At 56.3% G+C, this 455,428-nt stretch carries 432 protein-coding genes, 4 tRNA genes, 2 other RNA genes, 6 pseudogenes and 2 riboswitches; of the genes and pseudogenes, 194 read left to right on the top strand and 250 right to left on the bottom strand.

Annotated elements, in window-relative coordinates; translation table 11 throughout:
* Positions 1-911: 911 nt before the first annotated feature.
* From AB8818_RS05420 to AB8818_RS05430, 3 genes are read right to left on the bottom strand one after another with little or no spacing between them, the layout of a single operon-like run.
* Complete coding sequence (locus tag AB8818_RS05420; protein ID WP_371199834.1) at positions 912-1,454, bottom strand: hypothetical protein; 543 nt, start codon at positions 1,452-1,454, stop codon at positions 912-914.
* Positions 1,451-1,987, bottom strand: coding sequence for a lysozyme (locus AB8818_RS05425; RefSeq protein ID WP_371199835.1), 537 nt, complete (start codon positions 1,985-1,987; stop codon positions 1,451-1,453). The genes AB8818_RS05420 and AB8818_RS05425 overlap by 4 nt, the downstream gene beginning before the upstream one ends.
* The gene (locus AB8818_RS05430; protein ID WP_069598411.1) at positions 1,987-2,289 is read right to left on the bottom strand and encodes a hypothetical protein; all 303 of its coding nucleotides are present in this window, start codon (positions 2,287-2,289) and stop codon (positions 1,987-1,989) included. The genes AB8818_RS05425 and AB8818_RS05430 overlap by 1 nt, the downstream gene beginning before the upstream one ends.
* A gap of 965 nt (positions 2,290-3,254) precedes the next feature.
* On the opposite strand from AB8818_RS05430, the gene AB8818_RS05435 reads away from it, so the two are divergent.
* Positions 3,255-4,139 (top strand): DUF6731 family protein, encoded by an 885-nt coding sequence (locus tag AB8818_RS05435; protein ID WP_371199836.1) that lies wholly within the window; start codon positions 3,255-3,257, stop codon positions 4,137-4,139.
* A 430-nt stretch (positions 4,140-4,569) separates the two neighbouring features.
* Here AB8818_RS05435 and AB8818_RS05440 read toward each other — a convergent pair whose 3' ends face one another.
* From AB8818_RS05440 to AB8818_RS05495, 12 genes and pseudogenes are all read right to left on the bottom strand, one after another.
* Positions 4,570-4,920, bottom strand: coding sequence for an antiterminator Q family protein (locus AB8818_RS05440; RefSeq protein ID WP_371199837.1), 351 nt, complete (start codon positions 4,918-4,920; stop codon positions 4,570-4,572).
* A complete protein-coding gene (locus tag AB8818_RS05445) occupies positions 4,913-5,281 on the bottom strand; it encodes a RusA family crossover junction endodeoxyribonuclease (protein ID WP_333079758.1) in 369 nt (122 codons plus the stop codon). Before AB8818_RS05445 ends, AB8818_RS05440 begins: the two co-directional genes overlap by 8 nt.
* Positions 5,274-5,567, bottom strand: a complete 294-nt coding sequence (locus tag AB8818_RS05450; RefSeq protein ID WP_039261958.1) for a Ref family recombination enhancement nuclease — start codon at positions 5,565-5,567, stop codon at positions 5,274-5,276. Before AB8818_RS05450 ends, AB8818_RS05445 begins: the two co-directional genes overlap by 8 nt.
* 144 nt (positions 5,568-5,711) lie before the next feature.
* The gene (locus AB8818_RS05455) at positions 5,712-5,930 is read right to left on the bottom strand and encodes a hypothetical protein (protein WP_047747802.1); all 219 of its coding nucleotides are present in this window, start codon (positions 5,928-5,930) and stop codon (positions 5,712-5,714) included.
* A 173-nt stretch (positions 5,931-6,103) separates the two neighbouring features.
* Positions 6,104-6,427, bottom strand: a complete 324-nt coding sequence (locus AB8818_RS05460; protein WP_371199838.1) for a hypothetical protein — start codon at positions 6,425-6,427, stop codon at positions 6,104-6,106.
* A gap of 634 nt (positions 6,428-7,061) precedes the next feature.
* The gene (locus AB8818_RS05465) at positions 7,062-7,844 is read right to left on the bottom strand and encodes a hypothetical protein (protein WP_371199839.1); all 783 of its coding nucleotides are present in this window, start codon (positions 7,842-7,844) and stop codon (positions 7,062-7,064) included.
* A gap of 419 nt (positions 7,845-8,263) precedes the next feature.
* Complete coding sequence (locus AB8818_RS05470) at positions 8,264-8,596, bottom strand: DUF1627 domain-containing protein (RefSeq protein ID WP_371199840.1); 333 nt, start codon at positions 8,594-8,596, stop codon at positions 8,264-8,266.
* 38 nt (positions 8,597-8,634) lie between these two features.
* Positions 8,635-8,919 (bottom strand): annotated as a pseudogene (locus AB8818_RS05475) (hypothetical protein); the annotation flags it as partial.
* A gap of 29 nt (positions 8,920-8,948) precedes the next feature.
* Complete coding sequence (locus AB8818_RS05480) at positions 8,949-9,902, bottom strand: helix-turn-helix domain-containing protein (RefSeq protein WP_371199841.1); 954 nt, start codon at positions 9,900-9,902, stop codon at positions 8,949-8,951.
* Positions 9,899-10,156, bottom strand: a complete 258-nt coding sequence (locus tag AB8818_RS05485; protein WP_371199842.1) for a DUF4222 domain-containing protein — start codon at positions 10,154-10,156, stop codon at positions 9,899-9,901. The genes AB8818_RS05480 and AB8818_RS05485 overlap by 4 nt, the downstream gene beginning before the upstream one ends.
* A 16-nt stretch (positions 10,157-10,172) precedes the next feature.
* Positions 10,173-10,622 carry a hypothetical protein gene (locus AB8818_RS05490; RefSeq protein WP_333079750.1) on the bottom strand — a complete coding sequence of 150 codons (450 nt, stop codon included), beginning with the start codon at positions 10,620-10,622 and terminating at the stop codon, positions 10,173-10,175.
* Entirely contained in the window at positions 10,622-10,879 is a 258-nt protein-coding gene (locus AB8818_RS05495; protein ID WP_047747799.1) for a YdaS family helix-turn-helix protein, read from the bottom strand. The genes AB8818_RS05490 and AB8818_RS05495 overlap by 1 nt, the downstream gene beginning before the upstream one ends.
* A gap of 94 nt (positions 10,880-10,973) precedes the next feature.
* Between AB8818_RS05495 and AB8818_RS05500 the strand changes: the two genes are divergently transcribed.
* The 9 genes from AB8818_RS05500 (at position 10,974) to AB8818_RS05540 (ending at position 19,818) form a co-directional block, all read left to right on the top strand.
* Positions 10,974-11,369 (top strand): hypothetical protein, encoded by a 396-nt coding sequence (locus tag AB8818_RS05500; RefSeq protein WP_371199843.1) that lies wholly within the window; start codon positions 10,974-10,976, stop codon positions 11,367-11,369.
* Positions 11,370-12,224: 855 nt separating this feature from the next.
* The gene (locus AB8818_RS05505; protein WP_371199844.1) at positions 12,225-12,497 is read left to right on the top strand and encodes a hypothetical protein; all 273 of its coding nucleotides are present in this window, start codon (positions 12,225-12,227) and stop codon (positions 12,495-12,497) included.
* 223 nt (positions 12,498-12,720) lie between these two features.
* Positions 12,721-14,607 (top strand): exodeoxyribonuclease VIII, encoded by a 1,887-nt coding sequence (locus AB8818_RS05510; RefSeq protein ID WP_371199845.1) that lies wholly within the window; start codon positions 12,721-12,723, stop codon positions 14,605-14,607.
* A complete protein-coding gene (locus AB8818_RS05515) occupies positions 14,594-14,833 on the top strand; it encodes a DUF4060 family protein (protein WP_010429806.1) in 240 nt (79 codons plus the stop codon). The genes AB8818_RS05510 and AB8818_RS05515 overlap by 14 nt, the downstream gene beginning before the upstream one ends.
* A gap of 61 nt (positions 14,834-14,894) precedes the next feature.
* A complete protein-coding gene (gene xisR / locus AB8818_RS05520; RefSeq protein WP_370972564.1) occupies positions 14,895-15,110 on the top strand; it encodes an excisionase family protein in 216 nt (71 codons plus the stop codon).
* Entirely contained in the window at positions 15,110-16,396 is a 1,287-nt protein-coding gene (locus AB8818_RS05525) for an Arm DNA-binding domain-containing protein (RefSeq protein ID WP_371199869.1), read from the top strand. The genes xisR and AB8818_RS05525 overlap by 1 nt, the downstream gene beginning before the upstream one ends.
* Before the next feature lie 73 nt (positions 16,397-16,469).
* The gene (phoP, locus tag AB8818_RS05530; RefSeq protein ID WP_116341160.1) at positions 16,470-17,141 is read left to right on the top strand and encodes a two-component system response regulator PhoP; all 672 of its coding nucleotides are present in this window, start codon (positions 16,470-16,472) and stop codon (positions 17,139-17,141) included.
* Positions 17,142-18,605 (top strand): two-component system sensor histidine kinase PhoQ, encoded by a 1,464-nt coding sequence (gene phoQ, locus AB8818_RS05535; protein ID WP_116340611.1) that lies wholly within the window; start codon positions 17,142-17,144, stop codon positions 18,603-18,605.
* A 91-nt stretch (positions 18,606-18,696) separates the two neighbouring features.
* On the top strand, positions 18,697-19,818 hold the full coding sequence (locus AB8818_RS05540; protein WP_116340613.1) for a cupin domain-containing protein: 1,122 nt from the start codon (positions 18,697-18,699) through the stop codon (positions 19,816-19,818).
* An 85-nt stretch (positions 19,819-19,903) separates the two neighbouring features.
* Here AB8818_RS05540 and AB8818_RS05545 read toward each other — a convergent pair whose 3' ends face one another.
* Together AB8818_RS05545 and pepT are read right to left on the bottom strand one after the other, a co-directional pair.
* Positions 19,904-20,395, bottom strand: a complete 492-nt coding sequence (locus tag AB8818_RS05545; RefSeq protein ID WP_192981669.1) for a transposase — start codon at positions 20,393-20,395, stop codon at positions 19,904-19,906.
* A 95-nt stretch (positions 20,396-20,490) separates the two neighbouring features.
* Positions 20,491-21,714 (bottom strand): peptidase T, encoded by a 1,224-nt coding sequence (gene pepT / locus AB8818_RS05550; RefSeq protein ID WP_116340617.1) that lies wholly within the window; start codon positions 21,712-21,714, stop codon positions 20,491-20,493.
* A gap of 237 nt (positions 21,715-21,951) precedes the next feature.
* Here pepT and potA point away from each other — a divergent pair, with 237 nt between their 5' ends.
* Genes potA through potD form a run of 4 tightly spaced genes read left to right on the top strand, consistent with a single transcriptional unit; the run spans position 21,952 to position 25,760 of the window.
* Positions 21,952-23,100, top strand: a complete 1,149-nt coding sequence (gene potA / locus AB8818_RS05555; RefSeq protein ID WP_166712684.1) for a spermidine/putrescine ABC transporter ATP-binding protein PotA — start codon at positions 21,952-21,954, stop codon at positions 23,098-23,100.
* Positions 23,084-23,941, top strand: coding sequence for a spermidine/putrescine ABC transporter permease PotB (potB, locus tag AB8818_RS05560; protein WP_163328779.1), 858 nt, complete (start codon positions 23,084-23,086; stop codon positions 23,939-23,941). The genes potA and potB overlap by 17 nt, the downstream gene beginning before the upstream one ends.
* Positions 23,938-24,729: a spermidine/putrescine ABC transporter permease PotC gene (gene potC / locus AB8818_RS05565; protein ID WP_163328777.1), complete on the top strand. Its 792-nt coding sequence runs from the start codon at positions 23,938-23,940 to the stop codon at positions 24,727-24,729. The genes potB and potC overlap by 4 nt, the downstream gene beginning before the upstream one ends.
* A complete protein-coding gene (potD, locus tag AB8818_RS05570; protein ID WP_163328775.1) occupies positions 24,726-25,760 on the top strand; it encodes a spermidine/putrescine ABC transporter substrate-binding protein PotD in 1,035 nt (344 codons plus the stop codon). Before potC ends, potD begins: the two co-directional genes overlap by 4 nt.
* 39 nt (positions 25,761-25,799) lie before the next feature.
* Here potD and cobB read toward each other — a convergent pair whose 3' ends face one another.
* From cobB to lolC, 5 genes are read right to left on the bottom strand one after another with little or no spacing between them, the layout of a single operon-like run.
* Positions 25,800-26,621 carry a Sir2 family NAD+-dependent deacetylase gene (gene cobB, locus AB8818_RS05575; RefSeq protein WP_041910499.1) on the bottom strand — a complete coding sequence of 274 codons (822 nt, stop codon included), beginning with the start codon at positions 26,619-26,621 and terminating at the stop codon, positions 25,800-25,802.
* A gap of 14 nt (positions 26,622-26,635) precedes the next feature.
* Positions 26,636-27,547, bottom strand: a complete 912-nt coding sequence (gene nagK / locus AB8818_RS05580; RefSeq protein WP_116340627.1) for an N-acetylglucosamine kinase — start codon at positions 27,545-27,547, stop codon at positions 26,636-26,638.
* Positions 27,548-27,601: 54 nt separating this feature from the next.
* On the bottom strand, positions 27,602-28,846 hold the full coding sequence (gene lolE / locus AB8818_RS05585) for a lipoprotein-releasing ABC transporter permease subunit LolE (protein WP_116340629.1): 1,245 nt from the start codon (positions 28,844-28,846) through the stop codon (positions 27,602-27,604).
* Positions 28,846-29,547 (bottom strand): lipoprotein-releasing ABC transporter ATP-binding protein LolD, encoded by a 702-nt coding sequence (gene lolD / locus AB8818_RS05590; protein ID WP_112781858.1) that lies wholly within the window; start codon positions 29,545-29,547, stop codon positions 28,846-28,848. Before lolD ends, lolE begins: the two co-directional genes overlap by 1 nt.
* On the bottom strand, positions 29,540-30,739 hold the full coding sequence (gene lolC / locus AB8818_RS05595; protein WP_116340631.1) for a lipoprotein-releasing ABC transporter permease subunit LolC: 1,200 nt from the start codon (positions 30,737-30,739) through the stop codon (positions 29,540-29,542). The genes lolD and lolC overlap by 8 nt, the downstream gene beginning before the upstream one ends.
* A 256-nt stretch (positions 30,740-30,995) precedes the next feature.
* On the opposite strand from lolC, the gene AB8818_RS05600 reads away from it, so the two are divergent.
* The 3 genes from AB8818_RS05600 to AB8818_RS05610 all read left to right on the top strand — a co-directional run bounded on the left by AB8818_RS05600 (position 30,996) and on the right by AB8818_RS05610 (position 36,780).
* Entirely contained in the window at positions 30,996-32,069 is a 1,074-nt protein-coding gene (locus AB8818_RS05600) for an acyltransferase family protein (protein WP_163328773.1), read from the top strand.
* Positions 32,070-32,217: 148 nt separating this feature from the next.
* Complete coding sequence (gene mfd / locus AB8818_RS05605; RefSeq protein WP_192981672.1) at positions 32,218-35,664, top strand: transcription-repair coupling factor; 3,447 nt, start codon at positions 32,218-32,220, stop codon at positions 35,662-35,664.
* Between the two features lie 150 nt (positions 35,665-35,814).
* Complete coding sequence (locus AB8818_RS05610; protein WP_163328769.1) at positions 35,815-36,780, top strand: L,D-transpeptidase family protein; 966 nt, start codon at positions 35,815-35,817, stop codon at positions 36,778-36,780.
* A gap of 74 nt (positions 36,781-36,854) precedes the next feature.
* Here the strand turns inward: AB8818_RS05610 and bhsA are convergent, their stop codons facing one another.
* Complete coding sequence (gene bhsA, locus AB8818_RS05615; protein WP_023332711.1) at positions 36,855-37,112, bottom strand: multiple stress resistance protein BhsA; 258 nt, start codon at positions 37,110-37,112, stop codon at positions 36,855-36,857.
* Positions 37,113-37,356: 244 nt separating this feature from the next.
* On the opposite strand from bhsA, the gene AB8818_RS05620 reads away from it, so the two are divergent.
* Entirely contained in the window at positions 37,357-37,992 is a 636-nt protein-coding gene (locus AB8818_RS05620) for a TetR/AcrR family transcriptional regulator (RefSeq protein WP_116340641.1), read from the top strand.
* Between the two features lie 55 nt (positions 37,993-38,047).
* On the opposite strand, the gene AB8818_RS05625 is transcribed toward AB8818_RS05620, so the two are convergent.
* From AB8818_RS05625 to hinT, 8 genes are all read right to left on the bottom strand, one after another.
* A complete protein-coding gene (locus tag AB8818_RS05625) occupies positions 38,048-38,587 on the bottom strand; it encodes a glycine zipper 2TM domain-containing protein (RefSeq protein ID WP_028012731.1) in 540 nt (179 codons plus the stop codon).
* Between the two features lie 193 nt (positions 38,588-38,780).
* The gene (locus tag AB8818_RS05630; protein ID WP_116340643.1) at positions 38,781-40,085 is read right to left on the bottom strand and encodes an NAD(P)/FAD-dependent oxidoreductase; all 1,305 of its coding nucleotides are present in this window, start codon (positions 40,083-40,085) and stop codon (positions 38,781-38,783) included.
* 237 nt (positions 40,086-40,322) lie between these two features.
* A complete protein-coding gene (gene ycfP / locus AB8818_RS05635; RefSeq protein WP_008500781.1) occupies positions 40,323-40,865 on the bottom strand; it encodes an alpha/beta hydrolase YcfP in 543 nt (180 codons plus the stop codon).
* A 34-nt stretch (positions 40,866-40,899) separates the two neighbouring features.
* Entirely contained in the window at positions 40,900-41,925 is a 1,026-nt protein-coding gene (nagZ, locus tag AB8818_RS05640; RefSeq protein ID WP_163329602.1) for a beta-N-acetylhexosaminidase, read from the bottom strand.
* 11 nt (positions 41,926-41,936) lie between these two features.
* Entirely contained in the window at positions 41,937-42,761 is an 825-nt protein-coding gene (gene thiK, locus AB8818_RS05645) for a thiamine kinase (protein WP_192981675.1), read from the bottom strand.
* Positions 42,742-43,386, bottom strand: coding sequence for a penicillin-binding protein activator LpoB (gene lpoB / locus AB8818_RS05650; protein WP_116341164.1), 645 nt, complete (start codon positions 43,384-43,386; stop codon positions 42,742-42,744). The genes thiK and lpoB overlap by 20 nt, the downstream gene beginning before the upstream one ends.
* A gap of 13 nt (positions 43,387-43,399) precedes the next feature.
* Positions 43,400-43,774, bottom strand: a complete 375-nt coding sequence (locus AB8818_RS05655) for a YcfL family protein (protein WP_371199846.1) — start codon at positions 43,772-43,774, stop codon at positions 43,400-43,402.
* Between the two features lies 1 nt (position 43,775).
* On the bottom strand, positions 43,776-44,135 hold the full coding sequence (hinT, locus tag AB8818_RS05660) for a purine nucleoside phosphoramidase (protein ID WP_006809243.1): 360 nt from the start codon (positions 44,133-44,135) through the stop codon (positions 43,776-43,778).
* Between the two features lie 351 nt (positions 44,136-44,486).
* Between hinT and fhuE the strand changes: the two genes are divergently transcribed.
* Positions 44,487-46,676 (top strand): ferric-rhodotorulic acid/ferric-coprogen receptor FhuE, encoded by a 2,190-nt coding sequence (gene fhuE / locus AB8818_RS05665; protein WP_192981678.1) that lies wholly within the window; start codon positions 44,487-44,489, stop codon positions 46,674-46,676.
* A gap of 83 nt (positions 46,677-46,759) precedes the next feature.
* Here the strand turns inward: fhuE and ptsG are convergent, their stop codons facing one another.
* From ptsG to yceD, 14 genes are all read right to left on the bottom strand, one after another.
* Positions 46,760-48,193 carry a PTS glucose transporter subunit IIBC gene (gene ptsG, locus AB8818_RS05670; protein ID WP_028012724.1) on the bottom strand — a complete coding sequence of 478 codons (1,434 nt, stop codon included), beginning with the start codon at positions 48,191-48,193 and terminating at the stop codon, positions 46,760-46,762.
* Between the two features lie 297 nt (positions 48,194-48,490).
* Complete coding sequence (locus AB8818_RS05675) at positions 48,491-49,285, bottom strand: metal-dependent hydrolase (RefSeq protein WP_116340654.1); 795 nt, start codon at positions 49,283-49,285, stop codon at positions 48,491-48,493.
* 10 nt (positions 49,286-49,295) lie between these two features.
* Positions 49,296-50,300 carry a DNA polymerase III subunit delta' gene (gene holB / locus AB8818_RS05680; protein WP_192981682.1) on the bottom strand — a complete coding sequence of 335 codons (1,005 nt, stop codon included), beginning with the start codon at positions 50,298-50,300 and terminating at the stop codon, positions 49,296-49,298.
* The gene (tmk, locus tag AB8818_RS05685) at positions 50,297-50,938 is read right to left on the bottom strand and encodes a dTMP kinase (protein WP_163328757.1); all 642 of its coding nucleotides are present in this window, start codon (positions 50,936-50,938) and stop codon (positions 50,297-50,299) included. The genes holB and tmk overlap by 4 nt, the downstream gene beginning before the upstream one ends.
* A complete protein-coding gene (gene yceG / locus AB8818_RS05690; protein ID WP_371199848.1) occupies positions 50,928-51,950 on the bottom strand; it encodes a cell division protein YceG in 1,023 nt (340 codons plus the stop codon). The genes tmk and yceG overlap by 11 nt, the downstream gene beginning before the upstream one ends.
* A gap of 2 nt (positions 51,951-51,952) precedes the next feature.
* The gene (gene pabC / locus AB8818_RS05695; RefSeq protein WP_371199849.1) at positions 51,953-52,762 is read right to left on the bottom strand and encodes an aminodeoxychorismate lyase; all 810 of its coding nucleotides are present in this window, start codon (positions 52,760-52,762) and stop codon (positions 51,953-51,955) included.
* Between the two features lie 121 nt (positions 52,763-52,883).
* Positions 52,884-54,125: a beta-ketoacyl-ACP synthase II gene (gene fabF / locus AB8818_RS05700; protein ID WP_045630098.1), complete on the bottom strand. Its 1,242-nt coding sequence runs from the start codon at positions 54,123-54,125 to the stop codon at positions 52,884-52,886.
* A gap of 91 nt (positions 54,126-54,216) precedes the next feature.
* Positions 54,217-54,453, bottom strand: coding sequence for an acyl carrier protein (gene acpP / locus AB8818_RS05705; RefSeq protein ID WP_003857954.1), 237 nt, complete (start codon positions 54,451-54,453; stop codon positions 54,217-54,219).
* Between the two features lie 154 nt (positions 54,454-54,607).
* Positions 54,608-55,342, bottom strand: coding sequence for a 3-oxoacyl-ACP reductase FabG (gene fabG / locus AB8818_RS05710; RefSeq protein WP_080327518.1), 735 nt, complete (start codon positions 55,340-55,342; stop codon positions 54,608-54,610).
* Positions 55,343-55,354: 12 nt separating this feature from the next.
* Entirely contained in the window at positions 55,355-56,284 is a 930-nt protein-coding gene (gene fabD, locus AB8818_RS05715; RefSeq protein WP_028012717.1) for an ACP S-malonyltransferase, read from the bottom strand.
* A gap of 15 nt (positions 56,285-56,299) precedes the next feature.
* Positions 56,300-57,253, bottom strand: coding sequence for a beta-ketoacyl-ACP synthase III (locus AB8818_RS05720; protein ID WP_116340666.1), 954 nt, complete (start codon positions 57,251-57,253; stop codon positions 56,300-56,302).
* A gap of 6 nt (positions 57,254-57,259) precedes the next feature.
* Positions 57,260-58,294 (bottom strand): phosphate acyltransferase PlsX, encoded by a 1,035-nt coding sequence (gene plsX / locus AB8818_RS05725; RefSeq protein ID WP_116340668.1) that lies wholly within the window; start codon positions 58,292-58,294, stop codon positions 57,260-57,262.
* An 80-nt stretch (positions 58,295-58,374) separates the two neighbouring features.
* On the bottom strand, positions 58,375-58,548 hold the full coding sequence (gene rpmF, locus AB8818_RS05730; RefSeq protein WP_003857964.1) for a 50S ribosomal protein L32: 174 nt from the start codon (positions 58,546-58,548) through the stop codon (positions 58,375-58,377).
* A gap of 16 nt (positions 58,549-58,564) precedes the next feature.
* Positions 58,565-59,086 carry a 23S rRNA accumulation protein YceD gene (gene yceD / locus AB8818_RS05735; protein WP_371199850.1) on the bottom strand — a complete coding sequence of 174 codons (522 nt, stop codon included), beginning with the start codon at positions 59,084-59,086 and terminating at the stop codon, positions 58,565-58,567.
* Positions 59,087-59,246: 160 nt separating this feature from the next.
* Here yceD and AB8818_RS05740 point away from each other — a divergent pair, with 160 nt between their 5' ends.
* Positions 59,247-59,831, top strand: coding sequence for a nucleoside triphosphate pyrophosphatase (locus AB8818_RS05740; protein WP_163328748.1), 585 nt, complete (start codon positions 59,247-59,249; stop codon positions 59,829-59,831).
* Positions 59,832-59,897: 66 nt separating this feature from the next.
* Here AB8818_RS05740 and rluC read toward each other — a convergent pair whose 3' ends face one another.
* A complete protein-coding gene (gene rluC / locus AB8818_RS05745; RefSeq protein ID WP_048999989.1) occupies positions 59,898-60,845 on the bottom strand; it encodes a 23S rRNA pseudouridine(955/2504/2580) synthase RluC in 948 nt (315 codons plus the stop codon).
* A 572-nt stretch (positions 60,846-61,417) separates the two neighbouring features.
* On the opposite strand from rluC, the gene rne reads away from it, so the two are divergent.
* Complete coding sequence (rne, locus tag AB8818_RS05750) at positions 61,418-64,525, top strand: ribonuclease E (RefSeq protein ID WP_192981694.1); 3,108 nt, start codon at positions 61,418-61,420, stop codon at positions 64,523-64,525.
* Between the two features lie 40 nt (positions 64,526-64,565).
* On the opposite strand, the gene AB8818_RS05755 is transcribed toward rne, so the two are convergent.
* Positions 64,566-65,468: a LysR family transcriptional regulator gene (locus tag AB8818_RS05755; RefSeq protein WP_371199851.1), complete on the bottom strand. Its 903-nt coding sequence runs from the start codon at positions 65,466-65,468 to the stop codon at positions 64,566-64,568.
* A 145-nt stretch (positions 65,469-65,613) separates the two neighbouring features.
* Here AB8818_RS05755 and AB8818_RS05760 point away from each other — a divergent pair, with 145 nt between their 5' ends.
* Positions 65,614-66,828 carry an MFS transporter gene (locus tag AB8818_RS05760; protein ID WP_192981696.1) on the top strand — a complete coding sequence of 405 codons (1,215 nt, stop codon included), beginning with the start codon at positions 65,614-65,616 and terminating at the stop codon, positions 66,826-66,828.
* Between the two features lie 74 nt (positions 66,829-66,902).
* On the opposite strand, the gene flgL is transcribed toward AB8818_RS05760, so the two are convergent.
* From flgL to flgB, 11 genes are all read right to left on the bottom strand, one after another.
* Entirely contained in the window at positions 66,903-67,856 is a 954-nt protein-coding gene (gene flgL / locus AB8818_RS05765) for a flagellar hook-associated protein FlgL (RefSeq protein WP_192981698.1), read from the bottom strand.
* A gap of 14 nt (positions 67,857-67,870) precedes the next feature.
* A complete protein-coding gene (gene flgK, locus AB8818_RS05770; protein WP_116340680.1) occupies positions 67,871-69,511 on the bottom strand; it encodes a flagellar hook-associated protein FlgK in 1,641 nt (546 codons plus the stop codon).
* A gap of 75 nt (positions 69,512-69,586) precedes the next feature.
* Positions 69,587-70,540: a flagellar assembly peptidoglycan hydrolase FlgJ gene (gene flgJ / locus AB8818_RS05775; protein ID WP_045406628.1), complete on the bottom strand. Its 954-nt coding sequence runs from the start codon at positions 70,538-70,540 to the stop codon at positions 69,587-69,589.
* Positions 70,540-71,631 (bottom strand): flagellar basal body P-ring protein FlgI, encoded by a 1,092-nt coding sequence (locus AB8818_RS05780; protein WP_045406630.1) that lies wholly within the window; start codon positions 71,629-71,631, stop codon positions 70,540-70,542. Before AB8818_RS05780 ends, flgJ begins: the two co-directional genes overlap by 1 nt.
* A gap of 12 nt (positions 71,632-71,643) precedes the next feature.
* Positions 71,644-72,342, bottom strand: a complete 699-nt coding sequence (flgH, locus tag AB8818_RS05785) for a flagellar basal body L-ring protein FlgH (RefSeq protein WP_023311139.1) — start codon at positions 72,340-72,342, stop codon at positions 71,644-71,646.
* Between the two features lie 57 nt (positions 72,343-72,399).
* Positions 72,400-73,182, bottom strand: a complete 783-nt coding sequence (gene flgG / locus AB8818_RS05790) for a flagellar basal-body rod protein FlgG (protein ID WP_192981700.1) — start codon at positions 73,180-73,182, stop codon at positions 72,400-72,402.
* An 11-nt stretch (positions 73,183-73,193) separates the two neighbouring features.
* Positions 73,194-73,949, bottom strand: coding sequence for a flagellar basal body rod protein FlgF (locus AB8818_RS05795; protein WP_116340682.1), 756 nt, complete (start codon positions 73,947-73,949; stop codon positions 73,194-73,196).
* 20 nt (positions 73,950-73,969) lie between these two features.
* Positions 73,970-75,178 (bottom strand): flagellar hook protein FlgE, encoded by a 1,209-nt coding sequence (flgE, locus tag AB8818_RS05800; RefSeq protein ID WP_061098580.1) that lies wholly within the window; start codon positions 75,176-75,178, stop codon positions 73,970-73,972.
* A gap of 26 nt (positions 75,179-75,204) precedes the next feature.
* On the bottom strand, positions 75,205-75,915 hold the full coding sequence (flgD, locus tag AB8818_RS05805; protein ID WP_045406631.1) for a flagellar hook assembly protein FlgD: 711 nt from the start codon (positions 75,913-75,915) through the stop codon (positions 75,205-75,207).
* 11 nt (positions 75,916-75,926) lie between these two features.
* Complete coding sequence (gene flgC, locus AB8818_RS05810) at positions 75,927-76,331, bottom strand: flagellar basal body rod protein FlgC (protein ID WP_013097138.1); 405 nt, start codon at positions 76,329-76,331, stop codon at positions 75,927-75,929.
* Positions 76,332-76,334: 3 nt separating this feature from the next.
* Positions 76,335-76,751 (bottom strand): flagellar basal body rod protein FlgB, encoded by a 417-nt coding sequence (gene flgB, locus AB8818_RS05815; protein WP_008500815.1) that lies wholly within the window; start codon positions 76,749-76,751, stop codon positions 76,335-76,337.
* A 157-nt stretch (positions 76,752-76,908) separates the two neighbouring features.
* Here flgB and flgA point away from each other — a divergent pair, with 157 nt between their 5' ends.
* From flgA to flgN, 3 genes are all read left to right on the top strand, one after another.
* Positions 76,909-77,568: a flagellar basal body P-ring formation chaperone FlgA gene (flgA, locus tag AB8818_RS05820; RefSeq protein WP_192981702.1), complete on the top strand. Its 660-nt coding sequence runs from the start codon at positions 76,909-76,911 to the stop codon at positions 77,566-77,568.
* A gap of 93 nt (positions 77,569-77,661) precedes the next feature.
* Positions 77,662-77,955, top strand: a complete 294-nt coding sequence (gene flgM, locus AB8818_RS05825) for a flagellar biosynthesis anti-sigma factor FlgM (RefSeq protein ID WP_014883360.1) — start codon at positions 77,662-77,664, stop codon at positions 77,953-77,955.
* Positions 77,956-77,959: 4 nt separating this feature from the next.
* Positions 77,960-78,385 (top strand): flagella biosynthesis chaperone FlgN, encoded by a 426-nt coding sequence (flgN, locus tag AB8818_RS05830; RefSeq protein ID WP_025755834.1) that lies wholly within the window; start codon positions 77,960-77,962, stop codon positions 78,383-78,385.
* Positions 78,386-78,444: 59 nt separating this feature from the next.
* On the opposite strand, the gene murJ is transcribed toward flgN, so the two are convergent.
* The 4 genes from murJ to rimJ all read right to left on the bottom strand — a co-directional run bounded on the left by murJ (position 78,445) and on the right by rimJ (position 82,277).
* Positions 78,445-79,980: a murein biosynthesis integral membrane protein MurJ gene (gene murJ / locus AB8818_RS05835; RefSeq protein WP_192981704.1), complete on the bottom strand. Its 1,536-nt coding sequence runs from the start codon at positions 79,978-79,980 to the stop codon at positions 78,445-78,447.
* Positions 79,981-80,109: 129 nt separating this feature from the next.
* Positions 80,110-81,033 carry a Gfo/Idh/MocA family protein gene (locus tag AB8818_RS05840; RefSeq protein ID WP_192981706.1) on the bottom strand — a complete coding sequence of 308 codons (924 nt, stop codon included), beginning with the start codon at positions 81,031-81,033 and terminating at the stop codon, positions 80,110-80,112.
* A gap of 2 nt (positions 81,034-81,035) precedes the next feature.
* The gene (locus tag AB8818_RS05845) at positions 81,036-81,683 is read right to left on the bottom strand and encodes a YceH family protein (protein ID WP_192981709.1); all 648 of its coding nucleotides are present in this window, start codon (positions 81,681-81,683) and stop codon (positions 81,036-81,038) included.
* Between the two features lie 9 nt (positions 81,684-81,692).
* Positions 81,693-82,277 carry a ribosomal protein S5-alanine N-acetyltransferase gene (gene rimJ / locus AB8818_RS05850; RefSeq protein WP_163328734.1) on the bottom strand — a complete coding sequence of 195 codons (585 nt, stop codon included), beginning with the start codon at positions 82,275-82,277 and terminating at the stop codon, positions 81,693-81,695.
* Positions 82,278-82,513: 236 nt separating this feature from the next.
* On the opposite strand from rimJ, the gene mdtH reads away from it, so the two are divergent.
* The 9 genes from mdtH to AB8818_RS05895 all read left to right on the top strand — a co-directional run bounded on the left by mdtH (position 82,514) and on the right by AB8818_RS05895 (position 89,202).
* Entirely contained in the window at positions 82,514-83,722 is a 1,209-nt protein-coding gene (mdtH, locus tag AB8818_RS05855; protein WP_192981712.1) for a multidrug efflux MFS transporter MdtH, read from the top strand.
* 124 nt (positions 83,723-83,846) lie between these two features.
* Entirely contained in the window at positions 83,847-84,407 is a 561-nt protein-coding gene (locus tag AB8818_RS05860) for a lipoprotein (protein WP_116340694.1), read from the top strand.
* A 126-nt stretch (positions 84,408-84,533) separates the two neighbouring features.
* Positions 84,534-85,580: a dihydroorotase gene (gene pyrC / locus AB8818_RS05865; RefSeq protein ID WP_163328730.1), complete on the top strand. Its 1,047-nt coding sequence runs from the start codon at positions 84,534-84,536 to the stop codon at positions 85,578-85,580.
* Between the two features lie 74 nt (positions 85,581-85,654).
* Positions 85,655-85,900, top strand: coding sequence for a DNA damage-inducible protein I (gene dinI / locus AB8818_RS05870; RefSeq protein WP_028012694.1), 246 nt, complete (start codon positions 85,655-85,657; stop codon positions 85,898-85,900).
* 273 nt (positions 85,901-86,173) lie between these two features.
* Positions 86,174-86,428, top strand: a complete 255-nt coding sequence (bssS, locus tag AB8818_RS05875; protein WP_023299782.1) for a biofilm formation regulator BssS — start codon at positions 86,174-86,176, stop codon at positions 86,426-86,428.
* A 116-nt stretch (positions 86,429-86,544) separates the two neighbouring features.
* Positions 86,545-87,663: an N-methyl-L-tryptophan oxidase gene (gene solA / locus AB8818_RS05880; RefSeq protein ID WP_116340699.1), complete on the top strand. Its 1,119-nt coding sequence runs from the start codon at positions 86,545-86,547 to the stop codon at positions 87,661-87,663.
* A 60-nt stretch (positions 87,664-87,723) separates the two neighbouring features.
* On the top strand, positions 87,724-87,837 hold the full coding sequence (locus AB8818_RS05885) for a YceO family protein (protein WP_116340701.1): 114 nt from the start codon (positions 87,724-87,726) through the stop codon (positions 87,835-87,837).
* Between the two features lie 218 nt (positions 87,838-88,055).
* A complete protein-coding gene (locus AB8818_RS05890) occupies positions 88,056-88,622 on the top strand; it encodes a cytochrome b (protein WP_192981715.1) in 567 nt (188 codons plus the stop codon).
* A gap of 1 nt (position 88,623) precedes the next feature.
* Positions 88,624-89,202 carry a YceI family protein gene (locus AB8818_RS05895; RefSeq protein ID WP_163328728.1) on the top strand — a complete coding sequence of 193 codons (579 nt, stop codon included), beginning with the start codon at positions 88,624-88,626 and terminating at the stop codon, positions 89,200-89,202.
* A gap of 41 nt (positions 89,203-89,243) precedes the next feature.
* On the opposite strand, the gene AB8818_RS05900 is transcribed toward AB8818_RS05895, so the two are convergent.
* Positions 89,244-90,293 (bottom strand): rhodanese-related sulfurtransferase, encoded by a 1,050-nt coding sequence (locus AB8818_RS05900; RefSeq protein WP_116340707.1) that lies wholly within the window; start codon positions 90,291-90,293, stop codon positions 89,244-89,246.
* A gap of 222 nt (positions 90,294-90,515) precedes the next feature.
* Here AB8818_RS05900 and AB8818_RS05905 point away from each other — a divergent pair, with 222 nt between their 5' ends.
* From AB8818_RS05905 to AB8818_RS05915, 3 genes are all read left to right on the top strand, one after another.
* A complete protein-coding gene (locus AB8818_RS05905) occupies positions 90,516-91,442 on the top strand; it encodes a Kdo(2)-lipid IV(A) acyltransferase (protein ID WP_116340709.1) in 927 nt (308 codons plus the stop codon).
* Between the two features lie 141 nt (positions 91,443-91,583).
* The gene (mdtG, locus tag AB8818_RS05910; RefSeq protein WP_192981717.1) at positions 91,584-92,801 is read left to right on the top strand and encodes a multidrug efflux MFS transporter MdtG; all 1,218 of its coding nucleotides are present in this window, start codon (positions 91,584-91,586) and stop codon (positions 92,799-92,801) included.
* Positions 92,802-92,898: 97 nt separating this feature from the next.
* On the top strand, positions 92,899-93,273 hold the full coding sequence (locus tag AB8818_RS05915) for a MysB family protein (protein WP_028012687.1): 375 nt from the start codon (positions 92,899-92,901) through the stop codon (positions 93,271-93,273).
* 6 nt (positions 93,274-93,279) lie between these two features.
* Here the strand turns inward: AB8818_RS05915 and AB8818_RS05920 are convergent, their stop codons facing one another.
* The 3 genes from AB8818_RS05920 to mdoG form a co-directional block, all read right to left on the bottom strand.
* Positions 93,280-93,507, bottom strand: coding sequence for a YceK/YidQ family lipoprotein (locus AB8818_RS05920; protein ID WP_116340712.1), 228 nt, complete (start codon positions 93,505-93,507; stop codon positions 93,280-93,282).
* Positions 93,508-93,591: 84 nt separating this feature from the next.
* The gene (gene mdoH / locus AB8818_RS05925; protein WP_116340714.1) at positions 93,592-96,120 is read right to left on the bottom strand and encodes a glucans biosynthesis glucosyltransferase MdoH; all 2,529 of its coding nucleotides are present in this window, start codon (positions 96,118-96,120) and stop codon (positions 93,592-93,594) included.
* Entirely contained in the window at positions 96,113-97,666 is a 1,554-nt protein-coding gene (gene mdoG / locus AB8818_RS05930) for a glucans biosynthesis protein MdoG (RefSeq protein WP_116340716.1), read from the bottom strand. Before mdoG ends, mdoH begins: the two co-directional genes overlap by 8 nt.
* 254 nt (positions 97,667-97,920) lie before the next feature.
* Here mdoG and mdoC point away from each other — a divergent pair, with 254 nt between their 5' ends.
* A complete protein-coding gene (gene mdoC, locus AB8818_RS05935; RefSeq protein ID WP_192981719.1) occupies positions 97,921-99,060 on the top strand; it encodes a glucans biosynthesis protein MdoC in 1,140 nt (379 codons plus the stop codon).
* 33 nt (positions 99,061-99,093) lie between these two features.
* Here mdoC and ymdB read toward each other — a convergent pair whose 3' ends face one another.
* From ymdB to AB8818_RS05965, 6 genes are all read right to left on the bottom strand, one after another.
* A complete protein-coding gene (ymdB, locus tag AB8818_RS05940) occupies positions 99,094-99,636 on the bottom strand; it encodes an O-acetyl-ADP-ribose deacetylase (protein WP_192981721.1) in 543 nt (180 codons plus the stop codon).
* Between the two features lie 102 nt (positions 99,637-99,738).
* Complete coding sequence (locus AB8818_RS05945; RefSeq protein WP_163328720.1) at positions 99,739-100,059, bottom strand: type 1 fimbrial protein; 321 nt, start codon at positions 100,057-100,059, stop codon at positions 99,739-99,741.
* 150 nt (positions 100,060-100,209) lie between these two features.
* Positions 100,210-100,542 carry a curli assembly chaperone CsgC gene (csgC, locus tag AB8818_RS05950; protein ID WP_192981722.1) on the bottom strand — a complete coding sequence of 111 codons (333 nt, stop codon included), beginning with the start codon at positions 100,540-100,542 and terminating at the stop codon, positions 100,210-100,212.
* Between the two features lie 61 nt (positions 100,543-100,603).
* A complete protein-coding gene (gene csgA / locus AB8818_RS05955; protein WP_192981723.1) occupies positions 100,604-101,062 on the bottom strand; it encodes a curli major subunit CsgA in 459 nt (152 codons plus the stop codon).
* A 41-nt stretch (positions 101,063-101,103) separates the two neighbouring features.
* Entirely contained in the window at positions 101,104-101,559 is a 456-nt protein-coding gene (gene csgB / locus AB8818_RS05960) for a curli minor subunit CsgB (protein ID WP_116340726.1), read from the bottom strand.
* Positions 101,560-101,705: 146 nt separating this feature from the next.
* On the bottom strand, positions 101,706-101,879 hold the full coding sequence (locus AB8818_RS05965; RefSeq protein WP_163328716.1) for a hypothetical protein: 174 nt from the start codon (positions 101,877-101,879) through the stop codon (positions 101,706-101,708).
* Between the two features lie 435 nt (positions 101,880-102,314).
* Between AB8818_RS05965 and csgD the strand changes: the two genes are divergently transcribed.
* From csgD to csgG, 4 genes are read left to right on the top strand one after another with little or no spacing between them, the layout of a single operon-like run.
* A complete protein-coding gene (gene csgD, locus AB8818_RS05970; protein WP_028012677.1) occupies positions 102,315-102,965 on the top strand; it encodes a biofilm master transcriptional regulator CsgD in 651 nt (216 codons plus the stop codon).
* Positions 102,966-102,969: 4 nt separating this feature from the next.
* Positions 102,970-103,359: a curli production assembly/transport protein CsgE gene (gene csgE / locus AB8818_RS05975; protein WP_048998812.1), complete on the top strand. Its 390-nt coding sequence runs from the start codon at positions 102,970-102,972 to the stop codon at positions 103,357-103,359.
* Between the two features lie 23 nt (positions 103,360-103,382).
* A complete protein-coding gene (gene csgF, locus AB8818_RS05980) occupies positions 103,383-103,796 on the top strand; it encodes a curli production assembly/transport protein CsgF (RefSeq protein ID WP_116340728.1) in 414 nt (137 codons plus the stop codon).
* A 26-nt stretch (positions 103,797-103,822) separates the two neighbouring features.
* On the top strand, positions 103,823-104,656 hold the full coding sequence (gene csgG, locus AB8818_RS05985; RefSeq protein WP_028012674.1) for a curli production assembly/transport protein CsgG: 834 nt from the start codon (positions 103,823-103,825) through the stop codon (positions 104,654-104,656).
* A 43-nt stretch (positions 104,657-104,699) separates the two neighbouring features.
* On the opposite strand, the gene AB8818_RS05990 is transcribed toward csgG, so the two are convergent.
* The 4 genes from AB8818_RS05990 to ghrA all read right to left on the bottom strand — a co-directional run bounded on the left by AB8818_RS05990 (position 104,700) and on the right by ghrA (position 107,614).
* Positions 104,700-105,182, bottom strand: a complete 483-nt coding sequence (locus AB8818_RS05990) for a DUF1097 domain-containing protein (protein ID WP_162874951.1) — start codon at positions 105,180-105,182, stop codon at positions 104,700-104,702.
* 96 nt (positions 105,183-105,278) lie between these two features.
* On the bottom strand, positions 105,279-105,833 hold the full coding sequence (locus AB8818_RS05995) for a molecular chaperone (RefSeq protein WP_116340732.1): 555 nt from the start codon (positions 105,831-105,833) through the stop codon (positions 105,279-105,281).
* 20 nt (positions 105,834-105,853) lie between these two features.
* Positions 105,854-106,591: a phosphatase gene (locus tag AB8818_RS06000; RefSeq protein WP_192983081.1), complete on the bottom strand. Its 738-nt coding sequence runs from the start codon at positions 106,589-106,591 to the stop codon at positions 105,854-105,856.
* An 84-nt stretch (positions 106,592-106,675) separates the two neighbouring features.
* Positions 106,676-107,614: a glyoxylate/hydroxypyruvate reductase GhrA gene (ghrA, locus tag AB8818_RS06005; RefSeq protein WP_116340734.1), complete on the bottom strand. Its 939-nt coding sequence runs from the start codon at positions 107,612-107,614 to the stop codon at positions 106,676-106,678.
* 232 nt (positions 107,615-107,846) lie between these two features.
* Here ghrA and AB8818_RS06010 point away from each other — a divergent pair.
* The 3 genes from AB8818_RS06010 (at position 107,847) to AB8818_RS06020 (ending at position 108,296) form a co-directional block, all read left to right on the top strand.
* Positions 107,847-107,934 (top strand) — tRNA-Ser (locus tag AB8818_RS06010).
* A gap of 45 nt (positions 107,935-107,979) precedes the next feature.
* Positions 107,980-108,115: non-coding RNA, RtT sRNA (locus AB8818_RS06015), on the top strand.
* Positions 108,116-108,159: 44 nt separating this feature from the next.
* Positions 108,160-108,296: non-coding RNA, RtT sRNA (locus tag AB8818_RS06020), on the top strand.
* Between the two features lie 117 nt (positions 108,297-108,413).
* Here the strand turns inward: AB8818_RS06020 and AB8818_RS06025 are convergent.
* Complete coding sequence (locus AB8818_RS06025; protein ID WP_116340736.1) at positions 108,414-109,319, bottom strand: LysR family transcriptional regulator; 906 nt, start codon at positions 109,317-109,319, stop codon at positions 108,414-108,416.
* Positions 109,320-109,428: 109 nt separating this feature from the next.
* On the opposite strand from AB8818_RS06025, the gene AB8818_RS06030 reads away from it, so the two are divergent.
* The 3 genes from AB8818_RS06030 (at position 109,429) to AB8818_RS06040 (ending at position 111,222) form a co-directional block, all read left to right on the top strand.
* The gene (locus AB8818_RS06030; RefSeq protein WP_192983079.1) at positions 109,429-110,289 is read left to right on the top strand and encodes a pirin family protein; all 861 of its coding nucleotides are present in this window, start codon (positions 109,429-109,431) and stop codon (positions 110,287-110,289) included.
* Positions 110,290-110,309: 20 nt separating this feature from the next.
* The gene (locus tag AB8818_RS06035) at positions 110,310-110,987 is read left to right on the top strand and encodes an isochorismatase family protein (protein WP_025755865.1); all 678 of its coding nucleotides are present in this window, start codon (positions 110,310-110,312) and stop codon (positions 110,985-110,987) included.
* A 147-nt stretch (positions 110,988-111,134) separates the two neighbouring features.
* Positions 111,135-111,222, top strand: a tRNA-Ser gene (locus AB8818_RS06040).
* A gap of 246 nt (positions 111,223-111,468) precedes the next feature.
* Here AB8818_RS06040 and AB8818_RS06045 read toward each other — a convergent pair.
* From AB8818_RS06045 to efeU, 5 genes are all read right to left on the bottom strand, one after another.
* Positions 111,469-112,974 carry a sodium:alanine symporter family protein gene (locus tag AB8818_RS06045; protein ID WP_116340740.1) on the bottom strand — a complete coding sequence of 502 codons (1,506 nt, stop codon included), beginning with the start codon at positions 112,972-112,974 and terminating at the stop codon, positions 111,469-111,471.
* Between the two features lie 382 nt (positions 112,975-113,356).
* A complete protein-coding gene (phoH, locus tag AB8818_RS06050; protein ID WP_192983073.1) occupies positions 113,357-114,148 on the bottom strand; it encodes a phosphate starvation-inducible protein PhoH in 792 nt (263 codons plus the stop codon).
* A gap of 499 nt (positions 114,149-114,647) precedes the next feature.
* Entirely contained in the window at positions 114,648-115,931 is a 1,284-nt protein-coding gene (gene efeB / locus AB8818_RS06055; RefSeq protein WP_192983070.1) for an iron uptake transporter deferrochelatase/peroxidase subunit, read from the bottom strand.
* Between the two features lie 5 nt (positions 115,932-115,936).
* On the bottom strand, positions 115,937-117,064 hold the full coding sequence (efeO, locus tag AB8818_RS06060) for an iron uptake system protein EfeO (RefSeq protein WP_116340747.1): 1,128 nt from the start codon (positions 117,062-117,064) through the stop codon (positions 115,937-115,939).
* 40 nt (positions 117,065-117,104) lie between these two features.
* Positions 117,105-117,938 carry an iron uptake transporter permease EfeU gene (gene efeU, locus AB8818_RS06065; RefSeq protein ID WP_192983067.1) on the bottom strand — a complete coding sequence of 278 codons (834 nt, stop codon included), beginning with the start codon at positions 117,936-117,938 and terminating at the stop codon, positions 117,105-117,107.
* A 251-nt stretch (positions 117,939-118,189) separates the two neighbouring features.
* Between efeU and AB8818_RS06070 the strand changes: the two genes are divergently transcribed.
* The gene (locus AB8818_RS06070; protein ID WP_047368266.1) at positions 118,190-119,374 is read left to right on the top strand and encodes a NupC/NupG family nucleoside CNT transporter; all 1,185 of its coding nucleotides are present in this window, start codon (positions 118,190-118,192) and stop codon (positions 119,372-119,374) included.
* Positions 119,375-119,422: 48 nt separating this feature from the next.
* Here AB8818_RS06070 and AB8818_RS06075 read toward each other — a convergent pair whose 3' ends face one another.
* Together AB8818_RS06075 and putP are read right to left on the bottom strand one after the other, a co-directional pair.
* Positions 119,423-119,842: a DUF3574 domain-containing protein gene (locus AB8818_RS06075; RefSeq protein ID WP_192983061.1), complete on the bottom strand. Its 420-nt coding sequence runs from the start codon at positions 119,840-119,842 to the stop codon at positions 119,423-119,425.
* Between the two features lie 113 nt (positions 119,843-119,955).
* The gene (gene putP / locus AB8818_RS06080) at positions 119,956-121,464 is read right to left on the bottom strand and encodes a sodium/proline symporter PutP (protein ID WP_192983058.1); all 1,509 of its coding nucleotides are present in this window, start codon (positions 121,462-121,464) and stop codon (positions 119,956-119,958) included.
* A 422-nt stretch (positions 121,465-121,886) separates the two neighbouring features.
* On the opposite strand from putP, the gene putA reads away from it, so the two are divergent.
* Together putA and AB8818_RS06090 are read left to right on the top strand one after the other, a co-directional pair.
* Positions 121,887-125,849 carry a trifunctional transcriptional regulator/proline dehydrogenase/L-glutamate gamma-semialdehyde dehydrogenase gene (gene putA / locus AB8818_RS06085; RefSeq protein WP_192983055.1) on the top strand — a complete coding sequence of 1,321 codons (3,963 nt, stop codon included), beginning with the start codon at positions 121,887-121,889 and terminating at the stop codon, positions 125,847-125,849.
* 51 nt (positions 125,850-125,900) lie between these two features.
* On the top strand, positions 125,901-126,302 hold the full coding sequence (locus AB8818_RS06090) for a lysozyme inhibitor LprI family protein (protein WP_163328702.1): 402 nt from the start codon (positions 125,901-125,903) through the stop codon (positions 126,300-126,302).
* Positions 126,303-126,421: 119 nt separating this feature from the next.
* Here the strand turns inward: AB8818_RS06090 and rutR are convergent, their stop codons facing one another.
* Entirely contained in the window at positions 126,422-127,060 is a 639-nt protein-coding gene (gene rutR / locus AB8818_RS06095; protein WP_116340759.1) for an HTH-type transcriptional regulator RutR, read from the bottom strand.
* Between the two features lie 245 nt (positions 127,061-127,305).
* Here rutR and rutA point away from each other — a divergent pair, with 245 nt between their 5' ends.
* From rutA to rutG, 7 genes are read left to right on the top strand one after another with little or no spacing between them, the layout of a single operon-like run.
* Entirely contained in the window at positions 127,306-128,397 is a 1,092-nt protein-coding gene (rutA, locus tag AB8818_RS06100) for a pyrimidine utilization protein A (RefSeq protein WP_116340761.1), read from the top strand.
* On the top strand, positions 128,397-129,086 hold the full coding sequence (gene rutB / locus AB8818_RS06105; protein WP_192983052.1) for a pyrimidine utilization protein B: 690 nt from the start codon (positions 128,397-128,399) through the stop codon (positions 129,084-129,086). Before rutA ends, rutB begins: the two co-directional genes overlap by 1 nt.
* Positions 129,087-129,097: 11 nt before the next feature.
* Complete coding sequence (gene rutC / locus AB8818_RS06110) at positions 129,098-129,484, top strand: pyrimidine utilization protein C (protein WP_100170497.1); 387 nt, start codon at positions 129,098-129,100, stop codon at positions 129,482-129,484.
* 7 nt (positions 129,485-129,491) lie between these two features.
* Positions 129,492-130,292, top strand: a complete 801-nt coding sequence (gene rutD / locus AB8818_RS06115; protein WP_163328698.1) for a pyrimidine utilization protein D — start codon at positions 129,492-129,494, stop codon at positions 130,290-130,292.
* 9 nt (positions 130,293-130,301) lie between these two features.
* The gene (locus AB8818_RS06120) at positions 130,302-130,892 is read left to right on the top strand and encodes a malonic semialdehyde reductase (protein ID WP_163328696.1); all 591 of its coding nucleotides are present in this window, start codon (positions 130,302-130,304) and stop codon (positions 130,890-130,892) included.
* 12 nt (positions 130,893-130,904) lie between these two features.
* On the top strand, positions 130,905-131,396 hold the full coding sequence (rutF, locus tag AB8818_RS06125; protein WP_226857587.1) for an NADH-dependent FMN reductase RutF: 492 nt from the start codon (positions 130,905-130,907) through the stop codon (positions 131,394-131,396).
* Between the two features lie 21 nt (positions 131,397-131,417).
* Positions 131,418-132,740 carry a pyrimidine utilization transport protein G gene (gene rutG, locus AB8818_RS06130; RefSeq protein WP_192983046.1) on the top strand — a complete coding sequence of 441 codons (1,323 nt, stop codon included), beginning with the start codon at positions 131,418-131,420 and terminating at the stop codon, positions 132,738-132,740.
* Here the strand turns inward: rutG and AB8818_RS06135 are convergent.
* The gene (locus tag AB8818_RS06135) at positions 132,728-133,651 is read right to left on the bottom strand and encodes a DMT family transporter (protein ID WP_116340772.1); all 924 of its coding nucleotides are present in this window, start codon (positions 133,649-133,651) and stop codon (positions 132,728-132,730) included. The two genes, rutG and AB8818_RS06135, sit on opposite strands and share 13 nt — an antisense overlap.
* A gap of 118 nt (positions 133,652-133,769) precedes the next feature.
* A complete protein-coding gene (locus tag AB8818_RS06140) occupies positions 133,770-133,940 on the bottom strand; it encodes a general stress protein (RefSeq protein WP_023311077.1) in 171 nt (56 codons plus the stop codon).
* A gap of 390 nt (positions 133,941-134,330) precedes the next feature.
* Between AB8818_RS06140 and wrbA the strand changes: the two genes are divergently transcribed.
* Together wrbA and AB8818_RS06150 are read left to right on the top strand one after the other, a co-directional pair.
* Positions 134,331-134,927, top strand: a complete 597-nt coding sequence (gene wrbA / locus AB8818_RS06145; protein WP_041910554.1) for an NAD(P)H:quinone oxidoreductase — start codon at positions 134,331-134,333, stop codon at positions 134,925-134,927.
* A 20-nt stretch (positions 134,928-134,947) separates the two neighbouring features.
* The gene (locus AB8818_RS06150; RefSeq protein ID WP_014883300.1) at positions 134,948-135,175 is read left to right on the top strand and encodes a YccJ family protein; all 228 of its coding nucleotides are present in this window, start codon (positions 134,948-134,950) and stop codon (positions 135,173-135,175) included.
* Between the two features lie 33 nt (positions 135,176-135,208).
* Here AB8818_RS06150 and agp read toward each other — a convergent pair whose 3' ends face one another.
* On the bottom strand, positions 135,209-136,450 hold the full coding sequence (gene agp, locus AB8818_RS06155) for a bifunctional glucose-1-phosphatase/inositol phosphatase (RefSeq protein ID WP_166710713.1): 1,242 nt from the start codon (positions 136,448-136,450) through the stop codon (positions 135,209-135,211).
* A gap of 152 nt (positions 136,451-136,602) precedes the next feature.
* On the opposite strand from agp, the gene AB8818_RS06160 reads away from it, so the two are divergent.
* Both AB8818_RS06160 and AB8818_RS06165 read left to right on the top strand, forming a co-directional pair.
* Complete coding sequence (locus tag AB8818_RS06160) at positions 136,603-137,046, top strand: winged helix-turn-helix transcriptional regulator (RefSeq protein ID WP_371199853.1); 444 nt, start codon at positions 136,603-136,605, stop codon at positions 137,044-137,046.
* Positions 137,047-137,171: 125 nt separating this feature from the next.
* Positions 137,172-137,966 carry an SDR family oxidoreductase gene (locus AB8818_RS06165; RefSeq protein WP_192983043.1) on the top strand — a complete coding sequence of 265 codons (795 nt, stop codon included), beginning with the start codon at positions 137,172-137,174 and terminating at the stop codon, positions 137,964-137,966.
* Position 137,967: 1 nt separating this feature from the next.
* Here the strand turns inward: AB8818_RS06165 and AB8818_RS06170 are convergent, their stop codons facing one another.
* A complete protein-coding gene (locus tag AB8818_RS06170; protein ID WP_116340796.1) occupies positions 137,968-138,327 on the bottom strand; it encodes a helix-turn-helix domain-containing protein in 360 nt (119 codons plus the stop codon).
* Between the two features lie 100 nt (positions 138,328-138,427).
* Between AB8818_RS06170 and AB8818_RS06175 the strand changes: the two genes are divergently transcribed.
* Positions 138,428-139,177: an SDR family oxidoreductase gene (locus AB8818_RS06175; RefSeq protein ID WP_163328684.1), complete on the top strand. Its 750-nt coding sequence runs from the start codon at positions 138,428-138,430 to the stop codon at positions 139,175-139,177.
* A 1-nt stretch (position 139,178) separates the two neighbouring features.
* On the opposite strand, the gene AB8818_RS06180 is transcribed toward AB8818_RS06175, so the two are convergent.
* Positions 139,179-139,682, bottom strand: a complete 504-nt coding sequence (locus tag AB8818_RS06180) for a DedA family protein (RefSeq protein WP_163328682.1) — start codon at positions 139,680-139,682, stop codon at positions 139,179-139,181.
* A gap of 159 nt (positions 139,683-139,841) precedes the next feature.
* Positions 139,842-140,011, top strand: a riboswitch (M-box (ykoK) riboswitch).
* A 60-nt stretch (positions 140,012-140,071) separates the two neighbouring features.
* Between AB8818_RS06180 and AB8818_RS06185 the strand changes: the two genes are divergently transcribed.
* Positions 140,072-141,073, top strand: coding sequence for a magnesium transporter (locus AB8818_RS06185; RefSeq protein WP_116340802.1), 1,002 nt, complete (start codon positions 140,072-140,074; stop codon positions 141,071-141,073).
* Here the strand turns inward: AB8818_RS06185 and hpxK are convergent.
* From hpxK to hpxU, 7 genes are all read right to left on the bottom strand, one after another.
* Positions 141,039-142,301 carry an allantoate amidohydrolase gene (hpxK, locus tag AB8818_RS06190; RefSeq protein WP_192983041.1) on the bottom strand — a complete coding sequence of 421 codons (1,263 nt, stop codon included), beginning with the start codon at positions 142,299-142,301 and terminating at the stop codon, positions 141,039-141,041. The two genes, AB8818_RS06185 and hpxK, sit on opposite strands and share 35 nt — an antisense overlap.
* Positions 142,298-143,539 (bottom strand): alanine--glyoxylate aminotransferase family protein, encoded by a 1,242-nt coding sequence (locus tag AB8818_RS06195; protein ID WP_166710699.1) that lies wholly within the window; start codon positions 143,537-143,539, stop codon positions 142,298-142,300. The genes hpxK and AB8818_RS06195 overlap by 4 nt, the downstream gene beginning before the upstream one ends.
* 13 nt (positions 143,540-143,552) lie before the next feature.
* Positions 143,553-144,290, bottom strand: a complete 738-nt coding sequence (locus AB8818_RS06200; protein WP_008499843.1) for an amino acid ABC transporter ATP-binding protein — start codon at positions 144,288-144,290, stop codon at positions 143,553-143,555.
* Entirely contained in the window at positions 144,271-144,927 is a 657-nt protein-coding gene (locus AB8818_RS06205; protein ID WP_014883296.1) for an amino acid ABC transporter permease, read from the bottom strand. Before AB8818_RS06205 ends, AB8818_RS06200 begins: the two co-directional genes overlap by 20 nt.
* Positions 144,927-145,592 (bottom strand): amino acid ABC transporter permease, encoded by a 666-nt coding sequence (locus AB8818_RS06210; RefSeq protein WP_166710697.1) that lies wholly within the window; start codon positions 145,590-145,592, stop codon positions 144,927-144,929. Before AB8818_RS06210 ends, AB8818_RS06205 begins: the two co-directional genes overlap by 1 nt.
* Before the next feature lie 4 nt (positions 145,593-145,596).
* Entirely contained in the window at positions 145,597-146,379 is a 783-nt protein-coding gene (locus tag AB8818_RS06215; protein ID WP_041910577.1) for a transporter substrate-binding domain-containing protein, read from the bottom strand.
* 192 nt (positions 146,380-146,571) lie between these two features.
* Positions 146,572-147,411, bottom strand: a complete 840-nt coding sequence (gene hpxU, locus AB8818_RS06220; RefSeq protein ID WP_192983039.1) for a MurR/RpiR family transcriptional regulator HpxU — start codon at positions 147,409-147,411, stop codon at positions 146,572-146,574.
* Positions 147,412-147,553: 142 nt separating this feature from the next.
* On the opposite strand from hpxU, the gene hpxW reads away from it, so the two are divergent.
* The 4 genes from hpxW to hpxZ are packed head-to-tail and all read left to right on the top strand — an operon-like array spanning position 147,554 to position 151,113.
* The gene (gene hpxW / locus AB8818_RS06225; RefSeq protein WP_192983037.1) at positions 147,554-149,137 is read left to right on the top strand and encodes an oxamate amidohydrolase; all 1,584 of its coding nucleotides are present in this window, start codon (positions 147,554-147,556) and stop codon (positions 149,135-149,137) included.
* A gap of 10 nt (positions 149,138-149,147) precedes the next feature.
* Positions 149,148-149,336 carry an oxalurate catabolism protein HpxX gene (hpxX, locus tag AB8818_RS06230; protein ID WP_192983035.1) on the top strand — a complete coding sequence of 63 codons (189 nt, stop codon included), beginning with the start codon at positions 149,148-149,150 and terminating at the stop codon, positions 149,334-149,336.
* Complete coding sequence (locus tag AB8818_RS06235; protein WP_192983033.1) at positions 149,333-150,730, top strand: AtzE family amidohydrolase; 1,398 nt, start codon at positions 149,333-149,335, stop codon at positions 150,728-150,730. Before hpxX ends, AB8818_RS06235 begins: the two co-directional genes overlap by 4 nt.
* Entirely contained in the window at positions 150,727-151,113 is a 387-nt protein-coding gene (gene hpxZ, locus AB8818_RS06240; RefSeq protein ID WP_116340818.1) for an oxalurate catabolism protein HpxZ, read from the top strand. Before AB8818_RS06235 ends, hpxZ begins: the two co-directional genes overlap by 4 nt.
* Before the next feature lie 69 nt (positions 151,114-151,182).
* Here hpxZ and puuE read toward each other — a convergent pair whose 3' ends face one another.
* From puuE to AB8818_RS06255, 3 genes and pseudogenes are all read right to left on the bottom strand, one after another.
* On the bottom strand, positions 151,183-152,082 hold the full coding sequence (puuE, locus tag AB8818_RS06245) for an allantoinase PuuE (RefSeq protein ID WP_226857586.1): 900 nt from the start codon (positions 152,080-152,082) through the stop codon (positions 151,183-151,185).
* Positions 152,000-152,874, bottom strand: a pseudogene (gene hpxA, locus AB8818_RS06250) (allantoin racemase). The gene puuE and the pseudogene hpxA overlap by 83 nt, the downstream one beginning before the upstream one ends.
* Complete coding sequence (locus tag AB8818_RS06255) at positions 152,874-153,590, bottom strand: GntR family transcriptional regulator (protein WP_192983027.1); 717 nt, start codon at positions 153,588-153,590, stop codon at positions 152,874-152,876. Before AB8818_RS06255 ends, hpxA begins: the two are co-directional and overlap by 1 nt.
* Before the next feature lie 144 nt (positions 153,591-153,734).
* Here AB8818_RS06255 and AB8818_RS06260 point away from each other — a divergent pair, with 144 nt between their 5' ends.
* A complete protein-coding gene (locus AB8818_RS06260; protein ID WP_192983024.1) occupies positions 153,735-155,231 on the top strand; it encodes an NCS1 family nucleobase:cation symporter-1 in 1,497 nt (498 codons plus the stop codon).
* 98 nt (positions 155,232-155,329) lie between these two features.
* Positions 155,330-156,649, top strand: a complete 1,320-nt coding sequence (guaD, locus tag AB8818_RS06265; RefSeq protein WP_192983023.1) for a guanine deaminase — start codon at positions 155,330-155,332, stop codon at positions 156,647-156,649.
* Here guaD and uraH read toward each other — a convergent pair.
* Both uraH and uraD read right to left on the bottom strand, forming a co-directional pair.
* Positions 156,629-156,952 (bottom strand): hydroxyisourate hydrolase, encoded by a 324-nt coding sequence (uraH, locus tag AB8818_RS06270; RefSeq protein WP_192983020.1) that lies wholly within the window; start codon positions 156,950-156,952, stop codon positions 156,629-156,631. The genes guaD and uraH overlap by 21 nt on opposite strands.
* Complete coding sequence (gene uraD / locus AB8818_RS06275; protein ID WP_192983017.1) at positions 156,949-157,449, bottom strand: 2-oxo-4-hydroxy-4-carboxy-5-ureidoimidazoline decarboxylase; 501 nt, start codon at positions 157,447-157,449, stop codon at positions 156,949-156,951. Before uraD ends, uraH begins: the two co-directional genes overlap by 4 nt.
* Before the next feature lie 239 nt (positions 157,450-157,688).
* Here uraD and hpxO point away from each other — a divergent pair, with 239 nt between their 5' ends.
* The 3 genes from hpxO to AB8818_RS06290 are packed head-to-tail and all read left to right on the top strand — an operon-like array spanning position 157,689 to position 160,842.
* On the top strand, positions 157,689-158,843 hold the full coding sequence (gene hpxO, locus AB8818_RS06280; RefSeq protein WP_192983014.1) for an FAD-dependent urate hydroxylase HpxO: 1,155 nt from the start codon (positions 157,689-157,691) through the stop codon (positions 158,841-158,843).
* 17 nt (positions 158,844-158,860) lie between these two features.
* Positions 158,861-159,895: a molybdenum cofactor-independent xanthine hydroxylase subunit HpxD gene (gene hpxD, locus AB8818_RS06285; protein ID WP_192983011.1), complete on the top strand. Its 1,035-nt coding sequence runs from the start codon at positions 158,861-158,863 to the stop codon at positions 159,893-159,895.
* A gap of 11 nt (positions 159,896-159,906) precedes the next feature.
* Positions 159,907-160,842 carry a PDR/VanB family oxidoreductase gene (locus tag AB8818_RS06290; RefSeq protein ID WP_192983008.1) on the top strand — a complete coding sequence of 312 codons (936 nt, stop codon included), beginning with the start codon at positions 159,907-159,909 and terminating at the stop codon, positions 160,840-160,842.
* A gap of 63 nt (positions 160,843-160,905) precedes the next feature.
* On the opposite strand, the gene AB8818_RS06295 is transcribed toward AB8818_RS06290, so the two are convergent.
* The 4 genes from AB8818_RS06295 to AB8818_RS06310 are packed head-to-tail and all read right to left on the bottom strand — an operon-like array spanning position 160,906 to position 165,820.
* Positions 160,906-161,478 carry a DJ-1 family glyoxalase III gene (locus AB8818_RS06295; protein WP_166710673.1) on the bottom strand — a complete coding sequence of 191 codons (573 nt, stop codon included), beginning with the start codon at positions 161,476-161,478 and terminating at the stop codon, positions 160,906-160,908.
* Between the two features lie 22 nt (positions 161,479-161,500).
* Positions 161,501-162,691 (bottom strand): glycoside hydrolase family 88 protein, encoded by a 1,191-nt coding sequence (locus AB8818_RS06300; protein ID WP_192983006.1) that lies wholly within the window; start codon positions 162,689-162,691, stop codon positions 161,501-161,503.
* A 13-nt stretch (positions 162,692-162,704) separates the two neighbouring features.
* Positions 162,705-163,985: an oligosaccharide MFS transporter gene (locus AB8818_RS06305; protein WP_192983003.1), complete on the bottom strand. Its 1,281-nt coding sequence runs from the start codon at positions 163,983-163,985 to the stop codon at positions 162,705-162,707.
* Positions 163,982-165,820 carry a DUF2264 domain-containing protein gene (locus AB8818_RS06310; protein WP_192983000.1) on the bottom strand — a complete coding sequence of 613 codons (1,839 nt, stop codon included), beginning with the start codon at positions 165,818-165,820 and terminating at the stop codon, positions 163,982-163,984. Before AB8818_RS06310 ends, AB8818_RS06305 begins: the two co-directional genes overlap by 4 nt.
* Positions 165,821-166,048: 228 nt before the next feature.
* On the opposite strand from AB8818_RS06310, the gene AB8818_RS06315 reads away from it, so the two are divergent.
* Positions 166,049-166,906, top strand: coding sequence for an AraC family transcriptional regulator (locus tag AB8818_RS06315; protein WP_192982997.1), 858 nt, complete (start codon positions 166,049-166,051; stop codon positions 166,904-166,906).
* 132 nt (positions 166,907-167,038) lie between these two features.
* Here AB8818_RS06315 and AB8818_RS06320 read toward each other — a convergent pair.
* A tRNA-Ser gene (locus tag AB8818_RS06320) sits at positions 167,039-167,126 on the bottom strand.
* Positions 167,127-167,404: 278 nt separating this feature from the next.
* Here AB8818_RS06320 and AB8818_RS06325 point away from each other — a divergent pair.
* The 5 genes from AB8818_RS06325 to AB8818_RS06345 all read left to right on the top strand — a co-directional run bounded on the left by AB8818_RS06325 (position 167,405) and on the right by AB8818_RS06345 (position 172,515).
* Entirely contained in the window at positions 167,405-168,541 is a 1,137-nt protein-coding gene (locus AB8818_RS06325; protein WP_116340850.1) for a D-alanyl-lipoteichoic acid biosynthesis protein DltD, read from the top strand.
* A 128-nt stretch (positions 168,542-168,669) separates the two neighbouring features.
* Complete coding sequence (locus tag AB8818_RS06330) at positions 168,670-169,788, top strand: MBOAT family O-acyltransferase (protein ID WP_163329601.1); 1,119 nt, start codon at positions 168,670-168,672, stop codon at positions 169,786-169,788.
* A complete protein-coding gene (locus tag AB8818_RS06335; protein WP_192982994.1) occupies positions 169,785-171,218 on the top strand; it encodes an AMP-binding protein in 1,434 nt (477 codons plus the stop codon). Before AB8818_RS06330 ends, AB8818_RS06335 begins: the two co-directional genes overlap by 4 nt.
* Positions 171,219-171,235: 17 nt before the next feature.
* Positions 171,236-171,454, top strand: a complete 219-nt coding sequence (locus AB8818_RS06340; protein ID WP_116340856.1) for an acyl carrier protein — start codon at positions 171,236-171,238, stop codon at positions 171,452-171,454.
* A 224-nt stretch (positions 171,455-171,678) separates the two neighbouring features.
* Positions 171,679-172,515 (top strand): alpha/beta fold hydrolase, encoded by an 837-nt coding sequence (locus AB8818_RS06345; protein WP_116340858.1) that lies wholly within the window; start codon positions 171,679-171,681, stop codon positions 172,513-172,515.
* Positions 172,516-172,581: 66 nt separating this feature from the next.
* On the opposite strand, the gene AB8818_RS06350 is transcribed toward AB8818_RS06345, so the two are convergent.
* Positions 172,582-172,669, bottom strand: a tRNA-Ser gene (locus AB8818_RS06350).
* 144 nt (positions 172,670-172,813) lie between these two features.
* Entirely contained in the window at positions 172,814-174,442 is a 1,629-nt protein-coding gene (locus AB8818_RS06355; RefSeq protein WP_163328643.1) for an ABC transporter substrate-binding protein, read from the bottom strand.
* Between the two features lie 269 nt (positions 174,443-174,711).
* Between AB8818_RS06355 and yccA the strand changes: the two genes are divergently transcribed.
* The gene (gene yccA / locus AB8818_RS06360; RefSeq protein ID WP_013097244.1) at positions 174,712-175,371 is read left to right on the top strand and encodes an FtsH protease modulator YccA; all 660 of its coding nucleotides are present in this window, start codon (positions 174,712-174,714) and stop codon (positions 175,369-175,371) included.
* Positions 175,372-175,458: 87 nt separating this feature from the next.
* On the top strand, positions 175,459-175,788 hold the full coding sequence (gene tusE / locus AB8818_RS06365) for a sulfurtransferase TusE (protein ID WP_163329600.1): 330 nt from the start codon (positions 175,459-175,461) through the stop codon (positions 175,786-175,788).
* On the opposite strand, the gene yccX is transcribed toward tusE, so the two are convergent.
* The 3 genes from yccX to AB8818_RS06380 are packed head-to-tail and all read right to left on the bottom strand — an operon-like array spanning position 175,785 to position 177,434.
* Complete coding sequence (yccX, locus tag AB8818_RS06370; protein WP_163328641.1) at positions 175,785-176,066, bottom strand: acylphosphatase; 282 nt, start codon at positions 176,064-176,066, stop codon at positions 175,785-175,787. The two genes, tusE and yccX, sit on opposite strands and share 4 nt — an antisense overlap.
* A gap of 11 nt (positions 176,067-176,077) precedes the next feature.
* Positions 176,078-176,866, bottom strand: coding sequence for an AraC family transcriptional regulator (locus AB8818_RS06375; RefSeq protein ID WP_163328639.1), 789 nt, complete (start codon positions 176,864-176,866; stop codon positions 176,078-176,080).
* Positions 176,867-176,876: 10 nt separating this feature from the next.
* On the bottom strand, positions 176,877-177,434 hold the full coding sequence (locus tag AB8818_RS06380) for a kinase inhibitor (protein WP_163328637.1): 558 nt from the start codon (positions 177,432-177,434) through the stop codon (positions 176,877-176,879).
* Between the two features lie 174 nt (positions 177,435-177,608).
* Here AB8818_RS06380 and rlmI point away from each other — a divergent pair, with 174 nt between their 5' ends.
* Together rlmI and hspQ are read left to right on the top strand one after the other, a co-directional pair.
* Positions 177,609-178,799 carry a 23S rRNA (cytosine(1962)-C(5))-methyltransferase RlmI gene (gene rlmI, locus AB8818_RS06385; protein ID WP_032658151.1) on the top strand — a complete coding sequence of 397 codons (1,191 nt, stop codon included), beginning with the start codon at positions 177,609-177,611 and terminating at the stop codon, positions 178,797-178,799.
* A 60-nt stretch (positions 178,800-178,859) separates the two neighbouring features.
* Positions 178,860-179,177, top strand: coding sequence for a heat shock protein HspQ (gene hspQ, locus AB8818_RS06390; protein ID WP_008499919.1), 318 nt, complete (start codon positions 178,860-178,862; stop codon positions 179,175-179,177).
* A 36-nt stretch (positions 179,178-179,213) separates the two neighbouring features.
* Here hspQ and AB8818_RS06395 read toward each other — a convergent pair whose 3' ends face one another.
* The gene (locus AB8818_RS06395; protein WP_028012609.1) at positions 179,214-179,627 is read right to left on the bottom strand and encodes a CoA-binding protein; all 414 of its coding nucleotides are present in this window, start codon (positions 179,625-179,627) and stop codon (positions 179,214-179,216) included.
* A 173-nt stretch (positions 179,628-179,800) separates the two neighbouring features.
* On the opposite strand from AB8818_RS06395, the gene AB8818_RS06400 reads away from it, so the two are divergent.
* Both AB8818_RS06400 and mgsA read left to right on the top strand, forming a co-directional pair.
* Positions 179,801-180,463 carry a DUF2057 family protein gene (locus AB8818_RS06400; protein ID WP_116340894.1) on the top strand — a complete coding sequence of 221 codons (663 nt, stop codon included), beginning with the start codon at positions 179,801-179,803 and terminating at the stop codon, positions 180,461-180,463.
* 80 nt (positions 180,464-180,543) lie between these two features.
* A complete protein-coding gene (gene mgsA, locus AB8818_RS06405) occupies positions 180,544-181,002 on the top strand; it encodes a methylglyoxal synthase (RefSeq protein WP_116340896.1) in 459 nt (152 codons plus the stop codon).
* 58 nt (positions 181,003-181,060) lie between these two features.
* Here mgsA and helD read toward each other — a convergent pair whose 3' ends face one another.
* The gene (helD, locus tag AB8818_RS06410; protein WP_163328632.1) at positions 181,061-183,115 is read right to left on the bottom strand and encodes a DNA helicase IV; all 2,055 of its coding nucleotides are present in this window, start codon (positions 183,113-183,115) and stop codon (positions 181,061-181,063) included.
* Positions 183,116-183,238: 123 nt separating this feature from the next.
* Between helD and AB8818_RS06415 the strand changes: the two genes are divergently transcribed.
* On the top strand, positions 183,239-183,685 hold the full coding sequence (locus AB8818_RS06415; protein ID WP_041910601.1) for a YccF domain-containing protein: 447 nt from the start codon (positions 183,239-183,241) through the stop codon (positions 183,683-183,685).
* A 19-nt stretch (positions 183,686-183,704) separates the two neighbouring features.
* Positions 183,705-185,867 (top strand): YccS family putative transporter, encoded by a 2,163-nt coding sequence (yccS, locus tag AB8818_RS06420; protein WP_192982992.1) that lies wholly within the window; start codon positions 183,705-183,707, stop codon positions 185,865-185,867.
* On the opposite strand, the gene AB8818_RS06425 is transcribed toward yccS, so the two are convergent.
* The gene (locus AB8818_RS06425) at positions 185,824-186,450 is read right to left on the bottom strand and encodes a TfoX/Sxy family DNA transformation protein (protein WP_163328629.1); all 627 of its coding nucleotides are present in this window, start codon (positions 186,448-186,450) and stop codon (positions 185,824-185,826) included. The two genes, yccS and AB8818_RS06425, sit on opposite strands and share 44 nt — an antisense overlap.
* A gap of 217 nt (positions 186,451-186,667) precedes the next feature.
* On the opposite strand from AB8818_RS06425, the gene sulA reads away from it, so the two are divergent.
* Complete coding sequence (gene sulA, locus AB8818_RS06430) at positions 186,668-187,177, top strand: SOS-induced cell division inhibitor SulA (protein WP_116340904.1); 510 nt, start codon at positions 186,668-186,670, stop codon at positions 187,175-187,177.
* Between the two features lie 354 nt (positions 187,178-187,531).
* Complete coding sequence (ompA, locus tag AB8818_RS06435; protein WP_108780329.1) at positions 187,532-188,587, top strand: porin OmpA; 1,056 nt, start codon at positions 187,532-187,534, stop codon at positions 188,585-188,587.
* Positions 188,588-188,649: 62 nt separating this feature from the next.
* On the opposite strand, the gene matP is transcribed toward ompA, so the two are convergent.
* Complete coding sequence (matP, locus tag AB8818_RS06440) at positions 188,650-189,102, bottom strand: macrodomain Ter protein MatP (protein ID WP_023332611.1); 453 nt, start codon at positions 189,100-189,102, stop codon at positions 188,650-188,652.
* A gap of 186 nt (positions 189,103-189,288) precedes the next feature.
* Between matP and AB8818_RS06445 the strand changes: the two genes are divergently transcribed.
* Positions 189,289-191,049: a Lon protease family protein gene (locus AB8818_RS06445; protein ID WP_116340905.1), complete on the top strand. Its 1,761-nt coding sequence runs from the start codon at positions 189,289-189,291 to the stop codon at positions 191,047-191,049.
* A 68-nt stretch (positions 191,050-191,117) separates the two neighbouring features.
* Positions 191,118-191,636, top strand: coding sequence for a bifunctional 3-hydroxydecanoyl-ACP dehydratase/trans-2-decenoyl-ACP isomerase (gene fabA / locus AB8818_RS06450; RefSeq protein WP_000227926.1), 519 nt, complete (start codon positions 191,118-191,120; stop codon positions 191,634-191,636).
* Positions 191,637-191,709: 73 nt separating this feature from the next.
* Here fabA and rmf read toward each other — a convergent pair whose 3' ends face one another.
* The 6 genes from rmf to rlmKL all read right to left on the bottom strand — a co-directional run bounded on the left by rmf (position 191,710) and on the right by rlmKL (position 199,636).
* Positions 191,710-191,877, bottom strand: a complete 168-nt coding sequence (gene rmf, locus AB8818_RS06455) for a ribosome modulation factor (RefSeq protein ID WP_013097261.1) — start codon at positions 191,875-191,877, stop codon at positions 191,710-191,712.
* 256 nt (positions 191,878-192,133) lie between these two features.
* Positions 192,134-192,700, bottom strand: a complete 567-nt coding sequence (gene pqiC / locus AB8818_RS06460) for a membrane integrity-associated transporter subunit PqiC (protein ID WP_116340906.1) — start codon at positions 192,698-192,700, stop codon at positions 192,134-192,136.
* Positions 192,697-194,337 (bottom strand): intermembrane transport protein PqiB, encoded by a 1,641-nt coding sequence (pqiB, locus tag AB8818_RS06465; RefSeq protein WP_116340907.1) that lies wholly within the window; start codon positions 194,335-194,337, stop codon positions 192,697-192,699. Before pqiB ends, pqiC begins: the two co-directional genes overlap by 4 nt.
* 4 nt (positions 194,338-194,341) lie before the next feature.
* Entirely contained in the window at positions 194,342-195,595 is a 1,254-nt protein-coding gene (gene pqiA, locus AB8818_RS06470) for a membrane integrity-associated transporter subunit PqiA (protein ID WP_192982989.1), read from the bottom strand.
* A gap of 13 nt (positions 195,596-195,608) precedes the next feature.
* Complete coding sequence (locus tag AB8818_RS06475; protein WP_116340910.1) at positions 195,609-197,516, bottom strand: ABC transporter ATP-binding protein; 1,908 nt, start codon at positions 197,514-197,516, stop codon at positions 195,609-195,611.
* Between the two features lie 11 nt (positions 197,517-197,527).
* On the bottom strand, positions 197,528-199,636 hold the full coding sequence (rlmKL, locus tag AB8818_RS06480; RefSeq protein ID WP_192982986.1) for a bifunctional 23S rRNA (guanine(2069)-N(7))-methyltransferase RlmK/23S rRNA (guanine(2445)-N(2))-methyltransferase RlmL: 2,109 nt from the start codon (positions 199,634-199,636) through the stop codon (positions 197,528-197,530).
* Between the two features lie 98 nt (positions 199,637-199,734).
* Between rlmKL and AB8818_RS06485 the strand changes: the two genes are divergently transcribed.
* Complete coding sequence (locus tag AB8818_RS06485) at positions 199,735-200,844, top strand: YcbX family protein (RefSeq protein WP_192982984.1); 1,110 nt, start codon at positions 199,735-199,737, stop codon at positions 200,842-200,844.
* On the opposite strand, the gene zapC is transcribed toward AB8818_RS06485, so the two are convergent.
* On the bottom strand, positions 200,841-201,383 hold the full coding sequence (zapC, locus tag AB8818_RS06490; RefSeq protein WP_163328621.1) for a cell division protein ZapC: 543 nt from the start codon (positions 201,381-201,383) through the stop codon (positions 200,841-200,843). The two genes, AB8818_RS06485 and zapC, sit on opposite strands and share 4 nt — an antisense overlap.
* A 165-nt stretch (positions 201,384-201,548) precedes the next feature.
* Complete coding sequence (gene pyrD / locus AB8818_RS06495; RefSeq protein WP_032638810.1) at positions 201,549-202,559, bottom strand: quinone-dependent dihydroorotate dehydrogenase; 1,011 nt, start codon at positions 202,557-202,559, stop codon at positions 201,549-201,551.
* 248 nt (positions 202,560-202,807) lie between these two features.
* Here pyrD and ssuE point away from each other — a divergent pair, with 248 nt between their 5' ends.
* Genes ssuE through ssuB form a run of 5 tightly spaced genes read left to right on the top strand, consistent with a single transcriptional unit; the run spans position 202,808 to position 207,048 of the window.
* Complete coding sequence (ssuE, locus tag AB8818_RS06500) at positions 202,808-203,383, top strand: NADPH-dependent FMN reductase (protein WP_116340916.1); 576 nt, start codon at positions 202,808-202,810, stop codon at positions 203,381-203,383.
* Positions 203,376-204,338 carry a sulfonate ABC transporter substrate-binding protein gene (locus AB8818_RS06505; RefSeq protein ID WP_116340918.1) on the top strand — a complete coding sequence of 321 codons (963 nt, stop codon included), beginning with the start codon at positions 203,376-203,378 and terminating at the stop codon, positions 204,336-204,338. The genes ssuE and AB8818_RS06505 overlap by 8 nt, the downstream gene beginning before the upstream one ends.
* Positions 204,335-205,480, top strand: a complete 1,146-nt coding sequence (gene ssuD, locus AB8818_RS06510) for an FMNH2-dependent alkanesulfonate monooxygenase (protein ID WP_116340920.1) — start codon at positions 204,335-204,337, stop codon at positions 205,478-205,480. The genes AB8818_RS06505 and ssuD overlap by 4 nt, the downstream gene beginning before the upstream one ends.
* Positions 205,481-205,489: 9 nt before the next feature.
* Complete coding sequence (ssuC, locus tag AB8818_RS06515; protein WP_116340922.1) at positions 205,490-206,281, top strand: aliphatic sulfonate ABC transporter permease SsuC; 792 nt, start codon at positions 205,490-205,492, stop codon at positions 206,279-206,281.
* Entirely contained in the window at positions 206,278-207,048 is a 771-nt protein-coding gene (gene ssuB, locus AB8818_RS06520; RefSeq protein ID WP_116340924.1) for an aliphatic sulfonates ABC transporter ATP-binding protein, read from the top strand. The genes ssuC and ssuB overlap by 4 nt, the downstream gene beginning before the upstream one ends.
* An 88-nt stretch (positions 207,049-207,136) precedes the next feature.
* Here ssuB and pepN read toward each other — a convergent pair whose 3' ends face one another.
* On the bottom strand, positions 207,137-209,749 hold the full coding sequence (gene pepN, locus AB8818_RS06525) for an aminopeptidase N (RefSeq protein WP_192982981.1): 2,613 nt from the start codon (positions 209,747-209,749) through the stop codon (positions 207,137-207,139).
* Between the two features lie 254 nt (positions 209,750-210,003).
* On the opposite strand from pepN, the gene pncB reads away from it, so the two are divergent.
* The 4 genes from pncB (at position 210,004) to AB8818_RS06545 (ending at position 215,859) form a co-directional block, all read left to right on the top strand.
* The gene (gene pncB / locus AB8818_RS06530) at positions 210,004-211,206 is read left to right on the top strand and encodes a nicotinate phosphoribosyltransferase (protein ID WP_163328611.1); all 1,203 of its coding nucleotides are present in this window, start codon (positions 210,004-210,006) and stop codon (positions 211,204-211,206) included.
* Between the two features lie 165 nt (positions 211,207-211,371).
* On the top strand, positions 211,372-212,772 hold the full coding sequence (gene asnS, locus AB8818_RS06535; RefSeq protein WP_048960458.1) for an asparagine--tRNA ligase: 1,401 nt from the start codon (positions 211,372-211,374) through the stop codon (positions 212,770-212,772).
* Positions 212,773-213,377: 605 nt separating this feature from the next.
* Positions 213,378-214,484 carry a porin gene (locus AB8818_RS06540; protein WP_116340930.1) on the top strand — a complete coding sequence of 369 codons (1,107 nt, stop codon included), beginning with the start codon at positions 213,378-213,380 and terminating at the stop codon, positions 214,482-214,484.
* 184 nt (positions 214,485-214,668) lie between these two features.
* Positions 214,669-215,859 (top strand): amino acid aminotransferase, encoded by a 1,191-nt coding sequence (locus tag AB8818_RS06545; RefSeq protein WP_116340932.1) that lies wholly within the window; start codon positions 214,669-214,671, stop codon positions 215,857-215,859.
* Positions 215,860-215,907: 48 nt separating this feature from the next.
* Here AB8818_RS06545 and AB8818_RS06550 read toward each other — a convergent pair whose 3' ends face one another.
* The 7 genes from AB8818_RS06550 to cmoM form a co-directional block, all read right to left on the bottom strand.
* Positions 215,908-216,555, bottom strand: a complete 648-nt coding sequence (locus AB8818_RS06550; protein WP_116340934.1) for an MBL fold metallo-hydrolase — start codon at positions 216,553-216,555, stop codon at positions 215,908-215,910.
* Positions 216,556-216,575: 20 nt separating this feature from the next.
* Positions 216,576-217,127, bottom strand: a complete 552-nt coding sequence (locus AB8818_RS06555; RefSeq protein WP_028012580.1) for a YcbK family protein — start codon at positions 217,125-217,127, stop codon at positions 216,576-216,578.
* 174 nt (positions 217,128-217,301) lie between these two features.
* Entirely contained in the window at positions 217,302-219,125 is a 1,824-nt protein-coding gene (gene ldtD / locus AB8818_RS06560) for a L,D-transpeptidase (RefSeq protein WP_116340936.1), read from the bottom strand.
* A 178-nt stretch (positions 219,126-219,303) separates the two neighbouring features.
* Positions 219,304-223,755: a chromosome partition protein MukB gene (mukB, locus tag AB8818_RS06565; protein ID WP_192982979.1), complete on the bottom strand. Its 4,452-nt coding sequence runs from the start codon at positions 223,753-223,755 to the stop codon at positions 219,304-219,306.
* The gene (gene mukE, locus AB8818_RS06570) at positions 223,755-224,459 is read right to left on the bottom strand and encodes a chromosome partition protein MukE (RefSeq protein WP_008499954.1); all 705 of its coding nucleotides are present in this window, start codon (positions 224,457-224,459) and stop codon (positions 223,755-223,757) included. The genes mukB and mukE overlap by 1 nt, the downstream gene beginning before the upstream one ends.
* Positions 224,440-225,762 carry a chromosome partition protein MukF gene (mukF, locus tag AB8818_RS06575; protein WP_041910621.1) on the bottom strand — a complete coding sequence of 441 codons (1,323 nt, stop codon included), beginning with the start codon at positions 225,760-225,762 and terminating at the stop codon, positions 224,440-224,442. Before mukF ends, mukE begins: the two co-directional genes overlap by 20 nt.
* A gap of 3 nt (positions 225,763-225,765) precedes the next feature.
* Positions 225,766-226,545, bottom strand: coding sequence for a tRNA uridine 5-oxyacetic acid(34) methyltransferase CmoM (cmoM, locus tag AB8818_RS06580; protein WP_116340942.1), 780 nt, complete (start codon positions 226,543-226,545; stop codon positions 225,766-225,768).
* Between the two features lie 124 nt (positions 226,546-226,669).
* Between cmoM and elyC the strand changes: the two genes are divergently transcribed.
* Complete coding sequence (gene elyC, locus AB8818_RS06585) at positions 226,670-227,449, top strand: envelope biogenesis factor ElyC (RefSeq protein WP_116340944.1); 780 nt, start codon at positions 226,670-226,672, stop codon at positions 227,447-227,449.
* Here the strand turns inward: elyC and AB8818_RS06590 are convergent.
* The 13 genes from AB8818_RS06590 to AB8818_RS06650 form a co-directional block, all read right to left on the bottom strand.
* Positions 227,426-228,319 carry a YcbJ family phosphotransferase gene (locus AB8818_RS06590; protein ID WP_116340946.1) on the bottom strand — a complete coding sequence of 298 codons (894 nt, stop codon included), beginning with the start codon at positions 228,317-228,319 and terminating at the stop codon, positions 227,426-227,428. The two genes, elyC and AB8818_RS06590, sit on opposite strands and share 24 nt — an antisense overlap.
* Before the next feature lie 141 nt (positions 228,320-228,460).
* A complete protein-coding gene (kdsB, locus tag AB8818_RS06595) occupies positions 228,461-229,207 on the bottom strand; it encodes a 3-deoxy-manno-octulosonate cytidylyltransferase (protein ID WP_116340948.1) in 747 nt (248 codons plus the stop codon).
* Positions 229,204-229,386: a protein YcaR gene (ycaR, locus tag AB8818_RS06600; protein ID WP_006174474.1), complete on the bottom strand. Its 183-nt coding sequence runs from the start codon at positions 229,384-229,386 to the stop codon at positions 229,204-229,206. Before ycaR ends, kdsB begins: the two co-directional genes overlap by 4 nt.
* A gap of 45 nt (positions 229,387-229,431) precedes the next feature.
* Positions 229,432-230,661, bottom strand: coding sequence for a winged helix-turn-helix domain-containing protein (locus AB8818_RS06605; RefSeq protein WP_116340950.1), 1,230 nt, complete (start codon positions 230,659-230,661; stop codon positions 229,432-229,434).
* Positions 230,662-230,705: 44 nt separating this feature from the next.
* Positions 230,706-231,683, bottom strand: a complete 978-nt coding sequence (gene lpxK / locus AB8818_RS06610) for a tetraacyldisaccharide 4'-kinase (protein WP_163328599.1) — start codon at positions 231,681-231,683, stop codon at positions 230,706-230,708.
* Entirely contained in the window at positions 231,680-233,428 is a 1,749-nt protein-coding gene (gene msbA / locus AB8818_RS06615) for a lipid A ABC transporter ATP-binding protein/permease MsbA (RefSeq protein WP_166710643.1), read from the bottom strand. Before msbA ends, lpxK begins: the two co-directional genes overlap by 4 nt.
* Positions 233,429-233,464: 36 nt before the next feature.
* A complete protein-coding gene (locus tag AB8818_RS06620) occupies positions 233,465-235,729 on the bottom strand; it encodes a ComEC family protein (protein WP_192982976.1) in 2,265 nt (754 codons plus the stop codon).
* Positions 235,730-235,943: 214 nt separating this feature from the next.
* Positions 235,944-236,231 (bottom strand): integration host factor subunit beta, encoded by a 288-nt coding sequence (ihfB, locus tag AB8818_RS06625; protein WP_008499965.1) that lies wholly within the window; start codon positions 236,229-236,231, stop codon positions 235,944-235,946.
* A 170-nt stretch (positions 236,232-236,401) separates the two neighbouring features.
* A complete protein-coding gene (gene rpsA / locus AB8818_RS06630; RefSeq protein ID WP_008499966.1) occupies positions 236,402-238,075 on the bottom strand; it encodes a 30S ribosomal protein S1 in 1,674 nt (557 codons plus the stop codon).
* Between the two features lie 111 nt (positions 238,076-238,186).
* Positions 238,187-238,870: a (d)CMP kinase gene (gene cmk / locus AB8818_RS06635; protein WP_024907794.1), complete on the bottom strand. Its 684-nt coding sequence runs from the start codon at positions 238,868-238,870 to the stop codon at positions 238,187-238,189.
* Between the two features lie 185 nt (positions 238,871-239,055).
* Complete coding sequence (gene aroA, locus AB8818_RS06640; RefSeq protein ID WP_192982974.1) at positions 239,056-240,339, bottom strand: 3-phosphoshikimate 1-carboxyvinyltransferase; 1,284 nt, start codon at positions 240,337-240,339, stop codon at positions 239,056-239,058.
* 69 nt (positions 240,340-240,408) lie between these two features.
* Positions 240,409-241,497 carry a 3-phosphoserine/phosphohydroxythreonine transaminase gene (gene serC, locus AB8818_RS06645; protein ID WP_116340960.1) on the bottom strand — a complete coding sequence of 363 codons (1,089 nt, stop codon included), beginning with the start codon at positions 241,495-241,497 and terminating at the stop codon, positions 240,409-240,411.
* Between the two features lie 162 nt (positions 241,498-241,659).
* Positions 241,660-242,352, bottom strand: a complete 693-nt coding sequence (locus AB8818_RS06650; RefSeq protein WP_163328589.1) for a DUF421 domain-containing protein — start codon at positions 242,350-242,352, stop codon at positions 241,660-241,662.
* Between the two features lie 127 nt (positions 242,353-242,479).
* Between AB8818_RS06650 and ycaO the strand changes: the two genes are divergently transcribed.
* The 4 genes from ycaO to pflA all read left to right on the top strand — a co-directional run bounded on the left by ycaO (position 242,480) and on the right by pflA (position 248,782).
* Positions 242,480-244,240 carry a 30S ribosomal protein S12 methylthiotransferase accessory factor YcaO gene (gene ycaO, locus AB8818_RS06655; protein ID WP_162874956.1) on the top strand — a complete coding sequence of 587 codons (1,761 nt, stop codon included), beginning with the start codon at positions 242,480-242,482 and terminating at the stop codon, positions 244,238-244,240.
* Positions 244,241-244,646: 406 nt separating this feature from the next.
* Entirely contained in the window at positions 244,647-245,504 is an 858-nt protein-coding gene (gene focA / locus AB8818_RS06660) for a formate transporter FocA (RefSeq protein WP_162874957.1), read from the top strand.
* A gap of 51 nt (positions 245,505-245,555) precedes the next feature.
* The gene (gene pflB / locus AB8818_RS06665; protein ID WP_023338210.1) at positions 245,556-247,838 is read left to right on the top strand and encodes a formate C-acetyltransferase; all 2,283 of its coding nucleotides are present in this window, start codon (positions 245,556-245,558) and stop codon (positions 247,836-247,838) included.
* A gap of 203 nt (positions 247,839-248,041) precedes the next feature.
* On the top strand, positions 248,042-248,782 hold the full coding sequence (gene pflA / locus AB8818_RS06670) for a pyruvate formate lyase 1-activating protein (RefSeq protein WP_014883212.1): 741 nt from the start codon (positions 248,042-248,044) through the stop codon (positions 248,780-248,782).
* Between the two features lie 36 nt (positions 248,783-248,818).
* Here pflA and AB8818_RS06675 read toward each other — a convergent pair whose 3' ends face one another.
* The 10 genes from AB8818_RS06675 to lrp form a co-directional block, all read right to left on the bottom strand.
* Positions 248,819-249,349 (bottom strand): anti-virulence regulator CigR family protein, encoded by a 531-nt coding sequence (locus AB8818_RS06675; RefSeq protein WP_061098704.1) that lies wholly within the window; start codon positions 249,347-249,349, stop codon positions 248,819-248,821.
* A gap of 123 nt (positions 249,350-249,472) precedes the next feature.
* A complete protein-coding gene (locus AB8818_RS06680) occupies positions 249,473-250,621 on the bottom strand; it encodes an MFS transporter (protein WP_049136505.1) in 1,149 nt (382 codons plus the stop codon).
* Positions 250,622-250,896: 275 nt separating this feature from the next.
* The gene (locus AB8818_RS06685; protein WP_116340968.1) at positions 250,897-251,760 is read right to left on the bottom strand and encodes a dimethyl sulfoxide reductase anchor subunit family protein; all 864 of its coding nucleotides are present in this window, start codon (positions 251,758-251,760) and stop codon (positions 250,897-250,899) included.
* A 1-nt stretch (position 251,761) separates the two neighbouring features.
* Complete coding sequence (locus AB8818_RS06690; protein ID WP_192982972.1) at positions 251,762-252,379, bottom strand: DMSO/selenate family reductase complex B subunit; 618 nt, start codon at positions 252,377-252,379, stop codon at positions 251,762-251,764.
* Between the two features lie 10 nt (positions 252,380-252,389).
* Entirely contained in the window at positions 252,390-254,834 is a 2,445-nt protein-coding gene (dmsA, locus tag AB8818_RS06695) for a dimethylsulfoxide reductase subunit A (protein ID WP_166710631.1), read from the bottom strand.
* 211 nt (positions 254,835-255,045) lie between these two features.
* On the bottom strand, positions 255,046-256,338 hold the full coding sequence (gene serS, locus AB8818_RS06700; RefSeq protein WP_008499983.1) for a serine--tRNA ligase: 1,293 nt from the start codon (positions 256,336-256,338) through the stop codon (positions 255,046-255,048).
* A gap of 92 nt (positions 256,339-256,430) precedes the next feature.
* A complete protein-coding gene (gene rarA, locus AB8818_RS06705; RefSeq protein WP_163328579.1) occupies positions 256,431-257,774 on the bottom strand; it encodes a replication-associated recombination protein RarA in 1,344 nt (447 codons plus the stop codon).
* Between the two features lie 9 nt (positions 257,775-257,783).
* Positions 257,784-258,398, bottom strand: a complete 615-nt coding sequence (lolA, locus tag AB8818_RS06710; RefSeq protein WP_116340976.1) for an outer membrane lipoprotein chaperone LolA — start codon at positions 258,396-258,398, stop codon at positions 257,784-257,786.
* A gap of 128 nt (positions 258,399-258,526) precedes the next feature.
* Positions 258,527-262,222, bottom strand: coding sequence for a DNA translocase FtsK 4TM domain-containing protein (locus AB8818_RS06715; protein WP_192982969.1), 3,696 nt, complete (start codon positions 262,220-262,222; stop codon positions 258,527-258,529).
* A 135-nt stretch (positions 262,223-262,357) separates the two neighbouring features.
* Complete coding sequence (lrp, locus tag AB8818_RS06720) at positions 262,358-262,852, bottom strand: leucine-responsive transcriptional regulator Lrp (RefSeq protein WP_000228469.1); 495 nt, start codon at positions 262,850-262,852, stop codon at positions 262,358-262,360.
* Positions 262,853-263,396: 544 nt separating this feature from the next.
* Here lrp and trxB point away from each other — a divergent pair.
* The 6 genes and pseudogenes from trxB (at position 263,397) to infA (ending at position 269,220) form a co-directional block, all read left to right on the top strand.
* Positions 263,397-264,365 carry a thioredoxin-disulfide reductase gene (gene trxB / locus AB8818_RS06725; RefSeq protein ID WP_371199855.1) on the top strand — a complete coding sequence of 323 codons (969 nt, stop codon included), beginning with the start codon at positions 263,397-263,399 and terminating at the stop codon, positions 264,363-264,365.
* 114 nt (positions 264,366-264,479) lie between these two features.
* Positions 264,480-266,246 carry a cysteine/glutathione ABC transporter permease/ATP-binding protein CydD gene (cydD, locus tag AB8818_RS06730; RefSeq protein ID WP_192982967.1) on the top strand — a complete coding sequence of 589 codons (1,767 nt, stop codon included), beginning with the start codon at positions 264,480-264,482 and terminating at the stop codon, positions 266,244-266,246.
* Positions 266,246-267,967: a cysteine/glutathione ABC transporter ATP-binding protein/permease CydC gene (gene cydC / locus AB8818_RS06735; RefSeq protein ID WP_166710623.1), complete on the top strand. Its 1,722-nt coding sequence runs from the start codon at positions 266,246-266,248 to the stop codon at positions 267,965-267,967. Before cydD ends, cydC begins: the two co-directional genes overlap by 1 nt.
* 45 nt (positions 267,968-268,012) lie before the next feature.
* Entirely contained in the window at positions 268,013-268,717 is a 705-nt protein-coding gene (gene aat, locus AB8818_RS06740) for a leucyl/phenylalanyl-tRNA--protein transferase (protein WP_061098712.1), read from the top strand.
* Between the two features lie 183 nt (positions 268,718-268,900).
* Positions 268,901-269,074 (top strand): annotated as a pseudogene (locus tag AB8818_RS06745) (hypothetical protein); the annotation flags it as partial.
* Positions 269,002-269,220 (top strand): translation initiation factor IF-1, encoded by a 219-nt coding sequence (gene infA, locus AB8818_RS06750; protein ID WP_002211347.1) that lies wholly within the window; start codon positions 269,002-269,004, stop codon positions 269,218-269,220. The pseudogene AB8818_RS06745 and the gene infA, both read left to right, overlap by 73 nt.
* A gap of 71 nt (positions 269,221-269,291) precedes the next feature.
* Here infA and AB8818_RS06755 read toward each other — a convergent pair.
* The 3 genes and pseudogenes from AB8818_RS06755 to clpS all read right to left on the bottom strand — a co-directional run bounded on the left by AB8818_RS06755 (position 269,292) and on the right by clpS (position 272,682).
* A pseudogene (locus AB8818_RS06755) lies at positions 269,292-269,741 on the bottom strand (hypothetical protein).
* A 313-nt stretch (positions 269,742-270,054) separates the two neighbouring features.
* Positions 270,055-272,334: an ATP-dependent Clp protease ATP-binding subunit ClpA gene (gene clpA, locus AB8818_RS06760; protein ID WP_008499992.1), complete on the bottom strand. Its 2,280-nt coding sequence runs from the start codon at positions 272,332-272,334 to the stop codon at positions 270,055-270,057.
* Between the two features lie 27 nt (positions 272,335-272,361).
* Positions 272,362-272,682, bottom strand: coding sequence for an ATP-dependent Clp protease adapter ClpS (gene clpS, locus AB8818_RS06765; RefSeq protein ID WP_006174393.1), 321 nt, complete (start codon positions 272,680-272,682; stop codon positions 272,362-272,364).
* A 267-nt stretch (positions 272,683-272,949) separates the two neighbouring features.
* Here clpS and cspD point away from each other — a divergent pair, with 267 nt between their 5' ends.
* Positions 272,950-273,171 (top strand): cold shock-like protein CspD, encoded by a 222-nt coding sequence (gene cspD / locus AB8818_RS06770; protein WP_006809408.1) that lies wholly within the window; start codon positions 272,950-272,952, stop codon positions 273,169-273,171.
* A 70-nt stretch (positions 273,172-273,241) separates the two neighbouring features.
* On the opposite strand, the gene macB is transcribed toward cspD, so the two are convergent.
* Both macB and macA read right to left on the bottom strand, forming a co-directional pair.
* Complete coding sequence (macB, locus tag AB8818_RS06775) at positions 273,242-275,182, bottom strand: macrolide ABC transporter ATP-binding protein/permease MacB (protein WP_116340990.1); 1,941 nt, start codon at positions 275,180-275,182, stop codon at positions 273,242-273,244.
* Positions 275,179-276,294 carry a macrolide transporter subunit MacA gene (gene macA, locus AB8818_RS06780; protein WP_061098716.1) on the bottom strand — a complete coding sequence of 372 codons (1,116 nt, stop codon included), beginning with the start codon at positions 276,292-276,294 and terminating at the stop codon, positions 275,179-275,181. The genes macB and macA overlap by 4 nt, the downstream gene beginning before the upstream one ends.
* Before the next feature lie 159 nt (positions 276,295-276,453).
* Between macA and AB8818_RS06785 the strand changes: the two genes are divergently transcribed.
* Positions 276,454-277,410 (top strand): VirK/YbjX family protein, encoded by a 957-nt coding sequence (locus AB8818_RS06785; RefSeq protein WP_192982965.1) that lies wholly within the window; start codon positions 276,454-276,456, stop codon positions 277,408-277,410.
* On the opposite strand, the gene AB8818_RS06790 is transcribed toward AB8818_RS06785, so the two are convergent.
* Positions 277,407-279,065: an ATP-dependent endonuclease gene (locus tag AB8818_RS06790; RefSeq protein ID WP_192982963.1), complete on the bottom strand. Its 1,659-nt coding sequence runs from the start codon at positions 279,063-279,065 to the stop codon at positions 277,407-277,409. The genes AB8818_RS06785 and AB8818_RS06790 overlap by 4 nt on opposite strands.
* 291 nt (positions 279,066-279,356) lie before the next feature.
* Here AB8818_RS06790 and aqpZ point away from each other — a divergent pair, with 291 nt between their 5' ends.
* The 4 genes from aqpZ to hcr all read left to right on the top strand — a co-directional run bounded on the left by aqpZ (position 279,357) and on the right by hcr (position 283,898).
* Positions 279,357-280,052 (top strand): aquaporin Z, encoded by a 696-nt coding sequence (gene aqpZ / locus AB8818_RS06795; protein ID WP_014831264.1) that lies wholly within the window; start codon positions 279,357-279,359, stop codon positions 280,050-280,052.
* A gap of 170 nt (positions 280,053-280,222) precedes the next feature.
* Positions 280,223-281,122, top strand: a complete 900-nt coding sequence (locus AB8818_RS06800) for a lysine exporter LysO family protein (RefSeq protein ID WP_163328567.1) — start codon at positions 280,223-280,225, stop codon at positions 281,120-281,122.
* Positions 281,123-281,266: 144 nt separating this feature from the next.
* On the top strand, positions 281,267-282,919 hold the full coding sequence (hcp, locus tag AB8818_RS06805; RefSeq protein ID WP_163328565.1) for a hydroxylamine reductase: 1,653 nt from the start codon (positions 281,267-281,269) through the stop codon (positions 282,917-282,919).
* A 10-nt stretch (positions 282,920-282,929) separates the two neighbouring features.
* Positions 282,930-283,898: an NADH oxidoreductase gene (gene hcr / locus AB8818_RS06810; RefSeq protein WP_192982962.1), complete on the top strand. Its 969-nt coding sequence runs from the start codon at positions 282,930-282,932 to the stop codon at positions 283,896-283,898.
* Between the two features lie 115 nt (positions 283,899-284,013).
* Here the strand turns inward: hcr and AB8818_RS06815 are convergent, their stop codons facing one another.
* Positions 284,014-284,448, bottom strand: a complete 435-nt coding sequence (locus tag AB8818_RS06815) for a DoxX family protein (RefSeq protein WP_163328561.1) — start codon at positions 284,446-284,448, stop codon at positions 284,014-284,016.
* 152 nt (positions 284,449-284,600) lie between these two features.
* Here AB8818_RS06815 and poxB point away from each other — a divergent pair, with 152 nt between their 5' ends.
* The 4 genes from poxB to AB8818_RS06835 all read left to right on the top strand — a co-directional run bounded on the left by poxB (position 284,601) and on the right by AB8818_RS06835 (position 289,911).
* Positions 284,601-286,319 carry a ubiquinone-dependent pyruvate dehydrogenase gene (gene poxB / locus AB8818_RS06820; RefSeq protein ID WP_116341004.1) on the top strand — a complete coding sequence of 573 codons (1,719 nt, stop codon included), beginning with the start codon at positions 284,601-284,603 and terminating at the stop codon, positions 286,317-286,319.
* Between the two features lie 38 nt (positions 286,320-286,357).
* On the top strand, positions 286,358-287,359 hold the full coding sequence (gene ltaE / locus AB8818_RS06825; RefSeq protein WP_163328559.1) for a low-specificity L-threonine aldolase: 1,002 nt from the start codon (positions 286,358-286,360) through the stop codon (positions 287,357-287,359).
* Between the two features lie 10 nt (positions 287,360-287,369).
* Positions 287,370-288,809, top strand: a complete 1,440-nt coding sequence (locus tag AB8818_RS06830) for an SDR family oxidoreductase (protein ID WP_163328557.1) — start codon at positions 287,370-287,372, stop codon at positions 288,807-288,809.
* 88 nt (positions 288,810-288,897) lie between these two features.
* Positions 288,898-289,911: an NAD(P)-dependent oxidoreductase gene (locus tag AB8818_RS06835; protein WP_116341168.1), complete on the top strand. Its 1,014-nt coding sequence runs from the start codon at positions 288,898-288,900 to the stop codon at positions 289,909-289,911.
* 115 nt (positions 289,912-290,026) lie between these two features.
* Here the strand turns inward: AB8818_RS06835 and AB8818_RS06840 are convergent, their stop codons facing one another.
* The 15 genes from AB8818_RS06840 to gspC form a co-directional block, all read right to left on the bottom strand.
* The gene (locus AB8818_RS06840; RefSeq protein ID WP_192982960.1) at positions 290,027-291,847 is read right to left on the bottom strand and encodes a glycoside hydrolase family 19 protein; all 1,821 of its coding nucleotides are present in this window, start codon (positions 291,845-291,847) and stop codon (positions 290,027-290,029) included.
* Between the two features lie 131 nt (positions 291,848-291,978).
* Positions 291,979-292,419 (bottom strand): type III secretion system invasion protein IagB, encoded by a 441-nt coding sequence (iagB, locus tag AB8818_RS06845; protein ID WP_116341012.1) that lies wholly within the window; start codon positions 292,417-292,419, stop codon positions 291,979-291,981.
* A gap of 108 nt (positions 292,420-292,527) precedes the next feature.
* On the bottom strand, positions 292,528-295,242 hold the full coding sequence (locus tag AB8818_RS06850; RefSeq protein WP_163328553.1) for a glycosyl hydrolase family 18 protein: 2,715 nt from the start codon (positions 295,240-295,242) through the stop codon (positions 292,528-292,530).
* 255 nt (positions 295,243-295,497) lie between these two features.
* Entirely contained in the window at positions 295,498-296,295 is a 798-nt protein-coding gene (locus AB8818_RS06855; protein WP_192982958.1) for an A24 family peptidase, read from the bottom strand.
* Positions 296,292-296,777 (bottom strand): type II secretion system protein GspM, encoded by a 486-nt coding sequence (gene gspM, locus AB8818_RS06860; RefSeq protein ID WP_192982956.1) that lies wholly within the window; start codon positions 296,775-296,777, stop codon positions 296,292-296,294. Before gspM ends, AB8818_RS06855 begins: the two co-directional genes overlap by 4 nt.
* Entirely contained in the window at positions 296,774-297,907 is a 1,134-nt protein-coding gene (gspL, locus tag AB8818_RS06865) for a type II secretion system protein GspL (RefSeq protein ID WP_192982954.1), read from the bottom strand. The genes gspM and gspL overlap by 4 nt, the downstream gene beginning before the upstream one ends.
* Before the next feature lie 15 nt (positions 297,908-297,922).
* Positions 297,923-298,933: a type II secretion system minor pseudopilin GspK gene (gspK, locus tag AB8818_RS06870; protein WP_192982952.1), complete on the bottom strand. Its 1,011-nt coding sequence runs from the start codon at positions 298,931-298,933 to the stop codon at positions 297,923-297,925.
* Positions 298,930-299,565, bottom strand: coding sequence for a type II secretion system minor pseudopilin GspJ (gene gspJ, locus AB8818_RS06875; protein ID WP_192982950.1), 636 nt, complete (start codon positions 299,563-299,565; stop codon positions 298,930-298,932). The genes gspK and gspJ overlap by 4 nt, the downstream gene beginning before the upstream one ends.
* Positions 299,562-299,942 (bottom strand): type II secretion system minor pseudopilin GspI, encoded by a 381-nt coding sequence (gene gspI, locus AB8818_RS06880; RefSeq protein ID WP_116341024.1) that lies wholly within the window; start codon positions 299,940-299,942, stop codon positions 299,562-299,564. Before gspI ends, gspJ begins: the two co-directional genes overlap by 4 nt.
* Positions 299,935-300,420: a type II secretion system minor pseudopilin GspH gene (gspH, locus tag AB8818_RS06885; RefSeq protein ID WP_116341026.1), complete on the bottom strand. Its 486-nt coding sequence runs from the start codon at positions 300,418-300,420 to the stop codon at positions 299,935-299,937. Before gspH ends, gspI begins: the two co-directional genes overlap by 8 nt.
* Positions 300,420-300,869: a type II secretion system major pseudopilin GspG gene (gspG, locus tag AB8818_RS06890; protein WP_192982947.1), complete on the bottom strand. Its 450-nt coding sequence runs from the start codon at positions 300,867-300,869 to the stop codon at positions 300,420-300,422. The genes gspH and gspG overlap by 1 nt, the downstream gene beginning before the upstream one ends.
* Positions 300,870-300,872: 3 nt before the next feature.
* Entirely contained in the window at positions 300,873-302,081 is a 1,209-nt protein-coding gene (gene gspF, locus AB8818_RS06895; RefSeq protein ID WP_371199856.1) for a type II secretion system inner membrane protein GspF, read from the bottom strand.
* Complete coding sequence (gene gspE / locus AB8818_RS06900) at positions 302,081-303,559, bottom strand: type II secretion system ATPase GspE (RefSeq protein ID WP_006809432.1); 1,479 nt, start codon at positions 303,557-303,559, stop codon at positions 302,081-302,083. The genes gspF and gspE overlap by 1 nt, the downstream gene beginning before the upstream one ends.
* 14 nt (positions 303,560-303,573) lie before the next feature.
* Positions 303,574-305,502: a type II secretion system secretin GspD gene (gene gspD, locus AB8818_RS06905; protein ID WP_166710587.1), complete on the bottom strand. Its 1,929-nt coding sequence runs from the start codon at positions 305,500-305,502 to the stop codon at positions 303,574-303,576.
* 13 nt (positions 305,503-305,515) lie between these two features.
* Complete coding sequence (gspC, locus tag AB8818_RS06910) at positions 305,516-306,247, bottom strand: type II secretion system protein GspC (protein ID WP_116341034.1); 732 nt, start codon at positions 306,245-306,247, stop codon at positions 305,516-305,518.
* 300 nt (positions 306,248-306,547) lie between these two features.
* Here gspC and AB8818_RS06915 point away from each other — a divergent pair, with 300 nt between their 5' ends.
* Together AB8818_RS06915 and AB8818_RS06920 are read left to right on the top strand one after the other, a co-directional pair.
* Entirely contained in the window at positions 306,548-308,104 is a 1,557-nt protein-coding gene (locus AB8818_RS06915) for a peptidoglycan-binding protein (RefSeq protein WP_371199857.1), read from the top strand.
* Positions 308,104-308,730 carry a hypothetical protein gene (locus AB8818_RS06920; protein ID WP_116341038.1) on the top strand — a complete coding sequence of 209 codons (627 nt, stop codon included), beginning with the start codon at positions 308,104-308,106 and terminating at the stop codon, positions 308,728-308,730. Before AB8818_RS06915 ends, AB8818_RS06920 begins: the two co-directional genes overlap by 1 nt.
* Here AB8818_RS06920 and AB8818_RS06925 read toward each other — a convergent pair whose 3' ends face one another.
* The 3 genes from AB8818_RS06925 to AB8818_RS06935 all read right to left on the bottom strand — a co-directional run bounded on the left by AB8818_RS06925 (position 308,731) and on the right by AB8818_RS06935 (position 310,777).
* Positions 308,731-309,354: a helix-turn-helix domain-containing protein gene (locus AB8818_RS06925; protein WP_371199858.1), complete on the bottom strand. Its 624-nt coding sequence runs from the start codon at positions 309,352-309,354 to the stop codon at positions 308,731-308,733.
* Between the two features lie 272 nt (positions 309,355-309,626).
* The gene (locus AB8818_RS06930; RefSeq protein ID WP_371199859.1) at positions 309,627-310,457 is read right to left on the bottom strand and encodes an N-acetylmuramoyl-L-alanine amidase; all 831 of its coding nucleotides are present in this window, start codon (positions 310,455-310,457) and stop codon (positions 309,627-309,629) included.
* Complete coding sequence (locus AB8818_RS06935; RefSeq protein ID WP_028012516.1) at positions 310,454-310,777, bottom strand: heavy metal-binding domain-containing protein; 324 nt, start codon at positions 310,775-310,777, stop codon at positions 310,454-310,456. Before AB8818_RS06935 ends, AB8818_RS06930 begins: the two co-directional genes overlap by 4 nt.
* A 96-nt stretch (positions 310,778-310,873) precedes the next feature.
* On the opposite strand from AB8818_RS06935, the gene AB8818_RS06940 reads away from it, so the two are divergent.
* The 6 genes from AB8818_RS06940 (at position 310,874) to artJ (ending at position 315,394) form a co-directional block, all read left to right on the top strand.
* Entirely contained in the window at positions 310,874-311,392 is a 519-nt protein-coding gene (locus AB8818_RS06940; RefSeq protein ID WP_116341044.1) for a lipoprotein, read from the top strand.
* 226 nt (positions 311,393-311,618) lie between these two features.
* Positions 311,619-312,347 carry an arginine ABC transporter ATP-binding protein ArtP gene (artP, locus tag AB8818_RS06945; RefSeq protein ID WP_116341046.1) on the top strand — a complete coding sequence of 243 codons (729 nt, stop codon included), beginning with the start codon at positions 311,619-311,621 and terminating at the stop codon, positions 312,345-312,347.
* Between the two features lie 19 nt (positions 312,348-312,366).
* Positions 312,367-313,098, top strand: coding sequence for an arginine ABC transporter substrate-binding protein ArtI (artI, locus tag AB8818_RS06950; RefSeq protein WP_008500032.1), 732 nt, complete (start codon positions 312,367-312,369; stop codon positions 313,096-313,098).
* A gap of 6 nt (positions 313,099-313,104) precedes the next feature.
* Positions 313,105-313,821, top strand: coding sequence for an arginine ABC transporter permease ArtQ (gene artQ / locus AB8818_RS06955; protein ID WP_192982936.1), 717 nt, complete (start codon positions 313,105-313,107; stop codon positions 313,819-313,821).
* On the top strand, positions 313,821-314,489 hold the full coding sequence (artM, locus tag AB8818_RS06960) for an arginine ABC transporter permease ArtM (protein ID WP_163330820.1): 669 nt from the start codon (positions 313,821-313,823) through the stop codon (positions 314,487-314,489). The genes artQ and artM overlap by 1 nt, the downstream gene beginning before the upstream one ends.
* 173 nt (positions 314,490-314,662) lie before the next feature.
* Positions 314,663-315,394 carry an arginine ABC transporter substrate-binding protein ArtJ gene (artJ, locus tag AB8818_RS06965; RefSeq protein ID WP_028019301.1) on the top strand — a complete coding sequence of 244 codons (732 nt, stop codon included), beginning with the start codon at positions 314,663-314,665 and terminating at the stop codon, positions 315,392-315,394.
* A gap of 42 nt (positions 315,395-315,436) precedes the next feature.
* Here artJ and AB8818_RS06970 read toward each other — a convergent pair whose 3' ends face one another.
* From AB8818_RS06970 to nfsA, 11 genes are all read right to left on the bottom strand, one after another.
* The gene (locus AB8818_RS06970; RefSeq protein ID WP_116341170.1) at positions 315,437-316,906 is read right to left on the bottom strand and encodes an ATP-binding protein; all 1,470 of its coding nucleotides are present in this window, start codon (positions 316,904-316,906) and stop codon (positions 315,437-315,439) included.
* The gene (locus AB8818_RS06975) at positions 316,890-317,597 is read right to left on the bottom strand and encodes a response regulator transcription factor (RefSeq protein ID WP_116341052.1); all 708 of its coding nucleotides are present in this window, start codon (positions 317,595-317,597) and stop codon (positions 316,890-316,892) included. Before AB8818_RS06975 ends, AB8818_RS06970 begins: the two co-directional genes overlap by 17 nt.
* A 72-nt stretch (positions 317,598-317,669) precedes the next feature.
* A complete protein-coding gene (gene rlmC / locus AB8818_RS06980) occupies positions 317,670-318,797 on the bottom strand; it encodes a 23S rRNA (uracil(747)-C(5))-methyltransferase RlmC (RefSeq protein WP_163330818.1) in 1,128 nt (375 codons plus the stop codon).
* A gap of 40 nt (positions 318,798-318,837) precedes the next feature.
* Positions 318,838-319,311 carry a YbjO family protein gene (locus AB8818_RS06985; protein WP_116341056.1) on the bottom strand — a complete coding sequence of 158 codons (474 nt, stop codon included), beginning with the start codon at positions 319,309-319,311 and terminating at the stop codon, positions 318,838-318,840.
* A gap of 65 nt (positions 319,312-319,376) precedes the next feature.
* Positions 319,377-320,222, bottom strand: coding sequence for a putrescine ABC transporter permease PotI (gene potI, locus AB8818_RS06990; protein WP_061098748.1), 846 nt, complete (start codon positions 320,220-320,222; stop codon positions 319,377-319,379).
* Positions 320,219-321,172: a putrescine ABC transporter permease PotH gene (potH, locus tag AB8818_RS06995; protein ID WP_163330816.1), complete on the bottom strand. Its 954-nt coding sequence runs from the start codon at positions 321,170-321,172 to the stop codon at positions 320,219-320,221. The genes potI and potH overlap by 4 nt, the downstream gene beginning before the upstream one ends.
* Positions 321,173-321,181: 9 nt before the next feature.
* On the bottom strand, positions 321,182-322,315 hold the full coding sequence (gene potG / locus AB8818_RS07000; protein WP_045630953.1) for a putrescine ABC transporter ATP-binding subunit PotG: 1,134 nt from the start codon (positions 322,313-322,315) through the stop codon (positions 321,182-321,184).
* A 102-nt stretch (positions 322,316-322,417) separates the two neighbouring features.
* Positions 322,418-323,530 (bottom strand): spermidine/putrescine ABC transporter substrate-binding protein PotF, encoded by a 1,113-nt coding sequence (gene potF / locus AB8818_RS07005; RefSeq protein WP_163330815.1) that lies wholly within the window; start codon positions 323,528-323,530, stop codon positions 322,418-322,420.
* A 351-nt stretch (positions 323,531-323,881) separates the two neighbouring features.
* Positions 323,882-324,358 (bottom strand): YbjN domain-containing protein, encoded by a 477-nt coding sequence (locus AB8818_RS07010; protein ID WP_003858385.1) that lies wholly within the window; start codon positions 324,356-324,358, stop codon positions 323,882-323,884.
* A gap of 63 nt (positions 324,359-324,421) precedes the next feature.
* The gene (gene rimK / locus AB8818_RS07015; RefSeq protein WP_029739445.1) at positions 324,422-325,324 is read right to left on the bottom strand and encodes a 30S ribosomal protein S6--L-glutamate ligase; all 903 of its coding nucleotides are present in this window, start codon (positions 325,322-325,324) and stop codon (positions 324,422-324,424) included.
* A gap of 69 nt (positions 325,325-325,393) precedes the next feature.
* Positions 325,394-326,116 carry a nitroreductase NfsA gene (gene nfsA, locus AB8818_RS07020; protein ID WP_116341060.1) on the bottom strand — a complete coding sequence of 241 codons (723 nt, stop codon included), beginning with the start codon at positions 326,114-326,116 and terminating at the stop codon, positions 325,394-325,396.
* 184 nt (positions 326,117-326,300) lie between these two features.
* On the opposite strand from nfsA, the gene AB8818_RS07025 reads away from it, so the two are divergent.
* Complete coding sequence (locus AB8818_RS07025; RefSeq protein WP_006809455.1) at positions 326,301-326,570, top strand: GrxA family glutaredoxin; 270 nt, start codon at positions 326,301-326,303, stop codon at positions 326,568-326,570.
* 30 nt (positions 326,571-326,600) lie between these two features.
* On the opposite strand, the gene AB8818_RS07030 is transcribed toward AB8818_RS07025, so the two are convergent.
* Positions 326,601-326,969 (bottom strand): inner membrane protein YbjM, encoded by a 369-nt coding sequence (locus tag AB8818_RS07030; RefSeq protein WP_116341062.1) that lies wholly within the window; start codon positions 326,967-326,969, stop codon positions 326,601-326,603.
* A 279-nt stretch (positions 326,970-327,248) separates the two neighbouring features.
* Here AB8818_RS07030 and AB8818_RS07035 point away from each other — a divergent pair, with 279 nt between their 5' ends.
* From AB8818_RS07035 to arsC, 4 genes are all read left to right on the top strand, one after another.
* Entirely contained in the window at positions 327,249-328,934 is a 1,686-nt protein-coding gene (locus AB8818_RS07035) for an aspartate:alanine antiporter (protein ID WP_014169303.1), read from the top strand.
* A gap of 253 nt (positions 328,935-329,187) precedes the next feature.
* Positions 329,188-329,508, top strand: coding sequence for a metalloregulator ArsR/SmtB family transcription factor (locus AB8818_RS07040; protein WP_163330814.1), 321 nt, complete (start codon positions 329,188-329,190; stop codon positions 329,506-329,508).
* A 40-nt stretch (positions 329,509-329,548) separates the two neighbouring features.
* A complete protein-coding gene (locus AB8818_RS07045) occupies positions 329,549-330,838 on the top strand; it encodes an arsenic transporter (RefSeq protein ID WP_192982933.1) in 1,290 nt (429 codons plus the stop codon).
* Between the two features lie 12 nt (positions 330,839-330,850).
* A complete protein-coding gene (gene arsC / locus AB8818_RS07050) occupies positions 330,851-331,282 on the top strand; it encodes a glutaredoxin-dependent arsenate reductase (RefSeq protein WP_116341070.1) in 432 nt (143 codons plus the stop codon).
* Between the two features lie 21 nt (positions 331,283-331,303).
* On the opposite strand, the gene AB8818_RS07055 is transcribed toward arsC, so the two are convergent.
* Complete coding sequence (locus tag AB8818_RS07055; protein ID WP_116341072.1) at positions 331,304-331,855, bottom strand: TetR/AcrR family transcriptional regulator; 552 nt, start codon at positions 331,853-331,855, stop codon at positions 331,304-331,306.
* An 80-nt stretch (positions 331,856-331,935) separates the two neighbouring features.
* Between AB8818_RS07055 and AB8818_RS07060 the strand changes: the two genes are divergently transcribed.
* Together AB8818_RS07060 and AB8818_RS07065 are read left to right on the top strand one after the other, a co-directional pair.
* A complete protein-coding gene (locus AB8818_RS07060; protein WP_192982931.1) occupies positions 331,936-333,150 on the top strand; it encodes an MFS transporter in 1,215 nt (404 codons plus the stop codon).
* A complete protein-coding gene (locus tag AB8818_RS07065; RefSeq protein WP_192982928.1) occupies positions 333,140-333,952 on the top strand; it encodes a Cof-type HAD-IIB family hydrolase in 813 nt (270 codons plus the stop codon). The genes AB8818_RS07060 and AB8818_RS07065 overlap by 11 nt, the downstream gene beginning before the upstream one ends.
* 89 nt (positions 333,953-334,041) lie before the next feature.
* On the opposite strand, the gene AB8818_RS07070 is transcribed toward AB8818_RS07065, so the two are convergent.
* Positions 334,042-335,274: an MFS transporter gene (locus tag AB8818_RS07070; protein WP_163330810.1), complete on the bottom strand. Its 1,233-nt coding sequence runs from the start codon at positions 335,272-335,274 to the stop codon at positions 334,042-334,044.
* A 168-nt stretch (positions 335,275-335,442) separates the two neighbouring features.
* Between AB8818_RS07070 and AB8818_RS07075 the strand changes: the two genes are divergently transcribed.
* The 3 genes from AB8818_RS07075 (at position 335,443) to deoR (ending at position 337,614) form a co-directional block, all read left to right on the top strand.
* Positions 335,443-336,171 (top strand): phosphatase PAP2 family protein, encoded by a 729-nt coding sequence (locus AB8818_RS07075; RefSeq protein ID WP_163330809.1) that lies wholly within the window; start codon positions 335,443-335,445, stop codon positions 336,169-336,171.
* 7 nt (positions 336,172-336,178) lie between these two features.
* Positions 336,179-336,787, top strand: coding sequence for an undecaprenyl-diphosphate phosphatase (ybjG, locus tag AB8818_RS07080; protein WP_163330808.1), 609 nt, complete (start codon positions 336,179-336,181; stop codon positions 336,785-336,787).
* A 68-nt stretch (positions 336,788-336,855) separates the two neighbouring features.
* On the top strand, positions 336,856-337,614 hold the full coding sequence (gene deoR / locus AB8818_RS07085) for a DNA-binding transcriptional repressor DeoR (protein ID WP_163330807.1): 759 nt from the start codon (positions 336,856-336,858) through the stop codon (positions 337,612-337,614).
* A gap of 67 nt (positions 337,615-337,681) precedes the next feature.
* Here the strand turns inward: deoR and dacC are convergent, their stop codons facing one another.
* Positions 337,682-338,887 (bottom strand): serine-type D-Ala-D-Ala carboxypeptidase, encoded by a 1,206-nt coding sequence (dacC, locus tag AB8818_RS07090; RefSeq protein ID WP_116343419.1) that lies wholly within the window; start codon positions 338,885-338,887, stop codon positions 337,682-337,684.
* Positions 338,888-339,128: 241 nt separating this feature from the next.
* Here dacC and AB8818_RS07095 point away from each other — a divergent pair, with 241 nt between their 5' ends.
* A complete protein-coding gene (locus tag AB8818_RS07095) occupies positions 339,129-339,755 on the top strand; it encodes a glutathione S-transferase family protein (protein ID WP_192982926.1) in 627 nt (208 codons plus the stop codon).
* On the opposite strand, the gene AB8818_RS07100 is transcribed toward AB8818_RS07095, so the two are convergent.
* On the bottom strand, positions 339,756-340,874 hold the full coding sequence (locus tag AB8818_RS07100) for a PQQ-dependent sugar dehydrogenase (protein ID WP_163330805.1): 1,119 nt from the start codon (positions 340,872-340,874) through the stop codon (positions 339,756-339,758).
* Positions 340,875-340,982: 108 nt separating this feature from the next.
* Positions 340,983-341,366 (bottom strand): biofilm formation regulator BssR, encoded by a 384-nt coding sequence (gene bssR, locus AB8818_RS07105; protein WP_116343416.1) that lies wholly within the window; start codon positions 341,364-341,366, stop codon positions 340,983-340,985.
* A 216-nt stretch (positions 341,367-341,582) separates the two neighbouring features.
* On the opposite strand from bssR, the gene rimO reads away from it, so the two are divergent.
* Positions 341,583-342,908: a 30S ribosomal protein S12 methylthiotransferase RimO gene (gene rimO, locus AB8818_RS07110; RefSeq protein WP_032639113.1), complete on the top strand. Its 1,326-nt coding sequence runs from the start codon at positions 341,583-341,585 to the stop codon at positions 342,906-342,908.
* A gap of 114 nt (positions 342,909-343,022) precedes the next feature.
* On the opposite strand, the gene gsiD is transcribed toward rimO, so the two are convergent.
* Genes gsiD through iaaA form a run of 5 tightly spaced genes read right to left on the bottom strand, consistent with a single transcriptional unit; the run spans position 343,023 to position 349,245 of the window.
* Positions 343,023-343,934, bottom strand: coding sequence for a glutathione ABC transporter permease GsiD (gsiD, locus tag AB8818_RS07115; RefSeq protein WP_163330804.1), 912 nt, complete (start codon positions 343,932-343,934; stop codon positions 343,023-343,025).
* A 1-nt stretch (position 343,935) separates the two neighbouring features.
* Positions 343,936-344,856 carry a glutathione ABC transporter permease GsiC gene (gene gsiC / locus AB8818_RS07120; RefSeq protein WP_116343413.1) on the bottom strand — a complete coding sequence of 307 codons (921 nt, stop codon included), beginning with the start codon at positions 344,854-344,856 and terminating at the stop codon, positions 343,936-343,938.
* A 5-nt stretch (positions 344,857-344,861) separates the two neighbouring features.
* Positions 344,862-346,400, bottom strand: a complete 1,539-nt coding sequence (gsiB, locus tag AB8818_RS07125) for a glutathione ABC transporter substrate-binding protein GsiB (protein ID WP_192982923.1) — start codon at positions 346,398-346,400, stop codon at positions 344,862-344,864.
* A 23-nt stretch (positions 346,401-346,423) separates the two neighbouring features.
* Positions 346,424-348,295, bottom strand: coding sequence for a glutathione ABC transporter ATP-binding protein GsiA (gene gsiA, locus AB8818_RS07130; protein WP_192982920.1), 1,872 nt, complete (start codon positions 348,293-348,295; stop codon positions 346,424-346,426).
* An 11-nt stretch (positions 348,296-348,306) separates the two neighbouring features.
* On the bottom strand, positions 348,307-349,245 hold the full coding sequence (gene iaaA / locus AB8818_RS07135) for a beta-aspartyl-peptidase (RefSeq protein ID WP_163330833.1): 939 nt from the start codon (positions 349,243-349,245) through the stop codon (positions 348,307-348,309).
* A 188-nt stretch (positions 349,246-349,433) separates the two neighbouring features.
* Between iaaA and moeA the strand changes: the two genes are divergently transcribed.
* Complete coding sequence (moeA, locus tag AB8818_RS07140) at positions 349,434-350,666, top strand: molybdopterin molybdotransferase MoeA (protein ID WP_192982917.1); 1,233 nt, start codon at positions 349,434-349,436, stop codon at positions 350,664-350,666.
* 1 nt (position 350,667) lies between these two features.
* Positions 350,668-351,420 (top strand): molybdopterin-synthase adenylyltransferase MoeB, encoded by a 753-nt coding sequence (gene moeB, locus AB8818_RS07145; protein WP_163330800.1) that lies wholly within the window; start codon positions 350,668-350,670, stop codon positions 351,418-351,420.
* A gap of 86 nt (positions 351,421-351,506) precedes the next feature.
* Here moeB and fsa read toward each other — a convergent pair whose 3' ends face one another.
* A complete protein-coding gene (gene fsa / locus AB8818_RS07150) occupies positions 351,507-352,169 on the bottom strand; it encodes a fructose-6-phosphate aldolase (protein ID WP_192982915.1) in 663 nt (220 codons plus the stop codon).
* A gap of 128 nt (positions 352,170-352,297) precedes the next feature.
* Here fsa and AB8818_RS07155 point away from each other — a divergent pair, with 128 nt between their 5' ends.
* The 4 genes from AB8818_RS07155 to AB8818_RS07170 all read left to right on the top strand — a co-directional run bounded on the left by AB8818_RS07155 (position 352,298) and on the right by AB8818_RS07170 (position 358,049).
* Positions 352,298-353,197: a glycyl-radical enzyme activating protein gene (locus AB8818_RS07155; RefSeq protein ID WP_192982912.1), complete on the top strand. Its 900-nt coding sequence runs from the start codon at positions 352,298-352,300 to the stop codon at positions 353,195-353,197.
* 4 nt (positions 353,198-353,201) lie between these two features.
* On the top strand, positions 353,202-355,634 hold the full coding sequence (locus AB8818_RS07160) for a formate C-acetyltransferase/glycerol dehydratase family glycyl radical enzyme (protein WP_192982909.1): 2,433 nt from the start codon (positions 353,202-353,204) through the stop codon (positions 355,632-355,634).
* A 193-nt stretch (positions 355,635-355,827) separates the two neighbouring features.
* Positions 355,828-356,643, top strand: coding sequence for a Cof-type HAD-IIB family hydrolase (locus AB8818_RS07165; protein WP_116343405.1), 816 nt, complete (start codon positions 355,828-355,830; stop codon positions 356,641-356,643).
* Positions 356,644-356,792: 149 nt separating this feature from the next.
* Complete coding sequence (locus AB8818_RS07170) at positions 356,793-358,049, top strand: DUF1479 domain-containing protein (protein WP_166710546.1); 1,257 nt, start codon at positions 356,793-356,795, stop codon at positions 358,047-358,049.
* Here the strand turns inward: AB8818_RS07170 and AB8818_RS07175 are convergent.
* The gene (locus AB8818_RS07175) at positions 358,046-359,119 is read right to left on the bottom strand and encodes a LacI family DNA-binding transcriptional regulator (protein WP_163330795.1); all 1,074 of its coding nucleotides are present in this window, start codon (positions 359,117-359,119) and stop codon (positions 358,046-358,048) included. The genes AB8818_RS07170 and AB8818_RS07175 overlap by 4 nt on opposite strands.
* 288 nt (positions 359,120-359,407) lie before the next feature.
* Between AB8818_RS07175 and AB8818_RS07180 the strand changes: the two genes are divergently transcribed.
* Both AB8818_RS07180 and AB8818_RS07185 read left to right on the top strand, forming a co-directional pair.
* A complete protein-coding gene (locus AB8818_RS07180) occupies positions 359,408-360,709 on the top strand; it encodes an MFS transporter (protein ID WP_116343402.1) in 1,302 nt (433 codons plus the stop codon).
* 17 nt (positions 360,710-360,726) lie between these two features.
* On the top strand, positions 360,727-363,090 hold the full coding sequence (locus tag AB8818_RS07185) for a glycoside hydrolase family 31 protein (RefSeq protein ID WP_162874994.1): 2,364 nt from the start codon (positions 360,727-360,729) through the stop codon (positions 363,088-363,090).
* An 88-nt stretch (positions 363,091-363,178) separates the two neighbouring features.
* On the opposite strand, the gene AB8818_RS07190 is transcribed toward AB8818_RS07185, so the two are convergent.
* Positions 363,179-364,774, bottom strand: coding sequence for an ABC-F family ATPase (locus AB8818_RS07190; protein WP_047073790.1), 1,596 nt, complete (start codon positions 364,772-364,774; stop codon positions 363,179-363,181).
* A 222-nt stretch (positions 364,775-364,996) separates the two neighbouring features.
* On the opposite strand from AB8818_RS07190, the gene ldtB reads away from it, so the two are divergent.
* The gene (ldtB, locus tag AB8818_RS07195; protein ID WP_008501186.1) at positions 364,997-365,917 is read left to right on the top strand and encodes a L,D-transpeptidase; all 921 of its coding nucleotides are present in this window, start codon (positions 364,997-364,999) and stop codon (positions 365,915-365,917) included.
* A 42-nt stretch (positions 365,918-365,959) separates the two neighbouring features.
* Here ldtB and AB8818_RS07200 read toward each other — a convergent pair whose 3' ends face one another.
* From AB8818_RS07200 to mntR, 9 genes are all read right to left on the bottom strand, one after another.
* Positions 365,960-366,676, bottom strand: a complete 717-nt coding sequence (locus tag AB8818_RS07200; RefSeq protein WP_116343400.1) for a GntR family transcriptional regulator — start codon at positions 366,674-366,676, stop codon at positions 365,960-365,962.
* Between the two features lie 15 nt (positions 366,677-366,691).
* Entirely contained in the window at positions 366,692-368,014 is a 1,323-nt protein-coding gene (locus tag AB8818_RS07205; RefSeq protein WP_163330791.1) for a PTS sugar transporter subunit IIC, read from the bottom strand.
* Positions 368,015-368,065: 51 nt separating this feature from the next.
* Positions 368,066-369,442 carry a glycoside hydrolase family 1 protein gene (locus AB8818_RS07210; RefSeq protein WP_163330790.1) on the bottom strand — a complete coding sequence of 459 codons (1,377 nt, stop codon included), beginning with the start codon at positions 369,440-369,442 and terminating at the stop codon, positions 368,066-368,068.
* Between the two features lie 150 nt (positions 369,443-369,592).
* Complete coding sequence (locus AB8818_RS07215) at positions 369,593-370,633, bottom strand: aldo/keto reductase (protein ID WP_163330789.1); 1,041 nt, start codon at positions 370,631-370,633, stop codon at positions 369,593-369,595.
* 102 nt (positions 370,634-370,735) lie between these two features.
* Positions 370,736-372,259, bottom strand: a complete 1,524-nt coding sequence (locus AB8818_RS07220) for an efflux transporter outer membrane subunit (RefSeq protein WP_163330788.1) — start codon at positions 372,257-372,259, stop codon at positions 370,736-370,738.
* Positions 372,259-373,830 carry a DHA2 family efflux MFS transporter permease subunit gene (locus AB8818_RS07225; RefSeq protein WP_028012453.1) on the bottom strand — a complete coding sequence of 524 codons (1,572 nt, stop codon included), beginning with the start codon at positions 373,828-373,830 and terminating at the stop codon, positions 372,259-372,261. The genes AB8818_RS07220 and AB8818_RS07225 overlap by 1 nt, the downstream gene beginning before the upstream one ends.
* Positions 373,827-374,921, bottom strand: coding sequence for an HlyD family secretion protein (locus AB8818_RS07230; protein ID WP_163330787.1), 1,095 nt, complete (start codon positions 374,919-374,921; stop codon positions 373,827-373,829). Before AB8818_RS07230 ends, AB8818_RS07225 begins: the two co-directional genes overlap by 4 nt.
* A gap of 101 nt (positions 374,922-375,022) precedes the next feature.
* Positions 375,023-376,132: an anion transporter gene (locus AB8818_RS07235; protein ID WP_163330786.1), complete on the bottom strand. Its 1,110-nt coding sequence runs from the start codon at positions 376,130-376,132 to the stop codon at positions 375,023-375,025.
* Complete coding sequence (mntR, locus tag AB8818_RS07240) at positions 376,129-376,602, bottom strand: manganese-binding transcriptional regulator MntR (RefSeq protein ID WP_163330785.1); 474 nt, start codon at positions 376,600-376,602, stop codon at positions 376,129-376,131. The genes AB8818_RS07235 and mntR overlap by 4 nt, the downstream gene beginning before the upstream one ends.
* A gap of 183 nt (positions 376,603-376,785) precedes the next feature.
* Here mntR and mntS point away from each other — a divergent pair, with 183 nt between their 5' ends.
* A complete protein-coding gene (gene mntS, locus AB8818_RS07245; RefSeq protein ID WP_014831181.1) occupies positions 376,786-376,914 on the top strand; it encodes a manganase accumulation protein MntS in 129 nt (42 codons plus the stop codon).
* Positions 376,915-377,183: 269 nt separating this feature from the next.
* Positions 377,184-378,767, top strand: coding sequence for a phosphoethanolamine transferase (locus tag AB8818_RS07250; RefSeq protein ID WP_116343393.1), 1,584 nt, complete (start codon positions 377,184-377,186; stop codon positions 378,765-378,767).
* Between the two features lie 117 nt (positions 378,768-378,884).
* Here the strand turns inward: AB8818_RS07250 and ompX are convergent, their stop codons facing one another.
* Positions 378,885-379,403: an outer membrane protein OmpX gene (ompX, locus tag AB8818_RS07255; protein WP_014883110.1), complete on the bottom strand. Its 519-nt coding sequence runs from the start codon at positions 379,401-379,403 to the stop codon at positions 378,885-378,887.
* Positions 379,404-379,758: 355 nt separating this feature from the next.
* On the opposite strand from ompX, the gene rhtA reads away from it, so the two are divergent.
* The 6 genes from rhtA (at position 379,759) to ybiO (ending at position 386,355) form a co-directional block, all read left to right on the top strand.
* A complete protein-coding gene (gene rhtA, locus AB8818_RS07260; RefSeq protein ID WP_116343392.1) occupies positions 379,759-380,646 on the top strand; it encodes a threonine/homoserine exporter RhtA in 888 nt (295 codons plus the stop codon).
* 299 nt (positions 380,647-380,945) lie between these two features.
* Positions 380,946-381,449 carry a DNA starvation/stationary phase protection protein Dps gene (dps, locus tag AB8818_RS07265; RefSeq protein ID WP_008501171.1) on the top strand — a complete coding sequence of 168 codons (504 nt, stop codon included), beginning with the start codon at positions 380,946-380,948 and terminating at the stop codon, positions 381,447-381,449.
* Between the two features lie 361 nt (positions 381,450-381,810).
* Positions 381,811-382,554 (top strand): glutamine ABC transporter substrate-binding protein GlnH, encoded by a 744-nt coding sequence (glnH, locus tag AB8818_RS07270; RefSeq protein WP_014831177.1) that lies wholly within the window; start codon positions 381,811-381,813, stop codon positions 382,552-382,554.
* 84 nt (positions 382,555-382,638) lie between these two features.
* Complete coding sequence (glnP, locus tag AB8818_RS07275) at positions 382,639-383,298, top strand: glutamine ABC transporter permease GlnP (RefSeq protein ID WP_003858462.1); 660 nt, start codon at positions 382,639-382,641, stop codon at positions 383,296-383,298.
* A complete protein-coding gene (glnQ, locus tag AB8818_RS07280) occupies positions 383,295-384,017 on the top strand; it encodes a glutamine ABC transporter ATP-binding protein GlnQ (RefSeq protein WP_116343390.1) in 723 nt (240 codons plus the stop codon). Before glnP ends, glnQ begins: the two co-directional genes overlap by 4 nt.
* A gap of 124 nt (positions 384,018-384,141) precedes the next feature.
* Positions 384,142-386,355, top strand: a complete 2,214-nt coding sequence (ybiO, locus tag AB8818_RS07285) for a mechanosensitive channel protein (protein ID WP_192982907.1) — start codon at positions 384,142-384,144, stop codon at positions 386,353-386,355.
* A 43-nt stretch (positions 386,356-386,398) separates the two neighbouring features.
* Here ybiO and rlmF read toward each other — a convergent pair whose 3' ends face one another.
* Entirely contained in the window at positions 386,399-387,310 is a 912-nt protein-coding gene (gene rlmF, locus AB8818_RS07290; RefSeq protein ID WP_163330783.1) for a 23S rRNA (adenine(1618)-N(6))-methyltransferase RlmF, read from the bottom strand.
* Between the two features lie 243 nt (positions 387,311-387,553).
* Between rlmF and mcbA the strand changes: the two genes are divergently transcribed.
* From mcbA to ybiJ, 3 genes are all read left to right on the top strand, one after another.
* Positions 387,554-387,820: a DUF1471 family periplasmic protein McbA gene (gene mcbA, locus AB8818_RS07295; protein ID WP_192982904.1), complete on the top strand. Its 267-nt coding sequence runs from the start codon at positions 387,554-387,556 to the stop codon at positions 387,818-387,820.
* 120 nt (positions 387,821-387,940) lie between these two features.
* Positions 387,941-388,207, top strand: coding sequence for a DksA/TraR family C4-type zinc finger protein (locus AB8818_RS07300; protein WP_116343387.1), 267 nt, complete (start codon positions 387,941-387,943; stop codon positions 388,205-388,207).
* A 286-nt stretch (positions 388,208-388,493) separates the two neighbouring features.
* Positions 388,494-388,754 (top strand): DUF1471 family protein YbiJ, encoded by a 261-nt coding sequence (gene ybiJ / locus AB8818_RS07305; RefSeq protein ID WP_014883102.1) that lies wholly within the window; start codon positions 388,494-388,496, stop codon positions 388,752-388,754.
* 114 nt (positions 388,755-388,868) lie between these two features.
* Here the strand turns inward: ybiJ and ybiB are convergent, their stop codons facing one another.
* On the bottom strand, positions 388,869-389,831 hold the full coding sequence (gene ybiB, locus AB8818_RS07310; protein WP_116343386.1) for a DNA-binding protein YbiB: 963 nt from the start codon (positions 389,829-389,831) through the stop codon (positions 388,869-388,871).
* A gap of 256 nt (positions 389,832-390,087) precedes the next feature.
* Between ybiB and AB8818_RS07315 the strand changes: the two genes are divergently transcribed.
* The 5 genes from AB8818_RS07315 (at position 390,088) to AB8818_RS07335 (ending at position 395,457) form a co-directional block, all read left to right on the top strand.
* Positions 390,088-390,624 carry a fimbrial protein gene (locus tag AB8818_RS07315; protein WP_061098798.1) on the top strand — a complete coding sequence of 179 codons (537 nt, stop codon included), beginning with the start codon at positions 390,088-390,090 and terminating at the stop codon, positions 390,622-390,624.
* Between the two features lie 69 nt (positions 390,625-390,693).
* Positions 390,694-391,368 (top strand): molecular chaperone, encoded by a 675-nt coding sequence (locus tag AB8818_RS07320; RefSeq protein ID WP_192982901.1) that lies wholly within the window; start codon positions 390,694-390,696, stop codon positions 391,366-391,368.
* A gap of 24 nt (positions 391,369-391,392) precedes the next feature.
* Positions 391,393-393,936: a fimbria/pilus outer membrane usher protein gene (locus AB8818_RS07325; protein ID WP_166710525.1), complete on the top strand. Its 2,544-nt coding sequence runs from the start codon at positions 391,393-391,395 to the stop codon at positions 393,934-393,936.
* Positions 393,937-393,958: 22 nt separating this feature from the next.
* Positions 393,959-394,948 carry a fimbrial protein gene (locus AB8818_RS07330; protein WP_163330779.1) on the top strand — a complete coding sequence of 330 codons (990 nt, stop codon included), beginning with the start codon at positions 393,959-393,961 and terminating at the stop codon, positions 394,946-394,948.
* 5 nt (positions 394,949-394,953) lie between these two features.
* Positions 394,954-395,457 (top strand): fimbrial protein, encoded by a 504-nt coding sequence (locus AB8818_RS07335; RefSeq protein ID WP_116343424.1) that lies wholly within the window; start codon positions 394,954-394,956, stop codon positions 395,455-395,457.
* On the opposite strand, the gene dinG is transcribed toward AB8818_RS07335, so the two are convergent.
* The gene (dinG, locus tag AB8818_RS07340; RefSeq protein WP_192982899.1) at positions 395,444-397,621 is read right to left on the bottom strand and encodes an ATP-dependent DNA helicase DinG; all 2,178 of its coding nucleotides are present in this window, start codon (positions 397,619-397,621) and stop codon (positions 395,444-395,446) included. The two genes, AB8818_RS07335 and dinG, sit on opposite strands and share 14 nt — an antisense overlap.
* Before the next feature lie 97 nt (positions 397,622-397,718).
* Positions 397,719-399,080, bottom strand: coding sequence for an ATP-dependent RNA helicase RhlE (rhlE, locus tag AB8818_RS07345; protein ID WP_192982896.1), 1,362 nt, complete (start codon positions 399,078-399,080; stop codon positions 397,719-397,721).
* Between the two features lie 205 nt (positions 399,081-399,285).
* On the opposite strand from rhlE, the gene cecR reads away from it, so the two are divergent.
* From cecR to AB8818_RS07370, 5 genes are read left to right on the top strand one after another with little or no spacing between them, the layout of a single operon-like run.
* The gene (gene cecR / locus AB8818_RS07350) at positions 399,286-399,963 is read left to right on the top strand and encodes a transcriptional regulator CecR (protein ID WP_192982894.1); all 678 of its coding nucleotides are present in this window, start codon (positions 399,286-399,288) and stop codon (positions 399,961-399,963) included.
* A complete protein-coding gene (gene hlyD, locus AB8818_RS07355) occupies positions 399,960-400,955 on the top strand; it encodes a secretion protein HlyD (RefSeq protein ID WP_116343380.1) in 996 nt (331 codons plus the stop codon). The genes cecR and hlyD overlap by 4 nt, the downstream gene beginning before the upstream one ends.
* Entirely contained in the window at positions 400,948-402,687 is a 1,740-nt protein-coding gene (locus tag AB8818_RS07360; RefSeq protein WP_163330774.1) for an ATP-binding cassette domain-containing protein, read from the top strand. The genes hlyD and AB8818_RS07360 overlap by 8 nt, the downstream gene beginning before the upstream one ends.
* Positions 402,677-403,810, top strand: coding sequence for an ABC transporter permease (locus tag AB8818_RS07365; RefSeq protein WP_163330773.1), 1,134 nt, complete (start codon positions 402,677-402,679; stop codon positions 403,808-403,810). The genes AB8818_RS07360 and AB8818_RS07365 overlap by 11 nt, the downstream gene beginning before the upstream one ends.
* Positions 403,811-403,819: 9 nt before the next feature.
* Positions 403,820-404,926 carry an ABC transporter permease gene (locus tag AB8818_RS07370; protein WP_116343377.1) on the top strand — a complete coding sequence of 369 codons (1,107 nt, stop codon included), beginning with the start codon at positions 403,820-403,822 and terminating at the stop codon, positions 404,924-404,926.
* Here the strand turns inward: AB8818_RS07370 and AB8818_RS07375 are convergent.
* A complete protein-coding gene (locus tag AB8818_RS07375; protein WP_192982891.1) occupies positions 404,888-405,298 on the bottom strand; it encodes a YbhQ family protein in 411 nt (136 codons plus the stop codon). The two genes, AB8818_RS07370 and AB8818_RS07375, sit on opposite strands and share 39 nt — an antisense overlap.
* A 133-nt stretch (positions 405,299-405,431) precedes the next feature.
* Between AB8818_RS07375 and AB8818_RS07380 the strand changes: the two genes are divergently transcribed.
* The 3 genes from AB8818_RS07380 to AB8818_RS07390 are packed head-to-tail and all read left to right on the top strand — an operon-like array spanning position 405,432 to position 408,390.
* Positions 405,432-406,193, top strand: coding sequence for an endonuclease/exonuclease/phosphatase family protein (locus AB8818_RS07380; RefSeq protein ID WP_116343376.1), 762 nt, complete (start codon positions 405,432-405,434; stop codon positions 406,191-406,193).
* Positions 406,190-407,428: a cardiolipin synthase ClsB gene (gene clsB / locus AB8818_RS07385; RefSeq protein ID WP_116343375.1), complete on the top strand. Its 1,239-nt coding sequence runs from the start codon at positions 406,190-406,192 to the stop codon at positions 407,426-407,428. Before AB8818_RS07380 ends, clsB begins: the two co-directional genes overlap by 4 nt.
* Positions 407,428-408,390: a YbhN family protein gene (locus AB8818_RS07390; RefSeq protein WP_192982888.1), complete on the top strand. Its 963-nt coding sequence runs from the start codon at positions 407,428-407,430 to the stop codon at positions 408,388-408,390. Before clsB ends, AB8818_RS07390 begins: the two co-directional genes overlap by 1 nt.
* Before the next feature lie 105 nt (positions 408,391-408,495).
* On the opposite strand, the gene AB8818_RS07395 is transcribed toward AB8818_RS07390, so the two are convergent.
* From AB8818_RS07395 to moaA, 6 genes are all read right to left on the bottom strand, one after another.
* Positions 408,496-409,203 (bottom strand): Bax inhibitor-1/YccA family protein, encoded by a 708-nt coding sequence (locus tag AB8818_RS07395; RefSeq protein ID WP_010428846.1) that lies wholly within the window; start codon positions 409,201-409,203, stop codon positions 408,496-408,498.
* A 64-nt stretch (positions 409,204-409,267) separates the two neighbouring features.
* Positions 409,268-409,720, bottom strand: coding sequence for a molybdopterin synthase catalytic subunit MoaE (gene moaE, locus AB8818_RS07400; protein ID WP_116343373.1), 453 nt, complete (start codon positions 409,718-409,720; stop codon positions 409,268-409,270).
* Between the two features lies 1 nt (position 409,721).
* Positions 409,722-409,967, bottom strand: a complete 246-nt coding sequence (moaD, locus tag AB8818_RS07405) for a molybdopterin synthase sulfur carrier subunit (protein WP_116343372.1) — start codon at positions 409,965-409,967, stop codon at positions 409,722-409,724.
* Complete coding sequence (moaC, locus tag AB8818_RS07410) at positions 409,960-410,445, bottom strand: cyclic pyranopterin monophosphate synthase MoaC (RefSeq protein ID WP_049008689.1); 486 nt, start codon at positions 410,443-410,445, stop codon at positions 409,960-409,962. The genes moaD and moaC overlap by 8 nt, the downstream gene beginning before the upstream one ends.
* 3 nt (positions 410,446-410,448) lie before the next feature.
* Positions 410,449-410,961, bottom strand: a complete 513-nt coding sequence (gene moaB, locus AB8818_RS07415) for a molybdenum cofactor biosynthesis protein B (RefSeq protein WP_163330769.1) — start codon at positions 410,959-410,961, stop codon at positions 410,449-410,451.
* 24 nt (positions 410,962-410,985) lie between these two features.
* On the bottom strand, positions 410,986-411,975 hold the full coding sequence (moaA, locus tag AB8818_RS07420; RefSeq protein WP_192982886.1) for a GTP 3',8-cyclase MoaA: 990 nt from the start codon (positions 411,973-411,975) through the stop codon (positions 410,986-410,988).
* Positions 411,963-412,097: riboswitch (molybdenum cofactor riboswitch) on the bottom strand. (Overlaps the previous gene by 13 nt.)
* Before the next feature lie 225 nt (positions 412,098-412,322).
* Here moaA and yvcK point away from each other — a divergent pair.
* Positions 412,323-413,231 (top strand): uridine diphosphate-N-acetylglucosamine-binding protein YvcK, encoded by a 909-nt coding sequence (gene yvcK, locus AB8818_RS07425; RefSeq protein ID WP_116343368.1) that lies wholly within the window; start codon positions 412,323-412,325, stop codon positions 413,229-413,231.
* Between the two features lie 71 nt (positions 413,232-413,302).
* Here the strand turns inward: yvcK and uvrB are convergent, their stop codons facing one another.
* Positions 413,303-415,318 carry an excinuclease ABC subunit UvrB gene (gene uvrB, locus AB8818_RS07430; protein WP_192982884.1) on the bottom strand — a complete coding sequence of 672 codons (2,016 nt, stop codon included), beginning with the start codon at positions 415,316-415,318 and terminating at the stop codon, positions 413,303-413,305.
* A gap of 751 nt (positions 415,319-416,069) precedes the next feature.
* On the opposite strand from uvrB, the gene AB8818_RS07435 reads away from it, so the two are divergent.
* Entirely contained in the window at positions 416,070-416,792 is a 723-nt protein-coding gene (locus AB8818_RS07435; RefSeq protein WP_192982881.1) for an ABC transporter ATP-binding protein, read from the top strand.
* Here AB8818_RS07435 and bioD read toward each other — a convergent pair.
* The 4 genes from bioD to bioB are packed head-to-tail and all read right to left on the bottom strand — an operon-like array spanning position 416,755 to position 420,382.
* Complete coding sequence (gene bioD / locus AB8818_RS07440) at positions 416,755-417,456, bottom strand: dethiobiotin synthase (protein ID WP_192982878.1); 702 nt, start codon at positions 417,454-417,456, stop codon at positions 416,755-416,757. The genes AB8818_RS07435 and bioD overlap by 38 nt on opposite strands.
* The gene (bioC, locus tag AB8818_RS07445) at positions 417,449-418,204 is read right to left on the bottom strand and encodes a malonyl-ACP O-methyltransferase BioC (protein WP_192982874.1); all 756 of its coding nucleotides are present in this window, start codon (positions 418,202-418,204) and stop codon (positions 417,449-417,451) included. The genes bioD and bioC overlap by 8 nt, the downstream gene beginning before the upstream one ends.
* Entirely contained in the window at positions 418,188-419,345 is a 1,158-nt protein-coding gene (bioF, locus tag AB8818_RS07450; protein WP_192982871.1) for an 8-amino-7-oxononanoate synthase, read from the bottom strand. Before bioF ends, bioC begins: the two co-directional genes overlap by 17 nt.
* Positions 419,342-420,382, bottom strand: a complete 1,041-nt coding sequence (gene bioB, locus AB8818_RS07455) for a biotin synthase BioB (RefSeq protein WP_116343363.1) — start codon at positions 420,380-420,382, stop codon at positions 419,342-419,344. The genes bioF and bioB overlap by 4 nt, the downstream gene beginning before the upstream one ends.
* A gap of 68 nt (positions 420,383-420,450) precedes the next feature.
* On the opposite strand from bioB, the gene bioA reads away from it, so the two are divergent.
* Together bioA and AB8818_RS07465 are read left to right on the top strand one after the other, a co-directional pair.
* Positions 420,451-421,758 (top strand): adenosylmethionine--8-amino-7-oxononanoate transaminase, encoded by a 1,308-nt coding sequence (gene bioA, locus AB8818_RS07460; RefSeq protein WP_192982868.1) that lies wholly within the window; start codon positions 420,451-420,453, stop codon positions 421,756-421,758.
* A gap of 48 nt (positions 421,759-421,806) precedes the next feature.
* A complete protein-coding gene (locus AB8818_RS07465) occupies positions 421,807-422,283 on the top strand; it encodes a kinase inhibitor (RefSeq protein ID WP_116343361.1) in 477 nt (158 codons plus the stop codon).
* A gap of 84 nt (positions 422,284-422,367) precedes the next feature.
* Here the strand turns inward: AB8818_RS07465 and hutH are convergent, their stop codons facing one another.
* From hutH to hutI, 5 genes are all read right to left on the bottom strand, one after another.
* The gene (hutH, locus tag AB8818_RS07470) at positions 422,368-423,888 is read right to left on the bottom strand and encodes a histidine ammonia-lyase (RefSeq protein WP_192982865.1); all 1,521 of its coding nucleotides are present in this window, start codon (positions 423,886-423,888) and stop codon (positions 422,368-422,370) included.
* Positions 423,885-425,573 (bottom strand): urocanate hydratase, encoded by a 1,689-nt coding sequence (gene hutU / locus AB8818_RS07475; RefSeq protein ID WP_163330761.1) that lies wholly within the window; start codon positions 425,571-425,573, stop codon positions 423,885-423,887. The genes hutH and hutU overlap by 4 nt, the downstream gene beginning before the upstream one ends.
* Before the next feature lie 127 nt (positions 425,574-425,700).
* Positions 425,701-426,435 carry a histidine utilization repressor gene (locus AB8818_RS07480; RefSeq protein WP_192983087.1) on the bottom strand — a complete coding sequence of 245 codons (735 nt, stop codon included), beginning with the start codon at positions 426,433-426,435 and terminating at the stop codon, positions 425,701-425,703.
* Positions 426,436-426,454: 19 nt separating this feature from the next.
* The gene (gene hutG / locus AB8818_RS07485) at positions 426,455-427,393 is read right to left on the bottom strand and encodes a formimidoylglutamase (RefSeq protein WP_192982863.1); all 939 of its coding nucleotides are present in this window, start codon (positions 427,391-427,393) and stop codon (positions 426,455-426,457) included.
* Positions 427,390-428,610, bottom strand: coding sequence for an imidazolonepropionase (gene hutI, locus AB8818_RS07490; protein WP_116343356.1), 1,221 nt, complete (start codon positions 428,608-428,610; stop codon positions 427,390-427,392). The genes hutG and hutI overlap by 4 nt, the downstream gene beginning before the upstream one ends.
* 224 nt (positions 428,611-428,834) lie before the next feature.
* Between hutI and AB8818_RS07495 the strand changes: the two genes are divergently transcribed.
* On the top strand, positions 428,835-430,118 hold the full coding sequence (locus AB8818_RS07495) for a putative acyl-CoA thioester hydrolase (RefSeq protein ID WP_192982858.1): 1,284 nt from the start codon (positions 428,835-428,837) through the stop codon (positions 430,116-430,118).
* A 52-nt stretch (positions 430,119-430,170) separates the two neighbouring features.
* Here AB8818_RS07495 and tisB read toward each other — a convergent pair whose 3' ends face one another.
* A complete protein-coding gene (gene tisB / locus AB8818_RS07500; protein ID WP_023332440.1) occupies positions 430,171-430,260 on the bottom strand; it encodes a type I toxin-antitoxin system toxin TisB in 90 nt (29 codons plus the stop codon).
* A gap of 442 nt (positions 430,261-430,702) precedes the next feature.
* Complete coding sequence (pgl, locus tag AB8818_RS07505) at positions 430,703-431,698, bottom strand: 6-phosphogluconolactonase (protein WP_116343354.1); 996 nt, start codon at positions 431,696-431,698, stop codon at positions 430,703-430,705.
* A 140-nt stretch (positions 431,699-431,838) separates the two neighbouring features.
* Here pgl and AB8818_RS07510 point away from each other — a divergent pair, with 140 nt between their 5' ends.
* From AB8818_RS07510 to AB8818_RS07525, 4 genes are all read left to right on the top strand, one after another.
* Positions 431,839-432,150 carry an HAD-IIB family hydrolase gene (locus tag AB8818_RS07510; protein WP_226857749.1) on the top strand — a complete coding sequence of 104 codons (312 nt, stop codon included), beginning with the start codon at positions 431,839-431,841 and terminating at the stop codon, positions 432,148-432,150.
* Positions 432,151-432,349: 199 nt separating this feature from the next.
* The gene (locus AB8818_RS07515; RefSeq protein ID WP_166710487.1) at positions 432,350-433,180 is read left to right on the top strand and encodes a pyridoxal phosphatase; all 831 of its coding nucleotides are present in this window, start codon (positions 432,350-432,352) and stop codon (positions 433,178-433,180) included.
* A gap of 84 nt (positions 433,181-433,264) precedes the next feature.
* Positions 433,265-433,474, top strand: a complete 210-nt coding sequence (locus AB8818_RS07520) for a hypothetical protein (RefSeq protein WP_166710485.1) — start codon at positions 433,265-433,267, stop codon at positions 433,472-433,474.
* Positions 433,475-433,610: 136 nt separating this feature from the next.
* Positions 433,611-434,852 (top strand): P-loop NTPase fold protein, encoded by a 1,242-nt coding sequence (locus AB8818_RS07525; RefSeq protein ID WP_316387301.1) that lies wholly within the window; start codon positions 433,611-433,613, stop codon positions 434,850-434,852.
* A 297-nt stretch (positions 434,853-435,149) separates the two neighbouring features.
* On the opposite strand, the pseudogene AB8818_RS07530 reads toward AB8818_RS07525, so the two are convergent.
* The 5 genes and pseudogenes from AB8818_RS07530 to AB8818_RS07550 all read right to left on the bottom strand — a co-directional run bounded on the left by AB8818_RS07530 (position 435,150) and on the right by AB8818_RS07550 (position 439,456).
* Positions 435,150-436,261 (bottom strand): annotated as a pseudogene (locus AB8818_RS07530) (IS3 family transposase).
* Between the two features lie 225 nt (positions 436,262-436,486).
* On the bottom strand, positions 436,487-436,879 hold the full coding sequence (locus AB8818_RS07535) for a hypothetical protein (protein WP_243865729.1): 393 nt from the start codon (positions 436,877-436,879) through the stop codon (positions 436,487-436,489).
* Positions 436,876-438,279 carry a PAAR domain-containing protein gene (locus AB8818_RS07540; RefSeq protein ID WP_166710481.1) on the bottom strand — a complete coding sequence of 468 codons (1,404 nt, stop codon included), beginning with the start codon at positions 438,277-438,279 and terminating at the stop codon, positions 436,876-436,878. Before AB8818_RS07540 ends, AB8818_RS07535 begins: the two co-directional genes overlap by 4 nt.
* A gap of 10 nt (positions 438,280-438,289) precedes the next feature.
* The gene (locus AB8818_RS07545) at positions 438,290-439,000 is read right to left on the bottom strand and encodes a hypothetical protein (RefSeq protein WP_192983918.1); all 711 of its coding nucleotides are present in this window, start codon (positions 438,998-439,000) and stop codon (positions 438,290-438,292) included.
* Positions 439,001-439,183: 183 nt separating this feature from the next.
* Positions 439,184-439,456, bottom strand: coding sequence for a hypothetical protein (locus AB8818_RS07550; RefSeq protein ID WP_166710479.1), 273 nt, complete (start codon positions 439,454-439,456; stop codon positions 439,184-439,186).
* Between the two features lie 117 nt (positions 439,457-439,573).
* Here AB8818_RS07550 and AB8818_RS07555 point away from each other — a divergent pair.
* A pseudogene (locus AB8818_RS07555) lies at positions 439,574-440,056 on the top strand (pyridoxal phosphatase); the annotation flags it as partial.
* Here the strand turns inward: AB8818_RS07555 and modC are convergent.
* The 4 genes from modC to AB8818_RS07575 form a co-directional block, all read right to left on the bottom strand.
* Positions 440,057-441,115, bottom strand: coding sequence for a molybdenum ABC transporter ATP-binding protein ModC (gene modC, locus AB8818_RS07560; RefSeq protein ID WP_116343352.1), 1,059 nt, complete (start codon positions 441,113-441,115; stop codon positions 440,057-440,059).
* A gap of 2 nt (positions 441,116-441,117) precedes the next feature.
* The gene (modB, locus tag AB8818_RS07565) at positions 441,118-441,807 is read right to left on the bottom strand and encodes a molybdate ABC transporter permease subunit (protein WP_116343351.1); all 690 of its coding nucleotides are present in this window, start codon (positions 441,805-441,807) and stop codon (positions 441,118-441,120) included.
* Positions 441,807-442,580, bottom strand: a complete 774-nt coding sequence (gene modA, locus AB8818_RS07570; RefSeq protein ID WP_192983920.1) for a molybdate ABC transporter substrate-binding protein — start codon at positions 442,578-442,580, stop codon at positions 441,807-441,809. Before modA ends, modB begins: the two co-directional genes overlap by 1 nt.
* A 177-nt stretch (positions 442,581-442,757) precedes the next feature.
* Positions 442,758-442,907 carry an AcrZ family multidrug efflux pump-associated protein gene (locus tag AB8818_RS07575; protein WP_013097516.1) on the bottom strand — a complete coding sequence of 50 codons (150 nt, stop codon included), beginning with the start codon at positions 442,905-442,907 and terminating at the stop codon, positions 442,758-442,760.
* 127 nt (positions 442,908-443,034) lie between these two features.
* Between AB8818_RS07575 and modE the strand changes: the two genes are divergently transcribed.
* The 7 genes from modE (at position 443,035) to gpmA (ending at position 450,781) form a co-directional block, all read left to right on the top strand.
* Entirely contained in the window at positions 443,035-443,823 is a 789-nt protein-coding gene (gene modE / locus AB8818_RS07580; RefSeq protein ID WP_192983923.1) for a molybdenum-dependent transcriptional regulator, read from the top strand.
* Between the two features lie 67 nt (positions 443,824-443,890).
* A complete protein-coding gene (modF, locus tag AB8818_RS07585; RefSeq protein WP_192983925.1) occupies positions 443,891-445,363 on the top strand; it encodes a molybdate ABC transporter ATP-binding protein ModF in 1,473 nt (490 codons plus the stop codon).
* A gap of 200 nt (positions 445,364-445,563) precedes the next feature.
* On the top strand, positions 445,564-446,580 hold the full coding sequence (gene galE / locus AB8818_RS07590; protein ID WP_192983927.1) for a UDP-glucose 4-epimerase GalE: 1,017 nt from the start codon (positions 445,564-445,566) through the stop codon (positions 446,578-446,580).
* A 9-nt stretch (positions 446,581-446,589) separates the two neighbouring features.
* The gene (gene galT / locus AB8818_RS07595; protein WP_163330754.1) at positions 446,590-447,636 is read left to right on the top strand and encodes a galactose-1-phosphate uridylyltransferase; all 1,047 of its coding nucleotides are present in this window, start codon (positions 446,590-446,592) and stop codon (positions 447,634-447,636) included.
* 3 nt (positions 447,637-447,639) lie between these two features.
* Positions 447,640-448,788, top strand: coding sequence for a galactokinase (gene galK / locus AB8818_RS07600; RefSeq protein ID WP_116343346.1), 1,149 nt, complete (start codon positions 447,640-447,642; stop codon positions 448,786-448,788).
* The gene (galM, locus tag AB8818_RS07605; RefSeq protein ID WP_192983930.1) at positions 448,782-449,822 is read left to right on the top strand and encodes a galactose-1-epimerase; all 1,041 of its coding nucleotides are present in this window, start codon (positions 448,782-448,784) and stop codon (positions 449,820-449,822) included. Before galK ends, galM begins: the two co-directional genes overlap by 7 nt.
* 206 nt (positions 449,823-450,028) lie before the next feature.
* On the top strand, positions 450,029-450,781 hold the full coding sequence (gene gpmA / locus AB8818_RS07610; protein ID WP_008501111.1) for a 2,3-diphosphoglycerate-dependent phosphoglycerate mutase: 753 nt from the start codon (positions 450,029-450,031) through the stop codon (positions 450,779-450,781).
* Between the two features lie 61 nt (positions 450,782-450,842).
* On the opposite strand, the gene aroG is transcribed toward gpmA, so the two are convergent.
* Positions 450,843-451,895: a 3-deoxy-7-phosphoheptulonate synthase AroG gene (aroG, locus tag AB8818_RS07615; protein ID WP_163330751.1), complete on the bottom strand. Its 1,053-nt coding sequence runs from the start codon at positions 451,893-451,895 to the stop codon at positions 450,843-450,845.
* 303 nt (positions 451,896-452,198) lie between these two features.
* Between aroG and AB8818_RS07620 the strand changes: the two genes are divergently transcribed.
* Positions 452,199-452,579 (top strand): protein YbgS, encoded by a 381-nt coding sequence (locus AB8818_RS07620; RefSeq protein ID WP_116343343.1) that lies wholly within the window; start codon positions 452,199-452,201, stop codon positions 452,577-452,579.
* A gap of 105 nt (positions 452,580-452,684) precedes the next feature.
* A complete protein-coding gene (gene zitB / locus AB8818_RS07625) occupies positions 452,685-453,623 on the top strand; it encodes a CDF family zinc transporter ZitB (protein WP_163330750.1) in 939 nt (312 codons plus the stop codon).
* Here zitB and pnuC read toward each other — a convergent pair.
* Both pnuC and nadA read right to left on the bottom strand, forming a co-directional pair.
* On the bottom strand, positions 453,620-454,339 hold the full coding sequence (gene pnuC, locus AB8818_RS07630; RefSeq protein ID WP_116343341.1) for a nicotinamide riboside transporter PnuC: 720 nt from the start codon (positions 454,337-454,339) through the stop codon (positions 453,620-453,622). The two genes, zitB and pnuC, sit on opposite strands and share 4 nt — an antisense overlap.
* 23 nt (positions 454,340-454,362) lie before the next feature.
* On the bottom strand, positions 454,363-455,406 hold the full coding sequence (gene nadA, locus AB8818_RS07635) for a quinolinate synthase NadA (RefSeq protein ID WP_116343340.1): 1,044 nt from the start codon (positions 455,404-455,406) through the stop codon (positions 454,363-454,365).
* Between the last annotated feature and the right edge of the window lie 22 nt (positions 455,407-455,428).

Below are 455,428 nucleotides of genomic sequence, written 5' to 3' on the forward strand. Positions count from 1 at the left end.
AGACATCTTGCGAAAATGGCCTCTAATTAAATCAAAGACCTGCGCACATGATGATGATGACCTTGGATCCGAAAAACTAGCCGTTTCCCGCGAGCGCGCCGCCCCGTGGTGGGCTACCCCGCCCGGAGGACCCCTCATAAAAACTTAACTAATGTTCTTAGGAGCAATAAGGCCCAGCGATGCTTCATAGCGAAGCAACTGCACTTCATTTGGCATGAACACTACTTGTTTTCAGCCATCATCATTAACATTCTCCGGAGCTCCGGCTAGGGGATGCATCAAGTGTTGTTCGAGTGATCGCTTTATTATATTGCCTCGCTGGTTTGTCCTTATTGGGATGCCAATACGCGATGAAACAGTCCAGTAAAGTACATATGGGCCTCCAATAATAGTGACCTGCATTCTTCTTCTCTTCTGGGGGTTATGGCTTTATCCACTGGATGGAATAACCATATTTATTGGATTTGTTGTACATTGTCACAACAAAACATGTATTTCGTTTGCAATTTTTTAATGCGGTGTTATTGTCACGCAGCCTTAGAGCAAGAAGCACATAAACAAAACAAAAGATTCAACTCATACTTGCCCCGCACCAGGGGCAATTTTTTTGGCCGAATACTGTCAAACCACATTCTTTTTATTGAATGGGAATTGCGACTGAGGTTTTTCTTCTTGGTGGGAATCAGGTATGCACCTGGAACAGACAAGAGCTTTCAACCTCAGGAAATTCCTAATGCTTTTCGCTTACGCTTGTTGATTACTGGCTGAGTGCCAGGCTACCAAAGACTCTGATGAGGAGACTGCCAACTCCATGGAATCATCGATAAAAAAAGAGCAAGTGAAACTGAGACTCCTGTAGCCCTCCTTGTGAGGGCTTTTTTTGATGTTGCGAAGTCATAATTCATAATTTCTCACTTACCTTGCGTGACTAATTTCTGATTTGTCCTTTCCAGTTCGATCTGCCTGATACCCGCAAAGTTATTATTGCCCTTCTCAATGATGGCCAGTAGCGGCTTAATCCACAAAACGGCCTGGCAATATGTCATTGAGCTGGCGGCAGCGGCACGATCATCGGTTTCGTCAGGTCGGCCGGTATCGGTGTGCATTGCGCTGGCACGTAAACGGTTCGCGTATTCGAGCAGCCCACCAGCGATATCAGCAGGAACAGGCAGATCACAGGTCTTTTCACGGCGGAGAATCTCCCGGTATTCGATAACGGTTTCTTCAGTGTTGGTGTCGATCAGGGAGTTAAGCCTGTTGGCATGTTCGGCAACCTGATTGAACCGATTGAAATTGAGTGCCTGTGTCGCGATCACCTGCCCCTGCAAAGAATTGTCACTTCGAAGAACGTCGTTATCGCTCTGAAGGCTACTTGCGTCGGAGCAACTCTTAACGAGAGCGACCGAAAGGCCAGCAATAACGACAACGCTGATAAGGCCCGGATTAATTTTCATTGGTCCAGCCCCCAGCACGCCAACGCACTTTCTTGATCACGCCGCTCGACCTGCCCATAACAGCCATTCTTCTGGCCTTTTGTCAGGCGGCAATCACGTCCACCGTCTTTAATCCACCAGCGGATCGCTTCGCAGGCCCCTCGTTTGTCGCCAGCGTTAATACGCTGGTAAAACGTCGATGGGAAACATTTACTGGGTCCGATGTTGAAGGGGCAGAAAGAAGCTATTCCAGCCTTCTGAGGCTCACTTAGCGGAACGTGAATATTTCGCTCAACCCAAGCAAGCGCCTTATCTCGTTCGATGGCGTTTACCTGATCGCATTTCGTCTGCGTCAGCTTCATGCCCTGTATAACCGGTTTACCATCAACCATCGTGGCACCGCGGCAAATAGTCCAGATACCTCCGCCGTCTTTGTATGCAGTAAGTCTGTTCCCTTCCTTCTCATTCAGGAACTGATCGAGGATTGTCGGTGCAGATGCTCCAGCAAGCACCAACCCAAGAACAGCCGCGCTCAACTTTGCCCGGTTCCCCATTACTCACCTTCCTTTTGTAATGCCTCAACAACTACGCTTGCCGCAGCCGGGCGTTCGTGCAGAGGTTTATCACCGACCCCTTTCAGGTAGTCATTGACCATTTTTGTTCGCTTCTCGTCTTCTCTACGCCTGCGGTGTGCATCCACCCTTCCGTTTATGTAGGAGGCAAGCGAGATAAGCAGACCAGCAGCGCCAAAGAACATGAACACCAGATCCTGAGTGGTAAATCCAATGGCAGACGCCAGAGCTGCTACCCACGCGAAGAACTGCGTGAAGATGTTCCCTGAATCATTCATTTTCATCGTCTCTCACCTCGCGGTGTGCGGGTGCTGTTTTAAGAATAAAAAAAGCCCGCTTTTGAAGGCGGGCTAATGAGTTGACTATTTGTAAGGTAGGTGTGAGTGATACCTATACTCAGGAGTGAAGCTGTATCGGCTGATTCACTATAGGCTCAGGAGAACCACCGGAGAGGTAGGCACATCCCACAACTCAAAGCGTAGCAGCAGATTACAAAACCATAAAAAAAGGCCTGCTTTTTATGGCAGGCTCTCAAGGAATTTGAAATTTGTATTGTTGTTGTCATGGTGCCGGGTGCCTCCCGGTGACTCTACCCCAGTCAGCAAAGCCGCGCGCATACCTGCAGATAGCAGTTGACTGGAACGCCCTTTCGCTTAGAAAGGATTCACCACACAAATAAAATACGTCTCATTCATTCCCACAGTCAATGATTGCCTGTCGCGAGACCTCTCAGAACACTGGGAAACAAAAAAGGCCGCCTAATGGCAGCCTTTTGAAAATAATTTTAGTCACTTACATCTGAACGCTTCAGGGATAGATGGGTTCTCCCCAGATCGGCAAGAAGGACACCACGATTGAACAATGTGCCTACCATCGCCCATATCCCTGTACCCAAAGTCCTCTGTTTTATAAAACACATGAACTCCAGCATCTGCTGAACACTTTGGACAAGACTTATAATCAATACCTTTATGCACAGCATCTTGTGAATCGTTTAGAGAACATCCACAGACAGCGCAACCTCCCATAGAACTACTCCTTCCTTTGGCTAAAGGATAGCAATAGCAAAGAGCAACGGATATATCGTTGACATAGATCGATTTTTGGGAGGTGAAAGACATACCTAAGTAGGATGCTTAGAGACCACTCTTAACAGGTTACGATAGTTTTTGCGTACGCGTTACACTTTTCGTATCATTGAATCAGCCTGCTTTAGGAAACCTCCTATAGAATTGTAAAGGGAAAGGACATGCCTCAGCGTTCATATAAAATTGAATTCTTTCAATTGAATCTTGTGCCAAATCAAAATTTAGCTTCAGTTCGCGATCTTTTCGAAGCTTTGAGAGATGAAGAATATGATACATCATTTGAAATTGGCGGGTTTACACGTGAGGTTTGGGGGTTAGTATTCGATCGGTTCCCTGAGAGTGTTTGCGGACAGTTTCGGAAATTCAGGGATACAGACATCCCTGAGATTGGCCTCCCCGGCGAAGATGCAGCACAGATAGAGTTAGAGGATGGCGAAGGGCTTATTGAAAAGAACTTTTTCATATACTACGAAGAAAACAATATTCTCGCCTGGCACAGGAACAACCATTCCAGTGGAATCAATCAATTCGTCAATTTCTTAAGCAGTACAGCTGGTATCAGGGTTTCAGCAGGGCCAATTTTACAGTCAGACGCAATTGCGCGTCTTATGAGCGGTGATATTGAATTGAAAAAAATTGAAATCACTTTGCCAAGGCCTACAAATCCAGCACTCTATCCAGATGATGATTTCGGTTCCAGCATTCTCGGCATGATGAATGATGCAGATGCAGATAGCTTAAAAATCAGCATGGGGGTGGATTTAAGAAGAGCAGATACTGAAGGAAGATTAACTAACCGATTAAAAAGGACTTTAAGAAATTTGATGCGTACCGGGGCTACTACAGCTCGAGCTCATGTTTTTGAGGATGGTATTGAATACCCTATCGATCTTGTTGCTGACCGGGTTTTTTCGTGGCAGTCTGTTGAGACGAATTCTCATTTTCCTCCAAGTTTTACAATGTATGGTATCATTGACACAGCTAAAGCAGAATGTCAGGAGGCGTTAGATGGGTACTTTGGTGCAATGGAAGACGCTCTGCTCTAGGTCTGTTATAAGCGCCTTAGTGGTAGGATTATTTTGGTTAAAATCAGATAGTGTAAAAGTTGAGATGTTAGTGAGCGCCTCAGGGGTTATTACTGGATTAGCGGGAACTCTCTTAGGCTTCTTGATCACGTCTATGTCTCTAATAACGGCACTGATGGACAAAAGACTAGTTATAAATATGATCAAAACTGGCCACTACAGACGGTTGATCGCGGATACAATAATGACATGTGCATTTCTACTTTCACTGATTGTAGTTTGTCTAATATGTCTCGTATCCCAAGACTATTTGATCAAGTGTTTCTTCTATATGATAATATTTTTCCTTTGTATAAGTATCCTTTATCTTATAGAAGCAGGCCGACGATTTTCAATGGTGGTATTAAACATTAAATAGTGGAGTCGCTGTAGTATAAGCGACTCCTTAATATTATCTACTTTCTACCATAAGCATAACACCGCTAATGAATCCTAATGCGGTTTGTAGGTCTTTTCGAATCGTTCCATCTGAGCATTTCCGTTTTTTCGCAATAGCTCTCAGTGAAATACCGATCACAAAATGAGCAATAATCAACTCATACTCTTCAGGCTCATAATACTTTAGTCGTGTAACACAACCATCAATCTTAATTCCCTCATCGTCATCACATTGCAGGCGTGACTTTTTACCGTGCGGTAGTAATCCTTTAAAACCAGCAGCGATAGGCTGCCAGTCGACACCACTGCTATCAGCAGCAGCCCAGGCACCCCAGCGGTCCATTACCTCATACATGTCACGCATTTTTCTCTCCAATGTTTTCGATAATTATCATTCCGGTTTCGCCCCATACTTTTGATGTCCGGGCGTCCCAAATGTGGGAATCATCCTCAAACAAGGCGTCCAACAGAGATTTTGTTAAGTTGTCCAGATCGGGCTTTTGCTGATGGGGTTGTCCGTCCATAGCTGCGCGTTTTTTCTTGCTCCAGCTCGTCGGCATCGGCAAAACGAATGTGATATGTGCGCCGTTCTCCGGCACCCGGATTCCATGCAAGTGGGCCTCATCGCAAAACATGCGATAGCGCATCACCGGCGGGCGCTGCTTCCACTTATCAGCGCGGGTCATGCGTGGTTTTCCGACAGGAGTGATGAGATATTTAGGCATAGAACACTCCCAGCTCTAACTGGACCTGCTCCAGCAGCTGCAACTCGGTACCGAAGTTTCTCTCCCATTGCTTACGGCCAGCATGAATGGCCACACCATAACCGCCGTTGCGATGGTGCATATGGCACAGAGGAATTGATTTCCGATGGTCAGCGCGCTGGCTTGCGCCCTGCCCGGTTCGGATGTGGTGGATTTCCGCAGGCGTTTCGCCCAGGTTCTGATTTCTGCACACGATGCAGCCCAGTGCGGCCACACGCGAAAGATGGAGGCTATCTGCTTTCTTCATGCTGGACCACCAGCATAAGCAGAAACACCGCACATAGACGGACGGTGAGAGTTGTTTAGGGTAATGCTCTGCGCCATTTTGATTCCTCAGGTTGGCGCAGTAATCAGTGGGTGTTCAGCCCGTTTGATTATTATAAATCAACACTTACGGCTTGAGAACCTTAAGGTCATTTCGCAAGGAGTTTAGGTTTACAACCCGATCTTCATCACCCAGAACCTGGGATGAAAGCCTGTCACCTTCCCGGCGAATCAGTGTGCGCAAGGCATTACTGGTCACCAGGTAGTCGGTGATTTCACCATCGCTAAGACATAAAACAAGCAGTCCGTCTTTGGTGAGACCGGCGGCAAATTCATTCAATTTCATGGGCACATCCCTAAAATGGATTTCCCCTTGCGGGGGCTGTCCTTTTCTCCCTGCATACTGATTTCATTAAGGGTTCCGCTAACCAGACGTCTAATAGGTTAGAAAGAGCAATTTCGTTTAATTGTTCTGTCTAACCGATCGGCAATCAATACACAGGAAGCAGTCGTTTTTTGCTAAATAACTGGCCTATCATCAGTGTCAGTTATTTTGTTTAGCAGGTGAGTTACAACGCCAAGCACATCGGCATCATCAAGCGCATCACCTTCAATAGCCTCACCATCTGTTGTGATAAGAGCTTTTCCCTGCACTGTGGCAAGGTTCAGTCTTCCGCAGAAACAAATCAGCACTATGTCGCCAACGCCAGGCGTTCTGGCAACATTTATTATCGCGTACCCGGCTGGTGTTTCGATTGTTCGGCAATTGCAGTCGTTGCCGAAAATGTTGGCGAGTGAGATTGTCTGTTCTGCATAGTCTGCTGCTGATGATGGATAACCCATGATAGCCACCCCTGACAATTAACTGTATATTTATACAGTAACCCTATGTGCACAAATGATCAATGCCTTAAGAGCACAAATTGCCTGTTATTTGTCAGCAGGATAAATCAGAATCCAATTTAATTATTTGAATTTAATAGATTTATCAATTAATTATAACTTCCAACTGACATAGCTAAGGTAGATTTTCGCCTATCAAAGGCAAAGCAAACTACGAAGGGATTGCATCGAATTCACGACCTCAAGCGGTTTTCGATCATTTCTGTCGCTGTATAAAAAGTAACAAAAAACCTCCCTTAAGGAGGTTTTTAATTGTCGCGAAGTGTTTAATGCCCTAAGCGTTTAACCGTAACTGCCATAAGGTTGATTAAGGCAACTGCTACACTCCCTAATGTGCCTATAGCAACGTTACTCATTTCAACTATACCCAACCCAAGAAGAATAAAAAGGACCAAGCATGTCAATATGGTTAAACAAAAGACACATAAAAGCAGTGAAACAAAAAGCCTAAAGAAAAGACTTTTTTTATAATGTCGCATTTAAGTCCCCTTAAATGCGAAGAAGTCACCGGAGTTGTTCAGGCTCCGATGACATGATTATGGCGGGTTGATGATGGAAAATCAAACAAGAAGATTCATGCTTCATAAACAGAATCGTTCGCAGCAGTAATACGACTTTTAATCGACAGCCCTGTGAAGCAATTAGTCATTGAGCACGTCTGCCACTTATGCCAAAGCCCTCCATTTATGGATACTTCTAATATGTCGTCATTCCCTTTAATCCTGACCCCCTCATAAAGCATATCAAGTCGCTCAATCACTAATCCTCCCGGTACTTCCATCCTGATTACTAGGGCAAACTCTCCGGGTGCGCTGCGTATCGTGATTCTTGCTCCAATACACTCTACATCCCAATTGTCTGTTTTGGCGTGCCACTCATTCTCATGGATAAGAAGGGTTTCCTGGCCGATGGAATTACTAAATACGCCCGATAGGAGCATCGGCCCATCGGGATGTTCGGAGGGTTTTACAGATAATATTGGCTGCTCATTAACGACAATCAAATGCTGGCAGTTATGAAACTTGACCCCTGCGAATTTGACTGTTATCGGCGCATTATGAAAATCAAACATTTCACTTGCAAAACCCTCCTGCCTACACTTCGGGTTACGATCAGCCATTTCAACCGTATGCGCAGACAGCCTTCCGCGCGCTCGTTTTTGATTACACTGCGAGCAAAGAAGCGTCATTCCCTTCGGGTCATGAACTTTTGCATCCACAAAGTCAGGTTTAAAATGCTCGTAGTCATAAAAACCAAACCCGCAAATCACACAGCCAAAACCACATCGCCGCCTAACTTCTCGCTTAACCTCTTCAGGAATGTAACGTGATAGACCGTGTTTGTTTTTTCCTTCCATAACTGGACCAAGAAAAATGAGATAATTCTTACTCTATCAGAACATATCATAATTGTGTGGGCTTGCTTACAACCTCCCCCTTTTTTTTGGGTGAGTTCTCATTCTAAAGCGCCACATCCTACTAGAATGAGCCCCCCGGCAACTACACGGGTTAGGTACTTTTCCCCCTCAGTCCACCAGCCCTCGGTGTAATTTGTGCATTTGAGAAGTAATAAATTGCTCTCTTTGCCCCCACCAACTCTTTCCATTTTTCTTGAAGCAACTGCGGGGCTGCTGCCACTCCATCAGGTGGGAAAGACAATCCCGCGCGGATGCCTCGGCAACCGTTCGAACAGCGGACCTCTGCAGAACCCCAGTTCATTACCCGGCTGCGGACCCTCAGTGCAGGAGGCATGCCGCATACAGGGCATTTCGGTAAATCAGTCATTTCCCATCCCCTGCAGCAGATGTTTGTGGCGACGCAGCTCGCGAACGGCACCCTGCAGACGCTGCAGGTTTGCCAGCTTCGCTTTCGTGCGGCGGATTTCAGTCGAGATATAGCGCGAGGACGGAATAATCAGATCATCCGGACGGCTGGCGAAAGCCGGGATATCCCCAATAATTTCTACCAGGGTTTTGCTTTCCGGTACCGATGCGGCTTTGACTTCCGCTGCTGCGGGCTCCTGCTGCTCTGGCTGTATTGCCGGCCCCCCCGGGAGCTCCAGGTGATGTTTTTCCCGTCCACATGGCGCAGCACCAGACCGTCCTTGCACATTGCACCCAGCGAAGCATTCAGGGCTCGCGGGCTTTTACCCAGCTTTTCAGCGACCTGATTGGCGCTCATAGCCCCCTGCCCCTGCATTGCTGACAAAACCCTCTCCACCAGTGGGGATGTCTGCTTGGGTCTGATACGCTTCGGTTTCTGCTCTTTCGCGGTACCGAGAGACCATGCCCCATCGTAAAAATCACATAACCCCTGCTCTTTCTGCTCGCGCAGCATGTTAAGCGCTTCAACGGGCTCGATATCCAGACGGGCAGCAACCTCGCGATATGTCGCTTTTTTCATGGCTCTCAGTGCATCAAGTACGGTTTCCATAAATATTCTCCTGATAAAATTCAGTTAGATCAGACCCTGAAGCCCGCTTTTGCCGCGGCCTCAATGTCGTATTTGTAATATTCATCGTCAAAGGAACTGCGCATCACTCCGCTGTGAGCGACAGGTGCCAGTTTCAGTACCAGGTCATCCCATTTTTCACGCAACTTCGCCGGGCTCAGTACGTTTCGGCACCAGAACGGGTCGCTCTGGACTCGCTTGAACATGTCGCAAATCTGGCGGTGTGTGCGCCCGTCGATAGTGCGCATCAGCCGGATCTCGTTTGCCCATGCGTTCCAGTTTGGTTCTCTGGGGCGAGCAATTTCACCATCGGTTTCGGCTGCCTGTTCATACAGAGTTCGGATCCTGGAAAATATCCAGCTTGCGCATTGATGATCTTCTGGTGTGCCCCATTTTTTCGTGGCCGGTATTTTTTTGACTGAATCTTCGCCGTCTGGAGATTCGCCAGAATTTCCGGACGAAGAGATCTGTTTTAATGATGGATCTGTAGTTACTGACGGATCGTGTCCAGATTCTGAACCCTGAGAACCCTGTTTATTCGCGTTTTCTGAACGTTCGGGATTTGAACGTTCAGAACCTGAATGTTCAGAATCTGAATCATCAGGGTTGGCTAACCCCTTGTTTAATGGGTGTCCAGATTTTGAACGTTCAGAATCTGAACTATGAAAATATGCTGCCGCCGTGCGTAATTTTTCAGCATTCAGCGTGTATAAATTAGTGCCGCTGCGCTGGCCGTTTCGACGTTCGGTACGGGTTAACCATCCGTCTGCCTCAAGCTGGGTTATCGCAGTTATCACAGTGCTGCGCCCGGCCCCAAGCTGGCGGGCAATGGTGGCAACAGACGGCCAGCACACCCCCTCATCCGAGCTAAAATCGGCCAGGCGAGCCATAACCAGCAGTTTTATGCCCTTGACACCCTGTGCGGCACAACCGTCCCACACCCAAGAAGATAATTTCACGCTCACGACTTCACCTCAGTGAACTTAATTTCAAACTCTCGGCGCCCTGTTTCACTGACGCCGGTGTGCCCCTCCCGGCGATATGACACGCGGAGCTGGGATGCACGTAAAACAGTCACCATGCGCCCGCGTTCGTCGCGGTACCGCTTCCCTGGAATGATTTCACCGCGGCGATCCACTGGCTCCTGAGCGGGTCGGTCATTCATCGCGTTTTTCATGCGCTCTGCCAATGCGCTCGCTAATTCCTGAGAAGTACGCATAGTTGCCTCCAGAATGTTATGCAGCCCGATGGCTGTTCATGATTTGAACCTTTACGCCCACCAGCTGCGCCAGCGCGTCTATCGCTTCCAGAGTTTCTCGCCTGATTACCGGTTGTGGTTTCCCGGTGAATACCGCGTTGGTAGCTTCAATACACTCTTTGTTCACTCTGGCGGCCCGGTAGAGCATGCAGTCCTTCTGCTCCAGCTCGTTATCAATCGCGGCGCGCACCGCATAGCTCAGCGCCTCTGCCTGCTTGAGATAATTCGGCGTATCGTTTCTGAAGGCGCGCTGAATAACCTGCTTATTGTTGTGCAACCGGCGCGCATACTCGTCAGGGTCGGTTACGTCATTGAGAGTCAGCAGCAAATCACCAAAATGATGCAGGGTTATCAGCTGCGTGACCGTCTTCCAGCCCTTTTCCTGTGCCCAGGACTCCAGCTCGCATGCCAGCTTTTTGATTTCCATCAGTCAGTATCCTCCTGAGCTGTTGTGTTATTTTTTTGCTTGTAATCAGGCCAAATCTCAGCCCAATCGCTTGGGCGCATATCAGCTCGAGAAACCTTCCCATCAGTGAAGGTTTCGATAACGATGCATCGACTTGGCGAAATAGCAGCCCGCCCCGTTGCAAGTTGGGAGAGGTAAGATTTCGAAATCCCAAGGTGTTGCTCCAGCGCCTTGCGGATCTTTGGCCCACCGGCTTTCAAAAAGTCATTGAGTTGCATAATTGCTCCTGTGTGTTGAGCTTTAAGTTTATAAACCACTAAACATTAATGTCAAGTTTTTGCTTGTTTAGAAATTACTAATCAAAATGACTGCATGGACACAAAAGAAATCAGGCGCAAGCGCCTAGCGGCATGGTTTTCTAGCAGAACCTTGCCTGAGAAAGAGAAGAGCTACCTTTCACAGCTGATCAACGGCAAAGCGTCGTTCGGCGAGAGAGCAGCGCGCCGCATCGAAAGAGATTACGGCATGGCTCCTGGTTATCTTGATGAAGAGCCTAAGGGTGATGAGACACGAACTCCGCGACCATTTGACGCGCGCCATGAAGAATTGCTTGATCTGTTCGACAGCTTGGCTGAATGGGAAAAAGAGCAGCACATGGTAAACCTCAGAGCCCAAGTAAACTCAATAGACAATGAGCTCAAGGCAAGGCTGAAAGGTAAGTCCAAACAGGAAATCCTTCAGATCCTGAAAGACCTAGAGATAGACTAACTCCCCCTAAGGCCGCTTCTTGCGGTCTTTTTTTCCTCCAAATACAACCACATCCAAAATTTCACGCCTTTTTGTTTACTATTAACTTTACATGTTTGTTTATATACTTATAAACTTAGTCCAACAAAACACGCAGTAATCAGTAAACGTTCCGCCTACCCGGCGATAAGGGTGATTAGCCAAGCAAAGTAGCAAACAGGGGTTCGAGATGGAAAAAGCATACGAAGAGTATTTCAACAGTCTGGCTGAGGGTGAAGAAGCACTGAGCTTTTCCGAGTTCGTCCAGGCAGTTTCTTGAATGTGGCGTAAGCCAAAGTCTTGAAGGCGGTTTTCTCAGGTTGCGCGCTAAAGCATAGCGGGGAGAACCTGGGGCGGAGAGCAAACCCCGCGTTGCAGGACTTGAAATACCTGCACAGACCAATAAGCCGACTGGCAGCGAAACTGCCCTTTACATCTGCCCCGGCGAGGTGGCGCCGCCAGACCAGGGCAGATGAATCGTCCACAACATGGAGGCGCATTCCACTCTTTCACTAATGGGGATTGGTTTGTTAGCTGGCGGAGTGTGCTTCCAGTTGTGGGCAATCGAAATTGTGGATGGCTGTTAATAACCTTATAGGGGATTCATTATGACAGACTTTAATCGTCAACCATCACGGCAACAGGCAGTCCGCCTTAACTGGTTTGAAATAAAACTTCGAAAACTTTGTTATTTGCTTGCTCAAAAAGGCAACCCTGAATTCTGAAGGTTAATAGCGTCGATAAAACGCAATAACCTGACTGTCAATTAATTATACACGATTAAAAACCATGCCTTAAACGGCAGGAATTCTCTCAACCTAAAACAAGGTGTCTGAAATGAAATTAGAAGTATCAACCATTGAAATGGGTCTTGCAATAGTAAACAAAGAAATTGCGACATTTAATATTAACGGGATTATTTCTGGCGTGGTTCATCTACCATCCTCTGGCCCTGTAACCGTTGTACTTGATGGTGGCTATGTGCTGGGCGAGTTTCATTGTCCAGTATGCGCTGTTAAGCACATTAGCTTGCTGTCTGTGAACTTCACAGAAGCACAGAACGCCTGCGGCATGTCCTATTACGATTACAAACGCCAACTTCTTAACTGATATGGATGACATCATTTGTCATTGCGCCGTTTGCTGCCGCGAATATAAAAAATCGGAAATGCACGAAAGGAAAACAGACATATACCCCTTCAAACGCACGATTTATTTATGTGAGCAATGCAATGAAAAAAGAGAAAGGCGTAACGCGTTAAAAAAGGTTAAGCGTGTTATTCGTAAACCATATCGCTAAACATCACACACCAAAAAATTAATAGAGGTAATTATGTCTGTTGAATTAAAAGTTTTCGGCGGTGCTTATTTTCCAAAAGATAAAGCCTTGAAAAAATACCCGGACTTAAAGCCGCTTGCTACAGCAGTAAATTCGGCTACAAAAGCCATTGCTGAAGCTGTTATTTTCGGCAAGCTGGCGGCTGAACATCCTGAACATATAGATGATTATTTTAAGGTGAAAATTTGGGAGCACCACGAAGACCTTCCATGTCCTGAGCTTGATGTGTTTAGCGCTGATTTCTTTGGTGAGCACGTTGTCTGGAATACCAATCGAGGTGAACCAGCTGCTGCGCCACAACCAGAAATCGATAATAACGAAACCGTGCACGCGGCGGGTATGAAGATTGTACGCAACCTTGACCAGGACTCCCGCGCGGCATGCCTCGCCCTCTTCGGCGCAGTGGAGGAGATCACCGATTCGCAATTCGGTCAGGTAGTCGATTTAAATAACGACGACGATGGCAGCTTCCAACGAGAACTGGCCCAGGCTTTTGTGAAGGAACCTCGCGTGTTTGCCCTGAGCGGTGAGCGGCAGGAAGAACTACTGGCGTGGATTCGCAAGACTATGAAGGTCTCAACTCAGTGGCCTGATATCAAAAAAGGTATCACTAAATGGATCGACACTCCGGCAGCAAAGCGTGAGCCTGTTGCTACCGACATCAAACCGGACACAGAAGCCAGCCTGGGCGGTAATACCCCTACCGATCGCAGTCCTGATCTGGTGCATAATCTCGCAACTCTCCGCCTGGAAACCGCACTGGGCATTCTCTCGGCCGCGATGGATTTTGATATTTATGCCATTCCATCCGAAATTATCCGCCGCGCCAAAGAAATGGAAAGCGAGGGAAGAGATCCGCGCTTTTCTGCCTGGTGGAATAAATTACGCGGCACTCCGGGCATCCTGGACTTCTCCCGCGCCTCCATTATCGCGCTGATTAAAACCGCTCCGGAAGACCTTTACCTGAAGCCGGTCGATCTGCGTGCATATATTAACCGCAATCTGGTTGAATCGAATCATGCGAAACCGGATCAGAAAACAATCGATATCGCATGCGGCAATATCAAGTTGGAGACTGAAAATGATGAAACCAAACCGTCTGTACCGGGCGAAACTCTTCCACCAGCAGTTTGCCCTGGCAAAGCTGCGCAACTCGACAAAGAACTCAGCGAGGCATTCGCTCCGAACACGACTCCTGAAAAGCAAGCCGGCGGTCAGCCGCGTGTCGAGAACCTGGGTGGAGGAGTCTTCTCAGTCGATGCTCTGATAAATACCCCCTCCTCAAATGAAGTCGAAAAACAGGAAGTGCCTCCAGCTCAAGACGTTCGCGAAGCACCAGACGAACGCGAATTTTCGATTTTGCACGCACTAAATGATCTGATTTCTGGCCGCACCAATATCATGGGGAAAGAAGAGGCTGAGGGCGTGGTGGCATGCACAGGTCACCTCGTTTCCGATGTTATCCCGCTACTGATGGAAGATATCACCACCACTGAATATTGCCTGTCTCCTGTGTTTACCAACGAGGAGATCCACGATGTGGCAACAACCATGCTGGATAGCTGGTCCGACGATATTAGCGTTCGTCAGAAAATAGCTCTTGATGCGATCGTGGAATACCGCCGCCCCGAAGCACCAAAATCGGTATTGCTCGATACACCAGCTGTAACAGCAAAACCTCAAAAGGCAGCTGATCCTGACCGTGAGGAACCAGATCTGTCGGCGGCATCCTCATACCTACAACAGCTAACGATCGCCGCACTGCAGGGCTTATGTTCCAACCCGGCTTATTGCAATCAGTATGAGGAATTACCGGCTATGGCCGCCGGACTTGCCCGTAGCGTTATCAACCATCAGGAAGGCTCCTGTGCGTCTGATTAACCGTAGCAAGGGAGACAGTATCGGCGGTCCAGCATGCGCCGCGGCGCTCAAATGCCATTTTGAGAAATATGGCGCGCATGGTCGCAGCGACAAGCAGACTTTTTACACCATCAAGTTCCAAGGGAGAAAAATTACGGTTGAGGTTGTTAACCGCCCCCGTAGTTACGTGGCCACGGCAATGACAGGTGCCAGGCATCTCCGGTGCCTCCCTGGCCTTGGTCGGTGATTTTTGACAATCAATAGACTATCTGCCGCTGCGATATCGTGGCGGCGTCATGGAGTTAAGCATGGCGCAAATCATTTTTGATGAAGAGTGGATGGTGGCGGGAAAGCTAACTGAAAAAACGGGGCTGGATGACAGGCAAATAAAAGCTTATCGCCTCGGATGCTGGATTGAAGGGGTTCATTTTAAGCGAGTACCCGCGGTACCCGGCGGAGAAAACAAACGCGCTTTGGTCTGGTACAACTTCCCGCTGATTAATAGATTTATTCAGGAAGCATGATGAACTTTCCAACCGGCGTTGAACTTCATAACGGAAAAATAAGGATCACGTTTACCTATCGCGGCATTCGCTGCCGCGAAGTTCTCCGTGGCTGGGTGGTTAACAGCAGCAACATCAAGAAGGCTGGAAACCTTCGCGCCGCCATCGTGAGTGAGATACAGTTCGGCCAGTTCGACTACGCGGCGCGCTTCCCTGAATCGAAGGCTCTTAAAAAATTCTCATCAACTAAGCGGATCACGACGTTTAAAGAGCTGAGCGATTTTTTCATTGATACAAAAGCGCTGGAGGTGTCAGGGGCAACACTGCACTCTCTCACATCTGCAGTTAATACCCTGAAGCGTGTTGTGGGAGAAAATACTCCCCTTGCTGATATTCAGCACGCCGACATCCTGAATTACCGTAAAGAGCTGCTGACCGGCAGCGTATTAAACCCATCAATGCCTAATCTGGTTAAAAAGGGACGCGCGCCCTCAACAGTCAATAAACAGATGGCGGTTTTATCAGAAATGCTGAAGCTTGCGAATCGAAGTCAGTTTATATTACACGCTCCTTATGAGGGCGTGTCCAGGCTCAAGCTATCTAAGGCAGACCCCGATCCGCTTCTACTTCATGAGTACCAGGCACTGATTGCCGCCCTTCCCCGAAAACTGGCTTTGATCATCATTGTAGCCGTCCATACGGGAATGAGGCCCGGCGAGATTTGTGCTCTGGCGTGGGAGGATATCGATCTGAGGAAAGGTGAGATTCACGTATCAAGAAGCCTGACGAACAAGCGGGTGTTTGTGCCGCCAAAAACAGATGCAGGCATCAGAACGATTACACTGCTTAAGCCTGCTCATGATGCGCTGCTCGAGCAGTTCGAAATCACCGGCAATAACCCAAGACAGCAGATCGTTTTCCATCACCGTGAAATTGGCAAAACCGAGCCGCAAAATCTGCGTTTTGTATTTACTCCTGAAAAGAAATCGTCAGTGAATGAGAGCTTTTTTTCCAAAAATTCGATTTCGTATGGATGGAAACGGGGAACTAAACTTTCTGGAATACGTGAGAGAAACCCTTATCAGTCCCGCCATACATACGCCTGCTGGACGCTTATGGCCGGTGCTAACCCTTCCTTTATCGCCAGCCAGATGGGCCATGAGGACGCGCGTATGGTGTATGAGGTTTACTCGAAGTGGATCGGCGATATGAACCAGGATCAGGTCAATATGCTGAACAATCAGATGCCGACAGCTATGCCCCCAGGACGCCCCCAAGGTATTGGGAACATTAAAAAAGTCATTTAATTTCATGACGCTGGTTTCAAACTACATAATCAGCGTTAAACTATTCATACTATTTATTCCCGGAGAAAAGATGATGCGCGTACTGGTTGTTGAGGATAACGCATTGCTACGCCACCACCTGAAGGTTCAGCTTCAGGAGATGGGACATCAGGTGGACGATGCTGAAGATGCAAAAGAAGCCGATTATTATCTCAATGAACACCTGCCGGACATCGCCATTGTCGATTTAGGCCTGCCTGATGAAGACGGCCTGTCGTTAATTCGTCGCTGGCGCAGCCATGATGTTTCTCTGCCGGTTCTGGTTCTGACGGCACGCGAAGGCTGGCAGGACAAAGTTGAAGTGCTCAGCGCCGGTGCGGATGATTACGTCACCAAACCGTTCCATATTGAAGAAGTGGCGGCGCGCATGCAGGCGCTGTTACGCCGCAACAGCGGGCTGGCTTCACAGGTTATCTCCATTCCGCCTTTCCAGGTGGATCTCTCCCGGCGCGAGCTCTCAATTAACGATGAAGCGATCAAGCTGACCGCATTCGAATACACCATTATGGAAACGCTGATCCGTAACAGCGGCAAGGTAGTGAGCAAAGACTCCTTAATGCTCCAGCTCTACCCTGACGCTGAGCTGCGCGAGAGTCACACCATCGACGTGCTGATGGGGCGTTTGCGTAAGAAAATTCAGGCGCAGTATCCGCAGGATGTGATTACCACCGTCCGCGGTCAGGGCTACCTGTTTGAATTACGCTAAATGAGACGGATTTTGCGCCATATTCTGCCCCTCTCGCTGCGGGTTCGCTTTTTACTGGCTACGGCCGCGGTGGTGTTGGTGCTGTCGCTCTCCTACGGTATGGTCGCCCTCGTAGGGTACAGCGTCAGCTTCGATAAAACGACCTTTCGTCTGTTACGCGGCGAAAGCAATCTGTTTTATACCCTGGCGAAATGGGAAGACAACCACATCACCGTTGAAATGCCGGAGAATCTGAATCAGCAGAGCCCAACCCTGGCCATGATTTATAACGAAAAGGGAAAGTTGCTTTGGGCGCAGCGCGATATTCCGTGGCTGGTGAATAGCATTCGTCCTGAATGGCTCAAAACCAACGGATTTCATGAGATTGAAGCCGATCTCAACACCACCAGCACCCTGATTCGCGAAGATCGCTCGATGCAGCAAAAGCTCAATGAAATCCGCGCTGACGATGCCGAGACGGAGATGACGCACTCGGTGGCGATCAATATCTACCCGGCGACCATGAACATGCCGCAGTTGACCATTGTGGTGATTGACACCATCCCGGTTGAGCTAAAACGTTCCTATAAGGTCTGGGGCTGGTTCGTTTATGTTCTCGCCGCAAACCTGCTGCTGGTGATCCCGCTGCTTTGGGTGGCGGCGTGGTGGAGCTTGCGTCCTATTGAGTCCCTGGCACGAGAGGTGCGAGAGCTTGAGGAACATCATCGTGAAAAGCTCAACCCGGAAACCACCCGTGAGCTGACCAGCCTGGTGCGTAACCTCAATCGCCTGCTGAAAAGCGAGCGTGAACGCTATGATAAGTACCGTACGACCCTGACCGACCTCACGCACAGCCTGAAAACACCGCTGGCCGTGATGCAAAGCACCCTGCGTTCAATGCGCAGCTCAAAGCTGAGCGTCGACGATGCCGAGCCGGTGATGCTGGAACAGATCAGCCGAATCTCGCAGCAAATTGGCTATTATCTGCACCGCGCCAGCATGCGTTCCGGCAGCGCGCTCCTGAGCCGCGAGCTGCACCCGGTAGCCCCGCTGCTGGATAATCTCACGTCCGCACTCAACAAGGTGTATCAGCGTAAAGGGGTGAATATCAGCCTCGATATTTCGCCTGAGATTAGCTTTGTCGGCGAAAAAAATGACTTTATGGAAGTGATGGGCAACCTGTTGGATAACGCCTGCAAGTACTGCCTGGAGTTTGTGGAAGTGTCGGCGCGCCAGACGGATAACGAATTACATATTATCGTCGAGGATGATGGCCCGGGGATCCCGCGCAATAAACGTGATGTGGTGTTCGATCGCGGTCAGCGAGCGGATACGCTGCGTCCCGGTCAGGGGGTGGGATTAGCCGTGGCCCGCGAGATTGTCGACCAGTACGATGGCAAAATCGAAACCAGCGAAAGCTTGCTGGGTGGGGCCAGAATGGAAGTGATTTTTGGTCGACAGCAGCCCACTTCGGACGATAGTTAACCCGTTATGTGAAAAATGCGAGGATCTCGCAGCCGGGGGCCTGAGCTTCCGTTATAATCCGAGTCAGTAAGAGCCTGCGGAATAAAAAAATATGGATTATCACTTAACACTTAACTGGCCCGAGTTTATCGAACGTTACTGGCAAAAGCGCCCGGTGGTTCTGAAACGCGGGTTCAGCAACTTTGTCGACCCTATCTCGCCTGACGAGCTGGCCGGTCTGGCCATGGAAAACGAAGTCGACAGCCGCCTGGTCAGCCACCAGGACGGGAAATGGCAGGTCAGCCACGGTCCTTTCGAAAGCTACGATCACCTCGGCGAAAGCAACTGGTCGCTGCTGGTACAGGCGGTCAACCACTGGCACGAGCCAACTGCCGCGCTAATGCGCCCGTTCCGCGCCCTGCCCGACTGGCGAATGGACGATCTGATGATCTCCTTCTCTGTACCGGGCGGCGGCGTGGGTCCGCATCTGGACCAGTACGACGTGTTTATCATTCAGGGTACGGGCCGCCGCCGCTGGCGCGTGGGCGAAAAAGTGCCAATGAAACAGCACTGCCCGCACCCGGATCTGCTTCAGGTGGATCCGTTCGAAGGAATTATCGACGAAGAGCTGGAGCCGGGCGATATCCTCTACATTCCGCCGGGATTCCCTCATGAAGGTTACTCCCTGGAGAACTCGCTGAACTACTCCGTTGGATTCCGCGCGCCGAGCGGCCGCGAGATGATCAGCGGCTTTGCCGACTATGTTCTGCAGCGCGAGCTGGGCAGCTATCGCTACAGCGATCCGGATGTACCTGCGCGAGAGCATCCGGCAGATATCGTGCCAGAAGAGCTGGATAAACTGCGCGGCATGATGCTGGATCTGATCAACGAGCCGGAACACTTTAAACAATGGTTTGGCGAGTTTATCAGCCAGTCCCGCCACGAGCTGGACGTTGCGCCACCGGAGCCGCCGTATCAGGCGGACGAGATTTACGATGCGCTCCAGCAAGGCGACAAGCTGGTACGTCTGGGCGGATTGCGCGTGCTGCGTATTGGTGAAGAGGTGTTCGTCAACGGCGAGAAGCTGGACTCTCCGCACCGACCGGCGCTGGAAGCCATTGCCAGCCATCTGGTGTTGACTGCCGACACCTTTGGCGATGCGCTGGAAGACCCGTCCTTCCTCGCGATGCTGGCCGCGCTGGTCAACAGCGGGTACTGGTTCTTTGAGGACTGAGTTGCTTTAATGCCCGGTAGCGCTTCGCTTACCGGGCCTGCGATCCGAATGTAGGCCGGGTAAGGCGTAGCCGCCACCCGGCTTTTCACTTCCGCTCACCCGCCGCAAAATCCTCGATCTCTCCCGCCCAATCCACCGGATACACCCCTTCAGCCACATCGCGATGAAACGTTGAAAAAGGCCAGTCAATAACCTTACTGACATAGCCATGCTTCACCGGATTGATGTAGACGTAATCCATATGTCGCAGGTAATCCTTTTCATTGCGAATGGTGTGCTCCCAGAAACGCGGCTGCCATACGTGGCGCATGTCGATGTTGCGGCTAAACGTTTTTTTGATATCCCGCCAGCGTGCCGAAAAGTCGCTATCTCCTTCCGGTAAGGTCCAGATACAGTGCATATGCTCAGGCAGAATAACCCATGCGTTGATCGTGAACGGCTTTGCACGTTTAACCAAAGAGGTGGCAGCGCGCAGACTGTCGATATAACGGGTAAGCAAATCGCTCTGGCGGTTTTGCAGGTTTACGGTGAAAAACCATGTACCGCCGGGGATGTAGTGGCGACGATAGTTTGACATGGGCACTCCTTGCCTCATTGTCGGGTGGCGGCTTCGCCTTACCCGACCTACGATCCGAATGTAGGCCCGGTAAGCCTAGCGCCACCGGGCGTTTTTTAGCCTTTTGCAGTAAGTTCCGCTATCCGCACTATCACCTTCACTGCTTTTTCCATCCCTTCCAGCGTCACAAACTCATGCTTGCCGTGGTAGTTATAGCCACCGGTAAACAAGTTCGGGCACGGCAGTCCCATAAACGACAGCTGAGAACCGTCGGTGCCGCCGCGAATCGGCTTCAGCTGCGGTTCAATATCACAGTCGCGCATCGCCTGCTGGGCGATATCAAGAATGTGCGGATGGGCCATCACCTTCTCGCGCATATTGTAATAGCTATCTTCGATAATGAGCTCAATATAGCAATCAGGGTGTAATCCTTTACCAACCTTCTTAGCGATCTCCATCATCTTGCGCTTGCGGGCCTCAAAGGCTTTGCGGTCGAAATCGCGGATGATGTAGTGCATCTGCGCGCTGTCCACGGTGCCTTTGATGCTGGTGAGGTGATAAAAGCCCTCGTAACCTTCGGTCTGTTCAGGGCTCTCTTCCGCCGGGACTTCCGCATGAATACGCGACGCCAGCGACAAGGCGTTCACCATGACGCCTTTCGCCGAACCGGGGTGAACGTTGTTACCGACAATTTTGATCGTGACGGACGCGGCATTGAAGTTTTCATACTCCAGTTCACCGACGCCGCCGCCGTCAACGGTATAGGCCCACTGCGCGTTAAAGGCTTCCACGTCGAAGTGCTTCGCGCCTTTGCCGACCTCTTCGTCCGGCGTAAAGGCCACGCGGATATCTCCGTGCGGGATATTTTTCTCTTTCAGCACCGCCAGCGCGGTCATGATCTCCGCGATGCCCGCCTTGTCATCCGCCCCCAGCAGCGTTTTACCGTCGGTGGTGATCAGCGTCTGGCCGAGCAACTGGTGCAGCACCGGGAACATCACCGGAGACAGCACTTCGTCGCCAATACCCAGCGCAATATCGCCGCCGCGGTAGTTTTCCACGATCTGCGGGTTAACATGTTTACCGCTAAAATCCGGAGAGGTGTCGACATGGGAGATAAAGCCAATCGCCGGAATATCACCCGGCACATTCGCCGGCAGCGTTCCCATCACAGTGCCTTTTTCGCTTAACGTGACGTTGACCAGCCCCATGGCGTCAAGCTGCTCTTTAAGCAGGTTTAACAACTTCCACTGGCCTTCGGTGCTTGGCACCTGGCGGACACCCGGCTTAGATTGGGTATCCAGCGAAACATACTGTAAAAAACGCTCAAGTAATTTATCCATGCAGTCACCCTCACTTTTCGTGACAACATTATCAATAAGCATCAAAACGCAAATATTGCGTCAGGTCACTTTTATCCCGCAAACGAGAACTTTTTACGTTTATATCTTTATGCGTTAATAAATGTAGCTTATGAATCAGTGACAAGGATTGGCGATTACGGGGGATTGCCGTAGAATGTCCGCCCTCATTACGAGTCACCAAGGTGGTTACACACAAACCCCGCTTCAGTCTGCTGCCTGAGGCGTCTATATGGGACAGCGCAAAAATTGAATACACAATCCCGTTCTCGTTCACCGCTGGTGCAACTGGAACGAATTCGTAAAAGCTTTGATGGCAAAGACGTCATTTCCGACCTCAACCTGACCATCAATGATGGTGAGTTTCTTACGCTGCTTGGCCCTTCCGGCTGCGGCAAAACCACCGTACTGCGCCTTATCGCCGGGCTGGAAAGCGTTGATAATGGCCGCATCCATCTTGAGAACCAGGACATAACCCAGGTTCCTGCCGAAGATCGCCACGTCAATACCGTCTTTCAGAGCTATGCCCTGTTCCCGCACATGACCGTGTTTGAGAACGTGGCGTTTGGCCTGCGGATGCAAAAGACCCCGGCTAATGAGATTGAACCGCGCGTCACCGACGCCCTGCGCATGGTACAGCTGGAAGCGTTTGCCCAGCGTAAGCCCCACCAGCTCTCCGGCGGTCAGCAGCAGCGCGTTGCGATTGCCCGCGCCGTGGTCAATAAACCGCGCCTGCTTCTGCTGGATGAATCCCTCTCCGCGCTGGACTACAAGCTGCGCAAGCAGATGCAGAACGAGCTGAAAGCGCTACAGCGCAAGCTTGGCATCACCTTTGTCTTCGTCACCCACGACCAGGAAGAGGCACTGACCATGTCAGACCGTATCGTGGTGATGCGCGACGGCAAGATTGAGCAGGACGGTACGCCGCGCGAAATCTACGAAGAGCCGAAAAACCTGTTTGTCGCCAGCTTCATTGGCGAAATCAATATCTTTAACGCCACGGTGATTGAGCGTCTGGACGACCAGCGCGTGCGCGCCAGCGTTGAAGGACGCGAGTGCAATATCACGGTGAATTTCCCCGTCGAAAAGGGACAAAAGCTCAACGTTCTGCTGCGCCCGGAAGATCTGCGCGTCGATGAAATTCACGGCAATACCGAGGCCGAAGGGTTAATCGGCTATATCCGTGAGCGCAACTACAAAGGGATGACGCTGGAATCTGTCGTCGAGCTGGAGAACGGCAAAATGGTAATGGTCAGCGAATTCTTTAACGAGGACGATCCTGACTTCGACCACTCTCTCGACCAGAAAATGGTTATTAACTGGGTAGAAAGCTGGGAGGTTGTGCTGGCTGATGAAGAACACAAGTAAGTTCCAGAAGGTGGTGATTGCCACTATCGTCGGTTGGCTTGTGCTGTTTGTCTTTTTACCCAACCTGATGATCGTTGCCACCAGCTTCCTGACCCGGGACGATACAAACTTCGTTTCGCTGGTCTTTACGCTGGACAACTACGCGCGCCTGCTCGACCCGCTCTATTTCGACGTGCTACTGCACTCGCTTAATATGGCGCTGATGGCTACCGTGGCCTGCCTGCTACTAGGGTACCCTTTCGCATGGTTCCTGGCCAGGCTGCCACAGAAGGTGCGCCCGCTGCTGCTGTTTCTGCTGATTGTGCCGTTCTGGACTAACTCGCTGATTCGCATCTACGGGCTGAAAATCTTCCTCAGCACCAAAGGCTACCTCAATGAATTTCTGCTGTGGCTGGGAGTGATCGATACGCCGATACGCATCATGTTTACCCCGAGCGCGGTGATCGTTGGTCTGGTCTATATCCTGCTGCCGTTTATGGTGATGCCGCTCTACTCCAGCATCGAGAAGCTTGATAAACCGCTACTGGAGGCGGCAAAAGACCTGGGGGCTAACAAGCTTCAGACCTTCATCCGCATTATTATTCCGCTGACCATGCCCGGCATTATTGCCGGCTGTCTGCTGGTAATGCTTCCGGCGATGGGCCTGTTCTACGTGTCCGACCTGATGGGCGGAGCGAAAAACCTGCTGATCGGTAACGTGATTAAGAGTCAGTTCCTGAACATCCGCGACTGGCCGTTCGGTTCCGCGACAAGCATTACGCTGACGGTAGTGATGGGGCTGATGCTGCTGGTCTACTGGCGCGCCTCGCGCCTGCTGAATAAAAGGGTGGAACTCGAATGATCGGTCGACTGCTTCGCGGCGGTTTTATGACCGCCATCTACGCCTATCTTTATATCCCGATTATCATTTTAATCGTGAACTCTTTTAACAGCTCGCGGTTCGGGATTAACTGGCAGGGCTTTACCACCAGCTGGTACAGCCTGCTGATGAACAACGACAGCCTGCTGCAGGCTGCCCAGCACTCGCTGACGATGGCGATCGTCTCCGCCACCTTCGCCACGCTGATTGGCTCCCTCACCGCCGTGGCGCTGTACCGCTATCGCTTTCGCGGCAAGCCGTTCGTCAGCGGCATGCTGTTTGTGGTGATGATGTCGCCGGACATCGTGATGGCGATTTCGCTGCTGGTGCTGTTTATGCTGCTGGGCGTACAGCTTGGCTTCTGGTCGCTGCTGTTTTCCCATATCACCTTCTGCCTGCCGTTTGTGGTGGTGACCGTTTTCGCGCGCCTGAAAGGGTTCGACGTGCGCATGCTGGAGGCGGCGAAGGATCTGGGTGCCAGCGAAATGACCATCCTGCGCAAAATCATCCTGCCGCTGGCGATGCCCGCCGTGGCGGCCGGATGGCTGCTCAGCTTTACGCTGTCGATGGATGACGTGGTGGTCTCCTCCTTCGTGACCGGGCCGAGCTACGAAATTCTGCCGTTGAAGATCTATTCGATGGTCAAAGTCGGCGTGTCGCCAGAGGTGAACGCGCTGGCGACCATTCTGCTGGTGTTTTCGCTGGTTCTGGTGATCGCCAGCCAGGTTATTGCTCGTGATAAAACAAAATCTCAGGGGACAATGAAATGAAAAAAATGCTCGCCGCTGCGGCGCTGGTGCTTGGCATGGGTGCCGCGCACGCTGATGACAGCAAAACGCTCTACTTCTACAACTGGACCGAGTATGTGCCGCCGGGCCTGCTGGAGCAGTTCACCAAAGAGACTGGCATTAAGGTTATCTACTCGACCTACGAGTCGAATGAAACCATGTACGCCAAGCTGAAAACCTATAAAGACGGTGCATACGATCTGGTCGTTCCCTCCACTTACTTTGTCGACAAAATGCGCAAAGAGGGGATGATCCAGAAGATCGATAAAACGAAGCTAACCCATTTTTCAAACCTCGATCCTGAGATGCTCAACAAGCCGTTCGACCCGAATAATGACTACTCCATTCCTTACATCTGGGGGGCAACGGCGATTGGCGTTAACAGCGAGGCCATCGATCCGAAAACGGTCACCGGCTGGGCCGACCTGTGGAAACCGGAATACAAAGGCAGCCTGCTGTTAACCGACGATGCGCGCGAAGTATTCCAGATCGCGCTGCGTAAACTCGGCTTTTCCGGTAATACCACCGATCCGAAAGAGATCGATGCGGCTTACAACGAGCTGAAAAAGCTGATGCCTAACGTGGCGGCATTCAACTCAGATAACCCGGCAAACCCGTATATGGAAGGTGAAGTGAACCTGGGGATGGTGTGGAACGGCTCTGCGTATGTTGCCCGCCAGGCCGGTACGCCGCTGGAGGTGGTCTGGCCGAAGGAAGGCGGCATCTTCTGGATGGATAGCCTTGCGATCCCGGCCAACGCGAAGAACGTGGACGGCGCGCTGAAGCTGATCAACTTCCTGCTGCGCCCGGACGTGGCGAAACAGGTTGCCGAGACGATTGGCTACCCGACGCCAAACCTGGCCGCCCGCAAGCTGCTGAAGCCTGACGTGGCTAACGATAAGTCACTCTATCCGGACGCCGACACCATCAGCAAAGGTGAATGGCAGAACGACGTTGGTGACGCGAGTCGCCTTTACGAAGAGTATTATCAGAAGTTAAAAGCAGGTCGTTAATGCAATACATAACGGGCGACGCAGCGTCGCCCGTTACTCTTACAGCCCCTTCAGAAGCTTATCCACAAAGGCCGGCACGACTTCACTCGCCAGGCCGTATTGCTTCTCTTCAAACTCGCTGCCCACCTGGCTTGGCTCCAGATTGAGCTCGACCGTATGCGCCCCGTGCAGTCGCGCTTCGTGAACAAACCCCGCCGCCGGGTAAACGTGACCCGATGTGCCAATAGCAATAAACACGTCCGCCATCGCCAGCGCGCTGTAGATCTCATCCATCCCCAGCGGCATTTCGCCAAACCAGACCACGTGCGGACGCAGGCGCGACGGGAACTGGCAGCAGTGGCATTTGTCTTCCGGCAGCACGTCCTCTTTCCAGTCCAGCACCTGACCGCTCCAGGCGCAGCGAACCTTGAGCAGCTCACCGTGCATGTGGATGATGTTCTTGTTTCCGGCCCGCTCGTGCAGGTTATCGATATTCTGCGTCACCAGCAGAAAACGATCCCCCAGCGCCTCTTCCAGCTTCGCCAGCGCCAGATGCGCCGCATTCGGCGCAATCTCAGGCTGCTGAAGCTGCCGGCGGCGAGCGTTGTAAAACGCCTGCACGAGATCCGGATCGCGGGCAAAGCCTTCCGGCGTCGCCACGTCCTCGACACGGTGCTCTTCCCACAGCCCGTCCGCTGCACGGAAGGTCTGAATTCCTGACTCGGCGGAGATCCCCGCGCCGGTCAGCACCACCACTCTGGGTTTATCCATCGCTTCTGGCATTATTCTGTCTCTGAAAAAGATCCGCTGGCGCAAGCGCTCTCGTAAGCGGCGTTTGTTTTTGCGAAAACGGCTGAGTCGACCCTGGCGACGCGACAGCATAAAGACCTCGTAAACTAATCGGTGAGATGAAGGAATGCGGCTCCGCGCATGCCTCCTGCGTCCCCGTGGCGCGCACGTTCAATACGCGGCACGCGGGCGACCGGCAATAAATGTCGGGGCAGACGCCCGGACAACCTTTCCGTAATCGCGGTAAAGTTTGATAGCCCTCCCCCGATCACCAGCAGATCCGGGTCGACGATGGTGAGAATATTTCCCAGACACACCGCCAGCAGATCCAGATAGCGCTCGACGTGTTCACGCGCCTGCGCATCCCCCTGCTCCCACAGGGTAATGATTTGAGGGGCCTCAAGTTTCTGATGATAGAAGTGTTCGTAAAGCCATGCAAACCCGCGGCCGGAGAGGTAGTTCTCAATACAGCCGTGCTGGCCGCAGCCGCAGCGGGTCAGCGGAAAATCGCGCCCCACCACCTCCAGCGCATCCACCGGCAGGCGGATATGACCAAATTCCCCGGTGATGTAGCTGCGCCCGGTAATCGGCTTACCGTTGATGACAATCCCCCCGCCGACGCCGGTACCGAGGATCAGCCCCATCACCAGCGGATATTGACGGAACTCATCGTCCCAGGCTTCAGAGAGGGCAAAGCAGTTGGCATCGTTGTCTAAACGCACGTCGCGTTCAAGGAGGGCTGAAAGATCGGCGCGCAGCGGTTTACCGCTGGCGGCAGGCACGTTGGCGGCATACAGCGTGCCGTCATCGGTTTCGGGCATCCCCGGGATCCCGATACCGACGCTACCTTTCACGCCAAAGCGTTCATCCGCCTGCGCAACCAGCGCGGCAATGGCGGTTAAAAATTCATCGTAGCTTTCGCGCGGGGTGGGAACGCGGGTTTCCCACTGCAGTTTGAGGTTTTTATCAAACACGCCGAGCGCAATCTTGGTGCCGCCAATATCAAATCCATAATACATAGTGCATTCCTCTTTCTGACATAGCGGCCTCAGGACCGCTACACCATGACGTAATTACTGGCCACTTAATACCCTCGCCGGATCGATTCGGCTTGCGCGACGCGCCGGATACCAGCTTGCCAGCAGACTCAGTAAAAGTGCTGTAAGCAGCACATAAAAAACGTCCAGCCAGTGCAGTTCAGACGGCAGGAAGTCAATAAAATAGATGTCACCGGACAGGAACTGGTGGCCGATAAGCTTTTCAATTCCGTTGATAATCGGCGTCAGCTGCAGGGAAACCACCACGCCAATCACCACGCCGCACAGGCTGCCGAACAGCCCCGCCAGCAAACCATACCAGACGAAGATGGCGCGAATAAGACCGTCTTTTGCCCCGAGGGTACGCAGCACGGCGATGTCGCCGCTCTTGTCCTTAACCGCCATCACCAGCGTCGAGACGATATTAAAGCACGCCACGCCAATCACCAGCACCATCGCCAGATACATAATCGCGCGGATCATCTGGATATCACGGTACATATACCCGTAAGTACCGATCCAGCTTTTGATATAGACATAGTTATTGGTGACGCTGCCGGCATCGCGCACCAGTTTGTTGGCGTTAAAGACGTCGTTCACCTTAATGGCAATGCCCGTCACGCTGTCGCCCATGTCGAGATACTGGCGCGCATCTTCCAGCGGCACCATCGCAAAGCTATGGTCAAGCTGGCCGCTCAGCTGGAGAATACCGGTGACGTGCAGGCGCACGCGCTTGGGCTGCTGCAGTTTGTGGTCAGCGCTGGCGTTGGGGATCATGATTGACACCCAGTCGCCCTGCTTCACCTTCAGGGCATCGGCAACGCCTTTGCCCATGATGATCTGCTGCTCGCCGGCCTTAAAGTTCGCCCACGCGCCGTTCTGCACATAGTTCGGCAGCGCGCTCAGTCGCGCTTCCTGGGCGGGGTTGACCCCTTTCACCTGGATGGCGCGCAGGTTTACCCCGCTCTCTACCAGCCCGGTAAAGTTAATGTAGGGCGCGGCCGCCGCAATGCCGGGCACTTTTTCCACTTTAGTCAGGGCGTCGCTCCAGTTGGCCCACGGCTGGTTAACCGGCTCGATTTCCCCGTGCGGCACCACCGCCAGAATGCGGTTATTCAACTCCCGCTCAAAGCCGTTCATGGCGCTTAAGCCCACAATCAGCACCGCCACGCCCAGCGCAATACCGATGGTCGAGATCACGGAGATGAGCGACACCATGCCGCCGCGACGGCGGCCGCGGCTAAAGCGTAACCCGATGAGTAACGATAACGGTGACGCCATTACTCCGCCCCCATCAGGGTTAGTTCCGCGTTCAGATGACCGTCGCGCATCTCAAGCTGGCGCCCCATGCGTTTTGCCAGCTGCAGATCGTGGGTCACCACCAGAAACGCGGTCCCCTGCGAGGCGTTCAGCTCGCCGAGAAGCTGGAAAATACTGTCCGCATTGCGCGCGTCCAGGTTACCGGTCGGTTCATCCGCAAGTACCAGGCGCGGATTATTGACCAGCGCGCGGGCAATCGCCACGCGCTGGCGCTCGCCGCCGGAAAGCTCTGACGGACGATGGTTACCGCGATGCCCCAGCCCTACCGCTTTCAGCATGTCGCTGGCGCGGGCATTAATTTCTGCCGGTTTCTTTTTGCCAATCAGCAGTGGCATCGCCACGTTTTCCAGCGCCGTGAAATCCGGCAGCAGGTGGTGGAACTGGTAGATAAAGCCCAGCTCGCGGTTACGCAGCTCGGCCTTCGCTGCAGAGGACATTTTGCTCATCGGCTGGCCGGAGAAGATCACATCGCCGCTGGTTGGCGTATCGAGCCCGCCCAGCAGGTGCAGCAGCGTACTTTTGCCCGAGCCGGAGCTGCCGACAATCGCCATCATCTCGCCCTCGCCCACGCTAAAGCTCACATTGTGCAGCACGTCGGTCTGCACAGTGCCTTCCTGATAGCGTTTGGACAGGTTGTCGCATTGCAACAGGATCTTATTCATAACGTAAAGCCTCAGCGGGTTGGGTGGCGGCAGCGCGCCAGGAAGGATAAAGCGTAGAAAGCAGCGCAATGGCCATCGCGGCCAGCGCAATCCCGACCACCTGCAGCGGCTCGATAGCCACCGGCAGCGCCGCGCCGTCAAGCAGCGCGCCGATGATCGGCATTAAGTTATTAAGCTGGCTGGCAAGCAGTGCCCCCAGCACGGCGCCGAGCAGCGCGCCGATGATACCGGCACTGGCCCCCTGCACCATAAACACCGCCATGATCTGGCGCGGCGTGAGCCCCTGAGTTTGCAGAATGGCGACTTCGCCCTGCTTCTCCATCACCATCAGGCCCAGCGATGTGATAATGTTAAATGCAGCCACGGCGACGATCAGGCTCAGCAGCAGCCCCATCATGTTTTTTTCCATTCGCACGGCCTGGAACAGTTCGCCTTTACGCTCGCGCCAGTCCTGCCATTTGGTGCCGTCCGGCAGTTTTTGCTGGCTGAGGGTATCGACCTTCAGCGGCTGATCGAGCCACAGGCGCCAGCCGGTGATGTTTCCCGCCGGGTAACGCATCAGACGTGACGCGTCCTGGATGTTCACCAGCATCTGATAGCCGTCAACTTCGCTGTTGGCGGCAAAGGTGCCGACCACGTTAAACAGGCGCTGGCTTGGCAAACGTCCCATCGGCGTAAATTGGCTTGCGGACGGCACCATCACGCGCAGCTGGTCGCCACGGTTGACGCCAAGCTGGCCGGCAAGCTGCTCACCCAGAATCACGTTGTACTTTCCGGCTTCCAGATCGGTCTGCTTGACGTTAACCAGGAACGGCGTCAGCGGGTCTTTTTGCGCCGGGTCAATTCCCAGCATCACGCCGACCGCCACGCTGCGGGCACTTTGCAGCACCACGTCGCCCGTTGTGAGCGGCGCAACGCGCGTGACGCCCTGTAACTTCGCCGCGCTTTCCGGCAGCTGTTGCGGGTTCACCGAACCGTTGGTTGAGGAGAGAACGGCCTGCGGCATCAGCCCCAGGATGTTGTTTTGCAGCTCGCGCTCGAAGCCATTCATAACGGAAAGTACCGTCACCAGTGCCATCACGCCAAGCGTAATGCCAATAGTCGAAAGCCAGGAGACAAAGCGACCGAAGCGGTCCGCGGCGCGCCCACGCATGTAACGTAAGCCTATGAAGAGTGCGACAGGTTGATACATGAAGTCCGTCTGTTTGCTGATAGCAGACCCACGAGTATATAAGCGAATCCGTTAAGGGTAAATGACTGAAACCGTAAGCTTTGGTAATCATTTTTCCGAAAAATTCAGATAAATCAGAGTGCTATTGTCTGAATCGTCACCATACAGCCTCCACCTTTTCCGAAAAACCACCTGATACAGACTGTTACCCGTTACATCCCGGCTTCGTTTAACAACAATTGCTCGTTCGTTTATGGCAATAAGGTAGTCGCGAACAATGAAGCAAAAAGCATTATGGATTAACCAGATAAAAGGGCTCTGTATCTGCCTGGTGGTTATCTATCATTCGGTCATCACCTTTTACCCGCATCTGAGCGGGCTGCAACACCCGCTCTCTGGACTCCTGGCGAAATGCTGGGTCTATTTTAACCTCTATCTCGCCCCGTTCCGTATGCCGGTCTTCTTCTTTATCTCCGGCTATCTGATCCGTCGTTATATTGATGAGGTAGACTGGCGCACCAGCCTCGACAAGCGGATCTGGAGCATTGTCTGGGTTCTGGCGCTGTGGGGCGTCCTGCAATGGCAAGCGCTGACCCACCTGAATGCCTGGCTGGCGCCCGACCGCGAGCTTGCCACCTCGTCGAATGCGGCCTACGCCGACTCGTTCTCAGGCTTTGTGCTGGGGATGGTCACCGCCAGCACCAGCCTGTGGTATCTGTATGCTCTGGTGGTCTACTTCACGCTGTGTAAACTGCTTAGCCGCTGGAAGCTGCCGGTACTCGGACTGCTGGCGCTGGCGAGCATCGCGATCAACTTCCTGCCGTTGCCGTGGTGGGGAATGAACAGCGTGGTACGTAACATGATCTACTACAGCATGGGGGCGTGGTATGGCGCGGAGCTGATGGCGTGGATGAAAAGCTTCAACCTGCGCCGCACTTGGCTGGCAACTGGCGCTTTCGCGGCCGTCTCCGTGGTGCTGTGGTTTGCAAACGTTCCTCTCCTGCTTTCCCTGCTGTCGATTGTGTTGATCATGAAGCTGTTCTATAGCTTCGAGCAGCGCTATGCCGTGCATCCTAACAACCTGCTGAACGTGATTGGCTCAAACACCATTGCGATCTATACCACCCACCGCATATTAATAGAGGCCTTCAGCCTGATCCTGATTGGCGAGATGAATGCCGCCCTGTGGCCGATCTGGGCAGAACTGTGCTTAATACTGGTCTACCCGTTTGCCAGCCTGCTTATCTGTACCCTTGCCGGGCTCGGGGTGCGTAAAATCTCCACCGCACTGTTCGGAGACCTTTTCTTCTCTCCTCCGTCTACGCGGAGCCTGTCACCTGCCACCCGTTAATGCCCCTCCGCCCCCGTTTTGGGGGCGTTTAGCCCTGCCGTGCGGTTACGATTTGCTTATGTAAAACGATCGAGGATAATAAAGACATTGCGTATCAGTGATATGCCCCAATACTGTTGGTATATCCATAAGAGACTCTGACATAGCCATGCCTGAACACTATCGTTATTCCTTGCCCGTCAAAGCGGGCGACCAGCGTCAGCTGGGTGAACTCACGGGCGCGGCGTGCGCCACGCTGGTGGCAGAAATCGCCGAGCGGCACCCTGGCCCGGTGGTACTGGTTGCCCCGGATATGCAAAACGCCCTGCGCCTGCACGACGAAATCCGCCAGTTCACCGATAGCCTGGTGTTCAGCCTGGCCGACTGGGAAACGCTGCCTTATGACAGCTTCTCTCCGCATCAGGAGATCATCTCCTCGCGCCTGTCGACCCTGTATCAACTCCCGACCATGCAGCGCGGCGTGCTGATTGTGCCGGTCAATACCCTGATGCAACGCGTCTGCCCGCACAGCTATCTGCACGGTCACGCGCTGGTGATGAAAAAAGGCCAGCGCCTGTCTCGCGACACCCTGCGCGACCAGCTTGACGGTGCCGGCTATCGCCATGTCGATCAGGTCATGGAACACGGGGAATACGCGACCCGCGGCGCGTTGCTCGACCTTTACCCGATGGGCAGCGACCAGCCGTATCGTCTGGATTTCTTTGATGATGAAATTGACAGCCTGCGCGTGTTCGATGCCGACACCCAGCGCACGCTGGAGGAAGTGGAGTCTATCAATTTACTGCCCGCGCATGAGTTCCCGACGGACAAAACCGCCATCGAACTGTTCCGCAGCCAGTGGCGCGACAGGTTCGACGTGAAGCGTGATGCAGAACATATCTATCAGCAGGTCAGCAAAGGCACGCTCCCGGCCGGGATCGAATACTGGCAGCCGCTGTTCTTCAACGAGCCGCTGCCTGCCCTGTTCAGCTATTTCCCGGCGAATACGCTGATTGTAAACACCGGCGATATCGACGCCAGCGCCAGCCGCTTTGAAAGCGAAATCCGCGCGCGCTTCGAAAACCGGGGCGTTGACCCGATGCGTCCGCTCCTGCCGCCGGAAGCGCTGTGGCTGCGCACCGACGAGCTTAACGCCGAGCTGAAGCGCTGGCCGCGCATGCAGCTCAAAACCGACTCGCTTGCCGATAAAGCCGCCAATACGAACCTCGCCTTCCGGACGCTGCCTGACCTGGCCGTTCAGGCGCAGCAGAAATCGCCGCTGGATAATCTGCGCAAGTTCCTGGAGTCCTTTACCGGCCCGGTCGTGTTTTCCGTTGAGAGTGAAGGCCGCCGCGAAGCGCTCGGTGAGCTGCTGGGACGCATCAAAGTTGCGCCGAAGCGCATTCTGCGGTTAAGCGAAGCGACCGGGAATGGTCGTTACCTGATGATTGGCGCCGCCGAGCACGGGTTCATTGACACGCTCAATAACCTGGCGCTGATTTGCGAAAGCGACCTGCTGGGCGAGCGCGTCGCGCGCCGTCGGCAGGACAGCCGTCGGACCATCAACCCGGACACCTTGATCCGTAACCTGGCCGAGCTGCATCCGGGCCAGCCGATTGTTCACCTGGAGCACGGCGTCGGACGATATCAGGGGATGACCACGCTGGAAGCGGGCGGTATCAAAGGTGAGTACCTGATGCTGACCTACGCCAACGACGCCAAACTCTATGTGCCAGTTTCGTCCCTGCACCTTATCAGCCGCTACGCGGGAGGTGCGGAGGAGAACGCGCCGCTGCACAAGCTGGGCGGCGATGCCTGGGCGCGCGCGCGCCAGAAGGCAGCGGAAAAAGTGCGCGACGTGGCGGCCGAGCTGCTGGATATCTACGCCCAGCGCGCGGCCAAAGAGGGCTTCGCCTTTAAGCACGACAAAGAACAGTACCAGCTGTTCTGCGACAGCTTCCCGTTTGAAACCACGCCGGATCAGGCCCAGGCCATTAATGCCGTGCTGAGCGACATGTGCCAGCCGCTGGCAATGGACCGCTTAGTCTGCGGCGACGTCGGCTTCGGCAAAACCGAAGTGGCGATGCGCGCCGCCTTCCTTGCGGTGGAAAACAACAAGCAGGTGGCAGTGCTGGTGCCGACCACCCTGCTCGCCCAGCAGCACTTCGACAACTTCCGGGACCGTTTCGCCAACTGGCCGGTACGTATAGAAATGCTGTCGCGTTTTCGCAGCACAAAAGAGCAAACGCAGATCCTGGAGCAGGCAAGCGAAGGCAAAATCGACATTCTGATCGGCACCCACAAGCTGCTGCAAAGCGACGTGAAGTGGAAAGATCTGGGGCTGCTGATCGTTGACGAAGAGCACCGCTTCGGGGTGCGTCATAAAGAGCGCATCAAAGCGATGCGCGCGGACGTCGACATCCTGACCCTGACCGCAACGCCGATCCCGCGCACGCTGAACATGGCGATGAGCGGCATGCGCGATCTGTCGATTATCGCCACGCCGCCGGCGCGCCGTCTGGCGGTAAAAACCTTTGTCCGCGAGTATGACAATCTGGTGGTGCGTGAGGCGATCCTGCGTGAGGTGCTGCGCGGCGGCCAGGTGTATTACCTGTATAACGACGTCGAAAATATCCAGAAAGCCGCCGACAGGCTGGCTGAACTGGTACCGGAGGCGCGCGTTGCCATCGGGCACGGGCAGATGCGCGAACGCGAGCTGGAACGGGTGATGAACGACTTCCACCACCAGCGCTTTAACGTGCTGGTGTGTACCACCATCATTGAGACCGGGATCGACATTCCGACCGCGAACACGATTATTATCGAACGCGCGGATCACTTTGGTCTGGCCCAGCTCCACCAGCTGCGCGGCCGCGTCGGGCGTTCGCACCATCAGGCCTACGCGTGGCTGCTGACGCCGCATCCGAAAGCGATGACCACCGACGCGCAAAAGCGCCTGGAAGCCATCGCCTCGCTGGAAGATCTCGGCGCAGGCTTCGCGCTGGCCACGCACGATCTTGAGATCCGCGGTGCCGGCGAACTACTGGGTGAAGATCAGAGCGGCTCCATGGAGACCATCGGCTTCTCGCTCTATATGGAGCTGCTGGAAAACGCGGTCGATGCCCTGAAGGCCGGACGTGAACCGTCTCTGGAAGATTTGACCAGCCAGCAGACCGAGGTTGAACTCCGCATGCCTTCCCTGCTGCCAGACGATTTCATTCCGGATGTGAATACCCGTCTGTCGTTCTACAAGCGTATCGCCAGTGCGAAAAATGAGAACGAGCTGGAAGAGATTAAGGTGGAGCTGATTGACCGCTTCGGCCTGCTGCCAGATGCGGCGAGAAACCTGCTGGATATCGCGCGTCTGCGCCAGCAGGCGCAGAAGCTGGGCATTCGCAAACTTGAAGGCAACGAAAAAGGCGGCGTAATTGAGTTTGCCGAGAAGAATCACGTCAACCCGATGTGGCTGATCGGTCTGCTGCAAAAACAGCCGCAGCATTTCCGTCTGGATGGTCCAACCCGTCTGAAATTTACCCAGGAGCTGACGGAGCGCAAAACCCGCATGGACTGGGTGCGTAACTTTATGCGTCAGCTGGAAGAGAACGCCGTCGCATAACTCGCCCTTCCCCCCTTCAGTGCAGTGCTGCCGGGGGGACAATTTACAAATTCTTTGCACTTCATCCGATCTTCCCGACACACCCATTCGCCATAATTATCTTTAACGTCTTATAAAACAATAACCTTATCATTTATATGGACTATGGTGATGATGACCTCTTCGCGTTTTACCCGCTGGATAACCCTTTTTGCGCTGGCGGCCACCGTCGCGGTTGCGCTTCCTGCGCGCGCAAACACCTGGCCCCTTCCCCCGCCCGGCAGCAAGGTGGTGGGCGAGAACCGCTTTCATGTGGTAGAAAACAATGGCGGTTCACTGGAAGCGATAGCCAAAAAATATAACGTCGGTTTTCTGGCCCTGCTGCAGGCGAACCCCGGCGTCGACCCGTACGTCCCGCGCGCGGGCAGCGTGCTGACCATCCCGTTACAGACTATCCTGCCGGATGCCCCGCGCGAGGGGATCGTGATCAACCTGGCGGAGCTGCGTCTGTACTATTACCCGCCGGGTAAAAATGAGGTTACCGTCTACCCTATCGGTATTGGTCAGTTGGGCGGCGATACGCTGACACCGACGATGGTCACGACCGTCTCGGATAAACGCGCCAACCCAACCTGGACGCCGACGGCCAACATTCGCGCCCGTTATAAGGCCCAGGGCATCGATCTTCCTGCCGTGGTGCCGGCAGGCCCGGATAACCCGATGGGTCACCACGCGATCCGCCTTGCCGCGTACGGTGGCGTTTACCTGCTGCACGGGACGAACGCGGATTTTGGCATCGGCATGCGCGTCAGCTCCGGCTGTATTCGTCTGCGCGATAACGATATCAAAACGCTTTTTAACGTCGTTACGCCGGGAACGAAGGTGAATATTATCAATACGCCGATTAAGGTCTCTGAAGAGCCAGGCGGCGTGCGGCTGGTTGAGATTCACCAGCCGCTGTCAAAAAATATCGGCGACGATCCGCAGACGTTACCCATTAACCTGAATGCCGCGATGGTGAGCTTCAAAACGAATGCGAATACCGATAGCCTGGTGATGGAGCGCGCGATGGGGGCACGGTCAGGCATGCCGACCAATGTCACCCGGCATCACGATGTCGTCCCGCAGCCGATGTAAATCAGAAATAAAAAACGCCCTGCTGAGCAGGGCGTTTTTTATTGCAGTGGCATAAATGAGGGTTTATGCCCGGCTTATTTGTAGATTACAGCGGTGCCGTGCAGGGTGTTAGGACCGGTCACAGAAGTGATGCGGTAAGATTTTGCACCCATTGCTTCCGCTTTTTGCGCCAGCTGATCTTCCAGTGAGCCCAGGTTAGTCCCGGCAGACGCAGAGATCGTCCCGACTTTATGCTGATCGGCTGGAGTGGATTGTACCTGTACAGCAGCAAAGCTTGCGAAAGAGAGTGAACTCAGGACAGCAGCAGCGATGAGGGTTTTTACGTTTTTCATAATGTTTACCTTTGGCAGATGAATTTGGAGGTCGTTATCTATTTAGTTAACGATCGATAGGTAAATCATAAGTGTGATCCAGCTCACGCGTCAACATATTTTTATAACGAGCATTAATTAAATTTTAAAGTCGTTATTTTTCATACATATATGATTAATTTATTTTTAAGCATTCTGCACTGGTGGTGGGTAGCGTTTATTTTTATAATGGTCATTCAACAAACCAACAGAGGACCAACGGCAAATGACAACCGACGTCACGAGTTGTGCGAAGAAAAGCCGTGGCCGACCAAAAGTGTTTGACAGGGATGCAGCGCTTGATAAGGCCATGACTCTCTTCTGGCAACATGGGTATGAAGCGACCTCGCTTTCCGATCTGGTAGAAGCCACCGGAGCCAAAGCGCCGACGCTTTATGCTGAATTTACCAATAAAGAGGGGCTGTTCAGGGCGGTGCTGGACAGGTACATTTCGCGCTTTGCGGCGAAACACGAAGCGCAGCTATTTTGTGAAGAGAAAAGCGTTGAACAGGCGCTACGGGATTACTTTACCGCCGTTGCCACCTGTTTCACCAGTAAAGAGACGCCCGCGGGCTGCTTTATGATTAACACCTCTGCCACCCTGGCGGCGGCGTCGAAAGAGATCGCCAATACGGTGAAATCGCGTCATGCAATGCAGGAAGAGACGCTCAGCGCATTTCTGGCTCAGCGCCAGCAGCGCGGTGAAATCCCTGCGCAATGCAATCCTCAGCTGTTGGCGCAATACCTGAGCTGTATTTTGCAGGGGATGTCGATCAGCGCCCGTGAAGGGGCGACGCTGGAAAAACTGCAGAATATTAGCGACACCACGCTGCGGCTGTGGCCTGAGCTACTGAAAATCTGAAAAAAAAGCTCCTCAGCCTGAGCGCATGAGGAGCTAAATTCAGAGAACATCTTTTTTACGCTTTGTTGTTCAGTACCAGCTGACCATTTCCATCCAGTGGAATTTGGGTACCCGGGTCTTTATCCATGCGGATTTTGCCCTGCTGATCGCCAATTTTATACGTCACGTCATAACCCAGCATTTTCTCCGACTTGTCATAGACGGTTTTGCAGCGCTGCTGAGTCGTAGTGTAGGTATCATTATCCTGCATCGCGCCCTGCACCTGGTTACCGGCATAGCCGCCACCCAGCGCGCCGACCACGGTCGCCACATCTTTGCCCCGGCCGCCGCCGAACTGGTGACCAATCACCCCACCCGCTACCGCGCCGAGAACAGAGCCGGCAATACGGTTTTCATCCTGTACCGGACGACGATGGGTTACGGAGACGTTACGACACTCCTGACGAGGGGTTTTTACGGTTTCTTTAATAGGCGTTGCGGAAACCACCTGCGCATACTGCGGGCCGCGATCTAAAACGTTGAGACTGGCAACAGCTGCCACACCTAACGCAGCTGCGACACCAATCCCTATACCCGCCAACATTGATTTATTCACGGGACTTCCTCCTTTGTTGCTATTGGTAACAATTCTGCAATGGAGGCGCGGCTTCGCCAATAAGACAAAGGCTCAAAAAGGGGACATCGGGGAGAGATATATCGTGTTTAGGAGAACTCTTAAGTCCCTAATCCACAACGAGCAGCATGATATGCTAAAAACTCCCCCCGGAGGGCCCGGAGGGAGTGAAAGATTAGTGCAGCTTCAGACGCGGACGAATGACGCGGTTGATTCTGCCCACCAGCATCATCAGGCCCGTTTTAAAGTAGCCGTGCAGCGCGATCTGGTGCATACGGTACAAGGAGATATACACGAAGCGTGCAATGCGCCCTTCCACCATCATCGAGCCACGCATCAGGTTACCCATCAGGCTACCGACGGTAGAGAAGTTTGACAGCGATACCAGGGAACCGTGGTCTTTATAGATATACGCCTTCATTGGCTTACCTTTGTACTGCGCCAGAATATTGTGCAGCACCAGGCTTGCCATCTGGTGAGCGGCCTGAGCACGCGGCGGCACGAAGCCCCCTTCAGGACGCGCGCAGGAGGCACAGTCACCAATAGCAAAAATATCAGGGTCACGCGTGGTTTGCAGCGTTGGCTCCGTAACCAGCTGGTTAATGCGGTTCGTCTCCAGACCGCCGATCTCTTTCATAAAGTCAGGCGCTTTGATACCTGCCGCCCAGACCATCAGATCCGCTTTGATGTACTCGCCGTCTTTGGTGTGCAGTCCACCTTCGTCAGCGCTGGTCACCATGGTCTGCGTCAGGACGCGCACGCCCAGTTTCGTCAGTTCATTGTGCGCTGCGCCGGAAATGCGCGGAGGCAGCGCAGGCAGAATACGCTCACCCGCTTCAACCAGCGTCACGTTCAGCGCTTCGTTAGTTAACCCTTTGTAACCGTAGCTGTGCAGCTGTTTCACCGCATTGTGCAGCTCCGCGGACAGCTCAACGCCCGTCGCGCCGCCGCCGACAATGGCAATGTTAACCTTGCCATTCGCACCCAGATTGCTGGTGTACTTCAGGAACAGGTTCAGCATTTCCTGATGGAAACGACGCGCCTGGTGCGGGTTATCGAGGAAGATACAGTGCTCTTTAACGCCCGGCGTGTTGAAGTCGTTGGAGGTACTGCCGAGCGCCATCACCAGCGTGTCATACGGCAGTTTACGCTCAGGAACCAGCAGCTCGCCTTTTTCATCACGCAGCTCTGCCAGGGTGATGGTTTTGCTTTCACGGTTGATATCCACCACCGAGCCCAGCTGGAACTGGAAATGATGGTTGCGCGCGTGCGCCAGATAGCTCAGCGCGTCCACGCCCTCATCCAGAGAACCGGTCGCCACTTCATGCAGCAGCGGTTTCCACAGGTGGCTGTGGTTACGATCCACCAGCGTAATTTTGGCTTTTTTACCGCGCCCCAGCTTCTTGCCTAACTGTGTCGCCAGCTCCAGCCCGCCAGCACCACCGCCTACAATCACTATCTTTTTCAATGGCGTAGTCAACGTGACCCCCTCAAATTATTAACCAATTGTTAATTAAAAGTTATGAAAATAACCCTTAATTAACAACAGGTTACAGCACTGAAACCATTCAGGTGCATTGAGAATAACACGTCAGGCGCATTGGTCATACCAAAATTGATATGCATCAAGTTTTGATGGCTTAAAAGTAGACAATTCTGGACAAAAAGAAACCCGGTGCGCGTTCGCGACCGGGTTTCTGAAGTGGCAGGCTGTGGTTTAGCCCAGTGTTTTAAAGGCTTTGATGCGCTGGAGGTGCGGGGAGATGTTTTTGAACTTGTGGGTCTGTTCTTCGTCCCAGACGATCTCATAGTAATGATGCAGGAGTTCTGCAGCCCGGTGGCTGTTGAGCGCCTCATCATTACGCGACAGGATCACCAGGCAGCGGTCACGGTTCTTCTCCCGAAAATTGCTGACGCACTTGGTCGCAATATCGACATACTCTTCCGGGCGGTCGATCTTGCCTTCCATGTTCTCGTTCGGGAAAAGGTTGGGATTGAAGACCACCTGGCGGATGTCGCACAGGAAACCAATCCGCTCCGCCCAGTAGCCACCCAGCCCCACGCCGCAAATCAACGGGCGGTCGTCAACGTTGAGCTGCAGCATTTTGTCCACCTCTTTGAGCAGATGCTGCATATCATGCTTTGGATGGCGCGTGCTGTAGCTGATCAACCGTACATCAGGATCGATAAACTGCAGCTGCAGCACTTTCTCATGATTACCAGGACTGTTTGAGTCAAAACCGTGTAAATAGATGATCATTGTCTTCTCACCACGCTACGCCTTCCGGGAGGGTTTACAGGCTGGCTTTATGTGCCTGCCAGCGCTCGTTCAGGTCTTCAAGCCGGGCGTTGACCGTCTTCCAGCGCGCCGAATCCATCAGCTCCTGACGGCTAAATGAACCTTTATGATACAATTGTGTAACACGCTCGGCATTGATCGGCGACAGGTTATCCAGCACGCTAACGGCACCTTTACGATTATTGCAGACCAGGATCATATCGCAACCTGCATCCAGCGACGCCTGACCGCGTTCAGCGTAACTGCCCATGATCGCCGCCCCTTCCATCGATAAATCGTCAGAGAAAATCACGCCGTTGAAACCCAGCTCCTGACGCAGAACGGTCTTCAGCCAGTGCGGAGAGCCGCTGGCCGGACGCGGGTCGACGTCGCTGTAAATGACGTGCGCGGGCATGATGGCGTCCAGCTTGTTATCGGTGATAAGCGACTGAAAAACCGACATATCTTTGGCGCGGATCTCCGCTTCCGGGCGCGGATCGCGAGGGGTCTCTTTATGCGAGTCCGCCGTTACCGCCCCGTGGCCCGGGAAGTGTTTCCCGGTAGTTTTCATCCCGGCATCGTGCATGCCGTCGATAAACCGGGTCGCCATGGCCAGCGCAATACGCGGATCTTCATGGTAGGAGCGCTCGCCAATCGCGGCGCTGATATGTCCCACGTCCAGCACCGGTGCAAAGCTGATGTCGATATCCATGGAAATCATTTCACTGGCCATCAGCCAGCCGGCTTCCTGAGCCAGATTTGCCCCCTCTTCCATGCCGAGCAGCGCGGCAAAAGACTGGGCTGCAGGCAGGCGGGTAAAACCGTCGCGAAAACGCTGCACGCGACCGCCTTCCTGATCGACGGCCACCACCAGATGATTGCGCGACGCGGCGCGGATCTGGCGCACCAGTTCACGCAGCTGCGCCGGATCGTGATAGTTGCGGGTAAACAGGATCAGGCCACCCACCAGCGGATGCGCCAGAATTTCACGCTCCTCCGCATCCAGCTCAAACCCTTCAACATCCAACATGACTGGACCCACACTCACCTCTCTTATCCTTTCGTTTGTAACCGGCGCCAGGCATCGTCTGCCAGCGCAATAAATTGTTTATCTTCAGACTGCTGTAAACGCATCTCAAACCAGCCCGCCATCAGCATGATGACCCATGGCCGCCAGCGTCTCACCTGGCGCGCCAGCGCATCGGCGTCAAAGTGCGCCACTCTGGCATACTCTGTGATGAGTTTCTGCCGCGCGGCTTCACTTTCCGTCCAGACCGCGGCCAGCTCCAGCGCCACATCGCCGTCTCCGGCATATTCCCAGTCGATAAGCCTGGCTCCATGTGGCGTATGCACGATGTTCCCGGCATGCACATCCATATGCAACGGGGAGAGCCGAATCGGTTGCGGCTCGCCCGTTTTACGCAGCCGTTTGAGATGCGCAAGCCACACTGGGGTACGTCTTGCTGGAGAGGCTTGCTGCCAGTAGTTTTCCAGCAGCGGAAGTAAGGTGATTCGCCATCCCAGACGCTGTTGCTGGTGCAGATGATACAGCATCGCCGCAAGCGCCTGCGTGTCCGGCAGCGCGCTTTTTACCTCCCCCTCCAGGTAGTCGACGGCCATCCAGCCCTGCCTGAAAAAACGGGGTTCCGGCACGAGATCCGACGGAAGACGCCTGAGGGCGCGAAACTGACGGCGAAAATGGAAAGCGGGCGCGAAAGGATCGTGATTCTGCCGCAAGACCAGGCGGTGCTCGCCCTGCGCTATAATGCAACTCGCGCCGCCAAGCCCGGAGTGGGCCTGCGGCGCGATAAGGCGGTACTGCGGAAAAAAGCGCGTCAGAATGTCTTCACGCGTGCTGTCATTGTTGCGTAACCGCACCTTTACCTGACCAGATAATTTCGCCTGTCTGAACCAGCATCAGCTGCATTTGCAGGGCTGGGGTATTCACGTTGCCGGTCGCGTTAGAGTACAGCACATACTGTGCGCCAACGTTGCGGGCAATGCCAATCGCCTTGCTGCGGGTGCCGAGACTATCCTGCGGCGACAGCCCCAGCTGCTGTTTGGCTACCGCGAGCTGCTGGGCAGAGACCAGCGTAAATTTACCGTTGTTTGCCAGAGCGTTGCGCAGCGTTTCTGTCGCTTCGCCCGCGTTCAGCGAACCGTTGGTACGGTTGTTCACGCTATCGACCAGCAGCACGCTGCCTGCCGTCACGCCCTGGGCCTGCAGCATTTTGCCGACCATCGGCTGCATCGCACCGTTCCAGTCATAGTGGCGCACGCGCGGCGCAGGCTGTGACGTCTGGTCCGGATGTTCAATCGGGCCAGGCTGGGACGGAATCGACGGTACCGACGGCACGGTTGGCTGCGGCTGCGTTGGCGTCGTCGGCTGTTCAGTACCCGGTTTAGCCTCTTCCACGGGCGCAGGCTGTTCAGTACGGGTCACACACCCTGCAAGGAACAGAGCGAAAGCTGTCACGAGCGCATAACGGCTCAAATTTTTAATCAAGGTTCACCCCTTAGAGATAAAGATAAAGTCTCACCTTATGCGCACCCAGATAGCTGGCGCTGTCATAGAGCGTTACCGACGACCTTGCCGGAAGGGTGACGCTGCGCGGCGCCTCCAGCGGATGCATCTCAAGACCTCTTACGTCATACCAGAAAAAACGGTAGTGGACCGTTACAGGTTCATTTGTTTCGTTAAAGAGCGCAGAGGAAGCAGAAGACTTAATTTCACTGATCGTTAACGCGGGCTGTTGCGCCGTAATGCCCGCGGCCAGCACGGAGGATTCCATCACCAGCGTCTGTTCATCGCTCACGGGGATCGCCGGACGCGTGCTGCATCCTACAATCATCATCGTCATTACCAGCGCTGCAATACGCCCTTTAAACATGTTACAGACCTTTGTGAGCCAGCATCGGTCCCAGCGGACGTCCACCCAGCAGATGCATGTGAATATGATAAACTTCCTGGCCGCCGTGACGATTACAGTTCATGATCAGTCGATAGCCGTCTTCCGCTATGCCTTCCTGCTCGGCAATTTTCGCAGCCACCGTCAGCATACGACCTAATGCCACTTCATGCTCGGTTTTTACGTCGTTTACGGTCGGAATCAGAATATTGGGAATGATAAGGATGTGTGTCGGTGCCTGAGGGGAAATGTCCCGGAAAGCCGTTACCAGTTCATCCTGATAGACGATATCCGACGGGATTTCGCGGCGAATAATTTTACTGAAAATCGTTTCTTCGGCCATGACCTTTTCCTTTTTTGTTAAATCTGGCGTGGTGCGTCCGCTGTTAACACACTCTCTGAATGAGTGCGCGACACAATTCATGAGTATGAGCGAGTTTCTCCTGTCCTTTCAACCTCCTCCCCCGAATTCTTTGTTGATTATTCATCAGCTGACTGAAGAGTGACCGCTCGCGCGTCTAAACGAGCTGAAACATTATTTCAGTTCCGCTCGACACATCTGTTTACAGCGTTAATAGCAATGCGTATATTTCGCATTTGCATTTTCATGCGCATTTTTAACATAGAAAACGACGTCAGACCGTGTCTTCGGGACTGACGCAGCTAACCTTCACCGTTCATTAAGGGTTTGATAATGTCTTTCAATCATCACACCAGGGATGGGCAACGTCAGTCTGTCGCAACGCCTTCGTTGCTGGCAGCCTGTATTGCCATGGCATTGATGCCAGCCGTGAGTTTTGCCGCCTCCACAGGCGAAGATACCGTTGTGGTTGATGGCGGTTTCGATAGCGTCCCGGATGCCTCCAGCGGGCAGGATCGGGATTACAGCGTAAAGACCACTACCACGGGGACCAAACTGCTCCTCGTGCCCCGCGATATTCCGCAGTCCGTTAGCGTCATTAGCCAACAGCGCATGGCGGATCAGAACCTGCAGTCTATCGGCCAGGTGTTAAACAACACGACTGGCGTAACGGCGCAGGTCCAGGACAGCGACCGTACCGTATTTTATTCACGCGGATTTTTCGTCAGCAACTACGCCTTTGACGACCTGCCAACCTCCATCAGCGAAGTGTGGAACTTCGGCGACACTGCCGCCGATACCGCGATTTACAACCGTATCGAAGTGGTCCGCGGCGCAACCGGGCTGATGTCCGGTACCGGCAACCCGGCGGCGTACGTCAATATGGTGCGCAAACATGCAGACAGCAATGAATTCAAAGGCAATGTCTCCGTCAGCTACGGCAGCTGGGACAAACAGCGCTACGTGCTGGATCTGCAGGCACCGCTGGTAGAGTCCGGGAAGGTGCGGGGACGCCTGATTACGGGCTATCAGGACAACGACAGCTTCGTGGACAACTATCACTACCGGAAGAAGTTCCTTTACGGCGTGATGGATGCTGACGTCACCGACAGCACGACCCTCTCAGTGGGGTATGAGTATCAGGAAAGCCACACCGCCGATCCGACCTGGGGCGGGCTGCCGACCTGGTACAGCGACGGCAGTAAAACCGATTACAGCCGTAGCCAGACCGTCGCGCCTGACTGGGCCTACTCGGACAAGGACAGCACCCGCATCTTCGCTAACCTGACGCAGCGTTTCGATAACGGTTGGGAAGCGCACGTCAACGGCATGCACGCGGAGACCAACTTCGACAGCAAGCTGATGTATATGTCCGGCTATCCCGATAAACAGACCGGTGCGGGCATGGTGGGCTACGGCGGCTGGAACAAAGGTGAACGCAAACAGGATGCGGTTGATGCCTTCCTGCGCGGCGGCTTCGATCTATTCGGCCGTCAGCACGAGATGATGTTTGGCGGCAGCTTCAGCCGACAGCGCAACCATTATGACAACAGAATACCGGATGCGCTGTACGGCATGGTTGACGTGGGGAATTTCAAAAACTGGAACGGGAATATCGCCGATCCGCAGTGGACGCCGTGGAAGCTCTACAGCCAGGACGACATCCGCCAGTCATCGGCCTATACTTCCGCCCGCTTCTCGCTGGCCGACCCGCTGCACCTGATCCTCGGGGCGCGCTACACCAACTACAACATTCGCTATAACCCGGCGGGCTCTCCTGATACCCGTCTTGAAAGCACCAAAGATGACGTAACGCCTTACGCGGGCCTGGTCTACGATATCGACGAAGACTGGTCGACCTACGTCAGCTATACCTCCATCTTCCAGCCACAGGACAAGCGTGACGCCAGCGGACGCTATCTCGACCCAACGACGGGCAAAAGCTATGAAGCCGGCGTAAAAGCGGATTGGTTCAATACCCGCCTCACCACCTCGCTGGCGATTTTCCGCATTGAACAGGATAACGTGGCGAGCAACACCTATACCTACATGCCGAGCGGTGAGTCGATTTATGAATCGCTGGACGGCGTGGTCAGCAAAGGGATTGAGTTCGAGCTAAACGGCGCCCTGACCGATAACTGGCAGTTGACGTTCGGCGCAACCCGCTACATTGCGGAAGATAAGAACGACAACGCTGTCAGTTCCGATCAGCCGCGCACGACACTGAAGCTGTTTACCCGTTATCAACTGCCAATGCTGCCAGCGCTGACGGTAGGCGGTGGCGTAAACTGGCAGAACAAAGTGTGGACAGATGTGGACGGTGGCCCGGCGGGACAATCCCGCGCAGAGCAAGGCAGCTACGGGCTGGTTAACCTGTTCAGCCGTTATCAGGTGACCAAAGATTTTGCTGTTCAGGCGAACGTTAACAACCTGTTCGACAAAGAGTATTACGACTACGTCGGCTCTTACGTGGTTTATGGCGCGCCGCTGAACGTCTCGTTGAGCGCGAGCTACGACTTCTGAGCGTTAAGCCGCCACCTGGCACAACAAACTACAGCAATAAAAAAGGCAGCCATTCGGCTGCCTTAGTCTCCCCAGGTCACAGCTTAGCTGTTGCGGATGTACTCATCCATTTCGGTTTTCAGGTTATCGGATTTAGTACCGAAGATTGCCTGAACGCCCGAACCTGCAACAACCACGCCTGCTGCGCCCAGTTTTTTCAGACCCGGCTGGTCTACTTTCGCAACGTCAGCAACGCTCACACGCAGACGAGTGATGCACGCGTCCAGGTTAGTGATGTTCTCTTTACCGCCGAACGCGGCAACCAGTGCCGGAGCCATTTCGCTGGTCGCACCTGCTTTGCTGTCTTCTGTTGCATCTTCACGACCCGGAGTTTTCAGGTCCAGTGCTTTGATCAGCACGCGGAAGATGGTGTAGTAAACAACGGCATAGCACGCACCCACGATTGGGAACAGCCACAGCTTGCTGCTGTTACCGGACAGAACGATGAAGTCGATCAGGCCGTGAGAGAAGGACGTACCGTCACGCATACCCAGCAGGATACAGATTGGGAACGCCAGGCCAGCCAGTACAGCGTGGATGATGTACAGGATCGGCGCAACGAACATGAAGGAGAACTCGATCGGCTCGGTGATACCGGTCAGGAACGAGGTCAGCGCTGCGGAGATCATGATACCGCCCACTTTTGCACGGTTTTCTGGCTTAGCAGAGTGCCAGATAGCAATCGCAGCAGCCGGCAGGCCGTACATTTTGAACAGGAAGCCACCAGACAGTTTGCCTGCAGTTGGGTCACCCGCCATGTAACGTGGGATATCGCCGTGGAACACCTGACCCGCTGCGTTGGTGAATTCACCAATCTGCATCTGGAATGGAACGTTCCAGATGTGGTGCAGACCGAATGGCACCAGGCAACGCTCGATGAAGCCGTAGATACCGAACGCGACAACCGGGTTCTGGTAAGCAGCCCACTGAGAGAAGGTCTGGATAGCGGAACCGATTGGTGGCCAGATGAAGGACAGGATCACACCAGTGAAAATCGCTGCCAGACCAGAGATGATCGGAACAAAACGCTTGCCCGCGAAGAAGCCCAGATACTCAGGCAGCTTGATGCGATAGAAGCGGTTGAACATATACGCTGCAATCGCACCGGAGATGATACCGCCCAGAACACCGGTATCTGCCAGGTGTTTCGCGGCAATCTCTTCTGCCGGTAAATGCAGAACCAGTGGCGCAACCACGGCCATGGTTTTCACCATAATGCCGTAAGCAACCACTGCAGCCAGCGCAGAAACGCCGTCGTTATTGGTGAAGCCCAGCGCAACACCGATAGCGAAGATCAGAGGCATATTAGCAAAGACGGAACCGCCTGCTTCAGCCATCACATGGGAAACTACGGCTGGCAGCCAGCTGAAGTTAGCAGAACCGACACCCAGCAGGATACCTGCGATAGGCAGTACGGATACTGGCAGCATCAGCGATTTACCGACCTTTTGCAGGTTAGCAAATGCATTCTTAAACATAATTGAGAGTGCTCCTGAGTATTTGTGCTTTTTTTACGCTTTCACGCATTGGCCCGGGGGGAGTACCGTGCCGTGGACAGGACATCTAAGCGCCCTTTATTTATTACACAGAGTAAAATAATTCCCTCTGAGTTTGTTTGACGGCTATCACGTTTCAGCTTAAGGCGGTCGAAAAACTTTCAGTAATTTACAAAAAGCATGTCTGGATGTTTCTAAGAAGACCGTTACCGCCCCAAATGAGGCGGTGAACTTTACTCGTTTTATTTATTAATTACGAGCCTAAAAAAAACAGGCTTATCAGACGGATTGCAGGCGGGCGGGGTCGATATGGAACAGCGCAGAGAAGTTTTGCGTCGTGACGCGGGCCAGTTCTTCAATACTGACGCCTTTAAGCACGGCCATGTACTCCGCTACGTCTCGCGTCATGGCCGGCTGGTTCTCTTTACCGCGATGCGGTACCGGCGCCAGATACGGAGAGTCTGTTTCCACCAGAATGCGATCGAGCGGAACATAACGCGCAGCATCACGGAGTTGCTCAGCGTTACGGAACGTAACGATCCCGGAAAACGAAATATAAAACCCCAAATCAAGCAGTTTACCCGCCGTTTCTCTGTCTTCTGTGAAACAGTGTAGTACGCCACCGCAATCCGTCACGTTTTCTTCCCGGAGGATCGCCAGCGTATCGGCGCGCGCGTCGCGGGTATGCACGATGACGGGCTTGTTCAGTTCGCGGCCAATGCGGATATGGTTGCGGAAGGACGCCTGCTGACGCGGTTTCGTTTCCGGCGTGTAAAAATAATCCAGCCCGGTTTCCCCCATCGCCACGACGCCCTCTTCTGCTGCCAGTCGGCGCAGATCTTCTACGTCATACTCTTCATCCTGGTTCAGCGGATGAACGCCGCAGGAGAACACCACGTTATCGCGAACGCCCACCAGCTCACGCATTGAGCGATACCCCGGCAGCGTCGTCGCCACCGCAAGACAAAATTTCACATCGCGGGCAGCGGCTTTCGCCAGCACGTCATCCACGTCGTTGTGCAGGGATTGATAATCCAGGCCATCAAGATGGCAGTGTGAGTCGACTAAAAACATAATGTCTCTCTCAGAGATGGGAAACAGGCGGCGTAACGCCTGGTTGCAGGTAATGTTCAATACGCAATAGCTGGTCTGTCAGCAAAAGCTCGCGATTAAGACCCGTCACGGTTAAAAGCTGTTCGCGGCTCTCGCAAACATCATGAAGGATAGCGTGCAGAGACGCGCCTGTAAGGCGGCTGGCCAGCATGTTCACCAGGGGCCACGCGTCCGGGTTAGTCAGAAGCGTTGCCCCTTGCTGGATTTTTAGCGCATCCAGAAGCAGGGAGGCCAGCCAGTGCAGACGCTCAACGGCCCGATCGCTATTCAGCGCAGGCAGTAAACCCAGCCAGTCCTGGGTGTTAAGTGAAGCCTCAAGGGCCCGGCAGAGCGCTTCTCGCTGCGACCAGACGTCAGGCTGCAGTAACGCCAGCGCCGCCGCGGGTGCGCCGCTGCTGAGGCGCAGCGCAGACAGCGCGCTCTCCTGTGACGTTGTCACCTCTCGTTCCAGCCAGCTCAGCGCCCACGATTCCTGGGGCACCGTCAGGTGATGAAGGCGGCAACGGCTGCGCAGCGTCGCCAGCAATCGTCCCGGATCCCGGCATGAGAGGAAGAACCACGTTTTTTCCGGCGGCTCTTCCAGGGTTTTAAGCAGAGCGTTCGCCGCCGCCTCGGTGAGCAGCGCAGCGTCGTTGAGCCAGACAACCTTCGCCCCGCCCAGTCGCGCATGTTCATACAGTTTCTCGCTGACTTCACGCACGGCATCAATACCGAGCGCGCTTTTGCCCTTCTCAGGCTCAACCGTATAGTAGTCAGGATGCGTGCCCGCCTGCATCAGCTGGCAGCCGCGGCATTTACCGCAGCTTTTGTGCCCTTCCGGCTGCTGGCACATCAGGAAGCGGGTGATGGCGTAGATCAATGCATCATCCCCCATTCCCGGCAACGCCTGAATCAGTAGCGCATGATGCCCCCGCCCGGCCTGATAGCTGCCGATGAGCTGTTCAAAGTGCGGGCGCAACCATGGATACCATTTCATGCCTGCTGCTCCTGTAGCCACTGCGTAACGGTCTGCCGGATATCTCGCGTCACGTTTTCCAGAGATTGCGTTGCATCAATGGTACGAATTGCGCTGTCCTGTGCGGCCAGTTCAAGATAACGTGCGCGCGTGCGGTTAAAGAAGTCGAAAGACTCCTTTTCAATGCGATCCAGTTCGCCGCGCGCGCGGGCGCGTTTGAGGCCCACTTCCGGGGTCACATCCAGATAGAGCGTCAGGTCCGGGCGAAAATCCCCCAGTACGGCATCACGCAGGGTTGCCAGCATCGTCTGGTCAATACCGCGCCCACCGCCCTGATAGGCCTGAGTCGACAGATCGTGACGGTCGCCAATCACCCACTTGCCTTCGGCCAGCGCAGGTTTAATAACGGTCTCAACCAGTTGGACGCGGGCCGCGTAAAACATCAGCACTTCGGCTTTGTCAGTGATAACTTCGTCGCCAACGGATTTAATGTCCAGCACCAGGCTACGCAGTTTCTCCGCCAGCTGAGTACCGCCCGGCTCGCGGGTGAAAACCATGTCGGAAATGCCGAGCGATTTCAGCGTATCGACCACCACGTTGCGGGCTGTGGTTTTACCCGCCCCTTCGAGTCCCTCAATGACAATGTATTTACTGCGCATTTTTTTCCTTAAGTGCCTTCAGATAGTCCTGAACAGAGCGATTATGGCTGGCAAGGTTGGTGTTAAAGGTGTGCCCCCCTTTTCCATCAGCCACAAAATAGAGGTACGGAGTTTTGGCCGGATGCGCCGCGGCTTTGAGCGAAGCCTCGCTCGGCGTGGCTATCGGGCCCGGCGGTAAACCGTTAATCACGTAGGTATTATACGCCGTTGGCGTTTCCAGATCTTTTCTGGAGATCTTGCCGGCGTAACTCTCGCCCATGCCGTAGATGACGGTCGGGTCGGTTTGCAGACGCATGCCGATGCGCAGACGGTTGATGAATACCGAAGCGACACGATCGCGCTCGGCAGCAACGGCAGTCTCTTTCTCGATGATCGAGGCCATTGTCACAAACTGGTTTTGATCTTGATAAGGCAGCCCGTCCATGCGCCCTTCCCAGGCGGAATCAACCGCCGCGACCATCTTTTTGTGTGCTCGTTTAAGAATCGCCACATCGGTCGTGCCTGCCGTATACATCCAGGTGTCAGGCCAGAACCAGCCTTCTACCCACTCAGGATGTTCAAATTTCAGCACCTCGGCGACCGTCTCGTAACGGTCATCTTTGAGCGTATGCTTGATGTAAGGCGCATCACGTAATTGTTTAAGGTAATCGCTCAGGCGCATCCCTTCGACAAAACGCAGCGGGAACTGTGCCTCTTTACCACTTTCCAGCAGCTGTAGCATCTCTCTGACGGTCATGCCGGGCGTAAAGCGATAGGTGCCAGCCTTGAAGTGAGACAGTTCAGGCTCAATACGCAATAACCACTGGAACACGCGTGGACGGTTGATGATTTTATCCCCGTAAAGCTGCTCGCCCAGCGCCATCCGCCCGGTACCTGCTTTCAGGGTAAAAATCATCTCGTCTTTAATCAGGATTTTACTGTCCGCCAGCTGGCGAACCTTCCATACTCCCGCTCCGCCGGTGATACCCAGCGCAACGATCAGGAGAAGGACAAAGCGCAACATTTTCTTCATGACTATCTGATTTGCTCACATATCGGGGCTAAAAACGTAAACAGCTCGCGCGAAGACCAGCTTTGTTGCCCATACGCCCGGACGGGTATAACAGGCATCAACGCATTGCAGATAACGACCTCATCGGCGGTCAGCAGCACCTCTTCCTTTGCGTGTACTTCGACACCGTAAAAGCCCGCACGTGCCAGCTGTTGCAAACAAAACTGGCGCATGATGCCGTTAACCCCAGCCTGTTCCAGCGAAGGCGTGAATACGTCGCGGCCCTTCCGCCAGAATAAATTAGCCGCACAGCATTCCGTAATGAACCCTTCGCTGTCAAGAACTAGCGCCTCATCGGCGTCCGTCTGTTCAAGATGAGTACGAATAAGTACCTGTTCAAGGCGATTAAGATGTTTTATTCCGGCGAGCATCGGGTTTCGCCCCAGGCGTACCGGGCTCAGCGTCAGCGTCACCCCCTCCTCACGCCAGCGCGCATAGTGAGCGGGATAAGCTGAAACAGAAAGAATACGCGTGGGATGCTGACAGGCGGACCCGTTGTACCCTCGCCCACCACTGCCGCGGCTGATGATAACTTTTAAGACGCCGCTTGTTTTGCCTGACGCCAGCCGACGCATCTCGCGTTCGAGAATGTCCCACTGGATGAAGGGAATCAGCAATTTCTCGCAGGCTTTTTGTAAACGACGAATGTGGGCGTCAGACAGACATACTTCACCGTCAAGAATACGCGCAGTGGTGAAACAGCCATCGCCAAACTGAATTGCCCTGTCGCTTGCCGGCAGCGTTTCTTGCTCAAGGCCATTAATTAAAAACATGGTGGCTCCTTATGCGTGGAGGCTCAGTCTGGCAGGATGTTATAAGCCGGACAAGGGAATTTTCCCTAATAAAAAAGGCCCGGCAAGCGGACCTTTTTTTATAGCTTTCGGGCAGTCAGGCTCAGACCTTTTTGAAGATCAGAGAACCATTCGTGCCGCCAAAGCCGAAGGAGTTACACAGGGTGTACTCCATACCGCTAACCTGGCGCGCTTCGTGCGGAACGAAGTCCAGATCGCAACCTTCATCCGGGTTATCCAGGTTGATGGTTGGCGGAACAGCCTGATCGCGCAGCGCAAGGATAGAGTAAATAGACTCTACTGCACCCGCCGCACCCAACAGGTGACCGGTCATGGATTTCGTGGAGCTGACCATTACGCGGCTGGCAGCCTCGCCGAAGATAGACTTAACCGCCTGAGCTTCTGCTTTGTCGCCTGCCGGCGTAGAAGTGCCGTGCGCGTTAACGTAGCCAATCTGCGCCGGGGTAATACCCGCATCACGGATCGCGTTTTCCATCGCCAGCGCAGCACCCGCGCCGTTCTCCGGAGGAGAGGTCATGTGGTAAGCATCGCTGCTCATACCGAAGCCAACGACTTCAGCATAAATTTTTGCGCCACGTTTTTTCGCATGCTCGTACTCTTCCAGCACGAGCATACCTGCGCCGTCACCCAGCACGAAACCATCGCGGTCTTTATCCCACGGACGGCTCGCCGCCTGAGGGTTATCGTTACGGGTAGAGAGCGCACGCGCCGCGCCGAAACCACCGACACCCAATGGGGTACTGGCCTTTTCAGCACCGCCCGCAACCATAGCATCTGCATCGCCGTACGCAATAATACGCGCGGCCTGGCCGATGTTATGCACGCCAGACGTACACGCGGTAGCGATAGAAATGCTTGGCCCACGCAGGCCGAACATAATGGTCAGGTGACCTGCCACCATGTTAACAATCGTGGACGGAACGAAGAACGGGCTGATCTTACGCGGTCCGCCATTCATCAGTGATGTATGGTTTTCCTCAATCAGGCCAAGACCGCCAATCCCGGAGCCGATAGCAGCGCCGATACGGGTTGCGTTCTCTTCCGTAATCTCAAGGCCAGAATCCTGCATGGCCTGAACGCCAGCGACAATTCCATATTGAATGAAGGCATCCATCTTGCGCTGTTCTTTGCGCGAGATGATCTCTTCACAGTTAAAATCCTTTACTAAGCCAGCAAATTTCGTTGCATAGGCGCTAGTATCGAAATGGTCGATTAGGCTGATGCCGCTCTGACCGGCAAGGAGAGCTTTCCAGGTGGACTCTACGGTATTGCCGACAGGAGACAACATGCCAAGTCCGGTCACAACTACACGACGCTTAGACACGTTTGTCCTCCAGGGAGGGATAAAAAAAGAGATTCGTGGGACTAAAAAAGATAAAACTCAGGCGGTCGAATGACCGCCTGGAGATGTTCACTTACGCCTGGTGGCCGTTGATGTAATCAATGGCAGCCTGAACGGTGGTGATTTTCTCAGCTTCTTCGTCCGGAATCTCAGTATCAAACTCTTCTTCCAGAGCCATTACCAGCTCAACGGTGTCAAGAGAATCTGCGCCCAGGTCTTCAACGAAGGAAGCGGAGTTCACAACTTCTTCCTGCTTAACGCCCAGCTGTTCGCCGATAATTTTCTTAACGCGTTCTTCGATAGTGCTCATACTCTTAAATTTCCTATCAAAACTCGCTTTCGCGATGGTTTTCGTAGTGTATAAAATGTTGAAAAATTTGCAACTAAATCCCGGCAGGTCTTACCACGATTTTACGTTATTTTGAGGCCATTTGCCCTAATAACGCAAATATTTTCGATCGTGATTAAACCATGTACATCCCGCCGTTGACGTGGAGGGTCTCACCAGTGATGTAACCCGCTTCGTCAGAGGCTAAAAATGCAACCGCACTGGCGATTTCTTTAGGGTCGCCAAGACGACCCGCCGGAACTGCCGCCAGCGTACCCGCACGCTGATCATCAGTCAGCGCACGCGTCATGTCCGTTTCAATAAAGCCCGGAGCAACAACGTTTACAGTAATACCGCGGGACGCGACTTCACGCGCCAGCGACTTACTGAAACCAATCAGACCCGCTTTCGCCGCAGCGTAGTTAGCCTGACCAGCATTTCCCATGGTACCAACCACAGAACCAACAGTGATAATACGACCATGACGCTTTTTCATCATAGCGCGCATTACCGCTTTTGACAGACGGAATACAGATGACAGGTTGGTTTCGATAATATCGTTCCACTCATCATCTTTCATTCGCATCAGAAGGTTGTCGCGTGTGATCCCGGCATTATTGACCAGAATATCCACCTCGCCAAACTCTGCGCGAATATTTTCCAGAACAGATTCGATAGATGCAGGTTCGGTCACATTCAGTACCAGACCTTTACCGTTCGCACCCAGATACTCGCTTATGGCCTGAGCGCCCTTCTCGCTGGTTGCTGTACCAATCACCTTCGCGCCGCGCGCAACCAGTGTTTCAGCAATTGCGCGCCCGATACCGCGGCTTGCGCCAGTCACCAGGGCGATTTTTCCTTCAAAACTCATGGTATTCCTCTTTTATTGCGAGAGTGCCGCTGACATCGCTTCCGGCTCGTTAATCGCCGAGGCAGTCAGGGTGTCAACAATACGTTTTGTCAGACCGGTGAGGACTTTACCAGGGCCGACTTCATACAGGTGCTCAACGCCCTGAGAGGCCATAAACTCAACGGTTTTGGTCCACTGTACAGGGCTGTAGAGCTGGCGAACCAGTGCGTCACGGATAGCCTCCGGCGCGGTTTCGCATTTCACATCGACGTTGTTCACAACGGAAATCGTCGGTGCGTTAAAGGTAATTTTTTCCAGCTCAGCCGCCAGTTTCTCAGCGGCGGGCTTCATCAGCGCACAGTGAGACGGTACGCTGACCGGCAGAGGCAGCGCGCGTTTCGCGCCAGCGGCTTTACAGGCAGCGCCGGCACGTTCAACCGCTTCTTTATGACCAGCGATAACGACCTGGCCCGGCGAGTTGAAGTTAACCGGAGAAACCACCTGACCTTCAGCGGATTCTTCACACGCTTTTGCAATCGCGGCATCATCCAGACCAATAATGGCAGACATGCCGCCGGTACCCTCTGGCACCGCTTCCTGCATGAACTTACCACGCAGTTCTACCAGGCGCACCGCGTCAGCAAACGCGATCACACCGGCGCACACCAGCGCAGAGTATTCACCCAGGCTGTGACCCGCAAGCAGCGCTGGCGCTTTACCACCCTGCTGCTGCCATACTCGCCACAGCGCAACGGACGCGGTCAGCAGCGCTGGCTGAGTCTGCCAGGTTTTGTTCAGCTCTTCGGCCGGCCCCTGTTGGGTCAGTGCCCACAGATCATAACCCAGCGCATCAGAAGCTTCACGAAAAGTCTCTTCAATGACCGGGTAGTTTGCTGCCATTTCAGACAACATCCCAACGGTTTGAGAACCCTGGCCCGGGAACACAAAAGCAAATTGCGTCATTTTTTATTCCTTATCCTAGAAACGAACCAGCGCGGAACCCCAGGTGAACCCGCCACCGAAGGCTTCAAGCAAGACCAACTGGCCCCGTTTGATTCGTCCGTCGCGTACCGCTTCATCAAATGCGCACGGTACCGACGCTGCAGAGGTGTTGCCGTGACGATCCAGCGTCACCACAACGTTATCCATCGACATGCCCAGCTTTTTGGCGGTCGCACTGATGATACGCAGGTTCGCCTGATGCGGTACCAGCCAGTCAAGCGCGGAACGCTCAAGGTTATTCGCTTCCAGCGTTTCATCAACGATGTGTGCAAGCTCTGTCACCGCAACCTTGAACACCTCGTTCCCTGCCATGGTCAGGTAAATCGAGTTGTCCGGATTAACGCGATCGGCGTTAGGCAGGGTCAGCAGTTCGCCATAGCTGCCATCGGCATGCAGATGCGTAGAGATGATACCCGGCTCTTCGGACTGCCCCAGCAGCACCGCACCAGCACCATCACCGAAAATAATGATCGTTCCACGATCGGTTGGATCGCAGGTGCGCGCCAGCACGTCAGCACCGATTACCAACGCATATTTAACGGCACCGGATTTCACGTACTGATCGGCAACGCTCAGGGCATAGGTGAAGCCAGCGCACGCGGCAGCGACGTCAAATGCCGGACAGCCTTTAATGCCGAGCATGTTTTGCACCTGACACGCCGCGCTTGGGAAAGCATGCGTGGCAGACGTCGTGGCAACCACGATCAAGCCAATCTCTTCTTTATCGATACCCGCCATTTCGATAGCGCGCTGTGCGGCTTCGTAACCCATAGTGGATACGGTTTCGTCTGGCGCGGCGATACGACGTTCGCGGATACCTGTGCGCGTGACAATCCACTCGTCAGACGTATCTACCATTTTTTCCAGATCGGCGTTGGTACGCACTTGTTTTGGCAGGTAGCTGCCGGTACCTAAAATCTTCGTATACATGTACGCTCAGTCACTTTTAGCTAATACAGATTCCAGGCGAGCGGCAATCCGCTGAGGGACTTGTCGCTGCACCGCCTGCACTGCCTGTTCAATGGCGACAGAAAATGCTCGCTGATTGGCGGCGCCATGACTCTTAATCACGATGCCGCGCAATCCTAACAGACAGGCGCCATTATACTGGTCGGGGTTGAGGTGACTGAATCGCCGCGTCAGGCTCTTTTGTAACCAACGCTTCAATAAAATCAACCACCAGGCGCTTTTTTTGCCTTCTCCCTGAGATTTCAGCAGAGAAAGGAACATGCGCACGACCCCTTCCATGGTCTTCAACGTTACGTTTCCGGTGAAGCCATCGCACACCAGAACATCCGTTTTTCCCGTCAGCAACTCATTGGCTTCGAGATATCCAATATAGTTGATGGAGGGAACCTGTTTGAGCATTTCAGCAGCTTCGCGAATGCTGTCCAGGCCTTTGGTCTCTTCTTCACCAATATTCAATAACGCAACGCGGGGATTGCTAATCCCGACCACGTCTTCTGCCAGCACCGACCCCATCACGGCGAACTGAGCCAGCATGGTACTATCACAATCCACGTTAGCGCCCAAATCGAGCACCACCGTCTTTCCCTTCTGCTGATGCGGTAACACCGTCACCAGCGCCGGTCGCTCAATGCCCTCAATCGGCTTGAGCAGTAATTTCGACAGCCCCATCAGCGCGCCGGTATTGCCGGCACTGACGCAAGCCTGCGCTCGCCCTTCTTTCACCAGTTCCAGCGCGGTGCGCATAGAACTGCCGCGGCTATTGCGAATCGCCTGCGAGGGCCGGGCATCACTGGCAATAACTGACTGCGCAGGAATAATCTGCAGACGCGAACGTTGTTCAAAGTCAGCTTTTGCAAGTAATGGCGTGATTGTGTCGGGATTGCCGACTAAAAGAAGTGTGAGTTGCGAATTAGAATTCAGTGCCTGCAATGCTGCAGGCACTGTCACGGAAGGGCCGAAATCTCCCCCCATGACATCTAACGCCAGGGTTAGACGTGTCAAGGTATCGTCGCAGCCTGGTTCGGTAACTTCCCCGTTTGCACGGGGAAATCCTCACTAAGCCTAATCACGCTGACGCGTGATTACTTAGTGATAACCTTGCGGCCGCGGTAGAAACCGTCAGCGGTGATGTGGTGACGCAGGTGTTTCTCACCAGAAGTCTTGTCTACAGACAGGCTGGTAACTGCGGTCAGCGCGTCATGGGAACGACGCATGCCACGTTTGGAACGGGTTGGTTTATTCTGTTGTACGGCCATGGACCTTACTCCTCAATTACTTACGCTTTAAGCTGGCTAATACGGCAAATGGGTTTGGTTTTTGCGCTTCATCAGGCAGTTTCCCAAAGACCATGTCCGCCTCGGACACTTCACAGTGTTCAGAATCATGCACCGGAACTACTGGCAAGGAGAGGATGATTTCATCTTCAACCAGAGCCAGAAGATCGATTTCACCGAATTCGTTAACCTCAATCGGCTCGTACGCTTCCGGGAGTGCTTCAGCCTGTTCGTCAGAACGAACCGGACTGAAACAATACGTTGTGTGAACATGCTGTACAAACGGTTTCCCGCAACGCTGACACTCGAGCGTTACCGTTACCTTCGCATCACCGGTTAAAACGGCGAGACGCTGGTTGTCGATAGCGAACGACATGGAGCATTCTACATCACTGTCCACACTGACTACAGATTCGGCAATACGCTCGGCCTGATCGGAAGTATAGATACCTTCGTAATCGAGGCGTTTTTGAGCCGTACGAACCGGATCAAGAGTCAGGGGTAATTTTACCTTTTGCATAGGGCGCGCATATTAACTTTGTAACGTCATAGAGTCAAAGAAAAAGGCAACCAGAGCTGCCTTTTGCCAATTATTCGCACACTTTGCCAATTATTCGCACACATTGCGGCCTGTAGTTTAAAATGGCTGGCATCGATACGCTATATCTGGTGATAAAAATATGCCAAATCTCGTACTTGCTTCCACGTCCCCCTACCGTCGAATGCTGCTGGAAAAGCTCGGGATCCCGTTTGAATGCGCCGCGCCGGACGTTGATGAGACGCCGCAGCCGGGCGAGTCGCCGCGTCATCTGGTGACGCGTCTTGCGAAGGAGAAAGCACAATCGCTGGCCGCACGTTATCCTGCACATCTGATTATAGGCTCCGATCAGGTTTGCGTGCTGGATGGCGAAATCACCGGCAAGCCCCATACGGAAGAGAACGCCTGCCAGCAACTTCTGCGCGCGCGTGGCAGTATCGTGACCTTTTATACGGGCCTGGCGCTCTATAACTCCGCCTCCGGCCATCTGCAAACCGAATGCGAGCCGTTCGACGTGCACTTCCGCCATTTAAGCGAGCAGGAGATTACGGATTACGTGCGCCGGGAACATCCACTGAACTGTGCGGGAAGCTTTAAAAGTGAAGGACTGGGGATTGCGCTGTTCGACAAACTGGACGGTCGGGATCCGAACACACTGGTGGGATTGCCGCTGATTGCCTTGTGCCAGATGTTAAGGCGTGAAGAGTGTAATCCGCTGACAATATGACTGGGACGTTGCGGCCTGATGCCCTCACCCCGGCCCTCTCCCACAGGGAGAGGGAGGAAGGCATAATCAGCCGCGCAGAACCTTCAGGCAGCGTTTCAACTGCTCATCCAGCGGCGCTTCAATACGGATAATTTCACCGGTATTAGGATGGGTAAACTTTAGCGCGGCCGCATGCAGGAACAGACGCGACAGCCCCGTGCCCGCCAGCTGTTTATCAAATTCGCGGTCGCCGTAGCGGTCATCAAACGCAATCGGATGGCCCGCAAACTGCGTATGGACGCGAATCTGGTGAGTACGTCCCGTCACCGGACTGCAGCGCACCAGCGTGGCAAACTCATAGCGCTCTTCAACCTTAAAGCGCGTCTCAGACGGTTTCCCTTCCTGGCTCACGCGGACAATGCGCTCGCCGCTTTGCAGAATGTTCTTCAGCAGCGGCGCCTGCACCACCTTCACGTGGGACTGCCACTGACCGCGCACCAGCGCCAGATAATCTTTCTGCATTCCCTTCTCGCGCAGCTGCTCGTGCAGGGAACGCAGCGCAGAACGCTTTTTCGCTACCAGCAGCACGCCTGAGGTATCACGGTCCAGACGGTGAACCAGTTCGAGGAAACGGGCTTCCGGACGCAGCGCACGTAACCCTTCAATCACGCCGAAGCTCAGTCCGCTACCACCGTGGACGGCGGTACCCGATGGCTTATTGAGCACCAGAATATGATCGTCCTCATAAAGGATAACATCGCTCAGGGCCGCGACTTTTTGCAGCTTCGGAGAAACCACCTCTTCTTCGCGTTCTGCCACGCGCACCGGTGGAATACGCACCTCATCGCCCGCTTCGAGCTTATACTCAGGCTTCACGCGTTTTTTGTTCACCCGCACCTCGCCCTTACGCAGGATGCGGTAAATCATACTCTTTGGCACGCCCTTCAGTTGGGTGCGCAAGAAGTTATCGATACGTTGCCCCGCGTAGTCATCCGCGATAGCAACCATTTTTACGGCTGGAGTCTCTGTTTTCATGGTTGGCGATTCTAAATATCGTCAGCCATTAGCGCCACTCATTTTTCTATGCTTATATTTACTTTTATCCGGCCTGCGCCCTGTTTCACGCAATCGATTTGGTGGTTATTAAACCAATCACCACCTTGAGGTGAAGAAACTGTGAGTAACCGGGTGATAATTGGTAAAAGTCATCTTGCTATAACCTGGCGAGCAGTGGAATAATGAGGCTGTTTTCCGCGTTAAATCCGGGTTTTGTAAGGATGTCGACGGAATGACCAATTTTGTCTGACCGATCATCAACGCAGCAATGGCGTAAGACGTATTGATCTTTCAGGCAGTTAGCGGGCTGCGGGTTGCAGTACTTCCCGGTATAAGGATTGTTCTCTGGAGAGTTCTACCCAGGCAATTCCCCTGATAATTGCGCTGTGTTTCCGTATGAAACACAGGCAACCGACACTCTGCGCCTCTTAAGCGAGCGACAACCGTGAGGTTGGCGACGTGAACAGACACGAGGCCATCGGTTCATACCCCGGAAAGCGTCACCTTGCCCGCAGCTTTGTCGTCAATGTAAGAATAACGAGTAAGTTACGATGAAAAGAATGTTAATCAACGCAACTCAGCAAGAAGAGTTGCGTGTCGCCCTTGTGGATGGGCAGCGCCTGTACGATCTGGATATCGAAAGTCCTGGACACGAACAGAAAAAAGCGAACATTTACAAAGGTAAAATCACCCGCATTGAACCAAGCCTTGAAGCTGCATTTGTCGATTACGGTGCTGAGCGTCATGGTTTCCTCCCTCTGAAAGAAATCGCTCGCGAATATTTCCCTGCAAACTACAACGCCCATGGCCGCCCAAACATCAAAGATGTTCTGCGTGAAGGTCAGGAAGTTATCGTACAGATTGATAAAGAAGAGCGTGGCAACAAAGGTGCCGCACTGACCACCTTTATCAGCCTGGCGGGGAGCTATCTGGTGCTGATGCCAAACAACCCGCGTGCGGGTGGCATCTCTCGCCGTATCGAAGGTGATGACCGTACCGAGCTGAAAGAAGCCCTGGCAAGTCTCGAACTGCCGGACGGCATGGGACTTATCGTACGCACCGCAGGCGTCGGCAAATCAGCCGAAGCGCTGCAGTGGGACCTGAGCTTCCGTCTGAAGCACTGGGAAGCGATCCAGAAAGCCGCTGAAAGCCGCCCTGCTCCGTTCCTGATTCACCAGGAAAGCAACGTTATCGTGCGTGCCTTCCGTGACTACCTGCGTCAGGACATCGGTGAGATTCTGATCGATAACCCGAAAGTGCTTGAGCTGGCTCGCCAGCACATCGCCGCGCTGGGTCGTCCGGATTTCACCAGCAAAATCAAGCTGTACACCGGTGAAATCCCGCTGTTCAGCCACTATCAGATCGAATCTCAGATCGAGTCCGCCTTCCAGCGTGAAGTGCGCCTGCCGTCCGGCGGTTCTATCGTCATCGATACCACGGAAGCGCTGACTGCTATCGACATCAACTCCGCGCGTGCAACCCGCGGCGGCGACATCGAAGAGACGGCCTTCAACACCAACCTTGAAGCCGCTGATGAAATCGCCCGCCAGCTTCGCCTGCGCGACCTGGGCGGTCTGATTGTTATCGACTTCATCGACATGACCCCTGTTCGCCACCAGCGTGCGGTTGAAAACCGCCTGCGTGAAGCGGTGCGTCAGGATCGCGCGCGTATCCAGATTAGCCATATCTCGCGCTTTGGCCTGCTGGAGATGTCCCGCCAGCGTCTGAGCCCGTCGCTGGGTGAGTCCAGCCATCACGTCTGCCCGCGCTGTTCCGGCACCGGTACCGTGCGTGACAATGAATCGCTGTCTCTCTCTATCCTGCGTCTGATTGAAGAAGAAGCGCTGAAAGAGAATACCAAAGAGGTTCACGCCATTGTGCCTGTGCCAATCGCCTCCTACCTGCTGAACGAAAAACGTGCAGCGGTCAGTGCGATTGAAGCGCGTCAGGGCGGCGTTCGCTGCATCATCGTGCCGAACGATCAGATGGAAACCCCGCACTATCACGTGCTGCGTGTCCGTAAAGGCGAAGAGACCAGCACCCTCAGCTACCTGCTGCCGAAGCTGCATGAAGAAGAGATGGCGCTGCCTTCCGATGAAGAACCCGCAGAGCGCAAACTGCCTGAGCAGCCAGCGTTAGCGACCTTCATCATGCCTGAAGCACCACCGGAAGCAGCCCTTGAAAAACCGGCGGCCAAGCCTGCAGCGCAGAAACCAGAAGCCGCGGCCGCGAAGGCCCAGCCGGCGCAACCGGGTCTGCTAAGCCGCTTCTTCGGCGCGCTGAAGAAGATGTTTGCGGGTGAAGACGTTCAGCCAGAGCAGCCGAAGGAAGAACCAAAAGCAGCCAAACCTGAGCGTCAGCAGGACCGTCGCAAGCGTCAGAACAACCGCCGCGATCGTAACGACCGCAGCGACCGTAACGAGCGTCGCGACAGCCGTTCAGACAACAACGAAGGCCGTGAGCCGCGCGAAGACAACCGTCGCAACCGTCGCGAGAAACAGCAGCAGAATGTTGAAGATCGTGAAATTCGCCAGCAGGCGGGCGATGAGTCCGAGAAGAGCAAACAGCGCGACGAGCAGCAGCCACGCCGCGAACGCAACCGTCGTCGTAACGACGAGAAGCGTCAGGCGCAGCAGGAAGTTAAAAACCTGAACCGCGAAGAGCCTGCTGAGCAGCAGGACGGCGAGCAGGAAGAACGTACGCAGGTTATGCCACGTCGTAAGCAGCGCCAGCTGGCGCAGAAAGTGCGCATCGGTGCGGCTCCGGTAGAAGAAACTGCAGTTGTGGCGGCTGAAGCGGCAGAAACCGCAACAGGTACTCAGGTTGCAAAAGTTGACCTGCCAGCCGTCGTGGACAATAACGTTGAGCAGGATGAAAACGGTGAAAACCGTGACAACGCAGGTATGCCGCGTCGCTCCCGCCGTTCTCCACGTCATCTGCGCGTCAGCGGCCAGCGTCGTCGTCGTTACCGTGACGAGCGTTACCCGACTCAGTCTCCAATGCCGTTGACCGTAGCGTGCGCGTCGCCAGAAATGGCATCCGGCAAAGTCTGGATCCGTTACCCGGTCGCTCGCCTTGAGCAGGCTGTTGAAGAACAGGCTGTTACCGAAGAGGTGATTACCCCTGTAGCAGCGGTTGAAGACGCGGTGACCGAAGCAGCAACCGTGGTTGAACCTCAGGTTGTTGAAGCGGCAGAACCACACGCAGTGGACGTCGAAACCACCCACCCTGAAGTGATTGCCGCGCCGGTTGATGCCGCACCGCAGATTATCGCTGAAGAGGATGTCGTGGTGGCTGAGGAAGTCGCTGAAGAGGCTGAACCTGTAGCCGCGGTAGAAGAAGCCGCTGAAACCCTCGTCGAAACCACCACTGAAGAAGTCGTTCAGGACGTTGAGATTCAGGTTGAGCCGGTTGTCGAAGAAGTGAAAGCGCCTGAAGTGAAGCCTGAGCCGGTTAAGGTTGTTGCCGCGCCTGCGCCAGCTCACGTTGCGACAGCGCCAATGACGCGTGCTCCGGCACCAGAGTATGTGCCTGAAGCCCCGCGTCACAGCGACTGGGTTCGCCCGGCGTTCAGCTTCGACGGTAAAGGCGCTGCAGGCGGCCACAGTGCAACGCATCAGGCGACTGCACCGGCGACGCGTCCGCAGTCTGTCGAATAACGACACTAAAAGTAAAAAGCCGACCTTCGGGTCGGCTTTTTTATGCCTGCTGCACGGGCTTTCTCATCCCGGTGACCTCCGGCATGATCTGCCGCATCAGTTCCAGAAATCGCCGCAAGCGCGCCGGATAATAGCGGGACCAGGGGTAAACCAGATGCACCGGTAACGCCGCCGGCTGCCACTCTGGCAGTAAATGCACCAGCCGCCCTTCCCGAATATCGTCCTGAACCGTCCAGCTGGATACGACCGCCACGCCAAGCCCGGTGAGTGCCGTATTGCGTGCGACATACAGGCTGTCGGTACTGAGGCGTGGGGTAATATTCACTCGCGCGGTAGCGGATGATGCCTCGTGAAAGAGCTCCACATGGCGCTGGTAGAAAGAGCTGATAGCAATCCAGGGCAGCTGCTGCAGATCCTCCGGCGTATTAACCGTCGGAAAACGGTCCAGCAGTACCGGAGAAGCCACCACCGAACGTGGCACTTCGGCCAGCAGCACGGAAACGGTCGCCGGATCGACTTCCATTCCCACCCGAATAGCACAGTCAAGGTTGTCGCCCAGGAAATCAGCCGACCGATCGTTGAGCATCCACTCAATCGAAAGTTGCGGGTAACGCTGCAAAAACTCGGTTAGCGGTTTCAGGAGCTGATCCTGACCAAACGCGTGCGGTGCCCGCACCCGCAGCACGCCTACAGGTTCATCTTCCGTCTGTCCCACCTCATCTTCCAGCGCCAGCCAGCTGTCAATCACCCGACGGGCGTGCTGATAGCAGCGCTCGCCGTCATCCGTAAGCCGCGTCGTGTGGGTCGTTCGCAACATCAGGCGCACGCCCAGCATTGTCTCAAGCGACTGCAGCCGCCTGCTCACCGTGGCCTGGGTTGTGTCCAGCTGCCGTGCCGCCGCAGAGAGTGACCCGGTCTCCACAATGCGGACAAACGTCCGCATTAGCTCCACCCTGTCTATACGCTCAGTTCTTTTCATCTTATTTTCATTTATACGTTCAACGTATAAGCGTTTTACCACCGCACCCGCTACCGTCGCAAGGCGTACTGATAAAAAATAGCCTCACACGATGAATGAGGAACGTCTTATGAACACAACAACTGCCGCCCATGCCGTAAGCCGCTGGGTCATCTTAATGCTGGCGCTCGGCGCAGGCTTCAGCGTGGCTTCCATCTATTATGCCCAGCCGCTGCTACCCCTGATGGGCGCAGACCTTCACCTGAGTATCGAAGGAATGGGCCTGGTCCCGACGCTCACCCAGGCGGGATACGCCTTAGGGATCCTGTTCCTGCTGCCGCTCGGCGATCGCCACGACCGCAGAACGTTAATCCTGATAAAGAGTGCGGCGCTGGCGTTGTTTCTCCTGGGCTGTAGCCTGACCGGACAGATCCACTCCCTGCTGCTGGCAAGTCTGCTCATCGGCATGGCCGCCACCATGGCGCAGGATATTGTCCCGGCAGCGGCGATTCTTGCGCCGGAAGGTAAACAGGGAAAAACCGTCGGTACGGTGATGACCGGTCTGCTGCTGGGCATTTTGCTCTCCAGAACCGTCAGCGGCGTGGTGGGCGAAGCGTTTGGCTGGCGCGTGATGTACCAGCTGGCTGCGGCAAGTATTGCGTTTATCGGGGTGGTGATGTGGGCCGTGCTCCCTCGTTTCGCTATTCACTCCACGCTGAGCTATCCCGCACTGATGCGCTCGATGGAACATCTGTGGCGTCGTTATCCCGCTCTGCGCCGTGCGGCGCTGGCCCAGGGTTTTCTGTCGATTGCCTTTAGCGCCTTCTGGTCAACGCTTGCAGTCATGCTGCTGGAACGCTATCACCTCGGCAGTGCCGTCGCCGGTGGTTTTGGTATTGCTGGTGCTGCCGGTGCATTAGCCGCACCGCTGGCGGGCGGTCTGGCGGATAAACTGGGTGCCGGGAAAGTGACGCAGCTTGGCGCAATCCTTGTGACCGTCTCGTTTGCCCTGATGTTCCTGATGCCCGCACTGGGGGTTCACGGACAGCTGATTCTGATTGCCGTCTCTGCCATCGGGTTCGATCTGGGTCTGCAGTCCAGCCTGGTCGCGCACCAGAACCTGGTCTACAGCCTTGAGCCGCGGGCTCGTGGCCGCCTGAACGCCCTGCTCTTTACCGTGATCTTTATCGGCATGGCGTTGGGTTCCGCGTTAGGCAGCAATATTTACACGCTGGCTGGCTGGACGGGTGTGGTCGCGCTGGCAACGGTCTGCGGTATCATTGCGCTGGCAATCCGCCTGATTGAAAGCGCGCGCGTCGCCTCAGCACCAGCAGAAATGGCATAAAAAAATGCCCAATCCAGGCGGATTGGGCAGTAAAACATGCCCAGTTTCAAGACATGTTCCAAGAGGTCAAGATGTTATTTGTTCAGCTGGAACAGAGACATGCCCTGCATATCGCTAAACGCTTTATAAGAGGCCTGCAGGGCCGCCTGCTGCATGGTGTAAGAGGAAATCGCTTCATTCCAGTCCACGTCCACCAGGTCACTCATCTGCTTAGTCTGGCCCAGCGCGCGGTCGTCACCCAGGGTATCGAGTTTTTCCAGTTCGTTCATCTTGGTGCCTACATCCGCAACGACCGTCAGGACGTTGTTCTGCGCGTTTTTAATACCGATCTGTGCGTTGGAAATTGTCTGGCTTTGTGCGGCAGCCGCGGCCGGATCGTTCTCAATCGGCGTCTTCAGCGAATCAATGGCGGAATCAAGGATTTTAAACATGTTTGTTTCGCCATAGCCTCCGCCCGGCAGCTCTTGCGCATTGCTGGTAATGCTTTCGAAAATCTGCTGGCCGGTATGGCTGATTGCCATATTTCGCGCCGTATCAACCTGCTGGGTGATCGCCTCAGTGCCGCCATTGTAGGTGCCGGTTGCGGCATCAAACGGTGCGCTCTCGGTTTTGTAACCCGCAAAGATAAAGCGACCATTGCCATCCGTCGTGTTAGCCAGGTTCATGAGCTGGTCGCGGATCCCCTGGATATCGGTCGCCAGAGAGAGACGGTCGTCATCGCTTAAGGTGCCGTTTGACGCGTAGACCAGCTTCTCACGCACGCTTGATAACGCGGTGTTCACCTGGGTCAGCACGTTGTCTTCCAGCGACACTTTTTGCGTGGCAAAGGTGCGCGCTAACGCGAACTGGCTGTTTTGTGACTGAGATTGCGACAGAACAATAGACTGCGAAGCCGCGATAGGATCGTCCGACGGACGATTAACGCGTTTGCCGGTGGACATCTGCTCACCGTAGCTCAGCCATCTGCTCTGGGAATCGGTGATCCCGCGCATGTTCTGTTCGTACATCATCTGGGTGCTAATACGCATTTTTCACCTCAACCTTAACGAATGTTGATAATTGCATCGAAGAGCGTACTGGCAGTCTGAAGCACCTGCGCGTTGGCGAGGTAATACTGCTGATAACGCTGCAGGTTGCCATACTCTTCGTCAAGGTTTACCCCAGAGATGGTCTGCTGCTGCTTGATTAACTGCGTTTCCACGTTGGCTTTCGTCTGGCTGCTTACCTTCAGTGAAGCGGTGGTGCTACCCACGGTGCTGACCAGCGAGGCATAGGCATCGTTGAAGGTTTTGTTTCCGCCAACCACTTTGCTGTTTTGCAGATCGAGCATTTTCTGCCCGTTGCGGTTGTCGCTCTCACCGCCGTTCTGCACCGCGGCCATGGCCAGTTTGGACTCGTCGCTGATGGACAGTTCCATGTTCATGATGACGTCGGACACAGGCTTCACGGTAAAGCTGTCTTTAGCGTTTGCCGAACCGCTGACGTTCACGTTGAGACCATCAAACGACAGATTGCCGCTGGCATCCGGGCTCATTGTAAAACTGGTCTTGTCCGAGGTACGGGTGATGGTCCAGTCGGTACCGTTAAACTGCAGCTTATAGTCCGTTGCCTGAACTTTGGTGCTGTCCGCAACGGTGGCATTGACAACCGCCGAGCCGCTATTTTTGCTGTTAGAAAGCACAGCCGGAGAACCAAAGCCGAACAGCTTGCCGCCCGCATCGCCGTTGGCATCAAAGCCGGCCTCATGCTGTTTGTTCATCGCGTCAGCAAATGCCAGCGCCATCTGGTTCAGGGTGTTACGGGCCTTATCCAGATCTTCAGCGCGGAACGTCAGCAAGCCGCCTAACGAGCCGGTGGTAACCATCTTTTCCGGGATCTCGACATTGCCCGCAACCTCATCGACGTAGGCGATAGTGGTACGGGAAGGATCGGCGCTGGACTTCACGGCCGCCAGCTGGTTAGCTTTGCTGCCCTGCACCAGGCTATAGCCGTTGCCGAAAGAGATGTTAAACGTGCCGCTATCCTGAACAGAGACTTCCACGCCCACGATTTTGTTCAGCTCATTGACAAGCTGATCGCGCTGGTCGAGCAGATCGTTAGGCGATGCGCCCGCGCCGACGCCGGTGAGGCGGGAAATCTGATCGTTCAGATTGGCAATCTGTTTGGCGTAGTTGTTGATCTGCGAAACGCTGGTCGCAATTGCGGTATTGACTTGCGTATCCTGATCGCGGAGATACTGATCGTTAGTTTTGAACTGATTGACCAGGCCGCCCGCTTTTCCCAGCACCGTCTGACGCGCAGCCGGGTCTTCCGCGTTGCTCACCAGCGTTTGCAGGCTTTTAAAGAAATCCTGCAGGGTGGTGGAAAGCGAGTTGGTAGTATCGGAGAGCACATCGTCAATTTTTGACATCTGCTGATAGCGTGTGGTCAGGCCGCTGCTCTGCGTCTGCGCGGCGCGCAGCTGGTTGGTGATAAAAGCGTCATATTCACGCTGGACACCGGAGACATACACCCCGTTACCCACCCAGCCACCGCCGGTCAGCGTGCTGTTAGATGCACCCAGCACCGTCGTCTGGCGGGTGTAACCTGCCACGTTGTAGCTTGAAATATTATTACTGACGGTATTGAGTGCCGACTGCGCGGCACTGAGGCCACTCATGGCGCTGTTAATCAAACTGGACATGGGGGTTCCTTTTATACGTTCAGACACGAGTCCTGATGAAGGTTATCGGCAACCTCCACCGGGACTTGAGAACTTTCAGAACAGATTTTCAATATCTGCGCTATAGGCTTTGCTGACCTTCTCGCCCATGGATTTCAGCTGCTGGATCATGCTGGTAAGCTTGCGCGCGTAGTTCGGGTCGGTCGCGTAGCCCGCGTTTTGCAGGGCCTGAGCGCCCTGCTCCGCCGTCGCCGCCTGCGTAACGGCGGTGTAACGCGGATTTCGACTCAGCAGCCCGACATAATCGGACAGTGCTTCCAGATAAGAGCTGTAAACTCGGAATTTCGCTTTCACCTTCACCGCCGCACCGTTCTCGTATTCGGTGGTGGTGATCTCCGTGGTCGGCCCTTTCCAGCTGGAGGTGGCCTTCACGCCGAAGATGTTAAAGCTCGGGTCGCCGTTTTCCTTGCGGATCTGGCGCTGGCCCCAGCCCGACTCCAGCGCGGCCTGGGCGAGAATCAGATGGTGAGGCACGCCGCTCTGTTCACTGGCCAGTCGCGCAGGCAGAGATAGCTGCGCCAGGAAGTCTTTGCTGTCACCGGAGAGCGCCTCGTCGCCGCTGCCCGTTGCCTTCGGTATCGCTTTACGCACCATCTGCGTCAGCGCCTGGTTCTGATAACTGGTCACCGTTTCCAGATCGAACTTCATCGGCACCTGCTGCGGCTGCTCTTCTGGCTGAACACCCTGTGCGGCGGCGGTCTGTTTGACAATCATGTCAGCCAGACCGAGGCCTTTACCGGCGGTCATCTGCTGCGCAATCTGCTGGTCATACATGCTGGTGTAAAGACGCGTTGAATCGCTGCTGAACATCCCGTCTTTCGGCAGGGTTTCGCGCATGCTTTTCAGCATCATCTGGACAAACATCCCCTCTACCTGGCGGGCGACCGGACGGATATTCGCCGCCGGGTCTTTACCTGCTTTGGTTTTCAGTTCGTTGAGCGACTGGGCGTCCCAGGCGGCACTGGTCAACAGTTTGCTATCGGTCAGCATCAGATGATTTCCAGTTTGGCGCGCAGGCAGCCCGCGCTTTGCATGGATTGCAGAATGGACATCAGATCCATCGGCGTCGCGCCCAGCGCGTTCAGGGCACGCACCACGCTGTTCAGGTTGGCGCTGGAGCGCACGCTCTGCAGAGAGCCGCCGCTCTGGCGTAAATCAATCTGCGTTTGCGGCGTCACCACCGTCTGGCCGCCACCAAATGGTGTATCCGGCTGGCTGACGTTGGCAGAACGGTTAACCGTCACCGACAGGTTACCCTGCGCCACGGCGCAGCTATCCAGCGACACTTCCCGGTTCATCACCACGGAGCCCGTACGGGAGTTGATGATCACTTTGGCATCCTGCACCGGCACGTTCACTTCCAGATTCTGGATATCCGCCAGCATGCGCACCTGGTTGCTGCTGCCGGTAGAGGTGCGGATCTGCACGGTACGCGCATCCAGCGCCGTGGCATTGCCATAGCTGCGGTTGATGGTGTCGGCAATCTGCTGCGCCATCGTGAAGTCTTCATTATTCAGCTGCAGGTTGATGGTGTTGCCTGCGCCAAACTGGGTCGGCAGCTCACGCTCGATGATCGCGCCGTTGGTAATACGTCCGCCGTTCAACTGGTTCACCTGCACGCTGCTTCCGCCTGCCGATGCACCCGCACCGCCAACCAGAATGTTACCCTGCGCCAGAGCATAGACCTGGCTGTCGACACCTTTCAGCGGGGTCATCAACAGCGTACCGCCGCGCAGGCTTTTGGCGTTACCCATTGAGGAGACCACCACGTCAATGGTCTGCCCCTGGCGCGCAAACGCCGGGTAAGAGGCAGTGACCATTACCGCGGCCACGTTTTTCAGCTGCATGTTGGTTCCCGCCGGCACGGTAATACCGAGCTGGGAAAGCATGTTGTTCAAGCTTTGGGTGGTAAAAGGCGTCTGGGTCGTCTGGTCACCGGTACCGTCCAGCCCCACCACCAGGCCATAGCCAATCAGCGAGTTCTGGCGGACGCCCTGAACGCTGGTGAGATCGCGGATGCGGTCAGCCTGGGCAAACGTTGCTACAAGAACCAGCGCCACGGCGAAGATCGATTTAAACATGGGTCACCTCGCTTACATCGGCGATAAATTAAGGAAGAAGCGCTGCAGCCAACCCATATTCTGCGCTTCATTAATGTAGCCGTTACCGACGTACTCAATGCGCGCATCCGCCACCTGGGTGGACGGAACGGTGTTGGTGCCGCTGATGGTGCGTGGATTCACCACGCCCGAGAAGCGAATGAATTCAGTGCCCTGGTTAATGGCGATCTGTTTTTCACCCACGACGTGTAAATTGCCGTTAACCAGCACCTGGTCAACCGTAACCGTCAGCGTACCGCTGAAGGTATTGCTGGCGTTTGCGCCACCTTTACCGTTAAAGGTGTTGCCGCCGGAAGCCTCAACATCCGCACGGGCATTGCCGAACAGGCCCTGCAGATAGCGTGGAACGGTGTCGAAGCCAAAATTGGTTTTGCCATCGCGGCTGGCGTTCGCCGACGAGCTCTTGCTCGCGCTGACGTTTTCCTGCAGCACAATGGTCAATGTATCGCCAACATTGCGCGGGCGGCGATCTTCAAACAGCGGCTGATAGCCGTAGTTAATCGGCTGCGCGGTCTGGAAAATGGAGCCGTTTACCACTGGCGCAGGGCCAGGAACGGGTTGGGCAGTCGTCGCACCCTGGACCAATGGTTTAGACGGGATCAAAGCGCACCCGCTGAGGGTGACAGCCAGAACAGTCAGTATCGGATAACGAAACGCCGCGTTTTTTTGCATTGCCTTCATCTTCGAAAACAGGGAGCCGGTGCGGGGTTTACCGCACCGGGCTACGCCTTAGAGTTGCGTCAGTTTCTGCAGCATCTGATCGGTCGTCGAGACTGCTTTACTGTTAATTTCATACGCGCGCTGGACCTGGATCATATTTACCAGCTCTTCCGCCACGTTCACGTTGGAGGTTTCTACATACCCCTGATACAGCAGACCGGCACCGTTCAGGCCCGGCGTACTTTCATTTGGCGTACCGGAGGATTGCGTTTCGGTGTAGAGGTTCTCACCAATGCTTTCCAGGCCGGTATCGTTCATGAAGGTGGTCAGGTTGAGCTGTCCGACCTGGATCGGCGCGGCCTGCCCCTGCTGGGTCACGCTCACGATGCCGTCACGGCCGATGGTAATGCTCAGGGCGTTCGCCGGAATGGTGATCGCAGGTTGAACCTGGAAACCGCCCGCCGTCACCAGTTGACCGTTCTGATCGACCTGGAAGGAACCATCACGGGTATAGGCAGAGGTTCCGTCAGGCAGCTGCACCTGGAAGAAACCCTGACCTTTGATTGCCACGTCTTTGCTGTTGTTGGTCTGAGACAGGTTGCCCTGGCTGTGCAGACGCTCGGTCGCCACCGGGCGAACGCCGGTACCGATCTGCAGACCTGACGGCAGCGTCGTCTGTTCAGAAGACTGCGCGCCCGGCTGGCGGATGGTTTGATAAAGCAAATCTTCGAAAACGGCGCGCTGACGCTTGAAACCATTGGTGCTGACGTTTGCCAGGTTGTTGGCAATCACATCCATGTTGGTTTGCTGCGCGTCCAGGCCAGTTTTCGCGATCCATAAGGAGCTGATCATAAAGAGTCCTGTTAACTCATAGACAGAAGTTGGTTAGCCTTGCCCGCGTTTTCATCCACGCTGCTGATAATTTTCATCTGCATTTCAAAACGACGGGCGCTGGCGATCATGTCGGTCATCGCTTCGACCGGCTTGACGTTGCTGCCTTCCAGAACGCCGGACATCACGCGGATGCTCGGATCGGCCTGTAACGTGGCGCCACGAGTAGCCTGGGCCGCCTGGGTCAGACGGAACATGCCGTCGTCGCCGCGCTGCACCTCTTTGCCTTCCGCTTTGACCAGCTTCAGACGACCAACAGGGGCAACGGTATTGGCCGGGTCGCCCGGGTTCAGCGCCGAGATGGTGCCGTCCGCGGCGATGGTCAGCTCAGAGCCTTCCGGCACGGTCAGCGGGCCCGCTTCACCCATCACCGGATGCCCCTGAATCGTCAGCTGGCCGGTCGCGCTGACCTGGATATTCCCGTTACGGGTATAGCCTTCACCGCCGTCCGCCGTTTGCACCGCCAGCCAGCCGTCCTGCTGCAGGGCAACGTCCAGCGGGCGTGAGGTGTAATCCATCTGCCCTGGCGTCATGTCTGCGCCCGGGGTCGATGCCGCCACCAGCGTACGGGTCGGCAAGGAGAGCCCTTCCACCGGTACCGCGCGCAGCGCATTCAGCTGCGCGCGAAAGCCCGGCGTCGAGGCGTTTGCCAGGTTGCTGGCAGTAACGGCCTGCTGGCTGAGCGTCTGACTTGCCGCGCCCATCGCGGTATATATTGCGTGATCCATTGCGCTTTCCTGTTAGCCGCTTAACGCAGGTTAACCAGCGTGTTGAGGATCTGATCCTGGGTCTTGATGGTCTGCGCGTTCGATTGATAGTTACGCTGCGCGACAATCATGTTCACCAGTTCTTTACTCAGGTCCACGTTAGAGGCTTCCAGCGCGCCGTTGGTCAGCGTGCCGAAGTTACCGGTTCCCGCCGTACCCAGCAGCGCCACGCCGGAGGACTGGGTAGCCGACCAGACGTTATCGCCTTCAGATTTCAGGCCTTCGTTGTTGGCAAAGTTCGCCAGCACGATCTGGCCCAGCACCTGAGTCTGCTCGTTGGAGTAGTTCCCGACGACGGTGCCGTCATCGTTGATCTGATAGCTCACCAGGTCGCCCGGCTTGAAGCCGTTCTGGTTGGTCGCCACGATATTGTTCGCACCGGTGTTCTGCTGCATGGAGTTAGCAAAACTCATGGCGAAGGTCGCCGGGTCCGCACCTGGGATAGTCGCGGTAGTGATGTTGATGTTTCCACCACCAATCAACGTACCGTTATTATCGAAGGTTAACGTCGTGGCCACTGCCGCCGTGCTGCCTGCTACGCTGCCGTCCTGGGCGTACACTTTCCAGGAGTTAGCCGGGGTCGCATCTTTGACGTAAAACAGGTTCATGTTGTGCGCATTACCCTGGCTATCAAAGACGGTTACCGTACCTTTTTTGTTGTAGGTATCCGGGTTAGCCGGATCGAAGGCGGCGGTCGGAGCGGCATCGGTGGAGTTGAGGTTAATCTGCTGGGAAGCCGTGGTGGTGGATTTCGCGGCCATCAGCGTGGTCGGGATATTAATCGCCTGTGGATTCGCACCGGTCTGAACCGTTGATGGCGTTCCGGCAACCGGATAACCCGTTAATTGCATCCCCTGCATGTTCACCAGGTTACGGTTTTCGTCCAGCTTAAACTGGCCGTTACGGCTGTAGAACACCGAGCCGTTTGCATCGACCATACGGAAGAAACCGTTCTGGCTGATGGCAACGTCCAGGCCACGACCGGTGTTGGTGGTGGTACCGTCGGTAAAGTCCTGAGTGATGCCCGCAACTTTTACGCCCAGACCCACTTTGGAACCAGCAAACATGTCTGCAAAGGAAGCAGAACCGGATTTAAAACCATAGGTCGCGGAGTTGGCGATGTTGTTGCCAATGACGTCCAGGTTGGTGGCCGCAGCATTCAGGCCGCTGACCGCTTGAGAAAAGGCCATGACTTACTCCTGATAAGTGTTAAGGCTTAGATAATCTGCCGAACTTCGTCGAGTGTGGTGGTACCGGAGGTACCCAAATCCAGTTTGTTGCCGTCGCCCCCTTTAATCACGCCCTGAACCAGCGCGAACTGCAGCGGCTGCGCCACCAGCTGGGTTGTCCCGTTGCTGGCGCTAATCGCGACTTTGTAGGAGCCATTTGGTGCTTTCGTGCCGTCGGTCAGGCTGCCGTCCCAGGTAAAGGTGTGAACGCCCGCCTTCAGCTCGCCAATATCGATGGTGCGAACCACGGCGCCGGTTGAGTCGGTGATCGTCGCGGTCACTTTGTCAGCCGCCTGCTGCAATTCCACGCCGAACGGCGTAGTGGTGGTGGTCGATGTACCCTCGGTGGTGCTGGTACCCGCAAGAATAGTGGTACCCGGGATCATCACGCCGTGACCGATCAGGCTTGCAGCCTGCAGGGACTGGGCGCTGTTAATCTGACCGGAGACGGAACCCAGGGTGGTGTTCAGTTTCTCAATGCCGCTCACGGTGCTGATCTGCGCAAGCTGCGTGGTCAGTTCGTTGTTCTGCATTGGGTTAGTCGGATCCTGGTTCTTAAGCTGCGCTACCAGCAGCGTCAGGAAGCTGCTCTGCAAATCGGAGGCATTGCTTCCCGTCAGGGAGCTGGAGCTTGTCGAACTTTTGGTGTTGTTAACACCCGTGTTCGTAGGATCATTCACATTTACGGCGATGGACATGCATGTCTCCTTTACTGGCCGAGAGTCAGTGTTTTGAGCATCATGCTCTTCACGGTATTAAGCACTTCGACGTTCGCCTGGTAGCTACGGGACGCCGACATGGAGTTCACCATCTCGCCCACCACGTCCACGTTAGGCATCTTCACGTATCCGTTAGCGTCCGCAAGCGGGTTACCGGGCTCGTACACCAGCTTGTCCGGCGCCTGGCTCTCTACCACGTCAGACACCTTCACGCCGCCCGTTGCCGCACCTGGCGCAGCGTCGACCTGAAACACAACCTGTTTAGCACGATAAGGCTGACCGTCAGGTCCGGTCACGCTGTCGGCGTTCGCCAGGTTACTGGCTGCCACGTTCAGCCGTTTTGACTGAGCGGTTAACGCCGAGCCGGCGATATCAAAAATATTCAGCAAGGCCATTTATCAGTTGCCCCCCTGGAGGACGTTCATCATGCCTTTGATTTGTCCGCCGAGTACGGTCAGGCCCGTCTGGTATTTCAGGCTGTTATCGGCAAACTGCGTACGCTCCCGGTCCATATCCACGGTGTTACCGTCGAGTGAAGGCTGGTCGGGGATGCGATAAAGTAAATCGGTCGCTGGCGCGGTCATCGCCTGAGCAGGAATATGGCGAGAGGATGTCATGGCGAGTGCAACACCCGTTCCTTCGGCACGTCCACGCTCCATCACCTTTTTGAGTTCACTGGAAAAATCAATATCGCGCGCCTGATACCCGGGCGTATCGGCGTTAGCGATGTTGGCGGCTAAAATCTCCTGCCGCTGGGCGCGTAAATTGAGCGCTTCCTGCTGAAAACGTAACGCGGCGTCGAGTTTATCGAGCATGTCTCCTCCGCTGATGGCAAAATTTCAGTTCACAGCTTAAATCTCACCCGGTCTCCCCTATCGACGGAATAAGCGCAAAATGCGTCGCTATTTATTCCGTTGATGCAAAACCACTGCAGGTAGAATTCACCCAACTCTGGAAACGGTGGAACTTGCGATGCAAACGTTAAAACGTGGCCTGATGGCAACCGTCTTGCTGTTTAGCCCTCTGGTGCAGGCCGGGGATTTACAGAATGCGCTGACGTATTTTTTTGCCCAGAAGCTGGCAGGCTTTAGCGACGAAGTTAACGTGACCATCCGTACGCCGCCGAATCTGTATCCGACCTGCGAGCAACCATCATTCAGCGTGACGGGGACCACGAAGCTATGGGGCAATGTGAACGTGCTGGCACGCTGCGCCAACGAAAAACGCTATTTACAGGTTGCAGTTCAGGCGACGGGCAATTATGTTGTCGCCGCCGTCCCCATTGCGCGTGGCAGCACGCTCCAGGCAAACAGCGTGACGCTTAAGCGCGGGCGCCTGGACCAGCTTCCGCCACGGACAATGCTGGAAATGAACCAGGCACAGGACGCCGTCAGCCTGCGCGACGTCGCCCCGGGCCAGCCGATTCAGCTCTCAATGCTGCGCCAGGCGTGGCGTGTTAAAGCAGGACAGCAGGTGATGGTGGTCGCCAACGGAGATGGCTTTAGCATCAACAGTGAAGGGAAAGCGTTAAACAATGCTGCGGTGGCGCAAAACGCCCGTGTCAGAATGTCCTCGGGCCAGGTGGTTAGCGGAACCGTCGATTCTGATGGGAATATTCTGATTAACCTATAATCTTTTTAAAGATTCCGCGGCGCGTGCCGATAAATATTCAACTAATGATGATGTCAGGCGCAAACGCCGCGAACCCTCGATGAGGACAACACTATGAGCATTGATCGTACATCAGCCCTGAAGCCGGTAAGCGCTGTACAGCCTCGCGAAACGAACGACGCTACCCCTCAGAAAACGCGTCTGGAAAAACCGTCAACGTCTAACAGCACCAGCGTGACCCTGAGCGATGCCCAGGCAAAACTGATGCAGCCAGGCAGCAACGATATCAATATGGAACGTGTTGAAGCGCTGAAAACGGCTATTCGCAACGGTGAGCTGAAAATGGACACCAGCAAAATCGCTGACGCCCTGATTCAGGAAGCACAGAGTTTCTTACAGAGTAATTAACCGTATGAGTCGACTGTCAGAAATACTGGATCAAATGACGGTTGTCCTGAACGACCTGAAAACGGTAATGGACGCTGAACAGCAGCATCTCTCTTCCGGCCACATCAACGGCAGCGCGCTGCAGCGTATTACTGAAGATAAGAGTTCGCTGCTGGCGACGCTGGATTATCTGGAGCAGCAGCGCCGCGCCGAGCAGGATCCGAAGCGCAGCGCCAATGACGATATTGTTGAGCGCTGGCAGACCATTACCGAAAAAACCCAGCATCTGCGCGATCTCAACCAGCATAACGGCTGGCTGCTTGAAGGGCAGATTGAGCGCAATCAGCAGGCGCTTGAGGTGCTGAAGCCGCATAAAGAAACCGGACTGTACGGCGCGGATGGTCAGACGGCGACTGCGCGTATTGCGGGTGTAAAAAAGATTTCGATTTGACGCATCAGCGACAAATCATGCAGTGGGGAGCACCCTGAGGTGAACTCCCCTTTTGGCGTTTATGCCGTACGGCGAGTAAACTCTTTCACTTTGAAGCCCAGCACGGCGAGCGTGGCGAAATACGCTACCACCCCGACGCCCACCACGGCCATCAGGCGCATCAGACGATAGGGCATCGTGCCCAGGGACCACTCCGGCATGACGTACATCATCCCGATGAGTGCCGCAGACATCACCAGCACCGCCACAACCAAACGCACGAGGAAACTTGCCCAGCCCGGCTGCGGCGTAAAGATATCCTGCTTGCGCAGCTGCCAGTAAAGCAGCCCGGCATTCAGGCAGGCCGCCAGACCAATAGACAGCGACAGTCCGGCATGCTTCAGCGGGCCGATAAATGCCAGGTTCATCAGCTGGGTCATAATCAGCGTCACGATGGCAATTTTCACCGGCGTTTTAATGTCCTGACGCGAATAGAACCCCGGCGCCAGCACTTTGACGACAATCAGCCCCATCAATCCCACCGAGTAGGCTATCAGCGCGCGCTGGGTCATCGCGGCGTCAAACGCGGTGAATTTCCCATACTGGAACAGCGACACCGTCAGCGGCTTGGCGAGGATCCCCAGCGCCACCGCGCTGGGCAGGGCCAGCAGGAAGCAGAGACGCAGGCCCCAGTCCATCAGGCGGCAGTACTCATCATGGTTGCCGCTGGCAAAGCTTTTCGACAGCGACGGCAGCAGGATGGTCCCCAGCGCCACGCCCAGCACGCCGGACGGGAACTCCATCAGACGGTCAGCGTAGTACATCCACGAAACGGAACCGGACACCAGGAAAGAGGCAAAGATGGTGTTGATGATAAGCGAGATCTGGCTGACGGAGACGCCAAGAATGGCAGGCCCCATCTGCTTAATTACGCGCATCGCCCCGGCATCTTTAAAATTGATGCGCGGCAGCACCAGCATGCCGATTTTCTTCAGATGCGGCAGCTGATACGCCAGCTGCAGCACGCCGCCCACGGTGACCGCCCAGGCCAGCGCCAGCACCGGCGGGTTGAAGTGTGGCGCGGCGAACAGCGCAAAACCGATCATGCTGACGTTGAGAAACGTCGGCGCAAACGCCGGAACGGAGAAGCGGTTCCAGGTGTTCAGGATCGCCCCCACCAGCGAGGCCAGCGAGATCAGCAGAATATAGGGGAAGGTAATGCGCAGCAGCTGCGAGGTCAGGGCAAATTTATCTGCCGTGTCGGCAAAACCAGGTGCGGTCACCATAATCACCCAGGGCGCGGCCAGCATACCGACGACGGTCACCACGGCCAGCGCCAGGGTCAGCAACCCGGAGACATAAGAGACAAATACGCGCGTCGCATCTTCACCCTGCTTGCTTTTATATTCCGCCAGAATGGGAACGAACGCCTGGGAGAACGCCCCTTCAGCAAAAATGCGACGCAGCAGGTTCGGCAGCTTGAACGCAACGAAAAAGGCGTCCGTTGCCATCCCTGCACCAAAGACCCTTGCCACAATGGCATCGCGCGCAAAACCGAGTACGCGAGAGAACATGGTCATCGAGCTGACGGCCGCCAGCGATTTTAATAAGTTCATTAACGTGAATTTCCAGAACCATACGGATTTCCAGGACGGGTAAGCGTAAGCGCCACCCGGCAAAGCCAACAGGCGGCGCTTAGTCTAACCGGATTTCAACGAATTACTATCTGCAGATGTTACAGCGAGTTATTCGCTCATGGCATCGCGCCAGAGTCTTTCCACAATGCGCTGCGCCAGAATGGCCTGCTCGCCGGACGTTTCAGGAACCGTCTGATTTTGCACACAGGTGATAAAGTGGCGGGCACATCCCGCGAAACCGCGCTGCTCGAGGGTGCTTTGCCAGCCTGGCGCCGGGAGCGTCACCACGCCGCTGCCCTTCTCTTCCCGCCACTCCCGCATGTCGGTAACGTCGTACAGCGCGCCGTCTGTCACCGCCTGAACGGATTCCCGCTGGCTGCCTGCGCGGCGGTGCATGCTGGTGGTGACCTGAAGGTGCTCAACGGCAAAATGGTGTTCCGCATACACCATCTGCCCCTGTTCGTTAGTGACCAGAGTGCCGCTTTTCAGCAGCGCTTCGCCGTTGGTCAGCCACAGCGCGGTATCCACCACGTGAAGGTAGTCATCAAGAAGGGTAAAGCGCAGATCGTTCGGACCCACGCTGTCGGTACGGTGCTTATCCATCCGCAGCGAGGCGAGCGTGCCTGACCGCGCCTTCAGTTGCTGATAAAGCGGCGCGAAGCGGCGGTTGAAACCGACCATCAGCGTCAGGTTTTTACGTGCCGCCAGCTCAATCAGCCGCTCCGCGTCCTGAACGTTTTCCGCCAGCGGTTTATCCACGCAGACGTGAACTCCCGCATTGAGCAGGTCGCTCACTACCTGATAGTGGGTTGCCGTTGAGGTATGCACGAATACCGCATCGCACTCGCGGGCCAGATCCTGCAGGGAGGCGGCATACGGGATGCGCCAGGTTTCGCAGATACGCGCTGCCTTCTCGCGCGTGGGTGACCAGGCCCCTTGCAGGGTCCAGTCTGTCGCCGCACCTAAAACAGGCAGCCAGGCTTTTTGCGCAATACCGCCCAGCCCCACCACGCCAATACGTAATTTTTTCACCGTCAGTCTCCCAGATGTGCGAGCAACGCGTCCAGCCGCTGCTTCAGCCCGGCTACCTCTTCTTCCAGCGCCTCTACGCGTGCTGAAAGGTCGTCGCTGATTGCGGGGTCCGATTCCGTCGCCACGCTTGCGGCGTCAACGTCACCGCTGAAAAGGTGCATATAGCGGCTTTCACGTTTGCCCGGCTCGCGCGCCAGACGCACCACAAAGGGGCCATCCTCACGCGCAGCCAGCCCTTCCAGCGTCTGCTCGACCTCCTGCATGTCGCTGAACTCATGCATGCGGGAAGCGCGCGTTCGCAGTTCCCCCGGCGTCTGCGCCCCGCGCAGCAGCAGCGTGGTGATAATTGCCACTTCCGCACTGCTCAGCTTCAGGTCGCCAAATTCAGAGTTACAGAAGCGCTGCTCGTATTTGGTCACACGGTTGCCAAAGCCGCTGACGGTGCGCAAATAGTGGCGCTTTACCAGCGCGTCCAGCACGTCCTGAACGTCATGCTCGCTGAGGTTCATCACCGGCTCGCGGTTGGTCTTCTGGTTGCAGGCCATGGTCACGGCGTTAACTGAGAGCGGATACTGCTCCGGCGTGGTGACCTGTTTTTCGAGTAAGCACCCAATCACGCGCGCTTCCGTACCGTTTAGCTGATACTTCATCTTTTCTCCTTAACGACCTGCGGTCCAGTCTCGGGTGGTTAACGCCGTCAGAACGTGGTCGCGCCACTCTCCGTCTATCAGCAGATAATCTTTGGCATAACCCTCTTTCTCGAACCCTAAACGCGCCAGCAAATTGCCGCTGCGCTGATTATGCGGCATGTAGTTCGCCATAATGCGATGGATATGCTGCGTGCGCTGCATATAGCGAATGGCCACCGTTAACGCCTCGTACATCATCCCCTGCCCCTGCCATTTCTGGCCGATAGAGTAGCCAAGGTAGCAAGCGTGGAACGAACCCCGCACCACGTTTGAAAAATTGGCAATTCCGATAATCTCTTTCTCTTCCGGATCGAGCAGCGCGAAATAAAACGCGCTGCCCTGCTTATGAAATTCAGCGATCATGCTGAGGCGCGCCTGCCAGCCGGAGGGGTAACAATGGCTCTCATCCCGAACGGGTTCCCAGGGTTTTAAAAACTGGCGATTCTCGGCGTAATAATCCGCCAGACGCCAGGCATCACGCTCATGCACAAGACGAACGACCAGCCTGTCCGTTGTCAGACGCACTTTTGGCACATTACTGCGATAGCCAAACATCAATACCACTCCTTCCCGTCGCTTCAGCTTACCCATTAGCTTTACTATACCTGCGCCTGTGCCGTCTGTGAAAACAGTGACATACCATTTTGACCTCTTTTCACATTTTTCGATGAGAACTCTCTATCAAAGCACCGTTTTGATAAAAAAATATTGTCGCGCGCAGGGGTGGGAAAAAGCGCGGCGACACCGCAGAATGTTAGCGTGCTCACCTTCTTATTTTCCCTGGAGGGAAAATGTCCCGCGTATCACAGGCCAGGAGCCTGGGTAAATATTTCCTGCTCGTCGATAACATGCTGGTCGTGCTCGGCTTTTTTGTCGTGTTCCCCCTCATCTCGATCCGCTTTGTCGATCAAATGGGCTGGGCGGCGTTGATGGTCGGCATTGCGCTGGGGCTACGCCAGTTTGTCCAGCAGGGTCTTGGCGTCTTTGGCGGCGCGATCGCTGACCGCTTTGGCGCTAAACCGATGATCGTTACCGGTATGCTGCTCCGCGCGGCAGGCTTTGCCACGATGGCGGTTGCCCACGAGCCCTGGCTGCTGTGGTTCTCCTGCTTCCTCTCCGGTATCGGGGGCACCCTGTTTGACCCGCCGCGCACCGCGCTGGTGGTAAAGCTTATTCGTCCGCAGCACCGCGGCCGCTTCTTCTCCATTCTGATGATGCAGGACAGCGCCGGGGCGGTTGTTGGCGCCCTGCTGGGCAGCTGGCTGCTGCAGTACGATTTCCGTCTGGTCTGCGCGGCCGGGGCGGTGCTGTTTATTCTGTGCGCGCTGTTTAACGGTCTCTATCTCCCGGCCTGGAAGCTGTCTACGGTAAAAGCGCCGGTACGCGAGGGGCTCGGAAGGGTGCTTCGCGACAGGCGTTTTGTCACCTACGTGTTGACCCTGACCGGCTATTACATGCTGGGCGTACAGGTGATGCTGATGCTGCCAATCATGGTGAACGATATTGCGGGCACGCCTGCAGCCGTGAAATGGATGTACGCCATCGAAGCCTGCCTGTCGCTGACGCTGCTTTACCCCATCGCCCGCTGGAGTGAACGGCGTTTTCGCCTGGAGCATCGCCTGATGGCCGGTCTGTTTCTGATGACGCTGAGCATGATGCCTATCGGTCTGGTAAACACGCTCCAGCAGCTTTTCATGCTGATATGCACCTTCTACATCGGCTCCATCATCGCCGAGCCCGCCCGGGAAACGCTGAGCGCCTCGCTTGCGGATGCGCGTGCGCGCGGCAGCTATATGGGCTTCAGCCGCCTGGGACTGGCCTTTGGCGGTGCGCTGGGTTACGCCGGCGGCGGCTGGCTGTTCGATGCCGGCAAAGCGCTGAACCAGCCGGAGCTCCCCTGGATGATGCTCGGCGTGGTGGGCGTCATGACGCTTCTCGCCCTGTGGTGGCAGTTCAGCCAGAAGCGCAGCGCGAGCGGCATGCTCGAACCCGGCGCGTAGCCCTTCCCTCCGGCGGGAGAATGCTCCCGCCACACTTCTCAGTATTTTCTGCTGGTTTCTGCCATTTCACACTGACATACTGACGAAACAGGACAGTAGCGCCGATTTTTCGTTGAGGAACACTATGAAGAAAATTGTCATTGCCGCCGCACTTATCGTCAGCGGTCTGCTGGTGGGCTGTAACCAGCTTACGCAATATACCGTCAGTGAGCAGGAAATTAATCAGGCGCTGGAAAAACATAACAATTTCTCTAAAGACATTGGCGTGCCGGGGCTGGCCGATGCCCACATCGTTCTCACCAATCTCACCAGCCAGATTGGTCGTGAAGAGCCGAATAAAGTCACGCTGGCAGGCGATGCCGCGCTTGATATGACGTCTCTATTTGGCAATCAGAAAGCCAACATCAAGCTCAAGCTGAAGGCGCTCCCCGTTTTCAATAAAGAGAAAGGGGCGATTTTCCTGCAGGAGATGGAAGTGGTCGATGCGCAGGTTTCGCCGGACAAGATGGCACCGGTTCTGCAAACCCTGATGCCCTATCTGAACCAGTCGCTGCGTAACTACTTTAATCAGCAGCCTGCGTACGTCTTAAGCGAAGACAAAAGCAAGGGTGAAGCCCTCGCGAAGAAATACGCAAAAGGGATAGAGGTGAAGCCGGGAGAGATCATCATTCCTTTCACCGATTAACCTGAAGGGCGCTGCGGCGCCCTTTTTTTTACGGAAAAGTGTGCAAACGAAAACGTTTCCGCTTATGATTTGTGTCCGGCAAAAACAGCCATCCTTATGACTGATTCCTGACAAGCCGGAGCTTCCATGACTGCACAACCCCAGGTTCTTAAAATCCGCCGCCCTGACGACTGGCATATCCATCTGCGTGATGGCGATATGCTGAAAACCGTCGTGCCCTATACCAGTGAAATTTATGGCCGCGCGATTGTCATGCCAAACCTGGTTCCGCCAGTCACCACCGTCGATGCCGCGATAGCCTACCGCCAGCGCATCCTGGATGCCGTTCCGGCAGGACATGATTTCACCCCGTTGATGACCTGCTACCTGACCGATTCGCTGGACCCGAACGAGGTGGAACGCGGATTTAACGAAGGCGTATTTACGGCGGCGAAACTCTACCCGGCGAACGCCACCACCAACTCCAGCCACGGCGTCACCAGCATTGATGCCATCATGCCGGTTCTGGAGCGTATGCAGAAGCTGGGCATGCCGCTGCTGGTACACGGCGAAGTAACGCATGCGGAGATTGACATCTTTGACCGTGAAGCCCGTTTCATCGAGACCGTGATGGAGCCTCTGCGCCAGCGTCTGCCGGCGCTTAAGGTCGTCTTTGAGCATATCACCACCAAAGACGCGGCAGAGTATGTTCGCGACGGCAACGAGCTGATCGCCGCGACCATCACCCCACAGCATCTGATGTTTAACCGTAACCATATGCTGGTGGGCGGGGTGCGCCCTCACCTGTACTGCCTGCCGATCCTCAAGCGCAACGTTCACCAGCAGGCGCTGCGCGAGCTGGTCGCCAGCGGATTCACGCGTGCGTTCCTTGGCACGGACTCCGCGCCTCACGCCCGCCATCGCAAAGAGGCAAGCTGCGGCTGCGCGGGCTGTTTCAACGCTCCAACGGCCCTTGCCAGCTACGCAACCGTATTTGAAGAGATGAACGCGCTGGAGCATTTCGAAGCGTTCTGCTCCCTCAACGGCCCGCGCTTCTACGGCCTGCCGGTCAATGAGACCTTCATTGAGCTGGAGCGTAAAGCGAGCCAGGTTGAGGAGTCCATTGCGCTGACGGATGACGCGCTGATCCCCTTCCTGGCAGGTGAAACCGTAAACTGGACGGTAAAACGCTAAAAAATCAACGCCCCTTGTTGTCAAACCGATAATATGCCTGTATAAATAAACAGTATATTACACAGGGGGCATTTATGCGTATTGAAGTCACCATAGCCAAAACTACCGTTCTGCCTGCCGGCGCGCTTGATGCACTGGCAGGCGAATTATCCCGTCGTATTAACAACACTTTTCCCGATAACGCGGGCGCCGTAACGGTTCGTTACGCCGCAGCGAACAACCTTTCCGTCATGGGTGCCGCAAAAGAAGATAAAGATCGCATCAGCGAAATCCTGCAGGAAACGTGGGAAAGCGCAGACGACTGGTTCATTACCGATTAACACTGCTCCCTCATTGTGTTTTTTTGCCGGGTCGCCCCGGCTTTTTTTTGCCTGTCATTCCTGACGTTCAAATTAATTCAGCATCTTCTTAGAAAATCGTGAACGACATGGTGTTTTATTGTTCGAACAATCCTAAAAAGCAGAAAAATGTGTTGCTACCTGTTTATTTTTCCCGTTGGAACCCTTATTACTTGGTATACTGAAGAAGCTTTCAGAAAAACATGCATTGAACCTCAGAGCCGTTGTCTTCTAACACGCATTTAGGGGGTTATAATGGAAAAGAATAACGAAGTCATCCAGACCCATCCGCTTGTAGGCTGGGATATCAGTACCGTAGATAGCTACGATGCGCTGATGCTGCGTTTGCACTACCAGACCCCAAATCAACTCAACCGTGACGAAGCGGAAGTTGGACAGACGCTGTGGCTAACAACAGACGTCGCCCGTCAGTTTATTTCTATTTTAGAGGCAGGCATTGCAAAAATAGAATCTGGCGACTATCAGGAAAATGAGTATAAACGGCACTAACCGTATGCCCACTTTTCACTCAACAGGCACCCTCGCGGTGCCTTATTTATTTCCCGCTTGTTTGCGCCCGCGTTGTTAATTACTCTGCTAACAAACCGTAAGTTTACGAGATGCATATGAGATACGACTTAATCATTATTGGTAGCGGCTCCGTTGGATCGGCCGCCGGTTATTACGCAACGCAGGCAGGGCTAAACGTCCTGATGATTGACGCCCACCTGCCGCCGCACAGCGAAGGCAGCCATCATGGCGACACACGCCTCATTCGCCACGCCTATGGCGAGGGCGAGCGCTACGTTCCGCTGGTGCTTCGCGCGCAGACGCTGTGGGACGAGCTGGCAAAACAGACCGAAGAGCGTGTTTTCGAGCGGACGGGGGTCATCAACCTTGGTCCGGCTCGTTCGGAATTTCTCGCCAATGTCGAACGCAGCGCGAAGGCGTTTAATCTTGACGTTGAGAAGCTGGATGCGTCGGCTATCACAGCACGCTGGCCAGAAATTACCGTCCCGGAGGATTATATCGGCCTCTTTGAAGCCAACTCCGGCGTGCTGCACTGTGAAACGGCGATCAAAACCTGGATCGATCTTGCCGCCAAAGCGGGCTGCGCGCAGCTGTTCAACTGCCCCGTTGAGGCCATCACGCATGATGCAAACGGCGTTACGGTGAAAACCGTAGACGGAGAGTATTCGGCTTCCCGCCTGCTTATCAGCGCAGGAACCTGGGTTACCCGCCTGCTCCCGGACCTGCCGATCCAGCCAGTGCGCAAGGTCTTCTCCTGGTTCCAGTCGGACGGGCGTTACAGCGCGCAAAACAAATTCCCGGCGTTTACCGGCGAGTTACCCAACGGCGATCAGTTCTACGGTTTCCCTTCCGAGAAGGACGCCCTCAAGATTGGTAAACACAACGGCGGGCAGGTCATCTCCTCACCGGAGGAGCGCAAACCCTTTGGCGCGTGCCCGCAGGACGGCTCAGAAGCCTTCTCGTTCCTGCGCAATATTCTCCCGGGCGTCGGTGGACTGCTTTATGGCGCGGCCTGCACCTACGACAACACCCCGGATGAAGACTTTATCATTGATACGCTGCCGGGCCATGACAACACCCTGCTGATTACCGGGCTGAGCGGCCATGGCTTTAAGTTCGCTTCGGTGTTGGGTGAAATCGCCGCGCAGTTTGCCCAGGGTATCACGCCGCAGTTTGATCTGACGCCGTTCTCACTCTCGCGTTTTAACGGATAATCGGCCACGGGCTCCGGCGGTACCGGGGCCCGTTTTTTTCGTACTCAACTGTGGGGCGATATGCGCAGGATCGTGGGTTTTCTCGTCAATAACATTCGCGAGCACTTTATGCTCTATATCTTATTGTGGGCGCTGCTCGCTATCGTCGATGTTATTTACATTGTGTTTTATTGAAAGCGATAACTGACATTAGCTGACGTTACTTTATGTTTATTTAAGCTTTTTTCTTCTGCTAAATACGTCTTGCACGAAGCCACTGAATTAAATTTGCGGTTCCTTTTCAAAATCGCTGAAATAAATAAAATAAAAATCAATAGTCAATTATTTTAGTTGCAATATCGCGCCTTCCCGTTCATTTTTATCTTTCGGTTAATTTGAAAATGGACATTCTGATGCAATTGCGTAACTCCTCCCGGCGCTACGGAATAATATCCATAAGCTTGCACTGGATATTTGCCATTGCCGTCTATGGTATGTTCGGACTTGGACTCTGGATGGTCACGCTCAGCTATTACGATGGATGGTATCATCTGGCACCCGAGCTGCATAAAAGCATTGGCGTCCTCCTGATGCTGGGGCTGGTATTTCGCGTAATCTGGCGACATGTTTCTCCACCGCCCGCGCCACTAAAGACATACGGTAAAATAACCCGCGTTAGCGCTGTCGCCGCGCATATTGCGCTGTATGCACTGCTCTTCGCCATTCTGATCAGCGGCTATCTCATTTCAACGGCAGACGGTAAGCCGATTAGCGTTTTTGGCCTGTTCGAGGTTCCGGCAACGCTCAGCGATGCCGGGGCTCAGGCCGACACGGCGGGCGTCGTTCACCTCTGGCTTGCCTGGAACGTGGTGATCCTGTCCGTACTGCACGGGCTCGCAGCCCTTAAACACCATTTTATTGATAAAGACGATACGCTTAAGCGCATGCTTGGCCGCTCGTCAGTTGACTCTGGAGCATAAAATGAAAAAACACCTGCTGGGTATCGCCCTGGGTTCTCTGTTATTCACCGCCGGTTCTGCCGTGGCGGCTGACTATAAAATTGATAAAGAGGGCCAGCACGCTTTCGTCAATTTCCGCATTCAGCATCTGGGATACAGCTGGCTGTACGGTACCTTTAAAGATTTCGACGGCACATTCACTTTTGACGAGAAAAACCCTGCGGCAGATAAAGTCAATGTGACCATTAATACGAACAGCGTCGACACAAACCATGCTGAGCGCGATAAACACCTGCGCAGCGCAGAGTTCCTGAACGTCACAAAATTCCCGCAGGCCACCTTCACCTCAACGGAAGTGAAGAAAGAGGGTGATAAGTTGGCTATTACCGGTAATCTGACGCTGAATGGCGTAACCAAACCCGTCACTCTGGACGCAAAATTGATCGGTCAGGGTGACGATCCGTGGGGCGGTAAACGCGCAGGTTTTGAAGCGGCGGGTAAAATTCACCTGAAAGATTTTAATATCACAACGGATTTAGGCCCGGCGTCTCAGGACGTTGAGCTGGTTATTTCCGTTGAAGGTGTGCAGCAGAAGTCGTAATAGATTCGCCCGGCAGGCTCTCGCCGTGCCGGGCGTTATTATTATTCCGGGTCAGGAATGCCCAGTTTAGTATTCAGACGGCCGCGTGATTTATTAAAAATCTTATTGCCGTTTTCACGTCCTGCGCGACGACGACGCTGCTCTTCTTCCGGCAGGATACTCTCCTCGCTGCACAGCTCGCTACAGCAGCCGTTAAACTTCTCGGCACAGGCCGGACACTGGATAAACAGCAGGTGGCAACCGTCGTTTTTGCAGTTGGTGTGGGTATCGCACGGCGCGCCGCACTGGTGGCACTGGGCAATCACATCTTCTGAAATACGCTCGCCCATGCGCTCGTCAAAGACGAAGTTTTTACCGATAAAGCGTACCGGTAAGCCCTGCTCGCGGGCGCGGCGGGCGTACTCGATAATACCGCCTTCAATGTGCCAGACCTTGTTGAACCCATTGTGCTTCATCCACGCGCTGGCCTTCTCGCAGCGGATACCGCCGGTGCAGTACATAACGATTTTTTTATCCTTATGCTCCTGCATCATCTCCACCGCTTTCGGCAGCTGCTCGCGGAAGGTATCGGCCGGAATTTCCATCGCGTTTTCAAAATGCCCCACTTCGTACTCATAGTGGTTACGCATATCAATAAACACCGCATCCGGATCGTCCAGCATCGCATTCACTTCCGCGGCCTTCAGATATTCACCGACATCCGCAGGATTAAACTCAGGATCGTCGATACCGTCCGCCACGATGCGTTCACGCACCTTCATGCGCAGCACCCAGAACGATTTCCCGTCGTCATCCAGGGCAATGTTCAGGCGCAGGCCGTCGAGGGCCGGATCGAAGCTGTAAAGTACGTCGCGGAATGCGTTCACCTTGCTTTCCGGTACGCTAATCTGTGCGTTAATGCCTTCGCGGGCAAGATAGACGCGCCCGAAGACGTTCAGCGCCGTGAAGGCCTGATAAAGCGCATCGCGGGTCGCCTGCGGATCGTCGATCGTGAAATATTTGTAGAAAGAGATGGTTGTGCGCGGTTCGGTTTCAGCCAACATACGCGCCTTTAACATCTCATTCGAAACGCGGTTGTGTAACACTGGCATGGTGTACAAGTCCTGCAATCGTCAGAGAGAATGAAAAATCGGTCGGCATCATATAGCAAACAAAACCAATTTACATCCACACAATTTACGCTACATTTCACACACCCTGATGAATCAGGCTTAACAATTGCCGTCGTCGCGCAGGTTTCGGCGGCAGATATTTTGGCTACGTCTCAAAAAATGCGACAATAGCGAAACAGGACGTTTGAACACAGGAAAGACATGACCCAGTTACCAAAATTTACCGTCGCCCTTTTGCACCCCCGCTATTGGATGACCTGGCTTGGCATTGGCTTTTTATGGCTACTGGTACAGCTTCCCTACCCTGTTATCTTCCGGTTAGGTAAATCATTAGGCCGACTCGCGCAAATCTTTATGAAACGCCGCGCCCGCATCGCGTATCGTAACCTTGAGCTGTGCTTTCCGCAGATGAGCGAGGCAGAACGTCATGATATGGTCTCGAAGAATTTCGAATCCGTCGGAATGGGGCTCATGGAAACCGGCATGGCGTGGTTCTGGCCGGACAAACGCATGGCGCGCTGGAGCAAGGTGACCGGAACCGGCATGGAGCCGGTGCATACCCTTCAGGCCAATCAGACCGGCGTGCTGCTGATCGGCGTCCATTTCCTGACGCTGGAAATCGGGGCGCGCATGTTCGGCATGCAGGCGCCCGGCATCGGGGTTTATCGTCCTAACGACAACCCGGTTATCGATCTCATTCAGACCAACGGCCGCATGCGCTCCAACAAAAGCATGATCGACCGTAAGGATCTTAAGGGCATGATCCGCGCGCTAAAGTCCGGTGAAGTAGTCTGGTATGCTCCCGATCACGACTATGGCCCACAGGCCAGCGTCTTTGTTCCCTTCTTCGCCGTCGACGAGGCCGCCACCACGACCGGCACCTGGATGCTGGCGCGGATGTCCAAAGCCGCCATTGTTCCCTTTGTTCCCCGCCGTATGCCGGATGGCTCAGGCTACGAGCTGATGATGCTTGAGCCGGAACTCGCGCCGCCGCTGGAAGATGCGGAAACCACCGCGCGCTGGATGAACGGCGTTGTGGAGAAGTGCATCATGCTGGCGCCAGAACAGTACATGTGGCTGCATCGCCGCTTTAAAACGCGGCCAGAAGGCACGCCGTCCCGCTATTAATCTCTCATGCGGCCTCCAGGGCCGCATGCTGTTTTAGCTTTAAAAGCTCCCCCTCATTGCGGCAATCATAACCCAGGCGCATAATTAGCAGGCTTATTACTTCATGCTTCAGGTGCTCTGCACCTCACTATGCGGATTGTTATGTCACCCTCAGATGCCCCCATAAACTGGAAGCGTAACCTCACGGTTGCGTGGCTTGGCTGTTTTCTTACCGGCGCGGCGTTTAGCCTGGTCATGCCTTTCCTGCCGCTCTACGTTGAGCAGTTGGGCGTGACGGGCCACGGCGCGCTCAACATGTGGTCTGGCCTGGTATTCAGCATCACGTTTCTCTTTTCCGCCATTGCCTCGCCCTTCTGGGGCGGCCTTGCTGACCGCAAGGGACGTAAAATCATGCTGCTGCGTTCGGCACTGGGGATGGCCATTATCATGGCGCTGATGGGCGTGGCGCAGAACGTCTGGCAGTTTCTGATATTGCGCGCATTGCTGGGCTTATTGGGCGGATTTATTCCCAACGCGAACGCCCTGATCGCCACGCAAATGCCTCGCCATAAGAGCGGCTGGGCGCTTGGAACGCTCTCAACCGGTGGCGTGAGCGGTGCTCTGCTGGGACCGCTGGCGGGGGGGTTACTGGCGGATAACTACGGCCTGCGCCCGGTTTTTTTCATCACCGCGAGCGTTTTGTTTCTGTGCTTTATTGTCACCCTGCTCTGCATCCGTGAAAAATTTACGCCCGTCGCTAAAAAAGAGATGCTTCACGCCAGAGACGTGCTGACCTCGCTTAAAAATCCCAGGCTGGTGCTGAGCCTGTTCGTAACGACAATGATCATTCAGGTAGCAACCGGATCGATTGCCCCTATTCTGACGCTGTACGTTCGCGACCTGGCGGGTAATGTTAGCAATATTGCCTTTATCAGCGGGCTAATTGCCTCCGTGCCCGGCGTGGCGGCGCTGCTTAGTGCGCCGCGGCTGGGGAAGCTGGGGGACCGCGTGGGTCCTGAGAAGATCCTGATTTGTGCGCTGGTTATCTCCGTCCTGCTGCTCATCCCCATGTCGATGGTGCACTCTCCGTGGCAGCTGGGCGTGCTTCGCTTTTTGCTGGGCGCCGCCGACGGGGCGTTGCTGCCCGCCGTACAGACCCTGCTGGTCTACAACTCCACGAACCAGATTGCCGGGCGAATCTTTAGCTTTAACCAGTCATTTCGCGATATCGGTAACGTCACCGGGCCGCTTCTCGGCGCGGGTATTTCCGCCAGCTTCGGTTTTCGCGCCGTCTTTATCGTGACGGCTGGCGTGGTGCTGTTCAACGCGATTTATTCGTGGTTCAGTTTATCCCGCGCGTTACGGCCGGTGACGGAATAAGACGAACGCCTGACGGCTTATTTTCGCATTCATACTTGCAGAATCTGATATTCAGCTATTCTTTCCCTGAAACCTTCTGGAAAACAGGGAGACACCAATGACCATGTACGCCACGCTGGAAGAAGCTATTGATGCCGCTCGTGAAGAGTTCCTTGCCGATAATCCCGGTGTTGAGGAAGAAGATGCTGACGTGCAACAACTTAATATCCAAAAATACGTTCTGCAGGATGGGGATATTATGTGGCAGGCCGAATTCTTTGCCGATGAAGGCGAAGAAGGGGAATGTTTGCCGGTCCTGAGCGGTGCAGGTGCGCAGGCCGTCTTTGATGGCGACTATGATGAAATCGAGTTACGCCAGGAATGGCTGGAGGAGAATACGCTGCACGAGTGGGATGAAGGCGAATTTCAGCTCGAGCCACCTTTGGATACGGAAGAAGGTCAAACCGCAGCCGATGAGTGGGACGAGCGTTAATTTACGCTACTCGTACGGGCCGTGGCTGGCATCAATCGGCAGCAACAGCGTGTCGAAAATCAGCGAAAACGGCAGATCGAGCACCGTCAGATAGCGCCATGCGGAATCGCGTACATCCCATTTCACGCCCGGATAGTACTGGTTGCCATGGCCCTGCCCTGGAATGGTGCGGCTGATGATGCTGCCGCAGCCGCTTAGCAGGCATGTCATCATAACGACGATGATTATTTTCATCAGTAACCTCTAAAAAAATACCGGCCTCGCAGCCGGTATTTTATCTGGAGGGTGGCGCTATGCTTACCCACCCTGCTTAACCACTTACTTAGCCTTCAGCGCCAGTGGGTTCAGCTTCAGCTCTTTGTAGTAGTTCACCCACGAAGAATACTTCTCCGGAGCGGACCATACGCGATAGTGAAGCCTTGCCATCGTGACCGGATCGCTCAGCAGCACCAGACGACGGTCGCGATTGAGTTTTTCCGGGGTCTCGTTAAGCGCCTGCTCAACGTGACGATCGCGGGCAATCTCCAGCACCTGGCTTGCGCGGTGGCGCGCAGTGGCCATCGCCGTCGCCAGGGCGTTGAATGACGGGTTAAACACAGCGTGCATAAAGCCATCATCCAGCGTGCGGCTGCGGTTCTGCTCCAGGTAGGTATCGGTATCCACCAGCACCTGCGGCGGGGAATACTCTTCCGGGATCAGGAACAGTTTCCAGCGCTTGGTACGCAGCCCCACCGTTGACCGGCTGGAGATCACAGACACAAACGGCGACAGGATCAGCGAGAAGACAATCGGTGCCAGCCAGAACAGGAAGCGCAGATCCAGCCAGGCCATTCCGGCCGCCCACACCAGCCCCAGCAGCAGCTGAGAACCGTGGCGCATAAAGGCTTCACTCCATGGCGTGGAGTCGTCATCACGCTGCGGTGAGTTCCAGACCACTTCCCAGCCCAGGAACGCACTGACCACAAACACGGTGTGGAACAGCATACGCACCGGCGCCAGCAGCACGGAGAACAGCACTTCCAGCAGCAGAGAAAGGGTCACGCGGAAGAAACCGCCGTACTCTTTCGAGCCTTTGCACCAGATCAGGATGATACTGAGCAGTTTAGGCAGGAACAGCAGCACCATGGTGGAAGCAAACAGCGCAATCGCCAGCTCAGGACGCCACTGCGGCCACACCGGGAACAGCTGGCGCGGTTGCAGGAAGTATTGCGGCTCCGTCAGGGCATGGACGACCTGCAGCGCAGTGGAGAGCGCGAGGAACATAAACCACAGCGGTGCGGAGAGATAAGACATCACGCCCGTCAGGAACACCGCACGGTGAACCGGGTGCATCCCTTTAACGAGGAACAGTCGGAAGTTCATCAGGTTACCGTGACACCAGCGGCGGTCTCGCTTGAGCTCGTCCAGCAGGTTCGGCGGCAGCTCTTCGTACGATCCCGGCAGGTCGTAGGCAATCCAGACGCCCCAGCCAGCACGACGCATCAGCGCCGCTTCCACGAAGTCATGCGACAGAATCGAACCGGCAAACGAACCCTCGCCCGGCAGCGGCGCCAGCGCACAGTGTTCAATGAACGGCTTCACGCGGATAATAGCGTTGTGGCCCCAGTAGTGCGATTCACCCAGCTGCCAGAAGTGCAGACCGGCGGTAAACAGCGGCCCGTAAACACGGGTGGCGAACTGCTGGCAGCGCGCGTACAGGGTGTCCATACCGGACGCTTTTGGCGAAGACTGAATGATGCCCGCGTTCGGGTTGGCTTCCATCAGGCGCACCAGACCGCTCAGGCAGTCACCGCTCATGACGGAGTCAGCATCCAGCACAACCATGTAGCTATACTGGTTACCCCAGCGACGGCAGAAGTCATCGATGTTGCCGCTTTTACGCTTCACGCGACGGCGGCGGCGGCGATAGAAGATCTGCCCTTCGCCCTGCACTTCCGCAATCAACTCCATCCAGGCTTTTTGCTCTGCCACGCAGATATCCGGGTTGTAGCTGTCGCTCAGGATGTAAACGTCGAAATGCTCCGCGTTACCGGTCGCCTTTACGGACTCCCAGGTCGCACGCAGGCCCGCAAATACGCGGTCAACGTCTTCGTTACAGATAGGCATAATCAGCGCGGTACGGTGCTCAGGATTGAGGGGTTCATCCCCGACCGTTGACGCCGAAATGCTGTATTTGTCCCGTCCCATCAGCAGCTGCAGGAAGCCCATCAGCGCGGTCCAGAAACCGGCCGATACCCAGCAGAAGAGAACCGCGAACAGCAGGAGAATGCCGCTTTGCAGAATGTACGGCAGCAGCTGCATGAAGGAGACCCAGAGATCCTGGCCCATCATGTCAGTCGGATTGATAAACGCCCAGCCCTGGTAAGGCAGAATGGTTTTCATGTACCAGGTCGCGACAACCGTCTGCGCCAGCGTCAGAAGCAGCAGGATATAACGGCGGATTGTGCCCACGGTACGCCATTTCTGTTCAGAGGCCTGCTCTTCTTTCGTCAGGCGCGACAGATAGCGCGGCGTGACGTCACGCCCGCGCAGGCGATCCCAGAAGCGGCCAACCGGGTTGGTGCGCCATGGATCGGGGAACATTGAGGAACGCGTCGCCTTCGGCATGGCCTGAAGCTGATCGCGTCCTTCGTCGTCTTTAATCAACTGCCCTTCTGCCAGCGAGTCCGGCCAGGCCTGCTCCAGACGCGCCTTGACTGACCCCAGCGGCGTATCATCATCACGGGAAAACTGACGATGTTCGCCATCCAGCGCGGTATGAACCGCGCGGATGTCGCTCTTAGGCAGCGCCGCTTTTTCGATATCCGTCAGCGGCATGGCATCAATATATTCAGATGTATTATTCATTGGCAGGTAGCTGGTAGCTCCAGGTTTCACTCAGCGGCTGATCTTCACTGACCAGCGCAGCACGCATTTCAGTGGTCTGTTTCGGATCTTTCACTTTCACGCGCAGGGTCAGACGCCAGCCTTTGGTTACCGGGTTGTAACGCACGGTGTTCTCTACGATTTCACCGTTGTCACCGATGCTGGCCTGGGCCGACACCGCAGTATCCGGAGCCAGTTTCTTCATATCCTGGCCGGTGAAGTCCACGACAAACGCCACCGTACCGTCAGGCTGACGGATAAGGTTAGACTGCTTCACGTCACCCGTAGAGCGGCGAGTCTGCGTCACATACGCGTTATCCGGCGCATGCAGCTTATCTTCGTCGCGGCTGAAGGTAATGGTGTACTTGAAGTTCATCTCTTTACCGGCTTCCGGCAGTTGATCCGGCGTCCAGTATGCAACGATGTTGTCGTTGGTTTCGTCGTTGGTTGGAATTTCAACCAGCTCTACCTTGCCTTTACCCCAGTCGCCTTTCGGCGTAACCCAGGCGCTTGGACGCAGGTCATAGCGGTCGTCAAGATCTTCAAAGCGAGAGAACTGACGGCCACGTTGCAGCAGGCCAAAGCCCTGCGGGTTTTCCATCGCAAAGCTGCTGACCGCCAGATGTTTCGGGTTATTCAGCGGACGCCAGATCCACTCACCGTTGCCGGCATGAATAGACAGACCGTTGGAGTCATGCAGTTCCGGGCGGAAGTTGGTGGCTGGTGACGGCTGGTTCGGCCCAAACAGGAACATACTGGTCAGCGGTGCAACGCCCAGTTTGCCCACTTTGTCACGCAGGTAAACCTTAGACTGCACGTCAACGACCGTGTCACGACCCGGCATAATCACAAAGCGATAGGCACCGGTTGCACGCGGAGAGTCGAGCAGCGCATAAATAGTCAGACGTTTGTCCGTTGGTTTTGGACGTTCAATCCAGAACTCACGGAAACGCGGGAACTCTTCACCTGATGGCAGCGCGGTATCAATAGCCAGACCGCGCGCAGAAAGCCCGTACACCTGACCCGCGCCAATCACGCGGAAGTAGCTGGCGCCAAGCATGCTGACGATTTCGTCGTTTTTATCTTTGCTGTTGATCGGGTAAAGGACTTTGAAGCCTGCGAAGCCCAGGTCTTTCACCGTATCTTTGTCGTGTTGCACATTGCCAAAATTGAAGTAATCCGGGCTGTACTTGATCTTGCGTACCGCGGTTGCCGTCACTTCATTGATGGCAACAGGCGTGTCGAAGTACATACCCTGATGATAAAATTCAAGCTTGAACGGGGTTTTAATGTTGTTCCAGTACGCTTTATCGTGGTTGAACTGGATCTGCTGATAGTCCGCATACTTCATGTCGCGGAAAACGGAGGGCAAGTTACTTTTCGGCGCTTCGTAGCTCTTGCCTGCCATCGATTTTGCCTGTTTTGCGACATCGTCGATGTTAAAGGCCAGTGCCGATGAGGTATACAGTGATAACACCACTGCAGCACCCAACCAACGCATTTTCATCATCTGTGGTTTATGTTTCATAATAAGTAAGCACTTCCCCCTTTGTGTGCTTATATCGATCCGATCCATTTTAATGGAAACTCAGGCAATCCGACAACATAATCACTGCTTTGTTCAGCCGCTGGCTCATGGATTAAGCAAATGAAAGAACCCGCTATTCACTTTGCGTGCTTATCCTGGAGACAGTGTGTCGGTCTTGGTGTAGGGTTGGCTTCGAATGTAACCATTATGAGTCTTAGGGATAAGGCGAAAAGTCTGAGAATGCACAACGTTATATGAGCACAACACCGATACAACGGGAATATTTCCTCGACTCGATCCGGGCATGGCTGATGCTATTGGGGATCCCCTTTCATATTTCACTGATTTACTCCAGCCACACGTGGCATGTTAATAGCCAGATGCCCTCCTGGTGGCTGACGCTGTTTAATGACTTTATTCACGCTTTCCGCATGCAGGTGTTTTTTGTCATATCCGGCTATTTTTCGTACATGCTTTTTTTACGCTACCCGCTTAAGCGCTGGTGGAAAGTGCGCGTGGAGCGCGTCGGTATTCCCATGTTAACCGCCATCCCGCTGCTAACGCTGCCGCAGTTCATTATGCTGCAGTACGTTAAAGGCAAGGCGGAAAACTGGCCGAATCTCTCGCTGTACGAAAAGTACAACACACTGGTCTGGGAACTGGTGTCTCACCTCTGGTTCCTGCTGGTTCTGGTGGTGCTGACCACGGTCAGTCTGGTGATTTTCAGCCGCCTGCGCCGCCATCTCAGCACGACGGCCGACTCTTTCTTCACCAACATCACGCTGGGCAAACTGTCGGTGCTCTTCTTACTGCTGGGGATCGCTTATGCCGCGGTGAGACGCTCGCTGTTTATCGTCTATCCACCGATACTGAGCGACGGCCTGTTCAATTTTGTGGTGATGCAGTCGCTGTTCTACATTCCGTTCTTTTTAATCGGCGCACTGGCCTTTATTCATCCGAAGCTTAAAGCGCTGTTTACTACCCCGTCACCGTGGTGCGCGGTAGGTGCTGCCATCGCCTTCGTGGCCTATCTGCTGAACCAGCGATACGGGAGCGGCGATGCCTGGATGTATGAAACGGAAAGCGTGATCACTATGCTGTTGGGCCTGTGGATGGTGAATGTGGTGTTCGCGCTCGGCCACCGTTTGCTGAACTTCAAGTCCAGCCGCGTGACCTACTTCGTCAACGCTTCACTGTTTATCTATCTGGTGCATCATCCTCTGACGCTGTTCTTCGGGGCATATATCACGCCGCATATCGCATCCAACACGCTGGGCTTCTTTACCGGGCTGGTGTTTGTGGTGGGGATTGCCGTCGTACTCTATGAGATCCATCTGCGGATCCCTCTCCTGCGCTTCCTGTTTTCAGGAAAACCACAGCCGAAAGCCGCCTGAGCAGCGCGGCGCACTCCGTGCGCCGCGCTTGCTTCAGCTTTCCAGCTCTTGCCTGCGCTGAGTCAAAAGACGCTGATACAGATGCGTGGTGTCTTCATCGAAGCAGACAAAAATCACCTTCTCTGGCAGCGGCTTGAGCGAAAGATAACGATAGACGGTATCTACGGCGATGGCTGCCGCAGCCGCCTTTGGATAACCATACACGCCAGTGCTGATGGCCGGAAACGCCATCGTTTTGAAGCCGTTGTCGGCGGCAAGCCGTAGACAGTTCCGGTATGCCTCTTCCAGAAGACTCGCTTCATGCCGATCGCCGCCATGCCACACGGGCCCGACAGCATGAATCACCGCTTTGGCGGGAAGGTTGCCCGCAAGCGTAATCACCGCATGTCCCGGAGGGCATTCACCCTGTTGCTGACGCACGATTTTACAGGCTTCCAGTAACTGCGGTCCGGCAGCCCGATGAATAGCGCCGTCTACTCCTCCTCCCCCCATCAGGGAAGGATTGGCCGCATTGACGATGACGTCGACATGGACGGTCGTAATATCGGCATGAATAATTTCAATTTGCGGTTTCATAAAGCCCCTCTGCTGCCCGCCTTTTTTATAAGTGTATCGCAGAGGGGTTATTGAGAAAACGACAGGCCTAAAACCGCGCCCACCAGCGGGCGCGCACGGGTACTAACGGTACTGGATCTGAACAACCGCGAGCGTTTTTTCAGGATTCAGGTACGTCATATTCACTGTCGCCAGGCTGGAAGCCGTCGACTTGCCGTTCAGCGCATCGTCATAGCTGATCGTACGCGTTTGCATACGGTTTTTTTCCGGGCATGACAGCGCAAGCTGCCGCTGTTGCGGTGTGACTTCACAAGGGTCAGCAACGATTGCACCGCGAAAGTGAATAACACCACCTTCTGCAATAGTGGCTGAATAAGCTGGAGCGATAAAAGCAGAAACGAGCAGGCCCAGACCTGAAATAAGATGAGCAAAATAGTGGGTCACGATATGTACTCCTCAATGAAAATCGTCCATGAGGGGCAAACGCGCTTCATTATGCAAACGAAGGCTGACGTTACGGAACCAAACAACGCAGTTCCTGATAACAGCTTAGTTCAACGGCAAATATTCGCAATACATTGATTTCATGAATATTTACAGCGTACCCCCGGCTGGCGACCACTGCTGTGATAAATGAAGCGCTTTTCCATCCGTGACGGTGACTACGATTTTTACCGTGTCTCCCGCAGAAATAGTTAAACTCAACCGCGTTAAATCAATCGCCTGATTAGCGGGGATAAAAAGGGTATTTTGCTGCCGTGAAGCACTTTGCCCACTCTGCCCTTCTTTCAGTGAGAGGATCTGAACCTGACAATCACACGGTTCCGACAAAATGACCTGCGGAATAATGGTTGTCATATTTCCCTGCTGTGACGTTTTAAAAGCGATCTGCCCGGAAAGCGCGACAAGGAGAATGAAGGTATTCATGAGGAACTCCCGAAAAAAAACAGGGCATCGGCCCTGTTTTTTTGTATTCCAGATTTCAGCATCAGTACTGATGCGCTGTCGCGTGGTTACCAAAGCCAATCTGGGTCACGTTGACAGTGGAGTTAGACGCCGTCTGGTCTACGAGCGCACCGTTAAGGCCGCCGTACTGGCTAACATTCATAACGGATTTTTTGCTGTTCCACTGATCGAGTGTCGCACTGTTGCCGAAACCGTTCTGGGTCAGGTTGATTTTACTGTCGTCAGAACCCTGACCGACATCAGCCCCGTTACCACCACCGGTCTGGCTAATATTCAGAACGGAATTTCTGGCATCCGTCTGCAGGGCCAGCGCTGAGTTACCGCCACCGTTCTGGTAAATATTCAGAGTTGAATTTGGACCACTGTATCCGCCATGACCATGACCGTGTCCATGACCCCATCCGCCCTGATTAATCATACCAGCCATAGCACTACCAGAAACTACGATTGCTGCAAGTGCTGCCACTTTGATAAATTTCATGGTAAACCCCCATCGGATTGATTAACGTCGTCGCGAAATAACTAGCGCTGAATAACGCGAATTGCCATCTGCGACTGTTTCTGCACTACAACTGCGGTTTTCTGCGTACCGTACTGCGTAATATTCGCTCTATTACCCGACCCTTTCTGGATAATTTTCGCACTATTACCATATCCATCCTGCGTAATGCCTGCATCGTTCCCGTTACCGCTCTGATCGATCCAGGCAATATTATAAGTCCCTGATTGATCAACTCTCGCTCTGTTGCCTGCCCCATCCTGGGAAATGACGGACAAGAGTTTCGATCCTTCCTGGCGAAGCTGAGCGTCATTAAACACGCCCTGTTGACCAATAATGGCTGCCTGATTTAATGATGAATGACTTAATTCATTAACCGCAAAATTATATTCAGCGTTTGCCAAATCTGAATTCGATGCGGTTACAAATCCAGGCGCACCCAGTAATGTAAACATCAAAAATAACGCTGTGTTTTTCATGTTGTCACCCTGGACCCGGCTACCTGAAAACACCTTGATCGTATTTCGTATTAAACGACTCGTTTTTTGTTAACGCGTCGTTACGGTGAAGAGTATGTCCGCTGAAACATTTTAAATATCTCACCCGCGCGGCTTATTTTTATTTTTCAGCTCACCACAAAGTTGTAATTTGCACCATAAAAGGCATTACTCAGGCCGGTTTTATTTTTTATGAAATATTTATGCGTGGCATGCTGTACAACGGCGAGAAAGCCGCCCATGCCCCTTCCCGCGTTGTTTAAGCGTAACGCCAGGATGACATTTTCTTTAGTGCGTGACACAAGGCGAGTTTTCTTAAGCCAGAAAAAACAGAACGGTATGACTTAGAAAGTATCAGTTACTCATACCTTGACACATACCAAATAAAATAATAAATGCTCTTAAATATCAATTGATTAATAATATTTGTATGATTTTTAAAATCTATGCACAACTATTTACATGTACAACTTTCATATCAAATAACAACATTAAAAATCCTCAATTTACACAAATTAATATTGATTTTTACATCTTGTTACATGATTAACACTTGCTTTAAAACTCGTAAAAGCTAGATTGAAATTAGATGTACGAAATTGGTTTTATATTTACCTCCCTGTGGAGGTTATGTTCTGTTTCTACACACAGCAGTGCAACATCTGTCAGTACTTCTGGTGCCCTCTTCTTTACAGAGAGGGCGGCTGTCAGGTGCCAAAAATAAGTGGGGTTTCATCATGTATAATGAAGTCCATAGTTTACATGGTCATACATTACTGTTGATCACAAAACCTTCTCTGCAAGCGACAGCTTTATTACAACATTTAAAGCAATCTTTATCACTGAACGGGAAATTGCATAATATTCAACGTTCTTTTGATGATATTGCGCCTGGCAGCATCATTCTGTTTGATATGATGGAGGCCGATAAAAAGCTTATCCATTACTGGCAAGATAACTTAAGCAGGAAAAACAATAATATCCGCGTGTTATTATTGAATACGCCTGATGAATATCCTTTCAGAGATATTGAAAGCTGGCCGCATATCAATGGCGTGTTCTACGTCACTGAAGAAGAGGTTCGGGTGGTAGATGGTCTGCAAGGCATATTGCGCGGCGAATGCTATTTCTCGCAAAAGCTGGCCAGCTACCTCATCACGCACTCCGGAAATTACCGCTATAACAGTTCGGAATCAGCGCTGCTCACCCACCGTGAGAAAGAGATCCTGAACAAATTACGCATTGGTGCTTCAAATATTGAAATCGCCCGTTCGTTATTTATCAGCGAAAATACGGTGAAGACGCACCTTTATAATCTTTTCAAGAAGATAGCTGTTAAAAACCGAACTCAGGCTGTTTCATGGGCAAACGATAACCTCAGGCGTTAATGACATGAAGCGCACGTTGAGTTGGATCGCCGCAGCGAGTCTCCTGCTCGCTGCTGGGAACCTGCAGGCCGTTGAGGTCGAAGTTCCCGGATTGTTAACTGACCACACGGTCTCATCGATCGGGCACAGCTTTTACCGGGCCTTCAGCGATAAATGGGACAGTCCCTACACGGGTAATTTAACAATCAACGAGCGGCCCAGTGCACGTTGGGGAAGCTGGATAACCATAACGGCCAATCAGGACGTTATTTATCAAACGTTTTTATTCCCCTCGAAAACAGACTTCGATAAAAACGTAGCCTTAGCACTGGCTCAAACTGAAGACGCTATTAATCGCCTGCAAATAGATAAAGCCCTATTAAGCACCAGCGATTTAGCAAAAGATGAGTTCTAGCGAACCGATATGCGGAGGCTGTCATGCGTATTGCATATGCAGTTGTTTCGATCATGCTTATTGCTCCCCTTAGCTGGGCCGGAAATATGACCTTCCAGTTCCGTAACCCTAACTTTGGCGGCAACCCCAACAACGGTGCCTTTCTGCTGAATCAAGCCCAGGCACAAAACTCTTATAAAGATCCGAGCTATCAGGATTTTACCGTTGATACCCCTTCCGCACTGGATAACTTCACCCAGGCTATCCAGTCGCAGATTTTAGGGGGATTGCTGACCAACATTAATACCGGCAAACCCGGCCGGATGATGACCAACGACTTTATTGTCGACATCGCCAACAGGGACGGACAGCTCCAGTTGAATGTGACCGATCGTAAAACCGGAAAAACCTCCACCATAGAGGTTTCCGGCCTGCAAAATAATTCAACTGACTTTTAAACAATAGCTAAATAAGGACAACGATCATGCAGCGCTTCCTGATATTTGTTGCAGTGTGCTTATTGAGCGGTTGTTTAACTGCTCCACCTAAAGAAGCTGCAAAACCAACATTAATGCCCCGGGCCCAGAGTTATCGTGATTTAACCCATTTGCCTTCACCTACGGGCAAGATATTTGTCTCGGTATACAACATTCAGGATGAAACCGGGCAATTTAAGCCTTACCCGGCAAGTAACTTCTCCACCGCGGTGCCGCAAAGCGCCACCGCCATGCTGGTGACCGCACTGAAGGATTCGCACTGGTTTATACCGCTGGAACGCCAGGGGCTTCAGAACCTGTTAAATGAACGCAAAATCATTCGCGCCGCGCAGGAGAATGGCACCGTCGCGGACAATAACCGGATGCCTCTGCAGTCGCTGGCCGCCGCAAACGTGATGATTGAGGGTTCGATTATCGGTTACGAGAGTAACGTAAAATCGGGCGGCGTTGGGGCGCGCTACTTCGGTATCGGCGCGGATACCCAGTACCAGCTCGACCAAATTGCGGTTAACCTGCGCGTCGTTAACGTCAGTACCGGTGAAGTGCTCTCCTCGGTCAACACCAGCAAAACGATACTGTCTTATGAAGTTCAGGCTGGGGTATTCCGCTTCATCGACTACCAGCGTCTGCTGGAGGGTGAAATTGGCTACACCTCTAACGAACCGGTCATGATGTGTCTGATGTCAGCCATTGAAACCGGCGTGATCTTCTTAATTAACGATGGTATCGATCGCGGGCTGTGGGATCTGCAAAACAAAGCGGACGTGCAGAACCCGATCCTGGTGAAATACCGTGATATGTCGGTGCCTCCGGAATCCTGACAGGCAGCGCATAAAAAAGGCGAGATGATTATCTCGCCTTTTTTTATTCACTCACCGCGGTGATGTTTTGCGTTTTTTCCCGTCGCGCCGCCAGCCAAAGGCCGCTGTTCTTCATGGCGTAGCCAAACAGCAGTCCCAGCGCCAGGGAAGGAACCACCAGCTTCCAGTCCCCCTGCCCGGCGAAGGTCGCGCAGGCCCCCATAAAGGTGCCCGGCACGAACGACAGCAGCAGATGCTTCGCCTGGATGCACATCAGGAAGGCGACAACCCCCGTCATGACGTACCCCAGCATCTCCAGATGCGGCGCCAGCGCGCTGCCCTTCATGATGACCAGCGCCCAGATCACGCCGCTCATCAGCGTGCAGCCTGAGATAAAGAGCCCTTTCAGCCCGCCCTGAGGACAGGCGAAATAGGCCGTGCAGCCCAGGAAGCCAGCCCAGCTTAATAAACCGAGAGACACCGCTACCCATCCCCAAACACCGGAGAGAATGCCTGTCGTGATCGCAATACAAAGTAATATGTTCATGGCGCGCATCTTAGCAGATGCGCGCCATAGAAATGAGATCGAAAGCACAGTACGTGCATGCGGAAATGTATCGTTGCAGAATTTTTGTGATGAAAATCACTCTTCAGCTTCTTCTTCCAGCTCGTCCCACATTGCTGCGATGGCGTCACGCGTCAGCGGGGCCAGCGTTCTCCAGAACGGAGAGGTGGCGTGGGCTTCCACTTTACCCAGAAAGGTTCCGACCCACGGCAGCAGATACGTCTCGAAGAGGATCCCGATGGCTTCATTTTCATCGTCGCCTGCGTTGTCTTCGATCCAGGAGGCTGCCAGCAGCAGCGTACCGATATGATCGGCTGGCGTATCGCTCAGCGGCATCCCGCGTTCGGAGAGAAATGCCCGCACTTCCGCTTCGGTCGCCCCTTCCTGCCAGGCAGAACGATACGGCGACACGCGGCACTCTTCGCCTACGAACAGCGCGTTGTAGTCCGTTGAGATCTGCTGCATATCGCAGCTTTTCTGCAGGCGTTCCAGTAACTCATCCTGTTCCAGCGGCCAGTTCTGCGCCAGCTTACCTTCGCGAATCAGCGTAAACAGCGGAACCAGCAGCGGATCCTGCGGCTGGCGATAATAGAGGGAGCCCAGCACGCGGCAAAGGATGGAGAATTCATTCATTATTTTATTCCGTTATTCAATTAAAGATCGGCAAATTCATCAATCGGCGCCATGCCGCGCGACTCAAGGAAATCGAGCATACGACGCGGCGTGACGTTCAGGATGCGTTCTTCCGGGAAATCCACATCCTGCAATATTTTCAGGCACTCGCTGAAATCCCCCAGCGTGAAGGCCGTGTGCGAATCAGAGCCCAGCGCCACCATGCCACCCGCATCACGCACGGCGGCAGCCACTTCGCGACAGTTGGCTTCACTGCCCTTACGCGAGTGCACGAACGAGGAGTTATTAATCTCCAGCGCCACGCGGTGTTTCGCCGCGGCCTGCGCCACGGCCTGAATATCAATCGGGTACTTCGGGTTGCCCGGGTGGCTAATGATATGCACATTGCCGCTGGCAATGGTGGCAATCATCGCCGCGGTATTGGTCTCTGTATCCTGCGGCGGGAAAACCGGCTCATGGAAACCGGCGAGGATCAGATCTAAGGAGGTCAGCATCGGGCCGGTGCAGTCAATTTCACCGTCGGTGTTTTTGATGTTCGCCTCAATGCCGCGCAGTATCCCGATGCCGTCCACCAGACGCGGCCAGATACGCATATTCACAAAATGCCAGTAGTGCGGCGCATCCGCCATATCCGGGCCGTGATCGGTTATCGCAAAAAGCTTGATGCCTTTAAGCTTCGCCTGAGCGATATAATCATGGAGGTTGCTATACGCGTGGGTACTGGCGACGGTGTGCATATGCAGGTCAACGGGATACATCTTTCTCTCCTCTGCGTTTTTTCCAAAGGATAGCAGTTATCAGCGGCGAATATTAGCAAAAACCCGGCGAACGCCGGGTTTCTCTCAGTAGCCGCGCTGTCTGTCGACCTGCCCGGTAACCGGGTTACCCTTCTCTATTTCACCGATCGTGTGCGAGATATAGGCCACCGCCTCGGCCGGTCGCGTGACGGCGGCCACGTGCGGCGTCATGGCCACGCGCGGATGTCGCCACAGCGGGCTTTCCTCCGGCAGCGGTTCACGGCTGTAAACATCCAGCATGGCGCCTTTAAGCTTCCCGCTGTCCAGCGCCTTCAGCAGATCCGGCTCGACCAGATGCACCCCGCGCGCCAGGTTCATCAGGTAGCTCTGATCGACCAGCTGATTGAGCAAGGCTTCATTGATGATCCCTACCGTTTCCGCCGTATTGGGCAGCAGGTTGATCAGCACGCGCGTGCCGCTCAGGAAGGCCGGAAGCTCATCCGTTCCGGCAAAACTCTCAACGCCCGGATAATCCTTACGGCTGCGGCTCCAGCAGCGCAGCGGGAAGCCCCACGGGGCAAGCGCTTCAGCCACTTTTGAGCCCAGCACGCCGGCGCCGAGGATGCCGATTGTAAAATCTTCGCGACGGTAATCCGGCAGCGGCTCCCAGTGGGCCTGCTGTTTAAAGGCTTGATAATCGTCGAAGCGGCGGAACCAGTGCAGCACCTGGCTGACGGCATATTCCTGCATTTGCTGCCCCATTCCGGTATCTTCCAGGCGGAACAGAGGGATCTCTTCCGGCAGCATTTCAGGGTGTGCCTTCAGTTTGCTCAGAATGGAATCCACGCCGGCCCCGAGTGCAAACACGGCCTTCAGCTTACGGCCCTGAAGCATTTCCACCGGAGGATGCCAGACCAGCGCGTAGTCGGCATGTTCGTTATCGCCCCGCTTCCATTCACGAACGCGAGCGCCCGGCAGCGCCGCAGAAAGTGCTTCAATCCAGTAAGCCGTATCAAAAGTGGGGTGATAGAAGAGTATATCCATAGTCATTCCTGCCTTTTATTGCGCTGATTTAGTTTGCTTTTTAACTGGACGGTCAGCATAGCAAATTTATTGCGCGACTGTGTTGTTGATAAAAAAGACGCTTTCAGCACATTTAAGAATCATGTTGCCTGAAGTTTGTCTAAACGCGCTAAATTACTGAAAAAGTGAGTTGACGGCAGTTCGGCTTTTCCTTACATTAGCGCCCGTCCCGACAACAACGGGATGACAATATGGTGAGGTGTCCGAGTGGCTGAAGGAGCACGCCTGGAAAGTGTGTATACGGCAACGTATCGGGGGTTCGAATCCCCCCCTCACCGCCATATTTGAGATGAGAGCTCGTACGAAAGTACGAGCTTTTTTCTTTTATATTCTCCGTAAGGGGGGGGATGAGAATCCCCGACCGGGGTTCGACAACTGGCGCAGCCAGTTGGACAGATGACGAGCCTGCGAGGAATCTGCCCGAAGGGCGAGCGAAGCGAGTCAATCCCCCCCTCACCGCCATATTTGAGATGAGAGCTCGTACGAAAGTACGGGCTTTTTTCTTTTATATTCTCCATAAGGGGGGGATGAGAATCCCCGACCGGGGTTCGACAACTGGCGCAGCCAGTTGGACAGACTGAGAGCGTAGCGAACAGGCTGCCCGAAGGGCGAGCGAAGCGAGTCAATCCCCCCCGGTGCTATAAGCAGCTCGTTGCGGCCTGAGCCCCTCACCCTAACCCTCTCCCCAAAGGGGCGAGGGAATTGTTTACTGCTCGCATTAGTTTCGGGGGATTCCTCAGCCCGCAAGGCGAGGGGATTGTTACTCCTCCACCATCCGGGCATATTCTTCGGTAAGAAAATCCACCAGCGTTCTGACCGACGGCAGTAAACCACGCCGGGAAGGATAAACAGCGTGAATCACTTCCCGTCTGGGTTCCCATGCGTCCAGCACCCGCACCAGTTCCCCTGATGCCAGCTGATCCTTGACCATCAAAATCGGCAGCTGCACGACCCCTACCCCCGCCATTGCCGCTTCACGCAGCGCCAGCATGTCGGTGGTAATCAAGCGCGGCGTAAAGTGAATCTCCGCTTTTGCCCCGTCCGGCCCGCCCAGTTCCCATTTATGCAGCTGCTTTCCCGCCCCCATGCTCAACCCCGGCCATTCGCTCAGCTCAGAGGGCACGGCAGGGTTGCCCATCTGCTCAATCAGCGCAGGGCTCGCCACCAGGCAGTGCCCCCTGTCTGCCAGCACTCTTAACACCAGATCGCTGTCGTCAAAGGGACGTGGACGAACGCGGATCGCCACGTCAATGCCCTCGCCCACCAGATCGACTCGCCGGTTGGTGGCCTCAAGCTGAAGATTGATCCCCGGATAGCGTGCCATAAACCGTGCCAGCATCGGCCCCACGTGAACGTGCAGCAAGGTTACCGGGCAGGTGATCCTGACCACACCGCGCGGCTCGGCCTGTAAAGCCGCCACCGCCTCTTGCGCAGCTTCGGCCTCCACCATCATCGCTTTACAGTGCTGATAGAAGGTCTGCCCGACTTCGGTCACCGTAAACTGCCGCGTAGTGCGCTGGATCAACCGCACGCCAAGGCGCTCTTCCAGCTGAGCAATCCGGCGGCTCAGTTTCGACTTGGGCTGATCGAGCGCCCGACCCGCCGCCGCAAACCCACCATGGTCCACCACCTTCACAAACCACGCGAAATCATTGAGATCCTGCATACGCCCTCATCGTTCCATTTTCAGAACAGTGAATGTCAATTTCACTATCTACCGGGATATTAACCCTGAATATAAGCTAATTACATCAACAGAACATCAGGAGCTCATCATGAAAAACGTAACAGGCGTTTATACCGCACCTCGTCCGCACTGGGTCGGTGACGGTTTCCCGGTTCGTTCAATGTTTTCTTACCAGACGCACGGCGAGCCGCTGAGCCCGTTCCTGCTGTTGGACTACGCCGGACCGTACACCTTCCCGGCGGACGGCGCGAAACGCGGCGTGGGCGAGCATCCTCATCGCGGCTTTGAAACGGTCACTATCGTCTACTCCGGGGAAGTGGAGCACCGCGACTCAACCGGCAGAGGCGGCGTCATTGGCCCGGGCGACGTGCAGTGGATGACGGCAGGCGCAGGCATCCTGCACGAGGAGTTCCACTCCAGCACCTTCGCGCAGAAAGGTGGCGAGCTGAAAATGATGCAGCTGTGGGTCAACCTGCCGGCGAAAGACAAATTGGCGGCACCGGGCTACCAGAGCATCACCAAAAGCGATATCCCGGTTGTGACGCTACCGGATAACAGCGGCACCCTGCGGGTGATTGCCGGTCGCTACGACGAGGTTACCGGCCCTGCGCACACTTTCTCACCGCTGAACGTCTGGGACATCGCGCTGAACCAGGGAAGCCATCTGACGCTCAATCAGCCCGAAGGCTGGAGCACCGCGCTGGTCGTGCTTGAAGGCAACATAACGGTGAACGGTACAACGCAGGCAGGTGAAGCCCAGCTGGTCGTATTGAGTCAGGAAGGCAACAAGCTGCACCTGGAGGCGAACAGCGATGCCAAAGTGCTGCTGATGGCCGGCGAGCCGCTGAATGAACCCATCGTGGGCTATGGCCCATTTGTGATGAACAGTAAAAGCGAAATCAACGAAGCCATTCGTGATTTCAATTCCGGCCGCTTCGGCCAGATCTGAACGTAATAAAGGAGCGCAATATGTCTACCCCTGCAAACTTCAACGGTGCACGTCCGGTCATTGACGTAAATGATGCCGTCATGCTGCTTATCGACCACCAGAGCGGGCTGTTCCAGACCGTCGGCGACATGCCCATGCCGGAGCTGCGCGCCCGTGCGGCGGCGCTGGCAAAAATTGCTACGCTGGCCAAGATCCCGGTGATCACCACGGCCTCCGTTCCACAGGGACCGAACGGCCCGCTTATCCCGGAGATCCACGCCAACGCGCCTCATGCCCAGTATGTGGCACGCAAAGGTGAGATCAACGCCTGGGATAATCCGGAGTTCGTGGCGGCGGTAAAAGCCACCGGTCGCAAGACGTTAATTATTGCCGGCACGATCACCAGCGTCTGCATGGCCTTCCCGTCCATCAGCGCGGTGGCGGATGGCTATAAAGTGTTTGCGGTGATTGATGCTTCCGGCACCTACAGCAAAATGGCGCAGGAGATCACCCTGGCACGTGTGGTCCAGGCAGGCGTTGTGCCGATGGATACCGCCGCGGTGGCCTCTGAGATCCAGCGTACCTGGAACCGTGAGGACGCGGCTGAATGGGCTGAGGTGTATACCCACATCTTCCCGGCTTACCAGCTGTTGATCGAAAGCTACGGCAAAGCACAGGAAGTGGTTAAAAACAGCGAAGTGCTCGATTCACAGCGTTAATCCCCTGCTCCACGGCGTAAAAACCGTGGAGCTGATTAATGCTTAACCGAACAGGCACTAAAGCTGAAAATCTGCTTGACCGTGTTAGCGCAACTCCCTATAGTAGCGCCCCGTTGCCCCCCAAGCGGTCAGGCAACAAAACAATATGGTGAGGTGTCCGAGTGGCTGAAGGAGCACGCCTGGAAAGTGTGTATACGGCAACGTATCGGGGGTTCGAATCCCCCCCTCACCGCCATATTTAAAGAAGAGCTCGCATGAAAATGCGAGCTTTTTTTTCGCATGTAGCTCACCTGCAGGGGGGGATGAGAACCCCCGACCGGGGTTCGACAACTGGCGGCAGCTAGTTGGACAGACTGAGAGCGAAGCGAACAGGCTGCCCGAAGGGCGAGCGAAGCGAGTCAATCCCCCCCGGTGCGGACTGAGCCGCCTAAGCGACAAAAAAAAGCCCGAACTAATGCACGGGCTTTTTTTATTCTATTCCTTAGCTATTCAACTTCCCTGCCGGCTGATTTCTTTCAAGAGACGATATCTGCTCAGGCTGAACATCATCCTCATCCTTACGCCCATCAAGCCAGTAATCCGCATTTTTAATCCCCAGACGCACCGGATCAAACTGTGGATCCAGCCCCTGCGCATTCTGAATTTCATAATCCTTCAGACTAACAAACGCTTTTTTATGCAGCAGAACAATGGCAATAATGTTGAGCCATGCCATCAGCCCTACCCCAATATCCCCCAGCCCCCAGGCCAGATCCGCGGTACGAACCGTCCCATAGACCGTAGAGGCCATCAGACAGAGCTTGAGCAGAAACGTCAGCCACGGGCGGTGAATTTTACGGTTGATGTAGGCGATATTGGTTTCGGCAATATAGTAGTAGGCAATAATCGTGGTGAAGGCAAAGAAGAACAGCGCAATGGCAACAAAGTAATTACCAAAGCCCGGCATCATACTTTCCATCGCCGTCTGCACGTAGCCAGGACCTGCGGCCACGCCTGCAATTCCCGTATAAAGCGCGGCGCCGTCGACGCCCTGGACGTTATACAGCCCGGTAATCAGCAGCATAAACCCGGTCGCAGAGCAGACAAACAGCGTATCAATATAGACCGAGAATGCCTGTACCAGCCCCTGCTTCACCGGATGGCTCACCGCCGCCGCGGATGACGCATGCGGCCCGGTCCCCTGCGCCGCTTCGTTAGAATAGACGCCGCGCTTAACACCCCACATAATCGCCTGACCGAGGATGGCGCCAAAGCCTGCTTCCAGGCCGAACGCGCTTTTCCAGATCAACAGAATAACCGAAGGGAGCTGGTTAATATTAATGGCAATAATCACGCAGGCGACAATAATATAGCCCAGCGCCATAAATGGAACGACCATACTGCTAAAGCTGGCGATCCTTTTCACGCCGCCGAAAATAATAAAGCTTAACAGCACAGCAAGTAATGCCGCGGTCACGTTCGGACTCAGACCAAAGGCAATATCCAGGCTCGCACCAATTGAGTTTGCCTGCACGCCCGGAAGTAATAATCCGCAGGAGAAAATAGTTACAATGGCAAATAACCATGCGTACCACTTAACGCCTAAACCTTTTTCAATATAAAAGGCAGGACCACCGCGATATTCGCCGTTAATTTTTTCTTTATAAACCTGACCCAGGGTGGATTCGACAAATGCTGAACTGGCGCCTAAAAAAGCGACAATCCACATCCAGAAAAGCGCGCCCGGACCGCCAAAAGTAATTGCCGTGGCCACACCAGCGATATTCCCTGTCCCCACGCGGCCTGCCAGCGTCATCGTCAGCGCCTGAAACGACGACACGCCTGCATCCGTAGGACGCCCCTGAAACATCAGGGTAATCATGTGTTTCATATGGCGTAACTGCAGAAAGCGGCTACGAAGAGAGAAATAGAGGCCAACACCCAGACATAAAAATATTAACGCAGGGCTCCAGATTACACCATTAATAGCACCAACCAGTTCGTTCATGTATGACCCTCAGCGTGATGTTGCGGGGGAACGGATCCCCAGTTGTGTTTCTTCTTAGAATTTTGTTCGAACAAGTACGAAACATAGATAACTCCCCTGAAGACACAACTTAATTTTTACTCCGTAGTAATGTTCTGTGACAACATTCACGTTTGATTTTCAATTAACGATTAGCGCGATCATTATATTCATAGGTATTTTGTGGGTATTATAAACACATGTCACACTTCTACCGCTCAAATAAAAACCAGCCGAATATAAATAAATAATCGAAATGATTAATTATGAATAACAGGTGAATTCTGCAAAGAATAAAAGACGCTTCCCGGCATGACGCCGGGAAGAAATTACAGGAAAGCGGCAAAACAATAATGCTTTACCTTTAGTCGGAATAGACCTGCAGCGTGCGCTGACACAGCGCTGAACGCACGCAGTCCTCTTTGGTGAAGCGTACCACCCCAATCATCTCATCTTCCTCAAAACGTGACATGGCGTCGCTCAGCCCGGATTTTACGCCGGACGGCAGGTCACACTGGGTAATATCGCCGTTAACGATAACCGTCACGTTCTCCCCGAGGCGCGTTAAGAACATCTTCATTTGCGCAGCGGTCACGTTCTGAGCCTCGTCAAGAATAACGACCGCATTTTCAAATGTACGTCCGCGCATATAGGCGAACGGCGCGATTTCCACCTTGCCAATCTCTGGCCGCAGGCAGTACTGCATAAAGGATGCACCCAGTCGCTTCACCAGCACGTCATAAACGGGCCTGAAGTAAGGGGCAAACTTCTCCGAAATGTCTCCGGGCAGGAAGCCGAGATCTTCATCCGCCTGCAGTACCGGACGGGTAACAATAATGCGCTCCACGTCCTTATGAATCAGCGCTTCCGCCGCTTTGGCCGCACTGATCCACGTTTTCCCGCATCCGGCTTCACCGGTTGCAAAGATGAGCTGTTTACTCTCGATAGCATTCAGGTAGTGCGCCTGAGCCTCATTGCGCGCCGCAATTGGAGAATTATCACGGCTGTCTCGGGCCATGCCAATTGCTTCTACGCCACTCATCTGCACAAGCGAGGTGACCGATTCTTCTTCACGCTGTTTATGGCTACGTGAGTCCCGTCTCAGCACACGTTTTGCTTCGCGACGAGCTTTGATCACTGCTTTTTGTCTTCCCATGGATAGCACCTTGAGTTGTTGGTATTCATCACACGCGCCAGCTTCGGCACGATTATGCGCACGAACATCAGAGGGTTGGCTTCCTTGTAAGCCATTGCTTGCTTTATCAGATGACGATACAGAACGGCTACGCGCACCGGTCTGCACGTCGGTCGAATCAGATTCTTGAGGTGTGGGGGAGAATTTAGTGGTGAGGAAATCGCTGCCGGAGTCTGAGCCTCCGCGCCGGGTGCTGCGGTTGTTATGTTTACCTTGTCCAGTACAGGACGCAACCATTCGCGATCTCCATAGTGATTCAGCATCACTGCCGGGAACTACCGCTGTCTTATCTTAAGTACATCAGGAGTTATCATAAATGCAACATTTATTTTACCTGAATGCAACTTTTCAGACTGCTCCTGCAGCGGATTCAGTCTTATATAGAAATATTACAGAAATATAACAATATGTTAGTCATATGAAAAAATAATGTCCCTGCGAACTATCGCAGGGACAATTATCAGGCTTCGAGCAGCCCTTGAGCGAGATACGCACCAGCATCGCGCGCGCCGGGCAGGGCAAAGAAATAGCCGCCGCCGATGGGCTTAATGTACTCTTCCAGCGCTTCACCGTTTAACCGCTTCTGCACCGTCAGGAAACCTTTCTCCAGATCGTGCTGATAGCAGACGAACAGCAGCCCCATATCAAGCTGCCCGGAGTTGGTTACGCCCAGCGAATAGCTGTAACCACGGCGCATCATCAGGCTGGACTGCGTCTCTTTGGTGCGCGGGTTAGCAAGGCGAATATGGCTGTCGAGCGCGATAACGTCGCCATCCGGATCGCTCGCATAGTCAGGCACATCATGCTCGTGCTTCATACCCAGCGGCGCCCCGCTCTGCTTGTCGCGGCCGAAAATCGTCTGCTGCTCTTTCAGCGGCGTGCGGTCCCAGAACTCCACGTGGAACTGGATAATCCGCACCGCCTGGTAGCTGCCGCCCACTGCCCACGCCGGTTCGCCCTGATCGGCAGTGACCCACACCACCTCCTTCATAAGCGCACCATCGTGACTGTCCGGGTTGGCCGTACCGTCCTTAAAGCCCAGCAGGTTCACCGGGGTCTCTTTCCCCTTGCTGCGCGCGGCGTGATCGGAGATAAACCCTTCCCGCTTCCAGCGCACGCTCAGCAGATCCGGCGTGTGCTTGATGATATCGCGCAGGGCGTGGATCACCGTGTCCTGGGTATTGGCGCAAATCTGCAGGAGCAGGTCGCCGTGGCACAGCGCCGCGTCGAGGGAGTCATTCGGGAAGCGCGTCATTTTTTGCAGCGCTTTTGGCTTCTGCTTTGCCAGGCCATAGCGGCCATCAAACAGCGACTCCCCCACCGACACGGTGATGGTCAGGTTATCCGGCGCGATAAACGCCCCGAGGATACCGGAATCCATCGGCGGCAGGCGCGGATTTGGCGTCTCCGGTGCCGGACCGCCCGCGGTAAGAAACGCAATGCGCGCCGTCAGCAGGCGGAACAGCCGCTCCAGATCCGCCTTATCGCTGGCCAGCGAATCAAAGGCCACCAGCATCATGGAAGCCTGCTGCGGCGTCAGAATGCCCGCCTGGTGCTCACCGTAAAACGGCTGCGTCTCCATCCGGGCATCCGGCGACAGCGTGCCGGGAGCGCTTTGCGGTTTCGCCGCATGCGCAACCGGGCAGCCACCTGCCAGGGCAAGCGCGCCGCCCAGCGCCCCGACCCCTTTTAACAAACGACGTCGGGAAGGTTGCGCCACGTCGTGCTCGTCATGCTTGTTCATCGTGCTTAGTCCAGACCCAGTACGCCGCGCAGCAGGGAGAGATCTTCCGCCAGGGTCGTAATCGGGCCTTTCAGCGCATTACGGTCAGCGTCGGTCAGCTTGTCGTAGGTTTCGAACCCGTCTTTGGTGCGGTATTTCGCCAGAATGGTGTCCACTTTTTTGAAGTTGGCATCCACTTTCGCCAGCAGTTCGCCGTTCTCTTTCTGCAGCTGAGGACGCAGCAGGTCGACAATTTTCTGCGCGCCGTCGACGTTGGCCTGGAAGTCCCACAGGTCAGTATGGCTGTAGCGATCTTCTTCCCCGCTGATTTTGCTCGCGGCCACTTCTTCAATCAGCCCCGCCGCGCCGCCCACCACTTTTGACGGCGGGAAGGCCAGCTCGCTGATGCGCTTTTGCAGCTCCAGCACGTCGGCGTTCAGCTGCCCGGCATATTTCTCCATTCCTTTGGTGGAGTTATCGCCAAACAGGGCTTTTTCCAGACGGTGGAAGCCGGTGAATTTCGGATCGGCGGCCTTCTGCTCGTAGTCGTCTTCACGGGCATCAATGCTGCCGTCAAGGTCAGAGAACAGTTCGGCAATCGGCTCGATGCGCTCGTAGTGCTGGCGGGTTGGCGCATACAGGGATTTCGCTTTTTCGATATCGCCCGCTTTCACCGCGTCGGTGAAGGCTTTGGTGCCCGTAACCAGGTCCGCCGTCTCTTTGGTGACGTAGGCTTTATAGGCGGTGATGGCGTCGCCCAGGCTCAGCAGGGCCGTGCCTTTGGCGGCGTCCGCCGTCGCTGCACCTTTGACGATCAGCTTGCCTTTCGGATTGGTCAGCAGGCCGCAGGTCATGTCGTATTCACCCGGCTGCAGGTTGGCGGTCATCTTCTGGCTGAAGCCCGGGGCGATATTCTCGCGCTCTTCCACCACCATCACGCCTTTGAGGATCTCCCACTCCAGTGCCTTCTGGCTATGGTTCTGAATGATAAACTGGGTTTTCCCGCTGTTAACCGTGATGGTCATCGGATCGCACTGCTTATCGTTAACGGTGACTTTCACCTGCGGAATCTCCGCAGCCTGCGCGGTGAAGGCAGAAGCGAACAGCGCGGCAATGCCTGCGCACAATGCACTACGACGAAACTGAATTGCCATGACTCTTCCCTTAAAAAGTATGTTGTAACTAAAACGATAATTACGGCGCAACGCGCGACGTCTGCGAACCGGTACGCGGCGGCATTGCAAACAGCACCAGCGCCGGAACCAGATAGATAAAGTACATCGCCACTTCGCTGACGCTCGGCGTTTCCTGGTAGCCGAAAATGCCTTCAAGCAGGGTGCCGGTCAGTGAATGGGTGGAGAGGACGTTGCTGAGATCGAACGCCACGCCCTGGAAGTGGTTCCACAGGCCCGCCTCGTGGAAGGCGCGGATCGCCCCTGCCGCCAGCCCCGCGGCCACCAGCAGAATGAACAGGCTGGTCCATTTAAAGAAGGCGCCCAGGTTAAGGCGAATGCCGCCCCAGTAGAGCAGGAAGCCCAGCACCACCGCCGTTGCCAGACCGAGCATGGCGCCCAGCGGCGGCCAGATGCCCACGTCCTGCTGGAATGCCGCCAGCAGGAAGAAGACCGATTCCAGCCCCTCGCGCGCAACGGCGAAAAAGACCATCATAATCAGCGCCCAGCCGTGGTGATTCCCCTTCTGCAGGGCGTTATCCACCGCCTGCTCCAGCTGCACCTTCACGTTGCGGGATACTTTGCGCATCCAGAACACCATCCACGTCAGGATGAACACCGCAATCACGGCGACGATACCTTCAAACAGCTCTTGCTCTTTCTGCGGGAATTCGCCGGTGGTTTCATTGATGAGGATACCTAAACCCAGGCAGAGCGCCGCGGCAAGGAAAACGCCAACCCACATCACGCCAATCCAGCGCCCTCGCTGGGTGCGCTTCAGATAACTGGCGATAAGGCTGACAATCAGGGCCGCTTCAAGGCCTTCACGTAACATAATGAGAAATGGAACAAACATGCCGACACCTTAAATGTTTATCGCGGTCAACTGATGCAAAGAAAGGTAAATTCTTGTGATAGTGATTATCATTACGGCGAAAAGAAACACAAGCGAAATGTGTGGTGATTTGATGACGAGTTGTAAACGCAAAGCCTGTTAATAGTTACTGCCGTTACCGTTAAGTTTATAAGTTATAATAAAAATGCCCATTTACGGTTAACCAGCGCTGTGGCTAAATATCCGCCTCAAAAACCAACTGAAAATAACCCATGTTTAAGATTGTCCATTTCCTGCTGGCGCTGGTGATTATTCTTGCGCTCGCCTGGCTGGTGAGTTTCGACCGCCGAAAAATTCGCATTCGTTATGTTTTACAGCTGATAGTTATTGAAATTGCGCTGGCGTTCTTTTTCCTGCACGCCGAAAGCGGACTTTTCCTGATTAAATATGTTTCCGGCTTCTTTGAGTCACTGCTGAAATTTGCCTCGGAAGGGACGAATTTCGTCTTTGGCGGAATGGGTGAAAAAGGGCTGGCGTTTATTTTCCTCGGCGTGCTTTGCCCGATTATTTTCATTTCAGCGCTGATTGGTATTCTCCAGCACTGGCGGATCCTGCCGATTTTTATTCGAATCATCGGCACGCTGCTGTCAAAACTGAACGGCATGGGCAAGCTGGAATCCTTCAATGCGGTGAGCTCGCTGATCCTCGGCCAGTCGGAAAACTTCATTGCCTATAAAGGCGTGCTGGGGGATCTCTCCTCACGTCGCCTGTTCACCATGGCGGCCACGGCCATGTCGACGGTCTCCCTGTCGATTGTCGGCGCCTATATGACCATGCTCGACGCAAAATTTGTCGTTGCCGCGCTGATCCTGAACATGTTCAGCACCTTTATTATTCTCTCGGTTATTAACCCGGTGCGTCCGGAAGCCGAGCCGGATATCAAGCTGGAGAAGCTGCACGAATCCCAGAGCTTCTTTGAAATGCTCGGCGAGTATATTCTGGCCGGTTTTAAGGTAGCGATGATTATTCTGGCAATGCTGATTGGCTTTATCGCCCTCATCAGCGCGGTTAACGCCCTCTTCTCCAGCGTATTCGGCATGAGCTTCCAGCAGATCCTGGGCTATGTGTTTTATCCGCTGGCGTGGCTTATCGGTATTCCGCTGAGCGATGCGCTCAATGCGGGCAGCATTATGGCAACCAAGCTGGTGGCAAATGAATTTGTGGCGATGATTGAGCTGCAAAAAATTGCCCATGAAATGTCACCGCGCGGGCTGGGCATTTTGTCCGTCTTCCTGGTGTCGTTCGCAAACTTCGCCTCCATCGGCATCGTCGCGGGGGCGATTAAGGGGCTGAACGAGCAGCAGGGCAACGTGGTGTCGCGGTTTGGTCTGCGCCTGGTGTACGGTGCGACGCTGGTGAGCCTGCTGTCGGCGAGCTTTGCGGGATTAGTGCTGTAAATTGCTTTGCTACAAAACAACAACGGCGGGATTTCCCGCCGTTTTTTATTAAAACTGCACGCACACCGGCTGGTCGACGCGCATCACCGACTCCTGCGCGAAGCGTGACTTATAAATCCCGCGCAACGCTTCGATGTTCTTCTCGCTCTGGGCATCTTTCCCGTGGATCAGCATCAGCGCCTTGCTCGGCTCGCGCGCCACTTTCCCGTCATTCCCCAGCCACTGGCCGCGCGCATCAAACACCGTTAAGCCATCGCGAAAGCGCGGCGTCACGTCCTGGTCGACAAACTGCTGCCACTCGTTGCCGGTAATCTGCGCCCCTGCCGGGCGATTTAAGCCGAAATAGAGCGTGGTCTGCTGCATCTGGTTATCCGCTTTGCAGATCTCTACCGCTGCGTGTTGCGATGGCGCGTTGCAGCCAGCCAGCATCAATAATGCCGCTGCCATTACCCCTGTTTTGATGATCATGCTTCGCTATCCTCATTGTTATAAGCACAGCGATATCAACGTAAATTGCAGAATTTAGCAAGAGAGGTTTATTCCCTCTCCCCTTTGGGGAGAGGGTTAGGGTGAGGGGAAAATTACTCTGCCTGAAGCTTAGTCGGCGGCGCAGTGTGGTAATGCGCGTCTGCTTCCGCAAAGCGCTTCTGCATGGAGGCTGACGGCGCTTTACCCAGCAGGCTGAACACCACAATACCGATGCTGCCGAAGAGGAAGCCCGGAATGATTTCGTACAGGCCCAGCCATGCGAACTGTTTCCAGACGATAACGGTGACCGCACCGATAATCATCCCGGCCAGCGCGCCGTTGCGGGTCATGCGTGACCACATGACGGAGAACAGGACGACCGGACCAAACGCGGCGCCAAAGCCCGCCCACGCGTAGCTCACGAGGCCCAGCACGCGGTTTTCCGGGTTGGCCGCCAGCGCAATCGCCACCAGCGCCACCACCAGCACCATAAAGCGCCCTACCCACACCAGCTCTTTCTGGCTCGCGTTTTTACGCAGGAAGGCTTTGTAGAGGTCTTCGGTGATTGCGCTGGAGCAGACCAGCAGCTGGCAGCTCAGAGTAGACATCACCGCCGCCAGGATCGCGGAGAGCAAAATGCCGGCAATCCACGGGTTGAACAGAATTTGCGCCAGCTCGATGAACACGCGTTCGGCGTTCTGGTTCACCGCGCCCGCCTGCGCCGGGTTGTTGTTGAAGTACGCGATACCGAAGAAGCCGACCGCGCACGCCCCCGCCAGACACAGGATCATCCACGTCATGCTGATGCGACGGGCATGCACGATGGTGTGGTGAGAATCCGCCGCCATAAAGCGCGCCAGAATGTGCGGCTGACCGAAGTAGCCCAGACCCCAGCCCATCAGGGAGACGATGGCCACGAAGTTCAGTCCTTTCAGCATGTCGACGTTTTCGATGCTCTTCTGCTTGATCACTTCCAGCGATTCGCCAAAGCCGCCGACGGTGAAAATCACAATCACCGGAGTCAGGATTAGGGCGAAGATCATCAGGCTCGCCTGCACGGTATCGGTCCAGCTTACCGCCAGGAAACCGCCCACGAAGGTATAGAGGATGGTCGCCGCGGCACCGGCCCACAGGGCGGTTTCGTAGCTCATGCCGAAGGTGCTTTCGAACAGACGCGCGCCGGCCACAATGCCGGAGGCACAGTAGATTGTGAAGAACAGCAGGATGACTACCGCAGAGATAATGCGCAGGATGCGGCTGTTGTCTTCAAAACGTCCGGTGAAGTAGTCCGGCAGCGTCAGGGCGTTGTTGTTGGCCTCGGTATGCACGCGCAGACGGCCTGCCACCAGCTTCCAGTTGATCCACGCGCCGACGGTCAGGCCGATGGCGATCCAGCTTTCGGAAATACCAGAGATGAAAATCGCGCCCGGCAGCCCCATCAGCAGCCAGCCGCTCATGTCGGAGGCGCCCGCAGAGAGTGCGGTAACCATCGGGCCTAAACTGCGGCCGCCCAGGATGTAGTCGTCAAAGTTCTTCGTCGAACGCCATGCCAAAAACCCTATCAGGATCATGCCAAAAATATAAACGAGAAATGTCACCAGCATCGGTGTGCTAATAGCCATTCAAATTCTCCAAAATGTCGAGCGACAGCCGTCCGGGCTGCCTTGTTATGTCATCACCGGAACGTAGTGATGTGTGTATGTGTTTCCGTTGGGCGCGCTATCCTGCCGTATGCGCATCCCGCTGACAAACGATTTAACACTGCATTTACATCAAATTCATCCCCGGTTTGATACGAGTTTCCTATAGGTTGCACTCGCTCACGCTTTTACGGGTTGCACCTTTGAAAAGTGTTAACTCCCGCATAAAAACAGGCTTCCCGCACAAAAGCCAGCGCGTTTTTCCAGCTAACCATTCATTAACAATCCATTCATTTTCCGGGTTGCAAACCAGGTCACATTTAACACGGTTGCACAAAGTTGCAACATGGTGGATATTTCACGCTATCTACAGAACGCTATTACAGAACAACAGGAGTTTTGGCATGGGGATGACCACCATGGGGGTTAAGCTGGATGACGCGACCCGCGAACGGATTAAGACCGCAGCAACCCGCATTGACCGCACACCGCACTGGTTAATCAAGCAGGCGATTTTCAACTATCTGGAAAGGCTGGAGAGCGAAGAAGGCCTGCCGGAGCTGCCTGCACTGCTGGCGGGCGCAGCGAACGAAAGCGACGACGCCGCGACGGCGGTGGAAGAGAATCACCAGCCGTTCCTCGAATTTGCCGAGCAGATCCTGCCGCAGTCCGTCAGCCGCGCCGCCATTACCGGCGCCTACCGCCGTGCAGAAACCGATGCCGTGCCGATGCTGCTGGAGCAGGCCCGCCTGCCGGAAGCCATTGCCGCCCAGGCGCACAGCCTGGCGTATCAGTTAGCCGACAAGCTGCGCAACCAGAAAACCGCCACCGGCCGCGCCGGGATGGTTCAGGGTCTGCTGCAGGAGTTTTCCCTCTCTTCACAGGAAGGCGTGGCGCTGATGTGTCTGGCGGAAGCGCTGCTGCGTATTCCGGATAAAGCCACCCGCGACGCGCTGATCCGCGACAAGATCAGCAACGGCAACTGGCACTCCCACATTGGCCGCAGCCCGTCGCTGTTCGTCAACGCGGCGACCTGGGGCCTGCTGTTTACCGGCAAGCTGGTCTCCACCCATAACGAAGCCAACCTCTCCCGCTCCCTGAACCGCATCATCGGTAAGAGCGGCGAGCCGCTGATCCGCAAAGGCGTGGACATGGCAATGCGCCTGATGGGCGAGCAGTTCGTCACCGGGGAAACCATTGCCGAAGCGCTGGCGAACGCCCGCAAGCTGGAAGATAAAGGTTTCCGCTACTCCTACGACATGCTGGGCGAAGCGGCCCTGACCGCCGCCGACGCGCAGGCCTATATGGTCTCTTACCAGCAGGCGATCCACGCTATCGGTAAAGCGTCCAACGGTCGCGGTATTTATGAAGGTCCTGGCATCTCCATTAAGCTCTCCGCCCTGCACCCGCGCTACAGCCGCGCGCAATATGACCGCGTAATGGAAGAGCTCTACCCGCGCCTGAAGTCCCTGACCCTGCTGGCGCGCCAGTATGACATCGGCATTAACATCGACGCCGAAGAGGCCGACCGTCTGGAGATCTCTCTCGATCTGTTGGAAAAACTGTGCTTCGAGCCGGAGCTGGCAGGCTGGAACGGCATTGGCTTCGTTATCCAGGCCTACCAGAAGCGCTGCCCGTTCGTCATTGATTACCTGATTGACCTGGCCAGCCGCAGCCGCCGTCGCCTGATGATCCGTCTGGTGAAGGGCGCCTACTGGGACAGCGAAATCAAACGCGCCCAGATGGAAGGGCTGGAAGGCTATCCGGTTTATACCCGCAAGGTTTACACCGACGTCTCTTACCTCGCCTGTGCGAAAAAGCTGCTCGGCGTGCCGAACCTGATCTATCCGCAGTTCGCCACCCACAACGCCCACACCCTGGCCGCCATTTACAGCCTTGCGGGTCAAAACTACTATCCTGGACAGTACGAGTTCCAGTGCCTGCACGGCATGGGTGAACCGCTGTACGAGCAGGTGACCGGGAAAGTGGCGGACGGCAAGCTGAACCGCCCGTGCCGCATCTATGCTCCGGTGGGAACCCACGAAACCCTGCTGGCGTACCTGGTGCGTCGTCTGCTGGAAAACGGCGCGAACACCTCCTTCGTTAACCGCATCGCCGACACCACCCTGCCGCTGGACGAGCTGGTGGCCGATCCGGTGCAGGCCGTAGAGAAGATGGCGGCGCAGGAAGGCCAGATTGGCCTGCCGCATCCGAAGATTGCCCTGCCGCGCGAACTGTATGGCGCAGGCCGCGTTAACTCGGCGGGTCTGGATCTCGCCAACGAACACCGCCTGGCGTCACTCTCCTCTGCCCTGCTCAACAGCGCATTGCAGAAATGGCAGGCCAAACCGATGCTGGAGCAGCCCGTTGCAGACGGCGACATGCAGCCGGTGATCAACCCGGCAGAGCCAAAAGACATCGTCGGCTACGTGCGTGAAGCGACCGAAGCGGAGGTTGACCAGGCGCTGGACAGCGCGGTGAACAACGCACCAATCTGGTTCGCCACGCCGCCGCAGGAGCGCGCCGCGATTCTGGAACGCGCCGCGGTGCTGATGGAAGATCAGATGCAGTCGCTCATCGGCATTCTGGTGCGCGAAGCGGGTAAAACCTTCAGCAACGCCATCGCCGAAGTGCGCGAGGCCGTTGACTTCCTGCACTACTACGCCGGTCAGGTGCGCGATGATTTCGATAACGAAACCCACCGTCCGCTGGGTCCGGTCGTTTGTATCAGCCCGTGGAACTTCCCGCTGGCGATCTTCACCGGCCAGATTGCCGCCGCTCTTGCCGCAGGCAACAGCGTGCTGGCAAAACCGGCAGAGCAAACCCCGCTGATTGCCGCGCAGGGCATCAACATTCTTCTGGAAGCCGGCGTGCCGGCGGGCGTGGTCCAGTTGCTGCCGGGCCGCGGTGAAACCGTCGGCGCTAAGCTGACCTCCGATAACCGCGTGCGTGGCGTGATGTTTACCGGTTCGACCGAAGTGGCGTCTCTGCTGCAGCGCAATATTGCCACCCGTCTGGATGCGCAGGGCCGTCCTACCCCGCTCATCGCGGAAACCGGCGGCATGAACGCCATGATCGTTGACTCCTCTGCCCTCACCGAGCAGGTAGTGGTCGACGTGCTGGCCTCCGCCTTCGACAGCGCTGGTCAGCGCTGCTCCGCCCTGCGCGTGCTGTGCCTGCAGGACGACGTGGCGGACCACACGCTGAAGATGCTGCGCGGCGCGATGGCCGAATGCCGCATGGGCAACCCGGGCCGTCTCACCACCGACATTGGGCCGGTGATCGACGCGGAAGCCAAAGCCAACATTGAAAACCACATTCAGGCCATGCGCGCGAAAGGCCGTCCTGTGTTCCAGGCGGTGCGCGAGAACAGCGAAGATGCCCGCGAATGGCGGACCGGCACCTTTGTGCCACCAACGCTGATTGAGCTGGCAAGCTTCGACGAGCTGAAAAAAGAGGTCTTCGGCCCGGTGCTGCACGTGGTGCGCTACAGCCGTAACAACCTCAAGGAGCTTATCGATCAGATCAACGCCTCCGGCTATGGCCTGACGCTCGGCGTGCATACCCGTATCGACGAAACCATTGCGCAGGTCACCGGCAATGCCAAAGTCGGCAACCTGTACGTTAACCGCAACATGGTTGGCGCGGTCGTGGGCGTGCAGCCGTTCGGCGGCGAAGGCCTCTCCGGCACCGGTCCAAAAGCGGGCGGCCCGCTCTACCTGTACCGCCTGCTGGCGAACCGTCCGGAAAACGCCCTGGGCGTCACCCTGGCGCGCCAGGACGCAAGTTATCCGGTGGATACGCAGGTGAAAACCGTGCTCACGCAGCCGCTGGAGGCGATGATCGCCTGGGCGGAAAAACGTCCTGAGCTGCGTGCGGTTGCCCGGCAGTACGGGGAGCTGGCGCAGGCGGGCACCCAGCGCCTGCTACCGGGGCCAACCGGCGAGCGCAACACCTGGACGCTGATGCCGCGCGAGCGCGTGCTGTGCGTGGCCGATAACGAGCAGGACGCGCTGGTGCAGCTGGCCGCGGCGATGGCAACCGGCTGTGAGGTGCTGTGGCCGGAAGATGCGCTGCATCGCGATCTCGCCAAACAGCTGCCGAAAGCGGTCTCTGCCCGCATTCGCTTCGCGAAGGCCGATGCGCTGCTGACGCAGCCGTTTGATGCCGTAATTTACCACGGCGATTCCGACCAGCTGCGCGAGCTCTGCGAGCAGGTGGCAGCCCGCAGCGGGGCGATTGTTTCGGTGCAGGGCTTCGCCCGCGGGGAAACTAACCTGCTGCTGGAGCGCCTGTACGTGGAGCGCTCGCTCAGCGTCAACACCGCGGCGGCGGGGGGTAACGCCAGCCTGATGACAATCGGCTAACGCTGTGCTAATAAGGCTCCGGAGACGGAGCCTTATTTTATTGGGGAGTATATGAAACGATATCTTATCGCCGGTGCCGCACTGCTGCTGAGCGCCAGCGCGCTGGCCAACGAGTGCGACAAAGCAACCACCCAGCTTGAAATGAATACCTGTAGCGCGCAGCAGTACCAGGCTGCCGATAAAAAGCTCAACCAGACCTATCAGGCCGCCATTAAACGTGCAGCGGCTCCCCAGCGCGACCTGCTGAAAAAGGCGCAGCAGGCCTGGATTGCCCTGCGCGACGCGGACTGCGCGTTTATCGGTTCGGGGACGGAAGGTGGGAGCGTCCAGCCAATGATTGTTAACCAGTGCCTGGCGGAAAAAACCGTGGAGCGCGAAGCGTTTCTGGCCTCGCTGATGCAGTGTGAAGAGGGCGACCTAAGCTGCCCCCTCACCCCGGCCCTCTCCCCATAGGGGCGAGGGAGAAAAGACAGCACAGAGCAGTCCCCTCTCTCCATAGGGGCGAGGGCTAAAAGACAGCACAGAACAGTCCCCTCTCCCCTTTGGGGAGAGGGTTAGGGTGAGGGGGGGAACTAGCGCGCGCGGATCCCTTCAATAATCATCCGCTGCACGTTTTCCAGCGTACTCTGGAAAAACGCCTCGTCCTGGAGCGTTTTGCCGGTCACCGCCTCAACCTGGGCCGCAAAGTCAGCGTAATGCTGGGTGGCGGCCCAAATCATAAAGATCAGGTGCTGCGGGTCGACCGGGGCCAGCTTACCGCTGGCGACCCATCCGGCAATAATCGCCGACTTATCGTCCACCAGCTGCTTTAAATCTCCGGTGAGTTCCGCCTGCAGCAGCGGCGCGCCCTGCAGCATCTCAAGACAGAACAGCCTTGATGCCTGCGGGTAATCGCGCGACACCTCCAGCTTCAGGCGAATATACTCTTCGATCGCTACCAGCGGGGCCAGCTCTTCGCGGAAGGCCTTCAGCGGTGCCAGCCAGATATCGAGGATCTGTTGCATCACCGCCACGTACAGCGCCTCTTTCGACGGGTAATAGTAAAGCAGATTGGTTTTGGATACCCCGGACTGCTCCGCCACCTGCTCCAGGCGCGTGCCGTGAATGCCAAACTGCGAAAAGGTCTCCAGCGCCGCGCTGAGGATCGCCTGCTTCTTGGCGCTCACCGCCTGCGAACGTTTACCTGGTGTTTTCACTGCGCCTTGTGCCATTCCCGCTCTCCTTATTCTGCGTTGCCCTCAGCATAGCAAAACCCCCGTCTCGCCACGACATTCTGCACTCCCATCGCGCATGAATGCCTGTTTTCTGTGCAACGTTTTTGACCAGTTAGTCCACATTTGCCGACATCAATTCCCCAACCTCTGATTAACACATTAATAACACAGCCATTTTCAAAACTGGCACCGCCTTTGCAAAACCACCGTTACACCTGCGACGTAATGAAGAGAGGTTCGTGATGAAAATTGGCGTATTTGTACCCATCGGCAACAACGGCTGGCTTATCTCGACCACTGCACCGCAATACATGCCGACCTTTGAGCTGAATAAAGCCATCGTGCAGAAAGCGGAGCACTACCATTTCGACTTTGCGCTTTCGATGATCAAGCTGCGCGGCTTTGGCGGTAAAACCGAATTCTGGGATCACAACCTGGAGTCCTTTACCCTGATGGCCGGGCTGGCCGCGGTCACCTCGCGGATCCAGATTTACGCCACCGCCGCCACCCTCACTCTCCCCCCGGCGATCGTGGCGCGCATGGCGTCCACCATCGACTCCATCTCCGGCGGGCGCTTTGGCGTTAACCTGGTCACCGGCTGGCAAAAGCCGGAGTACGAGCAGATGGGGCTCTGGCCGGGCGACGATTACTTCTCCCGGCGCTACGACTACCTGACCGAATACGTGCAGGTCCTGCGCGATCTGTGGGGCACCGGCAAAAGCGATTTCAAGGGGGACTTCTTCACCATGAACGACTGCCGCGTCAGCCCGCAGCCGTCGGTGCCGATGAAGGTAATTTGCGCCGGGCAGAGCGACGCGGGGATGGAATTTTCCGCCAAATACGCCGACTTCAATTTTTGCTTCGGTAAAGGGGTCAACACCCCTGCTGCCTTCGCCCCGACCGCCGCGCGGATGAAAGAGGCCGCCGACAGGACCGGACGCGACGTGGGCTCCTACGTGCTGTTTATGGTCATTGCCGACGAAACCGACGAGGCCGCGCGCGCCAAATGGCAGCGCTATAAGGATGGTGCCGACGAGGAGGCCCTGAGCTGGCTTACCGAGCAGAGCCAGAAGGATACCCGCTCCGGCGCGGATACCAACGTGCGCCAGATGGCCGACCCGACCTCTGCCGTCAATATCAACATGGGCACCCTGGTTGGCTCGTATGCCAGCGTCGCCAGAATGCTTGACGAAGTGGCGGCCGTGCCCGGTGCCGAGGGCGTCCTGCTTACCTTCGATGATTTTCTCACCGGCGTGGAGACCTTCGGCGAGCGCGTCCAGCCGCTGATGCAGTGCCGCGCCCACATCCCTGCCGTCACGAAGGAGGTGGCGTAATGACGACCCTTAACGCACGCCCGGAAGCCATCACCTTTGCGCCTGAGCAGAGCGCGCTGATCGTGGTGGATATGCAAAACGCCTACGCCAGTAAAGGCGGCTATCTGGACCTGGCGGGGTTCGACGTCTCCGCCACAAGGCCTGTGATCGAGAACATCAAAACCGCCGTCGCCGCCGCGCGCGAAGCGGGGATGCTCATCATCTGGTTTCAGAACGGCTGGGATGACCAGTACGTCGAGGCCGGCGGCCCCGGCTCGCCCAACTTCCACAAGTCGAACGCCCTGAAAACCATGCGCAGGCGGCCCGAACTGCAGGGCAAGCTGTTGGCAAAAGGCGGCTGGGACTATCAGCTGGTGGACGAACTGGTACCGCAGGCGGGTGATATCGTCCTGCCGAAACCGCGCTATAGCGGCTTTTTTAACACCCCGCTCGACAGCCTGCTGCGCAGCCGGGGCATTCGCCATCTGGTCTTCACCGGGATCGCCACCAACGTCTGCGTGGAGTCGACCCTGCGCGACGGCTTTTTCCTCGAATATTTTGGCGTGGTGCTGGAAGACGCGACCCATCAGGCCGGGCCGGAATTCGCCCAGAAAGCGGCCCTGTTCAATATCGAAACCTTTTTTGGCTGGGTCAGTAACGTCAGCGATTTTTGCGACGCCCTGAATCCCCCGCTCGCCCGTATCGCCTGAGGAGACACCTGATGCCAAAATCCGTGATTATTCCGCCGGGAACCAGCACCCCGATTGCCCCGTTTGTTCCCGGCACCCTCGCCGACGGCGTGGTGTATGTCTCCGGCACGCTGCCGTTTGATAAAGACAACAACGTGGTGTTTATCAACGACCCAAAGGCGCAAACCCGCCACGTGCTGGAGACGATCAAAACCGTGATCGAAACGGCGGGTGGCACCATGGAGGACGTGACCTTCAACAGCATCTTTATCACCGACTGGAAAAACTACGCCGCGATTAACGAGATTTACGCCGAGTTCTTCCCCGGCGATAAACCGGCCCGGTTCTGCATTCAGTGCGGGCTGGTGAAGCCGGACGCGCTGGTTGAAATCGCCACCGTTGCGCACATCACGAAGTGAGGCAGCCATGAAACTCTCCGTCTCGCCGCCCCCGTATGAGGGCGCGCCAGTAGTGGTCTTTATTTCCGGTCTCGGCGGCAGCGGCAGCTACTGGCTGCCCCAACTGGCCGTGCTGGAGCCGGAGTATCAGGTGGTGTGCTATGACCAGCGGGGAACGGGCAATAACCCCGACACCCTGCCGGAAGGGTACAGCCTTGCGCAGATGGCGGACGAGCTGGCTCAGGCGCTGGCTGATGCCGGGATTGCCCGCTACAGCGTCGTGGGTCACGCGCTGGGGGCGCTGGTCGGCCTGCAGCTGGCCATCGACAGGCCCGAAGCACTCACCGCGCTGGTGTGCGTCAACGGCTGGCTGATCCTCAATGCCCACACCCGACGCTGCTTTCAGATCCGCGAGCGCCTGCTGCATTATGGCGGCGCCCAGGCGTGGGTCGAGGCGCAGCCGCTGTTTCTCTATCCGGCAGACTGGATGGCGGCCCGCGCGCCACGCCTGGAGGCAGAAGAAGCGCTGGCTCTGGCCCATTTCCAGGGCAAAACCAACCTGCTGCACAGGCTCAGCGCCCTGAAAAAGGCCGACTTCAGCCGACATGCCGCGCGCATTCGCTGCCCGGTACAGATCATCTGTTCCGCCGACGACATGCTGGTGCCCTCTGTCTGCTCGTCCGAGCTGCAGGCGGCGATCCCGCACAGCCACAGCGCGGTAATGCGCCAGGGCGGGCATGCCTGCAACGTTACCGAGCCGGACACCTTTAACACCCTGCTGCTGAACGGGCTTGCCAGCCTGCTGCACAGCCCTGAACCCGCTTTATAAGGAGCCTTGATGAGCGAAGCCATTACGCCCGCTGCGCTGGAAACGTTGTTTACCAGCGCCCGCACCCACAACGGCTGGCTGGATATTCCGGTCAGCGACGAGACGCTGCGCGAGATCTACCACCTGATGAAATGGGGGCCAACCTCCGCCAACTGCTCCCCGGCACGGATTGTGTTTGTGCGAAGCGCAGAGGGAAAAGAGAAGCTGCGCCCGGCGCTCTCCAGCGGCAACCTGGAGAAAACACTCACCGCCCCGGTTACGGCAATTGTCGCCTGGGACGGTGAATTCTACGAGCGCCTGCCTGAACTGTTCCCGCACGGCGATGCCAGAAGCTGGTTTACCGCAAGCCACGCGCTGGCGGAAGAGACCGCCTTTCGCAACAGCTCAATGCAGGCCGCCTACCTGATTTTCGCCTGTCGCGCCCTGGGGCTGGACACCGGCCCGATGTCGGGCTTTGACCGACAAAAGGTTGACGAGGCCTTTTTCACCGGCACAACGCTTAAAAGCAATCTGCTGATCAACATTGGCTACGGCGATACCCGCAAACTCTACGGGCGCCTGCCGCGCCTGGCCTTCGACGATGCCTGCGGACTGGCGTAAGGAGCGATCGTGATGACACCGGATAAACAAACCTTTCGCGACGCCATGGCCTGCGTTGGCGCGGCGGTCAACATCATCACCACCGACGGCGCGGCGGGGATGGCAGGCTTCACCGCCAGCGCGGTGTGCAGCGTCACGGATTCACCGCCCACCCTGCTGGTGTGCCTGAACCGCGGCGCGTCCGTCTGGCCAACGTTTAGCGAAAACCGCACCCTGTGCGTGAATACCCTGAGCGCCGGGCAGGAGCCGCTGTCCAATCTGTTTGGCGGGAAAACGCCGATGGAGGAACGCTTTGCCGCTGCCCGCTGGCAGACGGGCGACACGGGCTGCCCGCGCCTGGAGGATGCGCTGGCCTCGTTTGACTGCCGCATCAGCCAGGTGGTGAGCGTCGGCACCCACGACATTCTGTTTTGCGACATTGTTTCGATTGTTCGCCACCCCGCGCCGCAAGGGCTGGTGTGGTTTGACCGCGGCTACCACGCGCTTATGCGACCCGCCTGTTAACCCGCTCTAAGGAGACAGACCATGTTCGGATTTCCCCACTGGCAGTTGAAATCGACCTCCACAGAAGCAGGCGTGGTCGCGCCGGATGAACGCCTCCCGCTCGGGCAGACGATGGTGATGGGCGTTCAGCACGCGGTCGCCATGTTTGGCGCCACGGTACTGATGCCAATGCTGATGGGGCTGGACCCCAACCTCTCTATTCTGATGTCGGGTATCGGCACGCTGCTGTTCTTTTTCGTCACCGGCGGGCGCGTGCCCAGCTATCTCGGATCAAGCGCCGCCTTTGTCGGGGTGGTTATCGCCACTACCGGGTTTAACGGCCAGGGGATCAATCCCAACCTGAGCGTGGCCCTCGGCGGCATCATCGCCTGCGGTCTGGTGTACACCCTGATTGGTCTGGTGGTGATGAAGATCGGCACGCGCTGGATCGAACGGATGATGCCCCCCGTCGTGACGGGCGCCGTGGTGATGGCGATTGGCCTGAACCTTGCGCCTATTGCGGTAAAAAGCGTCTCCGCCTCGCCGTTTGAAAGCTGGATGGCGGTGATCACGGTGCTGTGCATTGGCCTGGTGGCGGTATTTACGCGGGGGATGATCCAGCGGCTGCTGATTCTGGTCGGGCTGATTGTTGCCTGTCTGGTTTATGCGCTGCTGGCCAACGTTTTTGGCCTCGGCAAGCCGGTTGATTTTACCCTGCTTCACCAGGCCGCCTGGTTCGGCCTGCCGAAGGTGACCTCACCCACCTTTAACACCCAGGCGATGATGCTTATCGCCCCGGTGGCGGTGATCCTGGTGGCGGAAAACCTGGGGCACCTGAAAGCTGTGGCGGGGATGACCGGGCGCAGCATGGACCCGTACATGGGCCGCGCGTTCGTCGGCGACGGGCTGGCGACTATGCTCTCCGGTTCCGTGGGCGGCAGCGGCGTCACCACCTACGCGGAAAACATCGGCGTGATGGCGGTGACCAAAGTTTACTCCACGCTGGTCTTCGTGGCGGCGGCGGTGATGGCGATGCTGCTCGGATTCTCACCGAAGTTCGGCGCGCTGATCCACACCATTCCGTCACCGGTCATCGGCGGCGCGTCGATTGTGGTGTTCGGGCTGATCGCCGTAGCCGGCGCGCGTATCTGGGTGCAGCATCGGGTCGACCTCAGCCAGAACAGCAACCTGATCATGGTGGCCGTCACGCTGGTGCTGGGCGCGGGCGATTTTGCCCTGACGCTGGGCGGGTTTACGATTGGCGGAATTGGAACGGCGACCTTCGGCGCGATCCTGCTTAACGCCCTGCTGAGCCGCCGGATGGCCGCTGCGCCGCAGGGCGAGGTGGTACATCAGGATTCGTGATTTAACGTCGCGCTGTCATCTTCTGGCAGCGCGTTTTTCTTCCGCTTGAGCTTCAGCTCGCTCACCAGCACCCCGGCGACAATAAATGCCGCGCCCACCAGCGCGAGCAGCGGTAAACGCTCACCTGCAATACGTCCGAAAATCCCCGCCCAGACCGGTTCTCCGGTATAAATCACCGTCGCGCGGGTTGGCGATACGCTGCGCTGCGCCCAGTTCATGGTGACCTGAATAATGGCGCTGAAGATACCCAACCCCAGTGCGACCACCACCAGCCCGGTGGAGATCGGCGGTACGGACTCCCCTGCCGGCACCATCGTCGCAAACGCCACCAGCGACGCGGTGGCGAGCTGCACCACCGTCACCCGTTTGACGTCGACCTTACCCGCCCAGGCGCTAATCAGAATAATTTCCGCCGCAATGGCAATCGCCCCAATCAGGGTGATGATTTCGCCCGGCCCCAGCGCCAGCAGGTTATTTTCCGGCCCGGCCAGCAGGATCAGGCCGATAAACGCCAGCACGATGCCAATACAGGACATCAGGCCCGGAATTCTGCCGAGACAGAGCCACTGCAAAAGCGGCACCAGCGGCACATACATCGCTGTGATAAACGCGGATTTGCTGCTGGAGATGGTCTGCAACCCCCACGTCTGCAGGCTGTAGCCCATCGCTATTGCCACCCCAATCGCCACGCCCGCCTTGAGCTCTTTCAGCGTCAGGCCCCGCAGCGTTTTAAGGGATATCAGCCCCACGGCTATCGCCGCCGTCGCGAAGCGCAGGCCAACGAAAAAGAAGGGATCGCTGAGGGTCACCGCGTACTGGACAGCCAGAAAGGTCCCGCCCCAGAACATGGTGATGAGAATGAGGATAGCTTCCTGCGGTTTTACGGAAAATTTAAAGCGTGAGACGGACATGCGGCACCAGCAAGTGAGATCAATTCTCTAGTGTGCGTCGCCTTTGGTTACAGTTCAATGTTGCAGAAATAAAAAAACCGCCGGGGGAAACCCGGCGGCAGGGAGTCAACCCGGCGTGTTACTTACTGCTGCCGTGGCTGTTTTTCCCCCCTTTTTTACCAGCCTCTGATGCGCGCTGAGGGTCATTTTTGAAGTTCCCCCCGCTGTGCTGGCCACCTTTACGACCTGCTTCTGATGCTCTTTCACGGTCTTCAGCGAAATTACCTGAACCACCACGATGGTTTGCCATCTCTAACCTCCAGAGTGTGAAACATTAGACATCATATTGCATTCAGTAAAAGAGGATTCTTTCACCTCGCGGCTCAAGGACAGCGCCTTTATCTGTGCCGCGTGAAACTAAGCTTAGTGGACTGAGGCTATCCGGCAAGTCACAGGTAATATCCTGCAACATGATCTCAGTCTTTCGGGTGAGTTGACGCGACGGAGACTCATAAACCTTTCTTATCATTTCAAAAAACGGCGGCGAGAAAGTTGTTTCATTTTGCTACAAACCTGTTTACCCACCATATTGTTATAAATCAAAGAAATGCCGTTCATTTTTGCAGTCTGGCCGTGATGACATATCTTTAAAAGAACGCAGCGATCCGCTGTCAGAAAAACCAACGAGGAGTGATGCAAAATGGCAAAAGTTCTGGTGCTCTATTATTCCATGTATGGACACATCGAAACCATGGCTCACGCGGTAGCAGAAGGCGCAAACAGGGTGGACGGCGTTGAGGTTGTGGTGAAGCGCGTACCGGAAACCATGCAGGCGGAAGCCTTCGCCAAAGCCGGGGGAAAAACACAAAACGCCCCGGTCGCCACTCCGCAGGAGCTGGCGGAGTATGATGCGATTATCTTCGGCACCCCGACCCGCTTCGGCAATATGTCAGGCCAGATGCGAACCTTCCTCGATCAAACCGGCGGGCTTTGGGCGTCCGGGGCGCTCTACGGCAAACTCGCCAGCGTATTCAGCTCTACCGGCACCGGCGGCGGCCAGGAGCAGACGATTACCTCAACCTGGACTACCCTTGCCCATCACGGGATGGTAATCGTGCCGATTGGCTACGGCGCGCAGGAGCTGTTTGACGTTTCCCAGGTGCGCGGCGGTACGCCGTACGGCGCAACCACCATTGCCGGTGGGGATGGCTCGCGTCAGCCAAGCAATGAAGAACTCTCTATCGCCCGCTATCAGGGTGAATACGTCGCGGGTCTCGCCAAAAAACTCAACGGCTAATACCCAACAGGAGGACAAGCATGCCAACTCAAGAATCCAAAGCCCACCGCGTGGGCGAATGGGCAAGTTTACGCAATACCTCTCCGGAGATTGCCGAAGCTATCTTTGAAGTCGCGAAGTACGATGAAAAGCTGGCGGAGCAGATTTGGGAAGAAGGCAGCGATGAAGTGCTGGTGCGCGCCTTCGAAAAAACGGACAAAGATTCGCTCTTCTGGGGCGAGCAAACCATCGAACGTAAAAACGTCTAAGCGTTTCCCCCCGCCGCAGCGGGGGGTTCTCTTTTACTTCGCCGCGTTATTCATCACCGCATTGAATTTATCGACAGGACAGAAGCCGTTCGCATCCACCGGGCAGCCCTTCAGCTCCAGCGTCACGCGCTGCGCGGGCGACTGCAGCGACAGCACGCTGGCGTTTCGCAGCTGCTCCGAGCTCTGATAGACATACTCAATTTTCATCAGCTCCTGATTGCTGTTTTTGTCATGCCAGCGCTGGAAGACAATTTTGCCGCCAATCGGGGTACGCTCCTGCTGGTCGTGCAGCTGATACGGCTTGAAATCCAGCGCGGTGAGCAGGGAAGCGATGTTCGAATCGTGCCCCACCAGCAGGGTGATTTTCGGCGCTTTTGCCTGTTCGGTGACCAGGGTTTTATCGATATATTTCACCAGCGGCTTCGCCACGTTTTGCGCCACCTCGGTCGAGGTAAACAGCGAGTCCTGATAACCGTTCTTCAGCTTCGACAGCACGCGCCACTGCTGGTCGGTTTTGATTTCGCCCCAGGCCACCTGGTCGGCCGGGAAGCCTTCGTAATACTGCAGCGTGAACGCGTCCACCAGCGAGTTACCCACCTTCAGCGGCCCGGACACGCCAGGCTCTTTTTCATAGTCGGCGCTGAAGGCATCTTTCGCGTCTGCCAGCGAGCAGACCTTTTTCTCCTTGCAGGACGGGGAATCCGCGTAGTTCGTCATCTGCTCCAGCAGCTTATAGCTTTCACCAAGCTGCATTTTCTGCCGTTCCGTCTCCATCGCCTTGAGCGCTTTTTCGCGGAATTCCGGCGAGTTGTCGGTAATCACCGGATTAAAGGTCGGGTCCATGGTGCCCATTTTTTCCTGATGATGTACGGGAACGTCGCAGCCCGGGAACGCACCGGTAATGAAGAACTGCGCGGTCGCGACGGTACGCTGCAGGCTGTTGGCGTAAGCATACACGCTATCTGCTGGCGGGCACTCTCCCGTCTTCACCATCCCCTGCTGCGCCAGCCACTCGCGCATGTAATGGCCCATATAGACTTCCAGCACGCCACCCTTGGTAGTGAGCTGACCGCCCGGCACTTCCCACTCCGGCCACTGCTTCGGCGTGGACTGCTCCAGCACGCTTCCGTTATTGGCGAGCGGCGCACGCAGGTTGTGACGGCTCATGATTAACACCTGCTCCAGTTGATAGCCTTCCGGCGTCTCCTGCGCCTGTGCACCAAAGGTCATTGAAAGGGTAACTGCCACGGCAACTGCGAGTAGTGCTTTTCTCATCCCTCGTTCCTCACGCTTTTTTAATGTTCCAGTGAGTGTGACAGATTCGTGACAGTTTTTTCGGGAAGCATTTCTCAAACTGATGATTAACGTGCTTACGGTGGGTGCCAATAAGTTTTATAATAAAACCACACACCACCGGAGAATTGACCGTGAAACGTACCCGCCTTGAAGAGAGCACCTGCCCCGTCGCCCGTTCGCTGGATATCATCGGCGACTGGTGGTCGCTGCTGATTGTACGCGACGCGCTGCGCGGGATTAAACGCTTCGGCGAGTTCCAGAAAAGCCTCGGTATCGCGAAAAACATGCTGACCACGCGGCTAAAACTGCTGGTCGACGAAGGGATACTCCGGCTTCAGCCCGCCTCCGACGGCAGCGCCTGGCAGGAGTATGTCCTGACCGATAAAGGGCGCGCCCTGCAAACGGTGCTGGTCGCCCTCTCCCAGTGGGGCAATGAATTTTTGTTTGCGGAAAACGAATGCGGCACCGTGCTGGTCGATAGCGAACAGCGCAAACCGCTGCGTAAACTGAAGCTTTTCGCCGACGACGGGCGCGAACTGACACCTGAAGAGATCGTGGCTAAACTCCCCTCCTGATCGTTCCCGACGGCAAAAGCACAAAATGCCCAGCAAAATGGTTGCATTATAAAACCAAATAGCAGAGAGTTAATTCAGTTTCATATTGAAACCAAACAAACCACTTTGCTTTGAGGTAACACACGATGACTACGCAAATCACTACCGCCCTGATTACGGGTGCCTCTTCCGGGATCGGTGCCGTTTATGCCGATCGTCTTGCCGCGCGCGGTGCCAACCTGGTGCTGGTTGCCCGCCGCGAGGAACGCCTGAAAACCCTCGCTGCCGACCTGCGCGCGCGCTATGGCGTGGCCGTCGACATTCTGGTGGCCGATCTCACCGATGAAGCCGGGATCCGCGCCGTGGAAGAGGAGCTACGCAGCAATACCGCCATCGATACGCTGGTAAACAACGCGGGCACCGCACAGATGGCGCCGTTCCTCGCGGGCGAGGTGGCGCAGCATCAGGCCATTAACACCCTCAATACCACGGCGCTGATGCGTCTGACCTACGCCATCCTGCCCCGTCTGGCGCAGAACAATCGCGGGACGCTGATCAATATCGCCTCTGTGCTATCGCTGCATGTCCGTGCGGGCAGCGCGCTCTACAGCGCCACCAAAGCCTGGGTGCTGAGCTTTACCCGTGGGCTGCAGGAAGAATTTGCCGACAGCAGCGTGCGCATTCAGGCGGTGCTGCCCGCCGCCACGGCGACGGAGATCTGGAGCCATTCAGGGGTTACGGTGAACGATTTGCCGGAAGGGTCGGTGATGACCACCGACGATATGGTCGATGCGTCGCTGGTGGGTCTGGATCAGGGCGAAGCGATCACTATTCCGCCGATGCATGACGCAGGCCTGTGGGATCGCTACGAAGCGGCACGCCTTGAGCTGTTTAACAGCGCGCGCACAGGTATTCCGGCACCGCGCTACGTGAGGCAGTAGCCTAACGCTCCAGCTGGTCGCCGTACTCGCTCATCCAGGCGGCCAGCGGGGAGAGTGCGTCCTGAAGGGTTAACCCCAGCCCGGTTATCTGATACTCCACGCGCGGCGGGATCTCCGGGTAGACCGTCCGCGTCACCAGCCCGCGCTGTTCAAACAGGCGCAGCTGCTTCGTCAGCTCTTTCTGGGTGATGGGGGCAGCCGCCCGCAGCAGATCGCCGAAGCGGACGGGCGCGTTGATCACAATCAGGCGATAGAGGATCGGGATTGCCCACTTGCCGGAAATCAGGTTGACAAACTGCGTCATCGGGCAGGTATAAACCTCAGATTTTTTTTCACAGCACTCAGTCAGCATTTCCGCCATAGCACACCTCTTGCCTCTTTAGTATCCATTTGGTACCTGGTTTCCTTTCGATACTAACGTTTCTATAGTGCTTTCTCCAGTGACATTTCAGGAGAAGAACATGGGTCGTTTAACAGATAAATATACGCTGATTACCGGCGGCACCAGCGGCATTGGTCTTGCCACCGCGCAGGCGTTTATCGCCGAAGGGGCGCACGTCGCCGTGACCGGACGCAACCCGGCCACCCTTGCCGAAGCAGAACGTATTCTGGGCGATAAGGCCTGGGTGATCCCGACCGATGCGGGAGATATCACAGCGCAACGCGCGCTGGCGGAAACCCTCGCCGCCCGCTGGCCGCGCCTGGACGCGGTGTTTCTCAACGCAGGCGACGTGACACACGCGCCGCTGGAAGCGTGGCAGGAAGAAGCCTGGGACCGCCTGATGGGCATCAACCTGAAGGGACCGTTCTTTTTAATTCAGGCGCTGCTGCCGCTGCTGAATAACCCGTCGTCGGTGATCCTCTGCGGCTCCGTGAGCGCGCGCATCGGCCTGCCCACCAGCAGCGTGTATGCCGCGAGCAAGGCCGCCCTGCTGTCGCTGGCGCGCACCCTGTCGGCGGAGCTGCTGCCGCGCGGGATCCGCGTCAACGGCCTGAGCCCCGGCCCGGTGGAAACCCCGGCGTTTACGAAGACGGGCTTAAGCGAAGAGACGCTTAGCGCGATGATGGCAGACATCATCAAGCTGGTGCCGCTCGGCAGAATGGGCTCGACGACGGAGCTGGCGAAAGCCGCGCTCTATCTGGCGTCAGACGAGTCGAGCTACACGGTAGGGACGGAGCTGCTGGTGGACGGCGGTATGGGAAGTCTGTAACTCAAAAGGCGCTGATGCCGGTGACCGCGCCGACATACAGCGCCGCCCACGCGCAGGCGGAAAGCAGGCTGACGGCGTAGACCTTGACGGCGTTCAGCCTGAGCATCCCCGCCGCCAGCGGCACGATATAACGCAACACCGCCAGAAAGCGCGACGTAAACAGCACAACAACGCCGTTCTTTTGCAGCTGATGCTGTACCCGCAAGAACTTATCGGCATGCTTTGAGGTGAAACGCGTGACCAGCCGGGTGTGCCCCATCAGCTGGCCGATATGGTAATTCAGCACCGACCCCGCCGTTGCCCCCAGCACCACGGCGAGCCACGCCAGCGCAGGATGCATGCTCCCGTGGCTGACGGTTATGCCCGCCAGCAGCATCACCGAGGCGGGCGGCAACACGGAGGAGACCAGCACCGTCGACTTGCTCAGCGCCATCACGAATAACAGCGCGAACAGATGTGCCGGATACAGCGCAAAATGATTCAGCAGATTATCAAACCACGCCATTTTCCTCTCCTCCGTTGATTATATAATCCTCCATTAGAAAAGAATTACCTTAAATAAACCGTCAACGCTTTATTAATAAGATTCTCCTAAACCGTTCTTAAACATTATTTAATTTCCCGAGCGGTAATATCAAATAAGCGTATTATTTCTCTCGTTTTACAACGATCTCGTTATGGCGAGGCTCCTGTACAAATACACGTTATCGCTCTGGTGGGTTCGAGAGAACCGGCACAGGGTAAAACAGGCACTGTCGAATCAAGGCTTTGTCAGTATAACTTCCCTTGCGGGATACGGTGTACAGTGCTGAACCCAGGACGTGGGGATCTCCTCTTCGACATGCCCTGTCTTGCTCGCCCCTGAGAGATGTTATTATTCAAAGGGAATTCACTATGTCTTACGCTATTCACAACCAGAACCTGGCATTCAATGACAGCGCGGTCGCGCAATATATGAATACCGATTTTATCGTCCTCGACATTTCATTATGCGTCGCGCTGGCGCGCGAGCAATTCTTCGAAAAATTAAAAGACGATGATATTCCGTCGCATATTTTTATTGAAGACCATGGCCGCCTGGCTGGCATGATTGCCGTGCGCAAATTATTGCAGGTCACGGATACCGTGCAGCCAATTAAAAGCCTGATGATTTCGCAGTTTTTGCAGGTCAAACCGGAAGATGAACGCGCCAATGTTGCCGGGCTGCTGGCCCACGGCGAGGCGGACGTCGTGCCCGTGGTCACCCATGGCAAGCTCGTCGGCTGCCTGACCGAGCGCGAAATCGCCCACCTGCTGGAAGACGACGTCACCGAAGATGCTCAGCTTCAGGGGGCGACGCTGCCGCTGGAGAAGCCCTATCTGGAAACCAGCGCCTTCAGCTTGTGGAAGAAACGCTCCGTCTGGCTGCTGCTGCTGTTTGTCGCGGAAGCCTACACCAGCTCGGTGATCCAGCACTTTGAAGAGGCGCTGGAGTCCGCCATCGCGCTGGCGTTCTTTATTCCGCTGCTGATCGGCACGGGCGGCAACAGCGGAACGCAGATCACCTCCACGCTGGTGCGCGCCATGGCGCTGGGTGAAGTGCGTCTGCGCGACGTGGGCCGCGTGCTGCGCAAAGAGATGACCACCTCGCTAATGATTGCCGTGACGCTCGGTATCGCCGGGTGTATCCGCGCCTGGATGATGGGGATTGGGCTGGAAATTACGCTTATCGTCAGCCTGACGCTGGTGTGCATTACGCTCTGGAGCGCGATCGTGTCGTCTGTCATTCCGATGGTGCTCAAGCGCTGCGGCATTGACCCGGCGGTCGTCTCCGCGCCGTTTATCGCGACGCTTATCGACGGTACCGGGCTGATTATCTACTTCAAGATCGCGCAATATACTCTGGGGCTGGAGTAACGCGGTCCGCCAGCTGAATCACCGCACGCGAAAACGCCTCAATCGCCAGCGCGACATCCTCAGCCATCACCGATTCCGCCGGATGGTGGCTGACGCCTCCCCTGCAGCGCACGAAGAGCATGCCTACCGGCCAGCGTTCCGCTATGGCAATCGCATCGTGGCCCGCACCGCTTGGCAGCGAGAGCGACCGCTCCTGTACCGATTTAACGGCCTCCCCCAGCACGCTCTGCAGGTGGCGATCGCACGGCGTGGCGGCAATGCGGTAAAACTCCTCGGCGCTAAACGCCAGCCCGCGGCGCGATGCGATCGCCTGGGCATGTTCCAGCAGGTCGTCAAGCAACCGATCCAGCGGCACATCCTGCGGGCCGCGAATATCCAGCGAGAGCTCAACCTCGCCGGGGATCACGTTCACCGCCCCCGGCAGGCAGCGCAATTCCCCGACCGTCGCCACCAGGTTGCCGCCCTGCTGTCGGGTAGCGTTTTCAATGATAACCATCCACTCGGCGGCGGCGGCCAGCGCGTCCCTGCGGTGGTGCATCGGCACGGTTCCCGCGTGTCCGGCCTCGCCGGTGAAGCGGCAGTTCAGACGACGCGCGCCGTTAATGGCTTCCACCACGCCAAGCGCGAGCGCCTCCTGCTCAAGACACGGCCCCTGCTCAATATGCAGCTCCAGATAGGCGCTGAAATCCTCCTGACGGCGCGCGGCATTCGACACGCGGGCGGGATCGAGCCCCACCTGGGTCATCGCCTGCGCCACGCTGATGCCGCTGGCGTCGGCTTTTTCCAGCCAGCCCTGCGGCCAGGTGCCCGTCAGCCCCCGGCTGCCTAACAGCGTAATGCCGAAGCGGGTGCCCTCTTCGTCGCAAAAGCCGACAATCTCGATGGCCTGTGCCAGATGCACACCCTGCTGGTGCAGGCTGTCCACCACCTCAATGGCGGTGAGCACCCCGAGCATGCCGTCGTAGCGCCCGGCGTTGCGCACGGTATCCAGATGCGAGCCGAGCAGCACCGCCTGCGCCCCTTCCTGCGCGCCCTCATAGCGGCCGCAGATATTGCCCACGCTGTCCTGCCAGACGGTCATTCCCGCCTGGCTCATCCACTGCCCCACCAGCTGGTTGGCCTGCAGATGCTGCGTGGAGAGATAGACCCTGGTCAGCGCATCCGGGGTTTCGCTGATGGCGGCCAGCGCGTCAGCGCGGGCCATCACCCGTTCTGCCGCCGGGCTCATTGCGGCGTCTCGCGGCGATAGTGGTCCCACGCGGCCTGCATGGCGGCCCCCTGCGTAGTGGTGAATTTCAGGTAGTTGAGCACCGACTCCAGCGCGCTCAGGGTGGTCATCACGCAGTCCTTGCGCGCGTTATAGCCCATAGTGCCGATGCGCCACACTTTGCCGTGTAGCGGGCCAAACGAGGTGCCGATTTCAATCCCGAAATCCTCCAGCATCAGCTTACGCACCTGGTCGCCGTTGACGCCCTGCGGGATTACCACGCCCAGCACGTTGTTCATCTTGTGCTTCAGATCGCCGAAGGTCTCCAGCCCCATCGCCTGAATGCCTTTCAGCAGCGCATCGCCGTGGAGCTTATGGCGGGCGATGCCGTTATCCAGCCCTTCCTGGAGGATCAGCCGCGCACATTCGCGGGCGCCAAACAACGCGGTAGTGGCTTCGGTGTGGTGGTTCAGGCGTTCCGGCCCCCAGTAGTCCATTACCATGCCGAGATCGAAATAGTTGGAGTAGATCATCTCCTCGTCCCCGTCGCGGTGGGCGTCGGTGCGAATTCCCTCCTCAACGCATTTGCGGCGGCGGATCGCCTCCTCCATGCGCGCGCTCAGGGTGATCGGCGACGTGCCCGACGGGCCGCCGAGGCACTTCTGCATCCCGGCTGACACAGCATCCAGCCCCCAGGCGTCGGTCTCCAGCGCGTTGCCGCCGAGCGACGCGGTGGCGTCGGTGTAGAAAAGCACGTCGTAGCGGCGGCAGATGGCGCCAAGCTCGGCGAGCGGCTGCAGCATGGTGGTGGAGGTGTCGCCCTGCACGGTCAGCAGCAGGCGCGGACGAATGCGCTTAATCGCATCCTCGACCTGATCCGGGGTAAACACCTCGCCCCACGGCACCTCAATGGTATGCACCTCCGCGCGGCAGCGGCGGGCAATTTCGCACAGCAGATGACCAAAGCGGCCAAAGACCGGCACCAGCACCTTATCTCCCGGGCGGATGGCGGAGACCAGAATGGCTTCAATCCCCGCGCGGGAGGTGCCGTCCACCAGCATCGTCCAGCGGTTCTCGGTGCGGAACACCCCGCGATAGAGCGCCATCACCTCGTTCATGTAGTGGGTCATGGCCGGATCGTACTGGCCGACCAGCTGGCTCGACATGGCGCGCAGCACGCGCGGGTCGGCGTTGATCGGGCCCGGCCCCATCAGCAGACGCTGGGGCGGGTTGATTTGCGGAAAGCGTGCGATATCCATTTATCAGTCCTTATCAGTTGAGGCCGCGCACGGAGGAGATGAACTGCTTCAGTTCCGTGGTCTGCGGGTTGGCGAACAGCGTTTTGCTGTCGCCCTGCTCCCAGACTTTCCCCTGGTGCATAAACACCACGCGGTCGCCCACTTCGCGGGCAAAATTCATTTCATGGGTCACGAGGATCAGGGTCATCCCCTCGGCCGCCAGCTGCTCCAGCACCTTGAGCACTTCGCCCACCAGCTCCGGGTCGAGCGCTGAGGTGATCTCGTCACAGAGTAAAACTTTAGGCGACATCGCCAGCGCGCGGGCAATCGCCACGCGCTGCTGCTGGCCACCGGAGAGGCTCGACGGGTAGTAATCCAGACGATCGCCAAGCCCCACTTTCTCCAGCATGCGCTGCGCCAGCTCGCGGCATTCGGCGGCGCTTTTCTTCAGCACCCGACGCGGGGCGAGCATTACGTTTTCCAGCGCCGTCATGTGCGGGAACAGGTTGAAGCTCTGGAACACCATCCCGACCGAGCGGCTGATTTCACGCGCCTGGGAATCCCGGTCGGTAATGGTCATACCGCCCAGCTTGATGCTGCCGTCCTGATAGCCTTCCAGCCCGTTGATGCAGCGCAGCAGCGTGCTTTTACCCGACCCGCTGCGCCCGATAATGGAGATCACCTGGCCCATGTCGATATCCAGATCGACGCCCTTGAGCACGTGGTTATCGCCGTAGTATTTCTGCACCTGATTAATGGTGATGAGAGGCATTGAATTTCGTCTCCAGATAGCGGCTGTAGCGCGACAGCGGATAACACAGAATAAAGTAGCCGAGCGCCACCAGCGCAAAGACCTTAAACGGCTGATACGTCACGTTGGTCAGCATGGTCCCGGCCTTGGTCAGCTCGATAAAGCCGATAATCGACGCCAGCGCGGTCCCCTTGATCACCTGTACGGCAAAGCCGACCGTCGGCGCAATGCCGATGCGCAGCGCCTGCGGGGCGACCACGCGAAACAGGGTCTGGCCAAAGGTCAGCCCCAGACAGCGCGAGGCTTCCCACTGCCCCTTCGGCAGCGCGCGAATGCTGCCGTACCAGATATCGAGCAGAAACGCGCTGGTGTAAAACGTCAGCGCCAACGAGGCGGCGGTCCACGGCGAGACGTCGATGCCGAACAGCGCCACGCCGAAGAAGGCCAGGAACAACTGCATCAGCAGCGGCGTGCCCTGAAACAGCTCAATATAGCCGCGGATGATGCGCTTCACCGTGCGTCCGCCCGTCAGGCGCAGCAGCAGGAGCGGCAGCGTTACCACCGCCCCGCCGACAAACGCCACCAGCGACAGCAGCACCGTCCAGCGTCCGGCCAGCAGCAGGTTGCGAATAATGTCCCAGTCGGTAAAGGTGGTCATCATGCCTGCACCCCCAGCCATTTGCGTCCCGCCGCCATCATCAGCTGGCGCAGGGTAATCGACAGCGCTAAGTAAATCCCGGTTGTCACCAGATAAACCTCAAAGCTCAGAAACGTTCTGGACTGGATCAGGTTGGCGGCGAAGGTCAGCTCTTCATACGAGACCTGCGACACCACCGACGAGCCGAGCATCACGATGATGCACTGGCTCACCAGCGCCGGATAAATGCGCTGCAGCGCGGGCGGCAGCACCACGCGAATAAAGGTCTGCAGACGGGTCAGCCCCAGCACGCGCCCGGCCTCCCACTGCCCTTTCGGCGTGACCTGAATGCCCGCGCGGATAATTTCGGTGCTGTACGCGCCCAGGTTCACCACCATTGCCAATAGCGCCGCTTCCCCCGCCGTCATCTTCAGGCCAAGATTCGGCAGACCGAAGACGATGAAAAACAGCTGCACCACAAACGGCGTGTTGCGGATGATTTCCACGTACGCGCCCCAGATCCGGCTGTACCAGGTGGTGCGTCCGCTGCGGATCGCCGCGCCGAAAATCCCGATTGCCAGCCCGCCGATGGTTGCCATTACCGTCAGCTGAATGGTGACCCACAATCCCGCCAGCAGCTCCGGCCAGTGCGGCCAGAGGGCTGAAAAATCAAGTTGCTCCGTCATCGGCTCAGGCGCCAAGGTTTGCCGGCAGCGGGGCCTTCAGCCATTGCTCAGACAGGCCGTTCAGCGTGCCGTCCTTGATGCCCTGCTCAATCAGCGCATCCACTTTTGCCTTAAGGGCCGGTTCGTTTTTCTTCAGGCCGATAAAGCACGGCGAGTCTTTCAGCATAAAGCTCGGCACCGGGGCTTTATCCGCGTTCTGGCGCGAAATGGCCGCCACCACGAGGTTGCCGGTTGCCACGTACTGCACCTGGCCGGAGAGGTAGGCGGAGAGCGTGGTGTTGTTGTCTTCGTAGCGTTTCACGTTGGCATCTTTCGGCGCCAGGCCGGTCAGCACCATGTCCTCCACCGCCCCGCGCGTCACGCCGATGGTTTTTCCGCTCAGCGCGGCGGCGTCCTTCAGCTCGGCCCCTTTCGGACCAAACACGCCGAGGAAGAACGGCGCGTAGGCGCGGCTGAAGTCGATCACCTTCTCGCGCTCCGGGTTTTTACCGAGGCTTGAAATAACCAGATCCACCTTATCGGTTTGCAGGTACGGCACGCGGTTGGCGCTGGTCACCGGCACCAGCTGCAGCTTGAGCTTCATCTGTTTGGCCAGATAGCGCGCCATGTCGATGTCATAGCCCTGCGGCTGCAGATCGGTCCCCACCGAGCCAAACGGCGGGAAGTCCTGCGGAACGGCAATGCGGATAGTGCCGCGCTTCTCGATATCCTGAAGCTGGTCAGCCTTTGCCGGCAGCTGTGTGAAGAGACATGCGGCCCCGGCCAGTGCAATTAACAGTTTTTTCATGGTGCTTCCCCGTAACGTTAACATGAAACAAAAGATTCTTTGAATGTGTTTTTGCAACTAATGTGCCAGATAAGGCGAAGCGGGGAATATTCTTGTGAAGCCTGATAAAACACGGACGGGTCGAAAAAACGTGCGTTTCTCCGACCCGTCACCTGCACCATTTCAATGCAAAAGCACCAGTCTGATGCCCCATTATCGTTGTTCGAGTTCGTCCAGCTGCTGATAGAGGGAGGCAATCTCGTGAATGCGCGGGCGCCCTTTATCGAGGATCTCATGCAGGAAGGCATTCGCCAGCAGGTTAATCAGGCTGTTGACCGAGGAGTAGCTGTCATAGGCCGAGACGCTGTCCAGCGGGGCGCAGAGCTGCCAGCTCGCGAGCGGAAACAGGCTGTGCGCCTGCGGCTCGCACATCAGCAGCACCGGAATACCGCTGCTATGAAGCTGCTGCATCAGCGGGCGGATAATGCGCGGGCGGCGGCGAAAGGCCATCATCACCACCAGATCGTCCGGCGTTAAGTCCACCATCTCCTCGCTCAGGCTCTGCCCCGGCTGCGGCAGGACCAGCACCTGGCCGCGCGCCTGCAGCAGCTGCTGGCGCAGGTGGAGCGCCGCAGGATAGGCGTTACGCATGCCGATAATGACGATGCGCCGCGCCTTGACCATGCAGGCTATGGCGTCGGCAAACTGCTGCGCGTCGAGGGCATTGACCCACTGAGTCAGGTTCGCCATCTCCTGCTTGTAGTGGCGCGCCAGCAGCGTGTTGCCCTGCACCGCGTCGCGGTTATCGGTGAGCGGCATCCCGCTCTGGCGCAGGGTGCGCAGCTCGTCACGCATATCCTTATATTTCTCATACCCCAGACGCTTAAAGAGGCGGCTGACCGTGGCTTTCGACACCCCGCTCAGCTGCGCCAGCTCGGCGCTGTTGTAGCTGATCAGGTCGTCAAAATGGTCGAATATAAAGTCCGCCACCCGCTGCTCCTGCGGCGACAGCGACGGGTACTGTGCTTTCAGACGTTCATCCAGTTGTTCCATAGCGCCTCTGTAACTTTTGTTTCATCACATTTTGCCTTTCATTCTACCTTTCATTATACGTGCCAGTTTACTGAAACTTTTCTTTCAGAACTGGAACAGCTTTTGCAGCACCTTGTGACTTTCAGGGTTACGAGGATTCCTCATGCAAAGTAATGTCTCCACGCACGGCATGGCCGTTGCGCCCCACCATCTTGCCAGCCAGAGCGCGCTGGCGGTGCTGCGCGAAGGCGGCAGCGCGATAGAAGCGATGGTCGCCGCGGCGGCCACCATCGCCGTGGTTTACCCGCACATGAATGGGCTGGGCGGCGATGGCTTCTGGCTTATCGTGCCGCCGGAAGGCGAACCTGTCGCCATTGATGCCAGCGGCGCGGCGGGTTCGCGGGCAACGCTCGCCGCCTACGAGGGGCTAACGCATATTCCCCATCGCGGGCCGCAGGCGGCGCTGACCGTCGCCGGCACGGTAAGCGGCTGGGACGAGGCGCTGAAGGTCTCCCGCGAGATGACCGGCAAGTCGCTGCCGCTGGCTCGCCTGCTGGCCGACGCCATTGAGTATGCGCAGAACGGCACGCCGGTCACGGCCTCACAGGCCCATGCCACGGCCAGCAAATTTGACGAGCTGAAAGACGTCCCCGGCTTCGCGGAAACCTGGCTGGTGGACGGTAGGCCGCCGCAGGTCGGGAGCCGCTTTTATCAGCCCGCCATGGCCTCAACCCTGACGCGCCTGGCGGAAGACGGCCTGGACAGCTTTTACCGCGGCCCGCTGGCGGACGTGCTGGCGCACGGCATGGAGACGCTGGGCCTGCCCGTGACGCTGGCCGATCTTAACGCGCACGCAGCCCGGCGCACCGCGCCGCTGAAGCTGCTGCATCAGCAGGGCGAGATCTTTAACCACGCCCCGCCGACGCAGGGGCTGGTCTCGCTGGCGATACTCGGCATCACCGACCGCCTGAACATGGCGGAGGCAGACGACGCCGACACCATTCACCGCATCGTTGAAGCCACCAAGCTGGCCTTTGGCCTGCGCGATGCCCACATCACCGACCCGCGCGAGCTGAAAACCGATATTCAGGGTCTGCTGGATCCCGCCGCTCTGCAGGCGCTTGCCGAGAGGGTTGACGACGGCCGCGCCGCGCCGTGGGGCACCGGAAAAGGCCCCGGCGATACGGTGTGGATGGGGGTAATGGATAACAGCGGGCTCGCCGTGTCGTTTATCCAGAGTATCTATCACGAGTTCGGCAGCGGCGTGGTGCTGCCCGACACCGGCATCGTCTGGCAGAACCGGGGGGCATCGTTCAGCCTCGATCCCAATCATCTTCTGGCACTCGCGCCGGGCAAGCAGCCTTTCCATACCCTGAACCCGGCGGCGGCGCGTCTTAAGGACGGGCGCGTGATGGTCTACGGATCGATGGGCGGTGACGGACAGCCACAAACCCAGGCCGCGCTTTTTACCCGCTACGTGGTTCAGGGCCTGCCTTTACAGGAAAGTATCTCCCGCCCGCGCTGGCTGCTGGGGCGCACCTGGGGACAAACTTCTGACACGTTAAAACTTGAAGGACGCTTCAGCGCTGAGGCGGTCTCTCGGCTTCGCGGGCGGGGACACGAGGTGGAAATATTTCCTGACTTTAGCGAAGCGATGGGCCACGCGGGCGCGATTGTCCGCCATCCCAACGGGCTGTTCGAAGGGGCATTTGACCCGCGCAGCAACGGCGCAGCCGCCGGATTCTGAGGAGAAAAAAATGACGACACCACAACCCGACTGGCAGGCCTATCTTGCGCAAATGGAGTCTGTGCTCGGCGTAGAGCTGGACGATGCCCGCCGCGCCGAGCTGCATGTGCAGTTCAGCCGCATTGCCAGCATGGCCGCCCCGCTGATGGCGCTGCCGCTCGACGACCGTCTGGAGATCGCAGGAGTGTATAAAGCATGACGCTACATGAGATGAGTATCACCGACATTCAGCAGGCACTGAGCGCGGGCGAGCTGAGCGCCCATGAGATTGCCCGCCAGACGCTGGAGGCCATTGCGCGCGTGAACCCGCAGATCAACGCCTGGACCGCCGTGACGGAAGCACGCATGCTCGCCGAGGCTGAGAACATCGACACCCTGCGGCGCGAAAAGCGCCCCCTGCCGCCGCTGGCGGGCGTGCCCTACGCGGTGAAAAACCTGTTCGACGTTGCCGGACACACCACCCTCGCGGGGGCAGAGCTGTTCAGCCAGCGCCCCGCCGCGGCCGCCGACAGCTTCGCCGTGCGCCAGTTGCGCAGCGCGGGTGGGCTGCTGTCCGGGATGGTGAATATGGACGCCTACGCCTACGGCTTTACCACCGAGAACAGCCGCTACGGCGCGACGCGTAACCCACACGACCTGACGCGCATTGCGGGCGGGTCCTCCGGCGGTTCAGCTGCCGCCGTGGCCGCCGGGCTGGTGAACTTTTCGCTCGGCACCGATACCAACGGGTCGATTCGCGTTCCGGCCTCCCTGTGCGGCATCTACGGCCTGAAGCCCACCTTTGGCCGCCTGTCGCGCTCCGGCAGCCATCCGTTTGTCGCGAGCCTGGATCATATCGGCCCCTTTGCCCGTCGGGTGTGCGACCTGGCGTCCGTGTACGACGCGCTGCAGGGTCGGGACAGCAGCGACGGTTTTCAGGCAGAGAGCTCGCGCGAGCAGACGCGCCCCCTGCTCGATCGCGGGCTTGACGGCCTGCGCTGCGCGGTGCTCGGCGGCTACTTCACCACCTGGTGCGACACGGATGCCAGAGACGCCGTGGCGCGGGTGGCGAAGGCGCTGGACGTGCAGGATGAGCTGCAGTTACCGGACGCCGAACTGGCGCGCTCGGCGGCGTTTATCATCAGCGCCTCCGAGGGCGGAAATCAGTATCTGCCCGCGCTTCGCCGCGAGCCCGAGCGTTTTGAGCCGCACTCCCGCGAACGACTGCTGGCCGGGGCGATGATCCCCTCCGCCTGGTATATTCAGGCCCAGCGGTTCCGCGCGCAGGCCCGGCAGGCGTTTCACGCGCTGTTTGCCCAGGCCGACGTGCTGATCGCCCCCGCGACGCCGCGCAGCGCCACGCGGATTGGCGAACAAACCATGGAGATTAACGGTCAGCCGCTTCCCATTCGCGCCAGCATGGGCATGCTGACCCAGCCGATATCATTTTTGGGTCTGCCCGTGACCACCGTTCCGCTGCGTACCGCGCAGGGTGCGCCTATTGGCCTGCAACTGATTGCCGCGCCGTTTAACGAGCAGGCCTGCCTGCGCGTCGCGCACGTGCTGGAAGAGAGCGGCATCGCCGACGCGCGTCCGGCGGAGGTGGCCGCATGATGAATCACGATGACATTAACCTGCCGTGGGTAGTCGCCGAGGTGACCGCCGCGTTTTACCGCTATGAAGACGCGCTGGTGAGCAACAACATTGCGGTGCTGGACGAGCTGTTCTGGCACGACAAAAACACGGTGCGTCTGGGGGCGGGTGAAAACCTGTACGGGATTGATGAAATTCGCGCCTTCCGGGCGGCGCGCCCCGCCGCCGGGTTGCAGCGGACGTTGCGCCACACCGTCATCACCACCTTCGGGGAGGATTACGCGGTGTGCAGCACCGAGTTTACCCGGGAGGGCACGGAGCGGATTGGCCGCCAGCAGCAGACGTGGGTGCGGTTTGCCTACGGGTGGCGGATCGTGGCGGCGCAGGTGAGTTTGATGGTGTAACCCCACCGGGAATACATGGTTCCGTAGGCCGGGCAAGGCGCAGCCGCCTCCCGGCTAAACACGGCACACTTACTTCTGAAACGGATGCACCTCCCGCCAGTGGTCGGCAATCTGCTGGCGGGTACAGACCCACACCTGCTCATGCTGCTGCACGTAATCCAGGAAGCGCTGCAGCGCGCGAAAACGCCCCGGCCGCCCCAGCAGGCGGCAGTGCATGCCGATGGACATCATCTTCGGCGCGCTTTCCCCCTCTTCGTACAGCACGTCAAAACTGTCCTTCAGATAAGTGTAAAACTGCTCGGCGGTGTTAAACCCCTGCGCGGTCGCGAAGCGCATGTCGTTAGCATCCAGCGTATACGGCACGATCAGGTGAGGTTTTTGGGTGCCGTCACCGCAGGCCACTTCCGTCCAGAAGGGCAGGTCGTCGCCATAGTAGTCGCTGTCGTAGTCGAAGCCGCCGTGCTCCACCACCAGCTGGCGCGTGTTGGGGCTGTCGCGTCCGGTGTACCAGCCCGTCGGCGGCTTGCCGAACAGGTCGGTCAGCACGTGCACCGCCTTGTGCAGATGTTCGCGCTCCTGTTGGATATCCATGTGCTGATAGTGGATCCAGCGCCAGCCGTGGCTCACCACGTCGTAATCCGCTGCCCTGATTGCCTCGACGATCTCCGGGTGACGCGCCAGCGCCATCGCCACGCCGAAGACCGTCAGCGGCAGGCCACGCTTTTGAAATTCACTGTGGATCCGCCAGAATCCGGCGCGGCTGCCGTATTCGTAGAGGGAGTCCATCGACATGTGTTTGTCCGGGTAGCTGGCCGCGCCGATGATGTCCGACAGGAACTGCTCGGATCCGGCATCGCCGTGCAGAACATGGTTTTCCGCCCCCTCTTCATAATTGAGCACAAACTGCACGGCGATGCGCGCCTGATTCGGCCACCGGGCGTGCGGCGGGTTGCCGGCGTAGCCGCGCAGATCCCGCGGGTAATCCTGTTCAAAAAGTCCCATTGCCACCCCCAAAAATTAAAATGGATTCAATGCCTGAAAATGTCCGCTTAACGCTTTTTTCTCCGGAAATGCCAGATCCCCGTGCTTGCTGGTCGAGAGCCCCAGCGCCACCAGCGACTCCACCATCTTCACCGCCGCGCTGACGCCGTCGATCACCGGCACGCGCAGCTCGCGGGTCAGCTCCTGTGCCAGCGTCGCCATGCCGCCGCAGCCGAGCACGATGGCGCCGCAGCCATCCTCTTTCAGCGCCTGAATACAGCGCGCGCGCACCTTCTCCTGCGCCAGACCGCTGCCGTCTTCCAGCGCCAGCACCGGGAGATCGATAGCGTGCAGCGCCGCGCAGCGATCGTGAAAGCCATACTGGTGCAGCAGATGACGGGCAATAATCAGCGTGCGCGGCAGCGTGGTCACCACCGAAAAGCGCGTCGCCACCAGCGTCGCCATATGCATGGCGGCTTCCGCAATGCCCACCACCGGCCCGTGCGCCAGCTCACGCGCCGCCAGCAGGCCCGGATCGCCAAAGCAGGCGATGACGTGACCGTCCACGCCCTGCTCTCTGCCGAGCCTGACCTGCTCAAGAACCCCCACGGCGGCGATGGCTTCATCAAAGTGGCCCTCGATAGACGGCACGCCCGCGCCCGGACAGACCGCGAGGATCTCCGTACCTGGCGCCGCCACCGCGCGGGCCGCCGCGCCGATGGTTTCCGTCATCGCGAGGCTGGTGTTGGGGTTGATCACTTGTATACAGACAGACGACATTACGACTCCTTGTGGCCGGCAAACAGCCGGGCAAAATCAGGCAGGCACTCGCCCGCCCGCTCGAAGCAGAGGCTGGCGACGATATGTTCAAAATGGTGCATTAAGGCATCGCTGAGCGGCTCAAGCGCCTTCTGGCGCAGCAGATCCACCAGCTTTTCGTGGTCGTTGCAGCGGCAGCCCTGGCGCCACGGCGCGCCCCAGGTGGCAATCACCAGCGAGGAGCGCTGGCTCAGGCCGGTCACCATCTCCGTCAGCACCTGGTTGCCGGAGATGGCCTGCAGCTGTATGTGGAAATTGGCGGAGTGGCGGATCGCCGCCGGCCCGTCGTACGCCTCGTGCGCCTGCTGCTCCTGGCGAATAATGGCCTCCAGCGCGGCGAGATGCGGCGGCTGGCAGTGGGCCAGCACGTCCGGCAGGTTGGCGACCTCCAGCAGGGCGCGGGTGCGAAAGATGTGCTGCGCCTCTTCCACCGTCGGACTGGCGACGTGTGCACCACGCTTGGGCGTTAAGGTGACCATTTGCACAGCGGCGAGTCGCTGCAGCACCTTACGGATGCCCGTGCGGCTTACGCCAAACACCTCGGCCAGCGCCTCTTCCGGCAGTTTGCTCCCCGGCAGCAGCTGATGTTCGACAATCGCGGTCATCAGCGCCTGAAAGATCGATTCGTCTTTGTCATGCAGGTCTGGCGCGGTCTGCAGGGCATTTACGTTATTCATTCACCACTCCGTCTTTTACGCTTCTTTATCGAATCGTATACATAAAATTAAAAAATTGCATACAAGATTTAATATTTTGGCCTGGATCCTGCAACACCGACTCCACTCCCACTTAACGGGTTTTCAAACACAGGAGCAGGTTTCATGCCAAACAGTCAAAACGCGCAGCAAGGTACGGCCGCTGATTCCGGTGCGGTTTACAGCCCACGTCTTTGCAATGAGGATCTGGCACCGACACGTGACCAGAACTGGAGCTGGTACAACATCTTTTCGTTCTGGATGTCGGACGTCCACAGCATGGGGGGTTATGTTGTCGCCGCGAGCTTCTTCACGCTCGGGCTGGCAAGCTGGCAGGTGCTGCTCTGCCTGCTGGTGGGGATCTGCATCGTGCAGCTGTGCGCCAACCTGGTAGCCAAACCGAGCCAGATGGCGGGCGTGCCCTACGCGGTGATTAGCCGTCAGGCCTTTGGCGTCTTCGGGGCCAATATTCCGGCGGTGATCCGCGGGCTGATTGCCTTTGCGTGGTACGGCATCCAGACCTGGCTGGCCGCCAACGCGCTGATGCTGGTGGTGCTGAAGTTTTGGCCTTCTCTGGCGAGCCTTACCATCGGTGCCTTCCTGGGCCTGTCGCCGCTGGGCTGGATCTGCTTTGCCATCATGTGGGTACTCCAGGCGATGGTCTTCTGGCACGGCATGAGCGCCATCAAGCGCTTTATTGATATCGCCGGTCCGGCGGTTTATGTGGTGATGCTGGCCCTCGCAGGCTGGATTGTATACAAGACCGGCTTTGACGGCATTTCCTTCACCCTCGCCAGCAAATCCCTTAGCGCGGGCGAGCAGAGCTGGCAGATGATCACCGCGACCGCGCTGGTGGTTTCTTACTTCTCCGGCCCGCTGCTCAACTTTGGCGACTTCTCCCGCTACGGCAAAAGCATGGGCGAGATCCGCCGCGGCAACCGCTGGGGCCTGCCGTTTAACTTCCTGCTGTTCTCCATCGTCACCGTGGTTATTGTCTCCGGCACCCAGTCGCTGTTTGGCCGCATGATCACCGACCCAATTGAAACCGTCAGCCGCGTGGGTAACGATCTGGCCGTGGCGATTGGCCTGCTGACGATGATCACCGCCACCATCGGGATTAACATCGTCGCGAACTTCGTCTCCCCGGCGTTTGATTTCTCTAACTGTTCGCCGCAGAAAATCAGCTTCCGCACCGGGGGCATGATCGCCGCCGTCGGCTCGATCCTGCTCACCCCGTGGAACCTGTTCAACTCGCCGGAGCTTATCCACTACACCCTGGACGTGCTCGGGGCGTTTATCGGCCCGCTGTTCGGCATTCTGATTGCCGATTTCTACCTGATTAAGCGCGGCAAGGTGTCGGTGGACGATCTGTTCGACGACACGCCAAAGGGCAAATACTGGTACCGCAACGGCTTCAACCCGAAAGCCATTGGCGCGCTAATCCCGTCCGTTGCCGTGGGGCTGGTGATTGGCTTTATCCCGGCCCTGCATGAGGTGGCAAACTTCAGCTGGTTTATCGGCGTCTTCCTGGGCGGCGTGACCTACCGCTGGCTGGCGCGGGAAGAGCGCGAGACGGCAGGCGCGACCTCGTTCAGCTCCCGCGTGGCGACGCAAAAAGAGTAACCCCTTCCTCCGGCCGCAGTTTATCTGCGGCCCGTTCATTCTGGCACCGTTCTTGCTGAGCCTTCTTACCCCGCTACGCAAACACTAAGGCAGGAACCATGATGGAATACCAGACTGCGATACGCGGTGCATTTTTCGATATTGCCCGGGTCTGCGACAGCGCAGACCCCATCGCCCAACACGCGCGCTACCTTGAGGACGGCCTGCTGTTTATCCAGCACGGAAAAATTCTGGCGCAGATGCCGTGGCAGGAGGGCGAGGAGTATCTTGACCCCCGCAAGGGCTACACCGACCTGCGCGGCAGGCTGCTGCTGCCCGGTTTTGTCGACACTCACGTTCATTACCCGCAAACGGAGATGATCGGTGCCTTTGGCGAACAGCTGCTGGAATGGCTGACTACCTACACCTTCCCGGTGGAGAGCCAGTTTGCCGATGAAGCCTACGCGAAAGAGATCGCCGAATTTTTCATTCAGCAGCTGGTGAGTAACGGCACCACCACCGCGCTGGTGTTTTGCACGCTGCATCCGGAATCGGTCGAGGCGCTGTTTACCGAGGCCCTGCGCCTGAACATGCGCCTTATCGCCGGAAAGGTGATGATGGACAGGCACGCGCCGGACTACCTGAGCGAAGACGCGAAGCAGAGCTACCGGCAGACGCGGGCGCTGATCCAGCGCTGGCATCACCGGGGGCGGCTGGGGTATGCCATCACGCCGCGCTTTGCCCCGACCTCATCCCCCGAGCTGCTTGCCGCGGTCAGCCTGCTCAGAGAGGAGTTCCCGGATACCTGGCTGCAGACCCATCTGAGCGAAAACCCCAACGAAGTGGCCTGGGTAAGCGATCTCTGGCCGGAGCATGAGCGCTATCTGGACGTGTATCACCACTACGGCCTGACCGGCGAGCGCAGCGTATTTGCCCACGCGATTCACCTTCACCACAGCGAGTGGCAGTGCCTGCATGACACCGGTTCGGCGGTGGCGTTTTGCCCCACCTCTAACCTGTTTCTCGGCAGCGGGCTGTTTCGCCTGCCCGCCTGCTGGCAGCACAGGGTGCGGATGGGCATCGGTACCGACGTCGGCGCGGGCACCACCTTCAGCATGCTGCGCACCCTGGGGGAAGCCTACAAGGTGGGCCAGCTGCAGAGCTACCGCCTGCGCGCCAGCGAGGCGTTTTACCACGCCACGCTGGGCGGCGCGCATGCGCTCAGGCTTGACGATAAGATTGGCAACTTCGCGCCCGGCAAAGAGGCGGATTTTGTGGTTATCGACCCTGACGTAACGCCGCTGCAGCGCCTGCGCAATTCCCGCTGCAAGGATATTTACGAGCAGCTTTTCGTGCTGATGACCCTGGGCGACGAGCGCAATATCAGCGAGACCTGGGTCAACGGCGAGCGTGTGTGGTCAGCTGCCCCGGTAGGTTGACCACCCGCCGGGGGCAATCACAAACGGCAGATGGTAGTGTTCGTCTGCCGCCTCTCCCGTCACAAAATCAATTTGCGCGCAGGGATAGAGCGTGTCGCGACCGGTTTCGCTAAACCACGGGCCGATCTCCGCCACCAGCCGATAGCGGCCCGCGGGCAGAGAGGGAACGAACGCAGTGATGCGACCCTGCGCGTTGGTCACGCCCGTGGCCAGCGTGCTCCCCTCCTGTTGCAGATGGACCGTCACGCCCTCTGCGGGTTTGCCGGTTGAGATATCGAGAATATGGGTGCTGAGCGTGCTCATTCGCTAATAGCTCCTTCCAGCCGTAGCAGCGTAATTTCCCGCAGCTGTTCCAGCGCGGCACGAACTTCCTGCGCGTCGCTGTTCTCCAGCCGCGCGTGCAGCGCCTGTAAAATGTCCTCGCCGCTGCGGCCCTTCGCGCGGATCAGAAAGACGCGTCCGAAGCGGGCCTCGTAGCGGGCATTCCCCTCGCGCAGCGCCCGGGCAAGGTCAGCATCGCGGTCATTGACCGCGCCCTGCTCCTGGCGCGACAGCGCCGCCTCCGCCTGTGAGCCCGCGGGCTTTTCCCCGATGCGCGGATGGGCGCTCAGAGCTTGCGCCAGCGCCGCTTCGTCCCAGTTTTGCATCAGCGATTTTGCCGTACTGAACAATTCGTCCCGGCTGGCGTAAGGCCGCCCGTGAACCAGCGCATCGGCCCAGTCGGGGAGCGCCACACAGGGGTGAATCAGCGCTAACGCCTTTTCGTGGGGAAGATGATTGAAGTCGTGCAGTGCGATCATAGTGTCTCCTTTATTGTCCTTCTCCAGGCTATTGCACAAACCACGCCACCTTGAGCGCAGGCGTGAAACAGTCGATTCCCTGTAGCGCAACTGGAAATTTTTGATTCATAAAAAGGCACGCTCACCGCGTTTGCGCACCTTAGCAGTGCAAACGTCTCCCTCACAACGCCGTTTTCGCCACTCTGCAGCCTGGTACGCAAATTGCTGAATGCCTTTACACCCTGCAAAAGGAGAGAAGCATGAAAGCAATCGTGATTGGCGCGGGTATTGGCGGCCTGAGCGCCGCCGTCGCGCTGAAGAGAGCGGGCATCGACTGTACCGTGTTTGAAGCCGTAAAAGAGATCAGGCCCGTCGGGGCGGCCATCTCAATCTGGCCGAACGGCGTGAAATGCATGCAGCACCTCGGCATGGGCGACATCATCGAGACGTACGGCGGGCCGATGCGTTTTATGGCCTACAAGGATTACCGGCGCGGCGACACCCTGACCCGCTTCAGTCTCGCCCCGCTGGTTGAGCGTACCGGCGGACGCCCCTGCCCCGTCTCGCGCGCTGAACTCCAGCGCGAAATGCTGGACTTCTGGGGACGCGACAAGGTGCAGTTCGGCAAGCGCGTGGAACATGTGCATGAAGACGACGCGGGCGTGAGCGTCACCTTCACCGATGGCACCACGGCAGCCGGGGATTTCCTGATTGCCGCCGACGGCAGCCACTCGGCGGTTCGCCCGTATGTGCTGGGATACACCCCGGAGCGCCGCTACGCCGGGTACGTGAACTGGAACGGGCTGGTGAAGATTGACGAAGAGATTGCCCCGGCGCACCAGTGGACCACCTTCGTTGGCGAAGGCAAACGCGTGTCGCTGATGCCCGTTTCCGGCGGCCGCTTCTACTTCTTTTTTGACGTGCCGCTGCCCGCGGGCCTGGCGGAGGATCGTACCACCCTGCGCGCCGACCTCACTGGCTACTTCCGCGGCTGGGCGCCGCCGGTGCAAAGGCTTATCGCGGCGCTGGATCCTGAAACCACCAACCGCATTGAAATCCACGACATTGAGCCGTTCGACAGCCTGGTGCGCGGCAACGTCGCGCTGCTCGGCGATGCCGCGCACAGCACCACGCCGGATATCGGCCAGGGCGGCTGTGCGGCGATGGAAGATGCCGTGGTGCTGGGGGAATGCCTGCGTGAAAACCACAACATTACGCTGGCGCTGCGGCAGTACGAAGCGCTGCGCTGCGACCGGGTGCGTGACCTGGTGCTGAAGGCGCGTAAACGCTGCGACGTCACCCACGGGAAAGACATGGCGTTGACGCAGGCCTGGTATCAGGAGCTCAAAGAGGAGACCGGGGAGCGCATTATCAACGGTCTGTGCGAGACCATTCAGGGCGGCCCGTTAGGCTGAACGCAAGAGGGACAACGATGAAAAGAGAACCGACACCACCCGCCCACTGCACGTTTGAGCCAGAGGACTGGCTGCGCCTGGCGAAATGCTGGCATCCGGTTGCGCGCGCCTGCGACGTCGGCCCGGCACCGGTCAAAGCGACCCTGCTGGATGAACAGCTGGTGATTTACCGGATCCACGACCAGGTCGTGGTCGCCCGTGACGTGTGCCCGCACCGCGGCGTGCCGCTGACGCTCGGCTTTCACGACGAGCACGGGATTATCTGCCCCTATCATGGCTTACGCTTTGGGGAGGACGGGCGCTGCAACCGTATTCCGTCCAGCCCCGACCAGCCCGTTCCGGCGAAGCTGAACCTGATTAACTATGCCGTGGAGGAGCGCTTCGGCCTGATCTGGACCTGCCTGGCGTTTGACCCGGACAATCCTGCGCCGCTGCCCGCTATGCCGCACTGGGATGACGATGGATTTCAGCAGATTAACTGCCCGCCGTTTGAGGTGAACGGCTTCGCCGGGCGTCAGGTGGAGGGGTTTCTGGACGTGGCACACTTTGCGTGGATCCACACCGATACCTTTGCGGATCCCAATAATCAGCTGGTTCCCACCTATCAGCCGCAGGAGACGCCGTTCGGCTTCGTGGCCGATTACTGGAGCTCCGTGAGCAATTACCCAGCCAGCTCTGACGTGCAGGCTCCGGACGGCTTCCAGTGGCTGCGTCATTTCGAGATGCATCTGCCGTTTACCGCCACGCTGACGATTCATTTTCCGGGTGAATCGCGGCTGGTGATTATGAACGCCGCCTCGCCCGTGTCATCGCGCGTGACCCGCATGTTCGCCCCTATTGCGCGTAACTTTGACCTGCATATTCCGGTGGAGGACGTGCATGCCTTTAACCTGCGCATCTTCGAGGAAGATCGACTGATGGTGGAAACCCAGCGCCCGGAAAGTTTGCCGCTGGATCTGACGCTGGAAGCCCATATTCCCGCCGATAAAAGCTCAATTGCCTACCGCCGGGGACTGAAAAAAATGGGCTTTGGCGAATTTTTCCTGGTATGACGGAGGCCGATATGCTGAACGTGATTGTCGACGGGCTGTGGCGTGAGGGGGATAAAAGCCTTGCCGTCAGGCTGGTGGCCGAAAACGGCGAAACGCTGCCGCCGTGGCAGCCCGGCGCGCATATTGATGTCCACCTGCCCAGCGGCGTGGTGCGCCAGTACTCCCTGACCGGGGCATGTCAGGACGAGAGCTATCTTATCTGCGTGGGGCGTGAAGCCGCCTCGCGCGGCGGGTCGCGCTACGTTCACGAGACGCTGCGTCCCGGACAGACGCTTTCGATCTCTGCCCCGCGCAACCTGTTTCCGCTGCATCAGGCTGAGCGGGTGTTGCTGCTGGCGGCGGGGATTGGCATTACGCCGCTGTATGCGATGGCCCTGCAGCTGAAGGCGTCCGGTACGCCGTTTACGCTGCACTATTACGTCAAAAACCGTGAAAGTGCGGCGTTTGCGCGCGAACTCCTGCAGTGCGGTAAGTGCATTATTCATACCGCCAGCCCGCGATCCACCCTGGCAGAGCACCTTCCCGCGCCAGAGGCAGGTTTGCGCGCCTGGGTGTGCGGACCGGCGGGCTTTATGGAAAAAGTGCGTGAGGTGGCGACGGCGAAGGGATGGGAGGACGACCATATCCACAGCGAGGCGTTTCAGCCCGCTGCGCCTGTCACGGGCGGTGAATCCGGCGAGATCTTTACGGTCAAACTCGCCTCCACCGGGGAGCGCTGGCCGGTGCCTGCGGATAAAACCATCGCCCGGGTACTGCAGGAAAACGGCGTGGACGTGCCGCTGTCCTGCGAAATGGGGATCTGCGGTGCCTGCCTGACGCCGGTGATTGACGGCGTGGTGGATCACCGGGATAGCGTGCAGTCGGAGGCGGAAAAAAGCGCAACGGACCAGCAGGTGGCGCTGTGCTGTTCTCGGAGCCATTCCAGGGAGCTGGTGATTGGGCTGTAAAACGAAATAAATATCCTCCGGCACAGCCGGAGGTTTTTCAGATGTGCCGGTAAGGCTTTGTTATCAGACGCGTCCCGGCTGCCACGCGTAATCAATATGGCTGGCCTGCTCGCGCGCCAACGCTTCATCGCCCTGCAATCGCGCCGCCAGGGTAAAAGCGAAATCAAACACGTTGCCCAGCCCGCGGCCGCTCAGCAGATTGCCGTCCTCCACCACGTCGGCATTGACGTAAATGCCATCGCTGACCGTTTTCCACAACTCGCCGGAGCAGACATAGCGACGCCCCTTCAGCAGTCCGTTGCCGCCCAGCACGCGAGCGGCGGCGGAGCAGATCGGGCAGATATATTTGCCCGCTTCATCGTGGCGGCGGACGAAGGCAATAACCTCCGCGCTTTTCGCCAGGTTAACGCTGCCTTGCGGGCCTCCCGGTAACACCACGGCGTCAAAGGTCTGGTCGAGGCTGACCTGCAGAGTGCTGTCCGCCATCACAGAGATGGCGTGATAGCTCACCACTTCGCGACTCTCGCCGCAGGCAATTGTCTGCACCGTAATATTCAGGCGGCGCAGGATATCGACAGTGACGATCGCTTCCCCTTCTTCAAAACCGGGGGCTAATAGCACGGCTACGCTTTTCATCTTGCTCTCCATTGCTTAAGGCTTACCAGTACGGATGCCAAATCTGTCGCAACCGCGCCAGCAGCTCAAGATAGAAATAGTCACCCCAGCTACAGCACTGATCGACGCCCTTACCGCTGCCCATGTGATAAACCGAGTGCTGCAGCAGCCCTTCGGTCGGATCGTCGTCATGGGCAAGGTAGTTATCGGTCAGCGACTGCGCAATACGCAGCGCCATCTCTTCATAATACGCGCGGTTTGCGTCGAGCGTCGGCAGCGCCTTGACCAGCTCCAGAAGGCCACAGGCGGCAATCGCCGCCGCTGAACTGTCGCGCACGGCGTCGGTACCGAGCAGGGCCAGATCCCAGTGGCAAATATCATCTTCCGGCAGACGGTTGAGGAAGTAATGCGCCAGGCTGCGTGACAGCTCAACCATCTGCTTATCGCCGGTGTGCTGATAGCTGAGCAGAAAGCCGTAAATGCCCCATGCCTGGCCGCGCGACCAGCACGAGGTATCGCTGTAGCCCTGATGGGTATTGCCAAAGCGCGGCTCACCCGTCTGCACATCCATATAGTAAGTGTGATAAGTCGAGGCATCTTCACGCACGATATACTTCGCTGCCTGTCCGGCGTGCGCCGTCGCCGCTTGCGCATAGCGCGGATCCCCGGTCTGTTCGCTGGCCCAGTACAGCAGCGGCAGGTTCATATTGCAGTCGATGATCATTCGCCCCTGCTGCTCCGGGTCGTTTAAATCTCCCCACGCCTGAATAATGTTGGCCGTCGGATTAAAACGCTCCATCAGACGCTCTGCCGCCAGCAGCGCCGACTGGCGAGCGGCTTCATTGCCGGTGAGCCGCCAGGCGCTGATGCAGGAGAGCGAATAGAGGAACCCGAGGTCGTGCGTTGCGGTGTCGATGCGCTGCTCAATACGCCGGGCGAACGACGGTAAATAGTGCTCGGCGGCTTCGCGATAATGCGCTTTGCCGGTCATCTCCCACGCCAGCCACAGCTGCCCTGGCCAAAAGCTGGTGGTCCACTCCACGTTATCGGTGCGCGGCCAGACACCCTTCTCACAGGCTTCGCCGGGGAACTTATCGCCGAAGGCGACAATATTCTTGTCGAGCTTGCGCGTGACGCGGGATAACGCCGCTTCCAGCTTCTGGCTCAGCGCCAGGCGATCGACCTGATGCAGCTCGATCGGCCGCAGCGCTTCGGTGATAACAGATTTGGTCATAACAACTCCTGAATTAATGTTTGGCCGGTTCAACCGGGGCGGTATCTAAAGCCGGAGCAAAGGGTCGTGAGTCATCGCGCGTCGACTGGCAGCGCGACAACGTAAAGGCGGAAATCAGGGTAAATATCAGGGCGCAGCAGCCCATCAGCAGATAGGTATGCTCAAAGCCTATCCTGTCGTACAGGTAGCCGGCAGGCGGGGCGACCACAATCGAGCCAACGTAAATCATCGCCTGGTAGCCCAGCAGGTACATCGTGGCGTTAACCCGACGATGGAAATGTTCGGCGATGTATTTGAAGACCGAAATCAGCAGCAGCGCGATCTCGACGCCATAAAACGGTTTGATGATGGAGATAACAATCGGGTCGCTGGTCAGTCCGGAGGCGATCAGCCGTGCTCCTACCACGCAGCCGCAGAACAGCAGGCCGCGCTTCGCGCCGTAGTGGTTCACCAGCCACGGGATAAACATCATCATCACGAACTCCATCCCCGACTGGACGGTGCTCAGGTAGCCGTACCAGGCATTCCCCTGCTCTTTGGTGGCGAAGAACGACACGAAGTAGCGCGGGAACTGCTGTTCGGCGATAAACATCATCCACGCCACCCCGGCAACGTAGAGGCTGAACATCCAGAATTTGCGGTTTTTCAGCAGCATCAGCACGTCGGCGAAGACGATCTTATTGGCGGAGATGACGCTGTTGTTGCGCAGCTGCTCGTCGCCGATTTTGAGGCTAATCAGCACCAGCAGCATTACTACCGAGGTACCGCTGCTGAGCAGAAAGTTGGCCAGCGGGGTGACGTTAAACAACAGCCCGGAGACCGAAGCCGCCATCGCCCAGCCGAGTGAACCCCACATTCTGATGCGGCCAAACTCCAGCCCGTACAGGCGGCTAAAGCGGTCGGCGTAAGATTCAGACGCCGCCACGCCGGCGTACCAGCCCAGGCTCAGATACAGCGCGCCGATGATAATCCCCGCCATCGCATGGCTTTGCAGCAGCGGCTGGTATACCAGCGCAAAAAACGGCGCCATCAGCGCAGAAATGGCGCAGACAAAATAGAGCAGCCACTTGCTCATGCCGATTTTGTCCATGATGTAGCCGTACACCGGCTTCAGGACCACCGCGAAGACGCCATTAATAGCGAACACGCTGCCGATGGTGACGCTATCAAGGCCTACTTTCTGGCTCAGCCACAGGGCGTACAGGCCAAAGCTGGATGACCACGTGAAGAAGTAAAGGAAAATAAAGGTACTCATTTTGTACTGCGCGGCGCGTACGGACGATGATGTGCTCATAGTGATGCCTCCGGAGCCAGAACGAGCGTCGTTTCTTGTCGTGCCGTCACGAAGCGTACCGCGTCATCGCTAATGATGGCCTGTGGGCAGCGTTGCGGCTCGAAGTCGGCGGCATTTCCCGCCCACACCGCGCTGATTAACACATGCTTGCCGGGGTCGAGTTCACCGCGCAGCAGCGGCACCGCCGCGCGCTCGGCGAACAAAAGATTGCTGTTTGGCGGCGTCAACACCGTCTCGCCGCGGCGGGCGTGCGGATGGAGACAGAAAATGGCTGATACATCCCGGACATTGCGTAACCAGCAGGCGCTGTCACTCTCGTGGACCTGCGGCTGCGGGCGGTTTGCCAGGCAAAAGCCACCTTCCGCGCAGTCCAGCGCGCGCCGGGTATCGATACGATGGACGCGCAGCTGCCAGTCATCCAGCGCCAGCAGCCAGGTCTCAATCACCACATCGCGCCACGGCAGCCAGCGGCTGTAAATGGTGCCGTTTGTGGTTACCACGTGCTGGCATTCGCGGCGGCCACGCCAGTAGTTATCCTTTTCGGCCAGCAGCAGCATCGAATCGGGTGCGGCATGGTTCAGGCCGTAGCGCCCGCGTTCAAAGGTGAAGCCAAAGCGGGTGGAATAGGCAAATTTGCAGTATTTCGCTTCGGTATTGACGAAGTTGTTCAGCTCCAGCTGGCCGGAAGTCAGCATCCACAGGTGATCGGCCTGATGCACCACCACCTGATCCGCGTGGGCTATCGTGTGCTGCGCGGGCAACGGCGGCAGCGGCAGCTCAGCCGCCTGCCAGAAGGCATTGCCCTCATCTAATGCCAGCACCAGCAGGGTCTTCAGGCCCCAGTACGGTGAACCCGGCGCGTTGTAGTCTTCCGCCATCGCCAGATTCGGGTAGCTGTAGCCGACACTGAGTACGCCATCGCGGTCGAACATCGGCTGCTTCAGCCACCAGCGCAGATGGCGCAGAACGATGCCCTTAATCACGCCGGGCGAAAAGACCTCCAGCCCAGCGAAGGCCGCCGCACTCCAGAACGCCGCCTCAGCAAAGCGGTAGGTCAGGCTTCGGCCAAACGGGATCGCCGCGCCGTCTTCGGCAAAAAAATGGATGAAGTCAGAGGAGAAACGCGCGGCCCGCTCACGCAGCGTTGCACAACGCTGTGGATCGACCCCGGCCATGAGCTTCGCATAAATCAGGCCATAGAAATGGAAGCCCATCGAAATGTAATAGTCGCGCGGCCGGCCCGGACCATCGGAATACCAGCCATCGCCGAGGTAGTAGTGCTCCATGGCAGCAAAATGAGCTTCCAGCGCCTGCGGGTTGGTTGGCATGCCGCAATAATGGAAGCCGACCTGCACCAGAATTGGAAAGTAGTGCCAGTTGTTATCGGGGATATCCTGAGTCTCACACTGCTTTAGCCAGCACCATAAATTCTCTTTCTCCGTCTCGGTGAAGTGTGCCAGTACGGTTTCACCCGCCAGCGCCAGCAGCAGCCCGTAGGCCGCCATCTCAACGATTCGCTGATCGTAAGGCCCGACGTCGCCCCAGTAATCGGCATGGTGCGGATTGGTGCCGTTTTTTATTGCCTGTAAATAGAATGAGAAGTGCTGCGGCTCGCTGCCGCCAGCCAACAGCGGCGTCACGCCCCACAGCAGGCGGGAAAACGCTTCCATGCTCGCGACACGCTGGCCGTAGTGAGCGGTAAAGTTCGCTAAATCAATGCGGCTGGCGTCTTTTTTAAACCAGGGCGCCACCGCGTTCAGCATATCGTTGACCAGCCGTTGCACCTCTTCCCGGCTTGTCAGTGGATTATCCAGATGAATATTTTCAGGTTGCACAGGGTCCTCCCGCATTACACGAGGGTAGAGATAAGTTATTGTTATTAGGCTTTTTAAAGCCACGAGGGCGACGTCTGAATGAAGAGTACCTGCTTTTATTCCCGGCGCTGAGTGAGCCGACTCACAAAAATAAACCGCCATTTCATTTTTACTGGATTTTGTCGAACGCGAGGGGGATAAATTACAAATGATGGCCTAAAAATTTAAATCTGTTGTTCTGGAGGTAAAATGGGTGAAGCGCAGCTGCTGGAACGCATTACGCTCGATCGGCAGGCCATTTCTTTCAACCGCATGTACACCACCAGCGCGATTTACTACCACTGGCATCAATGCGTTGAATTGCTCTATATCTCCAGCGGCTACGGCATCGTGGTGGTGGATAATCAGCACTACACCGCCCGTCCGGGGCGATTATTTATCTTCCCACCCTTCCGCTTGCACAAAGTGCAGGTGGATCATAGCGATAAGAACCCCTATCACCGCACTACCATGCACATTGAGCAATCGGTCGTCGAAAGTGCGCTCAGCGCCTTCCCGCGCCATCAGGCCCGGTTCGCCGCGCTGGCCGCCAGCAATCTGCCAGCACAGATTTACGATCTCAGCAATCACGCGGCGTTTATCGAGAGGATCCTTGAACAGTTTCAGCGCCTGGAGGGCAACGAGCAGACCGAGGCCTGCGAGGTTGCATTTCTGGTGATGCAGCTCATGACGTTTCTGCCCGAGCAGCCGCAGCCCTACCCTCCGCGCCAGCAGACCGTCGCCTCGCGGATTATGAGCTGGGTCGAAGCCCACTATGCCAGCAAGTTTTCGCTCGACCAGCTAGCGCACGACCTGGGGCTTTCGCGCAGCTATACCTCACGCATTTTCCGCCAGCAGACCGGCGGTACTATCCACGAATATTTGCTGACCCGGCGAATAAAAAGCAGCTGCGAGCTGTTACGGTACAGCGATGAGCCTATTGACACCATCGCCCTGGCAGTCGGGTTTAGCGAGGTGACCTATTTCATCACCTGCTTTAAAAAGATGATGCGTCAGACGCCACTGCAGTATCGACGCAGTGTCCGCTGCACCAGAATTCCCTGTTAGGACGGTTTTAACAAATCAAAGGGGATTTTGAACGCTGGATCAAAGCAGACGGGTTTGCTGAACCTCCAGCCTGGCCGGGGGTCTTCTGTGCACAAAAAAACCCAGGTCGCATAACGACCTGGGTTTCGAATTTGGCGGAAGCGTAGAGATTCGAACTCTAGAACCCTTTCGGGTCGCCGGTTTTCAAGACCGGTGCCTTCAACCGCTCGGCCACGCTTCCAAAGTGAGGCGCACTATAAACATCTATTAGCGCCTTGTAAAGCAGGAATTTTTCTATTTTTCCCCACAGGCGTTTGACTGCGCAAAAAGTCACCCGGACGCCGCCCTTCCATCGCTTCCTCCCACCTTGTACATACCGTTACACAGCAACGCTCATTCTTTTAAATCACCGTGGTATAGAATGCCCCAAAAATAGACGGTCAATTGTTGTGTAATTGTAATAAACCCGGGTAACGCGGGTTTTAACGCATTACCGCCATATAACCTTACTGGTTGATGATGAAAATCAAAAATACGTTTTGCTTACATATCCTGATGGCGGTTTTGGCCATTTTAGCCCTGAGCTTTCACCCGCTGGTGACAAGCTTTGATCCGCCGCTTACATTCCAGCCGTTGATCAAATCCATGGCGGGGACGGCTAAAGAACAGGCGGAAAAAATAGCCACCATTTCTCATGCCCTCGAAGGGAACGCTATTTTTTTCATCGGCGCGTCTGAGGTTGCCACCTCAGAAGATGAACATTACGCCGTATATAATTATTTTAATAAGCAATTACACCAGCCCGTCGTGGCCTATGGCGATGCGTTTGTCGATGACGAAACGCAATTTTTACTTCTCTCGCGTTTTAAAAATAGCCTTAATGCAAACAGCAAAGTGGTATTGCTTCTCGCACCCGACGCCTTTTACTCAAAAGGTCTGCCGCCCGCTATCTATGCGGATAATTTCCCGGGTTCTGTTTTTAATCCTCTGATGAAAGATCCGCAAGCGCGTCCGATACTGGTGAATGACGTAAAGCATATTGATCCTAAAGGGATAAGCCATTTAACCTTTGGCCAAATGCGTATCTACGGCTGGCACCCCGACCTGATTTGGGATGAACTCAGTTTTCAGTTTGCAAATTTTTGCACCCTGATAAAAAACGACTGGCTGTCGCTGCTCAACATTACGCCAAAAACGGCGCAACCCTGGCCGCCGCAGCCAACCACCCACATTGCCCCTGACTGGGATAAAGAGCTGGCGAATGCCCGCGAGTTAAATAAAAAACGCCAGCAGAGCGCGGCCACCCTGTGGATGGACAAAACGATTTACGAGGAGGACGGTACACGGCAGCAGTGGGATGACACGCCGGTCGTACCTGCGCAAATCGCCGCATTCAGAAAAACCGTCCAGCTGCTGAAAGACCGTCACGTGCAGGTGATTGCGATCGTCGACCCGGTAAACCCCTGGGCGCTTTACAATACCGACACCTTCCGCCCGGTTGATAAGCAAATTCAAACCATTCTGAAAGAGAACCAGATCCCTTATTTAGATATGTACGCCATGCCTTATCAGAATGGCTGGAACTGGGATCGTTTGCACCCTTCCGAACTGGCCTGGGTTCCTATGATTCGCTTTATTGCACAGAGCTTTAAATAATGAAAATCGCGATCCGTCTTTTTTTCCTTTATCTCCTGCTGGCGATCACCATCGTCGCGTGGACCGCTGTCGATGACAGCATGAGTATGCAGCTGCATTTTGAATATCAAAAGTTCTGAGGCCGAATGATGTATAGCTCAGGAATGTTTTTTGTCTATTTGTTTTCATCCGCCCTGGTGTTTGCGCTGGTCAATCGCGTATTACGTCATCGTCTGACTTATTTATCGGCCTTATCCGTCCTGGCTGCATTAGGCTGGGGCTATATTTTTCAGGGTGATTACCGTGTTCCCGCGGTCGTTTTTTTCAGTTTTTACCTTGTCGCCACGTTAAAAGAAAAAGGATGGTTAAAAACCTGGCAGGCTATTGTGTTAACGCTGCTTCCTTTATTTTTGGTGAAATTGCACGTTAATCATCATCTCGGCATGATCGGCCTCTCTTTTATGACGTTCCGCGCGGTGGACGTGCTGCTCTATCGCAGTAAAAAAGAAGGGCAGAATTTCCTGCACTATTTCTGCTATCTGTTTATGCCTTTTATTATTCTGGCTGGCCCAATGTACCGCTGGCGGACATGGATGAGCGACGTCAGCAAGCCCGTCTTTGCCCTTAACCGCGAACAGTTTTTAGTCGCGTTAGAGCAAATTATTACCGGCATTATCCAGAAGTTCCTGTTTGCCATGCTGATTGATTCACTTGTCGTGCAGCCCTGGAGCCATAAGCCGTTTACGCTGACCGTGGGCGTGGTGATGTCGATTGCCTATAGCGCCTACCTCTACTTTGATTTTGCGGGCTACAGCAATATGGCCATCGGCGCAGGCCGCCTGTTTGGGTTGAACATTCCGGCAAACTTCAATATGCCGCTTCTGGCGAAAAATCCGCAGGACTTCTGGCGCCGCTTCCACATCAGCCTGTCTGAATGGCTGCGCGACGTGGTGTTTATGCCCATTTATATGAACCTGATGAAGTTCAACTTTTTCCGCCAGAACAAAACGCTGGCGCAAAATATCGGTATTTTTTGCACCCTGTTCTGCATGGGGGCGTGGAACGGCCTGGAACGCCATTACGTCATCAGCGGCGCGCTGTTTGGCGCGATTTCCGTCGCGCACAACATGCTGTTGTGGTCAGCCAAACGCAGCCCGGCGTTACAACGTGGCTTGCAGTATCCGGCCGTTGCGTTTTTAGGGCGAATTCTGACGCTGGGAAGCGCCGCGGGCTCCCTTTACATCTTTAGTGGAATGTCACCTCTATGAAAAATCACACCGATCTGCAGGAACTGCAGGATTTCTTGCGTGCGGCATTATACGATCCCGCCTCCCCGCAGCAGCTGGCCATCAGCGGCAGCGACGAGGCCTTAAGCTGGCTGCAGCTTTCCGCTGCCGTGACGGACTGGGCACAGCGCTATGAGCGTTGCCAGCCTGTTGCCGGTACGCCGGTCGTATTGTACGGACACCAGCAGGCCGAATTCGCCGTGGCGATTTATAGCTGCCTGCTGCACAACATTCCGTACATTCCGGTGGACTGCATTTACCCGCAGGAGCGCCTCCGGGAGATCTGCCATCTGGCCAGCGCCCCTTACTATTACGACGTGGCGACGCGGCAGTTCCTCGCCACCGGCGAGGCGGGCAAGGTGCTGGAGGAGCAGGATCTGGCCTATATCATGTTTACCTCAGGCAGCACCGGCAAACCGAAAGGCGTGCAGATTGGTCGTGAAAGCGTATGGCACTTCATGAAGTGGGTCAGTCAGGACTTTTCGCTGCCGGAAAAACCGGTGCTGATGAACCACGCGGTGTTCAGCTTTGACCTCTCCCTGATCCCTTTACTGGCGAATCTGGCGATGGGGGGCCACATCGTGCTGAACGCTAAAGAGGATATCCAGAAAGAGAGCTGGCTGGCACGGCTGAAAAGCAACGCGGTCTCCGCCTGGGTTTCCACCCCCTCTTTTGCCTACCAGCAGCTGCTTTCCCCGCACTTTAACAGCGAGTATTTACCTGCACTCAGCGTCTTTATCTTTATTGGCGAAGTGCTCAATAAAGCGCTGGTTAAACAGCTGCGTCGCCGCTTCCCGCAGGCCAGAATCATCAACTCCTATGGCCCAACGGAAGCGACCATCGCAACGACCGTGGTTGAAATCACGGATGAGATCCTGAATAGCGACAGCGCCGTGCTGCCGGTGGGGGTCATGATGCCTGACAGCCGAATGGAAATTTCCGCCGAGGGCGAGCTGATTATCTGGGGTAAAAACGTCATGCGCGGCTACCTCGGCCTGCCGCAGGAGAACGCGGCAAAACTGCTGCGTCGGGAAAATGACGCGTTCCGCGGCTACCGGACCGGCGATCTCGGTTATGAAGACGGGCTTATCTACTGTCAGGGCCGCAACGACAGCCAGGTCAAGCTGAATGGCTACCGCATTGAGATCAACGAGATCGAAAACCGCCTGCTGGCCATGTCCGGCATTAACGAAGCGGTGGTGATGCCGCTGATGAAACCCTGCGGCAGCGTGCTGCGCATCGCCGCGTTCTGCGTGACGGATATGGCACCGGATGCGATCAAAACCTCACTGTCGAAGGTGGTTCCCCACTATATGGTGCCTTCACAAATTATCGTAAAAGACGCTTTGCCGCTGAATCCTAACGGCAAAATTGACCGCAAGCTGCTGGACGCTTACGCCCGCACACATTAATTATCCCAGGAAAAATGATGGAACAAGATATTCTCGCCCTGTTTGAAAAAGTGTTATCCCGCAAGGTGGGCTTTCACGATGAACTGATTGAATCCGACATTCTCGACTCCATTCTGGCGGTCGACATGGTGCTGGAGGTGCAGGACGTTTACGGCTGTACGATCCCGCCGACCGACGTGGCGACGGTGCTGAAAACCCCGGCAGATCTTGCCCGCTATATTGAAGAGAACCGTTAACGCCCGCTCCTCTGATGGCTCCGGGGATCTCACCGGGGCCCATCATTCGCTCTCCCCTTCTGGATATCTTTCACAGGAATGAAACCCACCGCTTTTACTATTTCTCCTACACTTTAGGGGTACTGTCGGTACGGGAAAAAAACAAGCCAACATCATCAGGACAATAATGGTTCGCTATGCGTTCAGCCAGCGATCGTTGTGTCTTTCACAGAGGAGTCTGCGGTATGGCATTCGTAACAACGAAAGACGGCGTCAACATTTACTACAAAGACTGGGGTCCGAAAGAGGCTCAGCCCATTGTTTTCCATCACGGCTGGCCGCTGAGTGCCGATGACTGGGATAACCAGATGCTCTTCTTCCTTGCAGAAGGCTATCGCGTTATCGCTATCGATCGTCGTGGTCACGGCCGTTCTGATCAGGTCAGTGAAGGGCACGATATGGATCATTATGCGGCCGACGCGTCAGCCGTGGTTGAAAGCCTGGACCTGCACAATGCCGTGCACGTCGGCCACTCGACCGGCGGTGGTCAGGTTGCCCGCTATGTTGCGAAGTACGGCCAACCGCAGGGGCGCGTCGCCAAAGCGGTGCTCGTCAGTTCCGTTCCTCCTCTGATGGTCAAAACGGACACTAACCCCGGCGGGACGCCCGTTGAGGTTTTCGACGGCTTCCGTAAAGCGCTGGCGGCTAATCGCGCCCAGTTTTACCTCGACGTCGCCAGCGGTCCTTTTTACGGTTTTAACCGGGAGGGAGCCGAGGTTTCACAGGGTACGATTCAGAACTGGTGGCGTCAGGGGATGATCGGAAGCGCCAAAGCCCACTATGAGGGGATCAAGGCGTTTTCAGAGACCGATCAGACAGAGGATTTGAAAACCATTACGGTTCCCGTTCTGGTGATGCAGGGCGACGACGATCAGGTTGTGCCTTATAAGAATGCCGCCCTTCTGCAGGATAAGCTGCTGGCGAACAGCGTGCTGAAAATCTATCCGGGCTTCCCGCACGGGATGCATACCACGCACGCGGATACCATCAACGCGGATATTCTGGCCTTTATTCGTTCCTAGACGTCAGGTTTACAGATAAGCGCAAAAGAAAAACCCCAGCTTAACGAGTAAGCTGGGGTTTATATCTGGCGGAAGCGCAGAGATTCGAACTCTGGAACCCTTTCGGGTCGCCGGTTTTCAAGACCGGTGCCTTCAACCGCTCGGCCACACTTCCTGAGTGAGGCGAACTATAAACACCTCACCGCATGCTGTAAAGAGCGGCTGCACTCGTTCGCTGTAAAAATAGCCAAAACGTGTTTAATCGGTTGAACTGACAACATATCGGCGATTTTATCAGCATAAAATCCAGCCCTCTCGCTTAGTGCTTTTTGATGTACATATCTTTTGTGAAGTAGTACCCCAGCTTATCCGGCGTAAAGCCACCGACCCACGGTTTGACCAGGTGCGTACGGACGTAGTGATAAACCGGAATGGCTGGCACATCACGGCCCAACAGGTCTTCCGCCTGCTGGTAGAACTTACCCCGCTCTGCCGGCGTTTTGGCTTTTGCGGCGTTGATCAAGGCTTGATCGTAGTCCGGGTTGCTGTACTGGCTGGTATTTTCACTGTCGCCGGTACGGAAGTTGTTCAGGAAGGTCGCCGCGTCGTCGTAGTCGGCAATCCAGGCGTAACGTACCGCGTCAAAGTTGTGGGTGTGCATGGTGTCCAGCATGGTTTTCCACTCCTGGTTTTGCAGCTTCGCGTCTACGCCGAGGTTTTTCTTCCACATAGAGCTGGCTGCAATCGCGATGCGCTGGTGCGATTCAGAGGTGTTATAGAGCAGGTTGAAGCTCAGAGGATGGCTTTCGTTATACCCGGCCTCGTTGAGCAGTTTTTTCGCCTCAGCGATGCGCTTCTCCAGCGGCCAGCTGGCATAATCCGGATTCTGCAGCTTGACCCCGCCAATGTCCGGCTGGCTAATCAGCCACGCCGGGCGCTGTCCCTGCCCTAACACTTTTCCGGCAATGATGTCTTTATCCAGCGCCATATTTAGCGCCTTACGCACCCGCGCGTCGTTGAACGGCGGCCGGGTGGTGTTGAATTCGTAGTAATAGGTCGCCAACTGCGGGGAAACATCCAGCTGGCTGCCCAGGTTTTTCTTGAGCTGGGCAAACTGGTTAATCGGCACCGTGTACACAATATCAATTTCGCCCGCTTTGTAGCGGTTCACATCGGAGGCCTCCGAGGTGATGGGCAGGTAGGTCACCTTGTTGATGACGGTATGCGCGTTATCCCAGTAGCGCGGGTTACGCTCCGCCACAATGCGCTCGTTGACCACCCACTGAGACAGTTTATACGCCCCGCTGCTGACGAAATGCTCCGGTTTAGTCCACTTTTCGCCGAAACGGCCAATCAGCACTTTATCCACTGGCACCAGCGACGGGTGCGCCAGCATCGCCAGAAACGCCGCGTTGGGCTGGGTGAGCGTCACTTCCAGCGTGGTGTCGTTGATTGCTTTTACGCCCAGCGTGTCGGGTGATTTTTTCCCCTGAGCGATATCGGCCGCGTTGGCGATATGCATGTTGCCCGGATAGCTGGCATAGGGAGAAGCCGTTTTAGGGTCGATCAGGCGCTGCCAGCTCCAGACCACATCCTCTGCGGTAATCGCCGTGCCGTCGCTCCAGGTGATGCCCGGACGCAAGTGGAACGTCCAGACGGTGTTGTCCTTGTTCTCCCATTTTTCTGCCAGCCGTGGTTGAATTTCCCCTGACGGGGAAACACTCACCAGACCTTCGAATAAATCGCTGATAATATTAAATTCGACATCGCTTTCGACTTTATGCGGGTCGAGCGAGGCCGGTTCGCTACCGTTGTTTCTGACCAGTTCCTGTTTTTCGGCCAGCGCGGTTCCTGCCGGCACATTCGCCGCCCAGGTCGCCGTGCTGGCGCACAGGATCCCTGCGGTGAGTAAAGTGAGCGTAAAGCGCGTGCGTGTTTGTGGTTTCATTTCCTTCGCCTTATTGTCTGTTTTGTGACGATCCGGAAATAACTCTTAGCGGCCTTATGGTAATAAAGCAATATTTTTCAGTAACCTATAAGAGGTTGATCTGATTAATCTCGACAAACCGTTGTTCATACTGATGAAACGTATTTCTGCAGAAGAAATAACCAGCTCCGGCGCTAACCTGCTGAGTAAAGATGGGTAAAACCACTTTGAGACTGACGCGCCGTTTCCTATTCTTTCCGTTAATTACATCTGTCATAAGAGAGTGACTCATGGATCGTATAATTACTTCCTCACGCGACCGCACATCGCTACTCAGTACCCACAAGGTGCTGCGCAACACCTACTTCATGCTCAGCCTGACGCTGGCGTTTTCGGCGATCACCGCTACCGCCAGCACCGTGCTGATGCTGCCGTCTCCGGGGCTGATTCTGACCCTGGTGGGCATGTATGGCCTGATGTTCCTGACCTACAAAACCGCTGACAAACCGGTCGGTATTCTTTCCGCATTCGCCTTCACCGGCTTCCTGGGCTACATCCTGGGGCCGATCCTGAACGCGTACCTGTCTGCCGGCATGGGTGACGTGATTGGCATGGCGCTGGGCGGCACCGCGCTGGTGTTCTTCTGCTGCTCGGCCTACGTGCTGACCACGCGCAAGGACATGTCCTTCCTCGGCGGTATGCTGATGGCGGGTATCGTGGTGGTGCTGATTGGCATGGTGGCAAACATCTTCCTGCAGCTGCCTGCCCTGCACCTGGCAATCAGCGCGGTGTTTATCCTGCTGTCATCCGGCGCGATCCTGTACGAAACCAGCAACATCATTCACGGCGGTGAGACCAACTACATTCGCGCGACCGTGAGCCTGTATGTGTCGCTGTACAATATCTTCGTCAGCCTGCTGAGCATCCTGGGCTTCGCCAGCCGGGATTAACCCACCGCGCTGTGAACCTGGCCCCGCTTATGCGGGGCTTTGTTTTTTGGTACACTGCTGCGGTTTTTGACTGACGCGTGAATGACTATGTTAAGTTTTGAAGGCAAAGAGTTTGAGACCGATAATGACGGTTATCTGAAAGAGAGTGGCCAGTGGAGCGAAGCGCTGGCAGAAGTGATTGCTGAGAAAGAAGGGATTACCCTCTCTCCCGAACACTGGGAAGTAGTCCGTTTCGTGCGCGAATTCTATCTCGAATTCAACACCTCTCCGGCGATCCGCATGCTGGTTAAAGCCATGGCCAACAAGTTCGGCGAAGAGAAAGGCAACAGCCGCTATCTGTATCGTCTGTTCCCGAAGGGCCCGGCAAAACAGGCCACCAAAATTGCCGGCCTGCCAAAACCGGTGAAGTGCATTTAGTAGCGTATACCGAAGTTAACGTACTCCCGGCCGGGTTGATGCGGTTCCGTTAGCACCTTATCAACCCGCGCGCTGCGCGGCCCGCCCGCCTTCAGCCACGCCATCAGTTTTTCAACCTGCTCAGCGTCGCCGCAGGCGACCACCTCAACGCTGCCGTCGTCCATATTTCGCGCGTATCCCGTAAGCCCAAGCTGAACGGCCTCGCGCTGAGTGCTGTAGCGGAACCCGACGCCCTGAACGACGCCGTGAACCCAGGCAATGGTGCAGACTTTTGACATTTTTCTTCTCCTTAACGTAGCGTTTTCGGCAAACAACCATAGTGCTGCCGGAAACGGGCGGTGAAACGAGAGCTGGAAAGATACCCACATTGTAATGCGATTTCGCCAATCGGTAATCGGGTTGACTGTAGCTGCGACAAAGCAACGGCCATCCTCACCTCCTCGACAATCTGGCGAAAACTCTGCGACTCCTCGCGTAACCGCCTGCGCAGCGTCGGTACGCTTAATGCGAGACGGCTGGCGACGTCCTGCGCGGTCCAGGCTCTGGCGGGCGACAGCATAATGAACTGCCGCACCTGCTCGGTCAGGTTACTGCTCCGCTCAACAAGCAGCGGACCTGCCACGCCGTCATGCAGCAAGGCCAGCAACAAACCGAAGGCCTGATGTTTTTGCAACGCCTCCGGTAACTCCTGACGCACGGCGTGCAGCAGGTTATCCCACATAAACGCCAGCCCTTCGCTCAGCGGAGCACAAAGCGAATGCAGCGTCGTGCGCGGCCAGGATTTCAGGTAATGTGCCTTAAACTCGGCGACGATCTCCGGGGACAACATCAGCAAATCCGAGTGAAACAGACCGTTTACAGGCTGATTGATAATCTCCATCGCCGTATTGGCCGGGATAATAATCAGCTCATCCCGGGTTGCCACCAGTCGGTTGTCGTCCTGCACAATCACCTTGCTGCCATGCGTGATATGACAAATGGCCGGAAAAAAGAGCTTAACCTGGTGCAGGCGATGCATTTTGCTGGCGGTCACTTCACCCGCCGTAAGGTGTTTATGTCGAAAATGGAACTCCTGCACCGGTTCATCCTTATCTGCTGTAGGTTGCGGTTAACTGCGCCTTTGCCAGAACGTGACTATTAAGCATAAAGCCGACCAGCGCGCCGCTGGCATTTTTGTCGACAGGCAGTTTATCCACGTCCAGCGCCCAGACGGTAATCTGATAACGGTGAGGCTTATCTCCTGCGGGCGGACAAGCGCCGCCGAATCCAGAATAACCGAAATCATTACGCCCCTGCACAGCACCGGCAGGTAATTTCTCGCCATTAGGGTTTCCGGCCCCAGCGGGCAGCGTCGTTGTCTTCGCGGGAATGTTGGCTACTGTCCAGTGCCACCAGCCGCTGCCGGTGGGGGCATCCGGGTCATAGACCGTAACGGCAAAACTTTGCGTACCGGCGGGCGGACTTTTCCACGCCAGTTGCGGAGACTGATTACCGCCGTGGCAGCCGAATCCCTCGAATACCTGCGGCTGCGCTAAATGGCGCTCGCCGGAAATATCCTGACTGGTGATGCTGAAAGGCGTTGCCGCTGAAACCTGAAAACTCATTGCCGCCAGAGCGGCTATTGCGATCACACTTCGCTTTTTCATGGGTGCTCCCTCTGCTGTACCGGAAGCCCCACTGTAATGCCGGCTGCAATATCGTAATGTGCCTAAGCGATTTGATTTTGTGCCGAAACGCTCAACGGCATCCGCAGATGATTGCGCCTTGCTGAATGTGCTACTCTACGCGCCATTTCCCTGAAATCGACAGAACAGCAAATTATGAGTGTACGTTTAGTGTTAGCCAAAGGGCGCGAGAAATCATTACTGCGCCGTCATCCCTGGGTCTTTTCCGGCGCGGTTGCCCGTATGGAAGGCAAAGCCAGCCTCGGTGAAACCATTGATATCGTTGACCACCAGGGGAAATGGTTAGCGCGAGGCGCCTACTCGCCAGCGTCCCAGATCCGTGCTCGCGTCTGGACCTTCGATAAAGATGAAACCATCGATATCGACTTCTTCGTCCGCCGTCTTCAGCAGGCGCAGCAGTGGCGCGACTGGCTGGCAAAGCGCGACGGTCTGGACAGCTACCGCCTGATTGCCGGTGAATCCGACGGCCTGCCGGGCGTCACCATTGACCGCTTCGGTAACTTCCTCGTGCTGCAGCTCCTGAGCGCAGGAGCGGAATACCAGCGTGCCGCGCTGATTAGCGCGCTGCAAACCCTGTTCCCTGAATGCGCTATCTACGACCGCAGCGATGTGGCGGTGCGCAAAAAAGAGGGTATGGAGCTGACTCAGGGGCCGGTCACGGGTGAACTGCCGCCTGCCCTGCTGCCAATTGAAGAGCACGGCATGAAGCTGCTGGTGGATATTCAGGGCGGGCACAAAACGGGTTACTACCTTGACCAGCGCGACAGCCGTCTGGCTACGCGTCAGTATGTTGCCGACAAACGCGTGCTGAACTGCTTCTCCTACACCGGTGGTTTCGCCGTTTCGGCGCTGATGGGTGGCTGTGCTCAGGTGGTCAGCGTGGACACCTCGCAGGAAGCGCTGGACGTGGCAAAACAGAACGTCGAGCTAAACAAGCTGGATCTGAGCAAAGCTGAATTTGTTCGCGATGATGTGTTCAAGCTGCTGCGTAAATATCGCGACCAGGGCGAGAAGTTCGACGTCATCGTGATGGATCCGCCAAAGTTTGTGGAAAACAAAAGCCAGCTGATGGGCGCGTGCCGCGGGTATAAAGATATCAACATGCTGGCTATCCAGCTGCTGAATCCGGGCGGGGTTCTGCTCACCTTCTCCTGCTCCGGCCTGATGACCACCGATTTATTCCAAAAAATCATCGCCGATGCCGCAATAGATGCCGGGCGTGATGTACAATTTATAGAGCAGTTCCGTCAGGCAGCCGATCACCCCGTGATTGCTACCTACCCGGAAGGACTGTATCTGAAAGGGTTTGCCTGTCGCGTCATGTAACTTGAAAAGAGAAATATTGCCCACACGTAATGTGTAAGTAGTGTTTCCCGGGAGGTGACTATGATTGCCAGCAAATTCGGTATCGGCCAGCAGGTCCGCCACACTTTGCTAGGGTATTTGGGTGTGGTCGTGGATATCGACCCGGAGTATTCCCTTGATGAACCGTCAGCAGACGAGCTGGCGGTCAACGCAGAGCTTCGCGCTGCGCCCTGGTACCATGTGGTGATGGAAGGTGACGACGGACAACCCGTTCATACCTACCTTGCCGAAGCGCAGCTGAGTAGCGAGCTACAGGAAGAGCATCCGGAACAACCCACGATGGATGAACTTGCTCAGACTATCCGCAAACAGTTACAGGCTCCGCGCCTGCGGAACTAAGCGTGTAAAAAAAGCCCGATGACGGGCTTTTTTTTATTATTTCGCCAGCCCCAGACGGGGGATATCGATCGCCGGACAGCGATCCATGACGACCTTCAATCCCGCATCACGCGCCAGCACGGCGGCCTGCTCGTTAATTACACCTAACTGCATCCACAGCGTTTTCGCCCCTACGGCGATAGCGTCCTGCGCCACTTCCCATGCAGCCTCGGAATTACGGAAGACATCGACCATATCGATTTTTTCCGGCACGTCAGCGAGCGTGGCGTAACCCTGCTGACCCAGCAATGTTTTCCCCGCCACTTTTGGCGACACCGGGATAACGTGATAGCCCTGATCGAGAAGGTATTTCATCACCCGATAGCTTGGACGGTCGGGTTTATCGCTCGCGCCCACCAGCGCAATGGTACGCGTGGATGTCAGAATCTCGGCAATATCGTTCTCTTTCATGGTTTTTCTCCTGGCTTTTTTAAAAGTGTACGCCAAAGCGCACATCTCAACCATCCATCCCATACAGATGTATGAGGGCAAAACGGTGAAATATGTCTATATGTTAGTAAACGTGATTATCGAAAGATTTAGATACATTAATGCGGCGAAAGGATTTCTGACGGGAGCCTTCTATGAAAACCGGTATTGCCACTGCTCTGATTGCGTTAGTGATGCCGGTCTGCGTATTTGCCACCACGCTCCGGCTTTCTGGCGATATTGATCTCCTGGTACTGGACGGAAAAAAGGTCTCCAGCTCGTTATTGCGCGGTGCTGACAGCATTGAGTTAGATAACGGGCCGCATCAGCTGGTGTTCCGGGTCGAAAAATCGATCGGCCTGAACAACCATGAGCAACGGATGTACATCTCTCCGCCGCTGATTGTCAGCTTTAACACCCGGCAAATCAGTCAGGTGAACATTACCCTGCCTCGCCTTGAAACGGAGAAGGAATCAGCGGCCTTTGACGCCTCGCCGCGCGTTGAGCTGCTGGACGGGAATGCGATGCCGATTCCGGTGAAGCTGGATATTCTGGCGTTGACCCACTCCCCGAAAAGCCCAGACTACGAGGCCGCGACGCAGGTCTATAACAAAGCCGGTAAACGCGCCTCCCTTCCGCAGTTTGCCACCATGATGGCGGATGACAGTACGCTGTTATCCGGCGTCTCGGAACTGGACGTTATTCCGCCGCAGTCCCAGACGCTGACGGAACAGCGTCTTAAATTCTGGTTCCAGCAGGCCGATCCCGACACGCGGGCCCGCTTTTTACAGTGGGCAAAGCAGCAACCTTCATCATAAGCCACATTTTTTACGCCTTTCTCTTGCAGGGTCAGGCGGTTCCCGTCATCGTGTAGTCAGTTAACCTGATGGAAATGATTATGGAACTGACAACACGCACGCTGCCTGAACGTAAACACATTGCGCTGGTGGCGCACGATCACTGTAAACAAATGCTGCTTAACTGGGTTCGCCGCCATCAGCCGTTGCTGCAAAAGCACGCCCTCTCGGCGACCGGTACCACCGGTAACCTGATCCAGCGCGAAACGGGCCTGGAGGTGAATGCGATGCTGAGCGGCCCGATGGGCGGCGATCAGCAGGTTGGCGCGCAAATTTCCGAAGGGAAAATTGATGTGCTGATCTTCTTCTGGGATCCGCTGAACGCGGTTCCGCACGATCCGGACGTCAAAGCGCTGCTGCGCCTGGCGACGGTGTGGAATATTCCGGTGGCGACGAACCTGTCGACGGCGGATTTCATCATTGAATCACCGCAGTTTAACTCGCCGGTTGAGATCCTTATTCCGGACTATCAGCGCTATCTGTCCGAAAGACTGAAGTAGCTTTTTTGCCGGGTGGCGGTTACGCCTTACCCGGCCTGGAAAATCTTGCCTGACGCCGTTACGGCTTTCTCGCCACCGGCACATCAATACTCTTCAGGATATCGACAAACACGGATGGCTCTTCTTTATTGAACAGCAGCCACACGCGATGCCGCGCGCGGGTGATGGCCACGTACAGCAAACGCCGCTCTTCGGCGTCCGGAAAGTCTTCCGGCACCGGCAGCAGTGCCTCTTCCATAACCGACTCGCGAGCCGGGGCCGGGAAACCGTCGCTGCCCTCTTTCAGCCCCACCACAATCACATAATCGGCCTGCTGCCCTTTGCTGGCGTGAATGGTCATAAATTCAAGCTGCAGTTTCGGCCAACGGGTGGCGGCTTTTTCCAGCGCCGCGGGTTTAAGGTGATGGTAGCGCGCCAGCACAAGGATACGCTCATCGGGCTTCGCATAGCCGCTGAGCTTGTCCAGCAGCGGCTCCAGCTGATCATCCGCCAGCAGGGTGACCGCTTTTTTATCCCCCGGGCGCAGGCTATTGAGCGGCTTTGCCAGCTGATGCGGGTTCTGCTGGATAAAGCGGTTGGCGATCTCACCAATTCGTGAATTGAAGCGGTAGGTGGTGTCCAGATCGCTGCGGTCACCCTCGCCAAAATAGTGGTGGAACGCGGTCGTCAGTGAAAGCTGCGCCCCGCTGAAGCGGTAGATGGCCTGCCAGTCGTCCCCCACCGCAAACAGCGAGGTATGTTTATTTTGCGCCCGCAGCGCCGAGAGCAGTGCAGCACGCTGGGGTGAGATGTCCTGGAACTCATCCACCAGAATATGTTTCCATGGGCTGACAAAGCGCCCCTTCTCAAGAATGATGATAGCCTGATGGATCAAACCGGAGAAATCGACGGCATTTTCCTCTTTCAGCGCGGTTTTCCAGGCTTTCAGCAGCGGAGCCATCAGCTTGACCCGCTTCGAAAACAGATCGCGGATCGCCTCCGGCGCGCTTTCAATCATCTCTGCCTGTGAGCCGCCGTGCATTCGCATCAGGCTGACCCAGCGGTCAAGTCGCGAGCCGAGCCGACGCGCCAGTTTTTCATCCTGCCAGAAGCTGCCCTCCGGTACCTCCCAGTTGAGTTCCTCTTCCAGCCACTGGCGCCACCCTTTCGCCTGCGCCTTTTTCTCACTGCACTGCTGACGCCACGTTTTAATAAACAACGCCTGCCGCGCCTGCGCGTCGTTTTCCAGTTTACTGATGGCAGGCACTTTTTTGCTGCCCTGCTGAATGATATGCAGCGCGAGGGCATGGAAGGTTCTGGCCGTGATATCCCGGGTGTGCAGGCGTTCCTGGATACGTTCATCCATCTCCTGGGCAGCCTTACGGCCAAAGGCCAGAAGCAGGATCTGATCGGCAACGGCCTCCCCGGTGGTGAGAAGCCAGCCCGCACGCGCCACCAGCACCGACGTTTTACCGCTTCCGGCCCCCGCCAGCACCAGCAGCGACTGCTCGCCGTTGACCACCGCGCGCGCCTGAGCAGGGTTGAGCGGTGAAGATTCCACCGTGCTGAAAAAGTCGGCGTATTGGGTGAGCATGGCGTCTGTCCAGGCCTGATTATGCGCCAGCCGGCTTTTATCCATATCGTTCAGCCAGGCCTGACACTGACGCCAGGCGTCGCGACAGTTGTCGAACTCATCAAGACGCGTCACGGAGAGCGGCAGCGCCAAGAGTGCCTGCCGGATCTTTTGCTGTAGCCCGGCGGTCTGCTGACGTGTCAGCCACGTTTGTTGCGCGTTGCTATGGGCAATATCGTCCAGCACCTGCTGCAGTACCTGAGCGGCAATGACGCTCATGTCGTGACTCCACTGCTGCCAGAGCGCGTTCAGGTGATGATGGAAACGCTGGGTTTCCGCCCACTCGGTGCCGTGAAGACGTACGACTTTATCGTCAGGCAGAACAAACTCCAGCTCGCCCCACACCAGCCCGCGCTTGCAGTGAATAGCCAGAAGCTGATTAAACGGAATAAGGTATTCGTGGCGTTCTCCGGTGACTTTCACCCCGGCATTGAGCAGAACAACTCTGTCATAGGGGTGTTGCGCCAGGCGTTTGCCTAAAGAAGTTGCTTTCAGTTCCATGTCCCGCCAAATCCACGAAGAGATAATTTACCTGACAGTTTAACTGCCAGTTTTAAGGTGCTCCAGCCTAAAAAAACGTTACAATCATTGGGCGTTAATTTTATCGAAAGGAAGTGAGGGTTTATGCGTACCGTTCTGAATGTGTTGAATTTTGTGCTGGGCGGTTTTGCCACCACCCTTTCCTGGCTTTTTGCCACGCTGGTGAGCATCGTCCTGATTTTCACGCTTCCCCTGACTCGTTCCTGCTGGGAAATCACGAAACTCTCGTTCATCCCCTACGGTAACGAAGCTATCCACGTTAACGAGCTGAACCCGGAGAGCAAAAGCGCCCTGATGAATACGGGGGGAACTTTGCTGAACATTCTGTGGCTGATTTTCTTCGGCTGGTGGCTGTGCATCATGCATATTTTTGCCGGTATTGCGCAGTGCATCTCAATAATTGGTATTCCGGTCGGGCTCGCAAACTTTAAGATCGCCGCCATCGCCCTTTGGCCCGTCGGTCGCAGGGTGGTTCCGGTCGAAGTGGCTCAGGCGGCGCGTGAAGCGAACGCACGTCGTCGTTTTCAGTAAATAAGGACTGGCCGCGTTTATGCTAAGCCCACTGCTTCGCCGTTATACCTGGAACAGCGCCTGGCTCTACAACGTCAGGATTTTTATCGCGCTTTGCGGCACGGCTGCCCTGCCGTGGTGGCTGAATGATGTGAAACTCACCATCCCGCTCACGCTGGGGGTGGTGGCCGGGGCGCTGGCAGATCTGGACGATCGCCTGGCCGGCCGTTTGCGTAACCTGGTGATTACGCTCGTCTGTTTTTTTATCGCCTCCGCGTCCGTTGAGTTGCTCTTTCCCTGGCCCTGGCTGTTTGCCCTGGGCCTTACGCTTTCAACCAGCGGGTTTATTCTGCTGGGCGGTCTGGGGCAGCGCTATGCCACTATCGCCTTCGGTGCCTTGCTCATCGCCATCTATACCATGCTGGGCGTTTCCCTGTACGACCAGTGGTACCAGCAGCCTGTGCTGCTGCTGTTGGGCGCCATCTGGTATAACCTGCTGACGTTAACCGGGCATCTGATCTTCCCGGTTCGCCCTCTGCAGGATAATCTCGCCCGCAGCTTTGAGCAGTTAGCCCACTATCTGGAACTGAAATCCCGACTGTTCGACCCGGATATCGAGGAAGAAAGCCAGGCGCCGCTTTACGATCTGGCGCTGGCCAACGGCCAACTGGTCGCCACCCTAAACCAGACGAAAGCCTCGCTGCTTACCCGTCTGCGCGGGGATCGCGGCCAGCGCGGAACGCGAAGGACCTTACACTACTATTTTGCTGCTCAGGATATCCATGAACGCGCCAGCTCTTCGCACGTTCAGTACGCCGCTCTGCGCGAGAAGTTCCGCTACAGCGACGTGATGTTCCGCTTCCAGCGCCTGCTGTCCATGCAGTCTCAGGCATGCCAGCAGCTCGCACGATCCATTCTGCTGCGCACGCCCTATCAGCATGACTCACGCTTCGAACGGGTATTTAGCCATCTTGATGCGGCGCTCGACCGCGTGCAGGCCAGTGGAACGTCACCGGAACAGATCAAAGCGCTGGGTTTTCTGCTGAACAACCTGCGGGCGATTGATGCACAGCTGGCGACGATTGAGTCCGAGCAGGCGATGGCAATGCCGGGCAATGAGATAGACAACCAGCTCGCTGATGACAGCGTGCACGGCGTTAGCGATATGTGGCTGCGGCTGAGCCGCAATTTTACGCCGGAGTCGGCGCTGTTTCGCCACGCGGTGCGAATGTCCGTGGTCTTATGCGTGGGGTATGCTTTTATCCAGATAACCGGTTTGCACCACGGCTACTGGATCCTGCTGACCAGCCTGTTCGTCTGCCAGCCGAACTATAACGCCACCCGACACCGCCTGGCGCTACGCATTATCGGCACGCTGGTCGGCGTCGCAATCGGCCTTCCGGTGCTCTATTTCGTGCCGTCTATTGAAGGACAGCTGATCCTGATCGTGATCACCGGCGTGTTGTTCTTCGCGTTTCGCAACGTACAGTACGCTCATGCCACCATGTTCATCACGCTGCTGGTTCTGCTCTGCTTTAACCTGCTGGGTGAAGGTTTCGAGGTCGCCCTGCCCCGCGTGATCGATACCCTGATTGGCTGCGCCATCGCCTGGGCCGCGGTCAGCTTTATCTGGCCGGACTGGCGTTTCCGTAACTTACCGCGCGTGTTAGACAGGGCCATGAACGCCAACTGTCGATATCTGGATGCCATCCTTGAGCAATACCATCAGGGTCGCGATAACCGTCTGGCTTACCGTATAGCCCGCCGCGATGCGCACAACAGCGATGCCGAGCTGGCCTCGGTCGTCTCCAACATGTCAACGGAGCCGCGCGCCACGGCGGAGATTCGTGAGACGGCTTTCCGGCTGCTCTGCCTGAACCATACCTTCACGAGCTATATTTCGACGCTGGGTGCCCACCGCGAGAAACTGACCAACCCGGGTATCCTCAGCCTGCTGGATGACGCGGTCTGTTATGTCGATGACGCTTTGCATCACCGGCCAGCCGATGAACCGCGCGTGAGACAAGCGCTGGATGAACTGACGCAACGTATAGCGCATCTGGAGCCCGGAAACGACAGCAAAGCGCCTCTGGTGTTACAGCAGATTGGCCTGCTCATCGCCCTGCTGCCTGAAATTTGCCGGCTGCAACAGCAAATCGCTACCTTGTGGAGTGATTTTCCTGTGGCTCAGGCAGCGCATTAAACCACTCCGTCAACTCCCGGCGAATGCCGGCCGGGAGTGCCGCCTCATGCAGCCCTTCAATAGCCCCTTCCAGCGCGAAAAGCACTTTGATACCAAGCGCTTTATTTTTCGCCCGCATTTTCAGCCAACTTTCCCTGGCACCAAGCGCCCGCAGCGTTTCTTCGTTGGTAATGCCCGCTTCAAGGAGCAACACTTCCAGCTGAAAGGTCAGGTTTGGCAGATCTTTAAGTCGATTGCGCTGATGGCGCTGATAACGCTCTTTTCTCGCCGCATTGAGCGCGAACGAAGAGAGCTGAAGCAGACGCTCCCTGTCCTGCCATAACCCGTCATCCACCCGGTAATAGTTGAGAAGCACCGGGCGACCCCGCTTCATCAGGGTCAAAAAAGACGCAGCATTTTTTACACAGTATTTGGCGCTTTCTTCACATGCGCGGAGGTAAAGCTCGCCATCTGACACCATGGCAAAAACCGCGTCATCCACCGCCAGGGTATAGCCGCCGAACAGCGCACGATGATGAATTTCACCCAGCGGTGAGAGGTATTCCTGGGATTTATAAATCCGTTCATAAGATATCTTTTTCATGATATTTCCCTTCAAAATCATAAAGTAACAACGAAGTTTCTTACTAGCGGATCCGTTAGCAGGAAAATAGGCAACTTAGCGTCGTTGAGCAAGATGATTTTTCGAAGGGCATCAATATTGAATGAATTTTGCGAGTCGCTTTCCGAAAATGAGGTTGATCTTTATGCATACAGGGGTTACTGTATATTCATACAGTAACTACAGGGCTGGAATGAAAATGTACACTTCAGGCTATGCAAATCGCTCAACTTCTCTCACCTCTACCGCGGGCAATGTCGCGCAAAACGCCGTTGGTGGTGCTTCGACGGGGCTTATTAGTGAAGTGGTTTATCGTGAAGACCAGCCCCTGTTGACCCAACTCCTGCTGCTGCCGCTATTACAGCAGCTTGGTCAGCAATCTCGCTGGCAACTCTGGCTGACGCCACAGCAGAAACTGAGCCGTGAATGGGTGCAGTCCGCAGGCCTGCCCCTGGCTAAGGTGATGCAGATCAACCAACTTTCACCGTGTGATACCGTCGAGTCGATGATTCGAGCGTTGCGCACCGGAAATTACAGCGTGGTGATCGGGTGGTTACCGGAAGAATTGACGGAAGAGGAACATTTTCGTCTGACCGAAGCGGCTGAAGAAGGGAATGCGATCGGGTTTATCATGCGCCCGGTTCGTCCAGATTCTTATCGCAGAGGACAACTTTCTGGGCTAAAAATTCACTCAAATTTGTATCATTGAGTGAAATTAAGATTTTTCCTGGAATTTTTTTTGACCGCAAGATGCGGTTTTAGTTCCCGGCCTCAAAATTACGGCAAGGCTTGTCTGGTGCGGTTCTCCTTAATTTTATTGCACAAAATTCGTTCTAAAAATGTTAAATAATAGGTATACGGAACTTTTTTTTTCATATGCCTGACAGACTTCACACTTGTAAGTTTTCAGCTACGTTGTAGACTTTACATCGCCAGGGGTGCTCGGCCTAAGCCGAAGATATCGGTAGATTTATATTTGACCACGCCCCCCGGTGAAGGATTTAACCGTGATTCTCTCTTGAGACCTTCATGGCGAATTTTGGATGATAACGAGGCGCAAAAAATGAAAAAGACAGCTATCGCGATTGCAGTGGCACTGGCTGGCTTCGCTACCGTAGCGCAGGCCGCTCCGAAAGATAATACCTGGTATGCAGGTGGTAAACTGGGCTGGTCTCAGTTCCATGACACTGGCTGGTACAACAGCAGCCTGAACAACGATGGCCCTACTCACGAGAGCCAGCTTGGTGCAGGTGCGTTCGGTGGCTATCAGGTTAACCCGTATGTTGGCTTTGAAATGGGTTACGACTGGTTAGGTCGTATGCCATACAAAGGCGACACCATCAATGGCGCTTTCAAAGCTCAGGGCGTTCAGCTGACCGCTAAACTGGGTTACCCAGTAACTGACGATCTGGACGTGTACACCCGTCTGGGCGGCATGGTATGGCGTGCAGACTCCAGCAACAACATCGCTGGCGACGACCATGACACTGGCGTTTCCCCAGTATTCGCTGGTGGCGTTGAGTGGGCTATGACCCGTGACATCGCTACCCGTCTGGAATACCAGTGGGTTAACAACATCGGTGACGGTGCTACCGTTGGCGTTCGTCCAGACAACGGCATGCTGAGCGTAGGTGTTTCCTACCGTTTCGGCCAGCAGGAAGATGCAGCACCAGTTGTTGCTCCAGCGCCGGCTCCAGCTCCAGAAGTACAGACCAAGCACTTCACTCTGAAGTCTGACGTTCTGTTCAACTTCAACAAAGCGACCCTGAAACCAGAAGGTCAGCAGGCACTGGATCAGCTGTACACCCAGCTGAGCAACCTGGATCCTAAAGACGGTTCTGTAGTGGTTCTGGGCTTCACCGACCGCATCGGTTCTGACGCTTACAACCAGAAACTGTCTGAGAAACGTGCTCAGTCTGTTGTTGATTACCTGATCTCTAAAGGTATCCCAGCTAACAAGATCTCCCCACGTGGTATGGGCGAATCTAACCCAGTTACTGGCAACACCTGTGACAACGTTAAAGCTCGCGCTGCACTGATCGACTGCCTGGCACCAGATCGTCGCGTAGAGATCGAAGTTAAAGGCGTTAAAGACGTTGTAACTCAGCCAGCGGCATAAGTTATCGTCTTATAAAAAAACCCCGCCATGCGGGGTTTTTTATTGTCTGAAGAAAAAAAAATCTACTTTTTGCCCAACAACGCCTGAAGGTCGTTTTTCAGCGACGACATCTGGTTAGCGTACTTCTCTTTATGTTCGGCATCCTCAATCAACTGCACGATGGTTTCCGACAGGGTCTTACCACGCCGTTGCGCCAGCCCAGCCAGACGCTGCCAGACCACGAATTCAAGATCGATGGACTTTTTCCGGGTATGCTGATGCTCAGCATTAAAATGCCGTTTACGTCGCGCGCGGATAGTTTGCTTCATCCGGTTTAGCAACGCAGGATTAATGTGCTTCTCAATCCAGCCATTAACCTGTACCGGTTCATTTTCGAGGGTCAGCAAAATATCCACGGCTTCTTGCGCAGCGCTGGCTTCGATGTAGCAGGTGATCAGCTCCCCTTCACGGTGCTTTTTGACCAGGTACTTCCATTTCCAGCCGCTTTCGAGATTTTCCAGTTGTTGATATTTCATTGCGATCTCAGTGTTACCACGTAACTCTGTTCAGAATATCAGTTTTTTAGCAATCTGCTGAAAAGAAATCATATCCTGTGAGTGAATGCGGCCAATCCGCCTGCTGAAATACCCGATCCTGCTTGGGTAGAGCCCCCCGCTTACGGTATACTCCACGCTTTTACATCTGACTAAAAAACATCAACTTTGACCATTACGAAACTAGCATGGCGTGACCTTGTTCCGGATGCCGAGAGCTATCAGGAACTGTTTGCACAGCCCGATCTCGCAAAAGAACACGAATTCATCCTTAGCGATACGCAACCACGCTTACATTATGCGCTGGAGCAGGCGTTAAGTCCGTGGGCGACATCGCCCTTCATGCTGCTGAAAGCCCCGGAAGAAGCGGAATATCTGACGCTGCTTGGGGATGCCATGCGCCAGCTGCAGCCGGACACCAACGCGGTCTTTGGCGGCCAGTATCGTATCGTAGGGCACACTATTACCTTCGAACCGGCGGACCAGGCCGACGGTCGTTTTGCTGCTAAAGGCGAGGTGATAACCGCTAATTGGGTCGAGGCTGAACAGCTCTTTGGCTGTCTGCGCCAGTTTAACGGCGAGCTTTCCCTGCAGCCGGGGCTGGTGCATCGAGCAAACGGCGGCGTGCTCATCATCTCACTGCGCACCCTGCTCTCGCAGCCGCTGCTGTGGATGCGCCTGAAAACCATTGTTACCCAACAGCGCTTTGACTGGGTCGGTTACGATGAGTCTCGTCCGCTTCCTGTCTCCGTGCCGTCAATGCCGCTGTCGCTGACCGTCGTGCTGACGGGCGACCGCGAATCGCTGGCGGACTTCCAGGAAATGGAGCCGGAACTGGCCGAGCAGGCAGTTTACAGCGAATATGAAGACAACATCCAGATTGCCGATGCTGACGACATGGCGCAGTGGTGTCAGTGGGTGATGGCCGTGGCGGAACGTTTCGCATTGCCAACGCCTGCCGCCGACGCGTGGCCGGGTTTGATCCGTGAAGCCGTTCGCTATACCGGTGACCAGGAGACCCTGCCGCTCTGCCCGCTCTGGATCGGCAAGCAGCTGCGTGAGGTGGGTACCATCGGCGGTAACGGCGCATTTACTGGCGAACAGCTCACCCAGATGCTGGCGCAGCGGGAGTGGCGCGAAGGCTATCTTGCTGACCGCATGCAGGATGAAATTCTGCTGGAACAAATTCTGGTCGAGACCGAAGGCGAACGCGTCGGTCAGATTAACGCCCTTTCGGTGATTGAATTTCCCGGCCATCCGCGCGCGTTCGGTGAACCGTCCCGTATCAGCTGCGTTGTGCATATTGGCGATGGCGAGTTTACCGATATTGAACGCAAAGCCGAGCTGGGCGGAAACATTCACGCCAAAGGCATGATGATCATGCAGGCGTTTTTGATGTCCGAGCTGCAGCTCGAGCAGCAAATCCCCTTCTCCGCCTCGCTGACGTTCGAACAGTCCTACAGCGAAGTGGATGGCGATAGCGCCTCTATGGCAGAGCTGTGCGCCTTAATCAGCGCCCTGGCGGACGTGCCGATCAACCAGAATATTGCCATCACCGGTTCGGTCGATCAGTTTGGTCGTGCTCAGCCCGTTGGCGGTCTGAACGAAAAAATTGAAGGCTTCTTCTCTATTTGTCAGCAGCGTGGTTTAAACGGCAAACAGGGGGTGATTATTCCCGCGCCCAACGTACGCCATCTCAGCCTGAGCCAGGATATTCTGGACGCGGTTGAACAGGAACAATTCGCCATCTGGGCAATCGAAGGGATTGAGGATGCACTACCCTTACTGACAAACCTGGTATGGGATGGCGAGGGGCAGACGACCCTGATGCAGACTATCCAGGAGCGCATTGCTCAGGCGACACAGCAGGATGCTCGTCATCGTTATCCATGGCCGTTACGCTGGCTGGGTTGGTTCAGTTCGAACTGATCGGACTTGTTCAGCGTACACGTGTTAGCTATCCTGCGTCCTTCACTAAAATAAGGCTTACTGAGAACATGGTAGATAAACGCGAATCCTATACAAAAGAAGACCTTCTTGCCTCTGGTCGCGGAGAACTGTTTGGCGCGAAAGGCCCACAGTTACCGGCCCCGAACATGCTGATGATGGACCGTGTCGTGAAAATGACCGAAACCGGCGGCAACTTCGATAAGGGTTACGTAGAAGCAGAACTCGATATCAACCCGGACCTGTGGTTCTTCGGTTGCCACTTTATTGGCGATCCGGTAATGCCTGGCTGCCTGGGCCTGGATGCCATGTGGCAGCTGGTTGGCTTCTATCTGGGCTGGCTGGGTGGTGAAGGTAAAGGCCGCGCGCTGGGCGTGGGCGAAGTGAAATTCACCGGTCAGGTTCTGCCTACGGCGAAGAAAGTGACCTATCGTATTCACTTCAAGCGCATCGTTAACCGTCGCCTGATTATGGGCCTGGCAGATGGCGAAGTGCTGGTAGACGGTCGTCTGATCTATACCGCTAACGACCTGAAAGTGGGTCTGTTCCAGGATACCTCTGCTTTCTGATAACGGCTTTTAGCCCCATCCAGAAAGGCGAAACCTCCGCAGTGCGGAGGTTTCTTTTTTTAAAGAGACGTTATCAGGCTATTAGTGCCCTGTCGCCGATGGCTTCTCGCCAGCCTCCCAGCCATTGTGACCTTTGGTTTATCGTCTGATAAGGACACATTTCTTTCGAACGTCCAGCGATGCCGGCCTGATAACCACGTTGATGAGCCCGTTCCAGGCGATCTCGTTTCTGTCTCTTCATGCCTCGTTTCCCTCATTCTTTTGTCTGGTGGAAAGAAAACAGTGTCTGCGCCAGATGCGCAGGCACAGATAACGAATACCCCGAATTAGTCCCAGCGTCAATGTTCAAAATTCATACGGGTGTCATATTTGTGAGCTAGCCAGAAGATCATTTGTACAAAAATTGTGACGCGGCACAAGTAACAACCTGACGCCAAAACGAAAAAAAAACCGCAATCAGCACCAGGCCGATTGCGGTTTTTGACGATGAATTTTACTTATGGCAGCCGGGAAATTTCCCTGGCGATACTGGCTGATTCCTGCGCCCAGCCCTGGGCCAGCACTTTCACCATTTCATCATAGCCATCCTTCTGCTGCTTCAGCTCCAGATGGAAAGGACGCTTAATCAGCTGTCCCTGATGATTCAACAGCCACTCGCCGCTGATGACAACGGCACCGTCATAACGACCATGGAAGCCCGTTACCGTGACGTTCAGCGTGTCCTGATCGCTTCCCAGAGGCTGGGAGGCAACAACCCAGCCCGGAAGCTGACTGCCAAGATTCGCCACCAGCGTATTGCGTAGCTGCTGATCCAGCGGACTGGCCCACAGGTTGTTGTTGGCGATAACGTACTGCACATCGCTGGTCTGATAGACCACGCCGTTGCCGGCCAGGTAATCTGGCACGGCGACCTGCTCAACCCACAGCAGACGGTTGCCCTGCGAGGCGCTACTTTGCGTAACCGCCTGCGTCCCCATCGGTAGCTGGTAGTAGCTTTTCGTTTCGCTCCCGGAGCTACAGGCCGTGAGTACCATCGCTCCTGCAATCGCTAGCCATTTTTTCATTGTTTCGCCCTCTTCGGCTCAGGATCCTTTTTATCTTTCGCTTCGAACACCAGCGCATTGCTCTTCTCGTTGAGCGTTTTCAGAACCGGCTGCAGTTCGCGCAAGACCTGATCGAGACGCTGCATATCTGCGACCATCTTGTTGTATGCCGCCGAGCCGGGCTGGAAGCCCTGCATACTGCGGTTCAGCTCACGCAGCGTTTTCTGCATATCCTGCGGCAGCTGCTGCATGCTCTGGCTGGCGGTGATCTTATTGATGTTATCCAGCGTGGCCTGCAGGCGTTGCATTGTCGCCTGGCTTTGATGCAATGAACCTGTCGCTGCTTCAATCATTGGGTTCAATGGCAGATTGTTGATCTTATCCAGCGTCTCCATCAGACGCTGCTGGATCTGCGCCAGACCGCTGCTCACCGTTGGGATGATCTTATAGCCACCGAATTCACGAATACCGGTAATCGGCGGTGCTTTCGGGTAGAAGTCCATATCCACGTACAGCGCACCGGTCACCAGGTTACCCGTCTTCAACGATCCACGCAGACCGCGTTCCATCAGCTGGCTGATGTGGGTGGCAATATCCTGATTCTCGCCAATCTGGTTGATCAGGCGTTCGGGTTCAATACGAATCAGCACCGGTATGCGGTAATCATCATCCAGTACCTGCTGCAGGCCAGGCACAAAGAACGGAACTTGTCCAACCGTACCAAGGCGAATACCGCGGAACTCAACAGGCGCTCCCGGCTGCAGACCGCGGACGGAATCTTTGAAGAACATCAGGAAGTCAACGTGATCGGTGTAGAGCGCATCCTGAATGCTTTTTTGATCGTCGAACAGGCGGAAAGCGGTGTTCTCCGCAACCGGCTGCCCCAGGTCGAGCCCTTCCGGTACGTCAAAGCTCACGCCGCCGCCAAACAGCGTTGTCAGCGATCCCATTTCAACGCGCATGCCCGCCGAGGTCAGATCCACCGCGATGCCGCTGTCTTTCCAGAAACGGACGTTGCTGGTGACCAGACGATCGTTAGGCGCATTGATGAACAGCTGATAGCTGATAGCTCTTTTCTGAGGATCGAACGTGCTTTTCTCCACCGACCCCACGCGATAGCCACGGAACAGTACCGGGTCACCCGCCGTGAGTTGGCCCGCTTTTTTACTGTCGAGGATCACGCGGATACCTTTTGCATCAGGCGGTGCCAGCGGCGGTGAATCCAGAAGTTGGTACTGCGCCGGCTGGTTGCCTTTTGCACCTGGCTGCAGCTCGATGTAGGCACCCGAAAGCAGCGTCCCTAAGCCGCTGATCCCTTCACGCCCCACCTGCGGTTTAACTACCCAGAAAACAGAGTCGCCGTGCAGCAGTTTTTCCATGCCGGCATTAAGGCGCGCCTTAATCTCCACATGGGTTAAATCGTCGGTCAGGGTTGCGCTTTCCACCACGCCCACATCCACGCTACGGCTTTTGATGGTCGTTTTACCGCCCTCAATCCCCTCGGCATTGGTGGTAATCAGCGTCACTTCCGGCCCCTGATGGCTGTAATGATAAAACAGGATCCAGGCACCGATCAGCGCAGTCACAATGGGAAAAATCCACACCGGCGACCAGTTTTTGACCTTCTGCACTTTCGCCTCTCCACTCTTATTTTCCATGCTCTTACTCTTCCTCATGGCTTGATTCAGGCTCACGATCCCACGATAAACGAGGGTCGAAGGTCATGGCCGCAAACATGGTCATAATCACGACCAGTGCAAACATTAAAGCCCCCATCGCGGGATAAATACTCATCAAACCGCCCATCCGCACCAGCGCAGAGAGAACGGCAATTACAAACACGTCGATCATTGACCAACGACCGACAAATTCGACCACTTCGTAAATCAGGTGCATGCGTTCGCTGTCGCGCTTTCCGTGGCCTTTTGCATCCCAGCAGAGCCAGGCAATCGCGATCATTTTCAAGGTGGGCACCATGATACTGGCGATGAAAATCACGCCGGCGACAGGATAGGATCCTTCGCCCCACAGCAGTATGACTCCGGCGAGGATCGTCGAGGGCATTTTGTCGCCGAGCAAATCGGTGATCATAATCGGCAGAATATTGGCGGGCAGATACAGCATGACGGAGGTCACCAGCAGCGCCATCGTCCACTGCAGGCTGTTTTTACGCCGAACATGGCCCTTCGTTTCGCAGCGCGGACAAACCTCGAGATCGGCAGGCAGCACGGCGGTACAGCACGGACAAGAACGGAGCCCCTGACGAATACCCGGCACGCCCACCTTCACCGTCTGCGCGAGCGTCGGTGCCGGGGCGATATCATCCCAGGCCCAGCGCCTGTCCACGCACTGGAAAGCGCGCAGCTGCAGAATGCAATACAGACACCAGGGAATAAAGCTGCTGCCAATCCCCACATCGCCGTACGCCATCAGCTTCACGAAACTGACCAGTATCCCCGCCAGAAAAATCTCGGCCATTCCCCAGCTTTTGAGCTGAAAAAGGATACGCGCGAGCCGGATTTTCAGTGATGCCGGCATTCTGACACGGTTGACCAATAACAGGATGACGACCAGGCAAAACGCCGGGACTATCTGGACAAACAGCAGAAAAAAGGTGCCGAGGCTGGCGTAATCTTCCGAGAACATCACGCCCGGGATTTCAAGCAGATTCACCTGGCTTGTCATCCCACCGACCTTCATATAGATGAAGGGGAAGAGATTGGAGAGCAGCAGCATGAACAGTGCTGCCAGCGCGTAGGCAGTGGGACGCTGCCGCGGCGCGTCCCACTCGGTTGTCAACGTCGCGCCACAGCGTGGACACAGGGCTTTATGTCCGTGACCAAGCTCTGGCAACGCCACGAGCATATCGCATTGCGAGCATAATATATGCCTGTCGGCATGGTGCTGGTCACACATATTTAATCCCTGTTTATGCGCCGTTTTTCAGAGACTCAAGGTACTCCCAGCGCTCAAATGCTTCTTCCAGGGCTTTTTCAGCCGCGGACATTTCAGCCAGTACTTTCTGAGTATAGTCATGCGATTGGGTGAAGAATGACGCATCAGCCACCTGCGCTTGCAGCTCCTCAAGCGCGGCCTCCAGCTCTTCGAGACGCTGAGGTAGCCCCTCCAGTTCGCGCTGCAGGTTATAGCTTAGTTTAGCCGAGGTTTTCTTGACAGTTTCTGCTTTTGTTACAGCAGGTTCAGAACTTGTTCTGGACTTCGACTGTTTCTGCGCCAGAGACTGCGACTGCTGGCCTTTTGCATCGTGATAACCGCCGACGTATTGGCCAATTCGCCCTTCACCTTCGAAGATCCAGCACTCGGTCACGGTGTTATCCACGAACTGACGATCGTGGCTAACCAGCATCACGGTTCCCTGATAACCGTCGATCAGCTCTTCCAGTAATTCCAGCGTTTCGACATCCAGATCGTTCGTCGGTTCATCGAGGATCAGCAGGTTGCTTGGCTTCAGGAACAGACGAGCCAGCAGAAGACGGTTACGCTCCCCGCCGGAGAGCGCGCGCACCGGCGTCATCGCACGTTTCGGGTGGAACAGGAAGTCCTGCAGGTAGCCCAGCACGTGGCGCGGCTTACCGTTTACCATCACTTCCTGCTTACCTTCAGCGAGGTTATCCATTACCGTGCGATCCGGATCCAGCTCCGCGCGGTGCTGGTCGAAGTAGGCCACTTCCAGCTTCGTGCCACAGTGAATGCGGCCGCTGTCAGCCTGCAGTTGGCCCAGCATTAGCTTAAGCAGCGTGGTTTTACCGCAGCCGTTCGGACCAATCAGTGCAATTTTATCGCCGCGCTGAACCTGCGCGGAGAAATCTTTCACCAGCACCTTGCCGTCTACCTGGTAGTTGACGTTTTCCATTTCGAAGACGATCTTGCCAGAGCGGGACGCCTCTTCCACCTGCATTTTGGCGCTGCCCATCACTTCACGGCGTTCGCTGCGCTCACGGCGCATGGCCTTCAGCGCGCGCACGCGGCCCTCGTTACGGGTGCGACGGGCCTTGATGCCCTGGCGGATCCACACCTCTTCCTGCGCCAGCTTGCGGTCGAACTCGGCGTTCTGCAATTCTTCCACGCGCAGGTTTTCTTCTTTCTCCAGCAGATAGGTGTCGTAATCGCCTGGATAGGTGACCAGCTTGCCGCGGTCGAGGTCGACAATGCGCGTCGCCATATTGCGAATAAACGAACGGTCGTGAGAGATAAAGATGATGGTGCCACTGAAGGTTTTCAGGAACCCTTCCAGCCAGTCAATCGCTTCGATATCCAGGTGGTTGGTCGGTTCGTCCAGCAGCAGCACCTTCGGCCCGCTGACCAGCGCGCGGCCCAGAGCCGCTTTACGCAGCCAGCCGCCGGAGAGCGCCGAGAGCTCCATATCCGCTTCGAGACCGAGCTGGGCCAGCACTTCATTAATGCGGTTTTCCAGCTGCCACAGGCCGTGGTGATCGAGCATCTCCTGCACTTTCGCCAGTTCGTTGAGGTTCTTGTCGCTCGGGTCGGTCATCACCAGATGCGAAATCTCGTGATAGCGCTTCAGGTATTCGGCCTGCTCAGAGATGCCTTCCGCCACGAAATCGTACACGCTGCCGGTCACATGACGCGGCGGGTCCTGCTGGAGGCGGGAGACAATCAGATCCTGCTCGTACACGATGCGGCCATCATCCAGCCCCTGCTCGCGGTTGAGAATTTTCATCAGCGTGGATTTACCCGCGCCGTTACGGCCCACCAGACAGACGCGCTCGTTATCTTCGATATGCAGCTCTGCATTATCGAGAAGCGGCGAGTCGCTGAAAGAGAGCCACGCGCCGTGCATACTAATTAATGACATTTTTTTTCCTTTCAGACCGCGGTAATCAACCAGCAGTTATGAATTTGACGGTTGCGGGCGAAGTCCTGAGACAGCGTTTTTTGGCTGATTTCTTGTGCTTTCAGGCCCAGGGCTGCTAAGCCGTCATGATCCATACGGAAGCCGCGTTTGTTGTTCGAGAACATAATGGTGCCGCCTTTGCGCAGCAGGCGCTTCAGGTCGGTCATCAGGCGCAGGTGATCGCGTTGAACGTCAAAGCTATCCTCCATGCGCTTGGAGTTGGAGAAGGTCGGCGGATCGATAAAGATCAGGTCGAACTGCTCGTCGGTATCGCGCAGCCAGCCCAGCACGTCGGCCTGCATCAGGCGATGCTGGCGTCCGGTCAGGCCATTGAGACGCAGGTTGCGCTCCGCCCACTCCAGATAGGTACGGGACATATCCACCGTAGTGGTGCTGCGCGCGCCGCCGAGACCGGCGTGCACGCTGGCGCTCCCGGTATAGGAGAACAGGTTGAGGAAATCTTTCCCCTTGCTCATCTGGCCGAGCATGCGGCGGGCGATACGGTGGTCGAGGAACAGGCCAGTATCAAGATAGTCGGTCAGGTTCACCCACAGGCGGGCGTTGTATTCGCCCACTTCGATAAAGTCGCCCTTTTCGCCCATTTTCTGGTACTGGTTTTTACCCTTCTGACGCTCGCGGGTTTTCAGCACCAGCTTGTTCGGCGCAATGCCCAGCACGGAGATAGTTGCCGCAATAACGTCCAGCATACGCTGACGCGCTTTTTGCGCATCAATGGTTTTCGGCGGAGCATATTCCTGAATCACCACCCAGTCCGCGTAGCGGTCAACCGCCACGTTGTACTCCGGCAGGTCGGCATCGTACAGGCGGTAACACTCGATCCCTTCCTGTTTAGCCCACTTCTCAAACTTCTTCAGATTCTTGCGCAGACGGTTGGCGTAATCTTCCGCCACGCCGGTAGGCTTGCTGTCCGCCGCTTTCTCCGCCAGATGGTAGTTTTTCTGCACGCAGTCCAGCGGGCCGTTTTTCGCTTTAAACTGGCGATCGGCACGCAGCTGCAGGCAGCTCAGCAGCTCCGGCGAGGCGCTGAACAGAGACAGGTTCCAGCCGCCGAAGTAGTCCTTCATGTTGCGTCCCAGCAGGCTGTGCAGGGCAATCAACGCCGGCTCGCTGTCCAGACGCTCGCCGTATGGCGGGTTGCTGATCACGGTACCGTACGGGCCTTTTGGCAGCGGGTTGGTCAGGTTTGCCACGTCTTTCACTTCGAAGGTGACCAGCTCGCCGATACCGGCGCGACGGGCGTTGCTGCGCGCGCGTTCAATCACGCGCGGATCGCTGTCCGAACCGTAGAAATGCGAGGTGTACTCCGCCAGGCCTTTACGCGCGCGAGTCTGCGCGTCGTCTTTAACCTCTTTCCAGAGCGCTTCGTCGTGCTGTGCCCAGCCTTTGAAGCCCCAGTGGCCGCGGTGCAGCCCCGGCGCACGGTCGGTAGCCAGCATGGCCGCTTCAATCAGCAGCGTACCGGAACCGCACATCGGATCGAGCAGCGGCGTGCCCGGCTGCCAGCCGGAGCGCATCACGATGGCGGCGGCCAGGGTTTCTTTGATCGGCGCCATACCGGTGCGATCGCGGTAGCCGCGCAGGTGCAGGCCTGCGCCGCTTAGATCGAGAGAAATACTCGCCGTGTCGCCGTTCAGCCAGACGTTGATGCGCAGGTCCGGGTTTTCGCGATCGACGTTCGGACGTTCCTTATTTTTACGCGTGAAGCAGTCCACAATGGCGTCTTTGACGCGCAGGGCGCCGTACTGGCTGTTGCGGATCTCATCGTTCACGCCGTTGAAATGCACCGCGAAGGTGGCGTTCGGCGTGAAGATCTCTGTCCAGTCGATCATCTGTACGCCGGTGTAGAGATCCAGGTCGCTATAGACCTTGCACTCCTTCATCGGCAGCATGATGCGCGACGCCAGACGGCTCCACATCAGGCTCTGGTAAATAAGCCGCGTGTCGCCCTCAAAATGGACACCACCCTGAACCACCTGGCACTCTTGCGCGCCCAGGGCTTCCAGTTCAGTTTTTAACAGCTCTTCCAGCCCACGGGCCGTACTGGCAAACAGAGAATTCATATCGTCACTTTTACTCTTAGAAAATTGTCGCGCATTATAGCTAATATGGCGTGTATGTCATAAAGTTGAAGGCTTATTTTCATTTGCGGGAGTGTGCAGTGGCGACGTTATCCAGGCTTTTTATTCATCCGGTGAAATCCATGCGCGGCATCGGCGTCTCTCACGCGCTGGCCGACATGAGCGGATTCGCCTTCGATCGTATTTTTATGGTCACCGAGCCTGACGGCACGTTCATTACCGCACGCCAGTTCCCGCAGATGGTTCGCTTTACGCCTTCCCCGCTTTATGACGGTTTGCATCTGACCGCGCCGGACGGTTCCAGCACGGTGATTCGCTTTGCTGATTTTGCGGCTGTCGACGCGCCAACGGAAGTATGGGGTAATCATTTTACCGCGCGCATCGCCCCGGATGAGATTAACCGCTGGCTGAGCGGTTTCTTCTCCCGCGACGTGCAGCTGCGCTGGGTTGGTCCGGAACTGACGCGTCGCGTGAAGCGCCACGAGGCCGTACCGCTCTCCTTCGCCGATGGCTTCCCGTTCCTGCTGACCAATGAGGCGTCGCTGCGTGATTTACAAAACCGCTGCAAAGCCAGCGTGCAGATGGAGCAGTTCCGCCCGAACCTGGTGGTAACGGGGGCTAACGCATGGGAAGAAGACACCTGGAAAACGATCCGCATCGGCAGCGTTATTTTCGACGTGGTGAAGCCCTGCAGTCGCTGCATTTTCACGACGGTAAGTCCTGAAAAAGGCCAGAAGCACCCTTCCGGCGAGCCGCTGAAAACCCTGCAATCATTCCGTACCGCGCAGGATAACGGTGATGTCGATTTCGGCCAGAACCTGATCCCCCGCTCCAGCGGCGTGATTCGCGTAGGCGATGAGGTTGAAATTCTCGCCCGCGGGCCGGCCAGAGTGTATGGCGCAGGCCAGCAAGAAGAAATGGTCGAGGCCGAGACGAACGTCGCCTCTGCGGTGGATATTCACTGGCAGGGCAAGATTATTCGTGGCAACAATCAGCAGGTGCTGCTGGAGCAACTGGAGCAAGCCGGTATTCGCGTACCGTATTCCTGCCGCGCGGGAATCTGCGGATGCTGCCGCATCAAGCTGCTGGAGGGTGAAGTGAGTGCGCTGAAGAAATCTGCAATTGGAAATGACGGCACAATTCTGTGCTGTAGCTGCGTACCGAAAACGTCGGTACAGCTGGAAGCTTAAACCGCCTGTTCGAGGCTGAAGGAATCTACGCGCAGCTGTGGCTTCAGCCTGTCATTCATGACTTTGATCGCATCACCTAACTGCATAACCCGCCCGGCAATCGTCACACCGGGCTGCGCCAGCAGACAGAGTGCGGCATTTTCGCCTGGCTCAACGACTAATAAACTCACCTCTTCGGCGGTATCGCTCAGGTTAACGCTGGCCGCATCGCCCGTTGCTGGCGTCCAGTCCATTCCGTGAGGCAGGAAATGCCAGCTTTTCGGCATTTGCGGTTTCAGGAAACGGATAGCCACCAGCGCATTTAATACCAGTTCGGCACGCTGCTCTTTAGAGAGCATCAAATCGCGGCATTTTTCTTCAAAGGAGAAATAAAGCGCTGCATCATCAACGCAAAAGCCCGACGGGGAAAACGCGTCCGGGGTTAACATTCGGCGGGCAAAACGAGAACGAAACAGCATGCCATTGGCTAAATCGAGCATCATACGATCATGCTCGTCGCAAAAATACCAGCGCCAGTTATCGTCAGGTTTAATTCGCATGTGTCTCTCCCGTCCCCAAACGTCCTGTACTAAAAATGTCCTGTTCGCCGCTTCGTTTATAACATTAGTAATAAAAGACTATAATGTCTAAATAAGCAACAGTGACGGAATATAAAACAACCAGGGCTGGAAATAAAGCCCTGGTTGTCTGATTAAGAGAAAAGATTAGATATGAGTAACGATTTCTTTAATCAGCGGCGGTCCTTTAAAAATAAAGCCGGAATAGATTTGCACCAGTGATGCACCGGCCGCCATCTTCTCGCGCGCAGCAATCACCGAGTCGATACCGCCGACGCCGATAATCGGTAAACGGCCTTTTAATTCCGCAGACAAAGCGCGAATAATTTCGGTGCTTTTTAATTGTACCGGACGTCCACTTAACCCACCCGCTTCGTCACAGTTTTTCATTCCCTGAACGAGCGAACGATCGAGCGTGGTATTCGTTGCAATCACACCGTCAATATTATGGCGAACCAAACTGTCGGCAACCTGGATCAATTCTTCGGCAGAAAGATCCGGGGCGATCTTAACCGCGACCGGAACATATTTATGGTGGATCGTCTGGAGTTCATTTTGCTTATTTTTAATGGCACTCAGAAGATCGTCCAGCGCTTCGCCATATTGTAAGGAACGCAGCCCCGGGGTATTGGGTGAAGAAATATTCACCGCAATATAACCGGCATAGGCGTAGACTTTTTCCATACAAATCAGATAGTCATCTTTACCCTGCTCTACCGGCGTGTCTTTATTTTTGCCGATATTGATGCCTAATATCCCGTCAAAATGGGCTTTTTTTACGTTCTCAACAAGGTGATCAACACCGAGGTTATTAAAGCCCATGCGGTTGATCAGCCCTTCGGCTTCAACCAGGCGGAACAGTCGCGGCTTGTCATTTCCCGGCTGTGGGCGCGGCGTGACGGTACCGATTTCGATAGAGCCAAAGCCCATCGCGCCCAGGGCATCAATGCACTCGCCATTTTTGTCCAGACCCGCCGCCAGACCCAGCGGATTTTTAAAGGTCAGACCCATGCACTGCACAGGTTTTTCCGGCACATTCTGACGCACCAGAGCAGCCAAAGGCGTTCCGGTAATACGACGTAATTGCTGGAATGTAAATTCATGAGCGCGCTCGGGGTCGAGCTGGAAAAGGGCTTTACGAACGAAGGGGTAGTACATGAACTCTCCTGGATTCCCGGTGTGCAAACCGGGAGGGGATTATGGGCGATCCCGCTCAGAAAGGGAATTGACCTGCGGCAAAAAATCGGCGTAAAACGCAATCGTTTACCTCCCTGTCTATTTCTTATGCGCTTTTTCGCATTTTAATTGCGGATAAATCATTTAGTGGAATAACCGCGCGATGTCACACTCCTGAAAATTGTTATGAATGTTAGATAAAAGCAAACAATTAGTTATAAGGAGGAAGTATGCGCGTCATTACCCTGGCCGGAAGTCCACGATTCCCTTCGCGCTCCAGCGCCCTGCTGGAATATGCTCGTGAAAAGCTCAACGCCCTCGACGTGGAAGTGTGCCACTGGAATCTGCATAACTTCGAACCTGAAGATTTGCTGTATGCCCGCTTCGACAGCCCCGCGCTGAAAACCCTCATTGAGCAGCTCAAGGAAGCGGACGGCCTCATCGTTGCGACCCCGATTTATAAAGCCTCGTTTTCGGGCGCGCTGAAAACCCTGCTCGATCTTCTCCCCGAGCGCGCACTGGACGGCAAAGTGGTTCTGCCGCTGGCAACGGGCGGTACGGTTGCCCATTTACTGGCGGTGGATTATGCCCTGAAGCCGGTGCTGAACGCCCTGAAGGCTCAGGAGATCCTCCACGGGGTTTTCGCGGATGATTCACAGGTCATTGACTACCAGCATAAGCCGCACTTTACGCCGAATCTGCAAACCCGCCTTGATGCTGCGCTGGAAACCTTCTGGCACGCGCTGCATCGCCGGGATATCCAGGTTCCTTCTTTTAATCCGCCGCAGGGGGTCGCACATGTTTAAAACCTTAACCTACCTCGGACTGGCTGGCCTGATGGCGTTTACCGCGCAGGCGCAGGCTGCAGAAGCCGCACCGGACAGCTTACGCATTGGCTATCAGAAAGGCAGCGTCAGCATGGTGCTGGCAAAAAGCCACCAGCTGCTGGAAAAACGCTTCCCGGACACCAAATTTTCCTGGGTAGAGTTCCCGGCAGGGCCACAGATGCTTGAAGCGCTGAACGTCGGCAGTATCGATCTGGGCAGCACGGGCGATATCCCGCCTATTTTTGCTCAGGCTGCCGGGGCGGACCTGGTATATGTCGGCGTAGAACCCGCTAAACCGAAAGCCGAAGTCATTCTGGTACCTGAAAACAGTGAGATTAAAAGCGTCGCAGACCTTAAAGGGCATAAAGTCGCTTTCCAGAAAGGTTCCAGCTCGCACAACCTGCTGCTGCGCGCCTTACAGGAAGCCGGGCTCAAGTTCACGGACATTCAGCCCGTTTACCTGACGCCTGCCGACGCGCGCGCCGCGTTCCAGCAGAAGAACGTTGATGCCTGGGCTATCTGGGATCCGTACTACTCCGCAGCCTTACTGCAAGGGGGCGTTCGGGTGCTGAAAGATGGCACTACGCTGAAACAGACCGGCTCGTTCTATCTCGCCGCGCGCCCTTACGCGGAAAAGAACGGCGCATTTATTCAGGGCGTACTGGATACCTTTACCCAGGCCGATGCGCTGACCCAGACCCAGCGTCAGGCGAGCATTGCCCTGCTGGCGAAGACCATGGGGTTGCCTGAACCGGTGATCGCGAGCTATCTCAACCACCGTCCGCCCACCACCATTGCGCCCGTGGATGCACACGTCGCCGCACTTCAGCAACAAACCGCTGACCTCTTCTATCAAAACCGTCTGGTGCCAAAACAGGTCGATATCCGCGAACGCATCTGGCAGCCCGCAGGCAAAGAAGGAGCTAAATCATGAGTCTGAATCTTTTCTGGTTTTTACCCACCCACGGCGATGGACACTATCTTGGCACAGAAGAGGGCTCGCGCCCGGTTGACCATGCCTACCTGCAGCAGATTGCGCAGGCGGCGGACCGAATCGGTTTTACCGGCGTGCTGATCCCGACCGGACGCTCGTGCGAGGATGCCTGGCTGGTGGCTGCGTCGATGATCCCGGTCACTCAGCGCCTTAAATTCCTGGTTGCATTGCGCCCGAGCGTTGTCTCCCCCACCGTGGCGGCGCGTCAGGCGGCAACGCTGGACAGACTCTCCAACGGCCGCGCCCTGTTTAACCTGGTGACGGGCAGCGATCCGCAGGAGCTGGCGGGCGACGGCGTGTTCCTCGACCATACCGAGCGCTATGAAGCCTCCGCCGAGTTTACCCACGTCTGGCGGCGCCTGCTGGAAGGAGAGACCGTCACCTTCGAAGGCAAGCATATTCACGTTCGCGACGCGAAGCTTTACTTCCCGCCGGTGCAGCAGCCGCGTCCTCCGCTCTATTTTGGCGGATCGTCGGATGTGGCTCAGGATCTGGCCGCCGAGCAGGTCGATCTCTATCTGACCTGGGGCGAGCCGCCGGAGCTGGTAAAAGAGAAAATTGCCCAGGTCCGGGCCAAAGCCGCCGCTCATGGCCGCAGGGTACGCTTTGGGATTCGCCTGCACGTGATTGTGCGTGAAACCAATGAAGAAGCCTGGCAGGCGGCAGACCGTCTGATCTCCCATCTGGACGATGAGACCATCGCAAAGGCGCAGGCTGCGTTTGCCAAAACCGATTCCGTCGGGCAGCACCGCATGGCCTCTCTGCACAACGGCAAGCGCGAGAATCTGGAAATCAGCCCGAACCTGTGGGCGGGCGTCGGTCTGGTACGCGGCGGCGCGGGCACGGCGCTGGTCGGCGACGGGCCTACCGTGGCCGCGCGGATTAATGAATACGCTGATCTGGGCATCGACAGCTTTATCCTCTCCGGCTATCCGCACCTGGAAGAGGCCTACAAGGTGGGCGAGCTGTTATTCCCACATCTGGACGTCGCCATTCCAGAAATTCCGCAGCCGCAGCGGCTCCAGCTGCAGGGCGAAGCGGTGGCAAACGAGTTTATTCCACGTAAAGCCGCACAAAGCTAAGGAGTGACCATGTCTGCCACCTCACAAAAATGGCTGCTGCGCGCCGCACCGTGGTTTTTGCCCGTCGGCATTGTGGCTCTCTGGCAGCTCGCATCGTCCACCGGCTGGCTGTCGAGCCGCATTCTGCCCTCTCCCGAGGGCGTTATCGAAGCGTTCTGGTCGCTGAGCGTCAGCGGCGAGTTGTGGCAGCATCTGGCAATCAGCTCCTGGCGCGCGGTGATTGGGTTTTCCATCGGCGGCAGCATTGGTCTGGTGCTGGGGTTGATCAGCGGCCTTTCCCGCTGGGGCGAGCGGCTGCTGGATACCTCCATTCAGATGCTGCGCAACGTGCCGCATCTGGCGCTGATCCCGCTGGTGATTTTATGGTTTGGGATTGATGAAAGTGCCAAGATCTTCCTCGTGGCGCTGGGCACGCTGTTCCCGATCTACATCAACACCTGGCACGGCATCCGCAATATCGATCGCGGTCTGGTGGAGATGGCGCGCAGCTACGGCTTATCGGGTTTTTCTCTCTTTACTCACGTGATCCTGCCGGGCGCCCTGCCCTCCATCATGGTCGGGGTGCGCTTTGCGCTCGGCCTGATGTGGCTGACCCTGATTGTGGCGGAAACTATTTCCGCCAACTCCGGCATCGGGTATCTGGCGATGAATGCCCGCGAATTCCTGCAAACGGACGTGGTAGTGGTTGCCATTATTCTTTATGCCCTGCTCGGCAAACTCGCTGACGTTAGCGCCCAGTGGCTGGAGCGCAGTTGGCTGCGCTGGAACCCGGCCTACACCCTTCAGGAGGCGAAAGCATGAATACTGCACGACTAAATCAGGGCACGCCGCTGCTGCTGAACGGCGTAACCAAACGCTACGGCGAAAACACCATTCTCAACGGGCTGGATCTGCATATTCCCGCCGGGCAATTTGTGGCCGTTGTCGGGCGAAGCGGCGGTGGGAAGAGTACGCTGCTACGTCTTTTGGCCGGACTGGAAGCCCCCAACGGCGGCGACATTCTGGCGGGAACAACGCCGCTGGCCAATATTCAGGATGATACCCGCATGATGTTTCAGGACGCGCGCCTGCTGCCGTGGAAAACGGTGATTGATAACGTCGGACTGGGGCTCAAAGGAAACTGGCGGGAGGAAGCCCGTCGGGCGTTGGCCGCCGTCGGGCTGGAAAACCGCGCAGGTGAATGGCCTGCGGCTCTCTCGGGAGGGCAAAAGCAGCGCGTGGCGCTGGCGCGGGCATTGATTCACCGTCCCGGCCTGCTGCTGCTTGACGAGCCGCTCGGTGCGCTGGACGCCCTGACGCGGATCGAAATGCAGGATTTGATTGAATCGCTCTGGCAGGCGCACGGATTTACGGTGCTGCTGGTGACGCATGACGTGAGCGAAGCCGTGGCGATGGCTGACCGGGTGCTGTTAATAGAGGATGGGAAAATAGGTCTTGATCTGACAGTGGATCTTCCGCGGCCTCGTCGCGTGGGCTCAGCAAGACTGGCGGAGCTGGAAGCGGAGGTGTTGGATCGGGTGATGAAGCGCGGGGGTACGGAGTTAGAACGAGCTAAGGCTAATGCCTGATGCCCTCACCCCGGCCCTCTCCCACGGGGAGAGGGAGAAATCCATATGTAGGCCCGGTAAGCGTAGCGCCACCGGGCACTTTTTCGTATTACGCTAAGGCCTTAGCAATCTTCTCGTACAGATCGCCAGACAGGTTCTCCAGCCCTTTCAGCTGCTCAAGCGCGGCACGCATCTTCGCCTGACGCTTCGCATCGTAGCGTTTCAGACGGATCAGCGGCTCAATCAGGCGGGAAGCCACCTGCGGGTTACGGCTGTTCAGCTCGGTCAGCATTTCTACCATAAACTGATAGCCGCTGCCGTCTTCGGCGTGGAACGCGGCCGGGTTGCTGCTGGCAAATGCGCCAATCAGCGAGCGCACGCGGTTTGGGTTGCTCATGGTGAACGAACGGTGCTTCAGCAGGCTGCGGACCTTGCTGAGGGCATCCGCCGCCGGGCTGGTCGCCTGCAGGATGAACCACTTGTCCATCACCAGGCCATCCTGGTGCCATCTGTCGTCGTACTCCTGCATCAGCGCATCGCGGCACGGCAGTTCGGCGGCAACGCTTGCCGACAGCGCGGCCAGCGCGTCCGTCATGTTATCCGCTTCGCGATACTGCTTGCTCACCAGCGTGTTTGCCAGCTCTGCCTCGCCAAACGCAAGATAGCGCAGGCAGGTATTGCGCAGAGAACGTTTACCGATGTCCGCATGTTCCACGCGATACGCGTCAAGCTTGTTGGCGTTGTAGAGTGCCAGGAACTCATCCGCCAGTTCGGTCGCCAGCGTGCGGGTCAGCGCTTCACGCACGGCCACGATGGCAATCGGGTCAATGATGTCAAACAGCTCCGCAATTTCCGTCGCAGACGGCAGGGTCAGAATTTCAGCCGCCAGCGCCGGATCAATCTTCTCATCCAGCAGGATGGCGCGGAAAGCGTCTGCCACATGCACCGGCAGCGTCAGCGGCTGGCCCTGCTGGTAGCGGTTCACGTTGAGCTTGATGTAGGTTGCCAGCAGGCTTTGCGCGGCGTCCCAGCGGGAGAAATCGTTGCGCGCGTGACGCATCAGGAACGTCAGCTGCTGGTCGCTCCACTTGTACTCCAGCTTCACCGGCGCGGAGAATTCGCACAGCAGCGCAGGCACCGGCTGGAAGTAGACGTTGTCGAAGATAAAGGTCTGCTCTGCCTGAGTCACGTTCAGCACGTGGTGCACCGGGTGGCCGCCCTTCTGCAGCGGGATGACGTTGCCTTCATTGTCGTACAGCTCAATGCTGAACGGAATGTGCAGCGGATATTTCTCTTCCTGCTCGGCGGTTGGCGGCGTGCGCTGGCTGATGGTCAGAGTGTACTGCTCGGTTTCCGGATTGTAGTCGTCCTTAACGGTGACAATTGGGGTCCCGGCCTGGCTGTACCAGCGGCGGAAGTGAGAGAGATCAACATTGGACGCATCTTCCATCGCCTGCACAAAGTCATCGCAGGTGGCCGCGCTGCCGTCGTGGCGCTCGAAATAGAGCTGCATCCCTTTCTGGAAGTTCTCCTCACCCAGCAGGGTGTGGATCATGCGGATAATTTCAGCGCCCTTCTCGTACACCGTCAGGGTGTAGAAGTTGTTCATCTCGATGACTTTGTCCGGACGGATTGGGTGCGCCATTGGGCTGGCATCTTCCGCAAACTGCAGGCCGCGCATGGTACGCACGTTGTTGATGCGGTTGACCGCCCGCGAGCCGAGATCGGAGCTGAACTCCTGGTCACGGAAGACGGTCAGGCCCTCTTTCAGGCTCAGCTGGAACCAGTCGCGGCAGGTGACGCGGTTACCGGTCCAGTTGTGGAAATATTCGTGGCCGATCACGCGCTCGATATCGAGGTAGTCTTTATCGGTGGCGGTATCCGTACGTGCCAGCACGTACTTGGAGTTAAAGACGTTAAGGCCTTTGTTCTCCATTGCGCCCATGTTGAAGAAGTCGACGGCGACGATCATATAGATGTCGAGGTCATATTCGAGACCAAAGCGCTCTTCGTCCCACTTCATGGAGTTGATGAGCGAGGTCATCGCCCACGGCGCGCGGTCGAGGTTGCCGCGGTCAACGAACAGTTCCAGCGCCACTTCACGGCCAGAGCGGGTTTTAAAGGTATCACGCAGCACGTCGAAATCACCGGCCACCAGCGCAAACAGGTAGCATGGTTTCGGGAATGGATCCTGCCACTGCACCCAGTGACGGCCATTTTCCAGCTCACCCTCACCGACGCGGTTGCCGTTGGAGAGCAGGAACGGGTAGAGCGTTTTATCGGCAATGATTTTCGTCGTAAAACGCGCCAGCACATCCGGGCGGTCCAGATACCAGGTAATGTGGCGGAAACCTTCTGCTTCACACTGGGTACACAGGGCCACGCCTGACTGGTAAAGCCCTTCCAGCGCCGTGTTGGCGGCAGGGCTGATTTCATTCACGATGCGCAGCGTAAAGCGTTCCGGCAGGTTGTCGATGACCAGCTGGTTGCCTTCTTCTTTATAGTCTGACCAGGGTTCATCATTAATATGCAGGGAGACCAGCGTCAGATCTTCGCCATCCAGACGCAGCGGTACGGCTGTCGCGCTGTGGCGCGTCACCTGGCTTATCGCTGTCACAACGGTTTTTGCGGCATCCAGGTCAAAAGTCAGATCGATATCGCTAATCAGGTATTCCGGCGCGCGGTAGTCGTGGCGGTATTTGGCTTGTGGCTGTTGTGTCATAGAAAACCTTATGCATCGTTTGTCGAGTAACGTTTCAATATATTCCTGTTGCGCAAAACGCGCTATGCAGAATGTTCATCTTTTCAGGCAGAAACACCTTTTTCGCTACATTTGTATAACACGGGGCACGAAATGCGCTCGACCATAAAGTGTGCTTATGTTGTGATCGGGGTTCAATAAATCACTAAACAAGGTATACTCCGGAGTTGTTTATTGTACTAAACGCTCCCGTGAGAGGATGCTACAGCGCACCTATGACTCAATTCGCTTCTCCGGTTCTGCATACGTTGCTGGATACCGACGCGTATAAACTGCATATGCAGCAAGCCGTTTTCCACCATTACTATGACGTTCACGTCGCGGCGGAATTCCGCTGCCGTGGTGACGACTTGCTCGGTATCTACGCAGACTCCATTCGTGAACAGGTCGATGCGATGCAGCATCTGACGCTGCAGGACGATGAATACCAGTGGCTTTCTGGCCTGCCTTTCTTCAAAGCGGACTATCTGAACTGGCTGCGCGACTTTCGCTATAAGCCTGAACAGGTCACCGTGACCAACGAAAACGGCAAGCTGGATATTCGTCTTGAAGGTCCGTGGCGGGAAGTGATCATGTGGGAAGTGCCGCTTCTCGCCGTCATCAGCGAGCTGGCCCACCGCTACCGTTCGCCTGAAACCGGCGTCGAACAGGCGGTCGCCTCGCTGGAAAACAAACTTGCAGCATTCTCTACCCTGACCGAAGGGCTGGATATGTCCCGCTTCCGCCTGATGGATTTCGGCACCCGTCGCCGCTTCTCTCGCGAGGTTCAGCAGGCTATCGTTGAACGTCTGCAGCAGGAGCCGTGGTTCGTGGGTACCAGTAACTACGATCTGGCGCGTCGCCTCAACCTGACGCCAATGGGCACCCAGGCGCACGAGTGGTTCCAGGCACATCAGCAAATTAGCCCTGATCTGGCTAACAGCCAGCGTGCGGCGCTGGCCGCCTGGCTTGAAGAGTACCCGAATCAACTCGGGATCGCCCTGACCGACTGCATTACGATGGATGCCTTCCTGCGCGACTTTGGTCCCGAGTTCGCTGAACGTTACCAGGGGTTACGCCACGACTCCGGGGATCCGGTTGAATGGGGCGAAAAGGCGATTGCCCATTATCAAAAACTCGGTATTGACCCGATGAGCAAGGTGCTGGTCTTCTCCGATAATCTCGACCTGGCGAAAGCCGTAGAACTGTATCGTCATTTCAATGCCAGAATTAATCTGGGCTTCGGGATCGGTACCCGGTTGACCTGCGACATTCCTCAGGTAAAACCTCTGAATATCGTTATAAAACTGGTGGAATGTAACGGCAAGCCGGTGGCAAAGCTCTCCGACAGCCCGGGTAAAACCATCTGCCATGACAAAGCGTTTGTCCGCGCATTGCGCAAAGCGTTCGATCTCCCTCAGATCAAAAAAGCCAGTTAAGCGCTTACGGGAGCCTTCAGGGCTCCCATCCCTTATTTATTTCTCAATTCTTCTCTTTTGACTGCGAAATTTACTTGTCTGATAGCGGATGGCAGGTAACATAGATATCCCCCCATAAGGGTGGACAAGTGTTTATTTTTTCCGACTATTAACAGAGAGAATATTATGAGCGTTGTGCCTGTAGCCGACGTACTCCAGGGCCGTGTCGCCGTTGACCAGGAGGTCACCGTGCGCGGATGGGTGCGTACTCGCCGAGATTCTAAAGCTGGCATCTCCTTCCTTGCCGTCTATGACGGTTCCTGCTTTGATCCTGTACAGGCCGTCATTAATAATTCTCTGCCCAATTACAATGATGACGTTCTGCGCCTGACGACGGGCTGTTCCGTTATCGTCACCGGTGTGGTTGTGGCATCCCCGGGTCAGGGCCAGAGCTTCGAGATCCAGGCCTCTGCTATTGAAGTGACCGGCTGGGTTGAAGATCCGGACACCTACCCGATGGCGGCAAAACGTCACAGCATCGAATACCTGCGTGAAGTGGCGCACCTGCGTCCGCGTACCAACCTGATTGGTGCGGTGGCCCGCGTGCGTCATACGCTGGCCCAGGCGCTGCATCGCTTCTTCGATGAGCAGGGTTATTTCTGGGTGTCTACCCCGCTGATCACCGCGTCCGATACGGAAGGTGCAGGCGAAATGTTCCGCGTCTCGACGCTGGACATGGAAAACCTGCCGCGCACGCCGGAAGGTAAAGTGGACTATGACAAAGACTTCTTTGGTAAAGAAGCCTTCCTGACGGTATCCGGCCAGCTCAACGGCGAAACCTACGCCTGTGCGCTGTCTAAGATCTACACCTTCGGCCCAACCTTCCGCGCCGAAAACTCCAACACCAGCCGCCACCTGGCGGAGTTCTGGATGCTGGAGCCGGAAGTGGCGTTTGCCGATCTGAATGACGTTGCAGGTCTCGCAGAAGCGATGCTGAAGTACGTCTTCAAAGCGGTTCTGGAAGAGCGTCCTGACGACATGAAATTCTTCGCAGAGCGCGTAGACAGCGATGCGGTGGCGCGTCTGGAGCGTTTCGTCTCCGCCGACTTTGCGCAGGTGGACTATACCGACGCGGTAGCGATCCTTGAAAAATGCGGTGAGAAGTTCGAGAACCCGGTTTACTGGGGCGTCGACCTGGCGTCTGAGCACGAACGCTATCTCGCCGAGAAACATTTCAAAGCGCCGGTTGTCGTTAAAAACTACCCGAAAGACATTAAGGCCTTCTATATGCGCCTTAACGAAGACGGGAAAACCGTGGCAGCGATGGACGTACTGGCGCCGGGCATCGGTGAAATCATCGGTGGTTCTCAGCGTGAAGAACGTCTGGACGTGCTTGACGCACGTATGGAAGAGATGGGTCTCAACCCTGCGGACTACAGCTGGTATCGCGACCTGCGCCGTTATGGCACCGTTCCGCACGCCGGTTTTGGTCTGGGCTTCGAGCGCCTGATCGCCTACGTTACCGGTGTTCAGAACGTGCGTGACGTGATTCCGTTCCCGCGTACTCCGCGCAACGCCAGCTTCTAAGTAACACAACAGACAATGGTCAGCATTTGCTGGCCATTATTTTATTCTGCCCTGTCAGTTTTTGTCAGCGTAAAGTCAGCGTTTATAAACCACCACCCCGTCACAACCACTACCTGTTACGTTTTGTTTCCGCGAAATATCCAGCCACAAAAAATAAACCTCAGTCTTATTGCGATTATTACAACCTGAAGTAATAGCACAAATTTCAACCAATTTTTCAGCCATCCAGAAGTCTTTCTACGGTCATAAGAAAAAACGAGTCGTTTAACATTCGTTTATAGGAATTGCCTTTATTCAAATTAAACATAAGGAATTCATATATATAGGAAAGGTGCTGTTGCTTAGTTCGCCAGGTCGCTCTGAAATTTGAGATGGTTCACAAAGTTCCGAAAAATACATATTTAGTTACACATATTTTCTTTCTGTAACTCAATCTTGAGAATTGTAGCACTTTCAGGCTAGCGAAACGCTTCGGTGAATGGAAAGATGCCTGTCAGATACATAAAGACACCTAACTCTCATCAATAGTTCCGGAAATATTTATTGACAGAATTTATTGACGGCAGTGGCGAGTGTCATAAAAAAACCAATGAGGGTAATAAATAATGATGAAGCGCAATATTCTGGCAGTGGTAATCCCTGCCCTGCTGGTAGCCGGTGCAGCTAACGCTGCAGAAATCTATAACAAGAACGGCAATAAGCTGGACTTCTACGGTAAAGTTAACGCCGAGCACGATTTCGTGACCTCTGGTGATGACACCAACAATAACGACGCTACCTATGCGCAGATCGGTTTCAAAGGCGAAACTCAGATCAACGACCAGCTGACCGGTTATGGCCAGTGGGAATACCGTTTCATGGCTAACCAGGCTGAGAACACCGCTCAGTCTAACAAAAACCGTCTGGCCTTTGCTGGTCTGAAAGCGGGCGACGCTGGCAGCATCGACTACGGCCGTAACTACGGTATCGTATACGACGTAGAATCTTACACCGATATGGCGCCGTCCTTCTCAGGTATGACCTGGGGCGGTAACTACGTTGATAACTTTATGACCAGCCGCAGCACCGGCCTGCTGACCTACCGTAACAGCGATTTCTTCGGTCTGGTTGATGGTCTGAGCCTGGGCGTTCAGTACCAGGGCAAAAACGACCGTGCTGATGTTAAAACCTCTAACGGTGACGGCGTAGGCTACTCCCTGGGTTACGACTTCGGCGAAGGCTTCGGTGCAATCGCATCTTACAGCAACGCTAACCGTACTCTGAATCAGAAAGCTGATGGCCAGGGCGATAAAGCTGAAGCATGGGGTGTAGGTCTGAAATACGACGCCAACAACCTCTACCTGGCGACCACCTATGCTGAAACCCGTAACACCACCCGTACCGGTTCTAACGGTGACGCTGGCTTCGCTAACAAAACCCAGAACTTCGAAGTGGTTGCTCAGTACCAGTTCGATTTCGGCCTGCGTCCGGCAATCTCCTACGTGCAGACCAAAGGTAAAGACCTGGCTGCCGTCAATGGCTTCAGCGGTGGCGATGCAGATCTGGCTAAATTCATCCAGGTTGGCACCACTTACTACTTCAACAAAAACTTCAACGTGTGGGCTGACTATTACATCAACCTGCTGGACAAAGACTCCGACTACGCGAAAGCTGTTGGCGGTCTGAACGGCAATGACGATATGGCTGCTGTGGGCGTAACCTACCAGTTCTAATCAGAACACCACTTTGTTATATGCATAATGAACAGGGCTTCGGCCCTGTTTTTTTATGCCTGACAGAAAATAATGGCGACTTTTGAAAAGCCGCACGCTTTTCGTCGCAAACGGTTGGCATTTTGTAAATCTACCGTTAACCTGATAGCGGATTTCACTTCTGTAATCACAATGGAACTTCGTCATGTTTGAGAACATTACCGCCGCTCCTGCCGACCCTATTCTGGGCCTGGCCGATCTGTTTCGTGCCGACGACCGCCCTGGCAAAATCAACCTGGGTATTGGTGTATATAAAGATGAAACCGGCAAAACTCCGGTACTGACCAGCGTTAAGAAAGCCGAGCAGTATCTGCTGGAAAATGAAACCACCAAAAACTACCTCGGTATTGATGGTATCCCTGAATTTGGTCGCTGCACCCAGGAGCTGCTGTTCGGTAAAGGCAGCGCAATTGTGAGTGACAAACGTGCGCGCACGGCGCAGACCCCTGGCGGTACCGGCGCGCTGCGCGTTGCGGCGGATTTCCTTGCGAAAAACACCTCTGTTAAGCGCGTATGGGTGAGCAACCCAAGCTGGCCGAACCACAAGAGCGTCTTTAACTCTGCGGGCCTGGAAGTGCGGGAATATGCTTACTACGACGCGGCGAACCACGCTCTGGACTTTGACGGCCTGCTTTCAAGCCTGAGCGAAGCGCAGGCGGGTGACGTGGTGCTGTTCCACGGCTGCTGCCACAACCCGACCGGTATCGATCCAACGCTTGAGCAGTGGGAACACCTGGCGAAGCTCTCCGTTGAGAAAGGCTGGCTGCCGCTGTTTGACTTTGCTTACCAGGGCTTCGCCCGCGGTCTGGAAGAAGATGCCGAAGGCCTGCGCGCGTTCGCAGCCGTGCATCAGGAGCTGATCGTTGCAAGCTCCTACTCCAAGAACTTTGGTCTGTACAATGAGCGTGTAGGTGCCTGTACGCTGGTTGCGGCTAACGATGAAACCGCCGATCGCGCCTTCAGCCAGATGAAATCCGTTATTCGCGCTAACTACTCTAACCCACCGGCACACGGTGCGTCTGTTGTTGCGACCATTCTGAGCAACGATGCGCTGCGCGCGATCTGGGAACAAGAGCTGAACGATATGCGTCAGCGTATCCAGCGCATGCGCCTGCTGTTTGTGAACACCCTGGCGGAGAAAGGCGCAGACCGCGACTTCAGCTTCATCATCAAACAGAACGGCATGTTCTCGTTCAGCGGCCTGACCAAAGAGCAGGTTCTGCGTCTGCGCGAAGAGTTCGGCGTATACGCCGTAGCCTCTGGCCGCGTGAACGTTGCAGGCATGACCCCTGACAACATGGCGCCACTGTGCGAAGCGATTGTTGCCGTCCTGTAATAGCGCCCACAAAAAAGCCTGCGTTAAGCAGGCTTTTTTTTATGCTGGTTACCAGACAGGCATTTCATCCTGAAGGAACGGGTTATGGAGCCGTTCATAGCCCAGCGTCGACATCGGACCGTGTCCTGCGATAAACGTTACGTCATCACCCAGCGGCAATAACTTCTGTTTGATCGACTGAATCAGCTGCCCGTGGTCGCCACGCGGAAAATCGCTGCGTCCTACGCCACCTTTGAAAATCACATCGCCGGATATCAGCAGACGGGACTGGTCGTCAAAGAAGACGATATGGCCTGGCGTATGCCCAGGACAATGCAACACCTGTAAAGTCACATTCCCTACGTTAACGCGCTCTCCTTCGTTCAGCCAACGATCGGGCGTCAAAGGCAGACACTCATCAAGGCCAAACATGCGGCTTTGGGCGGGTAACCCCTGCAGCCAGAACTCATCCTCTTTTTCCGGGCCGATAATCGGCACACCGTAGTATTTAGCCAGTTCAGCCGCTGCACCCACATGGTCGAGGTGACCATGCGTCAGTAAAATCTGCATCAGCGTCACGCCGCTGTCGGCAACTTCCTGCTTGATTTTCTCAGCGTCACCGCCGGGATCGACAAGCGCGGCCAGTTTGGTTTGTTCGCACCAGATTAATGAACAGTTCTGGGAGAACGCGGTAACCGGAATAATACGATAGTTCATACTGCTCCTGTGTTTCGTTATTACCAGTGCCGAACCGGCCCGGTATCAATATGCACAAAGTTGCTACGTGGGTAATATCCTACACCACCAGCGCGCATAGATAACGCGGCTTTGCGAATATTGGCTAACGAAACGCCTTCAATGTGGAAATCCATTGCCTGTCCCTTCGTGTGGTAGCTTTTTTTCGCTACCCCACGGCTATGGGCGCGCAGTTCGTTATTGGTATCAATTGAGCGATAACCAGAAATAAGCTGCACCGGCTTGCTGGTGCCCAGCAGGCCCTGAAGGCGGAAAAGCTGATCAAACAGTCCAGGGTCGATGGCTTTTACTTTATTCGCGCGGAAATCACGGAAAAAATGGTTGAGTCTTGCTAATTCATCCTGAATATAGCCTCTGCCATCGAAAAACTCCGCTTTTAGCGACTCACCGGTGTGAAGATTGCTGAGCGTTAAAACGCGCGGACGAGGTGTCGAGAGGGTGGCAAATGCTGGCGTCGGTAAGATGGCCGCTGCGCCAAGCGCAACACCACCTAACGCCAGCAGCTTGCGGCGATTAGCGTCAAATTTGTCCATGATAATCAGGTCTACAGGTCAAAGAAATCGTAATATGCTTAGCGCACGAAGGGCACCTTAACTGGCAAAACGGGGTACGTCAAGGCGCCCAACCCCAGTGAATACGCGGCTTACAGCGATATTGGCCCCGATTCACCATAACTTACGACAATCATTTTTCCCGAACTGCTTCATTTACCTGATTAATTGTTCCGCTTTTGGCAAAATTTGTGCGCCGGATCGCGCGGTGAGATCATAATTGTAAATATCTGTACGGTACTGAGTGCGCCCGTCTTCGCCCACAAACGCCGTCAGATAGTAAAGATTGACCGGAATGTTGTGGCGAATATTCACGTAGCGCGTATCTCCCTGCTTCAGGGCGTCAGAAATACGCGTATCGTTCCAGCCCGCATCCTGCAACAGCATGTTGGCCAACTCCGAGGCTTTATTCACGCGCACGCAGCCTGAACTCAGTGCCCGGGTATCTTTCTGGAACAGATTATGGTTCGGCGTATCGTGCAGATAGATAGCATCTGAACTCGGCATGTTGAATTTATAGCGTCCAAGCGAGTTATGTGCGCCAGGTGCCTGCTGGAAGCGGAACGGCAGGTTAGATGGCGTGATCGTCGACCAGTCGACCATATAAGGATCGATCGCCTCTTTACTGTTCCAGCCACGCATTACCGTATAGCCATGACGTTCCAGATAACCCGGATCGTTCCAGACCTTAGGCAGAATGTCCTTACGCGCCAGCGTCGGTGGTACGTTCCACGGCGGGTTAACCACCACGTTATTTAACGCGCTGCTCATCATCGGCGTTTTACGATCAGGACGCCCGACAATCACGCGCGAGGCCAGCTTCTCGCTACCATCCTGATAATAGACCAGGGAATAGGCCGGGATGTTAACCATAATGCCGGTTGACAGCGTTCCCGGCAGCAGGCGCAAACGCTGAATATTGAGCGCCAGCACCCCTGCCCGCTGCGCAGGCGATACGTTAAGCCAGTCACGCGTTGACGGGCCAATGACGCCATCGGCTCCTAGCCCCTGAGCGGCCTGGAACTGTTTAACCGCGGCGACCAGCTCGCGATCGTAGGCCGCGGGCTTATTACTCAGGGTAGTGGCCTTGCTCTCTTTCACGGGCGCTGACGGGCTGACCACCGCGCTTTGCGGATCGTCGCCCGGCAAGGCAATCTTCGGCCCGCCATCAAGAATACCGGAGCGTTTCAGGATCTCGCGCAGGGCAGGCACATCGCTGCTCCACTGACCCGGCCGCAGCGTTGCGGTCCCCCGCATTTGCGGCCATGGCCGCGAGTCCCCCACCAGCGCGAGGAGCGACTGGTGCAGGGTGGCATACTGCGGATGCGCCGGCGCGAGGCTGGCAATAAAGCGCGGCAGGTCGCCGTTATCCAGCGCTAATTGCCACTGGTTAATCACCGACAGGGCTGGCGTCGCCAGCTTATAGGGCTTATCGCTGTACAGCCAGCGGTTGCCGTTGACCGGAATACCCGCCACAAACTGTAGGTAGCCCATCATGGCATCGGAAAGGACCACATCCCGCGCCTGACCGGTGACGGCAGGATCGGTTAACAGCTCAACCCACTTCGTAAACTGCGGCTGAAAGCCCGCAATCGCCACTTCCGCCAGCTGCTGCTGGAAGGCGCGCACGGCTTCACGGTTTTCCCACATGGGTTTCATATCGCGGGCAGCATAAAGCAGCGTGAGCTGATTGATATAGGCGGGCGTGTAGCCTGACGGCAGCCCCGTCTGGAGCTGCTGGCTGAGCGATTCGACGTCGATGCCTTCCGGCAACGGCTTAATCCCGGCCATGATGGCCGTTGCCGGAGACTGTTCCAGCGGCTGAGACAATGACGTCGGCTGCGCGCCTGTCGCTGCGGAGCTGTCAGTCGGCACAATTTCAGGCTCGTCGGCCTGGGCGGTTAACAGTGGAGCAAACATCACTGCCAGGCATAAACTCAGCGCTGACAGCTGACGACCACATTCTTTCTTCAGCAACATCCCTTGCCCCCTGTTTTCACGACATGCCCATCACGGTGGGGCTTTCTTTTATTATAGGTAGACGACAACTCTGCTGCCTTACCTTATGTAAAGAAGTTTAAAGATAACGCAGCCCTGAGCACAAGTTAAGTGAATAAAAAAAGCGGCGCTTCTGCGCCGCTCTTTGTAACAAAACGCCTCAGGACGCGTCTGCCGTGGTTTCCGGCAATGACTCCGGCGGCTGCGGCGCAAAGCCACGCAGCCCGACAACGTGCACGTGTTCGCTGTTCTGGAACACTTTACGCACCAGTTTATAGGTGGTGCCTTTTTCAGGGCTGATGTTTTCCGGTGCCGCAATAATGAGCTGCATATCGAGACGTTCGCAAAGCTCGAACAGCGTGGCAATAGAGCGGGCATCGAGACGCGCCGCTTCATCCAGGAACAGCAGTCGGCATGGGGAGATATCTTTCCCGCGCAGACGACGTGCTTCATCTTCCCAGCTCTGCACCACCATCACCAGAATTGACATCCCGGTACCGATGGCTTCACCGGTAGAGAGCGCCCCGGATTCCGCACGCAGCCAGCCGTCTGAACCACGGTTAACCTCAACTTCCATTTCCAGGTAGTTGCGGTAGTCCAGCAGCTCTTCACCGATGGTTTGCGGCGTACGCTGGCCCATATCAATCTGCGGATTCAGGCGCTGATACAGCTTCGCCAGCGCTTCGGAGAAGGTCAGACGGTTGCTGTTGAACAGATCCTGATGCTGCTCGTGCTGCTCAGAGAGCACTTCCAGCAGCGTCGCGTGGGCTTCACGGACGTTGACGTTAAGACGCACGCTGTTGACCTGACCAAACGAGACGCTCTGCAGCCCCTGGTTCAGCTGGCGGATACGGTTCTGCTCGCGCTGAATGGTTTTGCGAATGATGTTCGCCACACTGCGGGAGCTGATCGCCAGCTTCTGCTCGCGGGAGGTCAGCTCTTCCGTCAGACGCCCCAACTCAATTTCCATCTGTTCGATGGCTTCGACTGGATCGTCGGTACGGATGATGTCCTGACGAATACGCTCGCGCAGGTGCTGATAAACGGCCACGAAGAACTGAATTTTACGTTCAGGACGTTTCGGATCCTCTGACATGCGCAATACATCGCGCAGATGTTCGTTATCCGCCACCGCCAGACGCAGCGCACCCAGCGCCTTATCCGACATCGAACGCAGCTCATCGGCAGAGAGGTATGCCAGCTCGCGACGGTGCAGGCGACGTTCAACGTTGTTGTCTTTCACCATGCGCATCACGGCGCACCAGCCCGCTTTCGCCGTCACGACCTGCTCACGCATTTCGTGATAGTCGCGCTCCAGCTTGCGCAGGCGACGGGTCAGGTTATCCATTTCCGCTTCGCAGAAGGTGAGCGCTTTCTCCAGCTGATTACGACGCGCACGGTTATTGCTGAGCTGGCTATGCAGCTCATCACGACGAATGCGCGCACGCTCTTCCGCCCCGCTGTCGGCACGGACGCCAATGTCCTGCAGCTCTTTCTGCAGGTCGTTTAACAGTTCTTTCTTGGTGTCGAAGGAGCTTTTCAGCGAGGCCAGCACCTGGTTGTACTGATTCAGCTGAGCAGAGTGGCTGCGCATCGCTTCGCGGGCGCGGGTACGTTCGGCTTCCGCCTGCTCAAGGCGTTGACGCAGTTTTTCATTCAGGTCGCTGTTACCGCTCAGCATTTCAGCCGAATCGGAGTAGCCGAAATGGGCCCGACGCTGCACCACTTCCGTCAGGGCAAACGCCTGCTGGCGCGCCTCGCGCTGCACCTGCTGCGACCAGGCATAATCTTCTTTTAACTGCTCGAACTGTTCCGGGTCGCTTTGCAGTACAGACACCACGGGCTCCAGCTTCGCCAGCTGGTTGCCGTGCTGCTGCACGAAACGCGCGGCTTCCTGGGCTTCATCCAGACGCTCCTGGATCTCATCCACGCGGTCGGCCAGCGTATCATCCGCCAGCAGGTTGAGGCGCGGCAGGATGCGGTTAAGGGCAGCGACGCCCTCTTTCGCCTGTTCAAACTGGACGCGGCTCTGCTGGTTGTCACTTTCATGACTGGTAATCGCGCGCTCCAGCTCGCCACGGCGGGTATTGAGCTTGCGGATTTCCGCTTCCGGGTCGGCTTCAAACGCCACGGCGAGATGGCTTCCGATAAAGCGGCTGAACGCCTGGTGCAAACGCTGGGTTTTCTGCACGTCAAACGACAGGGTCGCAAAACGTTCAGACAGCGTTTCACGCTCGGCGTGCAGGCTCTCGATGCGGCTTTCGCGCGCGGCGCGGCCAAACAGCGGCAGCTCGGGGAAGCGGGAATAGCGCCACTGGCGATCGGCGATTTTCACCACCACCGCTTTTTCCAGCTCGTCAACGCTGAAGACGCTATCATCGAACGACTGCGGATCCCCTTCGATCAGATAGAGATCTTCCGGACAATCCTCAAGCCCTGCCAGCTGCTCAGAAATCAGTGACAGATCCGGCACCACGATTGCGTTGCGGGATGGACCGTACAGCGCGGAGAAATACGGCGCATCGTCCAGGCCAACGTCATCGTAAATCTCAGACAGCAGTACGCCGCCAAAACGCTCGGCCAGGGTATTCAGACGCGGATCTTCTGACCCGCCCGGCTGGCTTAAGCGCTCGATTTCTTCATCCACGTCACGCTTGCGCGCGCCCACTTCGTCACGCTCAACGATGGCTTCGCGCTCGCGCTCCAGCAGCTGCTGCAGGTATTCGGTCACCTGCTGGCTGGATTCAAACTCCTCGCCACACTGTTCGCTGAGCTGGTTCAGGCTGCTTTGCGCTGCCAGCCAGACCGGCGCACGCTCCAGAAGCGTCTTCGAACGAGACTGAAGCTGCTCCAGCTCCTGACGCAGCGTCATACGCTGTTCGCTGGCGTTTGATACGGTATCAGACAGGGCCGCAATACGTGCTTCCAGCTCCTGATGCAGTGCCTCAAGCTCGTCGAAATCGTATTGTTTGCCCTGCCGCTTGCAGAACTCAGCGAGCAAACGCTCGGCTTCCTGCTGCTCGCGCAGGCGCTGTTCCAGTTCGTTCAGGCGCATACGCAGCGGCTGCACCTGTTCGGCCAGATGGCGCTGGTTCACGCCGTCGCGCAGCAGTTCACGGGCTACGTCCCAGGCTTCATTACGCGCCAGCGGGCCGTTAATCGCGACCACCAGCTGATAAGCCTGCTCAAACTGGCTGTGCGCCGTTTGCGCGACGCTCATTTTCTGTTCAAGTGAGAGCAGTTTCTCGGTAGCTTCCTGCTCTTTGGCCTGGAAGGTATCCAGCCACTCGTCGGCGCTGTCCGGCGTCAGGTCTGGCAGATGGCACAGCTCTTTCGCACGCTGCAGCGCCTGCAAAGCCTGGTTGTACTGAATCGCACGCGTCTGCTGCACGTCCAGCGCCTGCTGGTAATCAGCAAGCTGGCTTTTCAGCTCGTCCACTTCCAGCTCGGCAGATTCGGCGCGGGCTTCGTTCTCTTCCTGCATCTCGGCGGCTTCGGCCACCACTTCATTTTGCTCTTCGAGACGAATCTGCAGCTCATCGAGATCCGCTTCGTAGCGCTCGATCTTCTCCTGCTGGCGCAGCGCGGTCTGCACCAGGTTCAGGTGATCGCTGGCAGCCTGGTAATCGGCTTCCAGATCGCCTTCGGCACCGTTGTGCTCGCCCAGCTCGCGCGCCATCTCGACGTGCTTGTACTGCTCGGCCACCAGCTGTTTACGGGAGGTAAACAGTTCGCGGCGGTATTCTAACGCCTGGTCGAGATGGACGCGGCGCTCGTTGGCGTGACGCATATAGTCCGCCGCCACGTAGTTAGTGGCTTCGCTGATCAGGTGTTTAAACAGGTCGCGGTCAGACTGGGTAACGCGAATCGCTTCCAGCGTCATGCGGTTTTCACGCAGCGCCGCTTCCATATCCTGGAAGGCCTTACGCACGCCGCTATTTTCCGGCAGCAGGTAGTCGCGCAGGGAGCGGGTAATCGCGCTGGAGATACCGCCGTACAGGGAGGCTTCGATCAGACGGTAGTATTTGCTACGGTCTGATGCGGTGCGCAGACGGCGCGCCACCACGCCCAGATCGAACATCAGGGAGTGATAGTCGGTAATCGAGTTGAACTGCTTGAACTGCACGCCTTCAATAGCTTCGAGCTTGTCCTTCAGCTCCTGCAGCGTCAACACGCGCGCCTGGCGTTCGTTCAGGGTTTCCGTGAGCAGCGCGGTCGGCTGCACGGAGGTTGGCAGCCCCTGGATGGCAAACGGTTTGATATCCACTTTACGGTCGCGACCGGCGACCTGCTGCAGGCGCACGCCCACCACCACGCGCTGGTGACGCGAGTTAATGACGTCCAGTACGGAATAACAAACGCCCGCTTTCAGCTTACCGTGCAGACCTTTATCACGGGAGCCGCTTGTCGCGCCCGCTTCGGTGGTGTTACGGAAGTGAAGCAGCGTCAGATCGGGGATCAGCGCCGTAACAAACGCCGCCATGGTGGTGGATTTCCCCGCCCCGTTACCGCCGGAGAGCGTCGTGACCAGCTCATCCAGATCGAACGTTCGGGCAAAGAAGCCGTTCCAGTTAATCAGCGTCAGTGAGCGAAATTTACCGCGTTCAATCATTACTCTTCCTCCCCGCTATCCGGCAGATTCTCTTCATGCTCGTCGTTGAGCTGCAAATGGTTTTCCACCGGCATCGCTTCACCGTCGCGGATCATGCGAAGCTGCGCTTCACGCGCGTCATCGCCCGCACGCACGTCGGCGCCGAAGCGGAAGACCGATTCCGTAATGCGGAATTTGCTGCTGTCGTGGCCCATAAACCAGACCATCCCCAGACGGCGCAGACGGTTCAGGGAAGAGCGAACCTTTTCCTGTAATTTCTGACGATCGAGATCCGACCCCGTGGAGCGGTTGTTCACCAGCTTGAGCAGCTTGCTTTCATCCGCCAGCGTCAGCAGCTCGTCGTAAAGTTCCTGCTGGGTGAAGATCCCTTCATTCGCCAGACGTTCCGGGCTGAGATAGAGATAGCAAAGAATTTTGCCGACCATCATGTCCAGCTCGGAGAGAACAGAGCGCGGGATCAGGGTCGTGGAGCGCGGGCGCAGGTAGAAAAAGCCTTCCGGCGCGCGGATAAGCTCCACGTTATAGCGGGCGTAAAACTCTTCCAGGTACTCCTGGAAGTCCATCAAAAAGGCGTGATTATCCAGCTCGTCCAGGCCAATGTGACGACCGGCACGTAGCTGGCTGTCCAGCGCCGGAAATAACGGATTCGCCAGCGCCTGTGCCAGCTTAACTGGCATCACTTGTTCAATATTTGTCAATGACATGCGCCTGTACCTTGGCTCCGTAATCGTTAATTGGCTGCCACTTCGGCGGCAGTCCGGTGAAATCTGCTTGCGCGATACCCAGGCGCACCGCCTGGTCTACCACAATGCGGGCAACGTCGAAGTGGCGCGCGCGAGGATATTGCGCCAGATAGTCGCGCACCACGAGTCCAAGATCCAGCGGCGCTTGTCTGGTTTTGTAGACAGCGAGCTGTTCTTCGATCATCGCCGCAAGCTGCTCGCGAATTTCGTTGAATTCTTCGTACTCCAGATCCGGCGGCAGTTCACCGGTCACCTCTTCATCGCGCAATGCCATCTCTTCGTCGCGCATATCCAGCAGACGATCGGCATTGGCATAGGTCAGCGCCCACGGCGCATCAAAGTAGGTCTGTACCGACTGACGCAGACGCTGGGCAAAGACGCGGTTTTTATCCATATCAATCGCGGTACGGATAAATTTATGCACGTGGCGGTCATAGCCGATCCACAGATCGATCGACTGCTGGCCCCAGCTGATAATGCGGTCGAGTTTACTCTGCAGATCGAACACCAGACGGTCGATAAAATGCAGATCGTCGTGCGCCAGGGTCGCGTCCTGGATGCGCAGCAGGTTGGCCTGCAGCTTGTCCCCTGCGGCCTCCAGCGTATCCTGCAGTTCACGCAGAGTACCGGAGGTTTCTGACAGCAAAAGTTCACAGCTGGAGATGGCCGCTCGCCAGTCTTTATTCAGCAGCTGCGCGATATCGTCTTTCACCTGCTGCTGCTGTTCGTCCATCAGGCGCTGGGTGAGATCGATACTGTCGAAAATCTCGGCCACCGAGTATTTCAGCGGCGCGTAAACGTTGCGATGCCAGTGGAATTCGTCACCGTTTTCATCCGCCGCATCGGCGGCGCGCTTAAGCTCACCGGCCACGATCGAGAGCTGCATGGAAAGACGCAGCGTGGAAAATTCGCGCTGGCGAATATAGTAATCGGTGATGCCGATGCCCAGCGGCGTCAGGCGATAGATGGCGTTTCCTTCCGCCTGCTCGCTGGTAAAGCGGTTCAGCAGACGTTGACGCACCATATCGTTGATCGCGTTGTTGGCACGCACGCTAATGGTTTCGCTGGTTTGCTCAAACGCATCACTGACGTGGCGGAACGCATCCACCAGTTCACCCTCGCTCATTTCACCGTCCAGCCGCTCGCCGTTCAGCGTGGCAACCGCCAGCAGGAAAGAGAGTCTGTCTACCGGCAGCGAGATGGAGAAATCGTTTTTCCTGGCCCAGGCAACCAGTTCGGGGACTGTCTGGGAAAATTCACTCATAGGTTATCCTTGCATCTGCGGCTTGTGCGCGGTGACGTGAATATAGCGGCCAAGGCTGACAAAAGGCTCCTGGCGGCAATACCGCGTTTCTAATTCTGTTAAGGTGTCAAAACAGTCACGCTGTTTGTGTTTTTCACGCAGATAATCATGAAACACCCTGACGCCCGTCTTCCCGACGATCTGCCAGCCAATCTCTTCCAGCCAGCCGTAAACCTGCTGCGGATCGCGCGGATAGTCCGGGGAAAGCGTGCGTTTTTTCTTTTTAGGCATCCCGACCTGAACATAGTCGAAGTTTCCTGCCACCATATTGTGCATCAGGAAGCCGTTAGCATTGTAGAACATCAGCGACAGCGTGCCGCCCGGGCGCAACATCGACCACAGGGTTTGTAACACGCTTAGCGGATCGGCTACCCACTCCAGCACCGCATGAAACAATATCAGATCAACCTGGGTTTCCAAATGCTGTGCGATGTCCTGAGCGGCGCATTGTATAAAATGCATGTTGTCGCTCACACCTTTCTCTTCTGCGGCACGCGTCGCGCGGGCGACCATTTCAGCAGAAAGATCGCAAAGCGTGACGTGATGACCGAGCCCGGCCATTTTTATCGCCGTCTGCCCTTCACCGCCTCCGGCGTCCAGCACGCGCAACGTTTGGCCGCCAAAGGTAGCCAGAATGGTGTCCAGATCCTGCCAGAGGATCGTCTGACGGAGCTGCCCTTTCGTGGTGCCATAAATGTTGCGCGAAAACTTTTCCGCGATGTCATCAAAATTGCGATCCCGCATTGGGAGAGTTCCACTCGCTAACTGCAAAACCGCTATTTTGTCACACCCGCGCGGAGAATGAACCTCTCTGGTGTAATATCACGGGTAATCACCTGCTATATGGTCAAAAAAGGAACCAAAAAGGATGCTTTTTACCCTTAAGAAATACGTTGGAGGGATGATGCTTCCCCTTCCGCTGCTACTCATCATCATTGCGCTGGGGCTGGCGCTGGTGTGGTTTAGTCGCTTTCAGAAAAGTGGCAAAACGCTTATCACGTTCGGCTGGCTTGTCCTGCTGCTGCTGAGCCTGCAACCGGTGGCGGATGGCCTGTTACGTCCCATCGAAGCTAAGTACCCAACGTGGCAGGGAAACCAGAAAGTTGAATACATCGTAGTGCTGGGCGGCGGATATACATGGGATCCTGACTGGGCCCCCAGCTCGAACCTGATTAACAACAGCCTGCCGCGGCTAAACGAGGGCATTCGCCTCTGGCTGGCAAATCCGGGATCAAAAATGATCTTCACCGGCGCGGCGGCAAAAACGAACCCGGTGAGTACGGCTGAAGCGGGCGCCAGAATCGCGGAATCGCTCGGCGTCCCGCGTTCCTCGATTATCACCCTGGACAGCCCAAAGGATACCGAGGAAGAGGCCGCTGCGGTGAAGCAGGCGATTGGCGATGTTCCGTTCTTACTGGTGACCTCCGCCTCGCACCTGCCAAGAGCAATGATCTTCTTCGAGAAGCAAGGTCTGCACCCGCTTCCCGCACCGGCAAACCAGATGGCCATCAGCGCGCCGCTCAACCCATGGGAGCGGATTATTCCATCTCCGATGTGGCTGATGCATAGCGATCGCGTCGGCTACGAGACGCTCGGACGCCTGTGGCAGTGGCTGAAAGGATCGTCAGGCGAGCCAGGGCAGGAGTGACCTCGCCGCAAGATCGAAGTTGGCGCGATTGAAACGTCCGGTGTTGACCAGCTGCGCCACTTCGTCCCAGAGCAGGTAGAGCCAGCGTCGCCAGAGAAACGCCTCTGCAACGGGCGCGCGTTGAAGGTAGTGCCACAGTAACCCTTCCGCCGCCCCGCTGTCGCTGAGCCTGAACAGCTCATATTCGCGCGGCGCCCAGAGCATGATCCCCGGCCCCAACATTGCCAGAAGCTGATCGCTGCGGGAGTCCTTTAGCATGCTGCGCAGAGTAAAATTGCCGTGGATCAGAACGCAGTTGTCATTAAATCCTTCGAACAGTGCCGGCAAGCACTCGCGGGTGCGAAACAGGATACGTTTGTCCTGCATGGTTAAACCGGTATTGTTGAACTGGTTAAGCGTCCCCCACAGCACTTCCACCCGCTGGCGATACCACAGCGGCCACAGGTTTTCCTGAGTGCTGTCGACCGGACCGACAAGCCCGCGGCTATCCTGACGGTGCCAGGCCAGCAGCGCCTCGACAATCTGGTCTTTCAGCTGCTCCCAGCGTTCCGGCGTGCGCGCGGGCGCTTCAACGGGCACGCCGCGCAAACGCTCAATCAGCAGTACGTCCGGACCGGGGTGTTCCTCATGCGTCATCACGCCGTACACGGTCGGCATACGGACGGTCCCCTCCCGCGCCAGCATCGACATTTTCCACGCAAGCTGCCTGGCAACGCCCGGCGAGGTGAAACTTCTGGCCATCAGCGGCATCGGGTTGCCCTGGCTGTCATACAACGACCAAAGCGCGGTATCGGCCTTTTCACTCACGCATTCGACCCGGCTTAACTTCTCACCCAGAAGATGGCTAAGTTCGGCACGCAGCTGTTCCATATGAGATTACCCCCATTAAGACTACTGCTTTTATAATGAGCGCACAGCGTGAAGATGTCACCCGGAAGAGATCAATTAGGGTAAAGAAAGGGGAATTAGCGGGGAGAGGACATCCCCCCGAAAGGAGGGATGCAGGCGGGATTAGCGCAGCTCGGCGCGGACGCGCTCAAGATCTTCCGGCGTATCAACACCCGTTCCCGGAACTTCGCGGGCAACGGCAACGTGGATTTTTTCGCCATACCAGAGCACGCGAAGCTGCTCCAGCATTTCGATATGCTCCAGCGGGCTCGGCGCCCAGGCAACATAGCGACGAATAAAGCCGGCGCGATAGCCGTAGATCCCAATATGACGCAGGAAGGAATCACCGATGGTCTCTTTTGATACCGCAAAGCGATCGCGATCCCAGGGGATCGTGGCGCGCGAGAAATAGAGCGCGTAGCCTTCGGCATCCATGACAACCTTCACCGCATTCGGATTGAATGCCTCTTCAGCGTGGTGAATGGGCACCGCGAGCGTCGCCATACCGACCTGGCGCTGCGCCAGATTCTCCGCCACCTGACGGATAATAACGGCCGGGATCATCGGCTCGTCGCCCTGCACGTTTACGATGACCGTATCGTCACTGAAACCACACTTCTCAACCACTTCCGCCAGACGCTCGGTGCCGGACTGGTGATCGGCGCGGGTCATGCACACCTCACCGCCTGCGGCTTCAACCGCGCGGGCGACATCAGGATGGTCGGTTGCAACGATAATGCGGTCGGCACCGGACTCACGCGCCCGCTCAAGGACATGCACAATCATCGGCTTGCCGTTGATATCCACCAGCGGTTTACCCGGCAGACGCGTTGAGGCATAACGCGCAGGAATAATGACGACAAAACTCATGGTTTGCTCTCTTCTGCCACCAGGGAACGGGCTTCGTTTTCCAGCAATACCGGAATGCCGTCACGCAGCGGGAAGGCCAGACTGTCCAGCTTGCAAATCAGCTCCTGTTTGTCCTGGCTGTAGTAGAGTTTGCCGTTGCATACCGGGCAGGCAATAATTTCAAGTAAACGGTGATCCATAGTTCCTCCGTATGGGTAATCGCTAAAGCTTAACACATTCCCTTTTCAGGGAGTGCCTGTTTCCCAGCCACTTCGACAGGATGTGAATAACCCGTCAGGTGCCCGGCCAAGCGTCACGTCGTGAGCTCCCTGCCAACGCGCGAACTCGCTAATGGCGGAGGTTAGCCCTTTTTCCAGGCTCGCAGTGACCCTGACGCCCTCTTCCAGATAAAGCGCAATGACTTCCAGCGTGCCGGTCTTGCGGTGCATTTTGGCATCCATGCGGCCGACCAGTTGCCCCTTGTGCAGCAGCGGTAAAACAAAATAGCCGTACTGCCGCTTTGGCGCCGGGGTATAGCACTCCAGCCGGTAGCTGAAATCGAATAGCTGCTCAGCGCGCTTTCTGTCCCAGACCACCGGATCGAAAGGTGACAACACCGCGCTGTGCGTTGCCCGGAGTTTCCCCTCCAGGGCCTCGGGCAGCAGAGGGAGGAGATCCGCATGCAGCCACATTTCTCCCAGCGTTTCCACCGTGACGGGAATGACTCGCTGTTCGCGCTGCCATATCTCCAGCAGCGGCTTCAGCGCGGGCTGGCGAAGGCGGTAATAATCTGCCAGCCATTGCGCACGGAAAATACCCAGGCTGCGGGCGCTGTTTTCCAGCATGATGGCTTCGGCGGCCTCCTGAGTAAGCATGTCGCGCTCGTCGTCCCAGTGGGGCATCACGCGATGCGTCAGGTCATAAACGCGCTGAAAATTACGCCGTTCAATGACCATGACTTTGCCTGACGTGAATAACCCTTCCAGATGACGCTTGTGCGGTTTCCACTCCCACCAGCCGCTTGCACCTTTGCGGGGATGTTCAAAATCAGCGGAGCGAACGGGGCCTTTTTCCTGAATATGGCTGATAAGCTGCTCTATTTCGGCCGCGTGTTCCTGCATCCACGCCTGCCGGTATTTCCAGCCCATCTTTTCCGGGGCAAGCATACGGTGGCGCACCAGGGCAAAGTCGCTGCGGGGCAGGAAGCAGGCTTCGTGCGCCCAGTACTCCATCAGTTCCCCTTTGGAGAGCGCCTCATCCAGCCACTGCGAAGGATAACTTCCCAGACGGCTAAACAGCACCAGGTAAGGGCTACGGGCCACAATATTAATGGTGTCGATTTGGAGCAGCGACATGCGCTGGACGGTAGAGAGGATATCGGCAGGCTGCGCGCGGCGGCGGGGCTTTTTGAGCAGCCCCTGCGCGGCAAGGTGTAAATGACGTGCGGCTGAAAGCGAGAGTTGCGGTAAAGACATGCGTTTTCCTGTCAGTCAAAGCGCCACCAGAACCGCGTAAGTCTCTACTGCACCAACGCAATCAGTTCCTTGAGCAAGTGTTCCGGCTGTTCGCCGCTGAGTTCAGCGTCAACCGGCAGATACCACCAGTTTTCTTTCGCAAAGGCACGGCATTTCACCGCATCTTTTTCGGTCATGATCAGCGACTGTCCGGGTACGGTCAGGGCATCCAACTGCCCTTCCACCAGCGCCTGATGGTCGGCCAGCGGAACGCGTTTTTCAAGCCGGGCGCCACACTGCTCCAGCGTCGCGAAGAAGCGCGGCGGATGACCAATTCCCGCCATCGCCACCAGTGAAGGTAGCTCAGCAACCGACCGGCGTTCACCCGTCGCCAGGTTGACCGCCAGACCCGGCTGCAGGTTCATCGGGATTTCACCCGATTTTGCCTCTCCACCGTTCACAATCACTGCATCAACGGACTTCAGTCGCGAAGCGCGTTCGCGCATGGGGCCAGCAGGCAGCCACCAGCCGTTGCCGAAACGGCGAACGCCGTCAATAACCACAATCTCTTTATCACGCGCCAGAGCGTAATGCTGCAGGCCATCGTCAGTGATGATGATTTGTACCGCCTGTTCGGCAAGCAGTGCCTGAACGGCGTCGCTGCGGACCGGGGAGACCGCAACCGGCGCGCCGGTACGCTGGAAAATCAATACTGGCTCATCCCCCGCTTCTGCGGTCGTGGTTTCCGCCGACAGAAGCAATGGGTAATGCGCCGCTTTGCCACCATAGCCGCGCGACACCACGCCGGGGCGAATACCGCGCTTTTGCAACTGCTCTACCAGCCAGATCACCACCGGCGTTTTGCCGTTGCCGCCCGCCGTGAGGTTACCCACCACTACAACCGGCACCGGCGCGCGCCAGGCGCGCTTGATCCCCAGACGGTAAAACAGGCGAATAGTGCCGCTCACCAGGCCATACAGCCAGGAGAGCGGCAAAAGCAGCAGCCACAGCGGGGATTCACCGGACCAGATGCGTGCAATCATTCGCCGAACTGCATCTTATGAAGCTGGGCGTAAACGCCGCGGTGTTCCAGCAGATCAGCATGGCTTCCGCGTTCAACAATGATGCCGTCCTCAACCACGACGATCTCATCCGCCTGCTCGATAGTGGACAGACGGTGCGCAATCACCAGCGAAGTACGGTTCTTCTGCAGTTCATCCAGCGCCGACTGAATCGCGCGTTCAGATTCCGTATCCAGAGCAGAGGTTGCTTCGTCCAGGATCAGAATCGGGCTATCGCGCAGCAGCGCGCGCGCAATGGCGATACGCTGGCGTTGACCGCCGGAGAGCAGTACGCCGTTTTCACCGATTATCGTATCCAGACCGTTATCCATCTTGTTAATAAAGTCCATTGCATAGGCCATACGCGCGGCGTTCTCAATCTGCTCGCGGCTGTACTCGTCAGTGCGCGCATAAGCAATGTTGTTGGCAACCGTATCGTTGAAGAGATGCACGTTCTGAGAAACCAGCGCAACCTGGTTACGCAGCGACTGCAGGGTGTACTCCCGCAGGTCGTGACCATCCAGCAGGATCTCACCTTCGTTAATGTCGTAGAAACGGGTGATGAGGCTGGCAATGGTGGATTTACCGGAGCCGGAGCGGCCTACCAGCGCAACGGTTTTACCTGCCGGAATCGTCAGGTTGATATTGCGCAGAGCCGGCGTTTCGCGGCCTGGATAGGTGAAGGTCACGTTGCGGAACTCAACGTCGCCGCGCGCACGCTCTACCTCGCGTTTACCTTCGTCTTTTTCCTGTTCGGAATCCAGAATGCTGAACAGCGTCTGGCAGGCGGCCATCCCGCGCTGGAACTGGGCGTTCACGTTCGTCAGGGATTTCAGCGGGCGCATCAGGGCGATCATAGAGGAGAAGACCACGGTGATGGTACCCGCCGTCAGTGTCTCCATTACGCTCGGGAAGCTTGCCGCATAGAGAACGAACGCCAGCGCCAGTGAGGCAATCAGCTGAATGATCGGGTCAGAGATGGAAGAGGCCGAAACCATCTTCATCCCCTGCAGACGCATTTTGTTGCTGACTTTGTCAAAGCGTTTGGTTTCGACTTCCTGACCGCCGAAGATCAACACTTCTTTATGCCCTTTCAGCATCTGCTCTGCGCTGGTCGTCACCTGCCCCATGGTGTTCTGCATATTTTTACTGATATTGCGGAAGCGCTTCGAGACGACACGGATAGCAATAGAAACTATCGGCGCCAGAACGATAAGGATGATCGACAGCTGCCAGCTGTAATAGAACATCATCGCGAACAGGCCGATGATCGACGCCCCTTCACGCACGACGGTAATCAGTGCGCTTGAGGACGAGGAGGCTACCTGCTCTGAGTCGTAGGTGATGCGGGACAGCAGCGTCCCGGTAGACTGCTTGTCAAAGAATGAGACCGGCATGCCCATCATGTGGCTGAACAGACGACGGCGCATGGTCATAACCACTTTCCCGGAAACCCAGGAGATGCAGTAGCTGGAGATATAGCTGGTGATACCACGTAAGATCATCAGCCCGATAACCACCAGAGGCATCCATAGCAACACTGAGCGATCCGTTTTACCAAAACCGTCATCCAGTAACGGTTTGAGGAGCGATAACATAAAAGTATCGCTGGCTGCGTTGAGAATTAACGCTACACCCGCCACGATCAGGCCTGCTTTAAAAGGTGCAATCATCGGCCAGAGTCGGCGGAAGGTTTGCCACGTGGAGAGATCTTTGTCGTTATGCATTCAAAAAACCAGCATTTGTTGAAATAGCCGCATATTCTACCCGTTATCTACGGGCGCGCCAAACCACTGATGATACCAACGTGGTAAAAATTGATCCCGCAAGAGCCGGATTTGCCAGCGATGGTGCGAAAACGTCACCGATATTTGCCCGGAATGGGGGGTATCGTGCCAGATATACCCCTCTTTTCGATAACGCCGGACCACTTTAACCGACGGGAACCGCCATGCGTTGTAGCGGGCCGCTGAATCCAGCGCAATCTGTCCATCCACCCGCTGTACCAGCGGCAAAGATGACGAGGTATTGCTGCCGTGATGCGGTACCTGTATGAGTGTTGACGTAAGATGTTTCCAGTAATGGCTAAGCATAGCCTGTTCTGCCTGTGCTTCAATGTCTCCCGTCAGCAGAACGCTCTGCTCGCCGTCGTCAATTTTTACCACGCAGGAGTGATTGTTCCCCTGAGCCGGATAATTTTCAGGAGGCCAGTGGACGGAGAAGGTTAACCCCTGCCATCGCCATTTTTGCCCACGAAAACAGGGAAGATGCCCCGCCAGGCGCAGCGGACTTCTTACCCATATCTCAGGCCATGCTTTTTGTAGCGATGCAAGGCCTCCCGCATGGTCGAGGTGCTCATGGCTGAGAATAACCCCCTCTGGCCGCAGGTGATGCCAGCGCAGCCACGGTATGATTAACCGCTGCGCGCTATCCCCGCCCGGCCAGGCGAGCCCGGTGTCATAGAGAATGGCTTTACCCTGCCGTTCAATGACCATTGCCAGCCCCTGCCCTACATCCAGCATATGTAGCGTCCATGCGTCGCTTTTCGCCGTTCGCCAGAGGGGAAAAGCCAGTAAGACACTTCCAGCCAGACAAACGGCAGGAACGGTTTTCCAGGCACGAAAACGCCAGCCGATGATGATAAGCCAGGGCAGTAACGTCATGTACTGCCAGCGTTGATCCACACTCTGCCAGCCGTCTGGCAGGCGCATAAGCAGCCAGAACAACCCGGCAAGCGTCTTATCGGCCGTATACCAGATGCCGCTTTCCAGCCCCGCCAGTGGCAGCAGATGGAACAGCATGCCAAGTAAAATCAGCGGTACGCAGACAAACGTCACCAGCGGAACGGCAAAGAGATTGGCGATCAACGATGAAATGCTAAAGCCATGGAAAATCAGAACCTGTAACGGCATGAGAAGCAACAGCATGCCGATCTGAAGATAGAGAAGGTTCAGCAGCGGCCGAATACGTCGAGCCCGTTGCCAGTCAGGAAGCGGCAGCCACTGAAACCAGAAAATCAGCGCGGCGACGGCAAATGCAGACAGAAGCAGACTCTGCGATAGCATGGCTAAGGGATCGCTTATCAGGATCGCCGCGACACAGCAGATCCACACCTGCCAGGGAGACCACTGCCGGGCACCGATGCGCAGTGCCGCCAGCACGGCAAGTGCGATGACCGTGCGTAGCGCGGGTGGCTGCAGGCCGGTCAGCCAGGCGTAGAAAGCGGCAAAGCATAACCCGGCCAGCAGAGGCATTTGCCAGTGGACACGATGGCAAGGTAATAAAAACTGAAGCCCGCGCGTGAGCAACCAGACGATGGAGGCCGCCAGCGCGATATGCAGGCCCGAAATCGCCATCAGATGCAGCGTGCCGGTTTCACGCATCAGGTCTTTTATTTCTTCTGGAACATCCAGACGTTCCCCCATCCCCAGCCCGAGGATCACCGCGCCCCAGCGATATGCAGAAAGTCGGTTTTGCAGCGACGTCAGGTATTGCGCTCGCAGACTGCAACGCCCATCGACGAGTTCTGCATGGGTAAAGCGCCCGCTCAGCGTTTGATGGCGGGCAATAGCGCTGCGCTGGGGATCATACCCTCCGTCGTTCAGTTCGCCGTGAGCCGGCCTGAGCCTGAGGGTCATTGCCCAGCGCTGACCGGCACACGCTTTCTGCGGCAGATAATGACCATAAAGCGTTACGCCCGTTGACGCCCACCAGCGTTGGCCATCAACGGTGAGTATTTTTCCCTGATGCACAGTGGCACCATCAGTGGCGGCGATTTCTACCTCGGCCTGTACGGCACCAGTGGTTAAATGCTGCATCGGCCAGACGCTCTCTTGCGCAGCCAGAATGCCCCACACGCAAAAGAGCAGCGTAAGCCCCACATACTTCAGCCGTATGTTTTGGCGTGCGGCCAGTGCAGCCCCGCCAGCCATCATTATCCACACGGTATAACGCGATGGCAGTTCGGGTAACCAGAGTAACGGGGCTATCGCCAGAATGGCGCAGATACCTAAAGCGGGAATTCCCATTGCTACCTCCCTGTTTCAGGGTGGCAGTATGCTAGCGGGTGGCGCGGGTCGTCAGGTAAGAAGGATGCGATTTACAGCAAGCGCAGCAATGTATTTTATGCGTTACAGAAAACGAAACGGAAAATGCGGGGCACCTTCAGAAAGAAAGCGATGGGTACAAAAAAAGCACCCGCAGGTGCTTTCTTTCGAACCCAGTTTAACCGGCTGGCTAAACTCAGTTGCCGTAAATATTGGCGCGATCGCGCAGCTCTTTACCCGGCTTAAAGTGCGGAACGTACTTACCTTCCAGCTCGACTTTATCACCAGTTTTCGGGTTACGCCCGGTACGTGGAGCACGATAGTGCAGAGAAAAACTACCGAAACCGCGGATTTCAATGCGCTCGCCCTGGGCAAGAGTGGAGGCCATATGCTCCAGCATCTCTTTTACGGCATCTTCCACTGCCTTGGCAGGGATATGCGGTTGCTGACTGGCAAGTCTTTCAATCAATTCTGACTTGGTCATGATTCCTCCGGTTCCTTTCAAACCAATTAGCTGAACAGCTCATTAAACAAGGGCGGCCGTAGCCGCCCTTTGTTATTGATTACAGGACGAATCCTGCAATCTGTCAAGTCTGCTCCTCATCCTTCGCGCTGTAAATGCGTTACAGCTCAAATGATGCCGAGAACCTGATATTACTCGCCTTTAGCTGCTTTGAAAGCTTCAGCCATTGCGTTGTTAGAGAAGTTTGCATCTTCCTGTTTGTTAACAGTTGCGATTGCATCTTTCTCATCAGCTTCGTCTTTAGCACGAACAGACAGGCTGATTGCACGGTTCTTACGGTCAACACCGGTGAACTTAGCTTCAACGTCGTCGCCAACGTTCAGAACCAGAGTGGCATCTTCAACGCGGTCACGTGAAGCTTCAGAAGCGCGCAGGTAACCTTCAACGCCGTCAGCCAGTTCTACGGTTGCGCCTTTAGCGTCAACTGCAGTCACTTTACCGTTTACGATTGCGCCTTTCTTGTTCAGTGCAACCCAGTTGTTGAACGGATCTTCTGCGAGCTGTTTAACGCCCAGAGAGATACGCTCACGCTCTGCGTCAACCTGCAGAACAACTGCAGCGATTTCGTCGCCTTTTTTGTATTCACGAACTGCTTCTTCGCCTGCAACGTTCCAGGAGATGTCAGACAGGTGAACCAGGCCATCGATGCCGCCGTCCAGGCCGATGAAGATACCGAAGTCAGTGATAGACTTGATTTTACCTTCAACACGGTCGCCCTTGTTGTGGGTTTCCGCGAACTGCTGCCATGGGTTGTTTTTGCACTGTTTCAGGCCCAGGGAGATACGACGACGTTCTTCGTCGATATCCAGAACCATCACTTCCACTACATCACCAACGTTAACAACTTTGGATGGGTGGATGTTTTTGTTGGTCCAGTCCATTTCGGAAACGTGTACCAGGCCTTCAACGCCTTCTTCGATTTCAACGAAGCAGCCGTAGTCGGTCAGGTTGGTTACGCGACCAGTCAGTTTAGTACCTTCTGGGTAACGCTTAGCGATAGCTACCCATGGATCTTCGCCCAGCTGTTTCAGGCCGAGGGATACACGAGTACGCTCGCGGTCGAACTTCAGCACTTTAACAGTGATTTCGTCGCCCACGTTCACGATTTCGCTTGGGTGCTTAACGCGTTTCCACGCCATGTCGGTGATGTGCAGCAGGCCATCAACGCCGCCCAGGTCAACGAATGCGCCGTAGTCAGTGAGGTTCTTAACGATACCTTTGACTTCCATGCCTTCCTGCAGGTTTTCCAGCAGCTGATCGCGTTCTGCGCTGTTTTCGGATTCGATAACGGCACGACGGGAAACAACAACGTTGTTACGCTTCTGGTCCAGCTTGATTACTTTGAACTCAAGCTCTTTGCCTTCGAGGTGCAGGGTGTCACGGACTGGACGAACGTCTACCAGTGAACCTGGCAGGAACGCACGAATACCATTCAGCTCAACAGTGAAGCCACCTTTAACTTTGCCGTTGATAACACCGACCACAGTTTCAGCTTCTTCGTAAGCTTTCTCCAGCGTGATCCATGCTTCGTGACGTTTAGCTTTCTCACGAGACAGCAGGGTTTCGCCGAAGCCGTCTTCTACTGCGTCCAGAGCAACGTCAACTTCGTCACCAACCTGGATTTCCAGCTCACCCTGGGCGTTTTTGAACTGCTCAGCCGGAATGGCGGACTCAGATTTCAGACCGGCGTCAACCAGTACTACGTCTTTGTCGATAGCAACAACAACACCGCGAACGATGGAACCCGGACGGGTTTCGATTTCTTTTAAGGATTCTTCAAACAGTTGAGCAAAAGATTCAGTCATGTTTAATCTTCAGGTTAATATTAACGTCCACCTGGCTCCGTGCCGGATGGGGTTGTTTCACATACCCGCCGTCAGTCCATTGCAGCGGGGGTACTGCTAAATCGGTCGCAATTACGCGAGTGCCAGTTTTTGGCGCGCATATTGTAGCGCTTTTTCAATCACTTGCTCAATAGTTAAACTGGTTGAATCCAGTACTAAAGCATCTTCTGCAGGAACAAGTGGTGCGACGGCGCGGTTACGATCGCGGTCATCGCGCTCTTTTATCTCGGATAAAAGGCGATCAAAGTTAACACTAAACCCCTTTTCCTGCAACTGAAGCATGCGGCGTTGAGCACGCTCTTCCGAAGAGGCATCAAGGAAAATTTTTACTGGTGCATCAGGAAATACTACGGTTCCCATGTCGCGTCCGTCAGCGATCAGACCCGGGGCTTCACGAAACGCACGCTGCCGACGTAGCAGCGCCTCGCGAACGCGTGGGAAAGCGGCCACCTGAGAGGCCGCATTAGCGACTTCCTGCGTACGGATTTCGCCGCTCACGTCTTCACCTTCCAGAATCACTTCCAGGTTGCCATCGGTGGAAACAAAACGCACATCCAGATGCGCAGCCAGCGGTACCAGCGCTTCTTCAGAGGCGACATCCACATGATGATGCAGCGCAGCCAGCGCCAGCACGCGATAGATTGCTCCCGAATCTAAAAGATGCCATTGCAATGCTTCCGCCATCGCTTTGCACAGAGTACCTTTCCCTGCGCCACTCGGCCCATCAATGGTGATTACCGGGGCAATTGCCGTCATCTTTTTCTCCTTAAATAAGGCATACCGTTAACATGAACGCCGCGCATTATACGCGCCAACGTGCGCAACTGTTACCTTTGCGTGCAAATTGCGGAATGATTGAAGCAGAGTGTAGAAGAAATGAGCGGGAAAGATCGTCAGGAAGCGTAAGGAAATGCCGCATCAGGTGATGCGGCAGGTATTCATTATGTCAGGGTACTAATGCGCGCCAGCTGTTCGAAATAGTCCGGGAAGGTTTTTGCCGTACATTTCGGATCGAGAATGGTCACAGGGGTATCGGACAGCGCCACCAGCGAGAAACACATCGCCATACGGTGATCGTTATAGGTCCCGATTTCGGCAAACTGCAGTTTTGCCGGAGGGGTAACGCGAATGTAATCTTCGCCCTCTTCTACCTCAGCGCCGACTTTACGAAGCTCTGTCGCCATTGCGAACAGGCGGTCCGTCTCTTTTACGCGCCAGTTGTAGATGTTACGCAGCGTGGTGGTGCCTTTGGCAAACAGCGCCGCCGTGGCAATGGTCATCGCCGCATCCGGGATATGGTTCATGTCCATGTCGATGGCGTTCAGCTCGCCGCGGGTACAGGAGATGAAGTCATCACCCCAGGTGACAATAGCGCCCATTTTTTCCAGCACGTCCGCAAAACGAATATCGCCCTGCACGCTGTTGCGGCCAATGCCGGTCACTTTTACCGTACCGCCTTTAATCGCACCCGCGGCCAGGAAGTAGGACGCGGATGACGCATCCCCTTCCACCAGGTAGTTACCCGGAGACTGATACCGCTGTGCCCCGCGCACCACGAAGCGCTGGTAAGACTGGTTTTCCACCTCAACGCCGAAGGTTTTCATCAGGTGCAGCGTGATATCAATATACGGTTTGGAGACCAGCTCACCTTTAATCGTGATAACCGTATCCTGTGGGGCCAGCGGCGCGGTCATCAGCAGTGCCGTCAGGAACTGGCTGGAGACGCTGCCGTCAACCTCGACGTGACCGCCGGTAAAGCCCCCGCGCAGACGCAGTGGCGGATAATTTTCCTGCTCCAGATAGTCAATCTGCGCGCCGCCCTGACGCAGAGCATCTACCAGATGACCGATCGGACGCTCTTTCATACGCGGCTCGCCGGTCAGCACGATGTTGTTGCTCCCCAGGCACAGGGCCGCCGCCAGCGGACGCATCGCGGTACCCGCGTTGCCCAGAAACAGCTCAAGCTCTTCACTCGCCTGCAGCGCGCCGCCGTTGCCGGTCACTTCGCAGCGGGTACGATCGTCAGAGAGTGTGTAATGAACGCCCAACGCTTTCAGCGCATTGAGCATATGGCGCACGTCATCGCTGTCCAGCAGGTTAGTGAGGACGGTGGTGCCGTTTGCCAGAGCTGCCAGCAGCAGAGCGCGGTTCGAGACACTTTTTGAACCAGGCAGATTGATGGTGCCATCTACCCGCGCGATAGGTTGTAACGTCAGGGATTCCATGAAAACTAAACTCTCAACTCAACATAATAAAAACCCCGCAGGGACGCTGCGGGGGTGAAAAACAGCAAATTAACCGTGACGACGTTCAAAGTCGATCATGAAATCCGTCAGGGCCTTAACGCCTTCCAGCGGCATCGCGTTATAGATAGAGGCACGCATGCCGCCCACCACACGGTGGCCCTTGAGCGCGTGCAGGCCTGCCGCGAAGGACTCTTCCAGGAACACTTTGTCCAGGCTGCTGTCCGCCAGCTGGAATGGCACGTTCATGCGGGAACGGTTAGCTTTCGCTACATCGTTGCGGTAGAAATCGCTCTTGTCGATCACGCCATACAGCAGTTCGGCTTTCTGCTGATTCACCTTGTCCATCTGCGCCACGCCGCCGTTTTGCTTCAGCCATTTGAAGACCAGGCCGGAGAGGTACCAGGCAAACGTTGGTGGGGTGTTGAACATGGAGTCGTTATCGTTCAGCACGGTGTAGTCGAGAATCGACGGGCAGGATTTATGCGCTTTACCCAGCAAATCTTCACGCACGATGACGATAGTCAGACCCGCAGGACCGATATTTTTCTGCGCGCCAGCATAGATAACGCCGTAACGGCTGACGTCAAGTGGCGCAGACAGAATGGTGGAGGAGAAGTCGGCGGCAACCACAACATCTTTGCCAAAGTTTGGCGTCTCGTCGATGGCAATCCCGTCAATGGTTTCGTTCGGGCAGTAGTGAAGATAGGCGGCGTTATCAGAAAGCTGCCACTCGCTCATAGGCTTCACGGCGCGCAGGCCGTCAACGGTCACTTTGGCGTCGATAACGTTCGGCACGCAGTACTTGTGCGCTTCTTTAACGGCGCTTGCCGCCCAGTAACCCGCGTCAACGTAGTCAGCCGTCGTTTTGTCACCGAGGATATTCAGCGGTACGCCTGCAAACTGACCGCGGCCGCCGCCGTGGCAGAACAATACTTTGTAGTTCGAGGGAATATTCAGCAGATCGCGAAAATCCTTTTCTGCCTCTTCGGCCACCTGAATAAACTCTTTACCACGGTGGCTGATTTCCATCACCGACGTACCCAGACCGTTCCAGTCACACAGCTCCTGTTGAGCCTGTTTAAGCACGTCTGCCGGTAACATTGCCGGACCTGAACTGAAATTAAAAACTTGAGCCATTTCCCCTCACCACGCTAAAAGCCATAAGTTATAACTGTGGATATCGGTTTTATCATTCAGTGACACGCGCCGCAATGTCTAAAACTTATGACCGGGGAAATGTGCCCCGCGTCACACAAAACAATCTGCCGCCTCGATACGACAAAACCGACAAAATGGCTGTCAGGTAATACGTTTGGCCCGGCTAACCTTCGTCCATTCCGGATTTGCACAGCGGGGGCATAATTGACGATCCCCTGGCTGCATCGCGACAACATGGCTACACCTTACGCAAGCATACTCGCCTGATTCAGGTACCGTTCTGAAACGCTCTATGAGCATATCCGGCAGGATACACAGTCCCGGCTTCACCTCGTCGTCAGAATAGTAATAGACGCTGATTTGGCCGTTGGTTTCCATAATCGCCAGACGCACCTGCCCCAGTTGCTCAACGCTGTTCAGGCGAAGCTCCATAAAGAACTCAAACTCGGTCATGTTGGCGCTTTGCACATTTTGCCAGGCCAGTTGGCCGTCCTCGACGATAACCACCGGCTTCCCTTCGAACAGATCTTCCAGCTTTTCGCTTTTCGACATCAGCCACATGACAAGACGGTAAAGTAGCGCCAGTGAGACAAAAACGATAAATACCGGCACCATCGGCACATCGTCATAAAAGGCGACGTCTCCCGCCGCCGAGCCCAGCGTCAGAATGATCAGCACTTCAAACAGCGACATTTGCCGAACGCCGCGACGGCCGGTGATTTTAAGAAACAGGAAGACGAGTACGAAGGTATACAGGCTGCGCAGCGCCACTTCGCCCAGAAATTCAGGAGGAACTTTATCAAACGCCATCCGCTGGAGATCAAATGCTTTCATTTTTCTATGCCTTAACAGTCAGTTACTGTCACTAAGCATAGCCCAGCCATTTATTTTCGCCGGAGATAGCACCCGTCACGCAAAACCCGTATCATTGCGCGCTTTACGTACGATAAAAGTGAACGCCATGACTCAAACGTTTATCCCCGGCAAAGACGCCGCTCTGGAAGATTCCATCGCTCGCTTCCAGCAGAAACTGACCGACCTGGGCTTTAACATCGAAGAAGCCTCCTGGCTCAACCCGGTGCCTCACGTCTGGTCCGTGCACATTCGCGACAAAGACTGCGCGCTCTGCTTTACCAACGGTAAAGGCGCGACGAAAAAAGCGGCACTGGCCTCTGCGTTGGGTGAGTATTTTGAGCGTCTGTCCACCAACTATTTCTTTGCTGACTTCTGGCTGGGTGAAACCATCGCCAACGGTCCTTTCGTTCACTATCCGAACGAAAAATGGTTCCCACTGACCGAAGACGACGAACTGCCGGAAGGGATCCTCGATCAACGCCTGCGCGCTTTCTACGATCCAGAAAACGAACTGACTGCCAGCATGCTGATCGATCTGCAGTCGGGTAACGAAGATCGCGGTATCTGCGCCCTGCCGTTCACCCGTCAGTCTGACGAGCAGACCGTTTATATTCCGATGAACATCGTCGGCAACCTGTATGTGTCCAACGGCATGTCCGCCGGTAACACCCGCAACGAAGCGCGCGTGCAGGGCCTGTCTGAGGTGTTCGAGCGTCACATTAAAAACCGCATCATCGCTGAATCCATCAGCCTGCCGGAGATCCCGGCGGACGTTCTGGCGCGCTACCCGGGCGTGGTGGAATCCATCGCGAAGCTGGAAGCGGAAGGTTTCCCAATCTTTGCCTACGACGGCTCGCTGGGCGGTAAATATCCGGTTATCTGCGTCGTGCTGTTTAACCCGACTAACGGCACCTGCTTTGCCTCCTTCGGCGCGCATCCTGACTTCGGTGTGGCGCTGGAGCGTACCGTGACCGAGCTGCTGCAGGGCCGTAGCCTGAAAGATCTCGACGTGTTTACCCCGCCAACGTTTGACGATGAAGAAGTGGCCGAGCATACCAACCTCGAAACCCACTTCATCGACTCCAGCGGTTTGATCTCCTGGGATATGTTCAAGCAGGACGCGGACTATCCGTTCGTGGACTGGAGCTTTGCCGGTACCACGGAAGAAGAGTTCGCCACGCTGATGGCAATCTTCAACGCCGAAGATCAGGAAGTCTACATTGCCGACTACGAACACCTGGGCGTTTACGCGTGCCGCATCATCGTGCCCGGCATGTCCGACATCTATCCGGCGGAAGATTTGTGGCTGGCTAACAACAGCATGGGCGCGCACCTGCGTGAGACCCTGCTGTCCCTGCCGGGCAGCGAGTGGGAGAAAGAAGATTATCTCAACCTGATCGCCCAGCTGGACGATGAGGGCCACGATGATTTTACCCGCGTGCGCGAACTGCTGGGTCTGGCGACCGGGAAAGACAACGGCTGGTACACCCTGCGCATCGGCGAACTAAAAGCGATGCTGGCGCTGGCGGGCGGCGATCTGGATCAGGCCCTGGCCTGGACCGAATGGACCATGGAGTTTAACCAGTCGGTCTTCTCCGCCGAGCGCACCAACTATTACCGCTGCCTGCAAACCCTGTTGCTGCTTGCACAGGAAGACGATCGCGAGCCACTGCAGTACCTGAACGCTTTCGTACGTATGTACGGTGCTGAAGCGGTTGAAGCCGCCAGCGCGGCGCTGAGCGGTGAAGAGCCGTTCTACGGTCTGCAGGCAGTTGACAGCGATCTGAAAGCCTTCCCGGCGCATCAGTCTCTGCTGAAGGCCTATGAAAAGCTGCAGAAAGCAAAAGCCGCTTACTGGTCAAAATAAGCGCACATAACATTAACAGCAGTAGGCGTATTCAATCGTCTGGGCTATATTACGGGGCAATTTCATTGCCCCGTTTTTTATTCTCTTCGGCAATGATTATTGATTGTAATAATAAAGTTAAACATGGGTGAATATAATAATATTTGCCTGGGCTTTATTGTTACTTTTTATGGTAAATACTCCATATTAATTAACTGTTTCGAAGGGGGCCGAACGAAAAAATTCAACTCTTTTCATAACTTTTAAAATTTATTTTTATACGGATAATCAAATACTTACTCCGCATTTGTTGTAAAACCATACACACTGCGGGCCTATAAGCCAGGCGAGATATGATCTATATCAATTTCTCTTCTATAATGCTTTGTTAGTATCTCGTCGCCGACTTAATAAAGAGAGAGTTAGTGTGAAAGCTGACAACCCTTTTGATCTTTTACTCCCCGCCGCGATGGCAAAAGTTGCCGAAGAAGCGGGTGTCTATAAAGCAACGAAACACCCGATGAAGACGTTCTATCTGGCGATCACCGCAGGTGTGTTCATCTCAATCGCTTTCGTCTTCTACATCACCGCCACCACCGGTACTGCCGGAATGCCTTTCGGCATAGCTAAACTGATTGGCGGCATTTGCTTCTCACTGGGCCTGATTCTCTGCGTCATCTGCGGCGCCGACCTCTTCACCTCAACGGTGCTGATTGTCGTGGCAAAGGCCAGCGGAAGAATTACCTGGGGTCAACTGGCGCGCAACTGGCTTAACGTCTACGTTGGTAACCTGATTGGCTGTCTGCTCTTTGTTCTGTTGATGTGGCTCTCTGGCGAGTATATGACCGCCAACGGCGGCTGGGGCCTTAACGTCCTGCAGACCGCCGACCACAAAATGCATCACACATTTATCGAAGCCGTTGCTCTCGGCATCCTCGCAAACCTGATGGTCTGCCTGGCGGTCTGGATGAGCTACTCGGGTCGTAGCCTGATGGATAAAGCCATGATTATGGTTCTGCCGGTTGCGATGTTTGTTGCCAGCGGCTTTGAGCACAGTATTGCGAATATGTTCATGATCCCGATGGGGATTGTTATCCGCAACTTTGCAAGCCCGGAGTTCTGGACCGCAGTTGGTTCATCCCCGGAAAGTTTCTCTCACCTGACTATTATGAATTTCATTACTGATAACCTGATCCCCGTCACTATCGGGAACATTATCGGTGGGGGTCTGTTAGTTGGGTTGACATACTGGGTCATTTACCTGCGTGGCGACGATCATCATTGATGGTTTTCTCAGGCAGTAAATAAAAAATCCACTTAAGAAGGTAGGTGTTACATGTCCGAGCTTAATGAAAAGTTAGCCACAGCCTGGGAAGGTTTTGCGAAAGGTGACTGGCAGAATGAAGTAAACGTCCGCGACTTCATTCAGAAAAACTATACCCCGTATGAAGGTGACGAATCCTTCCTGGCTGGCGCAACTGATGCGACCACCAAGCTGTGGGACAGCGTAATGGAAGGCGTTAAACTGGAAAACCGCACTCACGCGCCAGTTGATTTTGACACCTCCGTTGCTTCCACCATCACTTCTCACGATGCTGGCTACATCAACAAAGCCCTTGAGAAAATCGTTGGTCTGCAGACTGAAGCACCACTGAAACGCGCAATCATCCCGTTCGGTGGTATCAAAATGGTTGAAGGTTCCTGCAAAGCGTATAACCGCGAGCTGGACCCAATGCTGAAAAAAATCTTCACCGAATACCGCAAAACCCACAACCAGGGCGTATTCGATGTTTACACCAAAGACATTCTGAACTGCCGTAAATCTGGCGTTCTGACGGGTCTGCCAGATGCATATGGTCGTGGTCGTATCATCGGTGACTACCGTCGCGTTGCGCTGTACGGCATCGACTTCCTGATGAAAGACAAGTACGCGCAGTTTGTTTCCCTGCAGTCCGATCTGGAAAACGGCGTAAACCTGGAAGCGACTATCCGTCTGCGTGAAGAAATTGCTGAACAGCACCGCGCGCTGGGTCAGATCAAAGAGATGGCTGCGAAATACGGCTGCGATATCTCTGGTCCTGCAACCAACGCTCAGGAAGCTATCCAGTGGACCTACTTCGGCTACCTGGCTGCGGTTAAGTCTCAGAACGGTGCAGCAATGTCCTTCGGTCGCGTGTCTACCTTCCTGGATGCGTACATCGAACGTGACCTGAAAGCAGGCAAAATCACCGAGCAAGACGCTCAGGAAATGATTGACCACCTGGTCATGAAACTGCGTATGGTTCGCTTCCTGCGTACCCCTGAATACGATGAACTGTTCTCTGGTGACCCAATCTGGGCAACAGAATCAATCGGTGGTATGGGCGTTGACGGCCGTACGCTGGTTACCAAAAACAGCTTCCGCTTCCTGAACACCCTGTACACCATGGGTCCTTCTCCGGAGCCGAACATCACCGTTCTGTGGTCTGAAAAACTGCCTCTGAACTTCAAGAAATTCGCCGCTAAAGTGTCCATCGACACCTCTTCTCTGCAGTACGAGAACGATGACCTGATGCGTCCGGACTTCAACAACGACGATTACGCTATCGCTTGCTGCGTAAGCCCAATGGTTGTTGGTAAACAAATGCAGTTCTTCGGTGCGCGTGCAAACCTGGCGAAAACCATGCTGTACGCTATCAACGGTGGCGTTGATGAAAAACTGAAAATGCAGGTTGGTCCTAAGTCTGAGCCAATCAAAGGTGACGTGCTGAACTATGACGAAGTCATGGAGCGCATGGACCACTTCATGGACTGGCTGGCTAAACAGTACGTCACTGCACTGAACGTTATTCACTACATGCACGACAAGTACAGCTACGAAGCCTCTCTGATGGCGCTGCACGACCGTGACGTTATCCGCACCATGGCGTGTGGTATCGCTGGTCTGTCCGTTGCTGCTGACTCCCTGTCTGCAATCAAATACGCGAAAGTTAAACCAATTCGTGACGAAGACGGCCTGGCCGTAGACTTCGAAATCGAAGGCGAATATCCGCAGTTTGGTAACAACGACGCTCGCGTTGATGACATGGCGGTTGACCTGGTAGAACGTTTCATGAAGAAAATTCAGAAACTGACTACCTACCGTAACGCTATCCCGACTCAGTCTGTTCTGACCATCACCTCTAACGTTGTGTATGGTAAGAAAACCGGTAACACCCCAGACGGTCGTCGTGCTGGCGCGCCATTCGGCCCAGGTGCTAACCCAATGCACGGTCGTGACCAGAAAGGTGCGGTTGCCTCTCTGACCTCCGTTGCTAAACTGCCGTTTGCTTACGCGAAAGATGGTATCTCTTACACCTTCTCTATCGTGCCAAACGCGCTGGGTAAAGACGACGAAGTGCGTAAAACTAACCTCGCGGGTCTGATGGATGGTTACTTCCACCACGAAGCGTCCATCGAAGGTGGTCAGCACCTGAACGTGAACGTAATGAACCGTGAAATGCTGCTCGACGCGATGGAACACCCTGAGAAATATCCTCAGCTGACCATCCGCGTATCTGGCTACGCAGTACGTTTTAACTCCCTGACTAAAGAACAGCAGCAGGACGTTATCACCCGTACTTTCACTCAGTCCATGTAAGTGGAATTGACTGAAATCACGCGTTAAAAAGCGTACAATAAAGGCTCCACGCAAGTGGGGCCTTTTTAACACCCTCGCTTCATCAGTCTCTTTTGTCCGCTATCTATACTCTATGGATAACAGCCAAAACAGACTCGACATAGCCTTTGAGCTGTGCAACTACACAGGCCCCCGGATGGGCCAAATTCGGAGATATCACCGCAATGTCAACTATTGGTCGCATTCACTCCTTTGAATCCTGTGGTACCGTCGATGGCCCGGGGATCCGCTTTATTACCTTTTTCCAGGGCTGCCTGATGCGCTGCCTGTACTGCCATAACCGTGATACCTGGGACACGCACGGCGGTAAAGAAGTCACCGTGGAAGATTTGATGAAAGAGGTGGTGACCTACCGCCACTTTATGAATGCGTCCGGCGGTGGCGTGACCGCGTCCGGCGGTGAAGCTATTCTGCAGGCTGAGTTTGTCCGCGACTGGTTCCGCGCCTGCCGTAAAGAAGGTATTCATACCTGTCTCGACACCAACGGCTTTGTGCGCCGCTACGATCCGGTTATTGACGAACTGCTCGAAGTGACCGATCTGGTGATGCTCGATCTCAAACAGATGAACGATGAGATCCACCAGAATTTGGTTGGCGTTTCTAACCACCGTACGCTGGAGTTTGCCAAGTACATTGCCGACAAAGGAATCAAAACCTGGATCCGCTACGTTGTAGTTCCCGGTTGGTCAGATGACGATGATTCCGCGCACCGCCTGGGGGAATTTACCCGCGACATGGGCAACGTCGAGAAAATTGAGCTTCTGCCCTATCACGAACTGGGTAAGCATAAATGGGTGGCGATGGGCGAAGAGTACAAACTCGATGGCGTGAAGCCGCCGAAGAAAGAGACGATGGAGCGCGTGAAAGGTATTCTTGAGCAGTATGGTCACAAGGTCATGTATTAAAGAGAAGGCCCGGTGAGAACCGGGCCTTTTTATATTCTATTTAAAGACGCCGTTAATAACGGAAGTCACAATCGCCGTGCTCAGCGCAATTAAGACCAGATCGTCACCCACGACGCGCCATTCATAGCCAGGGTAGGAAGGAAGCTGGCCGAGCATAGACGCTGGCACGGTTTTCTTCGCAATGCCCGGAGGCAGTGGTTTACCGCGAGCGAGGTTTTTTGCAATACCCGGAGGCAGAGACTCATAGCCCGTTAAGCCGTAATTCAGTGCCAGGTGGCGGGCATGATCGAAGCTCACGCGAGCATCAACGTCATTACCGACATCTTTGCTGTTTTTGAAGCTCTTATCCGATTTTCCAGGGTTATCCTTTCCGCTATTTTGCTTATTACCATGGTTACCGGAGTTACCAGAATTCCCGTTACCATGATTGCCGCCATTACCTTGTCCGCCACCGTTTCCGTGACCACCGCCGTTCCCGTTACCAGGATTAGCCATGACCGGAGCCGTTGCAAACGTTAAAGACAACACTACGGCAAGTGCGGTAGTGGAAAAACGACGTATAGACATGATTGTTGCCTTTTAGTGGTAGAACTCATTTGAATTATCGCCAGGCGGGAAAAACAAACAATACGTAAAAGTCTTATATGTGACAGGGATAAAAAAGCCTGTCATAGACAGGCTTTTATTTAATCAGGCGTGAGCCACAGGCGTTGGATGCTCGCCTGCTTTACGCAGTAGCATTAAGAGATAAATAAACGACACGCTGGCGATCATGATAAACAATAAATTATCGGAATAATTCTGCATCAGCATCGCGGTAAACGTCGGCCCTAATAAGCTGCCGATGGTATAGCTCAGTAACAGCGCCTGGTTCATTGCCACCAGCTGGTGATGTTCGACTTTCTCACAGGCCCAGGCCATCGCGACCGGATAGAGCGTAAAGCCGGCGGCCCCGAGAATAAACAGCGCGGGCGCCATCGCGGCGTTGCTGAGCATGGCGAGGCATCCCATGATCACCACGAAGACCTGAACGCGCAGCACCAGCAGACGACCAAAGCGGTCCGCCAGGCGGCCAATCGGCCACTGACCCACAATACCCGCGCTCACCATCACCGCCATCCAGAAGCCGATTCCGGAATCACTGACCCCCTGATGGTTCAGGTAGAGCGGCATCAGGCCGTAGAGCGAGCCCAGTACAATCCCTGAGATAATGCAGCCGTTAACGCCCAGACGCGCCTGACGGAGTCTCAGCATTGGCCAGACGTGGGTCGCTTCCTGATGTTCGCTGTTTTGGTTCACAATGCGCGTAAAGAGCAGCGGCAGGATCGCCGCCAGCACCATGCCTGTCACCCACGGCAGCACGCTCATCAGGTCGGTTGGCAGCTTGCTGACCATCAGTTGACCCAGCACGGTGCCGACGTAGTAAACCATCATGTAGGCCGCCAGCAGACGTCCGCGGTTGCGGGAGGTGCCGCTGCACATCAGCGCACTTTCAACCACCACCCAAATCATCGCGCAGCCGATACCGGCGATAAAGCGCCACGCCATCCAGCTCCAGAAGCCGACCATCAGGCCCAACCCGGCGCACCCGGCAGCAAAAATCAGCGAGGCCAGATAATAGCTGCGATTAAAGCCGAAGCGCTTAATCAGGCTCCCGGTTAATAACGTGCCCAGCAGGTTCCCGGTGAAAAAGGACGAGCTGACCATACCCACCTGCCAGGTCGGTAAGTTTTCATGGGCGAGCCACAGCGGGACGAGCGTGTTTAACACTGCGATCGCCAGGGTCAACAGAAGCAGGCCACAGAGCAACAGGAGCACTGGCCGGGTATAGGTGGTCATGGATTAAAAACCGTGAGGAAGTTCAGATTTCGTGCGCATCATGCCACTGGCAAAAACAAAGTCAATCCACTGATTTAGCTGGCTCGCACAATATGTTCCCTGTCGATTTAAAAAACTTATCCTGCTAATGCAGCGCCTGCTATAGATATTAATTATGTGTCTGTTTTTATTTATTAATGACCGAAATTAAAACAAAACGACAGTCGAAAAATTTCATGATCGAAAAAAGAAAAAGCCGGGCGCTCAGGCCCGGCTTGATATAACTAAATGCAACGTTAACTGGCGATAGCCATACCAACGGTCATATGCAACCCGTAGAAAATGCCGCGACCAATCAACTCCCCTGCCAGTACCAGCACAAAGGCCAGTGACAGCAGCGGCAGCGCGGGCTGATAACCTTTAAGCTGAGGAGCGATCCAGAATACCAACGCCGCGACCAGCAGAACGATGCGCCAGGCCATCAGAGAACCGTAATCAGGAACCAGGGCGGACGCCTGCTGAATGGAGCTGTGAATAGTTGCCAGCTCAGCCCCCTGCATCAGAGCAACCATCGCACTCACCACCAGCGCCAGCAGCGAAACGGCGGGCAGAAGACGCATTGCCCACCCGTCGATACCCGCCACGCGCAGCAGCAGGTAGCCCAGCAGCGGCCCGCCGATAAACATCGTCAGGAAGAAGCTCATCGGCGTCCAGACGCTGTACCAGGTTGGGACGGTATCGATGGTGTTATAGACGCGCACCATCATCCACACGAACACTACGCCCAGCACCATGGTGACGATCAGCCACAGGCTTCGCAGACCCGCAGGCAATTTCTTCATCGCGGCCAGCAGCCAGCCCAGCCCGCCGACGGCAAAGAAAATTGCCCCGCTCGCAATCTCGTTACTGAGGGACGACGCTCCTACGCGGTTCAGAGAGTTAAACGCGCGCATCGGCGAACCCAGGTGCAGCGTGGAGGCGATAAAGCCAATTCCCATCAGCACCCACAGACCAAACATGCTCAACACCAGACGCTGCTGCTGTTCAGCGTTGAGATCGCCTTTCAACAGCGCCAGCGCGAGTACGATGAAGCCGCCCGCTACGCACTGACCAAAGACCGTGAAGATCATCAGCGGCCATTCATGCCATCCACTTCCCATCTTACACCTCCTTCGGATTTGCCAGGTAGCCGGTGGTGTCACCCGTCGGACGGCTGTTGGCGTTAGGTTTAATGACAATACTCGGCTTCGTGAAGTGCGCTGACGGCAGCGGCGCCACTGCGGCAAGCTGACCGTGTTTTTGTCGCAGCTCTTCAACAGGACCAAAGTCCAGCGCGCGGAGTGGACAGGACTCGACGCAGATGGGTTTCTTACCATCCGCTACGCGGCTGTGGCAGCCGTCGCACTTGGTCATATGCCCTTTGGCGGCGTTGTACTGCGGCGAGCCGTACGGGCACGCCATATGGCAGTAGCGGCAGCCGATGCAGACATCTTCATCCACCACCACAAAACCGTCTTCCCGCTTGTGCATCGCCCCGCTCGGGCAGACCTTGGTGCAGGCCGGATCTTCACAGTGGTTACAGGCAATCGACAGGTAATATGCAAAGACGTTCTGATGCCAGACGCCGTTATCTTCCTGCCAGTCGCCCCCGGCGTATTCGTAGATGCGGCGGAAGCTCACATCCGGAGTAAGATCTTTGTAATCTTTACAGGCCAGCTCGCAGGTTTTGCACCCGGTGCAACGGCTGGAATCAATGAAAAATCCATACTGGGTTGTCATCGGTTACTCCTTAAACCTTTTCAACCTGGACAAGGTTTGTGTGGGATGGGTTGCCCTTCGCCAGCGGCGACGGACGTTGCGTGGTCAGCACGTTAATACTGCCCGCCTGGTCGATGCGGTTGGCATCGGGGCTGTACCAGGCCCCTTCCCCCAGCGCCACCACGCCTGGCATCATGCGCGGCGTCACTTTGGCCTCAATGTGTACCTCGCCGCGACCGTTGAAGATACGCACGCGATCGCCATTGCCGATGCCGCGAGCTTTGGCATCCATCGGGTTGATCCACATCTCCTGACGGCAGGCGGCTTTCAGTACGTCGACGTTGCCGTAGGTGGAGTGCACTCGCGCTTTGTAGTGGAAACCGGTCAGCTGCAGCGGGAATTTCGCCGTCAGCGGATCGTTATAGTTTTCAAAACCAGGCGTGTAGATCGGCAGCGGATCGATAACGTCCCCTTCCGGCAGTTCCCAGGTCGACGCGATTTTTGCCAACTCTTCGGAGTAGATCTCGATTTTGCCCGATGGCGTGGTCAGCGGATTCGCCTGCGGATCTTCACGGAACGCTTTGTACGCCACGTGGTGCCCTTCCGGATCGCGCTGTTTGTACATACCCTGCTTGCGGAAGGTATCGAAATCCGGCAGGTCAGGGATCGCTTTACGGGAAAGTTCATGCAGATGGCGCATCCACCCTTCCTGAGTACGTCCCTCGGTAAACTGCGGCTCAACGCCAAGACGTTTCGCCAGCTCAGAGGTCATCTCATAGATGGTTTTACACTCGAAGCGCGGTTTAATCGCCTGGTCGGTAAAGATCACGTAGGACATGTTGCCGCAGGAGGCGTCCAGCGCGAAATCCATCTGCTCAGAGGCGGTGCAGTCCGGCAGCAGGATATCGGCATATTTCGCCGAGGAGGTCATGTGGCAGTCAATCACCACAATCATCTCGCACTTCTTGTCATCCTGCAGGATTTCATGAGTGCGGTTGATTTCAGAGTGCTGGTTGATGAGACAGTTACCGGCATAGTTCCAGATCATCTTGATCGGCACGTCCAGCTTGTCCTTGCCGCGCACGCCATCGCGCAGGGCGGTCATTTCCGGGCCGCGTTCGATCGCATCGGTCCACATAAACATGGAGATGCTGGTCTGAACAGGGTTATCCAGCGTCGGCATACGTTCAAACGGCACTTCATAAGAGCCTTCACGCGCGCCGGTGTTTCCGCCGTGAACGCCCACGTTACCCGTCAGAATAGAAAGCATTGAGATGGCACGGGTCGCGATTTCGCCGTTCGCATGACGCTGCGGTCCCCAGCCCTGGCTGATATAGGCCGGTTTGGCTGAGCCAATCTCACGCGCCAGTTGAACGATACGCGCCACCGGAATACCGGTGATGGTGGAGGCCCACTCGGGCGTTTTCGCCACGCCATCGCTGCCCTGACCGAGAATATACGCCTTGTAGTGACCGTTAGCCGGCGCGCTGGCGGGCAGGGTTTTCTCGTCATAGCCGACGCAGTATTTATCCAGGAAAGGCTGATCGACGAGGTTTTCGGTGATCATCACCCACGCCAGCGCGGAAACCAGCGCCGCATCGGTACCCGGACGGATTGGGATCCACTCGTCTTCACGTCCGGCACCGGTGTCGGTATAGCGCGGATCGATGATGATCATGCGAGCATTGGATTTTGCGCGGGCCTGTTCCAGGTAGTAGGTTACCCCGCCGCCGCTCATGCGGGTTTCGCCCGGGTTATTGCCAAACAGCACGACCAGCTTACTGTTTTCGATATCAGACGGGCTGTTGCCGTCCGCCCAGCCGCCGTAGGTATAGTTGAGGCCCGCTGCAATCTGCGCGGAAGAGTAGTCGCCGTAGTGGTTGAGATAACCGCCGCAGCAGTTCATCAGGCGCGCCACCAGCGTTTTACCCGGCGGCCAGGAGCGGGTCAGCGTGCCGCCGAGCGTCCCGGTGCCGTAGTTCAGGTAGATGGATTCGTTGCCGTACTCTTTGATAAGGCGCTGCATATTGGTGGCGATGATGTCGTAGGCTTCATCCCAGCTAATACGCTCGAACTTCCCTTCCCCACGCTTACCGACGCGCTTCATCGGATACTTCAGGCGGTCCGGATTATACACGCGACGACGCATGGAGCGACCGCGCAGACAGGCGCGAACCTGATGTAACCCTTCGTAGTTATCGTCCCCGGTATTGTCGGTTTCGACATATTTAATTTCACCATCCACTACATGCATACGCAGCGGACAACGGCTACCGCAGTTTACGGTACAGGCACTCCACACCACTTTTTCCGGAGCTGAGGCTGGGGACAGTGCATCTGCCGCCGACGCCAGTCGGGTGAAAGGGAGCGTGAAGGCACTACTGGCTACGGCCAGGCCGCCAATTGCCGTGGTTTTCATCAACCCACGGCGAGTGACCTCGGCAGCCATTAACGCTTCAGGCGCGTTGATTTTCATAAAGACTCACTTTGGTTGCTCACAAAGAAATGAGAGGCGGCATAGACCGCTATATAGTTTTATTTATAACGAATTTCTTCGTTATCAGCTTTTTATGCTGACTTTCATTCGGAAGAGTATTACTACTTTAGAGGGAGAGGTTATTGCTTCGTATCAAATCAAAGGCATAAAAAAAGCGCCCTGAGGCGCTTTTTTGTTTTAAGACAAATTATCAGCCGATGTACTGCTGGCCTTTCATGTATGGACGCAGCACTTCAGGGATCTCGATGCGGCCATCTGCCTGCTGGTAGTTTTCCAGCACGGCAACCAGCGTACGGCCAACGGCCAGACCAGAGCCGTTCAGGGTATGCACCAGACGGGTTTTCTTGTCAGACTTGCTGCGGCAGCGTGCCTGCATGCGGCGCGCCTGGAAATCCCAGACGTTAGAGCAGGAGGAGATCTCACGGTAGGTATTCTGCGCAGGTACCCAGACTTCCAGGTCGAAGGTTTTGCAGGCACCAAAGCCCATGTCACCAGTGCACAGCGCCATACGACGGTACGGCAGACCCAGCAGCTCCAGCACTTTCTCAGCGTGGCCGGTCATCTCTTCCAGCGCGTCCATGGACTCTTCCGGACGAACGATCTGCACCATCTCAACTTTGTCGAACTGGTGCATACGGATCAGACCGCGCGTGTCACGACCGTAAGAGCCCGCTTCAGAACGGAAGCACGGAGAATGTGCTGTCAGCTTAATTGGCAGGTCATCTTCGTCGATGATCTCATCACGTACGAGGTTGGTCAGCGGTACTTCCGCGGTTGGGATCAGCGCGTAGTTGCTGCTGTCTGCCTCTTCGTCCAGCGGGCGGGTATGGAACAGATCGCCGGCAAATTTCGGCAGCTGGCCCGTGCCGTACAGCGTATCGTGGTTAACCAGATACGGAACGTAGGTTTCGCTGTAGCCATGCTGTTCGGTGTGCAGATCCAGCATGAACTGCGCCAGCGCGCGGTGCAGATGGGCAATCTGGCCTTTCATCACCACGAAGCGAGAACCGGTCAGCTTAACCGCTGCTGCAAAGTCCAGGCCCGCGTGCATTTCGCCCAGCGTCACGTGATCGCGCACCTCGAAGTCGAACTCGCGAGGCGTGCCCCAGCGTTTCACTTCAACGTTGTCGTTCTCATCTTTGCCGACAGGCACGCTGTCGTCAGGAATGTTCGGGATCGCCAGGGCGATATCACGAATTTCGGCCTGAAGAACGTCCAGCTCCGCTTTCGCCTGATCCAGCTCTTCACCCAGTTTGTTCACTTCCAGGCGTAATGGCTCAATATCTTCCCCGCGCGCTTTCGCCTGGCCAATGGATTTCGATCGAGAGTTACGCTCTGCCTGCAGATTTTCAGTTTGTACCTGCAGAACTTTACGACGCTCTTCAAGAGCGCGCAGCTTATCTACATCCAGCTTAAAGCCCCGGCGTGCCAGTTTTTCAGCGACTGCGTCTGGCTCATTACGCAGCAGATTGGGATCGAGCATGCTTATCCTGTGCTTATCGAATTAAAATAGGAAAATGTGACCACAGCCTGCGGCCACAGGGATACTACGCCAACATTACCGCAACGATAGCGCTAACGGTAGCGTTTTATAGGGCTATTTTGATCCTGTCCGGCAAGCCAGGCGAGCTTTTCGCCAATCTTGCCCTCAAGACCTCTGTTTGTGGGGTGATAATAGCGGGTTTGTGCCATTTCCTGCGGGAAATATTCCTCGCCAGCGGCGTAGGCGTTGGGTTCATCATGGGCGTAACGATACTCCTGCCCGTAACCCATCTCTTTCATCAGTTTGGTTGGCGCATTGCGCAGGTGGACCGGCACATCGTAGTCAGGGCGTTCGCGCGCATCCGACATCGCGGCTTTAAATGCGGTATAGACGGCGTTGCTTTTCGGTGCACAGGCCAGATAGACAATCGCCTGGGCAATGGCACGCTCGCCTTCCGCCGGGCCTACGCGGGTAAAGCAGTCCCAGGCCGAGATCGCAACCTGCATGGCGCGCGGGTCGGCATTGCCAACATCTTCTGACGCAATTGCCAGGCAGCGGCGCGCAACATATAGCGGATCGCCACCCGCGGTGATGATACGCGCGTACCAGTACAGCGCTGCATCCGGAGCGCTGCCGCGCACGGACTTATGCAGCGCCGAAATCAGGTCGTAGAAACGGTCGCCTTTATTATCGAAACGCGCGCTGCGCTCCCCGGCAATTTCGGTCAGCAGCTCCTGCTTCAGCACCCGCTTCCCGGCATCATCCACTTCGGCCATATCGGCCATCATTTCCAGCGTGTTTAGCGCCCGACGCGCATCGCCGTTGACCAGCTCCGCAATCGCACGTCGCGTGTCGTCAGGCAGCACGATATCCTGCCCGCCGTAGCCCCGCGCCTTATCCTCCATCGCCTGCGTGAGGACCTTTTCGATATCCTCGGTGGTCAGGGATTTAAGCAAATAAACGCGCGCGCGGGACAGCAGCGCCGAGTTCAGTTCAAACGATGGATTTTCGGTGGTCGCCCCGATGAAGAAGATTGTGCCGTCTTCAATATGCGGCAGGAAGGCATCCTGCTGGCTCTTGTTGAAGCGGTGGACTTCGTCGACAAAGAGAATAGTGCGGCGTCCGGCATTGCGGTTCTGCCGCGCTCGCTCGATCGCCTCGCGGATCTCCTTCACCCCCGACGTCACCGCAGAGATACGCTCAACGTCCGCGTTAGCATACCGGGCGATCACTTCTGCAAGCGTGGTTTTGCCGGTGCCCGGAGGTCCCCAGAGGATCATCGAGTGTAAATGCCCGGCCTCAATGGCGCGCGGCAAGGGTTTCCCCGCAGCCAGCAGATGCTGCTGACCAATATACTGCGCTAAATTTTCTGGCCGCATACGGGCGGCCAGAGGTTGAAACGCGTTATCTGAAAAATCGAGCGACAGATTGCCCACTCATGCCTCTTACTTATTGCGTTGGTCGTCCACCGTTACGCCCTGCGGCGGGGTAAAGGTGAATTTCGATGCGTCAACAGCGCCGTTCTGCTGAGATTTAAGCTGGTAGCTGCTGCGCTGATCGTCTTGCTCAACCGCGCCGAACTGGTTAATGGTACCGTTGGTGCTTACGTTGATGGTGAACTGCTTCAGGTTGCCGTTACTGCCTTTCGGCGTCAGGACAAATTCGTCACCCTTCTGTTTAATATTGTACTGCTGCCAGTCGCTGGCCTGGTTGCGGGCAATCAGCATAAACGGCGTGTTGCTGGTCGCGTCCTTCAGCCAGGTCGCCGTGGCCTGCTCAACGAACGGGTTGAAGAACCACAGGGTTTTACCATCTGACACCAAAATACTTTCATCAGGCTGGGTCATATGCCAGTTAAACAGATTAGGGCGTTTCACCCACAAATCCCCCTGTCCTTCCTGCACCGCGTTGCCGCTGCCGTCTGTCACTTTTTGCGTGAAGCTGGCGTGGAAGCTGCTGACTTTGTCCAGTCGGCTTTTAAGGTCGCTGGCTGCATCAGCCCAGACGCTGCTGGCAACAAAACTGGTGAGTAATGCACAGGCGATGGCGATTTTTTTCATTGTTATTCCTTAAAATACGTCTTCCCGAAATGGGGGTTCCGTCATCTATTCTGGACCTGCCCGCAGGCAGGCGACAGAAGAAAATGCTTAATTTTTGCTGATTTACCCTTCTTTGCAAATGTTGAGGGTTAATCAAACGGCGGCGGAGCCAGCACCTCACGGTTACCGTTGTGCCCCTGCTCGCTCACGATGCCCTGCGCTTCCATCTGCTCGATGATACGTGCCGCGCGGTTATAGCCGATGCGGAACTGACGCTGCACGCCAGAGATGGAGGCTTTACGTTTTTCAGTGACGAAGTTAACCGCCTGATCGAATAACGGATCCAGCTCTTCACCGCCGTCAAAGCCACCGCCGCCACCATCGCTTTCGCTGTCGGAGGTAATACCGTCAACGTACTGCGGACGTCCGCGCGCTTTCCAGTCCTGCACCACCGCGTGTACTTCCTGGTCGCGAACGAACGCACCGTGTACGCGCACCGGTGAGGTGGAGTTCGGGCCGGAGTACAGCATGTCCCCCATTCCCAGCAGAGACTCAGCGCCGCCCTGGTCGAGAATGGTACGGGAGTCAATTTTGCTCGAAACGGTAAACGCGATACGAGTCGGTATGTTCGCCTTAATCAGGCCGGTGATAACGTCTACGGACGGACGCTGGGTCGCCAGCACCAGGTGAATACCTGCCGCACGCGCTTTCTGTGCCAGACGCGCGATCAGCTCTTCCACTTTCTTACCGACGGTCATCATCAGGTCGGCGAATTCATCCACCAGCACGACGATATAAGGCAGTTTCTCCAGCACCGGATGCTGTGCATCCATACTGTCACCCGGTTTCCAGTAAGGATCCGGGATTGGACGGCCCATGCGCGCCGCCTCGGCGATTTTCTCGTTATAGCCGGCCAGGTTACGCACGCCCAGCGCAGACATCAGCTTGTAGCGGCGCTCCATCTCGTTGACGCTCCAGCGCAGGGCGTTGGCGGCGTCTTTCATGTCGGTGACCACTTCCGTCAGCAGATGCGGAATGCCTTCGTAGACCGACAGTTCGAGCATTTTCGGGTCGATCATGATGAAACGCACATCTTCCGGCTGCGCTTTGTAGAGCATGCTGAGGATCATGGCGTTCACACCGACGGACTTACCGGAACCGGTGGTACCCGCTACCAGCAGGTGAGGCATTTTCGCGAGGTCAGCCACCACCGGGTCGCCGGCGATATCTTTACCCAACACTACGGTCAGCGGGGATGGGTTATCGCGGAACTTGGTGTTATCCAGCACTTCGCGCAGGTAAACGGTCTGACGTTTCTTGTTCGGCAGCTCAAGGCCAACGTACGGTTTACCCGGAATCACTTCCACCACACGTACCGCAACGGTCGACAGAGAACGCGCCAGATCGCGGGACAGGTTAGAAATGCGCGCGGCTTTGACGCCCGGCGCCAGGTTAAGTTCGAAACGGGTAATAACCGGGCCCGGTGAGTAATTCACCACGTCCGCCTTGATGCGGAAGTCTGCCAGACGGGCTTCCACCAGACGGGCCATCTGCTCCAGAGCAAACGTATCAACCGGCTCGACTTCAGCCGGCGGCGGCGTCAGCAGATCCAGCGACGGCAGCGGCGTGCTCGGACGCTGCAGCGGACGGCTGTCACCGTTACGCATCAGCAGCGGGTGAATTAGGCTCTCCTGAGGCTGTGGCGCTGGCTGCTGGAACTGCGGCGGCTGTTGTTGCGGCTGCTGCGGTTGCGCATACGGCTGCTGAACAGGTTGCTGCGGCTGCGCGTATGTCTGTGCCTGCGGCGCCGGCTGCTGGCGCACAGGCTCTGCTTCAGGCATCACGCTCGGGGTGAACAGAGGCTCGCTCGGACCATCATCCACCAGATCTTTCATTGGTGAGAACTCGAAATCCGATAATGAGAACGGGTTCGCGCCAGCAGGCTGTTCACCGGAGTAACGTTGCTGCTGGGTTGCCGCAAACTGACGCGCTAATTCGGCTTCAGCCGCGTCATCTTCGTCTTCCAGCATCGGTTCATCGTGCTGATAGGCTTCACCGTAGCGCTGATTCTGCTGCGCGGCGAACTGGCGGGCCAGTTCGTCCTGCTGCATTTCATCGGCATCATCTTCATAGTCCGTCTCACGCGCTTTTTCTTCGGCCATCCGCTGGGAAGGCAGCTTGATACCATAGGAGGCAAGCTCACGACGGGTTGGAACGCGGACGCGGTTAGGGCGAGGCAGTTGGGGACCAATTCCCTCTTTCACCTGCGGACGCGGCGCACCGCCCGTTGCCAGGCTAAATACCGGTGCTGCCGCCGCTGAGGCCGCAGTAGCCTGCTTCACGCTTTCCGCTACGGGGGCAACAGCAGGCGTCGGGTCGACCGGCGGAACCGAAACTGAAGGTGCCTTTGTAACCGGCTCCTGCACCGGTTCAGGCACAGGCTGATACCATGCAGCCAGCTGTTCGCGTTCACGAGCCCGGCGTTCTTCAACTTCTTCAAAATAGTACATTGGCGGACGAGACGGTTTCACCTCTTCCACCACCTCAGGTTCAGGATGAGGCTCCACATAAGGCTGCGCGGGTTCAACCGGTTCAGGCGCATACGCCTGATAAGGCTGGGCCGCAGGCTGCTCATAGTGCTGCGGTTCATACTCAGGTTGCGGCGGCTGATAAGGCTGCTGCCACTGCTCCTGCTGCACAGGGACATAGCTCTCTGGTTCAGGCGCGATAACGGGCTCCGGCGTGTGGACACCCGGTGCAGTCTGCCAGGCAACCTGAGGCTGCTGGATAGCGGATTCCGGTGGTGGAACCGGCGCGGATGGCATCACGGCTTCGACAGGGGCGGCATACGCCTGTGCTGCGGTCGTTGCTGCTGCGGCTGCGGCAACCGGCGCGGTAACGGTATGCCCGTTAAGCAGCGGATCGTATTCATCGAAATCACCCGGCATCGCACGGTTGCCGGAGAAAAGCACATCATCAGGATCTACTGCGCTACCCGCTGCGCGGTACTCAACCTGCTCATCTTCATCCATACGCTTACCGGAGAAGAGCGCCGCATCGGTTTTGCGTCCAAGCGGGTTAGCAAATTTTTCAGCAACGCGCTGGCGACGCGCCAGGGCACCACGCAGAATACGAGCACGACGAGATTCACGACGCTGCACCGGCGCATCGTCTTCCTCTTCGTACTCATCTTCATATTCTTCTTCATCGACCCACGTGTCGTCGCGGCGGGTACGGTTGCTCGCGAAGGTCAGGATCGTAAGAATAAAGCTTCCGATCTTCTCGGCAATGCTCACCCATGACCAGCCGGTAAACAGCGTCAGCCCTGCCGCCCAGATGCAGAGCAGCGCCAGCGTGCCGCCGCTGCTGTGAAGCATCGGCTGTAGCGCAGAGCTCAGCAGGCTGCCAATTACCCCGCCGGAGGCGAAGTACCAGATATCATCGGCGTTAATCGCCGCCAGCCCGCAGGAGGTGAGGATCAGCGCCAGCGCGCCAATCAGGCGCAGGGAAACCGCGAAATAATCGATGTAATCATCGTTCTGACGATGACGCCATGCAAACCAGCATCCGCCAATAATAATGACGGGAATGGTATAGGCCATTACACCGAAAATGAAAAAGAGCGTGTCCGCAAGCCAGGCTCCGGGTACGCCGCCTAAATTATGGATAGGCTCATGCCACGCGGTTTGCGACCAGCTGGGATCGGAGGGGTTGAAACTGAGTAAGGCTGCCATCAGCCAGACGGCAAAAAGGGCAATAACGATCAGCAAAGCCTCGAGGAGACGACGTCCGCTGCTTAGCTTCGATAGTGTGACTTGTTTGTCTTCAGTGTATTCCTGGCTCAAGAAAGGCTCTCCAGGTATCAGGCATATCCTGCCTGTTTGCTAAAACGGACAACAGCGCCGGGGCTCCCCGGCACTGTTGCTGTATGGATTAACAGGAGTGTAATCAAACTACGCTGATTTTGCACCTGTTCCGTGTTAGCGCGTCTTAATAACCAGACGATTGCTCTGTTTGACCTCTTCCATCACCACATAGGTACGGGTGTCGTTCACGCCTGGCAGACGCAGCAGGGTTTCCCCCAGCAGCTTACGGTAGGCGGACATATCAGGCACACGGGTTTTCAACAGGTAGTCGAAATCACCGGACACCAGATGACACTCTTGAATTTCTTCAAGTTTTTGTACAGCGGCGTTAAATTGCTCAAACACATCCGGCGCACCACGATTCAGAGTAATCTCAACAAATACCAGAAGTGAGGCATCCAGATAATGCGGGTTCAGCAGAGCCGTATAGCCCTGAATAAAACCCTGTCTTTCCAGTCGGCGCACACGCTCAAGGCACGGCGTCGGGGAAAGTCCCACACGTTTTGAAAGCTCGACGTTGGAAATACGCCCATCCTTTTGCAATTCATTAAGAATGTTACGATCGATACGGTCGAGATCTTTGCCAGGGCGCTTCTTGCTATCTACCATTATTATTGTCTCTCTGTATTCCTTCCCTACTCCTGCCTGGACCCTGTGCACATCACTGTTCAGAGCCTGTACCCGTTAGTCATCACATCGCCTGGTTATGTATTAGACGCGATGCGGATTCGGGTTCTGTTGGTAAGAAGACCGCTGCCCGAAGGCTGTCACCGACATCACGTATGGCGTCTGTCCACGCCATGCGTAGATTTCACTGACACGGTAAAAATGGCATTTACGTGCATGCCTATGCGGCATACGGTTAACGCGGTTTTTTTTCTTCCTTGAATGTTTTCGCAAATGCGCAGGGGATTGTCAAAGCAAAACATCGTTTTTTAGTACAAGATGCCGGATATTCATTACGGGGGGGTATTAATCCTCATTTTACTGCCTTATAAACGAGCGGTTTTAAGTAGAAAACGTGATGTAACGGCGCAAGATTCATCGGGCGCAGCTATTGCATATATCGAAAGCAAAATCCCAGCGCTCTTTTTTTACGGCAACAAATTCCCTACAATCCAGCCCATTGCCTGCCAACAACAATGGGGATCTCATGGGCACGACCAAACACAGTAAGTTGCTAATCCTTGGTTCTGGACCTGCGGGATATACCGCGGCGGTCTATGCTGCACGCGCAAACCTGCAGCCGGTACTGATCACTGGCATGGAAAAAGGCGGTCAGTTGACCACCACCACGGAAGTGGAAAACTGGCCGGGCGACCCGAACGACCTGACCGGGCCGCTGCTGATGGAACGCATGCACGAGCATGCTGCTAAGTTCGAAACCGAAATCCTGTTCGACCACATCAACAAGGTTGACCTGCAGAACCGTCCGTTCCGCCTGACGGGCGACAGCGGCGAATACACCTGCGACGCGCTGATCGTCGCTACCGGGGCCTCTGCCCGCTACCTCGGCCTGCCGTCTGAAGAAGCGTTCAAAGGCCGCGGCGTCTCTGCCTGCGCCACCTGCGACGGTTTCTTCTATCGTAACCAGGAAGTCGCGGTTATCGGCGGCGGCAACACCGCGGTGGAAGAAGCGCTTTACCTGGCGAACATTGCCTCTGAAGTGCATCTGATCCACCGTCGTGACACCTTCCGCGCCGAGAAGATCCTGATTAAGCGCCTGATGGATAAAGTGGCGAGCGGCAACATCGTGCTGCACACCAACCGTACCCTGGAAGAAGTCACGGGCGATCAGATGGGCGTTGCGGGTCTGCGCATTCGTGATACCCAGAACACCGATAACGTCGAAACGCTGGAGGTGGCGGGTCTGTTTGTGGCTATCGGCCACAGCCCGAATACCGCGATCTTCGAAGGCCAGCTGGAGCTGGAAAACGGGTACATCAAAGTGCAGTCCGGCAGCCACGGTAACGCGACCCAGACAAGCATCCCGGGCGTGTTCGCTGCCGGTGACGTAATGGACCATATTTACCGTCAGGCGATCACCTCTGCGGGCACCGGCTGTATGGCCGCGCTGGACGCTGAACGCTATCTCGATGGACTGGCTGAACAAGGTAAATAATCTTTACAAGTCAGTAACAAACGTAAATAAAGGCGGCCACAGGTCGCCTTTATTTTTGCTCGCGTGTAACATGCAGATGTCTAATTTCTTATAACGTCACCTGCAAAATACGCAATGGAAAAAACCCGTCAACAAGAGTTAACACGCTGGCTGAAACAGCAAAGCGTTATTTCCCGCCGCTGGCTTACGATCTCCCGTCTTTTGGGGTTCGTTAGCGGTCTGTTGATTGTTGCCCAGGCATGGCTGCTGGCCCGCATTCTTAATCACATGATCATGGAGAACATTCCCCGCGAAGCGCTCCTGCTGCCCTTTATTGTTCTGATCCTGGTTTTTGTCCTGCGCGCCTGGGTGGTGTGGCTGCGTGAGCGCGTCGGCTTCCACGCCGGACAGCATATCCGCTACGAGATCCGCCGTCAGGTGCTGGATCGCCTTCAGGAAGCCGGGCCCGCGTGGATCCAGGGTAAACCGGCCGGAAGCTGGGCGACGCTGATCCTTGAGCAGATCGACGATATGCACGATTACTACGCGCGCTATCTTCCGCAGATGGCGCTGGCGGTTTTCGTTCCGCTGCTGATTGTTATCGCCATTTTCCCCGTCAACTGGGTGGCGGCAGTGATCCTGCTGGGCACCGCCCCGCTGATCCCGCTGTTTATGGCGATGGTCGGCATGGGTGCGGCTGATGCCAACCGCCGCAACTTCCTGGCATTGGGCAGGCTGAGCGGACATTTCCTCGATCGCCTGCGCGGGATGGAAACCCTGCGTATTTTTGGTCGCGGTGAAGCGGAAACCGAGAATATTCGCCTGGCATCACAGGACTTCCGCCAGCGCACGATGGAGGTGTTACGCCTGGCGTTCCTGTCTTCCGGCGTGCTGGAATTCTTTACCTCGCTGTCGATTGCCCTCGTGGCGGTTTATTTCGGTTTCTCCTATCTCGGCGCGCTGGATTTCGGCCACTACGGCACGGCAGTCACCCTCTCTGCCGGTTTCCTGGCGCTCATCCTGGCCCCGGAGTTTTTCCAGCCGCTTCGCGACCTGGGCACCTTCTATCATGCCAAAGCGCAGGCCGTTGGCGCGGCCGACAGCCTGAAAACCTTCCTGGAGACGCCTCTGGCGCACCCGGAGCGCGGTGACGTGACGCTGAATGCTAAAGACCCCGTGACCATTGAAGCGCAGGACTTTTCCATTCTGTCACCTGAAGGCAAAGTGCTCGCGGGTCCGCTGAACTTTACCCTGCCAGCCGGAAAACGCGTGGTGCTGGTCGGCACCAGCGGTTCCGGGAAAAGCTCTCTACTGAATGCGCTATCCGGTTTTATGGCCTACACCGGTTCGCTGCGGATAAACAAAGCTGAACTGCGTAATCTCGATCCCGACGCCTGGCGTAAGCAGCTCAGCTGGGTCGGACAAAACCCGCAGCTTCCTGCCTCCACGCTGCGCGAAAACGTGCTCCTGGCGCGCCCGGATGCCCGTGAAGATGAACTACAGTCCGTTCTCGACCGCGCCTGGGTCAGCGAGTTTCTGCCGCTGCTCCCGCAAGGAGTTGATACCGTGGTCGGCGACCAGTCCGCCGGGCTGTCAGTCGGACAGGCGCAGCGTGTGGCCGTTGCCCGCGCGCTGCTTAACCCGTGCCAACTGATGCTGCTGGATGAGCCCGCCGCCAGCCTGGATGCCCACAGCGAACAGCGCGTCATGGAGGCCCTGAACGCCGCATCCCGGCAGCAAACCACTCTGATGGTCACCCATCAGCTGGAAGGCATTGCCGACTGGGACCAGATCTGGGTGATGGAGAACGGCCGAATTGTTGAGCAAGGCGATTACGCCGCTCTCGTTGCCGCGCAGGGGCCGTTCGCCGCCCTGCTGGCGAATCGTCAGGAGGACATCTGATGCGTGCTCTGCTGCCTTATCTTGCGCTCTATAAACGCCACAAATGGATGCTGACGCTGGGGATCGTGCTGGCGATTGTGACGCTGCTCGCCAGCATCGGCCTGCTCACGCTTTCAGGCTGGTTCCTGTCGGCCTCCGCCGTCGCAGGGTTCGCCGGATTATACAGCTTCAACTATATGCTGCCGGCGGCAGGTGTGCGGGGTACCGCCATTACCCGAACTGCCGGACGCTATTTCGAGCGGCTGGTCAGCCACGACGCGACGTTCCGCGTTCTGCAGCACCTGCGCATTTACACCTTCAGCAAACTGCTGCCCCTCTCCCCTGCCGGGCTGGCGCGTTTTCGTCAGGGTGAGTTACTTAACCGTGTCGTTGCGGATGTCGACACGCTGGACCACCTTTACCTGCGGGTGATCTCCCCGATTGTAGGCGCGTTTGTAGTGATTGTAGTGGTCACGCTGGGGCTGTCCGTTCTGGATGTTCCCGTTGCGCTGACGCTGGGTGGAATTATGCTGCTGACGCTCCTTATTCTGCCGCCGCTGTTTTATCGCGCCGGGAAATCCACCGGGGAAAACCTGACGCGTCTGCGCGGGGATTATCGCCAGCAGCTGACCTCCTGGCTTCAGGGGCAGGCAGAGCTGACTATTTTTGGTGCCAGCAAGCGCTACCGCGCCCGACTGGAAAATACGGAGCTGAACTGGCATGACGCCCAGCGCCGTCAATCTGAACTGACGGCCTTCTCGCAGGCGCTGATGGTGTTAATCGGCGGCGTGGCGGTGATCGCCATGCTGTGGCTGGCTTCCGGCGGGATTGGCGGTAATACCCAGCCAGGCCCACTAATTGCGCTCTTCGTTTTCTGCGCGCTGGCCGCTTTTGAGGCGCTGGCCCCGGTGACAGGCGCCTTCCAGCATCTTGGACAGGTGATCGCCTCTGCCCTGCGCATCACCCAGATTGCCGAGCAGGAGCCTGAAGTCAGGTTCAGCGCAGCGCAAACCGCCGTGCCTGAGCAGGTGGCGCTGAAGCTTGATAACGTGGCCTTCGCCTATGACAAGCAGGCCCAGAACGCGCTGGACGGTATCAACCTTTCTGTTAATGCAGGGCAGCGGATGGCGATCCTCGGCCGTACCGGCTGCGGTAAGTCGACGCTGCTGCAGCTGCTGACGCGGGCCTGGGATCCGCAGCGCGGTCAGATTCGTTTTAATAATACGCTGCTGACCGATTTCAGCGAGCAGGCCCTGCGCAAGACCGTGAGCGTCGTTCCACAGCGCGTGCATCTGTTTAGCGCCACCCTGCGCGATAACCTGCTGTTGGCCGCGCCAGAAGCTTCGGACGATGATCTTCGCGCCGTACTGGAGCAGGTCGGACTGCAAAAGCTGCTTGAGGACGAAGGTCTCAACAGTTGGCTGGGCGAAGGCGGTCGTCAGCTTTCAGGCGGAGAGCTACGCCGTCTGGCCATTGCGCGCGCGCTGCTGCATGATGCGCCGCTGATGCTGCTCGACGAACCGACAGAAGGGCTTGATGCGACAACCGAGAGTCAAATCCTTGATTTGCTGGCGAACGTGATGGCAGGAAAAACCGTCCTGATGGTGACGCACCGCCTGCGCGGGCTGGCAAGTTTTGATCGGATAATTGTGATGGACAACGGGCACATTATTGAGCAAGGTAGTCACGCAGAGCTGTTGGCGAAACAGGGTCGCTACTATCAGTTCAAACAGCGTCTGTAGACTATATTTGTAGCGTCCTCACTCGCGTACTGGAGTTTTGCTGTCATGCGCCTGGTCCAGCTTTCTCGTCATAACATCGCGTTCCCTTCGCCGGAGGGAGCGCTGCGTGAGCCAAACGGGCTGCTGGCCCTTGGCGGTGACCTTAGCCCTGCGCGGCTATTAATGGCGTACCAGCGCGGCATTTTCCCGTGGTTTTCTCCGGGCGACCCGATTTTATGGTGGTCTCCCGACCCGCGCGCCGTGCTGTGGCCAGAGCAGTTCCATCTGAGCCGCAGCATGAAGCGATTCCATGCAAAATCCCCGTACCGTGTAACGCTGAATCACGCCTTTGGACAGGTGATCGAAGGCTGTGCCGAAGATCGCCATGAAGGGACGTGGATCACCCGCGATATCGTCAACGCCTATCATCAACTCCATGAGCTTGGCTACGCCCACTCCATTGAGGTTTGGGAAAACGGAGAACTGGTTGGCGGCATGTACGGCGTGGCGCAAGGGACGCTATTTTGCGGCGAGTCGATGTTCTCCCGTGCGGTCAACGCCTCGAAAACCGCGCTGCTGGTCTTCTGCCAGGCCTTTGCCCAACGCGGCGGGCGTCTGATCGATTGTCAGGTGCTCAATGAGCACACCGCCTCCCTCGGTGCCGTTGACATCCCGCGACGACAGTATATCGAGCATCTGGACGCCTGCCGTCAGGAGAAGCTCCCGCGCGACTTCTGGATCCCCAGAACGCTCTTTATGCCCAATGCCTAAATGTTTTCCGCATATTTTTTGTGAGGGTGTTATAATTATGCCGCAGAGTAGCTTCTGCCTGTTGCCCCGCCGCCGTTTGGGACCTTCGCTTCAGATAACGTCCTGACGTTTATCCTGTTGTATCCCCTTTACGAATGCGCTTTCCGTTCGGTTGTACCGTGACGCTTGGGCAATGCGCCGAAACTGTTTTGCTGCGTTTTAAACGCGCAATTCTTTACTTAATTGATGAATTTCGGCATTATCTTGCCGGTTCAAAACTTGGTAGTGATACCCCAGAGGATTAGATGGCCAAAGAAGACAATATTGAAATGCAGGGTACCGTACTTGATACGTTGCCTAATACCATGTTTCGCGTAGAGCTGGAAAACGGTCACGTGGTAACTGCGCACATCTCCGGTAAAATGCGCAAAAACTACATCCGCATTTTGACGGGCGACAAAGTGACTGTTGAACTGACCCCGTACGACCTGAGCAAAGGCCGCATTGTCTTCCGTAGTCGCTAATTGTTTTCGCCTGTAATGGCAGATGAATATTTAAAAGGTCGGGATTATCCCGGCCTTTTTTATTTATGGTTTTAATGTTGCTGCGTCGGAAGATGTATTGTCATCCAAGGTTGTACAGGAGCGATTAAATCCCCCGCCATAGAATGGGCCATGTCGTGGAGTAATCCCGTCAGGTGCGGCAACATTTCGCGGTCAAAATGCGACACCAGCAGCACGTGGTTTAACGCCCGGCAGTAGTCGCATTTCGTTTCTGTATCTTCCAGCAACCACTCTTTTTGTCGCGGTTGTTCCGCTTCGTCCTCAAATTCCACCACCTGAAAATCACGCATTGATTCAGTGAGGCCGGATTTCAACTCTTCCAGGTAAGCTCCGAGACAACGGCAAACGGGCTACGTTTGCGGGGGTGATTTGCAGTCGAGGAGGATTTCGGTGAGCAGTTTGCAGCGCTCGGCGAGGGTTGGGAGATCGGGGTTGAGGGAGAGTTCGGTGTAGAGTTGGGCGAAGCTATTAATATCAGTCATAGGTGATCCTTTATGCACGTAAGATTGTCTGTGCACACACTTTCAGGACGCCAATCCCGGCACCTGATTTTGCAGGTACGCCGCCATTTTATTACTATGGATTTATCCAGCAACAGTCTTCGAAAGAAACTGGAAAGCGCCTCGCAAAATTCTTCTGCGGTCTGTTCCCCTCACCCTAACCCTCTCCCCAAATGGGCGAGGGGATTGTTCACTGCTCGCATTAATTTGTGGAGATTCCTCAGCCCACAGGGAGAGGAAGAAAAGCGGGCACAAAAAAGCCGGGTTAAAAACCCGGCTTTTGAACTAAAACAACTTAGTGAGCCGCTTCCGGCTTGTGCTTCGCCGCACTCTGGAAATCGTACGTCAGTTCGTTCTTCGCCTGGTCCAGCGCCACGGTCACCTGACCGCCATCCACCAGCGAGCCAAACAGCAGCTCGTTCGCCAGCGGTTTCTTCAGGTTGTCCTGAATCACGCGCGCCATCGGACGGGCCCCCATCGCGCGGTCGTAGCCTTTCTCGGCCAGCCAGTTGCGGGCCTCCTGGCTCACTTCCAGCGACACGCCTTTCTGATCCAGCTGAACCTGCAGTTCGACGATGAACTTATCCACCACCTGATGGATCACCTCGGTAGACAGGTGATCGAACCAGATAATGTTGTCCAGACGGTTACGGAACTCCGGCGTGAAGATCTTCTTGATCTCCTCCATCGCATCGGTGCTGTTATCCTGGTGGATCAGGCCGATGGATTTACGCTCGGTTTCACGCACCCCGGCGTTGGTGGTCATCACCAGCACCACGTTGCGGAAGTCCGCCTTGCGCCCGTTGTTGTCGGTCAACGTCCCGTTGTCCATTACCTGCAGCAGGATGTTGAACACGTCCGGGTGCGCTTTCTCGATTTCATCAAGCAGCAGAACCGCGTGCGGATGCTTGATCACCGCGTCGGTGAGCAGGCCGCCCTGGTCAAAGCCCACATATCCCGGAGGCGCACCAATCAAACGGCTGACGGTGTGACGCTCCATGTACTCGGACATATCAAAACGCAGCAGCTCAATGCCCAGCGCTTTGGAGAGCTGAACCGTCACCTCGGTTTTCCCCACGCCGGTCGGGCCAGCGAACAGGAAGGAACCGACAGGCTTGTGGTCATGCCCCAGTCCGGCACGGGCCATTTTGATCGCTTCGGTTAAGGCCTCAATGGCTTTATCCTGACCAAAGACCAGCATTTTCAGGCGATTGCCGAGGGTGCGCAGCGTGTCGCGGTCGCTCTGAGAAACGCTCTTCTCAGGGATACGCGCGATGCGGGCCACCACGGACTCAATATCCGCCACGTTAACGGTTTTCTTACGCTTGCTGGCCGGCATCAGACGCGCACGCGCCCCTGCCTCATCAATCACGTCAATCGCCTTATCCGGCAGATGACGGTCGTTGATGTATTTCACCGCCAGCTCCACCGCCGCACGGACCGCTTTCGCGGTGTAACGCACGTCGTGGTGCGCTTCGTACTTCGGCTTCAGGCCGTTGATGATCTGCACCGTTTCCTCGACGGACGGTTCGGTCACGTCGATTTTCTGGAAGCGGCGCGCCAGCGCACGGTCTTTCTCAAAGATGTTGCTGAACTCCTGGTAGGTGGTGGAACCAATCACGCGGATCTTGCCGCTGGAGAGCAGCGGTTTGATCAGGTTCGCGGCATCCACCTGGCCACCGGAGGCCGCCCCTGCGCCGATGATGGTGTGGATCTCATCGATAAACAGGATGCTGTTGGTATCCTGCTCCAGCTGTTTCAACAGCGCCTTGAAGCGTTTTTCAAAATCACCGCGGTATTTGGTGCCCGCCAGCAGCGAGCCGATATCCAGCGAGTAGATGGTGCAATCGGCAATCACTTCCGGCACGTCGCCCTGCACAATGCGCCAGGCAAGGCCTTCGGCAATCGCGGTTTTACCCACGCCGGATTCCCCCACCAGCAGCGGGTTGTTCTTGCGGCGACGGCACAGCACCTGGATCGCACGCTCCAGCTCTTTATCGCGGCCAATCAGCGGGTCGATACCGCCAACGCGAGCAAGCTGGTTAAGGTTGGTGGTGAAGTTTTCCATACGATCCTCCCCGCCTGCTTGCTCTTCATTGTTATTGACCTGATTGCTGGAGTCCGATGCCTGGTTAGGCTCGTCTTTGCGCGTTCCGTGAGAGATAAAGTTAACCACGTCGAGGCGGCTGACTTCGTGTTTGCGCAGCAGGTAGGCAGCCTGTGACTCCTGCTCGCTGAAGATGGCGACTAAGACGTTTGCGCCAGTCACTTCGCTACGTCCGGAAGACTGGACGTGGAATACCGCGCGCTGCAGCACGCGCTGGAAGCTGAGCGTCGGCTGCGTGTCGCGCTCCTCTTCACTGGCTGGCAGCACCGGTGTGGTTTGTTCGATGAAGGCTTCGAGTTCCTGACGTAGCGCCACCAGATCCACGGAGCAGGCTTCCAGCGCTTCGCGGGCAGATGGGTTGCTAAGCAGTGCGAGCAGTAAATGCTCGACGGTCATAAACTCATGTCGGTGCTCACGCGCTCTGGCGAAAGCCATATTTAAACTGAGTTCCAGTTCTTGATTGAGCATAGGCACCTCCCCCAATTTTATGCCTTATCAGGCCTTTTCCAGCGTACACAGCAACGGATGCTCGTTCTCCCTCGCATAGTCGTTCACCATCGCCACTTTGGTTTCCGCCACCTCGGCGGTAAAGATGCCGCAGATAGCTTTGCCACGATAATGAACGGTAAGCATCAGTTGCGTTGCACGTTCTACATCATAAGAAAAGAACTTTTGTAGCACGTCAATAACAAATTCCATCGGCGTGTAATCATCGTTCATTAACATAACTTTATACATAGATGGCGGTTTTAGCGCGTCACGCACTTTGTCTTCCGCCAGCTGGTCAAAATCCAGCCAGTCGTTGGTCTTACCCATTTTGCATAACCACTTTGAATCTACCTCAGATGTTAGATAACAATCATCTATTACTGTCATCCGCGATGTCTGTCACAAACTGTTGCAATAGCGTTAACTGCTTCAAACTTTGGTTGATTATTGTCCCAACTCCAGCGCCAAACGCTTGACGACGTCTTTCGTTTATCTAAATTGTACAAGCGTGAGATGGCGAGGTTTTGAACAGCCCCCACTCCACCACCGGTTCATTCCATCTTAATTTATAAGATTTACGAAGGATGTCGAAGCATGGAAATGGGTACTGTTAAGTGGTTCAACAACGCCAAGGGGTTTGGCTTCATCTGCCCCGAAGGCGGCGGCGAAGATATCTTCGCTCACTATTCCACCATTCAGATGGATGGTTACAGGACGCTCAAAGCCGGGCAATCCGTCCGGTTCGATGTACACCAGGGGCCAAAAGGCAATCATGCAAGCCTTATCGTACCCGTTGAAGCAGAAACGGTTGCATAGCTCTCTGTTTTATTGTGTACATCCCGCAGTCAAAATGCCAGCCCGATCGGCTGGCATTTTTATTTTCGGGTTATTCCCGAGCCAGCGCGTCCACAGGATCCAGCCGCGCCGCGTTGCGCGCAGGCAGCCAGCCAAACAAAATGCCGGTAAAGGTGGAGCACAAAAACGCGGTGAGTATCGCCATCGGCGAGAAGCCAATCTCCCAGCCGGGTAAAAAGAGCTGGAGCGCAAAGGCAATCATCATCGAGAGCGCAATGCCCATCGCGCCGCCCACCAGACACACCAGCACCGCCTCAATCAGAAACTGCTGGAGCACGTCGCTGGCCCTGGCCCCTACCGCCATGCGGATGCCAATCTCCCGGGTGCGTTCGGTCACCGACACCAGCATGATATTCATCACCCCGATACCGCCAACAACCAGCGAGATCACTGCCACCAGCGTCAGGAACAGCTGAAGGGTACGTGTGGTCTTTTCCGCCGTTTTCAAGAGGCCGTCCATATTCCAGGTGAAGAAATCCTTCTTCCCGTGGCGCAATGTCAATAGCCGCTCCAGTTGCTGTTCCGCCAGCGCGCTGTCATAGCCCTCTTTCACGCGCACGGTGATGGAATTGAGCCAGGACTGGCCCATAATCCGCCCGGAGATGGTGGTATACGGCAGCCAGACGCGCAGGATCTTGCTGCTGCCGAACATCGACTGCTTCTCTTCCGCCACGCCAATAACCGTGGCAGGCATATTGCCGACCAGGATCACTTCGCCCACCACGTTCGCTTTATTGGGGAAGAGCTGTCTGCGCGAGTTGGCGTCCAGCACCACCACCTGCGCCCTGCCCGCCAGCTGTTCGGCGTTGAAGGTGGCGCCTTCGCTGAAGGTCATGCCGTAGACGTTAAAGTAATCGCCGCTCACGCCGTTAGCGCTGGCCGCCACGTCGATATTGCCGTAGCGCAGACGCAGGTTTTGCGAAACCGCAGGCGTGGCGGAGTTCACCCACGGCTGCTTCTGGATGGCCGCCAGATCGTCATACTTCAGCGCCTGCTGATACTGCGGCTCGTCGTCACCAAAGTCTTTGCCGGGATAAACGTCGATGGTGTTGGTGCCGATAGCGCGAATATCCGCCAACACCAGCTGCTTGGCCGCATCGCCCACCACCACTATCGACACCACCGAGGCAATACCGATGATGATGCCGAGCATGGTCAGCAGGGTGCGCATTTTATTGGCCGCCATCGCCAGCCAGGCCATGGTCAGCGCTTCACGAAAGCCGCTGGAGAACTGTCCCCAGCCGGTCGAAGCAGGCAGCGCTTCCTTCGGTGCCGCCGTTCTGGCCTCGCGCGGCGGCGGGTTGCTCACCAGCTCACCGTCGCGGATCTCGATAATGCGTTCAGCCTGGGCCGCCACCTGCGGATCGTGGGTAACGATAATCACCGTGTGGCCCTGATCGCGCAACTGATGCAGGATCGCCATCACCTCTTCGCCGGAATGGCTGTCGAGCGCTCCGGTCGGTTCATCCGCGAGGATCACCTGCCCGCCGTTCATCAGCGCACGGGCAATACTCACGCGCTGCTGCTGGCCGCCGGACAGCTGCGACGGCTGGTAATCCACCCGCTCCGCCAGCCCCAGACGCGTTAACAGCCCCTTCGCGCGCTCAAGGCGTTTCTTCCGCTCAACGCCCGCATACACCGCGGGCACCTCTACGTTTTGCGCCGCGCTAAGGTGAGAGAGCAGATGGTAACGCTGGAAGATAAAGCCAAAGTGTTCCCGGCGCAGCTTCGCCAGGGCGTCGCCGTCCAGCGTTGAGACGTCCGTCCCGGCCACGCGGTAGGTACCGCTGGTGGGCTTATCCAGGCAGCCGAGAATGTTCATCAGCGTCGATTTACCGGAACCCGACGCGCCTACGATCGCCACCATCTCGCCCGCCTCCACCCGCAGGGAGATGCCCTTCAGCACCTCCACCGGGCCGTCGCCCGACGGATAGCTGCGACGAATGTCATTCAGTTCAAGCAGCGCGGTCATTTAGCGGCTCCGGGCAGGCTTTCGCTGACAACAACCTCCTCGCCCTCTTCCAGCCCTTTGACCACCACCACGTCGGTGTCGTTGCGCGCGCCAATCACCACCTCGCGCTCGCGCGTCTCGCCGTTGCGCAGCACTTTCACCTTATAGCGATTGTCCCCGGCGGATTCACCCAGCGCGGAGAGCGGAACGGTCAGCACGTTCTTCACGCCGGTCAGCTGGATATGCACCTGGGCGGTCATGTCCAGACGCAGCACGCCCTTCGGGTTCGGGACTTCGAAACGCGCATAGTAGAATATGGCGTCGTTAACCTTTTCCGGCGTCGGCAGGATATCTTTCAGCACGCCTTCGTAGCGGGTTTGCGGGTCGCCGAGTACGGTAAACCAGGCGTTCTGCCCCGGCTTAAGATGGATCACATCCGCCTCGGAGACCTGGGCCTTCACCAGCATGGTGCTCATGTCCGCCAGCGTCAGAATGTTTGGCGCCTGCTGGGCGGCAATTACCGTCTGGCCCTGCAGCGTGGTAATTTGCGTCACTTCCCCGGCCATCGGCGCGACGATCTTTGTGTAATCAAGGTTGGTTTTCGCCGTATCCAGCGAGGCCTGATTACGCTTGATTTGCGCGTCAATCGTACCAATCTGCGCCTGTTTCACCGCCAGTTCAGTCGCGGCGGTGTCTAAATCCTGCTTTGAAATAGCCTGGGTTTTCGCCAGGGCCTGCTGGCGGGTCAGCGTTACCTGCGCCAGGTTACGCTCTGCCTGCGCCTGCGCACGCTGCGCGCGCAGCTCCATCAGCGTAGCTTCCACTTCGCGGATCTGGTTCTCAGCCTGCTCGGGATCGATAACGCCAAGCAGCTGGCCTTTTTTCACCTTGTCGCCAATCTCTACCGACAGCGTTTTCAGCTGGCCGCTGACCTGCGCGCCGACGTCAACTTTGCGCAGCGCATCAAGTTTGCCCGTCGCAAGGACGTTTTGCTGCAGTTCACCGGGACGAACGATCAGCGTCTGGTACTGCGGCACAGGCGCGTTGAGCACCTGCCATAACCAGAATCCACCGGCTACAATCACCAGCGCCAGCAGCAGAAACAGCGTTCTGCGTTTTCCCTTGAGGTTCATAAATATTCCAATTAAATGTTCTGGCAATAATAAACGTTGATTCTATCTAAACGACTCCTTAACGAAACCCCCGTTCTCCGAAATCACCTTAATTTGTTTACAAGACGTTGATATTTCCCCTGCTGAAATAGCGGTATTCCAAAAGACTCAGGATTTATCATGTCTTCTATCGTCGATACACCTCTTTCAAACCTGACGCAGCCGACATCCGGCTGGCAGCTCTTCAAAAACCTGGCGTTCGGTAAGATCGCGCCCGGCCTTGCATGGCAGAACCCCGCCTATCGCCGTAAGTTCATGCTGCGTTCGCTGGCAACGCCCGTGAGCACGTCTCGCCTGTTAACGAACCTCGCTAAGCAGCCTCGTCTGATGCAGATGTTGCAGGTGCAGCCCGGTCTGCCGTGTCGGCTTCACCGTCCCTGGCTGACGGTGAAAATGGACCGTCAGCATGCGCTGGAATCCCTGAACTGGCACTATGAGGCCATGAGCCGCCAGCTTCCGGCCACGCTCCTGAAGGGCTATCTTTCGACGCAGGGGACTACGCTGCTGACCTTAACCGGGAAAGATGACCTGCCATTTACCGTCCGCCTGTGTGCCGATGCGTTTCTGGATAAAGAGGGCGAGGCCACACTCACCTTCTGCGACGGTCAGAATACGGTGCTGGCGGAGCTAACCTTCACGCTCTGCCAGTTTGAAGGAAAATCGACGCTGTTCATCGGCGGTTTGCAGGGCGCGAAAGCGCATGTTCCCCATGAGCAGATCCAGAAAGCGACGAAGGCCTGCCACGGCCTGTTCCCGAAACGCCTGCTGGTTGAAGCCGCCATGACGTTCGGCGCCGCATTCCCGGTCGCGCAGATTGTTGCCGTCAGTAACGCCACCCATATTTATCGCAGCTGGCGCTACCGCAAGAAAAAAGAGGGGAAACTGCTGGCCGATTACGACAGCTTCTGGAGTTCCCTCGGTGGGGAAAAACAGGATAGCGGCCACTTTATGCTGCCGCTTGCCATGCCGCGTAAACCGATGGACGAGATTGCGAGCAAAAAACGTTCTGAATATCGCCGCCGCTACGCGCTGCTGGATTGCCTCATTCAGCAGGTAGAACAGGCAACCCGGCGTTAATCCGCCCTTCCGCGTGCCAGCCACAGCACGCGGGAGAACATTTTCCGCAGCAGCGTCGGAACGGCCTCCACGCCCCGCCTTCCCGCTTCCGTCGCCACTTCAATGGCTAAATCCGGTTTCGACGAACGGTGAATAGCTTTGGCGATCACGCGCCGCATGTTCATTGGTACGTCGATCGGCACCATCGCAATGCGGTGGAATACGTCGTCAAAGCCCTGACGGTACATAAAATGCTCCATGTCCATCGCGGGCAGCATCGTTAAGTGGTCGCGCTCTTCTTCCCGCTCGTTGTTCAGCAGGCTGCGCACGGTTGAGGCATATTTTTTCCCCGCCTCGTCACCGTCCACCAGCACATGCCATTCAATTCCCATTCGGCGGGCAAATTTTATCAGCGGTTTTAATCCCGACTGGGCAAATTCGATGACCTTAATGCCCTCTGCATCAAAATGGTGGCCGCACTGGCGCGCCAGTTCGTTGATGACCCAGGTTTCCGTTTCCCCCTCAACCAGCAGCCAGCAGCGGGCAAAGAGCGACGAGGCGCGATTAAAGCGAATGTGAAACGCGATACGCCGCCCGTCTTCGGCATTCATCCCGCCGGGTCCGAGGCGGTACGCGGATACGCGGGAGGACTCGCGCACCAGACGGCAGATGTGCTCCACCGGCGTCAGCGATAGCAGCTCACCGGAATTGGTGGTGGTAATCCGCTGGAGCGGCAGCAGATTGAGCAGGTGCCATGCCACGGAGAGCATGATGGGGTGCAGGCGCGTTTCCGGGTCTTCCACCAGCAGCAGCGGCCGTGCGTCCCGGTCAAGACGCACGGTGCCCTTCGCCTGCAGAAGCGTTGAAAACAGCCCCAGTAAAATCACCCGATGGGTACGCCCGCCGGGCCGGTCAATCATCCGGTTGATGATGTCGAGATAGCGCCAGCTGCGCTGTTCATCATGAGAGCGGCGGCGCATCAAACGATGGCGGGACTCCGACGTCCCCTGCTCGGAAAAGTAGTGCTCCAGCAGCTGCACCATCGCGGACAGCCCCTGACGAATTTGACCATCGGTAAGATTCTGCGGACGCGACACCAGCTCTCGCGCCAGAAAATCCAGCTCGCGGGCGGTGACTTCCACTTCCGGCATGTTCGGTACGGTGCCGTTACGAATACGGCGCATAAAGCGCGCATCGCGCAGGCGTAACACCGGCGTCAGGCGGATCAGATGACGCGCAAGATCGTCGATATTCTCCAGCGGGATCGGATTGGCTTTCTCATCGAGGAATTCACGCAGGGTCAGTACCCCCTCGTTTTCCGCCATCTCCCCTTCCAGACGATAGAAAATCCGGTGGAAACCGTCGTCGCAGGGCACCCAGCAGGGCGACAGCGGACGGAAGCGACGCACGCGGTGACGGCCGGGCTCGGATTCGCGGAACGTCAGGATGATATGCAGATGCTTCTCGCGGCCCGTCACGTCGCCGGGCGGGAACCAGAAATCATCGTGAACAAAGTGGTACAAATCATCTTCGGGTGAAAGCAGCAGCGTCAGCGCATCCAGCAGGCTGGACTTACCCCACGCGTTCTCGCCGATCAGGACGTTGTTCTGCTCCAGCTGAAGCGACAGGCGGTTAATACCGCGAAACCCGACAATTTCCACACGTTCGAGAAGCATAAATCCCCCGCGAAATGATCACTTTTTCCTTTAAGTTATCAGCAGTATAGCGGCAGGAATCCTGGCACGACAGCAGAACATTCATCCTTGTGAGATTTGAACTATGCTCTATTTACCGCTGACTTGAACAAGGATTGACATCACATTGCCTTAAATCAAATTAATCGAATTTATTTAAGTGGCGAAGGGGTGTTGTTGGTTTTTAAAATACGGGCTCTTTGAGTCGTCATCCCTTTATGGCGATATATCCCGCGCGCGGGAAAACGCGTGGAAAATAATTTTGAGGTGGTTATGTTTAGAAAATTGGCAGCAGAGTGCTTTGGTACATTCTGGCTGGTATTTGGTGGCTGCGGTAGTGCCGTTCTGGCAGCAGCATTCCCGGAATTAGGCATTGGTTTTGTCGGCGTCGCGCTGGCGTTTGGTTTAACCGTATTAACCATGGCGTTTGCCGTAGGGCATATTTCCGGCGGTCATTTTAACCCGGCGGTGACATTAGGTTTATGGGCGGGCGGCCGTTTCCCGGCGAAAGAGGTTATTGGCTACATCGTGGCGCAGGTGGTTGGCGGTATTATTGCGGCGGGCGTTCTGTACGTCATTGCCAGCGGTAAAGCGGGCTTTGACGCAGCGGCCAGCGGCTTCGCCTCTAACGGCTTCGGCGAACACTCTCCGGGCGGTTATTCCATGCTGTCTGCCATCGTCATTGAAATTGTGCTGACCGCAGGCTTCCTGCTGGTGATCCACGGCGCAACCGACAAATATGCGCCAGCAGGTTTTGCGCCTATTGCCATCGGTCTGGCGTTGACGCTTATCCACCTGATTTCTATTCCGGTCACCAACACCTCTGTTAACCCGGCGCGCAGCACCGCGGTGGCCATTTTCCAGGGCGGCTGGGCGCTTGAGCAGCTGTGGCTGTTCTGGGTGATGCCGATCGTCGGCGGTATCCTGGGCGGCGTGCTGTATCGCACCCTGCTGGAAAAACGCGATTAATCTATCCCTCCCTCTCCCCATGGGAGAGGGCCGGGGTGAGGGCAACAGGCCGCACATACAAGCCGGGTAAGGCGCAGCCGCCACCCGGCTTTCTTTTGCCGCTTTACTGAATAGCCTTTATTGGGTAGTGTCTCTGGCGCTTAACGAATACTCAAAAGGACCGGCTGTTCATGTTTTCAGGACTCCTCATTATTCTGCTGCCCCTGATTGCGGGCTATCTTATTCCGCTGCGTCATGAATCGGCCTTAAAGCTTATCAACCGTTTTCTCAGCTGGATTGTTTACGTCATTCTGTTCTTTATGGGGATCAGCCTGGCCTTCCTGGATAATCTGGCGACGAATTTACTTTCCATCCTGCATTATTCTGCGGTCACCGTGGTGGTTATTTTGCTGTGCAATATTGCCGCCCTGATGTGGCTGGAACGCACTATTCCATGGAAAAATAATCACCACCAGGAAAAGCTGCCCTCCCGAATTGCAATGGCGCTGGAATCATTAAAGCTCTGCGGCGTCGTGGTGCTCGGATTTCTTCTGGGCCTTACCGGATGGACATTTTTACAGCACGCAACAGAGGCCAGCGAATATACCCTGATCTTCCTGCTGTTCCTGATTGGCATTCAGTTGCGAAATAACGGCATGACGCTGAAACAGATCGTCCTGAACCGTCGGGGAATGATCGTTGCCGTTATGGTTGTCGCCAGCTCAATGGTGGCGGGCGTCATTAATGCCTTTATTCTCGATCTGCCTCTGAAGACCGGCCTGGCGATGGCCTCCGGGTTCGGCTGGTACTCCCTCTCCGGTATTCTGCTGACCGAATCCTTCGGCCCGGTCATCGGCAGCGCCGCCTTCTTTAACGATCTGGCGCGAGAGCTGATTGCCATCATGCTGATCCCGGGTCTGGTTCGCCGCAGCCGCTCAACGGCGCTGGGCTTGTGCGGCGCGACGTCGATGGACTTTACCCTGCCGGTCCTTCAGCGTTCAGGCGGGCTGGAGATGGTGCCCGCCGCCATCGTACACGGCTTTATTTTAAGTCTGCTGGTTCCGGTTATGATGGCCTTCTTCTCCGCCTGATACTTCTTTGGCGGTAGGTTTCCTGCCGCCAAAATTGCGCTAAATCAATCTCCCCCTATTTTGTAGCAGAAAGCCCTTTTCACCGTTCAGGCACAGGCATAACCTTAAACATGTATATCAAATATAACTTTAACAGGTGTGATTATGTTTTGTGTGCAATGTGAACAAACCATCCGTACCCCGGCAGGCAATGGCTGCTCTTACGCACAGGGTATGTGCGGCAAAACCGCAGAAACATCAGACCTGCAGGACCTGCTGATTGCTGCCCTGCAAGGCCTTTCCGCATGGGCGTTCAAAGCCCGCGAATACGGCATCGTCGACCATTACGTTGACAGCTTCGCTCCGCGCGCCTTCTTCTCCACGCTGACCAACGTTAACTTCGACTCTCCGCGCATTGTCGGCTATGCCCGTGAAGCGATTGCCCTGCGCGAAGCGCTGAAGGCGCAGTGCCTGAAGGTGGATGCTAACGCTCATGTGGACAATCCTATGTCAGAGCTTCAGCTGGTGAGCGACGACCTGGGCGACCTCCAGCGCCAGGCGGCAGACTTCACCCCGAATAAAGACAAAGCGGCGATTGGCGAGAATATTCTCGGCCTGCGCCTGCTGTGCCTGTACGGCCTGAAAGGCGCTGCGGCCTATATGGAGCACGCGCACGTGCTCGGTCAGTACGACAATGACATCTACGCCCAGTACCACAAGATCATGGCGTGGCTGGGTACCTGGCCTGCCGATATGAACGCCCTGCTTGAGTGCTCAATGGAAATCGGCCAGATGAACTTCCGCGTGATGAGCATTCTGGACGCCGGTGAAACCAGCACCTACGGCCACCCGACGCCGACGCAGGTCAACGTGAAAGCGACCGAAGGCAAGTGCATCCTGATTTCCGGTCATGATCTGAAAGATCTCTACAACCTGCTGAAGCAGACCGAAGACACCGGTGTTAACGTCTATACCCACGGCGAAATGCTGCCGGCGCACGGCTACCCGGAGCTGCGTAAATTCAGGCATCTGATCGGTAACTACGGCAGCGGCTGGCAGAACCAGCAGGTGGAGTTTGCCCGTTTCCCGGGCCCTATCGTGATGACCTCTAACTGCATCATCGACCCTACCGTAGGCGCGTATGACGACCGCATCTGGACCCGCAGCATCGTCGGCTGGCCGGGCGTGAGCCACCTCGAAGGCGACGATTTCGGTCCGGTTATCGCCCAGGCGCAGCAGATGGCGGGCTTCCCGTACAGCGAAATTCCGCACCTGATCACCGTCGGCTTCGGTCGCGAGACGCTTCTCGGCGCCGCTGACTCGCTGATCGATCTCGTCAGCCGTGAAAAGCTGCGCCACATCTTCCTCGTCGGCGGATGTGACGGCGCGCGCGGCGAACGTAACTACTTCACCGATTTCGCCACCCGCGTGCCGGAAGACTGCCTGATCCTGACCCTGGCGTGCGGTAAATACCGTTTCAACAAGCTGGACTTCGGCGACATCGAAGGTCTGCCGCGCCTGATCGATGCGGGCCAGTGTAACGATGCCTACTCGGCCATTATTCTGGCGGTCACGCTGGCGGAAAAACTGGGCTGCGGCGTCAACGATCTGCCGCTCTCCCTGGTGCTCTCCTGGTTTGAGCAGAAAGCGATTGTCATCCTGCTCACCCTGCTCTCTCTGGGCGTGACCAACATCGTGACCGGCCCGACCGCGCCAGGCTTCCTGACGCCGGACCTGCTGGCCGTGCTGAACGAGAAATTCGGTCTGCGTTCAGTCACCAACGTTGAAGATGATATGAAGCAACTGCTGAGCGCGTAAGGAGCTATTCATGACCATGCCAACCTCACAATGTCCGTGGCGGATGCAGGTTCATCACATCCATCAGGAGACGCCGGATGTGTGGACGCTTTCGCTGCTCTGTCACGACTACTATCCGTACCGTGCAGGCCAGTATGCGCTGGTCAGCGTCCGCCATTCGGCGGACACCCTGCGCGCCTACACGATCTCCTCCACGCCGGGCGTGAGCGAGTACATTACGCTCACCGTCCGCCGCATTGATGACGGTGCCGGCTCTCAGTGGCTGACCCGTGACGTGAAGCGCGGAGATTACATCTGGCTGTCCGACGCCCAGGGGGAATTCACCTGTGACGACAAGGCAGACGATAAATTCCTGCTGCTGGCGGCGGGCTGCGGCGTAACGCCGATTATGTCGATGCGCCGCTGGCTGGCGAAGAACCGCCCGCAGGCCGACGTGCAGACAATCTTCAGCGTGCGCTCTCCGGAAGACGTCATTTTCGCCGAGGAGTGGCGTGATTATCCGGTGACGCTGGTGGCGGAACATAACGCGACGCACGGCTTTGTGCCCGGCCGCCTGAGCCGTGAGCTGCTGCAAAGCGTGCCGGACATTGCGAACCGTACCGTAATGACCTGCGGCCCGGCGCCGTACATGGATATCGTGGAGAAAGAGGTGAAAGCGCTCGGCGTAACCCGTTTCTTTAAAGAGCAGTTCTTCACGCCGGTGGCGGAAGCGGCAAGCAGCGGGATTCAGTTCACCAAGCTGCAGCCCGCGCAGACCTTCTTTGGCCGCGTGGGCACCACGCTGCTGGAAGCGCTGGAAAGCAACAAGGTGCCGGTAGCAGCGGCCTGCCGGGCGGGCGTGTGCGGCTGCTGTAAGACGAAAGTGGTTTCCGGGGAGTACACCGTCACCAGCACCATGACGCTGTCCGACGCGGAGATTGCCGAGGGTTACGTGCTGGCATGTTCATGCCACCCGCAGGGCGATCTGGTGCTGGCGTAATGTGATGCGGTGCCACCATTTTTGCCGGGTGGCACTGCGTTTACCTGGCCTACTTTGTACGTGCTGGCTCTTCGCAGGCCCGGTAAGCGTTAGCGCCACCGGGCTTTTGTTGCTTTCACCGCCACGCCGGACCTTTCCCCAGCGCAAACCGCCCTGCCCCTAAAAACGCCACCGCCAGCGAGCCAATAAAGAAGTACACCAGGCTTTCAATCGCCCATGCACCGACCTTATCGAGCGCGAATGTCTCATCCATTCCCACCATCAGCCACGCCACAATCATCGTAAACGCCAGCACCAGCGCGGCCGGGCGCGTAAAGAGGCCGACAATAATCAGTATCGGTGCCACCACTTCACCAACCAACACGCCGTAAGCGATAAACCCCGGCAACCCTTTTTCCACCAGCATGCCGCTGATGAACCCCACACCGCCCAATAGCTTGTGCAAACCGTGAAACAGCATCAGCCCGCCGACGGTAAGTCGTAACAAGAGTTTGCCAAAATCGTCGCACGACAGCTTTTCATTAACAGCAATTAACAATGATTTAACCATTTGAAATGATTCCTGTTTCCATCCAAGTGATGACCAGATTATGCTGAATAATTGCACAGGAAAACCACCTTTAATTGAGGGGTATAGAGCAGGCAATAAAGTGACTTTCTTCTAAGCTTGTAAGCGATATCACAAAAAGGAGACGGACAACCATGAAACAAACCGTGGCTGCATACATAGCGAAGACCCTTGAACAGGCAGGTGTAAAACGTATCTGGGGCGTAACCGGCGATTCCCTGAACGGGCTTAGCGACAGCCTCAACAAGATGAAGACCATCGAGTGGATGCCCACCCGCCATGAAGAGGTCGCCGCCTTCGCCGCGGGTGCCGAAGCGCAGCTCACCGGAGAGCTGGCCGTGTGTGCGGGCTCGTGCGGGCCGGGCAACCTGCATCTGATCAACGGCCTGTTCGACTGCCACCGTAACCACGTGCCGGTGCTGGCGATTGCCGCCCATATCCCCTCTTCCGAAATCGGCAGTGGCTATTTTCAGGAGACGCATCCGCAGGAGCTGTTCCGTGAATGCAGCCACTATTGCGAGCTGGTTTCATCCCCGGAGCAGATCCCGCAGGTGCTGGCGATCGCCATGCGCAAGGCCGTGCTGAACCGTGGTGTGTCAGTTGTCGTTATCCCCGGCGACGTGGCGCTCAAGGCCGCGCCGGAAGGGGCCAGCACCCACTGGTATCACGCCCCACAGCCCGTGGTAACGCCTGCCGAAGAAGAGCTGAAAAAGCTGGCGCAGCTGCTCCGTTACTCCAGCAATATCGCCCTGATGTGCGGCAGCGGCTGCGCGGGCGCGCATAAAGAATTACTTGAGTTCGCCGGTAAGCTCAAAGCGCCGATCGTCCACGCCCTGCGCGGCAAAGAGCACGTGGAATACGACAACCCCTTTGATGTGGGCATGACCGGGCTTATCGGTTTCTCCAGCGGCTTCCACACCATGATGAACGCCGACACGCTCATTCTGCTCGGCACCCAGTTCCCGTACCGTGCCTTCTACCCGACGGATGCCAAAATTATTCAGATTGATATCAACCCGGCCAGCATCGGCGCGCACAGTAAGGTCGATATGGCGCTGGTGGGCGATATCAAATCCACCCTTGCCGCCCTGCTGCCGCTTCTCGAAGAGAAAACCGATCGCAAGTTCCTCGATAAAGCCCTGAGCGATTATCGCGACGCGCGCAAGGGGCTGGACGACCTCGCCAAACCGAGCGACAAAGCCATTCACCCGCAGTATCTGGCGCAGCAGATCAGCCATTTTGCGGACGACGACGCCATTTTTACCTGCGACGTCGGCACGCCAACCGTCTGGGCGGCACGCTATCTGAAGATGAACGGCAGACGCCGACTGCTCGGCTCGTTCAACCACGGCTCGATGGCAAACGCCATGCCGCAGGCGCTGGGCGCAAAAGCGACGGCGCCGGAGCGCCAGGTGGTGGCGATGTGCGGTGACGGCGGGTTCAGCATGCTGATGGGGGATTTCCTGTCGGTGGTGCAGATGAAGCTCCCGCTGAAAATCGTGGTCTTTAACAACAGCGTGCTGGGCTTCGTGGCGATGGAGATGAAGGCCGGAGGCTATCTCACGGACGGCACCGAGCTGCACGACACCAACTTCGCGCGCATCGCCGAAGCCTGCGGCATCACCGGTATTCGGGTAGAGAAAGCCTCCGAGGTGGATGAAGCCCTGCAGCGCGCTTTCTCTATTGACGGCCCGGTACTGGTAGATGTCGTCGTCGCCAAAGAAGAGCTGGCCATCCCGCCGCAGATCAAGCTGGAGCAGGCCAAAGGTTTTAGCCTCTACATGCTGCGCGCCATCATCAGCGGGCGCGGTGACGAAGTGATCGAACTGGCAAAAACCAACTGGCTCAGGTAAAACATTTCGCATGACCTCTTAAACTAAAGGGATGTGAAATGATTGATTTGCGTAGTGATACCGTTACCCGCCCGAGCCGCGCCATGCTAGAAGAGATGATGGCCGCCCCGGTCGGGGATGACGTCTACGGCGATGACCCGACGGTCAACGAACTGCAGCGCTATGCGGCAGAGCTGAGCGGCAAGGAGGCCGCCCTGTTCCTGCCAACCGGCACGCAGGCGAACCTGGTGGCGCTGCTCAGCCACTGCGAGCGCGGTGAAGAGTATATCGTCGGCCAGGGCGCGCATAACTATCTCTACGAAGCCGGCGGTGCTGCCGTGCTCGGCAGCATTCAGCCGCAGCCGATTGACGCCGCACCGGACGGCTCCCTGCCGCTCGACAAGGTGGCGGCGAAAATCAAAGCCGACGATATTCACTTCGCCCGCACCAGGCTGCTCAGCCTCGAAAACACCCACAACGGCAAAGTCCTGCCGCGCGAGTACCTGAAAGCGGCGTGGGAATTTACCCGCGAGCGAGGGCTCGGCCTGCACGTTGACGGCGCGCGTATCTTCAACGCCGTGGTGGAGTACAGCTGCGAACTGAAAGAGATAACGCAATATTGCGACTCGTTCACCATTTGCCTTTCTAAAGGTCTGGGTACGCCGGTGGGCTCCCTGCTGGTCGGCAATGCGGACTACATCAAGCGCGCCAACCGCTGGCGTAAAATGACCGGCGGCGGCATGCGTCAGGCCGGCATTCTGGCGGCCGCGGGGCTGTACGCGTTGAAAAATAACGTCGCCCGCCTTAAGGACGATCACGACAACGCCGCGTGGATGGCGACGCAGTTGCGCGAGATCGGCGCAGACGTGATGCGTCACGACACCAACATGCTGTTCGTTCGCGTGGGCGAAGAGCACGCTGCTGCGCTGGGCGAATTTATGAAAGCGCGTGGCGTGCTGATCAACGCCTCCCCGATCGTGCGTCTGGTGATGCATCTCGACGCGAGCCGCGAACAGCTGGCGGACGTGGTGAAACACTGGCAGGCGTTTTTACAGCGCTAAGGAGCATCACGTGCCGCAACGCATTCTGGTGCTTGGCGCCAGCGGATATATTGGTCAGCATCTCACCTCTGCGTTAAGCCAGCAGGGGCATCAGGTGCGGGCAGCGGCACGCAACACCGAGCGTCTGCAAAAACTCACTTTGCCAGGCGTGACCTGTCACAACGTCGATCTCAACTGGCCGAAGGAGCTTCCCGCGCTGCTGGAAGGGGTCGACACGCTTTACTACCTGGTTCACAGTATGGGCGAAGGCGGCGATTTCATCGCCCACGAGCGGCAGGTGGCGATGAACGTCCGCGATGCCCTGCTGCAAACGTCGGTGAAGCAGGTGATTTTTTTAAGCTCGCTTCAGGTGCCCGAACACGAGCAGTCCGATCACCTGCGCGCCCGCCAGCTGACGGCCGACACGCTGCGCGGGGCGAATATTCCCGTCACCGAGCTGCGCGCCGGGATCATCGTCGGCGCGGGTTCCGCCGCCTTCGAGGTGATGCGCGACATGGTCTACAACCTGCCGGTGCTCACGCCGCCGCGCTGGGTGCGTTCGCGCACCACGCCGATTGCGCTGGAGAACCTGCTGCATTATCTGGTGGCCCTGCTGGATCACCCGACAGAGCAACACCGCGTGCTGGAAGCCGCTGGCCCGGAGGTGCTGAGCTATCAGGAGCAGTTCGAACATTTCATGCGCGTCAGCGGACGCCGCCGCTGGCTTATCCCCATCCCCTTCCCGACCCGCTGGATATCAGTGTGGTTTTTGAATGTGATCACCTCGGTTCCCCCGACGACCGCGAAGGCGCTGATCCAGGGGCTGAAGCACGATCTGCTGGCGGACGATCGCGCGCTGCGCGCGTTGATCCCCCAGGAATTGATCCGCTTTGACGACGCGGTGCGCCATACGCTGAAGGAAGAAGAGAAGCTGGTGAACTCCAGCGACTGGGGTTACGACGCCCAGGCCTTTGCCCGCTGGCGGCCTGAATACGGCTATTACCCGAAGCAGGCAGGCTGCACGGTAAAAACCTCTGCCAGCCTCCACGCGCTGTGGGAGGTAGTGAACCAGATCGGCGGCAAAGAGCGCTATTTCTTCGGCAATATCCTCTGGCAAACGCGCGGCGCGCTGGATCTGCTGGTAGGCCATCGTCTGGCGAAAGGTCGCCCTGCCGCCCCATATCTCAACGTGGGCGACACGGTCGACAGCTGGAAAGTCATCATCGTCGAACCGGAAAAACAGCTGGCGCTGCTGTTTGGCATGAAGGCCCCGGGCCTGGGGCGGCTCTGCTTTACGCTCAGGGACAAAGGCGACTACCGGGAACTGGACGTTCGCGCCTGGTGGCACCCGCACGGGATGCCGGGTCTGTTCTATTGGCTACTGATGATCCCCGCGCACCTGTTTATCTTCAGAGGGATGGCGAAACGCATTGCGCAACTGGCAGAACAAAAGACGAAAATAACTCAATAAAACCCTCTTTCTTTCACCTTTCCCATTGCAACACATCGTAATTCACGAAAGAATGCGCACGAAATTCTTTTCAACACAGTGGATTGATATGAAGGTACTGGTTACCGGGGCGACCAGCGGCTTAGGCCGAAATGCGGTCGAATTTCTGCGCAACAAGGGCATCAGCGTCAGGGCCACCGGTCGCAACGAAGCGATGGGTAAACTGCTGCAAAAAATGGGCGCGGAGTTCGTCCATGCCGACCTGACGGAGCTGGTCTCCTCGCAGGCGAAGGTGATGCTCGCCGGTATCGACACGCTGTGGCACTGCTCCAGTTTTACCTCCCCGTGGGGAACCCAGGAAGCCTTCGATCTCGCCAACGTGCGCGCCACGCGTCGTCTGGGCGAATGGGCCGTCGCCTGGGGCGTGCGTAACTTTATTCATATCTCCTCTCCGTCGCTCTATTTCGACTATCACCACCATCGCGACGTGCAGGAGGATTTCCGTCCTGCTCGCTTTGCCTGTGAGTTTGCCCGCAGTAAAGCGGCCAGCGAAGAGGTGATCGACCTGCTGGCCCAGTCAAACCCGCACACCCGTTTTACGGTCCTGCGCCCGCAGAGCCTGTTCGGGCCGCACGACAAGGTGTTTATTCCGCGTCTGGCGCAGATGATGCACCACTACGGCAGCGTGCTGCTGCCGCGCGGCGGCGATGCGCTGGTGGATATGACCTATTACGAAAATGCCGTCCACGCCATGTGGCTGGCGAGCCAGCCAGACTGCGACAAACTGATTTCCGGGCGCGCGTATAACATCACCAACGGCGAACCCTGTACGCTGCGCAGTATTGTGCAGCGGCTGATTGATGAACTGCAGATCGACTGCCGTATCCGTTCCGTGCCCTACCCGATGCTGGACATGATCGCCCGCAGCATGGAACGTTTTGGCAGTAAATCCGCCAAAGAGCCTGCGCTGACGCACTATGGGGTATCGAAGCTCAACTTTGATTTTACGCTGGATATTTCGCGGGCGGAGAACGAGCTGGGGTATAAGCCGATAGTGACGCTGGATGAAGGCATTATGCGCACGGCGGCATGGTTACGGGATCACGGGAAGCTTCATCGCTAGCGTTTTGCCCGCCTGCAACAGCACCGTACCGTCCCCTCGCCCCTCCGGGGAGAGGGTTAGGGTGAGGGGAAAGTGCAAATACTAAAACGGCAACCTTTCGGTTGCCGTTTCGCTTTTACAGAGCCGTCCAGGCATCAGCCCATGCCAGACCTGCGCCTGGTTCATAGTATGCCGGGGCGCTGTTACACCAGCCGCTGTACGGGAACGGTTTGCACTGGAACAGTTTACCGTGGTTGTTCACGATATCACCTGCGTTGTACTTGCTGTTCGCGCTCCACGCCGCGTAAGACGAACCGTCTTCAGATGGCGTTGACGCTTTCGCTTTCACGTTCAACAGGTACGTTGTGGTGCTGCTCAGCTCGCCGTCGCTGACGGTCAGGCTCACTTCAATCTGCTGCGCCGTTGCAGACTCAGGTGCAGTGAAGGTCACTACCGCTTTGTCTTCGCCGGTCACGGTCTGGCCGTCCTGGGAGCGCCAGGTATAGGTCAGCTTATTGCCGTCGGCATCGGTAGAACCTTCGGCGCTCAGAGAGACCTGTGCGCCCGCGTCAACAGCCCCGATTGGACCCGCAATATGCGCAACCGGTGCATGGTTTGCCACTACAGGCTCTGCCGGGGTTTCATCCGGCGTCGGCGCTGGTGCCGGTGCCGGCGTTTCATCTTCGGAAGGCGTTGGCGTTACCGGGGTTTCGTCCGGCGTTACGGCAGAGCCGTCATCGTTTACGATATTGACGTTATAGAACTTCTGCACGCACTTGGTGTAGTCACCGTCTTTAAAGGCGCTGAACGGCGTCTGGTAGCCCACCAGCTGGCAAGAGTAGGTCTTACCGTCCGGCGTATCAGCGCTCCATCCCCAGTCCTGTTCCCAGTAAATCTTCAGGGCACCGGCACCGTATTCGTCGAACTGCTTCATGTTGGCGCAGCCCAGCACTTCATTGGCCGGAACGGGCACTTTCAGATAGTTCGCGAACTCTTTGTAGTACTTGATACGGTTCTGCGACTGGGCAATTTCAGTCGGGCCGCCGCACTCTACGCCGCCGTTGATGATCTGGGTGGTCACGCCGAAGCCAGGGACCAGACCGTTGGCTTTATCGTGATCGTTCGGCTGCCACGTGCCGTCGATAACCTGCAGCATGCTTGGTTTTGGCGGCTGTGGATAGGCGAAGAAGAAGATTGCACTCGCCAGGTTCAGCCAGGTGTCCGCCACCAGCTCAGGTTTGTCGAGCAGCGTACGTACGTCGCCGTACATCGCTTCAGAGAATGGACCGTAGTTGTAGTTGTAGGACAGCTGCTTCGCACCGCGACCGAAGTAGCTCAGGAAGTCGCCGTCTTTGTCTTTACCGCACGGCCAGGTCTGGCCCTGCCAGACGTCCGGGTTACATTCGCCGTTATAGCCGCCCTTCTGGCCTTCGCTCCAGCCCATTTCACGCACGTGCACCAGCGCCTGACGCCATTCGGCTTCCGGACGCCAGCTTTCGTGACCGCCGGTCTCCTGGGCAAAGTGAGCAAACATGGTTGCCAGCTCTTTGCGGCAGATCGCGTCGCTGTCACGGCCGTCGTTGTAGGTCTTACACAGCGCCGGGAATTTACCTACCGCTTTCAGGAAGTTGCTGTAGGTGTATGCCTGAGCACGCAGCGGGAACAGGTATTCCCAGTCGCTGGCTTTCACAATCCCTTCCACGCGCTTCACGTTTTCCGGGTTCGCCGCGCGGCCTGGTTCAATCAGTTCAACCTGAGCGTTGTCCAGAGTCTTGATGGTCTCTTTAACGGAGGCCATCAGCGGGAAATCCGTCAATTCCTTCTCTTTCTTCGCCAGATCGCTGGCTTTCATGGTGTATGGTTCACTGGTGGTCGCCTGCAGCGAGGCAGCCTGCGCCATAAACGGTGCTACGCATGCGCCGGCAACGAGTACACTCAGTAACGTCCTTTTATTCATTTCAGTATTCCTGTTAATTGAAGTTAAAGTTAAATCCCGGCTTATGTATTAATCCGTTAATAAATAAACCACAGACAGCTGTTTTCGCTTTTCGAAGAACACCCTCGGGAATTCTTCAAAAATAAAAAACCTTAATATTGCGCCGCTAATTTCAACTGTTGATATTTTTTCCAGACCTTATGCGCATACTTCATTCGCTGCGGATAATTCTCTTTTTTTAAACCGGCGTTATAGGCGCCTACCGCTTCCCAGTTATAGCCGTACACCTTGATCATCCCTGAAAGGATGGAGGCGCCGACCATGATGGAGGTACAGGGTTCGGTCATCAGCCGATATTCGTCAATGCCTCTGCTTTCCAGCTCCGTAAAATGTGTACTGTTAATTTGCATCAGCCCGACATCACGCGTGCCGTCATGATTTTGCCCAACCGCATACGGATTCATACCGGATTCAACATTGGCTATGGCATACAATAAATACGGATCGACATGATAATAGTGCGCTGCTCTGTCCCAACAATTTGCCAGTGCGCTTTGGCTTATTATCAATAACAACAATATTACCTTTTTCATTTTTACCTGCTGTAAGCGTCAGTGATTTCTCCTTAGCAACATCCTGTAAAATGAATTTTGAATCACTCACCATCCCTCACGGGGATGGTGAGTGTTTATCGGGCCAGATTATTTGCAGTCTGTTGAAGGACCTTCTTTCACCCATACATCGCTGTTAGCCGGGTTATCACCATGGGTCCACCATTTGGCACGGTAAACGTTGCCCTCGTAGGTGGTGGTATCACCGCCGTTGTAGACCAGGTCAGAACGCCAGTTCATCTTCACGTCGCTGACCAGTTCCCATGCGTCCACACCGAAGCCAGGCTGGTTGCCCTGCGTCCAGTACTTCGCTTTCCACACCAGATGGTCGAAGCTGACGGTATCGCCATTGTTGTAGATTTTGCTGGCATCCCACGCGGCATACTTGCTGGCGTTAGCATCAACAGGCGCGTCGCAGCTGCCGGTTGCCGTGCCCTCGTCAGATGGCGGAGTCACGTCATCAGCCGGAGGGGTCACGTCGTCAGCTGGTGGGGTCACCTCATCAGCCGGTGGCGTTACGTCAGCCGGTTTCGGATTCACAGTCACCTGCACGTTAGACTGCACGCTGGTTTTACCATCGCCGACAACCACGCTCAGGGTGTAAGTCGATGTAGAAGCAACGTCTGGCGCAGTGATGCTCACGTTAGCGGTATCAGTACCGGTAGCGTGCATGTCCGCTGGAACGCTCCAGACGTAGGTCAGCGCATCACCGTCTGGATCCGCAGCCTGTGCATGCAGAGAATAGGTTTCCCCTGCCTGCAGCGTTACCGCTTCCATCTGGTTGACAACGGGTGCCTGGTTCGCTTTCGGCGCTTTGTTCACAACCTGCACATCAATCGCGTTGCTCAGACCTTTTGCATCCGTTACCGTCAGGCGGAACGTCATGGTCTGGTCGGTGGTCGCTGCTGCAACGTTGAAGGTTGCTTTCGCTTTGGTGCTGTTAGCGATGGTTACAGATGGGCCAGAAACCTGGGTCCATTTGTAGGTGATCGCATCGCCGTCCGGATCGCTGGAAGCAGAACCATCAAGCGTGACGGTTGCCGGGCCAGATACGTTCTGATCCGCTGATGACGCGATTGGCGCGTGGTTAGTGACGACCGGGTTAACCGGAGTAGAATCACCGCCCAGCAGGCTTTCGTTCATCGCGTTCAGAATGTCGCCGGTATCAGAGTCGATAGACCATGCAAACAGACCGCCCAGTTTATTCGCCAGAACATACTTACCTTTCGCCGTCGTTGAGCGCGCATCTTCATACGTGATCAGATCGCCGGTGGTTTTGTTAAAGATGTAAGGCGCTTCCGCGTCAGCATCGTAGCCGTATTCCCAGCCCGGTTTGCCTTTGTATTCGTTGACGATCTGACGATAGTCAACCACGCCTGGTTCCCAGGTGCCTTTCACCATACCGGTTGCGGTACCGGTGAACGGATTGTTACCGGTGTAGCCATGCACGCCGGTCCAGCCACGGCCATACATGCCCGCACCCACCACGATCTTGCCTGGCTGTACACCCTGGGAAAGCAGCGCATTTACGCCGTTTTCAGTGGTGTAATCGGTGTCAGGACGCCATGCTGGCGCACGCAGTGCAGCCTGGTGGCCCAGAACGGTGTTGCTCCAGCCGCCGTAGAAGTCGTAGCTCATCAGGAAGATGTGGTCGAGGTACTGCTGAGCCGCAGTGTAATCCACGTCTTCAATCTTATCGCGGCCGGCACCGATGGCGCTGGTCAGTTCATAGGTACGGCCAGTCTGAGCAGACAGCTCGTTCAGCATGGTGCGCAGGTCATGCATCAGCGCGGTATAGGTCGCTTTATCCTGCTGCGGGTTGCCCAGCGTTTCGCTCACACCGCCGCCGCCAGGGAATTCCCAGTCAATATCCACACCGTCAAAGAATTTCCAGGTCTGCAGGAACTCTTTAACAGAGGAGACGAAGCGGGCACGGATTGCCGGGTCGCCCATGTGGAAGAACGGATCGGAGAGCGTCCAGCCACCGATGGATGGCAGCACTTTCAGGTCCGGATGCGCTTTTTTCAGCGCCATCAGCTGGCCAAAGTTACCTTTGTACGGGTCATCCCAGTTGGAAACGCCAGCCTGAGATTTTTGAATCGCAGCCCATGGGTCGTGGATCGCCACGGTGAAGTCAGGACGGCCTTTACAGTCGTTCTGAAGCACGCGGAAGCTGTTGCCGCCTTCGATGGTTTTCAGGCCGTCGTTGATACCGTCACCGCCACAGATTGGAATGAAGCCGTACAGAATGTGGTTGAGGTTAGCCGCAGGAATTTTATCTACCGGGAAGTTACGATCGTAAACGCCCCATTCCGGGAAGTAGGCGGCAACCACTTTGTCAGTGTGTTTCGCAAAGGCTTTGTTGTTCTCCTGCAGTGGCGCATTCAGCGGCAGCAGGTGGCTACCGTCGGTATCCGCAACGATAATCAGCTTGCTGGCGCTTTTCGCACAGCCGCTGGTGTTACAGACTTCAACCTGTTCCTGATAGCGTCCGCCCTTCTTCACCTTGAACGTTGCAGAGCCTGTCGCGCCGCCTGCACCGGTCCATACGGTCTGTCCGTCCAGCAGAACTTTAGCTGAGGTTGGCGCATCGCCACTCCAGACGTTCCACTCCACTTTTACATCCACGCCATCGTTATGCACTTTGACCAGATTGTTATAATCCTGAGCGGTCTGATCGATTTCCACCAGGGCAAATTTGTCATTGCCATAGCCGATCGTCGGTGCGCCTGGTGCCGCTGCAAATGCGGAGCTGGTTGCCGCCGCAATAAAGAGCGCCAGATATTTAGGCTTCATAAATTTCATTTTTATTTCCTGATAAATTTATTCGTAACGTTAATAATCCATGTCTTCCTTGAGAGCATGGGATCTCTTCGCGTAATGCGTATTTAACCAACCTGAAAACCGTGACCAAAAACGTTTTGCTGCGTTGTATTCCTCCATAAAAAGATACAAGCCCAAATTCCGTGTAGCTTATATCCTTTACGATACACTGAGCGCAAAGAGGCGTCCTTCTCTTCCACCGTCAAAAAAATTTATAAAAAAACTTGACCTGTATATTTAAAATATGAAAGCAAACTGCTGTCCAATAAACACCACTATTCCAGCAAATGAGAGATACGGTCCGAAAGAAATAGTGAGGTTATTTTTATTTAAATTATTTAATGTGAAATAACCCACAATACCGCTCAACGCTGCCGCGAGTTCAATTGAAGGCAGCGCCTGCCAGCCGCACCAGGCGCCCAGGGCCGCCAGCAGTTTAAAATCGCCATATCCCAGCCCTTCCCGCCCGGTAATCAGACGGAATGCCCAGTAGAGCAGCCAGAGGGAGAGATAGCCCGCGACCGCACCGAACAGCGCATCGCGCAGCGGCATCTGGTGGTCAAACGCATGGAACAATAATCCTGCCCACAGCAGAGGCTGCGTCAGACAATCCGGCAGGAGCTGATGCCGCCAGTCAATCATTGCCAGGGGCAGCAAAAAAGCGGCCAGCAGCCACAGGGCGAAAAGGGACAGGATGTCTGGCATACACCAGGCGGTGATGCCGCAAAACAGTGCGGAAAAAAGTTCGATTAAAAATAGCCGCAAGGGGATAGCCGTTCTGCACTGGCAGCAGCGCCCGCGTAACATAAGCCAGCTGACCAGCGGGATATTCTCCCAGGCGGTCAGGCTGTGCTGGCACACCGGGCAGTGCGAGGCCGGAAAGAGCAGATTACCGCCCCCCTCCTCCTGCATCACCATGCCCGGCACGCGTTCGGCAACCACCCCAAGAAAGCTCCCGATAATACTGCCGAAGATCGCACTCATTACCGGGAACCCCACCGGGTATACGTCCCGCATCAGCGCGAACGTGTTCATGCCTTTTTGCTCCAGGTGAGCTGGACTTCCGCTTTCACATCGCTGAGGTGGTCGACCGGCGTGAGGTTCATTTTCTGCAGCCTGACGCCGGAGGTCTGGTTTATTTCCCGCAGCCAGCTCTTTAATTCATAGACATTTACGCGACTGACCACGAACGATAAGGTTTGCCCATCCTGACGCACGTCTGTCAGAGGCAGATGAATTTCCTGGGCGCTGTTCTCCACCACCGTGCGCGGATTATCCGTTTTGACAATCTGGACCTGAAGATGGTTTTTATCTATTTCACTGCGCATCCAGTTCAGCGTCTCTTTTTGTCTGCTCAGCGTGGCCTTACTGTTCTGAATCATATTATCCAGCGGAACCATTCCCGCGTAATAAATAACTGCCCCCACTATCGCGACGGCACATATTTTCAGAATAATTTTTTCCCTGGCACTGTAATTCTGGTAACGAGACTTAAGCTGCGTGATTCGCTCTTTCATTTATATTTCCCTGCGATCATGGCGGTATAAGGAGCAGAGGTCGAAACAGGCTGTAAGGTGAAATCAAAATATTCCCCCGCCTGGTTTACAAACGTCTGCAACGCGGATTGGCTTTGCGAACTGGCGCTCAGCGTCAGCGTGTTTTGCTGAGTATCGTATTCGAGCAGCGTGATCTCCAGCGCGGGCACGGCCTGCCTGGCTTTCTCCAGATCTTCCAGCTGCAGAAACACCCCTTTGCTCTGCTTTTTCATGTTTTGACCAAAGTGATATTTGATATTGGTCTGCTGGCGCATGCTCGGAAAATGGTGCTGATAAACCTGCAGGATCTCCTGCTGAATCTGATTTTCCTGCTGCACCAGCATCCAGGCCATGGCGACGCGCGGGCCCAGCAACAGGCCGAGAGAGAGCAGACCCGCCGCGGCAATTGCCGCTTTGATGCCCTTCGAGGCTTTCCCCGAGCCCGCTTTCGCGCTGAATTCGCCGTGCAGGAGCGTGACGCGGCAGGCTTGCCACTGGGGCTGGATCAGCACCAGCGGATGCTGCCAGGGCTGGGCGATGTCGACCGCGACGCCGGCAGGCGCTTCACCGTAGCAGCACACCTCCCCCTCTCCGGCCTTCTGCATCAGAAGCGGCAGCAGGCTCGCTTCCATCTCACTGGCAATATGCGGTGATAAACGCAGCCAGTAGCTGTCATCCAGGGAGACGAGGGTACTTCCGCCAGCCGTCACGGGCAGCAGCCAGGCATCCGGCAGCACCTGAATCACCTTTAACCCCGCCTCCTGACAGCGGTTTAACCACCCGCGCAGCAGATCGGCGTCTATCGCCACCGCATCCACTTCGGCACCTTTTTTGTTCAGCACCGTCCAGTGGAGATTATCCACGTCGCCAATCAGCGTCTCTTCCGCCATCCAGGAGAACGCCGTCGCCTGAGAGGCGACTTTTTTCGGCAGCGTAAAATGACGGAAGATCATGCTGCTGGCGGGCAGCAGCAGACAAACACGGGACGCCAGTGGATGGTCCGCCAGCGCGTCCAGGCTCTCCAGCGTCTCAACCTGCTGGCTGCCGGAGACACACCCCATTATTTTCCCGCCCTCGCGGTTATCGGGACGAACAAAAAGTACCTGTTTCATAGCGATCTACTTTTCTTATTCAATCATTCGGTAACGACGTTGCCACGTCACGATCTCACCGGCTTCGTTATTGACCTGAAGCTGGCTAACCACGCGAAGCGTTAATTCATCGGTATTGCCGGTATAGTTCACCCGGAAATACCGGCTGCTGATGGAGAGAAGCTCAGCCACCTGCGGGAGATCGTCTTTCAACTGCGGGAAGGTCTGCTCCAGCGCCTTGCTGAAGGTTTCCATATTTTCCCAGCCGGTTTCTGGACGCGAATCAATCAGGCGAACGGCGTCATCTTCCGTTAATTTTCCGGGGAACAGGGCGGCCAGTAAGGCGGCCTGCTCCGGTTTCAGGGTATTCACATCCACTTTGCTGGCAGAGTCCGGCAGCGCGCAGAGCAACTTGCTCACCTTCGGGTATGCCGCTGCCGGGAACGCGGGCAGCTGTTTGATCTCAGCAATGGTGCGCATCATCTGGTTTGCGGGCTGGCGGGCAGGCACGACGCCGGCCCAGGCATCGCTCTCTGCACCGTCTTTGGCCGTCGTCGCGTCACCATCGAGATAGTCCACTAGCTGTTGATACACCTCTTCCGCCGTAGCGTGGCTGATGCCGCTTTCCGTCAGGATCTGTTCAACAATCTGCTCGTTACGCGGTTTTTCCGGCACGGCGGGCGCGTTTTGCCCCTGCGGTATTTTATCTGCGGCCAGCAGGTTGTTGACGTTAAAGCAGTCCTGCGCGTCTTCCACCTGGCTGACCACCGTGTAATCTTCGCCCCGGGTTTCCAGCGGCTGATGCCAGTCGCCGTCAAGGTTCAGGGCCTTGTTTTCACCGCTGGCGTCGGCCTGCAGGCGGTCTTTCACCACCTTTTCCTGCGCCTGCATCGCCCAGCGCAGCTGCTGCTGGCTCACCTGGTAATGGGTTTTCTGCAGGTTGCGGCAGAACTGCTGGCTGATTTTGGCGGCCAGCGCCGACATCATGACCAGCAGGATCAGCACCACCAGCAGCGCGACCCCTTTCTGTTTACGTAATGCACTCATGATTTTGCTTCCGGTGCTGGTGCTGGTGCTGGTGCTGGTGGCGGCGCAGACGCAGCGGCGGGCGCATCCGCTTCGGGCATATCGCCCGGGGTCGTGAAGACCCAGCGCCAGGTGTCACCGTTTTCCATGGTCAGCGTCAGCTCCACGCCGTCCGGCAGATGCGCCGCGTCGCTCCAGCTTTTCTGCCAGCCCTGACGGTAAAAACGCCACTGCAGGGATTTCACCTCGCTGACAATCGGCACCTCATCGGGTTTAACGTCCGCCGGGCCGTCAATCACCGGCCAGACGTCGCGATACAGACGCCCCTCTTCCAGCCGCCAGCGCACGTGCTCCAGCTGAACCGTTCCACTCACCCCGTTCAGGGTGGTCAGCTCAAGGGCATCGCCCTCCTGACGAAACAGTTCCGGCTCGTTACGCGGCGCGCGCGCCTGAAGCTGATAAAAATCGCGCTCCATCAGATTCCAGGCCCGCTGCAGCTGGTTGAGCTTTGCGGCGCTGGCATCCGTCGCCGAACTGGTGCGCATCGCGCCGTCCAGAATTTGCCAGGCCAGCGTGCTGATCACCGCGAAGATGGTCAGGGCAATCATGATCTCCAGCAGGGTAAATCCGCGCTGGCGTCGCGTTTTTTTCACTTGCTCTCTCCCGGCGGAATGATGTGCAGGGCAATAACCGGCTGGCTGTCGTCGCCTTCCGCGTAGACGCGGATCGCGTTCGCCCAGACGTTGTCGGCGGTTTTTACCCGCTGCTTGCGCCAGTTCCAGCTGCGTCCGCCCATGATTTCCGTCCCCTGCTCCTCAGCGTCCGGGAAGTCGGTTTTCGTGAGCTGCGCTTCCGCCAGCTGATTTTCCGCCACCCAGCTGGCCTGCAGCGTTTCGGCCAGACCGTGGGTAAAACGCACGTTCAGGGTGACGGAGTTCATCAGAGCCAGCGCGGCGGTGGAGAAGATCACCAGCGCGACCATTACCTCCAGCAGCGTCATCCCCTTTTGCTTTTTATTGCCGTTAGCCATCGTTTTCTACCGATACCGGGGCCGCGCCTTGCGACACCACGCGGAAATGGTGCTGTTTGTCGTAGCTTTGCAGCGTCAGCGTGAAGCGGCTGATTTCGCCGTCCGGTAAAAAGAGCACCTGCGGGTCGGAGGTTACCGTGGCGGCAAGGCGCTGCGGCGAGAGCGAAACGTGCATCTCCTCCGGGAAATAGCCTTTGGTGGTAATTCGCCCCGCGGATAAAGGCACCCAGCGACGTTCGCCATTTTTATCTTCGAGCGTCACCAGCTGATAGTTATCGGTGGTAATCACCAGCCCGACGATATTTCCGTCCATCACCGCACGGTCTGAACCATAATCAACGAGGGCTTTTAATTGCTGGCCAAATATATCCGCACCGCTGCGTGAAGGTATTGTTGACACTACCATCATGGCGCAGCTGGCAAATATCACCAGCGCCAGAATAATTTCCAGCAACGTAAAGCCGCGTTGTTTATTCATTATTTCTCTTTCTTATCGAGAGACCAGTTCGTAATATCATCGGCGGTATTCGCTTCACCGTCCGGACCGGCTGAGAAGACGTCGACCGCGCCGTGCTCGCCCGGGCTAACCAGAATATAATCTCCACCCCACGGGTCCTGCGGCAGACGGCGGATATAGCCATCGGCACGGTAACCGTTCGGAATTGGCGCGATTTCAGGCTTGGTCACCAGCGCCTGCAGGCCCTGCTCAGTGGTCGGGTAGCGGTGGTTATCCAGCTTATACATATCCAGTGAACCTTCGAGCGCAACAATATCGCTGGTCGCTTTTTGTTCGTCCGCTTTCTCTTTATTCCCCATTAAGTTTGGCACTACCATACTCGCCAGAACGCCGAGAATAACAATCACCACCATTAATTCGAGCAACGTGAAGCCCGCCTGGCGCGCCAGGTTTTTACGTTTTAAAACCATGATTTAACCTACCATATTATTAAGTTGCAGAAGCGGTTGTAATATTGACAGTACGATGAATAAAACAATCGTTGCCATGGATACCACCAGCGCCGGTTCAAATACCGACAGCGTTAATGTAATGCGATGCTGTAATGCTGATTCCTGGTTTTCCGCCGCGCGGTCCATTAAATTACCTAATTCCCCGCTCTCTTCGCCGGAGGCAATCATATACAGCATGGTCGGCGGGAATAATTTCGCCTGTTCAAGCGCCGCGTAAAGGGATGCCCCCTGGCGCACGGTATCCGCCGCCTGCTCCAGCACCTGCCGGGCGTAGAGGTTTTCGATACCGTCCATCGCGATATACATCCCCTCCAGCAGCGGCACGCTGCTGGCCTGCAGAATGCTCAGGGTGCGGATATAGCGGGCGCTGTTGATGGCGCACACCAGCTTTTTAATCGGCGAACCGTTCACCAGCCAGCTGTTCCAGCGAAAGCGGTTTTTGACATTTCTGAGCCAGGTTTTAAAGCCGATAAAGCCGCCCCCCAGGATGCCCACAATATAGATGCCGTACGCCTGCAGGAAATCGCTCACCGCAATCAGCGTGCGGGTAGTGCTCGGCAGCTGCTGCTTCATGTGGGTGAACTGCTCAATCACCTGCGGCACCACCGCCACCAGCAGAATGCTGATGACCGCGATGGCCACCACGGTCAGGGTGATCGGGTAGACCATCGCCTGCGTCAGCTTGCTCTTCATCTTCTGGCGCTGCTCGTTGTACTCCGCCAGCTTCTCCAGCACGTCGCCCAGGTGGCCGGTCTTTTCACCGGCCATCACCAGCGTGCAGTAGAGCTTGTCGAAGGTGCGCGGAAACTGGCTGAAGGCGTCAAACAGCGTGTGCCCTTCCACCACCTTCTCGCGGATCTCCACCACCATCGCTGCCAGCTTTTTGTCTTCCGTCTGCTTAGAGATCGCCTTCAGCGCACTCTCCAGCGGCAACGCGGCGTTGACCAACGTGGAAAGCTGGCGGGTAAACATCGACAGCACCGGCGTTGAGAGCTTTGCCCCGGTTTTTGCTTTTCCGGCGGACGCCGCTTCACGGGTTTCGGTGATGCTGACGGGCATCAGCTTTTGCTCGCGAAGCATCTGGCGAACCTGCTTTTGCCCCTCGGCCTGCAGCGTACCACGCTGGGTTTTCCCCGCGGCATCCGTCGCCGTCCAGGCGTAGAAGGCCATTACGCATCCCCCCCACGCTCGGCGGTGACGCGCATCACCTCTTCCAGAGAGGTCACGCCGCTAATCACCTTTAGCAGCCCGTTTTCACGCAGGCTGTAGGCCTGCTTAAAAAGCTGCGTTTCAATCGACATTTCGTCTTTATCTTCATGAATGGCGCGGCGCATGGTGCTGTCCACCACCAGGAACTCATGAATACCGGCACGGCCCTGATAGCCGCTCTGGCGGCAGTGTTCACAGCCCACCGCGCGGTAGATTGCTTTTGGCGGCGCGTCCATAAAGCTGAACAGCGCTTTTTCATTGGCGTCCAGCGGACTGGTGGTCCGGCAGTGCGTGCACAGCCGGCGCACCAGACGCTGGGCAATGACACCGAGCAACGATGATCCGATTAAAAACGACTCCAGCCCCATATCCCGCAGACGCGTAATCGCCCCTGCGGCGCTGTTGGTGTGCAGCGTAGACATGACCAGGTGACCGGTGAGCGACGCCTGCACCGCGATTTGCGCGGTTTCACCGTCGCGAATTTCCCCGATCATCACCACGTCCGGGTCCTGACGCAGAATGGCGCGCAGCCCGCGGGCAAAGGTCATGTCCACGCGCGGGTTAACCTGCGTCTGCCCCACCCCTTCCAGCTCGTATTCAATCGGGTCTTCAACGGTCAGGATGTTGCGTTCGTGACCGTTCAGCGCCGAAAGAATGGCGTACAGGGTGGTACTTTTACCGGAACCTGTCGGCCCGGTGACCAGAATAATGCCGTGCGGGCGGTCAATCAGCCCCTTTAACTTCTCCAGCTCTTCATCAATCAGCCCCAGCTTGTTGATGTCGGGCTTCAGATTGCTTTTATCGAGCAGACGCATGACCACGCGCTCGCCGTACTGGGACGGAATGGTCGAGACACGCACGTCAATCGCCTTGCGGCCAATGCGCAGGGAGATACGGCCATCCTGCGGCAGGCGCTTCTCGGCGATATCCAGCTTCGACATGACCTTAATACGCGACACCAGCAGCGGCGCGAGCTTGCGCGCCGGCTGAAGCACCGGGCGCAGCACGCCGTCGACGCGGAAGCGAATGCTCAGCGTGCGCTCAAAGGTTTCGATATGAATATCCGACGCGCCGTCTTTCACCGCCTCGCCGAGAATGGCGTTGATAAGGCGGATCACCGGCGAGTTTTCGTCGTTATCGAGCAGATCTTCGTTGTCCGGGATCTCCTCGGTTAACGCCATCAGGTCGATGTCCGCGTCCATGTCGTCTACCAGCTGCTGCGACACGCCGCTGCTCTGCTGCCAGATTTTGGCCAGCATCTCGTCAAACGCTTCCGGCGTCAGGGTGACCGGGACAAACGCGCGTCCCAGCACCCGGCGCACCTCCAGCAGTGCAAATGCCGGAGTGTCATCACGGATATAGACGTCATTGTTATAAAATAAAACGCCGTTATCTTTTGCGTAGCTGCTGCTACACAGAGTTTTACTCAGTTCGTCCACGTTGCCCCTCCGCCTTACTCTTTAAACGGATTGCGCGTCGCGCTGGTTTTCACCGGAGCGGCGTGGGTACTGGTGCCGGTCGACGGAAACGCGGGTAAAACGGCGTTATCCGCCGGTTCAAGAATGCCGAGCTTTTTCTCCTCCGCGCGCTGCATCTGGCGAACGCGGATCTGGTCATATTTCTCTTTCGACGCCGCGCTGTAGTTTTCGTCGTCACGCAGGACGGTGGTATGGATAAACACCATCAGGTTGCGCTTGGAGGTATCCTGCGAGGTGTAGCGGAACAGCTGCCCGACCAGCGGGATATCGCCCAGCAGCGGGACTTTGGAGACCGACTGTTTGGTGACATTTTCCATCAGGCCGCCAAGCACCACCGTCTGACCGCTGTGCACCATCACTTCGTTATTGATGGTGCGGGTGTTGAAGGTTGGGCCGAGGCTGGCGTCTTCCGTTGCGCTGTTGTCAACGCTGGACACTTCCTGCTCAATCTTCAGGTGGATCATGTCGCCATCGTTGATTTGCGGCACAATTTTCAGCTTGGTACCGACGGTCTTACGCTCAACGGAGTTAAAGACGTTGTCGCCGCTGGTGGTCTGCGAACCGGAAAGGACCGGCACGTCCTGGCCGACGTTAAACGACGCTTCTTTGTTATCCAGCGTAACGACGCTTGGCGTGGAGAGAATGTCGTTTTTACCGTCGGTAGAGAGCGCGGTCATCAGGGCGCCGAAATCACCGTTAAAGAAGCCGGTCGCCAGGCCGGTGAAGCTCGCCCCCTTCATGGTGCCGTTCTTAATCTGGCTGATTGGCAGGCCGGTGGAGCCGAACTGTACGCCACCGTGCTTGCCGGTCCACTGCACGCCGAGATCCAGGCCGTTGCCGTCCTGCACTTCAGCAATGATCGCTTCCACCAGCACCTGCGGACGACGAATATCCAGCTTGTCGATCACCTTCTCCAGGGAGTTCATCACGTTAGGCTGCGCGGTGATCACCAGGGAGTTGGTTGACTCGTCGGCGGTAATATTCAGATCCGTTGAGGCTCTCGCGGTTTTCGCTTTGGCGGTGCCCGGCTTGTCTTTCAGCTGCTCGCCAATCCCGGTGAGAACCGGAACCACTTTGGTGGCGCTGGCATATTTGAGATAGAAGACGCGGGTATTCCCCTCGTTGTTCTGCTCACGGTCCAGCTGATGAATAAGGGAACGGGTACGCGCGCGCGCGTCTTCCGGGCCGCTGATCACCAGGCTGTTGGTTTCGTCATCGGCCACCACTTTTGTGGCCAGCTGCGGTGCGTTCTGCCCTTTCTGCTCCTCGTTGTTGAGGTTATTCAGCATATCCGACAGATCTTTGGCGGAAGCAAAACGCAGCGGCACAATTTCGCGACGCTGAACACCGTTTTTATCGACGCGCTGCACAAGGTCAACCAGGCGGTTAACCACCGAGGCTTTACCGGTTAACAGCAGCACGTTGGACGGTTCGAAGTGGACCACGTTCCCGATACCGGTGGCATCGTTAAGCTGACGCAGCAGCGGGGCAAGCTCGCGCACCGGCACATTTTCCATGCGCACCACGCGGGTGATGATCTCATCGCCCTTGCCCGGGTTTTTGCTGTCGGCCAGCGGCGCACCCGCGGTGCGGGCTACGCTTGAGCGCACCACTTTCACCATCCCGTTGTCCATCGGGATCACCGACAGACCATACAGATCCAGCACGCTCAGGAAGAACTGGTAATACTCATCTTCCGTCAGCACGTTATAGGTTCTGACCGACACCGTGCCCTGAACGGACGGGTCGACGAGAATGGTTTTGTTAAGATTGCGGCCTACCGTATCGATAAACTCGCGGATATCGGTATTTTTAAAGCTCGCGCTAAAGTTGGCTGCAAGCAGCGAACTGGAATATAACGACAATGCGGTCAGCGCCACGCACGCCCAAGGAAATTTCTTCATGTCTGTACACTTGTTAATTGTTTAGAACATTGACCCGAATATTTTCAAGGTGAGCGTGACGTCTGACGACGACCTCCGCTTCTTTCATTTTCGACCAGTTGGCAATAATACTTTTTGCCTTTGCTTCATCGGTCATATCGACAGAGTTAACTTCTACCGCCACATCGCCCTTTTGTAGCCCGGAATGGCTATAGAACGAGGAGGCATTCCTTGGATTAATGTTGTAGCCTTCCAGCTGGCCTTTTTCGATTAACGGTTTGAGCACCAGATAATCATCCAGATGCACGCTTTCCGCACCTGCATCTTTCGTCGATTTGGTTACCGGGCCGCTGTCAACGCCACCCTTAAAATAGTCAGGCTTATTTAACGCCAGTACCTGCGTAGCACCTTCGTAATTAACCACCACATTGTCTTTGTTAATTTCCTGAATAAACGCATCGTTGAAACCGGTCAGAGGCTCGCCTTCACGATAGCTCTTCTCCCCCCCCGGTGTTTTGATAACCGCGAAGGAAAGCCAGGCGTCATCGCTACGCACGATACCTTCTATTTCCGCTGCCAGCGGGGCTTTCGTCGCAGTCGGTAAGTTGTCCTGACGCACCGCAGCCGTGAAAAGGGTGAACTTTTTTTCTTCACGACGATTTTTCAGTGGCTGTTCATCAGATTTAGCCAACTTATTCGTAACTTTTTTATAATCTTTAAACGTCAGATAGCCTTGCTGGCCGCAAAAAATTAACAGCGCAAACATAATGCAAGGCGTTATCCACCGTGACAGAAATGAGAACCTCATTTTTCATCTGGCCTTTAACAAAGCGAAAATAAGCAGCGTCGTGCTGCGCCAATATGTGAGAAAATAGTAATTAGCTGCTGTAAATACGACCACTGACTTTGCCGCTAACTTTCATAAAGAAAAATATTGACCGTATAAAATCCAGATGTTAGGCATCATCCACTGGATATTTTTACCCTGCACGCAAATTGACCACCCTATAGCGTTGCTTTACTTTCTCGTCCTGTTGCTATTCCTAATCAGAGACGGTAAGTCGTTATGTATCAGAGCCACTTTCATTTTAAAAACCCGCCGTTCAGGGAGATTGCCCGCTCATCCGGGGATTTTCTGGTGCCCTATCATCAGGACGTGTTCAACCTGCTGAAAGAGAAAACCCAACAGGCGGGCGTGAGCGGTCTCTTTTGTGACGACGCCCGTTTGTTAGGTCAGTTCAGCCATGCGCTGAAAACCGCGACGCCCGGCGTTCTTGCCATCAACGCGTTTCCAAAACTGAGCGCCAGTAGCCTGCTGTACAAGCTCAACCCGGGAACGAAAGAGAACAAGAACCGGATTCAGGCGGTAGATGCGGTGCTGCAGCAGTGGCAGGGTGGGAAAGCCAGAACGAAAGTGCTGGTCATTACCCATACCGAAGCCATGAAAGAGAGCTGCCGCGAGGTGCTGGGTATGTTGCTCACGCGCGCCCAGGAGCTGGAGTTTCGCCTGGCCGTGGTGCTGATGGGCACGAAGGATCAGGACGCCGTTCTGATGCAGCAATCTGAACTGCGTGAATATGCGCATACCCGCCACACGCTTCGCCCCCTGACCTGCCGGGAATTTCTCGGCTATGTGCAGGCGCAGTGTGAAGAGCACGGGTGCGAGAACTCGCCGCTTACGCCGGCGCGCGTGCGTAAGATGCACGCGCTGACCAAAGGGAATATCAGCAAGCTGAATGAACTGGCACACCTGTCAATGCTGGCCGCCTGGACCGAACGTGCGCTACAGGTTAGCCCGCGTCATTTACGCCTGGCGGCCGGTGAGATCCTTCCTGCGAAAAAACACGGTAAGCGCCTGGCGACCGTGGGACTGTTCGCTTCCGTGCTGTTCGCCGCCTGCGGCTGGTATTTAACCTCCTCGATCACCGCAAAACTTCCCGTTCAACTGCCGGTGCCCGTCAGCTGGAGACAGCAGGCACCAAAAGTTGAGGCACCCGCGTTGCCGGTTATCGACAACGAAATGGTTAATCAGCCGGATGCGATGCACCAGCTTTACCTGACGTGGGGGTACGACGCCTTGGCGGATGACGCCCTGTGTCAAAACGCCGCGAAGGTGAACCTGATGTGTAAACAGGGCAACGCCTCGCCGGATGCGCTGGCACGAGAGGGTTATCCGTGGGTCAGTGAACTCAAAACCGGTGACCATCTTAACTACGCCGTGGTCGCCCGCGTTGGGGATACCTCTATCGACCTGCTGATGAACAACCGCACCTGGCAGGTAAGCCGCAGCTGGTTTAACCAGCATGCGACCGGGAACTATACCCAGCTGCACCGCCTGACGCCGGAAGGTAAAGACGCCATCAGTGCCGCCAGCGATGCGAAAGACATGGGCTGGCTGGATCAGCAACTGAGCCTGGCTCTTGCCCAGCCTGAAACCCATGCTCAGACCTGGACGGCGGAGATGATGAAACGCACCCGCGAGTTCCAGCAAAAAATGAATCTGCACGTGGATGGCATTCCTGGGGAAGACACGCTGATGCAGCTCATGCGTGAAACCCATACCACGCCGAGCGTATTGCTCCAGGCCACATCAGACGCCAAAACGCAGGAGAAGCATTCCTAATGTCTACCATCTGTCTTGCGGCTCAGCGCAGCTACGTCACCGGGGAGGCGGTCTGGTTTTCATACCGCTTCCCCAGCCTGAGAAAAATTTGCGGTAATACCCTTTTATGGGCGTTAGGTTTGTGCGCCATGGTCATGGCAGGGTTGTACGCGCACGTTTACTGGAACCTGCGCCATCCTGTGCCGGAACCGGTTAAAGCGAGCGTCGCGAAACCCGAAACACAGCTTTCAGATATGCACTACGTGTATGTAAGTAAGCCGTTCCCGCATCCGCATCCGAAACCCGCGCCGGTACACGCTGATGTTCCCGCCATGCAGGATCTGCCCATCAACAGCGATGATGCTGACTGGCAGCAGGCACCTGACGGCGGCGTGCCGCACGATACCTCGCGGGATACTTTACCCGGAACCGAAGCGCACGATGCGGTACCCGCCAGCGCGAGCGGTGACGATGCCTCAATAACCGAATTATTTAAGCAGGCATTAAAAGAACAAGAGCAGGATTATTCGCAAGGCAAAATTCCCGCGCCGCCGGTTGACGAGACGCAGGATAATTCGCAGAAAGGTTCATTGCAGAAAGTGGATCCCCGGTCACCTTTGAGTAAGAAAGGAGACCGGCTGGAGTAGTTAATATTTTTCAGGCAACGTTGTCAGGTTAAGGAGTCGACCCTTTTCCACGACAATATACTGACCTTTTTTCAGATCGGAGAGGATTTTAATAATGGTACTGCGCGCCAGGTTGGTGTATCCCTGAATATAATCATAAATATTGATATCGCGCTGATGATGAACAATTAGATCGTTAATTTCGTACAAAAATTCACGTACGACAGAATAAGCACTGCGGGCAACCAGCACATCATCGCGTTTGCTCAGCATGCAAATGTACCAGGAGAGCACTTTGGTCAGTTCAGGCCATAAGTTTTTATCGGTCATCAGCTGCGCGAAGACGTCTTTTTTGATTGAGCGCACCACGGTGTTGGCGCGAACGAGGCCGTACATGTGGGTCGCATTGTAGTACATAGCCGCGAGGCCAAAAATGCACTGACCCGTTACCGTGAACATGCACAGCTCGTCGGATTCGCGTCGGAACTCCACTTCGCCGCTGACGATAATATGAATATATTGCGAATCAGACGTGGATATTTTTTGCCATTTCTTTAAAGTTTTTTCTTCAAAACCTGAAGTTGCGGAAATAATGGCTTCCATTTCATGTTGCGGACGTAATTTTTTTGCGTAGATGCTTAACATTGTTATACCCGATTTAAGATATGAAATTTTAAAGATGCAGGACCAAGGCTATAAAAGCCTTAATCTTCGATAATTTTTCTGAAGATGTTCTCAAGGAGAACAATTAAGAACTGAATGCGATATATTTATCTGCTGCATTAGTTAGCAAGCTATGTGTCTATCTTAAATCCGGATAATTTTAAGTCAATTAACTAAAAATGAATTGAGTTTGTACTTAAGATTAATCTGAAGGGTTTTCAGGAAAAACAACTGATTCGGGGTATTCCGAAGGATTACCCCTGCCCGTACTTCTCTAAGAGCGCTTCACCTATGGCCATCGTTTCAACATCGGCGATGCCGTTCCACAGGTCAGGCCTGAAGTGCATCTGGAATGCCATGATGATGCGTTTCTGCTGCGCCGGGGTACTGTTAACCGGCACGTCATAGCCATAGCGCGCAAGCACATCGAGCAACGCGACGGTATCTACCTGCTGAAAGCGCGGTCGTCCGTTTATATAGAACGCCACGCGCGCGGGATCGGGCCATGCACCTATCCCCTGCTGAGCCAGCTCCCGCCACGGGAACAGCGGGCCAGGATCGTCTTTGCGCTGCGGCGCAATGTCCGAATGGGCCACTACGTTTTCAGGCCTGATGCTGTAGCGGGCAATGATATCTTTCGCGAGCGGCACCAGCGCCGCAATCTGCGCAGGCTCAAATGGCGTAAAATGCTTCACCCCGGCCGTTTTCTGCCAGCCACGATTTTCCAGCTCAATGCCGACAGACGTATCATTGATGCGGTTGGTGCCGCGCCAGAAGCTGATGCCGGCGTGCCAGGCCAGCTCGCTCTCCGGCACCAGCTGCCAGATGCGCGGCTTGCCGTCCGGTGCCGGGGGCTTCGCGGGGATCAGATAATGCGAACTGACGTTTTTGTCGGTTAAGGTCGTAAGCGAGGTGTCGAAGTCATCGGCGGTATAGTGGATTACCAGCACCTTGATACGCGGATAGGCCGCCTGCGCCTGATGGCGCGTATCCAGCTCGTAGGCGCCTTTATCAACAATACCTTTTTCCGGGGCGCATCCTGCCAGCAACATCGCCAGCAGGAGCGTTGAAAGCGAACGCTTCATCGACGGGTTTTCACCGCCGTGCCGCTTACGCTCACCATCAGCATGCTGGAATCTTTGCCGACGGTTTCATAATCAATATCGATTCCCACAACGGCGTCCGCGCCCAGCGCTTTTGCCTGCTCGCCGAGCTCCTTAAACGCAATTTCTCGCGCTTTACGCAGCTCTTTTTCGTACGCGCCGGAGCGTCCACCGACGATGTCACGAATGCCGGCAAAGAAATCCCGGAAAATGTTCGCGCCGAGAATCGCTTCGCCGGTAACCACGCCGCAATACTCGGTGATGGTTTGTCCTTCCAGGGTTGGCGTTGTTGAAAACTGCATTCTTTTCTCCTTCTTTAGCGTTCAATGCCTTAGGCACAGCATTATCGGTTCGTTACGCTATGATTGAAAGGATAGTTAATAAATAAGGAAATCAACATGCGCTACTCTGCTTTAACACTTTTAGTGCCCTGCGCGCTGGTGCTCAGCGCCTGTACCACCACGGTCACGCCAGCCTTTAAGGATATCGGTACCCGCAGCGGCCCCTGCATCGACGGCGGCCCGGATACCGTGGCGCAACAATTTTATGATTACCGCATTCAGCATCGCGGGAATGACCTGACCGCCCTGCGCCCGTACCTGAGCGATAACCTGGCAAAACTGCTCAACGACGCAACCCGCGATCCGCAGCATAACGCCCTGCTGAAATCCGATCCGTTCTCCAGCCGCGCCACGCTGCCGGACAGCGCCGAGGTGGCCAGCGCGTCAACCATCCCGAACACCGATGCGCGGAACATTCCGCTGCGCGTGAAGCTGACCCAGGGAACCCAGACCTGGCAGGATGAAGTGCTGATGATCCGTGAAGGTCAGTGCTGGGCGGTGGACGACGTGCGCTACATCGGCGGCAGCGTTCATGCCCCGGCCGGCACGCTGCGCCAGTCGATTGAGAACCGCTAAATCATCAGTGATAAAAATGTTACCCCCGTAAAATGTCCGGCATTTCGTGCGGAATGCCGACATTTATACTCGCCGACCTTGCCGTTCGCTATTTTGTGCTATGTTTAAGAGGAAATACGGGTTATATTTAACTTTTAACGCAGAAATATTGCATAACTATTCTGTCAACGGTACTATCTGCGGCCTCAATTGCTATAGATTGCCTGGATGAGTAAAGACTGCCCCGATGAGTATTAAACTAAACGGCATTAACTGCTTCTACGGCGCACACCAGGCGCTGTTTGACATCACGCTGAACTGCCCGGAAGGCGAAACGCTGGTTTTACTTGGCCCAAGCGGTGCAGGCAAAAGCTCCCTTCTGCGCGTCCTTAATCTGCTTGAAATGCCCCGTTCCGGTACGCTGGCTATCGCCGGTAACCATTTTGATTTCGCGAAAACCCCGTCAGATAAAGCGATTCGCGAGCTGCGTCAAAACGTCGGCATGGTCTTCCAGCAATACAATCTCTGGCCGCATCTGACCGTCCTGCAAAACCTGATTGAAGCCCCGTGCCGCGTGCTGGGGTTAAGCAAGGAGCAGGCCATCGCGCGTGCCGAAAAGCTGCTGGAGCGTCTGCGCCTTAAGCCCTACAGCGACCGCTATCCGCTGCACCTCTCCGGGGGTCAGCAGCAGCGCGTAGCCATTGCCCGCGCGCTGATGATGGAGCCTGCGGTACTGCTGTTTGATGAACCGACCGCGGCGCTGGACCCGGAAATCACTGCCCAGATCGTGAGCATTATTCGCGAGCTGGCGGAAACCAATATCACGCAGGTCATCGTTACCCACGAAGTGGAAGTGGCGCGTAAAACCGCCAGCCGTGTGGTCTACATGGAAAACGGGTACATCGTTGAGCAAGGTGACGCGAGCTGCTTCGCGAACCCGCAAACCGATGCCTTCAAAAACTATTTATCTCATTGATTGTGTCAGGGGAAATATAATGAAAAAAGTATTACTTGCCGTGCTGCTTGCTGGCGTTACCCTTTCCGCTACCGCAGCCCAGACCATTCGTTTCGCCACGGAAGCCTCTTACCCTCCGTTTGAGTCCATTGATGCGAACAATAAAATTGTTGGCTTCGACGTAGACCTGGCAAACGCCCTGTGTAAAGAGATCGATGCAACCTGTACCTTCAGCAACCAGGCGTTCGACAGCCTGATCCCAAGCCTGAAGTTCCGCCGTATTGACGCCGTCATGGCCGGTATGGATATTACCCCTGAGCGTGAAAAGCAGGTGCTGTTCACCACCCCTTACTACGACAACTCCGCCCTGTTTATTGGTCAGAAAGGTAAATTCACCTCTGTCGATCAGCTGAAAGGCAAAAAAGTGGGCGTGCAGAACGGCACCACGCACCAGAAATTCATCATGGATAAACACCCGGAAATCACCACCGTTCCGTATGACAGCTACCAGAACGCGAAGCTGGATCTGCAGAATGGCCGTATCGACGGCGTATTTGGTGATACCGCTGTCGTGACCGAGTGGCTGAAAGCCAACGACAAACTGGCGCCAGTGGGCGACAAAGTGACCGATAAGGATTACTTCGGTACCGGTCTGGGGATTGCCGTTCGTCAGGGCAACACCGAGCTGCAGCAGAAATTCAACGCTGCGCTGGAAAAAGTGAAGAAAGACGGCACCTACGAAACCATCTACAAAAAATGGTTCCAGAAGTAATTCCTGATGAATGAAATATTTCCTTTAGCAAGCGCCGCCGGGATGACCGTCGGCCTTGCCGTTTGCGCACTGATTATCGGCCTCGTGCTGGCGATGTTCTTTGCGGTGTGGGAATCCGCGAAATGGTTCCCCATCGCCTGGACAGGCTCCGCGCTGGTCACCGTGCTGCGTGGGCTACCGGAAATTCTGGTGGTCCTGTTCATCTATTTCGGCTCCTCGCAGCTGCTGCTGACGCTGTCGGACGGCTTCACCCTCAATCTTGGCTTTGCGCAGATCCCGGTGCAGATGCAGATTGAAAACTTCGACGTCAGCCCGTTCCTGTGCGGCGTGATTGCCCTCTCCCTGCTCTACTCCGCGTACGCGTCGCAAACCCTTCGCGGTGCGCTGAAGGCCGTACCGCAGGGGCAGTGGGAGTCGGGTCAGGCGTTAGGCCTGTCGAAATCAGCCATCTTCTTCCGTCTGGTGATGCCGCAGATGTGGCGCCACGCCCTGCCGGGGCTGGGTAACCAGTGGCTGGTATTGCTGAAAGATACCGCGCTGGTGAGCCTGATCAGCGTTAACGATTTAATGCTGCAAACCAAAAGCATCGCCACCCGTACCCAGGAGCCTTTTACGTGGTACATCGTGGCGGCGGCTATCTACCTGGTGATCACGTTGCTCAGTCAGTACATCCTCAAGCGTATTGACCTGCGTGCGACGCGCTTTGAACGGAGACCAGGCTGATGCTTGAATATTTCCCCGAGCTGATGAAAGGGCTGCACACCAGCCTGACGCTGACCGTGGCGTCCATTATCGTGGCGCTGATCCTGGCCCTTATCTTCACCATCGTCCTGACGCTGAAAACGCCGGTGCTGGTGTGGATCGTGCGCGGCTATATCACCCTGTTTACCGGTACGCCGCTGCTGGTGCAGATCTTCCTGATTTACTACGGCCCGGGCCAGTTCCCGTCGCTGCAGGAGTATCCGGTTATCTGGCACCTGCTCTCTGAGCCGTGGCTGTGCGCCCTGATTGCCCTTTCGTTGAACAGTGCGGCCTATACCACGCAGCTGTTCTTTGGTGCGATCCGCGCCATCCCGGAAGGACAATGGCAGTCCTGCGGGGCGCTGGGCATGAGCAAGAAAGACACGCTGGCAATCCTGCTGCCGTACGCCTTTAAGCGCGCACTCTCCTCCTACTCCAACGAAGTGGTGCTGGTGTTCAAGAGTACCTCTCTGGCCTACACCATCACCCTGATGGAAGTTATGGGTCACGGGCAGCTGCTGTACGGGCGCACCTATGACGTGATGGTGTTCGGCGCGGCCGGCGTGGTCTATCTGGTGGTAAACGGCCTGCTGACGCTGATGATGCGCCTGATTGAGCGTAAAGCGTTAGCGTTTGAGCGCAGAAATTAACCACACGAGTGCATAAAACGATATTCACAGAGCGGGTAACCTGATGGGTTATCCGCTTTTTTTTGCCATGAAAATAATATTTAATCATTTTTATTGCATATAAATTCATTAAATGGCATTGTACATCCATGCCGCAGACACGGCGCATAAATAAGACAGACGGGAGCATTACAATGAAAAAGTTAGTTCTGGCCGCACTACTGGCAACCTTCGCCGCTGGCGCATCCGCTGCTGATAAAATCAATTTTGGCGTTTCGGCGACTTATCCGCCGTTTGAATCGCTGGATGCCAGCAACCAGATCGTCGGTTTCGATATCGACCTGGCGAAAGCGCTGTGCAAGCAGATGCAGGCCGACTGCACCTTTACCAACCACGCGTTTGACAGCCTGATCCCGTCGCTGAAATTCAAAAAATACGATGCGGTGATCTCCGGGATGGACATCACGCCGGAGCGCAGCAAGCAGGTGGCATTTACCGACCCGTACTACGCCAACTCGGCGGTAGTGATTGCGAAGAAAGGGGCGTACAAGTCCTTCGACGAGCTGAAAGGCAAACGCATCGGGATGGAAAACGGCACCACGCACCAGAAATACCTGCAGGACAAGCATCCTGAAGTGAAGACCGTGGCCTATGACAGCTACCAGAACGCGATTATCGACCTGAAAAACGGCCGTATTGATGGCGTATTCGGCGACACCGCCGTGGTGAACGAATGGCTGAAAACCAATCCGCAGCTGGGTACGGCGACCGAGAAAGTCACCGACCCGCAGTACTTCGGCACGGGCCTCGGCATCGCGGTGCGTCCGGATAACAAGGCCCTGCTGGAAAAACTGAACGGCGCGCTGAAGGCAATTAAAGCGGACGGCACGTATCAGAAAATCAGCGACCAGTGGTTCCCGCAGTAATCTCTTTTGCCGGGTGGCGGCTTCGCCGTACCCGGCACTCTCTCACAGCGGTACAAAGAACCTGAACCGCGCCCCGCTCACCGACTCCATCAGCCTGATCCCGCCGCCGTGCAGCTCCAGCATACGCTTAACGATTAACAGCCCTAACCCACCGCGGTTCTCCCGCGCTGCCTGGGTATTCAGCGCCGACGGCCGCTGGAACAGATCGTCGCGCAGCGAGGCATCCACCCCCGTTCCGGTGTCGGCTACTTCGACCTGAAGCTGTTCATTCTCCTGCCAGACCGCCAGACGAATTTCCCCGCCGGTGGGCGTATGACGCATCGCGTTATCCAGCAGGTTGGTCACCACGCGCTCGATCATCGACACATCGGCATTGACCAGCGGCAGGGGCCCAGGCACGTCAATATGCAGATTGACCTCGCGCGTGCGGGCGGTGAGCTCAAACTTCTGCGCCACATCGGAAATCAGCTCTCCCATCGCGAAACGCTCGCGCTGAGGCTTAATGCCGCCGTGCTCAAGGCGCGCCAGCTCGAACAGCTGCTGCGAAAGATGACGTACCTTTTGTCCCTGACGCAGCGCGGTGGCGAGATACTGCTGGTGCTCCTGCGGCGTCAGGGTGGCGGATTTGAGCGACAGGGTTTCCAGATAGCCCAGCAGCGAGGTGAGCGGCGTGCGGAGATCGTGCGAAATATTGGCGATAAACTCCCTGCGCTGGCGATCGCTGTCGGCCAGCTGGTCCCACTGGCGGGTGATTTTCCGCGCCAGCTCGATAAAACTGTTGCGCAGGAGGGCCACTTCGTCATTGGCCGCGGCGTCCGGCGGCTGTGCTGCCAGCAACCTGATTGCGCTAATGCTGTCCTGCTCCAGGCCGGTGACCTCCTCCGTCAGGCGCTTAACCGGACGCGTCACCCAGTACCAGACCAGCAGTCCCGCCAGCAGGCCAAACAACGCGACCCACAGCAATGACCAGAGTACCGTGCTCCAGAGCGCCTTATGCCAGGCCATTTCCGCCAGCGCGTTCGACTCCTCGCCCTGCAAAATAATGTACAGGTAGCCCTTAAGCTCGCCGTCCTGTCGCAGCGGCGTGGCGCTGAACACTTTTTTATTTTGACTGCGCGGATCGTCGCCCAGTACCGGTATGGCGGTACCGCTCAGGAAGGTCTGAACCGGTGCCAGGTCGATTTTTTGCCGCTGAATATGGCCCGGCGGTGCGGCGTCGGCCAGAATATCACCATCCGGGGAGACGACGTACAGCTCAACGCTCGGATTAAAGGTCATCAGCCGGTCAAACAGCGGTTTCAGCGCGCTGCGGTCGACCCTGCCCTGCCCGTCCAGAATCGGTTCCCGCTGGACGATCTGCTGCGCCAGGCCGCCCGACAACCGCTGCACCATCGCATTGCCGTACTGCATACTGCTGTAGAGCTGTACCGCGCAGGCGACGGTGGCGCAGAGCATCATCAGCAGGACAAACAGCAGCGTCAGGCGCTGGCTCAGGCTAAAGCGGCGCATGATGGTTTGGCTCCGCAAATTTATAGCCCTTGCCCCAGACGGTGCGAATAATCTCCGGCTCGGCGGCGTCCTTCTCAATCTTGATGCGCAGGCGGTTGATATGGGTGTTGACGGTGTGCTCATAGCCTTCGTGCTGATAGCCCCACACCTGCTCCAGCAGCGCCAGACGGGAAAACACCTCGCCGGGATGGCGGGCGAAGAAGTACAGCAGTTCGAATTCGCGCGGGGTGAGATCCACCGCCTGGCCGTGAAGCAGCACGCTGCGCGCCAGCGGATCGATCGTCAGGCCGTGGGCCTGAATTTGCCCGTCAGCCTGCGCCTGCCCCATCGCCTGCTGGCGGCGGAACAGCGCTTTGATGCGGGCGATCAGCTCCTGCACCGAAAAGGGTTTGGCGAGGTAGTCATCGGCGCCGGTTTCCAGCCCGGTGATGCGGTCGGTTTCGCTGCTGCGGGCGCTGATGATGATCACCGGCAGGTAGCGGGTCATCTGACGGATGCGGCGGCAAATTTCCAGGCCGTCAACGTTGGGCAGCATCAGGTCGAGGATCACCGCATCCCACGGCTGTTTTTCAAGGCGCTGCAGGGCGTTGCCCCCGTCGGGCTCGTGGGTAATGGCGTAGCCTTCGTCTTCTAAATTGAGTCGCAGAAGCGCCGCGATATCGTGGTCATCTTCCACCAGCAGGATCTGCTTCATGGGTAAGCCTTTATTCATCTCTTATGACGTAAGCTTACCTGATTTTGTGGGCCGGCAGAGTTCACATTTTGTTTAAGATTTCACGAGCAACGTCAGCACTTCATAATGCGCGGTGTGCGGGAACATATCAAAAAGCTGTACCCGCTCAATGCGGTAGCCCGGCAGGCTGGCGATGTCTTTCGCCATGGTCTGCGCGTTGCAGCTGGAGTAGACGATAAAATCGGGTGCCATCTGGCTCAGGTAGTCGCACAGCGCATTTCCAATGCCACGGCGCGGCGGATTGACCAGCACCAGCTCCGGCACGTTGCCCTGACCGGTGGCAAACTGCGTGGAGTCCAGCGCCTGGAAGTGCAGATTGGTTAACCCCAGTTCAGCGGCGGACTGTTTCGCGCAGGCAATCGCCTCGGCAGAGATCTCAATTCCGGTGAGCTGCATCTCAGGCGTGGCGCAGTGCAGACCAAAACCGCCCACGCCGCAAAACAGATCCCACATATGCTTGATGTTTAACGCGCGCACCCAGTCGCGGGCGGTGGCGTACAAGCTGCTTGCCACGGTCGGGTTGGTCTGGAAGAAGCTTTGCGGGCGGATCCACAGCGGCACGCCGTTGAAGCTCTCCGCCAGCGCGTGCTGGTCGGTGAAGAAAATCTCTTTCTCCCCTTCCATGATTGCCATATGCACCGGCTGAATATTTGCGGTAATCACCTTTAACTGGGGAAGCTGTTCCTGCAGCCAAGGCAGCGCCGCGCGCAGCTGCTCCAGCTTGGCTTCCGAACGCAGCACGAAGCGCAGCATCATCCCGCCGTCTTTCTGGCTTTCGGTCAGGAGAAGGTACTTCAGCTCGCCGCGCCTGCGGGCGACGTTATAAGGCGTTAACCCCGCGCGAGCGATAAACGGCTTCAGTGCGGCAAAAACCGGCTCAAACGAGGCGGGATACAGCGGGCAGTGGGTTAAGTCTTCCGGCGTGCCGTCGCGGTGCAGCATCCCCAGCAATGGTTTTTCAACGCTGCCGCTGACCACCATTTTGGCTTTGTTGCGAAAGCCCTGCTCAGGGCCGCTGACGGGTGCGCACCACTCGCCCACCGCGCGTTCTGCCAGCAGCTGTTGCAGGTCGGCCATTTTGGCGGTGAGTTGTTGAGAGACCGGCTGTTCTATCCACTGACAGGAGCGACAGCGTCCGGCGTCATAGAGTGCGCACTGCATATGAAAACCTTAAGGAAAACGAGGGCTGCGATTATACACATTATTGCAGACGGAAGAACCGCCGACTGGAGGCAGGAATATAAAGCAGGCAGAGCACCAGCATATCCGGCAGCTTCTGCAGGACCAGCGCATGGAAAATCTCGCGCTTTGAGCCACCGGCAATGCTGAACAGCTCCGGGTAGCCATAGCCCAGCGAGGCGGCCCACAGATAGCTGGCGGCGGTAATTTGCGTGAGCAGATAGACCCAGCGCGCCCAGTTGCGCCCTTTAACCAGCGAAAACGCGCAGTAGATCTCGATAAACACCAGCACCAGGCTGCTCAAAAAGACCAGCGTCAGATTCCACGTCTGCACGCTGCGGTGAATGAATTCCCCGATGCCGCGCACGCCCAGGGTATTCAGAATCATCAGCACGTCCAGGCAGCGGATCATAATAATGGCGAGCGCCGCCACCTGCACCAGCGCAGGAACGTTAGGACGGGCGTGCGTAAGACGTGATTTTTTTAATAATCCCAATGTTTTACTTCCCTGAAAAACAGTGCCGCGTCATGCGCGGCACATCACTGGAAATTTTAAATGCTTCAGCCGCGTCTTGCACGCTGGATATCGCGCACGCGCTGTTTTTCCGCGCGCGCCATCAAATACCAGGCGATAAATCCGACAATTCCGACCACGCCGAGGATGATAGAGGCCAGGGCGTTGATCTCCGGGTTGACTCCCATGCGCACGCTGGAGAAAACCAGCATCGGCAGCGTCGTCGCGCCCGGGCCGGAGACAAAGCTGGCGATAACCAGATCGTCCAGCGACAGCGTGAACGCCAGCAGCCAGCCGGAGATCACCGCCGGCATGATCATCGGCAGCGTGATGATGAAGAAGACCTTCAGCGGCGTGGCGCCGAGATCCATCGCCGCCTCTTCGATGGAGCGATCCAGCTCGCGCAGGCGCGAAGAGATCACCACCGCGACATACGCGGTACAGAAAGTCACGTGCGCCAGCCAGATGGTGAGCATACCGCGATCCGCCGGCCAGCCGATGGCGTGCGCCAGCGCCACGAACAGCAGCAGCAGCGACAGGCCGGTTATCACGTCCGGCATCACCAGCGGGGCGGTGATCATAAAGGCAAACCCGTTCGACCCGCGAAAACGCCCGAAGCGCACCATCACCAGCGCAGCGATGGTGCCCAGAACGCAGGCCATCGTGGCCGCCAGGGCAGCAATGGTCAGGCTCAGCCCCACCGCGCTCATCATCGCATCGTCGTGGAACAGCTCGCTGTACCAGCGCGTCGACCAGCCCGCCCAGACCGTCACCAGCTTAGAGCTGTTGAACGAGTAGATCACCAGCATCAGCATCGGCGCATACAGGAAGGTAAAGCCGATAATGAGGATCAGAATTCGCCACGGGGAGCGTACTACCGGTAGGTTGTTCATCCGCGATCTCCCATCTGTTTCTGCTGATGCTTGTGGAACCACATGATCGGGACGATCAGCAGCAGGAGCATGATAATCGCCACCGCCGACGCCACCGGCCAGTCGCGGTTATTGAAGAATTCCTGCCACAGGACGCGGCCAATCATGATGCTGTCCGGCCCACCGAGCAGTTCCGGGATCACAAACTCCCCGACCGCCGGAATAAAGACCAGCATCGACCCGGCGATAATGCCGCCTTTGGTCAGCGGGACAATGACGCTGAAGAAGGTTTTCAGCGGACGGGCGCCGAGATCGAGCGACGCTTCCACCAGCGAGTAATCAATCCGCGTCAGGGCCGTATAGATCGGCAGCACCATAAACGGCAGATAGGCGTACACAATGCCGATATAGACCGCAAGGTTAGTGTGCAGGATCGTTAGCGGCTGATCGATAACCCCGAGCCACATCAGGAAATTATTCAGCACGCCGTTGTTTTTCAGGATCCCCATCCACGCGTAAACGCGGATCAGGAACGAGGTCCACGACGGCAGGATCACCAGCAGCAGCAGGATATTGCGCGTCGATGGCTTGCTGTGCGCCACCGCCCACGCCAGCGGGTAGCCCATCGCCAGACAGCAGAGCGTCGAGATCGCCGCCACCTGCAGCGACTGCAGATACGCTTCGAAATAGAGCGGATCCTCGGTGAGCTGCAGGAAGTTACCCAGGTTCAAGGTCAGCGTCAGCTGTCCGTCGGCCCACTCCCACAGATCGGTATACGGCGGGATCGCCCGGGCCATCTCCGCCAGGCTGATCTTAAACACGATCAGGAACGGCAGCAGGAACAGCAGGATCAGCCACACGTACGGCATGGCGATCACCAGCTTGCGGCCGTGGTTCATCTTAAGGCGCGTCAGCCAGCGGGCAAAGCCGCCCGGTTTGGCTGCACGGGCTGGAGGTTCAAGTGTGCTCATGATCGCTCCTTATACCGTCAGCACAACGCAGCTGTCCGCGTCCCAGCACAGGCGCACTTCGTCGCCCCAGGTCGGCTGGCCCTTCCGGTAGCGATGTTCGTTCTGCAGCTGGGCGCTGAGCATCTGTCCGCTTTTCAGGCGCACGTGGTAGATGGACAGATCGCCCAGATAGGCAATGTGCACCACTTCGCCGACGGCAAAGTTGTAACCGTCGGCAGGCGGATCGTCACAGAGCATGATCTTCTCCGGGCGCAGCGCCACGTAGACCGGCACGTTGTCCACTACCGAGCTGTCAGGATCGACCTTAAGCGGATGCTGCAGCCCCGGCGATTCGATGACCAGACCATCCTCCTGACGATCCTTCAGCAGCCCTTCGAAGACGTTGACCGAGCCGATGAACTCCGCGCTGTAGCGGGTGGTCGGATGCTCGTAAATCTCTTCCGGCTCGCCAATCTGCACGAACTTACCGCGGTTCATGATCGCGATACGACCGGCCATGGTCATGGCCTCTTCCTGGTCATGGGTGACCATCACGCAGGTCACGCCCACGCGCTCGAGGATATCCACCACTTCCAGCTGCATGCGGTCGCGCAGCTTTTTGTCCAGGGCACCCATCGGCTCGTCGAGCAGCAGCAGCTTCGGGCGTTTCGCCAGGCTTCTCGCCAGGGCCACGCGCTGACGCTGGCCGCCGGAAAGCTGGTGCGGCTTACGCTTCGCGAACTCCTGCATGTGAACGAGGCTTAGCATTTCTGCCACGCGCGCGGTGATTTCGGCTTTCGGCAGCTTGTCCTGCTTCAGGCCAAAGGCGATGTTTTGCTCCACCGTCATGTGCGGAAACAGCGCGTAGGACTGGAACATCATGTTAATCGGGCGCTGGTACGGCGGCACGCTGGAGAGATCCACGCCATCGAGCATAATCTGCCCGGCGGTGGGCTGTTCAAAACCGGCCAGCATACGCAGCAGGGTCGATTTACCGCAGCCCGAGGCGCCCAGTAGCGCGAATATTTCGCCTTTATAGATAGTCAGGCTGACGTCGTCCACGGCATGCTGGCCATCAAAAGATTTGGTGAGGTTACGAATTTCAAGAAGCGGGGTCAGCGCTTTACGGACTTTCGCCTGCGGGCGTGGGATCGCGTCATTCACGGGGTGCTCTCCGGCATAAATCAAATCATGGTGCAGGCGCACCAGAACGGTGCGCCCGTTGCCGGGGGCGGTGCGCTTGTCCGGCCTACGACTCACGGTAAATTACTTACCGCTTTTCACCTTAGTCCACGCACGGGTACGGACGCGGTCAATTTTTGGATCCTGAACCTTCAGGGTAAACAGCTTGGCGAACACGTCCGCCGGCGGATAGATTGCCGGGTTACTGCGGATCGCTTCGCTCACCAGCGGCACGGAGGCCTTGTTACCGTTCGCGTAGTACACGTGGTCGCTGATGTGGGCGATTACCTCAGGACGCATCAGGTAGTTAAGGAACTGATACGCTTCGTCTTTGTTTTTCGCATCAGCAGGCATCGCGAAGACGTCGAAGAACGCCAGCGCCCCCTCTTTTGGAATGAAGTAAGAGACGTTCACACCGTTTTTCGCCTCTTTCGCGCGGTTAGCCGCCTGCCACACGTCCCCTGCCCAGCCGATCGCCACGCAGATGTCGCCGTTCGCCAGGTCGTTGATGTACTGAGACGAATGGAAGTAACGAATGTTTGGACGCAGCTTGAGCAGCAGATCGGTCGCCGGACCGGTGTAGTCATTGGCCTTGTTGCTGTTCGGGTCTTTGCCCAGGTAGTTCAGCACGGTGGCGAAAATCTCTTCCGGCGCATCGAGGAAGGAGACGCCGCAGCTTTTCAGCTTCTCAAGGTTTTCCGGCTTCAGCACCACGTCCCAGCTGTCCAGCTTGACGTCCGGGCCCAGCGCGGCTTTGACTTTATCCACGTTGTAGCCGATACCGGTGGTCGCCCACAGGTAAGGCATGGCGTATTTGTTATCCGGGTCATGCTTGGCGACCAGCTTCAGCACTTCCGGATCGAGGTTTTTCCAGTTCGATAATTTGCTTTTATCCAGCGGCTGGAACACACCCGCCGTCAGCTGACGCTCCAGGAAGCTCGCGGAAGGCACGACCAGGTCAAACCCGGTGCTGCCCGCCATCAGCTTCCCTTCCAGCACTTCGTTGGAATCGAAAACGTCGTAAACCACCTTAATGCCGGTCTCTTTTTCAAAATTTGCCACCGTGTCCGGCGCAATATAGTCAGACCAGTTGTAAACGTGCAGCGTTTTTTGTTCCGCAGCGAGCGTGCCGGCAGAGACGGCCATCAGAGCACCCGCAACCAGACCCGATAACCATTTTTTATTCAAGGCGATCATAGTGTTATTCCTTCTGAAAGCTCGTTAACAAACGAACTAAAACTGTGCAATCTGGATATATGCAAAAATCATGCATAGTTTGTCGCTCTGCTCAAAATAAAAAGAAACCTCTTTACCCGGCAGTTTCCGCTCGCTTTTTTAAGCATCGCAAGAATAACTGTAGCCCGTGTCTCCGGCTATAGCCCAGACGAAAAAACGCCTTTTATCAATTTTTTATGCAGGTTAAGTCTACGTGATAGGCCTAAACGGCCTTTGAGGAGGTGAAATATTCTTTAAAGAAAGGTTAAAAGCAGCAGAAAAAATGGCCTTATGCAGCCGCTCTGGCAGCGACTGCGCAAAAGTCAGACAGGCTTAGTGAAGAAAATTGGGAGATGCATCATTATTCTCTGCATCATCTTCCGCGCTATACAGCAGATGGTGTGCATTGGCTTCCATCATTACCATGGAAATTTGCTCTTCACTCAAGCGCATAAACCAGGCGAACTGCTTGAACGACAGCCCGGCACCGGAGAATAAAGACTGGCAAACCACCAGTTTCGGCAGATTATCATCCTGTATATCGAGAAATGCTTTCACCGTCAAAGAACTGGCGTTGATCGCCGAGAGATCGGAGGCCAGCGCCAGCAGCGCGGACGGCTTCACTTCGGCCAGCGCGGAAAATAGGATCACGTCGTTAATCAGATCGATTTTGGCATCGAAAATGCCATCGAAATTCTGCATGTGAGGCAGATGCAGCGCCTGGCAGGAATCGCATTCAAAGAACGTGATCCCGGCATCATCAAGCCATTGACGTAACGTATCCAGTGTAGGAACGACCTGTAAATCCATCGCTGTGCAGCCTCTTTAATAAAAACTTCGCATAGGGTACTCAAAAAGCGCGCGGTAATCCATTTAACCACCCGTTTTAAGACAGTAGCCCGGCGTCGCATGACGTTCGATCCATGCGATCATTTTACCTGCAATATCGACCCCTGTGGTTTTTTCCACGCCCTCCAGCCCCGGCGAGGCATTCACCTCCATGACCAGCGGCCCGCGCGTCGCCCGCAGAAGGTCCACGCCTGCCACGTCCAGCCCGAGGGTTTGCGCCGCTTTGACGGCAATTTCCCGCTCGCGGTCGCTGATATCAGCCACCCGCGCCACGCCGCCGCGGTGGAGGTTAGAGCGGAAATCGCCCTCTTTGGCCTGACGCTCGATAGCCGCCACGACCTCGTTACCTACCACAAAGCAGCGAATATCGCGCCCTTTCGCCTCTTCGATGTACTCCTGCACCAGAATATGCGCATTCAGACCGCGAAAGGCGTCAATCACGCTTTCTGCCGCCTGACGCGTTTCCGCCAGCACCACGCCTATACCCTGCGTGCCTTCCACCAGCTTAATCACTAAAGGCGCGCCGCCCACCATGTCGATGAGATCGCTGGTGTCGTCCGGGGAATGGGCAATGCCGGTGACGGGAAGATCGATACCCTGACGGGCGAGCAGCTGCAGGGAGCGCAGCTTGTCGCGGGCGCGGGAAATGGCGACGGATTCGTTGAGCGGATAGCTGCCCAGCATCTCGAACTGGCGCAGCGCGGCGGTGCCGTAATAGGTGATCTGGGAGCCGATGCGGGGGATCACCGCATCAAAATGCGGCAGCTTGCGGCCTTTGTAGTGAATCGACGAGGCGGCCGGGTCGATGTTCATATAGCAGGACATCGGGTCGAGGATCTCAACCTGATGCCCGCGTTTCGCCGCCGCTTCTCGCAGGCGCTTACATGAATAGAGCGTTCCATCCCGGGACAATATGGCAATTTTCACCCTGCACCTCTCTGAAGACATGGAAAAAGCCTGCATATCATATACGCAGGCGGGCGCAGGAGGAATGGACTATCGCGTCGCCCACCCCTGTTTGTGGAGGTAATCAAGAATAAACGGGCGGTTTTCTTTGATGATGGTGCGGCGAATATGATCAGTCCAGGTGTCGCGACGGTTATTGCTGCCGCGCGTCATGTAATAGTTGGCCAGCTCTTCATCATATTGATTCAGGACGTTCTGATCGACCGGCTGGTAGTGGTTCTCGTGCACGAGCATGGCGGCAGGAATGCGCGGCTTCAGATCCGGGTTATCCGCAGGCCAGCCGAGGCACAGGCCAAACAGCGGCAGCACGTGTTTTGGCAGCTTCAGCAGATCGGTCACGCTTTGAATGTTGTTACGCAGCCCGCCAATATAAACACCGCCTAATCCCAGCGACTCCGCCGCCGTAAAGGCGTTTTGCGCCATCAGCGCGGTATCCACCACGCCCAGCAGCAGCTGTTCGGCCAGCCCCAGCTCGGCCTCAGGGCAGATCTGCAGATGGCGGTTAAAGTCGGCGCAGAACACCCAAAACTCTGCCGCCTGGGCCACATGCTTCTGCCCGCCGGTCAGCGTGACAAGCTGTTCACGCATGGCCGGGTCGGTAATGCGGATAATCGAGCTGCACTGCAGGAAGCTGGAGCTGGAGGTCGCTCTTGCGCTGTTAATAATCGCTTCGCGCTGCGCCTCGGTAATCGGCTCATCGGTGAAGTGGCGAATGGAACGGTGGGAAAGGAGCAGGTCTATGGTTGGCGTCATCTTGTCTCTCTTTGTCGTGCTTAATACGTATGGCAGCCAGTATAGGCAATGATATGCGCGGTGTAATTGGCGAAACATAGCTCATAGATATTATAACGACAGGCGAAACCTTCTTTAATGACGACAGGTTATCGGGCACTATACGTGCTATTCGCCGTCAGGCTTGTTTTTTGAGGAGAGAGAAATGTTTGCAGTAATTTTTGGTCGTCCAGGGTGCCCTTACTGTGTTCGCGCGAAAGAGCTGGCTGAGAAACTGACCGAAGAGCGCGATGACTTCAACTTCCGTTATGTGGACATCCACGCGGAAGGCATCACCAAAGCCGATCTGGAAAAAACCGTCGGTAAGCCGGTTGAAACCGTACCGCAGATCTTCCTCGATCAGAAACACATCGGCGGTTGCACCGACTTTGAAGCCTACGCCAAAGAACATCTGGGCCTGTTTGCCGCTCAGTAATGAAAAGGCGCCCTCACCGTGAGGGCGTTTTTATTTGTGGTGCCGTCGGTGCTGAACCAGACTGCGCACAAACAGGTAGCAGAGCGCGCCAAGAGCGCACCAGAACACCGCGCTCAGCAGCCACGCCAGCTCCTGCCAGAAACTCCGCGTTGAAATATACAGCAGGCGCATCATCAGCAGACACAGCGGCGCTGCGAGTATGGCACCGAGAAGCGGTTTCACTACCTCCCCTTTGCGGGAGAGAAAACTGGCGGCAGCCCCCGGCAGCGTGAAGAAGAGCAGCCCCAGCTCAGGATGCCCGGACGCCCTGAACGCGCCCTTCACATTAAATGCGAGCGACATGCACACGACCGTGAACAGCAAAAAACAGCTGATCACCCCCGCCCAGTTTCGTTTCATATTCAAACTATCCTCCTGACTTATCTCTATCAAATACACATTCGTCGGGTAGACGCCCAGTCAGATAAAGCAGTGCGGCAATCCATGCCAAAGTACGCACAGGGTGATGCGATAATCAGTAGCTGTCAGTAGCTAATGCGATTAAACTACACGCCAGCTAATGTTTTAGGGAATAAAGCAGGAAACAGGGAGCGTTAACGCCTTTCCCTGACCCAGAAAACAGTAGCCCAAAAAGTCCTTTCATTCAACAACTTACTGGTAAACAAGAAGTTAGCCTCCGTGAATATAAACGTCGCAGACTTGTTAAATGGGAATTACATCCTGTTATTATTTGTGGTACTGGCGCTGGGTCTTTGCCTGGGTAAATTGCGCCTGGGTTCGGTTCAACTCGGTAATTCCATTGGCGTTTTAGTCGTCTCCTTATTATTAGGCCAGCAGCACTTCAGCATTAACACGGACGCGCTCAACTTAGGTTTTATGCTGTTTATTTTTTGCGTTGGCGTAGAAGCGGGACCTAACTTTTTTTCAATTTTCTTCCGCGACGGCAAAAATTATCTGATGCTGGCGCTGGTGATGGTCGGCAGCGCGCTGCTGATCGCGTTAGGGCTGGGCAAACTGTTTGGCTGGGATATCGGGCTTACGGCCGGTATGCTGGCAGGCTCCATGACCTCCACCCCCGTGCTCGTGGGTGCCGGTGATACCCTGCGCCATTCCGGCATGGCGGGCGCGCAGCTCTCTACCGCCCTCGACCACCTGAGCCTCGGCTACGCCCTGACCTATCTGATTGGTCTGGTGAGCCTGATCGTTGGCGCGCGCTACCTGCCAAAACTGCAGCACCAGGATCTGCAGACCAGCGCCCAGCAAATCGCGCGCGAGCGCGGCCTGGATACCGATTCCAAACGTAAAGTCTATCTTCCGGTTATCCGCGCCTATCGCGTCGGGCCGGAGCTGGTGGCGTGGGCTGACGGCAAAAATCTTCGCGAGCTGGGGATTTACCGCCAGACGGGCTGCTACATCGAACGTATCCGCCGCAACGGCATTCTGGCGAACCCGGACGGCGACGCGGTGCTGCAGATGGGCGACGACATCGCGCTGGTGGGTTACCCGGACGCCCATGCTCGTCTCGACCCGAGCTTCCGTAACGGCAAAGAGGTGTTCGACCGCGACCTGCTCGACATGCGTATCGTCACCGAAGAGATCGTGGTGAAAAACCATAACGCCGTGGGCCGTCGCCTGGCGCAGCTGAAGCTGACCGACCACGGCTGCTTCCTCAACCGCGTGATCCGCAGTCAGATTGAGATGCCTATCGACGACAACGTCGTGCTCAACAAAGGCGACGTTCTGCAGGTCAGCGGCGACGCGCGACGCGTAAAAACCGTTGCCGACCGCATCGGCTTTATCTCCATTCACAGCCAGGTCACCGACCTGCTGGCCTTCTGCGCCTTCTTTATCGTTGGCCTGATGATCGGGATGATCACCTTCCAGTTCAGCAACTTCAGCTTCGGCATCGGTAACGCTGCCGGGCTGCTGTTTGCCGGGATCATGCTGGGCTTCCTGCGAGCGAACCACCCGACCTTCGGCTACATTCCGCAGGGCGCGCTGAACATGGTGAAAGAGTTCGGTCTGATGGTGTTTATGGCGGGCGTCGGCTTAAGCGCGGGCAGCGGCATCGGCCACAGCCTGGGCGCCGTCGGCTGGCAGATGCTGGTTTCCGGCCTTATCGTCAGCCTGGTGCCGGTGGTGATCTGCTTCCTGTTCGGCGCCTACGTGCTGCGCATGAACCGCGCCCTGCTGTTCGGGGCGATGATGGGGGCGCGTACCTGTGCGCCGGCGATGGAAATCATCAGCGATACCGCGCGCAGCAACATCCCGGCGCTGGGGTATGCAGGCACCTACGCTATCGCTAACGTGCTGCTGACGCTGGCGGGTACGCTGATTATCATCATCTGGCCGGGACTCGGATAACTCCTAAGTTTGCGCGTAATGAAAAAATTTTTGTTACGCGCAGAACTTTTTTTGCAGGGGGCAGTCATAACTAGTGCCACTGCTTTTCTTTGATGTCCCCAATTTGTGGAGCCCATCAACCCCGCCGTTTTGGTTCAAGGTTGATGGGTTTTTTGTTGCCTGAAATTCCCCTTCCTCTAATCTCACCTTCTCTCTTACCATCAAAACATATATGATTAAACACATATGAGTTAATCCGCTAGCAGGAACCCCCATGCTCCACCCACTCCACCTCTTCAAAACCCTCTCCGACGAAACGCGGCTCGCCATCGTCATGCTGCTCCGCGAAGCGGGCGAGCTGTGCGTCTGCGATCTCTGCGCCGCGACCGCCGAATCTCAGCCTAAAGTATCCCGCCACATGGCGCTGCTGCGCGAGTCCGGGCTGGTTATCGATCGTCGCGAGGGCAAATGGGTACATTACCGTCTCTCCCCCAACATGCCTGCGTGGGCGGCAACCGTTATCGACAACAGCTGGAACTGTCTGCGGGAAGAGACGCGCATGAAGCTTAAAAACCGACTTTCAGGTTCGTGCTGATAACAACACATTCACAAAAACAGATATAACGGAGTAAAAGATGTTTCTGGCAGGGGCTATTTTTCTGTTTACGCTGGTGCTGGTCATCTGGCAGCCGAAGGGGCTCAGTATCGGCTGGAGCGCGACCATTGGCGCCGTGCTGGCGCTGGCAAGCGGGGTAATTCACATTAATGATATTCCGGTGGTGTGGAATATCGTCTGGAACGCCACGGCAACGTTTATCGCCGTCATCATCATCAGCCTGCTGCTGGATGAGTCCGGCTTTTTCGAATGGGCGGCGCTGCACGTTGCCCGCTGGGGAAACGGTCGCGGTCGATTGCTGTTTACTTATATTGTGCTGCTGGGTGCGGCCGTGGCGGCGCTGTTTGCCAATGACGGTGCGGCGCTGATCCTCACGCCTATCGTTATCGCCATGCTGCTGGCGCTGGGGTTCAGCAAGCAGGCCACACTGGCGTTTGTGATGGCGGCAGGTTTTATCGCCGATACCGCGAGCCTGCCGCTGATTGTCTCCAATCTGGTCAACATCGTGTCGGCAGACTTCTTTAAGCTGGGGTTCAGCGAATACGCCTCGGTGATGATCCCGGTAGATATCGCCGCGATTGCCGCAACGCTGGTGATGCTGCATCTCTTCTTCCGCAAGGAAATTCCCCCGAAATATGACCTGGCGAAACTTCAGGAGCCCGCGCGGGCCATTCACGACCTGCCGACGTTCAGAACGGGCTGGATCGTGCTGCTGCTTCTGCTCGTCGGCTTCTTTGTGCTTGAACCTCTCGGCATTCCGGTCAGCGCCATCGCCACCGTCGGCGCGCTGATTTTATTCGCTGTCGCAAAACGCGGACATGCGATAAACACCGGAAAAGTGCTGCGCGGCGCTCCGTGGCAAATTGTTATCTTCTCACTGGGGATGTATCTGGTGGTGTATGGCCTGCGTAATGCCGGGCTGACGGACTCTCTCACAGGCGTGCTGAATAGCCTGGCCGGACACGGACTGTGGGCCACCACGCTGGGGACCGGGTTCATCACCGCGTTTCTGTCATCCATAATGAACAATATGCCCACGGTGCTGATTGGCGCGCTCTCCATTGAGGGCAGTACGGCGACGGGATTGATCAAGGAAGCGATGATTTACGCCAACGTGATTGGTTGCGATCTGGGGCCGAAAATCACGCCTATCGGTAGCCTCGCCACCCTGCTCTGGCTCCACGTGCTGGCGCAGAAAAACATGACGATTACCTGGGGCTACTATTTCCGGACGGGCATCATCATGACGCAGCCGGTCCTGTTTGTGACGCTCGCCGCGCTGGCGCTACGTCTCTCCTTCACACTGTAATGAGCCACTGATATGAGCCACATCACCATTTATCACAACCCCGCCTGCGGCACGTCGCGCAATACGCTGGAGATGATCCGCAACAGCGGCGCGGAGCCGGAGATTATCCTCTATCTTGAAACCCCGCCGTCGCGCGAGAAGCTGACCACCCTGATTGCCGATATGGGCATTTCGGTGCGGGATCTGCTGCGTAAAAACGTGGAGCCGTATGAACAGCTCGGCCTTGCTGAAGATACCTTCACCGACGACCAGCTTATCGATTTCATGCTGCAATACCCGATCCTGATTAACCGTCCAATCGTGGTGACGCCGCTTGGTACCCGCCTGTGCCGCCCGTCTGAAGTCGTGCTCGACATTCTGCCGGAGGCGCAGAAAGGGGCGTTTACCAAAGAGGATGGTGAAGCCGTCGTGGACGCCAGCGGGAACAAAATCGAACCCAGGTAAAACTGGCAGGGCGAGTGATGCCTAAAGGTTCCCCTCGCCCGCAATTCTCCCCACCATCGCCCGGATCTCTTCGCGGGTTAACGGCGCCCGGTCGGTGACATAGTGCAGCGTCATCCCTTCGATAAACGCGTCCAGCGCGCGAGTGGTGACCGGGTCGAACCACTGCTCCAGCGTGGTCTGGCTCATCTTCATCCAGTCCTGCATCACCGTTTTGAGCGCCGCGCTGCGGTGCATAAAGGCGTAGAGCTGATACATCAGCGCCATGTTGTGCGGCGTGGTCACCTGCGAGCTGTGGATCAGCGTGGTGATGGATTCGCACGCCATTTCCGGCCCGGTGACGCCCGAGAAGAAATCCCGGTATTGCTGCGACATCTGTCGGGTAAACCATGTGAAGGCCTCCTCCAGCAGCGGCTCCATACCGTCGAAATAATAGGTCATCGACCCCAGCGGCACGCCCGCGCAGGTGGCGATTTTACGGTGCGTGACGGCGTGAATCCCGTGCTCGGCAATGGTATCGAGCGTGGCCTGCAGGATCTTCTCCCGGCGATGCGGATCGTTCGGTGGTCTGCTCATAAATTCCTCACGTGGTTTATGTACAAATGTACACAAACTTGCTAGTGTTGTCGCTATCGTTGTACTTCTGGTGCTCCCCAATGACGCTGACCTCTCCCCGTAAAGCCCTGCAGCTCCGCATGTGGGCGCTGTTTATGTTCTTCTTCCTTCCCGGCCTGCTGATGGCCTCCTGGGCCACGCGCACCCCCGCCATTCGCGATATTTTGTCCGTTTCTACCGCTGAGATGGGCATCGTCCTGTTCGGCCTGTCGATAGGCTCCATGAGCGGCATTCTCTGCTCTGCCTGGCTGGTGAAGCGCTTCGGTACGCGGGCGGTGATCCGCACCACCATGTGCTTCGCGGTGTTCGGGATGGTGATATTAAGCGTGGCGCTGTGGTTTGCCTCGCCGGTGCTGTTTGCCCTGGGGCTGACGGTATTTGGCGGCAGCTTCGGTTCGGCTGAGGTTGCCATCAACGTTGAAGGGGCGGCGGTCGAGCGCGAGATGAACAAAACCGTGCTGCCGATGATGCACGGCTTTTACAGCCTCGGCACCCTCGCCGGCGCGGGCGTGGGGATGGCGCTGACGGCCACCGGCGTGAGCGCGAATCTGCATATTCTGCTGGCGGCGCTGGTGTGCATCATTCCGATCCTGACCGGCATCCGGGCGATCCCGAACGGTACCGGCAAGAATTCCGCTGAAGAACAGCATTCGGCGGAAAAAGGGCTACCCTTCTACCGCGATTTCCAGCTGATGCTCATCGGCGTGGTGGTGCTGGCGATGGCTTTCGCGGAAGGTTCCGCCAACGACTGGCTGCCGCTGCTGATGGTGGACGGTCACGGCTTTAGCCCGACCTCCGGTTCGCTGATTTACGCCGGGTTTACGCTGGGGATGACCGTCGGGCGCTTCACCGGCGGCTGGTTTATCGACCGCTACAGCCGCGTGGCGGTGGTGCGCGCCAGCGCCCTGCTGGGCGGCCTGGGTATTGCGATGATCGTCTTTGTGGACGTGGACTGGATTGCCGGGGTCTCGGTGATCCTCTGGGGTCTGGGCGCGTCGCTCGGCTTCCCGCTGACCATTTCAGCCGCCAGCGATACCGGCCCGGATGCCCCGACGCGCGTCAGCGTGGTGGCGACCACGGGCTATCTTGCCTTCCTGGTCGGGCCACCGCTGCTCGGCTTCCTCGGCGAGCACTACGGGCTGCGCAGCGCCATGCTGGTGGTATTAGGGTTGGTCATCATCGCGGCGCTGGTGGCGCGCGCGGTGGCAAAGCCGGAAACGAATCAAACGACACTGGAGAAGGGATATGAGCGTTAAACTGATCGCCGTCGACATGGATGGCACATTCCTGAGTGATGCCAAGACCTATAACCGCCCGCGCTTTCTGGGGCAGTATGCGCGCATGAAGGCGCAAGGCATTCGCTTCGTGGTCGCCAGCGGTAACCAGTATTACCAGCTGATCTCCTTTTTCCCGGAGATCGCGCATGAAATTGCGTTCGTCGCTGAAAACGGCGGCTGGGTGGTCGATGCCGGGGAAGATGTATTCAACGGCGAGCTGACAAAAGCGCATTTCAGCACCGTGGCCACCGTGTTGAATGATGTCCCCGGCATTGAGATTATCGCCTGCGGGAAAGGCAGCGCCTACACCCTTAAGGCCTATGACGATGCCTTCATTGATATCGCGTCAAAATATTATCACCGCCTCGAAAGGGTGCAGGATTTCGACAACCTGAACGACATCTTCTTCAAGTTCGGGCTCAACGTTTCCGATGATGAAATTCCGCGCATTCAGGCGCTGCTGCATGAAAAGCTGAGCGACATTATGGTGCCCGTCACCACCGGTCACGGCAGCATTGACCTGATTATCCCCGGCGTGCATAAAGCCAACGGTCTGCGGATCCTGCAAACGCGCTGGGGCATAGACGATAGCGAAGTGGTTGCCTTCGGCGACAGCGGCAACGACGTGGAGATGCTGCGCCAGTCCGGGTTCAGCTTTGCGATGGCGAATGCCAGACCGCATATTAAAGCGGCGGCGCGTTTTGAAGCGCCACACAATAACGATGAAGGCGTTTTAAACGTGATTGAGAAGGTGCTGAACGGGGAGGCACCGTTTAATTGATACCGTGCGGTCTGGTGCCCTCACCCTAGCCCTCTCCCACAGGGAGAGGGGACTGTTCCGTGCACTCACACAGGGAAAGGGAATAAGAATTAAGGTTGCAGGGCGTTTCCGACGCGTTTGTCTTTCAGGAACACCACCATCAGGCCAACCCAAAGCACGCCGTTGGCGAGGTTAAACAGGCTGAACAGACCGTTGCCGCCCAGGGCGTAGGCATGCTTGCTCACTTCGATACCGACGGTAAAAATCAGCATCTGCAGCATCCCCATCGCCGCGGACACCGTGCCTTTACTCATCTCGCTCGCAAACAGCGTCAGGCGCACCAGGCCGGCGTTCGCCACGCCAATCCCGAAAGCATAAATACTCAGCCCCGCCGTCATCCACAAGTAGGCGTGGGATGACGCGACGGTCGCCACCGCAGCAAGAATCAGACCTGCCGCAATCGGCCAGCCGCCCATAATAATCAGGGAACGCACGGTGCGGCGAGACGTCAGACGGGCCAGCACCAGGTTACCGATAATCAGCGCGCCAAAGATCGGCACCTGCAGCAGGCCGTACTCGTAACTGCTGAGTTTTTCACCGCTGATGATTATCACCGGTGACTGCGCGATCCACGCCAGCAGCGGCAGGCTAACGAATCCGGTCGCCAGCGCCCCCGCCACAAAGCGGCCATTTTTCAGCACTGCTTTGTAATCCCGGCCCAGCTCTTTCAGCGAGAGTTTTTCGCCCAGACGGGTAGCCGTTTCCGGCATCGCACGGTGCAGGCCGAAGAACGCAATAGCGGCGAGAACGGCAAAGAGCACAAACATCCCTTCCCACGGTGCAACGTGCACCCATGCGGCCCCCACCAGCGGCCCGAGTAAGGGGGCGATCAGCGCCACGTTCGCCATCAGCGCGGTAATTTTGATACACACCGCCTCTTCAAACGACTCCTGAATGGCGGCATACCCCACGGCGCCGATAAAGCACAGGCTGACCCCCTGCAGGAAGCGCAGCAGGGTAAATTGCTCAATGTTTTGTGCCAGCAGCGTAGCAAGACAGGTGACGATAAACCACACCACACCCGTCAGCATGACCGGGCGGCGGCCAATACGATCCGACAGCGGGCCTAACAGCCACTGTAAAAACATGCCGCCGGCCAGGTAGGCGGTCATGGAGGTCGGCACCCACTCAATTCCCGCGTTGTACTGCTCCACAACGGCCAGCATACCGGGCTGGATCATATCGTTGCCGATATAGGTAGAGAATTCGTAGAGCACCAGACACAGGGGGAAAAGCAACGCCTGACGACCCAGACGTGAACCAGAAGTAGAACGGTTTAACATGCAATCTCTTTATGATGACAAAATCGCGACGAGTGTAATGAAATGCCGCAGCCCGAGATAGTAATTTATCGAGGATAAACAGAAATAAAGCACATATCGTCTTCGTTTAAGGTTTCCTTAAGTTGACAGATTTATGATAGCCCGATTATTCGTCAACGACCTCATATTATGGCACTCACCTCCAGCCGTTCAGAATTGTCTAACTTACAGACAAATAAGACAAAACGACTTTACCGCTTACCGCCCCGCTTTTATGGTTATCAGCTTTTAGTGCTGATAGTCCTTGCCGTGGTGTTTACGTGGCTATCGCGCAATGAAGCGTTCGACAGATGGATCACCGGCTTTTGGTATGACGCGGCGACACAGACTTTCCCGCTGCAGAAAGACCACCTGCTGGATCTGCTGAACCATCGTCTGGCGAAGTATATTGCGATCGCCTTAGGCGCCATGGCGCTGTTTTACGGCGCTTATAAACGTAATGCAAGGCTGGTCACCGCTGCGCTGCTGATGGGGCTTGGCGCGCTGGTGGTCGGCGTGCTGAAAAGTATGAGCCACCATAGCTGCCCGTGGGATCTGGTGGAATATGGCGGTAAGGCCGTGTCTTACCCTCTGTTCAGTTCCGTTCCGGCAGACAGCGGTCCGGGGCGCTGTTTCCCAGGAGGTCATTCCTCCAGCGGCTTTATGGTGATGGGGCTGTTTTTTGCCTTCTGGCGCGAGCGTCCGCGTCTCGCCTGGAGTTTTGTTGCCCTCGGCGTACTGCTCGGTCTGGCGATGGGCTTCGGCCAGGTCATGCGCGGGGCACATTTTTTCTCTCACAACCTGTGGGCCGGGTGGTGGGTCTGGTTTTCCCAGGTGGCAGTCTACGGGCTGGTTTCCACCCGGTTTGCAAAAGAGTGATAACGCTATGCTAGAGAATCTGAATTATCAGCTGTTTTATCTGATCAACGCCACCCCGGCCTCGCCAGAGTGGATGATCGATTTTGCCACCTTTCTGGCGAAAGACCTTATCAGTATTGTGCCTGCGCTGGCAGCCATTCTCTGGCTGTGGGGGCCCCGCAGCCAGGTCAAGGCGCAGCGCCAGCTGGTGATTAAAGTGGCGATGGCACTCGGAGTAAGCGTACTGGTCAGCTATATTCTCGGCCACGCGTTCCCGCACGATCGTCCTTTCGTCGATCACGTGGGCTATACCTTCCTGCACCACGCGCCGGATGACTCCTTCCCGAGCGATCACGGTACGGTTATCTTCACCTTCGCGCTGGCTTTCCTGTTCTGGCATCGCCTGTGGTCTGGTGCAGTCCTGATGGTGGCGGCCCTGGCAATCGCCTGGTCTCGCGTTTACCTGGGCGTTCACTGGCCGCTCGATATGGTGGGCGGTTTCCTGGTCGGACTGATTGGCTGCGTGAGCGCGGCTATCCTGTGGAGCCTCTTCGGTGAAGCGCTCTACCGCACGCTGTCTTCACTCTATCGTGCCATTTTCGCTATCCCGATCCGCAAAGGCTGGATACGTGACTAACCCCAACCTGACAGGTTACACTTGAACCCCCGCCCTGCGGGGGTTCACTTTTTTTATCCCGAGGAACTATGGAAACACGTCGCGATGACCGCATTGCTCAGCTGCTACAGGCGCTGAAGCGCAGCGATAAGCTGCATCTTAAGGAAGCCGCCAACCTCCTCGGCGTCTCAGAGATGACCATTCGTCGGGATCTGAACAGCGAAAGCGCGCCCATCGTGCTGCTGGGCGGGTATATTGTGCTTGAGCCGCGTAGCGCCAGCCATTATCTGATCAGCGACCAGAAGACGCGGCTGGTGGACGAGAAACGCAAAGCCGCGCGCCTTGCGGCCACGCTGGTACAGCCGCACCAGACGCTGTTTTTTGACTGCGGAACGACCACGCCGTGGATTATCGAAGCCATCGACAGCAGCATTCCCTTTACCGCCGTGTGCTACTCCCTGAACACCTTTCTGGCGCTTCAGGAGAAACCCGAGTGCAGGGTAATCCTCTGCGGCGGCGAGTTTCACGCCAGCAACGCCATCTTCAAGCCGCTTAACCTGCAGGACACGCTCAGCAATTTATGCCCGGACATCGCGTTTTATTCTGCCGCAGGCGTGAACGTGCGCCAGGGTGCAACCTGCTTTAATCTGGAAGAGCTGCCGGTGAAGCACTGGGCGTTAAGCGCCGCGCAGTACCATGTGCTGGTGGTCGATCACAGCAAGTTTGGCAAGGTGCGTTCGGCAAGAATGGGCGAGCTGGCGCAGTTTGACGCCATCGTCAGCGATTGCCGCCCGGACGACGAGATTGTAGCCCATGCAAAGGCGCAGCAGGTGAAGTTGATGTATTAAGAGGGGTGCGGCCTGACGCCCTCACCCCGGCCCTCTCCCAAAGGGAGAGGGAGAAAACCCACAAGATTTAACTAAACCAGCTGCCAAACCACCCGTGGAATTTCATCAACACGAAATCCCACATCCGGCTAAAGAAACCGCCCTCTTCTACCGCTTCCATCACAATCAGCGGACGCTGTTCAATCGACTTGCCGTTTAGCTGGAAATCAATCGTCCCGACCACCTGGCCTTTTTTCAGCGGCGCGGTGAGCTGCGGGTCAGTCAGGGTATAGCTGGCCTTCAGGTTTTTCAGCTGGCCGCGCGGAATGGTCACGGAACCGGCCTCACCTGCCCCCAGATTCACCTCGCTCTTGTCACCAAACCAGACGCGCTGGCTGACGAACGTGGCATCCGGTTTAATCGGCGTCACGGTTTCATAGAAGCGGAAGCCCCAGGTCAGCAGTTTTTCTGATTCATTAAAGCGGATGCGGTCGGTTTTGGTGCCCAGCACCACCGAGATCAGACGCATATCGCCCTGCGTCGCGGAGGCCACCAGGTTATAGCCCGCACCGGCCGTAGTGCCGGTCTTCATTCCGTCCACGTTGACGTTGCTGCTCCACAGCAGACGGTTGCGGTTCGGCTGGCGAATTTTGTTGAAGGTAAACTCTTTCTCTTTGTGGATGGCGTATTCATCCGGCACGTCGTGGATCAGCGCTTTCCCCAGCAGCGCCATGTCGCGCGCGGTACTGAATTGTCCCGGCGCATCCAGACCGTGAACCGTTTTGAAGGTGGTGTTGGTTAAGCCGAGCTTCTGCGCATAGCCATTCATCAAACCAATGAAAGAGTCCTGGCTGCCGGCAACGTAATCGGCCAGCGCGATGCACGCATCATTTCCCGACTGAATGATTACCCCTTTATTCAGATCGGAGACGGAGACCTGATCGCCAGGCTTCAGGAACATCACCGACGAGCCGCGCAGTGCCGGGTTACCGGTCGCCCAGGCATCCTTCCCGATGGTAACCATATCGTCCAGCTTGATCTTGCCCGCTTTTAACGCCTGCCCGACGACATAGCTGGTCATGATTTTGGTCAGGCTCGCCGGATCGAGTTTCTCATCGGCATTGCCTTCCGCCAGCACTTTACCGCTGGAGTAGTCCATCAGGATCCAGGCGCGCGCGTCCACAGGCGGCGCTTCGGGCGCAGCCTGTTCAGCCGCGTAGAGCGTTGGTGCAAACAGGAAAAGGAGCGCAGAGCCTGCCGCCAGGCTGCGCAGAGAAGTCATTTTTCGCGTCATAAATGCCACCCGAGTGTCCATTCAAAAATTACGTCACATCACCGTGTCGCAAGAAGCGATGAGTAATAGCGCACTAAAACGGTTAAAGAAACCCAACGAGGGTAAAGTTATTAAAGTTTATGCAATAACATTCATTTACGCTTTGATTCAGGCGATTTTTTTGTCTTCTGTTGCGTAATTGTTAGGTTTATCTCACCATGGCGAAAAGCCGACCCGGATTCACATCTCATCAGGAGAAAATATGATTACGCTGTGGGGCAGGAACAATTCGACCAACGTTAAGAAAGTGCTCTGGACGCTGGAAGAGCTGGATTTACCGTTTAATCAAATCATGGCTGGAATGGCGTTTGGCGTGAACAAAGAGGCCGACTATCTGGCCATGAACCCGAACGGCCTGGTGCCGCTGCTGCGCGATGACGAAACAGACGCGACGCTTTGGGAGTCCAACACCATTGTGCGTTACCTCGCCGCCCAGTACGGTCTTGGCCGCCTGTGGGTTGAAAACCCGGCGCAGCGCGCCCAGGGTGAGAAGTGGATGGACTGGGCAAACCAGACGCTCTCCCCCGTTCACCGCGTGATCCTGATGGGGCTGGTGAGGACCCCTGAAGCCGAGCGCGACTACCCTGCTATTCATGCCGCGCAGGATGTCTGCGAAAACCTGTTTGCCATGATGGATGACGAACTGGCGAACCACGCCTGGTTCTCCGGTGAGGCGTTCGGCGTGGGTGATATTGCCGTTGCGCCGTTCGTGTGGAACCTGACCAACCTCGGTCTGAAGTGGACCCCGCGCCCGCACCTTGAGCGCTGGCTTAAACAGCTGAGCGATCGCCCGGCATACCGTAACGTGGTGATGATCCCGGTCACCTGATTACGCTCCGGACGGGCTGACTTTCAACAGCTGCCCGTCCGTTTCATCCGTCAGTACATACAGATACCCGTCCGGCCCGACCCGCACGTCGCGAATGCGCTGTTCCCGGTCGCCCAGGATCCGACCGTCCTCGGTGACCCTGTTGCCGTCCACGCTCAGCACGATAACGTCCTTCTCCTTCAGTGCGCCGATAAACAGCTTGTTTTTCCACTGCGGGAACACGTCGCTGTTGTAGAACGCCATGCCGCTGACCGCAGGTGACACTTTCCAGACAAACAGTGGCTTCTCGGCGCCCTCAACGTGCTCGCCTTTGGCCTCCGGGATTTTCAGCCCGCTGTAGTTGATGCCGTGCGTCGCCAGCGGCCAGCCGTAATTTTTGCCCTTCTCCGGGATGTTGATTTCATCCCCGCCGCGCGGGCCGTGCTCGTTCAGCCACAGCGTGTCGCTCCACGGGTTCATCGCCATTCCCTGCGGGTTGCGAATACCATAAGACCAGATTTCAGGCCGCGCGCCGGAGGTATTCACAAACGGGTTATCCGGCGGCACTTTGCCGTCTTCGGTGAGGCGCACCACTTTACCCTGCAGCTTGTCCAGATCCTGCGCCGTCGGGCGCTGGTTGTTCTCGCCAAGTCCGATAAAGAGATACCCTTTTCCGTCGAACACCAGTCGCCCGCCAAAATGGTTTCCGGTAGAGAGTTTTGGCATCTGGCGGAACACCACCTGAAATCCCTCGATGCGGGAAAAATCGTCGCTCAGGCGGCCATAGCCCACCGCCGTTCCGGCCTTGCCGTCCTGCCCGGCTTCGGCATAGCTCAGCCAGACGCGACGCGACTTTTCAAAATCCGGCGCCAGCACCACGTCCAGCAGTCCTCCCTGGCCGTTCGCCCACACCTTCGGCACGCCGACAATGGGATCGGAAAGCCCTTTCCCGGCCTGCCAGCGCTTGAGCTGCCCGCCCTTAAGGGTGACCAGTAAACCGTTATTGCCCGGCAGGAACGCCATCGACCACGGGTGATCGAGTCGGTTTTGCAGCACCTCAACCTTCACCGCCTCTGGCGCGGCAATAAGCGAAAACGGAATGAATAACGCAGGCAGGAAAATCAACGAGGATCGAGGCATAACGCGCTCCTTTTTCGGCATATGGCATAAAGATTAGCCATTACCTCCGGGCGCGTTACCACTTTTACAAAAGCTTAATCAGATGGGGGGAGTTGTCTCCCCCCGGGCTCAGTGCTGTGAAAGCGTCTCGTGCTTATTCAGGCACATGATGCAAAGAGAGAGCGTTGTCAGGCAGTTTTCAAGCTTCTCCGCGTTAACAGCGATAAAATTCGGGCAGTCGTGGCGTCCGTTCATCAAACATACCCCTGCAATGGAGAGCACCTCAGCGGCACGGCGCAGCGCCATTAGCTCGCATTCATCGTATTCCGCCTTCAGGGTCGGTGCTTTTTCACGCATGAAATTACACAGTTCAAACAGGTTATCACGCAGATGTTCGCTTTCGCTGACTGACATATAGCCCTTTGCCTTCCTGAGCTGCAGATAGGCGGCCAGGTCGATTCGGGCGTTGATCAGCTTGTTAAGCAGATCGCGTTTCAGTCTGTCAACGGACATGCTATTTCCTCCTCTGTCAGCCATGTTGCACATTCAGAATAAGTTCATTTTTTGTACAGTTTAATGCCTGAGATCAATTATTCTTAACCAATTAACATTATTTACAATGTTACAACCTCTACCCGGCCCATCCCGCTTGCAAAGAGTGTATAAATCCCACGCGATACGCTGTAAAATCCCGCCCTGATAACTCCATAATTGATGAATTTTTAACCTATGAGCAATGTTACGCACCAGCCGAAAATCGGCTTCGTCTCCCTGGGCTGCCCGAAAAACCTGGTGGATTCCGAACGCATCCTGACCGAACTGCGCACTGAAGGCTATGACGTGGTGCCAAGCTACGACAACGCCGATATGGTGATCGTGAACACCTGTGGCTTTATCGACAGCGCGGTACAGGAGTCACTGGAAGCCATCGGTGAAGCCCTGACCGAAAACGGCAAAGTGATCGTGACCGGCTGTCTGGGTGCGAAAGAAGACCAGATCCGCGAAGTGCACCCGAAGGTGCTGGAGATCACCGGCCCGCACAGCTACGAGCAGGTGCTGCAACATGTTCATCACTACGTGCCAAAACCCAAGCACAACCCGTTCCTGAGCCTGGTGCCGGAACAGGGCGTGAAGCTGACGCCGCGTCACTACGCTTACTTAAAAATTTCCGAAGGCTGCAACCATCGCTGCACCTTCTGCATTATCCCGTCCATGCGTGGCGATCTGGTGAGCCGTCCGATTGGCGAAGTGCTGGCGGAAGCGAAACGCCTGGCCGACGCGGGCGTGAAGGAGCTGCTGGTGATTTCCCAGGACACCTCCGCGTACGGCGTGGACGTTAAGCACCGCTCCGGGTTCCACAACGGCGAGCCGGTGAAAACCAGCATGGTGGGCCTGTGCGAGCAGCTGTCTAAACTGGGTATCTGGACGCGTCTGCACTACGTCTACCCGTACCCGCACGTTGACGACGTGATCCCGCTGATGGCGGAAGGCAAAATCCTGCCATACCTGGATATCCCGCTGCAGCACGCCAGTCCGCGTATCCTGAAGCTGATGAAGCGCCCTGGCTCGGTTGACCGCCAGCTGGCGCGCATCAAGCAGTGGCGCGAGATCTGCCCGGAATTGACCCTGCGCTCCACCTTCATCGTCGGCTTCCCGGGTGAAACCGAAGAAGATTTCCAGATGCTGCTCGACTTCCTGAAAGAAGCGCGTCTTGACCGCGTAGGCTGCTTCAAATACAGCCCGGTAGAAGGCGCAACCGCCAACGAGCTGGCGGACCAGGTGCCGGAAGAGGTGAAAGAAGAGCGCTGGAACCGCTTCATGCAGCTGCAACAGCAGATCTCTGCCGAGCGTCTGCAGGAAAAAGTGGGCCGCGAAATTATGGTCATCATCGACGAAGTGGACGAAGAAGGCGCGATTGGCCGCAGCATGGCGGACGCCCCTGAAATCGACGGCGCGGTGTACCTGAATGGCGAAACCAACGTTAAGCCGGGCGATATTATTCGCGTGAAGGTTGAAAACGCCGACGAGTATGACCTGTGGGGTAGCCGGGTTTAATCTCCTTTCCCCCTCACCCTAACCCTCTCCCCACTGGGGAGAGGGGACTGCTCGGTGCGGTTTTTCACCCTCGCCCCTTTGGGGAGAGGGCCGGGGTGAGGGGCAAGCAAAAGCCTACCCCTTAATCCTCGGATCCAGCGCGTCGCGCAGCCCGTCCCCCAGCAGATTAAACGCCAGCACGGTCAGAAAAATCGCCAGACTCGGGAAGATCGCCACGTGCGGCGCAATCACCATATCCGCCCTCGCCTCGTTCAGCATCGCGCCCCACTCCGGCGTCGGTGGCTGAGCCCCTAACCCTAAAAACGACAGGCTGGCCGCCGAGATAATCGACACCCCGATACGCATGGTGAAATAGACCACGATGGACGATACCGTGCCCGGCAGAATATGGCTAAAGAGGATGGTAGCGTCGCTTGCCCCCATGCTGCGGGCGGATTCGATAAAGGTTTGCTGTTTCAGCACCAGCGTGTTGCCGCGCACCAGGCGGGCAAAGGCCGGTATCGAAAAGACCGCGACGGCGATAATCACGTTCGCCATACCACTGCCCATGATCGCCACCACGGCAATCGCCAGCAGAATGCCGGGGAAGGCAAACAGCACGTCGCAGATGCGCATGATGATGCGGTCCCACCAGCCTTCGTAATACCCGGCGACAAGCCCCAGCACGGTCCCGATGGCCGCGCCGATCAGCACCGCGAACACTCCGGCGGCGAGAGAAATCTGCGCCCCCACCAGCACGCGGCTGAAGATATCGCGACCGAGGGAGTCCACGCCGAACCAGTGCAGCATCGAGGGGCCGTCGTTCAGACGGTCGTAGTCAAAATAGTTCTCCGCATCAAACGGCGCCACCCAGGGCGCAACGATCGCCACCGCAATCAGCAGCAGCACAAACAGCCCCGCCGCCATCGCGACCGGCTGACGGCGAAAACGCCGCCAGAATTCGGACCACGGCGTGCGGACATGCTCCGGTTTCAGCCCCGGCATCGCGCTCAAAACGGCCTGACGCCGCCAGTTCAACAATCGCATCTTACTTGTACCTGATGGCCGGGTTAATGGCGGCGTAGAGCACGTCCACCACTAAGTTGATAAGAATAAACTCCAGCGAGAAAAGCAGGACTTCCGCCTGAATCACCGGGTAGTCGCGCATCTCGACGGAATCGACCAGCAGACGTCCCAGCCCCGGCCAGTTGAAGACCTTTTCCACGACGATAGAGCCACCCAGCAGGAAGCCAAACTGCAGCCCCATCATCGTCACCACCGGGATCATCGCATTGCGGAACCCGTGCTTGAGAATGACCCACTTCTCGCTGACTCCTTTCGCCCGCGCGGTGCGAATATAATCTTCGCTAAGCACGTCCACGAACGAGGCGCGGGTAAAGCGGGCCATCACCGCCGACACGGCCGCGCCCAGCGTCATGGAAGGCAGAATATAATGCTTCCAGGTATCGGCCCCGACGGTCGGCAGCCAGCCCAGTTCAACGGAGAAGATCTGCATCAGCAGCATCCCCAGCGCGAACGCCGGGAAGGAGATGCCGGTCACCGCCAGCGCCATGCCGAGCTTGTCCGGCCAGCGGTTGCGCCAGACGGCCGCGACAATCCCGGCGCCAAGCCCAAACACCACCGCCCAGCTCATGCTGGCTATCGTTAACCAGAACGTCGGCATAAAGCGGCTGGCAATCTCCTCCGACACCGGACGGCGCGATACCATCGAGATACCAAAATCGCCCTGCAGAACGTTGCAGATATAATGGATGAACTGCATATACAGCGGCTGGTCGAGGCCAAGCTGCTTACGCACCAGGTCAATAACGGTGGCATCCGCTTCGGGCCCGGCTACCAGACGCGCCGGATCGCCCGGCAGCATATGGACAAACAGAAACACCAGCACCGCCACAATCAGCAGCGTCGGGATAAGCCCCAGCAGGCGTTTACAAACATAGTTCAGCATGAGGTTTATTTTAAATCCGCATCGTCAAAGCTAAAGCCCGTGTCCGGCATGATGTAGAACCCGGTCAACGCTTTGTTATGGGCTGACACCAGTTTCTCCACCACCAGCGGCACCCACGGCGACTCTTTCCAGATAATATCCTGCGCGTCTTTGTAGAGGCGCGCTTTCTCTTCCGGTTTGGTGGTTTTCAGGGCATCGGCCAGGTCTTTGTCCACCTGCGGATTGCTGTAAAACGCGGTGTTGAACAAGGTTGGCGGCCAGTTCTGCGAGGCAAACAGCGGCGACAGCGCCCAGTCGGCTTCACCGGTCGAGGCTGACCAGCCGGTGTAGAACATCCTCACCCCGCTCTCTTTCTGCCCTTTCCCCTCCACTTCTGCCGCACGCTGCCCGGCATCCATCGCGGTGACCTGCGCCTTAATCCCCACCTGCGCCAGCTGCTGCTGGGTAAACTGCAGCACCTTCTGGGCAGTACTGTGATTATGCGACGACCACAGCGTGGTGCTGAAACCGTTCGGGAAGCCCGCCTCTTTCAGCAGCTCGCGCGCTTTGGCCGGATCGTACGGCCACGGCTGATAGCTTTGCGCATAGGCGATAGCCGGCGGCAGCACGCCGGTCGCCGGGGTGGCATAGCCGGCAAAAGCGACCTTCACCAGCGCCTGCCGGTTAATGGCATAGTTGATGGCCTCACGCACCTTCGGATTATCGAATGGCTTTTGCGTGACGTTCATGCTGATGTAGCGCTGCATGATCGACGGGCTGGCAACCAGCTCCAGCTTGCTGTTTTTCTGCAGAATGGCGGCCTGCTCGTACGGGATCGGGAAGGCAAACTGCGCCTCGCCGGTTTGCAGCATCGCCGCGCGGGTGTTGTTGTCCACCACCGGACGCCAGGTGATAGTGTCCAGCTTCGGCAGCCCTTTCTGCCAGTATCCCGCGAATTTCTTCACCTTCACAAAATCGGTCTGGTTCCAGGTGAGCAGTTCGTAAGGACCAGTGCCAACAGGGTGGAAGCCGATCTCCTTGCCGTATTTTTTCAGCGCGGCAGGGGAAATCATCGCCGTTGCCGGATGCGCCAGAATGTTGATAAACGCCGAGAACGGCTCTTTCAGGGTGATTTTTACCGTCGCCGGGTCGACCACCTCGGTGCTGGCGATATTTTTATACAGGTTATAGCGCTTGAGGCTATTTTCCGGATTGCTGGCGCGATCGAGGTTAACCTTCACCGCCTCCGCATTGAAATCTGTCCCGTCCTGGAACTTCACGCCGGTTCTGAGCTTGATGGTATACTCCAGCCCGTCTTCGGACACGGTGTATCCCTCCGCCAGCACGTTTTTGAGCTTCATCTCTTTATCCAGGCCAAACAGGCCCTGATAGAACGATTTTGCCACCGCCTGAGAGAGCGTGTCGTTGGCGTCGTACGGATCGAGCGTGGTGAAGTTGGAGCCGACGGCGACCACCACATCTTTGGCGGCGAACGCGGGGGCAGCGGCCAGGGCTGCCGTCACGCTCGCGGCTAACAACCATCTACGCGCTACAAAAGTAACCATTGTGTTCTCCTGCCTGTTGTAAGTTATAACCGCGAAAATGCATTGTCCTGACGCGGTGGAGCCACGAAGTGGCCAGGACCGACCTCGCGCAGCGTCACGCGCTCCACGGCCTCGCCGCGTTTACGTATGTTGCTCGGCATTTCATCCTGCAGCAGCACGCGCTGGCCGTGACGGTGCGCCGGATCGGCAACCGGGACCGCCGCGATAAGCTTGCGGGTATACGGATGCTGCGGGTTTTCAAACACCGCCCTTCGCGGCCCAATCTCGACTATTTGCCCCATAAACATCACCGCCACACGGTGGCTGATGCGTTCTACCACCGCCATATCGTGCGAGATAAACAGGAAGGCAATTCCCATATCCCGCTGTAAATCCAGCAACAGGTTGATAATTTGCGCCCTAATGGAAACATCCAGCGCCGAGACGGACTCATCGGCAATCACCACCTTCGGGTTCAGCGCCAGCGCGCGGGCGATGCAGATACGCTGCCGCTGTCCGCCGGAAAACTCGTGCGGATAACGCCAGGCGTGTTCCGGCTTCAGGCCGACGCGCTCCAGCAGCCAGGCCACGCGGCGCTGTGCCGCCTCGCCGTCGAGCAGGTTATGTACCCGCAGCGGCTCCATGATCGAATAGCCCACCGTATGGCGCGGGTCGAGAGAGGCATACGGATCCTGGAAGATAAACTGAATATCCCGGCGGACTGCCTGTAATTTGTTATCTGGCAGGGTGTCGATACGTTCACCGTTAAAGGTTATCGTCCCCTCCTGCGTCTCCACGAGCCTGAGCAACGCCCGCCCGGTGGTGGATTTCCCGCAGCCGGACTCCCCCACCAGCGCCAGCGTTTCGCCCGGCCAGAGATCGAAACTGACGTTTTCCACCGCGTGCACTTCGCGCTTCACGCGGTTGAAAATTCCGCTGCGCAGCGGAAAGCGGGTCACCAGATCGCGCACTTCAAGTATCGGCTTGCCCGGCACCACGGTGTCCTGCTCGCGCTCATCCTCCTGCAGCTCAGACGCCTCGAGAGAGATCAGGGGGAAGCGGCGCGGCAAATCGCTGCCGTTCATCGCCCCCAGGCGCGGTACCGCCGCCAGCAGCGCTTTGGTATAAGGATGAACCGGCGCGTGAAAAATCTGCTCGACCGGGCCGGTTTCCACCGCGCTGCCCTTGTGCATGACCAGCACCCGATCGGCAATATCGGCGACCACGCCCATATCGTGAGTGATAAAGATCACCCCCATCTCCATCTCCTGCTGCAGCACTTTGATGAGCTGCAGGATCTGCGCCTGAATCGTCACATCCAGCGCCGTCGTCGGTTCATCGGCAATCAGCACCGCCGGACGGCAGGAGAGCGCCATGGCAATCATCACCCGCTGGCGCATGCCGCCGGAGAGCTGATGTGGGTAGCGCCCCAGAATGGCCTGCGCCTCCGGAATGCGCACCAGCTCCAGCATCCGTCGGGCCTCTTTGAGCGCTTCGTCGCCGCTCAGCCCTTGATGCAGGCGGATAGACTCTGCAATTTGCTCCCCGACCGGGAAAACCGGGTTGAGCGAGGTCATTGGCTCCTGGAAGATCATCGCGATATCCGCCCCGCGCACGCCCTGCATCTGCGCGCCGCTCAGCTCGTTTAAATCAATGACCTGACGGTTACGGCGGCGCAGGAGCATTTTCTCGCTGCCGACCTGCCCGCCCGTCTGTTCCAGCAGGCGCATCAGCGCCAGCGCGGTGACCGATTTACCGGAACCGGACTCACCAACAATCGCCAGCGTCTCGCCGCGCCTGAGCGAGAACGATAAATTCTGTACTGCGGGGATGAACTGCCGCTCTTCCTGAAACGCAATATTCAGCTGGTGGACAGCCAGCACCTCGCGGTTGTCCAGCTCTTCACTGTGCGGCACGCGCTGCCCCCTTATTCACGATAGATGCCCGTGCTCGGCTCATCACCGGCGTAACCCCAGGCGCGATACATCCCTTCGCTGTTAAACGGCAGAGCCACATTGCCCTCACGATCCACGGCAATGAGCCCGCCGACGCCGCCCAGGGCAGGCAGTTTCTCCATCACCACGCGCTCGCAGGCTTCGCTCAGGCTTAAGCCGCCGTAATCCATCAGCGCGGTGATGTCGTAGGCCGCCAGGGCGCGGATAAACACTTCCCCGGTGCCGGTACACGACACCGCCGCCGTGGCGTTATTGGCATAGCAGCCCGCGCCCGGCAGCGGGCTGTCGCCGACGCGTCCGGGCAGCTTGTTGGTCATCCCGCCCGTGGAGGTCGCCGCCGCGAGGTTTCCGGCCTTATCCAGCGCCACCGCGCCGACCGTGCCCATTTTGGTGGTTTCATCAAGCGGCGCACTATGGTCAAGCTGTGTCATGCCCGCCGTTCGGGCTTCCAGCAGCTGTTGATAGCGCTCCTCCGTGGAAAACAGATCCGGTGATACCGATTCCATGCCGTGCTCAAAGGCAAATTTCTCCGCCCCGGCGCCCGCCAGCAGAACGTGCGGGCTCTCCTCCATCACCAGTCGCGCCGCCAGCACCGGATTTCGCAGATGGCTCACGCCCGCCACGGCACCCGCCTTCAGGGTGACGCCGTCCATCACGCAGGCGTCCAGCTCGTGGGTTTCATCCCGGGTAAAGACCGAACCGATTCCAGCATTAAAGAGCGGACACTCTTCCAGCAGGCGCACCGCCTCGGTGACCACATCCAGCGCGCTCTCGCCCGCTTCCAGCATTTGCTGGCCCGTTTCCACAATGGCGTACAGCGCGTCAATGTAGCGCTTTTCCTGCTCGGGGCTGAGCTGTGCACGGGTGATTGCCCCGGCGCCACCATGAATTGCGATTACCGCATTAACCATTCGCATCACCCGTTAGCCTGATTTGCGGCTTTTTCTATAAATATCATTATCGTCGATGAAACTTCAGATGATTTTTGAATATAGAAAGACGCAACAGTGATGTAAAGCGTACACCCATCGGGTCATACAGTTAGCCGCACTTTTCTGCCATAATGAGCGCTTTCGTTGTTACTCCGCAGGAGCCCACCATGGATTTTACCGCCGGACTGATGCCGCTTGAGACGGCACTCACGCAGATGCTTGACCGCATTACTCCCCTGCACGATGTCGAAACGCTGCCGCTTGTGCACTGTTTTGGCCGCATTGCCGCGCGCGATATCGTCTCTCCGCTTAACGTACCGGGGTTCGATAACTCCGCGATGGACGGTTACGCGGTACGCATGGCGGATCTCCGGACGGGTAACGCCCTGCCGGTGGCGGGTAAAGCCTTTGCGGGTCAGCCGTTTAGCGGTGAGTGGCCTGCGGGCACCTGCGTACGCATCATGACCGGCGCGCCGGTTCCGGCTGGCTGCGACGCCGTGGTGATGCAGGAAGAGACCGAGCAGACCGACGACGGGGTGCGTTTTACCGCGAGCGTCAAAGCGGGACAGAACATCCGCCGTACCGGCGAGGACATCACCCTTGGCGCAACGGTCTTTACCGCGGGGCAGAAGCTGACGGTAGGTGAACTGCCGGTGCTGGCGTCGCTCGGCATCGCGGAAATTGACGTTGTCCGGAAAGTGCGCGTTGCCGTTTTCTCTACCGGCGACGAGCTGCAGCTTCCGGGGCAGCCGCTGCAGGACGGTCAGATTTACGATACCAACCGTCTGGCGGTGCACCTGATGCTGGAGCAGCTGGGCTGCGAGGTGATTAACCTCGGGATTATTCCAGACGATCCGGAAAAACTGCGCGCCGCGTTTATCGAGGCGGATAACGCCGCCGATGTGGTCATCAGCTCCGGCGGCGTATCGGTTGGCGAAGCGGATTACACTAAAACCCTTCTCGAAGAGCTGGGCGAAATCGCCTTCTGGAAGCTGGCGATCAAGCCGGGCAAACCGTTCGCCTTTGGCAAGCTTCCGCACAGCTGGTTCTGCGGCCTGCCGGGTAACCCGGTCTCTGCCGCGCTGACCTTCTACCAGTTGGCGATCCCGCTGCTGGCGAAGCTTTCCGGCAACAAAGCCAGCCCGCTGCCGGAACGCCTGCGCGTGCGTGCCGCCACGCGTCTGAAAAAATCACCGGGCCGTCTCGATTTCCAGCGCGGTATTCTGGCGCGCAACGCGGACGGTGAGCTTGAAGTGAGCACCACCGGACATCAGGGCTCGCACATTTTTAGCTCCTTCAGTCTGGGCAACTGCTTCATCGTGCTGGAGCGCGAACGCGGCAACGTGGAAGCCGGCGAATGGGTCGAGGTCGAGCGCTTTAACCACCTGTTCGGAGGCTGACATGACGGTGGAGCTGAGCGACCAGGAGATGATGCGCTACAATCGCCAGATCGTGCTGCGCGGGTTTGACTTTGAGGGCCAGGAAGCGCTCAAGGCAGCCAATGTGCTGGTCGTCGGTCTCGGCGGGCTGGGCTGCGCCGCCGCGCAGTACCTTGCCGCAGCGGGCGTTGGCAGGATGACGCTGCTGGATTTCGATACCGTGTCGGTGTCCAACCTGCAGCGCCAGACGCTGCACAGCGACGCGACGGTGGGCCAGCCGAAAGTGGAATCCGCCCGCACGGCGCTGGCGCGCATCAACCCTAATATTCAGTTCACCCTGATTGACACGATGCTGGATGACGACGCGCTGTCGGCGCAGATTGCGCAGCACGATCTGGTGCTGGACTGCACCGATAACGTCACCGTTCGTAACCAGCTGAACGCGGGCTGCTTTGTCCACAAAATCCCGCTGGTCTCCGGCGCGGCGATCCGCATGGAGGGGCAAATCAGCGTCTTCACGTATGCCGAAGGTGAACCCTGCTACCGCTGCCTGAGCCGCCTGTTCGGCGAGAACGCGCTAACCTGCGTCGAGGCGGGCGTGATGGCGCCGCTCGTTGGCGTAATTGGTTCGCTGCAGGCGATGGAAGCGATCAAAGTGCTGGCGCGCTACGGCACGCCTGCCGCGGGGAAAATCGTGATGTATGACGCGATGACCTGCCAGTTCCGCGAGATGAAGCTGATGCGTAACCCGGGGTGTGAGGTGTGTAGCCAGTAAAAAAGTCGGGTGGCGGCTTCGCCTTACCCGACCTACAACGGCTCGAACGTAGGCCGGGTAAGCGTCAGCGCCACCCGGCAGCCGCGTCAGATCGACGTCCGTCCAAACGCCCCCTGCCAGTCCTGCTCAAACTTCACAATCGCCGCATCCACAGCCGGAGACGTAATAAACTGCTGCGCCACGTCCAGCGGCAGCGTGATGGACTCACACCCTGCCAGCAGGCAGTCCAGCGCCTGACGCGGCGTTTTGAAGCTCGCGGCCAGCACCTTTGACTGCGGGACGTGCAGCGTCAGCAGCTGCTGCAGCTCAATCACCGTCTGGATACCATCCCCGCCCTGCGCGTCCACGCGGTTGACGTAAGGGGCCACATACTCCGCCCCCGCCAGCGCGGACAGCATTCCCTGCGCGGCACCGTACACCGCCGTACCCAGCGTCGGGATCCCTTCCGCTTTCAGCATTTTAATGGCAGCCAGCCCTTCCGCGGTCACCGGCACTTTCACCACCAGGTCGTTAATGATGGCCCGCAGCTTACGCGCGTCCTCCACCATCCCTTCGGCGGTGGTCGCCATCACCTGGGCGAACAGGCGCCCTTTACCACCCAGCGCGTCGTGCAGCGCGGGCAGCAGCTCGTCGAGCGGCGTTTTACCTGCCGCCACAATGCTTGGGTTGGTGGTCACGCCCGCCAGCGGGAAGATACGCGCCAGCTTTTTGACTGCCGCAACGTCAGATGTGTCGAGATAAAGTTCCATGATGTCACCCTCAAAATTAGCCTGCACTTACCCTATCACGACAAAACCTGCTCAAGAGTTGACCTGCATCAAGATAACTTTCATTCGAAAGTAATTTAATCTTCATATGCAAGATGAGAGGCGAAATCATGATCTTCAATATTCAGCGTTACTCTACCCACGACGGCCCCGGTATTCGAACCGTGGTGTTCCTGAAAGGCTGCTCGCTGGGCTGTCGCTGGTGCCAGAACCCGGAAAGCCGCTCCCGCAGCCGGGACGTGCTATTTGATCCGCGTCTGTGCCTGGAAGGCTGCGACCTGTGCCAGCAGGCGGCACCGGGCTGCATCGAACGCGCGCTGAACGGGCTGGTCATCCATCGCGAAAAGCTGAGTGAAGAGACGCTTAATGCACTCACCGACTGCTGCCCGACGCAGGCGCTGACCGTCTGCGGTGAAGAACAGCAGGTCGAGGAGATCATGGCGACCGTACTGCGCGATAAGCCTTTCTACGACCGCAGCGGCGGCGGCATCACCCTCTCCGGCGGCGAACCATTTATGAACCCGGAGCTGGCGCACGCCCTGTTTAAAGCCAGCCACGAACAGGGGATCCACACAGCCGTCGAAACCTGCCTTCACGTGCCGTGGCATTATATCGAGCCGTCATTACCGTACGTCGATCTGTTCCTCGCCGACCTGAAGCATGTGGATAGCGAAGTGTTTAAACAGTGGACCGACGGCTCGGCCAAACGGATCCTGGATAACCTGAAGCGCCTCGCGGCTGCCGGGAAAAAGATCACCATTCGCGTGCCGCTGATCCAGGGCTTCAACGCGGATGAAGCGTCCATTACCGCCATTACCAATTTCGCCGCCGATGAACTTGGCGTCGAGGATATTCATTTTCTGCCGTATCACACGCTGGGCATGAACAAATACAGCCTGCTCGGCCAACCCTACTCTGCCCCTGACAAACCGCTGGATAACCCTGCCCTGCTGGACTTCGCGCAGCAGTACGCCTGCCAGAAAGGGTTAACCGCGACCTTACGAGGATAAACCTATGACAACCCTGAATCTCAATACCCTCAGCGAGCGCATTAAAGCGCATAAAATGGCGCTGGTGCATATCGTTAAGCCGCCGGTCTGCACCGAGCGCGCACAGCATTACACCGAGATGTACCAGCAGCACATGGACAAGCCGATCCCGGTACGCCGCGCCCTCGCGCTGGCGCATCACCTGGCTGAACGCACCATCTGGATCAAACACGACGAGCTGATTATCGGTAACCAGGCAAGCGAAGTGCGCGCCGCACCGATTTTCCCGGAATACACCGTCTCCTGGATTGAGAAAGAGATTGACGATCTGGCGGACCGCCCGGGTGCGGGCTTTGCAGTGAGCGAAGAGAACAAGCGCGTGCTGCATGAGATCTGCCCGTGGTGGCGCGGCCAGACGGTGCAGGATCGCTGCTACGGCATGTTCACCGACGAGCAGAAAGGCCTGCTGGAAACCGGCATTATCAAAGCCGAAGGCAACATGACCTCCGGCGACGCGCACCTGGCGGTGAACTTCCCGCTGGTGCTGGAAAAAGGTCTCGACGGCCTGCGCGCCAAAGTGGCCGAGCGCCGCTCGCGCATCAACCTGACGGTGCTGGAAGACCTGCACGGCGACCAGTTCCTGAAGGCGATTGATATCGTGCTGGAAGCCGTCAGCCTGCACATCAAACGCTTCGCCGATCTGGCGCGTGAGATGGCGTCTGCGGAAACCCGCGAAAGCCGCCGCGACGAGCTGCTGGCGATGGCGGAAAACTGCGACGTAATTGCTCACGAGCCGCCAAAAACCTTCTGGCAGGCGCTGCAGCTGTGCTACTTCATTCAGCTGATCCTGCAGATTGAATCTAACGGTCACTCGGTGTCATTTGCCCGAATGGATCAGTATCTCTACCCGTACTACCGCCGCGACGTGGAACTGGACCAGAGCCTGGACCGCGAGCACGCCATCGAGCTGCTGCACAGCTGCTGGCTGAAGCTGCTGGAAGTGAACAAAATCCGCTCCGGCTCGCACTCGAAAGCTTCCGCCGGTAGCCCGCTGTACCAGAACGTCACCATTGGCGGCCAGAAGCTGGTCAACGGTGAGCCGATGGACGCGGTCAACCCGCTCTCCTACGCGATTCTGGAATCCTGCGGTCGCCTGCGCTCCACCCAGCCTAACCTGAGCGTGCGCTACCACGCAGGGATGAGCAACGACTTCCTCGACGCCTGCGTGCAGGTGATCCGCTGCGGCTTCGGGATGCCGGCGTTCAACAACGATGAAATCGTAATCCCGGAATTCATCAAGCTCGGCGTTGAACGCGACGACGCCTACGACTACGCGGCCATCGGCTGCATCGAAACCGCGGTGGGCGGCAAGTGGGGCTACCGCTGCACCGGCATGAGCTTTATCAACTTCGCCCGCGTGATGCTCGCCGCGCTGGAAGGCGGCCGCGACGCCACCAGCGGCAAGGTGTTCCTGCCGCAGGAGAAAGCGCTCTCCGCCGGTAACTTCGACAACTTCGAGGAGGTGATGGCGGCATGGGACAACCAGATCCGCTACTACACCCGCAAATCCATCGAGATTGAGTACGTGGTGGACACCATGCTGGAAGAGAACGTCCACGATATTCTCTGCTCGGCGCTGGTGGACGACTGCATCGAGCGCGCGAAAAGCATCAAGCAGGGCGGCGCGAAGTATGACTGGGTTTCCGGCCTGCAGGTGGGCATCGCCAACCTCGGCAACAGCCTGGCAGCGGTCAAGAAGCTGGTGTTCGAACAGGGCACTATCGGTCAGCAGCAGCTGGCGGCCGCCCTGGCGGATGACTTCGACGGGCTGACTCACGAGCAGCTGCGCCAGCGCCTGATCAACGGCGCGCCGAAATACGGCAACGACGATGACAGCGTGGACATGCTGCTGACGCGCGCCTATCAGACCTACATCGAAGAGCTGAAGCAGTACCACAACCCGCGCCACGGCCGCGGCCCGATTGGCGGTAACTACTACGCGGGAACGTCGTCCATCTCCGCCAACGTGCCGTTTGGCGCGGCAACGATGGCGACCCCGGACGGACGTAAGGCGCACACCCCGCTGGCGGAAGGGGCAAGCCCGGCTTCCGGTACGGACCACCTCGGCCCGACGGCGGTGATCGGCTCGGTCGGTAAACTGCCGACGGAAGCGATTCTTGGCGGCGTGCTGCTGAACCAGAAGCTGAATCCGTCAACGCTGGAAAACGACAGCGATCGCCAGAAGCTAATGGTGCTGCTGCGCACCTTCTTCGAGGTGCATAAGGGCTGGCATATTCAGTACAACATCGTCTCGCGCGAAACGCTGCTGGAAGCGAAGAAACATCCTGACCAGTATCGTGATCTGGTGGTGCGCGTCGCGGGCTACTCGGCATTCTTCACCGCCCTGTCGCCGGATGCGCAGGACGATATTATTGCGCGTACTGAGCATACGCTGTAACGGTGTATCCCTTAAGGGGAAATGCGCACGCTGATGCCCTCACCCCGCCCCTCTCCCACGGGGAGAGGGAGAAAACACTCAAAACGGCAATCCTGGTTGCCGTTTTGCTTTTACTTTCGAATGAAATTAAATTTGTGCTCCCCGTCACCTTGTTATTAGAATGTTTCAAAACGCAGTGACCCAGGAGCACAGTATGACCGTTAAAGTTATCGTCACCGATATGGACGGAACTTTCCTTGATGATGCCAAGCAGTACGATCGTGACCGCTTCCAGGCACAGTTTGAGCAGCTTAAATCCCGCGACATCGAATTCGTTGTCGCCAGCGGCAATCAGTATTACCAGCTCATATCCTTCTTCCCCGAACTGAAAGACCAGATCTCCTTCGTGGCGGAAAACGGCGCGCTGGTGTTCGACCACGGCGAACAGGTTTTCCACGGCGAACTGACCCGCCATGAGTCGCAGATCGTCATTGGCGAACTACTGAAAGACAAAGGGCTGAACTTCGTGGCCTGCGGTCTGGAGAGCGCCTACGTCAGCGACCAGGCCCCGGACGCGTTCGTGGCGCTGATGTCAAAGCACTACCACCGCTTAAAGCGCATCAGCGATTACCGCGAAATTGACGACGTGCTGTTTAAGTTCTCCCTGAACCTGCCGGACAGTGATATCCCAACTCTGGTGGATAAACTTCACGTCTCCCTGGACGGCATTATGAAGCCGGTCACCAGCGGCTTTGGCTTTGTGGATTTAATTATCCCCGGCCTGCACAAAGCCAACGGCATCAGCCGCCTGCTGAAACGCTGGAAAATCTCCCCGCAGGAGTGCGTCGGCATTGGCGACAGCGGCAACGATGCCGAGATGCTGAAGCTGGTGAAATACTCTTTTGCGATGGGCAACGCGGCAGAGAGCATCAAAGAAATCAGCCGCTACAGCACTGACGACAACAACCTTCAGGGCGCGCTGAACGTCATTCAGGCCGTGCTCGACAACCATTCCCCGTTCGACGCCTGATCCTCTCCTCGCCGGAGCCTCGCTCCGGCCTCTCACTCTTTTTCCGTCCTGTGGCTTGCGTCAAGTTTTTAAACTTGCATTAACTTATTTTTAACTTAAAGTATCACTTGTAGATACTTTTACTTTCGAATGAAAGATGCGAGGCGGTTATGACCTTTACCAGTGAAACTTTGCCGGCGGATCACAAAGCGGCAATCCGTCAGTTGAAACGTGAGCTGCGCGCGCAGATCGGCGACGTGCAGGCGGTGTTTAATAAGCTCAGCGATAAAATTGCCACCCGCGTGGCGGAGATCAACGCCCTTAAGAACAAAGGCGAAACCGTCTGGCCGGAGATCCCGTTTGCGGACGTGAAAAACGGCACGATTACCGACGCACAGCGCGAGGCCGTTAAGCGCCGCGGCTGCGCGGTGATTAAAGGTCATTTCCCGCGCGAGCAGGCGCTGGCGTGGGATCGGTCGATGCTCGACTATCTCGATCTGAACAAATTTGACGACGTGTACAAAGGGCCAGGCGATAACTTCTTCGGCACCTTAACGGCCTCCCGCCCGGAGATTTACCCGATTTACTGGTCGCAGGCGCAGATGCAGGCGCGCCAGAGCGAAGAGATGGCGCAGGTGCAGTCGTTCCTGAACCGTTTATGGACTTTCGAGAGCAACGGCAAGCAGTGGTTCGACCCGGACGTGAGCGTGATTTACCCGGACCGTATTCGCCGCCGTCCGCCGGGAACCACCTCGAAAGGGCTGGGCGCGCATACCGATTCCGGCGCGCTGGAGCGCTGGCTGCTTCCGGCTTATCAACAGGTGTTTGCCCGCGTGTTTGACGGCAACGTCGATAAGTACGATCCGTGGAACGCCGCGCACCGTACCGAAGTGGAAGAGTACACCGTCGATAACACCACCAAATGCTCGGTGTTCCGCACCTTCCAGGGCTGGACGGCGCTGTCGGACATGATCCCCGGTCAGGGACTGCTGCACGTGGTGCCAATTCCGGAGGCGATGGCGTACATTCTGCTGCGTCCGCTGCTGGACGACGTGCCGGAAGACGAGCTGTGCGGCGTGGCACCAGGGCGCGTGCTGCCGGTTTCCGAGAAGTGGCACCCGCTGCTCATCGAGGCATTAAGCAGCATTCCGGCACTCGAGGCGGGCGATTCCGTATGGTGGCACTGCGATGTGATCCACTCCGTCGCGCCGGTGGAAAATCAGCAGGGCTGGGGCAACGTGATGTACATCCCTGCCGCGCCGATGTGCGAGAAAAACCTCGCTTACGCGAAAAAGGTCAAGGAAGCGCTGGAAACCGGCGCGTCGCCGGGAGACTTCCCGCGCGAGGATTATGAAAAAAGCTGGCAGGACCGCTTTACCGTGAACGATCTCAACATCCACGGCAAGCGCGCGCTGGGCATGGCTTAACTGTCGTAAAGCCCTTCCCTCTCCACGGCGGTGCGTCGTTTCCCCTGACGTATCCGCCGTACCGATTCCCGCACGGTCAGGGTTCCATTAAGCAACAGCGTTCCCACCGGCGCGTCCGGACGCATCAGCCGCTGCTGGAGCATATGCACCGCTTCGGTTCCCAGCTCGTCGCGGGGCACATGCACCGCCGTCAGCGGCACGTCCTGGATTGCCGCCAGATTAAATCCGTCGATGCTCATCACCGACACGTCCTGCGGCACGCGCAGACCGTGGTTTTGTAATGCGCTGATGGTGCCCGCCGCCATAAAGTCGCCGCCGACCAGAAACGCCGTCGGCAGGTCTTTTCCCTTCTGCTGGTTAAGCCACTCGCTCACCAGCTGCTCCGTCTCTCTGGCGCTGAAGCTTGGCACCACCAGCAGATCGCGTTTATCGTTGAATTTCAGGTTATGAGACTGCCACGCGTCGCGGATCCCCGCCAGGCGCAGCTCCATGGTGTAGCGGCGCAGGCACAGCACGTTCATCACCTCGCGGTGCCCCATCTCGAACAGGTACTCCGCCGCCCGCTCACCAATGGTGCGGTGATCCGGGGCGACGGCAGGCAGGCGCATGCGGCGGTCCCGGCAGTTAATCAGCACGCAGGGTCTCCCCACGTCCACCGCCAGGTCGTGAATATGCGGATCGTCGATGCCGAGAAGAATGGCCGCCTGGGTATCCGGCTCGTTCATGCGCGCCAGAAACAGCTGGGCGTCGCTGTCGTTCTCCTCCAGCGCGCAGTAGCGCAGCCGGACCTCGTGCGAGGCAAGCCCTTTGCTCACGCTCTGGATCACGCGGTAATAAAAGATGTCGGACCGCTCGTCAAACGCCCGCTGCGGGGCAAAAACCACCAGGCTGTTAAGCAGCAAACGCCCTGCCGCCATGCCGTCCATCACCCCCAGCTCCCGCGCGCACGCCAGCACCTTTGCGCGCGCCTTTTCGCTGGTATTCGCTTTACCCGCCAGCACGCGGGAAACCGTGCTGATGGAGAGCTGCGTGCGGGCCGCGATTTCGGTGATTTTTAGCCTTTTGTCCATTTTGTGATCTGGCTCCATTTGCGAAATGAAAAAATTTTCATAGCGTATCCGTCAGGCAAAAACTGCCATGAACGCCATCATGCCAGAGTGTTTTCGTTAGTTATGAGAAATTTTGCACAAAATCCACTTTTGCCCTCTCATTTTCTCCCTTAAGGTGAACCTGTCACACAACTTCCATACTAGTTGTATAGCAACTTAAGCAGTTTAAACGGATAGAAATCAAAGGCATAAAAATCTGTGTGACACCTGAACCTCCGTCCCCTTACCGTCCGTCTTGTGGAGAGTCAAATGAGTCAGGACATCAATAATACCGTTGCGACAAGCAAAACCCGTCGCGTCATCAAGAACCTGCGCTGGTACGTACTGGTGCTGTTCTTACTTGGCGTCACCGTTAACTACATCACCCGTAACTCGCTCGGGATCCTCGCCCCGGAACTGAAAGAGAGCCTGGGGATCACCACCGAGCAGTACTCCTGGATCGTCGGCGCGTTCCAGATCGCCTACACCATTTTCCAGCCCCTGTGCGGCTGGCTGATTGACGTTATCGGCCTGAAGATTGGCTTTATGGTCTGCGCCGGGATCTGGGCGCTGATGTGTATCTTCCACGCGGGCGCCGGAAGCTGGCTGCACCTGGCGATTCTGCGCTTCTTTATGGGGGCTTCTGAGGCCGCCGCTACCCCGGCGAACGCCAAAACCATCGGCGAATGGTTCCCGAAATCTGAGCGACCCGTTGCCGCCGGCTGGGCAGGCGTGGGCTTCTCCATCGGCGCGATGCTGGCTCCGCCTATCATCTACTTTGCTCACGCCTCGTTCGGTTGGCAGGGCGCGTTTATGTTTACCGGCGTGCTGGCGCTGCTGTGGGTGATCCTGTGGTGGGCGTTTTACCACAACCCGGAGCAGCACCCGAACCTGAGCAAGGACGAGCTGGCGTTTATCAAGCAGGATAACGAACCGCCCGCGGTGAAACTGCCGTTTCTGACCGCGCTGAAAACCGTCTCGAAAAACAAACGCTTCTACGGTATCGCCATTCCGGCCTTTATGGCGGAACCGGCCTGGGCCGTGCTGAGCTTCTGGGTGCCACTGTACCTCGCCAAAGAGCACGGCATGGATCTGAAGCAGATTGCGATGTTTGCCTGGCTGCCCTTCCTCGCCGCCGACCTCGGCAGCGTGGCGAGCGGCTACCTGACGCGCCTCTACACCCGCTGGTTCGGCTGCTCCCGCGTAAACTCGGTGGTGGCAAGCTCCGTCACCGGCGCGTTCCTGATGATCTCGCTGGCCATCGTCGCCATTACCCGCGACCCGTATATCACCATCGTGCTGATCTCCATCGGCGGCTTCGGGCACCAGATCATCTCCTGCATGCTGAGCGCCCTGGTCGTGGAGTCGTTCGACAAAGGCCAGATGGCGACCGTCAACGGCATGCGCGGCTCGGCGGCGTGGATCGCCAGCTTCCTGTTCTCGCTGTTAATCGGTGTGACCGCCGACAAAATCGGCTTTAACCCGCTCTTTATTGCCATGGGCTTCTTTGACCTGATTGGCGCTGTCTTCCTGGTAGCATTTATTGCTGAACGTCGCGCTAAGCGCGCCTGATAGTGGATGTATTGCATATGAAAACCCTGAAAAACTGGACCGTAGATAAGCAGTCGGCAAACCATCTGGAACTGCTGGTCGATAACCAGCACCGCCTGTGCCTGTATGTTCTGGAAGAGAACCTGTTCCGCGTGCTGATTAAGCGCAAAGGCGAGCTGGCGCTGGACCGCACCTGGAGCATCGCACCGGAAAAGGACGTGCCGTGGGAAGGCCGTCGTCGTGACGATATAAGCGGTTTCTCCTGCCCGGCCTGGACGCTGACGCAGCAGGATGATGCCGTTACGGTGGCAACGGAGCAGCTGCGCGTGACCGTCCACCAGCCGCTATGGATGGAGTGGCACTACCGCAATGAGGCGGGCGAATGGCAGCCGCTGGTTAATGACCGTCCGACCAGCGCCTACCTGCTGAACGCCCACGGCGACGGCGTGGCGCACTACCTCAGCCGTCGCAAGGACGAGCGTTTCTACGGCCTGGGCGAGAAAGCGGGCGATCTGCAGCGCAACGGCAAGCGCTATGAGATGCGCAACCTCGATGCAATGGGGTACAACGCGACCAGCACCGACCCGCTCTACAAGCATATTCCGTTCACTATCGCCCGCCGCGACGACGTGAGCTACGGCCTGTTCTACGACAACCTGAGCAGCTGCTGGCTGGATCTGGGCAACGAGATCGACAACTACCACACTGCCTACCGCCGCTGGCAGGCGGAAGCGGGCGATATCGATTACTACATTTTTACCGGCAGGCGCGTGCTGGACGTCACCAAAGCCTTCGTGCGCCTCACCGGGAAAACGCTGTTTGGGCCAAAATGGAGCCTGGGCTACAGCGGCTCAACCATGCACTACACCGACGCGCCGGACGCCCAGAACCAGCTGATGAACTTTATCCGCCTGTGCGAAGAGCACGCCATTCCGTGCGACTCGTTCCAGCTCTCCTCCGGCTATACCTCCATCAACGGCAAGCGCTACGTCTTCAACTGGAACTATGACAAGGTGCCGCAGCCGAAGGTGATGAGCCAGGCCTTCCACGACGCGGGGCTGAAGCTTGCGGCCAACATCAAGCCGTGCCTGCTGCAGGACCATCCGCGCTATAACGAAGTGGCGGAGAGCGGCCTGTTCATTCGTGATTCAGAAACTGATGCACCAGAACGTTCAAGCTTCTGGGATGACGAAGGCTCGCACCTCGACTTTACCAACCCGCAGACGGTGAAGTGGTGGCAGAACGGCGTCACTACCCAACTGCTGGAGATGGGCATCGACTCCACCTGGAACGACAACAACGAATATGAAGTGTGGGACGGGGAAGCGCGCTGCTTTGGCTTCGGCAAGGAGATCGCCATCAAGCACATTCGCCCGGTAATGCCGCTGCTGATGATGCGCGCCTCGCTGGAAGCGCAGCAGCGCTTTGCGCCGGAGAAACGTCCGTATCTCATCTCCCGCTCCGGCTGCGCCGGGATGCAGCGCTACGTTCAGACCTGGAGCGGCGATAACCGCACCAACTGGGACACCCTGCGCTATAACATCCGCATGGGGCTGGGCATGAGCCTGTCCGGGCTGTTCAACGTCGGTCACGACGTCGGCGGTTTCTCCGGCGATAAGCCGGACGCCGAGCTGTTCGTGCGCTGGGTGCAGAACGGCGTGATGCACCCGCGCTTTACCATTCACTCGTGGAATGATGACCACACCGTGAACGAGCCGTGGATGTACCCGGGCGTCACGCCAGCCATTCGCGGTGCGGTTGAGCTGCGCTACCGCCTGCTGCCGTACCTCTACACCCTGCTCTGGCAGGCGCACGCCGACGACGAGCCGATGCTGCGCCCGACCTTCCTCGATCACGAGCACGATGCGCAGACCTTCGAAGAGTGCGATGACTTCCTGCTGGGCCGCGACCTGCTGGTTGCCAGCGTGGTCGAAGCCGGGCAGCGCGAGCGCCGCGTCTGGCTGCCGGATAATGCCACCGGCTGGTACGATTTTTACACCCACGCGTGGTATGCGGGCGGCCAGTCGATCGTTCTCGACGCGCCGCTGGAAAAACTGCCGCTGCTGGTGCGCGCCGGTGCCGGTCTGCCGCTGAGCGAGCGCATTACCCACGTATCCGCTGAAAAAGACGACACCCGCGAGCTGAAGCTGTTCCCGGTGAAGGGCGTCGGCACCACCTCCGGGCTGCTGTTTGAAGACGACGGCGAAAGCTGGGGCTATCAGAACGGCAATGCGCTATGGGTGGAATGGGAAATGGTGTGCGATGGCGCAACCATCAACCTGAAGATCAACGCGCGCGGGGATTATCGTCCGGCGTGGAAAGCGCTGAAGGTGTCGTTGCCTGTAGGGGAAAAACGTAAGCTGCTGGTGAACGGGATTGAAGGGAGCGAGTGGGTGGTGTAGTGCGGCCTGATGCCCTCACCCTGACCCTCTCCCACCGGGAGAGGGGATAGAACGTAGGCCCGGTAAGCGTAGCGCCACCGGGCTTTTTTTAGCCGTCGATACCTTTACTGCGCAGGTAGTCTTCATAGTTACCGGTGAAGTCCACCACGCGCTCAGGCGTAATTTCGATCACGCGGGTCGCCAGCGAGCTGACGAACTCACGGTCGTGAGAGACGAAGATCAGGGTGCCCTGATACATCTCCAGCGCCATATTCAGCGATTCGATAGATTCCATATCCAGGTGGTTAGTCGGTTCGTCCATTACCAGGATATTCGGTTTTTCCATCATCAGCTTGCCGAACAGCATGCGGCCTTTCTCGCCACCGGAGAGCACTTTGGCCGGCTTTTTGATGTCGTCCTGGCTGAACAGCAGACGACCCAGAATGCTGCGCACTGCCTGCTCGTCGTCGCCTTCCTGCTTCCACTGGCTCATCCAGTCGAAGACGGTGAGGTCGTTTTCGAACTCGTACTCATGGTCCTGCGCGTAGTAGCCAATCTGCGCGTTCTCGGACCATTTCACGGTGCCGTTGTCCGGCTGCAGTTCGCCGACCAAGGTTTTCAGCAGTGTGGATTTACCCACGCCGTTGGCGCCCAGAATGGCAATCTTCTCGCCCACTTCCAGCAGCAGGTTGAAGTTTTTAAACAGCGGGCCTTCATCAAAGCCTTTGGTAAGGGCTTCCACTTCCAGCGCGTTACGGAACAGCTTCTTGTCCTGCTCGAAGCGGATGAACGGGTTCTGACGACTGGAGGCTTTAACTTCTTCCAGCTTGATTTTATCAATCTGACGCGCACGTGAGGTCGCCTGACGCGACTTAGAGGCGTTGGCACTGAAGCGGCTAACGAAGGACTGCAGGTCCGCAATCTGCGCTTTCTTCTTGGCGTTGTCCGCCAGCAGACGCTCACGCGCCTGGGTGGCCGCCGTCATGTACTCGTCGTAGTTGCCCGGGTAAACGCGCAGCTCACCGTAGTCCAGATCCGCCATGTGCGTACAAACCATGTTCAGGAAGTGACGGTCATGCGAGATGATGATCATAGTGCTGTCGCGGTCGTTCAGCGTCTGCTCCAGCCAGCGGATGGTGTCGATGTCCAGGTTGTTCGTCGGTTCGTCGAGCAGCAGGATGTCCGGGTTAGAGAACAGCGCCTGTGCCAGCAGCACGCGCAGCTTCCAGCCTGGGGCGACTTCGCTCATCGGACCGTAATGCTGTTCAACCGGAATGCCTACGCCCAGCAGCAGCTCGCCCGCACGCGCTTCCGCAGAATAACCGTCCATTTCGCCGTACTGCGTTTCCAGATCGGCCACTTTATAGCCATCTTCTTCGCTCATTTCGGCCAGCGCGTAGATGCGATCGCGCTCCTGCTTCACTTCCCACAGCTCCGCGTGCCCCATGATCACGGTGTCCAGCACGGTGAACTCTTCAAAGGCGAACTGATCCTGACGCAGCTTACCAATGCGCTCGTTAGGGTCGAGCGACACGTTGCCGAGCGTTGGCTCCAGATCGCCGCCGAGGATCTTCATGAAGGTGGATTTTCCGCTACCGTTGGCGCCAATCAGGCCGTAACGGTTGCCGCCGCCAAATTTGACGGAAATGTTTTCGAACAGCGGCTTACTGCCAAACTGCATAGTGACGTTGCTGGTAACTAACACGGGGAGATTCCTGCGAAAAGTGTGATAAACACGGCATTATGCCACAATTCCGAATTGAGATCCCGTGTTGCGGCAATCCACTAAACTTTAACAAAATCGAAAAAAATGTGATTTCGTACACATCTGAATTCCCTGTTAGCGGGAATGCACATATAATGCGCTCCCATCACAGATTCAGACTTATCAACTCATCGCCAGAATGGCTTAGATACCTCGCACAACATGAACATGAAATTAACAACGCTTTTTGCGGCGGCGTTAGCCGTAGTAGGTTTTTGTAAGACCGCGTCTGCGGTGACGTATCCCCTGCCGACCGACGGAAGCCGTCTGGTGGGTCAAAATCAGGTAGTGACGGTGCCTGAAGGTAACTCTCAGCCGCTGGAGTATTTCGCCGCACAGTACCAGCTGGGCCTGTCTAACATGCTGGAAGCGAACCCGGGCGTTGACCCGTATCTGCCAAAAGCGGGTACCGTGCTGAATATTCCTCAGCAGCTGATCCTGCCGGATACCGTTCATGAAGGTATCGTAATCAACAGCGCCGAAATGCGTCTGTATTACTACCCGAAAGGCACCAACACCGTTATCGTGCTGCCAATCGGTATCGGCCAGTTGGGCAAAGACACCCCGCTGAACTGGACCACCAAAGTCGAGCGTAAGAAAGCGGGCCCAACCTGGACCCCAACCGCCAAAATGCACGCGGAATACATCGCTGCGGGCGAACCGCTGCCCGCCGTTGTACCAGCCGGCCCGGATAACCCAATGGGTCTGTACGCGCTGTACATTGGCCGCCTGTACGCTATCCACGGCACCAACGCCAACTTCGGTATCGGCCTGCGCGTAAGCCACGGCTGCGTGCGCCTGCGTAACGACGACATTAAGTTCCTGTTTGAAAACGTGCCGGTCGGCACGCGCGTGCAGTTCATCAACGAACCGGTGAAAGCGACCTCTGAGCCAGACGGCAGCCGCTACATTGAAGTGCACAACCCGCTGTCCACCAGCGAAGACCAGATTAATAACAACGAGATCGTACCGATTACGCTGAACAGCGCGGTGCAGTCCGTGACCTCTCAGCCTGACGTGGAAACCACCATCGTCGACCAGGCGATTCAGAACCGCTCCGGTATGCCGGTTCGTTTGAATTAACAGAGAAAAACTAAAAAAGCGGGCTTCGATGCCCGCTTTTTTTTACCCGTTATTCACGATCACGATCCCGCCGTGGTCGTAGCGATAGTGGCAGTGGGCATACTCCAGCGCTGTGCCGTCCTCCAGATAAATCACCTGCTCCACTTCCAGCACCGGATCGGTCTGCTCGCAGACCAGATGCTCTCTGTCCAGCGCGTTTGGCTTTAGCGCCCTCACCACCCGGTACGATCCCATAATTTTCAGCCCCAGCGTCTCCTGAACGTACTGGAACACCGAACCTTCAAGATGGCTTTTCGTCAGGCCGGGCACCAGATTCATCGGCATTACCGTGGAATCCAGCGACATGGGTTCACCGTTTAGTAAGCGCAGGCGGATAAAGTCATAGACAGGCGCATCGGCGTTAATCATCAGCGACGCCTGCTCTTTCTCGTTCGGGAAGCGCAGTTCAAAATGCACCACCCGGCTGGTGACCGTGCCCAGATGCTCCCAGGTTTTGGTGGCGCCGAAGTAGTCGCTGCCGGAGAGATCCCACTGCGAGAGTTGAAGGAAGTTTTTGCGGATAAACGTTCCCTGTCCCTGGCGGGTATAGACCAGACCTTCGACGATCAGCTGGCGCATCGCCTGCTGAATGGTCATCCGGCTGGTGCTGAACTCCGCCGCCAGCGCAAACTGGTCCGGCAGCGGTTCATTGGCGGCGTACTGCTGGCTGATGATGCGTTTTTTAATTTCCCGCGCTATGGTGATGTACTTCGCCGCCATCGTCCTTCCTTTCAGTTAGTTTTCTATCCCGCTGTTTTTCATCGCCACTCTCTCGGCAATCTTGAGGAAAGGCAGGTAGAAGAATACACCAAATACGATGATTGCCAACTGCACCACCACCGCGCGCCAGTCCCCCGCCGTCGCCAGCCAGGCGCTGAGAATTGGCGGAGTGGTCCACGGGATCATCACCACGCAGCGCGACATTAATCCCAGCGTGGTACAGAGCCAGGCGAAGTAAATGCCGATGGCGGGCAGCAGCACAAACGGGATCATCAGCGGCAGGTTAAACACGATCGGCAGGCCGAAAATCACCGGCTCGTTGATGTTGAACAGACCCGGCGCCAGCGACAGACGCGCCACCTGCTTCGCCGACTTTTGTCGGGAGAAGATAAAGATGGCGATCAGTAGCGAGATGGTGCTGCCCGTGCCGCCCACCATGCCAAACGTCGGCACGAAAATGTTGTTGATGATATGCGGGATGGGTTGACCGTTGGCGAAGGCCAGCATGTTCTCGTTGGTGTTGATCAGCAGGAACGGCTCCAGCACCACGCTGTTAACGACTGACTGATGAATACCGAGGGTGAACAGAAAGTTACCGAAGCTGTAGATGAAAATCGTCCCCGGCAGGCTGGTGTTGATCAGCCGCAGCGGCTGCTGGATAAAGGTCGTAATGAGATGGATCAGGTCCGTGTGCAGAACGTTTGCCAGCAGCGCCGCCAGCACGGCGAACACCGACAATGTAAGAATGGTTGGGATCAGCGCGGTAAAGGATTTGCTCACCGCCGGCGGCACGTTCTCACCCAGCGAAATGTGCAGCGCCTTCAGGCGCGAAATAGCGATAAACAGTTCCGTTGAGAGCAGCCCAATCAGCACCCCGGCGAAAATCCCGGTTGAGCCAATGTTGGCGAACGTCAGTACCTGAGTGACGTTCACCGCGGCGTCGCTACCGACGGGCGTAAGCTGCAGGCGCATCGGCATCATGATGATGAAGCTGCTGACGGCGATAACCACTGCCGAGACCGGATTGTCGAAATCTTTGTTGCGCGCCAGCGACCAGGCAATCATCGGGGCCAGCAGCAGCGCGGCGATGTTCAGCGTGCCGTTGATAATCGCCTCGCCCCACACCTTAAACTGCACGAGCGTCTCGCCGTGAAAAATCCACGGAAACACCACGTTGTTCACCAGCACCGCCAGGCCGGCGAGGATGAAAATGGGCATCACCGTGGCGAAGGCGTCGCGCAGGGAGCGCAGGTGCACCTGGTTTGCCAGGCGCGCCGAGAACTCAACAAATTTATCGACAAAGGACTGCATGTGCGGTGTTATTTTTGCTTCAGACATAGCGGATAGTTCCCATCAATCAGTCACAAAAACGGCCCGGCAGCGTACGGCTTACATCTCGCGTCCGTTGGTATGAATAACCTGTTTTAACCACGCGTAGCTCTTCTTCGGCACGCGCTTGAGGTCTTTCAGGTCGTGGTTTTCCCGGTTGACGTAGACCACACCGTAGCGCTTACGCATGTCGCCCTGGGAGCTGAGAATGTCGATTAAGCCCCAGCCGAGGTAACCGATCACCTCCGCCCCGTCCTCGAACATCGCCGCCTTCATCGCGTCGATATGCGCCCGGTGGTAGTCGATGCGGTAGGTGTCCTCAATCGGGTTCACGCCGTCCCAGGACTCAATCACCCCGATGCCGTTCTCGATCGGGAATACCGGCATCCGCCAGTCGTTGGCGTAGCGGGTGATGATGGTGCGAAAGCCCAGCGGATCGATCTGCCAGTTCCACTCGGTGGCCTTCAGGTACGGGTTGTTTTTATCGCCGTGCAGGAGGTAATAGTTCACCGGCGTGCCTTCCGGGATCGCATCGCTGTCCAGCGTTTTGCTGGCGTAGTAGCTGAAGGCCATATAGTCGTTTCTGGTACGCGCGAGAAGTGCTAAATCCTCGGCGCGATAGATATCACCAAAACCCTCCTGCTCCACCACCGCCATCACCGCCGGGCTGTAGCCCTGCCCGGCAAAGACGCGCAGCAGGTTCTGGTTGAGGAACTCGTCGTACTGCTGGGCGCAGAAGATATCGCGCGGTTTGCAGGTGGCCGGGTAGATCAGCTGGTGCGCCAGCATGCCGCCCATTAGCTTGCCCGGTTTGGTCTGGTGCAGATACTCGGTCAGCGCCATGTGCGCCACCATGGTGTGATGCTGCAACTCGTAGAGCTCGCGCAAGGTTTTCTCGCCTTTCATGTAGCCGGAAATGCGGAAGGCTTCCGGCATATGGAAGATGTTCTGCTCGTTGAAGGTCAGCCAGTACTTCACCCGGTCGCCGAAGCAGTCGATCATCTTTTTGCCGTAGCGGATAAAGGCGTCCATCACGCGGCGGTCGTTGAAACCGTTGTACTCCTGCGCCAGCGCCAGCGGCATATCGAAATGGTACAGGCAGATCATCGGCTCGATGCCGCGGGCGATCAGATCGTCAATAAAGCGGTCGTAAAACGCGATGCCTTCGTCGTTGAACGCGCCGTCACCCTGCGGACACACGCGGCTCCAGGAGATCTGGAAGCGGTAGCAGTTCATGCCCAGATCCTGCATCAGGTCAAAATCTTCCCGGTAGCGATGGTACGAATCGGTCGCCACTTTCCAGTCGGAGATGTTTTCCCCGGCTTCGCGAATGTCGTACACCGACATGCCCTTCCCGCCCTCGTTCCAGGCCCCTTCCGTCTGCATGCTGGATACCGAGTTGCCCCATAAAAAATTGGCCGGCAGCGATTTGTTCATGCTCTCTCTCCCTATATGACTAGTCATTTAAATATTCATGACTAGTCATATAGTCGAAGATAAAATGGCGATCAAAGAGGAGGATCGTTTTTTGTGAGCGATGCGGAAAAAAAGCCCCGGTAAGCGAAGCGTCACCGGGGAAAAGGAAGGTTACTGCTGCGCGAGCTGGTTACGACGATATTCGCCCTGGCGCTCCAGCATCCAGCCCGGGTATTCGCGCGGCAGCGCGCTCACCGCATCAAGCTGCTTAAGCTCGTCTTCGCTTAAGCGGATCCCGGTCGCGGCGATGTTGTCGTCCAGCTGATCGACACGTTTCGCACCAATAATCACGCTGGTCACGGCTTTTTGATGCAGCAGCCACGCCAGCGCGATTTGCGCGACGGAGACGCCCTTGCTTTCGGCAATCGTGCGCATCACGTCCACGCAGTCGAAGGCGCGGTCTTTATTCACCGGCGGGAAGTCGAACTCCAGACGGCGGCCTCCGGTTTCGCTCGTCCCGTCGCGGCCATATTTTCCGCTCAGCAGGCCACCCGCCAGCGGGCTCCAGACCATCAGCCCGACGCCTTCGCTCTGCATCATCGGTACCAGCTCGCGCTCAAGATCGCGCCCGGCGATGGTGTAGTAGGCCTGCAATGACGCAAAACGCGCCAGCCCCAGACGCTCGGAAATCCCGAGCGATTTGGCTATCTGCCACGCCGCCCAGTTCGAGACGCCGATGTAGCGCACGTGGCCGTGCTGCACCAGGTTATCCAGCGCATAGAGCGTCTCTTCAATCGGCGTTGCGGGGTCAAAGCCGTGAAGCTGGTAGAGATCGATATGATCCAGTTGCAGGCGACGCAGGCTCTCCTTCACGCTGCTGATGATGTGATAGCGCGAGCTGCCGCGCGAATTCACCCCCGCGGTGCCCGTTTCGCCGAACACCTTGGTGGCAACCACTACATTCTCGCGCGGGACGTTGAGGTTTTTCAGCGCCTGCCCGAGGATCGCCTCCGAGCGCCCTTCCGAATAGACGTCGGCGGTATCGATAAAGTTGATACCCGCGTCCAGCGCGCGACCCACCAGCTGTTCGGCTTCGCTCTGCTGCAGCTGGCCAATTTTTCCCCACATGCCGCCTTCACCGCCGAAGGTCATGGTGCCGAGGCACAGTTCAGAAACAAACAGTCCGGTGTTGCCCAGTTTTTGATAACGCATAAGTTAATCCTCGCATGTCGATTGGGTACCCGATAGTTATACCCGCCCCTCAGTCATCGCGAATGTGGCGTTCCTGTCCGTTTCTTGCCCAATCCTCTGAATTTATCCGCGCGGGGCGTCACCAAAGACGCTGTAATCCGGGAGCTGCACCTGCTGATAGGGCTCCCAGCCGCCGCCGAGCGCCTTGTAGAGCGCCACCAGATCGAGCGCACTCTGCACCTGCGCCTGAGCGCGCTGCTGCTCGGCCTGCGCCAGCTGTCGCTGGGCGTCCAGCACGTCGATAAAGCTGGCGATCCCCTGCCGGTAGCTGTCGCTCGCTAAATCAAAGGCGTTTTGCAGGGCGTCAATCGTTTTTGCGAGACCCGCTTCACGCTGCTGGTCGGTACGGTAACTCACCAGCGCGTTTTCGACATCCCCAAGCGCGGTCAGGACCGTCTGGCGATAGTCCAGCACCGCCGCCCCCTGCTGCGCGCGCGCCACCTTGACGCTGGAGACCAGCCGCCCGCCCTGGAAAATGGGAATGGAGACCTGCGGCCCAAAGCTGTAGAAGTGGCTGCTCCAGTCGGTCAGCCAGTTGCTTTCGCTGTTGCGCAGGCCAAACTGCCCGGAGAGCGTAAAGCTCGGGAAAAGCTCCGCCACCGAGACGCCGATTTGCGCCGTCGCGGCGTGAAGGTTCGCCTCCGCTTCGCGCACGTCCGGACGGCGGCGCGCCAGCGTGGACGGAATACCCGTTTGTACGATATCCGGCAGCGCGGGCATCGGCTGCACGCTTTGCAGTTCCGCATCCAGCGCTCCCGGCGGCTTGCCGAGCAGGATCGCCAGGCCGTTCATCGCCTGGCGCTCCTGCGCCTGATACTGCGGTAGCTGCGCTTCGAGGTTGCCCAGCTGCGCCCGGGCGTTTTCCACATCCATCTGCGGCGACAGCCCGCCCCGCTGGCGGCTTTCGGTCAGATCCAACGTCTGCTGGGCGCTTTTAATCTGGGTATTCAGGGTGGCAATAATGCTCTGCGCCCCGCGCAGCTGTAGCCACGCGCGCGCCACTTCGGCTTCCAGCGACACCAGCGCGTCATTACGCTGCTCTATCGCCGCCTTCTGCTGAGCCTCCGCCGCCTCCACCTGACGGCGCACCTTGCCCCACAGGTCGATTTCCCATTGGGCGTCGAAGCTGCCCTGGTAGAGGTTAATCGGCTGCGTCAGCGGCCCCAGCGCGCCTCTGAGTTCAGGATCGACATTATCCAGCTGGTCGTAAACGCCGTGGGATTTCAGCTCCCCTTCCAGCCCGAGCTGCTGGCGCGTCGCCTGCAGATTGCCGTTCACCGACGGGAAAAATGCCCCGCCCGCCTGGTTAATCTGTTCACGCGCCCCGGCGATGCGCAGCACCGTCTGCTGCAGAGTCAGGTTTCCGGCGATGGCGCGCTCAACCAGGCTGTCGAGCTGCGGCGAACCGAAGGTTTTCCACCAGCGGGGGTTGGTCGCGGCGGAGGTGGTTTGCGATTTCACCGCGCTGTCGCCCTTATCGTTCCAGTGCGTAACGGCGGGCGGCGCAGGCTGCTGGTAGTCCGGCCCGACGGCGCAGCCCACCAGTAGCATCACTATCATCAGGGGGTGTAAACGTCTGTGTATCATCAATGTGCTCCTGCACTCCCCTCGCTCTTAACCGGCGAGAGCAACAAACAAAACGGAATCAGTAACAAGGCCACCGCGCTCAGGATGGTGAAGACGTCGATGTAGGCCAAAAAGCGCGATTGCTCGATCATCGTCTGGTACATCCTCCCGGTGGCTATTCCCGTAGGGTCACCCACCTGGGTGGTGAAGTTTTGAATAGCCTGCGCGCTCTCGCGTATCGCCAGCTGGAACTGCTCGTTGAACGGCGAGGCGTGGTACGCAAGGTGCGCGCTGTGCGCCTGCGCGCGCTCGGTGATGGCGGCCGTCGAGAGCGAAATCCCTATGGAGCCCGCCACGTTACGGAACATGGTAAACAGCGCCGCCGCATCGGCGTTGAGCCGTCTCGGTATCGAGATAAAGGCGATGGTGGTGAGCGGCACAAACAGGAACCCCAGACCTATCGACTGGGCGCTGCGGAACAGCACCAGCGTTTCGAAGTCGATATCCGGCGTCAGCGTGCGCGACCAGAAGAACGACACCGCCAGGCAGGTAAAGCCAAAGGCGATGATCCAGCGCGTCTGCACCACCGGCATCAGCTTCAGTACCAGAGGGATAGTTAACACAATCAGCACCGCCCCGGGCGACAGCACCAGCCCGGACCAGGTGGCGGTATAGCCAAGATCCTGCTGCGCCAGCTGCGGGATCACCACCGAGCTGCCGTAGAGGATCATCGCCATCCCCGCCATCAGCAGGCTGGAGATCGCGAAGTTGCGGTCTTTCATGCAGTGCAGATCCACTACAGGCTTTTTGGCATACATCAGCCAGTAGATTGCGCCGATAATGCCGACCAGCGTCAGCACCGCGAAGGTGCGTATAAAGTTCGAATAGAACCAGTCGTCATCCTCGCCCCGGTCGAGCATCACCTGCAAACAACCGAGACCAAGGGCGATCAGGCCGATCCCTGTCCAGTCAATTGTCAGCTTCTCTTTTGATTTGCTCTCCCACGGCGGATCTTCCAGCAGCTGGTAGATCGCCAGCACCGTGACAATCCCCACCGGGATGTTGATAAAGAACACCCAGCGCCAGGAGTAGTTGTCAGTGATCCAGCCGCCCAGCGTCGGGCCGAGCACCGGCGCAACGATAATCGCGATCGAGGAAAGCCCGAACGCTTTGCCCCTGTCCTCCGGCTTGAAGTAGTCGAGCAGCACCGACTGCTGGGTGGGCTGTAGCCCACCGCCAAAGAAGCCCTGCATCACGCGGAACAGAATGATCTGCCACAGCTCGGTGGCAATGCCGCACAGAAACGAGCAGATGGTAAACATCACGATGCAGATTAAGAAGAACTGCTTGCGGCCAAACAGGCGACTGAGGAAGGCAGAGATGGGCAGCACGATGCCGTTCGCCACCAGGTAGCTGGTCAGTACCCAGGTGGATTCGTCATAGCTGGCCGAGAGCGACCCCGCAACGTGCGGCAGCGCGACGTTGACGATGGTGGTGTCCAGAATTTCCATAAACACCGCCAGGGTGACGACAATCGCCACCGCCCACGGATTGCTGGCGGGCTTCCAGTTATCGTGGCTGTGATCCGTCATTCCACGGTAACCTTCGGTTCAACCGACAGCCCCAGCGGCAGCGGCTTGCTTGGATCAAGACCTTTATCAATGACGATTTTTACCGGCACGCGCTGAACAATCTTCACAAAGTTACCGGTGGCGTTTTCCGACGGGAAGGCGGAGAAGCGCGAACCGCTGCCCTGCTGGATGCTGTCGATATGGCCCTCAAGTTCCATATCCGGCCAGGCATCCACGGAGACGCTGACCTTATCGCCGGGCTTCATGCGCTCAAGCTGGGACTCTTTAAAGTTCGCCACCACCCACACGTTCGGGGAAACCAGCGAGAACAGCGCGGTGCCCGCCTGCACCAGCGTGCCGGGCTGCACGTTGCGTTTGGTGACAAAGCCGTCGAACGGAGCGCGGACTTCGGTGTAAGAGAGGTTCAGGTTGGCGGTTTCCAGCTGCGCTTTGGCCTGATCGACCTGACGCTCGCGGGCTTCGACGTTGGTCTCCTGCTGTCGAATTTGCAGCTGAACCTGCTCCGCCACTTCCAGCTGCGCCTGGGCGCTGGCCAGACCGGCCTGGGCGCTGCGTAGCTGAGCATTCGCGGAATCAATACTTTGCTGGGTGGTCGCGCGCGGGTCGACGCCGCGCTGGCGACGGTACTCTGCCTGCGCGTTCGCCAGATCGGCCTGCGCTTTCAGCACCTGCGCTTTAGCTTCATCACGCTGGGCGGGATACTGCACTTTTGAGAGCGCCAGCTGCGCCTGGGCCTGATGGAGCTGCGCGATAGCCAGCCCAAGCTGCGCCTGAGCCTGATCGCGCTGCGCGGTGGTATCACGCGGATCGATGACTACCAGCAGGTCGCCCTTTTTCACACGCTGGTTATCGCGCACGCGCAGCTCGGTAACGTAGCCCGCCGTCTTGGGGGCAATCGTTACCACGTCGCCGTCGGTAAAGGCGTCGTCGGTCGTCTCTTCGTTACGGGTTAAAAACCACCAGACCAGCGCCACAACAACCATCACCACCACGACAATGCCGAGGATAATTAACGGTTTTTTGCCCGGGCGCTTACGCTCATTATTGTTTTTGTCCTGCTCGTCAGCAGGCGGGTTTTGATCTTCAGCCATAGTTCAGCAACGGTCCTGTCAGTGAGCGGCATCACACTATGCCGTTCACTAAAGCTAGGACGTTGCTATACGTTTGCCAGGAAAAACTGACAAATTGCGCACTATATGAGAAGGAATAGTCCGAAACCGATCGCCGCAGCCCAGAGCAGCATCGGAATCGACCAGAGATGGAAGCGCCACCAGATGCGGCGGTCGTTGGCCATGCGCAGGGCAATCAGGTTTGCCAGGGAGCCGGGCAGCAGCCCAAACCCGCCAATGTTAACCGCCCAGGCCAGCAGCGTGTCCGGCGGAACGTAGTTGAGCAGCAGAATGGTGGCAGGCACGTTGCTGATAAACTGCGACAGGCCAATCGCCGTCAGCCACAGCCCCGGCTGCGACAAGCCGCTGACGCTGTGCAGAACGTTTTGCAGTACCGGAAGCTGGATAAGAAGATGCACATCAATAAACATCGCCATAAAGACCAGCAGCAGCGTCCAGTCCACGCTCACCAGCACGCGCCGTGCCAGTACGACAAAGCCCGCAGCGACGAGCAGGACGCCTGCCAGCTCGTACTTCAGCTCCAGGGCGAACAGAAAGACGATATACAGCCCGAGGCAGCTCCAGACCAGCCGCGGCTGCCACTGCGGGCCGGTTGTGCCGCTGTGGTATTGCAGCTTTTTATCCGGAAACGCGAACCAGCACACTGCCAACAGCGACAGCATCATCACCAGCGCCAGAGGCGCCATCTGCCAGGTAAAGGCAGCGAACGACAACCCGGAACGACCCCAGAGGAGGATATTTTGCGGGTTGCCGATAGGGGTCAACAGAGAACCCGCGTTAACGGCGAGCGCTTCAAAGATGATCAAGCGGCTGACCGGGATCTCGCACAGCTTACGCAGCGTGAGCGTGAGGGGCACGATGATAAACAGCGCCACGTCGTTGGTCAGAAACGTTGACAGTACCGCGGCGGAGAACACCATAAACAGGGCCAGCCTGCGCTCGGTGGCAAAACGGCGCACCATTTTACGGCCCAGCACGTCAAAATAGCCGCTCAGCTCGACCCCTTTGGTTAGCATCATTAACCCGCTCAGGGTAATGATGGTGCGCCAGTCAATCGCTGCAGACCAGGCCTGTGGCGCAAACGGCACAAACAGGCTTAACGCTGCGCCAATAATTAATAAGAGATGGAAGAAACGATCGCGTGACAGGGCCTGCAGTCCAGGGATTTTCATTCAGCGGAGGGACCATATTTAAGGGTAAACTCACGAAACTTCACCAGCGTCTCTTCGCTAACGTGGTGCTCCATTCCTTCCGCATCCCGGCGGGCAATTTCCGGGCTGACGCCCAGCACCAGCAAAAAATTCTCGACAAGCTGGTGACGCTCGCGGCTCTCCTGCGCAAGCTTCTCCCCTTCAGCCGTCAGAAACACGCCGCGCCAGGGGATCATTTCAATAAGGCCCACCGAGGCCAGGCGTTTTAACATTTTCGCGACCGTCGGCTGCGAAACCCCCAGCCTGGCGGCCATATCAACCTGACGCGCTTCCCCGACCTCGCGGATCAGATCGGAAATCAGCTCAACGTAATCATCAATCAGTTCACGCCGGTGCGCCTCACGGACCTGGCGAAAACCTTCGACATGTTCTTCAACATTCACCAGTTGCGTCGTTTTCCTCATTGTTGGCTTACCTGCACGACGGTTCATTGTACTTCCTCAGTGGGGTGACGCTTCCAGCGCCCGGTATCGAGAGCGCACATTGTAAACCATAGCTCTGCAAGCACAAAAAATTAACGAAATAGCCATAGCTATACAATATAGCCTGTGCTATATCTGTATGTAATGCAGTCACCCTTCACGGATCGAAGGGATCAAAAATCAGGAGGTCTTATGAACGAATTCAAGAGGTGTATGACCGTGTTTACCCACTCTCCTTTTAAAGTGCGCTTAATGCTGTTGAACATGCTGTGCGATATGTTTAACAACAAACCGCATCAGGACGACAAACCTTCCCACTAAGCGGCGTTGCGGTACGCCGCTTCATTTTTCTGTCACACTTCCGCTGTAAACTGACCAATTCCCGATTATTTTTGCGGATTTGCAGCCCCCTTCGCAAAACATCTGTTTAGCAACTGTTGACCTTAATTCACGCTCGCACTATCTTCTTGCAGCCCTGCACAATTTGCGGCTCGCTGAAGCGGACCTCTCATTCCCTTTCCACGCACTGTCCGGCAGGCTTTGACCCTTGGCGCCAGGGTGAGCACATGGCGTTTTTGTGATAGTGACCTATGAATGTAACCCTGATAGATACCATCGTTACCCGCAGCCGGGCCTTAAGCCCGTGGACGGGATTTTACTTTTTGCAGTCGCTGCTGATTAACTTTGCGCTCGGCTATCCCTTCAGCCTGCTTTATGCGGTGGCTTTCACCTGTGTGCTCCACGTACTGTGGAGGAGTGCCCCGCGCGTGCAGAAAGCGTTTGTGGGGGTCTGTTCACTGGTTGCTGCTATGTATTTCCCGTTTGGTCAGGCCTACGGCTCGCCAAACTTTAATACCCTGCTGGCGCTGCACTCGACCAACATGGAAGAGTCGACGGAGATCCTGACGATCTTCCCGTGGTACAGCTACGTGGTAGGGTTATTTATCTTCGCGTTGGGCGTTATCGCCATCCGCCGTCGGTCGGGCGAGAAAAAATCCTGGGGTAAAATCGAAATACTCTGTCTGGTCTTCAGCCTTGCCGTGGCGTTCGTCGCCCCCATCCAGAATATTCCCTGGGACGGTAAGCTAAGGCTCATCAATATCGGCTATCCGGTTTTCCGCTTCGTGAAAGACGTCGTTGTCAACAATAAAGAGGTTCTCGACGAGCAGGCGCGCATGGCTGAACTTTCCAATATGAAAGACACCTGGAACGTATTGGCGGTTAAGCCGAAATATCATACCTACGTGGTGGTGATTGGCGAGAGCGCACGTCGCGACGCACTGGGTGCCTTCGGCGGGCACTGGAATAACACGCCGTTTGCCAGCTCGGTCAACGGCACCCTGTTTACCGATTATGTTGCAGCCAGCGGCTCGACGCAGAAATCGCTCGGCCTGACGCTGAACCGCGTGGTGGATGGCAAACCTCAGTATCAGGATAATTTTGTTACGCTGGCCAACCGCGCCGGTTTTCAGACCTGGTGGTTCTCCAATCAGGGGCAAATTGGCGAATACGACACGGCCATCGCCAGTATTGCTAAGCGTGCTGACGAAGTGCAGTTCCTGAAGAGCGGCGACTTTGAAGCCGACAAAAACACCAAAGACGAGGCGCTGCTGAAGATGACGGCGCAGGTCTTTGCTACCCCGCGCACCCAGCCTCAGCTGATTGTTCTCCACCTGATGGGATCGCACCCGCAGGCCTGCGATCGCACTGGCGGGAAATACGCGGAGTTTGTGCAGTCAAAAGAGACCTCTTGCTATCTCTACACCATGACGCAAACTGACGATCTTCTCAGCAAGCTGTATGATCAGCTGCGCAACACTGGCGAAAGCTTCTCTGTGGTCTATTTCTCGGATCACGGGCTGGCGTTTAAAGAGCGTGGCAAAGAAGTCCAGTATCTGGCGCACGACGACCAGTTCCAGCAGAACTTCCAGGTACCGTTTATGGTGCTGTCAAGTGATGATAAAACGCATCGCGTTATTAAAGCGCGGCGCTCGGCGAATGATTTCCTGCAGTTCTTCTCACAGTGGACGGGGATTAAGGCCAAAGAGATAAAAAATAGTTACCCGTTTATCTCCAACAAGAAAGCGCCCCCAGTGTACGTTACCAACTTCAAGTTACAGAAAGTTGACTACAACCATCTGGGTACGGATATTTTTGATATTAAGAGTAAGTAGTTTCTGCCGTCTCGTGCGGTCTGATGCCCTCACCCTGGCCCTTTCCCACAGGGAGAGGGAAAAGGCAAAAAAAAATCCGCCACATTGGGCGGATTTTTTATTTCATCACCGGAGTGATTAGAAGCGGTAACCTACGCCCGCGATCCAGGTGCCAACGTCAACGTTGCGGATACGGCTCTGCTCATAGGAGAAGTCCAGAGCCACGTCCTGGATTGGGTTGAACTGCAGGCCTGCGCCATAGGAGAAGCCGTAGTCGCTGGTGCTTGCAGTGCGGTTCAGACCCTGGTTTTCGGTCTGCTGGAATTTACCGTAGCCAACACCTACAACACCGTAGATGCTTGCCCAGTCGTTCAGACGGTAAGCTGGACCAGCGGTGATACCGTAGTACTGGCCTTTGTTGTATGCGCCGTTTTCAGTACGATCTTTCTCGGTGTAGGTGAAAGAACCGATCACGCCCAGCGGGTTGTTATCCTGCTCGTAACGATACTTCAGGTTGAAACCGTTGGTTTTGTTCATCACGCCCTGCATATCGCTCTGAGCGTAACCACCGGTTACAGTAGAAGTAGCAGCTACAGCGGTACCTGCGGAAACAGCCAGTACAGCGGCCAGTGCTGAAAGACATGCAATTTTTTTCATAACCACCTCAAATGTGCTTCAAGTAAGTCCGTAAGTTTTAAATATATCAAAAAAATTTGCGAAACTCTTTGTGATTCGTGATGTCTAATGAGGCCTTTCCTGTAACAGAACGTTTCCAACCTCAGCTAACTCTTTCAAATCACATGCGATTTTTCCTACTAAACGCCCATATTGCGCGTCTGCGCCGTTACATTCATCCAGATTATTCCTAATCTTTCAGGCGATAAATCCACCAGCGCTTAACCATTTTACGGATTTCACGGGCCTTTTTTTTCAACAGAGTCTCAACCGTAGCTGTATATTTCCTTTACACTGCAACCTTTACTCCATTTGACATTAGCTGACAGGAGAAAGGATGCCTGGGTTATCCCGCACGTCGTCGGTCTGGTTGCCGGTAGCCGTCATACTCATTGCCATGTTGTCTATCCAAAGCGGTGCCTCGCTGGCAAAATCGCTTTTTCCTCTGGTGGGTGCCCCCGGGGTGACGGCCCTGCGTATCGTGCTGGGCACGGCGATACTGGTGGTCATTTTCAAACCCTGGCGTCTGCGCTTCAAAAAAGAGCAGCGTCTCCCCCTGCTTTTTTATGGTCTCTCCCTCGGGGCAATGAACTATATGTTCTACCTCTCCATCCAGACCATTCCGCTCGGGATCGCCGTCGCGCTGGAGTTTACCGGCCCGCTGGCGGTGGCGCTTTTCTCCTCCCGTCGTCCGGTGGATTTTATCTGGGTTGTGCTGGCCGTTCTGGGCTTATGGTTCTTGCTGCCGCTCGGCCAGAATGTCTCTGAGATTGATCTCACGGGCGCAGCGCTGGCTCTGGGAGCAGGGGCCTGCTGGGCTGTTTATATCCTCACCGGGCAGCGCGCGGGTGAAGAACATGGCCCGGCAACGGTTGCCCTGGGTTCCGTGATTGCGGCTATCGTTTTTGTGCCGATCGGTATGGCGCAGGCCACGGAGTCTATCTGGCAATGGTCAGTCATGCCCATCGGGCTGGCGGTCGCTGTTCTTTCAACGGCTCTCCCCTATTCTCTGGAGATGATCGCCCTGACGCGTCTGCCGACGCGCATATTTGGCACCCTGATGAGCATGGAGCCCGCTCTTGCGGCGATCTCCGGGATGGTGTTCCTGGGCGAAACGCTGACGTTTACCCAGACGCTGGCGCTCTGCTCAATTATCGCGGCGTCAATGGGTTCAACGCTCACCATGCGCCCGGAGCCCAAAGTAGAGAAAATCGACATCAGCTAATGCCATATATTCTGCATGGCTTCACGGCCATGCAGAATAAAGGCCACAAATTCATACGTTATAATTTCTTACATACCTGGTCATATTATCGAAATATCCTTTCCCGCCTGTTCCCCTTCCGGTGAATTAAGATTGATCTGTATCAATTTCAAAATTACCCATTCATTTCAAGCAATTAAATTATCAACCTCCTTCTTGCTATTAAACCGATAGGCACAGCCAGACCGCAGAGAAAAAATCCGGTGCTATACTTAGTTCCGTAATTACCTGGGACATAAACATCAAGAGGATATGAGATTATGAGTACCGCTAAACTGGTGAAAACGAAAGCGTCTAATCTGCTTTATACCCGTAACGATGTATCGGATAGCGACAAAAAGGCGACCATTGAGTTGCTGAATCGCCAGGTGATCCAGTTCATCGATCTTTCGCTGATCACCAAACAGGCCCACTGGAATATGCGCGGTGCAAACTTTATTGCCGTTCATGAAATGCTGGATGGCTTCCGCACAGCACTGGTGACACACCTCGATACGATGGCTGAACGTGCCGTACAGCTGGGTGGTGTCGCGCTTGGGACCACGCAGGTGATCAACAGCAAAACGCCACTGAAAAGCTACCCGCTGGATATTCATACCGTTCAGGATCACCTGAAAGAGCTGGCGGACCGCTACGCGATTGTGGCCAATGACGTGCGCAAAGCGATTAGCGAAGCCAAAGATGAAGATACCGCAGACATCTTCACCGCCGCGTCCCGCGACCTGGATCAGTTCCTGTGGTTTATCGAATCTAACATCGAATAATTCATACGACTTTTCTATCAAACCCTCGCCTCTGGTGAGGGTTTTGCACATCTATGGTGCACAGTTTTTGCCTGATACGGTGCAAAAGTGAAGGAATTGTAATAATCACCTCACACAACCGTTAATGGAAGATTGTTTTTTCGTCAGAATTTACGCTAAATATCTCCCCGTCAGTTGACCCAAACGAAGTGCACCAAAACGGTGCTCCACCCTGGTGCAACACGACATCATTGCCACGTTTTTTGTGCAATGCATGACTCCATCCCCTTTGCAAAACAACAGCTTGAAAAGTTGGCACGATTTTTTCATTGTGCCAGTCGTTCTCGCAGGGGATCGCCCCGTGGATATAAAAGGAAATGCTATGAAGTCTGTATTAAAAGTTTCACTGGCTGCACTTACCCTGGCTTTTGCGGTGTCCTCTCAGGCTGCCGACAAACTGGTTGTGGCGACCGACACGGCGTTCGTTCCGTTTGAATTTAAGCAGGGTGATAAATACGTTGGTTTTGATGTTGATCTGTGGGCCGCTATCGCCAAAGAACTCAAACTGGACTACACCCTGAAGCCAATGGACTTCAGCGGCATCATCCCGGCACTGCAAACCAAAAACGTCGATCTGGCGCTGGCGGGTATCACCATTACCGAAGAACGTAAAAAAGCGATCGACTTCTCTGACGGCTACTACAAGAGCGGCCTGCTGGTGATGGTTAAAGCCGATAATAACGACGTTAAAAGCGTGAAAGACCTCGACGGCAAAGTGGTCGCGGTGAAGAGCGGTACCGGTTCTGTGGATTACGCGAAAGCGAACATTAAAACCAAAGACCTGCGTCAGTTCCCGAACATCGACAACGCGTACATGGAACTCGGCACCAACCGTGCTGACGCTGTTCTGCACGATACGCCAAACATCCTGTACTTCATCAAAACGGCAGGTAACGGCAAGTTTAAAGCCGTGGGCGACTCTCTGGAAGCTCAGCAGTACGGTATCGCGTTCCCGAAAGGCAGCGACGATCTGCGCACGAAAGTTAACGGCGCGCTGAAAACGCTGAAAGAGAACGGCACCTACAACGAGATCTACAAAAAATGGTTCGGTACCGAGCCTAAATAATAAGACGTAAAAACGACGTTCACTCAGGGGCGGCCTTTCGCCCCTGCTATTTTTGAAACACGGTAACAGTAACAGGAAATTATCATGCAGTTTGACTGGAGCGCCATCTGGCCTGCCATTCCACTCTTGCTTGAAGGCGCTAAAATGACCCTGTGGATTTCGGTCCTCGGTCTGGTTGGCGGGTTGATTATCGGTCTTGTCGCCGGTTTCGCCCGCACCTACGGCGGCTGGATTGCAAACCACATCGCGCTGGTTTTCATCGAAGTGATCCGCGGCACGCCTATTGTTGTGCAGGTCATGTTCATCTACTTCGCCTTGCCCATGGCGTTCACCGACCTGCGCATCGACCCGTTCAGCGCAGCCGTCGTGACCATTATGATCAACTCAGGCGCCTACATTGCGGAAATCACCCGCGGTGCGGTTCTGTCGATTCATAAAGGTTTCAGTGAAGCGGGTCTGGCGTTAGGTCTTTCTCGTCGCGAAACGATCCGCCACGTTATTCTCCCGCTGGCGCTGCGCCGCATGCTGCCACCGCTGGGTAACCAGTGGATCATCAGTATTAAAGATACGTCGCTGTTCATCGTTATCGGCGTGGCCGAACTGACCCGTCAGGGCCAGGAAATTATTGCGGGCAACTTCCGCGCGCTGGAAATCTGGAGTGCGGTCGCCGTTGTCTACCTGATCATTACGCTGGTTCTGAGCTTCGTTCTGCGTCGTCTTGAAAGAAGGATGAAAATCCTGTGATTGAATTTAAAAACGTTTCCAAGCACTTTGGCCCAACCCAGGTGCTGCACAATATCGATCTGAACATCAAGCAGGGTGAAGTGGTGGTGATTATCGGGCCATCCGGCTCCGGTAAATCCACCCTGCTGCGCTGCATTAACAAGCTGGAAGAGATCACCAGCGGCGATCTGATCGTTGACGGTCTGAAGGTGAACGACCCGAAAGTGGACGAGCGTCTGATTCGCCAGGAAGCGGGCATGGTGTTCCAGCAGTTCTACCTGTTCCCGCACCTGACGGCGCTGGAAAACGTAATGTTTGGCCCACTGCGCGTGCGCGGTGCCAACAAAGCGGCAGCAGAAGCGCTGGCAAAAGATCTGCTGGCGAAGGTTGGCCTGGCGGAGCGTGCGCACCACTACCCTTCCGAGCTTTCCGGCGGCCAGCAGCAGCGCGTGGCAATTGCGCGCGCGCTGGCGGTGAAACCGAAGATGATGCTGTTTGATGAGCCGACGTCCGCACTCGACCCGGAGTTGCGCCACGAGGTGCTGAAAGTCATGCAGGATCTGGCGGAAGAAGGGATGACCATGGTTATCGTGACCCACGAAATCGGCTTTGCTGAGAAAGTGGCCTCCCGTCTGATCTTCATCGATAAAGGCCGTATCGCGGAAGACGGTAACCCGCAGGCGCTGATCGCGAATCCGCCGAGCCAGCGTTTACAGGAGTTCCTGCAGCACGTCTCCTGATCCCTCGCTTTACGCCAAGCCGGGCTTGCCCGGCTTTTTTACGCCAGATTGTTCCCAAAAACGCCCCTCCTCCCCTCGCCCTCTATACTTATCATTTTGCACGATATTTTTGTCGGAGGACGCCGTGCCCTGGATCCTGCTGCTGTTAATAAGCCTGTTTAGTGCGCCATCGCTCGCCGTGGCGATACCCGGTGTCACCACCGGAGCAACCGCGTCCCAGCAAGGTTCTCCTCCTCCGGAACCGGATGCTGAACAAAAAAAAGCGGCTTACAGCGCGCTTGCCGACGTTCTTGAAAACGACGCCTCCCGAAAGGAGCTCATCGAGCAGTTGCGCAAAGCCGCCGCCGCGCCGCCGCAGGAAACCGTTCCGACCCTCACCCCGCCGCAGGTGGAGGAACAAAAAACGGTGCTGGAAAACGTCACCGACGTGAGCCGCCGTTACGGTGAAGCGCTTTCCGCGCGCTTTGCCCAGCTCTACCGCAACCTGATGGGATCCCAGCACAAGGCGTTTAACCCGCAAACCTTTACCGCCGCCGCCACCCAGTTTTTGATGCTGGCCGCGGCCGTGTTTATTTTTTACTGGCTGGTGCGCCTGTGCGCCTGGCCGCTGTACCGCAGGATGGGCCACTGGGGGCGGAAAAAGAACCAGCATAAAAACAGCTGGCTGCACCTCCCCGCTATGGTTGCCGGGGCGTTTATCATCGATTTACTGCTGCTGGCATTAACGCTGTTTGTCGGTCAGGTGCTTGCGGATCACCTCAACACGGGCAACAAAACCATTGCCTTCCAGCAGGCGCTCTTCCTGAATGCGTTTGCGCTCATCGAATTTTTTAAAGCGGTGCTGCGCGTCATCTTTTGCCCGCGCGTGCCTGAGCTTCGCCCTTTCAATATCAGCGACGACAGCGCGAAATACTGGGCCGTGCGGCTAAGCGTCCTCAGCGGCCTGATAGGCTACGGCCTGCTGGTTGCCGTGCCGATTATCTCCAACCAGGTTAACGTGCAGTTTGGCGCGCTGGCGAACGTGCTGATCATGCTCTGTATAACCGTCTGGTCTCTGTACCTTATCTTTCACAATAAAAAGGCGATCACCGAGAGTCTGCTGCACCTGGCCGACCGTTCCCTCTCGTTTTTCAGCCTGTTTATTCGCGCCTTCGCGCTGGTGTGGCACTGGCTGGCAAGCGCGTACTTTATTGTGCTGTGCTTCTTCTCGCTGTTCGACCCGGGAAACAGCCTGAAATTTATGATGGGGGCAACGTTCAAAAGCCTGGCGATTATCGGCATCGCGGCATTTGTGTCCGGGCTGCTGTCCCGCTGGATCTCGAAAACCATCACCCTGTCGCCGCAGGTACAGCGTAATTACCCGGAACTGCAAAAACGGGTGAACGGCTGGATGTCGGTCTCGCTCAAGGTGGCGCGCATTCTGACCGTCTGTGTGGCAATCATGCTGCTGCTGAACGCGTGGAGCCTGTTTGATTTCTGGAACTGGCTACATAACGGCGCAGGCGAGAAGACCGTCGATATTTTAATTCGTATTGCGTTGATATTATTTTTCTCCGCCGTCGGCTGGACGCTGCTGGCAAGCCTTATCGAGAACCGTCTGGTCTCCGATATTCACGGCAGACCGCTCCCCAGCGCCCGCGCGCGGACGCTGTTGACCCTGTTCCGTAATGCGCTGGCGGTGATCATCAGCACCATCACCATCATGATCGTGCTGTCGGAAATCGGCGTGAATATCGCCCCGCTACTGGCAGGTGCCGGCGCGCTGGGGCTGGCGATCTCTTTCGGTTCGCAAACGCTGGTGAAGGATATTATTACCGGCATCTTTATCCAGTTTGAGAACGGGATGAACACGGGCGATCTGGTGACCATCGGGCCGTTGACCGGCACCGTTGAGCGCATGTCGATTCGCTCGGTAGGCGTGCGTCAGGATACCGGGGCGTACCACATCATTCCGTGGTCATCGATCACCACCTTCGCCAACTTTGTGCGCGGCATTGGCTCCGTTGTGGCGAACTACGACGTGGATCGTCACGAGGATGCGGATAAAGCGAAGCAGGCGCTGCGGGATGCGGTGGAAGAGCTGATGCAGATGGAGGATATTCGCGGGCTGGTGATTGGCGAGCCGTCATTTGCTGGCATCGTCGGGCTGACGAACACGGCATTTACCCTTCGCGTGTCGTTCACCACCCAGCCGCTGAAGCAGTGGACGGTGCGCTTTGCCCTCGACAGCATGGTGAAGAAGCACTTCGATCTGGCGAACGTGAGAACGCCGGTGCAGACGTATCAGGTATTGTCGCCGCCCGCCTCGCCGCTCCCTCCGCAGGAGCCGACGCTGTAACCCTATTGCCCGGTAGCGCTGCGCTTACCGGGCCTGTGGGTAGTTACTTCCGACGTTTGTTATCGTCCATAAATGACCAGGCGATAAAGCGGCTCTGCTTCTGGCCCTGCGCCATCTCTTTTTTCACCACTTTTACGGCGCCCGCTTCGGTCAGCGCGCGGTAGAGCGGCGGCAGGTTATCCCCTCGGGAAACCAGCGTCGTGAACCACTTCACCTGACGGCCAAACTGTTTGCTTTCCGCAATCATGCGCAGGATAAACGCAACTTCACCGCCCTCGCACCACAGCTCCTGCTGCTGACCGCCGAAGTTCAGCGCGGCGTCTTCCGCCTGACCGAGGTTGCGGCGTTTACGCTCGCTGCCCGCGCGGGCCGCTGCCGCCGAATCATGAAACGGCGGGTTGCACATTGTGGCGTCATAGCTTTCATTTTTGTGAATAATGCCGTTGAAGATAGCTGCAGCATCTTTCTGACGACGCAGACGAATAGCGCGGCTCAGGCCGGAATTGGCGCTGACGATCGCCTGCGCGCTGGCAAAGGCCTCGGCCCCGATTTCGCTCCCGGTAAAGCGCCAGTGATACTCATGCACGCCAATCAGCGGGTAAATCAGGTTTGCCCCGGTACCAATATCCAGGATGGAAGCCTGCTGCGGGATCGCGCCGTCACGGTCTTCGGCGAGAAGATCGGCAAGGTGATGAACGTAATCAGCGCGGCCCGGAACGGGAGGACAGAGAAAGCCTTCCGGGATATCCCAGTGCGCCACACCGTAAAAATGCGCCAGCAGCGCTTTGTTCAGCGTTTTCACCGCCTGCGGGTCGGCAAAGTTGACAGACGGCTCACCCGCTGGGGTCTGGACAATGTAGTCCTGCAGCGCAGGGCAGCTTTGGCACAGGGCGTTCATGTCGTAGCGACTGCGGTGGCGGTTTCGTGGGTGCAATCCCGGCTTTTGGGAAGTCATGGCATTCTCCTTTAAACAGCGGCGTAAGATACCCTGTGCTGGCCCAACGGTAAATCTTTCTCTGCGGCGCTTAAAAAAACACCGTAAATCAAACACCTCTACGTCTATGATCTGTCAGTGAATTGTCAGTTTTTATCGTTCAAAAAATAAGCAGATCATCATCAAATATTTGCGCTAAGTCACACTCGTCAGGCTTCTAAACTTAGAGGGAATCACCTGTTGTTTCCTCATGAGGATGTGATTATGAAAAAGTACCTGACCCTTGCTGTTATCGCCGGCGTCCTGGCGACCGCTTCATTTTCTACAATGGCCGTCCAGTCGCTGACCGAGAGTAACGATACCAGCCAGCTGCGTCCGGCGGGCACCGTCTCGGTAAGCCGCGCAAGTAATCTGGACGATCTGCAAAATAAACTGGCCGAGAAAGCCCGCCAGGAAGGTGCCAAAGGCTTCGTGGTAAACTCCGCAGGCGGAGATAACCATATGTACGGCACTGCGACCATCTATAAATAATTTCCCTCTCTATAAAACTGCATCTGCCTGCCGGATGCAGTTCGCTTCCCCTTCACCTTGATTGTTCATTTTTTAACCCCATATTAAAAGCAGGGTATAAACCAATTTCAGGAGGATGCTATGGCTTCCGGCTGGGCGAATGACGACGCCGTTAACGAACAGATCAACAGTACGATTGAAGATGCAGTTGCGCGCGCTCGCGGTGAGATTCCGCGCGGTGAAAGTTTAAAGGAGTGCGAAGAGTGCGGAGAGCCGATTCCGGAGGCGCGGCGTAAAGCCATCCCCGGCGTAAGGTTATGCATCACCTGCCAGCAGGATAAAGATTCAAAAAATGCTTCACATCCAGGTTATAATCGCAGAGGATCGAAAGACAGCCAGCTACGTTGACTTTCCTTTACCTAAGTTAACCGCGAGGGAACCTACCTTTACGCTCACGAAATTTAGCGAACCGCGTAGCAAAATGTGCCCTTCACCTCTCTTCTGTAAAGCGCACCAACAAGAAGTGTAAAGCGCAACTTCGATTTAATTAATAATCAATAAGTTATTTGTCATTCAATTTTTTTGATTGAACACGTCAATTCTCTTCGATTTTATCTCACCGAAAAAAACGTGATACTTATCACATCGACGGAACATCGTCCCCTTAACAGAAAACACCTGCGAGAGATTAATTATGAAAACCATTAAATATGCTGTAGCTGCTGTTGCCCTGTCCGCTCTGTCTTTTGGCGCATTCGCCGTAGAGCCAGTTTCATCCACTCAGGCTCAGAGCATGAATAAAATCGGTGTGGTGAGTGCAGAAGGCGCAACCACGCTGGACGGTCTGGAAGCCAAGCTGGCCGAGAAAGCGGCGGCTGCCGGTGCAAGCGGATATACCATCACCTCCGCTAACACCAATAACAAACTGAGCGGTACTGCGGTTATCTACAAATAATCGCCTGAATGAATGCTGTACCCTCGCCAAACCCTCTGGTGAGCTGCTCCAACCCTCATTGACCCTGTTGTTACCCTTGTTTGCCCGTCCGCCACTGGACGGGCTTTTTTTTGCCTAAAACGCCGCTTCAACGCGTTTCAGACCGGCCTCGACCGTGTCAGCTTCCCCGGTTGCCAGCAGGCAGCAGGCCATCTGCAGCTTAATAGCATGCGGCACAGGCACATTTCCGGCAAGGCACTGTTCAATCCAGCGCGCGGTGGTGAGCGGATCTTTCGCCTCGGGGAGAATGACTCCCGTATTCTCTTCCCCACGCTCCAGAACCGCACGCGTACCGGCAGAATCGATCAGCATCAGCTGAGGGCAGCGCAGTGGATTGGCATAAACTTCACCTTCCGTGCCGTGCATCAGCAGCGCCCTGCCGCCAATCTCCTCAAAAAATGTCCCAACACGCCCCACGTATTCCGGGTGTGAGACGCTGGAAAGGCGCAATGCGGCGTCTTCAGCAAACGGCGTCGCCAGCTTCGCCAGGGTATGCGCGCTGTTACGCACGCCCATTCGCCAGCGCATATCAAGCTGCTTTTCCAGCGGCGGACACAGAGCACCAACGGGGATGTAAACCGGTTCATGCCCCTCCAGCTTTGCCTGCGCCTGGCCCGCATGACGCGTGGGTTCAATCCCCAGCATGCCGAAAATGGTCTCCGTCAGCACGCGCGTCGGATCTTCGCTGACCCCATGTACCACCACCGGGAACCCCAGCTTATGTAATAAGATCGCCAGCAGCGGGGTCAGGTTTGCCTGCTTGCGCGCGCCGTTATAGCTGGGGATTACGATCGGCATCGGTTTTGCCACCGGCGGCGTTAAGCGCAGCGTTTGCGCCTGCATCGCCTCGTAGAAGCCGCGCATCTCCGCTTCGCCTTCGCCTTTAATACGTAGCGCAATCAGGATGCCGCCCATTTCCAGGTCCGGTACCTCTCCATTGAGCATACGGGTATACAGGGCGCGAGCGGTCTCATGGTCCAGATCGCGGGCGTGGTTTTTGCCCCGGCCTACCTCTTTGATAATCTTGCGATAATCCACGACATCTCTCCTGAAAATATCATCTTGTTAACAATATAGCCCCGTTGAACGTCTGGACGTTAGTTTTTTTCGACACAATCAACGTTCTGTTTTTATGGCGAAAAATGAAACTCAAGCATTATTTCAATTATTTGTGATTTCTGCAGAAGATTCTTAACGCATCAATATTTGTTTAAATAACCAGCGGAAAGTCATCAAGGGTCAACGGTGAAAACGTCCAGGCAACGCTATCACCAGAAACATACCAGGATTTGTTATGAACAAGGTTGCTTTAGGTTTAATTATCGCCGCAACGATAGGATGTTCTGCATCCGCATTTGCGACAACAAACGGTGAAGGTCAGATCAATTTCACCGGTGAAATTATCGATTCTGCTTGTCAGGTCGTGAATGGGTTGAGTAACCCATTAAATGTTCAGCTGGGAAAAGTGTCTAAAACGGTATTTACCGGCGCAGGCTCTACCAGCACATTAACCAAGTTTGATATTCAGTTAACGAACTGCCCGGAAACGGTCACCTCCGCTGCGATTAACTTCGGCGGTACGCCGGATGCGAATAACAACGCCACGCTGGCCTTAACGCCAGATACCGATGCAGCTACAGGTGTCGCTATTCAGCTGGTTGACGCGTCAGAGCAGCCGGTCACCCTGTATACGCCGTCTCAGCAATATCCATTAGCCTCCGGCACGGCGGTTAACGATCTGGAGTTCGGCGCACGCTATATCCAAACCGGCGCTGCGATTACCGCAGGCCCTGCTAACTCTGTATCGACCTTCACCGTTATTTACAACTGATCTTATCAATCCTGAGATATTAATGCTTTTGCGAGCATTAATATCTCATCTATTTATTGAGAAATCTTTATGCGCCACGGTTATTTACTGAGCACTCTTTTACTGGTAGCCGCCACTGCACATGCAGGTGTCGTTATTAATGGCACCCGTCTGGTCTATCAGGGAGATAAAAAGGAATCATCTCTTGGCCTTTCAAATCCAGATGCGACGGATTATCTGGTGCAGTCCTGGGTTGATTCCGGCGGTAAAAACCTGGCCAAAGCCCCGTTCCTGATCACCCCGCCGCTTTTCCGTCTGGATGCGAAAGATGATAACGTTCTGCGCGTGGTGCGTACGGGCGGAAATTTACCGGAAGACAGGGAATCCCTGTACTGGTTGAACATTAAAGCGATCCCTTCCTCAAAGCACATTGAGGGGGTAAACACGCTGCAAATCGCCATTAACACCCGCATTAAATTGCTCTATCGCCCGTCCGCGGTAAAAGGCAGACCAGAAGATGTGGCCGATAAACTTGAATGGCGCCGCGAAGGTAACGATCTGGTCGTGAATAACCCAACGCCGTTCTATATGAATTTCCAGACCGTTACGCTGAATGGTCAGAAAATCACTAAAGCCACCTGGGCCGTCCCGAAAACGGAAACGCATTTTGCTTTACCTGGCAATGTCGGGGGCACGAACTTAACGTATTCCATTATTACTGATTACGGCAGCATCAGCCATACCTGGTCGAAATCCGTTCATTAATACTTCCCCGGTAATAAAATAATCATGTACAGCGATAAAAAGCCGTTCACCTGCCGATTTTCGTCATTGCTGGTCATTCTCTGTGGCCTGGCAATGGCGATCTTTGCGCAGCAGGTTATGGCTGATGATTATTTTAACCCGGCCCTGCTGGATATTGATAATCCCCAGCAGGGGAAAACCGATTTGTCCGTCTATGAAAAAGGCCCTGGCCAGGCGCCGGGTAAATATCAGGTCGCGGTATTTATCAATAACAATAAAATTGATACCCGCGATGTCACCTTCACTCTGCAAAAAGACGCTCAGGGTAACAGCACGCTGCAACCTTGCTTCACCCTGGACGATTTAAAAAGCCTCGGCATCAAAACGAAAAAATATCCGCAGCTGATGGCCAAAGGCCAGTGCGCCGATTTACACGCCATCCCTGCAGCATCCGCAACTTTCCGCGTTCGTAACCAGCAGCTGCTGCTGAGCATTCCCCAGTCGGCGCTCGGTCAGGTACCTCGCGGTTACATTGACCCAAAAGAATTTGACGAAGGGATCAACGCAGGCCTGCTTAATTACAGCGCCAATGCCAGCCAAAGCCATGCGCGCCAGCAGGGTGAACAGGACAACAGCAGCCAGTACGTTAACCTGCGTCCTGGCTTGAACATTGGCGCGTGGCGCGTTCGCAACTATTCCACCTGGAATCGCAGTACCACGGGTAAGGAGGAGGAACAGAAATTCACCTCCGTTTATACCTACGCGCAACGCGATATTGTGGCGATGAAAAGCGACCTCACCGTCGGCCAGAGCTCCTCCCCTTCTGACGTGTTTGACAGCGTCCCCTACACCGGCGTGGAGTTGAAATCCGACAACGACATGCTGCCAGACAGTGAAAAAGGCTACGCCCCCATTATTCGCGGCACCGCCCACAGTAACGCGCTGGTGGTGGTACGCCAGAACGGGTACATCATTTATCAGAACACGGTCGCACCGGGCGCGTTCGAAATTAACGATCTCTACCCCACCGGCAGCAGCGGCGACCTTCAGGTCACCGTGAAAGAGACCGACGGCAGCGAAAGCCATTTCGTCGTGCCGTTTGCCTCCGTGCCGGTATTGCAGCGTGAAAAAAACCTGCGCTACAGCGTGACCGCCGGACGCTATCGTTCTTATGACAAAGACGTGGAGAAGACCCCGTTTGCCCAGGGCAGCGCCATCTACGGTTTACCCTACGGCTTTACCGCCTACGGCGGCGTGCAGCAGAGTAGCCATTATCAGTCTCAGGCGGCTGGCGTCGGGAAAAACATGGGCGATTTAGGGGCGTTCTCCATTGACGTCACCCGCGCCAAAGCCCTGTTGAAAAAACAGCAGGCCAGCAAAGGCCAGTCGTGGCGCGTGCGCTACAGCAAAGATATCGCCCGCTCGGGCACCAACTTCTCGCTGGCCGGCTACCGCTACAACAGCAAAGGGTTTTACACCCTCGAAGACACCATGGAGTCGTATACCCGCTCTGACGACTGGTCTGCACCGCAGCAGCGCCGCGCCCGAACCGAAGCCACCATCGACCAGACGCTGCCGGAAGGCTGGGGGTCCGTCACCCTGAGCATGGTGAAAGAAACGTACTGGAGCCAGAGCCAGAACATGACCTCCATGAGTGTCAGCTATAACAACAGCTGGCACGGCGTGAGCTACAGCCTCAGCTACAGCATGAATAAAAACACCAGCGACAGCGATGAAGACGGTAATGAGGTAACGAACGACAATCAGTTCTCGCTGAGCGTCTCCGTGCCGCTGGACCACTGGATGCATAACACCTGGGCCACCTACAACCTGAACAACACCAAAGACGGCACGACGCAGAACATCGGCCTGAACGGCACGGCGCTGAAGGAAGACAACCTTAACTGGAACATTCAGGAAGGGTTGAGCAGCACCGGCAGCGGTAACTCCACCAGCGTCAATGCCGACTACAAAGCAACCTATGGTGAAGTGAGCGCGGGGGTCAGTCAGGACAAATATCAGCAGACCGTGAACGTCGGTTTGCAGGGGGGCGTCATTGCCCATGCTAACGGGATAACCCTGAGCCAGCCGCTCGGTGAGACCATCGCGCTGGTGAAAGCGCCGGGCACACACGGAACCCATATCACTAACCAGACGGGCGTTGAGACCGACTTCCGCGGCTACACCGTCGTGCCGTTTGTTACCGCGTATCGCCATAACACCATCGCGCTGGATACCGAAACGCTGCCAGACAACGCCGACGTCACCCACGCGGCGCAGATCGTGACCCCAACCCGCGGGGCCGTGGTGCGCGCCAGCTTTAATACCCGCGTGGGTAACCGCGTCCTGATGACGTTGACACAAAACGGTAAACCGCTGCCCTTCGGTGCAACGGTAACCACGGACGATAAGGACAGCGAGTTTATTGTCGGTAACGATGGGCAGACCTATCTCTCTGGTCTGCCACAGCAAGGGCATCTCAACGTTTCCTGGGGACAGGAGGCGAGCGAGCACTGCGTCGCTGACTATGCGCTAACGGATGAGAAAGAGAAAACCAGCATCATTAACGCTGCCGCGCAGTGTCACTGATCCACCGTTCAGGCTAACGACTATGCAACTGATTAAACAATGCTTTTTCTTACTGGTTCTGGGAACCGCCGCGTTATTTATGCCACATGCGAAGGCGACCTGTTCCACGCCGGATATGCCGAAGATGATTAACGTCGCCTCGATTATGGTTCCCACTACCCTGGCTGTAGGTGACACCATTCCGGGTTCGGAACAGACGGTCCACGTGGCGGGGAAATGCGATCACCCTTACGAGAGCGGCATGGAGATCATCTCCTGCTACTACGGAAGTGGTTCAGAAATTCCCGGCTTGACTGGCGTTTATGATTCGGGCGTACCCGGCGTAGGCGTGGCGCTGATGAATGACAAAGGTCAGCGCATCACGGGTGGGGGCCTGGCCGCCTGCGATTCCCGCAGTACGCCGATTGGCTATGTATCGAATGACGGAATGATGAGCTTTGATTTCAACGTGACCCTTCAGCTCGTAAAAACCAGCAATTCGGTGCAGTCCGGTACGCTGCAGCAGGCGCAAACTAAGTTTGGTATTGGTGTGTATGGCAATGACGGTATCGGAAGTCCCAACATTATCTCCTACGCCGGTAACGTCAATTTCCAGAACGTTACCTGCTCCGTCCTGCCGAAAAACCTGACGGTCAATCTGGGGGACTTCCCGGTCAGCGATTTCGTCAGCGTGGGGATGCTCTCTTCACCGGCACAAAACTTTGACGTTACGGTGAACTGCAACAGCACCGTACAACCTGAGGTGAAAATAACCAGCGCAAACGGCTATGAAACGGCGTTTGAAGGGGTGCTGAAACTCACGCAGCAGCCCGGCGCGGCAACAGGCGTCGGCGTAAGAATGCTGTTCGACGACAATATCGCCACCTTTGATACCTACGTTAACACCCGAAGCGAAGCCATCGCCAACGAAACGCTGACCATACCGTTTGAGGTGCGCTACGAGCAGGTCAGCGACGTGGTCACCCCCGGCCCGGCCAATACCGTTGCCACCATCACGCTTGCCTATAAGTGACCGACATGAAAAAGACAATCGCACTTCTGGCGCTGGGGCTGATCGCCCAGGCGCACGCCGACGATATTCAGATCCAGATGACGGGCAACATTTACGCCAATACCTGCATCATCGACAGCGCCAGCCGCAACCTGACGGTGGATTTAGGCCAGGCAGTATCCGGCGATTTTAAAGACGTGGGCGATACCGGCGAGTGGAAAGATTTTTCCCTTTCAGTGTCACATTGCCCGGCCACGCTCGCCCTTGCCACGGCCTATTTCTACGGCCAGGCCGACAGCGCGCACCCGACTAAGTTCGCCAATATCGGCAGCGCAAAAGGGCTGGCGCTGGAGCTGGCAGACCGTCAGGACAAAATCCTGATTGCCCCGCAGGCGGCCTTTAACGCCGTCATTAATCCAGGTGACCATACGGCCACGTTTCCGTTGTCCGCACGCTATTACGCCACCGCCATACCCGTCACGGCCGGAACGTTCAGCAGCGTAGTGCAGGTGACATTCACTTACCAGTAGGACCGCGCCTCTTAGCACGGATGCTTTTACCACGCCCGGCGGCCAGTTTTGCCGGGCGTTTTTTTACCTCCGGCACCTCCGGCTGTTCGATCGGGAAAACAGGCAGCGCGTTCAGCAAACGCTGGCCGTAGTTTTTGGTGAGCAGACGCTTGTCATAAATCACCACCTCGCCCCAGCAGCCGTGGCTACGAATAAGACGCCCCACCTGCTGAATCAGGTTAAACGACGCCGCAGGCAGGCTCTGCACCTCAAACGGATAGCGGTTAAGACTCTTCAGCCACTCCCCCTCGGTGATCACCACCGGGCTGTCGATGGGCGGGAAGGCAATTTTATGGATGTGCACCTGTGTCAGGTAGTCCCCTTTCAGATCCAGACCTTCGGCAAACGACTGTAGCCCCACCAGCACGCTGCGCTCGCCGTTATCAATACGCTTGCGGTGGGTTTCCACCAGCCGATAGCGCGGCTGATCGCCCTGTACCAGCAGAAGTAAACGCAGATCGGTGACGTGTTCGAGGAAGCGCTGCATCGCCCGCCCGCTGGCAAACAGCACCAGCATGCCGGGGTACTTTTTACTCTCGACCTGTTCACGGAAGTAGGCCGCCATCTCCGCAATGTGCTGCTCTTCGTTGTCGATAAGCGGCTCGAATTTCATGCGTGGAATCACCAGCTTGCCCTGCTCGCAGTGGTTAAAGGGCGAGTCCAGCGCCACAAAACGGTCGCCCGCTTTCTCCTTCAGGCCGCTCATCTCCTGCAGCCTGGAGAAGCTGTTCAGGGAGCGCAGGGTTGCGGAGGTGACAACCACGTGCGGCACGCTGCGCCAGATCAGCTTTTCCAGCTGATCGGCCACGCGAATGCCCACGCAGTGGAAAAAGAGGTGGACCTGCCCATCCCGCACTTCACGGGTAGCCCATTTGGTGACCGGTGCCCCCGATGCCTGAGCCATCGAAGCCAGACGCCAGAGCTTGCTCTGCGCCTCAAACATCCCCAGCGCGCGGTTCATCTGCAGCAGAATGCGGTGCAGGCGCACCACGTCGTGCGAGCCGGTTTTCTCGCTCAGATCGTTTAAGAACATCTCCGCCAGCCCGCGCAGCTTTTCCAGATGCTTCGCCAGCTGCTGGCAGATCTCCATCACCTCTTCCGGTAGTTCCCCCATCGCAAAGCGGTGTTCGGCTTCCTGGGCGGCAGGAAGATAGAGGTTCAGGATGTTGTTCAGGGACAAAATGAGGCTATAAACCTCTTCGCAGTGCTCGCTCAGCCGCTCCGGGACCGCCAGCGGCGGCGTGGTTTTCGGGCGGAACTGCTCCATGCAGGTCGCCACCAGCTTGCAGAAGAGATCGAGCTGCAGGCGGAACCAGGGCGCCGTAATTTCAGCGCTCATTTCCAGCGCGTCCCGCGCCACGTCCGGCAGATGATGGCCTTCATCAAGCACCAGCAGCAGGTTTTTAGGCTCCGGCAGCACCGCTTCGCTCTCAAGCGCGGCCATCACCAGCGCGTGGTTAGCCACAACCACCTCCGCCTCCTGGATCTCGCGCCGGGCGACAAAGAACGGGCACTCGCGGTAGTAGTGACAGTTGCGGTTCAGGCAGCTTGCTTTATCGGTGCTGAGCCTGCGCCATAAGTCGTCGCTAATCGCCAGGCTGGTGTGATCCCGCAGGCCGTCCCACTTATAGCCGTCGAGCTCGGTTTTCAGCTTTGCACACTGCTCCTGCTCCGCCTTATTGTTTGGCGTCAGCTCGTCATCCAGAAACGCGAGCAGGTCCTGCTGATTCGGCTCGCTGCTGGCAAGCGCCGCCAGGTTACGCGGGCACACGTAGCGCCCGCGCCCAAAGGCGGCGGTAAACCGCAGATCGGGGATGATTTTGCGCAGCAGGGGCAAATCTTTGCTGAAGATCTGATCCTGCAGCGCCACGTTGGCGGTGCTGACCACCAGCGTTTTGTCCTCTTCCCGCGCAATCGCGATGCCGGGAATCAGATATGACAAGGTTTTCCCGACGCCGGTCGGGGCTTCAATCGCCAGATGTCGCCCGTCGTCCCCGGCGAGCGTTTTTGCCACGTCGGCAATCATCTGCCGCTGCGGCGCTCGGGGGATAAAATCGGGGATCTGCTGCTGTAGCGCCTTATACCATGCGCCAATTTGCGCTTTCAGCGCCGCGGTTAAAGCCATTGGAAAACCTGAAATACTGTATAAACAGCCACTATTGTGGCACTTTCTCTTCTCTGTCGCAAAAAGAAAAGCCCGGCTTTACGACCGGGCTTCCAGATTACTGCGGGTTAGCAGGCTTACGCGGGCGGCGTCGACGCTGCCCTTCCCCTGCCGGCTTGCCTTCGCCGCTGCGCCACGGGTTTTCACCGGCCGGTTTGCCGTCGCTGTTGCGACGCGGCGGTTTGCCGGATGATTTTGGCGCGCCGCCTTCTGAACGACGCGGCTGCTGACCGCGACCGCCACCCTGACGACCGTTCTGAATCGGCTCGGCTTTGATGGACGGGTCCACTTCGTAACCCGGGGTTTCAATGCGCGGGATCTCTTTCTTCAGCAGGCGTTCGATGTCGCGCAGCAGCTTGTGCTCGTCCACGCAGACCAGCGAGAGCGCCTCACCGGTTGCCGCCGCACGACCGGTACGGCCGATACGGTGCACGTAGTCTTCCGGGACGTTCGGCAGCTCGTAGTTCACCACGTGCGGCAGCTCTTCAATATCGAGGCCACGGGCGGCAATGTCGGTCGCCACCAGCACGCGGATGTCGCCAGACTTGAAGTCCGCCAGCGCACGGGTACGCGCGCCCTGGCTCTTGTTACCGTGAATGGCGGCGCTGCGGATGCCGTCTTTATTCAGCTGTTCCGCCAGGTGGTTAGCGCCGTGCTTGGTGCGGGTAAAGACCAGCACCTGCTGCCAGTTACCCTGGCCGATCATCTGGGAGAGCAGTTCGCGCTTGCGCTTTTTATCCACAAAGTGCACGTGCTGCGTCACCTGCTCGGAGGCGGTGTTGCGGCGCGCCACTTCCACTTCGAGTGGGTTATGCAGCAGCTTTTCCGCCAGCGCCTTGATCTCGTCGGAGAAGGTCGCGGAAAAGAGCAGGTTCTGGCGACGCGGGGGCAGCTTAGCCAGCACGCGGCGAATGTCGTGGATAAAGCCCATGTCGAGCATGCGGTCGGCTTCGTCCAGCACCAGAATTTCGATGTTATCCAGCTTCACCGCGTTCTGGTGTTCCAGATCCAACAGGCGTCCCGGCGTTGCCACCAGAACGTCCACGCCGCCGCGCAGTTTCATCATCTGCGGGTTAATGCTCACGCCACCGAAAACCACCAGCGAGCGAATGTTGAGGTAGCGGCTGTACTCACGCACGTTCTCACCAATCTGCGCCGCCAGCTCGCGGGTTGGGGTGAGGATCAGCGCGCGCACCGGACGACGGCCTTTGGCGTGCGGCTGGTTTTTTACCAGCAGCTCTAACAGCGGCAGCGTAAAGCCCGCGGTTTTACCGGTGCCGGTCTGGGCGCTGGCCATCAGGTCACGGCCCTGAAGCACAGCGGGGATCGCCTGCTGCTGGATTGGGGTTGGCTCAACGTAGCCCTGCTCTGCGATGGCGCGCAGAATTTCCGGGTTCAGGCCAAGGGAATCAAAAGACATAAAAACTCCGAACCGCCCCGACCATCACAGGTGTAGTTTTCAGGGAGATATAACAATTAGGAGGACAAAAACCACAATGTCGCGAAGGGGCGGAGTGTAGCAGCTTTTGTGACGTGGCGCATAAAATATCCCTCAGCATTCCCTCGACGTTAGCGGGAATCAGGCATAATCTTAATCAATCGATTGATTAATTCTTAATGCCGCTATGAATACGACACCCACAACAACCAAAGGTGAACAGGCCAAAAATCAGCTTATCGCCGCCGCGCTGGCGCAGTTTGGCGAGTATGGTCTGCATGCCACCACGCGGGATATCGCTGCCCAGGCCGGACAAAACATTGCGGCCATTCCCTACTATTTTGGCTCAAAAGAAGATTTATATCTCGCCTGCGCCGAGTGGATCGCCGATTTTATCGGCGCGCAGTTTCACCCGCACGTTGAGGAAGCTACCGCGCTGCTCAGCCAGCCGTCACCCGATCGCGCCGCCGTACGCCAGCTTATTCTCAAAGCCTGCCATAATATGATTCGCCTGCTGACGCACGACGATACGCTCAACCTGAGCAAGTTTATTTCCCGGGAACAGCTCTCCCCGACTGCCGCCTACCAGCGGGTACACGATCGGGTAATTGCCCCGATGCATACCCACCTGACCCGGCTGATCGCTGCGTATACCGGGCGGGACGCCAGCGATACCGACACTATTTTGCATACCCACGCCCTGCTGGGTGAAATTCTCGCCTTCCGTCTGGGGCGGGAAACCATCCTGTTACGCACCGGCTGGACACAATTCGATGAGGATAAAGCCGCGCAGATTAACCAGGTTATCGCCTGTCATCTCGATCTGATCCTGCAAGGCTTAACGCAAAGGAGCCTGAAGTCATGAAAAAACCTGTCGCCATCATTCTGGTGGTTGTTGTTTTGCTTGCCGCGGGAATCGGTGGCTGGCTGTGGTATCAGAGCCAGCAGGATCGGGGCCTGACGCTGTACGGTAACGTGGATATTCGTACTGTGAATATGAGCTTCCGCGTTGGCGGACGTCTCGCCTCGCTGAGCGTTGACGAAGGCGATGCCATCAAAGCCGGTCAGACGCTGGGCGCGCTGGATAAAGCCCCTTTTGAGAACGCGCTGTTGCAGGCTAAAGCTGGCGTTTCCGTCGCTCAGGCGCAGTATGACCTGATGCTGGCAGGCTATCGCGATGAAGAGATTGCCCAGGCCGCCGCCGCCGTTAAGCAGGCCAAAGCCGCGTACGACTATGCGCAGAACTTCTATAACCGCCAGCAGGGACTGTGGAAAAGCCGCACCATTTCCGCCAACGATCTGGAAAACGCGCGGTCATCCCGGGACCAGGCGCAGGCAACGCTGAAGTCCGCGCAGGATAAATTAAGCCAGTACCGCTCCGGTAACCGCGAGCAGGACATTGCCCAGGCGAAAGCCAGCCTTGAACAGGCGCAGGCCCAGCTGGCGCAGGCGGAACTGGATCTGCACGACACGACCTTAATCGCTCCATCTGACGGTACGCTGATGACCCGCGCCGTGGAGCCGGGCAGCATGCTCAGCGCGGGCAGTACTGTCTTAACGCTCTCCCTGACCCGTCCGGTGTGGGTGCGCGCCTATATTGACGAGCCGAACCTCGGGCAGATGCAGCCGGGCCGCGAGCTGCTGCTCTATACCGACGGCCGCCCGGACAAGCCGTATCACGGCAAGGTGGGCTTTGTCTCCCCTACCGCTGAATTTACGCCGAAAACGGTGGAAACACCGGACCTGCGTACCGACCTGGTATACCGCCTGCGCATCATCGTCACCGATGCGGACGACGCGCTGCGTCAGGGCATGCCTGTTACCGTGACCATAAACGACGGGGAACGACATGAATGATGCGGTTATCCAGCTCAACGGTCTGGTCAAACGTTTCGCGGGCATGGACAAGCCGGCGGTCGCGCCGCTGAACTGCACCATTCAGAAAGGCTACGTAACCGGGCTGGTCGGCCCGGACGGCGCGGGGAAAACCACGCTGATGCGGATGCTGGCGGGGTTGCTCAAGCCGGACGAAGGCTCGGCCAGCGTGCTTGGCCTGGACCCGATAAAAGACGACGGCGCGCTCCACGCCATGCTCGGCTATATGCCGCAGAAGTTTGGCCTGTATGAAGATCTGACGGTGATGGAAAACCTGAACCTGTACGCCGACCTGCGCAGCGTCACCGGTGAAACGCGGCAGAAAACCTTCGCCCGACTGCTGGAGTTTACCTCCCTCGGCCCGTTCACCGACCGGCTGGCGGGCAAGCTCTCCGGCGGGATGAAGCAGAAGCTGGGTCTGGCCTGCACGCTGGTGGGCGAGCCGAAGGTGCTGCTGCTGGATGAGCCCGGCGTCGGCGTGGACCCAATTTCCCGCCGCGAGCTGTGGCAGATGGTGCACGAGCTGGCGGGCGACGGGATGCTGATCCTCTGGAGTACCTCCTACCTCGACGAAGCGGAACAGTGTCGGGATGTGCTGCTGATGAACGAGGGTGAACTGCTCTATCAGGGCGAACCGACCAAACTGACGCAAACCATGGCCGGGCGCAGCTTCCTGCTGCACAGCCCGCAGGAGTCGAACCGCAGGCTGCTCCAGCGGGTGCTGAAGCTGCCGCAGGTCAGCGACGGGATGATTCAGGGCCGCTCGGTGCGCATTATTCTCAAAAAAGAGGCCACCGCCGACGACGTTCGCCAGGCGCAGGGGATGCCTGAGATCGAGATAGAAGAGACCGCACCGCGCTTTGAGGACGCGTTTATCGACCTACTGGGCGGCGCGGGTACATCAGAGTCGCCGCTTGCCGCCATTCTGCATACGGTGGAAGGCACGCCGGGCGAAACGGTGATAGAAGCGAAATCCCTCACCAAAAAATTCGGGGACTTCGCCGCTACCGACAACGTCAATTTTGCCGTGAAGCGCGGCGAGATTTTTGGCCTGCTGGGGCCGAACGGCGCGGGAAAATCGACCACCTTTAAGATGATGTGCGGCCTGCTGGTGCCGACGTCCGGCAAGGCGCTGGTGCTGGATATGGACCTTAAGGTCAGCTCCGGCAAGGCACGTCAGCACCTCGGCTACATGGCGCAGAAGTTCTCGCTGTACGGCAACCTGACGGTCGAGCAGAATTTGCGCTTTTTCTCCGGCGTGTACGGCCTGCGCGGGCGCGCGCAGAATGAGAAAATCCGCCGCATGAGCGACGCCTTTGGGTTAACGAATATTGCTTCCCATGCCACCGACGAATTGCCGCTCGGCTTTAAGCAGCGGCTGGCGCTGGCCTGCTCGCTGATGCACGAACCCGATATTCTTTTCCTGGATGAGCCGACCTCCGGCGTTGACCCCCTCACCCGCCGCGAGTTCTGGCTGCACATCAACAGCATGGTGGAAAAAGGGGTGACCGTGATGGTGACCACCCACTTTATGGACGAGGCGGAGTACTGCGACCGTATCGGGCTGGTCTATCGCGGCAAGCTGATCGCCCACGGCACGCCAGACGACCTGAAGGAGCAGGCCGCTGACGAAGAACAGCCAGACCCGACTATGGAGCAGGCGTTTATTACCCTCATCCACGACTGGGACAAGGAGAATGCCCATGCGCAGTAGTGCTATATCCTGGCGCCGGGTGCGCGCGCTGTGTATTAAAGAGACGCGGCAGATCGTGCGCGATCCCAGCAGCTGGCTGATTGCGGTGGTGATCCCCCTGCTGCTGCTGTTTATCTTTGGCTACGGCATTAACCTCGACTCCAGCAAGCTGCGGGTCGGGATTTTGCTGGAGCAGCAGAGCGAAGAGGCGCTGGACTTTACCCACGCCATGACCGGCTCGCCCTATATCGACGCCACCGTCAGCGACAACCGGCAGGAGCTGATCCAGAAAATGCAGGCCGGGAAAATTCGCGGCCTGATCGTCATCCCGGTGGATTTTGCCGCCAATATGGCTCGGGCGAATACCAATGCACCGATCCAGGTGATTACCGACGGCAGCGAGCCGAATACCGCCAACTTCGTACAGGGCTACGCGGAGGGGATCTGGCAGCTCTGGCAGATGCAGCGCGCGGAAGACCGGGGCGAGACGTTTGAACCGCTTATCGACGTGCAGACGCGCTACTGGTTTAACCCCGCCGCCATCAGCCAGCACTTTATTATTCCGGGCGCGGTAACCATCATCATGACGGTAATCGGCGCAATCCTCACCTCGCTGGTGATCGCCCGCGAGTGGGAGCGCGGCACCATGGAGGCGCTGCTCTCCACCGAGGTGACGCGGGTCGAGCTGCTGCTGTGCAAGCTTATCCCCTACTACTTCCTCGGCATGCTGGCGATGCTGCTCTGCATGCTTGTGGCAGTCTTTATCCTCGGCGTGCCGTACCGCGGCTCGCTGGTGGTGCTGTTCTTTATCACCAGCCTGTTTTTACTCAGCACGCTGGGGATGGGGCTGCTCATCTCCACCATCACCCGCAACCAGTTTAATGCCGCGCAGGTGGCGCTGAACGCCGCTTTTCTGCCGTCGATAATGCTCTCCGGGTTTATCTTCCAGATAGACAGCATGCCGGCGGTGATCCGCGCCGTGACTTACATCATTCCGGCGCGCTACTTCGTGAGCACGCTGCAGAGCCTGTTCCTGGCGGGGAATATTCCGGTGGTGCTAATCGTCAACACCCTGTTTCTGATGGCGTCGGCGGTGATGTTTATCGGGTTGACGTGGATGAAAACCAAACGGCGACTGGATTAAGGAGCGCACATGTTTCACCGTTTATGGACACTGATCCGCAAAGAGCTGCAATCCCTGCTGCGCGAGCCGCAAACCCGCGCCATTCTGGTGCTGCCGGTGCTGCTTCAGGTTTTACTGTTCCCGTTTGCCGCCACCCTTGAGGTGACCAACGCCACCATTGCCATTTACAACGAAGACAACGGCAAACACGCCGTCGAGCTGACGCAGCGTTTCGCCCGCGCGAAGGCCTTTACCCACATCCTGCTGCTGAAAAGCCCGCAGGAGATCCAGCCCACCATCGACACGCAAAAAGCGCTGCTGCTGGTACGCTTCCCGGCGGATTTCTCCCGCAACCTGGACACCTTCCAGACCGCGCCTATGCAGCTGATCCTCGACGGGCGCAACTCCAACAGCGCCCAGATAGCGGCGAACTATCTGCAGCAGGTGGTGAAGGATTACCAGCAGGAGCTGATGGACGGCAAACCGAAGCCCAACAACAGCGAGCTGGTGGTGCGCAACTGGTACAACCCGAATCTGGACTACAAGTGGTTTGTGGTCCCGTCGCTAATCGCCATGATCACCACCATCGGGGTAATGATCGTCACCTCCCTGTCCGTCGCCCGCGAGCGCGAGCAGGGCACGCTGGATCAGCTGTTGGTCTCCCCGCTCGCCACCTGGCAGATTTTCGTCGGCAAAGCGGTGCCGGCGCTGATCGTCGCAACGTTCCAGGCCACCATCGTGCTGGGAGTGGGGATTTGGGCCTACGAGATCCCGTTCGCCGGTTCGCTGGCGCTGTTTTACTTCACGATGGTGATTTACGGGCTGTCGCTGGTGGGATTTGGACTGCTGATATCCGCGCTCTGCTCGACGCAGCAGCAGGCGTTTATCGGGGTATTCGTCTTTATGATGCCGGCGATTCTGCTCTCCGGGTACGTTTCGCCCGTCGAGAACATGCCGGTGTGGCTCCAGGATTTAACGTGGATAAACCCGATTCGACACTTTACGGATATCACCAAGCAGATCTATCTGAAGGATGCGAGTCTGGACATTGTCTGGGGAAGTTTGTGGCCGCTACTGGTCATAGCGGCCACGACGGGCTCAGTGGCCTATGCGATGTTTAGACGCAACATTGCGTAGCTTTTTCTCTTTGGTGAGCAACGAGACGACAGCTGGTCCTGCGAGGATTGCCAGACCCGCCAGGGCCAGCAGCAGGTTGTTTTGCAGCACGCGTGACAGCAGCCAAAGCACGATCATCGCGGCACCAAAGTACCAGGTGGTGGTGAGCTCTTCGAGCACATCACCCACCTCGCGCCAGCGCGCTTTATGGTGGCGCTGTAAGAACAGCATCGACAGCACGGTGACGCCATAGAGGACGCACAGTCCTAAGCCAACACGCACCAGCGTGCCGCTCATCCAGCCCATCACCAGTACGGCCACGACCAGTAAATGCAACATTATCTGCCAGCAACTCAAACCGGTTGCGACACGAACACGTTGTTGCCACTTCATGGCTTCTCTCCTGAAGGATTTTTCTCTGCTTAATCAGACTACCGCACTTTACGGAAAATTCCGTAACGCCGCATCTTTTTGTGACGCCGACTACACTTTATTTTCATCGGGATAGTCACCCAGGAAGGTGTTTATGAGCAAAAAAACGCAGCATTTCTCGCTTAAGGTGCTGACGATAAACATTCATAAGGGCTTCACAGCATTTAACCGCCGCTTCATTTTACCGGAGCTGCGCGACGCGGTACGCACCGTCAGCGCGGACATTGTCTGCCTGCAGGAGGTGATGGGCGCGCACGAGGTGCATCCTATGCATTTCGAAAACTGGCCCGATACGCCGCACTACGAATTTCTGGCCGACACCATGTGGAGCGATTACGCTTACGGCCGCAACGCGGTCTATCCGGAAGGCCATCACGGAAACGCCGTGCTGTCGCGTTTTCCTATCGAACATTACGAGAACCGGGACGTCTCCGTTGGAGAGAGCGAAAAGCGCGGGCTGCTTTACTGCCGCATCGCGCCGCCGGATCTTGACGTTCCCGTTCACGTAGGCTGCGTTCACCTTGGCCTGCGTGAAGCCCACCGTCAGGCGCAGCTACAGATGCTGGCTGACTGGACCAATGCGCTTCCCGAAGGCGACCCCGTGGTGGTAGCCGGTGATTTTAACGACTGGCGGCAGCGGGCCAACCATCCTCTGAAGGTGAATGCGGGGCTGGAGGAGATTTTCACCCGGGCACACGGTCGTCCCGCACGGACGTTTCCCGTGCGCTTTCCCCTGCTGCGCCTGGACCGCATCTACGTGAAAAATGCGCATGCCAGCAGCCCGACGGCGCTGGCGTTACTTAACTGGCGACATCTTTCCGACCATGCCCCGCTGAGCGCGGAGATCCACTTATGAAATGCACATGGCAGGAAGGTAACCGTATTACGCTGCTGGAAAACGGCGATAACTTTTATCCGGCAGTCTTCGAGGCGATTAGCCACGCGCAGCAGAAAGTCTACCTTGAAACGTTTATCTGGTTTGAAGACGACGTTGGCAGGCAGCTGCACAGCGCGCTGCTGCATGCCGCCCGGCGCGGGGTAAAAATCGAGGCCCTGCTCGACGGGTATGGCTCGCCGGATCTCAGCGATGAATTTGTTAATGAACTCACCGCCGCCGGCGTGGTGTTCCGTTACTACGATCCCGGTCCTCGCCTGTTCGGCATGCGCACCAACCTGTTCCGCCGCATGCACCGCAAAATCGTTGTGGTGGACGAAACGGTGGCGTTCGTGGGCGGCATTAACTACTCCGCCGAGCATATGTCGGATTACGGCCCGGAGGCCAAGCAGGACTACGCGATCCGCATTGAGGGACCGGTGGTTCAGGACATCCAGCTGTTCGTGCTGGAAAACTTGCCCGGTAAAGAGGCCGCTCGCCGCTGGTGGCGACGCCGTCATCGCCCGGAAGAGAACCGCAAGCCCGGCGAAGCGCAGGCGCTGTTTGTCTGGCGGGACAACGAGGAGCATCGGGACGATATTGAACGTCACTACCTGAAGATGCTGGCCAATGCGAAGCGCGAAGTGATTATCGCTAATGCCTATTTCTTCCCCGGCTACCGCATTCTGCACGCCATGCGCAACGCGGCCCGCCGCGGCGTCCGGGTGAAACTCATCGTGCAGGGCGAGCCGGATATGCCGATTGTTAAGGTCGGCGCGCGTCTGCTCTACCGCTATCTGGTTAAAAGCGGCGTGCAGATATATGAATACCGCCGCCGCCCGCTGCACGGCAAAGTGGCCGTGATGGATGACCACTGGGCAACCGTTGGCTCCAGTAACCTCGATCCGCTGAGCCTGTCGCTTAACCTGGAAGCGAACCTGATCATCCACGACCGCCAGTTTAATCAGACCCTGCGCGATAACCTTCAGGGACTTATCAATAAGGACTGCGTGCGGGTGGATGAATCCATGGTGCCGAAACGGAGCTGGTGGAACGTTGGCGTTGGCGTGGTGGTGTTCCACTTCCTGCGCCACTTCCCGGCGATGGTCGGCTGGCTGCCGGCGCATACGCCGAAGCTGGCGCAGGTGGATCCGCCGGTACAACCCGAAATGGAAACCCAGGACCGCGTTGAAGCGGAAGATGGAGGCAAACCCTGATGTCAAAATCTCATCCTCGCTGGCGGCTGGCGAAAAAAATCCTCACCTGGGTATTCTTTATCGCGGTCGCGGTACTGCTGGTGGTCTACGCGCAGAAAGTGGACTGGGAAGAGGTGTGGAAGGTTATCCGCAACTATAACCGACTGGTGCTGCTGGGCGCCGTTGGGCTGGTGATCGTGAGCTACCTGATGTACGGCTGCTATGACCTGCTCGGCCGCTCCTACTGCGGACACAAGCTGGCTAAACGTCAGGTGATGCTGGTGTCGTTTATCTGCTACGCCTTTAACCTGACGCTGAGCACCTGGGTCGGGGGGATTGGCATGCGCTATCGCCTGTACTCGCGGCTTGGCCTGCCGGGTGGGACGATCACGCGCATTTTCTCATTAAGCATCACCACCAACTGGCTGGGCTATATTCTGCTCGGCGGGGTAATTTTCACCATCGGCGTGGTGCAGCTGCCCGCGCACTGGTATATCGACGAAGCCACGCTGCGCATTCTCGGCTTCGTGCTGCTGCTGATCATCGCCGTGTATTTGTGGGCCTGCGCCTTTGCCAGACGCCGCCATATGACCATTAAAGGGCAGAAACTGGTACTGCCGTCGTGGAAGTTCGCGGTGCTGCAGATGGCGGTTTCCAGCGCCAACTGGATGGCGATGGGGGCGATCATCTGGCTGTTGATTGGCGAGGACGTGAACTACTTCTTCGTGCTGGGCGTGCTGCTGGTGAGTAGTATCGCCGGCGTTATTGTGCATATCCCGGCAGGGATTGGGGTGCTGGAGGCGGTATTTATTGCGTTGCTGGCCGGAGAGCATGTCTCACAGGGGACGATTATTGCCGCCCTGCTCGCCTACCGCATGCTCTATTACTTCCTGCCGCTGGCGCTGGCCACGGTCTGTTATCTGGTGCTGGAGAGTCGGGCGAAAAAGCTGAGGGCGAAGAACGAGAAGGCGATGGCGAAATAAAAGCAAAACGGCAACCTTGTTGCCGTTTTTAGTGTTTGTCCCCTCTCCCGTGGGAGAGGGTCAGGGTGAGGGCACCAGACCGCTCCGCCACCCGGCAAAACAACCTTAACGACGGTTGCCAAAAATACGCAGCAGCATCAGGAACAGGTTGATAAAGTCCAGATAGAGCGTCAGCGCGCCCAGAATCGAGTATTTGCGCAGGTTGGAACTGTCGCGCACGTCGATCTGCTCGCCGATGTTTTTCAGCTTCTGGGTGTCGTAGGCGGTTAAGCCAACAAAGACCACCACCCCGATGTAGGTCACGGCCCACATCAGCGCGTCACTCTTCAGCCACAGGTTCACCAGCGACGCCAGCACAATCCCGATCAGCCCCATAAACAGCATGTTGCCTAAGCCGCTCAGATCACGTTTGGTGGTGTAACCGTACAGGCTCATCACGCCAAACATCCCCCCGGTCACCACAAACGTGCTGGCGATGGAGGAGTAGGTGTAGACGATGAAAATGCTGGAAAGCGTCAGGCCGGTCAGCGCCGAATAGAGCATAAACAGCGTGGTTGCCATGCCCGCGCTGAGCTTTTGCACCAGTCCGGAGAGCACAAACACCAGCGCCAGCTGCGCGATAATCAGCCCAAAGAAGGTGATTTTGCTGGAGAAGATAAACATCATCAGCTCAGGCGTGTTCGCTGCATACCACGCGATAAACGCGGTAAGCAGCAGGCCGACCGTCATCCAGCCGTACACCTGCGCCATATACGTCTGCAGGCCGCTACGGGTCTGCTGTACTATTGAATCGGAACGCGGAAATCGGTCCATGATTCACTCCTGATTAAGATTAAGAAGACACACACGTTAAGAGTAACACATCCACGTAAACCGACTACCAACGGCTGGCGGCCTGTTTATCGCTGTCGCGAGATTCCACCCAGCGGTCCCCTTCCGGCGTGGCTTCGCGCTTCCAGAACGGCGCTTTTGTTTTGAGATAGTCCATGATGAACTCCCCGGCCTCAAACGCGCTGCCGCGGTGTGCGCTGGTCACGCCGACAAACACAATCTCTTCACCGGGCCACATCTCGCCAATGCGGTGGATAACCGTGACGCGCCCAAGCGGCCAGCGGCCTCGCGCCTCTTCCACAATTGCCGCGAGCGATTTCTCCGTCATACCGGGATAGTGCTCCAGCGTCAGCGCTTTTACGCTGTCACCGAGGTTGTGGTTACGCACTTTGCCGGTGAAGGTGACGACCGCGCCGTCTTCATCGCGTTCCGCCAGCCAGCTGTATTCGGTCCCCACGTTAAAACGCTCGGGGCTCACCAGAATTCGGGTTTCCGCCATCTTAGCCCCCTGTCACCGGCGGGAAGAAGGCCACTTCATCCCCTTCGGCCAGCGGGTGGCTGAACTCCACCAGCGTCTGGTTAACGGCCGCCAGCAGCTTGCCCTCGTCCAGCGCCAGCGCCCAGCGGTCGCTTTGCGCCGCCAGATGCGCGCGCAGGGCAGCGACGTTTTCGAAAGACGCATCCAGCATCAGGCTGTCGGTATTGACCAGCTCGCGGACCTGGGCGAAAAAGAGCACCTTAATCATGGCTGTCCACCTTAAAATCACCGGATTTGCCGCCGCTTTTCGCCAGCAGGCGAACCGGGCCAATCACCATATCTTTCTGCACTGCTTTGCACATGTCGTAGATGGTCAGCGCGGCAACGGAGGCCGCCGTCAGGGCTTCCATCTCCACGCCGGTTTTCCCGGTTAAGCGGCACAGGGACTCAATGCGCACGCGGCTGTGCTCCGGTTGCGCCTGCAGGTTCACCTCCACCTTGCTCAGCATTAGCGGATGGCAGAGCGGGATTAAGTCCCATGTGCGCTTGGCGGCCTGAATACCCGCGATGCGCGCAGTGGCAAAGACGTCGCCCTTATGGTGGCTGCCGTCGATAATCATCGCCAGCGTTTCCGGCAGCATAGTGACGAACGCTTCCGCTCGCGCTTCGCGCACCGTTTCGGCTTTGGCGGAAACATCCACCATATGCGCTTCACCGGCGGCGTTAATGTGGGTTAGTTGTGACATAGCTTATTTCTTTAAATGGGGATGGAAATTACAGGGACGGGTACGGGCATCCAGCTGCGGGGCAATAATATTTTCCCACGCAGTGCGGCAGGCTTTAGTCGAGCCCGGCATGGCGAATATCAGGGTTTTGTTCGCCACGCCCGCTACGGCACGGGACTGAAGCGTAGAGGTGCCGATCTCTTCAAATGAGAGCATGCGAAACACTTCGCCGAAGCCTTCCACTTCGCGGTCGAACAGCGGGAGCAGCGCTTCGGGGGCCTGATCGCCTGCAGTAAAGCCGGTGCCGCCGGTAATCAGCACCACCTGGACGTCGTCACTCGCAATCCACTGCGAAACCTGCGCGCGAATGGCGTAACGGTTCTCTTTGACGATCGCTTTATCAACAATCTGGTGTCCGGCTTCGTGTGCCGCCTCGCGCAGCCAGTGGCCGGAGGTATCGTCTTCTTCACCACGGCGGTCGGAAACGGTAAGAATAGCAATGCGTGTCGGGATAAATTCTGCGCTTACCTGACTCATCTTCTGATTCCTTCTTAAGCCTGATTACCCGCCGATGTAGGACAGGTTCTGAGTAATACCGGTATTGCCCTGATGCAGGAAGTGGGTCTGTTTTTTATGCGCCAGTGCCCCGGAAATACGCGCTTCAAGCGCATCCTGCTGGGCATCGTCTGCCAGCAGATCGCGAAGGTCCACGCCGCCGTCGCCGAACAGGCAGAGATGGAGTTTGCCCACGGAAGAGACGCGCAGACGGTTACAGCTGGCGCAGAAGTCTTTCTCGTAGGGCATGATAAGCCCGATTTCGCCTTCGTAATCCGGGTGACAAAAGACCTGCGCCGGGCCGTCGCTGCGCTGGCGGATCTGATGGATCCAGCCGCGTCTCAGCAGCGCGTCGCGCAGCACCATGCCGGAGATGTGGTGACGGCGGAACAGCTCGCTGCCCTCTCCGGTTTCCATCAGCTCGATAAAACGCAGTTGAATACGGCGCGGTTTGATCCACGCCAGAAAGGTGTCCAGCTGATGATGGTTAACGTCGCGCATCAGCACCGTGTTGACTTTGACCTTTTCGAACCCGGCGGCAAACGCCGCGTCGATGCCGTCCATGACCTGGCGGAATTTGTCCTGCCCGGTAATGGCGTGAAACTGGCGGGCATCGAGGCTGTCGACGCTGACGTTGATAGCGGTTAAGCCAGCGTCGCGCCAGTTCGCCACGTCGCGCGCCATGCGGTAACCGTTGGTGGTCACCGCAATCTGGCGGATACGTTCGTTTTCACGTACGGCGGCAATGATGTCGGGGAAATCACGACGCAGGGAGGGTTCGCCCCCGGTCAGACGGACTTTTTCCGTACCGAGCTCAGAGAACGCACGCGTGACGCGGCGCACTTCATCCACGGAGAGAAAGCCGTTATTGGTGACGCTGCCCGGCTTGTAGCCATCGGGCAGGCAGTAGGTGCAACGGAAGTTGCACACATCGGTAATCGACAGACGCAAGTAGTAAAACTTACGCGCGAAAGCATCAGTAAGTTGTGAAGCCATGTACACCTTTCCAGATACGGGAGGCACAGTCATTTCTTTCTGTACCCTGGTGGCAAATCCGCCACGGCCAGGGCGCCATATCATTCGACACAGGCGCCAGGGCTAGAGTGTATGTTTTCAACGTTGAAAACGTGGTTTAAGCGATAGTAGCGCGGAAATTCTGGCGGCGCTATTATCACTTCACGCTATATAATTATCTATATAGCGAATCAATCGTGCATTTTCGCTACAGAATACTTAAAAACCGTATTTTCGCATTGATATACGTCATTTTGCGTCGGGTGAGGCATCGTCTTTTAGGGGTAGTTAGGTTACTGTTACGCGATTACAGGTGAAAAGGAATATGTATGCGCAGTCGCACTTTTGCGGATCTTGACCGAGTGGTCGCTCTTGGCGGAGGCCACGGCCTGGGCCGCGTTATGTCCTCTTTGTCGTCACTGGGCTCACGGCTGACAGGGATAGTAACAACCACCGACAACGGCGGCTCAACCGGACGCATTCGTCGTGCTGAAGGCGGCATCGCCTGGGGAGATATGCGCAACTGCCTGAATCAGTTAATTACCGAGCCGAGCGTCGCGTCGGCGATGTTTGAGTACCGTTTTGGCGGTAATGGCGAACTTTCCGGGCATAACCTTGGAAATTTAATGCTCAAAGCGCTGGATCACCTGAGCGTGCGCCCGCTTGAAGCCATCAATTTGATACGAAACCTTCTGAAAGTGGATGCGTTTCTGATCCCGATGTCTGAACAGCCGGTGGATTTAATGGCGATTGATGCCGACGATCACGAAGTGTACGGCGAAGTGAATATCGACCAGCTTCTGCTGCCGCCAAAAGAGCTGATGACCTACCCGAGCGTGCCCGCCACGCGTGAAGCGGTGGAGGCCATCGGGGAAGCGGATCTTATCCTGATCGGTCCAGGCAGCTTTTACACCAGCCTGATGCCAATTCTGCTGGTAAAAGAGCTGGCGCAGGCGCTGCGCCGCACCCCTGCCCCGATGGTTTACATCGGTAACCTCGGCCGCGAGCTGAGCCCGGCCGCGGCAAGCCTGTCGCTGGCGGACAAACTCAATTTGATGGAGCACTACGTCGGGAAGAAGATCATTGACGGCGTAGTCGTGGGCCCAAAAGTGGATGTGTCAGGGATTGGCGATCGTCTGGTGGTGCAGGAGCCGCTGGAGGCCTCAGACATCAAGTATCGCCACGACCGTCACCTGCTGCGCGACGCGCTGGAGAAGGCGATTCAGGCGTTGGGTTAGGTTCGTTTTGTGCGGCCTGATGCCCTCACCCCGGCCCTCTCCCACTGAGAGAGGGAGAAAACAACGCTTACTCACGATGCCGCGATGAAAAGATCCCGCAGCTGATGAAGCTGGTCGCGGATCTGCGCCGCCTCTTCGAACTCCAGGTTCTGCGCGTGCTGCATCATCTGCCCTTCCAGCTCGTGGATTTTCTGCTGCAGCGCCTTCGGCGTCAGCACGACGGTATCTTCTTCCACCACTGAACGCGCCTTGCCGCGGCCTTTCGCTTTGGTCTTCGCAATGTTCTGACCCAGGGCCAGAATATCCACCACCTTCTTGTTCAGCCCCTGCGGCGTGATGCCGTGCTCTTCGTTATAGCGCTGCTGTTTCTCGCGGCGGCGTTCCGTTTCGCCAATCGCTTTCGCCATCGACGGGGTGAGTTTGTCACCGTACAGAATCGCTTTCCCGTTGACGTTACGCGCGGCGCGGCCAATGGTCTGGATCAGCGAACGTTCAGAGCGCAGGAAGCCCTCTTTATCGGCGTCCAGAATTGCCACCAGCGAGACTTCCGGCATATCCAGACCTTCTCGCAACAGGTTAATCCCCACCAGCACGTCAAATTCGCCCAGACGCAGATCGCGGATGATCTCCATACGCTCCACGGTGTCGATATCCGAGTGCAGATAGCGCACCTTCTCACCGTGTTCTTCCAGATACTCGGTCAGGTCTTCCGCCATTCGTTTGGTGAGCGTGGTCACCAGCACGCGCTCGTTGATGGCGGAACGGGCCCGGATCTCAGAGAGCAGATCGTCCACCTGGGTCGCAACCGGACGCACCTCGATAATCGGATCCAGCAGCCCGGTCGGACGGACCACCTGATCAATCACCTCATCGCCGGATTTCTCCAGCTCGTAGTTGCCCGGCGTGGCCGACACGTAGATGGTTTGCGGCGCCAGCGCCTCAAACTCTTCAAACTTCATCGGACGGTTATCGAGCGCTGACGGCAGGCGGAATCCGTACTCCACCAGCGTCTCTTTACGCGCGCGGTCACCGCGGTACATCCCGCCGATCTGCGGGATCGTGACGTGGGATTCGTCGATCACCAGCAAACCGTCTGCCGGAAGGTAGTCAAACAGCGTCGGCGGCGGCTCGCCCGGCCCGCGCCCGGAGAGGAAGCGCGAGTAGTTTTCGATACCCGAGCAATAGCCCAGCTCGTTCATCATCTCCAGATCAAACTGTGTGCGCTGGCTCAGGCGCTGCTCTTCCAGCAACTTATTGTTCGCCAGAAGCACCTTACGGCGTTCTGCCAGCTCCTCTTTGATCTCTTCCATCGCCTGCACGATACGCTCGCGTGGCGTCACGTAGTGTGTTTTAGGGTAGATGGTAAAACGCTGGATCACCGACTCAACGTGCCCGGTCAGCGGGTCGAACAGCGACAAACGCTCCACCTCTTCGTCAAACAGCTCAACACGCAGCGCCATATCGTCCGATTCCGCAGGGAAAATGTCGATCACCTCACCGCGCACGCGGAACGTCCCGCGCTGGAACGCCTGGTCGTTACGGGTGTATTGCAGCTCGGCCAGACGGCGCAAAATCGCGCGCTGATCGATGATCATCCCCTGCGTCAGGTGCAGCATCATCTTCAGGTAGAGATCCGGGTCGCCCAGGCCGTAAATCGCCGAAACCGACGCGACCACAACCACATCGCGACGCTCAAGCAGCGCCTTGGTCGCCGACAGTCGCATCTGTTCGATGTGTTCGTTCACCGAAGCATCCTTCTCGATGAAGGTGTCAGAGCTCGGCACATAGGCTTCCGGCTGGTAGTAATCGTAGTAGGAGACGAAATACTCCACCGCGTTTTCCGGGAAAAACTCTTTCATCTCGCCGTAAAGCTGTGCCGCGAGGGTTTTGTTGGGTGCAAGCACCATCGTGGGGCGCTGCAGGTCAGCGATCACGTTCGCGACAGTAAACGTTTTGCCCGAGCCGGTTACCCCCAGCAGCGTCTGGTGCGCCAGCCCGTCTTCCAGCCCCTCTTTAAGGCGACGGATCGCCTCAGGCTGATCGCCTGATGGGCGGAAAGCAGAATTCAGTTTGAACGGTTTACTCATGGGCGACGACCTGATGACGTTATAAGCGGCAGGTGAGTAATTTTACTCGTTGTTGCCAGGAATGCCAGTAAAAAACACTGGATGAAAAACCAGTGGCGTGTCAGGATATTTAGCGTAGCGGCTGAATCATTAGCGCGTTAGCGAACAAAATTTAGGCTCTGACGAGATAAAAAACCAGCCAGGCTGGGTTATCCCCAGAACTTTTTCTTTTTTAACATTTGTCAAGCCAGGTAATGATAGTTTTATGGCAACGAGTGACACTTTCATTACGGTAATTGCTTTTATCTAAGCAATTAAATTATAAAGGATATTTTCTAAAGCCGCGTTTCGCGTCAATTTGGGCGAAAGCCGCGTCTTCTCTCGCTTATCGCGTGTTTTCTAACTCTAATGCACATGGTTATCCACAGGAATAGTGGATAACTGCTTCCAGCCCGTGCAGACTGCCGCTCAGCAAATTCCCGGATTTTCCCACGAGGCGGCAACAAAAAATTTTTATAGCTATTTTTTGACGATAAACAGTTGAGTCATTCATAACCAACCGGTGCGATCCTGCTCACATTTCCGCCATTTTTCGTCCTGCACCACCATTCAACATCGCCAGCACTGCCGATGTGCAATCCCCGTTCGTTTAGACGATTCACCGGTGGCTTATTCCTAAAAAAAGCCGTTTTTTTAATCGATTTACGCTTTCTGGCAGGGGTTTTGCAGAAGCATAAACGAGCGTCACCGACACATTTTTAAGGAGAGAAAGATGTTGAGTCTGCGTGCAGTGAATCAGTTTTACGGAAGCCAACATACGCTGTGGAACGTGGATTTAGATTTTCCGCAAGGGATGTGCACAGGCGTCGTTGGCCTGCCGGGGATGGGCAAAACCACCCTCATGAACTGCATTACCGGAAAAGTGCCCGTCGATAGCGGCACCATCATCTGGCATGAAGCGGGCGCACCGCCGCGTGATTTGCTCAGCCAGACGTCAGAAGAGCGTTCAGGGCCGGGAATAGGCTATGTGCCGCAGGACAGGCGGATTTTTTCTCAGCTGACGATTGAGGATAATCTGCATATTGCCATGCGGGCGGTGGGGAAACCCGACCCGGCAGCGAAAAGCGACGTATACGATCTGTTCCCGGAACTCTACGCGCGACGTCAGACGCGAGGCAACACCCTTTCGCCGGAGGATCAGTATCAGCTCGCGCTGGCGAATGCGCTGGTCAACCGCCCGCGGATGCTGATTCTGGATGAACCCATGCACGGCGCGGGACACGGCTTTGCCCAGAAGCTGGCGCAGCTGCTGGTGCGCTTAAACCAGGAGTTAGGCATGACGGTGCTGTTAGCGGAGCAGCAGCTGTCGTTTATCCGCCGGGTGGCGGATCGGTTTTGCATGCTTTATCGCGGGCGTAACGTGGCGCACGGCCACGTTAGCGAACTGAACGATGAGCTTATTGCCCACTGGATGTCGCGGGAAGCAAGGCGCTGAGGTCGAGATAGCGCCCGGTTTCGGCATTTTCCGCGCCGTCAGCAAGCCAGGGAATTTCCCCAAGGCACGGGGCGGGAAGTACACGCCTGAGCGTCGCTAGATACTCCTGATGTCGTTTCCCCGGCGCAACTACGTCGTTGGCTATCCAGCCCGCCAGACGCAGCCCGGCCTGCCGTACGGCCTGCGCGGTCAGCATAGCGTGATTGATGCAGCCCAGCTTAACGCCGACAACCAGAATGACCGGGAGCCGCTCGGCCTGCACCCAGTCAGCAAACGTCTGCGTGTCCGAAAGCGGCGTAAACCAACCGCCCGCGCCTTCCACCAGCACCCAGTCGGCCTGGCTTTCGAGTGTCCGTAACCCGGCAGACAGCACGGCGAACTCAATCGGACGGCCTTCGTCGGCGCTGATAATGTGCGGCGAGGTCGGCTCGGCAAAGGTGTATGGATTGACCGCCGAATAGGCAAGCTTAAGGGTACTATTACGCTGGAGCGCCAGCGCATCGGTGTTGCGTAACCCTTCCGCCGTCATCTCGCTGCCGGAAGCAACAGGCTTATATCCGGCGGTGTTTTTCCCAAGCTTTCGCGCCGCCTGCAGAAGGGCCGCGCTGGCAACCGTCTTGCCCACTTCCGTATCCGTGCCGGTAACAAAATAACGTTCAGTCACGTTCGATAATCCCATGAAAAAGTTGATAAGAGAGCGGGAAAAAGCCCCGCTGCTGCGGCCAGGCCAGCTCCAGGCGCTGCAGCTGGCCCCGGGTCAGCGGTTTTTTCTCCCGCCCGGCGTGCAGGTGCGTAGCGCCGATGCCCTTCAGCGAACGCATGGCGCTGAACGCGTCGCTAAAATTGAGCGTGATGGTCTGCACCGTGCTGCGACAGCGCCAGCCTGCCAGCGCCTCCGTCACCTGGTCATGCGATAAGAAGCGGTTGGCATGCGGTTGCTCATCTACTGCCTGCCATGCCTGATTTAGCTCCGGCAGCGAGCTTTCCAGCAAGGTGGTAAAGGCCACCTTCCCGCCCGGTCGCGCAACGCGATAAAGCTCGCGCAAGGCCTGTTCCAGGCTGCTGCACCACTGCACTGCCAGATGGCTCCAGACCAGATCGAACTGCGCGTCCGCCAGCGGAATAGCCTCGATATCAGCCACAAGGTAGTGATGCGCAGCCTGCTGCTGGCGCGCCTCGTCCAGCATGGCGGGCGACAGGTCGATGGCCGTCACCTGGCTCCCCGCTTCACGCCAGTAGCGGCTGTTGCTGCCGGGACCACAGCCGGCGTCCAGTACCTGCGGGAAGCGATTCCCGCCAAGCGCGGCGAGGAGCCCCTGCGCGCTCTGGCGCTGCAGTTCATCGTGCTGAGAATAGCTCCGCGCGGCCCGGCCAAATGCCGCCGCAACGGCCTGTTTATTCACCGGCGTCATGGAGCGCCTCCAGCAGCGTCTGGATATCCCGAGCTTCATGCGCCGCCGTCAGGGTTAAACGCAGCCGTGCGGTACCCGGCGGAACCGTTGGCGGGCGAATGGCGGTCACCCACATGCCGCGCTCGCGCAGCGCCTGTGCCAGCGCCAGCGCGCGGCCGTTTTCACCAACAATCACCGGCTGGATGGCGCTCTGCGACTCTGGACTGAGGAAGGGCAGCGCCGCCAGTCCCTGGCGGAAGCGGGAGATATGCTCTGCCAGCCGCTGGCGACGTTCATCCCCTTCTGCGCTGCGGATCACCGCCAGCGACGCAGACAGCGCCACGGCCTGTGCCGGGGGCATGCTGGTGCTGTAGATCAAATGCCGGGCAAACTGCAGCAGATAGTCAGCGACGGACTCGTTGCACAGTACGGCGGCGCCGCTGGCGCCAAAGCCCTTGCCGAAGGTGACAATCAGCAGCTCGGGCTTCACGTTTTGCTGGTATGCGCTGCCGCGACCTTCATCGCCCATCACGCCAATCCCGTGGGCATCGTCCACCAGCAGCCAGGCGTTTTGCCGCTTTGCGGCCTCGTGCAGCGCAGCAAGCGGCGCGCTGTCGCCGTCCATGCTGAACACCCCTTCGGTGACCGCCAGCTGTTGCCCGTCGCAGGGTTTATCCAGCAGCGCAGCAAGCTGCCCCGCATCGTTATGGGCAAAGCGGCGCAGCTGTGCCGGGCTTAAATTTGCCGCCTCAAGCAGCGAGGCGTGGCTTAAGCGGTCGGCGACAATGCGGTCCTCTTTCCCCATCAGGGCCGCGATGACCGCCTGATTGGCGGCAAAGCCCGAGATAAAGAGCAGCGCACGCGAATAGCCAAGCCAGTCGGCCAGCTCTTCCTCCAGCGCCTGATGCGCCGTGGTGTACCCGCTGACGTGTCCCGAGCCGCCGCTGCCCACGCCAAACCGCTCCGCGCCCTGCTGCCAGGCGCGGACGATGGCCGGATGCTGGCTCAGTCCGAGATAGTCATTGCTTGAGAAATTACAAAACTGCCGCCCCTCGCGGGTCAGAAAACGGCCCGCGCCGTTTTCCACCACACTGCGTACGCGAAACGCCTCTGCCGCCCGGCGTTCTTCCAGCGCGGCATTAATTCGTGCCTGCCAGGTCATACGGCTGCCGCGTTGTAGAACTGGTCGGTGTCGGCGTTAAAAATCTGCTGCTCCAGCTGCTGCTGTTGCTCGTTATCGCCCGTCAGCACCTCGGTCTGGTGCGGGTTCAGCCCCAGCTTGCGGAACAGCTGAACATCTTTGTCCTCTTCCGGGTTCGGCGTGGTCAGCAGCTTGCAGCCGTAGAAGATGGAGTTGGCCCCGGCCATAAAGCACATCGCCTGGGTTTGCTCGTTCATCTGCTCGCGGCCCGCAGAAAGGCGGACGTAAGAGGTTGGCATCATGATGCGCGCCACCGCGATGGTGCGAATAAAATCAAACGCATCCACGTCGTCATTATCCGCCAGCGGCGTGCCTTTGACCTTCACCAGCATGTTGATCGGCACGCTTTCCGGCGGGGTGGGCAGGTTCGCCAGCTGCAGCAGCAGGCCCGCGCGGTCTTTCACCGTTTCGCCTAAGCCGACAATACCACCGGAGCAGACCTTGATCCCCGCTCCACGCACTTTGTCCAGCGTGTCCAGGCGCTCCTGGTAGGTGCGCGTGGTGATGATGTTGCCGTAAAACTCCGGGGAGGTATCGAGGTTGTGGTTGTAGTAATCGAGCCCCGCCGCCGAGAGGCGCTGCGCCTGCTCCTCGTTCAGCGTGCCAAGCGTCATACAGGCTTCAAGGCCCATCTCCTTCACGCCCTTCACCATCTGCTCCAGATACGGCATGTCGCGGTCGTGCGGGTTCTTCCACGCCGCGCCCATGCAGAAGCGGGTCGAGCCAGCGTTTTTCGCCTTGCGCGCCGAGTCGAGCACCTGCTCCACTTCCATCAGCCGTTCGGACTCCAGGCCGGTTTTGTAGCGCGCGCTCTGCGGGCAATATTTGCAGTCTTCAGGACAGGCGCCGGTCTTGATCGACAGCAGCGTGCTGACCTGAACATGGCGCGGATCGAAGTGCTGACGATGCACCTGTTGGGCTTCAAACATCAGCTCAAGGAAAGGTTTGTTGAATAATTCAGTAACTTGCGACATCGTCCAGCGTGCGTGGTGAGCCATCGGGCTTCTCCAAAGGGTTTTGTTAATTTTCGGTTCGGTTTATACTCGTAAACCTAAAACTTTTCAAAATGGTTTACAAGTCGATTATGACCCAGGACGATCTCGCCTTCGACAAGCAGCATATCTGGCACCCTTACACCTCCACCACCCGCCCCCTCCCCGTCTATCCGGTGGCCTCGGCCCACGGCTGCGAGCTGCACCTTGCCAGCGGCGAGCGGCTCGTTGACGGGATGTCCTCCTGGTGGGCGGCCATTCACGGCTACAACCACCCGCGCCTGAACGCGGCAATGAAAGCCCAGATTGACCAGATGGCGCACGTGATGTTTGGCGGGATTACCCATCAGCCGGCGGTGGATTTATGCCGTCGCCTGGTGGCGATGACGCCTGAATCGCTGGAGTGCGTCTTCCTGGCCGATTCCGGCTCGGTAGCGGTGGAAGTGGCGATGAAAATGGCGCTGCAGTACTGGCATGCGAAGGGCGAAGCGCGCCAGCGGTTCCTTACCTTCCGCAACGGCTATCACGGGGATACCTTCGGGGCGATGTCGGTGTGCGATCCGGACAATTCCATGCACAGCCTGTGGAAGGGGTATCTGCCGGAAAACCTGTTTGCCCCTGCCCCGCAGAGCCGCTTCGACGGCGAGTGGAACGAGATGGATATGGTCGGTTTCGCGCGGCTGATGGCGGCGCATCGTCATGAGATTGCCGCCGTGATCCTGGAGCCAATTGTGCAGGGCGCAGGCGGGATGCGGATGTACCATCCGGAATGGCTGAGGCGCATTCGCAAGATGTGCGACCGCGAGGGCATTCTGCTGATTGCCGATGAGATCGCCACCGGCTTTGGCCGCACCGGCAAGCTGTTTGCCTGCGAGCATGCGGGCATTTCGCCGGATATTCTGTGTCTGGGCAAAGCGCTGACCGGCGGCACCATGACGCTCTCCGCCACGCTGACCACCCGCCAGGTTGCCGACACCATCAGCGACGGCGAGGCGGGCTGCTTTATGCACGGCCCGACGTTTATGGGCAACCCGCTGGCCTGCGCCGTGGCGAGTGAAAGCCTTGCGATTCTGGAGAGCGGCGAGTGGCAGGCGCAGGTTGCGGCGATAGAAGCGCAGCTGAAAGAGGAGTTGAGCGCCGCCTCTGGTGCGAATTTCGTGGCGGACGTGCGCGTGCTGGGGGCCATCGGGGTGATTGAAACCACCCATCCGGTGAATATGGCGGCGCTGCAGCGCTTCTTCGTGGACCAGGGCGTCTGGGTGCGGCCTTTCGGCAGGCTTATCTACCTGATGCCGCCGTATAGCATTACGCCAGAGCAGCTGCGTAAATTAACCGACGCGGTCGTAACAGCCGTTAACATTCCCGCGCATTTCACGATTTAACCCCATGCGTTACACTTCCTGAACGAGTGAATATCGAGGGTAAACCGTATGAAAATCATCAGTAAAGATCTGCGCGACGGTGAAAAACTCCCTGAACGCCACGTTTTCAACGGCATGGGGTATCAGGGCGATAATATCTCCCCGCACCTGGCGTGGGACGAGGTTCCAGCCGGAACCAAAAGCTTTGTCGTGACCTGCTACGACCCGGACGCGCCGACCGGCTCCGGCTGGTGGCACTGGATCGTAGCGAACCTGCCCGCCGACACGCGCGTCCTGCCGCAGGGTTCCGGCTCTGATCTGGTTGCCCTGCCTGAGGGCGCGATTCAGACCCGCACTGATTTTGGTAAAGCGGGCTACGGCGGCGCGGCGCCGCCAAAAGGGGAAACCCACCGCTATATCTTCACGGTGCACGCGCTGGACGTGGAGAAGATTGAGGTTGATGAAGAGGCGAGCGGCGCGATGGTCGGGTTTAACGTGCATTTCCATTCGCTGGGGAGCGCGTCGATTACGGCGATGTATTCATAAAAGAAGCCGGGTGGCGGCTACGCCTTACCCGGCCTACATTTCGCACGCGTAGGCCCGGTAAGCGCAGCGCCACCGGGCAAAAAATCACAGCACCGGCGGCAACAGCCCCACCAGCCGCCCCTCTTCCAGAAGCTGCATCGCCTTATCAATATCCGGCGCAAAGAAGCGGTCATCATCGTAGTGCGTAACGTGCTCGCGCAGTTCCTGACGCGCCTGCTCCAGCAGCGGGCTGGATTTTAGCCCATCACGCAGATCGATACCCTGACACGCCGCCAGCCACTCCACCGCCAGCACGCCGCGGGTGTTGGAGGCCATTTCCCACAGACGACGCCCGGCAGCCGGCGCCATCGAAACGTGATCTTCCTGGTTTGCAGACGTCGGCAGGCTGTCCACGCTGTGCGGGTGCGACAGGGCTTTGTTCTCGCTTGCCAGCGCGGCTGCGGTCACCTGGGCAATCATAAATCCCGAGTTGACCCCACCATTACGCACCAGGAACGGCGGCAACTGGGACATATGTTTATCCATCATCAGCGCAATGCGGCGCTCGGACAACGCGCCGACTTCGGCAATCGCCAGCGCGATGTTATCCGCCGCCATCGCCACCGGCTCGGCGTGGAAGTTGCCTCCGGAGACCACCTCGTTTTCCTGGGCGAACACCAGCGGGTTATCGGACACCGCGTTGGCCTCCACCAGCAGCACCTCTGCCGCCTGGCGCAGCTGCGTCAGGCACGCGCCCATCACCTGCGGCTGGCAGCGCAGGGAATACGGATCCTGAACCTTCTCGCAGTTATGGTGTGAATCGGCAATTTCGCTGGTGTCGGTAAGCACGTGGCGGTACATCGCGGCGGCATCAATCTGCCCGCGCTGGCCGCGCACCGCGTGGATGCGGGCGTCGAACGGACGACGCGAGCCCAGCACGGCTTCGGTGGTCAGCGCACCGCACACTACCGCCGAGGCAAACAGATCTTCCGCTTCAAACAGACCGCGCAGCGCGAAGGCCGTCGATGCCTGAGTGCCGTTCAGCAGTGCCAGCCCCTCTTTCGCCGCCAGCGTAATTGGCGTTAATCCGGCTTTTTTCAGCGCCTCCTTCGCAGGCAGCCACTCGCCCTGCCAGCGCGCTTTGCCTTCGCCCAGCAGCAGCAGCGACATGTGCGCCAGCGGCGCGAGGTCGCCGGATGCCCCTACAGAGCCTTTCGCCGGGATCCACGGGTAGACCTCTGCATTCACCAGCGCCATCAGCACCTGGATGACGCTCAGGCGAATGCCCGAGAAACCGCGCGCCAGGCTGTTGATTTTGAGCACCATCATCAGGCGGACAATCTCATCATCCAGCGGCTGACCCACGCCCGCCGCGTGCGACAGCACCAGCGAACGCTGTAAGTTTTCCAGATCGTGCGTGGCGATGCGGGTCTGCGCCAGCAGGCCAAAGCCGGTGTTAATCCCGTAGGCGGTGCGCCCCTCGGCCACGATGGCTTCAACGCAGGCGACGCTGTCATTAATGGCGGCGTGAGCGCTTTCATCCAGCGAAAGGGTGACCGGTTTACGCCAGACGTTACGCAGCTGTTTGAGCGTCAGCGAGCCGGGAGTGAGTGTTAAGGCGTTCATTCATGCTTTCCTTGTGTGGCAGGGATCATCGGCAGGTTCAGCCCCTGCTCTTTGGCACAGTCAATGGCAATCTCGTAACCCGCATCCGCGTGACGCATCACGCCGGTTGCCGGGTCGTTGTGCAGCACGCGAGCGATACGCGCGGCAGCTTCATCGGTACCGTCACAGACGATGACCATCCCGGAATGCTGGGAGAAGCCCATCCCCACGCCGCCGCCGTGGTGCAGCGAGACCCAGGTGGCGCCGCTGGCAGTATTCAGCAGGGCATTAAGCAATGGCCAGTCGGAGACCGCGTCAGATCCGTCGCGCATGGCTTCGGTTTCGCGGTTCGGGCTGGCAACGGAGCCGGAGTCCAGGTGGTCGCGGCCAATGACGATCGGCGCGGAGACTTCACCGCTGCGCACCATTTCGTTGAAGGCGAGGCCCAGCTTTTGCCGCCACTCCAGCCCAACCCAGCAGATGCGCGCCGGCAGGCCCTGGAAGCTGATGCGCTCGCGGGCCATGTCCAGCCAGTGGTGCAGATGTTTGTCATCCGCAACGATCTCCTTCACTTTGGCATCAGTTTTGTAGATATCCTGCGGATCGCCGGACAGGGCAACCCAGCGGAACGGGCCGATGCCGCGGCAGAACAGCGGGCGAATATAGGCAGGCACGAAGCCGGGGAAGTCGAAAGCGTTATTCACGCCCATCTCTTTCGCCATCTGGCGGATGTTGTTGCCGTAGTCAAAGGTCGGAATCCCCATCTGGCTGAAGGCCAGCATGGCAGAAACGTGTTCGGCCATAGAGCGTTTCGCGGCAAGCACGGTGCCTTCCGGGTCGGTCTCCGCTTTTTGCTGGTATTCTTCCCACGCCCACCCTTTTGGCAGGTAGCCGTGCAGCGGATCGTGGGCGCTGGTCTGGTCGGTGACGAGATCCGGGCGCACGCCGCGGGCAACCAGCTCCGGCAGAATATCCGCCGCGTTGCCGCACAGGGCAATCGACACGGCTTTGCCTTCGGCGGTGTATTTTTTAATGCGCGCCAGCGCATCGTCCAGATCGGTTGCCTGTTCATCGACGTAGCGGGTGCGCAGACGGAAATCAATGCGGCTCTGCTGGCACTCAATGTTCAGCGAGCAGGCGCCGGCAAGCGTGGCGGCCAGCGGCTGCGCGCCGCCCATGCCGCCGAGACCCGCGGTCAATACCCAGCGGCCTTTGAGCGAGCCGTTATAGTGCTGGCGACCGGCCTCCACGAAGGTTTCGTAGGTTCCCTGAACAATCCCCTGGCTGCCGATGTAGATCCAGCTACCGGCGGTCATCTGGCCATACATCGCCAGCCCTTTCGCATCCAGCTCGTTGAAGTGTTCCCAGGTGGCCCAGTGCGGCACCAGGTTAGAGTTGGCGATCAGCACACGCGGCGCGTTTTTATGGGTTTTGAACACGCCAACCGGCTTGCCGGACTGCACCAGCAGGGTTTCGTCGTGTTCGAGTTCGGTCAGGGATTTTACAATGGCGTCATAGCATTCCCAGTTGCGCGCGGCGCGGCCTATGCCGCCGTAGACCACCAGCTCGTGGGGATTTTCCGCCACCTCGGGATCGAGGTTGTTCATCAACATGCGCAGCGGGGCTTCGGTGAGCCAGCTTTTGGCGGTAAGCGTGGTGCCGCGCGCGGCGCGGACGTCCTGCTGACGGTATTTACCTGACGACATTGTGTGCTCCTCATAAGGGACAGATGATGCATTTAGATATACTTGTATAGACAAGCACACACAAGGTCGTATTTAACAAAAAAGATACAATTTTGTTATATTGCGTTAGCGATCACGCTTATAAAACTTATGACATAAAGTGGCCCTGTAGCCGGTAACGGTTACCCGGGAAGAGCAGCCGGGCATGCGACACGATGTGCGATGACGACCAGGTACGACGGCGGATCAGCAGGCACGGATCATGCTCTTTAATGCGCAGCCGTTCGCACTCCTGCGGCGTGGCGCGCACGGCCTCCACAATGTGCTCCCCTTCCGTCAGCGGAGCGACGAGCGAGAGATAGGCATGTGGCGTAGTTTGGGTGTAATCCTGGTTGAGATAGTCCGGTATCCGCTCTGCGTTGACGCAGCGATCTTCAATCTGCACCGGAATGTCGTTTTCAAAATGCACCATCACGGAGTGGAAGATGCGGCTGCCCTCTTTGACGTTCAGCTCTGCGGCCTGCTCGACGCTGGCCTGGGTCTCTTCCAGCACCAGCACTTCGCACCGGTGATGATGATTACGCGCGGCAATTTCGTCCGCGATGCTGCGGATTTCAAACAGGGCAGATTGCCCTTTGGGTTCCGCCACGAAGGTGCCAACCCCCTGCAGGCGCACCAGAAGCCCTTCGTCGGTCAGCTCTCTCAGCGCCCGGTTGATGGTCATCCGGCTAAAACCGAACTGGGCCACCAGCTCGGCCTCCGACGGAATGCGGTCGTGCGGGCGCCAGACGCCGGTTGCGATTTTTTCGCTGATCGCCTGCTTCACCTTTTCATAGAAAGGCGCGGGAGGGCTCGGCTGCGGCAGGGGCGAGCGTGAAAACATCATGACTCCTTAAATAGTGTTATGCCCACCAGTGAGCAATTTGCCAGGCCAGACGGGCGGCGAGCTTTGCGCCCTGTCCGTCCCGATCGTACTGCGGGTTAAACTCTACCAGATCGGCGGCCTGCAGCTTACCGCTGCGGCAGATTTGTGCGATAACCGGCAGCAGATCCAGCGCCGGGACTCCTAACGCGGCCGGGGCGGAAACGGCAGGCATTTCGCTTGCGGGCAAAACGTCCAGATCGATCGTCAGGTAGACGCGATCGGCCTGCGCCAGCACCTTTTCCAGCGCCGGTAGGGCCTCGCGCCTGAAATGGAGATCTTCCACCAGCGTGACGTTCAGGCGTTCGGCCTCATCCCACAGTGCCTGGGTGTTCGCCGCGCGGCTGACGCCAAAGCAGGCGTAGCGAAACTCGCGCCCGCGTTCATCGCAGTAGTTAGCCAACTGACGAAACGGCGTACCGGACGTCGCCCGGTCGGCCTTGCGCAGGTCAAGATGCGCATCCAGATTTATCACCGTCACACGCTCTCCAGGGAACGCATCCAGAATCCCCCGACCGTGCGCCCAGGCGGTTTCGTGCCCGCCGCCAAACACCAGCGTGCGCATCCCGGACTGCTGGCAGGCCGTGACGGCATCGCTTAACGCCTGCTGTGCCGCTTCCAGCTCATCGCCTTCAACGTACACCGAGCCCATATCCGCCAGCCGTTCGTGCCCCTGATGGCTTGCCATATTTGCCAGCGCTTTGCGCAGGATATCAGGAGCCTGCACGGCGCCGGGCCTGCCCTGATTGCGTTTAACCCCTGCATCACATTCAAAGCCTATCAGCGCGATGCCGGATGAAAGCGGCGTAAACTGCGCCTGATGGTGTATCGTCTGGAAAATGCGCGTTGCATTGCTGGCCTCGGCGCTGTCGTCGCGCCCCTGCCAGACGGTTTCGGCTACGGGCCGCCATAACTTCATACTGCCTCCCCACGGAAAACGCGTTGATAAAGCGGGTTACGCCCCGGCTCGTAGACCATCTCCACCGGGTGGCGAGCATCCCAGACGATAAAATCAGCGACAAACCCCGCCCGCAGCTGCCCGTGGGTAGCACCGCGCCCCAGCGCCTGCGCCGCATGCCGCGTGACGCCAGCCCAGGCCTCTTCCGGTGTGAGGCCAAACTGGACGCAGGCCATATTCATCGCCAGGTGCAGGCTGGCAAACGGGCTGGTGCCGGGGTTATAGTCGGTGGCGACGGCCATCGGGACCCCCTGTTTTCTGAGCTGTTCAACCGGCGGACGCTGGCGCTCCTGAAGAAAATAGAACGCGCCGGGAAGCAATACCGCAACCGTGCCGCTTTCCGCCATCGCCTGAACGCCTGCGTCATCGAGATATTCGATATGATCGGCCGACAGCCCGTTATATTGGCTCACCAGCGCCGCGCCGCCCTGATTCGACAGCTGTTCAACATGTCCCTTCACCGGGATTCCGAGCGCGGTCGCGGCCTGGAAGAGGCGCTCGGTTTGCGACGGGGTAAAGCCGACGTTTTCACAAAACACGTCTACTGCTTCATATAACTCTTTTTGCCACAGCGTGGGCAGGATCTGCTCACAGACCAGCGTGAGGTACGCATCCGGATCCTGCCGGTATTCCGCTGGTACGGCGTGTGCGGCCAGCAGCGTTGCGCTGATATCGATCGGATTATTGAGGCTCAGCTGGCGGGCAACCTGCAGCATCTTCTCTTCGGCCTCGGCGTTGAGTCCGTATCCCGATTTGATTTCAACGGTCGTCACACCTTCATTCATCAGACGCTGGAGCCGTTGCTGCGCCAGTGTCAGCAGGGTTTCCGGTGAACTGCCGCGCGTTGCCGTCACGGTGGCGTTAATCCCGCCCCCTTGGGCGCTGATGGTTTGATAAGAGACGCCGTTCAGACGCTGCTCCCACTCCGCCGCGCGGTCACCGCCGAACACCAGGTGGGTATGGCAGTCAATCAGGCCTGGCGTGACCAGACGTCCCTCAAGATCGACGACGTGACGGTGTCCGGCAGGAATGTCAGATTCAGGGATCACGGCAAGGATAGTTTGACCGCGCACGACCAGGGCGTGCTGCTCTTTCAGGCCATAGGGCGCGGATGTGTCGGGAACCATTGTTGCCAGTCGCGCATTTCGCCATATTACATCGTCAGGATGAAGCTGCATGGGCATTCCACTTGTCATGGGTTGTATAGACATTTATTTGCATCCGTCGTCTGCTGTCAACCGCCTTGAGGGAAAATGTTATTTATTTGTGATGACTTTCCCGTCACCTCATGGCAAAAAATGCAACTTTTACCCTTTTTATCTTCCCGTTTCGCTCAACTTAGTATAAAAAAGCAGGCTATTTCGTCTATCCCGTAAAGACTTGCATACCCAGGAGCTTCACCTTGAACATTTCCAGGATTTCCCGTCTGGCGTTAGCGCTCGCCTTTGGCGTGACATTATCCGCATGCAGTTCAACACCACCGGATCAGCGACCTTCTGAGCAGGTAGCGCCCGGTACCGCTTCCCGCCCGATTTTGTCCGCAGATGAAGCGAAGAACTTCGACCGTGCCCACTACTTCTCGGCAATGGATCCTAACGCCGCGCCGTGGACACCGTCTTCAATTAACCTGCCAAAACAGCCTGACTTCGTGGTTGGCCCGGCGGGTGCGCAGGGCGTCACGCACACCTCCATTCAGGCTGCGGTTGACGCGGCCATTACTAAACACAGCGCGTCTCGCCAGTACATCGCGATCCTGCCGGGTGAATATGAAGGCACCGTGTATGTTCCGGCGGCCCCGGGCAGCATTACGATTTACGGTCTGGGCGAAAAAGCGCTCGACGTAAAAATTGGCCTGGCGATTGATTCCGAAATTGACAACAACACCTGGCGTCACCTGGTGAACCCGGCCGGCAAATATATGCCGGGCAAACCGGCGTGGTATATGTTTGATAACTGCCAGAGCAAGCGTTCCGCCACCGTTGGCATGATGTGCTCGGCGGTATTCTGGTCTCAAAATAACGGCCTGCAGCTGCAGAACCTGACCATCCAGAATACCCTGGGCGACAGCGTAGATGCCGGTAACCACCAGGCCGTTGCGCTGCGTAGCGATGGCGATAAGGTGCAGATTAACAACGTCAACATTCTGGGTCGTCAGAACACCTTCTTCGTGACCAACAGCGGCGTGCAGAACACCCTGCAGAATAACCGCCTGACCCGTACGCTGGTGACCAACAGCTACGTTGAAGGTGACGTGGATCTGGTGTCCGGTCGCGGCGCGGTAGTGTTTGATAACACCGATTTCCGCGTGGTGAATTCCCGTACCCAGCAGGAAGGCTACGTGTTTGCGCCAGCAACTCAGTCTAACCTGTTCTACGGCTTCCTGGCCGTGAACAGCCGCTTCAACGCGGCCGGTGACGGCGTGGCGCAGCTGGGCCGCTCTCTGGACGTGGACTCTGCCACTAACGGCCAGGTCGTTATCCGCGACAGCGTGATCAACGAAGGCTTTAACGTGGCGAAGCCGTGGGCTGATGCCGCTGTCTCCAAACGTCCGTTCTCCGGCAATACCGGTACAGTGGATGATAAAGGGAACGTGCAGCGCAACCTGAACGACGCGAACTTCAACCGCATGTGGGAATACAACAACCGCGGTCTGGGCAGTAACGTGGTCGCTGAGCCGAAGCAGTAAGATAAGAGTAAAAGGGGGATGTTAATCCCCCTTTTTACTGCGACTGGATTCGTCAGGCACCAAACTTAAGATACGCATCCAATAGTTGCATAATCGCAACCATGAGTTGCAGGAACAGAATTGCCCATTCCACACCGCTCATACGCCACTCCTTTGGTATAGAGCACTTCTCCTCTGATTTACCTTTCCGCTGCCTGTCACCAGAGGTGTGTTGGTTATGTTTTGACGTGCTCCGCAGTTTAGGCACTGTCGGCACCACCCGACAGCCAGGACTTGAAACGGATCCTGAATTGCGGAACTGCAACACATCAAACCAACGAACAGAATGATATCAGACCATTACTGTACATAAAAACAGTTAAATGGAGTTTAGGAATTTATAAAGAGAAAACAAATAAGTAACTGTTTATACTGAATATTAATATCCACCATCGTCTCATAATCTCTTTTTTTCGTTGATGATGAATTTACATCACCTTAAGCCAATATTATGATGGACGTGTTGGTTACGTTTTGATGTGCTCACCCGGCAACCACCGGGCATAAAAAACCTCGCATTCGCGAGGTTTTTTGTTTTTAGCGGCTTAGTGAGCGTTTACCACTACCCACATTGGCCCCTGGCCGACGGCGTACCGTCCTTTCTCTTCCAGCAGCCCCTGCTCGCCTTTGATTTCATACAGCGCGATGTGGTGGGATTTCTGCCCCGCCGCAATCAGGTATTTACCGCTGTGATCGATATTAAAGCCGCGCGGCTGGGTTTCCGTTGGCTGGAAACCTTCAATCGCCAGCACGCTGCCGTCTTCAGAGACGCTAAACACGGTAATCAGGCTGGAGGTACGGTCGCAGGCGTAAAGGTGGCGGCCATCCGGCGTGATGTGAATATCCGCCGCCCAGCGGGTATCGGAGAAGTCAGACGGCATCATATCCAGCGTCTGCACGCACTCAATCTGACCGTTTGGATCTTTCAGTTCCCATACGTCCACAGAGCTGTTCAGTTCATTGACGACGTAGGCATATTGCTGGTTCGGGTGGAAGACCATATGGCGAGGACCTGCGCCCTCAACGGTGGTGACCTCAGCCGGATTCTGCGCCACCAGGTGACCATCGTCGCTCAGGGTGAACAGGCAGATACGATCCTGCTTCAGCGCAGGCACCCACAGCGTGCGGTTGTCCGGAGAGATATTCGCCGAGTGACAGCCTTCCAGCCCTTCCACCACATCCACGGTATCCGTCGGAATACCATCTTCAAGTCGCGTCACGCTGACGCAGCCCGCATTATAGGAGCCGCTGAAAACGAAGTTGCCTTTACGATCGGTCGAGATGTGGGTTGGGCTGCCCGGCAAGGGCGCTTCAGCGGTGTAGGTCAGCGCGCCGTCGTCAGGAGAGATACGGTAGGCCAGCACGCGAAACTCCGGGCGCACACCCACGTACAAGAAACGTTTATCCGGGCTGATGACCATCGGTTGCACCTGGCCCGGCACATCAACAACCTGAACCAGCGTGAGCGAACCTTCTGCATTCAAGCGCCAGACGTGGATCTGCTGACTTTCAGGACTGGCGGTATAAACGGTTTGTTTCATGAATACTCCTTTCCTCACTGCACGTGAAAGTGATTATTTTTAATGGTGAATGCTGAATTTTAGCCAGGAATTTTGCAGCGATTTACTCTCGGTGTAACATCCCCTGAGACCTAAAATTCAACATTAACCCGGAAGAACAAATGACCTCGCGTGTGATTGCACTGGATTTAGACGGAACATTACTTACCCCTCAGAAAACCCTGCTCCCCTCCTCCCTTGAAGCGCTTAAACGCGCGCAGGAAGTAGGATATCAACTCCTTATCGTAACGGGTCGACATCACGTTGCCATTCATCCTTTTTATCAGGCACTGGCATTAGATACACCTGCAATTTGTTGTAATGGTACTTATTTGAATAGTGGCAGCATTGTACAAAAAAACACCCAAAACACACAGCCAATTGATTTAACTAAACAAATCCTTTCATCAAATTCACCTTGCACAACCTCATAGAAGCCGCTCTAGGGCGTTGCGGATCAAGTCCTCTTCTACAATCTGTTATGTAAAATCGCCATATGATGCTTTTAGAGCGTCTAGAATCGCAGACTGGCCCACTACTTTACACAGTCTTTACCTGCCATTCTGCTTTTTTGACCTATCGCCCATAAGGTGTACTATCGTTTTATCTATCAACTTCATATGTGTACATGAAATGACCTTTAAAGTTATTGCCCTTGATCTCGACGGCACGCTACTTACCCCACAAAAAAAAATACTCCCTGAATCCATACTGGCCCTTCAGAATGCCCGTAAATCTGGTGCAAAGGTAGTAATCGTGACCGGACGACATCATGTAGCAATCCATCCTTTCTATCAGGCGTTAGAGCTAGATACACCCGCTATATGCTGTAACGGGGCATTGCTTTACGATTACATAGGAAAACGAGTACTTACCTCTGATCCTCTACTTCCAGATCAGGCTACGCAACTTGTAAAACTGCTAGATACTCATAATGTTCATGGCTTAATGTACGCAGACGATGCAATGTTTTACAGTGAAGTAACTGGACATATTACACGTACTGAAACATGGGCTAGAACGTTACCTGAACATCAACGCCCGGTGTTCAAACTCGTTGATTCTTTAGGGGCTGCTGCTCGTGACGTAGATAAGATCTGGAAGTTCGCCCTAACTGATAGTGATATCGATAAGTTGAAAAAATTTACTCAAGTGGTTGAGAGGGAGATCGGCCTTACCTGTGAATGGTCATGGCATGATCAAGTTGATATCGCCCAAACAGGCAATAGTAAAGGTAAACGCCTTACGCAGTGGGTTGAGTCACAGTGTTTATCAATGAAGGATGTGATCGCTTTTGGCGATAACTTTAATGATGTGAGTATGCTACAAAGTGCGGGATTAGGTGTAGCAATGGGTAATGCCTCTGACGAGGTTAAAGCATGTGCAAATGTTGTGATTGGTACTAATACTGAATCTAGCATTGCTGAGGTACTTAATCAGTACTTTGAACAAGTACCTGCATAAGTAGAAAAGCCTGTACAGTTCTGTACAGGCTCTCGGAAGTTGTTTATATATTAATGTTGCGAACCCACTTTAGGGAGTAGTCAAATGACAGAAACACAGTTTGAAAAAAACTATCCTCATGATAAATTCAAATACATAAGAACTAATTTCCGTACTAAAGGAACAATGGGCCAAACTGAAATCGAAGAATACGATATCATTTCAATTGAAACCGGTGAAACAGTACTCAAGGCTACTCGAACTGAACATACCAATTTGCGTGGGCTAGATACTACAGTTAAATGGGATTGGTAATAATAAAAAAAGTAATATCAACAGGTTTTGTTCATAGTAATCTACTAATACCTTTCTGGAAGGGTATTTATTATGGAGAATTATATGCGACTTACTGTACCTGAAATAAACTGTAGCGAAGGATTTACCACCGAGAATGATATATTTAACAGAAAAAAAATTCAGCACTCAACTTGAAAATATCATTGCAAATAGCGATGATGAAAACCTTGTTATAGCCTTAAATGAAAAATGGGGAAATGGGAAAACGACCTTCCTGAAAATGTGGGAAGCAGAAATCATCAAAGATGGAAAATTCAATGTTGTTTACTTTGATGCATTTCAAAATGATTTTCAATCGGACCCTTTCATAGCTATAGCATCGCATATATATGCTAAAATAGACAATGAAAACTTAAAAGAAAAATATCTCTCCGCCACCAAAAAAGTGGCATCGGTATTATTAAAAACATCTCTTAAAATAGGTATCAGTGCACTAACATTAGGAACTGTGAAAGGTTCCGAATTCGAAAATATTGGAGATGATATTAGCTCTGCAATCAATGACCCGTTAGAAAAATATATAGAAGAAAAAATAACGCAACTTGATAAAGAGAATAACACACTTGAACACTTCCGCAGCACACTTTCTGATATTGCCGCTGAAAAAAAGTTAATATTTATTATAGATGAACTAGATCGTGCAAGACCTAATTACTCTCTTGAGTTACTTGAGAGGATAAAACATGTTTTTAATACAAAAAACATTTACTTCATCCTCTCTACCGATAAAGAACAATTTATCAAGGTAATACAAAAAACATATGGTTCCATAGATGCCAGCATGTATCTAAATAAATTTATTCATTTATGGGTTTCACTACCAAAAGATGATAATGCTGGGATGAAATCATACACACTTTCAAAATACGTCAATTATATTAATAAAAAAATATTAAGCAGAAACATTGATCTTAAACCTTCACTGGATGTGTTATCTTATCTGCTAAGAATCAATAACTTTAGTCTAAGAGATGCCGAAAGATGCTATAGCCTATTACTTCTTTGTAATACAAGCTTTGATAATGGATTAAAATGGGAGTATCAAATTGGAGTTGCTATTGCTGTATTCCTAAAACTTAAAGATGAAAGTTTACTCGTAAAAATCAAAGAGAGGACAATAACCAAAAATCATGTCATGGAGGCACTAGGTGTTACTGAACTACCGGAAGAAGACAACTATCATATCTTGTTAGCACTGAATACTGAGTATCTTACTCGCGAAGGTTACGCAAAGGCGTTAAGAGAAGATGATCAAACAATATTTCGTAGCGGTTTTGGTCAACAACCATTAACTATATCTCACGCTATAGACCTGATTTTTAACGTTCAACAATAGGAAATATCAGCTACTACCAATTAATACTAAAAGTACTTTCCATATTTCACCAAGTTGAACGATGGGAAGTACTGTACCACCTTAAGCCAGCACCCTAGCACAATAACGTAATTACATAAAATGATAAATGTGAATACTCAGTCTAAACTTTGTCAACATGTGAAACATTTACTACTTTCATCGAGTGTGATCCGGTTTTTGCTCAATCTTCTGATAGATATCGAAAGGATTCTGACAGTACTAAACTGTCAGAATCCTTTCCCTACCCCCTTCCGCTATATTGTAAATAGACCCGTTTTAGTTCCAGGCATTTTTTGAGATCCCGGCCAAATAATAGTGCTGTCGATATTCCTCCGGTGTCATATTGTTCAGTGATTCATGCGGGCGTTCACAGTTATATTCTGATAACCATTTCTCCGTGATTTCCCGCACTTCATTCAGCGTTCTGAACAGATAAAAATCGAGTATTTCTGTACGATATGTCCTGTTAAAACGCTCGATGAAAGCATTCTGCGTCGGCTTACCCGGCTGGATAAACTCCAGTTTTACTGCGTGCCTCTCAGCCCATTCAGCCAGCGCCAGAGAGATAAATTCCGGACCATTATCCATGCGCAGCATGACCGGATAGCCACGGTTTGCCGCGATCCTGTCGAGCACTCGAACCACCCGCAAAGCTGGCAGATTCAGATCGATTTCAATCGACAACGCCTCACGGTTAAAGTCATCAACGACATTGAATGTGCGAAAACGACGGCCACAGGCCAGCGCATCATGCATAAAATCGACAGACCAGCTCTGGTTCAGCGCTTCCGGCGTGGCCAGTGGTGAGGGATTGCGTACCGGCAGCCGTTGTTTGCCCTTACGGCGAAAATTCAGCTTCAGCAGACAATAAATACGGTGGAGCCTTTTGTGATTTCACGGATATCCCTGCCGTCGCAAAACCTGGTAAAGCTTCGGAAAACCATATCGCGGGTATCGTTCAGCCACCGCCTGCAATGCGGCAATAACGGGCTCATCACGTGTGGTATCCGGGCGGTAATGGTAAACCGCTCTGCTCAGATGAAGACTCCGGCAGGTCTGACGAATACTGAGTCCGAACGTCGTTATCAGATGAGTGACCAGCTCACGCTTAAAGGCTGGTTTTAAAGCTTTTTTTCGATAACGTCTTTCAGCGCCCGGTTCTCCAGGCTAAGGTCGGCAAACATCTGTTTTAGACGGCGGTTCTCGTCCTCAAGATCCTTGATTTTTTTAATATCAGAAGCTTCCATGCCACCGTATCTGGACTTCCAGTTGTAGTAGGTGGCTTCAGAGATACCGGCCTCCCGGCAGACATCTTTAACGGTTCGTCCGGCTTCAACCGACTTAATCGCAGCGATGATCTGATGCTCAGTAAAACGGGCTTTACGCATAGCGATCTCCTTCGTTGGCAGAGTGATTATGCCGGATGATCTCTAAATATGAATGGCACGATTATGCGGGATACTTACACCAGTACCTAAGCGGGTTTCGTATTCACATACAAGTAAAGCCGCTTTCGCGGCTTTTCTCAGAAAACTAAAGAATGTATATTTTACATGACAAATCAGCTAGTTATCAGTTATGCCACAAAGGACTAAGTTCTATCTGGCAGTACATTAATCAGGCTTTACTTTAAGTACAATCAACAAACAAATGAAACTTAACAATCCGATAACCAATGCAATATATTTGATATAGAACCAAGATATTTCACTGGCTTTTAGACTTTTAAAGAATGAAACTTCTTCTTCCGTCAGTGTCTTTTTTGTCGCTGGAAACTTAGGAAATATAAGAGCACTAATAAGATAGGATTCTTTATATCCCCAAAAGAAAAAGCCTCCACCTTTACCAACAGTCATGGAAAATGGTGTATATCCAAATTTTTGTTTAAACTTAGCCGCGATAAGATCGAATTTACATTCCGTAAATTTCCCATAGATAAGATAAAACGCCAGTGAAGTTACAAATATTGCAGCTAAACATATTATGATTAGATCCAATGAATTCATTTTGAACCTTCTATAACATTATAAAGGGTGTTTCCTACCTTTTCGCCCCCCCAGCCGCCAGCTTCCCCACCAACATAACCTAAAGTCCCTCCAGCGATAACAGCACAAACTAATCCACCTGTCCCAGCCGTACCAACGCCAATGGCTATACAAAGTGGAACAGCCATACCACCTGCAAGAATACCGCCACCAGTGCTACCTGCAAAACTACCTATTTCAGTGTATTTCTTTTTGGTACATTCATCTTCGCGACCAACAGAACAAGCCTCATTAATTTCATTAATAGAATGAAGGGCACTAAAGCCGATCCCTACATAGCCAACATATCTCATAGCTGCTACATATTTTGCCGCTCGTTTTATATGCGTAGCATAGCCATCAATATCACTTATTCCTGTCTCATTCCATTTATGAGTAATTGAACTTGTTGACAAGCCAAGAGCATTTTTTATTTTTGTGTACTCGCCAAATTTCATAGCCTTGTTTAGGAAACCTACTTTTAGTTCTCTTTCAAGCTCTTTAAACAATTGTGTACGTCTCACATAGAACTGTTCACCAATCAAGGCCCCTCTTGTCATGTAAGTATTTTTGTACGTTTCCTGAATTTCTTTCAGGATCTTCTCTATATTCTCGAAGTACTTTCCGACAGGATCAGCAGCAAGGCCAATGCCTTTATCAGCGATGTTGCTAAAGTTAGCTATTGTGCCATAGTGATTGTGTAAGAAGTTAGCTTCTTGATGTGTAAGCGGTTCTAATGCTGTATCAATACGTTGTTTTGCAGACTGCATATGTGCTATCTGTTCATCATCCTGCTTTTCAGGATCAACAAGAAGCATAATAGAACCCGCTTTATATTCCTTACCTTCCCCATTCAGTGAACGGTAAAGCTCTTTTGTACCTGCTGGTGAACTACCTTCGAATAAGTATCGCTCATAAGCACCAGTTTCAGCACCGAAAGGAAGTACACAGAAGCCAGCATCTACTGGTTCACGTTTAGTTTCTTCCTTATGTGGTTTTTTAGCTGTCTGGGCGTGCTGTACGGGTTCTTCCGCTTTTGTTGGTGGTGGAGCAGCTAAAGGGGCGGCAGTAACTACAGGGACAGCCTTAACCGCTTTCTTCTCCTCAACCCAATAGGAAGCATTTGGGAATGACGAAATGAAACTTGCGTTACAGGGGCATGTACTGCGGCTATGCAAGGTACCTGCTGCGGCAACTCCATGAATCGAGTAAGTGGGTATACCACCTGCGATATGGTATACCTTGCCATCTTTACCACAAGAGACTGAATCGCCATTTCTCGCGGTCGCAATCCCTCCAAAGCTGTGATTTGGGGACCCTGAAAGAATACTACCGCCGCACGTTGTTTTGTCGCCAATCCTCAAAAAATGACCAGTAGCCATAGAATCATCCTTAATGAAGTTTGTTAGCAGGTTTGGAACCATTCACTGCCAGAGAAGATACGATCCACATTTGCTTTTTGATGGAATAGGTGGATACACAGTATTGCGTTGTCGGGCTGATCATCGGTGTTGCGGTGACAAGTGCCGTTGATACAGCATTCCGGGCATGTTCTTTTATGAAGTCGAGAGGTTGAGAGTTCAGGATCTCCATTGATTCACAGTAGCTGAGAAACTCTTCATGCCAGTAACCATTCATCCCCTCAAACAGGGATTCATCGAATTTCAGGATTACCTTGTTTGTGATGGGATCTAAGCCGTCACCGATAGGGAATGATTCAGGGAATTGCAGAGTTCGGTATAGATCAGATTGAAGTATAAGGTTTCTGAAATCGTCGATTGAGAACCCAAACACAAGCATCATGCCGTAATGTGATTTATGGGCTTTCGTGTTGATCATCATCTCTGTAATGTTCAGATCAGAGAATGGGTAAATCTTCCATTCCGACGGGGTTTCTGCCTGATTCAGTACTTCAGCAGCAATTGCCGCATCAAGAATCGAAGTGTAAAGAGCCATCCCCTGAACATTGCCACCGCCAACCCACTGAGTCTCTAACCACTGAACCCCGCCATCATTTACCGTCATCCGGGCAACTGAGAAAAGTAAAGTTGGGCTGATGTAATCGTTTGTACCAGGTGCATAAAAATAAATCTTTTTGGTCATAACGTCCTGTACTCGTGTTGTTTTTTTTGACTCTAATTCTCACATTAACATTACGGTTTTGTACAGAGGTTGAGCTATTGACCTCACGTTTTTGCCACAAATACATAAAACAGGAAGTACTGAGATATCATTTAATTGCCATTAAAAAAGGCCGCTTTCGCGACCTTATGCCTGTGCTGGTAGTTATTGAGAACGATCAAGTACCATGTACGCTGGCTGGCACATGCCGCCGCGTTCCTGTAACCAGTTGTTATCAAGATCAGCTACACGCACGTCTAATCCCGAATCCACACAGTTGATTTGTAACCGTAGCCCTATAGTATCCTTCTGGATTTCTTTCAGACAAATAACTTCATTACCAATAACAAAGGGCTTTTCTGGTTTCCCATCGGGAATAGTAGCCGCTATTGTGGTTAATGGAATTATCGACAATAGTACTGACAATGTTCTTTTCATCTATTCTTTTCCTTGAAAAAAATCATTGTTTAGAACAAATTTGTGTAAGCGTTGCATTATGGTTAAATTCAGCATCAATAACTTTTATAGTGCTCTCATTCAGTACTGATAAAAAATATGTACGAGCGCCCAACCGGCCACGTGGTGCGCACCAGCAACTGGGCATTGTCCCTGCCTGAAGCGCAGCGCCCGGTCTTTACCCAGGTTTCCTCCCTGCGCCAGGCGGCCCGGGGTGTTGAGGCTATCTGGAAATTCGCCCTGACGGATGAAGACACCACCAAACTGAATACCTTCGCGAAGCACGTCGAGGAAACGCTGGGGCTGGAGTGCGAATGGTCCTGGCATGACCAGGTGGATATTGCCCGCAAGGGTAACAGCAAAGGCAAGCGCCTGACGCAGTATGTGGAATCAAAAGGCGGGTCGATGCAGGACGTGATCGCCTTCGGCGATAACTACAACGACATCAGCATGCTGGAAGCCGCCGGTACGGGCGTGGCGATGGGCAATGCCGACGACGCGGTGAAAGCGCGCGCCAACGTGGTGATTGGCGACAACACCACCGACAGCATCGCGCAGTACATTTATACCCACCTGCTGTAATCAGGCGGTGATTGAGACGCTCTTAATTTGCGCGTAAAGCCACAGGCCGGGCTTGATTGCTAACTCATCCCTGGCCCACGGGCTGATGCGCGCCCAGAGCGTCCTGCTGCCGACTTCAAGCTTCACCTCCACCTGCCCGTTATCATCAAAACACTCCGCCACTTTGGCGCGCAGAATATTGCGAATACTGGTTTGCAGCGGCGGCTGCAGCACCAGCGAGACGTCCGACGCCTGGATGCGAATTCGCAGCGCGGACTGTAACGGTTTATCGATCTTATTGACCCACAGATGCTGGTCACCCAGCGCCAGCGCGGTCATCGCGTAGTGCGGATGGTGTTCCAGAACGCTGACCTTCAGGATGCTGCTCTGCTGCTCTCTCGGTAACCAGGGGTGCATCACGCTGCTGCCCCACACCTCTTCCAGGTTGCCGAAGGCCTTCACGCTGCCCTCTTCCAGCACGAGCACTTTGTCGGCCAGATGAAGGATCTCATCCAGCGAATGGCTGACGTAGAGCATCGGAATATTAATTTCACGCGTCAGTCGCTGCAGATAAGGCAGAAGTTCGCGCTTGCGCGGTATATCGAGCGAGGCCAGCGGCTCGTCGAGCAGCAGCAGTTCGGGGGCGGTCAGCAACGCGCGGCCAATGGCCACCCGCTGTTTTTCTCCGCCGGAGAGTGAGGACGGCAGCCTGTCGAGCAGAGGCTCAATGCCTAAAAGCGTGACCAGCTTGTCAAACTGCCCGGCCATGCTTTTCGCCATGCCGTAGCGCAGGTTGCCGCGCACGCTGTAGTGCGGGAACAAGCGCGCGTCCTGGAAAACGTAGCCGATGCGGCGCTTGTCCGGTGAGAGGTAAACTTTGTTCTCCACGTCATTCAGGACGCGGTTATTCAGGACAATACGTCCTGACTGCGGGCGCGTCAGGCCGCTGATGGCGTTAATCAGAGACGTTTTTCCCGCTCCCGACACGCCGAAGACGGCAGTGATGCCGCTTGCAGGCAGCGTCTCGTTAAGCGTCAGGGTATGGTTTCCCAGCGTCTGGGTGAAATTCAGTTCCAGCATCGTTATTTCCCCATCCGCTCGCGGCTCAGCCGCGCCAGCCATTCAGAAACCAGCAGCGAAACCAGGGCTAGTACGATTGAGATGATGCACAGCCGCGCTGCGGCACTCTCTCCCCCCGGCGTCTGAATCAGGGTGTACATGGCCGACGGAATGGTTCGCGTCTCACCGGGAATGTTCGACACAAAAGTGATGGTCGCGCCGAACTCGCCCAGCGATCGGGCGAAGGCCAGCACCGTCCCGACAATAATGCCCGGCAGCGTAAGCGGGAGCGTGATAGTGAAAAAGACGCGCCAGCGTCCGGCGCCCAGCGTGCGGGCCGCCTGTTCGAGCTTCATGTCCACGCCTTCCAGCGCGAGGCGGATTGCCCTCACCATCAGCGGGAATGACATCACCGCCGCCGCCAGCACCGCACCGCGCCAGCTAAAAGCGAATGTGAGTCCGAACCAGTCGTAGAGCCTTTCGCCGATAAAACCGCGTCGCCCCATCGAAATCAGCAGCAGGTAACCGACCACCACAGGCGGTAAAACCAGGGGGAGATGAAGTACACTGTCGAGTAGCGCTTTGCCGGGAAACCGACAGCGAACCAGTAACCAGGCAAAGAAGATCCCAAAGGGCAAACTCAGCGCAACCGCCAGGGAAGAGACTTTAAGGCTCAGCAAAACAGCCTGCCATTCAGGATCGGTCAGTATCATCAGTGAGTCGTAAATCCATAACGTTTAAAGATTGCGGACGCCTCCGGCCCCTTCAGATAATCGCGGAAGGCCGTTACGGTCGCATTTTTATGTCCATCAACAATCGCGACAGGATATTCCACTTTCTTGTGGGAATCTTCCGGGAATGTTGCCACCACTTTCACGCCTTTGCTGGCAACGGCATCGGAGCCATACACAATGCCCAGCGGAGCTTCGTTGCGTTCCACCAGCGCCAGCGCGCCGCGCACGTCTTCCGCCGAAGCCAGCTTCGGCGACAATGCCTCCCATGCACCCAGCGTTTGCAGCGCTTCTTTGGCATAGATCCCGGCCGGAACGTGCTCCGGATCGCCCACTGCCAGACGCCCACCGTTCAGCAGATTTATCCAGTTGGTCTCTTTATTGATGGTGATGTCCGCCTGCGCGCTGGCTTTTGGTGCCACGACAACCAGGCTATTCCCCAGCAGCGTTTCGCGGGTTGTTGCATCAATCGCTCTCTTCTCCGCCGCGTAATCCATCCACTTCTGGTCAGCCGAGATGAACAGATCCGCCGGTGCGCCCGCTTCTATCTGGCGCGCCAGCGTCGAAGAAGAGGCAAAAGAGGAGACCACCTCGACGTTTTTCTCTTTTTTATACGCCGCCGCGATATCCTGCAGCGCGTTGGTCAGCGACGCCGCCGCAAAGACCGTGATTTTACCCTCGTCCGCCAGCGCGTGTCCGGTAAGTGAAAGCGTCAGCGTTGCCCCTGCGAAAAGGCGTACCCATGAACGTGCCATCTGTAACTCCTGTGAATAGCGTTATATACAAATTAATATAACGATATCTTCAGGGAGATCCCAGCGGTAAATCGTACCGCTCAAGGGGTAAGGCGGACGGATATTTTAATAATATCGGCGAAATTGAAAAAATCTTGAGAGCAAAACGCCCGGGCAAGCCGGGCGTTTTGTGGGAAATTAATGCTGCTTTTTCGCACGGTCTCTGTGACCGATATTCGAAAAGACGTTGAACACTTCACCCAGGCCGTAGATGGCACCGAGGATGATGGCCATCACTACTGGTACCATGATCACGGCGAATACCAGACTTTTCAACAACTCTAACATGGTTTTCTCCAGATTTTGTGAATGGGCTATTCTACCCTGAAAAGTAAGAAAAACATCCCCTTTTGTGCGGTGCCCTTTGCGCCCTGCACCATTTGGGTCACAATATTCTTTTTGCCAGGACACTGTTATGCAGGCCGAAATTCTTCTTACTCTCCGACTTCAGCAAAAGCTTTTCGCCGACCCCCGGCGTATTGCCCTGCTTAAACAGATAGAACAGACCGGCTCAATTAGCCAGGGAGCCAGGAATGCCGGGATTAGCTATAAAAGCGCCTGGGATGCCATCAATGAAATGAACACCCTGAGCGAACAACCGCTGGTGGACAGAGCCACAGGGGGCAAAGGCGGTGGCGGGGCTGTCGTCACACGTTACGGCCAGCGTCTGATTCAGCTCTACGATCTCCTGGGACAAATCCAGCAAAAAGCGTTCGATGTATTGAGTGACGACGATAACGTTCCGCTGGACAGCTTGCTGGCCGCCATTTCCCGCTTCTCGTTACAGACCAGCGCCCGCAACCAGTGGTTTGGTACGGTGACGGCGCGCGATAATCTCCAGGTACAGCAGCATATTGAGATCCTGCTTGCCGATGGCGTCACCCGTCTGAAAGCGGCGATAACGGCGCAGAGCGCAGAGCGCCTCGATCTGGACGAAGGTAAAGAGGTGCTGGTGTTGCTTAAAGCGCCCTGGGTCAACATCACGCGTGACCCGGACAAGGCAAAGGCCGCAGATAACCAGCTGCGCGGCGCCATCAGCCATATCGAAAGCGGCAAAGAGCAGTGCGAGGTGCTGATGCCCCTGGCAGACGGACAAACCCTTTGCGCGACGGTCCCGCTCAGCGAGGCGGACGGTTTAGAAGAAGGTGCTATCGTCACCGCATATTTCAACGCAGACCGGGTGATTATCGCCACATTGTGCTGAGTGCATTGACAATCGTGCCGACAGTGCGTATCCCTGACAGCAGTTGCTGCAAAAAATGGGATACATCATGTCATCATTGCATATTTCGCAAGGTACGTTTCGTCTTAGCGATACCCGAACGCTGACGATTGCCGATCTGACAATACGCGCGGGTGAAAGCTGGGCGTTTGTCGGCACCAACGGCAGCGGTAAATCCGCGCTGGCCCGCGCGCTGGCCGGAGAGCTTCCCCTTCTCAAAGGCGAATACCAGAGCCATTTCAAACGCGTGACGCGCCTGTCCTTTGAACAGCTGCAAAAGCTGGTAAGCGACGAGTGGCAGCGCAATAACACCGATTTACTCAGTCCTGGTGAAGAAGACACCGGCCGCACGGCGGCGGAGATTATTCAGGATGAGGTGAAAGATCCCGCTCGCTGCCAGCGTCTGGCGGAACAATTTGGCATCTCCGCTTTGCTGAACCGGCGGTTTAAATACCTCTCTACCGGCGAGACGCGGAAAACGCTTCTGTGTCAGGCGCTCATGGGCCAGCCGGAGCTGCTGATTCTGGATGAGCCCTTTGACGGGCTGGATGTTCACTCCCGCGGCCAGCTTGCCGCCCTGCTGGGCTCTCTGAATCAGGAAGGTTATACGATCGTACTGGTGCTGAACCGCTTTGATGAAATTCCTGATTTCGTGCAGAACGCGGGCGTGCTGGCAGACTGCAGCCTGATCGAAACCGGGGAAAAATCTGCGCTGCTCAAGCAGGCGCTCATTGCCCAGCTTGCGCACAGCGAAAAGCTGGCGGGAATTGCGCTGCCGGAGCCCGACGCGCCGGCAGCTCGCCACGGTCTCGATCCCCGGCAGCCGCTTATCGTTCTGCGCGACGGGGTGGTTTCCTATGATGACCGTCCGATCCTTAACCACCTCAGCTGGACAGTCAATCCTGGCGAGCACTGGCAGATTATCGGCCCTAACGGCGCGGGAAAATCAACGCTGCTGAGCCTGATCGTCGGCGATCACCCGCAGGGCTATAGCAACGATCTGACGCTTTTCGGGCGGCGTCGCGGCAGCGGCGAAACCATCTGGGATATCAAAAAGCACATCGGCTACGTCAGCAGCAGCCTGCATCTTGATTACCGGGTCAGTACCACGGTACGCAACGTGATCCTTTCCGGCTATTTTGATTCCATCGGCATTTATCAGGCGGTGTCGGACAAACAGCGCAAGCTGGCCCAGCAGTGGCTGGATATTCTGGGCATGGACAGCCGGGTCGCTGACGCGCCGTTTCATAGCCTGTCGTGGGGGCAGCAGCGCCTGGCACTGATCGTTCGCGCGCTGGTAAAACACCCTACTCTTCTGATCCTCGACGAACCGCTGCAGGGGCTGGATCCGCTCAACCGGCAGCTGATCCGCCGCTTTGTGGACGTGCTGATTAGCGAAGGTGAAACGCAGCTGCTGTTCGTTTCACACCATGCCGAAGATGCCCCTTCCTGCATCACCCACCGCCTGGAGTTTGTCACGGACGGCGAGGGTTATCGCTACCTTCTCAGCAGCGTCGATTAACCGTGGAGGGCACCGCCCTCCTCTTTTCAGATAACTTGCATCAATACATCGCTATCTCTTTGATCTAGAATGCTCTGACTCATCGAAAAAGCGAGTGTGAAAACGAGTGTAAACGATTCCACTATTTTATCCCATGTCACACTTTTCGCGTCTCTGTTATGCTATGGTTATTACATACCATAAGCCCAATGGAGCGAATTATGCGAGTTCTGGTAACAGGTGGTAGCGGTTACATCGGAAGTCATACCTGTGTGCAGCTGCTGCAAAATGGTCACGATGTGATCATCCTCGACAACCTGTGCAATAGTAAGCGCAGCGTGCTGCCGGTAATTGAACGTCTTGGCGGTAAACAGCCAACTTTCGTAGAAGGCGACATCCGCAACGAAGCGCTGATGACCGAGATCCTTCACGACCACGCCATCGAAGCGGTGATCCACTTCGCGGGCCTGAAAGCAGTTGGTGAATCCGTTGCGAAACCGCTTGAGTATTACGACAACAACGTCAACGGTACCCTGCGTCTGATCTCCGCCATGCGCGCGGCGAACGTCAAAAACTTTATCTTTAGCTCCTCCGCCACCGTCTACGGCGATCAGCCCAAAATCCCTTACGTGGAAAGCTTCCCGACCGGTACGCCGCAAAGCCCGTACGGCAAAAGCAAGCTGATGGTGGAGCAGATCCTGACCGACCTGCAAAAAGCGCAGCCAGAGTGGAGCATCGCATTGCTGCGCTACTTCAACCCGGTCGGTGCCCATCCGTCCGGCGATATGGGTGAAGATCCGCAGGGTATTCCGAACAACTTAATGCCGTACATCGCCCAGGTGGCGGTAGGCCGTCGCGAGTCGCTGGCCATTTTTGGTAATGACTATCCCACCGAAGACGGCACCGGCGTGCGCGACTATATCCACGTGATGGATCTGGCAGACGGCCATGCTGCCGCCATGCAGCAGCTGGCTGACAAACCGGGCGTGCATATTTATAACCTCGGCGCCGGGGTCGGAAGCAGCGTGCTGGACGTGGTTAACGCCTTCAGCAAAGCCTGCGGTAAGCCGGTGAACTACCACTTCGCTCCGCGTCGTGATGGCGACCTGCCTGCTTACTGGGCCGATGCCACCAAAGCCGATAAAGAGCTTAACTGGCGTGTCACCCGCACGCTTGATGAAATGGCACAGGATACCTGGCACTGGCAGTCACGCCACCCGCAAGGCTATCCGGACTAAGGATCCGTCATGACTTCGTTTAATCCCGTCGATCATCCGCATCGTCGTTTTAACCCGTTAAGCGGGCAATGGATTTTGGTTTCCCCGCATCGCGCCAAGCGCCCCTGGCAGGGGGCGCAGGAGACGCCTGCAAAACAGACGCTGCCACAGCATGACCCGGACTGCTTCCTGTGTCCGGGCAATACGCGCGTCACCGGGGATAAAAACCCGGACTACAAGGGCACCTTCGTCTTCACCAACGATTTTGCCGCCCTGATGACCGACACGCCGGACGCCCCCGCAAGCCACGACCCGCTGATGCGCTGCGAAAGCGCGCGCGGTACCAGCCGCGTGATCTGCTTCTCGCCCGATCACAGCAAAACGCTGCCAGAGCTGAGCGTGGACGCGCTGAAAGAGGTGGTCAGCACCTGGCAGGCGCAAACCGCTGAGCTGGGGCAGAGCTATCCGTGGGTGCAGGTGTTCGAAAACAAAGGCGCGGCGATGGGCTGCTCTAACCCGCATCCACACGGCCAGATCTGGGCGAACAGCTTCCTGCCCAACGAAGCCGAGCGTGAAGATCGTCTGCAGAAAGCCTATTTCGCAGAAAACGGCTCACCCATGCTGGTGGACTACACTCAGCGTGAGCTGGCCGACGGCAGCCGTACCGTGGTGGAAACCGAGCACTGGCTGGCCGTCGTGCCCTACTGGGCCGCCTGGCCGTTTGAAACGCTGCTGCTGCCGAAAGCGCACGTTCAGCGCATTACCGATCTCAGCGACGCGCAGCGCGACGACCTGGCGCTGGCGCTGAAAAAACTGACAAGCCGTTACGACAACCTGTTCCAGTGCTCCTTCCCGTACTCCATGGGCTGGCACGGCGCACCGTTTAACGGGGAAGAGAATCAGCACTGGCAGTTGCACGCCCATTTCTACCCGCCGCTGCTGCGCTCTGCGACGGTGCGTAAATTTATGGTGGGCTATGAAATGCTGGCGGAAACCCAGCGTGACCTGACGGCGGAACAGGCGGCAGAACGCCTGCGCGCCGTTAGCGACGTCCACTATCGCGAATCAGGAGTCTAAAAAATGAGTCTGAAAGATAAAACACAATCCCTGTTTGCTGAGAAATTTGGCTACCCTGCCACCCACGTTATCCAGGCGCCCGGCCGCGTTAACCTGATCGGTGAACACACCGACTATAACGACGGCTTCGTGCTGCCGTGCGCCATCGATTACCAGACGGTCATCAGCTGTGCGAAGCGCGACGACCGCAAAGTCCGCGTCATTGCGGCAGATTACGGTAATGAGACGGACGAGTTTTCCCTCGATGCCCCGATTGTGACGCACGACAGCCAGCAGTGGTCTAACTACGTACGCGGCGTGGTGAAGCATCTGCAGAAGCGCAACAAGAACTTCGGCGGTGCCGATTTAGTCATCAGCGGCAACGTGCCTCAGGGTGCGGGCTTAAGTTCGTCGGCCTCGCTCGAAGTGGCCGTGGGAACCGTCTTCCAGCAGCTGTATCATCTGCCGCTGGACGGCGCGCAAATTGCGCTGAACGGCCAGGAAGCGGAAAACCAGTTCGTGGGCTGCAACTGCGGCATTATGGACCAGCTGATCTCTGCGCTGGGCAAAAAAGAGCACGCGCTGCTGATCGACTGCCGCTCGCTGGGCACCAAAGCCGTTCCGCTGCCAAAAGGCGCGGCCGTCGTGATTATCAACAGCAACTTTAAACGCACGCTGGTGGGCAGCGAATACAACACCCGCCGCGAACAGTGCGAAACCGGTGCGCGCTTCTTCCAGCAGCCTGCCCTGCGCGACGTGACGCTCAATGAATTTAACAAAGTGGCGCACGAACTGGATCCGGTTGTCGCCAGGCGCGTTCGTCACGTGCTGACGGAGAACGCCCGTACCGTTGAAGCCGCGTCCGCACTGGCGAAAGGTGACCTGAAACGCATGGGTGAACTGATGGCAGAATCTCACGCCTCCATGCGCGATGATTTTGAAATCACCGTGCCGCAGATCGACACCCTGGTGGACATTGTGAAAGCGGTCATTGGCGACAAAGGCGGCGTACGCATGACGGGCGGCGGTTTTGGCGGCTGCATCGTCGCGCTGGTTCCGGAAGAGCTGGTCCCTGCCGTCCAGGACGCCGTGGCGAAGCAGTACGAAGCGCAAACGGGCATCAAAGAAACGTTCTATGTATGTAAAGCATCACAAGGAGCCGGACAGTGCTAAACGAAACACCTACCCTCGCACCGGATGGTCTGCCGTATCGCCTGTTAACCCTGCGCAACAGCGCGGGGATGGTGGTTACGCTTATGGACTGGGGTGCGACCCTGCTATCAGCCCGCGTACCAATGCCGGACGGCAGCGTGCGCGAAACCCTGCTCGGCTGCGCCTCGCCTGAGCAGTATGTCAATCAATCCGCCTATCTGGGCGCGTCCGTAGGGCGCTATGCCAACCGTATCGCGAAGAGCCGCTTTGAGCTCGACGGCGTCCAGTACGCCCTGCTTCCAAGCCAGGGTGAGAACCAGCTGCACGGCGGGCCGGACGGCTTTGACAAACGCCGCTGGAAGATTGTTCGTCAAAACGACGGGGAAGTGCTGTTCTCACTGGATTCGCTTGATGGCGATCAGGGCTTCCCGGGGAATCTTATCGCGTCCGCGCGCTTCACGCTGACCGACGACAACCGAATCGCCATTGAATACCGTGCGACGGTCGATAAGCCATGTCCGGTCAACCTGACTAACCATGCCTACTTCAATCTGGACGGCAACCAGTGCGACGTACGTAACCACAAGCTGCAGATCCTGGCGGACGCTTATCTGCCGGTTGACGAGATGGGCATTCCGTATCAGGGCCTTAAAGACGTGAGCGGGACCAGCTTTGATTTCCGCAGCGCTAAAGTTATCGCCCAGGATTTCCTGAGCGATGACGATCAGCGCAAGGTGAAAGGCTACGATCACGCGTTCCTGCTGCACGCCAAAGGTGATGTGAAGCAGCCTGCCGCGCAGGTCTGGTCTGCGGATGAGAAGCTGCAGATGACGGTGTACACCACCGCCCCTGCCCTGCAGTTCTACTCAGGCAACTATCTTGGCGGCACCACGGCGCGCGAACACGATGAGTACATCGACTGGCAAGGGCTGGCGCTGGAGAGCGAATTCCTGCCGGACAGCCCCAATCATCCTGAATGGCCGCAGCCGGACTGCGTGCTGCGCCCGGGTGAAGAGTACGTGAGCGTCACAGAGTATCATTTCATTCCGCATTGATTTCCAGCCCTCCCATCGGAGGGCTTTTTTCTGCGCGTCTTGCTGAAAATAGCGCCGATCGCAGACAAAATCATAACCCTGGATTCACAAGCATCTTACACTCAGAGACTATTTTCGCTATGGTTAGGGTTAAGCGTTGCTGGTGGCACCGCCACGGCAATATAATGAGAATTGTTATCATTCTAAAAATGCTTGAGGAGTAAGAGATGGCTATTACTAAGCTGGTTCTGGTGCGTCACGGCGAAAGCCAGTGGAACAACGAAAACCGCTTTACCGGTTGGTACGACGTTGATCTGTCTGAGAAAGGCGTAAGCGAAGCAAAAGCAGCAGGTAAACTGCTGAAGGAAGAAGGCTTCAGCTTTGATTTTGCTTACACCTCTGTGCTGAAACGTGCCATCCATACCCTGTGGAACGTGCTGGACGAACTGGACCAGGCCTGGCTGCCGGTTGAGAAATCCTGGAAACTGAACGAGCGTCACTACGGTGCGCTGCAGGGCCTGAACAAAGCGGAAACCGCTGAGAAATACGGTGACGAGCAGGTTAAACAGTGGCGTCGCGGCTTCGCGGTCACCCCACCAGAGCTGACCAAAGATGACGAGCGCTACCCGGGCCACGACCCGCGTTACGCGAAACTGACCGACGCTGAGCTGCCAACCACCGAGAGCCTGGCGCTGACCATCGACCGCGTTGTGCCTTACTGGAACGAAACCATTCTGCCACGTCTGAAAAGCGGCGAGCGCGTGATCATTGCCGCTCACGGTAACTCCCTGCGCGCGCTGGTGAAATACCTGGACAACATGGGTGAAGACGAGATCCTCGAACTGAACATCCCAACTGGCGTACCGCTGGTGTATGAGTTCGACGAAAACTTCAAGCCAATCAAACACTACTACCTGGGTAACGCGGACGAAATCGCAGCGAAAGCAGCGGCTGTCGCGAATCAGGGTAAAGCGAAGTAATTTTCGCCGGACGTAAAAAAAGCGCGGAGCCTTCCGCGCTTTTTTATTTGTGCCTGAGAATTCAGCCGCGACGCGCTTTTACCGCATTCGCCAGCTGACGCAGGATGGCATCGGTATCGTCCCAGCCGATGCAGGCATCAGTCACGCTTTTGCCATACACCAGCGGCTCGCTACCTTCCAGGTTCTGGTTCCCTTCGACCAGATGACTTTCAATCATCACCCCAATTACCGCCTTCTCACCGTTGGCGATCTGCTGGCAGACATCTGCCCCCACTTCCATCTGCTTTTTGAACTGCTTGCTGGAGTTGGCGTGGCTGAAGTCGATCATCACCTGCGCGGGCAGCCCGGCTTTTTCCAGCCCGGCCTTCACCTCTGCCACATGTTTTGCACTGTAGTTTGGCTCTTTGCCACCGCGCAGAATGATATGGCAGTCGCCGTTACCGCTGGTGTTAACGATGGCAGAGTGACCCCATTTGGTCACAGACAGGAAGCAGTGCGGCGCCCCCGCTGCGTTGATGGCGTCGATAGCCACCTTAATGGTACCGTCAGTGCCGTTTTTGAAACCCACCGGGCAAGAGAGACCAGAAGCCAGCTCGCGGTGGACCTGAGATTCAGTGGTGCGGGCACCAATTGCGCCCCAGCTCATCAGATCTGCCAGGTATTGTGGCGTGATCATATCCAGGAACTCTCCGGCAGCTGGCAGGCCGCTGTCGTTGATCTCCAGCAGCAGCTTGCGCGCAATGCGCAGGCCGTCGTTGATCTGGAAGCTGTTATCCATGTGCGGATCGTTAATCAGTCCTTTCCAGCCCACTGTCGTGCGCGGTTTTTCAAAATAGACGCGCATCACGATTTCAAGCTCGTCCTTCAGCTCTTCACGCAGGGCGAGCAGACGGGCCGCATACTCTTTCGCAGCGGCAGGATCGTGAATGGAGCACGGGCCAATCACCACCAGAAGACGATCGTCATTACCTTTCAGGATCTTGTGGATCGCTTTACGAGCATGAGAAACCGTGTTTGCGGCATTTTCAGTGGCGGGGAATTTCTCAAGGAGCGCTACAGGAGGTAATAACTCATTGATCTCTTTAATGCGTAAATCGTCGTTCTGATAATTCATCTTCTTTCCAGCTCTGCCATATCTTTAGTAATGAAAGCAATCCTTTCAATCTATCTTGTCGACCAGGAAGTGTAAACACGGTTTTACACTTCACGCAGATAATTCCTGGAATTCGCCTAAAAATCGCCACAAAATAGCGAAAAATGAGATCTAACCTAAGCTTTTTAACTGTAACAACCATTTTTACACGCTTAAACGCGATTCCATACTGACGTAAGTCCGTAAGGCGGAATCTTTCGCCTCTAAAAAGATGCACTGTTGGAGAATGTTATCCAGCGTAACGACAAGAACAGGAGCACCATGATGAAAATGACAAAACTGACAACCCTCTTCCTGACTGCCACACTCACCCTTGCCAGCGGCAGCGCTCTGGCCGCAGAAACGGGTACTTCAGACAGCAACGGTGATGCCAATGCGGCAGCAGCAGCAGGCCAGGTTGCGCCTGATGCGAAACAGAATATCGCCCCGAACAATGTCGATAACAGCCAGATCAATACCGGGAACACCAATACCGGCGGCACCATGCTGCATCCGAACGGTGGTGCTTCCGACACCATGAATCATGACAATATGAGCTCGGATGAGGTTCATAAGAACTCGATGTGTAAGGACGGCAAATGTCCCGATCCGAACGACAAAGTGGGTAACGACGCCAATACCAAAACTGATGGCACAACCCAGTAATTCTTGATGCTTTAAATGCGAAAGGAGAGCCCTGGCTCTCCTTTCTTTTTGGAGTAACCTGTTAAAAACGCTACACTAAAATAATAACGAATCAGGAAAGCAGACATGGCGCACACCCACTCACACGCATCTTCTCCCGGAAATGACAACGCAAAACGACTCATGCTGGCCTTTGGCGTCACGGCCACGTTTATGGTTATTGAGGTCATTGGCGGCCTGGTTTCCGGCTCTCTGGCGCTGCTGGCTGATGCCGGACATATGCTGACCGATGCTGCCGCGCTGCTTTTCGCCCTGCTGGCGGTGCAGTTTGCTCGCCGCCCGCCCAACGCACGCCATACCTTCGGCTGGCTGAGGCTGACGACCCTCGCCGCGTTTGTTAATGCCATCGCGCTGGTGGCGATCACCCTTCTTATCGTCTGGGAGGCCGTACAGCGCTTCAGGCACCCTCAGCCGATCGCCGGGACAACGATGATGGTCATTGCCGTGGCGGGACTATTGGCGAATATCCTCGCGTTCTGGATTTTGCACCGCGGCAGCGGGGAAAAGAACCTCAACGTGCGCGCTGCGGCCCTGCACGTTCTGGGAGATTTACTCGGCTCGGTCGGAGCGATTGTCGCCGCGCTGGTGATCCTCAATACCGGCTGGACGCCCGTCGACCCGATTCTCTCCGTGCTGGTGTCTTGTCTGGTCTTGCGAAGCGCCTGGCGGCTGCTGAAGGAGAGCGTCAATGAACTTCTTGAAGGTGCACCGACATCCATAGACATTGACGAGCTGAAACGTAACCTGCGCCGCTCAGTTCCGGAAGTACGCAACGTGCATCACGTGCACGTTTGGCTGGTGGGGGAGAAGCCGGTCATGACGCTGCACGCCCAGGTGATCCCGCCTCATGACCACGACGCGCTGCTTGAACGCATCCAGCATTTTCTTGAACATCACTACGAGATTGGCCACGCCACCATCCAGATGGAGTATCAGCCCTGTAACGGGCCGGACTGCCACCTTAACGAGGCGCAGCCCGACCATTCACATCATCATCACCATTAGCGGGAAAGCGCGTGAGAGCCTCGCTCACGCGCGCTGTTAATCCACATTCGGCTGCCGTTCAGGGCAATGAAGGTCAGCAGCAGATACTCCAGCGACATCGCATAGACGCCCTGCAGAGCAAAAATTACCACGCTAATGACGTTGATGATGACCCACAACAGCCAGTTCTCAACGTATTTGCGCGTCATCAGGACCATCGCCGCAATCGACAGCACCATCATGCAAGAGTCCCAGAACGGGAAGGCATCCGGCTGGAGCTCCGGCATCGTCACGTTCAGGCCAATAGCGGACATGACCGAAACGGCAACGCGGGTCAGGAACGCAAACACCGGGTTGATATAGACGGTCATTAAACCAATGGCAACCACGCAGGCAACGAACCAGGCGATGGCTTTTGGCAGGGGCAGCCAGCGGATCTGCAGCTCAGCCTCCTGCTGGCTGTTTTGCCGGGACCAGGCGTACCAGCCGTAAATATTGGCGGCGAAGAAAAACAACTGCAAAAGCAGACTGGCATACAGCTGGATCTGGAAGAAGATAATCGCAAACAGCGTGACGTTAATCAGGCCGAACGCGTAGTTACCGATCTTCTCAAGGCTTGCCAGCCAGATACACAGCAAACCCGCCAGCGTGCCTACGGCTTCAATCCATGACAGGTCATAGCCACCTGCACCAATCGGTATATGAACCAGAATGTTCTGCGTGCTAAAAAAATCCATCTTTTCCCCAGGGCGTTTTTAAATTAAGTACGTAGTGTAGCCGCAAAATCCAGCATGCGGTTAAGCGGAATTAACGCACCTTCACGCAGGGTGGCGTCGACGTGGATTTCATGCGCCGCACCGCCCGTCTCGAGCCCTTCGGCAATCGCTTTCAGGCCGTTCATCGCCATCCACGGGCAATGCGCGCAGCTGCGGCACGTCGCGCCCTCCCCCGCCGTTGGCGCTTCCAGGAGCTCTTTCTCCGGCACGGCCTGCTGCATCTTATAGAAGATACCGCGATCGGTAGCCACAATGAGCTGCTTGTGCGGCAGCGTCCTGGCCGCGTTGATAAGCTGGCTGGTTGAGCCAACGGCATCGGCCATATCAACAATCGACTGTGGTGATTCTGGGTGAACAAGAATGGCGGCATCAGGATAAAGTGCCTTCATGCGCGCCAGCGCCTGGGTTTTGAATTCGTCGTGAACGATACACGCACCTTGCCAGCAGAGAACGTCAGCGCCCGTCTGCTTCTGGACATACTTTCCAAGATGGCGGTCAGGGGCCCAGATAATTTTCTCACCCAGGCTGTCCAGATGCTCAATAAGCTCAACGGCGATGCTCGACGTGACCACCCAGTCTGCGCGCGCTTTTACCGCCGCGGAGGTGTTGGCGTAAACCACCACGGTTCGGTCAGGATGGGCATCGCAGAATGCGGTGAACTCATCAATCGGGCAGCCGAGATCGAGTGAACACTCCGCGTTAAGCGTCGGCATCAGAATGGTTTTTTCCGGGCTCAGGATCTTTGCCGTTTCGCCCATAAAACGCACGCCTGCAACCAGCAGCGTGGAAGCGGGATGTTTTGCCCCGAAGCGAGCCATCTCCAGTGAATCAGAAATACAGCCCCCGGTCTCTTCCGCCAGCTGCTGAATTTCCGGGTCGGTGTAGTAATGGGCCACCATCACCGCATCGCGCTCTTTGAGAAGCCGTTTGATCTTCTCGCGATAGAATTGTTTTTCATCCTGGCTCAGCGGAACAGGCTTTGGCGGAAACGGATAGATGGCGGCTTCAGGATCGAACATCACACTCATTATGGCTTCTCGTTTTACTGGC

Origin of the sequence: Enterobacter sp. KB-280D8, assembly GCF_041399405.1 — a bacterium.
GTDB lineage: Bacteria > Pseudomonadota > Gammaproteobacteria > Enterobacterales > Enterobacteriaceae > Enterobacter > Enterobacter cloacae_N.

What these genes read in the sequence shown, in the direction of transcription:
- aroA (WP_192982974.1), bottom strand. Translation starts at nt 240,339, where the DNA reads ATGGAATCCCTGACGTTACAACCTATCGCGCGGGTAGATGGCACCATC.
- AB8818_RS07480 (WP_192983087.1), bottom strand. Translation starts at nt 426,435, where the DNA reads ATGTTTTCACGCTCGCCCCTGCCGCAGCCGAGCCCTCCCGCGCCTTTC.
- gsiB (WP_192982923.1), bottom strand. Translation starts at nt 346,400, where the DNA reads ATGGTTACTTTTGTAGCGCGTAGATGGTTGTTAGCCGCGAGCGTGACG.
- elyC (WP_116340944.1), top strand. Translation starts at nt 226,670, where the DNA reads ATGCTTTTTACCCTTAAGAAATACGTTGGAGGGATGATGCTTCCCCTT.
- AB8818_RS06675 (WP_061098704.1), bottom strand. Translation starts at nt 249,349, where the DNA reads ATGTCTATACGTCGTTTTTCCACTACCGCACTTGCCGTAGTGTTGTCT.
- AB8818_RS07465 (WP_116343361.1), top strand. Translation starts at nt 421,807, where the DNA reads ATGAAAATCATCAGTAAAGATCTGCGCGACGGTGAAAAACTCCCTGAA.
- AB8818_RS07210 (WP_163330790.1), bottom strand. Translation starts at nt 369,442, where the DNA reads ATGAACAAATCGCTGCCGGCCAATTTTTTATGGGGCAACTCGGTATCC.
- yccS (WP_192982992.1), top strand. Translation starts at nt 183,705, where the DNA reads ATGCTAAGCCCACTGCTTCGCCGTTATACCTGGAACAGCGCCTGGCTC.
- pgl (WP_116343354.1), bottom strand. Translation starts at nt 431,698, where the DNA reads ATGAAACAAACCGTTTATACCGCCAGTCCTGAAAGTCAGCAGATCCAC.
- AB8818_RS05430 (WP_069598411.1), bottom strand. Translation starts at nt 2,289, where the DNA reads ATGAAAATGAATGATTCAGGGAACATCTTCACGCAGTTCTTCGCGTGG.
- AB8818_RS06150 (WP_014883300.1), top strand. Translation starts at nt 134,948, where the DNA reads ATGCCAACTCAAGAATCCAAAGCCCACCGCGTGGGCGAATGGGCAAGT.
- matP (WP_023332611.1), bottom strand. Translation starts at nt 189,102, where the DNA reads ATGAAATATCAACAACTGGAAAATCTCGAAAGCGGCTGGAAATGGAAG.
- gsiC (WP_116343413.1), bottom strand. Translation starts at nt 344,856, where the DNA reads ATGCTGAACTATGTTTGTAAACGCCTGCTGGGGCTTATCCCGACGCTG.
- AB8818_RS06235 (WP_192983033.1), top strand. Translation starts at nt 149,333, where the DNA reads ATGACGCTACATGAGATGAGTATCACCGACATTCAGCAGGCACTGAGC.
- AB8818_RS07380 (WP_116343376.1), top strand. Translation starts at nt 405,432, where the DNA reads ATGAGCAAAAAAACGCAGCATTTCTCGCTTAAGGTGCTGACGATAAAC.
- AB8818_RS06255 (WP_192983027.1), bottom strand. Translation starts at nt 153,590, where the DNA reads ATGAATAACGTAAATGCCCTGCAGACCGCGCCAGACCTGCATGACAAA.
- xisR (WP_370972564.1), top strand. Translation starts at nt 14,895, where the DNA reads ATGGCGCAAATCATTTTTGATGAAGAGTGGATGGTGGCGGGAAAGCTA.
- moaC (WP_049008689.1), bottom strand. Translation starts at nt 410,445, where the DNA reads ATGTCACAACTAACCCACATTAACGCCGCCGGTGAAGCGCATATGGTG.
- clpS (WP_006174393.1), bottom strand. Translation starts at nt 272,682, where the DNA reads ATGGGTAAGACCAACGACTGGCTGGATTTTGACCAGCTGGCGGAAGAC.
- flgD (WP_045406631.1), bottom strand. Translation starts at nt 75,915, where the DNA reads ATGTCCATCGCCGTAAATGTGAATGATCCTACGAACACGGGTGTTAAC.
- AB8818_RS07550 (WP_166710479.1), bottom strand. Translation starts at nt 439,456, where the DNA reads ATGAAAAGAACATTGTCAGTACTATTGTCGATAATTCCATTAACCACA.
- rutR (WP_116340759.1), bottom strand. Translation starts at nt 127,060, where the DNA reads ATGGCACAAGGCGCAGTGAAAACACCAGGTAAACGTTCGCAGGCGGTG.
- fhuE (WP_192981678.1), top strand. Translation starts at nt 44,487, where the DNA reads ATGTCTTTCAATCATCACACCAGGGATGGGCAACGTCAGTCTGTCGCA.
- AB8818_RS07070 (WP_163330810.1), bottom strand. Translation starts at nt 335,274, where the DNA reads ATGTTAAACCGTTCTACTTCTGGTTCACGTCTGGGTCGTCAGGCGTTG.
- rutF (WP_226857587.1), top strand. Translation starts at nt 130,905, where the DNA reads ATGACACCGGATAAACAAACCTTTCGCGACGCCATGGCCTGCGTTGGC.
- AB8818_RS06120 (WP_163328696.1), top strand. Translation starts at nt 130,302, where the DNA reads ATGAGCGAAGCCATTACGCCCGCTGCGCTGGAAACGTTGTTTACCAGC.
- AB8818_RS05740 (WP_163328748.1), top strand. Translation starts at nt 59,247, where the DNA reads ATGCCAAATCTCGTACTTGCTTCCACGTCCCCCTACCGTCGAATGCTG.
- AB8818_RS07525 (WP_316387301.1), top strand. Translation starts at nt 433,611, where the DNA reads ATGATATATTTAACAGAAAAAAAATTCAGCACTCAACTTGAAAATATC.
- pflA (WP_014883212.1), top strand. Translation starts at nt 248,042, where the DNA reads ATGTCAACTATTGGTCGCATTCACTCCTTTGAATCCTGTGGTACCGTC.
- AB8818_RS07100 (WP_163330805.1), bottom strand. Translation starts at nt 340,874, where the DNA reads ATGCCTCGATCCTCGTTGATTTTCCTGCCTGCGTTATTCATTCCGTTT.
- AB8818_RS05525 (WP_371199869.1), top strand. Translation starts at nt 15,110, where the DNA reads ATGAACTTTCCAACCGGCGTTGAACTTCATAACGGAAAAATAAGGATC.
- aat (WP_061098712.1), top strand. Translation starts at nt 268,013, where the DNA reads ATGCGCCTGGTCCAGCTTTCTCGTCATAACATCGCGTTCCCTTCGCCG.
- fabG (WP_080327518.1), bottom strand. Translation starts at nt 55,342, where the DNA reads ATGAGTTTTGAAGGAAAAATCGCCCTGGTGACTGGCGCAAGCCGCGGT.
- AB8818_RS07390 (WP_192982888.1), top strand. Translation starts at nt 407,428, where the DNA reads ATGTCAAAATCTCATCCTCGCTGGCGGCTGGCGAAAAAAATCCTCACC.
- AB8818_RS06070 (WP_047368266.1), top strand. Translation starts at nt 118,190, where the DNA reads ATGTTTAAGATTGTCCATTTCCTGCTGGCGCTGGTGATTATTCTTGCG.
- AB8818_RS06400 (WP_116340894.1), top strand. Translation starts at nt 179,801, where the DNA reads ATGAAAACCGGTATTGCCACTGCTCTGATTGCGTTAGTGATGCCGGTC.
- hpxX (WP_192983035.1), top strand. Translation starts at nt 149,148, where the DNA reads ATGACGACACCACAACCCGACTGGCAGGCCTATCTTGCGCAAATGGAG.
- hpxO (WP_192983014.1), top strand. Translation starts at nt 157,689, where the DNA reads ATGAAAGCAATCGTGATTGGCGCGGGTATTGGCGGCCTGAGCGCCGCC.
- AB8818_RS07515 (WP_166710487.1), top strand. Translation starts at nt 432,350, where the DNA reads ATGACCTTTAAAGTTATTGCCCTTGATCTCGACGGCACGCTACTTACC.
- yceG (WP_371199848.1), bottom strand. Translation starts at nt 51,950, where the DNA reads ATGAAGAAAATGTTGCGCTTTGTCCTTCTCCTGATCGTTGCGCTGGGT.
- pncB (WP_163328611.1), top strand. Translation starts at nt 210,004, where the DNA reads ATGACTCAATTCGCTTCTCCGGTTCTGCATACGTTGCTGGATACCGAC.
- ompX (WP_014883110.1), bottom strand. Translation starts at nt 379,403, where the DNA reads ATGAAAAAAATTGCATGTCTTTCAGCACTGGCCGCTGTACTGGCTGTT.
- nadA (WP_116343340.1), bottom strand. Translation starts at nt 455,406, where the DNA reads ATGAGTGTGATGTTCGATCCTGAAGCCGCCATCTATCCGTTTCCGCCA.
- mukF (WP_041910621.1), bottom strand. Translation starts at nt 225,762, where the DNA reads ATGAGTGAATTTTCCCAGACAGTCCCCGAACTGGTTGCCTGGGCCAGG.
- AB8818_RS06620 (WP_192982976.1), bottom strand. Translation starts at nt 235,729, where the DNA reads ATGGGAATTCCCGCTTTAGGTATCTGCGCCATTCTGGCGATAGCCCCG.
- iaaA (WP_163330833.1), bottom strand. Translation starts at nt 349,245, where the DNA reads ATGGTTAATGCGGTAATCGCAATTCATGGTGGCGCCGGGGCAATCACC.
- AB8818_RS06425 (WP_163328629.1), bottom strand. Translation starts at nt 186,450, where the DNA reads ATGAAAAAGATATCTTATGAACGGATTTATAAATCCCAGGAATACCTC.
- cobB (WP_041910499.1), bottom strand. Translation starts at nt 26,621, where the DNA reads ATGCTGTCGCGTCGCCAGGGTCGACTCAGCCGTTTTCGCAAAAACAAA.
- lrp (WP_000228469.1), bottom strand. Translation starts at nt 262,852, where the DNA reads ATGGTAGATAGCAAGAAGCGCCCTGGCAAAGATCTCGACCGTATCGAT.
- aqpZ (WP_014831264.1), top strand. Translation starts at nt 279,357, where the DNA reads ATGTTTAGAAAATTGGCAGCAGAGTGCTTTGGTACATTCTGGCTGGTA.
- fabA (WP_000227926.1), top strand. Translation starts at nt 191,118, where the DNA reads ATGGTAGATAAACGCGAATCCTATACAAAAGAAGACCTTCTTGCCTCT.
- AB8818_RS06030 (WP_192983079.1), top strand. Translation starts at nt 109,429, where the DNA reads ATGAAAAACGTAACAGGCGTTTATACCGCACCTCGTCCGCACTGGGTC.
- gspC (WP_116341034.1), bottom strand. Translation starts at nt 306,247, where the DNA reads ATGTTTGCGCTGTTAATTTTTTGCGGCCAGCAAGGCTATCTGACGTTT.
- uraD (WP_192983017.1), bottom strand. Translation starts at nt 157,449, where the DNA reads ATGATCGCACTGCACGACTTCAATCATCTTCCCCACGAAAAGGCGTTA.
- AB8818_RS07235 (WP_163330786.1), bottom strand. Translation starts at nt 376,132, where the DNA reads ATGAAAATCCCTGGACTGCAGGCCCTGTCACGCGATCGTTTCTTCCAT.
- trxB (WP_371199855.1), top strand. Translation starts at nt 263,397, where the DNA reads ATGGGCACGACCAAACACAGTAAGTTGCTAATCCTTGGTTCTGGACCT.
- hpxU (WP_192983039.1), bottom strand. Translation starts at nt 147,411, where the DNA reads ATGGAACAACTGGATGAACGTCTGAAAGCACAGTACCCGTCGCTGTCG.
- yvcK (WP_116343368.1), top strand. Translation starts at nt 412,323, where the DNA reads ATGCGCAGTCGCACTTTTGCGGATCTTGACCGAGTGGTCGCTCTTGGC.
- pyrC (WP_163328730.1), top strand. Translation starts at nt 84,534, where the DNA reads ATGACTGCACAACCCCAGGTTCTTAAAATCCGCCGCCCTGACGACTGG.
- hutU (WP_163330761.1), bottom strand. Translation starts at nt 425,573, where the DNA reads ATGTCGTCAGGTAAATACCGTCAGCAGGACGTCCGCGCCGCGCGCGGC.
- serS (WP_008499983.1), bottom strand. Translation starts at nt 256,338, where the DNA reads ATGCTCGATCCCAATCTGCTGCGTAATGAGCCAGACGCAGTCGCTGAA.
- moeA (WP_192982917.1), top strand. Translation starts at nt 349,434, where the DNA reads ATGGATTTTACCGCCGGACTGATGCCGCTTGAGACGGCACTCACGCAG.
- AB8818_RS05450 (WP_039261958.1), bottom strand. Translation starts at nt 5,567, where the DNA reads ATGAAGAAAGCAGATAGCCTCCATCTTTCGCGTGTGGCCGCACTGGGC.
- ldtD (WP_116340936.1), bottom strand. Translation starts at nt 219,125, where the DNA reads ATGTTGCTGAAGAAAGAATGTGGTCGTCAGCTGTCAGCGCTGAGTTTA.
- lolA (WP_116340976.1), bottom strand. Translation starts at nt 258,398, where the DNA reads ATGAAAAAAATCGCCATCGCCTGTGCATTACTCACCAGTTTTGTTGCC.
- AB8818_RS06355 (WP_163328643.1), bottom strand. Translation starts at nt 174,442, where the DNA reads ATGAAACCACAAACACGCACGCGCTTTACGCTCACTTTACTCACCGCA.
- pepN (WP_192982981.1), bottom strand. Translation starts at nt 209,749, where the DNA reads ATGACACAACAGCCACAAGCCAAATACCGCCACGACTACCGCGCGCCG.
- artP (WP_116341046.1), top strand. Translation starts at nt 311,619, where the DNA reads ATGAGTATTAAACTAAACGGCATTAACTGCTTCTACGGCGCACACCAG.
- AB8818_RS07180 (WP_116343402.1), top strand. Translation starts at nt 359,408, where the DNA reads ATGAGTCAGGACATCAATAATACCGTTGCGACAAGCAAAACCCGTCGC.
- AB8818_RS05460 (WP_371199838.1), bottom strand. Translation starts at nt 6,427, where the DNA reads ATGGGTTATCCATCATCAGCAGCAGACTATGCAGAACAGACAATCTCA.
- AB8818_RS06300 (WP_192983006.1), bottom strand. Translation starts at nt 162,691, where the DNA reads ATGACCAAATCTGTTATCACCGAAGCGCTGCGGCCGATCGAGCTGCAT.
- cydD (WP_192982967.1), top strand. Translation starts at nt 264,480, where the DNA reads ATGGAAAAAACCCGTCAACAAGAGTTAACACGCTGGCTGAAACAGCAA.
- AB8818_RS06555 (WP_028012580.1), bottom strand. Translation starts at nt 217,127, where the DNA reads ATGGACAAATTTGACGCTAATCGCCGCAAGCTGCTGGCGTTAGGTGGT.
- efeB (WP_192983070.1), bottom strand. Translation starts at nt 115,931, where the DNA reads ATGAACAAGCATGACGAGCACGACGTGGCGCAACCTTCCCGACGTCGT.
- AB8818_RS06415 (WP_041910601.1), top strand. Translation starts at nt 183,239, where the DNA reads ATGCGTACCGTTCTGAATGTGTTGAATTTTGTGCTGGGCGGTTTTGCC.
- AB8818_RS07205 (WP_163330791.1), bottom strand. Translation starts at nt 368,014, where the DNA reads ATGTCTGAAGCAAAAATAACACCGCACATGCAGTCCTTTGTCGATAAA.
- ycfP (WP_008500781.1), bottom strand. Translation starts at nt 40,865, where the DNA reads ATGATCATCTATTTACACGGTTTTGACTCAAACAGTCCTGGTAATCAT.
- AB8818_RS07620 (WP_116343343.1), top strand. Translation starts at nt 452,199, where the DNA reads ATGAAAATGACAAAACTGACAACCCTCTTCCTGACTGCCACACTCACC.
- AB8818_RS07365 (WP_163330773.1), top strand. Translation starts at nt 402,677, where the DNA reads ATGCGCAGTAGTGCTATATCCTGGCGCCGGGTGCGCGCGCTGTGTATT.
- ihfB (WP_008499965.1), bottom strand. Translation starts at nt 236,231, where the DNA reads ATGACCAAGTCAGAATTGATTGAAAGACTTGCCAGTCAGCAACCGCAT.
- AB8818_RS06930 (WP_371199859.1), bottom strand. Translation starts at nt 310,457, where the DNA reads ATGAAGCGTTCGCTTTCAACGCTCCTGCTGGCGATGTTGCTGGCAGGA.
- AB8818_RS07545 (WP_192983918.1), bottom strand. Translation starts at nt 439,000, where the DNA reads ATGACCAAAAAGATTTATTTTTATGCACCTGGTACAAACGATTACATC.
- macB (WP_116340990.1), bottom strand. Translation starts at nt 275,182, where the DNA reads ATGACCGCGCTGCTTGAACTGAATGACATTCGTCGCAGCTATCCGTCG.
- mntS (WP_014831181.1), top strand. Translation starts at nt 376,786, where the DNA reads ATGAACGAATTCAAGAGGTGTATGACCGTGTTTACCCACTCTCCTTTT.
- lolD (WP_112781858.1), bottom strand. Translation starts at nt 29,547, where the DNA reads ATGAATAAGATCCTGTTGCAATGCGACAACCTGTCCAAACGCTATCAG.
- mdoG (WP_116340716.1), bottom strand. Translation starts at nt 97,666, where the DNA reads ATGAAACATAAACCACAGATGATGAAAATGCGTTGGTTGGGTGCTGCA.
- AB8818_RS06200 (WP_008499843.1), bottom strand. Translation starts at nt 144,290, where the DNA reads ATGCCTCTCATCACCATTAATCAGGTGCAGAAATACTACGGCGATAAC.
- gspH (WP_116341026.1), bottom strand. Translation starts at nt 300,420, where the DNA reads ATGAATAAACAACGCGGCTTTACGTTGCTGGAAATTATTCTGGCGCTG.
- lolE (WP_116340629.1), bottom strand. Translation starts at nt 28,846, where the DNA reads ATGGCGTCACCGTTATCGTTACTCATCGGGTTACGCTTTAGCCGCGGC.
- ssuD (WP_116340920.1), top strand. Translation starts at nt 204,335, where the DNA reads ATGAGTCTGAATCTTTTCTGGTTTTTACCCACCCACGGCGATGGACAC.
- gspD (WP_166710587.1), bottom strand. Translation starts at nt 305,502, where the DNA reads ATGAAGAAATTTCCTTGGGCGTGCGTGGCGCTGACCGCATTGTCGTTA.
- mgsA (WP_116340896.1), top strand. Translation starts at nt 180,544, where the DNA reads ATGGAACTGACAACACGCACGCTGCCTGAACGTAAACACATTGCGCTG.
- rutB (WP_192983052.1), top strand. Translation starts at nt 128,397, where the DNA reads ATGACGACCCTTAACGCACGCCCGGAAGCCATCACCTTTGCGCCTGAG.
- bioA (WP_192982868.1), top strand. Translation starts at nt 420,451, where the DNA reads ATGGTTTACAAGTCGATTATGACCCAGGACGATCTCGCCTTCGACAAG.
- AB8818_RS07435 (WP_192982881.1), top strand. Translation starts at nt 416,070, where the DNA reads ATGTTGAGTCTGCGTGCAGTGAATCAGTTTTACGGAAGCCAACATACG.
- AB8818_RS05675 (WP_116340654.1), bottom strand. Translation starts at nt 49,285, where the DNA reads ATGTTTTTAGTCGACTCACACTGCCATCTTGATGGCCTGGATTATCAA.
- hpxZ (WP_116340818.1), top strand. Translation starts at nt 150,727, where the DNA reads ATGATGAATCACGATGACATTAACCTGCCGTGGGTAGTCGCCGAGGTG.
- AB8818_RS06330 (WP_163329601.1), top strand. Translation starts at nt 168,670, where the DNA reads ATGTATAGCTCAGGAATGTTTTTTGTCTATTTGTTTTCATCCGCCCTG.
- rhlE (WP_192982896.1), bottom strand. Translation starts at nt 399,080, where the DNA reads ATGTCTTTTGATTCCCTTGGCCTGAACCCGGAAATTCTGCGCGCCATC.
- AB8818_RS06260 (WP_192983024.1), top strand. Translation starts at nt 153,735, where the DNA reads ATGCCAAACAGTCAAAACGCGCAGCAAGGTACGGCCGCTGATTCCGGT.
- AB8818_RS06090 (WP_163328702.1), top strand. Translation starts at nt 125,901, where the DNA reads ATGAAACGATATCTTATCGCCGGTGCCGCACTGCTGCTGAGCGCCAGC.
- pqiB (WP_116340907.1), bottom strand. Translation starts at nt 194,337, where the DNA reads ATGGAAAATAAGAGTGGAGAGGCGAAAGTGCAGAAGGTCAAAAACTGG.
- mntR (WP_163330785.1), bottom strand. Translation starts at nt 376,602, where the DNA reads ATGAACCGTCGTGCAGGTAAGCCAACAATGAGGAAAACGACGCAACTG.
- ltaE (WP_163328559.1), top strand. Translation starts at nt 286,358, where the DNA reads ATGATTGATTTGCGTAGTGATACCGTTACCCGCCCGAGCCGCGCCATG.
- AB8818_RS06850 (WP_163328553.1), bottom strand. Translation starts at nt 295,242, where the DNA reads ATGAAATTTATGAAGCCTAAATATCTGGCGCTCTTTATTGCGGCGGCA.
- AB8818_RS07540 (WP_166710481.1), bottom strand. Translation starts at nt 438,279, where the DNA reads ATGGCTACTGGTCATTTTTTGAGGATTGGCGACAAAACAACGTGCGGC.
- AB8818_RS07200 (WP_116343400.1), bottom strand. Translation starts at nt 366,676, where the DNA reads ATGGCGGCGAAGTACATCACCATAGCGCGGGAAATTAAAAAACGCATC.
- rimO (WP_032639113.1), top strand. Translation starts at nt 341,583, where the DNA reads ATGAGCAATGTTACGCACCAGCCGAAAATCGGCTTCGTCTCCCTGGGC.
- ssuB (WP_116340924.1), top strand. Translation starts at nt 206,278, where the DNA reads ATGAATACTGCACGACTAAATCAGGGCACGCCGCTGCTGCTGAACGGC.
- AB8818_RS06800 (WP_163328567.1), top strand. Translation starts at nt 280,223, where the DNA reads ATGTTTTCAGGACTCCTCATTATTCTGCTGCCCCTGATTGCGGGCTAT.
- AB8818_RS07030 (WP_116341062.1), bottom strand. Translation starts at nt 326,969, where the DNA reads ATGAAACGAAACTGGGCGGGGGTGATCAGCTGTTTTTTGCTGTTCACG.
- AB8818_RS06135 (WP_116340772.1), bottom strand. Translation starts at nt 133,651, where the DNA reads ATGTCCGTCTCACGCTTTAAATTTTCCGTAAAACCGCAGGAAGCTATC.
- AB8818_RS05500 (WP_371199843.1), top strand. Translation starts at nt 10,974, where the DNA reads ATGGACACAAAAGAAATCAGGCGCAAGCGCCTAGCGGCATGGTTTTCT.
- AB8818_RS06395 (WP_028012609.1), bottom strand. Translation starts at nt 179,627, where the DNA reads ATGAAAGAGAACGATATTGCCGAGATTCTGACATCCACGCGTACCATT.
- AB8818_RS07170 (WP_166710546.1), top strand. Translation starts at nt 356,793, where the DNA reads ATGACCTTTACCAGTGAAACTTTGCCGGCGGATCACAAAGCGGCAATC.
- pqiC (WP_116340906.1), bottom strand. Translation starts at nt 192,700, where the DNA reads ATGAAAAAATGGCTAGCGATTGCAGGAGCGATGGTACTCACGGCCTGT.
- csgE (WP_048998812.1), top strand. Translation starts at nt 102,970, where the DNA reads ATGAAGCGCACGTTGAGTTGGATCGCCGCAGCGAGTCTCCTGCTCGCT.
- AB8818_RS07315 (WP_061098798.1), top strand. Translation starts at nt 390,088, where the DNA reads ATGAACAAGGTTGCTTTAGGTTTAATTATCGCCGCAACGATAGGATGT.
- zitB (WP_163330750.1), top strand. Translation starts at nt 452,685, where the DNA reads ATGGCGCACACCCACTCACACGCATCTTCTCCCGGAAATGACAACGCA.
- flgH (WP_023311139.1), bottom strand. Translation starts at nt 72,342, where the DNA reads ATGCAAAAAAACGCGGCGTTTCGTTATCCGATACTGACTGTTCTGGCT.
- pqiA (WP_192982989.1), bottom strand. Translation starts at nt 195,595, where the DNA reads ATGTGTGACCAGCACCATGCCGACAGGCATATATTATGCTCGCAATGC.
- artM (WP_163330820.1), top strand. Translation starts at nt 313,821, where the DNA reads ATGCTTGAATATTTCCCCGAGCTGATGAAAGGGCTGCACACCAGCCTG.
- AB8818_RS05485 (WP_371199842.1), bottom strand. Translation starts at nt 10,156, where the DNA reads ATGCGTACTTCTCAGGAATTAGCGAGCGCATTGGCAGAGCGCATGAAA.
- rpmF (WP_003857964.1), bottom strand. Translation starts at nt 58,548, where the DNA reads ATGGCCGTACAACAGAATAAACCAACCCGTTCCAAACGTGGCATGCGT.
- AB8818_RS07060 (WP_192982931.1), top strand. Translation starts at nt 331,936, where the DNA reads ATGACGCTGACCTCTCCCCGTAAAGCCCTGCAGCTCCGCATGTGGGCG.
- cmk (WP_024907794.1), bottom strand. Translation starts at nt 238,870, where the DNA reads ATGACGGCAATTGCCCCGGTAATCACCATTGATGGGCCGAGTGGCGCA.
- AB8818_RS07055 (WP_116341072.1), bottom strand. Translation starts at nt 331,855, where the DNA reads ATGAGCAGACCACCGAACGATCCGCATCGCCGGGAGAAGATCCTGCAG.
- hutH (WP_192982865.1), bottom strand. Translation starts at nt 423,888, where the DNA reads ATGAACGCCTTAACACTCACTCCCGGCTCGCTGACGCTCAAACAGCTG.
- rlmI (WP_032658151.1), top strand. Translation starts at nt 177,609, where the DNA reads ATGAGTGTACGTTTAGTGTTAGCCAAAGGGCGCGAGAAATCATTACTG.
- potI (WP_061098748.1), bottom strand. Translation starts at nt 320,222, where the DNA reads ATGAACAACCTACCGGTAGTACGCTCCCCGTGGCGAATTCTGATCCTC.
- hcr (WP_192982962.1), top strand. Translation starts at nt 282,930, where the DNA reads ATGACCATGCCAACCTCACAATGTCCGTGGCGGATGCAGGTTCATCAC.
- mdoC (WP_192981719.1), top strand. Translation starts at nt 97,921, where the DNA reads ATGAGCACAACACCGATACAACGGGAATATTTCCTCGACTCGATCCGG.
- AB8818_RS06815 (WP_163328561.1), bottom strand. Translation starts at nt 284,448, where the DNA reads ATGGTTAAATCATTGTTAATTGCTGTTAATGAAAAGCTGTCGTGCGAC.
- AB8818_RS05795 (WP_116340682.1), bottom strand. Translation starts at nt 73,949, where the DNA reads ATGGATCACGCAATATATACCGCGATGGGCGCGGCAAGTCAGACGCTC.
- AB8818_RS06680 (WP_049136505.1), bottom strand. Translation starts at nt 250,621, where the DNA reads ATGACCACCTATACCCGGCCAGTGCTCCTGTTGCTCTGTGGCCTGCTT.
- AB8818_RS06165 (WP_192983043.1), top strand. Translation starts at nt 137,172, where the DNA reads ATGACTACGCAAATCACTACCGCCCTGATTACGGGTGCCTCTTCCGGG.
- AB8818_RS05755 (WP_371199851.1), bottom strand. Translation starts at nt 65,468, where the DNA reads ATGCGGACGTTTGTCCGCATTGTGGAGACCGGGTCACTCTCTGCGGCG.
- csgF (WP_116340728.1), top strand. Translation starts at nt 103,383, where the DNA reads ATGCGTATTGCATATGCAGTTGTTTCGATCATGCTTATTGCTCCCCTT.
- AB8818_RS07075 (WP_163330809.1), top strand. Translation starts at nt 335,443, where the DNA reads ATGGCACTCACCTCCAGCCGTTCAGAATTGTCTAACTTACAGACAAAT.
- AB8818_RS06605 (WP_116340950.1), bottom strand. Translation starts at nt 230,661, where the DNA reads ATGTCTTTACCGCAACTCTCGCTTTCAGCCGCACGTCATTTACACCTT.
- msbA (WP_166710643.1), bottom strand. Translation starts at nt 233,428, where the DNA reads ATGCATAACGACAAAGATCTCTCCACGTGGCAAACCTTCCGCCGACTC.
- acpP (WP_003857954.1), bottom strand. Translation starts at nt 54,453, where the DNA reads ATGAGCACTATCGAAGAACGCGTTAAGAAAATTATCGGCGAACAGCTG.
- pabC (WP_371199849.1), bottom strand. Translation starts at nt 52,762, where the DNA reads ATGTTTTTAATTAATGGCCTTGAGCAAGAAACGCTGCCGGCAAGCGAC.
- AB8818_RS06315 (WP_192982997.1), top strand. Translation starts at nt 166,049, where the DNA reads ATGGGTGAAGCGCAGCTGCTGGAACGCATTACGCTCGATCGGCAGGCC.
- AB8818_RS06210 (WP_166710697.1), bottom strand. Translation starts at nt 145,592, where the DNA reads ATGACGGAGCAACTTGATTTTTCAGCCCTCTGGCCGCACTGGCCGGAG.
- AB8818_RS07320 (WP_192982901.1), top strand. Translation starts at nt 390,694, where the DNA reads ATGCGCCACGGTTATTTACTGAGCACTCTTTTACTGGTAGCCGCCACT.
- AB8818_RS06290 (WP_192983008.1), top strand. Translation starts at nt 159,907, where the DNA reads ATGCTGAACGTGATTGTCGACGGGCTGTGGCGTGAGGGGGATAAAAGC.
- AB8818_RS06690 (WP_192982972.1), bottom strand. Translation starts at nt 252,379, where the DNA reads ATGACAACCCAGTATGGATTTTTCATTGATTCCAGCCGTTGCACCGGG.
- hutI (WP_116343356.1), bottom strand. Translation starts at nt 428,610, where the DNA reads ATGCAGCTTCATCCTGACGATGTAATATGGCGAAATGCGCGACTGGCA.
- flgC (WP_013097138.1), bottom strand. Translation starts at nt 76,331, where the DNA reads ATGGCCTTGCTGAATATTTTTGATATCGCCGGCTCGGCGTTAACCGCT.
- AB8818_RS05445 (WP_333079758.1), bottom strand. Translation starts at nt 5,281, where the DNA reads ATGCCTAAATATCTCATCACTCCTGTCGGAAAACCACGCATGACCCGC.
- bioB (WP_116343363.1), bottom strand. Translation starts at nt 420,382, where the DNA reads ATGGCTCACCACGCACGCTGGACGATGTCGCAAGTTACTGAATTATTC.
- gspM (WP_192982956.1), bottom strand. Translation starts at nt 296,777, where the DNA reads ATGAAAGAGCGAATCACGCAGCTTAAGTCTCGTTACCAGAATTACAGT.
- AB8818_RS06340 (WP_116340856.1), top strand. Translation starts at nt 171,236, where the DNA reads ATGGAACAAGATATTCTCGCCCTGTTTGAAAAAGTGTTATCCCGCAAG.
- macA (WP_061098716.1), bottom strand. Translation starts at nt 276,294, where the DNA reads ATGAACCTCAAGGGAAAACGCAGAACGCTGTTTCTGCTGCTGGCGCTG.
- flgE (WP_061098580.1), bottom strand. Translation starts at nt 75,178, where the DNA reads ATGGCCTTTTCTCAAGCGGTCAGCGGCCTGAATGCTGCGGCCACCAAC.
- AB8818_RS07160 (WP_192982909.1), top strand. Translation starts at nt 353,202, where the DNA reads ATGACAACCCTGAATCTCAATACCCTCAGCGAGCGCATTAAAGCGCAT.
- lolC (WP_116340631.1), bottom strand. Translation starts at nt 30,739, where the DNA reads ATGTATCAACCTGTCGCACTCTTCATAGGCTTACGTTACATGCGTGGG.
- AB8818_RS06140 (WP_023311077.1), bottom strand. Translation starts at nt 133,940, where the DNA reads ATGGCAAACCATCGTGGTGGTTCAGGTAATTTCGCTGAAGACCGTGAA.
- AB8818_RS05490 (WP_333079750.1), bottom strand. Translation starts at nt 10,622, where the DNA reads ATGGAAATCAAAAAGCTGGCATGCGAGCTGGAGTCCTGGGCACAGGAA.
- AB8818_RS07360 (WP_163330774.1), top strand. Translation starts at nt 400,948, where the DNA reads ATGAATGATGCGGTTATCCAGCTCAACGGTCTGGTCAAACGTTTCGCG.
- AB8818_RS05895 (WP_163328728.1), top strand. Translation starts at nt 88,624, where the DNA reads ATGAAAAAACACCTGCTGGGTATCGCCCTGGGTTCTCTGTTATTCACC.
- dinI (WP_028012694.1), top strand. Translation starts at nt 85,655, where the DNA reads ATGCGTATTGAAGTCACCATAGCCAAAACTACCGTTCTGCCTGCCGGC.
- AB8818_RS07040 (WP_163330814.1), top strand. Translation starts at nt 329,188, where the DNA reads ATGCTCCACCCACTCCACCTCTTCAAAACCCTCTCCGACGAAACGCGG.
- AB8818_RS05655 (WP_371199846.1), bottom strand. Translation starts at nt 43,774, where the DNA reads ATGTTTAAAGGGCGTATTGCAGCGCTGGTAATGACGATGATGATTGTA.
- modC (WP_116343352.1), bottom strand. Translation starts at nt 441,115, where the DNA reads ATGCTGGAACTGAATTTCACCCAGACGCTGGGAAACCATACCCTGACG.
- AB8818_RS06590 (WP_116340946.1), bottom strand. Translation starts at nt 228,319, where the DNA reads ATGGAACAGCTGCGTGCCGAACTTAGCCATCTTCTGGGTGAGAAGTTA.
- putA (WP_192983055.1), top strand. Translation starts at nt 121,887, where the DNA reads ATGGGGATGACCACCATGGGGGTTAAGCTGGATGACGCGACCCGCGAA.
- AB8818_RS06175 (WP_163328684.1), top strand. Translation starts at nt 138,428, where the DNA reads ATGGGTCGTTTAACAGATAAATATACGCTGATTACCGGCGGCACCAGC.
- hspQ (WP_008499919.1), top strand. Translation starts at nt 178,860, where the DNA reads ATGATTGCCAGCAAATTCGGTATCGGCCAGCAGGTCCGCCACACTTTG.
- AB8818_RS05620 (WP_116340641.1), top strand. Translation starts at nt 37,357, where the DNA reads ATGACAACCGACGTCACGAGTTGTGCGAAGAAAAGCCGTGGCCGACCA.
- artI (WP_008500032.1), top strand. Translation starts at nt 312,367, where the DNA reads ATGAAAAAAGTATTACTTGCCGTGCTGCTTGCTGGCGTTACCCTTTCC.
- yccX (WP_163328641.1), bottom strand. Translation starts at nt 176,066, where the DNA reads ATGTCAAAAGTCTGCACCATTGCCTGGGTTCACGGCGTCGTTCAGGGC.
- AB8818_RS06215 (WP_041910577.1), bottom strand. Translation starts at nt 146,379, where the DNA reads ATGAAAAAACTGTTAATTGCACTGGCCGGGGCCGCATGTCTCTTCACA.
- AB8818_RS05425 (WP_371199835.1), bottom strand. Translation starts at nt 1,987, where the DNA reads ATGGGGAACCGGGCAAAGTTGAGCGCGGCTGTTCTTGGGTTGGTGCTT.
- AB8818_RS05860 (WP_116340694.1), top strand. Translation starts at nt 83,847, where the DNA reads ATGAAGAAAATTGTCATTGCCGCCGCACTTATCGTCAGCGGTCTGCTG.
- dps (WP_008501171.1), top strand. Translation starts at nt 380,946, where the DNA reads ATGAGTACCGCTAAACTGGTGAAAACGAAAGCGTCTAATCTGCTTTAT.
- uvrB (WP_192982884.1), bottom strand. Translation starts at nt 415,318, where the DNA reads ATGAGTAAACCGTTCAAACTGAATTCTGCTTTCCGCCCATCAGGCGAT.
- AB8818_RS07185 (WP_162874994.1), top strand. Translation starts at nt 360,727, where the DNA reads ATGAAAACCCTGAAAAACTGGACCGTAGATAAGCAGTCGGCAAACCAT.
- cspD (WP_006809408.1), top strand. Translation starts at nt 272,950, where the DNA reads ATGGAAATGGGTACTGTTAAGTGGTTCAACAACGCCAAGGGGTTTGGC.
- hinT (WP_006809243.1), bottom strand. Translation starts at nt 44,135, where the DNA reads ATGGCCGAAGAAACGATTTTCAGTAAAATTATTCGCCGCGAAATCCCG.
- AB8818_RS06935 (WP_028012516.1), bottom strand. Translation starts at nt 310,777, where the DNA reads ATGCAGTTTTCAACAACGCCAACCCTGGAAGGACAAACCATCACCGAG.
- flgK (WP_116340680.1), bottom strand. Translation starts at nt 69,511, where the DNA reads ATGTCCAGTTTGATTAACAGCGCCATGAGTGGCCTCAGTGCCGCGCAG.
- rlmF (WP_163330783.1), bottom strand. Translation starts at nt 387,310, where the DNA reads ATGACTTCCCAAAAGCCGGGATTGCACCCACGAAACCGCCACCGCAGT.
- AB8818_RS06035 (WP_025755865.1), top strand. Translation starts at nt 110,310, where the DNA reads ATGTCTACCCCTGCAAACTTCAACGGTGCACGTCCGGTCATTGACGTA.
- mfd (WP_192981672.1), top strand. Translation starts at nt 32,218, where the DNA reads ATGCCTGAACACTATCGTTATTCCTTGCCCGTCAAAGCGGGCGACCAG.
- AB8818_RS06000 (WP_192983081.1), bottom strand. Translation starts at nt 106,591, where the DNA reads ATGTATCCCGTTGACCTGCATATGCACACCGTCGCCAGTACCCACGCG.
- AB8818_RS05610 (WP_163328769.1), top strand. Translation starts at nt 35,815, where the DNA reads ATGATGACCTCTTCGCGTTTTACCCGCTGGATAACCCTTTTTGCGCTG.
- moaE (WP_116343373.1), bottom strand. Translation starts at nt 409,720, where the DNA reads ATGGCGGAAACCCGAATTCTGGTGAGCCCCGAGCGTTTTAACGTGGGG.
- AB8818_RS07520 (WP_166710485.1), top strand. Translation starts at nt 433,265, where the DNA reads ATGACAGAAACACAGTTTGAAAAAAACTATCCTCATGATAAATTCAAA.
- AB8818_RS05780 (WP_045406630.1), bottom strand. Translation starts at nt 71,631, where the DNA reads ATGTTTAAATCGATCTTCGCCGTGGCGCTGGTTCTTGTAGCAACGTTT.
- ycaO (WP_162874956.1), top strand. Translation starts at nt 242,480, where the DNA reads ATGACTCAAACGTTTATCCCCGGCAAAGACGCCGCTCTGGAAGATTCC.
- fsa (WP_192982915.1), bottom strand. Translation starts at nt 352,169, where the DNA reads ATGGAACTTTATCTCGACACATCTGACGTTGCGGCAGTCAAAAAGCTG.
- zapC (WP_163328621.1), bottom strand. Translation starts at nt 201,383, where the DNA reads ATGCGAATTAAACCTGACGATAACTGGCGCTGGTATTTTTGCGACGAG.
- AB8818_RS06180 (WP_163328682.1), bottom strand. Translation starts at nt 139,682, where the DNA reads ATGGCGTGGTTTGATAATCTGCTGAATCATTTTGCGCTGTATCCGGCA.
- aroG (WP_163330751.1), bottom strand. Translation starts at nt 451,895, where the DNA reads ATGAATTATCAGAACGACGATTTACGCATTAAAGAGATCAATGAGTTA.
- gspK (WP_192982952.1), bottom strand. Translation starts at nt 298,933, where the DNA reads ATGAGTGCATTACGTAAACAGAAAGGGGTCGCGCTGCTGGTGGTGCTG.
- AB8818_RS07025 (WP_006809455.1), top strand. Translation starts at nt 326,301, where the DNA reads ATGTTTGCAGTAATTTTTGGTCGTCCAGGGTGCCCTTACTGTGTTCGC.
- artJ (WP_028019301.1), top strand. Translation starts at nt 314,663, where the DNA reads ATGAAAAAGTTAGTTCTGGCCGCACTACTGGCAACCTTCGCCGCTGGC.
- infA (WP_002211347.1), top strand. Translation starts at nt 269,002, where the DNA reads ATGGCCAAAGAAGACAATATTGAAATGCAGGGTACCGTACTTGATACG.
- AB8818_RS06380 (WP_163328637.1), bottom strand. Translation starts at nt 177,434, where the DNA reads ATGAAAAAGCGAAGTGTGATCGCAATAGCCGCTCTGGCGGCAATGAGT.
- AB8818_RS06540 (WP_116340930.1), top strand. Translation starts at nt 213,378, where the DNA reads ATGATGAAGCGCAATATTCTGGCAGTGGTAATCCCTGCCCTGCTGGTA.
- AB8818_RS06940 (WP_116341044.1), top strand. Translation starts at nt 310,874, where the DNA reads ATGCGCTACTCTGCTTTAACACTTTTAGTGCCCTGCGCGCTGGTGCTC.
- AB8818_RS06205 (WP_014883296.1), bottom strand. Translation starts at nt 144,927, where the DNA reads ATGACCACCTTTACCGACTGGGACATTATTCGCAACCTGCTGCTGGCC.
- glnP (WP_003858462.1), top strand. Translation starts at nt 382,639, where the DNA reads ATGCAGTTTGACTGGAGCGCCATCTGGCCTGCCATTCCACTCTTGCTT.
- AB8818_RS06915 (WP_371199857.1), top strand. Translation starts at nt 306,548, where the DNA reads ATGTATCAGAGCCACTTTCATTTTAAAAACCCGCCGTTCAGGGAGATT.
- AB8818_RS07535 (WP_243865729.1), bottom strand. Translation starts at nt 436,879, where the DNA reads ATGAATTCATTGGATCTAATCATAATATGTTTAGCTGCAATATTTGTA.
- cydC (WP_166710623.1), top strand. Translation starts at nt 266,246, where the DNA reads ATGCGTGCTCTGCTGCCTTATCTTGCGCTCTATAAACGCCACAAATGG.
- cmoM (WP_116340942.1), bottom strand. Translation starts at nt 226,545, where the DNA reads ATGCGGGATCGCAATTTTGATGACATCGCGGAAAAGTTTTCGCGCAAC.
- AB8818_RS07395 (WP_010428846.1), bottom strand. Translation starts at nt 409,203, where the DNA reads ATGGACCGATTTCCGCGTTCCGATTCAATAGTACAGCAGACCCGTAGC.
- mukB (WP_192982979.1), bottom strand. Translation starts at nt 223,755, where the DNA reads ATGATTGAACGCGGTAAATTTCGCTCACTGACGCTGATTAACTGGAAC.
- csgC (WP_192981722.1), bottom strand. Translation starts at nt 100,542, where the DNA reads ATGAATACCTTCATTCTCCTTGTCGCGCTTTCCGGGCAGATCGCTTTT.
- putP (WP_192983058.1), bottom strand. Translation starts at nt 121,464, where the DNA reads ATGGCTATTAGCACACCGATGCTGGTGACATTTCTCGTTTATATTTTT.
- ybiJ (WP_014883102.1), top strand. Translation starts at nt 388,494, where the DNA reads ATGAAAACCATTAAATATGCTGTAGCTGCTGTTGCCCTGTCCGCTCTG.
- AB8818_RS05920 (WP_116340712.1), bottom strand. Translation starts at nt 93,507, where the DNA reads ATGAAAATAATCATCGTCGTTATGATGACATGCCTGCTAAGCGGCTGC.
- AB8818_RS06790 (WP_192982963.1), bottom strand. Translation starts at nt 279,065, where the DNA reads ATGCTTCTCGAACGTGTGGAAATTGTCGGGTTTCGCGGTATTAACCGC.
- AB8818_RS07215 (WP_163330789.1), bottom strand. Translation starts at nt 370,633, where the DNA reads ATGCGTTATCAAAAACTGGGCAACACCGGACTGTTTGTTTCTGAACTG.
- AB8818_RS06325 (WP_116340850.1), top strand. Translation starts at nt 167,405, where the DNA reads ATGAAAATCAAAAATACGTTTTGCTTACATATCCTGATGGCGGTTTTG.
- kdsB (WP_116340948.1), bottom strand. Translation starts at nt 229,207, where the DNA reads ATGAGTTTTGTCGTCATTATTCCTGCGCGTTATGCCTCAACGCGTCTG.
- efeO (WP_116340747.1), bottom strand. Translation starts at nt 117,064, where the DNA reads ATGGCAATTCAGTTTCGTCGTAGTGCATTGTGCGCAGGCATTGCCGCG.
- moaD (WP_116343372.1), bottom strand. Translation starts at nt 409,967, where the DNA reads ATGATTAAGGTGCTCTTTTTCGCCCAGGTCCGCGAGCTGGTCAATACC.
- rimJ (WP_163328734.1), bottom strand. Translation starts at nt 82,277, where the DNA reads ATGTTTGGCTATCGCAGTAATGTGCCAAAAGTGCGTCTGACAACGGAC.
- AB8818_RS07095 (WP_192982926.1), top strand. Translation starts at nt 339,129, where the DNA reads ATGATTACGCTGTGGGGCAGGAACAATTCGACCAACGTTAAGAAAGTG.
- AB8818_RS05990 (WP_162874951.1), bottom strand. Translation starts at nt 105,182, where the DNA reads ATGAACATATTACTTTGTATTGCGATCACGACAGGCATTCTCTCCGGT.
- poxB (WP_116341004.1), top strand. Translation starts at nt 284,601, where the DNA reads ATGAAACAAACCGTGGCTGCATACATAGCGAAGACCCTTGAACAGGCA.
- moaA (WP_192982886.1), bottom strand. Translation starts at nt 411,975, where the DNA reads ATGGCTTCACAACTTACTGATGCTTTCGCGCGTAAGTTTTACTACTTG.
- AB8818_RS05885 (WP_116340701.1), top strand. Translation starts at nt 87,724, where the DNA reads ATGCGCAGGATCGTGGGTTTTCTCGTCAATAACATTCGCGAGCACTTT.
- rmf (WP_013097261.1), bottom strand. Translation starts at nt 191,877, where the DNA reads ATGAAGAGACAGAAACGAGATCGCCTGGAACGGGCTCATCAACGTGGT.
- tisB (WP_023332440.1), bottom strand. Translation starts at nt 430,260, where the DNA reads ATGAGCGGTGTGGAATGGGCAATTCTGTTCCTGCAACTCATGGTTGCG.
- hpxK (WP_192983041.1), bottom strand. Translation starts at nt 142,301, where the DNA reads ATGAGCCCGGCGGCAGAACGGGTGATGGCCCGCGCTGACGCGCTGGCC.
- moaB (WP_163330769.1), bottom strand. Translation starts at nt 410,961, where the DNA reads ATGAGTCAGGTAAGCGCAGAATTTATCCCGACACGCATTGCTATTCTT.
- AB8818_RS07220 (WP_163330788.1), bottom strand. Translation starts at nt 372,259, where the DNA reads ATGATACACAGACGTTTACACCCCCTGATGATAGTGATGCTACTGGTG.
- ybjG (WP_163330808.1), top strand. Translation starts at nt 336,179, where the DNA reads ATGCTAGAGAATCTGAATTATCAGCTGTTTTATCTGATCAACGCCACC.
- clpA (WP_008499992.1), bottom strand. Translation starts at nt 272,334, where the DNA reads ATGCTCAATCAAGAACTGGAACTCAGTTTAAATATGGCTTTCGCCAGA.
- pnuC (WP_116343341.1), bottom strand. Translation starts at nt 454,339, where the DNA reads ATGGATTTTTTTAGCACGCAGAACATTCTGGTTCATATACCGATTGGT.
- AB8818_RS06185 (WP_116340802.1), top strand. Translation starts at nt 140,072, where the DNA reads ATGTCTTACGCTATTCACAACCAGAACCTGGCATTCAATGACAGCGCG.
- rne (WP_192981694.1), top strand. Translation starts at nt 61,418, where the DNA reads ATGAAAAGAATGTTAATCAACGCAACTCAGCAAGAAGAGTTGCGTGTC.
- AB8818_RS06195 (WP_166710699.1), bottom strand. Translation starts at nt 143,539, where the DNA reads ATGGATATCGCACGCTTTCCGCAAATCAACCCGCCCCAGCGTCTGCTG.
- AB8818_RS06170 (WP_116340796.1), bottom strand. Translation starts at nt 138,327, where the DNA reads ATGGCGGAAATGCTGACTGAGTGCTGTGAAAAAAAATCTGAGGTTTAT.
- rutC (WP_100170497.1), top strand. Translation starts at nt 129,098, where the DNA reads ATGCCAAAATCCGTGATTATTCCGCCGGGAACCAGCACCCCGATTGCC.
- solA (WP_116340699.1), top strand. Translation starts at nt 86,545, where the DNA reads ATGAGATACGACTTAATCATTATTGGTAGCGGCTCCGTTGGATCGGCC.
- modA (WP_192983920.1), bottom strand. Translation starts at nt 442,580, where the DNA reads ATGGCACGTTCATGGGTACGCCTTTTCGCAGGGGCAACGCTGACGCTT.
- hpxD (WP_192983011.1), top strand. Translation starts at nt 158,861, where the DNA reads ATGAAAAGAGAACCGACACCACCCGCCCACTGCACGTTTGAGCCAGAG.
- asnS (WP_048960458.1), top strand. Translation starts at nt 211,372, where the DNA reads ATGAGCGTTGTGCCTGTAGCCGACGTACTCCAGGGCCGTGTCGCCGTT.
- galK (WP_116343346.1), top strand. Translation starts at nt 447,640, where the DNA reads ATGAGTCTGAAAGATAAAACACAATCCCTGTTTGCTGAGAAATTTGGC.
- mdoH (WP_116340714.1), bottom strand. Translation starts at nt 96,120, where the DNA reads ATGAATAATACATCTGAATATATTGATGCCATGCCGCTGACGGATATC.
- cecR (WP_192982894.1), top strand. Translation starts at nt 399,286, where the DNA reads ATGAATACGACACCCACAACAACCAAAGGTGAACAGGCCAAAAATCAG.
- AB8818_RS06925 (WP_371199858.1), bottom strand. Translation starts at nt 309,354, where the DNA reads ATGTTAAGCATCTACGCAAAAAAATTACGTCCGCAACATGAAATGGAA.
- ptsG (WP_028012724.1), bottom strand. Translation starts at nt 48,193, where the DNA reads ATGTTTAAGAATGCATTTGCTAACCTGCAAAAGGTCGGTAAATCGCTG.
- ompA (WP_108780329.1), top strand. Translation starts at nt 187,532, where the DNA reads ATGAAAAAGACAGCTATCGCGATTGCAGTGGCACTGGCTGGCTTCGCT.
- gspI (WP_116341024.1), bottom strand. Translation starts at nt 299,942, where the DNA reads ATGGCTAACGGCAATAAAAAGCAAAAGGGGATGACGCTGCTGGAGGTA.
- AB8818_RS06295 (WP_166710673.1), bottom strand. Translation starts at nt 161,478, where the DNA reads ATGAAAAGCGTAGCCGTGCTATTAGCCCCCGGTTTTGAAGAAGGGGAA.
- AB8818_RS05600 (WP_163328773.1), top strand. Translation starts at nt 30,996, where the DNA reads ATGAAGCAAAAAGCATTATGGATTAACCAGATAAAAGGGCTCTGTATC.
- tusE (WP_163329600.1), top strand. Translation starts at nt 175,459, where the DNA reads ATGTTAAGTTTTGAAGGCAAAGAGTTTGAGACCGATAATGACGGTTAT.
- modE (WP_192983923.1), top strand. Translation starts at nt 443,035, where the DNA reads ATGCAGGCCGAAATTCTTCTTACTCTCCGACTTCAGCAAAAGCTTTTC.
- dinG (WP_192982899.1), bottom strand. Translation starts at nt 397,621, where the DNA reads ATGGCTTTAACCGCGGCGCTGAAAGCGCAAATTGGCGCATGGTATAAG.
- AB8818_RS07575 (WP_013097516.1), bottom strand. Translation starts at nt 442,907, where the DNA reads ATGTTAGAGTTGTTGAAAAGTCTGGTATTCGCCGTGATCATGGTACCA.
- bioF (WP_192982871.1), bottom strand. Translation starts at nt 419,345, where the DNA reads ATGACCTGGCAGGCACGAATTAATGCCGCGCTGGAAGAACGCCGGGCG.
- AB8818_RS06045 (WP_116340740.1), bottom strand. Translation starts at nt 112,974, where the DNA reads ATGAACGAACTGGTTGGTGCTATTAATGGTGTAATCTGGAGCCCTGCG.
- rutD (WP_163328698.1), top strand. Translation starts at nt 129,492, where the DNA reads ATGAAACTCTCCGTCTCGCCGCCCCCGTATGAGGGCGCGCCAGTAGTG.
- AB8818_RS06785 (WP_192982965.1), top strand. Translation starts at nt 276,454, where the DNA reads ATGTCTTCTATCGTCGATACACCTCTTTCAAACCTGACGCAGCCGACA.
- AB8818_RS05890 (WP_192981715.1), top strand. Translation starts at nt 88,056, where the DNA reads ATGCAATTGCGTAACTCCTCCCGGCGCTACGGAATAATATCCATAAGC.
- ssuC (WP_116340922.1), top strand. Translation starts at nt 205,490, where the DNA reads ATGTCTGCCACCTCACAAAAATGGCTGCTGCGCGCCGCACCGTGGTTT.
- modB (WP_116343351.1), bottom strand. Translation starts at nt 441,807, where the DNA reads ATGATACTGACCGATCCTGAATGGCAGGCTGTTTTGCTGAGCCTTAAA.
- AB8818_RS05540 (WP_116340613.1), top strand. Translation starts at nt 18,697, where the DNA reads ATGGATTATCACTTAACACTTAACTGGCCCGAGTTTATCGAACGTTAC.
- gsiD (WP_163330804.1), bottom strand. Translation starts at nt 343,934, where the DNA reads ATGCGATTGTTGAACTGGCGGCGTCAGGCCGTTTTGAGCGCGATGCCG.
- AB8818_RS06075 (WP_192983061.1), bottom strand. Translation starts at nt 119,842, where the DNA reads ATGATCATCAAAACAGGGGTAATGGCAGCGGCATTATTGATGCTGGCT.
- AB8818_RS06920 (WP_116341038.1), top strand. Translation starts at nt 308,104, where the DNA reads ATGTCTACCATCTGTCTTGCGGCTCAGCGCAGCTACGTCACCGGGGAG.
- serC (WP_116340960.1), bottom strand. Translation starts at nt 241,497, where the DNA reads ATGGCTCAAGTTTTTAATTTCAGTTCAGGTCCGGCAATGTTACCGGCA.
- deoR (WP_163330807.1), top strand. Translation starts at nt 336,856, where the DNA reads ATGGAAACACGTCGCGATGACCGCATTGCTCAGCTGCTACAGGCGCTG.
- AB8818_RS07175 (WP_163330795.1), bottom strand. Translation starts at nt 359,119, where the DNA reads ATGGACAAAAGGCTAAAAATCACCGAAATCGCGGCCCGCACGCAGCTC.
- gpmA (WP_008501111.1), top strand. Translation starts at nt 450,029, where the DNA reads ATGGCTATTACTAAGCTGGTTCTGGTGCGTCACGGCGAAAGCCAGTGG.
- AB8818_RS07045 (WP_192982933.1), top strand. Translation starts at nt 329,549, where the DNA reads ATGTTTCTGGCAGGGGCTATTTTTCTGTTTACGCTGGTGCTGGTCATC.
- rutA (WP_116340761.1), top strand. Translation starts at nt 127,306, where the DNA reads ATGAAAATTGGCGTATTTGTACCCATCGGCAACAACGGCTGGCTTATC.
- AB8818_RS07325 (WP_166710525.1), top strand. Translation starts at nt 391,393, where the DNA reads ATGTACAGCGATAAAAAGCCGTTCACCTGCCGATTTTCGTCATTGCTG.
- gspF (WP_371199856.1), bottom strand. Translation starts at nt 302,081, where the DNA reads ATGGCCTTCTACGCCTGGACGGCGACGGATGCCGCGGGGAAAACCCAG.
- phoH (WP_192983073.1), bottom strand. Translation starts at nt 114,148, where the DNA reads ATGGGAAGACAAAAAGCAGTGATCAAAGCTCGTCGCGAAGCAAAACGT.
- AB8818_RS05435 (WP_371199836.1), top strand. Translation starts at nt 3,255, where the DNA reads ATGCCTCAGCGTTCATATAAAATTGAATTCTTTCAATTGAATCTTGTG.
- wrbA (WP_041910554.1), top strand. Translation starts at nt 134,331, where the DNA reads ATGGCAAAAGTTCTGGTGCTCTATTATTCCATGTATGGACACATCGAA.
- ymdB (WP_192981721.1), bottom strand. Translation starts at nt 99,636, where the DNA reads ATGAAACCGCAAATTGAAATTATTCATGCCGATATTACGACCGTCCAT.
- AB8818_RS07300 (WP_116343387.1), top strand. Translation starts at nt 387,941, where the DNA reads ATGGCTTCCGGCTGGGCGAATGACGACGCCGTTAACGAACAGATCAAC.
- hutG (WP_192982863.1), bottom strand. Translation starts at nt 427,393, where the DNA reads ATGAAGTTATGGCGGCCCGTAGCCGAAACCGTCTGGCAGGGGCGCGAC.
- AB8818_RS05495 (WP_047747799.1), bottom strand. Translation starts at nt 10,879, where the DNA reads ATGCAACTCAATGACTTTTTGAAAGCCGGTGGGCCAAAGATCCGCAAG.
- csgG (WP_028012674.1), top strand. Translation starts at nt 103,823, where the DNA reads ATGCAGCGCTTCCTGATATTTGTTGCAGTGTGCTTATTGAGCGGTTGT.
- AB8818_RS06475 (WP_116340910.1), bottom strand. Translation starts at nt 197,516, where the DNA reads ATGTCATTAATTAGTATGCACGGCGCGTGGCTCTCTTTCAGCGACTCG.
- pflB (WP_023338210.1), top strand. Translation starts at nt 245,556, where the DNA reads ATGTCCGAGCTTAATGAAAAGTTAGCCACAGCCTGGGAAGGTTTTGCG.
- sulA (WP_116340904.1), top strand. Translation starts at nt 186,668, where the DNA reads ATGTACACTTCAGGCTATGCAAATCGCTCAACTTCTCTCACCTCTACC.
- hcp (WP_163328565.1), top strand. Translation starts at nt 281,267, where the DNA reads ATGTTTTGTGTGCAATGTGAACAAACCATCCGTACCCCGGCAGGCAAT.
- AB8818_RS06835 (WP_116341168.1), top strand. Translation starts at nt 288,898, where the DNA reads ATGAAGGTACTGGTTACCGGGGCGACCAGCGGCTTAGGCCGAAATGCG.
- AB8818_RS05455 (WP_047747802.1), bottom strand. Translation starts at nt 5,930, where the DNA reads ATGAAATTGAATGAATTTGCCGCCGGTCTCACCAAAGACGGACTGCTT.
- AB8818_RS07225 (WP_028012453.1), bottom strand. Translation starts at nt 373,830, where the DNA reads ATGACGGATCACAGCCACGATAACTGGAAGCCCGCCAGCAATCCGTGG.
- csgB (WP_116340726.1), bottom strand. Translation starts at nt 101,559, where the DNA reads ATGAAAAACACAGCGTTATTTTTGATGTTTACATTACTGGGTGCGCCT.
- arsC (WP_116341070.1), top strand. Translation starts at nt 330,851, where the DNA reads ATGAGCCACATCACCATTTATCACAACCCCGCCTGCGGCACGTCGCGC.
- holB (WP_192981682.1), bottom strand. Translation starts at nt 50,300, where the DNA reads ATGAAATGGTATCCATGGTTGCGCCCGCACTTTGAACAGCTCATCGGC.
- dmsA (WP_166710631.1), bottom strand. Translation starts at nt 254,834, where the DNA reads ATGAAAATCAACGCGCCTGAAGCGTTAATGGCTGCCGAGGTCACTCGC.
- galT (WP_163330754.1), top strand. Translation starts at nt 446,590, where the DNA reads ATGACTTCGTTTAATCCCGTCGATCATCCGCATCGTCGTTTTAACCCG.
- AB8818_RS06025 (WP_116340736.1), bottom strand. Translation starts at nt 109,319, where the DNA reads ATGCAGGATCTCAATGATTTCGCGTGGTTTGTGAAGGTGGTGGACCAT.
- AB8818_RS05465 (WP_371199839.1), bottom strand. Translation starts at nt 7,844, where the DNA reads ATGGAAGGAAAAAACAAACACGGTCTATCACGTTACATTCCTGAAGAG.
- bssS (WP_023299782.1), top strand. Translation starts at nt 86,174, where the DNA reads ATGGAAAAGAATAACGAAGTCATCCAGACCCATCCGCTTGTAGGCTGG.
- AB8818_RS07375 (WP_192982891.1), bottom strand. Translation starts at nt 405,298, where the DNA reads ATGAAGTGGCAACAACGTGTTCGTGTCGCAACCGGTTTGAGTTGCTGG.
- hlyD (WP_116343380.1), top strand. Translation starts at nt 399,960, where the DNA reads ATGAAAAAACCTGTCGCCATCATTCTGGTGGTTGTTGTTTTGCTTGCC.
- potH (WP_163330816.1), bottom strand. Translation starts at nt 321,172, where the DNA reads ATGAGCACACTTGAACCTCCAGCCCGTGCAGCCAAACCGGGCGGCTTT.
- ghrA (WP_116340734.1), bottom strand. Translation starts at nt 107,614, where the DNA reads ATGGATATACTCTTCTATCACCCCACTTTTGATACGGCTTACTGGATT.
- potC (WP_163328777.1), top strand. Translation starts at nt 23,938, where the DNA reads ATGATCGGTCGACTGCTTCGCGGCGGTTTTATGACCGCCATCTACGCC.
- AB8818_RS05505 (WP_371199844.1), top strand. Translation starts at nt 12,225, where the DNA reads ATGAAATTAGAAGTATCAACCATTGAAATGGGTCTTGCAATAGTAAAC.
- AB8818_RS07250 (WP_116343393.1), top strand. Translation starts at nt 377,184, where the DNA reads ATGAATGTAACCCTGATAGATACCATCGTTACCCGCAGCCGGGCCTTA.
- rlmKL (WP_192982986.1), bottom strand. Translation starts at nt 199,636, where the DNA reads ATGAATTCTCTGTTTGCCAGTACGGCCCGTGGGCTGGAAGAGCTGTTA.
- flgG (WP_192981700.1), bottom strand. Translation starts at nt 73,182, where the DNA reads ATGATCAGCTCCTTATGGATCGCGAAAACTGGCCTGGACGCGCAGCAA.
- ldtB (WP_008501186.1), top strand. Translation starts at nt 364,997, where the DNA reads ATGAACATGAAATTAACAACGCTTTTTGCGGCGGCGTTAGCCGTAGTA.
- rutG (WP_192983046.1), top strand. Translation starts at nt 131,418, where the DNA reads ATGTTCGGATTTCCCCACTGGCAGTTGAAATCGACCTCCACAGAAGCA.
- AB8818_RS05915 (WP_028012687.1), top strand. Translation starts at nt 92,899, where the DNA reads ATGACCATGTACGCCACGCTGGAAGAAGCTATTGATGCCGCTCGTGAA.
- flgN (WP_025755834.1), top strand. Translation starts at nt 77,960, where the DNA reads ATGAGTCGACTGTCAGAAATACTGGATCAAATGACGGTTGTCCTGAAC.
- AB8818_RS07335 (WP_116343424.1), top strand. Translation starts at nt 394,954, where the DNA reads ATGAAAAAGACAATCGCACTTCTGGCGCTGGGGCTGATCGCCCAGGCG.
- bssR (WP_116343416.1), bottom strand. Translation starts at nt 341,366, where the DNA reads ATGTCCGTTGACAGACTGAAACGCGATCTGCTTAACAAGCTGATCAAC.
- yccA (WP_013097244.1), top strand. Translation starts at nt 174,712, where the DNA reads ATGGATCGTATAATTACTTCCTCACGCGACCGCACATCGCTACTCAGT.
- mdtG (WP_192981717.1), top strand. Translation starts at nt 91,584, where the DNA reads ATGTCACCCTCAGATGCCCCCATAAACTGGAAGCGTAACCTCACGGTT.
- AB8818_RS06345 (WP_116340858.1), top strand. Translation starts at nt 171,679, where the DNA reads ATGGCATTCGTAACAACGAAAGACGGCGTCAACATTTACTACAAAGAC.
- nagK (WP_116340627.1), bottom strand. Translation starts at nt 27,547, where the DNA reads ATGTATTATGGATTTGATATTGGCGGCACCAAGATTGCGCTCGGCGTG.
- AB8818_RS06855 (WP_192982958.1), bottom strand. Translation starts at nt 296,295, where the DNA reads ATGAACACGTTCGCGCTGATGCGGGACGTATACCCGGTGGGGTTCCCG.
- artQ (WP_192982936.1), top strand. Translation starts at nt 313,105, where the DNA reads ATGAATGAAATATTTCCTTTAGCAAGCGCCGCCGGGATGACCGTCGGC.
- tmk (WP_163328757.1), bottom strand. Translation starts at nt 50,938, where the DNA reads ATGCGCAGTAAATACATTGTCATTGAGGGACTCGAAGGGGCGGGTAAA.
- AB8818_RS06545 (WP_116340932.1), top strand. Translation starts at nt 214,669, where the DNA reads ATGTTTGAGAACATTACCGCCGCTCCTGCCGACCCTATTCTGGGCCTG.
- AB8818_RS05545 (WP_192981669.1), bottom strand. Translation starts at nt 20,395, where the DNA reads ATGTCAAACTATCGTCGCCACTACATCCCCGGCGGTACATGGTTTTTC.
- AB8818_RS06335 (WP_192982994.1), top strand. Translation starts at nt 169,785, where the DNA reads ATGAAAAATCACACCGATCTGCAGGAACTGCAGGATTTCTTGCGTGCG.
- AB8818_RS05995 (WP_116340732.1), bottom strand. Translation starts at nt 105,833, where the DNA reads ATGAATGAATTCTCCATCCTTTGCCGCGTGCTGGGCTCCCTCTATTAT.
- AB8818_RS06840 (WP_192982960.1), bottom strand. Translation starts at nt 291,847, where the DNA reads ATGAATAAAAGGACGTTACTGAGTGTACTCGTTGCCGGCGCATGCGTA.
- flgB (WP_008500815.1), bottom strand. Translation starts at nt 76,751, where the DNA reads ATGCTCGATAAACTCGACGCCGCGTTACGTTTTCAGCAGGAAGCGCTC.
- potF (WP_163330815.1), bottom strand. Translation starts at nt 323,530, where the DNA reads ATGATCGCCTTGAATAAAAAATGGTTATCGGGTCTGGTTGCGGGTGCT.
- AB8818_RS06550 (WP_116340934.1), bottom strand. Translation starts at nt 216,555, where the DNA reads ATGAACTATCGTATTATTCCGGTTACCGCGTTCTCCCAGAACTGTTCA.
- mcbA (WP_192982904.1), top strand. Translation starts at nt 387,554, where the DNA reads ATGAAAAAGTACCTGACCCTTGCTGTTATCGCCGGCGTCCTGGCGACC.
- AB8818_RS06505 (WP_116340918.1), top strand. Translation starts at nt 203,376, where the DNA reads ATGTTTAAAACCTTAACCTACCTCGGACTGGCTGGCCTGATGGCGTTT.
- efeU (WP_192983067.1), bottom strand. Translation starts at nt 117,938, where the DNA reads ATGTTTGTTCCATTTCTCATTATGTTACGTGAAGGCCTTGAAGCGGCC.
- phoQ (WP_116340611.1), top strand. Translation starts at nt 17,142, where the DNA reads ATGAGACGGATTTTGCGCCATATTCTGCCCCTCTCGCTGCGGGTTCGC.
- AB8818_RS06975 (WP_116341052.1), bottom strand. Translation starts at nt 317,597, where the DNA reads ATGAAGCAGATCCTGCTGGTGGAAGATGACCACGATATCGCGGCGCTT.
- dacC (WP_116343419.1), bottom strand. Translation starts at nt 338,887, where the DNA reads ATGACGCGAAAAATGACTTCTCTGCGCAGCCTGGCGGCAGGCTCTGCG.
- moeB (WP_163330800.1), top strand. Translation starts at nt 350,668, where the DNA reads ATGACGGTGGAGCTGAGCGACCAGGAGATGATGCGCTACAATCGCCAG.
- AB8818_RS05760 (WP_192981696.1), top strand. Translation starts at nt 65,614, where the DNA reads ATGAACACAACAACTGCCGCCCATGCCGTAAGCCGCTGGGTCATCTTA.
- AB8818_RS07065 (WP_192982928.1), top strand. Translation starts at nt 333,140, where the DNA reads ATGAGCGTTAAACTGATCGCCGTCGACATGGATGGCACATTCCTGAGT.
- modF (WP_192983925.1), top strand. Translation starts at nt 443,891, where the DNA reads ATGTCATCATTGCATATTTCGCAAGGTACGTTTCGTCTTAGCGATACC.
- csgD (WP_028012677.1), top strand. Translation starts at nt 102,315, where the DNA reads ATGTATAATGAAGTCCATAGTTTACATGGTCATACATTACTGTTGATC.
- iagB (WP_116341012.1), bottom strand. Translation starts at nt 292,419, where the DNA reads ATGAAAAAGGTAATATTGTTGTTATTGATAATAAGCCAAAGCGCACTG.
- AB8818_RS05845 (WP_192981709.1), bottom strand. Translation starts at nt 81,683, where the DNA reads ATGAAGTATCAGCTAAACGGTACGGAAGCGCGCGTGATTGGGTGCTTA.
- clsB (WP_116343375.1), top strand. Translation starts at nt 406,190, where the DNA reads ATGAAATGCACATGGCAGGAAGGTAACCGTATTACGCTGCTGGAAAAC.
- AB8818_RS06650 (WP_163328589.1), bottom strand. Translation starts at nt 242,352, where the DNA reads ATGAAAGCATTTGATCTCCAGCGGATGGCGTTTGATAAAGTTCCTCCT.
- lpxK (WP_163328599.1), bottom strand. Translation starts at nt 231,683, where the DNA reads ATGATTGCACGCATCTGGTCCGGTGAATCCCCGCTGTGGCTGCTGCTT.
- rpsA (WP_008499966.1), bottom strand. Translation starts at nt 238,075, where the DNA reads ATGACTGAATCTTTTGCTCAACTGTTTGAAGAATCCTTAAAAGAAATC.
- murJ (WP_192981704.1), bottom strand. Translation starts at nt 79,980, where the DNA reads ATGAACTTATTAAAATCGCTGGCGGCCGTCAGCTCGATGACCATGTTC.
- guaD (WP_192983023.1), top strand. Translation starts at nt 155,330, where the DNA reads ATGATGGAATACCAGACTGCGATACGCGGTGCATTTTTCGATATTGCC.
- AB8818_RS07330 (WP_163330779.1), top strand. Translation starts at nt 393,959, where the DNA reads ATGCAACTGATTAAACAATGCTTTTTCTTACTGGTTCTGGGAACCGCC.
- galE (WP_192983927.1), top strand. Translation starts at nt 445,564, where the DNA reads ATGCGAGTTCTGGTAACAGGTGGTAGCGGTTACATCGGAAGTCATACC.
- agp (WP_166710713.1), bottom strand. Translation starts at nt 136,450, where the DNA reads ATGAGAAAAGCACTACTCGCAGTTGCCGTGGCAGTTACCCTTTCAATG.
- pyrD (WP_032638810.1), bottom strand. Translation starts at nt 202,559, where the DNA reads ATGTACTACCCCTTCGTTCGTAAAGCCCTTTTCCAGCTCGACCCCGAG.
- AB8818_RS05900 (WP_116340707.1), bottom strand. Translation starts at nt 90,293, where the DNA reads ATGCCAGTGTTACACAACCGCGTTTCGAATGAGATGTTAAAGGCGCGT.
- yceD (WP_371199850.1), bottom strand. Translation starts at nt 59,086, where the DNA reads ATGCAAAAGGTAAAATTACCCCTGACTCTTGATCCGGTTCGTACGGCT.
- flgA (WP_192981702.1), top strand. Translation starts at nt 76,909, where the DNA reads ATGCAAACGTTAAAACGTGGCCTGATGGCAACCGTCTTGCTGTTTAGC.
- flgL (WP_192981698.1), bottom strand. Translation starts at nt 67,856, where the DNA reads ATGCGTATTAGCACCCAGATGATGTACGAACAGAACATGCGCGGGATC.
- potD (WP_163328775.1), top strand. Translation starts at nt 24,726, where the DNA reads ATGAAAAAAATGCTCGCCGCTGCGGCGCTGGTGCTTGGCATGGGTGCC.
- hpxW (WP_192983037.1), top strand. Translation starts at nt 147,554, where the DNA reads ATGCAAAGTAATGTCTCCACGCACGGCATGGCCGTTGCGCCCCACCAT.
- rhtA (WP_116343392.1), top strand. Translation starts at nt 379,759, where the DNA reads ATGCCTGGGTTATCCCGCACGTCGTCGGTCTGGTTGCCGGTAGCCGTC.
- AB8818_RS07155 (WP_192982912.1), top strand. Translation starts at nt 352,298, where the DNA reads ATGATCTTCAATATTCAGCGTTACTCTACCCACGACGGCCCCGGTATT.
- potB (WP_163328779.1), top strand. Translation starts at nt 23,084, where the DNA reads ATGAAGAACACAAGTAAGTTCCAGAAGGTGGTGATTGCCACTATCGTC.
- uraH (WP_192983020.1), bottom strand. Translation starts at nt 156,952, where the DNA reads ATGAGCACGCTCAGCACCCATATTCTCGATATCTCAACCGGCAAACCC.
- AB8818_RS06305 (WP_192983003.1), bottom strand. Translation starts at nt 163,985, where the DNA reads ATGAGCACATCATCGTCCGTACGCGCCGCGCAGTACAAAATGAGTACC.
- AB8818_RS05420 (WP_371199834.1), bottom strand. Translation starts at nt 1,454, where the DNA reads ATGAAAATTAATCCGGGCCTTATCAGCGTTGTCGTTATTGCTGGCCTT.
- ssuE (WP_116340916.1), top strand. Translation starts at nt 202,808, where the DNA reads ATGCGCGTCATTACCCTGGCCGGAAGTCCACGATTCCCTTCGCGCTCC.
- nfsA (WP_116341060.1), bottom strand. Translation starts at nt 326,116, where the DNA reads ATGACGCCAACCATAGACCTGCTCCTTTCCCACCGTTCCATTCGCCAC.
- rlmC (WP_163330818.1), bottom strand. Translation starts at nt 318,797, where the DNA reads ATGCAGTGCGCACTCTATGACGCCGGACGCTGTCGCTCCTGTCAGTGG.
- AB8818_RS07510 (WP_226857749.1), top strand. Translation starts at nt 431,839, where the DNA reads ATGACCTCGCGTGTGATTGCACTGGATTTAGACGGAACATTACTTACC.
- AB8818_RS05440 (WP_371199837.1), bottom strand. Translation starts at nt 4,920, where the DNA reads ATGCGTGACATGTATGAGGTAATGGACCGCTGGGGTGCCTGGGCTGCT.
- AB8818_RS06685 (WP_116340968.1), bottom strand. Translation starts at nt 251,760, where the DNA reads ATGGGAAGTGGATGGCATGAATGGCCGCTGATGATCTTCACGGTCTTT.
- AB8818_RS05905 (WP_116340709.1), top strand. Translation starts at nt 90,516, where the DNA reads ATGACCCAGTTACCAAAATTTACCGTCGCCCTTTTGCACCCCCGCTAT.
- AB8818_RS07230 (WP_163330787.1), bottom strand. Translation starts at nt 374,921, where the DNA reads ATGGCTGAAGATCAAAACCCGCCTGCTGACGAGCAGGACAAAAACAAT.
- ycaR (WP_006174474.1), bottom strand. Translation starts at nt 229,386, where the DNA reads ATGGATCACCGTTTACTTGAAATTATTGCCTGCCCGGTATGCAACGGC.
- gspL (WP_192982954.1), bottom strand. Translation starts at nt 297,907, where the DNA reads ATGAAACAGGTACTTTTTGTTCGTCCCGATAACCGCGAGGGCGGGAAA.
- bhsA (WP_023332711.1), bottom strand. Translation starts at nt 37,112, where the DNA reads ATGAAAAACGTAAAAACCCTCATCGCTGCTGCTGTCCTGAGTTCACTC.
- bioC (WP_192982874.1), bottom strand. Translation starts at nt 418,204, where the DNA reads ATGACGCCGGTGAATAAACAGGCCGTTGCGGCGGCATTTGGCCGGGCC.
- csgA (WP_192981723.1), bottom strand. Translation starts at nt 101,062, where the DNA reads ATGAAATTTATCAAAGTGGCAGCACTTGCAGCAATCGTAGTTTCTGGT.
- mdtH (WP_192981712.1), top strand. Translation starts at nt 82,514, where the DNA reads ATGTCCCGCGTATCACAGGCCAGGAGCCTGGGTAAATATTTCCTGCTC.
- rluC (WP_048999989.1), bottom strand. Translation starts at nt 60,845, where the DNA reads ATGAAAACAGAGACTCCAGCCGTAAAAATGGTTGCTATCGCGGATGAC.
- AB8818_RS05510 (WP_371199845.1), top strand. Translation starts at nt 12,721, where the DNA reads ATGTCTGTTGAATTAAAAGTTTTCGGCGGTGCTTATTTTCCAAAAGAT.
- flgM (WP_014883360.1), top strand. Translation starts at nt 77,662, where the DNA reads ATGAGCATTGATCGTACATCAGCCCTGAAGCCGGTAAGCGCTGTACAG.
- mukE (WP_008499954.1), bottom strand. Translation starts at nt 224,459, where the DNA reads ATGTCATTGACAAATATTGAACAAGTGATGCCAGTTAAGCTGGCACAG.
- phoP (WP_116341160.1), top strand. Translation starts at nt 16,470, where the DNA reads ATGCGCGTACTGGTTGTTGAGGATAACGCATTGCTACGCCACCACCTG.
- AB8818_RS07165 (WP_116343405.1), top strand. Translation starts at nt 355,828, where the DNA reads ATGACCGTTAAAGTTATCGTCACCGATATGGACGGAACTTTCCTTGAT.
- gspG (WP_192982947.1), bottom strand. Translation starts at nt 300,869, where the DNA reads ATGGTTTTAAAACGTAAAAACCTGGCGCGCCAGGCGGGCTTCACGTTG.
- pepT (WP_116340617.1), bottom strand. Translation starts at nt 21,714, where the DNA reads ATGGATAAATTACTTGAGCGTTTTTTACAGTATGTTTCGCTGGATACC.
- AB8818_RS05720 (WP_116340666.1), bottom strand. Translation starts at nt 57,253, where the DNA reads ATGTATACGAAGATTTTAGGTACCGGCAGCTACCTGCCAAAACAAGTG.
- glnH (WP_014831177.1), top strand. Translation starts at nt 381,811, where the DNA reads ATGAAGTCTGTATTAAAAGTTTCACTGGCTGCACTTACCCTGGCTTTT.
- helD (WP_163328632.1), bottom strand. Translation starts at nt 183,115, where the DNA reads ATGGAACTGAAAGCAACTTCTTTAGGCAAACGCCTGGCGCAACACCCC.
- AB8818_RS07370 (WP_116343377.1), top strand. Translation starts at nt 403,820, where the DNA reads ATGTTTCACCGTTTATGGACACTGATCCGCAAAGAGCTGCAATCCCTG.
- flgJ (WP_045406628.1), bottom strand. Translation starts at nt 70,540, where the DNA reads ATGCTGACCGATAGCAAACTGTTGACCAGTGCCGCCTGGGACGCCCAG.
- AB8818_RS07010 (WP_003858385.1), bottom strand. Translation starts at nt 324,358, where the DNA reads ATGGATTTACAGGTCGTTCCTACACTGGATACGTTACGTCAATGGCTT.
- fabD (WP_028012717.1), bottom strand. Translation starts at nt 56,284, where the DNA reads ATGACGCAATTTGCTTTTGTGTTCCCGGGCCAGGGTTCTCAAACCGTT.